The 461,373-nt window shown below is 41.6% G+C and carries 401 protein-coding genes, 17 tRNA genes, 3 rRNA genes, 14 pseudogenes and 4 riboswitches (2 of these 439 only partly in view); of the genes and pseudogenes, 257 read left to right on the forward strand and 178 right to left on the reverse strand.

The genetic code is table 11. The annotated features are described in order from the left end of the window. From nrfF to dnaE, 4 genes are all read left to right on the forward strand, one after another. Nucleotides 1–106, forward strand: partial view of a heme lyase NrfEFG subunit NrfF gene (gene nrfF / locus ELZ61_RS04260; RefSeq protein ID WP_126371697.1) — the end only. It extends 365 nt beyond the left edge of the window; the window shows 106 of its 471 coding nt (coding positions 366–471); its start codon lies off the left edge, out of view; its stop codon occupies nucleotides 104–106. Beyond that, the gene (locus ELZ61_RS04265) at nucleotides 103–975 is read left to right on the forward strand and encodes a tetratricopeptide repeat protein (protein WP_126371699.1); all 873 of its coding nucleotides are present in this window, start codon (nucleotides 103–105) and stop codon (nucleotides 973–975) included. Before nrfF ends, ELZ61_RS04265 begins: the two co-directional genes overlap by 4 nt. Then, entirely contained in the window at nucleotides 972–2,171 is a 1,200-nt protein-coding gene (locus ELZ61_RS04270) for a BaiN/RdsA family NAD(P)/FAD-dependent oxidoreductase (RefSeq protein WP_126371701.1), read from the forward strand. Before ELZ61_RS04265 ends, ELZ61_RS04270 begins: the two co-directional genes overlap by 4 nt. Before the next feature lie 119 nt (nucleotides 2,172–2,290). After that, on the forward strand, nucleotides 2,291–5,767 hold the full coding sequence (gene dnaE, locus ELZ61_RS04275) for a DNA polymerase III subunit alpha (RefSeq protein WP_126371703.1): 3,477 nt from the start codon (nucleotides 2,291–2,293) through the stop codon (nucleotides 5,765–5,767). Nucleotides 5,768–5,819: 52 nt separating this feature from the next. On the opposite strand, the gene ELZ61_RS04280 is transcribed toward dnaE, so the two are convergent. From ELZ61_RS04280 to ELZ61_RS04300, 5 genes are all read right to left on the reverse strand, one after another. Continuing rightward, a complete protein-coding gene (locus ELZ61_RS04280; RefSeq protein ID WP_103853985.1) occupies nucleotides 5,820–7,184 on the reverse strand; it encodes an L-serine ammonia-lyase in 1,365 nt (454 codons plus the stop codon). Nucleotides 7,185–7,248: 64 nt separating this feature from the next. After that, on the reverse strand, nucleotides 7,249–8,490 hold the full coding sequence (locus ELZ61_RS04285) for a serine/threonine transporter (protein WP_126371706.1): 1,242 nt from the start codon (nucleotides 8,488–8,490) through the stop codon (nucleotides 7,249–7,251). Nucleotides 8,491–8,873: 383 nt separating this feature from the next. Further along, on the reverse strand, nucleotides 8,874–9,701 hold the full coding sequence (locus tag ELZ61_RS04290; protein ID WP_126371708.1) for a class II glutamine amidotransferase: 828 nt from the start codon (nucleotides 9,699–9,701) through the stop codon (nucleotides 8,874–8,876). Between the two features lie 120 nt (nucleotides 9,702–9,821). Continuing rightward, the gene (locus ELZ61_RS04295; RefSeq protein ID WP_126373583.1) at nucleotides 9,822–11,231 is read right to left on the reverse strand and encodes a multicopper oxidase domain-containing protein; all 1,410 of its coding nucleotides are present in this window, start codon (nucleotides 11,229–11,231) and stop codon (nucleotides 9,822–9,824) included. Nucleotide 11,232: 1 nt separating this feature from the next. Further along, nucleotides 11,233–11,976: a 1-acylglycerol-3-phosphate O-acyltransferase gene (locus ELZ61_RS04300; protein ID WP_126371709.1), complete on the reverse strand. Its 744-nt coding sequence runs from the start codon at nucleotides 11,974–11,976 to the stop codon at nucleotides 11,233–11,235. A gap of 120 nt (nucleotides 11,977–12,096) precedes the next feature. Here ELZ61_RS04300 and lpxH point away from each other — a divergent pair, with 120 nt between their 5' ends. Then, on the forward strand, nucleotides 12,097–12,867 hold the full coding sequence (gene lpxH / locus ELZ61_RS04305) for a UDP-2,3-diacylglucosamine diphosphatase (protein ID WP_126371711.1): 771 nt from the start codon (nucleotides 12,097–12,099) through the stop codon (nucleotides 12,865–12,867). Here lpxH and ELZ61_RS04310 read toward each other — a convergent pair. Then, on the reverse strand, nucleotides 12,797–14,389 hold the full coding sequence (locus ELZ61_RS04310) for a phosphoethanolamine transferase (RefSeq protein WP_241969732.1): 1,593 nt from the start codon (nucleotides 14,387–14,389) through the stop codon (nucleotides 12,797–12,799). The two genes, lpxH and ELZ61_RS04310, sit on opposite strands and share 71 nt — an antisense overlap. Nucleotides 14,390–14,534: 145 nt before the next feature. On the opposite strand from ELZ61_RS04310, the gene pyrH reads away from it, so the two are divergent. The 29 genes and pseudogenes from pyrH (at nucleotide 14,535) to ELZ61_RS04455 (ending at nucleotide 43,701) form a co-directional block, all read left to right on the forward strand. Beyond that, nucleotides 14,535–15,251, forward strand: coding sequence for a UMP kinase (gene pyrH, locus ELZ61_RS04315; RefSeq protein ID WP_126371713.1), 717 nt, complete (start codon nucleotides 14,535–14,537; stop codon nucleotides 15,249–15,251). Nucleotides 15,252–15,281: 30 nt separating this feature from the next. Beyond that, nucleotides 15,282–15,839: a ribosome recycling factor gene (gene frr / locus ELZ61_RS04320; protein ID WP_126371715.1), complete on the forward strand. Its 558-nt coding sequence runs from the start codon at nucleotides 15,282–15,284 to the stop codon at nucleotides 15,837–15,839. A gap of 126 nt (nucleotides 15,840–15,965) precedes the next feature. After that, nucleotides 15,966–17,165, forward strand: coding sequence for a 1-deoxy-D-xylulose-5-phosphate reductoisomerase (gene ispC, locus ELZ61_RS04325; protein WP_126371717.1), 1,200 nt, complete (start codon nucleotides 15,966–15,968; stop codon nucleotides 17,163–17,165). 143 nt (nucleotides 17,166–17,308) lie between these two features. Further along, nucleotides 17,309–18,037, forward strand: coding sequence for a polyprenyl diphosphate synthase (uppS, locus tag ELZ61_RS04330; RefSeq protein ID WP_126371719.1), 729 nt, complete (start codon nucleotides 17,309–17,311; stop codon nucleotides 18,035–18,037). Between the two features lie 3 nt (nucleotides 18,038–18,040). After that, the gene (locus ELZ61_RS04335; protein WP_126371721.1) at nucleotides 18,041–18,904 is read left to right on the forward strand and encodes a phosphatidate cytidylyltransferase; all 864 of its coding nucleotides are present in this window, start codon (nucleotides 18,041–18,043) and stop codon (nucleotides 18,902–18,904) included. 12 nt (nucleotides 18,905–18,916) lie between these two features. Beyond that, the gene (gene rseP, locus ELZ61_RS04340; protein WP_126371723.1) at nucleotides 18,917–20,248 is read left to right on the forward strand and encodes a sigma E protease regulator RseP; all 1,332 of its coding nucleotides are present in this window, start codon (nucleotides 18,917–18,919) and stop codon (nucleotides 20,246–20,248) included. A gap of 29 nt (nucleotides 20,249–20,277) precedes the next feature. Further along, nucleotides 20,278–22,659 (forward strand): outer membrane protein assembly factor BamA, encoded by a 2,382-nt coding sequence (gene bamA / locus ELZ61_RS04345; protein ID WP_126371725.1) that lies wholly within the window; start codon nucleotides 20,278–20,280, stop codon nucleotides 22,657–22,659. 105 nt (nucleotides 22,660–22,764) lie between these two features. Then, the gene (locus ELZ61_RS04350) at nucleotides 22,765–23,358 is read left to right on the forward strand and encodes an OmpH/Skp family outer membrane protein (RefSeq protein WP_126371727.1); all 594 of its coding nucleotides are present in this window, start codon (nucleotides 22,765–22,767) and stop codon (nucleotides 23,356–23,358) included. Next, nucleotides 23,358–24,389 (forward strand): UDP-3-O-(3-hydroxymyristoyl)glucosamine N-acyltransferase, encoded by a 1,032-nt coding sequence (gene lpxD / locus ELZ61_RS04355; RefSeq protein ID WP_126371729.1) that lies wholly within the window; start codon nucleotides 23,358–23,360, stop codon nucleotides 24,387–24,389. Before ELZ61_RS04350 ends, lpxD begins: the two co-directional genes overlap by 1 nt. A 158-nt stretch (nucleotides 24,390–24,547) precedes the next feature. Further along, nucleotides 24,548–24,952, forward strand: coding sequence for a 3-hydroxyacyl-ACP dehydratase FabZ (gene fabZ / locus ELZ61_RS04360; RefSeq protein WP_069202131.1), 405 nt, complete (start codon nucleotides 24,548–24,550; stop codon nucleotides 24,950–24,952). Between the two features lie 28 nt (nucleotides 24,953–24,980). Further along, complete coding sequence (gene lpxA, locus ELZ61_RS04365) at nucleotides 24,981–25,769, forward strand: acyl-ACP--UDP-N-acetylglucosamine O-acyltransferase (protein WP_103853999.1); 789 nt, start codon at nucleotides 24,981–24,983, stop codon at nucleotides 25,767–25,769. 91 nt (nucleotides 25,770–25,860) lie between these two features. Continuing rightward, complete coding sequence (gene lpxB, locus ELZ61_RS04370; protein ID WP_241969734.1) at nucleotides 25,861–27,051, forward strand: lipid-A-disaccharide synthase; 1,191 nt, start codon at nucleotides 25,861–25,863, stop codon at nucleotides 27,049–27,051. Further along, nucleotides 27,048–27,638: a ribonuclease HII gene (rnhB, locus tag ELZ61_RS04375; protein ID WP_126371730.1), complete on the forward strand. Its 591-nt coding sequence runs from the start codon at nucleotides 27,048–27,050 to the stop codon at nucleotides 27,636–27,638. The genes lpxB and rnhB overlap by 4 nt, the downstream gene beginning before the upstream one ends. Nucleotides 27,639–27,939: 301 nt before the next feature. Next, nucleotides 27,940–28,176 carry a hypothetical protein gene (locus tag ELZ61_RS04380; RefSeq protein WP_126371732.1) on the forward strand — a complete coding sequence of 79 codons (237 nt, stop codon included), beginning with the start codon at nucleotides 27,940–27,942 and terminating at the stop codon, nucleotides 28,174–28,176. A 1,148-nt stretch (nucleotides 28,177–29,324) separates the two neighbouring features. Further along, nucleotides 29,325–31,172 (forward strand): SLC13 family permease, encoded by a 1,848-nt coding sequence (locus tag ELZ61_RS04385; protein WP_126371734.1) that lies wholly within the window; start codon nucleotides 29,325–29,327, stop codon nucleotides 31,170–31,172. A 9-nt stretch (nucleotides 31,173–31,181) separates the two neighbouring features. Next, nucleotides 31,182–31,787 (forward strand): annotated as a pseudogene (locus ELZ61_RS04390) (CDP-alcohol phosphatidyltransferase family protein); the annotation flags it as partial. A 178-nt stretch (nucleotides 31,788–31,965) separates the two neighbouring features. Further along, entirely contained in the window at nucleotides 31,966–32,595 is a 630-nt protein-coding gene (locus tag ELZ61_RS04395; protein ID WP_126371736.1) for a lysophospholipid acyltransferase family protein, read from the forward strand. Nucleotide 32,596: 1 nt separating this feature from the next. Then, nucleotides 32,597–33,526: a phosphatidate cytidylyltransferase gene (locus tag ELZ61_RS04400; RefSeq protein WP_126371738.1), complete on the forward strand. Its 930-nt coding sequence runs from the start codon at nucleotides 32,597–32,599 to the stop codon at nucleotides 33,524–33,526. Between the two features lie 18 nt (nucleotides 33,527–33,544). Further along, entirely contained in the window at nucleotides 33,545–34,129 is a 585-nt protein-coding gene (gene mog, locus ELZ61_RS04405; RefSeq protein WP_126371740.1) for a molybdopterin adenylyltransferase, read from the forward strand. Between the two features lie 19 nt (nucleotides 34,130–34,148). Beyond that, nucleotides 34,149–34,487: a nitrogen regulatory protein P-II gene (glnB, locus tag ELZ61_RS04410; RefSeq protein WP_126371742.1), complete on the forward strand. Its 339-nt coding sequence runs from the start codon at nucleotides 34,149–34,151 to the stop codon at nucleotides 34,485–34,487. Continuing rightward, nucleotides 34,487–35,521, forward strand: a complete 1,035-nt coding sequence (locus tag ELZ61_RS04415) for an AI-2E family transporter (protein WP_126371743.1) — start codon at nucleotides 34,487–34,489, stop codon at nucleotides 35,519–35,521. The genes glnB and ELZ61_RS04415 overlap by 1 nt, the downstream gene beginning before the upstream one ends. Nucleotides 35,522–35,550: 29 nt before the next feature. Next, nucleotides 35,551–36,516, forward strand: a complete 966-nt coding sequence (locus tag ELZ61_RS04420; RefSeq protein WP_126371745.1) for a tetratricopeptide repeat protein — start codon at nucleotides 35,551–35,553, stop codon at nucleotides 36,514–36,516. A 57-nt stretch (nucleotides 36,517–36,573) separates the two neighbouring features. Beyond that, entirely contained in the window at nucleotides 36,574–37,347 is a 774-nt protein-coding gene (locus ELZ61_RS04425; RefSeq protein ID WP_126371747.1) for a DUF2971 domain-containing protein, read from the forward strand. Between the two features lie 292 nt (nucleotides 37,348–37,639). Beyond that, the gene (rlmN, locus tag ELZ61_RS04430; RefSeq protein WP_126371749.1) at nucleotides 37,640–38,809 is read left to right on the forward strand and encodes a dual-specificity RNA methyltransferase RlmN; all 1,170 of its coding nucleotides are present in this window, start codon (nucleotides 37,640–37,642) and stop codon (nucleotides 38,807–38,809) included. Between the two features lie 30 nt (nucleotides 38,810–38,839). After that, nucleotides 38,840–39,391, forward strand: coding sequence for a type IV pilus biogenesis/stability protein PilW (gene pilW / locus ELZ61_RS04435; RefSeq protein WP_126371751.1), 552 nt, complete (start codon nucleotides 38,840–38,842; stop codon nucleotides 39,389–39,391). Nucleotides 39,392–39,619: 228 nt separating this feature from the next. Further along, nucleotides 39,620–40,672, forward strand: a complete 1,053-nt coding sequence (locus ELZ61_RS04440) for a RodZ domain-containing protein (RefSeq protein WP_126371753.1) — start codon at nucleotides 39,620–39,622, stop codon at nucleotides 40,670–40,672. Between the two features lie 14 nt (nucleotides 40,673–40,686). Continuing rightward, a complete protein-coding gene (gene ispG / locus ELZ61_RS04445) occupies nucleotides 40,687–41,793 on the forward strand; it encodes a flavodoxin-dependent (E)-4-hydroxy-3-methylbut-2-enyl-diphosphate synthase (RefSeq protein ID WP_126371755.1) in 1,107 nt (368 codons plus the stop codon). A gap of 10 nt (nucleotides 41,794–41,803) precedes the next feature. Beyond that, complete coding sequence (gene hisS / locus ELZ61_RS04450; RefSeq protein WP_126371757.1) at nucleotides 41,804–43,072, forward strand: histidine--tRNA ligase; 1,269 nt, start codon at nucleotides 41,804–41,806, stop codon at nucleotides 43,070–43,072. A gap of 17 nt (nucleotides 43,073–43,089) precedes the next feature. Then, on the forward strand, nucleotides 43,090–43,701 hold the full coding sequence (locus tag ELZ61_RS04455; RefSeq protein ID WP_126371759.1) for a YfgM family protein: 612 nt from the start codon (nucleotides 43,090–43,092) through the stop codon (nucleotides 43,699–43,701). Nucleotides 43,702–43,993: 292 nt separating this feature from the next. Here ELZ61_RS04455 and era read toward each other — a convergent pair whose 3' ends face one another. From era to lepA, 4 genes are read right to left on the reverse strand one after another with little or no spacing between them, the layout of a single operon-like run. Then, nucleotides 43,994–44,917, reverse strand: a complete 924-nt coding sequence (gene era / locus ELZ61_RS04460; protein ID WP_103854019.1) for a GTPase Era — start codon at nucleotides 44,915–44,917, stop codon at nucleotides 43,994–43,996. Next, nucleotides 44,914–45,600 carry a ribonuclease III gene (rnc, locus tag ELZ61_RS04465; RefSeq protein ID WP_103854020.1) on the reverse strand — a complete coding sequence of 229 codons (687 nt, stop codon included), beginning with the start codon at nucleotides 45,598–45,600 and terminating at the stop codon, nucleotides 44,914–44,916. Before rnc ends, era begins: the two co-directional genes overlap by 4 nt. 18 nt (nucleotides 45,601–45,618) lie before the next feature. Next, a complete protein-coding gene (gene lepB, locus ELZ61_RS04470; protein ID WP_126371761.1) occupies nucleotides 45,619–46,650 on the reverse strand; it encodes a signal peptidase I in 1,032 nt (343 codons plus the stop codon). A 12-nt stretch (nucleotides 46,651–46,662) separates the two neighbouring features. Continuing rightward, nucleotides 46,663–48,456: a translation elongation factor 4 gene (lepA, locus tag ELZ61_RS04475; protein WP_115249174.1), complete on the reverse strand. Its 1,794-nt coding sequence runs from the start codon at nucleotides 48,454–48,456 to the stop codon at nucleotides 46,663–46,665. A gap of 248 nt (nucleotides 48,457–48,704) precedes the next feature. Between lepA and ELZ61_RS04480 the strand changes: the two genes are divergently transcribed. The 4 genes from ELZ61_RS04480 (at nucleotide 48,705) to metK (ending at nucleotide 54,520) form a co-directional block, all read left to right on the forward strand. Continuing rightward, the gene (locus ELZ61_RS04480; RefSeq protein WP_126371763.1) at nucleotides 48,705–50,657 is read left to right on the forward strand and encodes an LTA synthase family protein; all 1,953 of its coding nucleotides are present in this window, start codon (nucleotides 48,705–48,707) and stop codon (nucleotides 50,655–50,657) included. A gap of 135 nt (nucleotides 50,658–50,792) precedes the next feature. Beyond that, nucleotides 50,793–51,695, forward strand: a complete 903-nt coding sequence (gene corC, locus ELZ61_RS04485; protein WP_126371765.1) for a CNNM family magnesium/cobalt transport protein CorC — start codon at nucleotides 50,793–50,795, stop codon at nucleotides 51,693–51,695. Continuing rightward, entirely contained in the window at nucleotides 51,692–53,230 is a 1,539-nt protein-coding gene (gene lnt, locus ELZ61_RS04490) for an apolipoprotein N-acyltransferase (RefSeq protein ID WP_126371768.1), read from the forward strand. The genes corC and lnt overlap by 4 nt, the downstream gene beginning before the upstream one ends. Nucleotides 53,231–53,365: 135 nt before the next feature. Next, nucleotides 53,366–54,520, forward strand: coding sequence for a methionine adenosyltransferase (gene metK, locus ELZ61_RS04495; protein ID WP_115248588.1), 1,155 nt, complete (start codon nucleotides 53,366–53,368; stop codon nucleotides 54,518–54,520). 30 nt (nucleotides 54,521–54,550) lie between these two features. Here metK and ELZ61_RS04500 read toward each other — a convergent pair whose 3' ends face one another. Beyond that, a complete protein-coding gene (locus tag ELZ61_RS04500; protein WP_021724593.1) occupies nucleotides 54,551–55,204 on the reverse strand; it encodes an IS1595 family transposase in 654 nt (217 codons plus the stop codon). A gap of 131 nt (nucleotides 55,205–55,335) precedes the next feature. Here ELZ61_RS04500 and ELZ61_RS04505 point away from each other — a divergent pair, with 131 nt between their 5' ends. From ELZ61_RS04505 to ELZ61_RS04520, 4 genes are read left to right on the forward strand one after another with little or no spacing between them, the layout of a single operon-like run. Then, the gene (locus ELZ61_RS04505; protein WP_126371770.1) at nucleotides 55,336–55,845 is read left to right on the forward strand and encodes a SprT family zinc-dependent metalloprotease; all 510 of its coding nucleotides are present in this window, start codon (nucleotides 55,336–55,338) and stop codon (nucleotides 55,843–55,845) included. Nucleotides 55,846–55,890: 45 nt separating this feature from the next. Next, the gene (locus ELZ61_RS04510) at nucleotides 55,891–56,418 is read left to right on the forward strand and encodes a DNA polymerase III subunit psi (protein ID WP_241969736.1); all 528 of its coding nucleotides are present in this window, start codon (nucleotides 55,891–55,893) and stop codon (nucleotides 56,416–56,418) included. Then, a complete protein-coding gene (rimI, locus tag ELZ61_RS04515; protein WP_126371772.1) occupies nucleotides 56,418–56,861 on the forward strand; it encodes a ribosomal protein S18-alanine N-acetyltransferase in 444 nt (147 codons plus the stop codon). Before ELZ61_RS04510 ends, rimI begins: the two co-directional genes overlap by 1 nt. Nucleotides 56,862–56,870: 9 nt before the next feature. Continuing rightward, nucleotides 56,871–57,761 carry a DMT family transporter gene (locus ELZ61_RS04520; RefSeq protein ID WP_126371774.1) on the forward strand — a complete coding sequence of 297 codons (891 nt, stop codon included), beginning with the start codon at nucleotides 56,871–56,873 and terminating at the stop codon, nucleotides 57,759–57,761. Nucleotides 57,762–57,789: 28 nt separating this feature from the next. On the opposite strand, the gene ELZ61_RS04525 is transcribed toward ELZ61_RS04520, so the two are convergent. From ELZ61_RS04525 to focA, 5 genes are all read right to left on the reverse strand, one after another. Beyond that, the gene (locus ELZ61_RS04525; RefSeq protein ID WP_126371776.1) at nucleotides 57,790–58,230 is read right to left on the reverse strand and encodes a methyltransferase family protein; all 441 of its coding nucleotides are present in this window, start codon (nucleotides 58,228–58,230) and stop codon (nucleotides 57,790–57,792) included. Then, nucleotides 58,230–58,970 (reverse strand): pyruvate formate lyase 1-activating protein, encoded by a 741-nt coding sequence (pflA, locus tag ELZ61_RS04530; protein WP_126371777.1) that lies wholly within the window; start codon nucleotides 58,968–58,970, stop codon nucleotides 58,230–58,232. The genes ELZ61_RS04525 and pflA overlap by 1 nt, the downstream gene beginning before the upstream one ends. Before the next feature lie 132 nt (nucleotides 58,971–59,102). Further along, the gene (locus ELZ61_RS04535) at nucleotides 59,103–59,918 is read right to left on the reverse strand and encodes a 5'-nucleotidase, lipoprotein e(P4) family (protein WP_126371779.1); all 816 of its coding nucleotides are present in this window, start codon (nucleotides 59,916–59,918) and stop codon (nucleotides 59,103–59,105) included. A 149-nt stretch (nucleotides 59,919–60,067) separates the two neighbouring features. After that, a complete protein-coding gene (gene pflB / locus ELZ61_RS04540; RefSeq protein WP_126371781.1) occupies nucleotides 60,068–62,380 on the reverse strand; it encodes a formate C-acetyltransferase in 2,313 nt (770 codons plus the stop codon). A 74-nt stretch (nucleotides 62,381–62,454) separates the two neighbouring features. Next, nucleotides 62,455–63,309, reverse strand: coding sequence for a formate transporter FocA (gene focA / locus ELZ61_RS04545; RefSeq protein ID WP_126371783.1), 855 nt, complete (start codon nucleotides 63,307–63,309; stop codon nucleotides 62,455–62,457). 314 nt (nucleotides 63,310–63,623) lie between these two features. On the opposite strand from focA, the gene hinT reads away from it, so the two are divergent. The 4 genes from hinT to rlmC are packed head-to-tail and all read left to right on the forward strand — an operon-like array spanning nucleotide 63,624 to nucleotide 66,573. After that, nucleotides 63,624–63,974 (forward strand): purine nucleoside phosphoramidase, encoded by a 351-nt coding sequence (hinT, locus tag ELZ61_RS04550; protein ID WP_103854702.1) that lies wholly within the window; start codon nucleotides 63,624–63,626, stop codon nucleotides 63,972–63,974. Further along, on the forward strand, nucleotides 63,974–64,342 hold the full coding sequence (locus ELZ61_RS04555; RefSeq protein WP_126371785.1) for a YcfL family putative periplasmic lipoprotein: 369 nt from the start codon (nucleotides 63,974–63,976) through the stop codon (nucleotides 64,340–64,342). The genes hinT and ELZ61_RS04555 overlap by 1 nt, the downstream gene beginning before the upstream one ends. Nucleotides 64,343–64,350: 8 nt before the next feature. Further along, nucleotides 64,351–65,394 (forward strand): beta-N-acetylhexosaminidase, encoded by a 1,044-nt coding sequence (gene nagZ, locus ELZ61_RS04560; protein ID WP_126371787.1) that lies wholly within the window; start codon nucleotides 64,351–64,353, stop codon nucleotides 65,392–65,394. A gap of 9 nt (nucleotides 65,395–65,403) precedes the next feature. Then, a complete protein-coding gene (gene rlmC / locus ELZ61_RS04565; RefSeq protein WP_126373590.1) occupies nucleotides 65,404–66,573 on the forward strand; it encodes a 23S rRNA (uracil(747)-C(5))-methyltransferase RlmC in 1,170 nt (389 codons plus the stop codon). 21 nt (nucleotides 66,574–66,594) lie between these two features. Here rlmC and ELZ61_RS04570 read toward each other — a convergent pair whose 3' ends face one another. Beyond that, nucleotides 66,595–66,834 carry a CBU_0592 family membrane protein gene (locus ELZ61_RS04570; RefSeq protein ID WP_103854699.1) on the reverse strand — a complete coding sequence of 80 codons (240 nt, stop codon included), beginning with the start codon at nucleotides 66,832–66,834 and terminating at the stop codon, nucleotides 66,595–66,597. 109 nt (nucleotides 66,835–66,943) lie between these two features. Further along, the gene (gene argE, locus ELZ61_RS04575) at nucleotides 66,944–68,086 is read right to left on the reverse strand and encodes an acetylornithine deacetylase (RefSeq protein ID WP_126371789.1); all 1,143 of its coding nucleotides are present in this window, start codon (nucleotides 68,084–68,086) and stop codon (nucleotides 66,944–66,946) included. 100 nt (nucleotides 68,087–68,186) lie between these two features. On the opposite strand from argE, the gene argC reads away from it, so the two are divergent. The 3 genes from argC (at nucleotide 68,187) to argH (ending at nucleotide 71,438) form a co-directional block, all read left to right on the forward strand. Beyond that, the gene (gene argC / locus ELZ61_RS04580; protein WP_126371791.1) at nucleotides 68,187–69,194 is read left to right on the forward strand and encodes an N-acetyl-gamma-glutamyl-phosphate reductase; all 1,008 of its coding nucleotides are present in this window, start codon (nucleotides 68,187–68,189) and stop codon (nucleotides 69,192–69,194) included. A 12-nt stretch (nucleotides 69,195–69,206) separates the two neighbouring features. Next, entirely contained in the window at nucleotides 69,207–69,980 is a 774-nt protein-coding gene (argB, locus tag ELZ61_RS04585) for an acetylglutamate kinase (protein WP_126371794.1), read from the forward strand. 84 nt (nucleotides 69,981–70,064) lie between these two features. Next, nucleotides 70,065–71,438 (forward strand): argininosuccinate lyase, encoded by a 1,374-nt coding sequence (gene argH / locus ELZ61_RS04590; RefSeq protein WP_103853358.1) that lies wholly within the window; start codon nucleotides 70,065–70,067, stop codon nucleotides 71,436–71,438. A gap of 50 nt (nucleotides 71,439–71,488) precedes the next feature. Here the strand turns inward: argH and ispD are convergent, their stop codons facing one another. The 5 genes from ispD to ELZ61_RS04615 all read right to left on the reverse strand — a co-directional run bounded on the left by ispD (nucleotide 71,489) and on the right by ELZ61_RS04615 (nucleotide 77,156). Beyond that, a complete protein-coding gene (gene ispD, locus ELZ61_RS04595; protein ID WP_126371795.1) occupies nucleotides 71,489–72,196 on the reverse strand; it encodes a 2-C-methyl-D-erythritol 4-phosphate cytidylyltransferase in 708 nt (235 codons plus the stop codon). Nucleotides 72,197–72,208: 12 nt separating this feature from the next. Continuing rightward, nucleotides 72,209–72,487 (reverse strand): cell division protein FtsB, encoded by a 279-nt coding sequence (gene ftsB / locus ELZ61_RS04600; protein ID WP_103853356.1) that lies wholly within the window; start codon nucleotides 72,485–72,487, stop codon nucleotides 72,209–72,211. Between the two features lie 255 nt (nucleotides 72,488–72,742). Next, entirely contained in the window at nucleotides 72,743–73,888 is a 1,146-nt protein-coding gene (locus tag ELZ61_RS04605) for an N-acetylneuraminate epimerase (RefSeq protein WP_126371797.1), read from the reverse strand. Nucleotides 73,889–73,940: 52 nt separating this feature from the next. Beyond that, nucleotides 73,941–74,924, reverse strand: a complete 984-nt coding sequence (locus ELZ61_RS04610; RefSeq protein ID WP_126371799.1) for a sialic acid TRAP transporter substrate-binding protein SiaP — start codon at nucleotides 74,922–74,924, stop codon at nucleotides 73,941–73,943. Between the two features lie 384 nt (nucleotides 74,925–75,308). After that, nucleotides 75,309–77,156, reverse strand: coding sequence for a TRAP transporter large permease subunit (locus ELZ61_RS04615; RefSeq protein ID WP_126371801.1), 1,848 nt, complete (start codon nucleotides 77,154–77,156; stop codon nucleotides 75,309–75,311). A gap of 346 nt (nucleotides 77,157–77,502) precedes the next feature. On the opposite strand from ELZ61_RS04615, the gene ELZ61_RS04620 reads away from it, so the two are divergent. Genes ELZ61_RS04620 through nanA form a run of 5 tightly spaced genes read left to right on the forward strand, consistent with a single transcriptional unit; the run spans nucleotide 77,503 to nucleotide 81,379 of the window. Further along, nucleotides 77,503–78,192, forward strand: a complete 690-nt coding sequence (locus ELZ61_RS04620; RefSeq protein WP_126371803.1) for an N-acetylmannosamine-6-phosphate 2-epimerase — start codon at nucleotides 77,503–77,505, stop codon at nucleotides 78,190–78,192. A gap of 18 nt (nucleotides 78,193–78,210) precedes the next feature. Beyond that, the gene (locus tag ELZ61_RS04625; RefSeq protein ID WP_126371804.1) at nucleotides 78,211–79,098 is read left to right on the forward strand and encodes an N-acetylmannosamine kinase; all 888 of its coding nucleotides are present in this window, start codon (nucleotides 78,211–78,213) and stop codon (nucleotides 79,096–79,098) included. Between the two features lie 18 nt (nucleotides 79,099–79,116). Beyond that, on the forward strand, nucleotides 79,117–79,587 hold the full coding sequence (gene nanQ, locus ELZ61_RS04630) for an N-acetylneuraminate anomerase (RefSeq protein ID WP_126371806.1): 471 nt from the start codon (nucleotides 79,117–79,119) through the stop codon (nucleotides 79,585–79,587). Between the two features lie 21 nt (nucleotides 79,588–79,608). Beyond that, nucleotides 79,609–80,478 carry a MurR/RpiR family transcriptional regulator gene (locus tag ELZ61_RS04635; protein ID WP_126371808.1) on the forward strand — a complete coding sequence of 290 codons (870 nt, stop codon included), beginning with the start codon at nucleotides 79,609–79,611 and terminating at the stop codon, nucleotides 80,476–80,478. 19 nt (nucleotides 80,479–80,497) lie between these two features. Further along, the gene (nanA, locus tag ELZ61_RS04640; RefSeq protein WP_103853348.1) at nucleotides 80,498–81,379 is read left to right on the forward strand and encodes an N-acetylneuraminate lyase; all 882 of its coding nucleotides are present in this window, start codon (nucleotides 80,498–80,500) and stop codon (nucleotides 81,377–81,379) included. Nucleotides 81,380–81,510: 131 nt separating this feature from the next. On the opposite strand, the gene ELZ61_RS04645 is transcribed toward nanA, so the two are convergent. The 8 genes from ELZ61_RS04645 to lexA all read right to left on the reverse strand — a co-directional run bounded on the left by ELZ61_RS04645 (nucleotide 81,511) and on the right by lexA (nucleotide 87,979). After that, complete coding sequence (locus ELZ61_RS04645) at nucleotides 81,511–82,065, reverse strand: DUF5358 domain-containing protein (protein WP_422386265.1); 555 nt, start codon at nucleotides 82,063–82,065, stop codon at nucleotides 81,511–81,513. Continuing rightward, the gene (rlmB, locus tag ELZ61_RS04650) at nucleotides 82,065–82,805 is read right to left on the reverse strand and encodes a 23S rRNA (guanosine(2251)-2'-O)-methyltransferase RlmB (protein ID WP_126371812.1); all 741 of its coding nucleotides are present in this window, start codon (nucleotides 82,803–82,805) and stop codon (nucleotides 82,065–82,067) included. Before rlmB ends, ELZ61_RS04645 begins: the two co-directional genes overlap by 1 nt. Before the next feature lie 133 nt (nucleotides 82,806–82,938). Beyond that, complete coding sequence (gene rnr, locus ELZ61_RS04655) at nucleotides 82,939–85,341, reverse strand: ribonuclease R (protein WP_126371814.1); 2,403 nt, start codon at nucleotides 85,339–85,341, stop codon at nucleotides 82,939–82,941. 191 nt (nucleotides 85,342–85,532) lie between these two features. Continuing rightward, entirely contained in the window at nucleotides 85,533–85,982 is a 450-nt protein-coding gene (rplI, locus tag ELZ61_RS04660; protein WP_126371816.1) for a 50S ribosomal protein L9, read from the reverse strand. Between the two features lie 17 nt (nucleotides 85,983–85,999). Then, nucleotides 86,000–86,224: a 30S ribosomal protein S18 gene (gene rpsR, locus ELZ61_RS04665; RefSeq protein WP_035687245.1), complete on the reverse strand. Its 225-nt coding sequence runs from the start codon at nucleotides 86,222–86,224 to the stop codon at nucleotides 86,000–86,002. Nucleotides 86,225–86,236: 12 nt separating this feature from the next. Beyond that, complete coding sequence (gene priB / locus ELZ61_RS04670) at nucleotides 86,237–86,563, reverse strand: primosomal replication protein N (RefSeq protein ID WP_126371818.1); 327 nt, start codon at nucleotides 86,561–86,563, stop codon at nucleotides 86,237–86,239. After that, on the reverse strand, nucleotides 86,550–86,927 hold the full coding sequence (gene rpsF, locus ELZ61_RS04675) for a 30S ribosomal protein S6 (protein ID WP_103854031.1): 378 nt from the start codon (nucleotides 86,925–86,927) through the stop codon (nucleotides 86,550–86,552). The genes priB and rpsF overlap by 14 nt, the downstream gene beginning before the upstream one ends. A 416-nt stretch (nucleotides 86,928–87,343) precedes the next feature. Next, nucleotides 87,344–87,979 (reverse strand): transcriptional repressor LexA, encoded by a 636-nt coding sequence (gene lexA, locus ELZ61_RS04680; protein ID WP_126371820.1) that lies wholly within the window; start codon nucleotides 87,977–87,979, stop codon nucleotides 87,344–87,346. Nucleotides 87,980–88,204: 225 nt separating this feature from the next. Between lexA and plsB the strand changes: the two genes are divergently transcribed. Further along, nucleotides 88,205–90,637, forward strand: coding sequence for a glycerol-3-phosphate 1-O-acyltransferase PlsB (gene plsB / locus ELZ61_RS04685; RefSeq protein WP_126371822.1), 2,433 nt, complete (start codon nucleotides 88,205–88,207; stop codon nucleotides 90,635–90,637). Nucleotides 90,638–90,943: 306 nt separating this feature from the next. On the opposite strand, the gene recN is transcribed toward plsB, so the two are convergent. Both recN and ELZ61_RS04695 read right to left on the reverse strand, forming a co-directional pair. Continuing rightward, complete coding sequence (recN, locus tag ELZ61_RS04690) at nucleotides 90,944–92,620, reverse strand: DNA repair protein RecN (RefSeq protein WP_126371824.1); 1,677 nt, start codon at nucleotides 92,618–92,620, stop codon at nucleotides 90,944–90,946. A gap of 77 nt (nucleotides 92,621–92,697) precedes the next feature. Further along, nucleotides 92,698–93,615 (reverse strand): NAD(+) kinase, encoded by a 918-nt coding sequence (locus ELZ61_RS04695; RefSeq protein ID WP_126371826.1) that lies wholly within the window; start codon nucleotides 93,613–93,615, stop codon nucleotides 92,698–92,700. Between the two features lie 202 nt (nucleotides 93,616–93,817). Between ELZ61_RS04695 and grpE the strand changes: the two genes are divergently transcribed. After that, nucleotides 93,818–94,429 carry a nucleotide exchange factor GrpE gene (grpE, locus tag ELZ61_RS04700; RefSeq protein ID WP_126371828.1) on the forward strand — a complete coding sequence of 204 codons (612 nt, stop codon included), beginning with the start codon at nucleotides 93,818–93,820 and terminating at the stop codon, nucleotides 94,427–94,429. Between the two features lie 42 nt (nucleotides 94,430–94,471). On the opposite strand, the gene tadA is transcribed toward grpE, so the two are convergent. The 5 genes and pseudogenes from tadA to rppH all read right to left on the reverse strand — a co-directional run. After that, the gene (tadA, locus tag ELZ61_RS04705) at nucleotides 94,472–95,008 is read right to left on the reverse strand and encodes a tRNA adenosine(34) deaminase TadA (protein WP_126371830.1); all 537 of its coding nucleotides are present in this window, start codon (nucleotides 95,006–95,008) and stop codon (nucleotides 94,472–94,474) included. 99 nt (nucleotides 95,009–95,107) lie between these two features. Then, nucleotides 95,108–95,959 carry a thymidylate synthase gene (locus tag ELZ61_RS04710; RefSeq protein WP_126371832.1) on the reverse strand — a complete coding sequence of 284 codons (852 nt, stop codon included), beginning with the start codon at nucleotides 95,957–95,959 and terminating at the stop codon, nucleotides 95,108–95,110. A gap of 12 nt (nucleotides 95,960–95,971) precedes the next feature. Next, the gene (gene lgt / locus ELZ61_RS04715; RefSeq protein ID WP_126371834.1) at nucleotides 95,972–96,772 is read right to left on the reverse strand and encodes a prolipoprotein diacylglyceryl transferase; all 801 of its coding nucleotides are present in this window, start codon (nucleotides 96,770–96,772) and stop codon (nucleotides 95,972–95,974) included. A 9-nt stretch (nucleotides 96,773–96,781) separates the two neighbouring features. Next, the gene (locus tag ELZ61_RS04720; protein WP_126371836.1) at nucleotides 96,782–97,573 is read right to left on the reverse strand and encodes a sulfite exporter TauE/SafE family protein; all 792 of its coding nucleotides are present in this window, start codon (nucleotides 97,571–97,573) and stop codon (nucleotides 96,782–96,784) included. Nucleotides 97,574–97,721: 148 nt separating this feature from the next. Beyond that, a pseudogene (rppH, locus tag ELZ61_RS04725) lies at nucleotides 97,722–98,190 on the reverse strand (RNA pyrophosphohydrolase); the annotation flags it as partial. 661 nt (nucleotides 98,191–98,851) lie between these two features. On the opposite strand from rppH, the gene ELZ61_RS04730 reads away from it, so the two are divergent. Next, nucleotides 98,852–99,481: a cation diffusion facilitator family transporter gene (locus ELZ61_RS04730; protein WP_126371840.1), complete on the forward strand. Its 630-nt coding sequence runs from the start codon at nucleotides 98,852–98,854 to the stop codon at nucleotides 99,479–99,481. A 79-nt stretch (nucleotides 99,482–99,560) separates the two neighbouring features. Here the strand turns inward: ELZ61_RS04730 and ampD are convergent, their stop codons facing one another. Continuing rightward, nucleotides 99,561–100,115 carry a 1,6-anhydro-N-acetylmuramyl-L-alanine amidase AmpD gene (gene ampD, locus ELZ61_RS04735; RefSeq protein WP_126371842.1) on the reverse strand — a complete coding sequence of 185 codons (555 nt, stop codon included), beginning with the start codon at nucleotides 100,113–100,115 and terminating at the stop codon, nucleotides 99,561–99,563. Between the two features lie 142 nt (nucleotides 100,116–100,257). Between ampD and ppdD the strand changes: the two are divergent. Further along, nucleotides 100,258–100,691: pseudogene (gene ppdD / locus ELZ61_RS10825) on the forward strand (prepilin peptidase-dependent pilin). A gap of 12 nt (nucleotides 100,692–100,703) precedes the next feature. Then, entirely contained in the window at nucleotides 100,704–102,119 is a 1,416-nt protein-coding gene (locus tag ELZ61_RS04745; RefSeq protein WP_126371844.1) for a GspE/PulE family protein, read from the forward strand. Nucleotides 102,120–102,165: 46 nt separating this feature from the next. On the opposite strand, the gene ELZ61_RS04750 is transcribed toward ELZ61_RS04745, so the two are convergent. Next, nucleotides 102,166–107,097, reverse strand: coding sequence for an exo-alpha-sialidase (locus tag ELZ61_RS04750; RefSeq protein WP_126371846.1), 4,932 nt, complete (start codon nucleotides 107,095–107,097; stop codon nucleotides 102,166–102,168). 284 nt (nucleotides 107,098–107,381) lie between these two features. On the opposite strand from ELZ61_RS04750, the gene ELZ61_RS04755 reads away from it, so the two are divergent. The 21 genes from ELZ61_RS04755 to lpxC all read left to right on the forward strand — a co-directional run bounded on the left by ELZ61_RS04755 (nucleotide 107,382) and on the right by lpxC (nucleotide 130,184). Beyond that, a complete protein-coding gene (locus tag ELZ61_RS04755) occupies nucleotides 107,382–108,485 on the forward strand; it encodes a PhoH family protein (protein ID WP_126373592.1) in 1,104 nt (367 codons plus the stop codon). After that, nucleotides 108,482–108,949, forward strand: a complete 468-nt coding sequence (gene ybeY / locus ELZ61_RS04760; RefSeq protein ID WP_126371848.1) for an rRNA maturation RNase YbeY — start codon at nucleotides 108,482–108,484, stop codon at nucleotides 108,947–108,949. Before ELZ61_RS04755 ends, ybeY begins: the two co-directional genes overlap by 4 nt. Nucleotides 108,950–108,951: 2 nt before the next feature. Further along, complete coding sequence (locus tag ELZ61_RS04765; protein WP_126371850.1) at nucleotides 108,952–110,952, forward strand: tRNA(Met) cytidine acetyltransferase TmcA; 2,001 nt, start codon at nucleotides 108,952–108,954, stop codon at nucleotides 110,950–110,952. Between the two features lie 47 nt (nucleotides 110,953–110,999). After that, complete coding sequence (locus ELZ61_RS10680) at nucleotides 111,000–111,161, forward strand: DUF5363 domain-containing protein (RefSeq protein ID WP_164550720.1); 162 nt, start codon at nucleotides 111,000–111,002, stop codon at nucleotides 111,159–111,161. 259 nt (nucleotides 111,162–111,420) lie between these two features. Further along, complete coding sequence (gene mraZ / locus ELZ61_RS04770) at nucleotides 111,421–111,879, forward strand: division/cell wall cluster transcriptional repressor MraZ (protein WP_115250036.1); 459 nt, start codon at nucleotides 111,421–111,423, stop codon at nucleotides 111,877–111,879. A 111-nt stretch (nucleotides 111,880–111,990) separates the two neighbouring features. Further along, the gene (rsmH, locus tag ELZ61_RS04775; protein WP_126371852.1) at nucleotides 111,991–112,956 is read left to right on the forward strand and encodes a 16S rRNA (cytosine(1402)-N(4))-methyltransferase RsmH; all 966 of its coding nucleotides are present in this window, start codon (nucleotides 111,991–111,993) and stop codon (nucleotides 112,954–112,956) included. Between the two features lie 2 nt (nucleotides 112,957–112,958). Next, entirely contained in the window at nucleotides 112,959–113,279 is a 321-nt protein-coding gene (gene ftsL / locus ELZ61_RS04780; RefSeq protein ID WP_103854594.1) for a cell division protein FtsL, read from the forward strand. A 22-nt stretch (nucleotides 113,280–113,301) separates the two neighbouring features. Continuing rightward, on the forward strand, nucleotides 113,302–115,104 hold the full coding sequence (ftsI, locus tag ELZ61_RS04785; RefSeq protein WP_103854593.1) for a peptidoglycan glycosyltransferase FtsI: 1,803 nt from the start codon (nucleotides 113,302–113,304) through the stop codon (nucleotides 115,102–115,104). A 20-nt stretch (nucleotides 115,105–115,124) separates the two neighbouring features. Continuing rightward, nucleotides 115,125–116,600, forward strand: coding sequence for a UDP-N-acetylmuramoyl-L-alanyl-D-glutamate--2,6-diaminopimelate ligase (gene murE / locus ELZ61_RS04790; protein ID WP_126371855.1), 1,476 nt, complete (start codon nucleotides 115,125–115,127; stop codon nucleotides 116,598–116,600). After that, nucleotides 116,597–117,979: a UDP-N-acetylmuramoyl-tripeptide--D-alanyl-D-alanine ligase gene (murF, locus tag ELZ61_RS04795; RefSeq protein WP_126371857.1), complete on the forward strand. Its 1,383-nt coding sequence runs from the start codon at nucleotides 116,597–116,599 to the stop codon at nucleotides 117,977–117,979. The genes murE and murF overlap by 4 nt, the downstream gene beginning before the upstream one ends. Continuing rightward, on the forward strand, nucleotides 117,973–119,055 hold the full coding sequence (gene mraY, locus ELZ61_RS04800) for a phospho-N-acetylmuramoyl-pentapeptide-transferase (RefSeq protein WP_126371859.1): 1,083 nt from the start codon (nucleotides 117,973–117,975) through the stop codon (nucleotides 119,053–119,055). Before murF ends, mraY begins: the two co-directional genes overlap by 7 nt. A gap of 18 nt (nucleotides 119,056–119,073) precedes the next feature. Further along, complete coding sequence (murD, locus tag ELZ61_RS04805) at nucleotides 119,074–120,384, forward strand: UDP-N-acetylmuramoyl-L-alanine--D-glutamate ligase (RefSeq protein WP_126371861.1); 1,311 nt, start codon at nucleotides 119,074–119,076, stop codon at nucleotides 120,382–120,384. Nucleotides 120,385–120,394: 10 nt separating this feature from the next. Continuing rightward, entirely contained in the window at nucleotides 120,395–121,573 is a 1,179-nt protein-coding gene (gene ftsW, locus ELZ61_RS04810) for a putative lipid II flippase FtsW (RefSeq protein WP_103854588.1), read from the forward strand. Between the two features lie 15 nt (nucleotides 121,574–121,588). Next, nucleotides 121,589–122,647 carry an undecaprenyldiphospho-muramoylpentapeptide beta-N-acetylglucosaminyltransferase gene (murG, locus tag ELZ61_RS04815; protein ID WP_126371863.1) on the forward strand — a complete coding sequence of 353 codons (1,059 nt, stop codon included), beginning with the start codon at nucleotides 121,589–121,591 and terminating at the stop codon, nucleotides 122,645–122,647. Between the two features lie 23 nt (nucleotides 122,648–122,670). Then, nucleotides 122,671–124,101 carry a UDP-N-acetylmuramate--L-alanine ligase gene (murC, locus tag ELZ61_RS04820; RefSeq protein WP_126371864.1) on the forward strand — a complete coding sequence of 477 codons (1,431 nt, stop codon included), beginning with the start codon at nucleotides 122,671–122,673 and terminating at the stop codon, nucleotides 124,099–124,101. 11 nt (nucleotides 124,102–124,112) lie between these two features. Further along, nucleotides 124,113–125,039, forward strand: coding sequence for a D-alanine--D-alanine ligase (locus tag ELZ61_RS04825; protein ID WP_126371866.1), 927 nt, complete (start codon nucleotides 124,113–124,115; stop codon nucleotides 125,037–125,039). After that, the gene (locus ELZ61_RS04830) at nucleotides 125,039–125,809 is read left to right on the forward strand and encodes a cell division protein FtsQ/DivIB (RefSeq protein ID WP_126371868.1); all 771 of its coding nucleotides are present in this window, start codon (nucleotides 125,039–125,041) and stop codon (nucleotides 125,807–125,809) included. The genes ELZ61_RS04825 and ELZ61_RS04830 overlap by 1 nt, the downstream gene beginning before the upstream one ends. A 24-nt stretch (nucleotides 125,810–125,833) precedes the next feature. Further along, on the forward strand, nucleotides 125,834–127,111 hold the full coding sequence (ftsA, locus tag ELZ61_RS04835) for a cell division protein FtsA (protein WP_126371870.1): 1,278 nt from the start codon (nucleotides 125,834–125,836) through the stop codon (nucleotides 127,109–127,111). Nucleotides 127,112–127,139: 28 nt separating this feature from the next. Beyond that, nucleotides 127,140–127,742, forward strand: coding sequence for an FtsZ/tubulin family protein (locus ELZ61_RS04840; RefSeq protein WP_126371872.1), 603 nt, complete (start codon nucleotides 127,140–127,142; stop codon nucleotides 127,740–127,742). A gap of 174 nt (nucleotides 127,743–127,916) precedes the next feature. Then, nucleotides 127,917–129,224, forward strand: a complete 1,308-nt coding sequence (ftsZ, locus tag ELZ61_RS04845) for a cell division protein FtsZ (RefSeq protein ID WP_126371874.1) — start codon at nucleotides 127,917–127,919, stop codon at nucleotides 129,222–129,224. 42 nt (nucleotides 129,225–129,266) lie between these two features. Next, the gene (gene lpxC, locus ELZ61_RS04850) at nucleotides 129,267–130,184 is read left to right on the forward strand and encodes a UDP-3-O-acyl-N-acetylglucosamine deacetylase (protein WP_103854069.1); all 918 of its coding nucleotides are present in this window, start codon (nucleotides 129,267–129,269) and stop codon (nucleotides 130,182–130,184) included. A 60-nt stretch (nucleotides 130,185–130,244) separates the two neighbouring features. Here lpxC and ELZ61_RS04855 read toward each other — a convergent pair whose 3' ends face one another. Beyond that, the gene (locus ELZ61_RS04855) at nucleotides 130,245–131,165 is read right to left on the reverse strand and encodes a LysR family transcriptional regulator (protein ID WP_126371876.1); all 921 of its coding nucleotides are present in this window, start codon (nucleotides 131,163–131,165) and stop codon (nucleotides 130,245–130,247) included. A gap of 140 nt (nucleotides 131,166–131,305) precedes the next feature. Here ELZ61_RS04855 and hchA point away from each other — a divergent pair, with 140 nt between their 5' ends. The 5 genes from hchA to pheA all read left to right on the forward strand — a co-directional run bounded on the left by hchA (nucleotide 131,306) and on the right by pheA (nucleotide 136,364). Continuing rightward, a complete protein-coding gene (gene hchA, locus ELZ61_RS04860; protein ID WP_126371878.1) occupies nucleotides 131,306–132,172 on the forward strand; it encodes a glyoxalase III HchA in 867 nt (288 codons plus the stop codon). A gap of 348 nt (nucleotides 132,173–132,520) precedes the next feature. Beyond that, the gene (locus tag ELZ61_RS04865; protein WP_126371880.1) at nucleotides 132,521–133,270 is read left to right on the forward strand and encodes an SDR family oxidoreductase; all 750 of its coding nucleotides are present in this window, start codon (nucleotides 132,521–132,523) and stop codon (nucleotides 133,268–133,270) included. A 60-nt stretch (nucleotides 133,271–133,330) separates the two neighbouring features. Then, nucleotides 133,331–133,960: an NAD(P)H-binding protein gene (locus ELZ61_RS04870; RefSeq protein ID WP_126371882.1), complete on the forward strand. Its 630-nt coding sequence runs from the start codon at nucleotides 133,331–133,333 to the stop codon at nucleotides 133,958–133,960. Between the two features lie 10 nt (nucleotides 133,961–133,970). Further along, nucleotides 133,971–134,978, forward strand: coding sequence for an NAD(P)H-quinone oxidoreductase (locus ELZ61_RS04875; protein ID WP_126371884.1), 1,008 nt, complete (start codon nucleotides 133,971–133,973; stop codon nucleotides 134,976–134,978). A 222-nt stretch (nucleotides 134,979–135,200) separates the two neighbouring features. Then, nucleotides 135,201–136,364 carry a prephenate dehydratase gene (gene pheA / locus ELZ61_RS04880; protein WP_126371886.1) on the forward strand — a complete coding sequence of 388 codons (1,164 nt, stop codon included), beginning with the start codon at nucleotides 135,201–135,203 and terminating at the stop codon, nucleotides 136,362–136,364. A gap of 91 nt (nucleotides 136,365–136,455) precedes the next feature. On the opposite strand, the gene ELZ61_RS04885 is transcribed toward pheA, so the two are convergent. After that, entirely contained in the window at nucleotides 136,456–137,769 is a 1,314-nt protein-coding gene (locus ELZ61_RS04885; protein WP_103854073.1) for an NCS2 family permease, read from the reverse strand. A gap of 202 nt (nucleotides 137,770–137,971) precedes the next feature. Here ELZ61_RS04885 and galE point away from each other — a divergent pair, with 202 nt between their 5' ends. The 4 genes from galE to adk all read left to right on the forward strand — a co-directional run bounded on the left by galE (nucleotide 137,972) and on the right by adk (nucleotide 142,125). After that, nucleotides 137,972–138,988 carry a UDP-glucose 4-epimerase GalE gene (galE, locus tag ELZ61_RS04890; RefSeq protein ID WP_126371888.1) on the forward strand — a complete coding sequence of 339 codons (1,017 nt, stop codon included), beginning with the start codon at nucleotides 137,972–137,974 and terminating at the stop codon, nucleotides 138,986–138,988. Nucleotides 138,989–139,060: 72 nt separating this feature from the next. Continuing rightward, complete coding sequence (locus ELZ61_RS04895) at nucleotides 139,061–140,329, forward strand: AmpG family muropeptide MFS transporter (protein ID WP_126373593.1); 1,269 nt, start codon at nucleotides 139,061–139,063, stop codon at nucleotides 140,327–140,329. Nucleotides 140,330–140,362: 33 nt separating this feature from the next. Beyond that, nucleotides 140,363–141,349: a bile acid:sodium symporter family protein gene (locus ELZ61_RS04900; RefSeq protein ID WP_126371890.1), complete on the forward strand. Its 987-nt coding sequence runs from the start codon at nucleotides 140,363–140,365 to the stop codon at nucleotides 141,347–141,349. A gap of 131 nt (nucleotides 141,350–141,480) precedes the next feature. Further along, nucleotides 141,481–142,125: an adenylate kinase gene (gene adk / locus ELZ61_RS04905; RefSeq protein WP_126371892.1), complete on the forward strand. Its 645-nt coding sequence runs from the start codon at nucleotides 141,481–141,483 to the stop codon at nucleotides 142,123–142,125. 55 nt (nucleotides 142,126–142,180) lie between these two features. Here adk and ELZ61_RS04910 read toward each other — a convergent pair whose 3' ends face one another. Next, nucleotides 142,181–142,999: a DNA ligase gene (locus tag ELZ61_RS04910; RefSeq protein WP_126371894.1), complete on the reverse strand. Its 819-nt coding sequence runs from the start codon at nucleotides 142,997–142,999 to the stop codon at nucleotides 142,181–142,183. 219 nt (nucleotides 143,000–143,218) lie between these two features. Here ELZ61_RS04910 and ELZ61_RS04915 point away from each other — a divergent pair, with 219 nt between their 5' ends. The 9 genes from ELZ61_RS04915 to ELZ61_RS04955 all read left to right on the forward strand — a co-directional run bounded on the left by ELZ61_RS04915 (nucleotide 143,219) and on the right by ELZ61_RS04955 (nucleotide 149,863). Then, nucleotides 143,219–144,367: a 5-methyltetrahydropteroyltriglutamate--homocysteine S-methyltransferase gene (locus tag ELZ61_RS04915; RefSeq protein ID WP_126371896.1), complete on the forward strand. Its 1,149-nt coding sequence runs from the start codon at nucleotides 143,219–143,221 to the stop codon at nucleotides 144,365–144,367. Between the two features lie 209 nt (nucleotides 144,368–144,576). Continuing rightward, complete coding sequence (nagB, locus tag ELZ61_RS04920; RefSeq protein ID WP_103854081.1) at nucleotides 144,577–145,380, forward strand: glucosamine-6-phosphate deaminase; 804 nt, start codon at nucleotides 144,577–144,579, stop codon at nucleotides 145,378–145,380. A gap of 23 nt (nucleotides 145,381–145,403) precedes the next feature. Further along, the gene (nagA, locus tag ELZ61_RS04925; protein ID WP_126371898.1) at nucleotides 145,404–146,549 is read left to right on the forward strand and encodes an N-acetylglucosamine-6-phosphate deacetylase; all 1,146 of its coding nucleotides are present in this window, start codon (nucleotides 145,404–145,406) and stop codon (nucleotides 146,547–146,549) included. Nucleotides 146,550–146,706: 157 nt separating this feature from the next. Beyond that, the gene (locus ELZ61_RS04930; protein WP_126371900.1) at nucleotides 146,707–147,930 is read left to right on the forward strand and encodes an ROK family transcriptional regulator; all 1,224 of its coding nucleotides are present in this window, start codon (nucleotides 146,707–146,709) and stop codon (nucleotides 147,928–147,930) included. A 145-nt stretch (nucleotides 147,931–148,075) separates the two neighbouring features. Then, nucleotides 148,076–148,152, forward strand: a tRNA-Met gene (locus tag ELZ61_RS04935). Nucleotides 148,153–148,156: 4 nt separating this feature from the next. Continuing rightward, a tRNA-Leu gene (locus ELZ61_RS04940) sits at nucleotides 148,157–148,241 on the forward strand. 27 nt (nucleotides 148,242–148,268) lie between these two features. After that, nucleotides 148,269–148,343 (forward strand) — tRNA-Gln (locus ELZ61_RS04945). Nucleotides 148,344–148,387: 44 nt separating this feature from the next. After that, nucleotides 148,388–148,462: transfer RNA gene (locus tag ELZ61_RS04950), tRNA-Gln, on the forward strand. Nucleotides 148,463–148,603: 141 nt separating this feature from the next. Then, a complete protein-coding gene (locus tag ELZ61_RS04955) occupies nucleotides 148,604–149,863 on the forward strand; it encodes an NRAMP family divalent metal transporter (RefSeq protein WP_126371902.1) in 1,260 nt (419 codons plus the stop codon). Nucleotides 149,864–149,919: 56 nt separating this feature from the next. On the opposite strand, the pseudogene ELZ61_RS04960 reads toward ELZ61_RS04955, so the two are convergent. Continuing rightward, nucleotides 149,920–150,954 (reverse strand): annotated as a pseudogene (locus tag ELZ61_RS04960) (M3 family metallopeptidase); the annotation flags it as partial. An 8-nt stretch (nucleotides 150,955–150,962) separates the two neighbouring features. Continuing rightward, the gene (locus tag ELZ61_RS04965) at nucleotides 150,963–151,616 is read right to left on the reverse strand and encodes an IS1595 family transposase (RefSeq protein WP_126371148.1); all 654 of its coding nucleotides are present in this window, start codon (nucleotides 151,614–151,616) and stop codon (nucleotides 150,963–150,965) included. A 200-nt stretch (nucleotides 151,617–151,816) separates the two neighbouring features. On the opposite strand from ELZ61_RS04965, the gene ELZ61_RS04970 reads away from it, so the two are divergent. Then, nucleotides 151,817–152,425: an IS1595 family transposase gene (locus ELZ61_RS04970; protein ID WP_241969751.1), complete on the forward strand. Its 609-nt coding sequence runs from the start codon at nucleotides 151,817–151,819 to the stop codon at nucleotides 152,423–152,425. Between the two features lie 327 nt (nucleotides 152,426–152,752). Here the strand turns inward: ELZ61_RS04970 and ELZ61_RS04975 are convergent, their stop codons facing one another. From ELZ61_RS04975 to prlC, 4 genes are all read right to left on the reverse strand, one after another. Continuing rightward, nucleotides 152,753–154,171 (reverse strand): surface lipoprotein assembly modifier, encoded by a 1,419-nt coding sequence (locus tag ELZ61_RS04975; protein WP_126371904.1) that lies wholly within the window; start codon nucleotides 154,169–154,171, stop codon nucleotides 152,753–152,755. A 56-nt stretch (nucleotides 154,172–154,227) separates the two neighbouring features. Continuing rightward, nucleotides 154,228–156,780, reverse strand: coding sequence for a TonB-dependent hemoglobin/transferrin/lactoferrin family receptor (locus ELZ61_RS04980; RefSeq protein ID WP_164550721.1), 2,553 nt, complete (start codon nucleotides 156,778–156,780; stop codon nucleotides 154,228–154,230). A gap of 12 nt (nucleotides 156,781–156,792) precedes the next feature. Then, nucleotides 156,793–158,589 (reverse strand): transferrin-binding protein-like solute binding protein, encoded by a 1,797-nt coding sequence (locus tag ELZ61_RS04985; RefSeq protein ID WP_126371908.1) that lies wholly within the window; start codon nucleotides 158,587–158,589, stop codon nucleotides 156,793–156,795. Between the two features lie 187 nt (nucleotides 158,590–158,776). Continuing rightward, nucleotides 158,777–160,819 carry an oligopeptidase A gene (gene prlC, locus ELZ61_RS04990; protein ID WP_126371910.1) on the reverse strand — a complete coding sequence of 681 codons (2,043 nt, stop codon included), beginning with the start codon at nucleotides 160,817–160,819 and terminating at the stop codon, nucleotides 158,777–158,779. Nucleotides 160,820–160,942: 123 nt separating this feature from the next. Between prlC and ELZ61_RS04995 the strand changes: the two genes are divergently transcribed. Next, nucleotides 160,943–161,305: a YbaN family protein gene (locus tag ELZ61_RS04995; protein ID WP_103855603.1), complete on the forward strand. Its 363-nt coding sequence runs from the start codon at nucleotides 160,943–160,945 to the stop codon at nucleotides 161,303–161,305. 81 nt (nucleotides 161,306–161,386) lie between these two features. After that, nucleotides 161,387–162,922 carry a peptide ABC transporter substrate-binding protein gene (locus tag ELZ61_RS05000; RefSeq protein ID WP_126373595.1) on the forward strand — a complete coding sequence of 512 codons (1,536 nt, stop codon included), beginning with the start codon at nucleotides 161,387–161,389 and terminating at the stop codon, nucleotides 162,920–162,922. A 32-nt stretch (nucleotides 162,923–162,954) separates the two neighbouring features. On the opposite strand, the gene ELZ61_RS05005 is transcribed toward ELZ61_RS05000, so the two are convergent. The 4 genes from ELZ61_RS05005 to erpA are packed head-to-tail and all read right to left on the reverse strand — an operon-like array spanning nucleotide 162,955 to nucleotide 166,873. Further along, entirely contained in the window at nucleotides 162,955–163,716 is a 762-nt protein-coding gene (locus ELZ61_RS05005; RefSeq protein ID WP_126371912.1) for a PIN domain-containing protein, read from the reverse strand. Nucleotides 163,717–163,746: 30 nt separating this feature from the next. Further along, nucleotides 163,747–166,125, reverse strand: coding sequence for a penicillin-binding protein 1B (mrcB, locus tag ELZ61_RS05010; RefSeq protein WP_126371914.1), 2,379 nt, complete (start codon nucleotides 166,123–166,125; stop codon nucleotides 163,747–163,749). Nucleotides 166,126–166,158: 33 nt separating this feature from the next. Then, entirely contained in the window at nucleotides 166,159–166,518 is a 360-nt protein-coding gene (locus tag ELZ61_RS05015; protein WP_103855600.1) for a YacL family protein, read from the reverse strand. 13 nt (nucleotides 166,519–166,531) lie between these two features. Then, nucleotides 166,532–166,873, reverse strand: a complete 342-nt coding sequence (erpA, locus tag ELZ61_RS05020) for an iron-sulfur cluster insertion protein ErpA (protein ID WP_103855605.1) — start codon at nucleotides 166,871–166,873, stop codon at nucleotides 166,532–166,534. 138 nt (nucleotides 166,874–167,011) lie between these two features. Between erpA and map the strand changes: the two genes are divergently transcribed. Next, nucleotides 167,012–167,815: a type I methionyl aminopeptidase gene (gene map, locus ELZ61_RS05025; RefSeq protein WP_103855599.1), complete on the forward strand. Its 804-nt coding sequence runs from the start codon at nucleotides 167,012–167,014 to the stop codon at nucleotides 167,813–167,815. Nucleotides 167,816–167,960: 145 nt separating this feature from the next. Next, the gene (glnD, locus tag ELZ61_RS05030; RefSeq protein ID WP_126371915.1) at nucleotides 167,961–170,558 is read left to right on the forward strand and encodes a bifunctional uridylyltransferase/uridylyl-removing protein GlnD; all 2,598 of its coding nucleotides are present in this window, start codon (nucleotides 167,961–167,963) and stop codon (nucleotides 170,556–170,558) included. A 53-nt stretch (nucleotides 170,559–170,611) separates the two neighbouring features. On the opposite strand, the gene ELZ61_RS05035 is transcribed toward glnD, so the two are convergent. Both ELZ61_RS05035 and hemL read right to left on the reverse strand, forming a co-directional pair. Further along, nucleotides 170,612–171,472: a DMT family transporter gene (locus ELZ61_RS05035; RefSeq protein ID WP_126371917.1), complete on the reverse strand. Its 861-nt coding sequence runs from the start codon at nucleotides 171,470–171,472 to the stop codon at nucleotides 170,612–170,614. Nucleotides 171,473–171,502: 30 nt separating this feature from the next. Further along, on the reverse strand, nucleotides 171,503–172,792 hold the full coding sequence (gene hemL, locus ELZ61_RS05040) for a glutamate-1-semialdehyde 2,1-aminomutase (protein ID WP_126371919.1): 1,290 nt from the start codon (nucleotides 172,790–172,792) through the stop codon (nucleotides 171,503–171,505). 307 nt (nucleotides 172,793–173,099) lie between these two features. Between hemL and wecA the strand changes: the two genes are divergently transcribed. The 11 genes from wecA to rrf all read left to right on the forward strand — a co-directional run bounded on the left by wecA (nucleotide 173,100) and on the right by rrf (nucleotide 181,397). Beyond that, nucleotides 173,100–174,170: a UDP-N-acetylglucosamine--undecaprenyl-phosphate N-acetylglucosaminephosphotransferase gene (gene wecA, locus ELZ61_RS05045; protein WP_164550722.1), complete on the forward strand. Its 1,071-nt coding sequence runs from the start codon at nucleotides 173,100–173,102 to the stop codon at nucleotides 174,168–174,170. A 9-nt stretch (nucleotides 174,171–174,179) separates the two neighbouring features. After that, complete coding sequence (locus tag ELZ61_RS05050; RefSeq protein ID WP_126371921.1) at nucleotides 174,180–174,992, forward strand: Wzz/FepE/Etk N-terminal domain-containing protein; 813 nt, start codon at nucleotides 174,180–174,182, stop codon at nucleotides 174,990–174,992. 126 nt (nucleotides 174,993–175,118) lie between these two features. Next, a complete protein-coding gene (locus ELZ61_RS05055; RefSeq protein WP_126371923.1) occupies nucleotides 175,119–175,313 on the forward strand; it encodes a hypothetical protein in 195 nt (64 codons plus the stop codon). Nucleotides 175,314–175,483: 170 nt separating this feature from the next. Beyond that, nucleotides 175,484–175,560, forward strand: a tRNA-Arg gene (locus tag ELZ61_RS05060). A gap of 22 nt (nucleotides 175,561–175,582) precedes the next feature. After that, nucleotides 175,583–175,658, forward strand: a tRNA-His gene (locus ELZ61_RS05065). 8 nt (nucleotides 175,659–175,666) lie between these two features. Further along, nucleotides 175,667–175,743: transfer RNA gene (locus tag ELZ61_RS05070), tRNA-Pro, on the forward strand. A 155-nt stretch (nucleotides 175,744–175,898) separates the two neighbouring features. Then, nucleotides 175,899–177,439, forward strand: a 16S ribosomal RNA gene (locus ELZ61_RS05075). Between the two features lie 88 nt (nucleotides 177,440–177,527). Beyond that, nucleotides 177,528–177,604, forward strand: a tRNA-Ile gene (locus tag ELZ61_RS05080). Between the two features lie 23 nt (nucleotides 177,605–177,627). Then, a tRNA-Ala gene (locus ELZ61_RS05085) sits at nucleotides 177,628–177,703 on the forward strand. A 324-nt stretch (nucleotides 177,704–178,027) separates the two neighbouring features. After that, nucleotides 178,028–181,147 (forward strand): 23S ribosomal RNA (locus ELZ61_RS05090). Between the two features lie 134 nt (nucleotides 181,148–181,281). Then, a 5S ribosomal RNA gene (gene rrf / locus ELZ61_RS05095) occupies nucleotides 181,282–181,397 on the forward strand. The 16S, 23S and 5S rRNA genes sit together here with 5 tRNA genes alongside, the layout of an rRNA operon. A 291-nt stretch (nucleotides 181,398–181,688) precedes the next feature. Here rrf and ELZ61_RS05100 read toward each other — a convergent pair. Next, entirely contained in the window at nucleotides 181,689–182,348 is a 660-nt protein-coding gene (locus tag ELZ61_RS05100) for an IS1595 family transposase (RefSeq protein ID WP_126371925.1), read from the reverse strand. A gap of 475 nt (nucleotides 182,349–182,823) precedes the next feature. Between ELZ61_RS05100 and ELZ61_RS05105 the strand changes: the two genes are divergently transcribed. Then, nucleotides 182,824–183,903 carry a porin gene (locus ELZ61_RS05105; protein WP_126371927.1) on the forward strand — a complete coding sequence of 360 codons (1,080 nt, stop codon included), beginning with the start codon at nucleotides 182,824–182,826 and terminating at the stop codon, nucleotides 183,901–183,903. A 53-nt stretch (nucleotides 183,904–183,956) separates the two neighbouring features. Here the strand turns inward: ELZ61_RS05105 and cmoA are convergent, their stop codons facing one another. Then, nucleotides 183,957–184,697, reverse strand: a complete 741-nt coding sequence (gene cmoA, locus ELZ61_RS05110) for a carboxy-S-adenosyl-L-methionine synthase CmoA (protein ID WP_126371929.1) — start codon at nucleotides 184,695–184,697, stop codon at nucleotides 183,957–183,959. 240 nt (nucleotides 184,698–184,937) lie between these two features. On the opposite strand from cmoA, the gene aspS reads away from it, so the two are divergent. From aspS to ruvB, 10 genes and pseudogenes are all read left to right on the forward strand, one after another. Beyond that, on the forward strand, nucleotides 184,938–186,704 hold the full coding sequence (gene aspS / locus ELZ61_RS05115) for an aspartate--tRNA ligase (protein WP_126371930.1): 1,767 nt from the start codon (nucleotides 184,938–184,940) through the stop codon (nucleotides 186,702–186,704). An 86-nt stretch (nucleotides 186,705–186,790) separates the two neighbouring features. Beyond that, nucleotides 186,791–186,967 (forward strand): annotated as a pseudogene (locus ELZ61_RS05120) (helix-turn-helix domain-containing protein); the annotation flags it as partial. Between the two features lie 41 nt (nucleotides 186,968–187,008). Next, nucleotides 187,009–187,661, forward strand: a pseudogene (locus tag ELZ61_RS05125) (IS1595 family transposase). A 20-nt stretch (nucleotides 187,662–187,681) separates the two neighbouring features. Next, a pseudogene (locus ELZ61_RS05130) lies at nucleotides 187,682–188,838 on the forward strand (IS3 family transposase); the annotation flags it as partial. 91 nt (nucleotides 188,839–188,929) lie between these two features. After that, nucleotides 188,930–189,100 (forward strand): hypothetical protein, encoded by a 171-nt coding sequence (locus ELZ61_RS10685; RefSeq protein ID WP_164550723.1) that lies wholly within the window; start codon nucleotides 188,930–188,932, stop codon nucleotides 189,098–189,100. A gap of 3 nt (nucleotides 189,101–189,103) precedes the next feature. After that, nucleotides 189,104–189,547, forward strand: a complete 444-nt coding sequence (nudB, locus tag ELZ61_RS05135; protein ID WP_126371934.1) for a dihydroneopterin triphosphate diphosphatase — start codon at nucleotides 189,104–189,106, stop codon at nucleotides 189,545–189,547. Between the two features lie 383 nt (nucleotides 189,548–189,930). Beyond that, complete coding sequence (locus ELZ61_RS05140) at nucleotides 189,931–190,671, forward strand: YebC/PmpR family DNA-binding transcriptional regulator (RefSeq protein WP_103852766.1); 741 nt, start codon at nucleotides 189,931–189,933, stop codon at nucleotides 190,669–190,671. Nucleotides 190,672–190,746: 75 nt separating this feature from the next. Further along, nucleotides 190,747–191,307: a crossover junction endodeoxyribonuclease RuvC gene (ruvC, locus tag ELZ61_RS05145; RefSeq protein ID WP_035685784.1), complete on the forward strand. Its 561-nt coding sequence runs from the start codon at nucleotides 190,747–190,749 to the stop codon at nucleotides 191,305–191,307. Nucleotides 191,308–191,393: 86 nt separating this feature from the next. Then, nucleotides 191,394–192,008, forward strand: a complete 615-nt coding sequence (ruvA, locus tag ELZ61_RS05150; protein WP_126371936.1) for a Holliday junction branch migration protein RuvA — start codon at nucleotides 191,394–191,396, stop codon at nucleotides 192,006–192,008. A 14-nt stretch (nucleotides 192,009–192,022) separates the two neighbouring features. Further along, on the forward strand, nucleotides 192,023–193,030 hold the full coding sequence (gene ruvB / locus ELZ61_RS05155) for a Holliday junction branch migration DNA helicase RuvB (RefSeq protein WP_035685781.1): 1,008 nt from the start codon (nucleotides 192,023–192,025) through the stop codon (nucleotides 193,028–193,030). A 185-nt stretch (nucleotides 193,031–193,215) separates the two neighbouring features. Here ruvB and ELZ61_RS05160 read toward each other — a convergent pair whose 3' ends face one another. From ELZ61_RS05160 to ELZ61_RS05170, 3 genes are all read right to left on the reverse strand, one after another. Continuing rightward, complete coding sequence (locus ELZ61_RS05160; protein ID WP_126371938.1) at nucleotides 193,216–194,352, reverse strand: glycerate kinase; 1,137 nt, start codon at nucleotides 194,350–194,352, stop codon at nucleotides 193,216–193,218. A 12-nt stretch (nucleotides 194,353–194,364) separates the two neighbouring features. Further along, nucleotides 194,365–195,741, reverse strand: a complete 1,377-nt coding sequence (locus ELZ61_RS05165; protein ID WP_126371940.1) for a GntP family permease — start codon at nucleotides 195,739–195,741, stop codon at nucleotides 194,365–194,367. 123 nt (nucleotides 195,742–195,864) lie between these two features. Continuing rightward, on the reverse strand, nucleotides 195,865–196,959 hold the full coding sequence (locus ELZ61_RS05170; RefSeq protein WP_126371942.1) for a sugar diacid recognition domain-containing protein: 1,095 nt from the start codon (nucleotides 196,957–196,959) through the stop codon (nucleotides 195,865–195,867). Between the two features lie 173 nt (nucleotides 196,960–197,132). On the opposite strand from ELZ61_RS05170, the gene rpsO reads away from it, so the two are divergent. Continuing rightward, nucleotides 197,133–197,402: a 30S ribosomal protein S15 gene (gene rpsO / locus ELZ61_RS05175; RefSeq protein WP_017805737.1), complete on the forward strand. Its 270-nt coding sequence runs from the start codon at nucleotides 197,133–197,135 to the stop codon at nucleotides 197,400–197,402. A gap of 551 nt (nucleotides 197,403–197,953) precedes the next feature. On the opposite strand, the gene apbC is transcribed toward rpsO, so the two are convergent. Beyond that, complete coding sequence (gene apbC / locus ELZ61_RS05180) at nucleotides 197,954–199,078, reverse strand: iron-sulfur cluster carrier protein ApbC (protein ID WP_126373600.1); 1,125 nt, start codon at nucleotides 199,076–199,078, stop codon at nucleotides 197,954–197,956. A 191-nt stretch (nucleotides 199,079–199,269) separates the two neighbouring features. On the opposite strand from apbC, the gene metG reads away from it, so the two are divergent. Further along, the gene (gene metG, locus ELZ61_RS05185; RefSeq protein WP_126371944.1) at nucleotides 199,270–201,321 is read left to right on the forward strand and encodes a methionine--tRNA ligase; all 2,052 of its coding nucleotides are present in this window, start codon (nucleotides 199,270–199,272) and stop codon (nucleotides 201,319–201,321) included. Nucleotides 201,322–201,379: 58 nt separating this feature from the next. Here the strand turns inward: metG and mnmC are convergent, their stop codons facing one another. Then, nucleotides 201,380–203,410 carry a bifunctional tRNA (5-methylaminomethyl-2-thiouridine)(34)-methyltransferase MnmC2/FAD-dependent 5-carboxymethylaminomethyl-2-thiouridine(34) oxidoreductase MnmC1 gene (gene mnmC, locus ELZ61_RS05190; protein WP_126371946.1) on the reverse strand — a complete coding sequence of 677 codons (2,031 nt, stop codon included), beginning with the start codon at nucleotides 203,408–203,410 and terminating at the stop codon, nucleotides 201,380–201,382. Nucleotides 203,411–203,567: 157 nt separating this feature from the next. Here mnmC and fabB point away from each other — a divergent pair, with 157 nt between their 5' ends. Then, nucleotides 203,568–204,788 (forward strand): beta-ketoacyl-ACP synthase I, encoded by a 1,221-nt coding sequence (gene fabB, locus ELZ61_RS05195; RefSeq protein ID WP_103852754.1) that lies wholly within the window; start codon nucleotides 203,568–203,570, stop codon nucleotides 204,786–204,788. Between the two features lie 91 nt (nucleotides 204,789–204,879). Continuing rightward, nucleotides 204,880–206,206 (forward strand): annotated as a pseudogene (locus ELZ61_RS05200) (IS3 family transposase). A gap of 84 nt (nucleotides 206,207–206,290) precedes the next feature. Here the strand turns inward: ELZ61_RS05200 and priC are convergent. The 6 genes and pseudogenes from priC to ELZ61_RS05230 form a co-directional block, all read right to left on the reverse strand. Further along, on the reverse strand, nucleotides 206,291–206,872 hold the full coding sequence (priC, locus tag ELZ61_RS05205; protein ID WP_126371948.1) for a primosomal replication protein PriC: 582 nt from the start codon (nucleotides 206,870–206,872) through the stop codon (nucleotides 206,291–206,293). Between the two features lie 110 nt (nucleotides 206,873–206,982). Further along, a pseudogene (locus ELZ61_RS05210) lies at nucleotides 206,983–208,309 on the reverse strand (IS3 family transposase). A gap of 99 nt (nucleotides 208,310–208,408) precedes the next feature. Next, nucleotides 208,409–209,767 carry a Na+/H+ antiporter family protein gene (locus tag ELZ61_RS05215; protein WP_126371951.1) on the reverse strand — a complete coding sequence of 453 codons (1,359 nt, stop codon included), beginning with the start codon at nucleotides 209,765–209,767 and terminating at the stop codon, nucleotides 208,409–208,411. A gap of 52 nt (nucleotides 209,768–209,819) precedes the next feature. Further along, entirely contained in the window at nucleotides 209,820–210,467 is a 648-nt protein-coding gene (gene rnt, locus ELZ61_RS05220; RefSeq protein ID WP_103855821.1) for a ribonuclease T, read from the reverse strand. Nucleotides 210,468–210,560: 93 nt separating this feature from the next. After that, nucleotides 210,561–210,968 carry a lactoylglutathione lyase gene (gene gloA, locus ELZ61_RS05225; RefSeq protein WP_103852751.1) on the reverse strand — a complete coding sequence of 136 codons (408 nt, stop codon included), beginning with the start codon at nucleotides 210,966–210,968 and terminating at the stop codon, nucleotides 210,561–210,563. An 85-nt stretch (nucleotides 210,969–211,053) separates the two neighbouring features. Further along, entirely contained in the window at nucleotides 211,054–211,755 is a 702-nt protein-coding gene (locus ELZ61_RS05230) for a YggS family pyridoxal phosphate-dependent enzyme (protein WP_126371953.1), read from the reverse strand. Nucleotides 211,756–212,052: 297 nt separating this feature from the next. Between ELZ61_RS05230 and thrA the strand changes: the two genes are divergently transcribed. The 9 genes from thrA to cpdA all read left to right on the forward strand — a co-directional run bounded on the left by thrA (nucleotide 212,053) and on the right by cpdA (nucleotide 221,574). Continuing rightward, nucleotides 212,053–214,500, forward strand: coding sequence for a bifunctional aspartate kinase/homoserine dehydrogenase I (thrA, locus tag ELZ61_RS05235; protein ID WP_126371955.1), 2,448 nt, complete (start codon nucleotides 212,053–212,055; stop codon nucleotides 214,498–214,500). Between the two features lie 9 nt (nucleotides 214,501–214,509). Further along, nucleotides 214,510–215,454: a homoserine kinase gene (thrB, locus tag ELZ61_RS05240; RefSeq protein ID WP_126371957.1), complete on the forward strand. Its 945-nt coding sequence runs from the start codon at nucleotides 214,510–214,512 to the stop codon at nucleotides 215,452–215,454. A gap of 357 nt (nucleotides 215,455–215,811) precedes the next feature. Further along, nucleotides 215,812–217,086 (forward strand): threonine synthase, encoded by a 1,275-nt coding sequence (gene thrC / locus ELZ61_RS05250; protein WP_126371961.1) that lies wholly within the window; start codon nucleotides 215,812–215,814, stop codon nucleotides 217,084–217,086. A 161-nt stretch (nucleotides 217,087–217,247) separates the two neighbouring features. After that, nucleotides 217,248–217,595, forward strand: coding sequence for an ArsC family reductase (locus tag ELZ61_RS05255; RefSeq protein ID WP_115249864.1), 348 nt, complete (start codon nucleotides 217,248–217,250; stop codon nucleotides 217,593–217,595). Between the two features lie 13 nt (nucleotides 217,596–217,608). Continuing rightward, the gene (gene dapE / locus ELZ61_RS05260; protein WP_126371963.1) at nucleotides 217,609–218,751 is read left to right on the forward strand and encodes a succinyl-diaminopimelate desuccinylase; all 1,143 of its coding nucleotides are present in this window, start codon (nucleotides 217,609–217,611) and stop codon (nucleotides 218,749–218,751) included. Next, a complete protein-coding gene (locus tag ELZ61_RS05265; protein ID WP_126371965.1) occupies nucleotides 218,748–219,434 on the forward strand; it encodes a M15 family metallopeptidase in 687 nt (228 codons plus the stop codon). The genes dapE and ELZ61_RS05265 overlap by 4 nt, the downstream gene beginning before the upstream one ends. Nucleotides 219,435–219,446: 12 nt before the next feature. Next, the gene (gene psiE, locus ELZ61_RS05270) at nucleotides 219,447–219,854 is read left to right on the forward strand and encodes a phosphate-starvation-inducible protein PsiE (RefSeq protein ID WP_126371967.1); all 408 of its coding nucleotides are present in this window, start codon (nucleotides 219,447–219,449) and stop codon (nucleotides 219,852–219,854) included. Between the two features lie 118 nt (nucleotides 219,855–219,972). Continuing rightward, on the forward strand, nucleotides 219,973–220,602 hold the full coding sequence (gene nudF, locus ELZ61_RS05275) for an ADP-ribose diphosphatase (protein ID WP_126373602.1): 630 nt from the start codon (nucleotides 219,973–219,975) through the stop codon (nucleotides 220,600–220,602). 141 nt (nucleotides 220,603–220,743) lie between these two features. Next, the gene (cpdA, locus tag ELZ61_RS05280) at nucleotides 220,744–221,574 is read left to right on the forward strand and encodes a 3',5'-cyclic-AMP phosphodiesterase (RefSeq protein WP_126371969.1); all 831 of its coding nucleotides are present in this window, start codon (nucleotides 220,744–220,746) and stop codon (nucleotides 221,572–221,574) included. A 70-nt stretch (nucleotides 221,575–221,644) separates the two neighbouring features. Here the strand turns inward: cpdA and ELZ61_RS05285 are convergent, their stop codons facing one another. Then, entirely contained in the window at nucleotides 221,645–222,817 is a 1,173-nt protein-coding gene (locus ELZ61_RS05285) for an FAD-dependent monooxygenase (protein WP_126371971.1), read from the reverse strand. 195 nt (nucleotides 222,818–223,012) lie between these two features. Between ELZ61_RS05285 and miaB the strand changes: the two genes are divergently transcribed. Beyond that, nucleotides 223,013–224,437 (forward strand): tRNA (N6-isopentenyl adenosine(37)-C2)-methylthiotransferase MiaB, encoded by a 1,425-nt coding sequence (gene miaB, locus ELZ61_RS05290; protein ID WP_126371973.1) that lies wholly within the window; start codon nucleotides 223,013–223,015, stop codon nucleotides 224,435–224,437. 106 nt (nucleotides 224,438–224,543) lie between these two features. Here miaB and ELZ61_RS05295 read toward each other — a convergent pair whose 3' ends face one another. From ELZ61_RS05295 to ELZ61_RS05320, 6 genes are all read right to left on the reverse strand, one after another. After that, nucleotides 224,544–225,491, reverse strand: a complete 948-nt coding sequence (locus ELZ61_RS05295) for a ribose-phosphate pyrophosphokinase (RefSeq protein WP_126371975.1) — start codon at nucleotides 225,489–225,491, stop codon at nucleotides 224,544–224,546. Between the two features lie 51 nt (nucleotides 225,492–225,542). Beyond that, nucleotides 225,543–226,436, reverse strand: coding sequence for a 4-(cytidine 5'-diphospho)-2-C-methyl-D-erythritol kinase (gene ispE, locus ELZ61_RS05300; RefSeq protein ID WP_126371977.1), 894 nt, complete (start codon nucleotides 226,434–226,436; stop codon nucleotides 225,543–225,545). Further along, complete coding sequence (gene lolB / locus ELZ61_RS05305; RefSeq protein ID WP_126371979.1) at nucleotides 226,436–227,065, reverse strand: lipoprotein insertase outer membrane protein LolB; 630 nt, start codon at nucleotides 227,063–227,065, stop codon at nucleotides 226,436–226,438. The genes ispE and lolB overlap by 1 nt, the downstream gene beginning before the upstream one ends. A gap of 150 nt (nucleotides 227,066–227,215) precedes the next feature. Further along, the gene (gene arcA / locus ELZ61_RS05310; RefSeq protein WP_126371981.1) at nucleotides 227,216–227,929 is read right to left on the reverse strand and encodes a two-component system response regulator ArcA; all 714 of its coding nucleotides are present in this window, start codon (nucleotides 227,927–227,929) and stop codon (nucleotides 227,216–227,218) included. A 225-nt stretch (nucleotides 227,930–228,154) separates the two neighbouring features. Continuing rightward, nucleotides 228,155–228,298, reverse strand: coding sequence for a type B 50S ribosomal protein L36 (gene ykgO / locus ELZ61_RS05315; protein WP_103852716.1), 144 nt, complete (start codon nucleotides 228,296–228,298; stop codon nucleotides 228,155–228,157). A gap of 9 nt (nucleotides 228,299–228,307) precedes the next feature. Continuing rightward, nucleotides 228,308–228,574, reverse strand: coding sequence for a type B 50S ribosomal protein L31 (locus tag ELZ61_RS05320; RefSeq protein ID WP_103852717.1), 267 nt, complete (start codon nucleotides 228,572–228,574; stop codon nucleotides 228,308–228,310). Nucleotides 228,575–228,823: 249 nt separating this feature from the next. On the opposite strand from ELZ61_RS05320, the gene ELZ61_RS05325 reads away from it, so the two are divergent. Continuing rightward, a complete protein-coding gene (locus tag ELZ61_RS05325; protein WP_126371983.1) occupies nucleotides 228,824–230,539 on the forward strand; it encodes a protein-disulfide reductase DsbD in 1,716 nt (571 codons plus the stop codon). 108 nt (nucleotides 230,540–230,647) lie between these two features. Here the strand turns inward: ELZ61_RS05325 and trxA are convergent, their stop codons facing one another. From trxA to ELZ61_RS05340, 3 genes are all read right to left on the reverse strand, one after another. Next, nucleotides 230,648–230,971, reverse strand: coding sequence for a thioredoxin (gene trxA / locus ELZ61_RS05330; protein WP_115249234.1), 324 nt, complete (start codon nucleotides 230,969–230,971; stop codon nucleotides 230,648–230,650). A 123-nt stretch (nucleotides 230,972–231,094) separates the two neighbouring features. Then, the gene (locus ELZ61_RS05335) at nucleotides 231,095–232,090 is read right to left on the reverse strand and encodes a 2-hydroxyacid dehydrogenase (protein WP_103852720.1); all 996 of its coding nucleotides are present in this window, start codon (nucleotides 232,088–232,090) and stop codon (nucleotides 231,095–231,097) included. A gap of 18 nt (nucleotides 232,091–232,108) precedes the next feature. Next, on the reverse strand, nucleotides 232,109–233,218 hold the full coding sequence (locus ELZ61_RS05340; RefSeq protein WP_126371985.1) for a methionine biosynthesis PLP-dependent protein: 1,110 nt from the start codon (nucleotides 233,216–233,218) through the stop codon (nucleotides 232,109–232,111). Between the two features lie 326 nt (nucleotides 233,219–233,544). Between ELZ61_RS05340 and ELZ61_RS05345 the strand changes: the two genes are divergently transcribed. The 4 genes from ELZ61_RS05345 (at nucleotide 233,545) to ELZ61_RS05360 (ending at nucleotide 234,858) form a co-directional block, all read left to right on the forward strand. Next, nucleotides 233,545–233,620 (forward strand) — tRNA-Gly (locus tag ELZ61_RS05345). An 11-nt stretch (nucleotides 233,621–233,631) separates the two neighbouring features. Beyond that, nucleotides 233,632–233,705, forward strand: a tRNA-Cys gene (locus ELZ61_RS05350). Between the two features lie 30 nt (nucleotides 233,706–233,735). After that, nucleotides 233,736–233,822 (forward strand) — tRNA-Leu (locus ELZ61_RS05355). 382 nt (nucleotides 233,823–234,204) lie between these two features. Then, complete coding sequence (locus tag ELZ61_RS05360) at nucleotides 234,205–234,858, forward strand: IS1595 family transposase (RefSeq protein WP_126371987.1); 654 nt, start codon at nucleotides 234,205–234,207, stop codon at nucleotides 234,856–234,858. Between the two features lie 142 nt (nucleotides 234,859–235,000). Here the strand turns inward: ELZ61_RS05360 and prfC are convergent, their stop codons facing one another. After that, nucleotides 235,001–236,590 carry a peptide chain release factor 3 gene (prfC, locus tag ELZ61_RS05365; RefSeq protein WP_126371989.1) on the reverse strand — a complete coding sequence of 530 codons (1,590 nt, stop codon included), beginning with the start codon at nucleotides 236,588–236,590 and terminating at the stop codon, nucleotides 235,001–235,003. A gap of 182 nt (nucleotides 236,591–236,772) precedes the next feature. Between prfC and ELZ61_RS05370 the strand changes: the two genes are divergently transcribed. The 4 genes from ELZ61_RS05370 to ELZ61_RS05385 all read left to right on the forward strand — a co-directional run bounded on the left by ELZ61_RS05370 (nucleotide 236,773) and on the right by ELZ61_RS05385 (nucleotide 240,962). Further along, entirely contained in the window at nucleotides 236,773–237,633 is an 861-nt protein-coding gene (locus ELZ61_RS05370; RefSeq protein WP_126371992.1) for a phosphoribosylaminoimidazolesuccinocarboxamide synthase, read from the forward strand. A gap of 83 nt (nucleotides 237,634–237,716) precedes the next feature. Beyond that, nucleotides 237,717–238,556 carry an SDR family oxidoreductase gene (locus tag ELZ61_RS05375; RefSeq protein WP_126371995.1) on the forward strand — a complete coding sequence of 280 codons (840 nt, stop codon included), beginning with the start codon at nucleotides 237,717–237,719 and terminating at the stop codon, nucleotides 238,554–238,556. A gap of 91 nt (nucleotides 238,557–238,647) precedes the next feature. After that, nucleotides 238,648–239,988, forward strand: coding sequence for an argininosuccinate synthase (argG, locus tag ELZ61_RS05380; protein ID WP_115249357.1), 1,341 nt, complete (start codon nucleotides 238,648–238,650; stop codon nucleotides 239,986–239,988). Nucleotides 239,989–240,089: 101 nt separating this feature from the next. Next, entirely contained in the window at nucleotides 240,090–240,962 is an 873-nt protein-coding gene (locus ELZ61_RS05385) for a VirK/YbjX family protein (RefSeq protein WP_126371997.1), read from the forward strand. Nucleotides 240,963–241,011: 49 nt separating this feature from the next. Here ELZ61_RS05385 and ELZ61_RS05390 read toward each other — a convergent pair whose 3' ends face one another. The 4 genes from ELZ61_RS05390 to ELZ61_RS05405 form a co-directional block, all read right to left on the reverse strand. After that, the gene (locus ELZ61_RS05390; protein ID WP_103853147.1) at nucleotides 241,012–241,479 is read right to left on the reverse strand and encodes an Lrp/AsnC family transcriptional regulator; all 468 of its coding nucleotides are present in this window, start codon (nucleotides 241,477–241,479) and stop codon (nucleotides 241,012–241,014) included. Nucleotides 241,480–241,619: 140 nt separating this feature from the next. Continuing rightward, the gene (locus ELZ61_RS05395; RefSeq protein WP_126371999.1) at nucleotides 241,620–243,143 is read right to left on the reverse strand and encodes a YfcC family protein; all 1,524 of its coding nucleotides are present in this window, start codon (nucleotides 243,141–243,143) and stop codon (nucleotides 241,620–241,622) included. A 75-nt stretch (nucleotides 243,144–243,218) separates the two neighbouring features. Beyond that, complete coding sequence (gene arcC / locus ELZ61_RS05400; RefSeq protein ID WP_126372002.1) at nucleotides 243,219–244,148, reverse strand: carbamate kinase; 930 nt, start codon at nucleotides 244,146–244,148, stop codon at nucleotides 243,219–243,221. Nucleotides 244,149–244,167: 19 nt separating this feature from the next. Next, nucleotides 244,168–245,172, reverse strand: coding sequence for an ornithine carbamoyltransferase (locus tag ELZ61_RS05405; RefSeq protein ID WP_103855764.1), 1,005 nt, complete (start codon nucleotides 245,170–245,172; stop codon nucleotides 244,168–244,170). Between the two features lie 327 nt (nucleotides 245,173–245,499). On the opposite strand from ELZ61_RS05405, the gene cmk reads away from it, so the two are divergent. The 7 genes from cmk (at nucleotide 245,500) to yciH (ending at nucleotide 250,873) form a co-directional block, all read left to right on the forward strand. After that, complete coding sequence (cmk, locus tag ELZ61_RS05410; RefSeq protein ID WP_126372004.1) at nucleotides 245,500–246,177, forward strand: (d)CMP kinase; 678 nt, start codon at nucleotides 245,500–245,502, stop codon at nucleotides 246,175–246,177. Nucleotides 246,178–246,287: 110 nt separating this feature from the next. After that, the gene (gene rpsA, locus ELZ61_RS05415) at nucleotides 246,288–247,931 is read left to right on the forward strand and encodes a 30S ribosomal protein S1 (RefSeq protein WP_103853142.1); all 1,644 of its coding nucleotides are present in this window, start codon (nucleotides 246,288–246,290) and stop codon (nucleotides 247,929–247,931) included. A 66-nt stretch (nucleotides 247,932–247,997) separates the two neighbouring features. After that, nucleotides 247,998–248,282 carry an integration host factor subunit beta gene (locus ELZ61_RS05420; RefSeq protein ID WP_126372006.1) on the forward strand — a complete coding sequence of 95 codons (285 nt, stop codon included), beginning with the start codon at nucleotides 247,998–248,000 and terminating at the stop codon, nucleotides 248,280–248,282. Between the two features lie 68 nt (nucleotides 248,283–248,350). Beyond that, nucleotides 248,351–248,647, forward strand: coding sequence for a LapA family protein (locus ELZ61_RS05425; protein ID WP_126372008.1), 297 nt, complete (start codon nucleotides 248,351–248,353; stop codon nucleotides 248,645–248,647). Beyond that, nucleotides 248,647–249,837: a lipopolysaccharide assembly protein LapB gene (gene lapB / locus ELZ61_RS05430; protein ID WP_126372010.1), complete on the forward strand. Its 1,191-nt coding sequence runs from the start codon at nucleotides 248,647–248,649 to the stop codon at nucleotides 249,835–249,837. Before ELZ61_RS05425 ends, lapB begins: the two co-directional genes overlap by 1 nt. Nucleotides 249,838–249,855: 18 nt before the next feature. After that, on the forward strand, nucleotides 249,856–250,551 hold the full coding sequence (gene pyrF / locus ELZ61_RS05435; protein ID WP_126372012.1) for an orotidine-5'-phosphate decarboxylase: 696 nt from the start codon (nucleotides 249,856–249,858) through the stop codon (nucleotides 250,549–250,551). A 1-nt stretch (nucleotide 250,552) separates the two neighbouring features. Then, complete coding sequence (gene yciH / locus ELZ61_RS05440) at nucleotides 250,553–250,873, forward strand: stress response translation initiation inhibitor YciH (protein WP_126372013.1); 321 nt, start codon at nucleotides 250,553–250,555, stop codon at nucleotides 250,871–250,873. 47 nt (nucleotides 250,874–250,920) lie between these two features. On the opposite strand, the pseudogene ELZ61_RS05445 reads toward yciH, so the two are convergent. Together ELZ61_RS05445 and ELZ61_RS05450 are read right to left on the reverse strand one after the other, a co-directional pair. After that, nucleotides 250,921–252,209: pseudogene (locus ELZ61_RS05445) on the reverse strand (L-cysteine desulfidase family protein). A 28-nt stretch (nucleotides 252,210–252,237) separates the two neighbouring features. Next, nucleotides 252,238–253,356 (reverse strand): pyridoxal phosphate-dependent aminotransferase, encoded by a 1,119-nt coding sequence (locus ELZ61_RS05450; protein WP_126372015.1) that lies wholly within the window; start codon nucleotides 253,354–253,356, stop codon nucleotides 252,238–252,240. Nucleotides 253,357–253,455: 99 nt separating this feature from the next. Between ELZ61_RS05450 and ELZ61_RS05455 the strand changes: the two genes are divergently transcribed. The 4 genes from ELZ61_RS05455 (at nucleotide 253,456) to qseC (ending at nucleotide 256,835) form a co-directional block, all read left to right on the forward strand. Then, on the forward strand, nucleotides 253,456–253,986 hold the full coding sequence (locus ELZ61_RS05455; protein WP_126372017.1) for a YgiW/YdeI family stress tolerance OB fold protein: 531 nt from the start codon (nucleotides 253,456–253,458) through the stop codon (nucleotides 253,984–253,986). A gap of 126 nt (nucleotides 253,987–254,112) precedes the next feature. Next, nucleotides 254,113–254,763 (forward strand): thiaminase II, encoded by a 651-nt coding sequence (gene tenA, locus ELZ61_RS05460; protein WP_126372019.1) that lies wholly within the window; start codon nucleotides 254,113–254,115, stop codon nucleotides 254,761–254,763. Between the two features lie 19 nt (nucleotides 254,764–254,782). Next, the gene (locus ELZ61_RS05465; RefSeq protein ID WP_126372021.1) at nucleotides 254,783–255,448 is read left to right on the forward strand and encodes a response regulator; all 666 of its coding nucleotides are present in this window, start codon (nucleotides 254,783–254,785) and stop codon (nucleotides 255,446–255,448) included. Nucleotide 255,449: 1 nt separating this feature from the next. After that, on the forward strand, nucleotides 255,450–256,835 hold the full coding sequence (gene qseC, locus ELZ61_RS05470) for a quorum sensing histidine kinase QseC (protein ID WP_126372023.1): 1,386 nt from the start codon (nucleotides 255,450–255,452) through the stop codon (nucleotides 256,833–256,835). A 35-nt stretch (nucleotides 256,836–256,870) separates the two neighbouring features. Here the strand turns inward: qseC and ELZ61_RS05475 are convergent, their stop codons facing one another. From ELZ61_RS05475 to gyrA, 3 genes are all read right to left on the reverse strand, one after another. Continuing rightward, nucleotides 256,871–257,374, reverse strand: coding sequence for a hemerythrin domain-containing protein (locus ELZ61_RS05475; RefSeq protein ID WP_197717450.1), 504 nt, complete (start codon nucleotides 257,372–257,374; stop codon nucleotides 256,871–256,873). A 238-nt stretch (nucleotides 257,375–257,612) separates the two neighbouring features. Continuing rightward, nucleotides 257,613–257,960, reverse strand: a complete 348-nt coding sequence (locus tag ELZ61_RS05480; RefSeq protein WP_126372025.1) for a SirB2 family protein — start codon at nucleotides 257,958–257,960, stop codon at nucleotides 257,613–257,615. A gap of 102 nt (nucleotides 257,961–258,062) precedes the next feature. Further along, complete coding sequence (gene gyrA / locus ELZ61_RS05485; RefSeq protein WP_126372028.1) at nucleotides 258,063–260,714, reverse strand: DNA topoisomerase (ATP-hydrolyzing) subunit A; 2,652 nt, start codon at nucleotides 260,712–260,714, stop codon at nucleotides 258,063–258,065. Between the two features lie 1,804 nt (nucleotides 260,715–262,518). Here gyrA and ubiG point away from each other — a divergent pair. Next, nucleotides 262,519–263,229, forward strand: a complete 711-nt coding sequence (gene ubiG, locus ELZ61_RS05505) for a bifunctional 2-polyprenyl-6-hydroxyphenol methylase/3-demethylubiquinol 3-O-methyltransferase UbiG (protein ID WP_126372035.1) — start codon at nucleotides 262,519–262,521, stop codon at nucleotides 263,227–263,229. 58 nt (nucleotides 263,230–263,287) lie between these two features. On the opposite strand, the gene fur is transcribed toward ubiG, so the two are convergent. The 4 genes from fur to ELZ61_RS05525 all read right to left on the reverse strand — a co-directional run bounded on the left by fur (nucleotide 263,288) and on the right by ELZ61_RS05525 (nucleotide 265,487). After that, the gene (fur, locus tag ELZ61_RS05510) at nucleotides 263,288–263,728 is read right to left on the reverse strand and encodes a ferric iron uptake transcriptional regulator (RefSeq protein WP_103852677.1); all 441 of its coding nucleotides are present in this window, start codon (nucleotides 263,726–263,728) and stop codon (nucleotides 263,288–263,290) included. Nucleotides 263,729–263,757: 29 nt separating this feature from the next. Further along, nucleotides 263,758–264,285 carry a flavodoxin FldA gene (gene fldA / locus ELZ61_RS05515; RefSeq protein WP_115249319.1) on the reverse strand — a complete coding sequence of 176 codons (528 nt, stop codon included), beginning with the start codon at nucleotides 264,283–264,285 and terminating at the stop codon, nucleotides 263,758–263,760. Between the two features lie 2 nt (nucleotides 264,286–264,287). Continuing rightward, the gene (ybfE, locus tag ELZ61_RS05520) at nucleotides 264,288–264,575 is read right to left on the reverse strand and encodes a LexA regulated protein (RefSeq protein ID WP_126372036.1); all 288 of its coding nucleotides are present in this window, start codon (nucleotides 264,573–264,575) and stop codon (nucleotides 264,288–264,290) included. 126 nt (nucleotides 264,576–264,701) lie between these two features. After that, entirely contained in the window at nucleotides 264,702–265,487 is a 786-nt protein-coding gene (locus ELZ61_RS05525) for an alpha/beta fold hydrolase (protein ID WP_126372039.1), read from the reverse strand. A gap of 79 nt (nucleotides 265,488–265,566) precedes the next feature. Between ELZ61_RS05525 and seqA the strand changes: the two genes are divergently transcribed. The 11 genes and pseudogenes from seqA to ELZ61_RS05580 form a co-directional block, all read left to right on the forward strand. After that, complete coding sequence (gene seqA / locus ELZ61_RS05530) at nucleotides 265,567–266,199, forward strand: replication initiation negative regulator SeqA (RefSeq protein ID WP_126372041.1); 633 nt, start codon at nucleotides 265,567–265,569, stop codon at nucleotides 266,197–266,199. An 11-nt stretch (nucleotides 266,200–266,210) separates the two neighbouring features. After that, entirely contained in the window at nucleotides 266,211–267,626 is a 1,416-nt protein-coding gene (gene menE / locus ELZ61_RS05535) for an o-succinylbenzoate--CoA ligase (protein WP_126372043.1), read from the forward strand. A 1-nt stretch (nucleotide 267,627) separates the two neighbouring features. Beyond that, nucleotides 267,628–270,939, forward strand: coding sequence for a mechanosensitive channel MscK (mscK, locus tag ELZ61_RS05540; RefSeq protein ID WP_126372045.1), 3,312 nt, complete (start codon nucleotides 267,628–267,630; stop codon nucleotides 270,937–270,939). A gap of 20 nt (nucleotides 270,940–270,959) precedes the next feature. After that, nucleotides 270,960–272,042, forward strand: coding sequence for a chorismate synthase (gene aroC / locus ELZ61_RS05545; protein ID WP_126372047.1), 1,083 nt, complete (start codon nucleotides 270,960–270,962; stop codon nucleotides 272,040–272,042). A gap of 8 nt (nucleotides 272,043–272,050) precedes the next feature. Next, on the forward strand, nucleotides 272,051–272,896 hold the full coding sequence (gene mepA / locus ELZ61_RS05550; protein ID WP_126373606.1) for a penicillin-insensitive murein endopeptidase: 846 nt from the start codon (nucleotides 272,051–272,053) through the stop codon (nucleotides 272,894–272,896). Between the two features lie 53 nt (nucleotides 272,897–272,949). Next, on the forward strand, nucleotides 272,950–273,714 hold the full coding sequence (locus ELZ61_RS05555; protein WP_126372049.1) for a TSUP family transporter: 765 nt from the start codon (nucleotides 272,950–272,952) through the stop codon (nucleotides 273,712–273,714). 10 nt (nucleotides 273,715–273,724) lie between these two features. Then, entirely contained in the window at nucleotides 273,725–274,681 is a 957-nt protein-coding gene (gene lpxM / locus ELZ61_RS05560; protein WP_126372051.1) for a lauroyl-Kdo(2)-lipid IV(A) myristoyltransferase, read from the forward strand. An 81-nt stretch (nucleotides 274,682–274,762) separates the two neighbouring features. Continuing rightward, nucleotides 274,763–275,305 carry an adenine phosphoribosyltransferase gene (apt, locus tag ELZ61_RS05565; RefSeq protein ID WP_126372053.1) on the forward strand — a complete coding sequence of 181 codons (543 nt, stop codon included), beginning with the start codon at nucleotides 274,763–274,765 and terminating at the stop codon, nucleotides 275,303–275,305. Nucleotides 275,306–275,326: 21 nt separating this feature from the next. Further along, nucleotides 275,327–277,510: a DNA polymerase III subunit gamma/tau gene (dnaX, locus tag ELZ61_RS05570; protein WP_126372055.1), complete on the forward strand. Its 2,184-nt coding sequence runs from the start codon at nucleotides 275,327–275,329 to the stop codon at nucleotides 277,508–277,510. A 271-nt stretch (nucleotides 277,511–277,781) separates the two neighbouring features. Next, nucleotides 277,782–279,269, forward strand: coding sequence for a carbon starvation CstA family protein (locus tag ELZ61_RS05575; protein WP_126372057.1), 1,488 nt, complete (start codon nucleotides 277,782–277,784; stop codon nucleotides 279,267–279,269). 91 nt (nucleotides 279,270–279,360) lie between these two features. Further along, nucleotides 279,361–279,525, forward strand: a pseudogene (locus ELZ61_RS05580) (gfo/Idh/MocA family oxidoreductase); the annotation flags it as partial. A 67-nt stretch (nucleotides 279,526–279,592) separates the two neighbouring features. Here the strand turns inward: ELZ61_RS05580 and ELZ61_RS05585 are convergent. From ELZ61_RS05585 to ELZ61_RS05600, 4 genes are read right to left on the reverse strand one after another with little or no spacing between them, the layout of a single operon-like run. Next, nucleotides 279,593–280,507: a siderophore ABC transporter substrate-binding protein gene (locus tag ELZ61_RS05585; protein WP_126372065.1), complete on the reverse strand. Its 915-nt coding sequence runs from the start codon at nucleotides 280,505–280,507 to the stop codon at nucleotides 279,593–279,595. 14 nt (nucleotides 280,508–280,521) lie between these two features. Continuing rightward, entirely contained in the window at nucleotides 280,522–281,295 is a 774-nt protein-coding gene (locus ELZ61_RS05590) for an iron ABC transporter ATP-binding protein (protein ID WP_126372066.1), read from the reverse strand. Further along, the gene (locus tag ELZ61_RS05595) at nucleotides 281,286–282,254 is read right to left on the reverse strand and encodes an iron chelate uptake ABC transporter family permease subunit (protein WP_126372068.1); all 969 of its coding nucleotides are present in this window, start codon (nucleotides 282,252–282,254) and stop codon (nucleotides 281,286–281,288) included. The genes ELZ61_RS05590 and ELZ61_RS05595 overlap by 10 nt, the downstream gene beginning before the upstream one ends. Further along, the gene (locus ELZ61_RS05600) at nucleotides 282,247–283,203 is read right to left on the reverse strand and encodes an ABC transporter permease (protein WP_126372070.1); all 957 of its coding nucleotides are present in this window, start codon (nucleotides 283,201–283,203) and stop codon (nucleotides 282,247–282,249) included. Before ELZ61_RS05600 ends, ELZ61_RS05595 begins: the two co-directional genes overlap by 8 nt. Nucleotides 283,204–283,399: 196 nt before the next feature. On the opposite strand from ELZ61_RS05600, the gene ELZ61_RS05605 reads away from it, so the two are divergent. Then, nucleotides 283,400–284,539, forward strand: a complete 1,140-nt coding sequence (locus ELZ61_RS05605) for an NADH-dependent flavin oxidoreductase (protein ID WP_126372072.1) — start codon at nucleotides 283,400–283,402, stop codon at nucleotides 284,537–284,539. A gap of 201 nt (nucleotides 284,540–284,740) precedes the next feature. On the opposite strand, the gene ELZ61_RS05610 is transcribed toward ELZ61_RS05605, so the two are convergent. The 3 genes from ELZ61_RS05610 to ELZ61_RS05620 form a co-directional block, all read right to left on the reverse strand. Further along, nucleotides 284,741–284,826 (reverse strand) — tRNA-Leu (locus ELZ61_RS05610). Nucleotides 284,827–284,841: 15 nt separating this feature from the next. Further along, complete coding sequence (secG, locus tag ELZ61_RS05615; protein WP_126372074.1) at nucleotides 284,842–285,180, reverse strand: preprotein translocase subunit SecG; 339 nt, start codon at nucleotides 285,178–285,180, stop codon at nucleotides 284,842–284,844. Between the two features lie 133 nt (nucleotides 285,181–285,313). Further along, complete coding sequence (locus ELZ61_RS05620) at nucleotides 285,314–287,242, reverse strand: DNA topoisomerase III (protein ID WP_126372076.1); 1,929 nt, start codon at nucleotides 287,240–287,242, stop codon at nucleotides 285,314–285,316. A 118-nt stretch (nucleotides 287,243–287,360) separates the two neighbouring features. Between ELZ61_RS05620 and ELZ61_RS05625 the strand changes: the two genes are divergently transcribed. Further along, on the forward strand, nucleotides 287,361–287,690 hold the full coding sequence (locus ELZ61_RS05625) for a YbaB/EbfC family nucleoid-associated protein (protein ID WP_103853095.1): 330 nt from the start codon (nucleotides 287,361–287,363) through the stop codon (nucleotides 287,688–287,690). Between the two features lie 83 nt (nucleotides 287,691–287,773). Beyond that, nucleotides 287,774–288,379: a recombination mediator RecR gene (gene recR / locus ELZ61_RS05630; RefSeq protein ID WP_103854961.1), complete on the forward strand. Its 606-nt coding sequence runs from the start codon at nucleotides 287,774–287,776 to the stop codon at nucleotides 288,377–288,379. Nucleotides 288,380–288,418: 39 nt separating this feature from the next. Here recR and ELZ61_RS05635 read toward each other — a convergent pair. Continuing rightward, nucleotides 288,419–288,495: transfer RNA gene (locus ELZ61_RS05635), tRNA-Val, on the reverse strand. A gap of 206 nt (nucleotides 288,496–288,701) precedes the next feature. Here ELZ61_RS05635 and pyk point away from each other — a divergent pair. The 3 genes from pyk to ELZ61_RS05650 all read left to right on the forward strand — a co-directional run bounded on the left by pyk (nucleotide 288,702) and on the right by ELZ61_RS05650 (nucleotide 291,829). Further along, a complete protein-coding gene (gene pyk, locus ELZ61_RS05640) occupies nucleotides 288,702–290,141 on the forward strand; it encodes a pyruvate kinase (RefSeq protein WP_103853093.1) in 1,440 nt (479 codons plus the stop codon). A 160-nt stretch (nucleotides 290,142–290,301) separates the two neighbouring features. Continuing rightward, nucleotides 290,302–290,964, forward strand: coding sequence for an NAD(P)H-dependent oxidoreductase (locus ELZ61_RS05645; RefSeq protein ID WP_126372078.1), 663 nt, complete (start codon nucleotides 290,302–290,304; stop codon nucleotides 290,962–290,964). A 214-nt stretch (nucleotides 290,965–291,178) separates the two neighbouring features. Next, the gene (locus tag ELZ61_RS05650; RefSeq protein ID WP_126372080.1) at nucleotides 291,179–291,829 is read left to right on the forward strand and encodes an IS1595-like element ISHpa1 family transposase; all 651 of its coding nucleotides are present in this window, start codon (nucleotides 291,179–291,181) and stop codon (nucleotides 291,827–291,829) included. A 22-nt stretch (nucleotides 291,830–291,851) separates the two neighbouring features. Here ELZ61_RS05650 and ELZ61_RS05655 read toward each other — a convergent pair whose 3' ends face one another. Together ELZ61_RS05655 and ELZ61_RS05660 are read right to left on the reverse strand one after the other, a co-directional pair. Next, a complete protein-coding gene (locus ELZ61_RS05655) occupies nucleotides 291,852–292,109 on the reverse strand; it encodes a DinI-like family protein (protein ID WP_126372081.1) in 258 nt (85 codons plus the stop codon). 81 nt (nucleotides 292,110–292,190) lie between these two features. Further along, complete coding sequence (locus ELZ61_RS05660; RefSeq protein WP_422386266.1) at nucleotides 292,191–292,625, reverse strand: LexA family protein; 435 nt, start codon at nucleotides 292,623–292,625, stop codon at nucleotides 292,191–292,193. Between the two features lie 345 nt (nucleotides 292,626–292,970). On the opposite strand from ELZ61_RS05660, the gene sstT reads away from it, so the two are divergent. The 6 genes from sstT to ELZ61_RS05690 all read left to right on the forward strand — a co-directional run bounded on the left by sstT (nucleotide 292,971) and on the right by ELZ61_RS05690 (nucleotide 298,406). Beyond that, nucleotides 292,971–294,215: a serine/threonine transporter SstT gene (gene sstT, locus ELZ61_RS05665; RefSeq protein ID WP_126372085.1), complete on the forward strand. Its 1,245-nt coding sequence runs from the start codon at nucleotides 292,971–292,973 to the stop codon at nucleotides 294,213–294,215. 67 nt (nucleotides 294,216–294,282) lie between these two features. Continuing rightward, the gene (modF, locus tag ELZ61_RS05670) at nucleotides 294,283–295,728 is read left to right on the forward strand and encodes a molybdate ABC transporter ATP-binding protein ModF (protein ID WP_126372086.1); all 1,446 of its coding nucleotides are present in this window, start codon (nucleotides 294,283–294,285) and stop codon (nucleotides 295,726–295,728) included. 45 nt (nucleotides 295,729–295,773) lie between these two features. Then, complete coding sequence (locus tag ELZ61_RS05675; RefSeq protein WP_103852710.1) at nucleotides 295,774–296,694, forward strand: SPFH domain-containing protein; 921 nt, start codon at nucleotides 295,774–295,776, stop codon at nucleotides 296,692–296,694. Nucleotides 296,695–296,750: 56 nt separating this feature from the next. Then, entirely contained in the window at nucleotides 296,751–297,200 is a 450-nt protein-coding gene (locus tag ELZ61_RS05680) for an NfeD family protein (protein WP_126372088.1), read from the forward strand. A 4-nt stretch (nucleotides 297,201–297,204) separates the two neighbouring features. After that, a complete protein-coding gene (locus ELZ61_RS05685) occupies nucleotides 297,205–297,837 on the forward strand; it encodes an NAD(P)H-dependent oxidoreductase (RefSeq protein ID WP_126372090.1) in 633 nt (210 codons plus the stop codon). Then, complete coding sequence (locus tag ELZ61_RS05690) at nucleotides 297,837–298,406, forward strand: TorD/DmsD family molecular chaperone (protein WP_126372092.1); 570 nt, start codon at nucleotides 297,837–297,839, stop codon at nucleotides 298,404–298,406. The genes ELZ61_RS05685 and ELZ61_RS05690 overlap by 1 nt, the downstream gene beginning before the upstream one ends. Before the next feature lie 85 nt (nucleotides 298,407–298,491). Here the strand turns inward: ELZ61_RS05690 and ELZ61_RS05695 are convergent, their stop codons facing one another. Then, complete coding sequence (locus ELZ61_RS05695) at nucleotides 298,492–299,427, reverse strand: Kdo(2)-lipid IV(A) acyltransferase (protein WP_126372094.1); 936 nt, start codon at nucleotides 299,425–299,427, stop codon at nucleotides 298,492–298,494. Nucleotides 299,428–299,559: 132 nt separating this feature from the next. On the opposite strand from ELZ61_RS05695, the gene hldE reads away from it, so the two are divergent. The 3 genes from hldE to ELZ61_RS05710 all read left to right on the forward strand — a co-directional run bounded on the left by hldE (nucleotide 299,560) and on the right by ELZ61_RS05710 (nucleotide 302,530). Then, nucleotides 299,560–300,987 (forward strand): bifunctional D-glycero-beta-D-manno-heptose-7-phosphate kinase/D-glycero-beta-D-manno-heptose 1-phosphate adenylyltransferase HldE, encoded by a 1,428-nt coding sequence (hldE, locus tag ELZ61_RS05700; protein WP_126372096.1) that lies wholly within the window; start codon nucleotides 299,560–299,562, stop codon nucleotides 300,985–300,987. A gap of 235 nt (nucleotides 300,988–301,222) precedes the next feature. Then, the gene (locus tag ELZ61_RS05705; protein WP_103852704.1) at nucleotides 301,223–301,561 is read left to right on the forward strand and encodes a YegP family protein; all 339 of its coding nucleotides are present in this window, start codon (nucleotides 301,223–301,225) and stop codon (nucleotides 301,559–301,561) included. A gap of 138 nt (nucleotides 301,562–301,699) precedes the next feature. Then, entirely contained in the window at nucleotides 301,700–302,530 is an 831-nt protein-coding gene (locus ELZ61_RS05710; protein ID WP_126372098.1) for a DUF5718 family protein, read from the forward strand. Nucleotides 302,531–302,583: 53 nt separating this feature from the next. On the opposite strand, the gene birA is transcribed toward ELZ61_RS05710, so the two are convergent. After that, nucleotides 302,584–303,513 carry a bifunctional biotin--[acetyl-CoA-carboxylase] ligase/biotin operon repressor BirA gene (birA, locus tag ELZ61_RS05715; RefSeq protein ID WP_126372100.1) on the reverse strand — a complete coding sequence of 310 codons (930 nt, stop codon included), beginning with the start codon at nucleotides 303,511–303,513 and terminating at the stop codon, nucleotides 302,584–302,586. Between the two features lie 182 nt (nucleotides 303,514–303,695). Here birA and guaB point away from each other — a divergent pair, with 182 nt between their 5' ends. The 3 genes from guaB to guaA all read left to right on the forward strand — a co-directional run bounded on the left by guaB (nucleotide 303,696) and on the right by guaA (nucleotide 307,126). Further along, nucleotides 303,696–305,159, forward strand: coding sequence for an IMP dehydrogenase (gene guaB, locus ELZ61_RS05720; RefSeq protein WP_126372102.1), 1,464 nt, complete (start codon nucleotides 303,696–303,698; stop codon nucleotides 305,157–305,159). An 89-nt stretch (nucleotides 305,160–305,248) separates the two neighbouring features. Further along, the gene (locus ELZ61_RS05725) at nucleotides 305,249–305,536 is read left to right on the forward strand and encodes a hypothetical protein (RefSeq protein ID WP_126372104.1); all 288 of its coding nucleotides are present in this window, start codon (nucleotides 305,249–305,251) and stop codon (nucleotides 305,534–305,536) included. 30 nt (nucleotides 305,537–305,566) lie between these two features. Further along, a complete protein-coding gene (guaA, locus tag ELZ61_RS05730; RefSeq protein WP_126372106.1) occupies nucleotides 305,567–307,126 on the forward strand; it encodes a glutamine-hydrolyzing GMP synthase in 1,560 nt (519 codons plus the stop codon). Between the two features lie 178 nt (nucleotides 307,127–307,304). Here the strand turns inward: guaA and ettA are convergent, their stop codons facing one another. After that, on the reverse strand, nucleotides 307,305–308,975 hold the full coding sequence (gene ettA / locus ELZ61_RS05735; protein ID WP_126372108.1) for an energy-dependent translational throttle protein EttA: 1,671 nt from the start codon (nucleotides 308,973–308,975) through the stop codon (nucleotides 307,305–307,307). Nucleotides 308,976–309,324: 349 nt separating this feature from the next. Between ettA and ELZ61_RS05740 the strand changes: the two genes are divergently transcribed. Next, nucleotides 309,325–309,999, forward strand: coding sequence for a DUF1007 family protein (locus ELZ61_RS05740; RefSeq protein WP_126372110.1), 675 nt, complete (start codon nucleotides 309,325–309,327; stop codon nucleotides 309,997–309,999). Next, nucleotides 309,990–311,027, forward strand: a complete 1,038-nt coding sequence (zevB, locus tag ELZ61_RS05745) for a zinc transporter permease subunit ZevB (RefSeq protein WP_126372112.1) — start codon at nucleotides 309,990–309,992, stop codon at nucleotides 311,025–311,027. The genes ELZ61_RS05740 and zevB overlap by 10 nt, the downstream gene beginning before the upstream one ends. A gap of 65 nt (nucleotides 311,028–311,092) precedes the next feature. Here the strand turns inward: zevB and ELZ61_RS05750 are convergent, their stop codons facing one another. Together ELZ61_RS05750 and ELZ61_RS05755 are read right to left on the reverse strand one after the other, a co-directional pair. Continuing rightward, nucleotides 311,093–312,064 (reverse strand): calcium/sodium antiporter, encoded by a 972-nt coding sequence (locus ELZ61_RS05750; protein WP_126372114.1) that lies wholly within the window; start codon nucleotides 312,062–312,064, stop codon nucleotides 311,093–311,095. A gap of 163 nt (nucleotides 312,065–312,227) precedes the next feature. Then, a tRNA-Asn gene (locus ELZ61_RS05755) sits at nucleotides 312,228–312,303 on the reverse strand. Between the two features lie 391 nt (nucleotides 312,304–312,694). Between ELZ61_RS05755 and uvrB the strand changes: the two genes are divergently transcribed. Next, the gene (gene uvrB, locus ELZ61_RS05760) at nucleotides 312,695–314,728 is read left to right on the forward strand and encodes an excinuclease ABC subunit UvrB (protein WP_126372116.1); all 2,034 of its coding nucleotides are present in this window, start codon (nucleotides 312,695–312,697) and stop codon (nucleotides 314,726–314,728) included. A gap of 126 nt (nucleotides 314,729–314,854) precedes the next feature. Here the strand turns inward: uvrB and ELZ61_RS05765 are convergent, their stop codons facing one another. The 7 genes from ELZ61_RS05765 to potA all read right to left on the reverse strand — a co-directional run bounded on the left by ELZ61_RS05765 (nucleotide 314,855) and on the right by potA (nucleotide 322,459). Then, on the reverse strand, nucleotides 314,855–315,262 hold the full coding sequence (locus ELZ61_RS05765) for an OsmC family protein (RefSeq protein WP_126372118.1): 408 nt from the start codon (nucleotides 315,260–315,262) through the stop codon (nucleotides 314,855–314,857). A 161-nt stretch (nucleotides 315,263–315,423) separates the two neighbouring features. Continuing rightward, nucleotides 315,424–316,383 carry an AEC family transporter gene (locus ELZ61_RS05770; protein ID WP_126372120.1) on the reverse strand — a complete coding sequence of 320 codons (960 nt, stop codon included), beginning with the start codon at nucleotides 316,381–316,383 and terminating at the stop codon, nucleotides 315,424–315,426. Nucleotides 316,384–316,509: 126 nt separating this feature from the next. Continuing rightward, nucleotides 316,510–318,147: an NAD-dependent malic enzyme gene (locus tag ELZ61_RS05775; protein ID WP_126372122.1), complete on the reverse strand. Its 1,638-nt coding sequence runs from the start codon at nucleotides 318,145–318,147 to the stop codon at nucleotides 316,510–316,512. A gap of 368 nt (nucleotides 318,148–318,515) precedes the next feature. Next, the gene (locus tag ELZ61_RS05780; protein WP_126372124.1) at nucleotides 318,516–319,592 is read right to left on the reverse strand and encodes an extracellular solute-binding protein; all 1,077 of its coding nucleotides are present in this window, start codon (nucleotides 319,590–319,592) and stop codon (nucleotides 318,516–318,518) included. A gap of 137 nt (nucleotides 319,593–319,729) precedes the next feature. Further along, nucleotides 319,730–320,497, reverse strand: coding sequence for a spermidine/putrescine ABC transporter permease PotC (potC, locus tag ELZ61_RS05785; protein ID WP_103852687.1), 768 nt, complete (start codon nucleotides 320,495–320,497; stop codon nucleotides 319,730–319,732). Then, nucleotides 320,497–321,357: a spermidine/putrescine ABC transporter permease PotB gene (potB, locus tag ELZ61_RS05790; RefSeq protein ID WP_103855555.1), complete on the reverse strand. Its 861-nt coding sequence runs from the start codon at nucleotides 321,355–321,357 to the stop codon at nucleotides 320,497–320,499. The genes potC and potB overlap by 1 nt, the downstream gene beginning before the upstream one ends. After that, nucleotides 321,344–322,459 carry a spermidine/putrescine ABC transporter ATP-binding protein PotA gene (gene potA / locus ELZ61_RS05795; RefSeq protein WP_103852693.1) on the reverse strand — a complete coding sequence of 372 codons (1,116 nt, stop codon included), beginning with the start codon at nucleotides 322,457–322,459 and terminating at the stop codon, nucleotides 321,344–321,346. Before potA ends, potB begins: the two co-directional genes overlap by 14 nt. A 208-nt stretch (nucleotides 322,460–322,667) precedes the next feature. On the opposite strand from potA, the gene pepT reads away from it, so the two are divergent. Continuing rightward, nucleotides 322,668–323,918: a peptidase T gene (pepT, locus tag ELZ61_RS05800; protein WP_126372126.1), complete on the forward strand. Its 1,251-nt coding sequence runs from the start codon at nucleotides 322,668–322,670 to the stop codon at nucleotides 323,916–323,918. Here the strand turns inward: pepT and glnE are convergent. Further along, entirely contained in the window at nucleotides 323,915–326,920 is a 3,006-nt protein-coding gene (gene glnE / locus ELZ61_RS05805; protein ID WP_126372128.1) for a bifunctional [glutamate--ammonia ligase]-adenylyl-L-tyrosine phosphorylase/[glutamate--ammonia-ligase] adenylyltransferase, read from the reverse strand. The two genes, pepT and glnE, sit on opposite strands and share 4 nt — an antisense overlap. Before the next feature lie 117 nt (nucleotides 326,921–327,037). Further along, nucleotides 327,038–327,126: riboswitch (TPP riboswitch) on the forward strand. A 42-nt stretch (nucleotides 327,127–327,168) separates the two neighbouring features. Here glnE and thiB point away from each other — a divergent pair. From thiB to bioB, 4 genes are all read left to right on the forward strand, one after another. Beyond that, complete coding sequence (gene thiB / locus ELZ61_RS05810) at nucleotides 327,169–328,173, forward strand: thiamine ABC transporter substrate binding subunit (RefSeq protein ID WP_126372130.1); 1,005 nt, start codon at nucleotides 327,169–327,171, stop codon at nucleotides 328,171–328,173. Nucleotides 328,174–328,208: 35 nt separating this feature from the next. Beyond that, nucleotides 328,209–329,780, forward strand: coding sequence for a thiamine/thiamine pyrophosphate ABC transporter permease ThiP (thiP, locus tag ELZ61_RS05815; RefSeq protein ID WP_241969758.1), 1,572 nt, complete (start codon nucleotides 328,209–328,211; stop codon nucleotides 329,778–329,780). Nucleotides 329,781–329,856: 76 nt separating this feature from the next. Continuing rightward, entirely contained in the window at nucleotides 329,857–330,510 is a 654-nt protein-coding gene (thiQ, locus tag ELZ61_RS05820) for a thiamine ABC transporter ATP-binding protein (protein WP_126372134.1), read from the forward strand. 39 nt (nucleotides 330,511–330,549) lie between these two features. Beyond that, nucleotides 330,550–331,584 (forward strand): biotin synthase BioB, encoded by a 1,035-nt coding sequence (gene bioB, locus ELZ61_RS05825; protein WP_126372135.1) that lies wholly within the window; start codon nucleotides 330,550–330,552, stop codon nucleotides 331,582–331,584. A 54-nt stretch (nucleotides 331,585–331,638) separates the two neighbouring features. On the opposite strand, the gene ELZ61_RS05830 is transcribed toward bioB, so the two are convergent. Next, nucleotides 331,639–332,187 (reverse strand): Crp/Fnr family transcriptional regulator, encoded by a 549-nt coding sequence (locus ELZ61_RS05830; protein ID WP_241969659.1) that lies wholly within the window; start codon nucleotides 332,185–332,187, stop codon nucleotides 331,639–331,641. Nucleotides 332,188–332,205: 18 nt separating this feature from the next. Next, nucleotides 332,206–333,009 carry a sulfite exporter TauE/SafE family protein gene (locus tag ELZ61_RS05835; protein ID WP_126372139.1) on the reverse strand — a complete coding sequence of 268 codons (804 nt, stop codon included), beginning with the start codon at nucleotides 333,007–333,009 and terminating at the stop codon, nucleotides 332,206–332,208. A gap of 199 nt (nucleotides 333,010–333,208) precedes the next feature. On the opposite strand from ELZ61_RS05835, the gene ELZ61_RS05840 reads away from it, so the two are divergent. Then, the gene (locus ELZ61_RS05840; protein ID WP_126372141.1) at nucleotides 333,209–336,226 is read left to right on the forward strand and encodes a chondroitinase family polysaccharide lyase; all 3,018 of its coding nucleotides are present in this window, start codon (nucleotides 333,209–333,211) and stop codon (nucleotides 336,224–336,226) included. A gap of 67 nt (nucleotides 336,227–336,293) precedes the next feature. On the opposite strand, the gene ELZ61_RS05845 is transcribed toward ELZ61_RS05840, so the two are convergent. The 3 genes from ELZ61_RS05845 to can form a co-directional block, all read right to left on the reverse strand. After that, a complete protein-coding gene (locus ELZ61_RS05845; protein WP_115249833.1) occupies nucleotides 336,294–337,484 on the reverse strand; it encodes an amino acid aminotransferase in 1,191 nt (396 codons plus the stop codon). Between the two features lie 171 nt (nucleotides 337,485–337,655). Continuing rightward, nucleotides 337,656–338,753 (reverse strand): 5-(carboxyamino)imidazole ribonucleotide synthase, encoded by a 1,098-nt coding sequence (gene purK, locus ELZ61_RS05850; protein ID WP_126372143.1) that lies wholly within the window; start codon nucleotides 338,751–338,753, stop codon nucleotides 337,656–337,658. A gap of 66 nt (nucleotides 338,754–338,819) precedes the next feature. Further along, complete coding sequence (gene can, locus ELZ61_RS05855; RefSeq protein WP_126372145.1) at nucleotides 338,820–339,518, reverse strand: carbonate dehydratase; 699 nt, start codon at nucleotides 339,516–339,518, stop codon at nucleotides 338,820–338,822. A 257-nt stretch (nucleotides 339,519–339,775) separates the two neighbouring features. Here can and ELZ61_RS05860 point away from each other — a divergent pair, with 257 nt between their 5' ends. Beyond that, a complete protein-coding gene (locus ELZ61_RS05860) occupies nucleotides 339,776–340,027 on the forward strand; it encodes a type II toxin-antitoxin system RelE family toxin (RefSeq protein ID WP_126372147.1) in 252 nt (83 codons plus the stop codon). Further along, nucleotides 340,011–340,358 carry a helix-turn-helix domain-containing protein gene (locus tag ELZ61_RS05865; RefSeq protein WP_126372148.1) on the forward strand — a complete coding sequence of 116 codons (348 nt, stop codon included), beginning with the start codon at nucleotides 340,011–340,013 and terminating at the stop codon, nucleotides 340,356–340,358. Before ELZ61_RS05860 ends, ELZ61_RS05865 begins: the two co-directional genes overlap by 17 nt. Before the next feature lie 84 nt (nucleotides 340,359–340,442). Here ELZ61_RS05865 and trpA read toward each other — a convergent pair whose 3' ends face one another. The 8 genes from trpA to fumC form a co-directional block, all read right to left on the reverse strand. Then, nucleotides 340,443–341,249 (reverse strand): tryptophan synthase subunit alpha, encoded by an 807-nt coding sequence (gene trpA, locus ELZ61_RS05870; RefSeq protein WP_126372149.1) that lies wholly within the window; start codon nucleotides 341,247–341,249, stop codon nucleotides 340,443–340,445. After that, nucleotides 341,249–342,445, reverse strand: coding sequence for a tryptophan synthase subunit beta (gene trpB / locus ELZ61_RS05875; RefSeq protein ID WP_126372150.1), 1,197 nt, complete (start codon nucleotides 342,443–342,445; stop codon nucleotides 341,249–341,251). Before trpB ends, trpA begins: the two co-directional genes overlap by 1 nt. A 21-nt stretch (nucleotides 342,446–342,466) precedes the next feature. Continuing rightward, entirely contained in the window at nucleotides 342,467–343,876 is a 1,410-nt protein-coding gene (gene trpCF, locus ELZ61_RS05880; protein ID WP_126372151.1) for a bifunctional indole-3-glycerol-phosphate synthase TrpC/phosphoribosylanthranilate isomerase TrpF, read from the reverse strand. 15 nt (nucleotides 343,877–343,891) lie between these two features. After that, on the reverse strand, nucleotides 343,892–344,896 hold the full coding sequence (gene trpD, locus ELZ61_RS05885) for an anthranilate phosphoribosyltransferase (protein ID WP_126372152.1): 1,005 nt from the start codon (nucleotides 344,894–344,896) through the stop codon (nucleotides 343,892–343,894). Between the two features lie 54 nt (nucleotides 344,897–344,950). Continuing rightward, a complete protein-coding gene (locus tag ELZ61_RS05890) occupies nucleotides 344,951–345,337 on the reverse strand; it encodes a tautomerase family protein (protein WP_126372153.1) in 387 nt (128 codons plus the stop codon). Nucleotides 345,338–345,347: 10 nt separating this feature from the next. After that, nucleotides 345,348–345,929 carry an aminodeoxychorismate/anthranilate synthase component II gene (locus ELZ61_RS05895; protein WP_126372154.1) on the reverse strand — a complete coding sequence of 194 codons (582 nt, stop codon included), beginning with the start codon at nucleotides 345,927–345,929 and terminating at the stop codon, nucleotides 345,348–345,350. A gap of 9 nt (nucleotides 345,930–345,938) precedes the next feature. Next, nucleotides 345,939–347,483 (reverse strand): anthranilate synthase component I, encoded by a 1,545-nt coding sequence (trpE, locus tag ELZ61_RS05900; protein WP_126372155.1) that lies wholly within the window; start codon nucleotides 347,481–347,483, stop codon nucleotides 345,939–345,941. A 199-nt stretch (nucleotides 347,484–347,682) separates the two neighbouring features. Then, nucleotides 347,683–349,077, reverse strand: coding sequence for a class II fumarate hydratase (gene fumC / locus ELZ61_RS05905; RefSeq protein WP_103853165.1), 1,395 nt, complete (start codon nucleotides 349,075–349,077; stop codon nucleotides 347,683–347,685). Nucleotides 349,078–349,319: 242 nt separating this feature from the next. Here fumC and ELZ61_RS05910 point away from each other — a divergent pair, with 242 nt between their 5' ends. The 9 genes from ELZ61_RS05910 to ELZ61_RS05945 all read left to right on the forward strand — a co-directional run bounded on the left by ELZ61_RS05910 (nucleotide 349,320) and on the right by ELZ61_RS05945 (nucleotide 356,201). Next, nucleotides 349,320–349,763, forward strand: coding sequence for a DNA polymerase III subunit chi (locus ELZ61_RS05910; RefSeq protein WP_035685967.1), 444 nt, complete (start codon nucleotides 349,320–349,322; stop codon nucleotides 349,761–349,763). Further along, the gene (locus ELZ61_RS05915) at nucleotides 349,763–350,197 is read left to right on the forward strand and encodes a GNAT family N-acetyltransferase (RefSeq protein WP_126372156.1); all 435 of its coding nucleotides are present in this window, start codon (nucleotides 349,763–349,765) and stop codon (nucleotides 350,195–350,197) included. Before ELZ61_RS05910 ends, ELZ61_RS05915 begins: the two co-directional genes overlap by 1 nt. A gap of 14 nt (nucleotides 350,198–350,211) precedes the next feature. Beyond that, nucleotides 350,212–350,388, forward strand: coding sequence for a hypothetical protein (locus ELZ61_RS10690; protein WP_164550707.1), 177 nt, complete (start codon nucleotides 350,212–350,214; stop codon nucleotides 350,386–350,388). Beyond that, nucleotides 350,378–350,974, forward strand: a complete 597-nt coding sequence (locus ELZ61_RS05920) for an ATPase (protein ID WP_126372157.1) — start codon at nucleotides 350,378–350,380, stop codon at nucleotides 350,972–350,974. Before ELZ61_RS10690 ends, ELZ61_RS05920 begins: the two co-directional genes overlap by 11 nt. 20 nt (nucleotides 350,975–350,994) lie before the next feature. Then, nucleotides 350,995–353,859 (forward strand): valine--tRNA ligase, encoded by a 2,865-nt coding sequence (locus tag ELZ61_RS05925; protein WP_126372158.1) that lies wholly within the window; start codon nucleotides 350,995–350,997, stop codon nucleotides 353,857–353,859. Between the two features lie 118 nt (nucleotides 353,860–353,977). Next, nucleotides 353,978–354,526 (forward strand): CDP-diacylglycerol--glycerol-3-phosphate 3-phosphatidyltransferase, encoded by a 549-nt coding sequence (gene pgsA / locus ELZ61_RS05930; protein WP_103853160.1) that lies wholly within the window; start codon nucleotides 353,978–353,980, stop codon nucleotides 354,524–354,526. Between the two features lie 263 nt (nucleotides 354,527–354,789). Further along, a tRNA-Gly gene (locus ELZ61_RS05935) sits at nucleotides 354,790–354,865 on the forward strand. Between the two features lie 2 nt (nucleotides 354,866–354,867). Continuing rightward, a tRNA-Leu gene (locus ELZ61_RS05940) sits at nucleotides 354,868–354,954 on the forward strand. An 83-nt stretch (nucleotides 354,955–355,037) separates the two neighbouring features. Beyond that, nucleotides 355,038–356,201 carry a 3-phenylpropionate MFS transporter gene (locus tag ELZ61_RS05945; protein WP_126372159.1) on the forward strand — a complete coding sequence of 388 codons (1,164 nt, stop codon included), beginning with the start codon at nucleotides 355,038–355,040 and terminating at the stop codon, nucleotides 356,199–356,201. A gap of 54 nt (nucleotides 356,202–356,255) precedes the next feature. Here the strand turns inward: ELZ61_RS05945 and ELZ61_RS05950 are convergent, their stop codons facing one another. The 14 genes from ELZ61_RS05950 to ELZ61_RS06015 form a co-directional block, all read right to left on the reverse strand. Continuing rightward, the gene (locus ELZ61_RS05950; protein ID WP_126372160.1) at nucleotides 356,256–357,008 is read right to left on the reverse strand and encodes an SDR family oxidoreductase; all 753 of its coding nucleotides are present in this window, start codon (nucleotides 357,006–357,008) and stop codon (nucleotides 356,256–356,258) included. Between the two features lie 12 nt (nucleotides 357,009–357,020). After that, a complete protein-coding gene (gene mtgA / locus ELZ61_RS05955; protein ID WP_126372161.1) occupies nucleotides 357,021–357,740 on the reverse strand; it encodes a monofunctional biosynthetic peptidoglycan transglycosylase in 720 nt (239 codons plus the stop codon). Then, complete coding sequence (trpR, locus tag ELZ61_RS05960; protein WP_103852641.1) at nucleotides 357,724–358,026, reverse strand: trp operon repressor; 303 nt, start codon at nucleotides 358,024–358,026, stop codon at nucleotides 357,724–357,726. The genes mtgA and trpR overlap by 17 nt, the downstream gene beginning before the upstream one ends. 49 nt (nucleotides 358,027–358,075) lie before the next feature. Further along, a complete protein-coding gene (locus ELZ61_RS05965) occupies nucleotides 358,076–360,277 on the reverse strand; it encodes a transglycosylase SLT domain-containing protein (protein ID WP_126372162.1) in 2,202 nt (733 codons plus the stop codon). 189 nt (nucleotides 360,278–360,466) lie between these two features. Beyond that, nucleotides 360,467–361,435: a protein translocase subunit SecF gene (gene secF / locus ELZ61_RS05970; protein WP_126372163.1), complete on the reverse strand. Its 969-nt coding sequence runs from the start codon at nucleotides 361,433–361,435 to the stop codon at nucleotides 360,467–360,469. A 10-nt stretch (nucleotides 361,436–361,445) separates the two neighbouring features. Then, on the reverse strand, nucleotides 361,446–363,296 hold the full coding sequence (gene secD, locus ELZ61_RS05975; RefSeq protein WP_126372164.1) for a protein translocase subunit SecD: 1,851 nt from the start codon (nucleotides 363,294–363,296) through the stop codon (nucleotides 361,446–361,448). 34 nt (nucleotides 363,297–363,330) lie between these two features. Beyond that, a complete protein-coding gene (gene yajC, locus ELZ61_RS05980) occupies nucleotides 363,331–363,630 on the reverse strand; it encodes a preprotein translocase subunit YajC (RefSeq protein WP_103852637.1) in 300 nt (99 codons plus the stop codon). A gap of 200 nt (nucleotides 363,631–363,830) precedes the next feature. Further along, nucleotides 363,831–364,343, reverse strand: coding sequence for a hemerythrin domain-containing protein (locus ELZ61_RS05985; protein ID WP_126372165.1), 513 nt, complete (start codon nucleotides 364,341–364,343; stop codon nucleotides 363,831–363,833). Further along, the gene (gene tgt, locus ELZ61_RS05990) at nucleotides 364,336–365,523 is read right to left on the reverse strand and encodes a tRNA guanosine(34) transglycosylase Tgt (protein WP_126373609.1); all 1,188 of its coding nucleotides are present in this window, start codon (nucleotides 365,521–365,523) and stop codon (nucleotides 364,336–364,338) included. The genes ELZ61_RS05985 and tgt overlap by 8 nt, the downstream gene beginning before the upstream one ends. Before the next feature lie 59 nt (nucleotides 365,524–365,582). After that, nucleotides 365,583–366,674 (reverse strand): tRNA preQ1(34) S-adenosylmethionine ribosyltransferase-isomerase QueA, encoded by a 1,092-nt coding sequence (gene queA, locus ELZ61_RS05995; RefSeq protein WP_126372166.1) that lies wholly within the window; start codon nucleotides 366,672–366,674, stop codon nucleotides 365,583–365,585. A 143-nt stretch (nucleotides 366,675–366,817) separates the two neighbouring features. Beyond that, nucleotides 366,818–368,317 carry a sodium/proline symporter PutP gene (putP, locus tag ELZ61_RS06000; RefSeq protein WP_126372167.1) on the reverse strand — a complete coding sequence of 500 codons (1,500 nt, stop codon included), beginning with the start codon at nucleotides 368,315–368,317 and terminating at the stop codon, nucleotides 366,818–366,820. Between the two features lie 17 nt (nucleotides 368,318–368,334). Beyond that, nucleotides 368,335–371,775, reverse strand: a complete 3,441-nt coding sequence (putA, locus tag ELZ61_RS06005) for a bifunctional proline dehydrogenase/L-glutamate gamma-semialdehyde dehydrogenase PutA (RefSeq protein ID WP_126372168.1) — start codon at nucleotides 371,773–371,775, stop codon at nucleotides 368,335–368,337. Nucleotides 371,776–372,157: 382 nt separating this feature from the next. Continuing rightward, nucleotides 372,158–373,528, reverse strand: coding sequence for a prephenate-dependent tRNA uridine(34) hydroxylase TrhP (trhP, locus tag ELZ61_RS06010; RefSeq protein ID WP_126372169.1), 1,371 nt, complete (start codon nucleotides 373,526–373,528; stop codon nucleotides 372,158–372,160). A 155-nt stretch (nucleotides 373,529–373,683) separates the two neighbouring features. After that, nucleotides 373,684–375,714 (reverse strand): hypothetical protein, encoded by a 2,031-nt coding sequence (locus tag ELZ61_RS06015; RefSeq protein WP_126372170.1) that lies wholly within the window; start codon nucleotides 375,712–375,714, stop codon nucleotides 373,684–373,686. Nucleotides 375,715–375,902: 188 nt separating this feature from the next. On the opposite strand from ELZ61_RS06015, the gene metF reads away from it, so the two are divergent. The 7 genes and pseudogenes from metF to ELZ61_RS06050 all read left to right on the forward strand — a co-directional run bounded on the left by metF (nucleotide 375,903) and on the right by ELZ61_RS06050 (nucleotide 383,442). After that, the gene (gene metF / locus ELZ61_RS06020; RefSeq protein WP_115249409.1) at nucleotides 375,903–376,784 is read left to right on the forward strand and encodes a methylenetetrahydrofolate reductase; all 882 of its coding nucleotides are present in this window, start codon (nucleotides 375,903–375,905) and stop codon (nucleotides 376,782–376,784) included. Nucleotides 376,785–376,934: 150 nt separating this feature from the next. Further along, the gene (locus ELZ61_RS06025; RefSeq protein ID WP_164550724.1) at nucleotides 376,935–378,311 is read left to right on the forward strand and encodes a YdgA family protein; all 1,377 of its coding nucleotides are present in this window, start codon (nucleotides 376,935–376,937) and stop codon (nucleotides 378,309–378,311) included. Nucleotides 378,312–378,490: 179 nt separating this feature from the next. Further along, entirely contained in the window at nucleotides 378,491–379,141 is a 651-nt protein-coding gene (gene pxpB / locus ELZ61_RS06030) for a 5-oxoprolinase subunit PxpB (protein WP_126372172.1), read from the forward strand. Next, entirely contained in the window at nucleotides 379,138–380,070 is a 933-nt protein-coding gene (locus tag ELZ61_RS06035; RefSeq protein WP_126372173.1) for a 5-oxoprolinase subunit C family protein, read from the forward strand. Before pxpB ends, ELZ61_RS06035 begins: the two co-directional genes overlap by 4 nt. Further along, on the forward strand, nucleotides 380,057–380,797 hold the full coding sequence (gene pxpA / locus ELZ61_RS06040; RefSeq protein ID WP_126372174.1) for a 5-oxoprolinase subunit PxpA: 741 nt from the start codon (nucleotides 380,057–380,059) through the stop codon (nucleotides 380,795–380,797). Before ELZ61_RS06035 ends, pxpA begins: the two co-directional genes overlap by 14 nt. Nucleotides 380,798–380,839: 42 nt before the next feature. Beyond that, nucleotides 380,840–382,025, forward strand: a pseudogene (locus ELZ61_RS06045) (NRAMP family divalent metal transporter). Between the two features lie 89 nt (nucleotides 382,026–382,114). Continuing rightward, nucleotides 382,115–383,442, forward strand: a protein-coding gene (locus ELZ61_RS06050; protein ID WP_126372175.1) for an IS3 family transposase whose coding sequence is annotated in 2 segments (ribosomal slippage) — nucleotides 382,115–382,565 and nucleotides 382,565–383,442 — 1,329 coding nt in all. Because the reading frame shifts where the segments join, the coding sequence is not laid out codon by codon here. A gap of 108 nt (nucleotides 383,443–383,550) precedes the next feature. Here ELZ61_RS06050 and ELZ61_RS06055 read toward each other — a convergent pair. Beyond that, on the reverse strand, nucleotides 383,551–384,297 hold the full coding sequence (locus ELZ61_RS06055; protein ID WP_126373610.1) for a YdcF family protein: 747 nt from the start codon (nucleotides 384,295–384,297) through the stop codon (nucleotides 383,551–383,553). A 150-nt stretch (nucleotides 384,298–384,447) separates the two neighbouring features. On the opposite strand from ELZ61_RS06055, the gene ELZ61_RS06060 reads away from it, so the two are divergent. The 9 genes from ELZ61_RS06060 (at nucleotide 384,448) to ELZ61_RS06100 (ending at nucleotide 392,047) form a co-directional block, all read left to right on the forward strand. Then, nucleotides 384,448–385,440, forward strand: coding sequence for a polysaccharide pyruvyl transferase family protein (locus ELZ61_RS06060; RefSeq protein ID WP_126372176.1), 993 nt, complete (start codon nucleotides 384,448–384,450; stop codon nucleotides 385,438–385,440). Continuing rightward, the gene (locus tag ELZ61_RS06065) at nucleotides 385,430–386,611 is read left to right on the forward strand and encodes a lipopolysaccharide biosynthesis protein (RefSeq protein ID WP_126372177.1); all 1,182 of its coding nucleotides are present in this window, start codon (nucleotides 385,430–385,432) and stop codon (nucleotides 386,609–386,611) included. The genes ELZ61_RS06060 and ELZ61_RS06065 overlap by 11 nt, the downstream gene beginning before the upstream one ends. Before the next feature lie 15 nt (nucleotides 386,612–386,626). Next, nucleotides 386,627–387,400, forward strand: a complete 774-nt coding sequence (locus ELZ61_RS06070; RefSeq protein WP_126372178.1) for a glycosyltransferase family 25 protein — start codon at nucleotides 386,627–386,629, stop codon at nucleotides 387,398–387,400. Then, on the forward strand, nucleotides 387,400–388,587 hold the full coding sequence (locus ELZ61_RS06075) for a hypothetical protein (protein WP_126372179.1): 1,188 nt from the start codon (nucleotides 387,400–387,402) through the stop codon (nucleotides 388,585–388,587). Before ELZ61_RS06070 ends, ELZ61_RS06075 begins: the two co-directional genes overlap by 1 nt. Further along, nucleotides 388,580–389,464, forward strand: coding sequence for a glycosyltransferase family 2 protein (locus ELZ61_RS06080; RefSeq protein ID WP_126372180.1), 885 nt, complete (start codon nucleotides 388,580–388,582; stop codon nucleotides 389,462–389,464). The genes ELZ61_RS06075 and ELZ61_RS06080 overlap by 8 nt, the downstream gene beginning before the upstream one ends. Further along, nucleotides 389,464–390,267 carry a glycosyltransferase family 2 protein gene (locus ELZ61_RS06085; protein WP_126372181.1) on the forward strand — a complete coding sequence of 268 codons (804 nt, stop codon included), beginning with the start codon at nucleotides 389,464–389,466 and terminating at the stop codon, nucleotides 390,265–390,267. The genes ELZ61_RS06080 and ELZ61_RS06085 overlap by 1 nt, the downstream gene beginning before the upstream one ends. Before the next feature lie 26 nt (nucleotides 390,268–390,293). Then, complete coding sequence (locus ELZ61_RS06090) at nucleotides 390,294–391,385, forward strand: lytic murein transglycosylase (protein ID WP_126372182.1); 1,092 nt, start codon at nucleotides 390,294–390,296, stop codon at nucleotides 391,383–391,385. Nucleotides 391,386–391,459: 74 nt separating this feature from the next. After that, nucleotides 391,460–391,738, forward strand: coding sequence for a type II toxin-antitoxin system RelE/ParE family toxin (locus tag ELZ61_RS06095; RefSeq protein WP_103852606.1), 279 nt, complete (start codon nucleotides 391,460–391,462; stop codon nucleotides 391,736–391,738). Between the two features lie 9 nt (nucleotides 391,739–391,747). Beyond that, entirely contained in the window at nucleotides 391,748–392,047 is a 300-nt protein-coding gene (locus ELZ61_RS06100) for a HigA family addiction module antitoxin (RefSeq protein ID WP_103852605.1), read from the forward strand. Between the two features lie 35 nt (nucleotides 392,048–392,082). On the opposite strand, the gene ELZ61_RS06105 is transcribed toward ELZ61_RS06100, so the two are convergent. The 3 genes from ELZ61_RS06105 to xthA form a co-directional block, all read right to left on the reverse strand. Beyond that, a complete protein-coding gene (locus ELZ61_RS06105) occupies nucleotides 392,083–392,961 on the reverse strand; it encodes a ferritin-like domain-containing protein (protein WP_126372183.1) in 879 nt (292 codons plus the stop codon). Nucleotides 392,962–392,969: 8 nt separating this feature from the next. Next, on the reverse strand, nucleotides 392,970–393,833 hold the full coding sequence (tesB, locus tag ELZ61_RS06110; protein WP_126372184.1) for an acyl-CoA thioesterase II: 864 nt from the start codon (nucleotides 393,831–393,833) through the stop codon (nucleotides 392,970–392,972). A gap of 173 nt (nucleotides 393,834–394,006) precedes the next feature. Beyond that, entirely contained in the window at nucleotides 394,007–394,810 is an 804-nt protein-coding gene (xthA, locus tag ELZ61_RS06115) for an exodeoxyribonuclease III (protein WP_126372185.1), read from the reverse strand. Between the two features lie 188 nt (nucleotides 394,811–394,998). On the opposite strand from xthA, the gene ELZ61_RS06120 reads away from it, so the two are divergent. The 3 genes from ELZ61_RS06120 to torA all read left to right on the forward strand — a co-directional run bounded on the left by ELZ61_RS06120 (nucleotide 394,999) and on the right by torA (nucleotide 400,691). Beyond that, nucleotides 394,999–396,702: a LuxR C-terminal-related transcriptional regulator gene (locus ELZ61_RS06120; RefSeq protein ID WP_126372186.1), complete on the forward strand. Its 1,704-nt coding sequence runs from the start codon at nucleotides 394,999–395,001 to the stop codon at nucleotides 396,700–396,702. 144 nt (nucleotides 396,703–396,846) lie between these two features. After that, a complete protein-coding gene (locus tag ELZ61_RS06125) occupies nucleotides 396,847–397,971 on the forward strand; it encodes a NapC/NirT family cytochrome c (protein ID WP_126372187.1) in 1,125 nt (374 codons plus the stop codon). 34 nt (nucleotides 397,972–398,005) lie between these two features. After that, nucleotides 398,006–398,138, forward strand: a riboswitch (molybdenum cofactor riboswitch). 81 nt (nucleotides 398,139–398,219) lie between these two features. After that, on the forward strand, nucleotides 398,220–400,691 hold the full coding sequence (gene torA, locus ELZ61_RS06130) for a trimethylamine-N-oxide reductase TorA (protein ID WP_126372188.1): 2,472 nt from the start codon (nucleotides 398,220–398,222) through the stop codon (nucleotides 400,689–400,691). 162 nt (nucleotides 400,692–400,853) lie between these two features. On the opposite strand, the gene ELZ61_RS06135 is transcribed toward torA, so the two are convergent. Next, a complete protein-coding gene (locus ELZ61_RS06135) occupies nucleotides 400,854–401,129 on the reverse strand; it encodes a YcgL domain-containing protein (protein ID WP_126372189.1) in 276 nt (91 codons plus the stop codon). Nucleotides 401,130–401,140: 11 nt separating this feature from the next. After that, nucleotides 401,141–401,746, reverse strand: coding sequence for a DedA family protein (locus ELZ61_RS06140; RefSeq protein ID WP_126372190.1), 606 nt, complete (start codon nucleotides 401,744–401,746; stop codon nucleotides 401,141–401,143). A 232-nt stretch (nucleotides 401,747–401,978) separates the two neighbouring features. On the opposite strand from ELZ61_RS06140, the gene rplY reads away from it, so the two are divergent. Next, nucleotides 401,979–402,266: a 50S ribosomal protein L25 gene (gene rplY, locus ELZ61_RS06145; RefSeq protein WP_103852596.1), complete on the forward strand. Its 288-nt coding sequence runs from the start codon at nucleotides 401,979–401,981 to the stop codon at nucleotides 402,264–402,266. 69 nt (nucleotides 402,267–402,335) lie between these two features. Here rplY and ELZ61_RS06150 read toward each other — a convergent pair. From ELZ61_RS06150 to ELZ61_RS06165, 4 genes and pseudogenes are all read right to left on the reverse strand, one after another. Continuing rightward, nucleotides 402,336–403,664, reverse strand: a pseudogene (locus tag ELZ61_RS06150) (IS3 family transposase). Nucleotides 403,665–403,750: 86 nt separating this feature from the next. Then, nucleotides 403,751–405,928: a TonB-dependent receptor gene (locus tag ELZ61_RS06155; RefSeq protein ID WP_126372191.1), complete on the reverse strand. Its 2,178-nt coding sequence runs from the start codon at nucleotides 405,926–405,928 to the stop codon at nucleotides 403,751–403,753. A 127-nt stretch (nucleotides 405,929–406,055) separates the two neighbouring features. Then, nucleotides 406,056–407,102 (reverse strand): Gfo/Idh/MocA family oxidoreductase, encoded by a 1,047-nt coding sequence (locus ELZ61_RS06160; protein WP_126372193.1) that lies wholly within the window; start codon nucleotides 407,100–407,102, stop codon nucleotides 406,056–406,058. A gap of 9 nt (nucleotides 407,103–407,111) precedes the next feature. Beyond that, nucleotides 407,112–408,506 (reverse strand): MATE family efflux transporter, encoded by a 1,395-nt coding sequence (locus tag ELZ61_RS06165; RefSeq protein WP_126372195.1) that lies wholly within the window; start codon nucleotides 408,504–408,506, stop codon nucleotides 407,112–407,114. An 80-nt stretch (nucleotides 408,507–408,586) separates the two neighbouring features. On the opposite strand from ELZ61_RS06165, the gene ELZ61_RS06170 reads away from it, so the two are divergent. Together ELZ61_RS06170 and ELZ61_RS06175 are read left to right on the forward strand one after the other, a co-directional pair. After that, nucleotides 408,587–409,201, forward strand: coding sequence for a riboflavin synthase subunit alpha (locus tag ELZ61_RS06170; protein ID WP_126372197.1), 615 nt, complete (start codon nucleotides 408,587–408,589; stop codon nucleotides 409,199–409,201). Nucleotides 409,202–409,329: 128 nt separating this feature from the next. After that, on the forward strand, nucleotides 409,330–410,289 hold the full coding sequence (locus ELZ61_RS06175) for an AEC family transporter (protein ID WP_103855650.1): 960 nt from the start codon (nucleotides 409,330–409,332) through the stop codon (nucleotides 410,287–410,289). A gap of 70 nt (nucleotides 410,290–410,359) precedes the next feature. Here ELZ61_RS06175 and ELZ61_RS06180 read toward each other — a convergent pair whose 3' ends face one another. The 7 genes from ELZ61_RS06180 to ELZ61_RS06210 all read right to left on the reverse strand — a co-directional run bounded on the left by ELZ61_RS06180 (nucleotide 410,360) and on the right by ELZ61_RS06210 (nucleotide 418,338). Next, complete coding sequence (locus tag ELZ61_RS06180) at nucleotides 410,360–411,172, reverse strand: D-hexose-6-phosphate mutarotase (protein WP_126372199.1); 813 nt, start codon at nucleotides 411,170–411,172, stop codon at nucleotides 410,360–410,362. 14 nt (nucleotides 411,173–411,186) lie between these two features. After that, entirely contained in the window at nucleotides 411,187–411,864 is a 678-nt protein-coding gene (locus ELZ61_RS06185; RefSeq protein WP_103852591.1) for an ABC transporter ATP-binding protein, read from the reverse strand. 1 nt (nucleotide 411,865) lies between these two features. Next, nucleotides 411,866–412,978, reverse strand: a complete 1,113-nt coding sequence (locus tag ELZ61_RS06190) for an ABC transporter permease (RefSeq protein WP_126373612.1) — start codon at nucleotides 412,976–412,978, stop codon at nucleotides 411,866–411,868. A gap of 25 nt (nucleotides 412,979–413,003) precedes the next feature. After that, entirely contained in the window at nucleotides 413,004–414,326 is a 1,323-nt protein-coding gene (locus ELZ61_RS06195; RefSeq protein WP_126372201.1) for an ABC transporter permease, read from the reverse strand. Continuing rightward, on the reverse strand, nucleotides 414,326–415,723 hold the full coding sequence (locus ELZ61_RS06200; protein ID WP_126372203.1) for a Fe-S-containing protein: 1,398 nt from the start codon (nucleotides 415,721–415,723) through the stop codon (nucleotides 414,326–414,328). Before ELZ61_RS06200 ends, ELZ61_RS06195 begins: the two co-directional genes overlap by 1 nt. Before the next feature lie 147 nt (nucleotides 415,724–415,870). Then, nucleotides 415,871–416,392, reverse strand: coding sequence for an iron transporter (locus tag ELZ61_RS06205; RefSeq protein WP_017805905.1), 522 nt, complete (start codon nucleotides 416,390–416,392; stop codon nucleotides 415,871–415,873). 35 nt (nucleotides 416,393–416,427) lie between these two features. Continuing rightward, the gene (locus ELZ61_RS06210; protein WP_126372205.1) at nucleotides 416,428–418,338 is read right to left on the reverse strand and encodes an FTR1 family iron permease; all 1,911 of its coding nucleotides are present in this window, start codon (nucleotides 418,336–418,338) and stop codon (nucleotides 416,428–416,430) included. A gap of 167 nt (nucleotides 418,339–418,505) precedes the next feature. Then, nucleotides 418,506–418,596, forward strand: a riboswitch (TPP riboswitch). A 79-nt stretch (nucleotides 418,597–418,675) separates the two neighbouring features. Between ELZ61_RS06210 and ELZ61_RS06215 the strand changes: the two genes are divergently transcribed. Genes ELZ61_RS06215 through ELZ61_RS06225 form a run of 3 tightly spaced genes read left to right on the forward strand, consistent with a single transcriptional unit; the run spans nucleotide 418,676 to nucleotide 421,097 of the window. Then, the gene (locus ELZ61_RS06215; protein ID WP_126372207.1) at nucleotides 418,676–419,389 is read left to right on the forward strand and encodes an ABC transporter ATP-binding protein; all 714 of its coding nucleotides are present in this window, start codon (nucleotides 418,676–418,678) and stop codon (nucleotides 419,387–419,389) included. After that, nucleotides 419,389–420,144, forward strand: a complete 756-nt coding sequence (locus tag ELZ61_RS06220; RefSeq protein ID WP_126372209.1) for an ABC transporter permease — start codon at nucleotides 419,389–419,391, stop codon at nucleotides 420,142–420,144. Before ELZ61_RS06215 ends, ELZ61_RS06220 begins: the two co-directional genes overlap by 1 nt. Before the next feature lie 8 nt (nucleotides 420,145–420,152). Then, nucleotides 420,153–421,097 (forward strand): ABC transporter substrate-binding protein, encoded by a 945-nt coding sequence (locus tag ELZ61_RS06225; protein ID WP_126372211.1) that lies wholly within the window; start codon nucleotides 420,153–420,155, stop codon nucleotides 421,095–421,097. A 44-nt stretch (nucleotides 421,098–421,141) separates the two neighbouring features. On the opposite strand, the gene hxpB is transcribed toward ELZ61_RS06225, so the two are convergent. Together hxpB and ELZ61_RS06235 are read right to left on the reverse strand one after the other, a co-directional pair. Then, entirely contained in the window at nucleotides 421,142–421,789 is a 648-nt protein-coding gene (gene hxpB / locus ELZ61_RS06230; RefSeq protein ID WP_126372213.1) for a hexitol phosphatase HxpB, read from the reverse strand. Further along, the gene (locus ELZ61_RS06235; protein ID WP_126372215.1) at nucleotides 421,786–422,655 is read right to left on the reverse strand and encodes a fructosamine kinase family protein; all 870 of its coding nucleotides are present in this window, start codon (nucleotides 422,653–422,655) and stop codon (nucleotides 421,786–421,788) included. The genes hxpB and ELZ61_RS06235 overlap by 4 nt, the downstream gene beginning before the upstream one ends. A 152-nt stretch (nucleotides 422,656–422,807) precedes the next feature. Between ELZ61_RS06235 and grxB the strand changes: the two genes are divergently transcribed. After that, nucleotides 422,808–423,458, forward strand: a complete 651-nt coding sequence (gene grxB, locus ELZ61_RS06240) for a glutaredoxin 2 (protein WP_126372217.1) — start codon at nucleotides 422,808–422,810, stop codon at nucleotides 423,456–423,458. A gap of 227 nt (nucleotides 423,459–423,685) precedes the next feature. Continuing rightward, entirely contained in the window at nucleotides 423,686–425,626 is a 1,941-nt protein-coding gene (gene thrS / locus ELZ61_RS06245; RefSeq protein ID WP_126372219.1) for a threonine--tRNA ligase, read from the forward strand. A 126-nt stretch (nucleotides 425,627–425,752) separates the two neighbouring features. On the opposite strand, the gene ELZ61_RS06250 is transcribed toward thrS, so the two are convergent. Beyond that, complete coding sequence (locus tag ELZ61_RS06250; RefSeq protein WP_126372221.1) at nucleotides 425,753–426,088, reverse strand: winged helix-turn-helix transcriptional regulator; 336 nt, start codon at nucleotides 426,086–426,088, stop codon at nucleotides 425,753–425,755. A 146-nt stretch (nucleotides 426,089–426,234) separates the two neighbouring features. Here ELZ61_RS06250 and ELZ61_RS06255 point away from each other — a divergent pair, with 146 nt between their 5' ends. After that, the gene (locus tag ELZ61_RS06255) at nucleotides 426,235–426,606 is read left to right on the forward strand and encodes an NAD(P)H-binding protein (RefSeq protein ID WP_126372223.1); all 372 of its coding nucleotides are present in this window, start codon (nucleotides 426,235–426,237) and stop codon (nucleotides 426,604–426,606) included. Here the strand turns inward: ELZ61_RS06255 and ELZ61_RS06260 are convergent. Further along, a protein-coding gene (locus ELZ61_RS06260) for an IS3 family transposase (RefSeq protein WP_126372225.1) occupies nucleotides 426,568–427,895 on the reverse strand; the annotation gives its coding sequence in 2 pieces (ribosomal slippage) (nucleotides 426,568–427,445 and nucleotides 427,445–427,895; 1,329 coding nt in all). The genes ELZ61_RS06255 and ELZ61_RS06260 overlap by 39 nt on opposite strands. 26 nt (nucleotides 427,896–427,921) lie before the next feature. On the opposite strand from ELZ61_RS06260, the gene ELZ61_RS06265 reads away from it, so the two are divergent. Further along, complete coding sequence (locus ELZ61_RS06265) at nucleotides 427,922–428,284, forward strand: NAD(P)-dependent oxidoreductase (protein WP_197717452.1); 363 nt, start codon at nucleotides 427,922–427,924, stop codon at nucleotides 428,282–428,284. A 146-nt stretch (nucleotides 428,285–428,430) separates the two neighbouring features. Here ELZ61_RS06265 and ELZ61_RS06270 read toward each other — a convergent pair whose 3' ends face one another. Then, complete coding sequence (locus ELZ61_RS06270; RefSeq protein ID WP_126372227.1) at nucleotides 428,431–430,665, reverse strand: nitric-oxide reductase large subunit; 2,235 nt, start codon at nucleotides 430,663–430,665, stop codon at nucleotides 428,431–428,433. A 335-nt stretch (nucleotides 430,666–431,000) separates the two neighbouring features. On the opposite strand from ELZ61_RS06270, the gene ELZ61_RS06275 reads away from it, so the two are divergent. Further along, nucleotides 431,001–431,222: a hypothetical protein gene (locus tag ELZ61_RS06275; RefSeq protein ID WP_103855080.1), complete on the forward strand. Its 222-nt coding sequence runs from the start codon at nucleotides 431,001–431,003 to the stop codon at nucleotides 431,220–431,222. A gap of 72 nt (nucleotides 431,223–431,294) precedes the next feature. Here ELZ61_RS06275 and ELZ61_RS06280 read toward each other — a convergent pair. The 3 genes and pseudogenes from ELZ61_RS06280 to ELZ61_RS06290 all read right to left on the reverse strand — a co-directional run. After that, nucleotides 431,295–431,672: pseudogene (locus ELZ61_RS06280) on the reverse strand (IS1595 family transposase); the annotation flags it as partial. Nucleotides 431,673–432,094: 422 nt separating this feature from the next. Beyond that, complete coding sequence (locus tag ELZ61_RS06285) at nucleotides 432,095–433,306, reverse strand: aromatic amino acid transport family protein (RefSeq protein WP_126372229.1); 1,212 nt, start codon at nucleotides 433,304–433,306, stop codon at nucleotides 432,095–432,097. A gap of 561 nt (nucleotides 433,307–433,867) precedes the next feature. Next, nucleotides 433,868–434,152, reverse strand: coding sequence for a hypothetical protein (locus ELZ61_RS06290; RefSeq protein WP_126372231.1), 285 nt, complete (start codon nucleotides 434,150–434,152; stop codon nucleotides 433,868–433,870). 99 nt (nucleotides 434,153–434,251) lie between these two features. Here ELZ61_RS06290 and ribH point away from each other — a divergent pair, with 99 nt between their 5' ends. From ribH to yfaE, 7 genes are all read left to right on the forward strand, one after another. Further along, a complete protein-coding gene (gene ribH / locus ELZ61_RS06295; RefSeq protein ID WP_103852964.1) occupies nucleotides 434,252–434,725 on the forward strand; it encodes a 6,7-dimethyl-8-ribityllumazine synthase in 474 nt (157 codons plus the stop codon). Between the two features lie 14 nt (nucleotides 434,726–434,739). Beyond that, nucleotides 434,740–435,168, forward strand: coding sequence for a transcription antitermination factor NusB (gene nusB, locus ELZ61_RS06300; RefSeq protein ID WP_126373614.1), 429 nt, complete (start codon nucleotides 434,740–434,742; stop codon nucleotides 435,166–435,168). Between the two features lie 21 nt (nucleotides 435,169–435,189). Next, nucleotides 435,190–436,221 carry a thiamine-phosphate kinase gene (gene thiL, locus ELZ61_RS06305; protein ID WP_126372233.1) on the forward strand — a complete coding sequence of 344 codons (1,032 nt, stop codon included), beginning with the start codon at nucleotides 435,190–435,192 and terminating at the stop codon, nucleotides 436,219–436,221. Between the two features lie 7 nt (nucleotides 436,222–436,228). Continuing rightward, on the forward strand, nucleotides 436,229–436,741 hold the full coding sequence (locus ELZ61_RS06310; protein ID WP_126372235.1) for a phosphatidylglycerophosphatase A family protein: 513 nt from the start codon (nucleotides 436,229–436,231) through the stop codon (nucleotides 436,739–436,741). After that, a complete protein-coding gene (locus ELZ61_RS06315) occupies nucleotides 436,741–437,376 on the forward strand; it encodes a LysE family transporter (RefSeq protein ID WP_126372237.1) in 636 nt (211 codons plus the stop codon). Before ELZ61_RS06310 ends, ELZ61_RS06315 begins: the two co-directional genes overlap by 1 nt. 12 nt (nucleotides 437,377–437,388) lie before the next feature. Further along, complete coding sequence (gene dapB, locus ELZ61_RS06320; RefSeq protein ID WP_126372239.1) at nucleotides 437,389–438,201, forward strand: 4-hydroxy-tetrahydrodipicolinate reductase; 813 nt, start codon at nucleotides 437,389–437,391, stop codon at nucleotides 438,199–438,201. 742 nt (nucleotides 438,202–438,943) lie between these two features. Further along, nucleotides 438,944–439,192, forward strand: a complete 249-nt coding sequence (gene yfaE, locus ELZ61_RS06330; RefSeq protein ID WP_126372243.1) for a class I ribonucleotide reductase maintenance protein YfaE — start codon at nucleotides 438,944–438,946, stop codon at nucleotides 439,190–439,192. Between the two features lie 104 nt (nucleotides 439,193–439,296). On the opposite strand, the gene nrdB is transcribed toward yfaE, so the two are convergent. The 4 genes from nrdB to ELZ61_RS06350 form a co-directional block, all read right to left on the reverse strand. Then, complete coding sequence (gene nrdB / locus ELZ61_RS06335; RefSeq protein WP_103852957.1) at nucleotides 439,297–440,427, reverse strand: class Ia ribonucleoside-diphosphate reductase subunit beta; 1,131 nt, start codon at nucleotides 440,425–440,427, stop codon at nucleotides 439,297–439,299. Between the two features lie 162 nt (nucleotides 440,428–440,589). Continuing rightward, entirely contained in the window at nucleotides 440,590–441,012 is a 423-nt protein-coding gene (locus ELZ61_RS06340) for a Z-ring associated ZapG family protein (RefSeq protein ID WP_126372245.1), read from the reverse strand. Nucleotides 441,013–441,146: 134 nt separating this feature from the next. Then, complete coding sequence (gene ycaO, locus ELZ61_RS06345) at nucleotides 441,147–442,916, reverse strand: 30S ribosomal protein S12 methylthiotransferase accessory factor YcaO (RefSeq protein WP_126372247.1); 1,770 nt, start codon at nucleotides 442,914–442,916, stop codon at nucleotides 441,147–441,149. 124 nt (nucleotides 442,917–443,040) lie between these two features. Beyond that, nucleotides 443,041–443,772, reverse strand: a complete 732-nt coding sequence (locus ELZ61_RS06350; protein ID WP_126372249.1) for a class I SAM-dependent methyltransferase — start codon at nucleotides 443,770–443,772, stop codon at nucleotides 443,041–443,043. Nucleotides 443,773–443,789: 17 nt separating this feature from the next. On the opposite strand from ELZ61_RS06350, the gene gloB reads away from it, so the two are divergent. Both gloB and hemA read left to right on the forward strand, forming a co-directional pair. After that, on the forward strand, nucleotides 443,790–444,491 hold the full coding sequence (gene gloB / locus ELZ61_RS06355) for a hydroxyacylglutathione hydrolase (RefSeq protein ID WP_126372251.1): 702 nt from the start codon (nucleotides 443,790–443,792) through the stop codon (nucleotides 444,489–444,491). Between the two features lie 147 nt (nucleotides 444,492–444,638). Next, on the forward strand, nucleotides 444,639–445,943 hold the full coding sequence (gene hemA / locus ELZ61_RS06360; protein WP_126372253.1) for a glutamyl-tRNA reductase: 1,305 nt from the start codon (nucleotides 444,639–444,641) through the stop codon (nucleotides 445,941–445,943). Between the two features lie 48 nt (nucleotides 445,944–445,991). On the opposite strand, the gene ELZ61_RS06365 is transcribed toward hemA, so the two are convergent. Next, nucleotides 445,992–446,504 (reverse strand): PepSY-associated TM helix domain-containing protein, encoded by a 513-nt coding sequence (locus tag ELZ61_RS06365; protein ID WP_126372255.1) that lies wholly within the window; start codon nucleotides 446,502–446,504, stop codon nucleotides 445,992–445,994. A 221-nt stretch (nucleotides 446,505–446,725) separates the two neighbouring features. On the opposite strand from ELZ61_RS06365, the gene ELZ61_RS06370 reads away from it, so the two are divergent. Next, nucleotides 446,726–448,765 (forward strand): TonB-dependent receptor, encoded by a 2,040-nt coding sequence (locus ELZ61_RS06370; RefSeq protein WP_126372257.1) that lies wholly within the window; start codon nucleotides 446,726–446,728, stop codon nucleotides 448,763–448,765. A 40-nt stretch (nucleotides 448,766–448,805) separates the two neighbouring features. Here the strand turns inward: ELZ61_RS06370 and purU are convergent, their stop codons facing one another. Next, nucleotides 448,806–449,642, reverse strand: coding sequence for a formyltetrahydrofolate deformylase (gene purU / locus ELZ61_RS06375; RefSeq protein WP_126372259.1), 837 nt, complete (start codon nucleotides 449,640–449,642; stop codon nucleotides 448,806–448,808). An 83-nt stretch (nucleotides 449,643–449,725) separates the two neighbouring features. Further along, nucleotides 449,726–450,130: an H-NS family histone-like protein gene (locus ELZ61_RS06380; RefSeq protein WP_126372261.1), complete on the reverse strand. Its 405-nt coding sequence runs from the start codon at nucleotides 450,128–450,130 to the stop codon at nucleotides 449,726–449,728. A 276-nt stretch (nucleotides 450,131–450,406) separates the two neighbouring features. Continuing rightward, a riboswitch (Lysine riboswitch) is annotated at nucleotides 450,407–450,582 on the forward strand. Nucleotides 450,583–450,678: 96 nt separating this feature from the next. On the opposite strand from ELZ61_RS06380, the gene ELZ61_RS06385 reads away from it, so the two are divergent. The 3 genes from ELZ61_RS06385 (at nucleotide 450,679) to ilvN (ending at nucleotide 454,680) form a co-directional block, all read left to right on the forward strand. After that, nucleotides 450,679–452,202, forward strand: a complete 1,524-nt coding sequence (locus tag ELZ61_RS06385; protein ID WP_126372263.1) for a Na+/H+ antiporter NhaC family protein — start codon at nucleotides 450,679–450,681, stop codon at nucleotides 452,200–452,202. Between the two features lie 268 nt (nucleotides 452,203–452,470). Next, nucleotides 452,471–454,189 (forward strand): acetolactate synthase 3 large subunit, encoded by a 1,719-nt coding sequence (locus ELZ61_RS06390; RefSeq protein ID WP_126372265.1) that lies wholly within the window; start codon nucleotides 452,471–452,473, stop codon nucleotides 454,187–454,189. Next, on the forward strand, nucleotides 454,189–454,680 hold the full coding sequence (gene ilvN, locus ELZ61_RS06395; protein ID WP_126372267.1) for an acetolactate synthase small subunit: 492 nt from the start codon (nucleotides 454,189–454,191) through the stop codon (nucleotides 454,678–454,680). Before ELZ61_RS06390 ends, ilvN begins: the two co-directional genes overlap by 1 nt. A gap of 79 nt (nucleotides 454,681–454,759) precedes the next feature. Here the strand turns inward: ilvN and ELZ61_RS06400 are convergent, their stop codons facing one another. Then, the gene (locus ELZ61_RS06400; RefSeq protein ID WP_126372269.1) at nucleotides 454,760–455,710 is read right to left on the reverse strand and encodes a lactate/malate family dehydrogenase; all 951 of its coding nucleotides are present in this window, start codon (nucleotides 455,708–455,710) and stop codon (nucleotides 454,760–454,762) included. Between the two features lie 101 nt (nucleotides 455,711–455,811). Further along, complete coding sequence (locus ELZ61_RS06405) at nucleotides 455,812–456,693, reverse strand: LysR family transcriptional regulator (protein WP_126372271.1); 882 nt, start codon at nucleotides 456,691–456,693, stop codon at nucleotides 455,812–455,814. Between the two features lie 106 nt (nucleotides 456,694–456,799). On the opposite strand from ELZ61_RS06405, the gene ELZ61_RS06410 reads away from it, so the two are divergent. The 4 genes from ELZ61_RS06410 to ELZ61_RS06425 all read left to right on the forward strand — a co-directional run bounded on the left by ELZ61_RS06410 (nucleotide 456,800) and on the right by ELZ61_RS06425 (nucleotide 458,777). Next, nucleotides 456,800–457,039, forward strand: coding sequence for a DUF896 domain-containing protein (locus ELZ61_RS06410; RefSeq protein ID WP_103855086.1), 240 nt, complete (start codon nucleotides 456,800–456,802; stop codon nucleotides 457,037–457,039). 68 nt (nucleotides 457,040–457,107) lie between these two features. Further along, a complete protein-coding gene (locus ELZ61_RS06415; RefSeq protein WP_126372273.1) occupies nucleotides 457,108–457,977 on the forward strand; it encodes a pirin family protein in 870 nt (289 codons plus the stop codon). Between the two features lie 171 nt (nucleotides 457,978–458,148). Beyond that, on the forward strand, nucleotides 458,149–458,421 hold the full coding sequence (locus ELZ61_RS06420; protein ID WP_241969663.1) for an AbrB/MazE/SpoVT family DNA-binding domain-containing protein: 273 nt from the start codon (nucleotides 458,149–458,151) through the stop codon (nucleotides 458,419–458,421). Further along, a complete protein-coding gene (locus ELZ61_RS06425; protein WP_126372275.1) occupies nucleotides 458,415–458,777 on the forward strand; it encodes a type II toxin-antitoxin system PemK/MazF family toxin in 363 nt (120 codons plus the stop codon). Before ELZ61_RS06420 ends, ELZ61_RS06425 begins: the two co-directional genes overlap by 7 nt. Nucleotides 458,778–458,840: 63 nt before the next feature. On the opposite strand, the gene ELZ61_RS06430 is transcribed toward ELZ61_RS06425, so the two are convergent. Next, a complete protein-coding gene (locus tag ELZ61_RS06430) occupies nucleotides 458,841–459,635 on the reverse strand; it encodes an MOSC domain-containing protein (protein ID WP_126372277.1) in 795 nt (264 codons plus the stop codon). A 3-nt stretch (nucleotides 459,636–459,638) separates the two neighbouring features. Beyond that, nucleotides 459,639–461,081, reverse strand: coding sequence for a serine-type D-Ala-D-Ala carboxypeptidase (dacB, locus tag ELZ61_RS06435; protein ID WP_126372279.1), 1,443 nt, complete (start codon nucleotides 461,079–461,081; stop codon nucleotides 459,639–459,641). Between the two features lie 205 nt (nucleotides 461,082–461,286). Here dacB and greA point away from each other — a divergent pair, with 205 nt between their 5' ends. After that, on the forward strand, nucleotides 461,287–461,373 hold the beginning of the coding sequence (gene greA, locus ELZ61_RS06440) for a transcription elongation factor GreA (RefSeq protein ID WP_103852936.1). Its footprint extends 390 nt past the window's final position; only the first 87 of its 477 coding nucleotides appear in the window; it begins with the start codon at nucleotides 461,287–461,289; the stop codon falls past the right edge of the window.

Genomic DNA, 461,373 nt, shown 5'->3' on the forward strand with positions numbered 1-461,373 from the left:
GTGGCGAATGTTGCGCGTGAAGCCAAAGCCGCAAAATTCAGCGCTCAGCGCAGAGCAACAACAAGCATTAAACAGTTTATTAGCCAAAACGGATAAATCAGAATGACTTTTTTCATCGGCGTAATCCTTTTACTCTTGATTAGCCTTGGGCTTTGGTTGCCTTTAGGACGTGGAATAAATTGGCAGAAAAATTATCGCCAACAGCAAAATATCGCCCTTTATCAGCAACAAACGAAAGGTCAGCTTGATCCAGAATTAGCGCAGGAATTTGCCCAACGTTTACTTGATGATGAAAAACAGCTTGAAAAACAACCGCACTTTGCGATGGTGTCAACATTGAAAAGCCGCCCTTATTTTATGGCATTGAGCCTATTATTGATTGCGTTGCCTATGGGATATTATTTTTCCCTTGATCGCTTTTCTGCTGAACAGCAACATCAGCAGCAACTTCAAGCAAAACAAACGATTACAACGCAATCTACCGATCCCTTTGCGGAATCATTTGATGGGCAAAGTGCGGGGCAAAAAAATGAAACTTATGCGGAAAAAATTGAGCAACGTTTGCGCCAAAATCCCAACAATAGTGAGGCTTGGATCGAGTTAGGGCAGGCTTATATGCAAAATAATGAGTTTGATAATGCCTTGGTCGCCTATTCTTATGCCGATCGCTTAACAGGCGGAAAACCTGCAATTTTAGGCTTGGCGGCAAATGCGTTGTATCAAAAAGCAGGGCAAAAAATCACTCCACAGGTGCAAGCAATGCTTGATCAAGCGCTCTCGCAAGATCCGAAAGAAGCATCGAGTTTATCGCTGTTAGCTGGAGAAGCCTTTGTACAAACGGATTATCCCAAAGCCATTGCCCTTTGGCAAAAGGTGCTAGATTCTGAGAAATCAGGGATCGATCGGCGTACCATTATTCAAAGTATGCAAATGGCAGAAATGCTACAAAACGCCAAAAAAGGAGCCGCGCAATGACACCTTATTTTTCTGATACGCTGATTATTGGTGCAGGAGCAGCAGGGCTGTTTTGTGCAGGTCAGCTTGGCAAGCAAGGCAAACAGGTAACGGTTTTAGATAGCGGTAAAAAAGCGGGACGGAAGATTTTGATGGCGGGCGGTGGCTTTTGTAATTTCACTAATTTAGAGATTACGCCACAGCATTATCTTTCGCACAATCCTCATTTTGTGAAATCTGCTTTAGCACGTTTTACCCAATGGGATTTTATCGCATTAGTGGCGGAATATGGCATTGCTTATCACGAAAAAGAACTTGGACAACTATTTTGTGATGAAAGCGCGCAACAGATTGTGGATTTATTGCTTGCGGAATGTGCGAAATATCAGGTTAATATTCAGTTACGCCAGCACATAGAGCAAGTTTCCGCCTTGGAAAATGGTGGTTTTGCCGTGCAAGCGAATGGACAAACTTGGCATTGTCATCAGCTTGTGGTGGCAACGGGTGGGCTTTCAATGCCCGCTTTAGGTGCTTCTTCTTTGGGCTATCAAATTGCGGAACAGTTTGGCTTGGGCATGATCCCACCGCGTGCGTCCCTTGTGCCATTCCGTTGGCGAGAAACAGAGCAATTTTACACCGCACTTGCTGGCGTTTCTTTGCCTGTGCGTGTGAGCGCTGAAAATGGGCAGTCTTTCTTCAATCAATTATTGTTTACCCACCGCGGTATTTCTGGGCCAGCGATCTTACAAATTTCTAATTATTGGCAACCTAATGAGTGGGTGGAAGTGGATTTATTACCAAATCAATCCATTGGCGATTATTTGCAAGAACTACGCCAAACTTCGCCGAAATTGCAGCTAAAAACCGCATTATCACGCATTCTGCCAACGAAATTAGTGGAGCTTTGGCAAGAGCGTGAAATGATTCCAGCGGAAACCTTGGCGAATTTAAGTAAAGTGCGGTTGGAAAATTTAGAAAATTTCATTCATCATTGGCAAATTTTCCCTAATGGCACGGAGGGGTATCGTACCGCAGAAGTAACAATGGGCGGTGTGGATACGCACGAAATTTCGTCAAAAACAATGGAAAGTAGCAAAGTCAAAGGGCTGTATTTTATTGGTGAAGTGCTAGATGTAACCGGCTGGCTCGGTGGTTATAACTTCCAATGGGCGTGGAGTTCCGCTTATGCCTGCGCAAATCATATTGCCAGTTTATAGGCTAATTTCGCACTTTTATTGCCTGCAAAAAGAAATTTGATCCGCGCTAAAATCTCGTTAAAATGGCAGGCTAATTTCCCTTTTTCATCTCATCAATAGCAAAATAACAAGGATTTTTTATGTCAGAACCGCGTTTCGTGCATTTGCGTGTGCATAGCGATTTTTCAATGATTAATGGTATTGCGAAAGTAAAACCGTTGGTCAAAGCCTGCGTGGAAAACGAAATGGTGGCAATGGCATTGACGGATTTCACCAACTTCTGCGGTTTAGTGCGGTTTTATGGGGAAGCTCTTGGCTCAGGGGTGAAGCCCATTGTTGGGGCTGACGTGCTAGTGAAAAGCGATTTGCTCGGTGATGAACATTTTGAACTCACCTTGCTTGCGAAAAATAACACAGGCTATCACAACATCACCTTATTATTATCCAAAGCGTATGAACGGGGTTACACGGATTTACCTTATATTGATCAGCAATGGTTGGTGGAACACCGCGAAGGCTTGATTATTCTTTCTGGCGGATGCAATGGCGATGTGGGGAAAAAATTACTGAAAAATAATCCTGCGGATGTAGAAAGTGCGGTGCGTTTTTATCAAGAATTTTTCCCTGATCATTTTTATTTAAGCCTTTGTCGCACAGGCCGACCCGAAGAAGAGCGTTATATTCAAGCTGCCTTAAAATTGGCAGAAAAACATCATATTCCTCTTGTGGCCACCAATGATGTGTGCTTTTTGTCTTCCGAAGATTTTGAGGCGCACGAGATCCGCGTTGCGATTCACGACAGCTACACGTTAGATGATCCAAAACGTCCAAAATTATACAGCGATCAGCAATATTTCCGCACTGAACAGGAAATGTGCGAATTATTTGCTGATATTCCCACCGCACTGGCGAATACCGTACAAATCGCCAAACGTTGTAATGTAACGATTCGTTTGGGCGAGTATTTCTTACCAAAATTTCCCACAGGGGATCTCAGCACGGAAGATTATTTGGTACAAAAATCCCGCGAGGGCTTGGAAGAACGCTTGGCGTTTTTGTTCCCCGATGAAAAAGAGCGGTCAGAAAAACGCAAGGAATATGATGAACGCTTGCAAGTTGAGCTAGACGTAATTAACCAAATGGGTTTCCCTGGTTACTTCTTAATCGTAATGGAGTTTATCCAGTGGTCGAAAGATAATGATATTCCTGTTGGGCCGGGGCGTGGTTCTGGGGCGGGATCGCTGGTAGCTTATGCGTTGAAAATTACCGATCTTGATCCCCTTGAGTTTGATTTACTTTTCGAGCGTTTCTTAAATCCAGAACGGGTATCAATGCCCGATTTTGACGTGGATTTCTGTATGGACGGGCGAGATCGCGTGATTGAACACGTTGCGGAAACCTACGGACGTGGCGCGGTGTCGCAGATTATCACCTTTGGTACGATGGCGGCTAAGGCGGTAATCCGAGATGTGGGGCGTGTGCTTGGACACCCTTATAGCTTTGTGGATCGCATTTCCAAATTGGTGCCGCCCGATCCGGGAATGACCTTAGCCAAAGCCTTTGACGCAGAACCTCGCTTGCCTGAAATTTATGAAAGCGATGAAGAAGTCAAAGCCTTAATTGATATGGCGCGCAAGCTTGAAGGGGTAACCCGTAACGCAGGGAAACACGCTGGGGGCGTGGTGATTTCCCCAGGGCTGATTACCGATTTTTCACCGCTCTATTGTGATAGTGAGGGCAAACACCCTGTTACCCATTTTGATAAAAATGATGTGGAATATGCAGGGCTAGTGAAGTTTGACTTCTTGGGACTGCGCACCCTAACCATCATCAAATGGGCATTAGATATGATTAACACGCGTCTTGCCAAAGAGGGTAAGCCGTTAGTGGACATTAATCGCATACCCCTTGATGATCCGCAATCTTTCCAAGTGTTACTCAATGCAGAAACAACCGCGGTGTTCCAGCTAGAGTCGCGCGGAATGAAAGATTTGATCAAACGCCTAAAACCGGACTGTTTTGAAGATATTATCGCGTTGGTGGCGTTATTCCGCCCAGGGCCATTGCAATCGGGAATGGTGGATAACTTTATTCGCCGTAAACACGGTGAAGAAGAAATTTCCTACCCTGATGCGGAATATCAGCACATTTTGCTTAAACCAATTTTAGAGCCAACTTATGGCATTATTTTGTATCAAGAGCAGGTAATGCAAATTGCTCAGGTGCTAGCTGGTTATACGCTCGGCGGTGCGGATTTATTACGCCGTGCAATGGGGAAAAAGAAACCAGAAGAAATGGCGAAACAGCGCTCGGTGTTTGAAGAAGGGGCGATTAAAAACGGAATTGACGGCACCCTTGCAATGAAAATTTTCGATTTGGTGGAAAAATTTGCAGGTTATGGCTTTAATAAATCTCACTCCGCCGCTTATGCCTTGGTTTCTTACCAAACGCTCTGGCTCAAAGCCCATTATCCTGCGGAATTTATGGCAGCGGTAATGACTTCTGAAATGGATAACACAGAAAAAATCGTTGGGCTATACGATGAATGTTTGCGTATGGGCTTAACGGTTACGCCGCCAGATATTAATACCGGAAAACACCATTTCAGCGTGAATGATAATGGCGAGATTGTGTATGGCATTGGCGCAATTAAAGGGGTGGGTGAAGGCCCGATTGAAGCCTTGATTTCTGCGCGTGAGCAAGGAGGCATTTTTAAAGATTTATTCGATCTTTGCGCCAGAGTAGATTTAAAGAAAATTAACCGCCGCACTTTTGAAAGCCTGATAATGTCAGGTGCATTCGATAAATTAGGCCCACACCGTGCTGCGCTGGCAAAAAATTTAGAAGATGCGCTCAAAGCCTCCGATCAATATGCTAAAAATGAAGCTATCGGGCAGGCAGATATGTTTGGCGTGCTAACTGAAACGCCAGAAGAAGTAGAGCAGGCTTATGCGAAAACCCCACGTTGGAACGAAAAACAAATTTTAGACGGCGAACGGGAAACTCTCGGACTTTATTTAAGCAGCCACCCGATTAGCCCTTATTTAAAAGAGATCGCCCATTACAGCTCAACAAGATTAAAAGATCTTGTGCCAAATTATCGTGGACAAATTAGCACAACTTGCGGTTTAGTGGTGAGTTCGCGTGTGGCGATCACGAAAAAAGGCAACCGCTTAGGCATTGCCACCTTAGATGACCGCTCGGGGCGTTTAGATCTCACGTTATTCGGTGAGAGCCTCGATCGTTTTGGTGAAAAATTGCAGAAAGACACCATTGTAATTGCTTCAGGGCAGGTGAGTTTTGACGATTTTACTCAGGGGTTAAAAATGTCAGTGCGTGAATTAATGACCCTTGATGAAGCGCGCAGTCGTTATGCCAAAAGTCTGGCAATTTGCTTAACGCAAGAACAGCTTTCACCACATTTTATTAAGCAATTTAAAGATACTCTTAGCCCATATAGTGGCGGTGCGTTACCCATTAATATTTATTACCAAAGTCCACAAGGACGCGCGTTAGTGAAACTTGGCGTGCAGTGGTCAGTGAATCCAAGTGATGAATTGATTAATACGCTAGTGGAAATGCTAGGCGAAAGTGCGGTGGAAATTGAGTTTAAATAATTGAAATATAAAATAAGGCGGAACAAACCGCCTTATTTTTTCGCTGCAAATTTTAGGTACAAACCACTTTGATTGCCAAACCGCCTTGCGAGGTTTCGCGGTATTTGGCGTTCATATCTTTACCGGTTTCGTACATTGTTTCGATCACTTTATCTAAGCTCACGCGTGGGTTAGAGGTGCGTTGCAATGCCATTCGGCTAGCGTTGATGGCTTTAACAGAAGCAATGGCGTTGCGCTCAATGCAAGGCACTTGTACTTGACCGCCCACAGGATCGCAAGTCAGCCCCAGATTATGTTCCATCGCAATTTCAGCGGCCATACAAACTTGCTCGGGGCTACCGCCCAAAATTTCTGTTAAGCCAGCCGCTGCCATTGAGCAAGCAACCCCCACTTCGCCTTGACAGCCTACTTCTGCCCCTGAAATGGACGCATTCATTTTGTAAAGTGATCCGATCATTCCGCAAGCAAGTAAATAGCGTTCTACAATTTCATCGGTAATTGGCGAAATGAATTTTTCATAATAAGACAGCACCGCAGGCACAATACCGCAAGCACCATTGGTTGGCGCAGTAACTACACGCCCACCTGCTGCATTTTCTTCATTGACCGCAAGCGCATACATATTGACCCAATCGATCACTTTCATCGGATCGTTGGAAAGCCCATTATTAGCTTGCAATAAACGATGTAAAGTCGCCGCACGGCGAACTACTTTAAGCGGGCCGGGTAATAACCCTTCCGTAGCCAAGCCGTGTTCGATACATTCTTTCATCGTTTGCCAAATGCGTTTTAGGTGCGTTTGCGTGGCTTCTTTTCCGTGCAAGGCAATTTCATTTTGTAACATCACGCTCGATAAGGCTAAGCCATTTTCTTTGCAATGATGCAAAATATCTGCCGCACTTTGATAAGGGAAAGGCACATTGATGTCGGATTCTTCCTGCTGATTAAAATGGGCTTCATCAACAATAAATCCGCCGCCAATAGAATAATAGGTTTGCTGATAAAGCAAGTTGTCATTTTCATAGGCGGACAGCGTCATTCCGTTTTCGTGTAAAGGCAGAAAGGTTTGATGAAAGACCATATCGCTTTCATAATCAAATTTCGCCACTTGCTGCCCTTGCGCTAATGGCAAAAGTGCGGTGCTTTTTACATCAGAAATAAATTTAGGAATTAAATCAATATCCACATCGTGCGGTAAATAGCCCGCTAAGCCCATAATAATGGCAATATCTGTGTTATGCCCACGCCCTGTCATTGAAAGTGAGCCATAAACATCGACCTTAACTTGGGTTACTTTGGCGAGTAAATTTTTCGCCACCAAATCATCGACAAATTGCTTACCCGCTTTCATTGGCCCAACGGTATGAGAGCTAGAAGGCCCAATGCCGATTTTAAACATATCAAAAACACTAATCATATAATTTCTTTACCTTGCGTTGCCTAATGTTTCATTTCACAAAAAGGGGGCTATTCTAGCGGAATTAATAAAATAATCCATAGATTACCGCAGAGATGGCAATTAAGCCCATTATGGTAACGAAAACATTGCTAGCATAGCCTTGATAACGCGCCATCGCAGGCACTTTACGAATGGCATACATTGGCATTAAAAACAGAATTGCGGCGATAATTGGCCCGCCAATGGATTCAATTAAACCAAGAATGCTTGGATTGATAATTGCCACCGCCCATAAGGTCAATAAAAAGAAAAGTGCGGTGAAAAAATTCAATTTTTTTCGATTCGTAATGTCTTGTTTGCCCGAAAATTTCAAATATAGCCCCTGAATGCCTTCTCGCGCGCCTAAATAATGGCCAAAGAAAGAGCTGGTAATAGCAAGAAACGCCACTAAAGGCCCAAAGTAGGAAATATAAGGGTTATCAAATTTATTGGCTAAAAAAGAAAGGATACTGATATTTTGCGCTTTGGCTTGCACTAAATCTTCTGGGGTGAGAGTTAGCACGCAGCTAAACACGAAAAACATCACGAAAAATAGCAGTAAGGTTGAGGTGTTTTTCAACGCTTGGTTTGCGTGGCATTCGGTCAGCTCTGGCAATTTGTATTCCCGTTGTTGTGATTGCGAAAAGCAAGAAATCGCAGGGGAATGATTAAAAGAAAACACTAACACCGGAATGGTGATCCACAGCGTACTAATAAAACTGGTGGCATCAGGCATTTGGTGAAGCATTGCGGTGTTCCATTGCGGAATTAAATAAATGGAAAGAGAAAATAAAATGAAAACAAGGGGATAGACCAAAAACTCAGTCATTTTGAGCATTATTTTTTCGCTCATCAGCATCACCGAAATCAGGCTTGCAATCAAAATGAAAGAAAGCAAAATGCGGTTTGGGGCGCTTAGTCCTAACTGGTTGATAATAAAGGATTCCACCGTATTGGTGATGCCATTACCATAAATTAACAAAATAGGAAAAATCGCAAAAAAGTAGAGCAGCGTGATAATTTTCCCTGCGCCTTGCCCAAAATGTTCTTCCACTACTTCTGTAATATCGCTGCCGGGTTTGGAAGATGACAGCACAAAGCGAGATAACGCACGGTGTGAGAAATAAGTCATCGGCCCAACCAACAGCATAATGGCGATTAACGGCCAAAATCCGCCCATTCCAGCATTTATCGGCAAAAACAGTACGCCAGCTCCCACCGCCGTGCCGAATAAATTTAACGTCCAAAGTAAATCGAATTTGTTTGTTATTGTTGTTTTAAACATTGTTTAACTCCGTAATATAAACTTGGATTAGTGTATGTGAATACCCTAATCTCACCGCCGCAGATGATATAGCGGCTGCGAATACGAAACAGGACAAAATATGGAATTTGTGAGAATGATCGACTTTTGCTGGAGTAATTGACTAGAAAATAGCGAAGTGTTTACTTATTTTTAACATTTTGTCTTTTTAGACTTTCGATTTCGCGATATTTTGCTTCGACAAGCAACAAAGTTGAGTATTTTTTATTTATTAAGAATGGGTTATCAAAAATTGTAAATATTTCGTTTTATTGAATGATTAGAGCGAAGGCAGCGCAAGATTGTTAATAATTGGATAAAAAGCACTTTTAATGGCAATAAAAGAGCTTACAACGAGAGAATAATTAAGCGGCTTTCGCATTACCTAATGTGCCATCATCAATAGCTTCTTTCGGCGTGCCAAGTACTTCGTAAACTTTATCGCCATCTTTGAAAAACACAAAACCGCCGTGTTCCATTTTTGTCCAGATTTCATCTTTAGTGAGTGGAAAGGTGGTAATAATGGTTACTTTATCTTTTTCTGTGGTATGTTGGCGGAAGTCGATCACGCCGTCATCATCAATGCGTTGCGCTGTACCAAAAGGGGCTTTGCGCGTGATGTAATGCAAATTGGTGGAGCAGTGGGCGATCATCCATTCCCCGTTCGAGAGAATAAAATTAAACGTGCCGCCTTGTGCTAATTCTTTAGTAATTTCTTGAATGACTTGGAAAATTTGTTTTTCTGTGGGCTTTTTACGAAAGCGATTTTTTAACTGTTCAGCCATATAGCAAAAAGCGGCTTCTGAGTCGGTTGAACCAATGGGCTGGCAGAAACTTTCCGACATATCAGGGAAACTCGTCAGATTGCCGTTGTGCGCAAATACCCAGTTTTCGCCCCAAATTTCACGAATAAATGGGTGCGTGTTTTCAATGGTTACCTCGCCTTGTGTGGCTTTACGAATGTGGGCAATCACGTTGAAAGATTTAATATGATATTGTTTTACGCAATCTGCAATAGGGGAACTATGCCCGGCTTGGTTATCGCGAAAAATACGCACGCCTTTGCCTTCAAAAAAGGCAATGCCGAAGCCGTCAGAATGGCTATCGGTGAGCCCCGCGCGGCGGCGAAATCCTTCAAAAGAGAACACAATATCGGTGGGAGTGTTGCAATTCATTCCTAATAGCTGACACATAACGAAACCTTAACTGATTTTAACTTCCTAAATCTTGTTTGATTTAACAAAAAAATTCACAAAAATTCAACCGCACTTTTAGATTAAAGGTGCATATCACATAACTTGGCGTTATTTCCTTTATTGCACCACCATTAAGCCTAAGCAACCTTTGTCTGCTGCCATCAGATCTGCCGCGCCAAAGGTGAAAGGGTGGCCGTTAGAAGACGGCTGTTGAAAGCGAACTAAAATCTGCACTTTGCCCTCAATCCAGAGGCTGTCTTTCCACGCCAGATCGCTTTCTGCCACAGGCTTATCATTAATGCTTTCAATGATAAATTTTGCTCCCTGAATTTTAAATCCTGCTGGCTCGTTGCTGGTGATTGTCCAGCGTTCCGTGCTGTTTAATTCGGCATTTACATCAATGCGTCTAGGGTCGAAACGTTGTTGATTGAGCATTCCATTATTCGCATCAAGTTGAAACTGGCGTTCACGGCGAACTTCCGCCTTTAATGCTTGCGGTGCATCGGTGTTAAACTGCATTGTGTTGTTTTGTGCAAAGGCACTGCTTAAGCCTTGTGGGCGTAGCTCAAGTACCGTGTTGTCGAGCAATTCTTCATCGCTGGCGAAAAAGCCCGTGAGTTTACTGAAGAAATTTCGTTTTTTCCCCACAATTAAGGTGGCGTTTTCCCCCTTATTGAGATTAACAAGAATTTCAGCGCGTTCGCTCGGTGCAAGAAAAAGCACCTTTGTGGTTTTTGCTTGCGGTAAAAAGCCCTGATCAAGTGCGATGATTTGGAAATCGCGCTCGTCATCAAAACGTAATTCATAACGGCGTGAAAGGGAAGCATTCAGCAAACGTAAACGCACAACTCCGCGCGGAACTTCTAAATAAGGCGCTTCTTGCCCATTGACAAATAAACGATTGCCGAAAAAGTGCGGTCGATTTTGTTGGAATAATTGCACCCCTTCGTCATTTAATTGCATATCTTGCAAAATCAAAGGAATATCGTTTACGCCATATTTTTGTGGCAGGCTCGATTTACGGCTTTCGTTATCTTCAATAATGCACAGTCCGAGCAAGCCGCGGTAGGTTTGATAAGCGGAATGCCCTAAGGTGCAAGCGGAATACCAGCAAGTGCAAGCAGGCTGAGTGATCGGCAGAATAGGCGACCAGCCTTGCCTTTGTTTGAAAGGGTGGGAAACGCCACCCAGTGATTCAGCACTCACTTGCAGTCCTTGAATGGCCAGCGCCACCATTTGCGACAAGCTATTGCGATAGTTCAGCTTGGCAAAATCCCCTTGGCGCATTTTTAATGTTGGGCCTAAATAATTACCATTAAATCCCCACACTTCGCTGGCTTTTCCCCGCTCTAATTGGGTTTGCGCGCTGTTCATTTCTAAAAAAACAGGCTTACCACGGCGAGTTTCCATTAATGGTGGAACGCGCAAAGGCAGGCGATCGGCCGCCCATAATGGCGCAGGAATGGCTGAAAAAGCCCCCGCAGTGAGGGCAGTTTTAAAAAATTGACGGCGAGAAAAATGATTCATTTTATTTTGTGGCATCTTGTTGAGCTTGGCTAGCGGCAATTTCCGCATCAAGTTCGTTGATTCGTTGTTGCATTAAAGAATGGCAATAGCTCGCCAATTCACGCACATTGTCTTTGGTGTAAGCCGAAGTATCCACAGGTGGCAACATTTCACAGATCACTTTGCCATTATCCCAACGGTTAAGATCGATTTTATTTTGCGTGGTGGAACAAACCACAGGCACAATCGGCACACCAGCGGCAATGGCAGCGTGAAATGCGCCAGTTTTAAATGGCAGCAAACCACGCCCACGGCTACGCGTGCCTTCAGGGAACATCCAAATAGAAAGCTTATCACGGTTAATACGTTCAGCCAGTTGAGTCATTGTGCTATGTGCTTTGGAACGGTTATCACGATCTAAAAAAATGTTACCCGATGCCCAATATAAAATGCCGAAGAACGGGATCCAAATCAGGCTTTTTTTCCCGACACTCACCGTACGCGGCATCACCATATAAGAAATGGTAACCATATCGTAGTTATTTTGGTGATTGCCAATGTAAATGCACGGCCCGATATTTTCCGCATTGGCAGGGAAACGATGTTCCACTTGCAAACCGAAAAGGGGATACAAACGCCCGAACCAACGCGCCACATCGCCCACGTTACTTGGATTTCTGAAACGAATGAGAGAATAAATCGTGCCGAGCAAACAAATTAAAATACAGCACAACACAACCACAATAATGCGAAGAAGTTTTAGCATAAACACATACCCTGAAAAAAATTTGCTCAAGTATAGCGAAAATCCGCAAATATTTGTATCAATCCGCTAAAAAAATGCTAGGCTATCAAGCAATTTCATTCTTCCCAAAGATATTCAACAATGGCAAAGACCTATTTTATTGCAGATTTACATTTAAGCGAAAATCGCCCAGATTTAACCGCACTTTTTGTGGATTTTATGCAAAATCAAGCCAAAGAGGCGGAAAGTTTGTATATTTTAGGCGATCTTTTTGATTTCTGGATTGGTGATGATGAGCATTCCCCTTTGATTGATTTGGTGAAACAGCAAATTCGCCACTTAACGGAAAAAGGCGTGAAATGCTATTTTATGCACGGCAATCGTGATTTTCTTATCGGCAAAAAATTTGCCCAATCTTGCGGTTTAACGCTGTTGCCAACTTATCAAGTGATTGATTTATATGGCACGCCTACCTTGCTTTGCCACGGCGACACCCTTTGCATTGATGATGTGGCTTATCAACGCTATCGTAAAAAAGTGCATCAAAAATGGCGTCAATGGCTTTTTTTACATTTGCCTTTAAAAGTGCGGTTAAAAATTGCCGAAAAAATTCGTGCTAAAAGCAAACAGGACAAGCAATATAAATCCAATCAAATTATGGACGTGAATGCGGATTTCGTGCTGCAAACAATGCAACAATTTAACGTGCCACAGCTGATCCACGGACATACGCATCGGCAAAATTTGCATAAAACCCCACCGCACTTTGAACGAATTGTATTGGGCGATTGGGGCGAAACTTCTTCTGTACTAGAAGTCTCGCCGCAGGGAATGAGATTTATTAATCACTCGTTACAGAAATCAGTGAGTGATGATTTGGAATCACCACCGCTGGATCATCAGGTGCGGTGATTTTTTCAATTTTTTCTTTCAAACCGTAATCTGGCTGTGGCGTATCATCGAAAAGATCCGCATTGGGGTCAATGTTAGCGTTACGAATGCCAATCCAATTCGCCAAGCCTTCCGCAAAATTCAAGCCTGATTTTGATACTTTTTTCTCTTGGCGTTGTTGATCATCACTGGAAATTTTAAACAACGGAATATCGTAATGACGTTTACTTTTTCCATTGCTATTGTGAATGGCAATGTAATCATCGCCCATTTGATGGGCTAAACCGTGATCAGAAAAATAAACCATCGAAAAAGTGCGGTGGTTTTTTTGCTGATTTTTGACCAGATCCTGATAAATTTTATTCAACACTTCATCGGTTTTTTTGATCGAACTGATGTAGCAATTCACGTCCTGATATTTTTTAGCAATTTGATTTTCATCGAAAATTTTCTTGTAATCGGTAACGCGTTCGCAAACCAACGGGTGTGAGCCATATAAATGCACCACAATAAAACGCTTGCCTGTGGTTGGCGCTTGAATGAGTTGATCAAATCGGCTTAATAAGTTGAAATCGCTCACATCATTACTAATGGAATCGCCCGCGCGTAAAAAGATTTTTTCATCGCTTTTATTGGCAATGGCAGAAATTGGTGTGTCGTATTGCCCTAAATAACCTTGGTTGGAAAGCCAATAGGTTTTGATTCCTGCGGATTTAATTAAGTCAATGAAATTTAAGCGATAATTCCCTTCCCAAGTTTGCTTGTTAGGCTTGGTGAACATTAATTTAAGCGAGGCGATGGTGTTTGTGCCACCTGCGGTTAGACCATCAATTAACGTGCCTTTGGCTGTAGAAAGAAAAGGCGTGTTGGCAACAGGGTAGCCGTAAGCGTGGTGATAATCTTTTCTTGCACTTTCACCGATAACTAAAATGTAATCATCATAATGGGAACGGCTATCCAGTTGGCTTTCGCCCCATTCGCTTGGCACATCAAAGCGGTTGAGTAAGCGTAATTCTTCGACCACTTTTTCCCCTGCTAAATAGCTTTCTTGCAGCGGTTGAAAGGGAATATTTCCCCAAAGTGCATTAACAAAAATGAGCGCCAATAACCCCTTATTTTTATAAAAAGCCAAGTGAAATTTTTGGCTTAACCAGCGATAAAGCAATAATCCCCCGATTATGGCAATCGGATAGGTATAGGCAATGAAAGGAATTTGTGCGAAAAACTCTTTGCCTTCTTGTAAATCGGTGGCGAAAACTGAGGCAATATATTGATAAGAGGGCGCGCCAAAATGTAGCCCAATGGGCGCATAGCAGGCATAGATAAATAAAATAGGTAATGCAATGAAATAAAAGAGTTTTTTCGAGCTAGAAAAAATAATAATGAAAGACATAAAAAGGCTGATCTGTTGCCAATTTGGTTGCGGAAAATAACCTGAACCCTGTAGTGCCAACAGGCTGACAATATAAAGTAGCGCAAAACACACCGCACTTACTAGCAATGATGAAAGATGAAATGTTCCTTTTTTGTTCTTTTCTGCCACAACATTGTTCCTTATTTTTTATTTCGCTTCATTTTACTGAATTTTTTTCATTGGTTCTATGCGATTTTTGCCTTGAGCTATTTTCACTGCAAAGATGTTGCTCTATAATATGCAGAATTTTGTATCCAACTTTTGTGAGGAAAAAATGAGCAAACCCGTATATAAAAGAATCCTGCTCAAATTGAGTGGTGAAGCTTTACAAGGTGATGAAGGTTTTGGAATTGATCCTTCAATTTTAGACAGAATGGCGCTCGAAATTAAAGAATTACTAGAAATGGGCGTAGAAGTCGGGGTTGTGTTAGGTGGCGGAAATTTATTCCGTGGCGCAAAACTGGCTAAAGCGGGAATGAACCGCGTGGTGGGCGATCATATGGGTATGCTTGCCACCGTAATGAACGGCTTAGCAATGCGTGATGCCTTACACCGCGCAGAGGTGAATGCAAAATTAATGTCCGCCTTCCAGCTAAACGGCATTTGCGATACCTATAACTGGTCTGAAGCGATCAAAATGTTGCGTGAAGGGCGCGTGGTGATTTTCTCTGCGGGAACAGGTAGCCCATTCTTTACCACCGATTCAGCGGCTTGCTTGCGTGGGATTGAAATTGAAGCCGATGTTGTGCTTAAAGCCACGAAAGTGGACGGCGTGTATGATTGCGATCCTGCTAAAAATCCAGATGCAGTATTGTATGAAAAACTCACTTATGCCGATGTGATAGACAAAGAATTGCAAGTAATGGACTTGGCCGCCTTTACCCTTGCACGGGATCACGGAATGCCAATTCGTGTGTTCAATATGAGCAAACCAGGCGCATTACGCAAAGTCGTTTTAGGTGAGCGTGAAGGCACGCTAATTTGTAACTAATTGATTAAACTTAAATAAAAAGGAATATTTGTGATTAACGAAATTAAACAAGATGCGCAGTTGCGTATGGAAAAAAGCCTTGAAACATTCAAGCATCATATTGCCAAAGTAAGAACAGGGCGTGCGCAGCCAAGCTTACTGGACGGTATTCAAGTGGAATACTATGGCGCATTAACCCCATTGTGTCAATTAGCCAACGTAGTGGCGGAAGATGCGCGTACCTTAGCAGTAAGCGTGTTTGATCGTAGTTTGATTGGAGCAGTAGAAAAAGCGATTTTAACCTCTGATTTAGGCTTAAACCCATCATCAGCTGGCACAACCATTCGTGTACCACTTCCACCATTAACAGAAGAGCGTCGTCGTGATCTTATCAAGATCGTGAAAGGCGAAGCGGAGCAAGGCAAAGTGGCAGTGCGTAATGTACGCCGTGATGCCAATGATCAAATCAAAGCGTTGTTGAAAGAAAAAGAAATCAGCGAAGATGAAGAACGCAAAGCACAAGACGAAATCCAAAAAATCACTGATCTTTATGTGAAAAAAGTGGACGAAGTGTTAGCGGACAAAGAGAAAGAATTATTAGATTTCTAATCCTCTTAAGGAAATAAAGGGCGAGCCAAGGGTTCGCCCTATTTTTTCTTGCTGAATTACAGGCTTTTGAGTATATTCACGACAATTTTAGCAACCTTAACCCTTTTAAAGTGCGGTCAAAAATTTATGCAAAAACAACAAAAACTCGTCATTCTTGGTTCGACAGGCTCCATCGGCACTAGCACCCTTTCTGTGATAGAACACAACCCTGAGAAATATCAAGCGTTTGCCTTAGTGGGCGGACGTAACGTGCAATTAATGGTGGAGCAATGCGTTAAATTTCAGCCGACTTTTGCTGCCTTAGATGACGAAAGTGCAGCAAAAAATTTAACAGAAAAATTGACCGCACTTGGTCTAAGAACCCAAGTGCTAAGCGGACAAAAAGCCATTTGCCAGTTGGCGGCTCACCCTGAAGCGGATCAAGTGATGGCTGCCATTGTTGGCGCAGCAGGTTTGTTACCCACCCTTTCAGCGGTGCAAGCAGGCAAGCGAGTGTTGTTGGCTAATAAAGAAAGTTTGGTTACCTGCGGGCAGCTTTTTATTGATGAAGTGAAGAAAAATCACGCTCAGTTACTGCCTGTGGACAGTGAACATAATGCGATTTTCCAATCTTTGCCACCGCAAGCGCAAGAAAAAATCGGTTTTTGTCCGTTGCAAGAATTAGGCATCAGCAAAATTGTACTCACGGGATCGGGCGGGCCTTTCCGTTATACGGATCTTTCAGAATTTGATCAGATCACGCCAGAACAGGCGGTAGCTCACCCCAATTGGTCAATGGGCAAAAAAATCTCAGTGGATTCCGCCACAATGATGAATAAAGGCTTGGAATATATTGAAGCCCGTTGGTTATTCAATGCCAGTGCAGATGAAATGGAAGTGATCATTCATCCGCAGTCTATCATTCATTCTATGGTGCGTTATATTGATGGCTCAGTGATTGCGCAAATGGGCAATCCAGATATGCGTACGCCAATTGCGGAAACAATGGCTTATCCACAGCGTACCTTTGCAGGTGTTGCGCCACTGGATTTTTATCAACTCAATGGGCTGACTTTTTTAGCGCCAGATTATCAGCGTTACCCTTGTTTAAAATTGGCCATTGATGCCTTTGCCGCAGGGCAATATGCCACAACCGCAATGAATGCGGCGAATGAAATTTCCGTTGAAGCCTTTTTAAATCGTCAAATTAAATTTACCGATATTGCTAAAGTGAATACGCAAGTGGTAGAAAAAATTAGCCCGCAACAGATTCAATCTATTGATGATGTGTTAGACGTGGATAAAAACGCACGCGCTTTAGCGTGGCAAATTATTCAAGCAAAATAACATTTTGTTTTCGTTACAAATAAATCAGGGCTAGCGAAAGTTCGCCTTGATTTTTATACATAATTCTGTGCGTTTTCATAGTAAGTAATAGCATATTATGATATATTCAGCCATTAATTTTGTAACTAGAAAATCCTTGATGAATGACTGAGATTGACTTAAACAATATTCCCCAACACGTTGCCATTATTATGGATGGCAATGGGCGCTGGGCAAAACAGCAAGGAAAAATGCGTATATTCGGGCATAAAAATGGTGTGGCGGCAGTGCGTCAAGCGGTTTCCTATGCACGAAAAATTGGTGTTAAGGTGCTGACGCTTTATGCCTTCAGCAGTGAAAATTGGACGCGTCCTGAAACAGAAGTCAGTGCATTAATGACACTTTTTATGCAAGCACTGGATTTAGAAGTGAAAAAATTGCATAAAAATAATATCCGTCTAAACATTATTGGGGATACATCCCGTTTTAGCGAAAAATTACAACAAAAAATCGAAAAAGCAGAAAAATTAACCGAAAATAACACCGCACTTACTTTAAACATTGCAGCTAATTATGGTGGAGACTGGGATATTGTGCAGGCAGCAAAACAGCTTGCAAGCCTTGTTAAAGCGGAAAAGTTAGCACTTGATGAGATCACAACAGAACGTTTTCAACAACATTTGGTTACTCAAGATCAGCCAATGGTGGATTTATTAATTCGCACCAGTGGTGAACAGCGAGTCAGTAATTTTTTACTCTGGCAAATAGCCTATGCAGAATTTTATTTTTCTGATGTGCTATGGCCAGATTTTAACGAACAAGAATTTAATCAAGCTATTTTGGCTTATCAACAACGAAATCGCCGTTTTGGTGGAGCAGAACAAGAGGACTAAACTGTGCTTAAACAACGTGTTATTTCCGCAATTATTTTAATTGCCATTGTTTGTGCAGCGCTATTTTTATTTTCGCCTTTTTATTTTGCCTTAGCCTTAGGCGCAGTGGCGAGCTTAGGGATTTGGGAGTGGACACAATTTGCGCAAGTTAAAAATAAATTTTGGCGCATTGTGGTGGCAGGTTTAGCGGGTGCGGTGCTTTTTTTATGGATTTTAAGCGAAGCCAATTATCTCAATGCAGGCCGTGTGTTTGAACATTATGCGGAGCCAATTTTATTAAGCGCAGTGATTTGGTGGATTGTGGCACTTGGCTTTGTGGTGAGTTATCCAAATTCTGCCAAGTTATGGGCAAAATCGGTGATTTTGCAAGGCGTTTTCGCCATTGTAACCCTTGTGCCTTTTATTGTAGCCGTGTTGCGCTTGCGTTTAGATGGTTACGTTGCCAACCCTTATCACGGCTTAATGTTGCTCTTTTATGTGTTTATTTTGGTATGGGCAGCGGATTCTGGCGCTTATTTTGCTGGTCGCAAATTCGGAAAACATAAACTTGCGCCAAAAGTTTCCCCAGGGAAAACGTGGCAAGGTGTGTTCGGTGGGCTGATTACCGCTGGCGTGCTAGCAGGGATTTTTATGCAAGTCGCCCCACAAGATTTATTCAATGTACCAACTGCGCCTTTTATCACTTTATCTGTTGCTACAGTGGCAATTTCTGTACTGGGCGATTTAACGGAAAGTATGTTTAAGCGCGAAAGTGGGATTAAAGACAGCAGTAATTTGATCCCTGGACACGGTGGGATTTTAGATCGAATCGATAGTCTTACCGCCGCCGTGCCATTCTTTGCGTATTTCTATTTTTATGTGTTGTAGGAAAAAACAGATATGTCCTTTTTGTGGTCGCTAGGTTCATTTTTGATTGCCATTTGTGTACTGGTTTTTGTACACGAGTACGGACATTTTTGGGCTGCCAGAAAGTGCGGTGTAAAAGTTGAACGTTTTTCTATCGGTTTCGGCAAAGTGCTGTGGTCGTTCTTTGATAAAAAAGGCACCGAGTTTTCTATCTCACTGATTCCCTTAGGCGGCTATGTGAAAATGCTTGATGAGCGTAACGAAGCCGTACCAGAAGGGTTGAAATCTCAAGCCTTTAATAATAAATCTGTGGCACAACGTGCTTTTGTGATTGCAGCAGGCCCGATGGCGAATTTTATTTTTGCTATATTGGCTTATTGGCTGGTGTATTCCATTGGGATTCCTAGCGTAAAACCTGTGATCGCAGAGGTTCGACCAGCGTCCATTGCGGCACAAGCGCAAATTCAACCTGATTCACAAATTATCGCCATTGATGGCACAGCAACACCAGATTGGGAAACCATCAATATGGTGCTTGCCACCAAAATGGGCAATCCAAATGTAGAAATTACCCTGTCGCCTTTTGGTTCAGATGTAAAACAGCAACGAACTTTAGATTTAGCCAATTGGCGATTCGACCCTGAAAAAGAAAGTGCTTTTGGCGCGTTGGGTATGATTCCAGTGCGAACTAAAGTTGAAATGACCTTGTCTAAAGTGGCGGAAAATTCCCCTGCACAAAAAGCAGGTTTGCAGGTGGGGGATAAATTTTATACCAATACTGGCGAGCCAATGAATTGGCAAGATTTTATTCAAGATGTGCAAAAAGGGCAGCCTTTTACATTGAGAATTGAACGAGCAGGGGAAACCTTATATAAAACCTTAACGCCAGTGTTAAATGAAAAAGGTAAATGGTTTGTTGGCGTATCGCCAACGGTTCAGCCCCTTGATGAAAAATATCGCACGGAATTAAAATATGGTGTTTTTGAGGCTTTACAGAAAGGCGTAGAAAAAACCAAGGATTTAATGCTACTGACGGTAAAAGTAATTGGTAAATTATTTACCGGTGATCTTTCTTTAAATAATCTAAGTGGACCGATTTCTATTGCCAAGGGCGCAGGGATTTCCTCGGGAATTGGTTTTGTTTATTATTTAAGTTTTATGGCATTAATTAGTGTAAATTTAGGCATTATGAATTTGTTCCCGTTACCTGTGTTAGACGGCGGACATTTAATTTTTCTTGCCGCTGAGGCGATAAAGGGCAAACCGCTTTCGCAAAAGGTGCAAGATACCGCTTATAAAATTGGTGCAATATGCTTATTAGCTTTAACAGCATTTGCTTTGTTTAACGATTTCTTACGTTTATAACTCTTTCTTTTACAAGGATAAAAGTAACAATGAAAAAACTTTTAATCGCAAGTTTATTATTGGGTTCAACCACGGTGATGGCTGCCCCTTTTGTTGTGCAAGATATTCGTGTCGATGGCGTTCAGGCTGGCACGGAAGGCAAAATTCTTGCGAATTTACCCGTTCGAGTTGGGCAACGAGCAACAGATAAAGATATTGCCAATGTTGTAAGAACCTTGTTCTTACAAGGTTATGAAGGGGTTAAAGCCGCACGAGAAGGAAATACGCTAGTTATTTCTGTGCAACAACGCCCAATTATTGCCGATGTGATTCTTGACGGTAATAGTTCAATTCCAAATGAAGCCTTGAAAGATAATTTAGATTCTAATGGCTTTGCCGTTGGTGATGTATTGAATTTTGATAAATTAGAGGCTTTCCGTCAAAGTTTACTTGATCATTATCACAGTGTAGGTCGCTATAACGCAAAAGTGGAAACGATTGTTACGCCATTGCCAAATAATCGTGCGGAAGTAAAAATCCAAATTAAAGAAAATGATGTGGCACTGTTAAAAGGGATCACCTTTGAAGGAAACAATGCCTTTAGCTCAAGTAAATTACAAGAGCAAATGGAATTACAACCTGATGCTTGGTGGAAACTTTTTGGTAATAAATTTGATTCCGTACAATTTGGTAAAGATCTTGAATTGTTAAGAGATTTTTATTTAGAACGAGGATATGCTAAGTTCCAAATTACGGGTACGGATGTCAAGTTGAATAATGAAAAAACAGAAGCAAATATTTCAATTTCTCTTAATGAAGGTGCTGAATATATTGTTAAGAGTGTACGTATAGTAGGTAATGTAGCAGGAATGGAGAAAGAATTGTCACCTTTACTGCGGTTGATTCGTATTAATTCATCTTTCCGTCGTAGCGATATAAATGCTGTAGAAAATGCTATTAAGGCGACATTAGGTGAGCAAGGATATGCTAATCCACAAGTTAATGTGTCCCCTGTATTTGATGACGAGGGCCGTGCAATTGAATTAACTTTTGTTGTTGATGTAGGGCATCGTTATTATGTTCGTCAGATCCGTTTTGAAGGTAACACGGTAAGTGCTGATAGTACGCTACGTCAAGAAATGCGTCAGCAAGAAGGTGCATGGCTTTCTTCTCAATTAATTGAATTGGGCAAAGTGCGATTGGAAAGAACGGGATTTTTTGAAACTGTAGAATCTCGTACAGAGGTAGTCCCAAATATTAATGACCAGATTGATGTAATCTATAAGGTAAAAGAACGCAATACTGGTAGCATTAACTTTGGTGTTGGTTATGGCACCGAAAGTGGATTTAGCTATCAAGCTAGTGTGAAACAAGATAACTTCTTAGGAATGGGGTCTTCTATCAGTTTAGGTGGCTCACGTAATGATTATGGTACCAGTGTTAATTTAGGTTATACGGAACCTTATTTTACTAAAGATGGCGTAAGTTTGGGGGGGAATGCATTTTTTGAAAAATATGATAACTCAAAAAATAATACTTCTGCTTCTTATAGTCGTACGACTTACGGCGTAAATGGAACGCTTGGGTTTCCAGTAAACGAAAACAATTCATATTATATCGGGTTAGGTTATGTTTATAATAAATTAAAAGATGTGCGACCTGAATATAATCGAGATCTTTACCGTGAGTCAATGAATATTGAGGATTGGACATTTAAGTCTCAAGATTTCGATCTTTCTTTTGGCTGGAATTATAATAGCTTAAATCGTGGGTATTTCCCTACATCTGGTGCAAGAGCTTCTATTGGTGGAAAAATTACTATCCCTGGGTCGGATAATAAATATTATAAAGTATCTGCAGATGTACAAGGATTTTATCCACTAGATCGAGATCATCAATGGGTTATTTCTGCTAAAGCTTCTGCAGCTTATGCGAATGGTTTTGGTGGAAAGCGTTTACCGTTCTACCAAAATTATAGTGCAGGGGGCATGGGGAGCTTGCGTGGCTTTGCTAATGGAGCTATTGGTGCAAAAGCTATTTATTGGGCAGATGTTTGCAATAACGGTAACGGTGGTTATTGTCAAGCAGGAGTAAGTAATGATATCATTGGTGGCAATGCTATGGCCACTGCAAGTGTAGAAATTATTGTTCCTACACCATTTGTAGCAGATAAAAATCAACGTAGTGTCAGAACCTCACTTTTTGTTGACGCTGCAAGTGTGTGGAACACTAAATGGAAAAAAGAAGGTAAATCTGACTTCCCTTATTTACCTGATTTCAGTGATCCAAGTCGAATTCGTTCGTCTGCAGGCGTTGCGTTTCAGTGGCAATCACCGATTGGTCCTTTAGTATTCTCTTATGCAAAACCAATTAAAAAATATGAAGGTGATGAAATTGAACAGTTCCAATTTAGTATTGGTGGTTCATTTTAATTGGAACTCATTTGATTTTTTATAGTCTAAGTGGAAGTTCAAAGCTGATAGTGTTTTATCTATCATAATACGATTAATAATTAACTTTTTAAAGGAAATTAAAAAATGAAAAAAGCAGTGAAATTAACCGCACTTTCTTTGGCATTAGCATTCAGTTCTGTAGCGATGGCTGATGATAATACCGCTTTTGTTAATGTAGATTACTTATTTGCAAATCATCCTGCGCGTCAGATTGAAATTAAAAAATTAGATGATGAATTTAAAGCACCATCTGAAAAATTACAGGCTGCGGAAAAAGCTTTGCAAGATAAGAAAACAGGATTTGAAAAAGAAGTTGATGGGAAAGTGAAAGCTTTGGAAAAAGAGGCATCTAAATTGCGTCAAGCTGATATCAAAAAACGCCAAGATGAGATCTCACAATTATTACAAAAACGTGATGAAGAGTATAAAAAATTGGCGCAAGAATATCAGAAAGATTTAGCTAAATTCCGTCAAGATGTACAAAAACGTCAAATTGAAGTTGAGCGTAAATTATTAACAGAAATTCAACAAGCTACAACAAAAGTGGCTAAAGATAAGAAATTTACGGCTGTACTTGATGAAAAAGCGGCTATTTATGCAGTAGAAGGCAAAAATATTACTGAAGATGTGCTTAAAGCAATTCCTGTACCTGCGGCGGCTCCAGCACAGGCTAAATAATGCAAAAGTCTTATTCTCTTGAAGAATTAGCACAACAAATTGGCGCTACCATTCGTGGTAACGCCAATGTGCTTATTGATAGTATCGCCCCGCTCGACAAAGCACAATCAAACCAGCTCACCTTTATTTCAAACATTAAATTCCGTGATTTACTTGCACAATCCCAAGCAGGGATTTTAGTGGTAAGCGAAAATGATGTGGAATTTTGTTCGCCTGAAAGCAACTTGCTTATTGTCAAAGATCCTTATGTGGCTTACGCCGTGCTAGCTCAATATATGGATTCTACGCCAAAAGCGGCTGCTGGCATTGCCCCAAGTGCGGTGATTTCTGCCACTGCAAAATTAGGCGAAAATGTGTCTATCGGCGCAAATGCAGTGATTGAAGATGATGTGGAACTTGGTGATAACGTGATTATTGGCGCAGGTTGTTTCATCGGTAAAGGCGCAAAAATTGGCGCCAATACTCAGCTTTGGGCAAATGTAAACATTTATCACCAAGTGCAAATTGGCGAACATTGCTTAATTCAATCTGGCGCTGTCATCGGCAGTGATGGCTTTGGCTATGCGAATGATAAAGGGCGTTGGATCAAGATCCCACAAACAGGCACAGTGATTATCGGCAATCACGTTGAAATTGGGGCTTGCACCTGTATTGACCGCGGTGCGTTAGACGCAACGGTGATTGAAGATAACGTCATCATCGACAACCTTTGCCAAATTGCCCATAACGTGCATATCGGTACAGGTACAGCGGTCGCTGGCGGTGTGATTATGGCAGGTAGCCTAAAAGTGGGGCGCTATTGCTTAATCGGTGGCGCAAGCGTGATCAATGGCCATATGGAAATCGCCGACAAAGTTACGGTTACGGGAATGGGAATGGTAATGCGACCAATCACTGAACCGGGCGTGTATTCTTCCGGTATTCCATTACAGCCAAATAAAGAATGGCGCAAAACCGCCGCCCTGACTTTAGATATTGACAAAATGAACAAGCGTCTAAAAGCGGTAGAAAAAAAGCTCAATAATGCTTAATTCCTTTCTCAAACGCGCCACTTTATGTGGTGCGTTTTGTATTAAACGATGAAATATCGTATAATTTGCAGCAATTTTATTTTCTATTATTTTTAAATTAAAAAGGTACTATTGTGACAACAGAACAAACCGCAAAAGTCATTGAAGCAAAAGAAATTATGACCTTACTTCCGCACCGCTATCCCTTTTTATTAGTGGATCGTGTAACTGATTTTGAAGAAGGGAAATGGTTAAAAGCAATCAAAAACATCAGCGTTAATGAGCCTTGTTTCACTGGGCATTTCCCCGGTGAACCTATTTTACCGGGTGTGTTAATTTTAGAAGCGCTAGCACAATCAATGGGGATTTTGGCGTTTAAAACTCACGAATTACAGGGCGGAGAATTGTTCTATTTCGCAGGGATTGATGATGCGCGTTTTAAACGTCCCGTATTACCAGGGGATCAAATGGAACTTTATGTCGAAGTGATCAAAGAGCGCCGTGGTATTACCGCATTCACAGGCATTGCTACCGTGAATGGTGAAGTGGCTTGTGAAGCAAAGTTAATGTGCGCGCGCAGATAAACATTCATTACAAAAACAAGAGGTCAATATGATCCATTCAAGTGCAAAAATTCACCCTACAGCCATTGTAGAAGAAGGGGCAAAAATTGGCGAAAACGTGGTGATTGGCCCGTTTTGTATTATTGGTGCTGATGTAGAAATTGGCAAAGGCACCGTGTTGCACTCGCATATCGTGGTTAATGGTGTGACCAAAATTGGCGAAGACAATGAAATTTTCCAATTCGCTAGTATTGGTGAGAAAAACCAAGATCTGAAATACCAAAATGAGCCAACGAAAACCATTATCGGCAACCGTAACCGTATTCGTGAAAGTGTAACGATTCACCGAGGCACGGTGCAAGGTGGTGGCGTAACGCGCGTGGGTGATGATAATTTATTTATGATCAATGCCCATATTGCGCACGATTGTAAAATCAAGAATCGCTGTATTCTTGCCAATAACGCTACTCTGGCAGGACACGTTGAGCTAGATGATTTCGTGATTGTGGGCGGAATGTCGGCCATTCACCAATTTGTTATTGTGGGCGCACACGTTATGCTTGGCGGTGGTTCAATGGTCAGCCAAGATGTTCCGCCTTATGTAATGGCGCAAGGCAACCACGCACAACCATTCGGTGTAAACATTGAAGGCTTAAAACGTCGCGGTTTTGATAAGCCAACATTGCACGCCATTCGTAATGTGTACAAATTGATTTATCGCAGCGGAAAAACCTTAGAAGAAGTGATGCCAGAAATTGAGCATTATGCGAAAACGGAAAGTGCGATTAGCTTTTTCCTTGATTTCTTCAAGCGTTCAAAACGTGGCATTATTCGCTAATTTAACGAACAACCGCGTATAAAAAGTTAAAAATTTTCACCGCACTTTGCTTATTGCTTAACGCTCGCAATATAAAGTGCGGTTGTTTTTTATGAGAAATTTATTCATGGAACAAGCAAAAGTATTTCCAACCATCGGTATTGTCGCAGGTGAAGTTTCTGGCGATATTCTAGGAGGAGGGCTAATGCGTAGCCTGAAAATCCGTTATCCTAACGCACGTTTTATCGGCATTGCTGGTAAACAAATGTTGGCAGAAGGTTGCGAAACCTTGGTGGATATGGAAGAAATTGCCGTAATGGGCTTAGCAGAAGTGGTGAAACATTTGCCACGCTTGCTGAAAATTCGCCGCCAAGTGATCGACAAAATGTTGCAAGAAAAGCCCGATGTATTTATCGGCATCGATGCGCCCGATTTCAATCTTGACATTGAACTTAAACTTAAAGAACAAGGCATCAAAACCATTCATTACGTCAGCCCATCAGTGTGGGCGTGGCGACAAAATCGCATTCACAAAATTGCACGCGCCACCAACCTTGTTCTCGCATTTTTACCCTTTGAAAAAGTCTTTTACGATCGTTTCAACGTACCTTGTCGTTTTATTGGACACACAATGGCAGACGCCATTCCGTTAAAACCTGATCGCCTTGCCGCTTGCCAAATGCTTAATATTGATCCACAACAACGCTATTTAGCGATGCTGGTTGGCAGCCGTGGCTCAGAAGTGGAATTCCTTGCTGAACCTTTCTTGCAAACCGCCTTATTGCTGAAAGAACAATATCCAGACGTGCAATTCCTCGTTCCCTTAGTGAATGAAAAACGTCGCCAACAATTTGAACGCATTAAAGCAAAAGTTGCCCCTGATTTACCAATGATCTTGCTTGATGGGCAGGCTCGCCAAGCGATGATCGCCGCCCAAGCCACCTTGCTTGCTTCAGGCACGGCAGCATTAGAATGTATGCTATGTAAATCGCCAACGGTCGTGGGCTACAAAATGAAGCCGTTCACTTATTTCCTAGCCAAACGCTTGGTGAAAACCCCTTATATTTCATTACCGAATTTACTGGCGAATGAAATGCTTGTGCCAGAAATGATCCAGCAAGATTGCACCGCAGAAAAATTGGTAGAAAAGCTCGCCCCTTATTTTTCCACAGAAGAAAGTGCGGTGCAAAATCGCCACAATTTGGAGCAACACTTTATTGATCTGCATAAAATGATCCAATGCGATGCGGATAAACAAGCCGCCGAAGCAGTGATTGAATTATTGCAAGAGGAAAAACAATGAGCGAATTTGTCTATCCTGATTATGAACTGATCGCAGGCGTTGATGAAGTGGGACGTGGGCCTTTAGTGGGCGCAGTGCTCACCGCCGCGGTGATTTTAGATCCTAATAATCCCATTGAAGGCTTAACGGACAGTAAAAAACTCTCGCACAAAAAACGCCTAGCCTTAGCCGAAGAAATTAAACAAAAAGCCAAAGCTTGGGCTCTAGGGCGCGCTGAACCTGAAGAAATTGACGAACTCAATATTTTGCACGCCACAATGTTAGCGATGCAACGTGCAGTCAATCAGCTTAAAATCACCCCTCACTTTGTGCTAGTGGACGGCAACCGAATTCCCCCATTGCCAATGCCCGCCCAAGCGGTGGTGAAAGGGGACAGCCTTGTGGCAGAAATCAGCGCCGCCTCCATTCTTGCCAAAGTCGCCCGCGATTTAGAAATGGAAGAGTTGGATAAACGCTATCCCCAATACGCCTTCGCCCAACACAAAGGCTACCCAACAAAATTACATTTAGAAAAACTGGCAGAACACGGCCCCTTACCCCAACACCGCCGAAGTTTTGCCCCAGTAAGAAAATTGATTACAGAATAAAGTGAGGTCGTTTTTCCCAAAAAATTCCACCGCACTTTAAATACAATTTAACGCAAAATAGAATGTGAACTATCGGACAATCAATCCCCTTGTAAATTGCCCGAATGGAAATAAAATTTTTAGAAAAGTAACGCCTGAACGCAGCGAAGCGAGTATGGGCTTACTTTTCGTCAAAAAAATTTTATTGGAACGAGGAAAAGCAATTTAGTAGGGGTTCCCTTTTCTTTGCTTCCTTTCTTTTGGGAACGCAAAAGAAAGGAAGTCGCTCAACGAGCGAAACCCGTTATATCAACAAAGAAAAATGCAATCAGCCAAAAGTAAAAATAAGCAACGACAAAGTGCGGTACTTTTTCAAAAAGTTTTTAAAATCCCACCGCACTTTAAATTTAAAATTAATGTGAAATATCGGGACAATCCCCTTGTAAATTGCCCGAATGGAAATAAAATTTTTAGAAAAGTAACGCCTGAACGCAGCGAAGCGAGTATGGGCTTACTTTTCGTCAAAAAAATTTTATTGGAACGAGGAAAAGCAATTTAGTAGGGGTTCCCTTTTCTTTGCTTCCTTTCTTTTGGGAACGCAAAAGAAAGGAAGTCGCCAACGGCGAAACGCGTTATAGCAACAAAGAAAATCACAATCAGCCAAAAGTAAAAATAAGCAACGACAAAGTGCGGTACTTTTTCAAAAAGTTTTTAAAATCCCACCGCACTTTAAATTAAAAATTAAGCGTGAAATATCGGGACAATCCCCTTGTAAATTTCCCGAATGGAAATAAAATTTTTAAAAAAATCACGCCGAGCGAGTGCGAAGCGAACATCAGGCTGATTTTTCGTAAAGAAAATTTTATTGGAATGAGGAAAAGCAATTTAGTAGGGGTTCTCTTTTCTTTGCTTCCTTTCTTTTGGGAACGCAAAAGAAAGGAAGTCGGCAACGGCGAAACCCGTTATAACTACAAAGAAAAACGCAATCAGCCAAAAGTAAAAATAAGTAATAACAAAGTGCGGTACTTTTTCAAAAAGTTTTTAAAATTCCACCGCACTTTAAATACAATTTAATGCAAAATAGATTGTGAACCATCGGATAATCAATCCCCTTGTAAATTGCCCGAATGGAAATAAAATTTTTAGAAAAGTAACGCCTGAACGCAGCGCAGCGAGTATGGGCTTACTTTTCGTTAAGAAAATTCTGTCGAAATGAGGAAGAGCAATTTGATCGGGGACGCTTTTCTTTGCTTACGTTCCTTTTGGGAACGCAAAAGAAAGGGAGTCGCCAACGGCGAAACCCGTTATAACAACAAAAAAACCACAATTAGCCAAAAGTAAAAATAAGTAATAATAAAGTACGATCATATTTTCAAAATCTTTTAAAAAATCGCACCGCACTTTAAATTTAAAATTAATGTGAAATATCGGGGCAATCCCCTTGTAAATTGCCCGAATGGAAATAAAATTTTTAGAAAAGTAACGCCTGAACGCAGCGAAGCGAGTATGGGCTTACTTTTCGTCAAAAAAATTTTATTGTAATGAGGAAAAGCAATTTAGTAGGGGTTCCCTTTTCTTTGCTTCCTTTCTTTTGGGAACGCAAAAGAAAGGAAGTCGCCAACGGCGAAACCCGTTATAATTACAAAGAAAACCGTAATTAACCAAATAATAAACAAAACGACCAAAACCCTAACCACGGAGACCCAAATGCCCTCAATCACCAATATCCCCCTTGCTAGCGTTGTGATTTTTCTTGCCATCGCTGTACTCTTGTTTATCCACAACAAAATCCGAATGGACGTCATCGCCCTGTTGGTCATGCTTGCTTTTTGTGTGAGTGGGATCTTGAGCGTACAGGAAGTCTTTGCAGGCTTCAGCGATCCGAATATTATTTTGATCGCCTTGCTGTTTATTGTGGGGGAAGCCTTGGTGCGCACTGGCGTAGCCTATCAAGTGAGTGAATGGCTGATGAAAGCGGCGAAAAATAGCGAAACCCGTGTGCTGATTTTAGTGATGTTAGCGGTAGCAGGGTTGGGATCTTTTATGAGTTCCGTGGGGATTGTGGCAATTTTTATCCCTGTGGTATTGGTGATTTGCCGCCAAATGCACATTTCGCCAAGACGCCTGATGATGCCGTTGAGTATGGCTGGGCTAATCAGCGGTATGATGACCTTAATCGCCACTGCACCAAATTTGGTGATTAACGCAGAATTAATCCATCTCACCAAACAGCGTTTTGATTTCTTTTCCTTCACGCCGATTGGTATTGTGATTTTGTTGCTGGGCATTGTGTATATGCTGGTGGCTCGCCGTTGGTTAGGGCAAGCGGAAAATGAACAAAGCGAAGGCGTGAATCGTCATTCCATTCAAGATCTGATTGAAGATTATCAATTGCAAGCACGCACCAAACGTTTTGTAGTGCGAACAGGATCGGATTTTATCGGGCAGCCCTTAGAAGCCTTGCATCTGCGCTCTAATTATGCCTTGAACGTGCTGGCGATTGAGCGTTGGAAGCGTTTTCGTCCAAGATTTCTAGCTGATTCCTTAGGGAAAATCGAAATTCGTGAAAAGGATATTTTGCTGATTGATTGCGCTGATCCTGAGCTAGATATTAATGAATTTTGCCAACAACATCAGCTTGAGCCAACGGAATTGCGTCCTTACCACTTTGAACAACAAGCTAAGTTTATGGGAATGGTGGAAATCACGCCAATTCCTGAAGGGGATTATCTCGGCAAAACAGTGGCAGAAATTGGCTTTCGTTCACGTTTTGGTTTAAATGTGGTGGGCATTAAGCGTAATAATGAGATTTTGACGGGGAGTTTGATTGAACAGCCATTAAAGATTGGTGATTTACTGTTGGTGGTCGGATCGTGGAAATTGATCCAAGCAATGCGTAATAAAACAAAAGCCTTTTTCGTACTCGATTATCCTGCGGAAATTGAACGCGCCGCGCCCGCGCAAAGCCAAGCGCCTTATGCCATTTTATCCATTGTCACGATGGTGGCATTAATGGTAACAGGCGTTGTGCCGAATGTGGTTGCTGCCCTGATCGCCTGTTTAATGTTAGCGAAATTCCGCTGCGTTGATGCGAAAAGCGCTTATGCGTCCATTCATTGGTCGAGCTTAATTTTAATTGTGGGAATGATGCCATTTTCCACCGCACTACAAAAAACAGGCGGGATTAATTTAATCGTAGAATTTATGATTAACACCGTAGGGGGAATGGGTAAACATTGGATTTTAATCAGCTTGTTTACACTGACTGCGGTGATTGGTCTGTTTATTTCTAACACCGCCACTGCGATTTTAATGGCGCCGATAGCTATCACAATGGCGCAGCATTTGCAGCTTTCCCCATTGCCTTTTGCAATGACGGTAGCGATTGCTTCGTCCGCCGCCTTTATGACGCCGATTTCTTCGCCAGTAAACACAATGGTGCTGGGCGCAGGGAATTATAAATTTGGCGATTTCGTCAAAATTGGCGTGCCTTTTACTTTGCTGGTTATGTTGGCAACGGTGTTTCTTGTTCCAGTATTCTTTCCGTTTAAATAAGGAGAAATAATGAGCATTTACGATTTAAAACCGAAGTTTCAAAATTTACTTCGTCCCACGGTGGTGAAGTTAGAACGCAAAGGTGTTACGGCAAACCAAGTTACCCTTGCAGCCTGTGGAATTTCAGTGATTTTAGGCTTATTTTTGACCGCACTTTCTGCGGTGCATTGGCTGTTTATTTTAATCCCTATTTGGCTTTTTGTGCGAATGGCGCTTAATGCCATTGACGGAATGTTAGCGCGAGAATTTCAGCAAAAATCGCGTTTGGGTGGTTATCTTAATGAAATTACCGATGTGGTTTCTGATGCGGCGTTGTATCTGCCTTTTGCTTTTATCGCCCCTTTTGATCCCCTTGTTATCGGGCTGATTATTTGGCTCGCCGCCTTAACGGAGTTTTGTGGCGTGTTAGGGCAAGTGCAAGGGCAAACACGCCGTTATGACGGGCCTTTTGGTAAAAGTGATCGTGCCCTTTTGTTTGGATTCTTTGGGCTACTTTATACCTTTATGCCGATTTTGCCGAGTTGGTTTTATGGACTGGCTTGGTCTGTGGTGTTGATGCTAATTTTGACTTGCGTGAAACGCGTGAAGTCAGGGCTGGCGGAAGGTAAGGCTTTAGATCAGAATGTTGAAAATCAGGCTGATCAAAACCAAGCACAAAATTTAGAAACGCACTCAGAAGCTATAATAATAGAGGAACAAGCAGAAAATTGCACAAAAAACCAAGCAGAAAACCAAAGTGCGGTGGAATTTTCCGCAGAAAATTCCACGCAACAAAAGCCACAGGAGAATGAAAATGCTCGCTAAACTGGTTGATTTTCTTTTATGCCGTTTTACCTCTTTTATTAGCGGTGTTCGTCCTGCGAAAAATATCGCTCTGCTTTCCGCAGATAAGCCAAGACTTTATTACGCTAATCACAACAGCCACGGAGATTTTATTTTATTCTGGGTGTCTTTGCCTTATGAAGTGCGTAAGAAAACCCGTCCTGTGGCAGGTGCGGATTATTGGACGAAAGGCAAAATTCGCCGTTTTCTTGCGGAAAAAGTGTTTAATATGCTGCTGATCGAGCGCGGCGGCAATGATCCTAAAGTCGTAACAGAACAAATTAGCCAAGCGCTACAAGAAAATTCGTTGATTATTTTCCCCGAAGGCACAAGAAAAACCAATGATGATCTTGCCCTCCAGCCCTTTAAAAGTGGTTTATATTATTTAGCCAAAGCCAATCCTAATGTGGATCTCGTGCCAGTTTGGATCAGCAATACCCATAATTTATTGCCGAAAGGTTTTATTCTGCCAATTCCCTTGCTGTGTGATCTATATTTGGGCGAGCCGATTCATTGGCAGCCACAAGAAGATAAAACGCAATTTCTAGCGCGAGCAGAGCAGGCCTTGCTTAATCTTAACCCGAAACATCAAGGAGCATAAAATGGAAATGTGGAATTTATTTTGGGGATTAATTTGCACCTTGTTATTGGCATCAGGCATTGGTTATGCACTGAAATGGAAAGTGGGTTTTTCCACGCCCCATTCGATGATTGATAACCTAAACGCACGCATTAATGCGTGGTGGGTGATGATTTTAATTATCTTCGCCGCCGCGTATCTCGGCTTCTATGGCGTATTAGGTTTATTTTTTATCGTTTCTTTTATGGCGTTACGGGAATTTTTATCGCTGATTGAAATTCGCCGTGGCGATCATCTCGCTTTAGTGGCCTGCTTTTATTTCATTTTGCCTTTGCAATATTATTTTGTCGCGGTGGATTGGTTTAGTATGTTCAGCATTTTTATTCCTGTTTATGCGTTCTTATTTTTACCGATTTTATCCGCATTGCTAGGCGACACGGCACATTTTTTAGATCGTTCAAGCAAAGTGCAATGGGCGGTGATGATTTCCGTGTTCTGTATTTCGCATATTCCTGCTATTCTCACCCTAAATATTGCAGGATTTGAAGGTAAAAGCTTATTATTAATGATCTTTTTGATCCTGATTGTGCAGGCAAGTGATGTGTTGCAATATGTATGGGGAAAATTATTCGGTAAACATAAAATTGCGCCAACCTTATCTCCGTCCAAAACCGTAGAGGGTTTTGTCGGTGGCGTACTAAGCGCTTCAGCATTGGGCGGATTGCTTTCTTGGCTAACGCCATTTAGCGCCGTGCAAGCTACCTTAATTAGCTTGGTTATTTGTTTAATGGGCTTTTTAGGTGGGCTGGTGATGTCAGCAATGAAACGCAGTATGGGCGTGAAAGATTGGGGCAATATGATAAGTGGACACGGTGGAATGTTAGATCGTATGGATAGCCTATGCTTTGCCGCACCGATTTTCTTCCATATTGTGAGATATTATTGGATTTAATAAAAAACAGAGGAAAAAATGACCGCACTTTTAAAAATTGGTTTAGTTTCAGTGTCTGATCGCGCATCGCAAGGCGTGTATCAAGATCAAGGTATCCCTGAATTACAAAAATGGCTCGAGCAAGCCTTAATTGATTCTTTTGAAGTGGAAACCCGCTTAATTCCTGATGAACAGCCGATTATTGAGCAGACCCTATGCGAGCTGGTGGACGTGCATCATTGCCACTTGGTGCTAACCACAGGCGGAACAGGGCCAGCCAAGCGTGATGTTACACCAGATGCCACCCTTGCTGTGGCAGATCGCGAAATGCCGGGCTTCGGCGAGCAAATGCGTCAAGTGAGTTTGCATTTTGTGCCAACGGCGATTTTATCGCGTCAAGTGGGCGTGATTCGTAAAAATAGCTTAATTTTAAATTTACCGGGCCAGCCGAAAGCCATTAAAGAGACCTTAGAGGGCGTGAAAGATGAGCAAGGCAATGTGCTCGTTAAGGGAATTTTTTCTGCCGTGCCTTATTGTTTACAGCTGATCGACGGCATTTATATTGATACCAAACCTGAAGTTATCGCTAGCTTTAGACCAAAATCTGCCAGACGTGAAAGTTAATTCCAGTGAGAAAATCAAAATGAAAAAAATTGAAGCAATTATTAAACCGTTTAAACTTGATGATGTGCGTGAAACCTTGTCTGATATTGGGATCACAGGAATGACCGTAACTGAAGTGCGCGGTTTTGGACGCCAAAAAGGGCATACAGAGCTTTATCGTGGCGCGGAATATATGGTGGATTTTCTGCCAAAAGTCAAAATGGAAATTGTGATCCCTGATGAGCTGGTGGAGCAATGCATTCAAGCCATTATGGAAACCGCACAAACCGGTAAAATTGGCGATGGCAAAATTTTTGTCTATGATGTCGAACGTGTGATCCGTATCCGCACAGGCGAAGAAAACGAGGAAGCGGTGTAATGGATAAGCGTTTGCCGATCAGCCAGTTATTAATGGCGTTGTCTGCCTTAGTGGTAATTCTGGCTGGTGTGAAATTGGCAGGGGAAATTGTCGTGCCATTTTTACTTTCCCTGTTTATCGCCATTATTTGCTCTCCTGTGGTGAAGTTTATGACACAGCGTAAAGTTCCCCATTGGCTCGCACTTACCTTGCTATTTTTGATGATCTTGACGGTGTTTTTCTTTCTCGCCAGCCTTATTAATAGCACAGCACGGGAATTTACCCAGTCGATCCCGCAATATCGCCTATTGCTTTCGCAACGCTTAAACGAGCTTGCCACGATTACGCAGAGCTTGCATTTACCGCTGGATAATCTGCGCCAGCAAATTATGCAACACTTTGATCCCGCAATGATAATGAATGTTGCCAGCGGTTTTTTACTTAGTTTCTCTGGCGTGGTAACCAACGTTTTCGTACTGTTTCTCGTGGTGCTGTTTATGCTGCTAGAAGCCCCAACGGCAAAGCATAAATTTGCTGTGGCATTCAGCAAACCGAATCAAGTGGCACAGTACGAGGGCTACATTGACCGTATTCTAAAAGGTGTAATGGATTATCTCGGCGTGAAAACTCTCACCAGCCTTTTAACTGGCTTAGGCGTGTTTATTCTGCTGAAAATTTTTGATGTGCAATACGCCATTTTATGGGCAACGCTCAGTTTTCTGCTCAATTATGTCCCGAATATCGGCTCAATTATCGCCGCCATTCCTATTATCGTCCAAGCCTTATTGCTTAATGGCTTTTTCACCGGCATAGGCGTAACCATTGGGGTTATCAGCCTAAATATGATTATCGGCAACGTGCTTGAACCGCGAATGATGGGCAAAACCCTCGGGCTTTCCACCCTCGTGGTGTTCCTCTCTCTCTTATTTTGGGGCTGGTTGCTCGGCTCGGTGGGAATGTTCCTCTCCGTTCCTCTTACAATGGTACTCAAAATCGCCCTTGAAGCCAGCCCGGATACGGTGAAGTATGCCGCATTGCTTGGTGAAACGAAGTAATTTGATTAAATATTTTATAGGTGATCAATATGAATAATGCTAAGAAAGTTTTTAATGAAGGCTGGAAATTTTATAAAAAGGGTAATTTAGATGCTGCGATAGAGGCTTGGTCAAGTATAACTCGTGAGGATGATAGGGAATATTATGCAAAGAGTCGTTTGGGCTTAGGTCTTTTATATAAAAAAGCGGATGAGCAAGAAAAAGCCATAGAAGCTTGGTTAAGTATAACTCGTGAAGATAATAGGGAAATTTATGCAGGTAGTCGTTTAAATTTAGGTCTTTTATATAAAGAAATTAATAATCAAGAGAAAGCGATAGAAACTTGGTCAAATATAAGTTGTGAAGATAGTAAGGAGGCTTATGCGAAGAGTCGTTTTAATTTAGGTAATTTGTATAAAAATAATGGTGAAAGAGAAAAAGCAATAGAGGCTTGGTCAAGTATAACTCGTGAAGATGATAGAGAAATTTATGCAGATAGTCGTTTAAATTTAGGTCTTTTATATAAAGAAATTAATAATCAAGAGAAAGCGATAGAAACTTGGTCAAGCATAAGTTGTGAAGATAGTAAGGAGGTTTATGCGAAGAGCCGTTTTAATTTAGGTCTTTTATATAAAGAAATTAATAATCAAGAGAAAGCGATAGAAACTTGGTCAAACATAAGTTGTGAAGATAGTAAGGAGGTTTATGCGAAGAGCCATTTTAATTTAGGTGATTTATATAAAAATAATAATGAGGATAAAAAAGCAAAACAATGTTATAAAAATGTAATTAAAGTTGGGGATAGAGCTTTTGTTTATCAAGCTAATATCTTTTTAAGAATTTTAGAAATAAGTTCTGGTAATAATAAAGAGGAACTGGGAGAGTTATTTAAAAAAATAGATTTGATACTTGGAAATTTGTTTGTATATCCAAATAGGGGTTTAGTGGATTGTTCAGAAGTCGCTCACTATACTCGAGCTTCGACAGCACTTCTTTTATTGGAAAAAGATAAGTAAAAGGTTAGTAAGTTTCGATTAAGTTCAATCAGAGGCGTAAATGATCCAAAAGAAGGAATGATACTAAATGAATATTTAAACTTAGATAATTTCATTGAGCAAAGAGAGTTTATTTCTTTTATTAGTTGTTTTACTTTTAACCATGATAGCCTTAATCAGTTTAGACTTTATGGTAAAGAAAATAATAGAGAAGCCTCTGGCGTTAGTTTGGTTTTTAATGTAGATAATTTTTTTAGTTCTGAATATATAGATAGATTTTTACCTTTTTCAAATTTAGATAAGGATTCGGCTATTCTCGATGATAGTCCTGAAGAAAATAAGTTTCCTCTTTATCGTTGTATTTATATTGATCCTAAAAGTGATTATCTATCTATTGCTAAAAGAAGTAAGATTACTTTCTTTAGGCAGTATGAAGGTGGGAGAGAGAAATGGGAAGAATATCAAGATAAGTTAGAAAATATAGAGGATACTGTAAGGGTAAGTTTTAAATTAATTAAGGATATTATAGGTGAAATTAATACGAGTGATGATGTAGTCAAAGAATTATTACATGATATATTAATGCCTCTACAATATTTAGTTAAGCATTATGCTTTTGAGGAAGAACAAGAATGTAGAATGGTAAGCATACGTTCTTTAACAAAAGATTCGAACATAAAGGTTGATGAACAATTAAACTCTATGTATATAGAATATCCTGCTAGCGTTAGCGATGCTGTGAAAAAAGTTTATCTTTCTATTGGTGCTAGGGAGAAAGAGCATTTTTTCATTAGAAAATTGGGTGATCATAGAAAAGTTGTCCTTTCAGAAAACCCTTTCAGGCAAAAGTAAAAAATTTTCAAAAATCCCACCGCACTTTGTTTTTGAGATTTTATTGTTTTCTCTAAAATTTTTGCGATCGCTATCGCAAAGAAAGTGCGGTGGTTTTTCTTTTATTTTTCTTTTGGCTAAAATAGCGTTCAGGTTAGGCTGAAATTGCTAGATTAATCAAATAGAACTCTGTACAATCGCAACTCATTTTTTAAGCGGTAGAAACTTTCTTAATTTATAGCGGGTAAACTTAGCCTGAAAAAGCGAAAAAGTTTAGCTATATCAATGCCGTAATGTGTAATAACGAGGCTTTATGTTAGAACAGAATACAACTCAACAAGAAGGCTGCCAGCCTTCAGCAGAACCTAAGAAAAAAATCAATTTAATGAATTTAACACGCCAGCAAATGCGTGAATTTTTTCAAGAGTTAGGGGAAAAACCGTTTCGCGCGGATCAATTAGTCAAATGGATTTACCATTTTGGTGAAGACAATTTTGACAATATGACGAATATTAACAAGAAGTTACGCGAAAAATTAAAAGCCGTAGCGGAAATTAAAGCGCCAGAAGTGGCGGTGGAGCAGCGTTCTGCGGACGGCACAATTAAATGGGCAATGCAAGTGGGTGATCAGCAGGTGGAAACTGTGTATATTCCTGAAGCCGATCGTGCAACTCTTTGTGTGTCTTCCCAAGTGGGCTGTGCGTTGGCTTGTACTTTTTGTTCCACCGCGCAACAAGGGTTTAACCGCAATTTAACCGTATCAGAAATTATCGGACAAGTGTGGCGTGCATCAAAAATCATTGGTAATTTTGGTGTAACAGGTGTGCGTCCTATCACGAATGTTGTGATGATGGGAATGGGTGAGCCTTTGCTTAACGTGGCAAATGTAGTGCCAGCTATGGAAATTATGCTTGATGATTTTGCTTATGGTTTATCAAAACGCCGTGTTACCCTTTCCACTTCAGGGGTTGTGCCTGCGTTGGATAAATTGAGCGAAATGATTGATGTGGCATTGGCTATTTCTTTGCACGCACCGAATGATGAATTGCGTGATGAAATTGTGCCGCTCAATAAAAAATATAACATCAAAACCTTGATTGATTCCGTTAATCGTTATTTATCGGTGTCTAACGCCAATCACGGCAAAGTAACCATTGAATATGTGATGTTGGATCACGTTAATGACAGCATAGAACACGCGCATCAGTTAGCGGAAGTATTGAAAAATACACCTTGCAAGATCAATTTGATCCCTTGGAATCCGTTCCCTGAAGCGCCTTATGCGAAAAGTTCTAATACGCGTATTGATCGCTTCCAGAAAACGTTGATGGAATATGGCTTTACGGTGATTGTGCGTAAAACGCGTGGTGATGATATTGATGCCGCCTGCGGACAGTTAGCCGGTGATGTGATTGACCGCACGAAACGCACCGCACAGAAAAAGCGTTTTGGCAGCCCAATTAATGCAGTGCAAGTGCAATAAGTAGAAATTATCGACAAAGGAGAGAGAAAAATGAAAATGCGTCAATGTTATCTGGTTATGCTTTTTTCTCTCTTGCTTTGTGCTTGCGTTTCCCCACAAACAAGCAAAGAGGATTTTGACAAGCAACAAGCCGCGAAAGCCAGAGTGGAGCTGGGTATTGGTTATTTAGAACAGCGAGAGCTGAGTTTAGCCAAACAAAATTTGGATAAAGCCTTGGCTTATGCGCCTAATTATTATTTAGTGCATTCGGCGTTGGCTTATTTTTATCAACTACAAGGCGATAATGAGCGTGCAGAAAATGCTTATTTAACCGCGTTAAAATTAGATGATAGACAAGGCAACGTATTCAACAATTACGCCGTGTTTTTATGCAAACAAGGCCGTTTTACACAAGCCTATCAGCAATTTCAACAAGCCTTAAATTCACCCAATTATTATCAGCAAACGGATACCTACGAAAATCTCGCCCTTTGCGCTTTAGCAGAAAAAAATACCGCACTTTATCAGCAGTATCGGGAATTGCTAGAAAAAGCAGCACCAACCCGCGCCAAATTGCTGCCTTCAAGTGTGGTGCAACGATAAATTTCTCTTAGGTTTTTGGGAAAATTAAAGCCGTTTTTCATTGCTGATTTGAATCACCCAACTTTCTTTCTTAATTCGTAAGAAATTCATTGATTAATGGTTGCAAAACAGGAATGACAACTTTAAACTTTACCTTTTGAATTTTAACGCTGAGTGCCTTGATTTTCGCATTTTGTTAATGTGTCGCGCTGAGTGAAATCCTACAATTAAATTTTAAGAGAATTCCTTATGGCAACCTCAAATGAGAACCAAGAAACCATTCAACAAAGTTTAGGCGAACATTTTCGCCAAGCGCGAGAAGCATTAAATTTATCGTTAGAGGATGTTTCTAAACAACTCAATTTACGTCCTTCAATTTTAGAACGTTTGGAAAATAATGAGTTTACTCATAGTTCTATTTCAGCAACTTACATTAAAGGTTATATCCGCAATTACGCAAAATATTTGCGTTTACCTGAAAGCCTTTGGTCGTCCGTGGTAAATTCCCTTGAGGAAACAACAAAAAATGATTTAACTCGTGGTGTGCGAGCGACTCAAGCCGTGAATGAATATTCTTCACATAACCGTTGGATTGGTTGGGTATCAGCGATGGTGGTTATCGCTTTATTAGCTGTAACGGCACTTTGGTGGTGGGAAAACTATCAAAAATCCAATGCAGAACGTGATGATTTAGTGCAAAACTATGTGGAAACACAGCACACGCAAAATAATTCAACTTCACAAGAAAACCTGATTGTGCCTACACCTAAGCCGATCGAAGTAGAAAAAACAGCGCAAAATTCTACCGCACTTTCCCAATCTGTTGCGGTAGAACAAATTACGCCAGTGGAAGAAAATAACACAAGTGCGAAAGCGAGCGTAGAAAATGCGTCGCCACAGGTGGCAGCAGTTCAATCTGTGAGTGCAGAAAATACGGATCGCCAAGCGGCGCAATCTGAAACTTCAGCGCAGCTATTACAATCAGAGATGAATAAAATTAATACGGGTGAAAATCTCAGTACAATGGAAAGTGCGGTGGAAAATTCTGAAATTTCTACGCCAGCAATGAATAGTGTACTGCGTATTGAAATTACTGGTGCGAGCTGCTGGGTTCGTGTACGCGATGTCAATCGCAAAGTGTTAGCGGAAAAACTTTATAAACAAGGTGAAGTGCTGAATTTCAATCAAGACACTGCTTATGATTTAACCATTGGCGCACCAAGCAACGTAAAAATTACTTATAAAGGCGAGGCTTATCCACTTAAAGTTGATGGCCGTGTCGCTAAATTCAAATTGCAATAAGCAAAGAGATTACAATGTCGTCATTTAAACCGAATATTAAACGTCGTGAATCGACCAAAATTTATGTAGGCAAGGTGCCAGTGGGTGGTGATGCGCCGATTGCAGTGCAATCTATGACTAACACGCGTACCACAGACGTAGAAGCCACAGTCGCACAAATTAAAGCGCTTGAGCGTGTTGGGGCGGATATTGTGCGGGTTTCTGTACCCACAATGGACGCCGCAGAAGCCTTCAAATTAATCAAGCAACAAGTGAATGTGCCATTGGTGGCAGATATTCATTTTGATTATCGTATTGCTTTGAAAGTGGCGGAATACGGCGTGGATTGTTTGCGTATTAATCCCGGTAATATTGGGCGTGAAGATCGCATTCGTGCCGTGGTGGATTGTGCCAAAGATAAGAATATTCCTATCCGTATTGGTGTCAATGCGGGATCGTTGGAGCGTGATATTCAAGAGAAATTTGGTGAACCTACGCCTGAAGCCTTGCTAGAAAGCGCCTTACGTCACGTTGAGATCCTTGATCGTCTTAACTTCGATCAATTTAAAGTGAGCGTGAAGGCATCTGATGTTTTCCTTGCGGTAGAAAGTTATCGTTTATTGGCAAAAGCGATCAAACAGCCGCTGCATTTAGGGATCACTGAAGCTGGAGGCGCAAGAGCGGGGGCTGTCAAATCCGCTGTTGGCTTAGGAATGTTATTGGCGGAAGGTATCGGTGATACCTTACGTGTTTCGTTAGCGGCTGATCCTGTTGAAGAAATTAAAGTGGGGTTTGATATTTTGAAATCCTTGCGCATTCGTTCACGCGGGATTAATTTTATTGCTTGCCCAACTTGTTCTCGTCAAGAATTTGACGTGATCGGCACGGTGAATGCCCTTGAACAACGCCTTGAGGACATCATCACGCCAATGGACGTATCGATCATTGGCTGCGTGGTAAATGGACCAGGCGAGGCACTGGTATCTGACCTTGGCGTTACTGGTGGCAACAAGAAAAGCGGTTATTATGTTGATGGTGAACGCCAAAAAGAACGTTTTGATAATGAAGATTTAATCAATCAATTAGAAGCAAAGATTCGTGCTAAAGTGGCACAACAAGATCCAAAAAATCGAATTATTTAAGGAAAATATTGTGGCGAAAACAATTCAAGCAATTCGTGGAATGAATGATTGTTCCCCAACGGAAAGCCCGTTGTGGCAATGGGTGGAAAGCAAGGTTCGTAATGTTTTACAAAGTTATGGTTATTCTGAAGTACGTATGCCGATTGTGGAAAGCACCCCGCTTTTTGCGCGTGCTATCGGTGAAGTTACCGATGTGGTTTCAAAAGAAATGTACACCTTTTGGGATAATGATGAACAGCTTACCCTTCGCCCTGAAGGCACAGCAGGTTGCGTACGCGCTGCCATTGAACACGGTTGGATTTATAATAACGAACAGCGTTTGTGGTATATGGGGCCAATGTTCCGCCACGAACGCCCACAAAAAGGGCGCTATCGTCAGTTCCATCAAGCTGGGGTAGAAGTGTTTGGTATTGCGAATCCTGAAATTGACGCGGAATTAATCTTGCTTACCGCGCGTTTATGGAAAGAATTAGGCATTGATCAGCACGTCAGCTTACAGCTTAATTCTATTGGTTCATTAGAAGCGCGTAAAAATTATCGTTCTGCGTTGGTTGAATTTTTACAGCAACATATTGATTTATTAAGCGATGAAGAAAAAGAGCGGTTAGAAAAAAATCCGTTGCGTATTTTGGATAGCAAAAATCAAGCGTTGCAAGAAGTGCTTAACGGCGCGCCTAAATTGCTAGATTATTTAGATGAAGAAAGTCGCACGCATTTTGCCCAGCTTTGTACCTTGCTTGATGAAATGGGCATTGTTTATGAAGTGAATCCAAAATTAGTGCGCGGTTTGGATTATTACAACAAAACTGTGTTTGAGTGGGTAACCAGCGCCCTCGGCGCACAAGGCACAGTGTGCGGTGGTGGCCGTTATGATGGCTTGGTTGAACAGCTTGGTGGACACGCCACCACAGGCGTTGGCTTTGCAATGGGCTTAGAGCGTTTAGTCTTATTGGTGCAAGAAGTAAATCAGAATATTGACCTGCCAAGAGCGGTGGATATTTATGTGGTTCATACAGGAGAAGGCACAACCTTGCCGGCTTTCCAATTGGCCGAAAAACTTCGCACAGATTTACCGCACTTACGCACAATGACACATTGTAGCGGCGGAAATTTCAAGAAACAGTTTAAGCGCGCAGATAAAGTGGGCGCAAAATTTGCCCTTGTTATTGGCGAAAGTGAAGCACAAAATCAGCAAGTGGTGGTCAAAGATTTGCTTGGTGGCGAACAGCAAGTTTTAGCGCAAGCTGATGTGGTAGATTTTTTAAAGACAGCACCTTAATAAGGTAAGGAAACATTATGGCTTATAGCATTGAAGAAGAACAAGAACTGAATGAACTGAAAACGTGGTGGAAAGAAAATGGCAAATTGATTGTCGCGATTTTCGTGCTAACCCTTGCGGGCGTTTTTGGTTGGCGTTATTGGCAATCTCATCAAATTGCACAAAATCAACAACGTTCAGTGCAGTATGAGCAACTTGTTAGCCAATTTCAGGCGGATAAAGCGAACGTGGGGAGTGTAGAACAATTCGCACAAAGCAATGACAAAACTGCTTATGCCGTGTTTGCCTTATTAGATGCCGCCAGTATTTCTGTGCAAAAACAAGATTTCGCGCAAGCAGAAAATTTATTAAAGCAAGCGTTAGCCAATGCAGATGATGACATTTTACGCTCGGTCAGTGCATTACGCTTGGCGGCCGTGCAGTTCCAGAAGCAGCAATTTGATAATGCCTTAGCTTCGCTTGATCAAGTTAAAGGGGACGCGTGGAATAGCGCAGCATTCTTATTAAAAGGCGATATTCAACTCGCCAAAGGCGATAAAGAAAGTGCCAAAGCCAGTTTTGAACAAGGTCTAAAAAATGCCAGCCCAGTGGAAACAGATTTAATCCAAGTGCGGTTGAATAATTTATAATTTTCTAAGGCTTGCAAGTGCAAGCCTTTTTTATAACTAAATTTGGTTGGCTATGAATAGTGTATGTGGTCAAAGCAGCGGAATAGCGAAAATATTCTCTATATCTCTCGTGATATAACAGATAAGTCCGTTATTGTTAGGCTGTTAGTATTTAAGCTATTCTTTAGCTGTATGTAATGCTCTATAGAATTATATGGAGATTGAAAATCCACATGTGTTACATGTGGATTGTTGGCTTTATACCATAGACAAAAGGAAAGAAAGCAGCAATACAAGTTTAATCGCTTTGCGTCTATTCTTCCATATACCCCAGACTGCGCAAGGCGCGTTCGTCATCAGCCCAGCCTGATTTCACTTTCACCCAGAGTTCTAAATGGACTTTGTTGTCAAATAAGCGTTCCATATCGGCGCGTGCTTCTGTACCGATCACTTTGATTTTTTGCCCTTTGTTACCGATAACCATTTTTTTCTGACCATCACGTTCAACCAAAATCAGCGCGTTGATTTCATAAGTGCCGCGTTCGTTCGTTTTGAACTGTTCGATTTCAACAGTTACGGAATAAGGCAGCTCTTCGCCCATAAAACGCATTAATTTTTCCCGAATGATTTCAGATGCCATAAAGCGTTGTGAACGGTCGGTAACGTAATCTTCAGGGAAATGATGTACGCCCTCGCGCAAGGATTCACGCACAATTTTTTCCAGTTCTTGCACATTGTTACCACGTTGTGCAGAAATAGGAATAATGGCTTTAAAATCAAATTTTTGGCTGATTTCGGTGATAAATGGCAGTAAATCCTCTTTATCTTTGATATTGTCGATTTTATTTATCGCCAACACCACAGGTGCTTTAGCACGGCGCAGTTTATTTAGCACCATTTCATCATCGGCATTCCAATGCGTGCCGTCCACCACGAAAATAATTAAATCCACATCGCCAATGGCACTACTTGCTGCGCGGTTCATTAAGCGGTTAATGGCGCGTTTTTCTTCAATATGCAGCCCTGGGGTGTCCACATAAATGGCTTGATAAGGGCCGTCTGTTTGAATGCCTAAAATGCGGTGGCGAGTCGTTTGTGCTTTTCTTGATGTAATGGAAATTTTTTGCCCTAAGATTTTGTTTAATAAGGTAGATTTCCCCACATTTGGACGCCCTACGATAGCAATAAATCCGCAGTAGGTTGGCTGTTCTTGGTGATGTTCTGTTGTTTGTGTCATTTTATATCCAATATTTTTAAGATTTGTTCTGCGGCGGCTTGTTCCGCTTTACGGCGGCTTGAACCTACGCCAATAAAAGTGCGGTCAATTTTTTTGATTTTTTCCACACGACATTCTACGGTAAAGGTTTGGTTATGCGCTTCCCCTTTAATATCAATTACTTTGTAGCTCGGCAAAGGGAAATGGGACGCTTGCAAATATTCCTGTAAGCGAGTTTTGGGGTCTTTTTGGTTTTCCCCTGGTTTGATATTTTTTAGCAGATCTTGATACCATTTTCGCGTAACTTGCGTACTCGTTGGCAGATCTTGATCAAGCGAAATTGCCCCAATAATGGCTTCCACGCAATCAGCTAAAATAGATTCACGGCGAAAACCACCGCTCTTTAATTCGCCCGGCCCAAGCAGCATATATTCGCCTAGCTCAAATTCTCGCGCCAGTTGGGCAAGGGTGGGTTCGCGCACAAGGGTGGCTCGCATACGGCTGAGCTCCCCCTCGTTGCATTTTGGAAATTGCTGATACAAAGCATCTGCAATGGTGTAGTTTAAAATCGCATCGCCTAAAAATTCCAAGCGTTCATTGTGATTTTTCGCCGCACTTCGGTGTGTCAGTGCTTGCTTAAGCCAATTAATATCTTGGAATTGATAGCCAATTTTACGCTGTAAGCGTTCTAAGTTTTTTGTCATTATTCTGATTATTCGATTTTATTCAATTTTGCTAAACATTCTTTCAAAGCGCAGACCGGTTGGCCATTCGCCTTGTTTTTTATCAAGGCTTAACCAAATATATTTCGCTTTGCCGACAATATTTTTCTCTGGCACAAAGCCCCAAAAACGGCTGTCTGCACTGTGATTGCGGTTATCCCCCATCACAAAATATTCCCCTTCTGGCACAACCCATTCGGTGATGTAATTTTGCTGGTTGCGATAACCTTGATACAAGTAAGTGGCATTCGGCGGTTGTGGATCCCAATGAATTTGGTGGGTTACATCGCCTGTTTCGGTTACTTTTAACGGGTGAACATTGCTATATACCGGCTTACCTTGGCGATCTTGCCCGATGATAATATTAAAATCCGCATCAGGCTGCGGTTCGCTATAAGTAAACGCTTTAGTTACGCAATTTTCCGTACATTCTTTGCCGTCTTTACCATAAGTAATCGTAATATGGCGATCCGCTTCGTTATATTCAATGCGATCCCCTGGAACGCCGATAATGCGTTTAATGTAATCCACATTTGGCTCTGGTGGCGCTTTAAATACGATAATATCGCCACGCTGTGGCTTGCCTGTTTCGATCAAGGTATTTTGAAAAACGGGATCTTTAATGCCGTAAGCATATTTTTCCACCAGTAAGAAATCGCCTACACGCAAAGTGGGTTCCATTGAGCCAGATGGAATCTGGAATGGCTCAAATAAGAAAGAACGCAAAATCAAAACAAAGGCAAGCACAGGAAAAAGTGAAGCTAAAAACTCACCGCTCTCTGAAATGGGTTCGATTTTCGCTTTTTCCTCTTCGCTTAACGATTTTCCGCTACGCTGTTCAACGCGCTGAATTTGGCGTTCACGCTTAGGTTGCACCGCAAAACGATAATAAGCCCAAAGTGCGCCACAAAGTGCGGTTAATAAAATCAATAAAATGGTGAAAGTATTTGGCAAGCCTAAATGCTCCAACCATTTCCATATTCCATAGCCTGCGGCAATTAATAGAATAAAAAATATGTTTGATTTTGACATTCTCTTTCCTTGTTAATCTTTGCCAACGTGTAAAATGGCTAAAAACGCTTCTTGTGGCACTTCAACGTTACCCAAAGACTTCATTCGTTTTTTACCTTCTTTTTGTTTTTGTAACAGTTTTTTCTTACGGCTTACGTCCCCGCCATAACATTTGGCGAGTACGTTTTTACGCAACTGTTTCACTGTTGAACGTGCGATAATGTGGTTACCAATGGCTGCTTGGATCGCAATATCAAATTGCTGACGCGGAATCAGCTCACGCATTTTTTCCACCAATTCACGTCCACGATAAGGGGCGTTATCTTTGTGGACAATCAACGCCAGCGCATCAACACGTTCACCGTTGATCATAATATCCACACGCACCATATCGGAGGCTTGGAAACGTTTGAAACCATAATCCAATGAAGCATAACCGCGCGAAGTGGATTTTAAGCGATCGAAGAAATCCAGCACCACTTCACCCATTGGAATTTCATAAGTCAGCGCGACTTGGTTGCCGTGATATACCATATTGGTCTGCACGCCACGTTTTTCAACGCACAGAGTGATCACGTTACCCAAATAAGTTTGCGGCAACAGCATATTACATTCCGCAATCGGCTCACGAATTTCGCTAATATTATTCAATGGTGGCAATTTTGATGGGCTATCCACATAGATCACTTCACCGTTAGTTTGCAACACTTCATAAACTACGGTTGGCGCGGTGGTGATTAAATCAAGATTATATTCACGTTCTAAACGCTCTTGAATAATCTCCATATGCAATAAGCCTAAGAAACCGCAACGGAAACCAAAACCAAGTGCGGTGGAATTTTCTGGCTCATAGAATAAAGAGGCATCGTTTAGGCTTAATTTACCTAGCGCATCGCGGAAGGCTTCATAATCGTCCGAACTAATTGGGAATAAACCCGCATAAACCTGTGGTTTTACTTTCTTAAAGCCCGGTAACGCGGTGCTTGCAGGATTATTGTGTAGGGTTAAGGTATCCCCTACTGGCGCGCCTAAAATATCTTTAATGGCACACACGACCCAGCCCACTTCACCGCAGTTTAACACTTGGGTATCCACTTGTTTCGGGGTGAAAATCCCTAAGCGATCCACGTTGTAAGATTGTCCAGTGGACATCACTTTGATTTTATCGCCTTTGCGTAACGTACCGTTTTTAATACGCACGAGAGAAACCACGCCAAGATAGTTATCGAACCAAGAGTCAATAATCAAGGCTTGCAATGGGGCATCAGGATCGCCCTCAGGTGCGGGAATTTTTTTCACAATGTCTTCTAGCACATCTTCAATGCCCTGCCCTGTTTTGGCAGAACAACGCACGGCGTCCATCGCATCAATGCCAACAATGTCTTCAATTTCTTCCGCCACACGTTCTGGCTCAGCGGCAGGCAAGTCGATTTTGTTTAACACAGGCACCACTTCCAAATCCATTTCAATGGCGGTATAGCAGTTTGCCAAGGTTTGTGCTTCAACACCTTGCCCAGCATCCACCACAAGCAATGCCCCCTCACAAGCAGCAAGGGAACGTGAAACTTCATAAGAAAAATCCACGTGTCCGGGGGTGTCGATAAAATTCAGCTGATAGGTTTCGCCGTCTTTCGCTTTATAATTGAGCGTTACGCTTTGCGCTTTAATGGTGATCCCACGCTCACGCTCTAAATCCATTGAATCTAATACTTGTTCCGCCATTTCACGGTCGGACAGCCCACCACAGGTTTGAATTAAACGATCGGAAAGGGTTGATTTCCCGTGGTCAATATGCGCAATGATTGAAAAGTTACGAATGTTCTTCATATTTTATAAATAAACTAAACTCTAAAATTTGACAAAATTTAACTGGGCGATTGTACCTGAATATGCGTTGCTATGCTATATGAAAGGGAAAGTATTTCTGTGTTTGGAAGATTTCGTGAAGAAAACATTAATGCTTTTGAGCGTTTGAATTTATTTTTTTGTTTTAAATAAAAAAAGCAAGCAATTACAAGAACTTTTATCATTCTTACCGCTCTAACAAGCACAAACTTTTTCTTTTTAGGAATATTATGAATCGCCTTAAAAAACGACTTGGTGCGTTTTTCCCTATTTTTATTTTTGTCTGCATTAATCTCGTTATTTTATCTATTAGCCGATTATTATTTAGCATTTGGCAAGCCGATCGCATTTCAGCCATTAATGGCTGGCTTCCACTATTCTTACAAGGCATCAGGATTGATGTAGCAAGCCTATGCTGGTTATTTGCCTTGCCTATTTTGCTTACCTGCTTTTTTGCTGGCAATGGTTCAATGGGACGGCTGGTAAATGGCTTTGTGCGCATATGGCTCGTGTTAAGTAGTGTGTTTATTATTTTTATGGAAATTGCCACACCTGCTTTTATCGAAACCTATGATTTCCGCCCAAACCGTTTGTTTGTAGAATATTTGGTCAATCCAAAAGAAGTGTTTACTATGCTCGCAAATGGCCATATTCTGGCGTTAATTTTGACTCCAATTTTGACCGCACTTTTTGCTTATGGCTTCTGGCGATTGTCCGCTAATTTATGGAAAAATGTGCCTTATCCAAAATGGTATTGGCGGCCTGTGGTGTTCTTGCTTGTCGGCGCACTGACCTTTATTGGCGCGAGATCAAGTTTTCAGCATCGCGGTATTAACCCAGCAATGGTGGCATTTTCTTCTGATCCCTTAGTGAATTCTTTGGTATTAAATTCCAGCTATTCCGTAATGTTTGCCATTCAGCAAATGAAAGACGAAGATCGCTCTTCTGAAATTTACGGCAAAATGCCATTAGACGAAGTAGTCGCTACGCTGAAACAAGTGAGAAACCGCCCTGAAAGCGACTATATTTCTGACAGCTTGCCAACAATGACGAAAAACGTGGCGAGCTATCAAGGCAAGCCAAAAAATTTAGTGATTATTTTGGAAGAAAGCCTTGGCGCGCAATTCGTCCAAACCCTAGGCGGCAAGCCCCTTTCTCCGTATTTTGATGAATTGGCAAAAGAAGGCTGGCTGTTTGAGAATCTTTATGCCACAGGCACGCGCTCTGTACGCGGTATTGAAGCTATAACGGCAGGTTTTCCTCCAACTCCAGCCCGTTCGGTAGTGAAATTATCGGGTTCGCAAAATAATTTCTTCACTATTGCTGATTTCTTAAAGCAACAAGGATATCAAACTTCCTTCATCTATGGCGGAGAAAAGCACTTCGACAATATGGCGAGTTTTTTCTATGGCAATGGTTTTGAAACCATTATTGATGAAAAAGATTATAAAAATCCACGCTTTACCGCAACTTGGGGGGTAAGTGATGAAGATCTTTTTGCCAAAGCCAATGAGCAATTTAGCCAATGGCAAACAAGTGGCAAACCATTTTTTAGTCTGGTGTTTACGTCTAGCAATCACGATCCTTTCGAGTTTCCTGATGGCAAAATTGAACTTTATGAACAGCCTAAGCAAACTCGTAACAATGCTGCGAAATACGCCGATTATGCCTTGGGGTATTTTTTCCAATTAGCGAAAAAATCCAATTATTGGCAAGATACCGTGTTTTTAGTGATTGCCGATCACGATTCGCGCGTGAATGGCAGCACCTTAGTGCCAATCAAGCATTTCCATATTCCAGCTCTGATTTTAGGGGAAGGCATTGCACCACGCCGTGATAACCGTTTAGTGAGTCAAATTGATATGCCGACCACCTTGCTTTCGTTGATCGGAGCGAGTGGCAATTATCCAATGATCGGCTATGATTTAACCCAGCCGCAAGATCCAAACCGTGCACTAATGCAATTTGACCGCACAATGGCTTATCGCAAAGGGGACGATGTGGCAATTTTACAGCAAAATCAACCTGTACAAGGCTTCCGTTATGATGAGCAAGCAGGAAAGCTCATTCCAGCTGAAATTCCCGAAGCAATGAAAAAAGAAGCCTTAGCTTACGCCTTGTGGGGTAGCTATGCTTATAAGCAAAAGCTGTATCGCACGATGCCAGCTACAAAATCGAAATAAAACAAAGTGCGGTGCTTTTTGACGGAATTTTTCTTTCAATATAAGAAAATCTTCCCTGCCCCTTGCTCAGTGGTTAAGTTTTGATATGATAGCCCGACTATTTTTTCATAAACCAAGAAGATAAGAGATAACAAAATGGCCGATGATAGCCAAAATACTGGCTTAGAAACAGCAAACAAAAAGAGCTTTTTACATTCTCTTTTTGGGCGATTTTTCCAAGGTGAGCTGAAAAATCGTGAGGAATTGGTGGAGGTGATCCGTGATTCCGAACAAAATGAATTAATCGATCAAGATACCCGTGAGATGATCGAAGGGGTAATGGAAATCGCTGAATTGCGCGTGCGTGATATTATGATCCCGCGCTCGCAAATTGTGTTTATTGAAACAGATCAGGATCTGGATTCTTGCTTGGAAACCATTATTGAAAGCGCTCACTCACGTTTTCCTGTGATCACGGACGAAAAAGACAACATCGCCGGGATTTTACACGCCAAAGAATTGCTCAAATTTTTGCGTTCTAATGCCGAAGAATTTGATTTACTTTCTCTGCTTCGCCCTGTGGTGATCGTGCCAGAAAGTAAGCGGGTGGACAGAATGTTAAAAGATTTCCGTTCCGAACGTTTTCATATGGCCATTGTGGTAGACGAATTTGGTGCGGTGTCAGGCTTGGTAACCATTGAAGATATTTTGGAGCAAATCGTTGGCGACATTGAAGATGAATTTGATGAAGAAGACGTGGCGGATATTCGTCAGCTTTCTCGTCATACTTATGCCGTGCGTGCATTAACGGATATTGAAGACTTCAACCAGCAATTCCACACCCATTTTGCCGATGAAGAAGTGGATACCGTGGGCGGCGTGGTAATGCAAGCCTTTGGTCATTTGCCGAAGCGGGGCGAAGAAATCACCCTTGAAAACCTGCACTTCAAAGTTACTTCAGCAGACAGTCGCCGCATTATTCAGTTGCGAGTTACCGTGCCTGATGAATGTTTGGAAGAAATGGAAACTCACGAAGAAAATAACGATAACACTCAATGAAATCAGCATTAATTTATCTCATTGCTTTATTGTCAGGGGGATTAGGCGTTTTTGCCTTTTCTCCTTTTGATTTTTGGGGTGCGGCCTATGTTTCCCTATTGGGATTATTATGGGTGGTAAAAACAACGAAAAAAAGCACCGCACTTTGTGGCGCATTTTTATGGGGCTTGAGCTTTTTTACTTTTGGGGTGAATTGGCTACACGTTAGTATTCACCAATTTGGCGGTTCACCTTTGTGGCTCAGCTATATTTTGGTGGTGCTGCTGGCGGCTTATCTTGCCCTGTTTCCAACGTTATTTGCTTATTTAATTCAACGCTTTAAGGTGAATAATCTGGCACTTTATCCCGTGCTTTGGACATTCACCGAATTTTTACGCGGTTGGTTATTTACTGGCTTTCCGTGGTTGCAATTTGGCTACACACAAATCGACAGTCCATTTTCGGGGCTTGCGCCCATCTTTGGTGTACAAGGGCTAACTTTCTTTGTAATGTGGGTAAGTGCGGTGCTTTTTTCGCTGATTTCTCACTTATTACAAAAAGATAAAAAATGGTTGGTGATCACTTCACAATCGGCGTTGTGTTTAATCGTAAGCGGTTTAGCGATCTGGTCATCGTCCGCCAATTATACGCAAGAAAAGCCAGAAAAAGCCTTAACCATCACCCTTGTGCAAGGAAATATTGAACAAAATTTGAAGTGGGATCCTGAATACCTCAACGCCACGCTAGAGATTTATAGCCGTCTTATCGCACAACATTTAGGTAAAAGCGATCTGATCATTCTGCCTGAAGCCGCACTGCCAACGCTCGAAAATCGTATTCAGCCGTTTTTAGCTTCCTTGCAACAAGTGGCACAAAACACCGGCACGCAAGTGATGATAGGCACCATTTACCAAGACTGGCAAAAAGGGAAATTATTCAATTCCATCATAAACTTAGGCGATCCTGATTTACCTTATAGCGAGCAAACCAGCAACCGCTATAACAAACATCATCTTGTGCCATTTGGTGAATATGTACCGTTGGAAAGTTTGCTGCGTCCTCTAGGCTCAGTGTTTAATTTGCCGATGTCAGCGTTCCAATCAGGGGAAGAAATTCAGCAACCATTTTTAGCCAAACAGCGTAAATTCACCCCTGCCATTTGTTATGAAATTATTTTTGGTGCGCAAGTGCAGAAAAATCTGCACGCAGAAACGGATTTCTTACTGACCATTTCCAATGATGCGTGGTTCGGTAACAGCATTGGCCCTTGGCAACATTTGCAAATGGCCAGAGTGCGTGCGTTAGAATTAGGCAAGCCTGAAATTCGTGCCACCAACACAGGGATTACGGTATTTATTAATGCTCAAGGTAAAGTGATTGCCCAAGCGCCACAGTTCGTGGAAACCACGCTAACCCAGCGTATTGCACCAACCGTAGGTAAAACCCCTTATGCACAATTAGGTGATATGCCATTGTATTTATTGTGCTTTTTGCTAGTAATATTGCGTGGTGTGAATCTCTTGTTGTGGCGAATGATGCGTAAAAGAGCGGTGTAAATTTTGCTCATTTTTTCTTTTGTAGAAGCAAGTGTGCAAATGAATTAATGCTTGCTTTCTAAACGAAAAAGCGTATTATAGCCGTCTAGACGCAAAAACATCTAAACAAATTTAATTGAAAATTTAAGGAAAGCTATGTCATCGTATTTATTTACTTCTGAATCTGTGTCAGAAGGGCACCCAGATAAAATTGCCGATCAGATTTCTGACGCGGTGTTAGACGAAATTTTAAAACAAGATCCGAAAGCCCGTGTGGCCTGTGAAACCTATGTAAAAACAGGTATGGCGCTTGTGGGCGGCGAAATCACCACTTCAGCTTGGGTGGATATTGAAAATCTTACCCGCCAAGTAATTTGTGATATTGGTTACAAGCACTCTGATATGGGCTTTGATGGCCATTCTTGTGCGGTGTTAAACGCCATTGGCAAACAATCTTCCGATATTAATCAAGGCGTGGATCGTGAAAGTCCGTTAGATCAAGGGGCGGGCGACCAAGGCATTATGTTTGGTTATGCCACCAATGAAACCGAAGTGTTAATGCCTGCGGCGATTACCTATGCACACCGCTTAATGGAACGCCAAGCGCAAGTGCGTAAAGACGGCACTTTGCCTTGGTTACGTCCAGATGCGAAAAGCCAAGTTACACTAAAATATGAAAACGACAAAATTGTTGGCATTGATGCGGTGGTGCTTTCCACTCAACACGCTGAGGAAATCAGCCAAAATGCCTTGCACGAAGCGGTAATGGAAGAAATCATCAAGCCGGTGTTGCCAAGTGAATGGCTCGGCAAAGACACCAAATATTTTATCAATCCAACAGGACGTTTTGTGATTGGTGGCCCAATGGGGGATTGCGGTTTAACAGGGCGTAAAATTATCGTGGATACTTACGGCGGTGCAGCGCGCCACGGTGGTGGTGCATTCTCAGGTAAAGATCCATCAAAAGTGGATCGCTCAGCTGCCTATGCTGCACGCTATGTAGCGAAAAACATTGTTGCCGCTGGCTTAGCGGATCGTTGTGAAATTCAGCTTTCTTATGCCATCGGCGTGGCAGAGCCAACGTCTATTATGGTGGAAACCTTTGGTACGGGCAAAGTGAGCAATGAATTGTTGGTAAATTTAGTGCGTGAATTTTTTGATTTACGTCCTTACGGCTTAATCAAAATGCTTGATCTGATCCAACCAATCTACCGCCAAACAGCTGCTTACGGTCACTTCGGACGTGAACAATTCCCTTGGGAAAAAACAGACCGCGCCGCAGAATTAAGAGCGGCAGCTGGGTTGAAATAAATTAAAAAATGGGGCTGTAGTAGATTAGCCCTAAATTTCACACCATTTTCGCAATATTTTTAACTGCTCTTTTGGTGTCCCAAAGTTAAACCGAAATTCACATTCCTTCAAGAATAAAGGAAAGTTTTTTCGGTTAATTCCATTATATTTTCGCAGTATCCGCTTCGCCTGATTCCAAAAATTTTCAATGCCATTAATATGATTTTGTTTCACCGCAAATAGCTCGGAATGATTGATTCGTTCGTGGTGAAATTCACTCACATCAAGCGCATCATAACTGCGATAAGTGTCCGTATAAACCCAGCTATCAGGCTTGATTTTTCTTTTAATAACAGGGAGTAATGTTTCACTCTTGGTGTTTTCAACCACAACAGTAAATACCTTTCCTTGTCGTTTTAGTAACCCAAAAACAGCAACTTTTCCAGCCGCTCCTCGTCCTCGTTTTCCCTTTCGATGACCACCAAAATAGCTTTCGTCTAGTTCAATTTCCCCCTCAAAAATCTCGTTAACTTCAAGGGATAAATGATAGCCAATCACAAGCCTGATTTTATGGTAGAACAAAGCGGCTGTATTCGGTTGAATATCTAGCAAATTTGCTGCTGTTCTTGCAGTAACTTCTGCAACAAAAAACTCAAGCAGTTTTTTCTGTATAGATTTCTTTAATTTACAATATGTTATCTTCATTTTTGTAGTATAGTATTGTTGCTAATCTACTACAGCCCCTTAAAAATTATTACACTTTAAATATAGCTGAATTGATTTTATCCTTTTTGTTCTTATATTGGATAAAAGAAATTTAGCTATATTTTTTATTTATGCCAGACACTCATTCTTCATTACGTTTACTTAATATACAAATTCTTCGCCAGTTACGCCATTATTTGCAACTGGCGGAGCAACATTTTCAACGCACTTTTCCAATGCCAATAGTGAGTTACCAATTGCGTGGGGTGAAAGCGGGTGTGGCATATTTACAGAAAAATGAAATCCGTTTTAACCGCACTTTATTATTGGAAAATTCTGACTATTTTTTGCAACAAATTGTTCCGCACGAATTAGCCCATTTAATTGTTTATCAAGTGTTTGGGCGAGTAGCGCCGCACGGCAAAGAATGGAAAGCGGTGATGGAAAACATTTTCCAGCAACCTGCGGAAATTTACCACAATTTAGATGTTAAAAGTGTGCAGGGGAAAACCTTTACTTACCGCTGTGGTTGCCGCACTCACGATCTTAGCGTACGCCGTCACAACAAAGTGCAAAAGCAAAGTGCGGTGTATTTTTGTCGAGAATGTAAACAAGCATTAACCTATTTAAAAATAGCTTAAGGGCTTGTTTGAACTGATTATATAAATTCTTGTTATGAAGTATTAATGTTAAGTGCGGTGGGGGTTTCCACCGCATTTTTTATGCTGAAATATTTTGCTTTATTTGATGAACCTTTGCTAAATGTTTACAATACAGCAATTTTCTTAATCAACGGTAACATAATGAAACGGCATCAACTTCTGTTACAAGAAATGGGGCTTTCCCAATGGCAACTGGTACGCCCTGAAAGTTTGCAAGGCGTGGTAAATATTCCTATTGATGAGCAGGTGCGGTTGGTGATCATTAGTGAAACCGAAAATCCCCCTACGCGGTTATTAGAAGATATTTTGCGCGGCTTAGATCTAAAGCAAAATGAATATTTAGCGATCCATTTTGATTTTATCCCTCATCTTCACGTTAGCCACGAAGTGCATTATTGGCTATTAAGTGAAAATTCTGAAAAAATCCACCGCACTTTACCTTATTGTCAAAAAGCGTTGAGCCAATGGCGCTCGCCAGACTGGCAAACCTTTATGGAAAGCCCACAAGAAAAACGTAAATTATGGCAACAAATTCAAGGAATTAACCCATAATGGTAAAAATTTCCCCGATTCTATCTCAGGATTTTGATCGATTATTTGAAATCGAACAGCAAGCGCATCTTGTACCTTGGTCATTAGGTACATTAAAAAATAATCAAGGCGAGCGTTATTTCAATTTAAAATTAGAGAAAGATCAACGTATTATCGGCTTTGCTATTTGCCAAAAAGTGCTTGATGAAGCCACTCTATTCAACCTTGCCATTGACCCAACTTATCAAGGGCAAGGCTTAGGAAAGCAATTATTGCATTCGTTAATTGATGAATTGCGTGAGCAGGGCATTTTGACGTTATGGTTAGAAGTGCGTCAATCCAATGAAATTGCGCAAAAACTTTATCTGCAATGCGGCTTTAACGAAGTAGATATTCGCAAAAATTATTATCCAACGTTAGACGGTGGGCGAGAAAACGCCGTGGTTATGGCGTGCTATTTATAAGGAACAACAATGTTAGAACGTTATCGTGGGGAAATTATCCTTTTATTTGTGACCATTTCGGCCGCTATTGGCTGGTTTTTTTCAAAATATGCCATTGATGCTTTGCCCTCGGTAGGATTTATCGGTTTGCGGTTTTTTCTTGCCGCACTGGTTTTTCTGCCCTTTGCTTACGTTCACTTACGCCGTTTAAGCCGCCAACAAGTGATAAGTGCGGTACTAATTGGTGGTGTTTTTGCAGTTTTTCTTGGCGTTTGGATTCTAGCCATCACCAATAATACCAATTTCGGTGAAGGTGCGTTTCTTACTAGTTTATCAATGTTGATCGCACCTTTGCTCGCTTGGATCGTGTTTAAACAAAAGCCACAATCGAGTTTTTGGCTCTGTTTACCCATTGCGGTTTTAGGCTTGTACTTTCTTGCCTTAGGCAACAATGGCTTTGATCTTTCTTCCGATAACAGCCTATATTTGCTCACTTCATTATTGGCGGCTAGCTATTTTGTGCTTAATCATCATTATGCACGGCACATTCCTGTGTTGCCACTCACCACCATTCAGCTTGCTATGGTTGGGATTTTATGTGGTTTGTATTCAATGTTTATGGAAACTTGGCCTGCGAATATTCCTAATGAAACTTGGGGGTGGTTGGCTGTTAGTGTGTTGATCGCCACTAATTTCCGTTTTTTACTGCAAACGCTCGGGCAGAAATATTCCAGTGTCGGTAATGCTGCATTAATTATGCTGCTTGAGCCGGTATGGACGCTGTTTTTGAGTATGCTAATTTTCCACGAACCACTCACAGCCCATAAGGCACTAGGCTGCGGCTTAATTTTTATGGCCTTAATTTTCTACCGCTTGCCGAAAGAAAAAGTGAAACAGTTTTTGCGTAGAAAAAAATACTAAAAAATGACCGCACTTTCTGTGCAGTGAGTTATATCCAGCGTCTAACTTGCTGGCAATATTGTTGATAGGCTTTGCCGAAAAGCCGTGATAGCACTTGTTCTTCTTGCTTAATTTGAAACTGGTTCATAATGAGAACAAAGAAAATCAGCCCCGAAATTGCCAGCCCATTGCCTAGCCATAAAAACCAGCTGAGTAAAATCAACCATAAACTAAGATACATCGGATTGCGGCTAAACGCATAAATGCCTGTTGTGATAAGCTGCGAAGTTTTTTCTACCGACAGCGGACTGATCGTGGTTTTAGCTTGATGAAATTGCCAAAGGCTACAAATGGTGATAAGGCTTGCGAGTAACACTATAGGCAAAATAAGAAGTGTAGAAAGGTGAAATAATCCAAAGGGCGGAAGCAAATACATTCCGCCCGCACAAGCAAGGAAAACGAGGGGAGGGGGAAGGATAATCTTCCCCATTAATAACTCACCTTATGCCCATAGCTTTCAAGGATTTGCTTGATATGCTCAAGGGATTCTTTTGTTGGTGGTTTAACATCTTCCAGTTCGTATTTTTCCCCTATCGCTTCCCATTTATGTGCGCCAAGGCGGTGGTAGGGGAGTAGCTCAACTTTTTCAATATTGTGCATATCTTGAATGAACTGCCCAAGCAAATGCACGTCTTCATCGCTGTCTGTCCAGCCCGGCACAACCACATAGCGAATCCATACAGGCTGGTTGCGTTTTTGTAAATATCGAGCAAATTCTAAGGTGCGTTTATTAGGCACACCAATCAAATTTTGGTGTACGCGATCATTGAGTTCTTTCAGATCGAGTAGCACTAAATCGGTAACATCAAGCAGTTCATCAATAATATGATCATAATGACGAACAAATCCGTTGGTGTCTAAGCAAGTATGAATACCTTCCTTTTTACAAGCACGAAACCAATCGCGCACAAACTCTGCTTGTAACACGGCTTCACCGCCAGAGGCAGTAACGCCACCGCCAGAAGCATTCATAAAATGGCGATAAGTAACCACTTCTTTCATTAGATCTTCTACGGAAATTTCTTTTCCGCCGTGTAGATCCCAAGTATCGCGGTTATGGCAGTATTTGCAACGCATTAAGCAGCCTTGCAAAAACAGGATAAAACGGATTCCCGGGCCATCAACCGTGCCGCAAGATTCATAAGAATGGTAGCGAGCTAAAACAGACATAATGTTCCTTTGTTAGAGAGAATGTAAAATCGTTAATTTCTATTTAAGGCTTTCAAAAAAGCATTAAATGGAAATCAATCTGCCTAACAGCAAGGCAGATTGTGTATTATAGCGTAATCTTAGCGAAAAAACTTATTTTCCACTCCACGCTTTGATAGCATCGTGGCGAATTTTGACACGGCTTTGATCATCACCTTTGTAATAATCTTTAGCTAAACCACCTTCCCAATCGCCATAGTTTGGATTTGGTAACATAATGAATTTTTTACCAAATTGCTTACTATTTTGTTGAACGAAAGCGCGGCGTTCTGCGTTAGATTTTTTATAGGTGGCATCGCCAAAATCGTTAAGGTTATCGCCAACATAAAGGACGATGTCGTAGCCCAATTTTTCAATTTCAGCAAAGCGAGGGGATTTATTTGATTTGTCTTTTTTCAAATAAAGCACGTCTTCACTTGCCCCGATAAAGCCAAGGGTTTTTAGATCATCAAGGGTTGCGGCTTTTTCTGTAGCATCTTTACGGTTAGAAACGTAGAACACTTTACCGTTGTGGGTATTAACATAATTATTAAATTCTACCGCCCCCGGCACTGCAGCAGTTTCACGCGCATTGACCCAGCGAGTCCAATCTTCGCCATTAAACCCTGTGCCTGTTTGCACTTGCCAGCCTGCATAAGCGCTGTTATCCATCATTGTTTCATCAAGATCAACCACAACCGCTTTCTTTTTACCTTTAGCCGCTTTCGCTTGATCGAATGCCACTTTTGCCAGATTAAAGGCTTGGTAAGTTAAGGCCTGGTATTCCCCTGATTGTTGTACCCAGTTTAAGCCTAATACCGCTTGCTCTTGTAATTGTTGTTCCGCATTTTGCTGGCTTGAAGTGCAAGCAGTGAGTGCAAAAAGGGAAGAAAGGGTGAGTACAGCTAGTTTGAATTTTGTGTTTTTCATCGCTTCTCCTGTAGAAAAGTAAGTTGTAGGAAAGTCATTAAAAAATTCGGTAAAAAACTACCGCACTTATTATAGCAGATAAAGTAAAGGGAACAATAGATTTCTCTATGTTCCCTTTTTTATTTTCTAAAAATTTACTACATTTTTAGTTACATTGTTTGCGTGAAAGTACGGGTAATTACGTCTTGTTGTTGCTCTTTAGTTAAAGAGTTAAAACGCACGGCGTAACCAGAAACACGAATGGTTAATTGTGGATATTTTTCTGGGTTTTCCATTGCATCTAACAACATTTCACGGTTCATTACGTTCACGTTTAAGTGTTGTCCGCCTTCAACAGTCGCTTCGTGGTGGAAGTAACCGTCCATTAAGCCTGCAAGGTTACGTTTTTGCGCTTCGTAATCTTTACCTAATGCGTTTGGTACGATTGAGAAGGTGTAAGAAATACCGTCTTTCGCGTAAGCAAATGGTAATTTCGCCACAGAAGTTAATGAAGCTACCGCACCTTTTTGATCGCGTCCGTGCATTGGGTTTGCACCCGGCCCGAATGGCGCACCAGCACGGCGACCATCTGGGGTGTTACCTGTTTTCTTACCATAAACCACGTTAGATGTAATAGTAAGAACAGATTGTGTTGGGGTTGCGTTGCGGTAAGTTTTATGCGTTTGAATTTTCTTCATAAAGCGTTCAACTAAATCTACCGCTAAATCATCAACACGGCTGTCGTTGTTACCGAATTGTGGATATTCCCCTTCGATTTCAAAGTCGATAGCAACATTAGATGCCACTACGTTGCCATCTTTATCTTTGATGTCGCCACGAATTGGTTTCACTTTAGAGTATTTGATCGCAGCTAATGAGTCTGCTGCCACAGAAAGCCCTGCGATACCGCAAGCCATTGTGCGGAATACATCACGATCGTGGAATGCCATTAATGCCGCTTCATAGGCATATTTATCGTGCATAAAGTGAATGATGTTCAATGCAGTAACGTATTGGGTAGCAAGCCAATCCATAAAGCTGTCCATACGTTCCATTACTGTATCGAAGTCTAACACTTCATCCGTAATTGGGGCAGTTTTAGGGCCTACTTGCATACCTGATTTTTCATCAATACCACCATTGATTGCGTATAACAAGGTTTTTGCAAGGTTCGCACGCGCACCGAAGAATTGCATTTGTTTACCCACAACCATCGGGCTTACACAACAAGCGATCGCATAGTCATCACTGTTGAAGTCTGGACGCATTAAGTCATCATTTTCGTATTGTACAGATGACGTATCAATAGATACTTTCGCACAATAACGTTTGAACGCTTCTGGTAACTGTTCAGACCAAAGAATGGTTAAGTTTGGCTCTGGTGAAGGCCCCATTGTGTAAAGGGTGTGTAAGATACGGAAGCTGTTTTTGGTTACTAATGTACGACCGTCTAAGCCCATACCTGCCAATGTTTCTGTTGCCCACATTGGGTCGCCAGAGAATAATTGATCGTATTCTGGAGTACGCAAGAAACGCACCATACGCAATTTCATTACAAGGTGGTCGATTAATTCTTGTGCTTCTTGTTCAGTGATTTTGCCCGCTTTAAGATCGCGTTCAATATAAATATCTAAGAAAGTAGAAACACGACCAAAAGACATCGCCGCACCATTTTGTGATTTCACTGCTGCAAGATAAGCGAAATAAGTCCATTGCACCGCTTCTTGTGCGTTAGTTGCTGGGTTAGAAACATCAAAGCCGTAAGAGGCTGCCATTTCTTTAATTTTACCCAATGCACGGTGTTGTTCAGCAATTTCTTCGCGTAATTGAATTGTCGCTTGAATATCTTCACCACGCTCTAATTTTTCTTGTAATGAATTAAATTGGTTGAATTTATCTTTCATTAAGAAATCAGCACCGTAAAGGGCTAAACGGCGATAATCCCCAATGATACGGCCACGGCCATAAGCATCTGGTAAACCAGTAATTACGCCAGATTTACGGCAACGTAAAATATCTGGGGTGTAAACATCAAATACCCCTTGGTTATGGGTTTTACGATATTCTGTAAAGATATGTTCAATTTCAGGTTTTAATTCGCGGCGATAAACTTGGCACGAACCTTTTACCATTTTGATCCCACCGTAAGGCATAATGGCACGTTTTAATGGTGCATCAGTTTGTAAGCCCACGATTTTTTCCAAGTCTTTTTCAATGTAACCTGGTTTGTGAGAAGTAATGGTTGATGGCATATCTGTATCAATGTCATAAGGTTCGTGAGTTTTGTTCTCAACCTTAATTTTTTCCATTACATCATTCCATAATTTCGTAGTCGCTTCTGTTGCACCTGCAAGGAATGATTCATCACCTTCATAAGGGGTGTAGTTTTTTTGAATAAAATCGCGTACGTTTACTTCGGTTTGCCAGTCACCTGGAGTAAAACCTTCCCACGCTTTTTTTTGCGCTTCTGTTAGTTGAGTCATTACTATTTTCCTTTAACGTAAATAAAATTTTAACTATGTAAAAACGGCGAAAAAACAACCGCTCTTACGCCAAACTAATGTGAATGTGGTTTGTTAGTAAACCACTGCATTAATGCAATACATACCCCGCCACCAACGATATTACCAAGCGTAACAGGAATAAGATTTTTTACGACAAAATGATAAACATCTAAATCAGCAAATTGTGTAGCATTTAGCCCAAGGGATTGCCAAAACTCGGCTGAACTACAATGGGCTGTGATGATCCCAAGGGGAATCATAAACATATTCGCCACACTATGCTCGAAGCCTGAAGAAACAAACAAGCCGATCGGTAAAATCATAATAAAGGCTTTGTCTGTTAAGGTTTTTCCCGCATAGCTCATCCACACCGCAATGCACACCATAATATTACATAAAATTCCTAAGCTAAAAGCTTCAAACCAGCTATGATGAATCTTATGTTGGGCTGTTTTCAAAATCGTCAAGCCCCATTGTCCATTGGCCGCCATTGTTTGCCCAGCAAACCAAATTAAGCCTGCAATGATGATTGCCCCCACAAAATTACCTGCATAAACGGCAACCCAGTTGCGTAACATTTGAATGGTATTAATTCGTTGTCCTGCACGCGCTACCAATGTCATTGTTGATGAAGTGAATAATTCAGATCCACAGACAACCACCATAATCACGCCCACAGAGAACACTAAACCGCCAACCAGTTTAGCCAATCCCCAAGACACATTCGCTAACCCTGTTTGCGTGGTGGTATAAAAGACGAAAGCAAGCGCAATAAACGCTCCTGCTGAAATTGCGGAAAGAAAAGAATAGAATTGATTTTTCGTTGCTTTATATGTACCGACATCTTCGGCAAATTGAGCCATTTCTGTTGGCGTTGCCATAAAGCTGACAGAGTTTTCTTTTTTCATCACACACCCTACAAAAATTAACTGTGCCTATTCTAAGGTATAAACCTACAACTTAAAACTAAAAAAAATTTTATTTTTTATAAAATTTGTTCAAAATCAAATTTGTTTACATTTGTGTAACATATTGAAATAAAAAATAAGTTTTGCATTAACATAAATTTAACAAATAGATTGCAAATTGCTATTTGGGGACTTTTCTGATAAAAATAACCGCACTTAATTTATCGCAAAATAGCAATTAATGAGCGAATAAAAAGTGAGCGATAAATATTGTGTTTACCTCTAAATATCCCTTTAAAATATAAGGACTTCCTATGGCAGAAGAAACCATTTTCAGCAAAATTATTCGTAAAGAAATCCCCGCGAATATCGTCTATCAAGATGAATTAGTCACCGCATTTCGTGATATTTCACCGCAAGCGGCAACCCATATTTTGATTATTCCGAATAAACTGATTCCAACCGTGAATGAGGTTACCGAACAAGATGAAGTGGCATTAGGGCGTTTATTTACTGTGGCGGCTAAGTTAGCTGAGCAAGAGGGCATTGCGCAAGATGGCTATCGCCTTATCGTTAATTGCAACAAACACGGTGGACAAGAAGTGTATCATTTACATATGCACTTACTTGGTGGTGAACCTTTAGGAAAAATGTTGGCAAAATAATGAAAAAACTGTTTTTTCTGTGCGGATTAAGCCTATTGCTTGCGGCTTGTAGCTCCACGCTTTCGCAAAATATTGTGAGCGAAAATGAGCCTATTTTAAATGTAGAAGCCAATCTCGCGCCATTGATTGAAACAAAATTACGCCACAACAATGTTTGGCTGAAAAACAAAAGTCAGCAGCAGCTTGATGTGGCTTATTATTTCTTTTGGTATGACAAAAATGGCGTAACCCAAGGGGAAGAGCCGAATTTAAACGCGCCCTCTAGTTTGCTGCTGCAACCAAGCCAACAAACCAACTTAACGCCTGTTCCGCCAACGGAACAAAGCGCCAATTACCGTTTATATCTTCGTTTGAATAAATTGCAATAAGGATTTCAATGTCAGCGTTACTTATCGATCTTACTGGACAAGAAGTTAGCCAAGAAGAATTAGAATTGCTTGCGCACCCCTTAGTTGCTGGCGTAATTTTATTTACCCGTAACTTTTATGATCGTGAGCAAATTCAACATCTTGTCGCCACCTTACGGCAGAAAGTAAAGAAACCCTTATTGATTACCGTTGATCAAGAAGGCGGGCGTGTACAACGTTTTCGTGCAGGCTTTACTCAACTGCCCGCAATGCAAAGTTTCGCTAGCCTAATCGCTGATCCGCAACAGCAACAAGCAATGGCATTGCAAGCTGGCTGGCAAATGGCTGCAGAAATGATCGCACTGGATATTGACTTAAGTTTTGCACCCGTGCTGGATTTAGGCCATCAATGCCGTGCTATTGGTGATCGCAGTTTTCACGATGAAGCCGCACAAACCCTTGATCTTGCACGTCAATTTATTATTGGAATGAAGCAAGCAGGAATGGCCAGCACAGGCAAGCATTTCCCTGGACACGGACAGGTTCTGGCAGATTCTCACCTTGAAACGCCTTATGATGAACGCCCAAAAGCAGAGATTTTTAATCAAGATATTGTGCCATTTCAACAGCTCATCGCGGAAAATTATCTTGATGCCGTGATGCCTGCGCACGTCATTTATACGCAATGCGATCCGCAACCTGCTAGCGGCTCTGCTTACTGGTTACAACAAGTACTCCGCCAACAGCTTGGCTTTAAAGGGGCGATTTTCTCTGATGATTTGGGAATGAAAGGTGCGGGTTTTATGGGCGATTTTGTGGCGCGTTGTCAGCAATCCCTTAATGCGGGCTGTGATTTACTATTGCTTTGCAATGAGCGTGAGGGCGTGATCCAAGTGCTAGATCATTTCCAACCGCAAGAATCCCCTGAGCAATATGCCCTTCGCCAACAACGTTTGCAACGCCTGTTTAAGCGTAGAAAGTCTGATTGGCAACGCCTTGAACGCTCAAGCCGTTGGCAAGAAAATCAGCAAAAATTGACCGCACTTCAACAAACTTGGTTAGCGAGCGTCTAAATGTCAGCAATGCCAGTTTGTCCGCACTTTATGGCAGGACAATGCCGTTCTTGCCAATGGCTTGAAATGCCTTATACCAAACAGCTTGATAAGAAAAAAGCCCATTTAGTTCAACAACTTAATGGGCTTGATCAATCACAGCTTAAATGGTTGCCAGCTTATACTTCTGCGCAACAAGGTTTTCGTAATAAAGCGAAAATGGTGGTGAGCGGTTCGGTGGAACGCCCGATTTTAGGCATTTTGACCGATCCCAATGATCCACAAAGTGCGGTGGATTTATCCGATTGTTTGCTCTACCCTGCACATTTCGCTGAGATTTTTGCCCAATTAAAAACCTTTATCGGGCGCGCGGGCTTAGTGCCTTATCATATCGCAAAACGCAAAGGTGAACTGAAATATATTTTGCTTACCGAAAGCCAAAGTAACGGCACATTAATGTTGCGTTTTGTGTTGCGATCTACCGCCAAACTGGCTCTTATTCAGCGAGAATTACCACAATTATTGGCAAACTTGCCACAAATAAAGGTGGTGAGCCTGAATATTCAGCCTAAACACGCGGCAATTTTAGAAGGTGAAGAAGAAATTTTTCTCACGGAACAAAAGCAGCTCGCTGAAAGTTTTAACAAAATTCCGTTATTTATTCGCCCACAAAGCTTTTTCCAAACCAATCCAAAGGTGGCAGAAGGCTTATACGGCACGGCACAGCAATGGATTAAAGATCTTCCGATTAGCAAAATCTGGGATCTGTTTTGCGGCGTAGGTGGCTTTGGTTTACATTGTGCGGCGATCTTGCAACAAAAAGGCGTAAACGTGCAATTAACTGGCATTGAAATTTCCCCATCAGCGATTGCTAGTGCTAGCTTGTCAGCAGAAAAATTGGGGTTAGCGCAGGTGAAGTTTCAGTCCTTAGATGCAGCAAATTTCGCTTTAGCACAAAATGAAAAACCAGATTTGCTGATCGTCAATCCGCCACGCCGTGGCATCGGCAAAGAGTTGGCTCAATTTCTCAATAAATTACAACCGCACTTTATTTTATATTCCAGCTGCAATGCGGTTTCAATGGGCAAAGATTTGCAAGAATTAGCCAACTACCAAGCACAAAAAATCCAACTTTTTGATATGTTCCCTAATACGGCGCATTATGAAGTGTTGGTGTTGTTAGAACGCTCAGGGGGATGATGGGCGTTCTTTCTCAAGTCCTTAGTGAGATTGAAGGCTTGTCGTGTTTTTACGATGTCTAATCAGCTGAATAACATTGATGATAACGATAAAACCGTCTAACAGCACTACCGGTAAGGCATTTGTGTAGATCGCATAAATGGTAACGAAAAAAGCACCTGTGGCATTTAACAAACGTAATTTTAATAGTGAGTTGGTCATAAATGAAAGCACCACTAATGCAGTGCCAAAATAGCCGAGAATATTCATTAATAAATCCATAAAATTTCCTTAAAAAGAATGGGAAAGAAAAAGGGGCGTATCTTAGCACAATGACGCAAAAAATACGGTGAAAAATCACCGCACTTTTTATTTTTAGCAAATCTCTGCGTTAGCAAAAATGCCCAATCAACTTACTCAACAGTTCGTGAGTAGGTTTGATAAATTCGGCGGAGAGATATTCATCGGGTTGGTGGGCTTGTTCGATTGAACCGGGGCCTAGCACTAATGTTGGGCAAAGTTGTTGAATGAAAGGGGCTTCGGTGCAATAATTCACCGCTTCGCATTTTTCGCCAAGTAATTTTTCCACCACTTGGACAACTTGAGCGGAATGTTCGCATTCATAACCTGGGGTGGGTTCGTGTAAGGCTTTGAGTGAAATAAGATCACCCCATCTTTCAAACATTGGACGGAGCTTTTCTTGTAGCATTTCATTCAGATCTTCTAGACGCATTTGTGGCAACGGGCGAATATCAAAATGCAGTTCGCAGCACGCACAAATACGATTTACCGCATCGCCGCCGTGGATTGCGCCAAAATTCATTGTCGGATAAGGAATAGCAAAGGCGGAATGATGATATTTTTCCTTTAACTCATTACGCATTTCCATTAAATAACCTGTGGCTTCGTGCATTAATTCAATGGCATTGATGCCTTTGTCAGGATCACTGGAATGCCCTGTTTTCCCTATAATTCGCACCGCTTGCCCGATATGTCCTTTATGCGCGCGCACGGGTTTTAAGGAAGTTGGCTCGCCGATAATGGCACAATCTGGGCGAATATGGCTGTGCTGGCTGAAGGTGCGTGCACCCAAAAGTGTGGTTTCTTCATCAGCGGTAGCAAGAATCCGCAACGGTTTGCTTAGTTTACTGAGATCAATATGACGTAAGGTTTCTAGCACAAACGCAAAGAACCCTTTCATATCTGCTGTGCCTAAGCCGTAAAATTTGCCGTCTTTTTCGCTGAGTTTAAAAGGCTCAAAATGCCAGCGCCCTTCATCGAAAGGCACGGTGTCCGTATGCCCTGCGAGCAATAATCCTCCTTCCCCTTCGCCATAGGTGGCTAATAAATTGAATTTATTTCGGCTGCCTTCCACGGGAATAATGTTGGTTTTAAAGCCTAGATCACCAAGCCAAGTGGCAAGCAATTCAATTAAGGCTTTATTCGATTGATCAAATTCTGCTTCTACGCTACTAATAGTGGGCAATGCGATAAGCTGAGAGTACATTTCAAGGAAAGGCGGCAATTTTTTCATTAAGTTTATCCTGTATTAAATTAAAGGTTGATTTATGATTAATTATGCACAATAATAGCATAATTAATCAAGTGTTATATTTTTATCTACAAGGTGTTCTATGCAAAAAGCCATTATTATTGGGGCAAGTGGTTATACAGGGGCTGAATTGGCTCGTATTCTAACCCTGCACCCTGCATTTCAGCTCAATGGATTATATGTTTCAGCGCAAAGCCAAGATGCGCATAAAGCCATTTCTGATATTTATCCACAACTGAAGCAGATTGTTGATTTACCGTTGCAACCTTTGGACGAAAATTTAACCGCACTTGCACAACAAAATGATCTGGTCTTTTTAGCCACCGCACACGAAGTTAGCCACGATCTTGCGCCAATTTTCTTGCAAAATCAATGTAAAGTATTTGATTTATCTGGCGCATTTCGGGTGAATAATGCGGAATTTTATCCACAATATTATGGTTTTGAACATCGCTATCCTGAATTATTAGAAAAAGCGGTTTATGGTTTAGCTGAATGGAATGACAGTGCCATTGCGCAAACGGATTTAGTGGCAGTAGCTGGTTGCTATCCAACGGTGTCGCAACTGAGTTTAAAACCATTAATTGAAAATAATTTATTAGATCTCAATCAGTTACCTATTATTAATGCAGTCAGTGGGGTAAGCGGCGCAGGACGCAAAGCATCGCTCACGAATAGTTTTTGCGAGGTCAGCCTGAATGCTTATGGCGTATTTAACCACCGTCATCAGCCTGAAATTGCCACCCATTTAGGCACAGAAGTGATTTTTACCCCGCACTTAGGTAATTTTAAACGGGGCATTTTAGCCACCATTACAGCTAAATTGAAAGATGGTGTAGGTGAACAGCAAATCCGTGAAGCCTATCAGCAATATTATGCGCATCGTCCTCTTGTTCGTATTTATGAACAAGGCTTGCCAAGCATTAAAGCGGTGGAATTTACGCCTTATTGCGACATCGGTTTTGCAGTGAAAAATGGCTACATTATCATTGTTGGCGCAGAAGATAATCTGCTTAAAGGCGCGGCAGCACAAGCGGTGCAATGTGCCAATATTCGTTATGGTTTTGCGGAAACCTTGGGATTAATTTAGTGGAAGAAAAGAATGAAACCTTTAGTAATTAAATTAGGCGGTGTGCTATTAGATACCCCGCAAGCAATGGAAAATCTGTTTACCGCACTGGCAAATTATCAGCAAAATTTCGACCGCCCTTTGCTTATCGTACACGGCGGTGGTTGCGTGGTGGACGAATTAATGCAGCGCCTTGCATTGCCTGTACAAAAGAAAAATGGCTTAAGAGTAACGCCAGCAGATCAAATTGATATTATCGTCGGTGCGCTGGCAGGCATTGCCAATAAAACCTTGGTGGCACAAGCGGCGAAATTTAATCTCAACCCCGTGGGGCTTTGTTTGGCAGATGGCAAACTCACCAGTGCCCAAGCTTTTGATGAAGAACTTGGCCACGTTGCCAATGTGAAGCCAAATAATCCTACGCTTTTGAATACCTTGCTAAGCGAAGCTTTTCTACCCATTATTAGCTCCATTGCGGTAGACGATCAAGGGCGTTTAATGAACGTCAATGCAGATCAAGCGGCAACGGCAATTGCCGCATTAATTGGCGGCGATCTGGTGATGCTTTCTGATGTTGATGGCGTTTTAGATGCCAATAAACAACGCTTGCCACAGCTTAATAGCGAACAAATTCAACAACTTATTCAACAAGATGTGATTACAGACGGAATGATCGTGAAGGTTAATGCTGCCTTAGATGCAGCAAAAATGCTTAACACAGGCGTGGATATTGCTAACTGGAAATATCCAGAAAAATTGACCGCACTTTTTGCAGGTGAGATAATCGGCACCAGAATTTTACCTTAAACGTAAAGCAATTTGGTATGGGCGAACATTTGGGTTCGCCTCTACATTTTTTAATCATAAAAATCAAAAAGATAAGGATAAACTATGGCACTTTGGGGTGGACGTTTCACACAAGCAGCAGATAAACGTTTTAAAGATTTCAACGATTCACTACGCTTTGACTATCGCCTTGCAGAACAGGATATTGAAGGCTCAATCGGCTGGTCAAAAGCCTTGGTTAGCGTTGGCGTGTTAAGCGCGCAAGAACAGCAACAATTAGAGCAAGCCTTAAACGAACTGCTGATTGAAGTGCGGTCGAATTTGCAAGGTATTTTGCAAGATGACGCTGAAGACATTCACAGCTGGGTAGAAAGTAAACTCATCAACAAAGTGGGAAATCTGGGTAAAAAATTGCACACAGGACGTAGCCGTAACGACCAAGTGGCGTTAGACATCAAAATGTGGTGCAAACAGCGTGTAACCGAGTTGCAATATTCCATTCGTGCCTTGCAGACCAAATTGGTGGAAACCGCAGAAAACAATCAACACGCCGTAATGCCGGGTTATACCCACTTGCAACGTGCGCAGCCCATCACTTTCGCCCATTGGTGTATGGCTTATGTGGAAATGCTTGAGCGTGATTATTCTCGCCTCACGGACGCTTATCACCGAATGAATACTTGTCCTTTGGGAAGCGGTGCGTTAGCTGGCACGGCGTATGCAATTGATCGTGAGCAATTAGCACAGGATCTCGGCTTTGCAATGGCAACCCGTAACAGCTTAGATAGCGTTTCCGACCGCGATCACATTATCGAATTGCTTTCCACCGCTTCGTTAAGTATGGCTCATCTTTCACGTTTTGCGGAAGATATGATTATCTTCAACAGCGGTGAAGCAGATTTCGTGGAGCTTTCTGACCGCGTTACTTCGGGTTCTTCCTTAATGCCACAGAAGAAAAATCCTGATGCTTGCGAACTCATTCGTGGTAAAGCTGGCCGTGTAATGGGCGCGCTAACTGGAATGTTAATGACAGTAAAAGGCTTGCCACTGGCTTATAACAAAGATATGCAAGAAGACAAAGAAGGTATTTTTGATGCTTTGGATACTTGGCAAGACTGCTTAGATATGGCGACTTTCGTGTTAGATGATATTAAAGTGAACGTTGAGCGCACCCGTGAAGCGGCACTAAAAGGCTACTCAAATGCGACCGAGCTAGCCGATTATTTAGTGGCGAAAGGCGTACCATTCCGCGATTCTCACCACATTGTGGGCGAAACCGTGGTTTACGCCATCAGCGTACACAAAGGCTTAGAAGATCTGAGTTTAGAAGAATTCCGCCAATTTAGCGATGTGATCAGCGATGATGTATATGAGATCCTATCGCTACAATCCTGCTTAGATAAACGCTGCGCCAAAGGTGGGGTGTCTCCACTGCGTGTGGCAGAAGCCATTGCTGAAGCAAAAGAGCGGTTGAAATAATTTGAGTTTTTGAAATGAAGGGCAAAGGAAACGTTGCCCTTTCTTTTTGCTTATGATGAAGTAAGTGCTGTTCTGCGACTTAAATAAAACTCCGCCAACGCTAAATCTTCAGGGCGGGTGATTTTGAGATTATCACTTCTGCCTGCCACGAGATGAGGGTGAAAGCCCATTAACTCCATTGCAGAGGCTTCATCTGTGATGGTGAAATCGTTGTCTAAGGCTTGCTGTAAGGCGTGTTTTAGTGTTTGAGCGGGGAAAAATTGGGGCGTTTGAGCAAGCCAAAGTTGTGAGCGATCTTCTGTTTGTTGAATTTGTAAGCTTGAATTTGTGCGTTTTATGGTGTCCACGGCTGGAATGGCTAAAATTGCCCCATTGATGTCGTTGATTTGTAATAATTTATCGAGATCTTGATGAGTCAGACAAGGACGTGCGGCATCGTGTACCATAACCCAAGTGTTCGCGTTGTTTTTAATTTGTTGTAAGCCGTTTAGCACAGATTCCGCCCGTGTTTTTCCCCCTTCAACAAGCTGAATTTTTGAATGATTGAGTAAGTCGATTTCCGCTAAATAAGGATCGCTGGAGGTTACCGCCACAATGATTTGGCTAATGGCAGGGTAGTGAATTAGCACTTCAAGGGTATGCTCAAGAATGGTTTTTCCCTGAATTTTTAAATATTGTTTCGGTTTATCCGCTTGCATACGGCTGCCAATACCCGCTGCTGGGACAACGGCAATAATTTCACGGGGCGAATGTTTCATTATTGATGTCCTTTACTTATGCTCTTTCACAATGCGATAAAAAGTTTCGTTATTTTTTACCATTTCGTGCTGTAATCTGGCGCGCTCTTCAATGGCGTCCACCCCTTCTTTGAGATCTTTAATTTCTGCCGCAATCACTTGATTACGCTGGGAAAGTTTTTCATTTTCTTGTTGGCGAAGGGTGATTTCTTTTTCGGTGTTTTTGTAATCTAAATAACCGTTTTTGCCGAACCAAAAATTGTATTGAAAAAGTAAGGCAAAACCCGCCAAAATAAAAATTAATAAACGCATAAATTTTCTCGTCAATTGAACGTAGCGATAGTTTACCTTGAAATGAGTAACATTTGTAGTATAGTCGTTTGATTTCAAAATAATACTGTGTTACTTCGCCTTGCCGTACTAGTTGTACTGTCTGCGGCTTGTTGCCTTGTCTTATTTTGAACTTAAACGACTATAAATGGATATTTTTAAGTGCGGTGTAATTTTGGCAATTTTATGAAAAAAGCCTCGTTAGACGAGGCTTTAGATTATGTTTATCGGTATGTTTTATTCAACAACCAGTTTTTTTCCGTCATAACTCATTGTTTGAACTGCGGTGAGCGCTTTTCCTCCTTGACCTTCACCACCGATTAATAGCACTTTGTTATCATAGCTGACACTTACCCCATAACCAATCGGCTCTGGTAAGTTACCAATGATTTTCCAAGTGCCTTTTTTGGCATTGAGTGCATAAACATCACTATGCCAAGTTTTTTTCAACCCACCAGTGCGATGTGCATCGGTGATACCATTTTGATAATTTGCTCGCGCGCCCGGGAAGTTTGCCCCACCGGTTACGATATAGTTACCGTAGGTGTAGCCCCCCATTGCACCTGCAATACCTTCTTGTTGTTTTTGCCCTTTCGGTGTTGGTAAATCACCTAATTTTTTCCAAGTAACTCCATTTTTACCGATTGTACCAAGTTCCGTGGTCTGGGTTCGCAATCCTGCTTTTACTTCTCCGTTTACAACAAGAAGTTTGTTATCCTTAATTGCTACAGCTGCCCCTGCTCGTCCTGAGTATGGGAAAATGCCTTCGTTACGCCAAGTATTGGTGGCTGGCTCATAGCTGACAATTTCTGGTGAGAAGAAGAAATCCTGTACGCGTAAATTGAAATAAGGATCAAAAATGGCTTTTTCTTTGTCTTTATCGCCACCTGCGGCTGCGATGTCTTGGAAAAGTCCGTTCCAAATTTCTTGGTTAATTCCGCCTACAAAATAAATTTTACCGTTCGTTTCTGCCACACTTGCGCCCACAGCTGAACGTGGTGAGCGAGTTTGCAATTTTGTCCAAGAGTTTGTTTCTGGATCATAGCGATAAGCATCATTAATCACTTGATTTTTCGCCACATCAGTATCTTGGAAACCGCCAAACACATAGAGCTTACCATCTACGCCAGCAGAAACAGGCTGATTACGTTTTCCACCTGGGAAAGCTGGCAGTTCTTGCCATTTAGCGTCTTTCTCTTTTAAATTAAGAGAATAGAATTTATCTCCACCCGTTCCTAAACCTACATAAACGGTATCGCCAATTAATGCCCCTGTTCCGCTTTTAATCCCTACAGGCAAATCAGGGTATTGGCTTGCTTGTGCAGCAAAGGCTGTCATTGCAATGGCAGCAAATAATGCACTGTGTAATGCTGTTTTTTTCATATTGACCTCTTGTCGTTAAGGTTATTGCTTAATAAATTGAGTAAGCAAACCGCTATTTAGCTAACTCAGAGATTTCTGCTACAGCTTGTTTTCCAACTTCACCATTCTTTTTCAAGTATTCATCGTAGTATGGTTGTAACGCCGCTTTGAACGGTGCAAGATCTGGTTTTGTTACGGTTACGCCTTTTTCTTGGAAGAAAGCGATTAACTCATTTTCACCGTCCACAAATAATTTGGTGTGATAATCTGCAGCTTTAAGTGCAGCTTCTTTCACCACAGCTTTCAAATCATCAGGTAACTCATCAAGGGTTTCATTACTGATAACGTAAAGTTGGTCATTTAAAATGTGGTTGGTTAACGCTAAGTATTTTTGCACTTCATAGAATTTTTGCGCTTGAATGGTTGGTAATGGGTTTTCTTGGCCATCTACCGCATTGGTTTGTAACGCAAGATACACTTCAGAGAACGCCATTGGTGTTGGGGTTGCACCGACATATTTCGCGAAAGCAAGGTTAGTCGCCGCATTTGGCACACGAAGTTTCAAGCCTTTCATATCCGCAATGCTGTTAATTGGGCGGTTTGAGGTGGTTTGGCGAGTACCGTTATAACCTATAGAAAGCACGCTCACGCCTAATTCTTTATTGATTTTAGCGAATAAGTTTTTACCAAAGTTGGTTTCTAACACCGCTTTTTTCGCCACATCAAAATTTTTCAACATATAAGGCAGTGCAAACACCTCCGCTTCAGGATAGAAAATTTGGAAACGGGCAGATTCTGCAAGGGTGAAGTCTAATGCGCCGTCTTTAAGTTGTTTTAACATTACGCGGTCATCACCAAGTTGAGCGCTTGGGAAAATTGCAACTTCAATTTTACCTTGAGATTTGTCTTTCACTTCTTTTGCGAAGAACTCAACGGCTTTGTATTCATTGGAGCTTGTACCAGCAACCATACCAAATTTTAAGTTATAGTCTGCGGCAAACACCGAGCTAGATAGACCTAAACATAATGTAGCAAGAGCAAGTTTGTTTAATTTCATTGCAATTCTCCTTTCATTGATTTGCAGAGTGAACAGAACATTTCAATCTAAATAGTTAGGGCATATTTCTCTTTGGGGATACGACAACGCCAAACAACGGAGGAAATGTCCTAATGGCTATATAATAAATGAAGTAATATTTCATTACTGAGAGCTGTATCACAAAATTGAAAAAAGGTTGAAAAAACTTTTAAACGTATTTTTTCTTGAAATGACTTGGTTTTAAACGCATTAAGCATTTTTTTATATGAAATGATACTCCATTTTTTGCAAAAAGGATTTTTCTAAAAATCAAAGTGCGGTGCTTTTTTTCGGAATTTTTAGTGATAAATTGGCGATAAAAAAGCGGGTGAATTTCACCCGCACTTTGTTTTTGCTTTTCTCTTATGGCATTAAGAGATTTGGTATAAAGGTAATAATTTGTGGGAAGATAGTGATAAGCACCAAGGTAGTAAACACAGGGATTAAGAATGGTAGAACCCCTTTGGTTACCGTACTCACTGGCATATTCCCCACACGGGCTACCACGAACAATGCCATTCCCATTGGCGGTGTTAAAATGCCCACCATCATATTTAATGTGGTCATCACGCCAAAGAAGACCAGATCAATGCCGAAATGCACCGCGATTGGAATGAGCATTGGTAGCACTAAGAATTGTAGCGCAAGGGCATCAATAAACATTCCTAAGAATAAGAGTAGCAAGTTGATCATAATAAGCACCATTGTTGGTGTATCAGCTACTGCCATAAAGAGATCGGCAATGCGCATAGCCACTTGCTCACGAGCGATCATATCGCCGAAGAAGGTTACCGTCATCACCATTAGGGCGGTTACCCCAGTGATTGCCATTGCTTCCACACAGCTTTTGAATACCATTTTGAGCGTGAGTTCGCGGTACACAAACATTCCAATAATAATGGAGTAGGCAGCGGCGATCACGGCGGCTTCAGTTGGGGTGAACAAGCCAGAGAAAATGCCGCCAATAATTAAAATTGGGGTGAGGATTGCCCAAATGGCTTTTTTAAATGCTTCACAACGTTGTTGTAGTGAGGCTTTTGGCGTTCTTGGATAATGACGTTTTTTCGCAATGGCATAGTTCATCGCCATTAATGCAATCGTGAGTAAAACCCCAGGTACAAAGCCTGCGACAAAGAGTTTGGCGATAGATTCATTGGCGATCACACCATAAATAATCATCGCAATACTTGGTGGTACAAGGGGGCCAATAATACAAGATGCCGCCGTGATCCCTCCACAAATATCATCATCATAACCGGCATCACGCATTGCTTTAATTTCAAGCTGACCTAAGCCACCAGCGTCTGCTAGTGCTGAACCTGACATTCCAGAGAAAATCAAACTTGCGCCGATATTAACGTGTCCCATACCGCCAGAATAATGGCCTAACAAGGCTTTGGCGAAGTTGAAAATCCGTTCGGTTATGCCGCCTGTGTTCATCAAAATCCCCGTTAGGATAAAGAACGGCACGGAAAGCAGTGGGAAGCTGTTTAGGCTATCAACTAATTTTGATGAGGCAGAATTGACCACATTCCAGCGGGTCATTGCGAAATATAAAATAGTAACAATAAATAGCGACCAGCCCACAGGTGTGCCAAGGAACATAATCACAAGCCACACAATTAAGCAGACATACACCGCATTGCTGCCAAGTTTGATGTAGTTGCTAATGCGCAAGGCTTTGAACCATTCTGGGTGAGTCATCAAAATTGCAAACAGAAGCAAAGCGAAAATAATGTAGAAAGTGGCAGGCAAATAGCTCAGTTGATTTTTGTAATTTTCACTTTGCGCTTGCAGAAAGCGAACAAACACTAAAATTGAAATGAATGGCAGAGGCGCATAAAGCCATTTTTCCGAAATCTGCAAGGATACAATTTCAAAGCTAGCATCTAAAAAGACTTTGAAACCTAAATAGATAAACAAGAAAATACAAGCAAAGATAATCAGTTGAACAAAAGAGTTGATGGCTTTTCGCACCTTCTCAGGCATTAAATTGGTGAGAAAGTCGATGTAAACGTGTTGTTGCGAACGCGTTGCCATACTAATGCCAAACATAGCGACATAAACAAAGAGTAAGCGAGCCAGCTCTTCACTCCAGATAAACGGAGAATCAAAAACTTGGCGAGCGATGATTTGGGCAAGAAGAATGATAAAAATGACGAGGAATAAAACGCCACCCACCCATTCTTCTAATTTATTGAAATATTTCATAGGAACTCCAAAGATGTTCAACTAAATAGTGCGATATTTATCCATAATGAAATGCGAAACAGATTTGCCTTGTAATGCTTTCATTCTCAAATTTTAATGAAGTAATATTTCAAGAAAATCCTAATTTTGGTTTGAGAGGAGAGAAACAGCATTTTCAGCAAAAAACGTATTTCCCTTTTAAAATACAAGGCGAGTGGAGTTTTTTCAAATTGTTTTATGAAATTTTACTCCAATTTATGATCTAGATCTCACTTTTAAACTATTTTTCTTGTATTTTATTTTCAGAGGTCTATCCTAGCACCCAGCGAAAATTAACTTCCTTTCTTAAAAATATCTTGGAGTTTATATGTCAAAATTGTCACATCAAGATGTGCTAAACCAGATTCGTTACGGGCTTATTGCCTCTTGCCAACCTGTTGATGACGGTCCGATGGATAAGCCTGAAATCGTGGCGGCAATGGCACAAGCCTCAGTGCAAGGAGGCGCGGCTGGATTGCGAATTGAAGGAGTCGAAAACTTAAAAGCCACTCGCCCTGTGGTGGATAAGCCCATTATTGGGATTGTAAAACGTGATTTGCCAGATAGCCCTGTGCGCATTACGCCGTTTTTGCAGGATATTGAAGATTTAGCAGCGGCAGGGGCAGACATTATTGCCGTGGACGGCACGCTGCGCACGCGTCCTGTATCCCTTGAAAGTGCGGTGAAAAAAATCAAAGAATTAGGCTGTTTGGCGATGGCCGATTGCTCGAACTTAGAAGAAGGGCTGTATTGCCAAAAACTCGGCTTTGATATTGTGGGCAGCACAATGTCGGGCTACACAGGCGGTGAAGTGCCTGATGAGCCTGATTATCAGCTAGTGAAAGATCTCAAAGCCGCAGGCTGTTATGTGATGGCGGAGGGGCGTTACAACACCCCAGAACTGGCGAAAAAAGCCCTTGAAATTGGCGCAGATGTGGTTACCGTGGGATCGGCGCTCACTCGCTTAGAACATATTGTGAGCTGGTTTGCCAGTGCGGTGAAATCAGCAAAATCATAACTAACACAAGGACGGCGTATGCGTTGTTTAGCATTAGATATTGGTGGCACAAAAATTGCCGCCGCATTGGTGGAAAATGGCGTGATTTCACAACGCCAGCAAATTAGCACCCCTCAAGATCAGTCTGCACAAGGAATGGAGCAGGCGTTAAAAACCTTAGTTACAGGCTATGCAGGGCAGTTTGATGCGGTGGCCGTGGCGTCCACAGGGATTATTAATCGTGGCGTGCTAACCGCATTAAATCCGAAAAATTTGGGTGGCCTTGCTAATTTTCCACTGAAAGCGTGCATTGCGCGTTACACCGATAAGCCCATTGGCTTACTCAATGACGTGCAAGCTGCGGTCTGTGCGGAATATCAATTACAAGAACAAAATCAAAGTGCGGTGAAAAATTTCTTATTTATTACCGTATCTACTGGCGTGGGCGGTGGAATTATTTTAAATGGCGAATTAACCACAGGCGAGAACGGCATTGCTGGGCATATTGGCCATACCCTCGCTGATCCCAACGGGCCAATGTGTGGTTGTGGGCGTAAAGGTTGTGTGGAAGCCATTGCATCAGGACGTGCCATTGAGGCGGTGTCTTCACAATGGGCAGAACCTTGTTCACCAAAAGAAGTGTTTGAACGCTTTAGAAAAAATGACGAAAAAGCCACCGCACTTGTGCAACGTTCCGCACAAGCCATTGCCAATTTAATTGCCGATATGGTGATTAGCCTAGATATTCAAAAAGTGGTGCTAGGCGGTAGTGTGGGTTTGGCGCAAGGTTATTTGCCTTTAGTACAACAATATTTACAGACAATGCCCAAGTTTTATCAATGCCCTGTTGAAGCCGCTCAATCTGGCGCTGATGCAGGTTTATTAGGTGCGGCTTATTGGCTAGAACAACAAGTAGTAAAACAATAAAAATCAAAGGAGTACAAAATGATTTTAGGCGATTTAACCCGTGATGATTTTGCCAGAGGTTTACCAATGGTGCTGGCAGAAATTTGTCATCAATTAAGAAGAATGGATCTCTCCAAATTAACCGTTGGCCGCCACGATCTCACCGATCAAATTTATATGAATGTGATGGAGTTTGATACCGCACCAAGTGATAGCAAACAAGCTGAGCTTCACCATAAATACATTGATATTCAACTGCTTATTAGCGGTAATGAAGTGATTGAATATGGCGTAAATGAGCCTGATCTCAGCACTTATAATGAATACAACGAAGCAGATGATTATCAGCTCACGCCAGATATTCCAAACAAAAGTGCAGTGCGTTTAACGCCGAAAATGTTTGCCGTGTTTTTCCCTTATGAGCCTCATAAACCAGGTTGTGTGGCTGGGGAAAATCCTGAATTTATCAAGAAATTAGTGGTAAAAGTGCCAGTGGAGTTAGTGAGTTAAACAAACACAGGGGGAAGTTTTATGGTTGCAACAAGCGGGAATATTCTGGATACCATCGGGGCGTTGTATAACAGCCTGACAAAAACGGAGAAGAAAATTGCGACTACGATCTTATCTTCTCCACATTTGTTAAGCCAATTTTCATTGGCGGAAATTTCACAGCAGTTTGATGTGGGGGAGGCGACTTTTATTCGCTTTTGCCGAACTCTCGGGTTTAAAGGGTTTACCGATTTCAAATTGCAGCTTTCCATTGAATTGGCAACTAAAGAAAAACAGCCAAATTCTTTGTTAGAAAGCGACATTACCAAAAATGATGATACGCAAAACATCGCAGAAAAACTGCATAATTCCATTAATAATGTGATTAAAGAAACCATTAATTTGCTTGATGTAAAACAGCTTGAACAAGTGGTGCTGGCAATGCGTCAGGCAAAACGCGTGTTTCTTTTTGGCGTGGGCTCATCAGGCATTACCGCAGAAGATACAAAACACAAATTAATGCGTATTGGGTTACAGGTGGACGCTATTAGCAACAACCATTTTATGTATATGCAAGCCGCACTGATGAATAAAGATGACGTGGTGATTGGCATTAGCCACTCAGGTTATTCTAAAGAAACCACGCAATCTTTAAATATCGCCAAGAAAAATGGGGCAACAACGGTGGCATTAACCCACAATTTACGCTCGCCCATTACACAGGTTGCCGATTATGTTCTCATCAACGGACATAGACAGGGGCAACTACAAGGAGATTCTATCGGAACAAAAATTGCACAGCTCTTTGTGTTAGATTTAATTTATGCCTTGATCGTGCAAGCCGAAGAAGAAAATGCAACAGAAATGAAGCAAAAAACCGTGAATGTGATTTTAGAACAGCGGATCAAATAAATTAGTTTAGGAGAAACCAATGAAAAACTTAAAAGGCATTTTTAGCGCCTTGCTTGTATCTTACAACGAAGACGGCTCAATCAATGAAAAAGGCTTGCGTGAAATTATTCGCTACAACATTGATAAAATGAAAGTGGACGGTTTGTATGTGGGCGGCAGCACAGGGGAAAACTTTATGATTTCCACTGCGGAGAAAAAAGAAATTTTCCGTATCGCCAAAGACGAAGCAAAAGACCAAGTAGCATTGATTGCACAAGTAGGGAGCGTCAATTTACACGAGGCTGTGGAATTAGGGAAATATGCCACGGAACTTGGTTACGACAGCCTTTCAGCGGTAACCCCGTTCTACTACAAATTTAGCTTTGCAGAAATCAAACATTATTACGACACCATCATTGCCGAAACAGGCAATAATATGATCGTCTATTCCATTCCATTCTTAACTGGTGTAAATATTGGCGTGGAGCAATTCGGCGAGCTTTACAAAAACCCGAAAGTGTTAGGCGTAAAATTCACCGCAGGCGATTTCTATTTGCTAGAACGCTTGAAAAAAGCTTACCCTGATCATCTTGTGTGGGCAGGCTTTGATGAAATGATGCTACCAGCCGCGGCTCTTGGCGTGGACGGCGCGATCGGCAGTACGTTCAACGTTAATGGTATCCGTGCAAGACAAATTTTTGAACTTACCCAAGCAGGCAAACTTGCTGAAGCCCGCGAAATTCAACACGTTACTAATGATCTGATTGAAGGCATTTTAGCAAACGGCTTGTATCTCACCATTAAAGAATTGCTTAAACTTGAAGGCGTGGACGCAGGCTACTGCCGCGAACCAATGACCGCCAAAGCTACCGCACAACAAATTGCTGTGGCAAAAGAGCTCAAAGCGAAGTTTTTATCATAACAAGAAAAAAGAGCGGAAAATCTCCGCTCTTTCTTAGTCATCAATAATTTTTGGCTAGAGTTTCTAGCCTTTTTTCTTATGTGTTTACCGCATTCGTGCAAAACAAAGTGCGGTGCAAATTTTTGTGATTTTTATAGCAGTAGGGTAGCGCCCCATTTAATAATATCAAAGAAAAACTTATTATCATTAGTGGCAACGCCGTTGCTTGCTTTGCCGTCTTCTTCTTTGCTAACCTCTGCCATACCACTTTTATATTGCCCTTTTACCACGGCTAAATCATCGCGAGCTTTAAGGCGTAGCACATTACATTCAGCCTGAGTTAAAGGTTCAAATTCGGTTTGTTTGAATTTTTTGAATTGGTATTGTGCATAACCCATAGATTTTTCATCATCTTGAATGATTTTGAGGTACTCTTCACCGATAATGTTTTCTAATGGATAGAAGAACACATATTGCGCGTGGATATAAGCGTCTTCTTTACTAAAATGTGCTTGCTGAATGCGAGTTAAATTAGGGTAAATACATTGTTCCGCTTGGCGACTTGCTGAAACCCAACGCTGTGCATCTTTATCGGATAACACATAATCTGCCCCAGCAAATTGGGCTGGAATAGGTGTTGTAGCACTATGCCAGCTGCAAGCCGCAACTAAACTCATAAAAAAAGTGAGAACGAATTTTTTCATTATTAGCCTGCCAAGCGCTGTCTTGCAATTTCAAATAAACACACACCCGTCGCAACCGATACATTCAGGGAAGAAACTGAACCCGCCATTGGAATACTCACCAACTGATCGCAAGTTTCGCGGGTTAAGCGGCGCATTCCGTCCCCCTCTGCGCCCATTACTAACGCGAGCGATCCCGTTAATTTGCTTTGGTATAAGGTTTCTGTAGCCTCCCCTGCGGTGCCAACCACCCACATATTATAATGCTGTTGCAACTCTCTTAAGGTGCGCGCTAAATTGGTTACACGAATCAATGGCACCACTTCTGCCGCACCACAAGCCACTTTGCGTGCGGTGGCATTGAGCTGTGCCGATTTATCTTTTGGCACGATCACCGCACACACGCCTGCCGCATCAGCGGTACGCAAGCACGCCCCCAGATTATGCGGATCAGTTACGCCATCTAGCACCAATACAAGGGGATTTTGCTGATCGCGTAAAATACGATCCAGATCATTTTCATTTAATTCTTTGGCAGGTTGCACGCGCGCAATAATTCCTTGATGTACTTCACCGTTGGCTTTTTTATCCAACGTTTCGCGATTAAGGAATTGCACGGAAATGCCAAGCTGATAAAGCGTATTGAGAACAGGCTGTAAGCGTTTATCTTCACGCCCTTTTAGCACATAAACTTCAATCAGCCGTTCAGGTGCATTTGCCAAAAACGCATTAACCGCGTGGATTCCATAAATATTTTCAGACATTGTTATCCTTTACATTGATACATAAAATTAGGCGGAATTATACGCTTGTTTGCCGTCCTTCCGCCAGTTTTTCGCAAAGCGATCTTCTTGCGCTATTTTTTTCGCAAGTGCGTTTTGACTAAATGTGTTTTAACTAAGAGCGGTGCGATTTACGCTTATTTTTCTTAGCAGAAATTTCTGATTTTTTCACCGCACTTTTGTTTTTCGCTTTTTTCGTTGATTTAGCGTTGGATTTCCCTTTTTGTTTTTTCGCACTTTCAGCATAGCGGAAGCTTTTTTTCGCTTTATCTTTGGCGGTTTTGCCTTCGCGGCGTGGCTTGCGTTCTGTGCTGATGAGTGTGAAATCCACTTGGCGCTGTTCAAGGCTAACGGCTTCTACATGCACTTCCACTTTATCGCCTAAACGATAAATCCGTCCGCTGTTTTCACCAATTAACTGCTGGCGGTTTACATCAAATTGGTAATAATCGTTATCCAAAGTTGAAATATGCACAAGCCCGTCAATGAACAAATCATCTAAACGCACAAATAAGCCAAAGCCCGTTACGGCAGAAATTACGCCAGTAAATTCTTCGCCAACGTGATCTTGCATATATTCACATTTGAGCCAATCTGCCACTTCTCGCGTTGCATCGTCGGCACGGCGTTCGGTCATTGAGCAATGTTCGCCTAGGTTATCCATTTCATCAAAAGAATAATGATAGCCACCTGAATCTGTGGTTTTGCGTTTTGAACCTTGCAATTTAGCCAGTAAGTATTTGATTCCACGATGTAAGGTTAAATCGGGATAGCGGCGAATTGGCGAGGTGAAATGGGCATATTGCGTAAGGGCTAAGCCAAAATGTCCGATGTTGTCGGCGGAATAAATAGCTTGACTGAGCGAACGCAGAAGCATTGTTTGAATCAGCTCGTGATCGGGGCGTTCTTTCACTTGTGCCAGTAACTTGGCATAATCTTCTGTGCTTGGTTTCGCACCACCGCCTAAACTTAACCCTTGCTCTGCGAGGTAAGCACGGAAAGCACTGAGTTTTTCTTCACTTGGCGTGGCGTGAACACGGTATAGCGCAGGTTCATTGTGGGTTTCCATAAAATTCGCTGCGGCAATGTTGGCTAAAATCATACATTCTTCAATGATCTTATGAGCATCATTGCGCCTCACTGGCTCAATGCGTTCAATGCGTCCCATTTCATTAAATACAAATTTGCTTTCGATGGTTTCAAAATCAATCGCGCCACGTTGTTGGCGTGCTTTTACCAAGGCTTGATAAAGATGATGTAATTCTTGCAAATGGGGAACAAGGGGTTCATAGCGTTGTTGCAGTTCTTCATCACCTTCCAAAATGCGTGCCACTTTGGTGTAGGTTAAACGCGCGTGAGAATTCATCACGGCTTCGTAAAAGCGGTAATCGGTCATTTTGCCTTTTGGCGAAATGCTGAGTTCACACACCATACATAAACGATCAACCTGTGGATTGAGCGAACACAAGCCATTAGAGAGTACTTCTGGCAACATTGGCACAACACGATTTGGGAAATACACCGAGTTTCCGCGATTATAGGCTTCGTTATCCAGTGCCGTGCGCAGACGAACATAGTAGCTCACATCGGCAATGGCAACCCAAAGTTTCCAGACGCCTTTTTCAGTACGCTGGCAATACACCGCATCATCAAAATCTCGCGCATCTTCACCATCAATGGTGACTAAAGGAAGTTGGCGTAAATCCACCCGCCCTTTTTTTGCCGCTTCAGGCACTTCTTCGGTGAATTTTTTGACTTGCTTTTGCACCGCACTTGGGAAAACGTGCGGAATATCGTGATTGCGAATGGCAATTTCGGTTTCCATTCCTTTTGCCATATTTTCGCCCAACACTTCAATAATCATTCCCACAGGGCGAGTAAACATTGCGGTGCGAGGTTTGAGTTCCACCACCACAACTTGCCCCATTCGTGCGCCGTGGCGATATTCATTTGGGAGCAAAATATCACGATTGATTCGGCTGTCATCAGGCACAACATAGCCAATCCCTTCTTCTAAAAAAAAACGACCCACAATATGCTTTTTGCGTCCTTCAAGTAAACGCACAATGCGCACTTCTTGACGCCCTTTGCGATCAAAGTCGCTTGGCTGTGCAAGGACATAATCACCGTGCATTACTTGCTTCATTTGTCCATTGGGAATGAATAAATCTTGCTTTGCACCGTCCACTTGTAAAAAACCGTAGCCTTCTTTATGCCCAATCACCATTCCTTTGATTAAGTCTAATTTTTCTGGCAAGGCATAGCGCTTACGTTTGGTGAAAACAAGTTGCCCTTCATTTTCCATTGCGCGTAAACGGCGGCGCATTGCTTCTTGGCGCTCTTCATCGTGAATCGCCAAAACAGCATATAATTCTTCTTTTGACATTGGCGCATTATGATCACGAATAATATTGAGAATAAACTCACGACTTGGCACAGGGTTGCTATATTTTTTTAATTCCTGCTGATAATTTGGATCGGAAAGTGCGGTGGTTTTTTTTGTTATTTTTTTAGCCATAATGATTTCCTTATAAGGCATAGATTGCTGTAAGTTTGACATTGCAGGAAGGGGAAAGCAAGGAAAGAATTGGGGATATTTTAGGCAAAGTGCTTTTTATCGTTATCATTTGTAAAACAGCAAGGGGAAAATACGCTTACAAACAAAAACCCAGCGCGTGCTGGGTTTTTTTATCTTATAAAAAGCTGTGATTATTCAGCAACTACGATAAGACGTAAGTTTGCGAATACTTCACCGTGAAGTTGGAAACGAACTTCGTGTTCACCAGTAGTACGGATTAAACCATTTGGTAAACGCACTTCGCTTTTCGCTACTTCAACACCACGAGCTGTGATAGCATCAGCAATATCACGAGTACCGATAGAACCGAATAGACGGCCTTCATCACCCGCTTTACTTGCGATGGTTACAGACTCAAGGGCTTCAAGACGCTCTGCGCGATCCATTGCTGCCACAAGTGCTTTCGCTGCTTTTTCTTCTAATTCTGCACGACGTGCTTCAAAATATTCAACGTTAGCTTTGGTTGCCATAACCGCTTTCCCTTGTGGGATTAAGAAGTTACGTGCATAACCAGATTTAACGTTTACTTGATCACCAACGTTACCGAGGTGAACAACTTTATCTAAAAGAATTACTTGCATTACCGTATTCTCCTTAATTACTGATTATCAGTGTATGGAAGTAACGCTAAGAAACGCGCGCGTTTGATTGCACGAGCTAATTGACGTTGATACTTCGCACGAGTACCGGTAATACGGCTTGGAACAATTTTGCCGCTCTCTGAAATATAGTTCTTTAACGTTGCAATATCTTTGTAATCGATTTCTTGAACGTTTTCCGCAGTAAAGCGGCAGAACTTACGACGACGGAAATAACGTGCCATTTGGCTAGTCTCCTAATCTATAAATTCGATTTGCTCGGCGTGTAATACTAATTGACTTAAACCATTTGCAGATTTGTGTGCAGTGATAAACCCCGCTATCAATAAATTACTGCCGACCGTAATGCTTTGAGTTTTTGCAATTAACTGATTGCCACTAACTTGAACTGCGATTTTACACCACGCTTGACGGGGTAATCCTGCCTCTTGTTGTTCAGAACGATGTTCTAAATAAAAACGGCAATGTTCAATTCCGTTAGGGCTTTTGCTTCGTTTGGGAAAGTCGCTGACTTGCCCTATTAATGAGAAGCGATTATCAATTTTTGAATTACTCTTCAGCATCCTCAAAATCGTTGTTTTCAACTTCAGCTAAAGGTTTACGCTCTTCGCGTGCTTTAACCATTGGGGACGCTTCTGTTACGGCGTGCTTAGTACGAATAATTGCGTTACGAAGAACTGCATCATTGTAACGGAATGTTGTTTCTAGCTCGTCGATGACTTCTTGAGGCGCTTCTACATTCATTAGCACATAATGTGCTTTGTGTAATTTGTTAATTGGGTAAGCTAATTGACGGCGACCCCAATCTTCTAAACGATGGATTTGACCGCCCGCTTCTTTAATAGAATTGGTATAGCGCTCAATCATCGCTGGTACTTGTTCGCTTTGGTCCGGATGAACCATAAACACGATTTCGTAGTGACGCATTACTGCTCCTTACGGGTTAATCAGCCTCCGACTGTAAGACCAGCTACCAATCTTGCGGAAGCAAGGAACGAAAATGATGATGTAGCTGTAAGGCGTGCGATTATACAGGATTAACGAAAAAGCACAAGGGAAAATTATGTTATTTCATAAGGAAATTTTGAGTTTCAAATTGCACACTTTTAATATATATAAAAAGCATCAATTTACTCAAAATTACTCAAAAAATTTCGCAAAAAAACACCCGCACTTTAATGGAACTCATTCAGTAAAACCGATGAGCATTACAATTCAAAGATAGCTTGTAAAACTCAGGCTCTCGTCACCTCATTGCTAGCTTTGTAACCACTTGTATTTATAAACAAAAGTGCGGTGCAATTTTTTGAATTTTTTAATAGCGAATAAAGCAAATAAATAGGTTACATCCACGCATTATTACGAATGATCCCTACCGCAATCCCTTCAATTTCAAATTGTTCTGTTTCAGCAAGATCAACCACAATTGGCTCAAATTCTTCATTTTCTGCGTGAAGATAAACAATGGAACCTTTGCGCTCAAAGCGTTTTACGGTAACTTCGTCTTCAATGCGAGCCACGATCACTTGGCCATTGCGTACGTCTTTGGTGCTATGCACGGCTAATAAATCGCCGTCTAAAATGCCAATGTCTTTCATTGATTGACCATAGACTTTTAGCAAGAAATCCGCTTGCGGTTTGAACATATTAGCATCTACTTTATAAGTGCCTTCAATATGCTGTTCTGCTAAAATCGGCTCACCTGCGGCGACACGTCCGATAAGCGGTAAGCCATCTAGTTCTTCTTCCTCATTTTCTTCTGCAAGTAAACGAATACCGCGCGATGCGCCTGGGATAATTTCAATTACGCCTTTTCGTGCAAGGGCTTTAAGATGTTCTTCTGCCGCATTTGGTGAGCGAAATCCCAATTCACGCGAAATTTCCGCGCGAGTAGGCGGCATTCCTGTGGTTTCTAAATGGCGTTTTAGTAGATCATAAACTTCTTGCTGACGGGCTGTGAGGGCTTTCATCATTGTCATTTTATTCCCCTGTTTTTATATACATATTCACTGGTATTATATACAGAAACAGATTTGTTGCAATCTTCTTTTGTTCTATTAATGGGATTTGTTTGATTTTTGTTAGATTTATGCGAAATTTTAGCGCTAAATCAATTTATATCAGCGTAAATTGAAAAAAAATGCCAAAATTTTGTGGTAAAATGGCGTAACTTTTTATCTAGATAAATAAATTACGGAATTTATATGGCAAGTATGCTTAATTTATATAGAAAATTATTAGAATTACCGCTTTCTGTATTAGTTAAAAATAATCCAATTCCTCACAATCCTATTGAAGAATTATCTTTAAATGTGCAGCAGCCTATCGTTTATGTGCTGCCTTATACATCGCAAACAGATTTAGTGATTTTTCGCAAAAATTGTTTAAATGTTGGCTTGCCTGATCCTTTTGAGAAAAATGAAATTGGTGGCATTTCGTTGCCACGTTTTGTGTTTTTAGATGAAGGGCGCCGCATTTTTAAATCTAAAGGGGCAAAAAAGGAAACCATCGCCATTTTTAATAAATACCTAGAATTACATCGCACTTTAGCTGATCTTGATGTGCAGCTTATTCCTGTTTCGGTATTATGGGGACGTTCGCCCGGCCACGAAAATAAAACAGGCTTGCCAAATTTACGTTTATTAAATGGTATTCAAAAATTTGCCGCTGCGATTTGGTTTGGGCGTGATACCTTTGTGCGCTTTTCGCAAGCTGTTTCATTGCGTTATATGGTGAATGAACACGGCTCAGATGAAAAAATTGCAGCGAAGTTAGCGCGAGTTGCGAAAATTCACTTTTCTAAACAACGCATTTCAGCTACAGGGCCACGCTTGCCAAATCGCCAAGCGATGTTTAATAAATTGCTGCAATCCCCTGCGATTCTAAAAGCCATTGAAGATGAAGCAAAAAGCAAGAAAATTCCAATGGAAAAAGCGCAAAAAGAGGCGTATAAAATCTTAGATGAGATCGCCGCCAATGTGAGCTATGAAGGCTTGCGTGTAGCGGATCGTTTCTTACGTTGGCTATGGAATAAACTTTATCAAGGTATTGATGTGCAACACGCTGATCGTGTGCGCAAATTGGCACTTGAAGGCCACGAAATCGTTTATGTGCCTTGCCATCGCAGCCATATTGACTATTTATTGCTTTCTTATGTGTTATATCATCAAGGTTTGGTAACACCGCATATCGCTGCTGGAATAAACTTAAATTTCTGGCCTGTGGGCGCAATGTTCCGCCGTGGTGGCGCATTTTTTATTCGCCGTACATTTAAAGGTAATCGACTGTATTCAACTATTTTCCGTGAATATTTAGGTGAATTATTCCATCGTGGTTACTCAGTTGAATATTTCATTGAAGGCGGACGTTCCCGCACTGGGCGTTTACTTGCGCCAAAAACAGGAATGATGTCAATGACCTTGCAAGCCTTGCAGCAACGCCAAACGCGTCCGATTTCTGTCGTGCCTGTTTATGTGGGTTATGAGCACGTTTTAGAAGTGGACACTTACGCCAAAGAATTGCGTGGTGCGGCAAAAGAGAAAGAAAATGCGGGGCTGGTGTTACGCGTAATCAAAAAATTGCGTAATTTAGGCAAAGGCTATGTGAATTTTGGCGAGCCGATTGTATTAAGCAGTTATTTGAACCAACATTTCCCAGAATGGAAAGAACCACATTCAGAAGATGAGCGTTCACAATGGTTTAATAAAGCGGTTGATTCTGTTTCAAACCAAGTTATGGTGAATATTAATAATGCCGCAGCGGTTAATGCGATGAATTTAACAGGGACGGCATTGTTGTCATCTCGTCAGCGTGCCTTGACGCGTAAACAGTTATTAGAGCAGTTAGCAAGTTATCAGCAATTTTTGCAGAATGTGCCTTATTCTGATGATGTGATTGTGCCAAGCGAAACGCCAGAAGAAATGCTCGATCACGTTTTAAACCTTGACCGCGTAGGCGTTCTGGTTGAAAAAGATAATTTTGGCGAAATTATTCGCTTAGAGCGTAATTCTGCTGTGTTGATGACTTATTACCGCAACAATATTCAGCACTTATTCGCTTTGCCTTCTTTGGTGGCCAGCATTGTGTTGCATTATGGTGCAATCCAAAAAGATCTTGTGTTGGAGGCAGTTGGAAAAATTTATCCGTTCTTGCGCGGTGAATTATTTTTACATTTTAGCGATGATGAATTAAAAGAGCGTGTAGAAAATATTATTCAAGAATTGCAACGACAAAATATTATTCAGTGCAATGAGAATTTGCTCGCAATTCATAAACCGCAAGTCAGAATGTTGCAACTTTGGTCATCGGGCGTGAGAGAGATTTTGCAGCGTTATTACATCACAGTGAGCATTCTACAAAATGATCCAACCATTTCTCGTGCGACATTGGAAAAAGAAAGTCAATCGGTAGCGCAACGTTTATCTGTGTTGCACGGTATTAATGCGCCAGAGTTTTTTGATAAAGCGGTGTTTTCTGCGTTTGTGGGTAACCTAAAACAATATGGTTATTTTGATGAGAATAACCAAGTGAACGAGGCGTTACTTGACGAACTCAGCGAAATTCTTGCGCAAATGATTTCTACTGAAGTTCGACTCACAATTAAAAGTGCGGTGGAAAAAACAGAAGAAATTGATTAATGTTGTGATTTAATATGTTCAAATAAGTAAAAAACCTTAGCAAATAGCTAAGGTTTTTTGTATTTTGAAACGTGGTATCTATTTTAGGTGGCAATCCGATTGCTAGGTGATCAAGAAACGCATAGAAAAGTTTTCACCGAGATAATTAATGCTGAAATCAGGTTCACTATAAAAAATCACTGGAACAAAGAGTGGTGGAAAAAAGTGCGGTGAAAAAACGGAAGAAATTGAGCAATTTGTATCTCAATCATCTTAACAACACACAATAAGAAACCCTAGCAGGTCGCTAGGGTTCTTTCCATAAAACTATGCAATTAAACTGAGCATTTCTTCCGCATTGGCTAAGGCGCTTTCGGTAACCTTGGTTGAGCCAAGCAATCTGGCTAAGGCTTTCACACGCTGTTGCTGAGAAAGTGCGGTCATTTTTGTTTCTGTTTTTCCGTCAATGGTTTGTTTTTCTACGCAAAAATGTTGATGTCCACAGCACGCCACTTGCGGCAAGTGGGTAACACAAATCACTTGGCATTTTTGCCCTAACTTGCGTAATAATTTTCCTACCACGCTTGCGGTTGCGCCGCTGATTCCTACATCAATTTCATCAAAAATAAGCGTTGGAATGGCGGATTTATCAGAGGTCAGCACCTGTAACACTAAAGCGATACGAGAAAGCTCCCCACCCGATGCCACTTTTGCCAAAGGCTGAGCAGATTGTCCAAGGTTCGCTTGCAGAATAAATTGCACCTGATCCATTCCGTGAGTGGTCAGTTTATTTTCCGCTTGTTCCACGCGAATAGAAAATTCAGCATTTTCCATTGCCAGTTGTTTAATCCCTTTGGTAACTTGCGTTGAGAGCTTTTCTGCCCCTTTTTGGCGGCTTGCACTCAAAGATCGAGCATTTTCTAACAACTGTGCATAAGCCTGTTTTTCCTGTTCAATGAGTGCATCTTCACTATCCGCAAAATCTACCAGCTGATCGAGTTCTTGTCTTAAGGAGCGATGTAACGCAACCAATTCCTCGGCTTTTACATTGTGTTTACGCGCAAGTTGAAGCGCTTGGCTCATTCTGCTTTCTACTTCTTGTAAACGATAAGGATCAGGTTCAATGTTGCTAGATAGATGTTGGATCTCAGAGCTGGCTTCTTGCACTTGAATCAGCGCTTCTTGCAACATTGTGAGTGCATCATTGTAGTGCGGATCAAGTGCGTGTAATTCCTCTAAATTTTGCACCGCACGATAGAGCAGGCTATCCACGTTCAGCTCATCATTTTCACTCAATAAATTCAACACGGATTGAGAAAGGGCGGTAAGCTCTTCACTGTTGGCAAGGCGGTTGTATTCTTCTTCTAATTCAGCAAATTCATTTTCTTGCAAATTAAACTCATCAAGTTCTTCCACCTGATATTGCAAAAGTTGTTTTTTCGCTTCATTTTCTGCGCATTTTTGTTGGAAGTTTGCCACTTGTTGTTGCAAATCTTTCCATTGGCGATAGTGTTTTTGCACTTTGGCAAGTAAATCATTATGAGCGCAATAGTGATCCAATAAAGTGAGTTGATAGTCATTTTTTAGTAAACGCTGTGAGGAATGTTGTCCGTTCACTTGAATTAAAAACTGGCCCAGCTCTTTAAGCTGGCTGGCAGAAACGGGAATGCTATTAATAAAGCCTTTGGAGCGCCCATCTGCGCTTATCACACGGCGTAAAATACAGTTTTCTGGATTATCTTCATCTTGCAATTCTTGGGCTTTGAGCCATTTATCCGCAGGGCTGTTTGGCGCAATGTGGAATGTGGCACAAATATCCGCACGGTTTTGCCCCTCACGCAGCATCGCACTTTCGGTACGTTGCCCTAAACACACGCCAAGGGCATCAATGGCAATGGATTTTCCCGCCCCAGTTTCACCCGTAATGACGGACATTCCTTGTGCTAATTCAATATCAAGATGATGAACAATGGCAAAATTATTGATCGTAAGTTGAGTAAGCATAATACACTCCCATTTAACTGTATGTATATCAGTTTATAACTGTTTTTATATACAGTAAAGGGTTTTGTGCAAATTTTTTATGCAGAATTTCTCAACCAGCCTAATTTTGTACTTAACACATTGTAATAATTGTAATTTTTTAAGTGCAATAAACGCAGTTTATGTTTGCTTTTATAAATATGCACCACATCATCAGGGGGGAATGGCAGGGCAACTTGGCTGTCACAACCCACTTCTAATTGCGGCGTGTTGTAATCGGCAAAGCGAATGGAAATCTTACTTTCGCCGTCAATAACCAAGGGGCGAGAAGAAAGCGTGTGCGGAAACATTGGCACAAGGGCAATGGCGTTCAGTTGTGGAGTAAGAATAGGGCCGCCAGCAGAAAGAGAATAAGCCGTTGAGCCGGTTGGAGTTGAAATAATCAAGCCGTCAGAACGTTGTGAAAATGCCAGTTTATCATCAATATAAACGTGGAAATCGATCATATGCGCAATTTTGGCAGGGTGAATCACCGCTTCATTTACCGCATTGCTGGTGGCAATAATTTGCCCTTCGCGTTCAATTGCGGTTTCCAAAAGAAAGCGTTCTTCCACGAAAAACTCACCACGATCTAAACAGGCCTCCAGCTGCGCATAAGCATTTTTCGGATCAATATCCGTGAGAAAACCTAAATTGCCACGGTTAATGCCAATTAAGGCAATATCATATTTTGCCAAGATTCTGGCACGCCCAAGCATATTGCCATCACCACCAATCACGATAGCTAATTGCGCGCGTGTACCAATTTCATCTAACCCTGCAAGATGTTGCGCTGGCAAGTCTAAGCGCTCACCAACACTTTTTTCCACTAGCACTTGATAGCCTTTTTCGGACAGCCACTGAAATAAATTTTTGTGCATTTGCAAATTTACATCATTGCGCGGACACCCAACCAATCCAATAGTATGGAAAGAATTATGCAAGGTTTTATTGTCGATTAAATGAGTTGTGGACATAATATTTATTTTTATGCGAAAAACAGACCGCACTTGAATTCAAGAAATTAGGGGCTATATTACACATAAACTGTGTCAGTGGCTAGTCTTAGGGTCTGTTGATAACTCAAATACAAAATGAATTATCAACAGACCCTAGCAACTGTCAATTTTTATGTTTTTTGTTACAATAACGCAAACTTTTGAACAGATGGAGAAAACAATGTCAGAACAAGAACAACAAGTGGAAAAAAACGAATTAGATCAAGAACAAACGGAACAAGTGGAACAAGCAGAAAACGCACAAGAAACTGCTGAGCAGCAGGAAAGTGCTGAAAATCTTGAAGGCGATGCTTTAGAAGAAGCCATTGCTCGCGTGCAAGAGCTTGAAGAACAGCTCGCTGAAACAGCAAAAAAAGAGCAAGACATTTTGTTACGCAGTCGTGCGGAAATGGATAATATCCGCCGCCGTGCTGAGCAAGATGTGGAAAAAGCGCATAAATTTGCTTTAGAAAAATTTGCTAAAGATCTGCTTGAAACCATTGATAACCTAGAGCGTGCGCTAGCAACCCCAGTTAGCACGGAAGATGAGAGCTTAAAAGGCGTGCTAGACGGTGTAGAATTAACCTTAAAAGGTTTATTGGCAACGGTTGCACGCTTTGGCGTGGAAGCCGTGGGTGAAGTGGGCGAAACTTTCAACCCAGATTTACACCAAGCCATTTCAATGCAGCCGACAGAAGGCTTCGCAAGCAACCAAATCACAGCCGTATTACAAAAAGGCTATTTGCTAAACGGCAGGGTGATTCGCCCTGCAATGGTGATGGTGGCGGCGTAATAAAAGGTCATCATAATAAATAAAAATAGGCGAGTGTATCGCCTATTTTTTTGGGTCTAAAGTTTCGTTGATATTTTTCTGAGCTAGCTTTTCTTGCTTTTTCTGTTCACGTCGTTTTTGAAAGAAAGCACTGAGTTTTTGGCTACATTCTTCTTGCAGCACGCCACCTGTAATTTCAAGGCTGTGGTTCATTTTATAATCATCAAAAAAATGAAAGCGTGAACCCACAGCCCCAGTTTTGAGATCATAAGCCCCGAACACTAACCGTTTGATTCGGCTATGTAAAATCGCCCCTGCGCACATTGTGCAAGGTTCAAGGGTAACGTACAGCGTAGTGTTGAGCAGGCGGTAGTTTTGTTGCGCTTGCCCCGCTTGGCGCAGTGCCACAATTTCGGCGTGGGCAGTAGGATCGTGCTGAATAATGGATAAATTCCAGCCCTCTGCCACAATCTTTCCTGCATCATCAACTAACACTGCGCCCACAGGAATTTCCCCTAAGGCTTCGGCTTTATCGGCAAGGCTTAGGGCGTAGCGCATCATTTTTTCATCAAAATCCGACCGCACTTTTGTTTTCCTTATGAGCTGAAAGAATGTGAAAAATCAGCCATATATTGGCTGATTGGGAAAATAAAGTGCGGTGCTTTTTGGCACAATTTTTTCATTTTGCTATTTTAATCTTTACACCGAGAAAGGATATTTAATCGCAGGGTGAGATTCATAGCCAATGACCTTGAAATCATCCATTGTTACCCAAGTTTCTAGATCCTCAAGGGTTTTGATGTCAGGATTAATTTCTAATTTCGGCAGTGGCAATGGCTCACGCTTGAGTTGAACATTTTGCATTAGCTCAAGCTGATCTTCATAAATATGCGCATTGACGATTTTATGATACGCCATTCCTGCTTTTTTCCCTGTAATCTGCGCCATTAATGCTAAGAAAGTAAACACTTGAATTTGATTGAAATTCAGCCCGAGTGGTACATCGCAAGAACGCTGATAGCTGGTTAAATAGAGCATATCACCAAGCAAAGAAAAGGTGTGCGTGTGCATACAAGGACGCAAACAGCCGAGTTCAATTTCACCTGGATTATAAAACGTGATAATTTCGCCACGATCGTCTAGCCCTTTGGTTAAATCATTCACTACCTTACGCAACTGGTCGAGAGTTTCGCCGTTAGGTTTACGCCAAGCGCGCCCTTGCACGCCGTAAACACGTCCCATATCGTCCGTGCCTTTGCGGTGTGGATTATTCAACCAAGCCTGATTTTCATTGGCGTTGGCGTCCCACGTTTTTGTGCCAAGCTGGCGGAAATCTGCGGCGTTGTCATAGCCACGAATATAGCCTAAGAATTCCGCAATGGCCGCTTTCCAATAGCTTTTTCGCGTAGTGATTAGTGGAAATTCATTGTCCGCCACATTGTAGGTAAGATCAGCGTTAATTAGGGTTAAACAACGTTTTCCAGTACGTTCATTTTCCACCCAAGTGCCGTTATCAATGATGTTTTTGCATAAATCTAAATATTGACGCATTGTAAATTTCCCCTATTTTTTCACCGCACTTTTGTAAGCCATAAGCATAATCAGCGCACCGAGTAAAATCATTGGCAATGACAGAATTTGCCCCATTGAAATATGCTGTTGGAAGAATAAGCCGAGTTGCGCATCAGGCTCACGAAAATATTCAATAATAAAGCGGAATGTGCCGTAGCCGACTAAAAATAATCCTGCCACAGAGCCTGCTGGACGTGGCTTTTTGATAAACAGATTAAGGATAATAAATAGCACCAAGCCCTCTAACACTGCTTCGTAAAGTTGCGAAGGGTGGCGCGGTAAATAACCGCCAGAAGGGAACAATACCGCCCAAGGTACGTCCGTTACACGCCCCCAAAGCTCATCATTAATAAAGTTACCAATACGCCCCATTCCTAAGCCAAAAGGAATAAGTGGCGCAACAAAATCTGCTGTCGCCCAAAAGCCGCGGTGTTGTAATTTTGCGGTAATAAACATTGCCAAAATCACCCCAATTAAGCCGCCGTGGAAAGACATTCCCCCTTCCCACACGCGGAATAAATACATCGGATCTTGCAAGAAATAATCGAACTGGTAGAACATCACATAACCGATACGTCCACCAAGAAATACACCAAGAAAACCGTTAAATAATAGGCTATCCACTTGTTCTGTTGTCCAGCCGCTATTTGGGCGGTTAGCACGGCGAACCGCAAGCCAGCGCGCGAACACAAAGCCGATTAAATACATTAATCCATACCAACGCAAGGCAACAGGGCCAAGCTGGAAAATGACAGGATCAAATTGGGGAAAGGTTAAAAATTGTGAAGTCATACAGTTCCTTTATTTTATTAACATATTGATCGCAATGCAGATCAATAGCACGGCAAAATAACGTTTTAAAGTTTTCACCGGCAATTTATCTGTGGTGCTAGCCCCAAGTTTTGAAGTAAAAAATGAGGTTGCCGTAATTCCCACCACAGCAGGTAAATACACATAACCTAATGAATAACTTGGCATATTTGCTTGTCCCCAGCCGCCCACAATAAAGCTTAGCATTCCTGAAAGTCCAAGCAACATTCCACAGAATGCTGATGAGCCGATGGCTTTTTTCATTTCAATACCACGCCCATTCAAAAATGGCACAATAAAACCACCGCCGCCAATGCCTGCAATGCTGGAAGCAATTCCAATCAAGATTCCACCAATCACAGAAGAAGTGGTAGTGAGCGCTTTTTTCACTTCTTTCGGTTTAATCGAAAGCAACATTTTCACCGCGAGATACACTACCAAGCAGGCAAATAATTTGCTTGATACGCTTTTATCTAAATTGCCGACAAAAAGTCCTGAAATAAAGGTCGTTACCATAATCACAGGGGCAAGCACTTTCACCGCAGGCCAAACAATATTGCCTAATTTATGATGACGTTGCGCCGAAGAAAATCCTGTTACCACAATGGTGGCGAAAGAGGTTCCCAATGCCGTGGACATCAAAAGTTCGCTAGGCACATCAACCATTGGCAATAAATAAACCAACACGGGAACAATAATCAGCCCGCCGCCAATGCCAAATAAGCCCGCTAAAAAGCCGACCAGACAGCCGACAATTAAACAAATAAGAAAAAAGCTCAGCATTATGCCCCCCTTGTTCGATGAAATGAACGTTTATGGAATTTGCCTGATGAATATTTTTTACCAGAATACTTGTTCGCCGTATTTGGTGCAGAATGGTTTGGCGAAGATTTCTGTTCTTGAGAATAGGAATTTGGCTGATTTTTCCCATTAAATAATACCGCCGCAAATTCCTTCATTGCCTTGCGGTACACTTCTTTTTTGAAAGGCACAACCTGACGCACAGGATACCAAAAACTCACCCAACGCCAGCCATCAAATTCTGGCGATTTGGTGGTTTGCATATTAATGTCTTTTTCGTCCGAAACTAATTGCAATAAGAACCAACGCTGTTTTTGTCCGATACACATTGGTTTGCTGTCGTAGCGTAATAAGCGTTTAGGAAGTTTATAGCGCAACCATTGTTTTGAAACATAAAGCAATTTAACATCTTTACGGGTTAAACCCACTTCTTCAAAAAGCTCACGATACATCGCCTGCTCAGCCGTTTCATTATCGTTTATGCCGCCTTGCGGAAACTGCCACGAGTTTTGCCCATAGCGTTTCGCCCACAAAACCTGACCTTTACGGTTACAAATGACAATTCCCACATTCGGACGGTAGCCATCGAAATCGATCACTATCGTTCACCTTAGTTTTAAAAATTTTAAATTCTGAATTGGTGAATTGTTTCACAAACTCAAGGTTTTAACAACCCGCAAACACGCTTTTAAGGCGGTTTTCTATCAGAATTTGACTAGATAAAATCTTCCTACCTGTTAATAAATTGAATTAAAATTACAACGCTGTGCATAACATTGTGAAAAGTGCGGGAATAAAATTAAATTATTTGTGCATAAGGATAAAAAATCCTTTATTTTAAAATAAGTTAAAATAGATCCTTGTTAACCATTAAGATCTAAAATCAAGATCCAAGATCGCATTTTTTTACTCCAATTACCGCTTAGAAAAAAATCATACTGTATTTTTATCAGGATTTTCACCGCACTTTTATTGTCAAACTGTGAGTTATTCAGCATTTCTGTGGATAAAATTGTGGTTTTATACAGAATAGGTGGGAATTAAATGTTAAGTTTGCCATAAGCATAATAAGCCAAAAGAATAAAACCATTAAAAATCAAAAAGATAGAGTAATAAAAACGCGTTTTCGCATTGTGAATTAAAAGCTAAAAAAGGACTGATTATTAATTAATCGAAGATCAAAGTGCGGTGGTTTTCTCTCACATTTTTTACAAAATCTGCCCTAAAACTTGACCTTTACCACCTGTTAAACTTTATACTATGGCAAATTTTTATTTAGGATCATTTATGCACCATCACCACCACGATCACGGCTCACAAAATCAACGTATTTTAGCTTTCAGTTTTGCCATTATCATCGCTTATATGGTGATCGAATTTCTCGGCGGTTATTATTTCAACAGCCTAACTCTAATGGCGGACGCAGGTCATATGGCAAATGATAGCCTTTCTTTATTACTTGCCTTTGTCGCCCTGTTTTTCAGCCATAAAACACAAAAATATTTTGCTCTACTCAATGCGGTTTCTTTAATTATTGTGGCGATTTGGATTTTATGGGAAGCCATTGAACGCTGGCAAAATCCTTTACCCATTAATGCCTTACCAATGCTAGGCGTGGCAATAGTGGGGCTGTTGGTCAATATGATTGTGGCGTGGTTAATGCTAAAAAGTGATCACGAAAATCTAAATATTCGTGCCGCCTATTTACACGTTCTGGCTGATTTATTTGGCTCTGTTATCGCGATCATTGCGGGGCTAAGCGCCTGGCTGTGGCAAATTCAGTGGATAGATATTGTCGCCAGCGCTATTTTAAGTATGTTTATTTTGCGCAGTGGGCTGAGCATAATGAAAGCCACAATAGCGGGGCAGCATTTAGGGCATTCTCATTAAGCGAAATGTCAGCAGAATAGAAATTTGATGAAAACAAAGTGCGGTGGAAAAATTCAAAAAATTTCCACCGCACTTGTGTTTATAGGCTGTTTAAATATTTTTCCCAATCAAAATATTGCCCGGGGTCGATTTTTCTGCCGGGGGAAATGTCGCTATGCCCCACAATGCGATCTTTACGAATTTTGGGATAACGTTGCATTATGCTTTGCGTGAGCGTTGTTAGTGTTGCATATTGCTGCTCTGTGAAGGGCTGATTGTTGCTGCCTTCTAATTCAATGCCAATCGCGAAGTCATTACATTTTTCACGTCCTTGAAAGCAGGATACGCCCGCGTGCCAAGCACGATCATTGAAGCTGACATATTGCGTAATTTTTCCCTCACGATTAATCAGGCAATGCGCTGACACGCGGAGATCTTTGATTTCTTCAAAATAAGGGTGCTGGCTTGGATCTAAGCGCCCTTGGAAAAAGGCATCAATAAAATTTCCGCCAAATTGTTCGGGGGGAAGACTGATGTAATGAATGACGAGCAACGAAATATCTTGCGGATCGGGACGTAAATCATAGTGGGGCGAGGGGCAATGTTTTTGTTTTGCCAACCAGCCTGATTGATCAATGGAAAATATCGATTTCATAGTTTTTTTGCGATCGTGATCGAGAAAAAGTGCGGTGCTTTTTGGCTTTATTTTTAATTTGCGCCACACTTATTCGCGCGGGTTATTCATTGCTCGTATTCTATCGAAAATTAATGTTAAGAGAAATCAACAAGGACAGCTTATGAACAGATTTTCTACTCGTTTGAAGAATCAAGAGGGGTTTACGTTAATTGAATTAATGATTGTAATCGCCATTGTGGCTATTTTGGCAACAATCGCCGTGCCAGCTTATCAAAACTATACGAAAAAAGCGGCAATTTCAGAGCTTATTCAAGCTGCAAGCCCTTATCGCTCTGAAGTGGAACTTTGTGTGTATAACACAAATTCAACCAACAAATGTAATGCGGGAACAAATGGCATTCAGAAAAATTAACCAATAAGGGCAAAGTGGGCTCGATTGATGTGCAAAAAGGGAAAATTACCGTTACAGGCAGAGAGAACTTGGCGGGGATAAGTTATTCTTTAAGCGCAAGTGGTGATGCTGCCAAAGGGGTTACTTGGACGGTGAAATGCGATAAATCTGCTGAATTATTCCCGGCGGGATTTTGTGGCTGATGGGGATAAATAATGGCGGAATATGCGTTACAGCCGCAAATGACGGTTTGTGCGGTAGATGGAAAATTTTTTGAAATTCCACCGCACTTATGGCAGCAAAACCAACAGCAAAAAGCCCTGCTAATTCGCTATTTTGCTGTGCCATTGCAAGAAAATGCCCAAACGCTTTGGTTAGGCATTGATGATTTGAATAACCTTTCTGCTTGCGAAACCTTTTCTTTTTTAACAGGAAAAGTGGTTGAACCTGTGTTGTTGCAAGGGCAAGATTTGAAATTGCTCTTGCAAAGTCTTGCGCCAAATGTGGCGGAAGAACCTGCTGTACCCGATTTTTATCGCCCCACTGAGCAGATTAAAACGGAAAATGTGCAAGAAAAAGCCGATGAGCCAGTTATTCAACTCTTAGATCGGCTTTTTGAAAAGGCGTTACAACTGAATGCTTCAGATATTCATTTAGAGCCACAGCGCGAGCAGTTGCAAATCCGCTTTCGTATTGATGGCGTATTGCAGTGCCAGACGCCATTATCCACGCAAATTAGTCAGCGCTTAATTTCTCGCTTAAAATTGCTCGCTCGCCTTGATATAAGCGAAACACGTTTGCCACAAGATGGACGTTTTCATTTTAAAACCACCTTTTCTGATGTGTTAGATTTTCGCCTTTCCACCTTGCCCACCCAGTATGGCGAAAAAGCGGTGTTACGTTTGCAGAAAAACAAGCCTGTCAGCTTAGCGTTTTCACAGTTGGGAATGAACGCAGCGCAGCAAAAGGCTTTGCAGCAAGCCCTTTCACAGCCTCAAGGCTTGATTTTAGTTACAGGCCCAACAGGAAGCGGAAAAAGTATTACCCTTTACACCGCACTTGAATGGTTGAATCAGTCGGAAAAGCATATTCTCACCGCCGAAGATCCCATTGAAATAGAACTGCCGGGCATTATCCAAACGCAAATTAATCCACAAATTGGGCTAGATTTTAACCGATTGTTACGCACATTTTTACGCCAAGATCCTGACATCATTATGCTTGGCGAAATTCGAGATGCAGAAAGTGCAGCGATTGCTTTGCGTGCTGCACAAACAGGGCATCTAGTGCTTTCTACGCTGCATACCAATAATGCTCATTCAGCAATTTCTCGCTTATTGCAGCTCGGTATTCAGCAGCACGAAATTGAAAGCAGTTTGCTGCTCGTTATCGCCCAGCGTTTAGTGCGCAAAATTTGTACGCATCACACCGAAAATTGCGATTGCTATCAAGGCTATAAAGGGCGTTGCGGAATTTATCAATTTTTACAACCGCACTTTAATAATGGGGAAATTTCCTATCAAACGGATTATGCTTCCTTACGAGAAAGCGGATTGGAAAAGGTAAAGCAAGGAATAACCGATCCCGCTGAAGTAGAAAGAGTGCTAGGGAAATTGATGGAGAGCGAATAAAAAGTGGGAGAAAAATAAATTATCTCCCACTTCAAAGGTGAGTTGATTAGAAACGATATTCTAATTTACCCGCAAAGTAAGTTTGTTTTAGTCCATAGTCAGAAAGGGATTTTCTATGGCTAATTTGGGCACTGATGTTTAGGTTTGGTGTAATATCATAACCTGCGCTGGCAGAGAATAATAAGGCATTTCCTAATTTACCCGTTTTGTATTGCTGAGTTGTTCCATCATTGAGAGTTAAGACAGGGGTATTTCCTGTATTGTGTTCATACATTGTACGGAATTTCAATGATTTCCACGTAATTTCACCCCCAATTTGTTGAGTGAAAATATATTGTCGATCATTATTGATATTCCAACTGAAGGTATGATCCTCAATATTGGCTTTGCTATTTTGATATTGCAACGCAATAATTGGCGTTAAACGGACTTCATTTAGTAAGAAATGATAGCCTGTTTCTGCACCAATTCCCCAAGAATGGCCTCTCACTTTGGCTAAATCTTGATGTTGTGAAGTGGAAATTTTACCTCGCACATATTGATAGTTTCCACTGAGATTAACATAGCTTTGTTCGGTTAGTTGATTTTCTAATGTGAACAATACCCCCACAGATTTATATTTTACCGAGCTACTGCCTTCAATTTCTGTGGTTTTTGGTTCAACCGAGAATTTGCTGAGAGCGAGCCCTAAGTGAAGATGCTGTTTATCGTTGAGATCAAGGCGACCACCAAATAAGGTGCTATTCGTGGTGGATTTGTAGCCATAGCCATAATCACTAAAGCCAAGGTTGTTATCATAAGTGGCTTTACGATGTTGTTGTAAAACATAGAAATTTTTCGTTCCTTGCGTAATGTTTTGGGCAAAGGTTTGAGCCTGCATATAACTATGTTCTAACAAGGCTAAATTCGTCACCAAATAGGCTGGAACTTGGCTATTTAATGCTGGGCGATAGGTTGAGGCACTTGCGGTTGCACTGGCGGTTGCTACATTGCCTGCTAATGGCGTAACTGTTGCATTACCTGTATTTGGATTGGTAGGTGCTGCTACCACCACAGCATTATCTACTGGGGAAGTGGTTTCTGTGCTGTTATCCACATTCCCTGTATTTGGATTAGTAGGTGGTGTTACCGCAGCATTATCCACTGGAGACGTGGTTTCTGTGCTGTTATCCGTATTTTCTGCATTTGGATTGGTAGGTGGTGTTACCACAGCATTATCTACTGGGGAAGTGGTTTCACTGCTGTTATCCGTATTTTCTGTATTTGGATTGGTAGGTGGTGTTACCACAGCATTATCCATAGGAGCGGTAGTTTCACCGCTATTGTCAGTATTCCCTTCATCTTGGTTTGCTGGAGGGGTTACTGTCGTGTCCGCGGTTGGTGGAATCGGTGCAGCTGTGTCATCAGGTTTAGGGCTTTCCTCTTTTGGTGGTGTTGTTGGAGCTTTAATAATTGGTGATAACGGTTCGCCATTTTCATTAATTAGCAAGGTTTGCAAGCGGTAATCGTTGAAATTGCTGTTGTTCTCACCAAAACTATTTTCACTTGCCGTAGTTGCCCCTTTTTCAACGCTAACTAAGGTGTAGCGATTAATATGGCTTTCATCATTATGAACAGCTTTCGCCAAATTGAACGCATCTATGCGGCTGGTTTCGCCTTTTACTTGAATGAGTGAAATACCCTCATCAGCATCGTAGCGTTCGTTTTTATTAGTATCGGAATTACCGATCTGGCTATTGAGTAAGTTTATATTTACCGGAATAGGTTGGGTGGTGGTTAAATCTCCATTAATCAGCACGCGATCCGCACGCCATTCTGTCATATTTTCGGAAACGTTATCCACATTTAATGTAATATCCGCCCCCTCATTGGTTACATTCCCAAAGGATAGGGTTTTAGGTTGGAAATTGGCATTTCTGGATTTGCTGCCGTTTGCCGTATGATTTAAGTGCGGGGCATTATTCGGTGCAATATGGGCATTGGCTTGCCAATAAGTATGTGAATGAACGATCCCATTTCCCGTTAAACTCGCATTTTCTTTGATATATAATGGCGAATGATTTAATTCCCCTTCTAAAATGGTTACCCCTTGATTTAACAAGGTTTTTCCTTTGTGATTGAATTGTCCGATTAAATATAATGTACCCTCTCCATTTTTGCTTAAACTACCTTGCCCTTGCGTATCAGCAAATAAACGGCTTGTTTGGTTGGCACTAATATCCGTATTAATTTGGCTTGTGTTATCAAGTGCAATGGTATCAAAGCGAGCAATCACGTTATCTTTTATGCTTAATGTGGCATTATTCGCTAAATTTGCATTTTGCGTTAAATGGGAAGTATCTGGTGCATAAATTATTTCACCTTGGTTGATGGTAAGCTCGTTTAAGGTTGAATTTGTTTCCAAGGTTAAGTGGTTATTATTAAGTGCGGTTGGTTTATAGGCAAAATTTAATTTACCTTGATCATCACCAAGCATTTCACCCTTAATTTTTCTTACCCCAGATTGAAAATAGTTAAGCGTGCTAGCTTTGGTGGCATTGCTATTAATAATATTGCCGTTAATTGTTTCAGCTTGCAGCCCTTTATCCTGGCCATTTTCAATGGTGAAATTATTGCCATTTAAGTCAAACGTCCCTTCATTCAAGCTGAGATTTTCGGCTTTAATTTGGTTTTCACCATATAATTTTACTGTGCCTTCAGGGTTTACGATAATATCGGAATAGGCTTGAACTTGACCATCTTTTTCCTGCTGTTTTAAGCCTAATGTGCCTTCATTAACCACCATTTTGGCAGGGTTTACCCCTTCACCGATTTTAATAATTTCCCCATCACCAATTTTATAGAATGTTTCAGCAACGGTGCTATTACGCTCATATTCAAATGGCGTGTTCCGTTTATCACGATGCAAGATATTGTCTTGCCATACAAGCTCTTGAATATTTAAGCGAACAAAATCAATTTTTCCTTCCGCACCTTCATAAAGCAAGCCAATATCGCCATTTGGCAATTCAGTTAAGCTGCTATAGGCGTAATTATTTGGTGTAATTGTGGTGGTATATTTCCATTCAATAGAACCATCTTCTTGCACTTCACCAAGCCAGACTTTACCATTGCTGCGTCTGTTAGAATGTGGATTAGCAAAAAGGATATGTTCTTTGCCATTAATACGTTTGGAATATTTAATTACTGAAAGTTGGCAATAAGGTTCTAGTAACACGTCATCTAAAATAACGTCTTTTTCCCAAGTGTAACCACCGTCATAACTGGTGGAAATATGCACGCGATTATGTGGTGTTACACGAGAAAAGAGTTTTAATTGTCCGTTGTCTAATTCAATCACTTGGGATTCGGTAATTTCATAGCCATAAGTGCCGTTAAGCAGACGTGATCCGCCTTGTGCCGCAAATCTGCTATCAATTGGTGATTCACCACGTTCCCAAGTTTTGCCACCGTCTTTACTAATGATAACCGCTGCTGCTTGTTTATTATTGTTATTGGTGTAGTAAACCGGCATCACTAAAGAGCCGTCTTTAAGCTGAATCCCTGTTCCGGGGCCTGTTCCCATAAAACGCATCCAATCGGCTTTCACTTGAGAGTTAATATTGACCGGGTTAGACCAAGTTTCACCGTCATTATCACTATAAGTGAGCCATAAATTGCTGGTGATGGTTGATTTAAGTGGGGCACTATCATTATTTGGATTTTTCGTTTGTAAATAAATATTTCCTAAACGTGTATCGCCTTGATATAAATCACCGAGATCTTTAAATGCCAATTCAGGATTACCATTAATAACAACCCGATAATCTGTTGGTTTATTTTTATCATTATAAACAATGCCGTTTTCACGAATGGTGTAGCGATTATTATATTCGTCAGTTAATAATTGATAATATTTCCCACCGATATTTTTATAACCCGATCCCTCTGCGTTTGGATTTTGGATACCAAAGAAACCTTTTGTTTCAGGGAACATATCCACAATCATAAAGACACGCCCATTGCGCTTGTCTTGCACCATAAGGGGATCGATTAAGAACGCAGAATTTTGACCGCCATAAGATTGGCTAGCAAGATCAATCACTGTTTGGCTTTTTTGCCAGGTTAAGCCTCCATCAAAACTGCGGCGGATTGCAGTGTCAATATTTCCCCAGTCAGCAGAATGTTGCCAACGCTTGTCGATAGCGGCAATAACAACGCCGTTTTGCGTGGTGAGTAAGGAAGGAATACGGTAATTTTTTGCGCCATCTTGATTTGGTTGAAAGAGCGATTCTTTTTCCGTTAGCATTGCTCCTGAAGCTCGATGCTTATCCGCATTCTCGCTTTCGTTTCGGCGATAGGTTTCCGCTAATTCTTGGTGTAGCGCTTTGATTTTTTCTTCTGACAATACTTGTTCGGTAACCCCCGCAGAATAAATATTTCCACTAAAACGCATTTCATTGCCAGAGCTTCTTGGCGTTTTTCCTAAATAAGCAATATTTAAGTTCTCAATATCTTTGAAGAATTTAGAATTATTATGTGTTTGTTTTAATTCGCCATTCACATAAATTTTAATTTGGTTATTTGTTTTATCAAACGTATAGGTAATGGTTTGATAATCTTTATTTTGATTATTGACATTCGCCGTAAGTGCGGAATTATTAATTAAATAGTTGTTATTATTTCTTAATTCTAAGCCAAAGGTATCCGTGCCTTGTTTCCTTAACATATAGAAATTAATATAGTGGTTGGTGTGTCCACCTTGGGTTGAAGCACCTAAAAGAGAATAAACATTATCACCACCATTGGTTTTAAAACCAAAAGTTAAAGAACCATTCTCTAAATTAAAAACATCATTTTTAGTGAAGGTTTCAGTGATATTAAGTGGCTTGAAAAATTCGGTATTTGATTTGAAATCTAAGATTCCTTCGCTACTCGCCATGGCATATTGGCTGATAAGACACGAGGAGATTAAAGCTGCCAATGTTGTTTTTTTCATAGGGCATCCTTTGTTTGATGTGAAATTAGGAGTATCTCAGCGCTGATGATATTTTTGCTCCATAATGGAGTAAATAATGATAATTTCACTTCGTGATGTTCTTCACAGAATCATTCTTATTTTCTATCAAAAATGAGAGATTTCTCGCATTTCTACAAAAAGAGAATTTCTCAAAGAGCATTAGAGCCTGTATTTAAAACGTGGTAATATGCCCATCAACAATCAAATGATTCTGACAGTAGCAGGAAAAAACAAAATAAAAGGAACACAATTTGTCCAACCCAATGAGCGAACTAAGCGAAACCTTTACTCTTGAACCGCAAGATAATGCCCGTTTGCAGGCATTGTGCGGAGCATTTGATGAAAATATCCAGTTGATTGAAAAAGAATTTTTCTTGGATATTGCACGGCGTAATTTTACCTTTACGCTGAAATCGAAAGATCCCAATTCGAAATCTCATCACGCAAAATTATTAAATAAAGTGGCGGCGTTGATCCAAACATTGTATTTGGAAACCGCACCGGTGCGTGGCGTGGTGAAAGAAATTGATTTGTCTGATGTGCATTTAGCCATTCAGGAAAATCGAATGTTATTACAACAAGATAGCGAACAAGCAGAACAAAATGCGGTGCCAAAAGTGTATCAAACCACAATCAAAACCAAGCGTGGCTTGATTAAACCGCGTGGGGCAAATCAGATTCAATATTTGCACAATATTTTGCGTTATGACATCAGTTTTGGTATTGGGCCAGCAGGCACGGGGAAAACCTTTCTTGCCGTGGCTGCTGCGGTGGAAGCCTTAGAACGACAAGAAGTACGCCGTATTTTGCTCACCCGTCCTGCGGTGGAAGCAGGGGAAAAATTGGGCTTTTTGCCGGGGGATTTAGGGCAAAAGATTGAGCCTTATTTACGACCGCTCTATGATGCCTTATTTGAAATGCTGGGCTTTGAAAAAGTGCAGAAATTAATGGAACGCAATGTGATTGAAATCGCCCCGCTGGCTTATATGCGTGGGCGTACGCTGAACGATAGTTTTATTATTTTAGATGAGAGCCAAAACACCACCACCGAACAAATGAAAATGTTTTTAACCCGTATTGGGTTTAATTCTAAAGCGGTGATAACGGGCGACATCACGCAAATTGACTTGCCACGCAGCCAAAAATCAGGTTTACGCCACGCCATTGAAGTGCTAGAAAATGTGCCAGAATTGAGCTTCAATTATTTTGACAGTAAAGACATTGTTCGCCACCCAGTGGTTGCCAAAGTGGTGCAAGCCTATGATAAATGGGACGAACAGGAAGAAATTCGCCGTAAAGAACGCGCCTTACAGCGTCAGCAAGAACAGGCGAAACAACAAGCCTTAGAACGAGAAGAAACAGAATGAAAGATGTCATCGTTGATTTACAAATCGCAGTAGAAAATAGCGAAAACTTGCCGACAGAACAACAATTTCAACAATGGGCAACCGCCGCAGTGCAAGCAGAGAACCGGCAACCTGAGATCACCATTCGCGTGGTGGACGAAGCGGAAAGCCAAAGCTTAAATGCCACTTATCGTGGTAAGGATTACCCAACCAACGTGCTTTCCTTTCCTTTTGAATGCCCTGAAGAAGTGGAATTGCCGCTACTCGGCGATTTAGTTATTTGCCGCCAAGTGGTGGAACGAGAAGCGCAAGAACAAGGCAAACCCTTGATGGCACATTGGGCGCATATGGTAGTACACGGCTGTTTGCATTTGCTGGGCTACGACCACATTGAAGATGATGAAGCAGAAGAAATGGAAAGCCTTGAAACGGAAATAATGCAAGATCTTGGCTTTGCCGATCCTTATTTAGCGGAAAAAGCCTAGCCTTGCAGCCACGTCAGCTTTGTATCTTAGTTGGGGAAAATGCGTGGTTACAAACTCAACTTTCCCCTTTATTTTCTTACTTAGCTCACTTTGAAAAACAAAGTGCGGTGCTTTTTTTTGATGAAAATTGCACCGCACTTTTTCCCGATCAAAACATCACGTCAATTCCCTTTAGCAAAGCGAAAAATCAGCTTGGGCGCGAACATTCTCTGATTATTTACGATGCCAGACAAAGCCTAAATCTTGATGCCCTTGCCATTGCCGCAGGTACATTACAAGCGGGTGGGCAGCTTTATTTATTGTTCAACCATTGGCAACATTTAGCCACGCAAATTGATTTGGATAGCCAGCGTTGGAGCGGTGTTCCGCAAGGCATTTGCACTCCGAATTTTGTCCAATTTATGCAGCAAAAAGTGCGTGAATACGGCTTTCCTATTTATCAGCAACAAAATGGCGATAGCTTTTTGCCAGCACCGCATAACTCAGCCATTGATCCGATAAAGCCCTTTCATTCTGCCACGCAGGATCAACAACGTATTTTGCAACAGCTATTAAATGCTCCGAAAGAAATTAATGTGATCACCGCCAAGCGTGGACGGGGAAAATCCGCCTTGGCAGGATTATTTGCCGCCCATTTAGATAAGGTGATTCTCACCGCGCCAAACAAAAGTGCGGTGCAAATTTTGCAAGATTTTGCTGAGAAAGATCTGCTTTTTATAGCCCCCGATGATCTCGTTCAACAAGTGCAACAAGATCCCGATAAGTTTAACGATCATTGGCTGATTATTGATGAAGCGGCGATGATCCCACTCCCCTTATTAATGCAGCTCACAGAGCATTTTCGGGCGATTTTATGCACCACTACGATACAAAGCTATGAAGGAACAGGGCGCGGTTTCTTGCTTAAATTTATGCAAAAAAATCACCGCACTTTGCAACATTTTGAACTCAGCACCCCGTTGCGTTGGCGAGCAGATGATCTGATCGAACCTTTTATTTCTGAGTTGCTTTTATTAGAAGCGGAAAGCCAGTTGGCTCAGCCTGAGTTTCAGCCTAATTTTGTTCCTAATGCGGATTTGCATTTTCATTGGCATCATAGCCACAGCCTTTTTCAGCAAGGGGAATATGAAGATTTTTACGGATTGCTAACTCTCGCTCATTATAAAACGTCCCCCGTGGATTTACGTCGTTTGCTCGATGGCAAGCATCAGCAATTTTTACTGGCAAAATTCAATCAGCATTTATTGGGTGCGCTTTGGCTACTGAATGAAGGGGGAATGAAGGACAGCACGTTGATTGAAGGCATAATGCAAGGTATCCGCCGTCCGAAAGGCAATTTAGTGGCGCAAATATTGTGCCAAGTAAGCCTAAATGAAACGGCGTGCAAGCTGAGTTCAGCACGCATTTCTCGCATTGCCGTGCAACCTAAATGGCGACATCAAGGGATAGGGCAAGCACTAATGGCTGAAGTGAATGAGCCAAGTCTGCATAACCAAGATCGCGCGCAAGATTTTTTATCGGTAAGTTTTGGCTACACGCCTGAGCTTGCTCAATTCTGGCAAAAGTGCGGGTTTAATTTGGTTTATTTAGGTAGCCATAAAGAAGCCAGCAGCGGTTGTTATAGCGCGATTAGCGTAAAAGGCGTAAGCCGCGCAGGGCAAGAGTTTTGTACAAAATTACTGGCACAATTTGAGCGGGATATGCCTCTATCCTTCCACCCTTTAGCCACGCAGCTATGCCCACAAGGGCTGCAAACAAGAGATTTTTCCCTGAATGAACAAGACATCAAAGCGTTACATTATTTTGCTCATTATCAACGAAATTTAGCCAGCACGATCCCAGCTATTCGCCGTTTATTATGGGGCAATCAAGGGGAAACATTGCCTTTGTTGTCGGCATATTGTGAACAAAAAATCTTACCAAGCACGGGCAAAAAGCAATGGGGGCAAGCTTGTCGCGAAGAAGTAAAACGATGGTTGCAAAAGCCAAAAATTCTTTTATGATAAGGAATGCATAAGGCAAAGAATAAATCGCAAAATAGGGGGAAATAATGGCAAATCAACAAAAAGGTGTGCTGCGCAGATTATGGGATAAATACAGCGAATTTTGCAAAGAATTGGGGATCGATCAAGGCGCTTGCCGCAGCTGTGTGCCAGTGGTGAAATTTGATGAAGATCCACCGAAAAAAAGCAGAGCAAGAGAAAGTAGCTAAATCTTAGGATCAGATCGCGATCTTTACATTTCTCATTTTTCAATCATTCCTTACAAAGCCATTTGGCGCATTGCTCAAATGGCTTTCTTTTTGGCCGAAATATACAAATCTTTACATAAGATCCGGATCAAACTGCTTGCAACTTAGTCAAACTAATACTAAACTTACGAATAAGTGGTAAAAAGTGGTGTTTTGTGGTAAAAATTGCAAAATTCTGTAAAAAATAACCGCACTTATTTTTAACAAGAGATCTCAAACAATGTTTCGTGGCGCATCATCGGTAAATCTGGATTCAAAGGGACGGCTTGCCATTCCCACCCGTTACCGTGCCGAGATCCTAGAAAAAAATAATGGGCAGATGGTTTGCACGGTGGATATTCGCCAACCTTGCTTGTTACTTTATCCTTTAGATGAATGGGAAATCGTTGAGCAAAAATTATTAAGTTTGTCGAATTTTGATCCTGTGCAACGCAGTTTACAGCGTGTGATGCTCGGTTATGCCACGGAATGTGAGCTGGATAGCGTAGGGCGAATTTTAATCAGTGCGCCATTACGCCAGCACGCAAAACTAGAAAAAAGCACAATGTTAGTGGGCCAGTTAAATAAATTTGAAATTTGGAGCGATGTGGAGTGGCAGGCTCAAATTCAACAAGATATGGCTCTCGGTGCAAGTGGTCAGCTTGCCCAATCTCCTGAATTAATCACGTTGTCTTTATAAGAGAAGATTAACTTCCACCAAGACAGCGGCACTAGCAGAGATAAGCGGTGTACTTAGGTACACCGCATTATCTCATTTTAACATTTAATTTTTATTATTTAATAACGACTTATGAACGCGCAGAACCTTTTTTCTTCACCTGAACATTTCACCGTTTTATTAAATGAAGCGGTGGACGGTTTGGCGTTGAAAGAAAAAGGCATCTATATTGATGGCACTTTTGGGCGCGGCGGTCATTCTCGTCTGATTTTATCTCGCTTATCCCAAGATGGCAGATTAATCGCCATTGATCGTGATCCGCGTGCGATTGCGGCGGCAGCGCAAATTCAAGATCCGCGTTTTCAGATCGAACACAATAGCTTTTCCGCGATCCCTGAGATCTGCGAAAAATTAGGTTTAGTCGGTAAAATTGACGGTATTTTGCTCGATCTTGGCGTATCTTCCCCTCAATTAGATGAAGCCGAGCGTGGTTTTAGTTTTATGAAAGACGGCCCGCTTGATATGCGAATGGATACCACCCAAGGTTTATCGGTGGCCGAATGGTTGCAACAGGTTTCTGAGCAAGATTTAGCTTGGGTGCTGAAAACCTTTGGCGAAGAACGTTTTGCTAAGCGCATTGCGCAAGCCATTGTTAATTATAATAAAAATGCACGTCAAAATGGCACAGAACCACTTAATCGCACCTTGCAATTAGCTGAGCTGATTGCGCAATCGGTTCCTTTTAAAGATAAACATAAGCACCCAGCTACGCGTAGTTTTCAGGCAATTCGTATTTTCATTAATGCTGAATTGGAAGAGCTAGAACGTGTCTTGCAAGGGGCTTTACAAGTATTAGCGCCACAAGGACGTTTGTCGATCATCAGCTTCCATTCCCTTGAAGATCGTATGGTGAAACATTTTATGCGCAAGCAAAGCAAGGGCGAAAGTTTGCCGAAAGGCTTGCCGTTGCGTGAAGATCAAATTCAGCGTAGCCAAACCTTAAAAACCATTGGCAAGGCGATTATGCCAAGTGAACAAGAGATTGCCCAAAATGCCCGCTCAAGAAGTGCGGTGTTGCGTATTGCGGAGAGAGTATAAAAATGGTTGAAAATTCAGAACGTTATCCATTGCGTAGCATTATTGCTGAAGATCTCTTTGCCTCAAATAAATTAGTGATGGCGTTAATGGTATTGGTGATTGTGAGTGCATTAAGCACCATTTGGATTACTCACAAAACGCGTGGCTTGATCGCAGAAAAAGGCGAATTAGTGTTACAACACCAAGCCTTGGAAAATGAATTTTTAAATCTCAAGTTAGAAGAAGCAACCCAAAGCGATAATACCCGTGTTGAGGCGATTGCTACGGGAAAATTACAGATGAAACGTGTTGTGCCAGAACAAGAAGTTTTATTATTGGAATAATTAATAGGCCCTAAGGTGCAAAATGATCAAGAAGAAAAATCACAGAACAAAGCGTAGCACCAGCACAGGCAGTGCAATTAAACGCAACAAACCTAAAATTTCCTACCATAATAGTTTTTTGAAAGGTCGTTTTTATTGGTCGATAGCTGCTGTTGTACTTGGATTAAGTGCCTTGATTGCACGCGCGGCTTATATACAAGTGGTAAATGCCGATCCACTGGCTGATGAGGCGGATAAACGCTCAGTGCGTACTCAGCAAGTGCTTTCTGTGCGTGGTTCAATTTTAGATCGTAATGGACAACTTCTTTCTGTCAGCGTACCGATGTATTCTGTGGTGGCTGATGCCAAATTCGTGTTTGAAGAAAATTCTTTGCAAGATAAAGAACGTTGGCAAGCACTTGCCAAAGCCCTTGGCGTTTCTTATAGCAATTTAATTAAGCGCGTGGAAAAAGATCCTTCTTCTCGCTTTGTATATTTATCTCGTCAGGTTTCCCCAACCGTTGCTGATTATGTTAAGCAGCTGAAAATCAAAGGTGTAGTGTTAAAAACAGAAGCACGCCGTTTTTATCCAAGAGTGGAAGAAACCGCCCATTTGATCGGCTACACCAATATTGATGGTGAAGGCATTGAAGGCATTGAGAAAAGTTTTAACTCATTATTAGTGGGTAAATCAGGCTCTCGCACCTATCGCAAGGATAAATTTGGACACGTTGTGGAAGACATTGCCGATGTTAAAAAATATGACGCACACGATGTTACCTTGAGTATTGATGAAAAATTGCAATCAATGGTTTACCGCGAAATCAAAAAAGCGGTGGCAGAAAATAAGGCAGAATCAGGAACCGCGGTGTTAGTGGATATTCGCACAGGCGAAGTGCTAGCAATGGTTAATGCCCCTTCCTACAATCCAAATAACCGCGCTGGTGTAAAAGCTGATTTAATGCGAAACCGTGCTATTACCGATACCTTTGAGCCGGGTTCAACAGTAAAACCTTTCGTGGTTTTGACCGCACTTCAAAATGGTGTAGTAAAACGCAACGAAGTGATTAACACAGGGCCACTAGTGCTAAATGGACACGAAGTCAAAGACGTTGCACCAAGAGATCGCCAAACCCTTGATGAAATTTTGGAAAACTCCAGTAACCGCGGGGTGAGCCGCTTGGCCTTGCGTATGCCACCAAGTGCGTTAATGGAAACCTACCAAAACGCAGGTTTAGGCAAACCAACAGATTTAGGCTTGATTGGTGAACAATCAGGGATCTTAAATGCAAATCGTAAACGTTGGGCGGAGATTGAACGTGCCAACGTTGCCTATGGTTATGGTTTGAATGCAACGCCGTTACAAATTGCACGCGCTTATGTTACCTTAGGCAGTTTCGGGATTTATCGCCCACTTTCTATTACCAAGGTTGATCCACCTGTGATCGGGCAGCGCGTTTTCCCTGAAAAAATCACCCGTGAAGTGGTGAATATGATGGAAAAAGTGGCAATCAAAAATAAACGCGCAATGGTGGAAGGCTATCGCGTTGGGATCAAAACAGGGACAGCGAAAAAGCTAGAAAAAGGTCGCTATGTGGATAAATATATTGCTTATACCGCAGGCATTGCGCCAGTCAGTAACCCACGTTATGCCCTGATTGTTTTAATTAATGATCCGAAAGCAGGGCAATATTATGGTGGGGCGGTTTCTGCACCATTGTTCTCAAATATTATGGGCTATGCGTTACGAATGAATAACGTTCCGCCTGATGCGGTGGAGCAACAAAAAGTCGCTAAACGCACCGTTCGTTTAAATACTCAGAAAAAAGATGAAACAACGAACTAATTTTTGATCAAGGAAAAATAATGAAAAAACTCACCGCACTTTTGGGGATCGATCATTTGCCCCAAGAAGTTGAGCTGACCGAAATGACGTTAGACAGCCGCTCTGCAAAGACTGGCTGTCTTTTCGTTGCTATAAAAGGGCATCAAACGGACGGCAGAAACTACATTCCGCAAGCTATTGCTAATGGCGCAAGTGCGGTGCTTTTTGAAGCAGATTTTGCGCAGCAACACTTAACCGTCAAAATGGAACAAGGCATTCCGCTTATTGCCTATTATGAATTACCGCAACATTTATCGCGTCTTGCAGGGCAATTTTATAATGATCCTTCAGCCCATTTAACCCTCGTTGGCGTAACAGGAACAAATGGCAAAACCACGGTGGCTCAGCTTGTGGCGCAATGGGCGAACTTGCTTGGACATAAAAGTGCGGTAATGGGAACCATTGGTAATGGCTTGCTTGGGCAAATTAAGGAAGCAGCAAATACCACCGGTTCAGCCATTGAAATTCAATCCACCCTTGCGGAATTTGTACAAGCTGGCGCAGATTTTGCCGCCATTGAAGTGTCATCGCACGGCTTAGTGCAACATCGTGTTGAAGCACTGCAATTTGCCGTTGCTATTTTTACTAACCTGAGCCGTGATCATCTTGATTATCACCACACAATGGAAAATTATGCTGCTGCGAAATACCGTTTATTCAGCGAGTTAAATAGCCAGCATCAGGTGATTAACGCTGATGATCCTGTGGGCGCACAATGGTTACAGCAATTACCCAATGCCATTGCGGTGAGCTGTAAAGCGGATTATCAACCAAGCCATAAACAATGGCTCAAAGCAGAGCAAGTGCAATTCCATAACCAAGGTGCGATTATTCATTTCACGTCTAGTTGGGGTGAGGGTGAATTGCATAGCCCATTGATTGGCGCATTTAATGTCAGCAATTTATTATTTGCTTTCGCCAGTCTGCTTGCCTTAGGTTATTCTTTAGACGAACTTTGTCAAAGTGCGGGGCAATTACAAGGTGTTTGTGGGCGAATGGAACGTTTGAATGAGTTAAATCAAGCCACTGCAATTGTGGATTATGCCCACACGCCAGATGCCTTAGAAAAAGCCTTGCAAGCTGCCCGTTTACATTGTGAAGGCGCGCTTTATTGCGTGTTTGGTTGCGGTGGTGATCGGGATACAGGGAAGCGTCCGCAAATGGCACGCATTTCAGAGCAATTTGCCGATTTCGTGATTGTTACGGACGACAACCCACGCACGGAAGATGCAGAAACTATTATGCAAGACATTCGAGCTGGATTTAGTGATTTAACAAAGGTAGAAATTATTCATCAACGAGATCTTGCCATTCGCCGCGCATTGAGCATTGCACAACCGCAAGATGTGGTGCTGATTGCCGGCAAAGGCCACGAAGATTATCAAATTATTGGCACAACGAAATTGCCGTTTTCCGATCAAGCGACAGTAAAACAATATTTTAGTGAAACAAAATGATTAAACTAACCACCCAACAATTGGCTGATATTCTCAATGGTACGCTTTATGGCGATGGGCGTATCGCGATTGAAAATATCAGCACGGATACCCGCCAAGCCAATCCGCAAGGGCTATTTTTTGCCTTAAAAGGTGAGCGTTTTGATGGTCATCAATATTTAGCCAATGCCGTGGAACAAGGCGCATTGGCTGTGATCGTAGATCATCAATGTGAAATAGATGTGCCACAAATTGTCGTGGCGGACACTCGCCTTGCTTTAGGGCAGCTAGGTAAATGGCTAAAAGCACAAATTAACCCTTTAACAGTGGCGATCACGGGATCATCAGGCAAAACCACGGCGAAAGAAATGACTGCCGCCATTTTGCAACAAAGTGCGGGGGATTTTTCCCAAGTTTTATTTACCAACGGTAATTTCAATAATGATATTGGCGTGCCATTAACCTTATTGCGTCTTACGCCGCAGCATAAATTTGCGGTGATTGAATTGGGTGCCAATCACCTAGGTGAAATTGCGTACACCACGGAATTAGTGCGTCCTAACGTGGCGATGGTGAATAATGTGGCTGCAGCGCATTTGGAAGGTTTTGGTAGCCTTGCAGGCGTGGCACAAGCCAAAGGTGAGATTTATCAAGGTCTTGCAGATCAAGGCATTGCGCTCATCAATTTAGATTGTAATTATCTGGCGGATTGGCAAAAGAATATTGGTGATCACCAAGTGCGGTCGTTTTCTTTAACAAATTCACAAGCGGATTTTTATGCCACGGATATTCAGCTCAACGGACAAGGATCGCAATTTACCTTACACAGCCCACAAGGCGAGATTGCTATTCAGTTGCCTTATTTAGGCGAGCATAATATCAGCAATGCGTTGGCAGCAGCAGCGTTAGCGATGAATGTGGGCGCAAGCCTTTCTGATGTGCAACAAGGCTTGGCAAAAGGCGCGAAAGTGAAAGGGCGTTTATTCCCGATTCAGCCTTGCGAAAATTTATTGTTACTCGATGACACTTATAACGCCAATGTGGATTCCTTGCAGTCGGCGATTCAAGTGTTACAAAAATATCCCGCTTTTCGCATTTTAATAGTTGGCGATATGGCAGAATTAGGCGAAAATAGTCAGCTTTGCCATCAGCAAGTGGCGGACGCGGCGAAAGCGGCACAATTAGATTTTGTGGCAAGTTTTGGTCAGGAAAGCGCGGTGATTTCAGCCCAAAATGGCGGAACGCATTTTACTGAACAAGCCGCCTTGGCGGATTTTATTACTCGCTTAATTAAAGAAAAATTAGCGCAAAATCAATCCGTTGTGGTGTTAGCCAAAGGCTCTCGCCGAATGCAATTAGAAAATGTAATTGAATTATTAAAGGATAATTTCCAATGTTAGTTTGGCTCGCGGAATATCTCCAGCAATATCAAAGTGGCTTTAATGTCATCTCTTATATTACCGTACGTGCGATCTTGGCATTATTGACCGCACTGTTAATCTCATTATGGATCGGCCCTAAGGTGATCCGCCGTTTACAAATTCTTAAATTTGGCCAAGAAGTGCGTAATGACGGGCCAGAAAGCCATTTAAGCAAAAAAGGTACGCCAACTATGGGCGGAATTATGATTTTATTCGCCATTACCGTTAGCACCTTGCTTTGGGCGAATTTAGCCAATCCCTATGTTTGGTTTAGCTTATTTGTGTTGCTCGGTTATGGCGCAGTAGGCTTTGTGGACGATTACCGCAAAATTACTCGTAAAAACACGGACGGCTTAATTGCACGCTGGAAATATTTTTGGCTATCGGCCATTGCGCTCGTTGCGGTATTTGGTATGTATGCCGTGGGGAAAGACACCGATGCCACGCGCCTTGTCGTACCATTCTTTAAAGAAGTGATGCCGCAGCTTGGCTTGTTCTATATCGTGTTGGCCTATTTTGTGATTGTGGGGACAAGTAACGCGGTGAATTTAACAGACGGCTTAGACGGCCTTGCCATTATGCCAACTGTCTTTGTGGCAGGGGCATTTGCTTTGATTGCTTGGGCAACAGGTAACATAGAATGGTCAAATTATTTGTATATTCCGCATATTAAATACACTTCTGAACTGGTGGTGTTCTGTACCGCCATTGTCGGTGCGGGATTAGGCTTCCTTTGGTTTAATACTTATCCTGCGCAAGTGTTTATGGGCGATGTGGGATCGCTCGCACTGGGCGGTGCATTAGGTGTGGTGGCCGTGCTAGTTCGCCAAGAATTTTTATTAGTGATTATGGGCGGTGTGTTTGTAATGGAAACTCTGTCTGTAATTTTGCAAGTGGGTTCTTACAAACTGCGTAAACAGCGTATTTTCCGTATGGCGCCCATTCACCACCATTTTGAATTAAAAGGCTGGCCTGAACCGCGCGTGATTATTCGCTTTTGGATTATTTCCTTAATGCTTGTATTACTTGGCTTGGTTACTTTGAAGTTACGTTAAAAAGGTTAAGAGCAAACAATGAATCAATATCAAGATAAAAATATCTGTGTGGTGGGCTTGGGCAAAACAGGGTTGTCTTGCGTGGACTATTTGCTTGCACAACAAGCTAAGGTTCGCGTGATGGATACCCGCCAATCGCCAGCGGGTGTGGAACAATTACCTTCAAATGTGCCAGTGCATACGGGCGGTTTAAACCCACAATGGTTGCTGGAAAGCGATATGATTGTGATCAGCCCAGGGCTTGCAGTAAAAACACTAGAAATTTACACCGCACTTCAAGCAGGCGTTGAAGTGGTGGGCGATATTGAATTGTTCTGCCGTGCCGCTGATAAACCGATTATTGCCATTACAGGCTCAAACGGCAAAAGCACGGTAACCACCTTAGTAGCAGAAATGGCGAAAGCCGCAGGCTTAAAGGTGGGAATGGGCGGCAATATTGGCATTCCAGCCCTTTCTTTGCTTGAACAAAACCACGATATTTATGTGCTAGAACTGTCGAGCTTTCAACTGGAAACCACTTACAGCTTAAAAGCCATTGCCGCTACCGTATTAAATGTGAGCGAAGATCATATGAATCGCTATGTGGATTTGGAAGATTATCGCCAAGCCAAATTAAAAATTTATCATCATTGCCAAACCGCGGTGATTAATGCAGAAGATCCTTTAACCCAACAAGACGGCACGGTACGAGCGAAGCATCAAGTGAGCTTTGGCGAAACGAATGCGGATTATTGGCTAAAAAGCGAAAACGGTAAGCAATATTTAATGGCTTATGAAGAAATGATTTTACCTTGCGATGAAATAAAATTGACGGGTCGTCATAATTATATGAATGCTTTGGCGGCCATTGCCCTAGCACAAAGTGCGGGGATAAATTTGCAAGGAATTTGCACCGCACTTCGTGAATTTACAGGGCTAGATCACCGTTTTCAATTAGCCCATTTTGCCCAAGGCGTGCGTTGGATTAACGATTCCAAAGCCACTAATGTGGGTAGCACCGTGGCTGCGCTCACCGGCTTACAAGTGTCTGGTAAACTTTATTTGTTACTTGGCGGTGATGGCAAAGGCGCTGATTTTTCTGAACTCGCTGCGTTGATTAATCAACCGCATATTGAATGTTATTGTTTTGGACAAGATGGCGAAAAATTGGCGCAACTTTCAGATCAAAGTCATTTGTTTGACACAATGGAACAAGCGATTGAAGCCTTTCGTCCGCAACTCAAAGCTGGTGATATGGTCTTGCTTTCCCCAGCTTGTGCGAGCCTTGATCAATTCGCCTCATTTGAAAAGCGTGGCGAAGAATTTACCCGCTTAGCCAAATTAAGTTAGAGAATCATCAATGCAGTTTATTGAAAATTTAAAAGCCCATTCAAGAATTACGCCAAATAATTTGCTCTACGACAGAGCATTATTATGGCTCTTTGTGAGTTTGCTCGTGATTGGCTTGATCGCAGTATCCTCTGCGTCAATTCCTGTGGGAGCGAGATTATTCAATGACTCTTTCTATTTTGCAAAACGTGATGCCATCTATGTTGTGCTGTCAATTTTTGCTTGCTATACCGTATTAAATATTCCAACGACTTTCTGGGAAAAGTATTATGGCTATATTTTTTGGATTGCAATGATTTTGCTCGTTATGGTGCTTATTCCTGGAATTGGCTCAAGAATTAATGGGGCTAGACGTTGGATTCCAATGATCTTCTTTAATTTCCAGCCGGCTGAATTTGCTAAGTTGGCACTCACTTGTTTCCTTGCTAGCTATTTTACCCGCCGTTATGACGAAGTGCGTAGTCGCAAACTCAGTGCATTCAAGCCCTTAGTCGTAATGGGATTATTGGGCGGTTTATTATTATTGCAACCCGATCTAGGAAGTACCGTTGTTTTATTTGTGATTACCTTTGGTTTACTTTGGATTGTGGGGGCGAATTTCTGGCAGTTCTTTGCCTTGGCTTGTTCTGGCGTCTTGCTTGTATTATGGTTAGCGATTTCATCGGCTTACCGACTGAAACGTTTAACGGGATTTATGGACCCGTTTAAAGACCCTTATGGCACAGGTTTTCAGCTTTCAAACTCATTAATGGCGTTTGGACGAGGGGAGATTACAGGCGAAGGACTGGGAAATTCCATTCAAAAATTAGAATATTTACCAGAAGCGCATACTGACTTTGTGATGGCTGTGATTGGTGAAGAATTTGGCTTAATCGGCATTCTCTTTGTGATCACATTGTTAGCGCTATTAGTGTTTAGAGCAATGAAAATAGGGCGAGAATCATTGCAACTAGAACAGCGTTTCAAAGGATTTTTAGCTTTCGGCATTAGTTTTTGGATTTTCTTCCAAGGCTTCGTAAATTTAGGAATGGCGTTAGGTTTATTGCCAACCAAAGGGCTGACTTTCCCATTGGTGAGCTATGGCGGATCAAGTTTGATTATTATGTCTGTCAGTATCGGGATTTTATTACGCATTGATCACGAAAATCGACTAATGCGAAGTGGACACGCACGCTTGCGTGATGATTAAGAAAAAGGACACATTGTGGCACAACAAAAAAAACGTTTATTGGTGATGGCAGGTGGAACAGGCGGACACGTTTTCCCTGCCATTGCCGTCGCACAATATTTACAGCAGCAAGGTTGGGAAATTTGCTGGCTTGGCACGCAGGATCGTATGGAAGCACAATTAGTGCCGAAACACGGTATCCCGATTAAATTTATCCAAATTTCGGGCTTGCGCGGCAAAGGCATAAAAGCGTTGTTTGCTGCACCATTTAAAATTGTACGTGCGATTTTCCAAGCGAAAAAAATTATTCAAGAATATCAGCCTAATGCCGTGCTTGGTATGGGCGGTTATGTTTCAGGGCCAGGGGGCGTGGCGGCAAAATTATGCGGTGTACCCATTGTGTTGCACGAACAAAATGCCGTGGCAGGGCTAACAAATTCTTGGTTGGCCAAAATTGCAACCCGAGTGTTGCAAGCGTTTCCTAACACCTTTCCAAATACGGAAGTGGTGGGCAACCCAGTGCGTCAATCCTTGTTTAAAATGCCAAGCCCTGCACTGCGTTTCGCTGAGCGTTCAGGCAAATTAAGAGTGCTTGTGGTGGGTGGCAGCCAAGGGGCGCACGTGTTAAATCTCACTTTGCCGAAAGTGGTGGAAGCCTTAGGGGATAAATTGATCGTTCGCCATCAAGTGGGGGCAAATATGTCGGAAAAAATCACCGCACTTTATCCGCAAGGGGCTGATGTACAAGTAACGGATTTTATTGATGATATGGCAGAAGCCTATGGCTGGGCGGATATTGTGATTTGTCGTTCAGGTGCATTAACGGTGTGTGAACTTGCCGCCGTAGGAACGCCCGCAATTTTCGTGCCATTCCAACATAAAGACAGACAACAATATTTGAATGCGAAATATTTAGCGGACGTGGGCGCAGCCAAAATTATCGAACAAAAAGATCTCACGCCAGAAGCACTGATCGAGATGTTGAACCAATTTGATCGTAGCCAATTATTAACAATGGCGGAAAAAGCCAAGGCAATGGCAACGCCACAATCGGCTCAGCAAGTGGCTGAGGTGATTATGGCAGTAGCAAAATAAGAAGAAAGGCAAGAGGCAGAGTAATGAAAGAATTTCAAAAACGAGTAAGACAAACCGTACCAGAAATGCGTCGTGTGAAACAAATTCATTTTGTCGGCATTGGTGGTGCGGGAATGGGCGGTATCGCGGAAGTTTTGTTGAATGAAGGTTACCAAGTAACGGGATCGGATATTGCGGAAAATGCAGTAACGCAACGCTTAAGTGCGTTAGGCGCAAAAATTTATTTTTCTCATCAAGCAGCCAATGTTGATGGCGCGAGTGTGGTGGTGGTATCCAGCGCCATTAAAGATGATAACGTAGAAGTGGTGGAAGCGCACAATAACCGTATTCCTGTGATTCAACGCGCGCAAATGTTAGCGGAAATTATGCGTTTCCGTCACGGCATTGCCATTGCGGGGACACACGGTAAAACCACCACAACCGCAATGATCTCAATGATTTATGCGCAAGCAGGGCTTGATCCAACGTTCGTAAATGGCGGATTGGTGAAATCAGCTGGCACAAATGCCCATTTAGGCGCAAGCCGTTATTTAATCGCTGAAGCGGACGAAAGCGATGCGTCTTTTTTACACTTACAGCCAATGGTTTCGGTGGTAACCAATATTGAGCCTGATCATATGGAAACCTATCACGGTGATTTTGAAGAAATGAAACAAACCTATGTGAATTTCTTACATAATTTACCGTTTTATGGCTTAGCGGTAATGTGTGCAGATGATCCTGTGCTACTTGAGTTGATTCCAAAAGTTGGACGTCAAGTAATCACTTATGGCTTTAGCGAAAATGCCGATTATCGCATTGAAGATTATCAGCAAACGGGCTTTCAAGGGCATTACACCGTGGTTACCCCACAAGGTGAACGCGTCAATGTATTGCTTAACGTACCGGGTAAACATAATGCGCTAAATGCAACCGCAGCTTTCGCCGTGGCAAAAGAAGAAGGCATTGGCAATGAAGCTATTTTAGCCGCCTTAGCAGATTTCCAAGGGGCAGGACGCCGTTTTGATCAGCTTGGTCAGTTTATTCGTCCAAACGGAAAAGTGATGTTAGTGGACGATTATGGGCATCACCCAACAGAAGTGGGGGTAACCATTGAAGCAGCGAAAAAAGGCTGGGAAAACAAACGAATTGTGATGATTTTCCAACCGCACCGTTATTCGCGTACCCGTGATTTGTTTGATGATTTCGTGCAAGTGCTATCCCAAGTTGATGTGCTATTAATGCTTGATGTGTATGCAGCAGGCGAAGCACCAATCGCAGGGGCGGATAGCCGTTCGTTATGCCGTTCTATTCGTAATTTAGGCAAAGTTGATCCGATTTTTGTAGCTGAGCAAGAAACGCTTGCGGAAATTTTGGATCAGGTTATTCAAGACGGTGATTTAATTTTGGCGCAAGGCGCTGGCAATGTGAGTAAACTATCCCGTCAATTAGCCGATAAGTGGACAGAAAATTAATTGGAAGTAGTATGAAAAAAACATTAAAACAAGAAAAAATTGCCGTGTTACTTGGTGGAACTTCTGCCGAGCGTGAGGTTTCGCTTAATTCAGGCGAAGCCGTGCTTAATGCGTTAAAAAGCCTTGGCTATGACGCGCACCCGATTGATCCGAAAACCTTTCCTGTGGCGGAATTAAAACAACAGGGCTTTGATCGTGTATTCAATATTTTGCACGGACGTGGTGGGGAAGACGGCACAATGCAAGGCTTGCTTGAGCAAATTGGTATTCCTTACACAGGCTGTGGGGTAATGGCATCTGCCTTAACAATGGATAAAATGCGGACTAAAATGTTGTGGAAAGCCTTTGGCTTACCAGTGGCGAATATGGAAATCGTAACAAAATCAACAGTATCCGAACTAAACCCTGCCGCAGTTGTCGAAAAATTAGGTCTGCCGTTGATGGTAAAACCTTCGTTGGAGGGGTCAAGTGTGGGGCTAAGAAAAGTCAATCAACTTGATGAATTACAAAGTGCGGTGGAATTTGCCTTAGGTTTTGACGATACCATTTTGATTGAAGAATGGCTTGCCGGTGATGAATTTACCCTGCCAGTTTTAGACAATGAAGTGTTGCCAGCGATCAAAATCGTGCCTGAAGGTGAGTTTTATGATTATGAAGCGAAATATGTTTCCGATAATACGCAATATTTTTGTCCAGCAGGTTTAACTGAGGAACGTGAGCAAGAATTGCGTCAATTAGTGAAGCGCGCTTATGATGCGGTAGGTTGTCGTGGTTGGAGTCGTATTGATGTGATGATGGACGCTGAAGGGCAATTCCGCTTAGTGGAAGTGAACACTAACCCAGGAATGACCAGCCATAGTTTATTCCCGAAATCAGCGGCAACCGTGGGCTATTCTTTCGAACAGCTTGTAGAGAAAATTTTGGAGCTTAGTGTTTAATGAAGTTATGGCGACATAAAGCGACACAAAGCATACGCACTGGAGAGCCAAGATCTCGCTTTTTTATGCAGGTCAAGCCATTAATTGTGCTATTATGTCTAGGGTTAATGTTTTATGTTTACTCAAATTGGCAAAATTGGCTCGAAAAACTAGATGATCGCCCTATTAGTGCCTTTAATCTCGTAGGAACACCGGCATTCACCACTGATGAAGATGTGCGTGATATGCTGATAAAAATGGGCGATCTTAAAGGTTTCTTTGGGCAAGATGTGAGTTTAGTGCGTGAGCAAATCCAAAAAATGCCTTGGGTTAAACAAGCCGTAGTGAGAAAAATCTGGCCTGACCGACTAAACATTTTGGTCAGTGAATATACGCCTGTCGCCGTTTGGAACGATAATGAATTTTTATCTAGCGATGGCGTGGTATTCAAATTGCCAGTGGATAAATTACAGGATAAAAATTTACCGCACTTAGCAGGGCCGGATTATCAGAGTTTAGTGGTGCTAGATGCGTGGAAAAAGATTTATCAAGATCTAAAAACAAAAGGACTAACATTAAAATCCGTTGCCATTGATGATCGAGAGGCTTGGCAATTAGAACTTGATAATGGCGTATTATTAAAATTGGGACGGGGAGAATGGAAAAGCAAACTCGATCGTTTTGCCACCATTTATCCGCAAATTGAAGTTCCAGAAAATAAAAAGTTATCCTATGTCGATCTCCGCTATAAAGTAGGGGCTGCCGTAGGAATGGTTGATATAAACGAATAATTTTACCTGATAAGAAGTTAGAAAATGGCAAAGATTGTGGAATCAAAAACGATTGTTGGATTGGAAGTCGGTACTTCTAAAGTCGTCGCTGTTGTGGGTGAAGTGTTGCCAGACGGCGTAGTGAATATCTTAGGCGTGGGAAGCTGCCCTTCCAAGGGCATTGATAAAGGTAGCATTACTGACCTAAACGCAGTGGTTACCTCAATTCAACGAGCAATCGAGGCGGCGGAATCTGTGGCAGATTGCCAAATTATAAGCGTTACCTTAGCGATTACGGGCGATCACATTCAAAGCTTAAATGAAAGCGGTTTTGTGCCGATTGCTGAAGGCGAAGTTACGCAAGAGGAAATTGATTCCGCAATGCACACAGCCAGCTCCGTGAGAATGGGCGAAGGGCTTTCTTTATTGCATATTATTCCGCAAGAATATGCCGTAGATAAACAGGTAAATATTAAAGATCCTCTAGGCTTACAGGGCGTTCGTTTAAAAGCGCAAGCGCATTTGATCGCCTGCCATCAGGATTGGCAAAACAACCTTAAAAAAGCGGTAGAACGCTGTAAATTAAAAGTAGATAAAATCGTTTATTCGGGCGTGGCATCAGGTTGCTCCGTGCTAACGGAAGATGAAAAAGATCTTGGCGTGTGCTTAATTGATTTCGGCGCTGGCACAATGGACATTGTGGTTTACACCAACGGCGCATTGCGTTTTAGTAAAGTAATTCCTTATGCAGGAAATCGTGTTACCGATGACATCGCCTATGCCTGTGAAACCTCAAGAACAGAAGCTGAACGCATTAAAGTTAATTACAGCAGTGCGTGGAATCCGCCATCTTCACACCCAGAAAAACGAATTGAAGTGGCAGGCATCGGAGGACGTGCGCCGCGTGTGCTAACAAAAGAACAATTATCAGTTGCGACTTCTGCGCGTTATGAAGAATTATTAGGCTTAGTTCGCCAAGAATTAAACCAATTACAGTATGAGCTTGAAAGCAAACAAATGAAGTTTGAATTAATCGCAGGTATTGTAATTACCGGTGGTGGCGCACAGATTGAAGACCTAAAACAATGTGCAACGAAAGTGTTTGGAATGCAAGTGCGTATCGGTAGCCCATTAAATATTACCGGCTTAACCGATTATGTTAATAAACCGCAATATTCTACCGTTGTGGGGTTATTACAGTATAACCATAATGATGAAGATGAAAGCCCAATTAACGAACAATATGGCTCAGGAGAGAGTTTCTTAGGGGCATTCTGGTCAGGATTGAAAAAAGTTGTAAATAAAGTGCGGTCAGAATTTTAACCACTTTTATTTAAAATGGGAGAAAAAAATGAATGATACATTATTGATCAGCGTGCTTGGTATCGGAACTTATGGTACAAAAGCACTCCATATGATTATGGATAAAATGCAGAAAAATGATCAAGACGATATGTTCATTACCGCACCAAATAGCAATGAATTTGCGTTTTATGCCATAGATAACGATAAAGACGTGCTTAATTCAAGTAATGCGCAAGATAGCTTGTTGCTCAGTGATGAATTAAATCAAGAATCTTTGGCGGATCAACAAGTAGAAGAAAAATTATGCCAAATGGTGGGCGATAGCGATTTTGTTATTTTGGTTTCAGCCGTTGGTGGTAATACATCGTCAATGGTGATTGCAGCGGTTGCAGAGAGACTTAACGCAATGAAAATCCCAATGGCGGCGGTAGTCGTGAAACCGTTTGATTTTGAAGGGCAAAAACGCATCAATAATGCAGAGATTGCGATCAGCAAATTGGAAAAATTGGTTACAACCCTTAAAGTGTTAAATAATAACGAAGTGATCGCAAAAACTGATAATCAACCTTCAAAACAACTGTTTGCCCAAGCAGATAGTGAATTGGTTGAGTTTGTATTAAGTTTTAGTGAAAAACATTTTATTGCTTAAAAATAAAAGTGCGGTGGAAAATTTACGATTTTTTCGACTTCTTTTATTATTTTTGGGAATTTTTAGCAATAAAGTGCGGTCAGAATTTTGAGAATTTTTATTTTTCATCTACAATAAGAGCAATTTAAGTTTTAATTTTGTGCCAGCAAATCTTGGCATTAACGGAGAATAACTATGTTTGAACCAGTGGATTATGATCTTGGTGATATGAACGGCGCACTGATTAAAGTCGTTGGTGTTGGCGGTGGTGGCGGTAACGCCGTAAACCATATGGTTGCTAATATGATTAAAAATGATATTGGCGGCACATTAGTGGGGACTGATGAATTAGCCTTCCCAACAACAAATGACGAACACGATAGAATTATTTTCTATGCCGTAAACACAGATGCGCAAGCATTGCGTAAAAGCAATGTGCAACAAACTGTTCAAATCGGTGGTTCAACAACCAAAGGACTTGGTGCGGGCGCGAACCCAAATGTGGGGCGTAAAGCCGCAGAAGATGATCAAGATGCTATTCGTGCAATGCTTGAAGGGGCTGATATGGTGTTTATCGCCGCAGGTATGGGCGGTGGTACAGGAACTGGTGCAGCACCAATCGTTGCACAAATTGCAAAAGAATTAGGTATTTTGACTGTTGCCGTAGTAACCAAGCCTTTCTCATTTGAAGGTAGAAAGCGTATGCAATTCGCTGAAATGGGAATTAAAGAGCTTTCTAAACATGTTGATTCTTTGATCATCATTCCAAATGAGAAGTTATTAAAAGTATTAGGTAAAAACATCAGCTTAGTGAATGCTTTTGCTGCTGCAAATGATATTCTCCGTAATGCAGTAACAGGTATTTCCGATATGATTACTTCTCCGGGTCTAATCAACGTGGACTTTGCAGACGTTCGTACCGTAATGTCTGAAATGGGGCGTGCAATGATGGGATCGGGCGTTGTTCAAGGTGAAGCTGGTGATGGACGAGCAGAGAAAGCGGCACAAGAAGCGGTTGCTAGCCCATTATTGGAAGATGTGGATTTAGCTGGCGCAAGAGGGGTGCTTGTTAATGTTACCGCAGGTTTTGATCTAACTTTAGACGAATTTACCGTGGTGGGCGATACAATCAAAGCCTTTGCTTCAGAAGAAGCTACTGTTGTAGTGGGAACAACCTTAGTGCCAGATATGACAGACGAATTGCGCGTAACGATTGTTGCAACGGGTATTGGTGATATTGATGAGCCAGATATTCAAATTGCACCGCGTACCGCACCATTAGGTCAGCCGATGCAAAAAGCAAATCCAGAACCATTTGGGCAACAGCAGGCAACAGGTTATCAGCCACATAATCCACAACAAGGACAAATGCCAAATCGCCCTGCGGATTTAACGAATAGAAATATTTTAGATACGCCAATTACTGATCGCTTAAATTCTCTTAAAAGAGAAGACGGTTTAGTTAACGCGAACAGTTTTATGCGTAAACCAGAAGATAAATAAAGGAATAAATCTTATTGTTATACAATGGATTTAGAAAACATTATGATTAAACAAAGAACCTTAAAACAGAGTATTAAAGTAACAGGTGTAGGGCTACATAGTGGCAACAAAGTAACCCTAACCTTACGCCCAGCAATGGCAAATACTGGAGTGATTTACTGCCGTACGGATTTAAACCCACCGGTAACGTTCCCTGCCAACGCAAATGCCGTGCGTGATACAATGCTTTGTACTTGTTTGATAAATGAAGAAGGCATTCGTATTTCGACTGTAGAGCATTTGAATGCTGCGCTTGCAGGCTTAGGCATTGATAATGTGATTATTGAAGTGGACGCGCCAGAAATTCCAATTATGGACGGCAGTGCAAGCCCATTCATTTATCTTTTATTAGATGCAGGCATTGAAGAACAAAATGCAGCGAAAAAATTTATTCGCGTGAAAAAGCCAATTCGTGTGGAAGACGGTGATAAATGGGCAGAATTTAAACCTTACAATGGTTTCCGTTTAGATTTCACCATTGATTTCAATCACCCTGCCATTGGTAAAGATGTGCGTAATTATGTAATGGATTTCTCCGCGCAAGCGTTCGTGCAACAAATTAGCCGTGCAAGAACCTTTGGCTTTATGAAAGATATTGAATATTTACAATCACAAGGTTTAGCGTTAGGTGGTAGCCTAGATAACGCTATTGTGCTTGATGATTATCGCATCTTAAATGAAGATGGTCTTCGTTTTAAAGATGAGCTAGTACGCCACAAAATGCTTGATGCTATTGGTGATTTATATATGTGTGGTTATAACATCATCGGTGATTTCAAAGCCTATAAATCAGGGCACGGCTTAAATAACAAATTATTAAGAGCCTTGCTTGAAGATCAAGAGGCGTGGGAGTTTGTTACCTTTGAAGATAAACAGCAAGTGCCACAAGGTTATCTCGCGCCAAATCAAGTATTTATCTAAATCGTAAAATGAATAAAGCCATATTAAAAAATATGGCTTTATTTTTCACCGCACTTTATTTTATTCACTTTTTTCCATTTCTATCCGTTTCACAATATTTTGCAAAATCGTTTTTAATTTTTCAAAAACAAATAATACTCGCTCACTCACCACGCTTTGATAAGGACGATATAAATAAAGCTGCCATTTTTGTTTTTCCACCTCTGGAAACAGTTCTACCAATTTGCCTTGATCAATATAAGGCTGGCATAAAATATCAACCAGCTGCGAGCAAGTTCGCCCCACCAAAGCGGATTGCAATTCGCTATACATATCAGAAGCCAAAAATTTCGGGTGAGTTGGAATAAAATGCTGTTGAGTATTAATTTGCCAGTGCCAAATGCGTTTTAGTTTCGGGTTAATCAAGCCACTGAGTGGGTAGTTTAACGCCAGATCTTGCAGGCTTTCAGGCGTGCCTAAGCGTTGCAATAATTTCGGTGCGGCAACAATTTTTTCTTGCAAGGTGAAGATGTGGTGTGCAATCCAATCTTGCTCAGGCTCAAGACAGACACGCAGCCCAATATCAATTTGATCATCAATGGTTTTCAGCTTATCTAGAGAAACACGCCAATCAATGACCAAATTAGGATAGGGTTCAAGTGCGGTCAATAATTCATACAAAACCTGATCATTATAGGGCATTGGCGGCAGGGTAATTCGCACAATGCCTTGCATTGCTTTATCATTAATTTTTTGCGAAGAAAACAACCGCTCGCTATCGGCCAATAGCTGTTGTGCTTGGGGCAGAAATTGCTCGCCAAATTCCGTGAGTTTAATGCTACGCGTATTGCGTTGAAATAAGCGTTCGCCCAGCAGATTTTCTAGCTCGGCAATCATTCGGGTGACCACCTGCGGCGACACCGCAAGGCGTTGTGCAGTTTCGCGAAAGTTTAAAGTTTCACTTGCCACACTAAAATAACGCAAGGCATCAAGTTTATTCATATTATTCCTTTTTTGCGAATAGTCTATTCCGATTTTATCCCTTTTCAACTTAATTATCTAGGGCTAGAATGCACGCCAGAAAAAACGCTAAAACGGTTTTTCATAGTGAACTTTATAAGATAAAAACTTTGGAGAGTAAAATGACAGATTTAAGTAAAAACCCAGTGGCGGATCGCGCTGAACACAATGCGTTCTTCCCATCAGAATATTCTTTAACACAATATACCAGCAAAAAAACAGACTTTGACGGTTTCAAATTCGATAAACCTTATACTGGCGGTAAACACAAAGTATTAATGATCGGTACAGATGAGCGTTATATCGAAATGCAAAACGGTAAATTATTCTCAACAGGTAACCACCCCGTTGAAATGTTATTACCTATGTTGCATATGCACCACGCTGGTTTTGAAATTGATGTGGCAACCTTATCAGGTAACCCAGTTAAATTAGAAATTTGGGCAATGCCAGAAGAAGATAAAGCGGTAATGGATTTATATAACCAATACTTGCCAAAATTAGTGAATCCGAAAAAATTAGAAGATATTTTACCTGAAGTGTTAGCGGAAGATTCACCTTATATCGCCGTATTTATCCCAGGTGGTCACGGCGTATTAGCTGGCGTGCCACACAGCAAAGATGTGAAAAAAGTGTTAGATTGGGCATTAAATAAAGATAAACACGTGATCACTTTATGCCACGGCCCAGCGTCTTTATTAGCGGCTGGCGTAGGTGAAAAAGCGGAAGATTTCCCATTCAAAGGCTATGAGCTTTGCGTATTCCCAGATTCATTAGATGAAGGCGCAAACCAAGCAATCGGCTATATGCCAGGTAAATTACAATGGTTAGTGGGTGGAAATCTTGCTAAATTAGGCGTGAAAATTATGAACGAAGGCATCACAGGTCAAGTTCACAAAGATCGCAAATTGCTTACTGGCGACAGCCCATTAGCATCAAATAATTTAGGGATTTTAGCTGCTGATGAATTATTGAAAGCAGTGAAATAATTTTGGGGTCTGTTGATCATTCATTGTATATTTGAGCTGGTAGCTATTTTTTGTGAGAACAAGGCGAACGCGGTGAAGTTTAGTTATTCTAAACGAACCGCGTTCAACGCAGTAATCGCGAAAAATAGCCCCAGCCCTACGGGTTAAGTTTAAAATTAGCGCACTCTTTGTTGCCGTTCTCACCAAGAGAACCACTCTTGGTTTCGAACAGCGCCGCGATTGCACTAATTTTAAACGATAACTCAAATGTACAATGAATGGTCAACAGACCCCCAAGAGCGGTGTAAAATTGAGAAAATTTTCACCGCTCTTTTTTATCTAATAAAATCAATGAAATAAGGAACAATAATGAGCAATAATATTCAAGGCAAAGTGGTGTTAATCACGGGGGCGTCAAGTGGATTAGGTGAAGAAACCGCGCGCCATTTAGCATCATTAGGAGCTAAAGTGGTACTAGGTGCAAGACGTTTAGAACGTTTGCAAGCCCTTGCTGAGCAAATTCAGCAACAAGGTGGCGAAGCCGTTGTGGTGCAAATGGACGTGTCAAAACGTGAAGACGTAGAAAAACTGGCACAAGCTGCGTTACAACAATTTGGTCGCATTGATGTGTTAATCAACAACGCAGGCATTATGCCGGGTGCAGTGATGAGTGCGTTAAAAGTAGATGAATGGGATCGAATGATTGATGTGAATATCAAAGGCGTGCTATACGGCATTGCGGCAGTGTTGCCAATAATGCTTGCACAAAATTCAGGGCATATCATCAACCTTTCTTCTGTGGCTGGTTTGAAAGTGTCATCAGGCGGCGGCACGGTATATAGCGCTACAAAATTTGCCGTGAAAGCCATTAGCGAAGGGTTGCGTGCTGAAATGGCAGGACATAATATCCGCGTAACCACCCTGTACCCAGGGGGGATTGAAAGCGAATTAAAATTCAGCAGCAGCGATCCAGAATCTCGCGAACGCGTGCAAAAATTCTATGCTGCCCACGAAATTCCAGCCAGCTCTATTGCCCGTGCTATTGCTTATGCGGTGGAACAGCCAGACAATGTTGCCGTGAACGAAATCACCGTTCGTCCAACGGTGCAAGAGTTTTAATTTACCCCCATTTTTATCGCAGAATGCCGTTTTTTAACGGCATTTTCATTGGAGAAAATAATGAAAACAGCATTAATTGTGGGCGCAACAGGCGTGGTGGGTAAGGCCTTAGTGGAATTATTATGCGAAGATCCGCGCTATCAACAGATTATTCTTTGGGTTCGCCGAGCGGTAACCTTTTCTCACCCCAAAATTCTTGTTCAACAAATTGATTTTGATCAGCTTGAAAATATAACAATGCCTACTGTGGACGAAGTCTTTTGCGCCCTTGGCACTACCTTGAAAAAAGCGGGTAGCAAAGCACAGTTTCTGAAAGTGGACGTGCAATATCCCATCGCCTTGGCAACCTTAGCCAAACAAGCGAATGTACCTTGCTTTGTTTTTGTATCAGCGATTGGCGCCAATGTTCAGTCAAACTTGTTTTATTACCAAGCCAAAGGAAAAGCAGAACAGGCACTCACAGCATTACAACTAAATTGCTTGCAAATTGCACGGCCTTCATTAATTCTAGGCGAACGTGCTGATTTTCGCTTAGGAGAAAAGATCGCCGCGTGGCTGTTTAAGTTTTTACCAGACAGTGTGTTTGCGGATTATCGCCCAATGACAGGGCAGCAAATTGCAGAAAAATTAATTGAACAAGCGCAAGATCATCAGGAAAAAGTAAAAATCTATTATCCAAGTAAAATGTAAGGAAAATAAAATGCCACAAACAACACCACATACAATGGAACAAATTAATATGCGAGAAGCGGGCGCGCCCGATGTGTTATTTATAGAACAAGCCACCGTTCCCACACCGCAAGCAGGTGAACTGCTGGTTAAAGTGGCTTATGCAGGGGGAAATCGCCCTGATATTATGCAACGCCAAGGGGTGTATCCAATGCCCAAAGGTGTTACGCCCATTATGGGCTTGGAGCTTTCAGGCACAGTAGTTGCGGTGGGTGAAGGTGTGAGTGAATTTCAGCTAGGCGATAAAGTTTGCGCCTTAACAGACGGTGGTGCTTATGCCGAATATTGTCTTGTGCCAGCCAGCCAAGCATTACCAATTCCTAAAAATTATTCGTTGCTAGAAGCCGCCGCGCTGCCCGAAACCCTTTTCACTGTGTGGGTAAATTTGTTTATGCAACAACAGGTTAAAGCAGGGGAAAGTCTATTAGTTCACGGCGGAACAAGTGGCATTGGGCTAACTGCGCTTGCCATCGCACAAAGCCTAGGCATTAAAACCTACGCCACCGTAGGCAATGCAGAAAAATGTGCCGTTGTTGAACAATATGGTGCGGTTGCGATTAATTATAAAACGCAAGATTTCGCCGAAGTTATTCAAAGTGCGGGCGGAATTGACGCGATTTTAGATGTGGTCGGCGCGAGTTATTTCCAACGAAATTTAGCTTGCTTAAAGCAAAATGGCAGATTGTTTTTAATCGGCTTTATGGGCGGTGCAGTGGCACAAGATGTGGATTTATTGCAAATCGCCTTAAAACTCCTCCATATCACCGGCTCAACAATGCGTAGTCGCACTAAAGCTGAAAAAGCGGAAATTGCCCAATCGCTAAAACAAAATGTGTGGGGCAAATTAGAAAGTGAGCAAATCGCGAAGACCATTATTCATCAAGTCTTTGATTTTAAAAATGTGCAACAAGCACACCAAGAAATGGATAAAGGCACGCACATTGGCAAGGTGATGTTGGCGTTTGGTAAGGGGGAATAGGAGGATGGATTTTTAGACCATTGAGATTTCTTTGTAATTAGCCAAACAATAAAGTGCGGTGATTTTTCAATGAATTTTAAAAATTCAAAAAATTCTCACAGCACTTTAAAATTCACCTTAACTACATTCTCAATTCAAATCACTGAAAGAAATACACATTCATTTGATCTCAAATAAAATCTTGTTTATCCTACCTCAATCCCCTATAACTGAGATAACAAAATGGCACTGGATTTAGCAGAAATTAGACAACAAATCACCCAAATTGACCGCAGTTTATTAAAACTGCTTTCGGAGCGTCATCGTTTGGCTTATGACGTGGTGCGTAGCAAGGAAATCACGCAGAAAGCCTTGCGTGATGTGGAGCGTGAGCAACAATTATTACAAGAATTGATTCAATTTTCTGAAAATGAAAATTATCAGCTTGATCCACAATATATCACGCAAATTTTCCAGAAAATTATTGAAGATTCTGTGCTGACTCAGCAAGCCTATTTGCAAAAGAAACTCAATGAACAGCGTGAGCAAAATAGCCATATTGCTTTCTTAGGTAAACGCGGATCTTATTCTCATCTTGCGGCACGCAGTTATGCAACCCGTTATCAAAAACCGTTTATTGAACTAAGTTGCAGCTCTTTCGAGCAAGTATTTGAAAAAGTGCAAAATGGCGAGGCGGATTACGGCATTTTGCCGCTGGAAAACACGACTTCAGGTTCAATAAATGAAGTCTATGATTTGTTACAGCATACGGATTTATCGCTTATTGGTGAATTGGCATACCCGATCAAACATTGCGTACTCGCAACGGAACACGGCGAGTTAAGCCAAATTGACACCCTATACAGCCATCCGCAAGTGATCCAGCAATGCAGCCAGTTTATTCGCAGTCTTGATCGTGTACATATTGAATATTGCGAAAGCAGCTCGCACGCAATGCAGTTAGTGGCAAGTCTGAACAAGCCAAATATTGCGGCATTGGGGAATGAAGATGGCGGTCATCTTTATGGTTTACGCGTGCTGAAAAGCAATATTGCCAATCAAGAGAATAACATCACACGTTTTATTGTGATTGCCAAAGAGCCAGTGGTAGTATCACCGCAAATTCACACTAAAACCCTGTTATTGATGACGACAAATAAACGCCAAGCCGGCTCACTGGTGGACGCGTTATTGGTGTTCAAAAAGCATAATATTAATATGACGAAACTAGAATCCCGCCCGATTTATGGTCAGCCGTGGGACGAAATGTTTTACCTTGAAATTGATGCCAATATCAATAACCCAGAAGTGCAACAAGCGTTAGAAGAATTGCAAGAACACAGCAACTACCTAAAAATTCTCGGCTGCTATCCGAGTGAGATTGTAAAGCCTGTGGAAGTAAATTAAGCAGGTAAAATCTAAAAATACAAGGCATAATAGACAAAAGTGCGGTGAAAAATTCACAAAATTTCCACCGCACTTATTTTTTGATAAGAAATTAAATGTTCCAGCCACCTAAGTAGAATGCTAATAATGCGACTGCGATTAACACTGTGCCGATATTGAGTTTTTTCACTTCACCGCTGATGATTCGCCCAATCACAAGAGTAGCAAAACCAAGCATAATACCAGTTACGATATTTGCAGTAAGAACGATGAATACCGCACAAACTAAGCCACTCATTGCACCGATGAAATCAGAAAAATCTAATTTGTTTACGTTGCTAAGCATTAATAAACCCACATACATTAACGCAGGTGCGGTGGCATAGCTAGGCACAAGGCTCGCAAGTGGTTGGAAAAAGAGCATTAATAGGAATAGCACCCCCACGACAATGGCTGTAATCCCTGTTTTTCCGCCAGCGGCTGTACCTGCGGCAGATTCAATATATACCGCAGCTGGTGCTGTACCAAATAAGCCGGAGAATAAGCTACTTACTGAGTCAGAAGTTAAGGCTTTGCCGCCATTGATAATTTGGCCGTCTTTATCCAATAAATTGGCTTGCCCTGCTACAGCACGGATTGTCCCTGTGGCATCAAATACCGCTGTCATTACTAAGGCGAACACCACGGGCAGGATTGCTGGTTGTAATGCACCCATTAAATCCAGTTCAAGGAACAATGATTGTTCACCAAAAGTTGGCATTTTGAATAATTCACCGCTGAATTTCACATTAGGATCAACCGCCAAACCAATAAGAGTAATTGCGATGATCACCCACAAAATACCACCTTTGATTTGCAATCTTTCTAAGCCGATGATTGCCGCTAAGCCAGCAAGAGAAATCAATACAGGGAATGTGGTGAAATCACCAAGTTTCACAGGTAAACCTGCTTGGTTTCCTACCACAATGCCCACGCCATTGGCTGCGATTAATAATAAAAATAAACCAATCCCAATGCCTGCACCCTGTGCAATGCTGGCTGGCAAGTTGCGTAAAATCCACGCACGAATGCCTGTTGCGGAAATTAAGGTGAACACGATCCCCATAAAGAATACCGCGCCTAGTGCGACAGGAACGCTCACCCCTTGCCCTAATACAAGGCTAAATGCGGTAAACGCGGTTAATGAAATAGCGCAACCAATGGCCATTGGCGCATTTGCCCATAAGCCGATAAGAATAGAACCTAAGCCTGATACCAAACAGGTGGCGATAAACACGCTTTCAGGGGGAAAGCCTGCGGCACTCAGCATATTTGGCACTACAATCACGGAGTACACCATTGCCAAGAAGGTGGTTAAACCTGCGATAATTTCTTGGCGTACCGTTGAGCCACGCTTAGTGATCTCAAAAAGTTTTTCTGCGAACATAAATTTCCTTTCGTTAATAAAGTTAAAATAAAATCTTGTTGAAAAAATGGCGCTATTTTACAGAAAAGAAAAGAATAGTAAACGTTTGCTTAATAGAAAGTGCGGTGATTTTTGCGGAAATTTTTGGGCTTGTTTTATAAATCGTTTATAATAGTGCGCAATAATCGTAATAATTAAGGCAAATAATCTAAGCGAGGAAAAAATGGCTATCTTAGTAACTGGCGGCGCAGGCTACATTGGCTCTCATACCGTTGTGGAATTATTAAATACTGGCAAAGACGTGGTGGTGCTGGACAATTTATCCAACTCTTCCGCCAAATCATTACAACGTGTAGAAGAAATCACGGGCAAAGCGGTGAAATTCTACCAAGGCGATGTGTTAGATCGTGCAATGTTGCAGAAAATCTTTGTAGAAAACCAAATTGATTCTGTAATTCATTTTGCCGGTTTGAAAGCCGTGGGCGAAAGCGTGCGTAAACCAATCGAATATTATATGAACAATGTAACGGGTTCATTAGTGTTAGTTGATGAAATGCGCAAGGCTGGCGTGTGGAATTTAGTGTTTAGCTCATCGGCAACAGTCTATGGCGATCCTGAAATTGTGCCAATCACCGAACAATGCAAAGTGGGTGGCACAACCAATCCTTACGGCACATCGAAATTAATGGTGGAACAGATTTTAACGGATGTTGCCAAAGCAGAAGATAAATTTAGCTTTACGATTTTACGCTATTTCAACCCAGTGGGCGCGCACCACAGCGGCTTGATCGGCGAAGATCCTGCTGGCATTCCAAATAATCTATTGCCTTATATTAGCCAAGTGGCTATCGGCAAATTACCGCAACTTTCTGTCTTTGGAAGTGATTATGACACCCACGATGGCACGGGCGTGCGTGATTATATCCACGTTGTAGATTTGGCGATTGGGCATTTAAAAGCCTTAGATCGTCATCAAAACGATGCAGGATTGCACATTTATAACCTTGGCACTGGCACAGGTTATTCCGTGTTGGATATGGTGAAAGCCTTTGAGCAAGCCAACGATATTCAAATTCCGTATCAATTAGTGGCGCGCCGTCCGGGGGATATTGCAACGTGCTATTCCGATCCTTCTCTTGCCGCCAAAGAATTAGGCTGGAAAGCGGAACGTGGCTTAACGGAAATGATGCAAGACACTTGGAATTGGCAGAAAAAGAACCCACAAGGGTATCGTGATTAATCGTTCATCTCATTGTGCTGTAAGGAAACTTGCAGCACAATTTGTTTGAAAAACACACCGCACTTTATGGCTATGACCACACAATCGAATTTATTTTCACAAATTTTCAGCCGTAATATGCTGATCTGCGTATTCACGGGATTTAGCTCGGGCTTACCCCTTTATGTTTTGGTTTCTTTGTTACCTATTTGGTTACGCGCAGAAAACGTTGATCTCAAAACCTTGGGCTATTTCACCCTAATAATGCTCCCTTTTTCGTGGAAGTTTGTCTGGGCGCCCTTGCTTGATCGCTTTGTGCCGCCTTTTTTAGGTCGCCGCCGTGGCTGGATGCTCATTTCACAGATTTTACTATTAATCAGTTTAGCATTATTTGGCTTTTTAGATCCAAGCAAACAATTTGGACTCAGTTTGATTGCAGCTTTAGGTGTGCTTTGCGCCTTCTTCTCTGCCACACAAGATATTGTGCTAGATGCCTATCGGCGAGAAATTTTAACCGACAATGAATTAGGTTTAGGCAACTCCATTCACGTTAATGCTTACCGCATTGCTGGCCTTGTTCCCGGTTCGCTTTCGTTGATTTTGGCAGATCATTTCCCTTGGCAAACGGTGTTTATCATTACCGCAATGTTTATGTTGCCGGGGATTTTAATGTGTCTATTTTTAAGCACCGAACCTAATATTGCGCTAAAAAAACACCGCACTTTAGAAGAAAGTGTCATTGAACCTTTCCGCGAATTTTTTCAACGCAAAGGCGTTTGGTCAGCCTTAGGTATCCTAGCGTTTATTTTTCTATATAAATTAGGCGATAGTATGGCAACGGCGCTGATTTCCCCTTTCTATTTAGATATGGGATTTAGCAAAACCCAGATCGGTTTGGTGGTGAAAAATGCCTCTTTATGGCCAATGGTGGTCGCCAGTATTCTAGGTGGAATTTTAATGCTGAAAGTGGGCATTAACCGCGCCTTATGGTTATTTGGATTTGTGCAAATTATCACCATTCTTGGCTTTGCTTGGCTCGCCCAACAAGGGCCTTTTGAAACCGTAGATAGCCGCGCCTTATGGTCGCTTAGTCTTGTGGTGGCCGCGGAATATATCGGTATCGGTTTAGGCACAGCCGCCTTTGTTGCTTTTATGGCACGGGAAACCAATCCCCTTTACACTGCCACACAGCTTGCCTTATTTACCAGCCTTGCCGCATTACCAAGAGCTACGCTCAACACCCAAGCTGGCACGTTGATCGATTGGCTGGGCTACTATGATTATTTCTGGCTTTGCTTCTGGCTGGCTATTCCCGGAATGTTGTGCTTGGTTAAAGTTGCACCATGGAATAAGGTGGAATAGGTGTTTATTGATGGAGAAATTTAGGAGAAAGCAATGCAATTTTTGAAAAAGCTTAGTTTTTTATTAGCCAAATTCACCGCACTTTTTATCATTGTGCTGGCGCTAATCACCTTTTATAAACCTGAATTATTCACTTGGGTAAAAGGCGATACGCAAGTGTTCATCATCAGCATTATTATGCTTTCAATGGGAATGACCTTGGGTAAAAAAGATTACCAAGTGTTAGCGCAACGCCCACTGGATATTCTTATTGGTACGATTGTGCAATATACCGTAATGCCTTTTGTGGCGATTGCTATTGCAAAAAGTTTTGATCTTTCCCCAGCGCTCACCCTTGGTTTAGTTTTAGTTGGCTCTTGCCCTGGTGGTGTGGCGTCTAACATTATGACGTTCCTATGCAAAGGCGATGTGGCATTTTCAGTGGGAATGACCACCGTATCAACCTTGCTCGCGCCAGTAATGACACCATTATTGTTAAACTATTTGGTTGGTCAAAGCGTGGAAATGAACGGCTGGGCAATGTTTAAATTTATGCTTTTAGTGACCGTGTTGCCTGTGGCAGTGGGATCAATTTTAAACATCAGCTTACACCGCAAACAATGGTTCCAAGACATCAAAGCGTTAATGCCGGGCGTGGCAGTGATTAACTTCGCCTTTATTGTGGGCGGTGTGGTCGCCATTTATGGGGATTACTTCTTACAATCAGGCTTAATGATTTTACTTTGTATCGTGGTACATAACCTTATCGGCTACGCTCTTGGCTATTCTTCAGGCAAATTGTTTGGAATGAGCTTAGCGAAAAAGAAAACCATTTCTTTGGAAGTGGGCGTGCAAAACGCAGGTTTAGCCACTGGATTAAGTATGAAGTTCTTCCCAACTATTCCTGAATCAGCGGTAGTTTGTGCGGTGGCGTGCGTGTGGCATTCTGTAGCTGGGACGGTTTATGCCAATTTCTTATTATGGGTGGATAAATACCGCAAATCTCCTTCGCAAAAGGAACTTGCGGAAGAGATTTCGTGAGAGCAAGGAAAATAAAGTGCGGTACTTTTTTATGAATTTTTGCAAATTAGTTAATTTTGATTTTCATCGCCCTTGAGTTTTCGACTTATTAAAGGTATGTTATCGCAGATTTTTTTATAAACGAGGTTGATATGAAGATTATTCTTTTAGGTGCGCCGGGCGCAGGCAAAGGCACACAAGCACAATTTATTATGAACAAATTCGGCATTCCGCAAATTTCTACGGGCGATATGTTGCGCGCGGCAATTAAAGCGGGAACAGAATTAGGCAAACAAGCGAAAACCTTAATGGACGCAGGGCAGCTTGTGCCAGATGATTTAATTATTTCGCTTGTGAAAGAGCGTGTTGCACAAGAAGATTGTGTGAAAGGCTTTTTATTAGACGGTTTCCCACGCACCATTCCGCAAGCGGACGCCTTAAAAAGTGCGGGCATCAGCATTGATTATGTGTTGGAATTTGATGTGCCAGATGAAGTGATTGTTGAGCGTATGAGTGGTCGCCGTGTTCACCAAGCTTCTGGACGTACTTACCACGTTGTGTATAACCCGCCAAAAGTGGAAGGTAAAGATGATGTAACCGGTGAAGATTTAATTATCCGTGCTGATGACAAGCCTGAAACCGTATTAGATCGCTTGAAAGTGTATCACAACACCACCAAACCGTTGGTTGATTATTACCAAGCTGAAGCCGAAGCGGGCAATACAAAATATTTCCGTTTAGACGGTACGCAAAAAGTGGAAGAAGTGAGTGCAGAATTAGATAAAATTCTCGCTTAATTTCCACCGCACTTTATCAATCCCCTTGATTTCAAGGGGATTTTTTATGCGCTATTTATTCCTTCTTCCGCCAATAAGTGGCAAATCTTGGCAGCCCTTTTTGTGTCAAACCACGGTATTTGTAGGTAATGATTGAACCGATTGGTGGTGGATTTTCTCTATCCGTTAATTTAAACCCTGAACCGATACGAAATTCGCCACGCTGATTTTTACAAGTAATCGCGCCGAGTTTATCGGCAAATAGCCCCTTGCCTTTATGGTGTGCAATCACTTCACATTCTTCATCAAGTGCGGTCTTTAATTTCAAAATTTGCTGACTGCGTTTGTTTTCATAAGGCACGTTAGGGTTACGCAGCACCAAACCCTCCCCTTGTTTTTGTTCTACTTCACGCAAGAAATCTTGCACTTGGGCATAATGTTCAATTGGAATTTGCTTAATAATTTCAATATGTTGGCTTGGGTGCTGGGCTAAATAATTTTCCAACACCGCTAAACGTTCAAATAAATTGCCTTTGGCATTAGGCACATCAAACACATAGAGCTTTAATTTTTCCCAGCCTTTATCTTTTTGTGAACGCACAATAGAAGAAATTTGCTCAAACGCATTGCGTTGGCTAAACAGTTCACCATCAATGGCAAAAGGCGGAAAATCTTTAATGAAATAAGAGGGCGGCGTGAGAATTTTATTCTGTCTTGTAAACAGCTGTTTGCCGTCCCAATATCCCCTGATGCCGTCTAACTTTTCGCTCATCACCCAACCTTGCACATTTTGATTGTGGTAAGTGCCAAGTAACATTAAATCTGGCGGATTGGCCTTAGCCAATATTGAATATAGTGAGAATAAAATGAGCAGGATAGGCTGAATATAAGGCATAATTTTCTCCCCGATTTTTCTGCGCGATAAAAATTTGATTGGGATATTAAGCGACTTTTTGACGCTTGTGGAAAATGCAATTTGGTTTTGCGATCTCGATCGTAAAAATTATTATGGTTTTAAAAGTGCGGTGGTTTTTTGGGGATTTTTTTAGAATATGTGTGAATTTTTTGTTAAAATCACGGCTTTCTATCTAAATATAACTAAAAGAGAGTGATTATGAGCAAACTATTTCCTAATGCACAACTTCGTGATAAAGCGCCCTATCGTTTTGATATTGTAGGCAGTTTTTTACGCCCTGAAAGTTTAAAACAGGCACGCCAACAATGTAGCTGTGGGGATATTTCTTGTGCGGATCTCACCCAAGTGGAAGACAAAGAAATTGCCAATTTAGTGGCGCACCAAAAAGCAGTGGGCTTGCCTGCGGTAACCGATGGTGAGTTTCGCCGTACCTTTTGGCATTTAGATTTCTTAAGTGCGTTAGATGGCGTGAAAGAAGTAGAAGCAGAAAAATTTTCTGTTCAATTTAAGCATCATAATGTTCGTCCTAAAACCTTGAAAATCGTTGATAAAATCGGTTTCTCGGATACTCACCCATTCCTTGAACATTACCGTTCTTTACAGCAAATTGCTGGCGATTATCCTATTAAATTCACCATTCCGTCACCTTCAATGTTACATTTAATTTGTACGGTGCGTGAAACGGATTATCAGCCAATTGAGCGTTATAAAAACAACAATCAGCAATTACTAGATGATATTGCGGACGCTTATATTAGTGCGATGCAAAAATTCTATGCCCTAGGTTGTCGTAACCTGCAATTAGATGACACAAGCTGGGGCGAATTATGCTCAGAGGAAAAACGTCAGGCTTATCAAGAACGTGGCTTCGATTTAGAGCAACTCGCGAAAGATTATGTGTATATGGTGAACCGTATTATTGCCGCGAAACCTGCGGATATGACCATTACAATGCACATTTGCCGTGGTAACTTCCGCTCAACTTGGTTCTCATCGGGCGGCTATGAACCTGTGGCAGAAACCCTATTTGGGCACTGTAATGTTGATGGCTTCTTCCTTGAGTACGATAGCGATCGTTCGGGCGATTTCAAACCATTGCGCTTTATTAAAGATCAGCAAGTGGTGCTAGGTTTGGTTACTTCAAAAGACGGCAATCTTGAAGATAAAAACGAAATCATCAAACGTATTCAAGAGGCCGCACAATATGTGGACATCAACCAGCTTTGTTTAAGCCCGCAATGTGGCTTTGCTTCAACGGAAGAAGGCAATATCCTGACAGAAGAGCAACAATGGAACAAACTGAATTTTATTCGTGAAATTGTTGAGGAAGTTTGGGGTAAGGCGTAATTTTTAACCTTTCATTCCTGATGATAGAAGAATACCGCTTTTTTATAGAGCGGTATTATTTTTGCAAATTTTTCTCTTTGTGATTTAGATCACGATTTTCTCTTTTCGTTAAAATTCTATTTCTCTTTGAAGTTAATCTTATTTTATAATGAAAATTATGAAATGATACTTCAAAATAATGAAATTGAGATAGCAAACAGGAGAGAGCTATGCGTTTAATTCCTTTAAAAACCGCCGAGCAAGTCAGCAAATGGGCTGCACGTCATATTGTTGATCGTATTAATGAATTTAAACCAACGGAAGAACGCCCTTTTGTGCTGGGATTGCCCACAGGCGGCACGCCGTTACAAACCTATAAAGAATTGATCAAACTTTATCAAGCAGGGGAAGTGAGCTTTAAAAACGTGGTGACCTTTAATATGGACGAATATGTTGGGCTGCCAAAAGATCACCCAGAAAGTTACCGCTCTTTTATGTATAAGAATTTTTTCGATCACGTTGATATTCAAGAAAAAAATATTAACTTATTAGACGGCAATGCGCCTGATCTTGATGCTGAATGTCGCCGTTATGAAGAAAAAATGCAATCTTACGGCAAGGTCAATTTATTTATGGGCGGCGTTGGCGTGGACGGCCATATCGCCTTTAACGAACCAGCGTCATCGCTGGCTTCTCGCACCAGAATTAAAACTCTGACGGAAGATACTCTTATCGCTAACTCACGTTTCTTTGATAATGACGTGAATAAAGTGCCAAAATATGCCTTAACCATTGGGGTCGCCACGTTGCTTGATGCTGCAGAAGTGATGCTTTTAGTCACGGGGCATAATAAAGCCCTTGCTTTGCAAGCAGGAGTGGAGGGCAGTGTGAACCATTTTTGGACGATCAGTGCGTTACAGCTACACCGCCACGCAATCTTTGTTTGTGATGAACCTGCAACGCAGGAATTAAAAGTGAAAACCGTGAAATATTTCACTGAGTTAGAAGCCAAAGCCATTCATAGTGTGTTATAGCGAATAAAAAAGAAGGTGAAAAAATGCGTTATGCGTTAGTTAATGGCGTGATTTATACCGCCCAAGCCGTGCTTTATGGACACGCGGTGATTGTGGAAGACGAGAAAATCCTTTCTATCGTGCCACAAGAAAATCTGCCTGAAGGAATGCAACAAATTGATTTAAAAGGGAATAATCTTACAGCGGGATTTATTGATCTGCAATTAAACGGCTGTGGTGGCGTGATGTTTAACGGCGATACGTCCGTGAAAACCCTTGAAATTATGCAGCAAACCAATTTGCGTTCTGGCACAACAAGTTATCTGCCAACCTTTATCACGGCAGATGATGAGGGCATTAAGCAAGCCGTTTCGGTAATGGGGGAATATCTTAAAAAGCATAAAAATCAAGCCCTTGGTTTGCATTTGGAAGGCCCTTATTTAAGTGTCGAAAAGAAAGGCGTGCATCAGGCAGAATATATTCGTGCCATAAGCCCTGAAATGAAAGATTTTCTATGCCAAAATGCAGCGGTGATCACCAAAATCACCCTTGCCCCTGAAAATCCAACGGCAAAATATATTGGTGATTTTGTACAAAGCGGCATTGTGGTTTCTATCGGGCATTCCAACACCACTTATGATGTAGCTAAACAAGCTATTGCCAAGGGAGCAACGTTCGCCACCCACTTGCACAACGCGATGTCGCCAATTAGCTCAGGACGTGAAATGGGTGTTGTCGGCGCGGTGTTAGACAGCGATATTTACACAGGCATTATCGTTGATGGCTTGCACGTTGAATTTGGTAATATCAAAATTGATAAAAAAGTGAAAGGCGATAAATTGTGCATTGTTACAGATGCCACAGCCGCCGCAGGGGCGGATATTGAATCTTTCGACTTTGTCGGCAAAACTGTGTATGTGCGTGATGGTAAATGCTATGACGCCAACGGCACGCTCGGCGGTTCTGCAATCACAATGATTGAATCGGTAGAAAATGCGGTGAAACAAGTGGGTATTCCACTTGATGAAACCCTAAGAATGTGCAACTACTACCCAGCCAAAGCCATTGGTGTAGATGATCATTTAGGTGATATTGCAGAAGGAAAAATCGCCAATTTGACTGTGTTTAACAATGATTTTGATGTGCTAGGCAGCGCAGTCAATGGGCAGTGGACGTGGTATAAAAACTAGCCCAAAAATCACCGCACTTTGAGTGCTATTTAAATACGAAATAAAGGCAGCTTCGGCTGCCTTTTTGTTTAGACATTTTCTAGTCTAGGCATTTTGCCCAATTCATTTTAAAATACAGCATTATTCGTTTTATGTTTTTTTATGTGTGGGAAAAAGAATGCGGGATAACCATCAAATCGCGAATGTTGATTTTGTTAAGCAGATGAATAGTGCAGTGGTTTATAAATTAATTGACCATCAAGGGCCGATTTCTCGTATTCAAATTTCTGAACTAAGCCAGCTCGCACCGGCGAGTGTGACCAAAATCACGCGTAACTTGTTAGGGCGTGGTCTGATTAAAGAAGTGGAGCAGCAACAATCCACCGGCGGGCGGCGCGCCACGTCTATTATTGCAGAGCATAAAGCCTTTCGCACCATTCTCATTCATTTAGGGCGTAAGCAGGTAACCTTTGCCATTATGGATCTTTCTGCGAAACTCTTGAAAAGAGAAATTGTGGATTTGCCAGAGCATCAAAGTGCGGTGCAAATTGAGCAATTTTTAATAACCCACTTTGCGCAGTTTATCGAACAACATCAGCGTAAAAGTGCGGAATTTATTGCCATTGGTATTACTGTGCCGGGCTTTGTGGATGTGAAAACCAATCGCATTCAATATTTACCGCATTTATCCCTTGATGAACCTTGGGCGCTGGCAAATCACCTTGCAGAACACTTCCAATTAATGACCTTTATTGGCCACGATGTGCGAAGTTTAGCCTTAGCGGAGCATTATTTTGGTGTTACCAAAGATTGCTATGATTCCTTATTATTGCGTATTCATCGTGGCGTTGGCGCAGGCATTGTGATTAATCACGAAGTCTTTCTCGGCTACAAAAATAATGTGGGGGAAATTGGGCATATTCAGGTGGATCCTTTGGGTAAACGTTGCTTATGCGGAAATGTAGGGTGTTTGGAAACCGTGGTGAGCAATGCCGCAATTGAAGAAAAAATGCAACGTTTGCTGGAAGATGGTTATCAAAGCAAGTGGATTTCTTTGGAAAGCCACGATATTGAAGCAATTTGCAAAGCGGTAAATAAGCAAGATGCGGTAGCGGTGGATTTGATCGAACACGTTGGCGTGCAGATTGGACGCGTATTGGCGATGAGTGTCAATATGTTTAATCCTGAAAAAATTGTTATTTCAGGGGAGATTACGCAAGCGCAAAGCGTGCTGTTTGCTGCTATTCGCCGAACCTTAGACAACTTGGCTTTACCCGCGTTTGTGAAAAGCACGCCACTGGTGGCATCTGAATTAAAAAATGAAGATGTGATTGGCGCATTTGCATTGATTAAACAAGCCTTATTAGATGGCAGATTGCTACAACATTTATTAGCCGAGTAAAGTGCGGTTGCTTTTACGCCGATTTGTATAATCTCTATGCGAATGAGAAAGAATTTAGAAAAAAGCATAAAAAAAGAGTTGACGAAGGGGAGTCAGATCAGCATAATTAGCCCCGCAAAGCCGATGAGGTGAATGCAAAATGTTTGGCTATGTAGCTCAGTTGGTTAGAGCACAACACTCATAATGTTGGGGTCACAGGTTCGAATCCCGTCATAGCCACCATATTGCGGGACTGGCGAAATTGGTAGACGCACCAGATTTAGGTTCTGGCGCCGCGAGGTGTGTGGGTTCAAGTCCCTCGTCCCGCACCATTCATTAGCTTGCAGTTCTTTAGTAGGTGGGGTATCGCCAAGCGGTAAGGCACCGGGTTTTGATCTCGGCATCCCTAGGTTCGAATCCTAGTACCCCAGCCATACTATCTAACATTTCAATCTTCTTTTCTTAAAGAATTTCCTATTGGGGTATCGCCAAGCGGTAAGGCACCGGGTTTTGATCTCGGCATTCCTAGGTTCGAATCCTAGTACCCCAGCCATTCACTTATCATCTATTTTTACATTGCCCGAATCTGTTATTTTTTTAGCAAAGAGCATTATAAATATAATAAAAAACTAATGCACTTATGTTTTTTCTTGTTATATCTATTATAATCTTTCCTTTTTTACAAGGAATTATTATGCAATCAGATAAATCAAACAATGGTTGGAAATCAAGGTTTCAGGCTTTAGGCCCAGGTATTTTAATGGCATCAGCAGCTGTTGGCGGCTCTCATATTATTGCTTCAACGCAAGCAGGAGCGATTTATGGCTGGCAACTTGCAATTATTATTATTTTAGCAAATCTTTTTAAATATCCATTTTTTCGTTTTGGCGTGCAATATACATTGGATTCAGGCAATACCTTGCTTGAGGGCTATCGCCAAAAAGGGAAAATTTACCTTTGGATTTTCTTCCTATTAAATATTTTTTCTACCGTGATCAATGTTGCCGCGATCTCATTATTATGTGCGGTGATATTAACTTTTGTTCTGCCATTCCCTATACCGGTTTCAACATTGAGTTTTATCGTTATTGTGGTAACAACGGGTATCTTATTATTAGGTAAATATCGTTTTTTAGATAGTTTAGCTAAGTTGATAATGATTTCACTTACTGTGACTACGTTAGCTGCTGTGCTCTCTGCATTAATGAAAAATGGTGTGCAGGGCGTAGCAGCAGAACATTATATTTCACCTTCTCCTTGGAATTTAAGTGCGTTAGCATTTATTGTTGCCTTAATGGGATGGATGCCTGCACCAATTGAGATTTCTGCAATCAATTCAATGTGGGTTGTGGCAAAACGTCGTATTTCTAAAGTTTCCTATGAAGATGGTATTTTTGATTTCAATATCGGCTACATTGGCACGGCTATTCTGGCTTTAATTTTTTTAGCGTTAGGTGCTTTAGTACAATTTGGATCGGGTGAAGCGGTTCAAATGGTAGGGGGAAAATATATTGCTCAGTTGATTAATATGTATGCCTCAACTATTGGAGAATGGGCAAGAGAGCTCATCGCTTTCATTGCATTTATGTGCATTTTTGGTACGACGATTTCTGTAGTTGATGGCTATTCGCGTACCAATGTAGAAACGCTACGTTTATTAATGGGGAAAAAACAGAGTAGCCCGAGAACGTTAAATACAGCAATTATCCTTGCGGCACTGTCAGGCCTGACAATTATTTTTTACTTTAATAACGCTGTTGGACCAATGCTTAAATTTGCAATGATAGGTTCTTTTGTTTCAACCCCTGTATTTGCGTGGTTGAACCTATCGTTGGTGATGAAAGGTGAACATCGTGTAAGAGGTTTCCTATTATGGTTATCTTTAGTCGGATTGGTTTACCTTGCTGGTTTCACATTGTTGTTTATTGCTTCACATTTTGGTTGGATAAACTAAAAATTTTGATAAAAAAAGCCGCACTTTAAAAGTGCGGTCTTTTTTTTCGCAGAATTTTATGCAATGCCTTTGTGTCTTAACAAAGCATCTAATTGCGGTTCTCTGCCGCGGAAGCGTTTGAACAACGTCATTGGCTCTTCTGAACCGCCACGGGTAAGGATTTCGTCTAAGAACGATTGCCCTGTTACGGGATTGAAAATGCCTTCCTCTTCAAAACGTGAGAATGCATCTGCCGATAGCACTTCTGCCCATAAATAGCTGTAATAGCCTGCCGCGTAGCCACCCGCGAAGATGTGGCTGAAGCTGTGCGGATTTCTTGCCCAATCCACACCTTTGATGACGGCAACGTCATCTTTTACCTGTTTTAAGGTGTCTAAAATTTGATTTGGTTGGCTCGCATCAAAATAATGGTGCAAACGGAAATCAAATAGCCCAAATTCAAGCTGACGTAACACGAACATTGCCGCTTGGAAGTTTTTCGCTTTGAGCAACTGTTGCAATTTTTCTTTTGGTAGCGGTTCGCCCGTTTCATAATGCCCTGAAATAAAGGCAAGTGCGTCTTCTTCCCAACACCAATTTTCGAGGAACTGGCTTGGCAGCTCCACCGCGTCCCAAGGCACGCCATTAATGCCAGCCACATCTGCGACATCAATTTGCGTGAGCATATGATGAATGCCGTGTCCAAATTCGTGGAATAAGGTGGTGACTTCATCGTGAGTGAAGAGCGCAGGTTTATCACCCACTGGCGCGTTAAAGTTACAAGTGAGATAAGCCACTGGCTGTTGAATTGTGCCATCTGCTTTACGGCGGCGACCAACACAATCGTCCATCCACGCACCGCCACGTTTGTTTTCACTGGCGTATAAGTCTAAATAAAAACTACCGCGCACTTGATCTTGGCTATCAATCAAATCAAAGAAACGCACATCTTTATGCCAAGTATCCACATCAAAACGCTCCACGGCACGAATATTAAATAGACGCTTAATTAACTCAAATAAGCCTGAAAGTACCCGATCTTCTGGGAAATAAGGGCGAAGTTCTTCATCATTAATGGCGTATAAATGTTGTTTTTGTTTGGGGCTGTAGTAGATTAGCCCTAAATTTCACACCATTTTCGCAATATTTTTAACTGCTCTTTTGGTGTCCCAAAGTTAAACCGAAATTCACATTCCTTCAAGAATAAAGGAAAGTTTTTTCGGCTAATTCCATTATATTTTCGCAGTATCCGCTTCGCCTGATTCCAAAAATTTTCAATGCCATTAATATGATTTTGTTTCACCGCAAATAGCTCGGAATGATTGATTCGTTCGTGGTGAAATTCACTCACATCAAGAGCATCATAACTGCGATAAGTGTCCGTATAAACCCAGCTATCAGGCTTTATTTTTCTTTTAATAACAGGGAGTAATGTTTCACTCTTGGTGTTTTCAACCACAACAGTAAATACCTTTCCTTGTCGTTTTAGTAACCCAAAAACAGCAACTTTTCCAGCCGCTCCTCGTCCTCGTTTTCCCTTTCGATGACCACCAAAATAGCTTTCGTCTAGTTCAATTTCCCCCTCAAAAATCTCGTTAACTTCAAGGGATAAATGATAGCCAATCACAAGCCTGATTTTATGGTAGAACAAAGCGGCTGTATTCGGTTGAATATCTAGCAAATTTGCTGCCGTTCTTGCAGTAACTTCTGCGACAAAAAACTCAAGCAGTTTTTTCTGTATAGATTTCTTTAATTTACAATATGTTATCTTCATTTTTGTAGTATAGCATTGTTGCTAATCTACTACAGCCCCTAAAAGAAAGTATTAAGCTAACAAATAAGGGAAGATTTTATAATATCAAGGTTGAGAAATCTAAAAAAAGGGCTGTCCTAGATAACAACTAAAAAATCTATTTAGGTTAGAATGAACCAATGAGAAAAAGTCGTCTAAGTCAGCACAAATAAAATAAACTCATTGAGCTATTTGTTGCAGGTGTTACTGCAAGGACAGCAGCAGAGTTAGTCAATGTAAACAAAACGACTGCCGCATATTACTTTCATCGTTTACGCCAACTCATCTATCAAAACAGCCTTCACTTAGAGATGTTTGAAGGTGAAATTGAAGCCGATGAAAGTTATTTTGGCGGTGCTCGCAAAGGCAAACGTGGTCGTGGTGCGGCAGGGAAAATTGCGGTATTCGGGCTTCTCAAGCGCAATGGCAAGGTTTATACCGTTGCGGTTCCAAATACGCAATCTGCCACCTTGTTACCCATTATTCGGGAGCAGGTAAAGCCTGATAGTATTGTGTACACCGATAATTATCGTAGTTATGACGTGCTTGATGTGAGTGAATTTAGTCATTTTCGTATCAATCACAGCACACATTTTGGTGAAAATCATAACCACATTAACGGAATTGAGAATTTTTGGAGCCAAGCAAAACGCCATTTACGCAAATTTAATGGTATCCCAAAAGCGCATTTTGAGCTTTATTTAAAGGAATGTGAATGGCGTTTTAATTACAGCAACATAAAAAGTCAAATTTCTATTTTAAAACAATTGGTTAAAGGGAGTTTAGTCTAGTTATCTAGGACAGCCCCTTTTTTATTATACCTTTTCTAGGTAAATCTCTCGTTTCCTTTTTTTAGCTAAAGTTTCAGTTTTTACTTCTATTCGGATTTTTATATTTAATTTATCCCATTATTGTCATAACGTGATAAATATCAGGTAATTCCTTGTTAGCCTAAAATGTAGGAAAAAACAACCGAACTTTTATACTTTTACATTGAATATAAATTTTACTTATTTAGGAGAGCATAGGCCTAAATTTCTAGCTCAAATGCTCTCCTTTGGGATTTTTAGTATCTTAGTTAACGCTAAGACTCATAGAAACTATGAGGAGAATTCACATTAAAATATTTTTTGTATTTCAAATGTGATGCTATGTTTGTGATAAGGAATATTTAAGCTGTTACTGTTTACACGTTGATAGTTATAACCTAATGTTGGCATTATCCCCATAAATTGAATATGGGGGGACCAGATTGATGCTGAAAATTGTGTTTCGCGATCCTGCCGTTTGGCGTTACCACTTAATCCCCAGTAGAATGGCGCTTGGTGGTTTTTCTGTTCGCGAGCAAGGCGTAAACGAGCGCCAATATTTTGGTTTTGATAGCCTATATTGATATTGGCCCGATATTTTATATATCGATCTTGTGGATAATCGGTGGCATATTTTTTACCTATCTCAGCAGAGATGCCAGCATACCATTTTGAGTTAATTGTCCAAGTGCCACTCAACGATAGATTTTGTGTGTAGTTTGTGAGATGTTTATATTGTTTCTGCCGATACCGTTCAGTTGCATAATTAAATGCAATTTTACTGCGAAAATTGTTCGTCCATTGATATTGCCAGCTGGTTGTTATACCAAAATGATTAGTGTAAGGCTTTTCGGCAAAAATGCGTAGTCCTGTATAAGGCTCTAGTGTAAATTGATGATGATAATTGGCATAGCCGAAAGGCATCGTTATTCGCCCATAAAAATCATTGTATTGGTGATAAGTGCGGTATATTTTGCCGATAAAATCAGTTTGCCATTGAGTATAAAAACCATTTGGCATAAAAAAAGTTTTTTGATTGCCAAATTGATAGCTTAACCCTTTATCTGCAAGGGGCTTTTCGAATGAAAATGAGCCAACTTTTGCTTTATCTGGTGCATTATTAATATTCTTATCATTGAGAAATTCGATTCTAAGATAGTATTTCCATTCTTTACGAGATTGGAGATATTGATCTATTTTCTCTAGTTGAAGACGGAATGGTAGAGAGGGTGTTGATAGATGCTGCTGAACAAGTTTTGAGGCCAGCCAGATTTGTTGATCTAGCAGTAGGCTGTCAATATGATGAAAAATGGCTTTTTCTGAATTAGGCTGGAGTTTTTCTACTTTTGTAAATTGGTTTATGGCTAAGGGATATTGCTGTGTTGATTTTGCTATTAACCCTTTTGCATAAGCGATGATAATTGGGCTTGGGTTAGCACTTGTTTCATAGATAGGAAGAATTTTTGTCAGTAGTGGAATATGTTCTTGCTGAACTGCAATGTTTATTACTCTTTGTAGTAATTCAGGCGCATAACGCAATTGCTCTGCCTTAATTTTACGGGGTTCTGAAGAGGATTTTGGGGTATCTTGCCAATAAGAGGAAGAATGATGAATATTGATAGCCTCGTAATTTAATTCAGGGGCTTCTTTTATAGTTATATCTTGTGGTAAAGCCCATACTTGACTCGATAGAGTAAGGGGAATAATTAGGAATATTATTTTTTTCATTGCTCATTACTCAATAAAATGCAGTATGCCTATGACATACTGCATTTAATCATTTATTAGAATTTAATTTCTAGTCCTGCAAAAAAGTTACGTCCAGGGGCGGCTACGACAGAGTAGTTTGGGGTATCTAAATTAGTTTCTAAACTGCCATTCCATACTGTTTGTCGAGCAGACTCCCAAGTCACATAGCGATAATTAAATAAATTGTAGATACCAGCTCGGAATGTCATATATTTATTAAATTGATAATGTCCTGTGAGATCCGCAATAATCCAAGATTTTGTTTTAATATGAGAACGGCTTTCTTCTATCACGCCTAACGGTGAGCTATCTTGAGCCACAAGCTCCCCACTATCTTTTCCTTTCGAATAGGTTGTAACGAAGCTGAGTCCCCATTTTTCTTCTGGTGAGAGGTAGGATAGTCCATATACCAATCGTAGCGGTTGAAGAGAATCAAGGGAGTATGCTCTTCCTTCATATTTTTCAGGCATTTTAGCTGGCCCGCCAATTTGCTGTGTTTTACTGATTTTAGCAAATAGATTAAGCCCTTCAGGGAAACGCGCCCATAAACTATAGAGATCTAAATTCGCACTAATATCATAGCCACGCACTTTGATATCTTGCGTATTGTAATAGAATAAATCGCCTCTCCCTTGTCCCTTAGGTTGTTTTAAAGAAGCGAGTGCAATCATATTTTTATAAGTTGCCCAGAAATAGCTACTTTTTAGACGTAATGCTTTGTATTCAAATTCAGCGCCTATTTCTTGGTTGCGAGAGTACTCTTTATCTAATTTTCCTTGGACTGAATGACCGTTAGCATTAAGCGTTGGCCCTAATTGTTCGTAAACAGAAGGCACTCTAAATCCACTACTATTGCGATAAGTGAAGGCTAATGGTTCGATAATTTGGTATTTGACACCAAAATCCCAAGAGAGGTTTTGATATTTACTTTGCTTGAATTGAATAGAACGTTGTTGCTCCTCAAGGGTTGGGTTACCTTTAAATTGATAGTGATCATAACGTAATGCACTAGAGATAAACCATTTTTCCCCTAGTGTGATGGAATCGCTGATACCAATAAAATAATGGCGACTTTTTATTGGGGTAATTGGGTGAAAATCACTATGCTGATTACTATCAAGTTCAATAGGCCCTGAGGCGACACGCTTATAAATGATATCGCTAAAGCGATCATAATCATAAAAATGATGTTTACTAAATATAGATCCGAGAACAACGCGGGTATCATGTCCTGCTTCTCCCCATTCCCAGAGCTTATTTAAATTGAGATCTAAACGATAGTCTGTTTGTTTGCTATTAACGATATGATGCCAAGATTTTTGCCCATCTTCAGTTGCCCAGCAATTCGCATCGACTGAAGGCCACTTAGCACAATTTAGACGTTTCACTTCTGATTGCATAATCAGATCACGCTTATCAAAACGAACCACCGCAGAGTTCAGCCAAGAGGCTTCATCTTTTGCATCAAAGTGGTACTCTAATCCAATTCTATTATTTTGATGTGTATCAAAATAAAATTGTGAAGGGGTATATTGAATCCGTTTTGTTGATATTTCATCATAGAAAGGGGATTCAGAGTAGAGTACGCCATTAATCAGATGCTTCTCTCGACCATTATAATAGTTTGGGCGCTGCATTTCGCGCATTTTATATTGTTGTTTAGTCCGATTTATTACGATACCTAAGTAATGTTGTGGGGTAAAATGCCAGCCAAATTTACTGAGTAATGAATCACTTTCATAATCGAGTGGATTCGGGATACGGCGACGTACTCCACTAACTTCTTCCATACTCACCCAACGTCCTTTTTTATTCATAATAGGATCGACAGGATCGGCGTAATTAGCAATGAAAAGGCTTCCTTTATAAAGATCTTTATGAGCTTGAACTTCATGACCATTACGATGAGAATATTGCACAAATCCATCGAATTTCCCAGCTCGGAAAGCGAGTCCACCACTGTATAATTTACGCTTATCTTTAGAGGTATAGTCGGCTTTAAAACGGCCACCTATGGATTGATCGGGCTGTAAAAAATCATCAACATTTTTTGTTTCCATTGATACCGCACCGCCTAATGCGCCACTACCCGATTCTGCAGATGATGCCCCTTTTCGCAGATCAAGAAGTCGAAGATCTTCATATTCAACATCATTTTTTGAAGAGGCTGATAACATTGAAAATGTACCGCTCGCATCATGTCTTTTTAAGGTTGATGAAGCACCTAATCCATCTAGATCAATGGCTACGCGATCTTGGTCAACACCGCGTATAGAGAATCCCCGCGTTGTTCCTCGTCCTCCTGCTTCGGTAATGGAGATGCCGGGATCGTAGCGGGTGATATCGCGAATGTTTTCTATTTGCTCATTTTGTATTTGAGCCTGATTCTTGCGTACCTCTCCTAAGCCTGAAACGTTTTGTTTCTGTTTTTCAAATTTTTCTTTAACATAAATTGTCTCTAGTGTTGTGGAATCAGGCTCTTCTAAAACATTTTGTTGATTATTAGCTTGAGCATAAAGTGCGGTACAAAAAAGACAAAAAACGAGATTTATTCTGTTTATTAGAAAAATAGTGTTATTTGCTGACATTGTCATTTCCTTTTATTGTTGAATTTGTTTCCCACCAAAAACGGCACCGAAAGTTTTGTCTTCTTTGATTACAGTTCCCCCAATTTCATTGGCGTTTGTACCGTAAAAATGACCAACGACATTTGCTTCACCAGTAATAACAGAACCAGATCCCGTAGTATTACCATCGTGTACGGCGAGATTTGCTTTTCCAGTAAAGCCATTGTCTGTTATAGCGAGGTTTTCAAATTTTACGGCTGGCATTTCGCCATTATTTTTCAATTCGCCCGATACTTGGTGAGTAGCAAAATTTGCTGTAAATTCAGCATCTTGATAACGTCTTGATACATTAGCAGCTTGACCTTTACCAAATCCATACCAATGCCCGAGGTATTTTACTTCACCAGTTGAAGGAATTTCAGAAATAGGCGTAACATAGCCTTGTACAAATAGATTACCTCTCTTATCAGTTTGATTATCTACTTGTTTTATTTCGTGGTTTTCAACGCCAAAACGTAAAAAGCTAAAATTTCCGCAGCATATATTGTCTGTTTTAGTGGTATCTAAATTAACCAAAATGCCATCAATTTGAAGCGTATTAATATCGCCAGAAAAATTTTGTGATTGTGGTTTATTTTCAGCAAAGGTGCTTCTATCTCCTTCATTGGTGAAAGGCAAGGTTTGAGCATTTAGACGCTTACCGTCAGTTTCAACCCCCTCTTCTGAATTTTGCTTGGCCGCAAAAACGCCAGCGAAATGATTGTCTTCCGACCATACTCGTCCAGCTAATTGTTTTGCCTTTTTACCTGCAAAGGAGCCTAATACTTTTGCGTTTTCTGGTAATGGGGGATTGCTATTTCCTTCATTCGCAAAGAGGGTGGTCTGACTATTTTTTGTAGCATTACCACGGAAACCATTTTCTGTAATTGTTGCATTAATATCATAAACAATTCGTTTATTATTTTCATCAATGGCATCAAGTTGTCCGCTTACTGTTTTACTTGAAAAGTCAACAGTAAAAACAGCTTTGTTTTGTTTTGATGTTCCTCCAGCTTGCCGGCCAGGTTCGTGGTATGAACCACTACCACTACTTTTTTCTGGGGTATAGGTTGCATATTCCCAAACACCGTTATAAGTTACTTTTCCTTTCACCGGCATATCCATTGTTTTTTCGCGAATGGCATAAAAAATATTGTTATAGCTTTGCCCTTTAGGAAGAACGGTTTTGGGATCTTGTTCAATTAATTCAATAAAACCGACTTTTGCATCACCATACTCTGTAATTTTGAGATAAATGTAATTAACACGATCTTCTGTAGAATAAAAAACCAAGGTTGTGCCTTTCTCTTTGTCCTCTATAGGAAAGACTTGTGAAATATCTTTCACCGCTCTTTTCCATACTTTTTTGCCATTTTCATCAATAACTTGAATAGACTCTGAATGGGCTTGATGATCTTGAGTGAGAGGATAATCCCCTTTAAATAATAGAACATCATAATCTGCTGGATTAAGGTTAGTGCGTGTATCGCTAATGATGCGTTTTTGGGTTTTTACATATTCATAATCACTATTCATTACAAAAACATCTCCGCCTCCGCCAGCTCCCCAAGGGGTTGTGGCTACCCAAGCCATTTCACTTAGATCCTCTGGTGCAGGAGATTCTAGTTTTTTGCCGTTATTTTCATTGACATAACTAGGTTTAGCAGGCTGATTATCAGTAATAACATTAGGTGGGTTAGCATTCTCCACTTCAAATCCACCGCCGCCAGAAGCACAGCTTATGCAGAATAATGAACTGAGCGTGCATAGAATAGTTTTCTTCATTTCCATAAAACATCTCCTTATTAGTAATAATTCTCATTAATATTATTATAAATAAGAATTATTATCAAAAAATATTTTAAGAATGAGGAAGATTCTATGAAATGCTATTTCAATAATGCTTAGTGGTGATATTTATAGATATGATGAATGAGGTGCATAGATCTTAGCTATGCACCCTGAGGAGAAGTGAATGCTATTGAGTTGAAATTCCCTTATGTTTTAACAAGGCATCTAATTGCGGTTCTCTGCCGCGGAAGCGTTTGAACAACGTCATTGGCTCTTCTGAACCGCCACGGGTAAGGATTTCGTCTAAGAACGATTGCCCTGTTACGGGATTGAAAATGCCTTCCTCTTCAAAACGTGAGAATGCATCTGCCGATAGCACTTCCGCCCATAAATAGCTGTAATAGCCTGCCGCGTAGCCACCCGCGAAGATGTGGCTGAAGCTGTGCGGATTTCTGGCCCAATCCACACCTTTAATCACTGCCACATCTTCTTTCACTTGTTTTAAGGTGTCCAAAATTTGATTTGGCTGGTTCCCATCAAAATAATGGTGCAAACGGAAATCAAATAGCCCAAATTCAAGCTGACGTAACACGAACATTGCTGCTTGGAAGTTTTTCGCTTTAAGCAACTGTTGCAATTTTTCTTTTGGTAGCGGTTCGCCAGTTTCATAATGCCCTGAAATAAAGGCAAGTGCGTCTTCTTCCCAACACCAGTTTTCTAAGAATTGGCTTGGTAATTCTACCGCGTCCCAAGGCACGCCATTAATGCCAGCCACATCTGCGACATCAATTTGCGTGAGCATATGGTGAATGCCGTGTCCAAATTCGTGGAATAAGGTGGTGACTTCATCGTGCGTAAAGAGTGCCGGTTTATCGCCCACTGGTGCGTTAAAGTTACAAGTGAGATAAGCCACTGGCTGTTGAATTGTGCCATCGGCTTTACGACGGCGACCAACACAGTCGTCCATCCACGCACCGCCACGTTTATTTTCACGGGCGTATAAGTCTAAATAAAAACTACCGCGCACTTGATCTTGGCTATCAATCAAATCAAAGAAACGCACATCTTTATGCCAAGTATCCACATCAAAACGTTCTACGGCGCGCATATTAAATAGGCGCTTGATTAGCTCAAATAAGCCTGAAAGTACGCGATCTTCTGGGAAATAAGGGCGAAGTTCTTCATCATTAATGGCGTATAAATGTTGTTTTTGTTTTTCGCTATAAAATGCAATATCCCAAGGCTCAAGTGCGGTAATATTAAAGTGCGTTTTACAAAACGCTTCTAATTCCGCTAATTCTTGTTGTCCTTGTGCTTTGGAACGGCTTGCCAAATTATCGAGGAAATCCAACACTTGTTGCGGATTTTCAGCCATTTTAGTGGCAAGGGAAAGCTCGGTGTAATGCTCAAAATCAAGCAATTTTGCCAATTCAACGCGCAAGGTTAAGATCTCTTGCATTATGGCGGAATTATCCCATTTCCCAGCATTCGGGCCTTGTTCTGAAGCACGAGTCACAAAAGCGCGGTACATTTCTTCACGCAATTGGCGATTTTCACAATAGGTCATCACTGGCAAATAGCTTGGAAACTCAAGAGTGAAGCGATAACCTTCTAGCCCTTTGCTTTCTGCGGATTGTTTTGCCGCTTGCAAAGCACTTTCTGGCAAGCCTGCTAATTCATTTTTATCCGTGATCACCTTATCCCAGCCCATTGTGGCATCTAGCACATTATTGCTAAATTGTGAGCTTAATTCGGATAAACGAGCAACAATTTCGCCATAGCGTTTTTGTTTTTCTGGTGGAAGCGAAATGCCAGACAATTTGAAATCGCGCAACGCATTATCAATGGCCTTTTTCTGCGCCACGCTGTAGGTTTCATATTCTGGGCTATTTTTCAGCTGTAAATAGGCTTGGTATAAGCCTTCGTGCTGCCCTAACCAAGTGCTATATTCAGAAAGCAATGGCAAGCAAACTTGATAGGCTTCACGCAATTCAGGGCTATTTTTCACCGCATTTAAGTGGCTCACAGGCGACCACGCTTTGCTTAAGCGATCGCCACTTTCGGTAAGTGGTTCAATAAAATTCTGCCAAGTTAAGTGCGGTTGTTTTAAAACCTGTTCTACAGTATCTCGATTTTCTTGAATTAATTGACTAATTGCAGGTTGAATATGTTCTGGTTTAATTTGCGAAAACTGCGGTAAGAGAGTTTCGCTTAACAATGGATTTGACATAAAAGCTCCTTGCTTTTAAAAGAAAGTATTAAGCTAACAAATAAGGGAAGATTTTATAATATCAAGGTTGAGAAATCTAAAAAAATATGGATAATTGAGAATAATTTTTATTTGGAAAGAAAAATGAAAGCAATTTACATCATTTTAGGATTTATTTCACTGGCACTTGGCATTATTGGCGCATTTTTGCCCCTGCTGCCGACCACGCCTTTTTTGTTGCTCACCGTGTTTTGCTTTGCGCAAGGTTCTGAACGTTTGCATAACTGGATCATTCAAACGGAGCTGTACAAAAAACATCTGCAATCTTTTAGCGAACAACGGGCTTTAACCTTAAAAACCAAAATCCGTATTCTTATTTTATCCACCACAATGCTGGCCATCGGCTTTTATTTCACGCCGACAATGTTTGGCAAAGCGGCGATTTTGCTTGGCTTGCTGATTCATTATTGGGTGTTCTTCTTTTGGATTAAAACCCTGAAAGAATAATGCGCGCGAACGGAAAGAATAATTGGTAATCAAGGGGCGTTTTTGTATAATGCCCCTATTTTTACATCAGCCTTTAAGCCAATGTCATCATTTAAACTTCTTCCTATTTTGCCAAGTGCGGTGCTTTTTTGCGCAGTTTTTTTCTTAACCAGTTGCGATCAGCCAAAACAGGTTGCGATCCCTAATTCCGCACCAACACAAACGCCCACCACTGAGCCTGAAGTGCGTATTCCCCACTTAGTACGTGGCGTTTATGGGGATTTAGTGATTTCTCCAGAAAAACTGCAAAACGATGAACAAGCGAATTTTTTGCGTGATACTTTAGAAGGCTTGGTAATTTACGATCCGCACGGTAACGTGATCCCAGCCGTCGCGCAGAGCTGGCAAACGAAAGATAACAAAGTTTGGACATTCACTTTGCGCGAATCGGCAAAATGGTCTAACGGCTTGCCGGTTACCGCAGAGGATTTTGTGCAAAGCTGGCAAAAACTGATTGCATCACAAAGCCAATTAAAACGTTATTTGGTCTATATGGGGCTACGTAATGCTGAGGCAATTCTCCAAGGTGAAAGCCCCCCTTCTCAATTAGGTGTAACGGCACTTTCAGCACATCAGTTAGAGATCCAACTTGAAAAGCCGACCCCTTATTTGCCTGTGATGCTTGCTCACCCCGCACTGTTACCTCAATACCTTGCTCCTCATCAAGGCTTTGTTAGCAACGGCGCTTATTATGTGAAAGATCAGCAAGGTGATGAAATTCATCTAGCGCAAAATCCTTACTATTGGCAAGCTGAGAAAGTCGCCTTTTCCTTGGTTGATTATAAAAAACTCACACCAAACCAAGACTTAACGGGCATTGATATTGTTGCCAATCCCAAACAAAGCAATGTGCAACTCACCTATTCGCCAAAACTTTGTACTTATTACTACGAATTTAATTTTAACGATCCAAGGCTAGCCAAAAGTGCGGTGCGAAAATCTCTAGTTTTTCTCGCTTCTGCACGAAATTTAGTGCGTGGCGAACAGCAGGCACGTCTTGCTAGCAATCATTTTCTGCCCCAATCAATGCAAGGCGAACCTGAAAATGCGTGGTCGCCAGTGTTAGTGGAACAGCTTTTACAGCAAAATGGTATCACTGAAAAATCCCCACTGGTGCTGCGTTTAACCTTTGATCAAGAAGGCTTTAATCACACCATTGGACAACGTTTAGTGCAAATGTGGTCACAATCAGATCTCATTCATATTCAGGCTGATCCCGTGCCTTGGCAAACCTTGTTGGAAAAACGCGCCAAAGGGGATTTCCAAATTATTCGCTCTGGCTGGTGCGCCGATTATAACGATCCCTCTGCATTTTTGATGAATTTTTATTCCAAAAGCCCAGACAATAAATCCGCTTATCACAATGAAAAAGTAGATGCGCTGCTAGAGCAAAGTTTGCAACCAATTTCTACACAAAAACGCACCGCACTTTATCAACAAGTTAGCCAATTATTGCAGCAAGATAATGTGGTTTTGCCGGTTTTTCAGTACACAACCCCAATTTATCTTAGCCCCAACTTACAAGGCATTGATAAACAAAATCCGACTAATGTGATTTATAGTAAGGATTTGAGATAAATAGCCCCAATAATTTTTATGGGATTTTAAAATTATTTTGAAAAAATAATTTGTCTAATTTCACTAATTTGTGATGTATTTAAACCATCATCCCTAAAAAAGCTCTTGAGCCAATTTGTTTGTGTTTCTAACTTATTAGGGTGATGCCTTTTTTCGAAGCTATTTAATTTTGCTTTGGCACGATCAACATAGCTTTTTAATTTTGTTGATTGAGCAGGAGAGAAATCCACCATTTTTATTAGGGCTTTAACATCTTTTTCTGCCAGATTTTCTGCTTTTAATAAAGAATTTACCCAATTAAATTGACTTTGAGGTTTGCTTGGTAAATTTCTCGGAGAGATTTTGTTTATTTTATCAATTTGCTCCTGTATTTTTGAGGCAAATACAGTCATATTTTTAGTTTGTCTATTATCTATTGAATGCTGATTGGCTTGGGGAATATGATCTATGCTATCTAATCGCTCAGCTTGTTTGATCCGCTCTTTTGTAAGATAGTAATGAATAATAGAATCAAAGCCCTTATCTTTGGAAATAATATAAAGAGAATCAAATTGAAATTCTGTGGTAATACGCGCCATTTCATCAACAATAATAAAATCTAACGCATTTTTTCCAGCTTTTGGGCATTCAATAATACGGCAATTTTGTCCGAACATCATCAAAGATTTAATCAGCATAACAGGCAATAATTTTTGGTTTTCACCAATACAAAGCACAATAAAATGATCATTCGGTGATAAATAGTCTAATGTTTTAGGTTGGACATTTTCATAGTCAATAAAGATTAGTTTCATTGTATTACCTGATAAAACCTAAGAATATTTTTAATTTGCAGGCATAGCTTCTTCCACTGGAGCGGGCTGAGCGCCTAAAGTTGAGGGTTTTAACACGTCCCATAGGCTTTGTCGTTTCGGCTCTGGGGCGGTTTCTCTTGGTGCGGAACAGAAAGGTTGGTTACGCTCTGCCCACACTGGGATTTGCCTTGCGCTGCTGCAATCCCAACCGCCATAGCTATTAATGCCGACCCATTTAATGCCTGCTGGGGTTGATGGGCGTAAGGTTTTCGCTTGCGTGCGTTGCAGATAGTTTTTATACACCTGCAATGCGCCTGTTGCGCCTGTTAAACGGGTTTCGCCATTGTCATCACGGCCAAGCCAAACGGTGGCCACATTTTCGCCGTCAATCCCCACAAACCAAGTATCGCGCGCAGAGTTTGTCGTCCCAGTTTTACCCGCTAGACGTAAATGGGCAAATTGATTTTGCAAACTGCGCGCCGTACCGCGTTCTACCGTTTGTTGCATTGCAAAAAGGATTTCATAAGCGGCTTGCGCTGGCACAACTTGTTCTGGTTGCATTGTGCGCTGATAAATAAGTTCCCCTTGCTGATTAGTAATGCTATCAATGGTAGCAAGAGGAATATTTGCCCCTTGGTTTGCAATGGTTTGGAACAATTTCGTTACTTCATAAGGAGAGATCGAATAAGATCCTAGCAACATCGCTGGCACTTTTGGAATTTTCACTTTATCCCAGCCCATCGCTTTTTGGGTTTCAATCACTTTGCTTAAGCCCACTTTCATTCCGATATTCACCGTTGGAATGTTTAATGAGCGAGCGAGCGCGTCCATTAACATCACCGAGCCACTATAACGGCGATCATAGTTGCGCGGCTGCCAAGGTGGACTGCCTTTGGTGCGAATAGTAATCGGCTGATTTTGAATTGGCGTATTTAAACGAAATTCGCTCGGTTCAGTAAGTGCGGTCAAATAAATTGAAGGTTTTACTAATGAGCCAATTTGTCGTCTGGCATTTAACGCACGGTTAAAGCCAGCATAGTTGGTTTGCAGACCGCCCACAATGGCTTTGATTTCACCATTGCAATAATCCGCCACGATCATTGCTGATTCTAAATAAGGATTTTTATATTTTAACTGCAATTCAGAAACCGCATTAATCACCGCTTGTTCTGCATAGTGCTGCTGCTTAATATCCAAAGTAGAAAAAATGCGTGTGCCAGATAAACTGCTCGCCCGATTTTCGCCTAATTGCTGACGAAGTTCTGCCTGTAAGGTTTGAATAAAGGCAGGATATTTACGGTTAATTTGCCCACGTTTTTGCACGCCAAGAGGGCGTTTGCTCAACATATCATAAAGTTCTTGCCCAATCACTTTGTGTTCAAGCAATAAACGTAATACCACATTACGGCGTTCAAGGGCGTTTTCAGGGTTACGCCAAGGATTATACAGCGAAGGGCCTTTTACCATTCCCACCAATAAGGCGATTTGATCCAAATTGATCTCACGAATTGAGCGACCAAAATAAAAATGGCTCGCTAATTCAAAACCGTGAATTTGCGTGTTGCCGTTTTGCCCGAGATAAATTTCGTTGAGATAGGTTTCTAAAATGCGGTTTTTGTCATAACGCCAATCTAAAATCAACGCCATCAAGGCTTCGTTGATTTTTCTTGTAAAGGTGCGCTCGTTAGAAAGGAAAAGATTTTTAACCAACTGCTGAGTTAAAGTACTTCCGCCCTGCACACGATGGCCAGCTTGAAAGTTTGCCACCATTGCCCTTGCAATGCCTAAAGGGCTTATACCTTCGTGTTCGTAAAAACGGCGATCTTCGGTTAAAAGTAAGGTATCAATCAATAATCTTGGGTAATTTTGCAAAGAAAGGGTTAAGCGCTCTTCTTTTTCTGATTGCAACATTGCGATTAATTTCGGCGCGAGCGGAAACGCATCAATGGCTTTCACATTCACCAAATCTTCGATCACCGCTAATTTATTGTCTTTAAAACGTAAGCGAAAAACACGCTGAGCTTCAGGTTGAACAGGAAATGGAAAAGCGCCACGCAACAAAACAATGGTGTTGTCTTCAATTTTGAAATCCCCAGGTGCAGCTACCATTGTGGTTTGGCGATAATCATTTTCGAGCAGACGTTGCTTCACTTGTTCAAGGCTAAGATCATCACTTAAACGAATGGATTCAATACGGCTATACACTTCCGCTGGCAGCTGCCAGATTTGGCCGTCCATTTTGGAGCGAATTTGCCCGTCTAAATAAATGCCGTAAAAAATGATGTAACACACCACGACAAACGCAACTTTTAGCAAAAAATTACGCAAACGCTTTTTGCGTGAGAGCTTGCCCGTTTTATTTGTTTCAGCCGTTGGTTGTGTTTCTGGCGTTGAGTTACTTTCTGACATTGCTCTGTTATACCTAGTTATCTGGCCCGAACCTTAGCGGTTAAAGGATAAATAAGATTGTAAAAACTGCTCAAAATCTTCCAAACCACAAAAAGCTAAACTTTCTTCATCATAATAATGGAAATCTTGCTCAAGTTCTTGCTGTTCATCGATAGAAAGATTATTCGCGCGCACCATCACTTCATCTGCGCTGATAAATACACTGTATTCTGCACCGAGCAATTTAAAATCCTGCATTGGTGCTTGGCGTGCTTGATTGATAAGAGAAAGTGCGGTAGAAATTAACTGAAAATTTGACCGCACTTCTGTATTAAGCCAATTTGCCACGGCTTCGTGTCCCATTGAACATTTGGCTGAAATTTGTCCGCCCTGGGCAAAAAATTGATAATCCATTTTGCGAATTGGGTTAGATACTGAAAGATGAACCGCAACCACAAGTGGTTGTGGCGTTAGGGTTATTTACCACAAAACGCGAGCCTTCCAGCCCTTCGGTGTAATCCACCGTACCGCCAATTAAATATTGCAAACTCATTGGATCAATCACTAACTGCACGCCAGAATTCTCAATGGTGAGATCGCCGTCGTTTACTTTTTCATCAAAGGTAAAGCCATATTGGAAACCGCTACAACCACCACCTGTGATATAAACGCGTAATTTAAGCTCGCTATTTTCTTCTTCACTGATCAAGGCTTTTACTTTATTAGCCGCCGCATCGGTAAAGGTTAAAGGGATTGCCATATCTGTCATCATTTATCTCGCTTCTATCCTTGTAAATTGTAAGTTGGCTATTATCTAATAACCAAGTAAACCATTCAAGAATTTATCAAGGATTTTTCCACGTAAAGGTGGTAAAATAGCGCACAAAATTTTTGTCAAGGAGAAGTTATGGCAATTCCAATTAGAACAGAACAAGAAATCGAAAAACTGCGCGAAGCCTGCAAATTGGCTTCAGACGTGTTAGTAATGATTGAACCCTATGTGAAAGCAGGCGTTACCACAGGGGAATTAGATCGCATTTGTCACGAGTATATGGTGGAACAACAAAAAGTGATCCCTGCTTGTTTAGGCTATCACGGCTTCCCGAAAGCCACTTGTATTTCCATTAACGAAGTGGTGTGCCACGGCATTCCAAGTGAAGGAAAACAGCTAAAAAACGGTGATATTGTGAACATTGATGTAACCGTGATCAAAGATGGCTACTACGGCGATAATTCCAAAATGTTTATCGTTGGCGAACCAAGTATTCGTAGCAAAAAATTAGTGGATGCCACCCAAGAAGCCCTATATATCGGTTTACGCACGGTCAAACCGGGTATTCGCTTAAGAGAAATCGGCAAAGCAATCCAAAAATATGCGGAATCGCAAGGCTTTAGCGTGGTGCGTGAATATTGCGGACACGGTATCGGCACGGAATTTCACAACGATCCACAAGTGCTACATTATGACGGTGATGACGGCGGTGTGATCCTGAAAGAAGGAATGGTGTTCACCATTGAGCCGATGATCAATGCAGGCAAGCGTGAAGTGCGTTTAATGGGCGATGGTTGGACAGTAAAAACCAAAGATCGCAGCCATTCCGCACAATTCGAGCATCAAATTGTTGTTACCGCCGATGGCTGTGAAGTAATGACTATCCGCGAGGAAGAAGAAAAAGCAGGACGCATTCAGCGTTTTATGGTGAATGTGTAATCTCCCCTAACCCCTCTTTTTCAAAGAGGGGAATTTCCTAGTGGAGATAAAGTGGAGATAACTTAAAGTGCGGTAAAAAATTATCAAATTTTCCACCGCACTTTATCTATAACAAACCTGAATACCCCCAAAGGAACAAGCCCAAATGTTTACCTACTCGTCCACAACGCCACTCAGCATTCAATCCGTCAAACAGCAAAAAGAGCAACTAAAAAACTTTGAGTTGGCTCAGTTCCAGCAATCTTCCGTCTATAAATTACTGGAAAATCGTACAAAATTTTATGACGATTTATTGCGACATCTTTGGGCGCATTTTCAACTGGATCAACAGCGAGATCTTAGCCTGATTGCGGTGGGCGGTTATGGGCGTGGGGAAATGTTTCCCTTGTCTGACTTGGATTTCTTGATTTTAGCGCAATCACAACCTCACGAAGACATTCAACAACAAATCCGTGAGTTTGTGCAATTTTTATGGGATTGCGGTTTTGAAGTGGGACATTCTGTTCGCACCTTGGCAGAATGCGAACAAGCTGGGCGAGAAGATATTTCTATCGCCACCAATTTACTTGAAAGCCGTTATTTATGCGGTAATGAAAAATTATTTGAAAAACTCACCGCACTTTTAATCCAACCTGATTTTTGGCGTATGGCGGATTTTTATCAAGCCAAAATCGCCGAAAAAAATGCGCGCTATCAACGCTACCACAATACCAGTTATAACCTTGAACCTGACATAAAATACAGTCCCGGCGGTTTGCGCGATCTGCATTTGTTGTATTGGCTTGCCTTGCGCCACACGGGGGCAAAAAATTTGCAAGATATTTTGCAAACTGGCTTTATTTACCCTGAAGAATACGATTTATTACAAGAAAAACAACAGTTTCTGTTTAAAGTGCGGTTCGCTTTACATTTAATTTTAAAGCGTTACGACAACCGATTGTTGTTTGATCGCCAAGTGAAAGTGAGCGAATTGCTCGGCTATCAAGGGGAGGGCAACCAAGCAGTGGAAAAAATGATGAAAGCTTTTTTCCAAGCCTTGCAAACCATTGCCACGCTCACCCACATTTTAACCAAGCATTATCGGGAACATTTTATCGATAAGCCAAGCCAGCAAACTTGTTTTCCGTTGGATCGCCATTTTCACCTTGCCAATAACGCCATTTGCTTAACGCAAAAAGACTGTTTTCATCAGCAGCCTGACAGTATGCTCGATTTGTTTTTCTATCTTACGCAATATCCAACGGCAGAAATTCATTCCAGCACGTTACGCCAATTAATCCGCACGATCGAAACATTTCAGGGATATTTAAGCGAAAATGCGCAAGGTAGAGCAAAATTTTTACGCTTATTTGAACAGCCTCATTGCGTGCAACGGGCTTTTTTGCCAATGCACCAATACGGCGTGTTACGCATCTATTTACCGCAATGGCAGCACATTGAGGGGCTGATGCAATTTGATTTATTTCATAGCTATACGGTTGATGAACATAGCTTGCGCGTAATGCAAAAATTAGAAAGTTTTACCCAGCCAGAAAGCCAAACGGCGCACCCGATTTGTTATGCCATTTTTGCCCGATTACCACAGCGCACTTTGCTTTATCTCGCTGGATTATTCCACGATATTGCCAAAGGGCGTGGCGGTGATCACGCTGAACTTGGTGCGCAAGATATGGCGTATTTTGCTCGGCTACACGGCTTTTCGAGCCAAGAGAGTGAATTAATGCAATGGCTTGTGGCGCAGCATTTATTGATGTCCGTTACGGCACAACGGCGCGATATTGACGATCCCAATATCGTCCTTGCCTTTGCCGAAGAAGTGAAAACTCAGCAACGCCTTGATTTGCTCACTTGTTTAACCGTGGCAGATATTTGTGCCACCAACGAAACCCTTTGGAATAGCTGGAAACGTTCTTTATTAACAAGGCTTTATCAATCCACCACGGCACAATTTAATTTAGGAATGGCCAGCTTGTTGGATAATCAAGATAAAATTGCTCAGCATAAAAATCAGGCTTTGGCTTTATTACAAAAAGCCCAGCCCGAGCTTGCGCAAGACGCCATTGAACAATTATGGCAAACTTTCCCGCAAGATTATTTTTTGCGCAACAATCCACAGCAAATTTGCTGGCATACTGGGCTAATCGCCGAAAGCCGCAAGCAAAGTGCGGGGCAAAATGTAGTAAAAATTAGCAACCGTTTTTCCTCAGGTGGCACGGAAGTGTTTATTCATTGTGAAGATCAAGCCAACTTGTTCCATAAAGTGGTGAGTACCATTGGCGCAAAATGTTTCAGCATTCACGATGCGCAAATTCTCACGGCGGAAGACGGCAAAGTGTTCGATAGTTTTATTGTAACTGAATTAGATGGCTCGCTTGCCAAATTTGATCGCCGCCGTGAGCTAGAACACGCTTTGCAAAAAGCCTTGAGCACAAACAAAATCGCCAAAGTCAGCACGATGAAAAATCATCAGCTTAAGCCATTTCGAGTAAAAACCGAAGTGCGATTCTTGCATTTAGCCAAAACCACGCACACAGAAATGGAGCTATTCGCCTTGGATAAAGCGGGGCTTTTGGCAGAAATCAGCCAAATTTTCACCGCACTTCAGCTTAATATTCAAAATGCCAAAATCACCACCATTGGCGAAAAAGCAGAAGATTTCTTTATTTTAACTAATCGCGATGGCAAGGTGCTGTCGGAGCAAGAAAGGGAAGCGTTAGAACAGCAGATTTTAGCATCTATATAATAAAACACCGCTTTTTGAAAGAGCGGTGCTTTTTTCTGATTTTTTTTCGCTTATTATTTACGCAAATTTTCTAAAGCTACGGCGGTGATGATGATTGCGCCGCCGAGTAGCATTGTGAGTGTTGGGACTTCATTGAGCCACAGCCACGCGATTAAAATGGCGTAAACGGGTTCAAGGGAAATGATCATTGCGGCGGTTCTGGCGCTGAGTACGTCAAGGCTGGAAACAAACAGGGTGTACGCAAGGCTGGTGCAGAGCAAGCCAATGCAGGCGATCCAAAACCAATCTTGCAATGATACGTTCGGTAATTCGTTAGCATAGAACGGTAAAAGCACGATAACGCCCACTAAATATTGCCACCAGCTGGCTTGGCTGCCTGAAAGTATGCCGCGATTTTTGCGGTTTAGCACCGCAAGCAAGCCGTAAATTGCGCCTGAAAAAATGCCCCATAACAGACCTTGTGTGGATTGGTTGCCAAATTCAAAAGCAGGCGTAACAAGGATTAAACCAAGCGTAATGGCGAGTAATAAGAAAAACTCGCGCAATTTCAACCGCACTTTGAAAATCAACATTTCAAATAAGCACACAAAGGCGGGAAAACTGGCAAAGCCCAGCGTTCCCACTGCCACACCGCCTACTTTAACCGCAATATAAAAGGTAACCCAATGGGCGGTAAGCAAACTCCCCAACACAAATTGTAACAAAATGCCTTGTGTGGAAAGTTTGGTTAAGGGCATTTTCTTATACAGGAAGAAGAGGGAAAGCGCTGCCAGTGCGATAAAAACACGCCCTAGCACCAACACGCCTGCGCTGCTTTCAATAAGCACGCCTAGCACGCCAGTTAAACCAAATAACACCGCAGTGCTATGCACTTTGAGCAAAGCAAGCTGATATTGTTTGTTCGCGTTTTCCATTTGTTCTCCTATATTTATTGCCGTTTTTCGTTACGCCGTTTTCATTTCAGCGAAAGCCTTATCGGCGGCTTGCAAGGTGCGCTCAATATCTTCATCGCTATGCGCTAAAGACATAAATCCCGCCTCATAAGCAGATGGCGCAAGATACACACCTTGTTCAAGCATTTTATGGAAAAACTGTTTGAATTTTTCCGCATCGCATTTCATCACTTGCTGATAACTGCTGACTTCAGGCTGATCGGTGAAGAAAATACCAAACATTCCGCCCACATAATTCACCACAAATGGAATGCCGTGTTTATCGGCAAGTGCTTTTAAGCCAAGGGCTAATTTTTCCGTTTGCTCAGCCAGACGCTGTTCATTGCCGGCTTTTTTCAGCTCGGTTAAACAAGCCAGCCCAGCCGCCATTGCGATTGGGTTGCCTGAAAGCGTTCCTGCCTGATAAACAGGGCCAGTTGGTGCGATATATTGCATAATTTCTTTTTTACCGCCAAATGCGCCCACGGGCATTCCGCCACCGATCACTTTACCAAGGGTGGTTAAATCAGGGGTTACGCCATAATATTGCTGTGCACCGCCTAATGCCACGCGAAAGCCTGTCATCACTTCGTCAATAATTAACAATGCGCCATATTGATCACAAAGTTCACGCAGTTGTTGTAAAAAGCCTGCTTTTGGTGGAATACAATTCATATTGCCTGCCACTGGCTCAATAATCACACAGGCGATGTCATCAGGATATTGCTCAAAGGTTTGTTTTACAGACTCAATATTGTTGTATTCGCAAGTTAAGGTATGTTTAGCAAAATCAGCAGGCACACCGGGGGAACTTGGCTGACCAAGGGTTAGCGCGCCTGAGCCTGCTTTCACTAGCAAACTATCAGAATGGCCGTGGTAGCAACCTTCAAACTTGATGATTTTATCTCGTTTGGTATAACCGCGCGTCAAACGAATGGCCGACATTGTAGCTTCCGTTCCTGAACTCACCATTCGCACCATTTCGATAGAAGGTACAAGCTGACAAACTAACTCTGCCAAGTCAATTTCTAACGGTGTAGGCGCACCAAAGCTTAAGCCTTTTTCTGCGGTTTTTAACACCGCACTTAAAATGGCTGGGTGGTTGTGGCCTAAAATCATCGGGCCCCAAGATCCCACATAATCAATGTACTGCTTGCCGTCCGCATCAAAAATATAAGCGCCCTCAGCGCGATCAATAAACACTGGCGTGCCGCCAACGCCATTGAATGCACGAACAGGGGAATTCACCCCACCAGGGATCACTTTCTGCGCTTGGGAAAAGAAATTTTCTGAATGGTTCATTGTTGTATCCTTAATTTATTTACATAAAAATCGTTAAAATTGTGGGCTATTGTACTGTAAAACTGGGGGCTGCTGATAATTTATTTTACATTTGAGTTATTATTTAAAATTTGCGCACTCTTTGTTGCAGTTCTCATAAAGAGAGCCACTCTTGATTTCAAACTGCGCCGCGATTGCGCAAATTTTAAATAATAACTCAAATGTAAAATAAATTATCAGCAGCCCCAAAAATTTATAAAAATATTTATGCGCACTTTTGCCTTTATGGTATGCTTTCGCCACTTATTTTTTACTGAAATTATTCATTATGTTGTTGAGTTTTCTGCTCACATTTCTCGGCGCACTGCTCTCTTTATTTGTAATGCGTCCGATTGCGCAAAAAATCGGTTTAGTGGATAAACCAAATTACCGCAAACGCCACAAAGGGGCAATCCCCCTGATTGGGGGCATTTCGCTATTTATCGGTAACTGCGTGTTCTATTTTTTAGAATGGGATCAAATGCGGCTGCCTGCGCTCTATCTTTTCAGCATTTTTGTGCTGTTAGCCATTGGTATTTTAGACGATCGCTTTGACATCAGCCCGTTTATTCGAGCAGGAATCCAAGCCTTTCTCGCAATTTTAATGATCGATATGGGCAATATTTATCTCGATCATCTTGGACAAATTTTAGGCCCATTCCAATTAACGCTCGGTTCAATCGGCTTGATGATCACGGTGTTCGCCACCATCGCGGTGATCAACGCGTTCAATATGATAGACGGCATAGACGGCTTGCTCGGTGGCTTATCCAGCGTGGCGTTTGGCGCCATTGGCATCTTGCTGGTAATGGATAACCAAATGGATCTCGCCTATTGGAGTTTTGCCTTAATCATCGCTATTTTGCCTTATTTAATGCTCAATCTTGGCATTCCTTTTGGCACAAGATTTAAAGTGTTTATGGGTGATGCAGGCAGTACGCTGATCGGCTTTACCATTATTTGGATCTTGCTACTTAGCACGCAAGGCAAAGGCCACCCAATGAACCCAATCACTGCACTATGGATTATCGCCATTCCTGTGATTGATATGATCGCCATTATTTACCGGCGCTTACGCAAAGGCAAAAGCCCATTCCGCCCAGACAGATTGCATATTCATCACTTAATGGTGCGCGCAGGGCTAAGCTCACGCCAAGCCTTTTTATTAATCACCTTTATCGCCGCGCTATGCGCAGGTTTTGGCATTTTAGGCGAAGTTTATTACATCAATGAATGGATAATGTTTGTCGGCTTTATTCTGTTATTTTTCATCTATGTCTTTTCTATTGCCAGAGCGTGGCGCATCACCCGCTGGGTAAGAAGAATGAAGCGCCGTCATCGCCGTTTAGCACAACAATAGGAGAAAGGAATGCAATCACAAAATGCAGCAAAGAAATCTTTTATCATTATTTTAGTGACGATTATTTTTGCTTTAGCTGGGTATGGCGCAAGTTTTTTGCAAAAGCCGCAATGGAAAGCAGAAGCAAAGATCTATCAACCAACCACAAATCAATTAGGCAACTATTATGCCTTAGCTTCAATGTATCAATTTATCCAAGGTAAAAACGAGCCTGAAACATTGTTAGTGAATAAAGTGTATGATGAATTTAAACGTCAGCTTTCTGCTTACGATAATATTCGTCAATTTTGGCTAGAAAGCTCTTACTATAAACAAAGAGAAACAGGGAATGCACAAAATGATGAGGCATTGCTCGAGCAGTTAGTGAAAACAGTAAAATTTTCCACCGCACTTAAAGGACAGGCTGAAACGCTTTCTATACAGTTAGACAATCCTAAGCAAGCCTTGGAAATGCTCAATGCATTTATAGCACAAAGTAATCTTGCTGCAAGAGAGGTCATTTATAATGAATTGATAGGGCAGTGGAAAAATTTATTTAATCAGGTAAATAATGCTGCCCAATTAAAGTTAGGGGCAACCTTGCAGGGTAATGCACTTGGTACACAAGATTGGCAAGGAAAATTAAATATGATGAAATCAGTTAATCCCCTTGATAATAATCTGAGTGCTTACCGTTACCTTAAATCCCCAACCCAGCCACTCAACCCTGAACGTTCGGTGCTATATTGGGTGTTGTGTGCGGTAGGATTGGGGTTAGTTGTTGGAATGTTTCTAGCAAATACATTCACAAGAAAGACTAAAAAAGAAAGCGTGGAAGAATAGAAGAGCGGTTGGATTTTTAAGAGTTTTATAAAAGATAGACAAGTATTTAATGCTGCCCAATTAAAGTTAGGGGCAACCTTGCAGGGTAACGCACTTGGTACACAAGATTGGCAAGGAAAATTGAATATGATGAAATCAGTTAATCCCCTTGATAATAATCTGAGTGCTTACCGTTACCTTAAATCCCCAACCCAGCCACTCAACCCTGAACGTTCGGTGCTATATTGGGTGTTGTGTGCGGTAGGATTGGGGTTAGTTGTTGGAATGTTTCTAGCAAATACATTCACAAGAAAGACTAAAAAAGAAAGCGTGGAAGAATAGAAGAGCGGTTGGATTTTTAAGAGTTTTATAAAAGATAGACAAGTATTTTATGTTTTATAAACAAATTGAACAAAAAACTGTCTTGCGATAAAAAAAATAAAAAAAATACTAGACAAGCTATTTGGAAACTCTTAATATACGCCCCGCAACGACGCAGTGAGATATAAAACGCGTTCGTAGCTCAGTTGGATAGAGCGTTGGCCTCCGGAGCCAAAGGTCGCAAGTTCGAATCTTGTCGAGCGCGCCAGAGTCAATGCAATACAACAATGGTGGCTATAGCTCAGTTGGTAGAGCCCCGGATTGTGATTCCGGTTGTCGTGGGTTCAAGTCCCATTAGCCACCCCAATTTCTGTCGGCGAGTAGCGCAGCTTGGTAGCGCAACTGGTTTGGGACCAGTGGGTCGTAGGTTCAAATCCTATCTCGCCGACCACTTTTGCTCTTTAACAATCAATCAGGCAATCTGTGTGGGTACTTGTTGATTCTGGAAAAATTTAAAAGATTTAGAACAATTAGTGCTTAACTGAAATTCATAGTGATTTTAAATGAAATCACAGAGCTTTGTTAGTGTACGAATTGAGAAAGATTAAACTGAAGAGTTTGATCATGGCTCAGATTGAACGCTGGCGGCAGGCTTAACACATGCAAGTCGAACGGTAACGGGTTGAAAGCTTGCTTTCGATGCTGACGAGTGGCGGACGGGTGAGTAATGCTTGGGAATCTGGCTTATGGAGGGGGATAACCATTGGAAACGATGGCTAATACCGCATAGAATCGAAAGATTAAAGGGTGGGACGTTTAGCCACCTGCCATAAGATGAGCCCAAGTGGGATTAGGTAGTTGGTGGGGTAAAGGCCTACCAAGCCTGCGATCTCTAGCTGGTCTGAGAGGATGGCCAGCCACACTGGGACTGAGACACGGCCCAGACTCCTACGGGAGGCAGCAGTGGGGAATATTGCGCAATGGGGGGAACCCTGACGCAGCCATGCCGCGTGAATGAAGAAGGCCTTCGGGTTGTAAAGTTCTTTCGGTGGTGAGGAAGGCGGTAGTGTTAATAGTACTACCGTTTGACGTTAGCCACAGAAGAAGCACCGGCTAACTCCGTGCCAGCAGCCGCGGTAATACGGAGGGTGCGAGCGTTAATCGGAATAACTGGGCGTAAAGGGCACGCAGGCGGTAAATTAAGTGAGATGTGAAATCCCCGAGCTTAACTTGGGAATTGCATTTCAGACTGGTTTACTAGAGTACTCTAGGGAGGGGTAGAATTCCACGTGTAGCGGTGAAATGCGTAGAGATGTGGAGGAATACCGAAGGCGAAGGCAGCCCCTTGGGGAGATACTGACGCTCATGTGCGAAAGCGTGGGGAGCAAACAGGATTAGATACCCTGGTAGTCCACGCTGTAAACGCTGTCGATTTGGGGATTGGGCTTTGAGCTTGGTGCCCGTAGCTAACGTGATAAATCGACCGCCTGGGGAGTACGGCCGCAAGGTTAAAACTCAAATGAATTGACGGGGGCCCGCACAAGCGGTGGAGCATGTGGTTTAATTCGATGCAACGCGAAGAACCTTACCTACTCTTGACATCCTAAGAATCCTGTAGAGATACGGGAGTGCCTTCGGGAGCTTAGAGACAGGTGCTGCATGGCTGTCGTCAGCTCGTGTTGTGAAATGTTGGGTTAAGTCCCGCAACGAGCGCAACCCTTATCCTTTGTTGCCAGCACTTCGGGTGGGAACTCAAAGGAGACTGCCAGTGATAAACTGGAGGAAGGTGGGGATGACGTCAAGTCATCATGGCCCTTACGAGTAGGGCTACACACGTGCTACAATGGTGCATACAGAGGGATGCGAGCCTGCGAGGGTAAGCGAATCTCAGAAAGTGCATCTAAGTCCGGATTGGAGTCTGCAACTCGACTCCATGAAGTCGGAATCGCTAGTAATCGCGAATCAGAATGTCGCGGTGAATACGTTCCCGGGCCTTGTACACACCGCCCGTCACACCATGGGAGTGGGTTGTACCAGAAGTAGATAGCTTAACCGTAAGGGGGGCGTTTACCACGGTATGATTCATGACTGGGGTGAAGTCGTAACAAGGTAACCGTAGGGGAACCTGCGGTTGGATCACCTCCTTACAAAGACAGGAAAGACGAGTGCTCACACAGATTGTGATGATTGATGTTAGACAATGAGTAGCAAATGAAGAATAACCCGAATCCTTGAGGGTCTGTAGCTCAGGTGGTTAGAGCGCACCCCTGATAAGGGTGAGGTCGGTGGTTCAAGTCCACTCAGACCCACCACTCAAGTGATGCGGAGAATGATTGGGGATATAGCTCAGCTGGGAGAGCGCCTGCCTTGCACGCAGGAGGTCAGCGGTTCGATCCCGCTTATCTCCACCAAATCATTAGTAAGTTCTTTTAAATTAATTACCTTAATTCACTTAAATATCTAAAGCTAGTTTAGGGAATAGAGTGAAAGGAAAGTAGAAAGAATTTAGTAATGATAAGACGTAAGCGTCATATCTAATTTGCTCTTTAACAATGTAAAAACAAGCTGAAAACTGAAGAGACTTTCAAGCTAATGAGGAAGTGGTGACAGTGATAGAACCATTTTCTTATTAAATTGAAGAAGTCTGAGTAAAAAAGACTTACTTGAACAAAAGCAAGTAAGCGTTCTCAACGAGAATGAAGAGACTTCAGGGAGAAAAATCCTTGAGGTTGTATAGTTAAGTGAGAAAGCGTACAGGGCGGATGCCTTGGCAATCAGAGGCGATGAAGGACGTGCTAATCTGCGAAAAGCGTGGGTGAGTTGATAAGAAGCGTTTAACCCACGATGTCCGAATGGGGAAACCCGATAGGTGAAGAACCTATCATTGTTTACTGAATAAAATAGGTAAACAAGGCGAACCGGGAGAACTGAAACATCTAAGTACCCCGAGGAAAAGAAATCAACCGAGATTCTGTGAGTAGCGGCGAGCGAAAGCGGAGAAGCCAGTAAGTGATAGCAGCAGAGATAGAAGAATTGTCTGGGAAGGCAAGCGACACAGGGTGATAGCCCCGTATTTAAAATCCAGGCTGTGGTACTAAGCTTACGAGAAGTAGGGCGGGACACGAGGAATCCTGTTTGAAGATGGGGGGACCATCCTCCAAGGCTAAATACTCCTGATTGACCGATAGTGAACCAGTACTGTGAAGGAAAGGCGAAAAGAACCCCGGTGAGGGGAGTGAAATAGAACCTGAAACCCTGTACGTACAAGCAGTGGGAGCCCCATCACTCAAACACATTGAGTGGTGGAAGAGGCAAAAAGCACCAAAAATAACACCGCACTTTAAAGTGTAGGGTACGACGAGCGAAGCGAGTCAAACCCAAAAATAGCAGTGTGATTGAGTGATGGGGTGACTGCGTACCTTTTGTATAATGGGTCAGCGACTTATATTTTGTAGCGAGGTTAACTGAATAAGGGAGCCGAAGGGAAACCGAGTCTTAACTGGGCGTTGAGTTGCAAGGTATAGACCCGAAACCCGGTGATCTAGCCATGGGCAGGTTGAAGGTTGGGTAACACTAACTGGAGGACCGAACCGACTAATGTTGAAAAATTAGCGGATGACCTGTGGCTGGGGGTGAAAGGCCAATCAAACCGGGAGATAGCTGGTTCTCCCCGAAATCTATTTAGGTAGAGCCTTGAGCGGACACCTTTGGGGGTAGAGCACTGTTTCGGCTAGGGGCCCATCCCGGGTTACCAAACCGATGCAAACTCCGAATACCGAAGAGTGATACTCAGGAGACACACGGCGGGTGCTAACGTCCGTCGTGGAGAGGGAAACAACCCAGACCGCCAGCTAAGGTCCCAAAATCTATATTAAGTGGGAAACGAAGTGGGAAGGCTTAGACAGCTAGGATGTTGGCTTAGAAGCAGCCACCATTTAAAGAAAGCGTAATAGCTCACTAGTCGAGTCGGCCTGCGCGGAAGATGTAACGGGGCTAAAATATAGTACCGAAGCTGCGGCATCAGGCGTATCACTAATACGCCTTAACGATTACCCACTTGCGAAGCAAGTGGGTAAAGCGAAAAACACGTTGAGTGTAGAGAGAAAATCGAAGAGGGATATTAGTGATACGTCTGTTGGGTAGGGGAGCGTTGTGTAAGCGGAAGAAGGTGATTTGAGAGGATTGCTGGACGTATCACAAGTGCGAATGCTGACATAAGTAACGATAAAACGGGTGAAAAACCCGTTCGCCGGAAGACCAAGGGTTCCTGTCCAACGTTAATCGGGGCAGGGTGAGTCGGCCCCTAAGGCGAGGCTGAAAAGCGTAGTCGATGGGAAACGGGTTAATATTCCCGTACTTGGTAAAGCTGCGATGTGGGGACGGAGAAGGTTAGGTTATCACACTGTTGGATATGTGTGTTTAAGTTGGTAGGTGGGTGAGTTAGGCAAATCCGGCTCACCGTTAACACTGAGAGATGATGACGAGGCACTAAGGTGCTGAAGTAACTGATACCACACTTCCAGGAAAAGCCACTAAGCTTCAGGCTTTACTAAACCGTACTGAAAACCGACACAGGTGGTCAGGTAGAGAATACTCAGGCGCTTGAGAGAACTCGGGTGAAGGAACTAGGCAAAATAGCACCGTAACTTCGGGAGAAGGTGCGCCGGCGTAGATTGTAGTGACTTGCTCACGAAGGTTGAACCGGTCGAAGATACCAGCTGGCTGCAACTGTTTATTAAAAACACAGCACTCTGCAAACACGAAAGTGGACGTATAGGGTGTGATGCCTGCCCGGTGCTGGAAGGTTAATTGATGGTGTAATCGAAAGAGAAGCTCCTGATCGAAGCCCCAGTAAACGGCGGCCGTAACTATAACGGTCCTAAGGTAGCGAAATTCCTTGTCGGGTAAGTTCCGACCTGCACGAATGGCATAATGATGGCCAGGCTGTCTCCACCCGAGACTCAGTGAAATTGAAATCGCCGTGAAGATGCGGTGTACCCGCGGCTAGACGGAAAGACCCCGTGAACCTTTACTATAGCTTGACACTGAACCTTGAATTTTGATGTGTAGGATAGGTGGGAGACTATGAAGCGGTAACGCCAGTTATCGTGGAGTCGATGTTGAAATACCACCCTTTAACGTTTGATGTTCTAACGAAGCGCCTGAAACGGGTGTTCGGACAGTGTCTGGTGGGTAGTTTGACTGGGGCGGTCTCCTCCCAAAGCGTAACGGAGGAGCACGAAGGTTTGCTAATGACGGTCGGACATCGTCAGGTTAGTGCAATGGTATAAGCAAGCTTAACTGCGAGACAGACAAGTCGAGCAGGTGCGAAAGCAGGTCATAGTGATCCGGTGGTTCTGAATGGAAGGGCCATCGCTCAACGGATAAAAGGTACTCCGGGGATAACAGGCTGATACCGCCCAAGAGTTCATATCGACGGCGGTGTTTGGCACCTCGATGTCGGCTCATCACATCCTGGGGCTGAAGTAGGTCCCAAGGGTATGGCTGTTCGCCATTTAAAGTGGTACGCGAGCTGGGTTTAGAACGTCGTGAGACAGTTCGGTCCCTATCTGCCGTGGGCGTTGGAGAATTGAGAGGGGCTGCTCCTAGTACGAGAGGACCGGAGTGGACGCATCACTGGTGTACCAGTTGTCTCGCCAGAGGCACAGCTGGGTAGCTAAATGCGGAAGAGATAAGTGCTGAAAGCATCTAAGCACGAAACTTGCCTTAAGATGAGTTCTCCCAGTCTATAAGACTGTAAGGGTTGTTGGAGACTACGACGTAGATAGGCTGGGTGTGTAAGCGGTGTGAGCTGTTGAGCTAACCAGTACTAATTGCCCGAGAGGCTTAACTATACAACGCTCAAGGGTTTTGGCTTGTTTTTGATTGGAAAGAAAGAGTAAGAATAAAGACACTTAGTCGGATAATGGCATAGAAATAAGAGAAGTTATCGACTAAGAGAAATAAAGTAAAGAATCTAAAGAATTATCTTGGCGGCGCTAGTGCAGTGGACCCACCTAATTCCATGCCGAACTTAGAAGTGAAACGCTGTAACGCCGATGGTAGTGTGGGAAATTCCCATGTGAGAGTAGGACACCGCCAGGTTTTGAATGAAAGAAGAACGCCATTGAGGAAACTCGGTGGCGTTTTTTATTGGTTTTATTTTATATCTCCTATTTGGGATTTTATTTTGGGGCGTTTTTTTCGCTTAATTTAATCTTGGTTATCTTAATTTATCTTCTCGTTTACTTTCAGTTATCTTGGTTCTAGATGTTATTAGTTAGGGAAAAGCTGGGAAAAGAACCTAATTAGACTTTTTGTACTTTATATATCCCATTTTACTTTTCTGAATATACCTATTTTTATCATTTATTTAGGGGCTGTAGTAGATTAGCCCTAAATTTCACACCATTTTCGCAATATTTTTAACTGCTCTTTTGGTGTCCCAAAGTTAAACCGAAATTCACATTCCTTCAAGAATAAAGGAAAGTTTTTTCGGTTAATTCCATTATATTTTCGCAGTATCCGCTTCGCCTGATTCCAAAAATTTTCAATGCGATTAATATGATTTTGTTTCACCGCAAATAGCTCGGAATGATTGATTCGTTCGTGGTGAAATTCACTCACATCAAGAGCATCATAACTGCGATAAGTGTCCGTATAAACCCAGCTATCAGGCTTGATTTTTCTTTTAATAACAGGGAGTAATGTTTCACTCTTGGTGTTTTCAACCACAACAGTAAATACCTTTCCTTGTCGTTTTAGTAACCCAAAAACAGCAACTTTTCCAGCCGCTCCTCGTCCTCGTCCTCGTTTTCCCTTTCGATGACCACCAAAATAGCTTTCGTCTAGTTCAATTTCCCCCTCAAAAATCTCGTTAACTTCAAGGGATAAATGATAGCCAATCACAAGCCTGATTTTATGGTAGAACAAAGCGGCTGTATTCGGTTGAATATCTAGCAAATTTGCTGCCGTTCTTGCAGTAACTTCTGCGATAAAAAACTCCAGCAGTTTTTTCTGTATAGATTTCTTTAATTTACAATATGTTATCTTCATTTTTGTAGTATAGCATTGTTGCTAATCTACTACAGCCCCATAATTTAAGTGTTTGTAGCTAGTATAAGAGCTGATTTTTGCATATATCATTCAATTTAGACCATAGTATATGATTTAGTCTATTTACAGATACAAAGATTAAAGAAGTCATTTGTTAAACATTTTGTGAAACCTATCCGTGCTTCCCCATATACTTTCATAAGCTTAATAAGCCGTTATTATCTATATTTTATGTATTAGATGTAGCTTTATACAGATTTTGTATAAGCTAAGTATGAAGAGCAACTTTTCTTAAAATATGTGATCTTGATCACTAAATATGGTGAACTTTTTCAGATTTTGCATTGACACTTGAATGTTTCTTTGCTAATATAGCCCTGCTTCAAGTGAAGTCAGCTTTGACATTTTCTTTTAAGAAAAGTTCTAGCTTAACTTTAAATTGTAATAACAACTTAATTCTGAAAGGAATTTGATTATGAAAAAGACATTATTAGCATTAGCAGTAGCCGCTGTAGCAACTTCAGCAAGTGCAGCGACAGTTTATAAGAATGATACTAGCAAAGTGGATGTATCTGGGTCTGTTCGTGTGGCACTGGGTAAATTTGGTGATGAACAGCGAGGAGATTTACGAAATGATGGTTCTCGTTTATGGGTTAAAGCAGAACACGACTTACAAAATGGTTTAAAAGCACTTGGCGGTTTAGAATTACGTTTTGATAATATTGATAACTATGACAGTATGACCTCGGCGCAACAAGCTCAAGCTAAAGCTAAGAATACTTTTGCCAACCCTCGTGTTCGTCAATTATTCGCGGGTTTAGCTTTATCCGATGTTGGTCAAGTTACTTTTGGTAAGCAAGAAACTACACTAGATAGTGTACAATTATCCGATTTCACTTATATCTGGGGTGGTAACAATAATTTAAATGACTTTGCAGACAAATCAATTAAGTTTAAGTCAGCAGAATGGTCTGGTTTTAGTTTTGGTTTAGATTATGCGTTTGGTCGTTCAAACAAAGATAGATCTGCTTCAGGTAGTCCAGATGCTAAGCTTAAATATGGTTATGGTGCTTCATTATTCTATTCCAATAACTTTACCGATGATTTAGCATTAAACCTAGCTGCAGGTTATGGTGTTGATCGTAAAGATGATGATAGAACTACTAATACTGTAGCTAAAGATACAAGCTGGAGAACTTCTGCACAAATCGTTTATGGACCAGCTTCGTTTGGTGTTGAATATGGTCAAACTGTTTCTAAGGAAAATGGTGTTAAAACAGAAACTAATAAGAGCCTTTTGGTTGGTGCCAAATATCAAGTCATGGAGCCAACAGATGTTTATGTACAATGGCAACGTAACCAAGAGAAAGATGAGTTGATTTCTACTGGTAACAAAGAGACTGAAAACGTTTATATTGTAGGTGCTGACTATAAATTCAGCAACAATGTTGTTACTTTTGTTGAATATGCTCATTTAAAAACAAAGGATAACGCGAATCCTGTAAATAAATCTAAAGAGAGTAAGTATGCGGTTGGTCTCCGCGTTTACTTCTAAGAGCTAAATTAGCCTCTTTTATTTTAAAGCCACTCTTTTGAGTGGCTTTCTTATTAGCGAGGAATAACTGATTTAATGGCAATCATCGATCCAAAATTAAAGCACTGAAACCATAATTCAATGTGAGAAAATCCCACCGATTTCAACCGCGCTTTGTGGGTCTCAATATCATCAGTACGCATTACATTTTCAAGTGCGGTGCGTTTTTGGCTCACTTCTAGCTCGCTGTAACCATTGGCGCGCTTAAATTCGTGGTGCAAATCAATCAATAGTTCATCAATTGTTTCATCATTAAAACGGAATTTTTCCGATAGCACCAGCACGCCATTGGGATTTAGCCCTTGGTAAATTTTTTCTAACAGCGCCCTACGATCTTGCGGTGGCAAAAATTGCAAGGTGAAATTCAAAATCACCATTGAGGCATTGTTGATTTCAATGTTGCGAATATCATCGCACAAAATCTCTACAGGAATCTCGCTGTGATATGCCTGAACGTGCTGGCGACAGCGTTCCACCATTGGCAATGAATTATCCACGCCAATAATCTTCACATTCGGCTGATGAATGTTGCGTCTGGCCGCAAGGGTTGCCGCCCCACGAGAGCAGCCTAAATCATACACATTAGAATTTGGCGTCACAAAACGGCTCGCCAACATTCCAATTGCAGTGATGATATTAGAATAGCCCGGCACAGAACGCTGGATCATATCAGGGAACACTTCCGCCACATTTTCATCAAAAGTAAAATCGCCCAAATTCTTAATCGGGGCGGAAAAAATGGTATCTTTACTCATTATTTATCCTAAATGGGTTAGCAAAGTGAGGTGAAAATTTACAAAATTTCCCCCGCACTTTATTTTGCCTGCATTTTAGAGCAAGACTGCGGTTCTCACAAATGGAAAATTTTACAATATACACAGCAAGTCCTTGCACCGAATTTAATAAATTCACTGAATAAACAATTCTATCCCCCCAAGATTTCCGCTATAATCTTGCGGTTATCACTTTTTTAAGATTTCAATAAGGAAAATATTATGATGCGAACTCATTATTGCGGGGCGTTAAACCGCAGCAACATTGGACAAGAAGTTACTCTGAGCGGTTGGGTGAATAAGCGCCGTGATTTAGGGGGCTTGATTTTTATCGATCTGCGTGATCGTGAAGGCATTGTACAAGTCTGCTTTGACCCGAAATATCAAGAAGCACTCACTGCTGCGGCTGGCTTGCGTAATGAGTTTTGCGTACAAATTAAAGGGGAAGTGATGGCGCGCCCTGAAAATCAAATCAATAAAAATATGGCAACAGGTGAAGTGGAAGTGTTGGCGAAATCCCTTTTTGTTTACAATGCCGCTGATGTGTTGCCGTTAGATTTCAATCAAAATAACACGGAAGAGCAACGCTTAAAATACCGTTATTTAGATTTACGCCGCCCTGAAATGGCACAACGTTTAAAAACTCGTGCGAAAATCACCAGTTTTGTTCGCCGTTTTATGGACGATCACGGTTTCCTTGATATTGAAACCCCAATGCTCACCAAAGCCACGCCAGAAGGTGCGCGTGATTATTTAGTGCCAAGCCGTGTGCATAAAGGTAAATTTTATGCTTTACCGCAATCACCACAATTATTCAAGCAGTTGCTGATGATGTCCGGCTTTGATCGTTATTATCAAATTGTAAAATGTTTCCGTGATGAAGATTTGCGTGCGGATCGCCAGCCTGAGTTTACCCAAATCGATGTGGAAACCTCATTCTTAACCGCCCCTGAAGTGCGTGCAATTATGGAACAAATGATCCACGGATTATGGTTAGACATTTTAGGCGTAGATCTCGGTAAATTCCCAATGATGACTTGGGCGGAGGCAATGCAACGTTTCGGTTCAGATAAGCCTGATTTGCGTAACCCATTAGAAATGGTGGACGTGGCTGATTTAGTGAAAGAGGTGGATTTCAAAGTGTTCAGCGGCCCTGCTAATGATCCAAATGGGCGCGTAACCGTGATCCGCGTACCAAATGGTGCAAACATTACCCGTAAACAAATTGACGAATACACCCAATTTGTTGGCATTTATGGTGCAAAAGGCTTAGCGTGGTTGAAAGTTAATGAGCTTGAAAAAGGCTTAGAAGGCGTGCAAAGCCCAATCGCAAAATTCCTCTCTGAAGACGTGTTAAATGCGTTATTAACCCGTGTGCAAGCACAAAACGGCGACATTCTTTTCTTCGGGGCGGATAAATGGAACATTGCCACTGATGCAATGGGAGCGTTACGCTTAAAATTAGGGCGTGATTTAGGTTTAACCCGCTTGGACGAATGGAAACCGCTTTGGGTGGTAGATTTCCCTATGTTTGAACGTGATGAAGAGGGCAACCTTGCCGCAATGCACCACCCGTTCACCTCACCAAAAGATTTCAGCCTGAGCCAATTAGAGCAAGATCCAACGGCAGCCGTGGCGAATGCTTACGATATGGTGATTAACGGCTACGAAGTGGGCGGCGGATCGGTGCGTATTTTCGATCCTGTAATGCAGCAAACCGTTTTCCGTATTCTTGGCATTAACGAAGCGGAACAACAAGAAAAATTCGGTTTCTTACTGGACGCATTAAAATTCGGCACACCACCACATGCAGGTTTAGCCTTTGGTTTAGACCGCTTAGTGATGCTTTTAACTGGCACAGACAACATTCGTGATGTTATCGCCTTCCCGAAAACCACCGCCGCCGCGTGCTTAATGACCGAAGCCCCAAGCTATGCCAACCCGCAGGCATTGGCGGAGTTAGCTATTTCTGTGGTGAAAGCAAACTAAATTGGCAATTAAAAAAGTGCGGTCAGATTTTGATCTGCACCCCAAAAGTTGGACTAAACAACCAACTGATTAAGGTGCAGATTTTTATGACTAAATATACTCAACGTTTCAAACAACAAGTGCTCGACTTTTATCATCAAAATGGAAAAAAACCTTCGCTTACTCGCCAGTATTTTCAGCTTCCCCAAAGAACGTTAGCACGTTGGATTGCGAAATTTAATCATAATGGAATCAATGGATTAGCTGTGTTAGGTAAAAAACGATAGGGGCTGTAGTAGATTAGCAACAATGCTATACTACAAAAATGAAGATAACATATTGTAAATTAAAGAAATCTATACAGAAAAAACTGCTTGAGTTTTTTGTCGCAGAAGTTACTGCAAGAACGGCAGCAAATTTGCTAGATATTCAACCGAATACAGCCGCTTTGTTCTACCATAAAATCAGGCTTGTGATTGGCTATCATTTATCCCTTGAAGTTAACGAGATTTTTGAGGGGGAAATTGAACTAGACGAAAGCTATTTTGGTGGTCATAGAAAGGGAAAACGAGGACGAGAGCGGCTGGAAAAGTTGCTGTTTTTGGGTTACTAAAACGACAAGGAAAGGTATTTACTGTTGTGGTTGAAAACACCAATAGTGAAACATTACTCCCTGTTATTAAAAGAAAAATCAAGCCTGATAGCTGGGTTTATACGGACACTTATCGCAGTTATGATGCGCTTGATGTGAGTGAATTTCACCACGAACGAATCAATCATTCCGAGCTATTTGCGGTGAAACAAAATCATATTAATGGCATTGAAAATTTTTGGAATCAGGCGAAGCGGATACTGCGAAAATATAATGGAATTAACCGAAAAAACTTTCCTTTATTCTTGAAGGAATGTGAATTTCGGTTTAACTTTGGGACACCAAAAGAGCAGTTAAAAATATTGCGAAAATGGTGTGAAATTTAGGGCTAATCTACTACAGCCCCAAACGATATTATTCTGTTGAGTTTAAATTAAAGGTTATTCAAGCTATCAAAAAAGGCCAGTGCTCCGCTGAAGCCGCCTGCTTTCGCTTTGATATCCCCAGTTCAGGGATAATTAGTCAATGGTTGCAACGCTTTGAAAAACAAGGTATAGATGGGTTATTACTCAAACCTAAAGGTCGTCCAAGTATGAAACTCAACTCACCTAAAATGCCACCAACGCCCAAAACAGAAGAAGAACGCTTGCGTTACCGAATTTTGGAATTAGAAGCGGAGAATGCAATGCTAAAAAAGTTGCAGGAACTCAACCAACAAAAAATGCAGAAAAAGCCGTCATCGTAAATGCCTTACGCTCGCATTTCCCGTTGGAATTGTTACTCAGGCTAATCGGATTGGCACGCAGTTCGTTCTTTTATCATCTCAAGCCAAAGTCGGATAAAAATGTAGCGATTTCACAGAAAATAGAGGAAATTTATCGCAAAAATGACGAAAATTATGGTTATCGTCGAATTACCTTGGAATTAAGGAAATACTTGATTATCAACCACAAAAGGGTGCAAGCGATAATGCAACGTTTGGGGTTAAAAGGAAAAAGTAAGCAGAAAAAATATCGTTCTTACCAAGGCAAAGTGGGGCAAATTGCCGATAATCTGTTGCAACGGGATTTTACGGCAACGATGCCGAATGAGAAGTGGGTAACGGATATCACCGAGTTCAAATGTGCGGAAGGCAAAGTGTATTTATCGCCGATTAAAGACTTGTTTAATAACGAAATTATTGCTTATAATGTGGCGAGAAGTCCGAATTTTGAGCAGATAACCAGAATGTTGACCCAAGCGGTGAACCGATTAGCGGGGGAAAAACCGATACTGCATTCCGACCAAGGATGGCAGTATCAAATGATGAGTTATCGGGAGATATTGAAAAAACACGGTATTACGCAAAGTATGTCGAGAAAAGGCAATTGTCTTGATAATGGTGCGATGGAAAGCTTTTTCGGGCGATTGAAGACGGAATGTTACTTTGGCAAGCGGTTTGAAACCTTTGAACAGCTTGAAAAAGTGATTCACGAGTACATTCATTACTACAACAATGAGCGTATTCAAGTGAAGCTCAAAGGACTAAGCCCTGTGGAATACAGAACTCAGTCCTTGAATTAAATTAGAATATAGTCTAACTTTTTGGGGGCAGATCATTCTTACCAAAAGACAATATCCTTGGTTAAAACCGTATGATCACAATCAGCTTAGAATGACAAGAGCAATGCGCAGTTTAAAGCTATGCAATCAGCCTGAATTAGCGAAGGCTTTACAGCAAGCCTTATTAGAAATTTCTGCCAAATACGGTAATATATCGCCAAAAAGTCTTGAATATTGGCATAATGCGCTAGCTGTTGAACCTTTACCTACTGATATTTTGTAGTATATGCAATACAAAAATCCCCAAAGCGTTCTCGTTATTATCTACGCCAAAAACACAAATCGTGTGTTGATGCTACAACGCAAAGACGATCCTGATTTTTGGCAGTCGGTAACAGGTTCAATGGAAAATGGCGAAACCGCAAGAGAAACGGCAATCCGCGAGCTTTGGGAAGAAATGCGGTTAAAAATTTCACCAAATTCAACCGCACTTTTTGATTGCAACGAAAGCGTAGAATTTGAAATTTTTCCCCATTTCCGCTATAAATACGCACCGAATATCACCCACGCGCGCGAACATTGGTTTTTATGCGCCGTGGAACAGGAATTTGAACCGCAACTCAGCGAGCATTTGGCCTTTAAATGGGTTTCCCCACCACAGGCCGTGCAAATGACAAAATCGCCAAATAACGCCGCAGCGATTGAGAAATATTTGGTAAATAAGGGCTGATTGATTATTTGGCTGGAATAAATTCTGCCAAATCTCCCCTAACCCCTCTTTGCTAAAGAGGGGAACAGTGCGGTGAAAAAAATAAGAGTATTTTTGACCGCACTTCAAAATTAGAATAAATATAATCACTGTTGATAGCTGGTTATTTGTTAAATAAGGGCTGATTGATTATTTGGCTGGAATGACTTCTGCCAAATCTCCCCTAGCCCCTCTTTAGAAAAGATGGGTAGGGGGAGATTTGATAGTAGCAATAACTACACACTAAATGATATGACGCCTATTGTGGTGAACATAAGTCGCCATCGGCGAAACCCGATTTATAAAAATAAACAAATTTAATTAAACTCAAGATCAAAAAGATCACAAAAACAGAAGGAAACAAAATGGCAGGACATAGTAAGTGGGCGAATATTAAACACCGTAAAGCCGCCCAAGATGCCCAACGTGGAAAAATCTTTACTAAATTAATCCGTGAATTGGTTACCGCAGCCAAACTTGGTGGCGGTGATGTGAGTGCTAACCCGCGTTTGCGTGCGGCGGTGGATAAAGCCCTTTCTAACAATATGACGCGCGATACCATCAACCGTGCAATTGATCGTGGTGTGGGCGGTGGCGATGACACCAATATGGAAACTAAAGTTTATGAGGGATATGGTCCAGGTGGTACAGCGGTAATGGTGGAATGTTTAAGTGATAACGCAAATCGCACCATTTCACAGGTTCGTCCAAGCTTCACTAAATGCGGCGGAAACTTAGGTACAGAAGGTTCTGTAGGCTATTTGTTTAGTAAAAAAGGCTTGATTTTAATAGCGGAAGCCGATGAAGATGCGCTTACAGAAGCAGCAATTGAAGCAGGCGCAGATGATATTCAACCACAAGAAGATGGCAGTTTTGAAATCTACACTGCGTGGGAAGATTTAAGTGCAGTGCGTGAAGCCATTGAAGCAGCAGGCTTCAAAATTCAAGAAGCCGAAGTAACAATGATTCCATCAACTACGGTAAATCTTGATGCGGAAACTGCACCAAAATTATTACGCTTAATTGATATGCTAGAAGATTGTGATGATGTGCAAAACGTGTATCACAATGGCGAAATCAGTGATGAAGTGGCAGCATTGCTTTAATTTCTCACATTGATTTGATCGGCGATAAGTTAAAAGGTGCGTGATCTTCAGCACCTTTTTCATTTAGGAAAAAAGATGGCAATTATTTTAGGTATCGACCCTGGCTCTCGTTTAACCGGCTATGGGGTGATTCGCCAAATGGGGCTTAAATTGGAATATTTAGGCAGCGGGGTGATCCGCACTCAGGCAGAAGATATGCCAACCCGTTTAAAGCGTATTTATGCGGGTGTGAGCGAAATTATCACTCAATTTCAGCCCACAATGTTTGCCATTGAAGAAGTATTTTTGGCCAAAAATGCCAATTCTGCCTTAAAACTTGGGCAAGCCCGTGGCGTGGCGATTGTTGCTGCTGTGAACCACGATTTACCGGTGTTTGAATATGCCGCACGCTTAGTCAAGCAAACGGTGGTTGGCACAGGGGCGGCCGATAAAACCCAAGTGCAAGAAATGGTAACGCGCATTCTTAATCTTTCCGCGAAACCGCAAGCCGATGCTGCCGATGCCTTAGCGATTGCGATTACACACGCTCACTCTTTCGCCCATTTATCGCAAATTAATCAGAATATGCAAAAAACAGCGGGAAAAAACACCGCACTTTTGCGTCCGAGATATAGCCGTGGGCGTTTCCGTTTATGATGGTTACGCTTGAAAATTTATCGTTTAAAACTGGATATTTATCCAGTTTTATTTTATCCTATGGCAAATCGTTTTAAGGGGAAATTATGATAGGCCGTTTAACAGGATTATTAGTCGAAAAGCAACCACCAGAAATTTTGCTTGATGTGCAAGGCGTGGGCTATGAGCTTTTATTGCCAATGACCAGCTTTTATAACTTGCCAGAAAGTGGGCAACAAACTACCCTTTTCACCCATTTGGTCGTGCGGGAAGATGCGCATTTGTTGTTCGGATTCTCCCATAAACAAGACCGCACTTTATTCCGTGAGCTAATCAAAACCAACGGTGTAGGCCCGAAACTGGCACTCGCCATTTTATCTGCGATGTCGGTCAATGAATTTGCTTATGCCATAGAACGTGAAGAATTGTCTAAATTGGTCAAAATCCCCGGCGTGGGCAAAAAAACAGCAGAACGCTTACTGGTTGAATTAAAAGGGAAATTTAAAGATTTACAACAAGGCGATTTCTTTATTGAAAGCACGCATTTGCCTGCGGCAGAAAAATTACCAAATAAAGAAAATGTTCAGATTGATGATGCAGTCGCGGCATTAATTGCGTTAGGTTACAAAGCAAGTGAAGCGGAAAAAATGGTGAAGAAAGTTGCCAATCCTGCACTTAACAGCGAACAATTAATCCGCGAAGCCCTGAAAGCGGCGTTATAAATTAAGGCAGAATAATGATTGAAGTAGATAGAATTGTCAGCGCAACGGAAAAATTCGATGAAGAAGTCATTGATCGTGCCATTCGCCCTAAATTACTCACCGATTATGTGGGGCAACCGCAGGTCTGTGAGCAAATGGAGATTTTTATCCAAGCCGCCAAGCTGCGCCAAGATGCACTCGATCACCTATTGATTTTCGGCCCACCGGGATTAGGGAAAACCACCCTTGCCAATATTGTGGCGAATGAAATGGGAGTAAATATCCGCACCACTTCTGGGCCAGTGCTTGAAAAAGCAGGCGATTTAGCGGCAATGCTAACCAATCTTGAACCGCACGATGTGCTATTTATTGATGAAATTCACCGACTTTCCCCAGCTATTGAAGAAGTACTGTATCCCGCAATGGAAGATTATCAGCTTGATATTATGATTGGTGAAGGCCCAGCGGCGCGCTCAATTAAACTGGATTTGCCCCCTTTTACTTTAATTGGCGCGACCACCAAAGCAGGCTCACTCACTTCCCCTTTGCGTGATCGCTTTGGCATTGTGCAGCGCTTAGAATTTTATTCTGTGGAAGATCTCACGTCTATTGTGGCACGCAGTGCGCAATGTTTAAATTTAGCCATTGAACAAGATGCGGCGCAAGAAATTGCCTGCCGTTCCCGTGGTACACCGCGTATTGCCAACCGTTTATTGCGCCGTGTGCGAGATTATGCCGATGTTAAAAATGCAGGGCAAATTTCTGCACAAATTGCAAAATCCGCCCTTTCAATGTTAGATGTTGATCCCGCAGGTTTCGACTTTATGGATCGCAAATTATTAAGCGCCATTATTGAACGTTTTGACGGTGGCCCTGTGGGCTTAGACAACCTTGCCGCTGCCATTGGTGAAGAACGTGAAACCATTGAAGATGTGCTTGAGCCTTATTTAATCCAACAAGGCTTTTTACAACGCACCCCAAGAGGACGTATCGCCACATTGCGAACCTATCGTCATTTGGGAATTGATAAGCTGACTGACTAGGAAAGAAAAAGACGATGGAGTAGGGAAGTGCTCCGTTTTTTCGCAAGCTTTATCGAGATAATAAAGTAGTAAGCTACAGGACGTTAATGTAGAAAAGTTGGTAGAAAAACGTGTCTTATGCCTAAAAATAAAGTGCGGTGAAAAATCTGAAAATTTTCCACCGTACTTGTCTTTTCTCTATTCTGTTACTTCATTGCTAACTGATAAAATCTGGCGATATTTTGCGCCGTTGAAATCAGATTCTCTTTTCCCGAACGCAAGGTGTTTTCCAGACTATTGAGCTGACGAATGATCGGAAAGACCGCATCAATGCCCTGCTCATACACCACTTCATAATCTTCCCGCAGGCAGCCTACGATAGCAATCACAGGTTTATCAAATTGCTTAGCAGTTTTGGCGACACCAATGGGCGTTTTTCCGTAAGCGCTCTGCCCGTCCATTCGCCCTTCGCCAGTAATCACCAAATCGGCATCTTGCACTTGGGCGCTAAAATTTAAGGTTTCTAACACAATATTTACGCCTTTTTTCAACCGCACTTTAGGCAGCAGCAATAATCCACCGCCCATTCCGCCAGCTGCTCCTGCACCTGATTGATTGGCGATATTAATACCAAGCTGTTGCTGTACTTTCTCGGCGAAATGAGCAAGCGCTGCATCAAGTTGTTGCACCATTTGAGCAGTAGCACCTTTTTGCGGCCCGAATACGGCAGATGCGCCAGTTTCACCACATAATGGATTATTCACATCACAAGCCACCTCGATTTGTACTTGCGCTAAACGTGAATCAAGCTGGCTCAAATCAATATGAGCTGTGTGAATTAGCTGTTCACCGCCATAGCCCAAAGATTGATTTTCAGCATTGAGAAAGCACGCGCCCAAGGCTTGCAACATTCCCACGCCAGCGTCATTGGTTGCACTTCCACCAATGCCGAGAATAATTTTTTTCACCCCATAATTTAAGGCGTTCAAAATCAATTCTCCCGTGCCAAAACTGGTGGTTTTCAATGGATTACGCGCCTCCATTGGCACAAGATGTAACCCTGAAGCCGCTGCCATTTCAATAAATGCGGTTTCACCATCACCAGAAAGCCCCCAAAAGGCATCAATCTTATTACCCAAAGGGGCGGTAACCGTGCATTGGATCAGCTTGCCTTGCGTCGCGTCCACCAAAGATTGTACCGTACCTTCTCCACCGTCAGCCATTGGAATTTTGCAATATTGCGCGTGCGGAAAAATCTTGCGAAACCCAATTTCAATCGCTTCTGCCACTTCAAACGCGGTCAAACTTTCTTTGAATGAATCTGGTGCGATGAGTATTTTCATTGTTAATTCCTGTTAAAGTAAAACTAAGGAAAGGACATAAACAGTGCTAATCCCCACAATTCCCATAATAAAAGTGAGTGTGGTTTGTGTGCGATAGCCTTGTTGTGGTGTCATTTTACTAAAGTTTGTTACCACCCAGTAGTAACTGTCATTAGCGTGAGAAACACACATTGCCCCTGCCGCAATCGCCATTACGGTCAGCGCGGCAGCAATTTCACTGGTTAATCCTAATGCACTCATTAGAGAATCATCAACATTAAACATTCCCATAATTGCCGCAGTGGTGATCATTGCTACGGTAGAGCTGCCTTGTGCGGTTTTCAAAATTGCTGAAATAATAAATGGAAAGAAAATACCCGCACTACTAATAATATGCGCATTTTCTTTAATATATTCTACGAATCCCGCTTCAACAATCACTTTGCCTAATACGCCACCAGCTGCTGTAATAAACAGAATTGGGCCAACGAGTTTTAGGGTGTCGTTGGTTAAGGTTTCAAACTCACTGATTTTGCCACATTGAAAAATAAGAATGATGGCAAAGATTAATCCAATTCCTAAGGCAATAATCGGATTGCCTAAGAATAAAATGAAATTGGCAATATCCCCTGTTGCGCCTGAAATTTTAGTGATTGAACCTAGTGCCATTAAAATGATAGGTACAAAAATCGGCGCAAGGCTTAAAAATCCATTAGGTAAAGTGCCATATTTTTTCAATAAGTCTTCATAACCTTGAGCAATCAGTTCATCATTAGCATCATCTTGCAAAATAACTCGCTTGCCAATAAATTTGGCAAAAAGATAACTTGCGATCAAAACAGGAATGGATACTGCAATCCCCATAAGAATGACCAATAATAAATTATGCTCTAAACCTAATCCACCTGCCACGGCAATTGGCCCCGGTGTTGGTGGAATAAAAACGTGTGCGGCGTAAAGCCCTGCACTCAGTGCAACCGCAGTACCAACGGGATTTGCGGCAATTTTTTTCTGAATCGCTTCACGAATTGGATTTAACACAACAAAACCGCTATCACAGAACACTGGAATACCAACAACCCAGCCCATAATAAGCATAGCTAACTCTGGTCGTTTTTGCCCAACCAGTTTAACAACCATATCAGCTAATTTTAAGGCTGCACCTGTTTTTTCTAGCACCATACCGATAATCGCACCGAAAATAATCACAATACCGATGCTCTTAAATGTGCCACTAAAACCAGCTCCAACCATTACTGGAATTTTAGTGAGAGGAATGCCCGCAATAAGCGCTAACGCAAGGGAAATGCTCATTAATGCGAGGAAAGGGTGAACTTTTAATTTCGCTATCATAAAAATCATAATAAGGATAGCAAGGATAAAGCTAATAATGAGTGCGATGCCCGTCATATCATTTCTCCTTTTATATGATTAATCATCGATCACATTATTGTTTTTTCTCTGCGAAAATACTTTATCCTAAAATACAAAAATTAGGGTGAAAACCCATAATAATTTATAGAAAAATACAAATTACTTTTTAAACAATATGCTTAAATAAAACACAAATAGATCATCTATCTTATTGAAAGACAAAGAGGTTATTTGCTCAATTTTGTTAAGCCGATAACGCAGTGTATTAATATGAATGAATAAATTTTGTGCGGTGAGAGTGAGATCACAATTTGATAAAAAATATTGTTGCAGCGTTTTGCGTAATTGTTGATTGGTATCTTGCGCATAAAGTTTATTAATAGGTTTTAACAATTCTTTTGCTTGCCAAGAATCTGTTAAACCATCTAATAAAACAGGCAGCTGGTATTGTTCAAAAAAATAAATCGATTTTTTCGGGAAAAATTTTAATCCATAACTTAGCGTACTTAATGCTGTTTTATAGGAAAGCGCCAACCTTTCATTTCCACCTAAAAAACCACCCACCACAATCTTATATTGATGAGGGCTCCAATGGGGTGGCACAAAGGTTTTCAACAACATTTTATTTTGACGTTCATTCGCGGGTAATAATATCAATATGGAATCCAAAGAATGAATGGCAAAAAGCACATTTTGCTGTTGCAAGTAGCTGACTAATTCTTGTAATTGAGTTTGATTGGAATGGCACAAATTGATCAGCGTTGCCACATAATCAAGGGATAAATCAATGCCAAAGAAATTTGCCTGTTGAGCAAGCTGGGGATATTTCTGCGAATGATTGACTAACTGTAAAATAAATTCCTCTTTATAACGATGCAACCAACGTTCTTGCTCAATTAAAATGTGCTGTTCAACAATTAATTCCGCCGTCATTTTTACTAATTCAGCATAAGGACGTACTTCCTCTGGCTTGCCTGATACCCCCACAACGCCAAAAATATTACCGAGATAATTAATCGGAATATTGATACCGGGCTTGGCTTCTTGATTCCATTTTTGCGAAAGAAACTCATCAACTTCCACAACCCGATTTTCTCGAATTGCAATCACCGCTCCCGTATGCTTTTGCTTTAAACGGGAAGTATCGCCAGAAGCAATAATCACCCCGTTTTTATCCATTACATTGACGCTGTTTGGAATAATATGCATTGCCCGTTGCACAATTTTCTGTGCAACTTGCTGATCAAGTTCCATAATCCACCTGAAAATGAAATCAAACTTGGTTAAATCATATAATTAAAATGCTTATTTGCCCAAGATATTTATTGCATTTTTTCTCTTAATCGCTACAATTGTTGCTCCTTGTCGGCGCTGAATTAGAGATCGGCGTTTGATGTATGACTAACCCTACTATTGAGGATTTTAATATGTCTCTAAGCACAGAAAAAAAAGCAGCTATCGTTGCTGAATTTGGTCGTGATGCAAAAGATACTGGTTCATCAGAAGTTCAAATTGCATTATTAACTGCACAAATCAACCACTTACAAGCACACTTTGCAGTGCATAAAAAAGACCATCACGGTCGCCGTGGTTTATTACGTATGGTTTCTCGTCGTCGTAAATTATTAGATTACTTAAAACGTACTGATTTAGCTAAATACAGCGAAACTATCGCTCGTTTAGGTTTACGTCGCTAATTTCCAAATTAGAACAAGAAAGCGCTCAAGCAATTGAGCGTTTTTTATTTTGTCAATATCAGAGATAGCCCTACTTCCGCCCGAAAAATCCCCCCAAAAAAACACCGCACTTTAAAATTCAGCCCCCCATTCCCCCGTCCAAACCGCCCGAATAAAAATAAAATTTTTAGAAAAGTAACGCCTGAACACAGCATCGCGAGTATGGTGTTACTTTTCGTCAAGAAAGTTTTATTGGAATGAGGAAAAGTGGGTTCGTTAAATTTCTCACTTACAGACAAGGCATTTTGTCGAAGACAGTACGCCAGTACTGCAAGACAAAATAACGCAGTCTGTGAGTAAGCGAAATTTGACGATGATCGGGGGGCTTTTCTTTGCCTACTCTCTTTTGGGTAAGCAAAAGAAAGGAAGTCGCTCAACGAGCGAAACCCGTTATTCATTAAAGCATTTAACCAACAATAAAGAACCAAATAATAAAGAGCGGTACTTTTCCACAAATTTTTAACCACTTAAAACTCTGTGAAAAACCACCGCTCTTTTCGTTTATGTTATTTTTATTCCACCGCTTTAAATAAAATCTCGCTTGGGATAATTTCGCCTTGCCAATAAAGTTCGCTGGCAACTTTTTCGGCGAGTTGTAGGAAAGATTGAGCAATTTCGCTGTCTGGTGCGGAAACCACTGTTGGCTTGCCGTTATCCATATCTTCACGCAAGCGGATATGTAATGGCTGTTGCGCAAGCACTTTTACTTGATATTTTTCCGCCATTTTTTCTGCACCGCCTGTACCAAAAATAGGTTCGTGATGGCCGCAGTTGCTACAAATATGCACAGACATATTTTCCACAATGCCAAGCACTGGGACAGAAACGCGCTGGAACATTGAAATGCCTTTAATCGCGTCAATTAAGGCAATATCTTGCGGTGTGGTAACCACAATCGCGCCAGTTACAGGGATTTGTTGTGAGAGCGTAAGCTGAATATCGCCTGTGCCGGGTGGCATATCAATTACTAAATAATCTAGCTCCACGCCGTCTTTCGCCCATAAGGTTTCTTGTAAAAGCTGGCTTAGCGCACTACTTGCCATTGGGCCACGCCAGATGGTGGCGTTGTCAGGTTCCATTAAATAGCCAATAGAGTTGGTGCGTAATCCATACACTTCGATGGGGTTAATATGTTTGTTGTCTGGCGAAGTTGGACGCTGATCTGCCACGCCAAGCATATGGGGAACAGACGGGCCATAAATATCCGCATCGAGCAAGCCAACTTTTGCGCCTTGTGCTTGTAAGGCTAAGGCTAAATTAACGGAAACGGTGGATTTTCCCACGCCGCCTTTGCCTGAACTGACTGCAATAATATTTTTGATGCCTTTTACCGCTGGGTGATTATTGGCGCGTTTTAAGGTGGCGATTTGGTAGTTCAGCACCCATTTTACTTCTGTGGATTGAGTGATTTTTTCTAGTGCATTGGTTAGCGCTGCTTTTAATTGTTCAAAACCACTGTTCCACGCAAAAGGCATTGTGATTTCAATGCGTAAAACGCCTGCACCTAGCTCTACTTTTTTGATCGCATTGAGAGTGATTAAATCACGTTGTAAGCTAGGGTGTTGAAATTGTTGGAATAATTGTTGAATTTCGGCTTGTTGAGCCTCGCTTAAATTCGCTGAAAAATGAATGCTCATCATTATTTCCTATTGTTAAGTCGCTGTTAAGTAAATGGTTAGAGAATAGTTGAGTAAATTTGTGGGTATATTTAAACACGGCAAGGCGGTGCTGTTAAGTATAAATTGAGATAAACCGCCTTGAACTGGAAAAAATACCGCCAATAAGGTAAAATTCGGCACAATTTTTCTGATGATAAAGGTAACAGATAATGTCAAATTCACCTCGTAAAATTTTAGTCACTTGCGCATTGCCTTATGCAAACGGCCCGATCCATTTAGGACATATGCTTGAACATATCCAAGCCGATATTTGGGTGCGCTTCCAACGTATGCGTGGCAACGAAATTTATTTTGTTTGTGCTGATGATGCGCACGGCACGCCAATTATGCTTAAAGCCGATCAAATGGGCATTACCCCTGAGCAGTTAATCGCCGATGTGCAACAAAAACACGTTGAAGATTTCAAAGGCTTTAACATTAGTTTTGATAATTATTATTCAACCCATAGCGAAGAAAATCGTGAGCTGGCAGAAAGCATTTACAATAAATTAAAAGAAAATGGTTTTATCAAAAGCCGTACTATTTCGCAATTATTCGATCCTGAAAAGCAAATGTTCTTGCCTGATCGCTTCGTTAAAGGCACTTGTCCAAAATGTAAATCCCCTGATCAATATGGCGATAACTGTGAAGTTTGTTCTGCCACTTACAGCCCAACAGAACTAATCGATCCGCGTTCTACGGTATCGGGGGCAACGCCTGTGTTGAAAGAAAGTGAGCATTTTTTCTTTGACTTACCAAGTTTTGAAGCAATGTTGAAAGCGTGGATTCGCTCTGGTTCATTGCAACAAGAAGTGGCGAATAAAATGCAAGAATGGTTTGAAGCGGGGCTGCAACAATGGGATATTTCTCGTGATGCGCCTTACTTCGGCTTTAAAATCCCGGGTACAGAAAATAAATATTTCTATGTTTGGCTTGATGCGCCGATTGGTTATATGGCGTCTTTCAAAAACCTGTGCAACCGCAAAGGCGATATTGATTTTGATAGTTTCTGGAATAAAGATAGCCAAGCTGAGCTTTATCATTTTATTGGTAAAGATATTATGTACTTCCACTCATTATTCTGGCCAGCGATGTTAGACGGAGCGGAATTGCGTAAGCCTGATAATATTTTCGTACACGGTTATGTAACGGTAAATGGCGAGAAAATGTCGAAATCTCGCGGTACATTTATCCAAGCGGCAACCTATTTAAAACACCTTGATCCCGAATATTTACGTTACTACTATGCGGCAAAATTAGGCAACCGCATTGACGATTTAGATCTCAATTTGGAAGATTTCGTACAGCGCGTAAATACCGATGTAGTAAACAAATTAGTCAATCTTGCTTCACGCAATGCAGGCTTTATCCAAAAACGTTTTGCTGGGGAATTAGCGGCCAGCTTGCAAGATCCTGTTTTATTTGCAGAATTTACTTCACAAGCGGATCACATTGCAGCTTATTACGAAAACCGTGAATTCGGCAAAGCCATTCGTGAAATTATGGCATTAACGGATAAAGCCAATAAATATATTGATGAAAAAGCCCCTTGGGTCATTGCCAAAGAAGAAGGCCGCGAGCAAGAATTACAACAAGTTTGCTCAATGGGTATTGAGTTATTCCGTGTGTTAATGGGCTACTTAAAACCTGTATTACCAAAATTAGCCGAACGTGCTGAAGCCTTCTTACAGACTGAAATTACTTGGGATAATCTTGCAACACCGTTGCTTGCTCACAAAATTGCGCCGTTTAAAGCCTTGTTCTCTCGTTTAGATATGAAACAAATTGAGCAAATGATTGACGCATCAAAAGCGGAAAATGCCCAACTTAATCCGCAAAGTAGCACAGAAAAAAGTGCGGTGCAAAATGCAGCAGATTTTGAGCCTTTTGAAGAAACCATCACCATTGATGATTTCGCTAAATTAGACTTGCGTGTTGCCAAAGTGCTGAAGTGCGAAGCTGTGCCTGAAAGCAATAAATTATTGAAATTTATCCTAGATTTAGGCGTGGAACAGCGTCAAGTATTCTCGGGCATTAAAGCAGCCTACAACAAACCAGAAGATCTGGAAGGGCGAATGGTGATTATGGTAGCCAATCTTGCACCGCGCAAAATGAAATTTGGTATGTCTGAAGGAATGATCCTTTCCGCAGGCACAGGCGGTGCAGATTTATTCTTGCTTGATGTAGATTCTGGCGCGAAAGCCGGTGCGCGCGTGAAATAATAAATCGCAAATTACGATAGAAAATAGAAAAAGGCGAACTTAATGTTCGCCTTTTTGTTTATGCTATCGGCGTGCCTTTCAGCAATTTTCTTATCCAGCTGCGATTTGGGCTGAGCTGATGCAAAATATCTTCACTTAACGGCAAAGGTTCGCCATAAATTAATGAAGCCAGCACTTCGCCAAGCAAAGGCGCAGACGTTAATCCCCTTGAGCCTAACGCGCCGATTAAATAAAGATTGTGATGAATCGCCGCAGGCGGAATAGGCTGTTTGCGGCGGCGTAGATTAAAGAGATTTTTATAGTCTTCTACTTGCTGTGCGAAATTTGGCACGTTGCCCACCATAGGAATGCGATCGCGCACGGAGCAACGTACACCGACACGCGCCAAGTTGCCCGAGGTATCAATCTCATTCACCCATTCTACACCCGAAAGATTTTGCTGAATTTTGTGCTGATTTTCTTGCTGTTCTTGTTGGCTAAATTGACGATCTTGATTATCACGAACGTGGCTTGCTCCAATGCAATGGCTAGTTTGGGTTTGATCCGCTGGGGTGAGATAACCGTCATAGCAGAGCACCGCCTTAAGGTGTTTTAGCTGTGCGGTGGTGGGAATTTGGCTCACTTGCCCACGCACGGGGTAAACAGGCAGTTGTGCGGTTTGGCTAAAGTCTTTGAGCTTATGCCCGTTAGCAATAATGGCAATGTGATGAAAAAAAGTTTCACCCTGTGAATTAGTCAGCCTCCAGCCTTCGCCTTGTTGAGAAAGTGCGGTGATTTTTTGCGAAGTTTTTATCGTTACGCCACGCTTTTGCAAATAGTCAAATAAATTTTGTACGAATTGACGAGGTGCAAGCCAAGCGCCTTGCGGAATAAATGCCCCATCGCAAGGCAGTGGCAAACCGACTTTCTCGCTCAATTCCGCTTGAGAAAGGCGTTGAAATAAGGCCTCGGGTAGATCTAAGTGAGAAATTTTGTCTAATTTCACCGCACTTTTATGATCATAAGCGCAGAGCGCTACGCCGCAAAAATCTCGTTCAAATTCAATACCTTGCTCAATCACCCAATGCAGTTGCTGTTGCCCGTATAAAAACGCGTGAATATAAAAACGAATGTTACGCTCGTCATCATCGCTCAGCTGTGGATAAAATGCCCCTTGCTTGTTGCCTGATGCGTTGAGTGCGGTTTGCTCATCTTCACAATAAAGCGTGATATTCGCGCCACGTTGCAATAAAGAAAGTGCGGTAAAGGCAGACGCTATGCCGCCACCGATAATGGCGATGTCTTGTGCTTCATTTATTTGAGCAGATTGAGGCAAATACCAAGGGGTGAACATTGCGAAAGTGCGGTGATTTTTTGTGGAGTTTTCGAGTTTTACACCCGCTAAACATTCACGCTTTTTGCCGTAGCCTTTGCGTTTATGTACGCTAAATCCTGCATTTTCTAGCCCTTTTCGCACCGCACTTGCGGCGGTGAAAGTGGCAAATGTGCCGTTAGGTTTGCAATAATCAAACATTGCGTTGTAAAGCTGCTCGTTCCACATTTGCGGATTTTTGCTCGGCGAAAAGCCATCTAAAAACCACGCATCAATACGATTTTGCATATAATCACCCAGTTGTGGCAGGCTTTCAGCAATCTCACCAAACCAAATATCCAACGTGGTTTCGGCAAAATGAAAACGCTGGCAACCTGTGATCATCGGCTGCCAATGGCGACAAAGTTGCGTGCTTAAATCGGCAAATTCAGGATAAGGCTGATGAGTTTGGGCTAGTTGTGTTGGATTGAGCGGATATTTTTCAAAAGAAATAAAAAACAAACGTTTCAGCGGGCTATGCGGATTGGCTTGGCGAAACTGACGAAAAAGTTGGGTAACAGCAAAAAAATTCAGCCCTGTGCCAAAGCCAGTTTCGGCAATCACAAAATGCCCTTGGTTAAACTGATGCCAACGTTCCCACAGCGCATTTCCCTGCTGAAACACATAACGACTTTCCGCCAAACCGTCTTGGTTGGAAAAATAGACATCATCAAATTGGTGGGAAACGGGCGTGTTTTCTTGATTAAAATAGATCTCTGCGTGATTAAGTTTAAACATCTTTGCTGGCATCTTTGTTGTGCTATTCGAGTTTGCTATAATAGCGAAATTTTCGGGATTGGTCGAACCTTCAAAGAAATGCTTGCAATATTTTCATTTCGTAGTAAGTTAGCGACCGACTGTATTTTTTACTCTTTCAACTCAAAAGGAATAATCTATGAGAAGAGCGGTGATTACTGGTTTCGGTGTCATTTCCAGTATTGGTAACAATAAAGAAGAAGTATTAGCTTCATTAAAAGCGGGTAAATCAGGCATTGAATTAGTGCCAGAATTTGTGGAAATGGGTATGCGTAGCCATATCGCAGGTACGCTCAAAATTACACCTTCAGAATTGATTGATCGTAAAGTTTATCGCTTTATGGGCGATGCGGCGGCTTATGCTTATCTTTCAATGAAAGAAGCCATTGAAGACGCAGGCTTAACAGAAGAACAAGTGTCTAACGATCGCACCGGTTTGGTGATTGGTGCTGGTACAGGTTCTGCACACAATCAGCTTATCGCTTGTGATGCTGTGCGTGGCCCGCGTGGCGTGAAAGCCGTTGGCCCTTATGCGGTAACCAAAACGATGGCATCAAGTGTATCAGCTTGTTTAGCTACCCCTTACAAAATCCGTGGCGTGAATTATAGTATCAGCTCCGCTTGTGCCACTTCTGCACATTGTATCGGCCACGCTTTAGAATTAATTCAATTGGGCAAACAAGACATTGTTTTTGCCGGCGGTGCAGAAGAATTATCGTGGGAATGTGCCACCGAATTTGACGCAATGGGCGCGGTTTCCACCAAATATAACGACACCCCAGAAAAAGCTTCGCGCGCTTATGACGCAAACCGTGATGGTTTCGTAATTGCAGGCGGCGGTGCTGTGGTTGTGGTTGAAGAATTAGAACACGCCCTTGCGCGTGGTGCAAAAATCTATGCGGAAATCGTAGGCTATGGCGCTACTTCCGATGGTTATGATATGGTTGCACCGAGCGGTGAAGGTGCAGAACGTTGTATGAAACAAGCAATGGCAACAGTAGATACCCCTATCGATTACATCAACGTACACGGCACTTCAACGCCAGTGGGTGATGTGAAAGAATTAGGTGCGATCAAAAATGTTTTCGGTGATCAAAAACCAGCCATTTCATCAACTAAATCAATGACAGGCCATTCACTAGGTGCGGCTGGCGCACACGAAGCCATTTACACCTTACTAATGTTAGACAACGATTTCATCGCCCCAAGCATTAACATCGAAACCCTCGATCCACAAGCGGAAGGAATGAACATCGTAACAGAAACCAAAGAAAATGCGGGCTTAAATACCGTAATGTCAAACAGCTTTGGCTTCGGCGGCACAAACGCAACATTGGTGTTTAGACGTTATACAAAATAAACCAAGCCAAAATAATAAAAAACGCTTTCAGTGATGATCTGCACCCCAAAAGTTGGACTAAACAACCAACTGATTAAGGTGCAGATTTTTTATGACTAAATATACTCAACGTTTCAAACAACAAGTGCTCGACTTTTATCATCAAAATGGAAAAAACCGTTCGCTTACTCGCCAGTATTTTCAGCTTCCCCAAAGAACGTTAGCACGTTGGATTGCGAAATTTAATCATAATGGAATCAATGGATTAGCAGTGTTAGGTAAAAAACGATATTATTCTGTTGAGTTTAAATTAAAGGTTATTCAAGCTATCAAAAAAGGCCAGTGCTCCGCTGAAGCCGCCTGCTTTCGCTTTGATATCCCCAGTTCAGGGATAATTAGTCAATGGTTGCAACGCTTTGAAAAACAAGGTATAGATGGGTTATTACTCAAACCTAAAGGTCGTCCAAGTATGAAACTCAACTCACCTAAAATGCCACCAACGCCCAAAACAGAAGAAGAACGCTTGCGTTACCGAATTTTGGAATTAGAAGCGGAGAATGCAATGCTAAAAAAGTTGCAGGAACTCAACCAACAAAAAATGCAGAAAAAGCCGTCATCGTAAATGCCTTACGCTCGCATTTCCCGTTGGAATTGTTACTCAGGCTAATCGGATTGGCACGCAGTTCGTTCTTTTATCATCTCAAGCCAAAGTCGGATAAAAATGTAGCGATTTCACAGAAAATAGAGGAAATTTATCGCAAAAATGACGAAAATTATGGTTATCGTCGAATTACCTTGGAATTAAGGAAATACTTGATTATCAACCACAAAAGGGTGCAAGCGATAATGCAACGTTTGGGGTTAAAAGGAAAAAGTAAGCAGAGAAAATATCGTTCTTACCAAGGCAAAGTGGGACAAATTGCCGATAATCTGTTGCAACGGGATTTTACGGCAACGATGCCGAATGAGAAGTGGGTAACGGATATCACCGAGTTCAAATGTGCGGAAGGCAAAGTGTATTTATCACCGATTAAAGACTTGTTTAATAACGAAATTATTGCTTATGATGTGGCGAGAAGTCCGAATTTTGAGCAGATAACCAGAATGTTGACCCAGGCGGTGAACCGATTAGCGGGGGAAAACCGATACTGCATTCCGACCAAGGATGGCAGTATCAAATGATGGGTTATCGGGAGATATTGAAAAAACACGGTATGACGCAAAGTATGTCGAGAAAAGGTAATTGCCTTGATAATGGTGCGATGGAAAGCTTTTTCGGGCGATTGAAGACGGAATGTTACTTTGGCAAGCGGTTTGAAACCTTTGAACAGCTTGAAAAAGTGATTCACGAGTACATTCATTACTACAACAATGAGCGTATTCAAGTGAAGCTCAAAGGACTAAGCCCTGTGGAATACAGAACTCAGTCCTTGAATTAAAATTAAATTAGAATATAGTCTAACTTTTTGGGGGCAGATCATGAGAAAGCGTTTTTTTATATTCAATCATTGTTAGCATTTGAGCTATTTGTCATTCTTTTGCGACTGTTCTAAAGCTAAATATCCTTCCAATAATTCAATGGCTTCCAAACAGCGTGCGCGGCGTTGTTGGGTGTGTGCGATGAGCTGTTGTAGCCGTTGTTTTTCCAATTCTTCTTGGGCTTGAAAATACTGATCTTGTTGTTGCTCAATTTTTGCATTTAAGGCTTGTAGGGCTTCGTAATATTTCTCTAAGCGCTCCCTTGGCGGCAGGCGATGAATGGCGTGTTGCTGCTTATCCTTTGCGGTGAGTGGCACTTTTTGGGGATTATGCTGCGTTGTTTTTCTTGATTTCTGTTGTTTTATCGCATCTAGCAGGGCTTGCAATTGGGCAAGCAGTTTTTCGCTATAAAATTGACATTGAGCCTGTTCGTTTTCTTGCAAACGTGCTATTTGAGCAAGGGTGCTGTCTAATTCGGTGCGATAAAATTTGAATAGCTGGAAATCTTCACTAAATAAAGTGCGGTCAAATTTTGCATAAATTTTTTCTGTATCAGACATTGGATATTGCTGATAACATTGCGAAATTTTTTGGCGTAACGCTTGAATGAGTTGAGTTTTGTTCATTTTTCCGTTCAATATTGATTGAGTGAGATTGGGTAGCGCGGAAATTATCGCATAAAAAAGGACATCTTGTGATCTGCCCCCAAAAAGTTAGACTATATTCTAATTTAATTTTAATTCAAGGACTGAGTTCTGTATTCCACAGGGCTTAGTCCTTTGAGCTTCACTTGAATACGCTCATTGTTGTAGTAATGAATGTACTCGTGAATCACTTTTTCAAGCTGTTCAAAGGTTTCAAACCGCTTGCCAAAGTAACATTCCGTCTTCAATCGCCCGAAAAAGCTTTCCATCGCACCATTATCAAGGCAATTACCTTTTCTCGACATACTTTGCGTCATACCGTGTTTTTTCAATATCTCCCGATAACCCATCATTTGATACTGCCATCCTTGGTCGGAATGCAGTATCGGTTTTCCCCCGCTAATCGGTTCACCGCCTGGGTCAACATTCTGGTTATCTGCTCAAAATTCGGACTTCTCGCCACATCATAAGCAATAATTTCGTTATTAAACAAGTCTTTAATCGGTGATAAATACACTTTGCCTTCCGCACATTTGAACTCGGTGATATCCGTTACCCACTTCTCATTCGGCATCGTTGCCGTAAAATCCCGTTGCAACAGATTATCGGCAATTTGTCCCACTTTGCCTTGGTAAGAACGATATTTTCTCTGCTTACTTTTTCCTTTTAACCCCAAACGTTGCATTATCGCTTGCACCCTTTTGTGGTTGATAATCAAGTATTTCCTTAATTCCAAGGTAATTCGACGATAACCATAATTTTCGTCATTTTTGCGATAAATTTCCTCTATTTTCTGTGAAATCGCTACATTTTTATCCGACTTTGGCTTGAGATGATAAAAGAACGAACTGCGTGCCAATCCGATTAGCCTGAGTAACAATTCCAACGGGAAATGCGAGCGTAAGGCATTTACGATGACGGCTTTTTCTGCATTTTTTGTTGGTTGAGTTCCTGCAACTTTTTTAGCATTGCATTCTCCGCTTCTAATTCCAAAATTCGGTAACGCAAGCGTTCTTCTTCTGTTTTGGGCGTTGGTGGCATTTTAGGTGAGTTGAGTTTCATACTTGGACGACCTTTAGGTTTGAGTAATAACCCATCTATACCTTGTTTTTCAAAGCGTTGCAACCATTGACTAATTATCCCTGAACTGGGGATATCAAAGCGAAAGCAGGCGGCTTCAGCGGAGCACTGGCCTTTTTTGATAGCTTGAATAACCTTTAATTTAAACTCAACAGAATAATATCGTTTTTTACCTAACACTGCTAATCCATTGATTCCATTATGATTAAATTTCGCAATCCAACGTGCTAACGTTCTTTGGGGAAGCTGAAAATACTGGCGAGTAAGCGAACGGTTTTTTCCATTTTGATGATAAAAGTCGAGCACTTGTTGTTTGAAACGTTGAGTATATTTAGTCATAAAAAATCTGCACCTTAATCAGTTGGTTGTTTAGTCCAACTTTTGGGGTGCAGATCACTTGTGATGCCCTTTTTCTGTCTATCTTCTATCTAACATTGCTTATAAATACATTGCAGCCAACCAGCCGAAAATAATTAATGGAATGTTGTAGTGAATAAAGGTGGGTACGACAGAATCCCAAATGTGATCGTGTTTGCCGTCCATATTCAAGCCTGATGTTGGGCCGAGCGTGGAGTCGGAAGCAGGGGAGCCTGCATCACCGAGTGCGGCGGCCACGCCTACGATAGAAACCGTGGCTAATGGGCTAAATCCAAGGGTTAAACATAGTGGCACATAAATTGAGGTGATGATTGGTACCGTAGAGAAAGACGAACCGATCCCCATTGTGATAAACAAGCCCACAATTAACATTAATAATGCGGCCAAGCCTTTGTTGTCAGCGCCTAAGCCTTGGCTGAATGTGTCCACTAATTGGGTAACGCCGCCCGTGGCATTGATTACCGCAGCGAAGCCTGAAGCGGCGATCATTACAAAGCCGATCATCGCCATTAAGCGTAAGCCTTGTTGGAAAATGTCGTTACTTTCTTTCAATTTGAAAATGCCACAGACTGCGAAAATGATTAAGCCCGCTAAGCCGCCGATAATGGTGGAATCAGTGAAAAGTTGTAAACCGAAAGTAACCACAATCGCAACAATGCTAGCGATAACGTGGAACGGTTTGATGTTCGCAATATGCTGTTCAATTTCTTGCGTGCTAAGGTTGTTGTCTGAAACCGCATATTTTCTTGGTTTGCGATAGGTGATGAACACGGCAGTGAGTAAGCCTAAAATCATTCCAATCACAGGCAAGGCCATCGCGAGCGATACTTCGCCTACGCTGGTGTGTAAACCCAGTGGTTCGCCCACTTGGTTGATGTTTTTCACTAAAATGCTTTCGATAAAGATTTTCCCAAAGCCAACAGGCAAGAGCATATAGGTGGCAGTTAAACCAAAGGTTAGCACACAAGCCACCGCACGGCGGTCAATTTTCAATTTATTGAAAATGGCGAGCAGTGGTGGGATCACAATAGGAATAAAGGCGATATGCACAGGCAATAAGTTTTGTGATGAAATGGAGAAAATCACCAACACCGCCAAGATGAAATATTTAAACGTTGCCATTGAAAGACCGTTTGGCGAATGGCCGAGTTTTTGGATCACTTTGAAAGCAAGCAAATCGGTAATGCCTGATTTAGAAATCGCCACAGCAAATGCACCTAAAATCGCGTAGTTCATCGCCACTTCAGCGCCGCCGCCTAAGCCACCCGTAAAGGTTTGAATGGTTTCGCTCATTGTTAAATTGCTGCATAAGCCTGCGGTTAGCGCGGAAATGATCAAAGCAATCACCACGTTAATGCGCAATAAACTTAACGCAAGCAATACAATGATAGAAATCACAACAGGATTGGAAAGTAACATTGCATTGTCCTTATTTAAGAGAAAAAGAAAATTTATAAAAAAATTACCGCACTTATTCTGTTATTTGATGGGGAAAACCACCTAATTGTTTGAGATGATTTACCATATAACAGAATAATTCTGCGGTGCGTTCTGTATCATATAAAGCGGAATGCGCTTGTTTATGATCAAAAGGAATGTTCGCCGCTTGGCAGGCTTTCACCAGTACCGTTTGACCGAACATAAATCCGCTTAATGTGGCGGTGTCAAACATTCCAAAAGGGTGGAATGGATTGCGTTTGGCTTGCACGCGCTCAGCCGCCGCCATTAAGAAACTTTGGTCGAAAGTGGCATTATGCGCCACGATAATGGAACGTTGGCATTCCGCTTGTTTTTGCGCCTGACGCACCATTTTGAATAATTCGCTAATGGCGATATTTTCTGAAATCGCACCGCGCAAGGGGTTATCAATATCAATGCCGTTAAATTTGAGAGAATCAGGATTGATATTCGCCCCTTCAAAAGGTTGAATATGAAAATGGCACTTTTGATCGGGCAATAAGAACCCATTTTCGTCCATTTTTACCGTAATAGCAGCGATTTCGAGTAACGCATCAGTTTTTGCGTTAAAGCCTGCGGTTTCTACATCAATAATCACGGGCAAGTAGCCACGAAAGCGGTTTTTCAGCAAATTATAATTAATTGGTTCGCTTGTTGTCATAACATTATGGACTATCAGATCAAAGGTGAGATAAAAAGTGCGGTGTAAAATTTGCGAAAATTTCCACCGCACTTTTTAACCGTTTATTTTAACTTAGTTGCCTAATCCGGCTTGTGCATTTTTGTTTTCGATAAATTCGATTTTGTAGCCATCAGGATCTTCCACAAAGGCAATGACTGTTTTGCCGCCTTTTACTGGGCCCGGTTCGCGGGTAACTTTTCCACCCGCTTGGCGAACCGCTTCACAAGTGGCATAAATATCATCCACCCCAATAGCGATATGCCCGTAAGCATTGCCTAGATCGTATTCGTGTACGCCCCAGTTGTAGGTTAGTTCAAGCACCGAAGCTTTGTCTTCATCATCATAACCTAAAAAAGCAAGGGTATATTTATATTCTGGATTTTCGCTGGTACGCAATAAACGCATTCCTAACACATCTTGATAAAATTTAATCGAGCGATCTAAATCGCCCACGCGTAACATTGTATGTAAAATTCGCATAATCATCTCCAATCAGCAAAAAATTGTAGGCATTATGCCATAATTAGGGGGAAAAAGCATTACAGAGTTTTGTCGTAAATTTCACTTATTTGCTATAGTCCCTTGCGCCGAAAATCGCCGTGCCAATGCGAACCATTGTTGAACCACATTCAATGGCGGCAGTTAAATCGTTCGACATTCCCATTGAAAGGGTGTCAATTTGGCATTCAGGTAGCGCGCGTTGAAGCTGCTCGAAAAGCTGCTGCATTTGCATAAAGGCTTGTTTTTGCTGATGAATATCATCTGTTGGCGCGGGAATTGCCATTAACCCACGCAAACATAAGTGCGGTAGATTTTTGATGTGTTTTGCCAAATCCAGCATTTCCGCAGGTTGAATACCTGATTTACTGCTTTCATCGCTAATATTAATTTGAATCAGCACATTCAACGGTTTTTTGTAATGGGGACGCTGATCATTAAGACGATCGGCAATCTTGGCACGATCGAGGGTTTGCATCCAATCAAAATGCTCCGCCACTAAACGGCTTTTGTTCGACTGCAGCGGCCCGATAAAATGCCATTCCAAATCTACGTTTTGCCCTTCAAAATGCTGAATTTTCTCCACGCCTTCTTGCACATAGTTTTCGCCAAATTGCCGTTGCCCTGCTTGGTAGGCGTGCAAAATAGCCTCAACGGACTTGGTTTTGCTCACCGCCAGCAGGCTAACCTCTGAAATAGTGCGATTGGCCTGTTGGCAGGCTTGTTGAATTTGTTGCTGAACCTGTTGCAGATTTTGTTGAATATCCATTGAATGATGACCTATTTTTATTAATTTGGAAAAAATACAGAAATTTATTCTATATTATTCATTTTCTGTTTGACAAGCCGTTAAAATTTCGGTATTTCTAACAGCACTCATTTTTGTAAGGAAATTGAAGCACAATGCAACGCACAATCGCAATGATTACCACCACCATTATTACCATTACGATGAATGGGGCGGGTTAGTGCGTTAAAAACAGGATCACAGAAAACCCGCATTATAAAGTGCGGGTTTTTTTATAAGGATTTTTTATATTCACAACATTATATTTAGGAGATTTCTATGCGTGTTTTAAAATTTGGTGGCACTTCGCTGGCAAATCCAGAACGTTTTTCACAAGCGGCACGGCTGATCGAAAAAGCCCATTTAGAAGAGCAAGCAGCGGGTGTGTTATCTGCCCCCGCTAAGATCACCAATTATCTTGTCGCCCTTTCTGAAAAAGCAAGCCAAAACCTACCAACTGATACCGATTTTAATCAAGCACTTGAAATTTTCTATACCATTATTAATGGCTTATATGCAGAAAATGAAAATTTTGATCTCGCAGGAACAAAAGCCCTGATTGACGCAGAATTTGCCCAAATTGCAGAATTATTAGCAGAAATTCGTGCTAAAGGCGTGTTAGATGACGCGGTGAAAGCGACCATTGATTGTCGCGGGGAAAAATTGTCTATCGCAATGATGAAAGCCTGGTTTGAAGCCCGTGGCTACCAAGTTACCCTGATTAATCCTGTGGAAAAATTATTGGCTCAGGGTGGGTATTTAGAATCTTCGGTGGATATTGAAGAATCCACCAAACGCATTGATGCAGCAAGCATTCCGCCGAAAAATGTAGTGTTAATGGCAGGCTTTACTGCGGGCAATGAGAAAGGGGAACTTGTTTTACTCGGGCGTAATGGTTCAGATTATTCCGCCGCGTGCCTTGCTGCCTGTTTAAATGCCTCCGTGTGTGAAATTTGGACCGATGTGGACGGTGTGTTCACCTGTGACCCACGCCTTGTGCCTGATGCACGCTTATTGCCAAGCCTGTCTTATCGTGAAGCGATGGAGCTGTCTTATTTCGGGGCGAAAGTGATTCACCCTCGCACCATTGGACCATTGGTGCAAGCGAATATTCCTTGTTTAATTAAAAATACGGGCAATCCTGAGGCGAAAGGTACGATTATTGATAGCCATTCCCAATCAGAACAGCTCCAAGTAAAAGGCATTACCAATTTAGATAATTTGGCGATGTTTAACGTTTCGGGGCCGGGAATGCAAGGTATGGTGGGAATGGCGGCGCGTGTGTTTTCAACAATGTCGAAAGCGGGCGTTTCCGTGATTTTGATTACCCAATCCTCTTCAGAATATAGCATTAGCTTCTGTGTGCCTGTGAAAGCGGCAGAAGTGGCAAAAAATGCATTAGAAGCTGAATTTGCTCAGGAGTTGAAAAATCAAGATTTAGAAGCTATTGAAGTTATCAAAGATCTTTCTATTATTTCTGTAGTGGGTGAGGGAATGCGTCAAGCGAAAGGGATTGCCGCCCATTTCTTCTCCGCATTAGCACAGGCGAATATCAGCATTGTGGCGATTGCACAAGGTTCTTCCGAACGTTCTATTTCTGCTGTAGTGCCACAAAATAAAGCCATTGAAGCGGTGAAAGCAACGCACCAAGCCCTTTTTAATAACAAAAAAGTGGTGGATATTTTTCTCGTTGGAGTCGGTGGTGTTGGTGGTGAGTTGATCGAGCAAGTGAAAAATCAGCGGGATTACCTCGCAAAGAAGGACATTGAAATTCGAGTTTGTGCGATAGCAAATTCGAATAAAATGCTGTTAGATGAGAACGGGTTAAATCTCGATCACTGGCAGGAGGATTTAGAAAACGCCACTCAACCATCGGATTTTGATGTGCTACTTTCTTTCATTAAATTGCACCACGTTGTTAATCCTGTGTTTGTGGATTGCACCTCGGCGGAAAGTGTTGCAGGCTTGTATGCCCGTGCGTTAAGTGAGGGCTTCCACGTGGTTACGCCAAATAAAAAAGCCAACACGCGTGAACTCGCTTACTATAATTTATTGCGTGAAAATGCCCGTCAAAGCCAACACAAATTCTTATATGAAACCAATGTGGGGGCGGGATTGCCAGTAATTGAGAACTTGCAAAATTTGCTTGCCGCAGGGGACGAGTTAATCCGCTTCAGCGGGATCTTATCAGGCTCACTTTCCTTTATTTTTGGCAAATTGGAAGAAGGTTTATCGCTTTCAGAAGTTACCACGCTGGCACGGGAAAAAGGCTTTACTGAACCTGATCCTCGTGATGATCTGTCTGGGCAAGATGTGGCACGCAAGTTGTTAATTTTAGCCCGTGAGGTGGGATTACAACTCGAATTAAGTGATGTGGAAGTGGAGGGCGTGCTGCCAAAAGGTTTCGCAGAGGGCAAATCAGTCAGCGAGTTTATGGCGATGTTGCCACAGCTTGATGCAGAATTTAAAGCTCGCGTGGAAAAAGCGAAAGCAGAGGGCAAAGTACTGCGTTATGTTGGACAAATTGAAAACGGCAAATGCAAAGTGTCGATTGTAGAAGTCGGGCAAGATAATCCACTGTATAAAGTGAAAAACGGTGAAAATGCCTTAGCATTCTACACTCGCTACTATCAGCCAATTCCATTATTATTGCGTGGTTATGGAGCAGGAAATGCGGTAACTGCGGCAGGGATCTTCGCCGATATTTTAAGAACATTACATAATTAAGGAGCATTTATGTTACGAATTTACGCCCCTGCATCTAGTGCGAATATCAGCGTGGGCTTTGATACATTGGGGGCGGCGGTGTCCCCAATTGATGGCTCATTATTGGGCGATGTGGTGCAAGTGGAGGCAATCAGCCAAGGCTTTGAGCTAGAAAGTGCGGGTTATTTTGTGCGTAAATTACCCAAAGAACCACAAAAAAATATCGTCTATCAAGCCTACGTTCTGTTCAGTGAACGGTTAAAATTGCGTGGCGTTAAGGTGAAGCCTCTCCGCCTCACGCTCGAAAAAAATATGCCGATTGGCTCAGGGCTTGGCTCAAGTGCTTGCTCTATTGTGGCAGCATTAGTTGCATTAAACAAATTCCACGATGAACCGTTTTCCAAAATGGAATTATTAGAAATGATGGGCGAATTGGAGGGGCGGATTTCTGGTTCAATCCATTATGACAACGTCGCCCCTTGTTATTTAGGTGGCGTGCAATTAATGGTACAATCGCTCGGCAATATTTGTCAGCAGTTGCCATTTTTTGATAACTGGTATTGGGTGTTGGCATACCCAGGTATTGAGGTTTCTACCTCAGAAGCACGAGCGATTTTGCCGAAGAGCTACACGCGTCAAGATGTAATTACACACGGCCGTCATTTAGGTAGTTTTGTTCACGCGTGCCACACGCAACAAGAAGCTTTGGCCGCCTATATGATGAAAGACGTGATTGCAGAACCTTATCGTGAAGCATTATTGCCAAACTTCGCTGAAGTTAAACAAGCAGTACGCGATCTTGGCGCACTGGCTTCTGGCATTTCAGGCTCAGGCCCAACAATGTTCGCCATCGCACCAGATTTAAACACCTCCAGCAAAGTGGCCACTTATTTGGAAAATCATTATCTACAAAACAACGAAGGCTTCGTCCACGTTTGTAAAGTAGATAACCAAGGCGCAAGAGAATTGGGCTAAAAATTGCCCAAATGGAAGTAAAACTATAAAAGCAATATTATCTGCAAAACAAGGTAACTTTTACCGCTTTTGTAAAGCAGATAATAAAGTGAAAGGGAGTAAAAATCCCCGTCCAAACCGCCCGAATGGAGATAAAATTTTTAGAAAAGTAACGCCGAGCGAGAGCGAAGCGAACATCAGGCTTACTTTTTGTTAAGAAAATTTTATTGGAATGAGGAAAAAGCGGGTTGATCGGGTGCTTTTTTCTTTGCCTACTTTCTTTTGAGCAAGCAAAAGAAAGTAGGTCGCTCAACGAGCGAAACTCGTTATACATCTTAAAAATGAAAGAATTTTAACCAAAAATAGAATGGAACAGCTATGAATTTATACAACATCAAACACCCCGAAGAACAAGTCAATTTCGCCCAAGCAGTACGCCAAGGGTTAGGCAAAGATCAAGGGCTATTTTTCCCTGAAATTATCCCGCACTTAGACAACATTGATGCCTTGCTTGAGCTACCTTTGGTTGAGCGTAGCGAGAAAATCCTAGGGGCATTAATTGGTGATGAAATTCCAGCGGATAAACTGGCTCAACTGGTGAAAAATGCCTTTACCTTCCCTGCACCAGTAGAAAAAGTGGCAGATCATATTTACGCCTTAGAATTATTCCACGGCCCAACTCTTGCCTTTAAAGATTTTGGTGGACGCTTTATGGCACAAGCACTTGCTGCCGTTCGTGGCGATGGCAAAATCACCATTTTAACGGCAACATCAGGGGATACTGGTGCAGCAGTGGCGCACGCATTCTATGGCTTAGAAAATATTGATGTGGTGATTTTATATCCAAAAGGCAAAATCAGCCCATTACAAGAAAAATTATTCTGTACCCTAGGTGGGAATATCCGTACTGTTGCCATTAACGGCGATTTTGATGATTGCCAAGCCTTGGTTAAACAGGCGTTTGATGATGCGGAACTTCGCCAAGCGATTGGCTTAAATTCAGCTAACTCTATTAATATCAGCCGTTTATTAGCACAGGTTTGTTATTATTTTGAAGCGGTAGCACAACTGCCAAAAGCTGAGCGTGAAAACATTGTTGTTTCTGTACCAAGCGGTAACTTTGGTAATCTCACCGCAGGGTTAATTGCCAAAACAATGGGCTTGCCGATTAAACGTTTTATCGCCGCAACCAATGCGAACGATACCGTGCCACGTTATTTAAGCACAGGCGAATGGGCGCCAAATGACACCGTTGCGACTTTATCAAATGCAATGGACGTAAGCCGCCCGAACAACTGGCCACGCGTGGAAGAATTATTTAAACGCAACGGCTGGGCATTATCAGAACTACATTCTGCAGCAATGAATGATGAACAGACAGAACAAACATTGCGTGCAATGAATGAACAGGGCTATTTATGCGAACCGCACGGCGCCATTGCTTACGGCGTATTAAAAGCAGATTTGCAACCTGGGGAAACAGGTTTATTCCTTTGCACCGCACACCCTGCAAAATTCAAAGAAAGCGTAGAACGCATTTTATCCACTGAATTACCATTGCCAGAGGCTTTGGATAAGCACAACAAATTGCCATTGCTTTCCGATGAAATGGATAATGATTTTGCAACGTTAAAAGCGTATTTGTTGAAGTAAGCGGATATGAAGTAGGGTGGGCTTAAGCCCACCAAAGGGCAAAATCTCATAAAACGGTGGGCTGAAGCCCACCCTACGGAGCGTTTATATCAGTATAATGAATATATAGGGGCGGGCCGGTGTGTCCGCCCGTTGGCTAATTAAAGAACATAGGACAAAAAATGATTACAGTTTATGGCATTAAAAATTGCGATACGGTGAAAAAAGCGTTGAAATGGTTGGCGGATAATGGCATTGAACATCGTTTGCACGATTATCGTGTAGATGGCTTGGATAAGGCTTGGTTGGAAAAAGCAGAAAACCAATTTGGGTGGGAAAATTTAGTCAATAAACGCAGTACGACTTGGCGTAATTTAACTGATGAAGTGAAAAAAAATCTGTCAAAAAGCACCGCACTTGAGGTGTTATTTGAGCAGCCAACGTTGATTAAACGCCCGATTATTTTACAAGATAACATTGCGCTAATCGGCTTTGATGCCACGGCATACGATCAAGCTTTTGGTAAGTAAAAAAGGTTAAGCAATGAAAGAAACAATCGTTACCTTAGCGAAACAGCTGATTCAACGTCCTTCGATTAGCCCTGATGATCAAGGTTGTCAAAAACTGATTGCTGATCGTTTAGAAAAACTCGGGTTTCAAATTGAGTGGTTGCCTTTTAATGATACGTTAAATTTATGGGCGAAACACGGATCAACAGGCCCCGTGGTGGCTTTTGCTGGGCATACCGATGTCGTGCCAGTGGGCGATGAGAGCCAATGGCAATATCCGCCATTTTCAGCCCAAATTGTCGATGATATGTTGTATGGACGTGGTGCGGCGGATATGAAAGGCTCGTTGGCAGCAATGGTTGTGGCGGCAGAAAATTATGTGAAAGCCAACCCAAATCATGCAGGGACGATTGCATTGTTGATTACTTCCGATGAAGAAGCTGCGGCAAAAGATGGCACAGTGCGGGTGGTGGAAACCTTAATGGCTCGCGGTGAAGCCATTGATTATTGCCTTGTGGGCGAGCCTTCGAGTGCGAATATCTTGGGCGATGTGGTGAAAAATGGCCGTCGTGGTTCCATTACAGGCAATCTGTATATTGAAGGCGTGCAAGGACACGTTGCCTATCCCCATTTGGCGGATAATCCCATGCATAAATCCGTTGATTTTCTAAAAGAATTAACCACTTACCAATGGGATCAGGGCAATGAATTTTTTCCACCGACCAGTTTGCAGATTGCTAATATTCAAGCAGGTACAGGCAGTAATAATGTAATTCCAGGGGAGCTTTATGTGCAGTTTAATTTGCGTTATTGCACCGAAGTAACAGACGAGCTAATCAAGCAAACCGTAGAACAAATGCTGAAAAAACATCAGCTTGATTATCGCATTGAATGGAATTTATCGGGCAAGCCATTTTTAACAAAACCGGGTAAACTGGTGAATGCTGTGGTGGATAGTTTAGAAAAAATTGCCAAAATTACCCCCGCACTTGAAACGGGCGGTGGTACGTCAGACGGACGCTTTATTGCCTTAATGGGGGCAGAAGTGGTGGAACTTGGGCCGTTAAATGCCACAATTCATAAAGTCAATGAATGCGTAAGTTGCCAAGATCTTGCTACGCTAGGTGAAGTGTATCAGCAAATGCTCGTGAATTTATTGGATAAGGATAGCGAATGAAAAGCCCATTTAACGCAGCGACACTCACGGGAAAATCCCGTGAGCATTTAGTGGCGTTGCCTTGCCCTTTTTCTCATCAGCATTTTCTTGAAGCCAATGCGTTAAAAGCGTTTCAAGGCTTGCAGCAAAGTGCGGTGAAAAATGGCTTTAATTTACAGCCTGCGAGTAGCTTTCGTGATTTCCAACGTCAGCAAATGATCTGGAATGATAAATTTGCTGGCAAGCGTAAAGTGCATAATGATGAAGGGCAAGCGCTTGATTTATCCTGTTGTTCTGATTGGGAAAAATGCCAAGCGATTTTACGCTGGTCAGCCTTACCGGGGGGCAGCCGTCATCATTGGGGAACGGAAGTGGATATTTTTGATCCTGATTTATTGCCCGCAGATCAAAAATTACAACTTGAGCCTTGGGAATATACACAAGGCGGTTATTTTGCTGAACTCAGCGTGTGGCTGCAAGAAAATGTGGCGAAATTTGATTTTGCCTTTCCTTTTTCACAAATGCCAGCGAGAGTAGAAATTGGTTATGAGCCTTGGCATATCAGCTATTTACCAATGGCAGAGCAGGCGCGCGTGCATTTCGACCCTGAGATTTTAGTGCAATCTTGGCAAGACCAAGAAGTGGCAGGCAAGGTAACATTAATCAAGCAGTTAGCTGAAATTTTCGAGCGATTTTTTATTTAGAAGGAAAATAAAATGAGTGAAAAACGTTTTTTTCCACAGGGGATTTCGTCCTTTTTGCAGTGGATTTTGAATGTTTCCTTGCTCATTCTCGCCTTAATTTTGGTGGTCTTTCTGGCGAAAGAAACCTATGCTTTAGCCCTTGTGTTATTTGAGCAATCAAAAGAAGCTTCTTATTTGTTGGTGGAAAAAATTGTGGTGTATTTCCTTTATTTTGAGTTTTTAGCTTTGATTGTGAAATACTTCAAAACCGATTATCACTTTCCACTGCGTTATTTTTTATATATCGGGATCACCGCAATGGTGCGCTTAATCATTGTGGATCATTCTAGCCCAGTAAATACTTTGCTCTTTTCTGGCTCGATTTTGCTAATGGTAATCGCGTTATTCTTGGTTAGCTCCGATCGCCTGAAGAAAAGTTAGCCGATTTTTCACAGGTTTTGTGAACAAGGTCAAATTTTTCAACAAAGATCAGAAAAATTACATTTTTTTTTGCAAAAAACTGGCGTATTCTTAGCAAAATTTTATACGAGGAAAAATGATGTCCGACTTACAGCAATTTACCCAACAGGATATTGAAATTATCAAGGAAGAACCGCTTTATAACGGTTTTTTTAATTTAAAGAAAGTCTATTTTAAACATAAGCTGTTTGCTGGCGGTGAAAGCGGTGTAGTAACCCGTGAATTGCTGGTGAAAGGCGCAGCTTCTGTGGTGGTGGCTTATGATCCTGATGCAGATAGCGTGGTAATGGTGGAGCAGGTGCGCATCGGTGCTTATAACCCACAGCTTAGCCAATCCCCGTGGTTGTTAGAATTGATCGCCGGTATGGTGGAAGAAGGCGAGCAACCCGATGAAGTGGCGCTGCGTGAAAGCCAAGAAGAGGCAGGCGTACAAGTAGAACATCTGCGTGAAGTGATGAGCTTTTGGGATAGCCCTGGTGGCATTGTGGAACGCATTCATTTATTTGTCGGCAAAGTAGATAGCCAAAAAGCGCAGGGTATTCACGGCTTGGCCGATGAAAATGAAGATATTCGCGTTCACGTTATCCCGCGTCAAACTGCTTACGAATGGGTTTGCAATGGCAAGATTGATAATGGCTTAGCGGTAACAGGTTTGCTGTGGCTACAATTAAATTACCTTTCTTTACAAAAAGAATGGTCAAAAATGTGAACTGGATCGAATTTTTAATAGAAAATTTGGCGTAAACTTTGATCCCGCTAGCATTTTTTAGATTTACCTAATGCAATTTTTTTTCAAATTCGTAACGTATAACAAAAATTAATAATAAATATAACAGGAGGAGAGCGTACTTTGGTCGATACTTATACATATCCAACGGACAATGACGTTGTACGTTTGGTGCAGATTACAGATCCTCATTTGTTTAAGGACGAAAACGGTGAATTGCTTGGCATCAACACCCAAGCCAGCTTCAACCAAGTTTTAAGTGAAATTAAGCAAAGTGATTTTGATTATGAGTTGGTTCTTGCCACAGGGGACTTGGTGCAAGACAGTAGCAGTGAAGGGTATTTACGTTTTTGCGAAACAGTGCAGTGCTTAGAGAAAATGGTGTTTTGGATCCCCGGAAATCACGATTTTCAACCTAAGATGTTTGATATTCTTAATCATAATAACGGCAACATTAATCCGCTTAAACATCTTTTAATTGGTGAACACTGGCAGATTTTAATGCTTGATAGCCAAGTTTTTGGCGTACCTCACGGACAGCTCGGACAATATCAGATTGATTGGCTGTTATCTAAACTGAAAGATTATCCAGAGCGCTATTCTTTGGTGGTGTTGCATCACCATATCTTATCTACGAACTCTGCTTGGCTAGATCAGCATAATTTACGCAATGCGTTAGATTTAGCCTATGCCTTATCACCATTTAACAATGTGAAAGGCATTTTATATGGACATATCCACCAAGCTGTGGATAGCGAATGGAAGGGCTATAAAGTGATGGCAACGCCGTCCACCTGCATTCAATTTAAACCTGATAGCAACAGCTTCGCTTTGGACACATTACAACCTGGTTGGCGTGAAATTGAGCTTTACAATGATGGACGCATTGAAACCCGAGTGAAACGTATCCAACAAGCTACATTCCTACCGAATATGCTCGGGGAGGGCTATTAGTTGAGGAAGAGCAAATAACTAAGTGCGGTGATTTTTCACCGCATTTTTATAGTTATTTACTCCTGACTTACTATAACCCCAACGCATACTTCAATGCCTGTTTTTTCAATGGTGTGGCTTTGGACGCTAAGAAAAGGGCGGCGTTGCGGGCGATTTTGACGGGCAACAATTCTGTTTTAAAGCCTTTGTAGAATAAATCCATCGCTGATTGCATTAGTAAATTGTCTTTTTGGCGCAAGGCTTGGTATTTTTTTAGTACCTCATCAGAAGCAAAATTTTGCTGATTTTGTACCGCACTTTCCATCACTTGTAACAGCGCTTTCACATCTTTAAAGCCTAAATTTACCCCTTGCCCAGCCAATGGATTAATCGTGTGAGCGGCATCGCCCACTAGCACAATGCCTTGATGATAATATTGCTGAGCGTGGCGGCGGGTGAGGGCAAAACTGCCTGCTTTTTGCACCTTAACTTGACCTAATCTTGCAGGGAAAGATTGCTCAATAGTGTGGGCTAATTTTTCTTTGGATAATTGTTTCAGTTGAGTGATTTTTTCTGGGCGGTCATACCACACAAGGCAAGCCTGTTGCCCTTCAAGGGGTAAAAAAGCTCTTGGGCCAGAAGGGAAAAATTGCTGCCAAGTGATGTCTTGTTGTGGTAATTCGGTGTCCACCAAAATTAATAAACAATCTTGGCGATATTGCCAGCCCGTTACGCCAATGCCGGCTATTTGGCGCAGTTGCGAATTTGCACCGTCTGCGGCAATCACTAAGGGGGCGGAATATTGTTCACCATTGGTTAAAAAAATCTGCCAATTTTCACCGCACTTTTCAGCCCGTTCCACTTTCGCCTGCAAGTTACTTTGCACGTTTTCAAGCTTGGAAAAGGCTTGCCATAAGCCAAGTTGGATCACGTTGTTTTCCACCATATAACCGAGTTCGGAATGATCTAATTCTTCGCAATGAAAGTAAGTAGAAAAGCCGTCAATTTCCCAGGTTTCTAAGGCGCGATAGGGGCAAATGCGCATTTTTTCGATATATTGCCAACTTTGTAATTGTTGCAGTAATTGGACAGAAGCAAGGCTAATGGCGGAAATGCGTAAATCATAAGGGGAGTTGTTATGAAAAGTGGGTAATGGCGCACCTTCAATCACTTGCACGTTTAGCCCTAATTGCCCTAAGCCTACGGCACAAGCCGCACCAACCATTCCGCCGCCAACAATAATTACATCGCGTTGCGTATTCATTTTTGCCTCTTTTTTATCCGAAAAGTGCGGTAATTTTTTGTCAAATTTTGCCCCGCACTTGCATTTTTCACTGTCTGTTAGTTTACCTTTTATGAGTAAAATTCAAAAGAAAAGATTATTTTAACTAGCCACCACCAGCACAAGTCGGTAAAATAGCCAGTCGATTTTTACAGGTTAAACGATTTAAAGCAAATTATGACGCAAAAATTACATATTAAAACGTGGGGCTGCCAGATGAATGAGTATGACAGCTCAAAAATGGCAGATTTATTAAACAGCACGCACGGCTTGGAATTAACGGATATTCCAGAAGAAGCGGACGTGTTGTTGTTGAACACTTGCTCTATTCGTGAAAAAGCGCAGGAAAAAGTGTTCCATCAATTAGGGCGTTGGAAAGAATTAAAGAAAACCAACCCTGGTTTAGTGATCGGCGTGGGCGGTTGTGTGGCATCACAAGAGGGCGAGCATATTCGTAGCCGCGCGCCTTATGTGGATATTGTCTTTGGCCCGCAAACCTTGCACCGCTTGCCTGAAATGATCAACCAGATCCGTGGCGGTAAAAGCTCCGTGGTGGACGTCAGTTTCCCTGAAATTGAGAAATTTGACCGCTTGCCAGAACCGCGCGCTGAAGGCCCAACGGCGTTCGTATCAATTATGGAAGGCTGTAATAAATATTGTACTTTCTGCGTGGTGCCTTACACCCGTGGTGAAGAAGTAAGCCGTCCCCTTGATGATGTGCTATTTGAAATCGCACAGCTGGCAGAACAAGGCGTGCGTGAAGTGAATTTATTAGGGCAAAACGTGAATGCTTATCGCGGCCCAACCCACGATGGCGGTATTTGTTCTTTCGCTGAATTATTGCGTTTAGTGGCAGCGATTGATGGTATCGACCGTGTGCGTTTCACCACCAGCCACCCAATTGAATTTACTGATGACATTATTGATGTGTATGCGGACACGCCTGAATTAGTGAGTTTCTTACACTTGCCAGTGCAAAGTGGTTCTGATCGTATTTTGAATTTAATGAAGCGTGGGCATACGGCGTTGGAATATAAATCCATTATTCGCAAATTACGCAAAGTGCGCCCTGATATTCAAATCAGCTCTGATTTTATCGTTGGTTTCCCTGGGGAAACGGAGCAAGATTTTGAAGATACGATGAACTTGATCGCACAAGTGAATTTCGATATGAGTTTTAGCTTTATCTATTCTGCTCGTCCGGGAACGCCTGCGGCGGATATTCCTGATGATGTAAGCGAAGATGAGAAAAAACAGCGTTTATATGTGCTACAACAACGCATTAACAACCAAGCTGCACAATTTAGCCGCGCAATGCTTGGCACAGAACAGCGCGTGTTAGTGGAAGGGCCATCGAAGAAAGATTTAATGGAACTCACCGGCCGCACGGAAACCAACCGTATCGTAAACTTTGTGGGAACGCCAGATATGATCGGCAAATTTGTCGATATTAAAATCACCGATGTGTTCACCAATTCACTGCGCGGTGATGTGGTGCGTACCGAAGATCAAATGGGTTTACGTGTAGTGCAATCACCACAAGCGGTGATTAACCGTACACGCAAAGAAGATGAACTCGGCGTGGGGTATTATCAAGGCTAGCTCAACCAAACAGTGATCATAATGTCAATTTTTGAGTGTTGAGATACTTATTGAAAAAAAGCTGATTACAATGTAATCAGCTTTTTGTTTTATCATTCTATAGCAATTAACTAAACATTGCAGAGATTGATTCTTCGTTACTGATACGACGAATCGCTTCGGCAAGCATACTTGAAAGTGTAAGCACACGCACTTTACCCAAGGCTTTGATTTCTGGGCTAAGTGGAATAGTGTCGGTTACCACGATTTCATCAAGGGCATCGCTGGCAAGATTTTTTGCCGCTGAACCTGAGAATACTGCGTGAGTTGCATAAGCAAAAACGCGTCTTGCGCCACGCTCTTTCAACGCTTCTGCCGCTTTGCATAATGTTCCACCCGTGTCGATCATATCATCAACGAGAATACAATCACGTCCAGCTACATCACCAATAATATGCATAACCTGTGCGACATTGGCTTTTGGACGGCGTTTATCAATGATTGCCATATCAGTATCGTTGAGTAATTTTGCCACTGCACGAGCGCGAACCACACCACCAATATCAGGTGAAACCACGATTGGATTTTCAAGATCGGTTTTCTTTAAAATATCGTGAATTAATACTGGCGAACCAAATACGTTATCCACAGGAACACCAAAGAAACCTTGAATTTGCTCAGCGTGAAGATCACAGGTTAAAACACGATCTACCCCTACGCTCGATAAGAAATCCGCCACCACTTTTGCGGTGATAGGTACACGTGCAGAGCGCACACGGCGATCTTGGCGAGCATAGCCGAAATAAGGGATTACCGCAGTGATACGGCCTGCTGATGCACGGCGTAAAGCATCAACCATCACAAGTAATGCCATTAGGTTGTCATTTGTTGGTGCGCAGGTTGATTGGATAATGAAAACATCGCTACCACGCACGTTTTCATTGATCTGCACTTGAATTTCGCCATCGCTAAAGCGTCCCACGGTGGCATCACCGAGTGAAAGGTATAAGCGTTCAGAAATTCGTTTTGCTAGTTCTGGCGTTGCATTACCAGCGAAAAGTTTTATGTCAGGCATTGTAAAATTAACCTCAGAATTTTAGATGGAAGAATGTGTAAAATATTGATCTCATTGGAATAAATGCTCCATCATTTGGTGTAATGGCGAAACATTTAGCCCTTTTGCAACAAAACCAAAACAGTCTTTTGGCTTATTTAGAAATACCGCTTGAGCAGATTGAGCATCGTCAAATTCTGCGAAAACACAAGCCCCTGTTCCCGTTAATCTTGCGGGTGCATATTGTAACAACCAGCCCAGCAGTTCTTCAACCTCTGGATAATGATCTCGCACAATTTTTTCGCAATCGTTTGTATAATTTTCAGCTAAAAGTTGTGAAAGTGGTTTTTTCGGGGTATTGCGTGGCAAATTGGGATCTTGAAAAATGATGCCTGTGGAAATAGAAACTTCAGGTTTTAGCACTACATACCATTTTTCAGCAGGATTACAATAGTGAATTTTTTCCCCCACGCCTTCTGCAAACGCCGCTTTGCCGTGGACAAAAATAGGCACGTCAGCGCCCAGCTGTAATCCTAACTGAGCTAATTTTTCAAGGGAACATTGTGTTTTCCACAAAGCATTAAGGGCAACAAGTGTGGTAGCCGCATTTGATGAGCCACCACCAACGCCTCCGCCCATAGGCAAGATTTTATCTAAATGGATATTCGCCCCAAGCTGGCAGCCCGTGTGCTGTTGGAGTAAACGCGCTGCGCGATAAATTAGGTTATCTTCTTGTTTTAAATGGGGAATTTGTGGGGAAAGCATAATTTGTGAATCGTCCCGCACGTCAATTTCCAGCCAATCGCCAAAATCTAAAAATTGGAACAAGGTTTGCAATTCGTGATAACCATTTTCCAAGCGCCCATTAATATAAAGAAACAGATTTAATTTTGCTGGGCTAGGAAAACGGTAGCGTCCATTTTTCGCTGGAACGGAAAGTGCGGTGGAAAAATGATAATTTTTCATTAGTATTTCCAATGATTAACGCGAATTTTCAGGGTTTGTGCGTCATTTTTTAGCAAAATATCCCGTGGTAGTGCAGGCGAGCGGTCTTGATGATAATTCAAATAATCCACCGTCCATTGCTCACCATTGACGGCATAAGTAAAGTTGGCGAGCAAATGGTTCTCACCCACATTGTAATCCTGTTGATTATTTGGTTCACCTTTCAACCAAGTGGCCAGCTGGGTGAGCGGAATATCCATTCCGATAATTTCGCGTAATAATGCTTGGGCATCTTTAGCCGAGCGTTGGCGTCCTTTTTCATCTGAAATGGTTAAACCTTGCGCGTGCATTTTAAAGGTGAGTTTGGAACTGCTTAAGGCTGAAGAAAGCACCAGTGTATAGGATTTCGGGTTTTGATATTGCCAATCAAAGGCGGTGGAAAAACGCTGTTTGGCGCTGATATAGCCAATTTGTCCTTCCGCTTGATAAGCACTAATTTGTTGAATTTGTTGCAAATGTTTCTGCCAAGTGCGGTCGTTTTTTTCAATATATTGCACATTGGTTGGGCGGTTATCATCAATATCAAGGGCGCAGCCTGCTAATAACAAGCTGATAAATAAAGGAATAAAAAGGGTTTTTAAGAATTTCATTGCGTTATACCGAGAAAATTTTGAGATATTGTAAGGGGTTAGGGGGGATTAGTAAAGGAAAGCCGTTTAAGGATAAAGCATAAAATAAGTGCGGTGGAAAAATTTTTATTTTTTGCACCGCACTTAAGTAATTTAAGAAATTAAGGGACTCTACCCCTCAATCTCCCCACAAAACCGATACCCTTCACCGTGGATAGTTGAGATAAGTTCTGGGGTGTCGGGGTGATCTTCAAAATGTTTACGAATGCGACGAATAGTAACGTCCACCGTTCTATCTTGTGGCTTTAGTTCTCGCCCTGTCATTTTTTTCAATAATTCTTCGCGAGATTGGATTTTTCCGGGGTTTTCGCAGAATTGTAACATTGCACGAAATTCGCTACGTGGGAGTTTGTATTCTTCGCCTTCTGGATTAATTAAGGTGCGGCTGTTGAGATCTAACGTCCAGCCGTTGAAACGATATTGTTCCACTGGTTGCGAGCTTTGCTTGGTGTTTTCAGTCATCGTACGTTGTAATAAATTTCTCGCGCGAATAGTTAATTCTCTCGGATTAAAAGGCTTGGTGATGTAATCATCAGCACCGATTTCTAAACCTAAAATTTTATCTACTTCATTATCACGCCCAGTTAAGAACATTAACGCCGTGTTGGTGGTTTCGCGCAATTCTCGTGCGAGCATTAGCCCATTTTTACCAGGTAAATTAATGTCCATAATGACAAGATTAATGTCTTGGCTGGAGAGAATTTTGTGCATTTGTACGCCATCATTGGCTTCAAATACGTCATATCCTTCTGCTTCAAAAATGCTTTTTAGCGTGTTTCTTGTAATGGTTTCATCTTCAACGATTAAAATTTTTGCGGTAACCATATTCGCATCTCTTCCTTTCCAATATTGATTGGCGAGTTAAAACTAACAATTCTAGGGTATTCTAAGTTTGCCATTGTATAATTGCAACATTATTGTAACAAGTAGGATAAATGAATTCTGCGTGCTTTTATGATCTAAATCATAGGTTTTATTGCTTTATTTTATAAAAAAGAAACGCTCTCTGAAAAATTCAGAGAGCGATATGGAAATATATCTTATAACATCTTAGCGTTTTTTCTTTTTGCCCCCTTGACGCGCTTTAAAGCGTGGATTTTCTTTACAAATAACATACACCACTCCTTGGCGGCGCACCACTTTGCATTTTGGGTGGCGCGTTTTGGCGGTTTTTAATGAAGAAAGTACTTGCATTATTTGTCCTTATTTTGATTTGAGTGAGCCGAATTTACTGTATCTATTTAGGAAGCTACTTGCTCTGCCCTCGTTATTAATTTGTCTGGTTTTTCCTGTATAAAATGGGTGCGATGCAGATGAAGTATCACACATAAAGACAGGATACTCTTTGCCATCTTCCCACTTCATTGTTTGAGTGGTTCTGGCGCAAGAACGAATTAAAAAGCCTTGTTTGGCATTGCTGTCGTAAAAAAGTACAGTGCGGTAATTTTCTGGGTGAATCCCTTTTTTCATTTGATAACTCCTTATTTTTCACTGCGAAATAACTAGGCTGGGCATACTATATCAAATAGGAACGATTATCAACTCTTATTTTTCTTTGAGAAATAAGTGTGGCTGTTAAGAATCTTAAGACAACGAAGAAAATAAGATAAAGTGAAAGAACTCAAGACTTTTTATACATCTCGTGCGTTGATACTGTGCTAGAATGAAGCCACATAGATTAGCTTTAGGTTTTAACATTCAATAGGTTAGCAAGCGAGAATGAAAAAGATTTTTACCTTTTTGCTTTGTTTTTGCACCGCACTTGTGGTGCAGGCAGGGCTTTTTGATAGCAAACCGCAATTTTTGAAGGCTGATGATGCTTTTCAATTTTCTGCTCAATCTCAGGCGGAAAACTTACAATTAGCGTGGCAAATTGCGCCAGATTATTATCTCTACAAAAAAGAAATCTTGCTTGAACAAGGGGAACAAAAGGTCGCAAATCTGCCTTTTCCGTCAGCAGAAAAATATCAAGATGAATTTTTTGGTGAAACGGAAATTTACCGTGATCATCTCACTTTAAATGTGCCGATTTCATCAACAACGCCACAAACCTTTTCTGTTACCTACCAAGGTTGCACGAAAGGCTTTTGCTATCCGCCTGAAACCAAAACCGTGCAATGGCAGCCTTTCGCAACCCATTCCTCAGAAAAAACGGCACAAAAAAACACCGCACTTTTACCTACGTTAAATGAACAACAATCCTTGGCACAACGCCTGTTTGAAAGCAAATATGCGGTATTTGGCTTTTTCTTATTAGGCTTAGGCTTGGCGTTCACCCCTTGTGTATTGCCAATGTTGCCGCTGCTTTCGGCCGTGGTGATTGGCAGCGGGCAACGCCCAAGCACGGCGCGCGCGTTGGGATTAAGCCTTGCTTATGTGCAAGGAATGGCGCTCACTTATACTTTACTCGGGCTAGCCGTGGCCGCCATCGGATTGCCTTTCCAAATTGCGTTGCAAAGCCCTTATGTACTCATCGGTTTATCGGTGATTTTCGTTCTGCTCGCCTTATCAATGTTCGGTATGTTCACCTTACAACTGCCATCATCATTACAAACCAAGCTCACCTTGTTAAGCCAAAAACAAAAGAGCGGTGCATTTGGCGGCGTTTTTGTGATGGGAATGATCGCAGGCCTTGTGGCATCACCTTGCACTTCCGCACCGCTATCGGGCGCATTGCTTTATGTGGCGCAAAGCGGTGATCTATTTACTGGCGCAATTACCCTTTATTTACTTGCGTTGGGAATGGGCGTGCCACTGATTTTAGCCACGGTTTTCGGCAACCGAATTTTGCCAAAATCAGGCGAATGGTTAGAAAAAGTGAAAGTGATTTTCGGCTTTGTAATGCTTGCCTTGCCGGTTTTCCTGCTTTCTCGTATTTTGCCTGAAATCTGGGAAAATCGTTTATGGGCGTTGCTTGGCGTGTCTTTCTGCTTATGGGCGGGCTTGCAAATCAAAGGGCAGGGCATTGGCTGGGCGTTGCGTATTGGATTTTTTATCTTAGCGATGATCTTGGTGAAACCACTGCAAACTTGGTTCTGGAATGAACCTGATTTAGCGCAATCAACACGCACGCATCAAACCGCGTTCCAAAAAGTAAACAGTTATGACGAGCTACAAAAAATCTTGCAAAAAAATGACCGCACTTTTGCAATGCTTGATCTTTATGCCGATTGGTGCGTGGCTTGTAAAGAGTTTGAAAAATATACTTTTTCCGCTCCTAACGTTCAGCAGGCCTTTGACGATATTTTATTGTTACAAGTAGATATGACAAAAAATAGCCCAGAAAACAAAGTGTTAATGGAAAAACTGAATGTACTAGGCCTACCCACCATCATCTTTTTTGATAAACAAGGCAACGAAATTGAACCCGCCCGCATTACGGGATTTATGAATGCTGATGAATTTTTGGAGTGGTTGGAAGTGCGTTTGGATTAGACAACCCACAGGTGTAGCATTTGTAGAATGCCAGGTTAAGCGAGGTATAGTACAAGATTTACATAATTAAAACAAACCCCATCATCTGATGGGGTTATTCTTGGTGGATTAACTATTTTGTGCAATAAACGCCGCTAATTGATTTTTAGGCAATGCGCCTACTTGCGAAGCAACGGCTTTTCCTTCTTTAAACATTAATAAAGTTGGAATGCTGCGAACGCCAAATTGGGCTGGTGTTGCTTGGTTTTCGTCAATATTGATTTTCACAATTTTCACTTTATCGCCTAATTCTGCTGCTAATTCATCAAGAATTGGGCCAACCATACGGCAAGGACCACACCAAGGTGCCCAGAAATCTAATAATACAGGCACATCTGATCTTAAAACATCAGCTTCGAAAGTGGCATCAGTTGTATGTAATACTTCACTCATTTTATTTTCCTTATTTGTCTTGTCTATTGTCTAATTTGCCATAGGTTATGGCGTTTTCCTGAATATGAGGCGATGATAGCACAAATTCAAGCTATCATCACTAATCAATGTAATTGTTAAAAATTAAGATGGTAGCACTAAATTCGGGCAAGGTTTGCCTGTTTTTAGGCTGTAAATATTTTCTAGCGTTACGTTAGAAATACTGGTCAGCGCTTCTTCCGTTAAGAATGCCTGATGCCCTGTGAGCAACACATTATGACACGAAGATAAACGGCGGAAGACATCGTCTTGAATCACTTCGTTGGATTTATCTTCAAAGAACAGATCGCGTTCATTTTCATAGACGTCCATTCCTAATGCGCCAATTTTGCGTTGTTTTAAGGCATCAATCGCTGCTTGTGTATCGATCAACGTGCCGCGGCTGGTGTTAATAATCATCACACCATCACGCATTTTGGCAAAAGCATCGCGATTGAGTAGATGATAGTTTTCTGGCGTAGCAGGGCAGTGCAGAGTGATAATTTGCGATCTGGCATATAATTCATCAAGCGAAACATATTCTGCACCCAATTCTTCCGCAACAGGATTTTTAAACGGATCGTAAGCTAAAATGTGCATACCAAACCCTTTTAAAATACGCATTACGGCAATGCCAATTTTCCCTGTACCAATCACTCCAACTGTGCGCCCGTGCATATTGAAGCCGGCCAATCCTTCAAGGGAAAAATTCGCTTCACGTGTACGTTGATAAGCGCGGTGAATACGGCGATTTAGGGTCAGCATTAAACCTACGGTATGCTCAGCCACCGCTTCTGGCGAATAAGCTGGTACACGAACCACTTGAATGCCTAATTCTTGTGCGGCCTTGAGATCCACATTATTAAAACCAGCGCAGCGCAAGGCTACCATTTTTACTCCAAGTGCGGCCAATTTTTCCAAGACTTTTCGGCTGCCATCGTCATTCACAAAAATGCACACCACATCGCAATGTTCTGCCATTTTGGCGGTAGATTCCGTGAGCATAAAATCAAAGAATTCCAGCTCAAATCCATACTTCACATTGACTAATTCTAAATATTTGCGATCGTAGCTTTTGGTGCTATAAACAGCGACTCTCATTCTATTCTCCCTGTTTTGTTATTTTAATTGGGCGAAGGCTTGTAACAGATCCGCTTTGAGATCTTCCACATCTTCCAAGCCCACCGAGAAACGTAGCAGACAGTTGCACACGCCACGGGCAATACGTTCCGCCTCGGGAATATCCATATGGGTTTGAGTTGCTGGATAAGTGATGAAACTTTCTGTGCCACCTAAACTTTCCGCAAAAGTAATCAATTTAATGGCTTTTAAGAATGGATTAACCCAAGCCTCATCTTGCAAACGGAAAGAGAGCATTCCCCCTTTATTTGGATAAAGCACATCTTTCACTTGTGGCTGCTCAGCAAGGAATTTCGCGAGTTCTTGCGCATTTTTTTGATGACGTTCCATACGCAACGCCAAGGTTTTCATTCCACGAATGGTCAAAAAGCTATCAAATGGCGAAAGCACTGCGCCCGCACCATTTTGAATATAAAATAGACGATCACAAAGCTCTTGTCCATTGGCTACCACCAAGCCCACTAAGGCATCATTATGCCCTGCGATATATTTTGTTCCGCTGTGGATCACAATATCCGCGCCACATTCCAAAGGACGGAATAGCACCGGCGTTAAGAATGTATTATCTACGATAAGTAATAAATTGTGCTTTTTCGCCAATTTTGCAATGGCTGGCACATCACATTCTTCCATTAATGGATTTGACGGCGTTTCCACAAAAATCGCTTTGGTATTTGGTGTAATCGCCTGCTCAATGGCGTCAAGAGAGGCCGTATTCACATAAACTGGCTTCACTCCGTGAGTATTTTTATAGGCAAAATCTAATAAACGATAAGTGCCGCCATACACATCGCTAGACACAATCCATTCATCGGGCGCGGCGAATAATTGCATAATTAACTGAATTGCCGCCATACCAGAAGCGCAAGCAAAACCACGTTCGCCGCCTTCTAATTTAGCAATGGTTTCTTCTAAAACAGTGCGCGTAGGGTTTTTCGTACGGGTGTAATCGTATCCCGTGCTTTCTCCAATGCCGTGATGACCATAGGCGGTAGAAAGGAAAATAGGCGTGGAAACTGCCCCTGTTCTTTCATCTGTGCGATTGCCTGCTTGCGCGAGTAGTGTTTCGATTTTGTATTGCTGTGTCATATTATTCCTCGTAAAAATTGCAAAAATTTCACCGCACTTTTATTCAGCAAGAGAGAGAATGATGCCGTGCAGTATGGATAAATAGCATTGCCACATTTTGGCACAAAGGATCGCCTGTTTAAAGTAGATTTTAAATTTAGTTTTGCGATGAGATAAAAAGATTAAAAACGATCTAAAATTATCCATAAATCGCTTTGTTTTAAAGCATATTTACGCATCTTGCATTTTTTTTCATCAATCAATAATATTTTTTCATATTTTTAATTGACAGCGTTCAAGAAGTCAGTAAAATGCACGCCACTGACAGCGAATGTGTTGCAGCGAAAGCGGGAATAGCTCAGTTGGTAGAGCACGACCTTGCCAAGGTCGGGGTCGCGAGTTCGAGCCTCGTTTCCCGCTCCAATTTACGCTACGGCGTGTTAGCAAAGCGGTTATGCACTGGATTGCAAATCCATGTAGCTCGGTTCGACTCCGGGACACGCCTCCATAATGCAACCGCAGTCAGCAATATCACTCAGCCCGAGTGGTGAAATCGGTAGACACAAGGGATTTAAAATCCCTCGACTTTCGAGTCGTGGCGGTTCAAGTCCGCCCTCGGGCACCATTTGAAAACACAAATAAATCAATAAGATAGTCGCCAAGAGTAGCTTTTTTATATCTCATTTTTACCGCACTTTTTCTTTTGGTGCCCATTTGGTGACTATTTTTAGCCTATCTTAAAAATTCTGATAAGCCATTTTCTCTTAATTTGGTGACCAATGGTCACTAAATTTCAGATGTGTGAGCGGTTAGATGTAAATCATTTTATGCGAATTCCCCACGTAAAATAGAAATTCTTTTTATATTTCAATATGATAGGTTTTCGTTTTGATAAAACCAGATCTTTTTTAACTGAAAATCACTGAAATTAACTGTAAATTTTTCAGTTAAGATCACATTTACTTTTTGGGGCTGTAGTAGATTAGCAACAATGCTATACTACAAAAATGAAGATAACATATTGTAAATTAAAGAAATCTATACAGAAAAAACTGCTTGAGTTTTTTGTCGCAGAAGTTACTGCAAGAACAGCAGCAAATTTGCTAGATATTCAACCGAATACAGCCGCTTTGTTCTACCATAAAATCAGGCTTGTGATTGGCTATCATTTATCCCTTGAAGTTAACGAGATTTTTGAGGGGGAAATTGAACTAGACGAAAGCTATTTTGGTGGTCATCGAAAGGGAAAACGAGGACGAGGAGCGGCTGGAAAAGTTGCTGTTTCTGGGTTACTAAAACGACAAGGAAAGGTATTTACTGTTGTGGTTGAAAACACCAAGAGTGAAACATTACTCCCTGTTATTAAAAGAAAAATCAAGCCTGATAGCTGGGTTTATACGGATACTTATCGCAGTTATGATGCGCTTGATGTGAGTGAATTTCACCACGAACGAATCAATCATTCCGAGCTATTTGCGGTGAAACAAAATCATATTAATGGCATTGAAAATTTTTGGAATCAGGCGAAGCGGATACTGCGAAAATATAATGGAATTAACCGAAAAAACTTTCCTTTATTCTTGAAGGAATGTGAATTTCGGTTTAACTTTGGGACACCAAAAGAGCAGTTAAAAATATTGCGAAAATGGTGTGAAATTTAGGTCTAATCTACTACAGCCCCTACTTTTTTCTAAGATCCCTTTTCCGTCCTAGCTTTAGATAATTTTTTTCTATGAAATTTAATCGTAAAATGATTATGTTAGATGATAAAAATGGGCATTGCACCCATTTTGATTTCTTACATTAATGCTCTCTTGTTTTAAAGAACGCGACATCAGGATAACGCTCTTGGGCAAGATTGAGATTGACCATTGTTGGCGCAATATAAGTGAGATTATCCCCCCCATCTAGCGCAAGATTTTGTTCATTTTTGCGTTTAAATTCTTCAAATTTCTTCGCATCATCATATTCCACCCAACGTGCCGTGGCAACATTTACAGTTTCGTAAATGGCTTCCACGTTATATTCTGATTTTAAGCGTGCAACCACCACATCAAATTGTAGCACCCCAACCGCACCAACAATTAAATCATTATTGGTTAATGGGCGGAAAACTTGCACCGCACCTTCTTCGGAAAGTTGCACCAAACCTTTGAGTAATTGCTTTTGTTTGAGCGGATCTTTAAGACGAATGCGGCGGAATAATTCTGGCGCAAAGTTTGGAATGCCAGTGAATTTTAATTCTTCGCCTTGGGTAAAGGTATCGCCAATTTGGATTGTTCCGTGGTTATGCAAGCCGATAATATCACCGGCATAGGCTTCATCTGCGTGGGTGCGATCGCCAGCCATAAAGGTGAGTGCATCAGAAATCACCACATCTTTGCCGATACGAACGTGGCGCAGTTTCATTCCTTTTTCATATTTACCTGAAACAATACGCATAAATGCAACACGGTCGCGGTGCTTAGGATCCATATTGGCTTGGATTTTAAATACAAATCCGGTCAATTTTTCTTCGCTACTTTCTACAATGCGTGTATCCGCTTGGCGAGCTTGCGGCGCGGGAGCCCACTGGGTTAAGCCATCAAGAAAATGATCAACACCAAAGTTACCCAATGCCGTTCCAAAGAACACAGGGGTTAGTTCGCCACTTAAAAAGAGTGGGAGATCGAATTCGTTAGACGCACCTTTCACCAGCTCTAATTCATCGCGTAATTGTTGCGCTAAATCTGAACCTACGGCTTCATCTAACTCAGGATTATCAAGGCCTTTCACCACGCGCACTTCCTGAATGGTATGCCCTTGTCCTGTTTGGTAAAGATAGGTTTCGTCTTTGTATAAATGATACACACCTTTGAAAAGCTTTCCGCAACCAATTGGCCAAGTGATAGGCGCACAATGGATATTTAATACGCTTTCCACTTCGTCCAATAATTCCATTGGATCACGAATATCACGGTCTAACTTATTCATAAAGGTGAGAATTGGCGTGTCGCGCAGACGGGTAACTTCCATCAATTTAATGGTTCGTTCCTCAACCCCTTTTGCGCTGTCAATGACCATTAAGCAGCTATCTACCGCGGTCAAAGTGCGGTAAGTATCTTCCGAGAAATCTTCGTGTCCGGGGGTATCAAGCAAATTCACCAAGCATTCGTTATAAGGAAATTGCATTACGGAGGTGGTGATGGAAATTCCCCGTTGTTTTTCCATTTCCATCCAGTCGGATTTCGCGTGCTGGGCTGAGCCTTTTCCTTTTACTGAGCCTGCTTTTTGAATGGCATTTCCGTAAAGCAACACTTTTTCCGTAATGGTGGTTTTACCCGCATCGGGGTGGGAAATAATCGCGAAAGTTCGGCGTTTATTAACTTGTTGTGGATAATCGTTTACAGACATTGTTCTCTCATCATTCTTTTTATGGCGAAAAATAGAGGCTATTTTCCCTGATATTGCCTTTATTCTCAATCTTTTATTTCTTTTTTGCGAAAATAAAAAAATTAAGCAATCGTTTGCTTCAAAAGGGGAAAAAGTGCGGTACAATATGCAACAGTTTTTTCACGAATTAAAAAGAGGCCAAAATGAGCGAGCTAAGTTTAAAAAAAATCTATTCGGGCAAAGTGCGCGATCTCTATGAAATTGACGATAAACGAATGCTGATGGTTGCCACCGATCGTTTATCTGCGTTTGATGTGATTTTAGATGATCCTATTCCGCGCAAAGGCGAAATTCTTACCCAGATTTCCAATTTTTGGTTTAACAAATTAGCCTCAATTATGCCGAATCATTTCACTGGCGACACGGTGTATGATGTGTTACCGAAAGCGGAAGCGGATTTAGTCAAAGATCGCGCGGTTGTTTGTAAACGCTTAACGCCGATTAAAATTGAATCTATCGTGCGTGGCTATCTTACAGGAAGCGGCCTAAAAGACTACTTACAAACAGGCACAATTTGTGGCTTGGAATTACCAAAAGGCTTGCAAGAAGCGAGCAAATTACCTGAACCCATTTTTACTCCGTCAAGCAAAGAAGAAGTGGGCAATCACGACATCAATATCAGTTATGCAGAATGTGAACGATTGATTGGTGCAGAACTGGCAGCCCAAGTGAAAGAAAAAGCGCTCGCCCTTTACAAAGCTGCGGCAGAATATGCCCTGACTAAAGGCATTATTATTTGTGATACCAAATTTGAATTTGGCTTGGACGAAAATGGCACACTCACCCTAATGGACGAAGTGCTTACGCCAGATTCAAGCCGTTTTTGGTCGGTGGATACTTACCAAGAGGGTATCAATCCGCCTTCTTTTGATAAACAATTTATCCGCGATTGGCTGGAAAACAGTGGCTGGAATAAAGAACCCCCAGCGCCAAAAGTTCCCGCAGATGTCATTCAAAAAACTGTGGATAAATACCAAGAAGCGTTGGATTTATTGACGAAATAATTAATCTGCAAGCAAATTATTTTTAAGTGCGGTGCTTTTTCGGCTAGAATTGGGTCGCACGATAATTTGATAATTGAGGTAATATGCGATCTGTTGCAATCGTTGGATTAGGTTGGTTGGGGTTGCCCCTTGCGCGCCATTTAAAACATTTAGGCTGGACGGTGAAAGGTACGAAACGCACGCACGATGAAGTGGAGCAAATGCGTTTAATGCGATTTGAAACCTATCATTTGTTGCTTGAGCCTGAAATTAACGCTGATCCTGATGATTTATCGGCGCTGTTGGCGGTGGACAGCCTTGTCATTAACATTCCGCCAAGTCAATATTTCTTCAATGTGCAGGATTATATGCAGGGCATTAAAAATCTGGTGAATGAAGCGTTAAATCACGGCGTTCAGCATTTTATTTTTATTAGCTCTAGCTCTGTTTTTCCGATGCAAAATGGACATTTTGATGAAACGCAGATCCCGCAGCCAGACAGTGAAATTGGGCAGGGCTTGCTGGAAATTGAACAATGGTTGGCGGCATTACCGAATGTGGATTGCGATATTATCCGCTTTGCTGGACTGGTTGGAGCAGATCGTCACCCTGTCTATTCATTGGCAAATAAACAAGCAGTGCAGCAGGGCAACACGCCAGTGAATTTGGTGCATATTGATGATTGCGCGCGCGCCATTCAGCTTTTGCTTGAAACGCCAAGCGGACAGCGGTTGTATCATCTTTCTGCGCCCCATCACCCGCCCAAAGCACAATATTATGGGCAAATGGCGGAAAAACTGGGGTTAATTGCACCGCACTTTGTATGTTCTTCTGATGATCCTAAGCGGATTATTGAAGGTAATAAAATTTGCCAAGAGCTGGATTTTGTTTATCAATATCCCGATCCAGATTTGATGATCCCAACGCAAGAAAAATCTCTTTAATATCGCATAGACTTTAAAGGCAATTTCATTGATAATAAGCCGATTTAAAATCACGCAAACGATAACTTAAATAAAACCATAAGGTATTACTATGTCAAACACGATTTTACAAAGCCTTCCAGTAGGGCAAAAAGTTGGAATTGCCTTTTCAGGCGGATTAGATACCAGTGCAGCATTGCTTTGGATGCGTCAAAATGGCGCAATTCCTTATGCATATACAGCAAATTTAGGCCAGCCTGATGAAGAAGACTACAACGCGATTCCACGCAAAGCGATGGAATACGGTGCGGAAAACGCACGTTTAATCGACTGCCGCAGCCAGCTTGCGCACGAGGGGATTGCTGCAATCCAATGTGGTGCGTTCCATATTTCTACTGGTGGCGCAACCTACTTCAACACCACGCCATTAGGTCGCGCGGTAACTGGCACAATGCTGGTTTCTGCAATGAAAGAAGATGATGTAAATATCTGGGGCGATGGTAGTACCTTTAAAGGCAACGATATTGAACGTTTTTATCGTTATGGCTTATTAACCAATCCAAATTTAAAAATTTACAAACCTTGGTTAGATAACCGTTTTATTGAAGAGCTTGGTGGCCGCCACGAAATGTCTGAATTCTTAATCGCGAATGGTTTTGAATACAAGATGTCGGTGGAAAAAGCCTATTCAACAGATTCCAATATGCTTGGCGCAACGCACGAAGCGAAAGATTTAGAATTATTAAGCCGTGGCATTCGCATTGTAAACCCAATTATGGGCGTGCCATTCTGGCGTGAAGATGTAGAAATCAAACCTGAAGAAGTAACCGTACGCTTTGAAGAGGGCGTGCCAGTGGCGTTAAATGGCAAATCATTTAGCGATTTAGTGGAACTCTTCCTTGAAGCCAACCGCATTGGTGGTCGCCACGGCTTGGGAATGTCGGATCAAATCGAAAACCGCATTATCGAAGCGAAATCTCGTGGAATTTATGAAGCGCCAGGAATGGCATTATTACACATTGCTTACGAGCGTTTACTGAGCGCAATCCACAACGAAGACACCATTGAACAATACCGTATTAACGGCTTACGTTTAGGACGCTTATTGTATCAAGGCCGTTGGTTTGATCCGCAAGCGTTAATGTTGCGTGAAACCGCGCAACGCTGGGTTGCCCGTGCGATCACAGGGGAAGTTACCCTTGAGTTACGCCGTGGTAACGATTATTCCATCTTAAACACCTCATCTGCGAACAGCACTTATCACCCAGAGCGTTTGAGTATGGAAAAAATTGAAAATGCGCCATTCGATCCATTAGATCGTATCGGTCAATTAACAATGCGTAACTTAGACATTGTGGATACTCGCGATAAATTAGGGATTTACACCCAAACTGGGTTACTCAGCATTTCAAAAGAATCTTTCTTACCGCAATTAAGCCATAAGAAAGATTAATTAAAACCTTGTGAAAATTTGACCGCACTTTTATTACATTGAAAGTGCGGTCATTTTTTATTAAAATTTCTGCCTTATTTTGGCTTTTTATCGGTGTTTTTATGTCTAGCTTGTTTTCTTTTCCTGATTTTAAAACCTTGCAACCTTATGATAAGCGATTCCTAAAAAGATTACGTTCTCGTATTCGTTACTATTTCTATCGCTTGCAATGTTATAAAGAATGTAATCAGTTTGTTCATTTTCTTAATCAGAACCCTCAGTGGCTACCTATTTTTGAAAAAGTACCTTATCGCTGCAATGCTGTTTTAAGAAAGTATTGCGATACCCGTTTTAGCAAGAAAGCTCGTATTCAAGCAATCTTAAATAACTTTGAATTATCAGAAAAATTTTTGGGAACATCCATTGTTGATAAGTTGGCAAAACAAAATCACATTTTATTATCTGAGTTACCTGATGGTTTGAAGCTTTATCTGAACATTAATGCCATAGATCCTTTTGAAGGTTTTTTATCCATTAATATTAAGAATCAGGACAATGAAAGTGTGTATGATTCATCTTTCACTTTTTTATCTCCAAATCAATTATTAATCGCTTCAATTCAAGGGCCTAATGAGGAGAATTCTCAACAATTGGTTAAATCAGCAACCAAATCATTACATGGGATTCGTCCGATGTTTATGATTGTTAATGTATTTAAATTATTAAGTCAGCTCTGGGATTGTGAATTAATTGCTATAGCTCATAAGAACCAATCTAAATACCGCTGGAATGATTTTAATCGACTTTTATTCAACTATGACGAATTTTGGCAAGAAAACAATGGAAAGCTGAATACACAAGGTTATTGGGCGTTACAGTTAGAGATTGAGCGTAAGCCTTTGGAAGAAATCCAAAGTAAAAAACGTTCTATGTACCGTAAACGCTATGAAATGTTGGATAAACTGGAAACCGATTTAAGCGCAGTATTTAACTAAAAATAAGCCCAAAAGTTACCGCACTTTTGGGTTTTGTTTTTTACGGAAATTAAAGTGGAAGTTCGGTGGTGTTTTTGACGGTTTTTAGGGCGATTTCAGATTTGATATTTTTAATGCCAATTTCTTTGGTGAGATAACGCATTTTGATGGAGTGAAATTCTTCAAGGTCGGAAACAAATAATTTTAGAATAAAATCATAATCTCCCGCCATTAGATGACATTCTGCAATTTGGGGTAGGGATTTCATTTCGAACATAAAGCGTTCGCGGACTTTGAGATCTTCTTCAAAAAATGAACCTAGCACATAAATCACCAGATTGCAGTTAAGTTTTTGCGGATTAAGCAAAGCGACATAATTATCAATCACGCCACTTTGCTCTAATATATTAACTCGGCGTAAACAAGCGGAATTAGATAATCCCACTTCTTTGGCTAGCTCGTTATTTTGCAAGCGTCCATTGCGTTGTAATGCTCTTAAAATGCGAGTATCGATATTATCAAACACTTTCTTAGCCATACGTTATCCTTGTGTAGCTTTGTGCGAAATCGATTATAACAAGATAATCTGGGTAAAACTGTGATCTAGGTTATTGTTTGGCAGATTCTTTGCAAAAAAAGCACTTGCGTACAATTTGCTTGTACGCAAGTGTATAGATGCTAGGTGTAAAGTGAAACTTGCACAACGAGTAAGATTGAACCTATTACTAGCAAGCATCCAATCATTGGCATCACAAAACGCACCCATTTGTTAAATGGAATGTTGAGCATTTGCAGAGTAACTAGAACAAGTCCTGTTGGGGCAAGGAATAACATTGCGTATTGCCCCCAGTTGTAGGCAGATACAATGATGTGTCTTGGAATGCCCACGGTGTCTGCAAGTGGTGCCATAATTGGCATTGCAAGCACCGCCAAACCAGATGAAGACGGCACAATCAAGCCAAGGAAGATGAAAATCACAAGTTGCGCCAAAATAAACACACTACCCGGTACACCAGAAACCAGTTCTGATGCGTAGGCAAGAATGGTGTCAGAAATCATTCCTTCATCAAGTACAAGGTTTACCCCACGCGCTAAACCGATGATAAGAGAAACCCCTACGAGCTCAGATGCCCCTTCAGTAAAGGCATTGACGATTTCTTTTTCTTTCAGTTTAGAGATAAACATAATGATAATTGTGATGGTAAGGAAAGAAGCCGCCATTTGTGGGAACCACCAGCCTCCGAACATCACTCCCCAAACCATAATTGGAAACGCGATGCAGAACAGCATTAAAATGATTTTTCTGCGCGTGGTGAATTCAATGATCTGGGTTGTATCAATGTTTTTCATATATTTTTGGACAAATTCTTCGCGATCTTCATAGGTATAAGATGCAGTTGGATCGGCTTTTACTTTTTTGCAGTACCAGTAAAGATAAGCGATAACACAAATTGAGCCGAGAATTAATCCTGCAAATCGCCAAGTAATCCCTTCTGTAAATGGAATACCTGCCGCATTGGAAGCGATCACCACAGAGAATGGATTAATGGTGGAAAATGCCGTCCCCATTGATGCGGCAAGGAAAATTGCCCCTACGCAAACTATTGCATCATAACCCAAAGCAAGAAATACGGGAACGAGAATAGGATAGAAAGCAACTGCTTCTTCTTCAATACCGCAAGTTGTACCGCCAATAACCATTAGCACAGATACGCAGAAAACAATTAAAAATTCATTGCCTTTGGTGCGATTGGCCAGTGCGGTTAGCCCCGCGTTAAAAGAGCCTGTGCGGTTAATCACCCCGATCATTCCCCCTAATACGAAGATAAAGACCATAATATCTGCGGCATCAATCGTACCTTGCACCATACTGATAGCAATATCTTGCAGGGTTTTAGGATTTTGTTGAACACGTTGATAAGTTCCCGGAATGGCAATCGGTTTTTTGATTGTGCCTTCGGTGAAGTTTGATAATTCAATTTTAATATTTAAATTATCAAGGGATTCTTTGGTGGCTGGTAAAACGGTATCTTCTTGCTGATAAGTTTTTACCACAAAGACATTATTTGCCGAATTATAAGTGAGCTTGGAATAAGAACCGGCTGGAATAATCCAAGTGAGTGCTACAGCAATAATTAAAATGACAAATAAAATTGAAAATGCTGACGGAAAGTTAAAGGTCTTTTTATGTGTGTTTTCCATAATATACTCCTTTATATACAGCAAGTTATGGTAAGAATACGCTTTATACTGAGATAAAGCGTATTCATTGCTCACCTAATAATAGGTGATGTCTTTGGCTTTTGTTGTAATACGCGTACCCGCTTTACCTTTCACAATGTCCACAATATCAGAAAGTGAGCCTATCACGGCATCTTTACCCGTATGTTTAACAAAATTCACCGCAGCTTGCACTTTTGGCCCCATTGAGCCAGAAGGGAATGGAATTTCTTCGATCATATCTGGTGGCGCAGTGGCAATAGCTTGCTGATTTTCTTTGCCCCAATTTAGATATACCGCAGAAACATCGGTGGCAATGATAAAGAGATCCGCATCTAAATTCTCGGCTAATAAAGCCGAACAGAGATCTTTATCGATTACGGCTTCAACCCCACAAAGATTATGTTGCTCATCATAGTAGGTTGGAATACCTCCGCCGCCTGCACAGATAACAATACTGCCTTTTTCAAGCAACCATTGAACAGGACGAATTTCAAAAATCCGTTTTGGTAATGGACTTGGTACAACGCGGCGATATTTATCGCCATCTTGGGCAATTGACCACCCTTTTTCTTTGGCTAATTTATCCGCTTCTTCTTTGGTATAAACTGGCCCAATCGGTTTTGTTGGATTTTGGAACGCAGGATCATTTTTATCCACTTCAACCTGAGAAAGTAAGGTAGCAAACGGCACTTCAAATGGCACAAGATTACCTAATTCCTGTTGAATCATATAACCGATCATTCCTACTGATTCTGCACCCAGTACATCAAGTGGATAAGTTGGCACATCTTTATAAGCTGCGCCTTGTAAGGCTAATAAACCGACTTGTGGGCCATTACCGTGGGCAATGACCAATTCATTATTAGGCCAAATCTTGGCAATTTGTTCGCACGCAATTCTCACATTTTGCCGTTGATTTTCAGCGGTTAATGGTTCACCGCGGCGGAGTAGGGCATTGCCCCCTAATGCAATGACTATTCGCATAATATGCTCCTTTTATTCGCTAGGTCAAACTCGCATAAAGCACCGCTTTAATGGTGTGCATACGGTTTTCAGCTTGTTCAAAAGCAATATTCATTGGCGATTCAAACACATCTTCTGTGACTTCAATACCATTTGCTAATTCAGGATAGGTTTCGGCAATTTGACGTCCTACTTTGGTTTCACTGTTATGGAAAGCAGGTAAGCAGTGCATAAATTTCACTCTTGGATTGCCAGTGCGTTTCATTAATTCTGGGGTAACTTGGTAAGGTAAAAGCAATTTAATGCGTTCGCCCCAGCTTTCTAATGGCTCACCCATAGAAACCCATACATCAGTATGCACAAAATCCACATCTTTCACTGCAAGATCAATATCTTCCGTTACGGTAATGCGCGCGCCACTTTCTTGGGCAAATTTTTCGCACATCGCCACTAATTCAGGTTCTGGTAAAAGTGATTTAGGGCTACAAATACGCACGTCCATACCTAATTTTGCGCCGATTAATAATAAAGAATTACCGACATTGTTGCGTCCATCACCAATATAAACATATTTAATTTGAGTGAGTGGTTTATCGCAATTCTCGATCATAGTGAGAACATCGGCGAGCATTTGGGTTGGGTGAAATTCATCGGTTAAACCATTAAACACTGGCACGCCAGCATATTCTGCCAGTTCTTCAACCACAGTTTGTTTGAAACCACGATACTCAATGGCGTCATACATTCGCCCGAGTACACGCGCGGTGTCTTTCATACTTTCTTTATGGCCAATTTGTGAAGATGTTGGATCAATGTAAGTAACATTTGCACCTTGGTCATAAGCGGCCACTTCAAATGCACAGCGAGTGCGTGTTGAGGTTTTCTCAAAAATTAAGGCAATATTTTTACCTTTTAATTTTTGTTGTTCTGTTCCAGCATATTTTGCTCGTTTCAAATCACGAGAAAGATCAAGCAAATAATTAATTTCACGTTCAGAGTGATTAACTAGACTAAGTAAATGTCTATTTTTAAGATTAAACGCCATAATATTTCTCCTTATATGATTGAGAGGAAAGAACTGCATAAAATTATGCAGTGGATACAACACCTTAAGTTGGTATGAATTATAAAAAGAGTGATTTCGAATAGGGTGTGTAATTTACTATTTGAATGTAAATTTTTCGTACAAAATTCTAAAAAATAAGCAAAATTTATTATTTATTTTCAACAAAAAGCCAAAGGTTTATATTGTATGGAAATAAAGCAAAAATTCCATAAAAAAGCACCGCACTTTATAAATCACAATGCGAAATGTACGCAGCTGTGCTATCATTAGCGCACTTATAAAAACACAATAAGAGAACGAATAACTATGCAGAAAAATCTCGTGATCACCGTTGATGGGCCGAGTGGCGCAGGCAAGGGGACGCTGTGTTATGCCTTAGCGAAAAAGCTAGGTTTTGCCTTGTTAGACAGTGGGGCGATTTATCGTGTTACCGCGTTGGCGGCGTTAAAAAAGCAAGTGCCGTTGGATGATGAAGCGGCGTTGGCAAATTTAGCTCGTCATTTAGATGTCGAATTTTTGCCTGAAGATAATGAAGTTAAAATTATTTTAGAAGGGGAAGATGTGAGCCGTCAGATTCGCACGCAAGAAGTGGCAGAGGCAGCGTCTAAAGTAGCGGTATTCCCACAAGTTCGTGCTGCATTATTGCAATTACAGCAAAGTTTTGCCAACGAAAAAGGGCTTATTGCTGATGGGCGTGATATGGGAACCGTGGTTTTCCCCGATGCGCAGGTGAAGTTATTTTTAGATGCTAGCGCAGAAGAAAGAGCGAAAAGACGCTATAAACAGTTGCAAACTAAGGGAATTAGTGGTAACTTTGCACAGATTTTAGCCGAGATAGAAGAGCGTGATTTTCGCGATAGAAATCGCCCAATCGCCCCTTTAAAACCTGCTGAGGACGCGTTGTTGTTAGACAGCACGGAATTAAGTATTGAGGAAGTGATTGCTCAAGCCCTTGATTATATCCGCCAAAAGGTTGATTTTTAAGGCTTAAATTATTTTCGTCAGTTTATTCAAGGAAGGATAAACATTTATTATCAGCCCCACTTTTTATGGATATAAAGTGGACGTTATTAACTAAATTTAGAAGATTAATTATGTCAGAATCTTTTGCTCAACTCTTTGAAGAATCATTAAAAGACCTTGAAACTCGTTTAGGTTCAATCGTTAACGGTACTGTTGTTGCTATTGAAAAAGGCTTCGTATATGTAGATGCAGGTTTAAAATCTGAAGCGCGTATCCCAGCTGAAGAATTCCAAAATGCACAAGGTGAATTAGACGTTAAAGTTGGCGACGTGGTAAACGTTGCGTTAGACGCTGTTGAAGATGGTTTCGGTGAAACTAAATTATCTCGTGAAAAAGCAGTGCGTCACGAATCTTGGATCGAATTAGAGAAAGCTTACGAAGATCAAGCAACTGTTATCGGTTTAATCAACGGTAAAGTGAAAGGTGGTTTCACAGTTGAGTTAAACGGTGTTCGTGCATTCTTACCTGGTTCATTAGTAGATACTCGCCCTGTACGCGATGCAGATCACTTATTAGGTAAAGAATTAGAATTCAAAGTAATCAAATTAGATCAAAAACGTAACAACGTTGTTGTTTCTCGTCGTGCTGTAATTGAATCAGAAAACAGCCAAGATCGTGAAGAGATCTTAGCAAGCCTTGCAGAAGGCGCAGAAGTTAAAGGTACAGTTAAAAACTTAACTGACTACGGTGCGTTCGTTGATTTAGGTGGCGTTGATGGTTTATTACATATCACAGATATGGCTTGGAAACGTGTTAAACACCCAAGCGAAATCGTGAATGTAGGTGATGAAATCACAGTTAAAGTATTAAAATTTGATAAAGATCGCACTCGTGTTTCTTTAGGCTTAAAACAATTAGGTCAAGATCCTTGGGTTGCTATCGCAGAAAATCACCCAGTTGGCAGCAAATTAACTGGTAAAGTAACTAACTTAACAGATTACGGTTGTTTCGTTGAAATTTTAGAAGGCGTTGAAGGTTTAGTTCACGTTTCTGAAATGGATTGGACAAACAAAAACATTCACCCATCTAAAGTTGTTAGCTTAGGTGATACTGTTGAAGTAATGGTATTAGAAATCGATGAAGATCGTCGTCGTATTTCTTTAGGTTTAAAACAATGCAAACCTAACCCATGGTTACAATTTGCTGAAACGCACAACAAAGGCGATAAAGTTACTGGTAAAATCAAATCAATCACTGATTTCGGTATCTTCATCGGTCTTGAAGGTGGCATCGATGGCTTAGTTCACTTATCTGACATTTCTTGGAATGTACCAGGTGAAGAAGCAGTTCGTAACTACAAAAAAGGTGACGAAGTTTCTGCCGTAGTTCTACAAGTGGATTCAGCAAAAGAGCGTATCTCTTTAGGTATCAAACAACTTGAAGATGATCCATTCAATAACTTCATCGCAGCAAACAAAAAAGGCGCTATCGTAAGCGCTAAAGTTGTTGAAGCAGATGCAAAAGGCGCTAAAGTTGAATTAGACGGCGGTGTTGAAGGTTATATCCGTGCAGCTGACTTAACAAGCGAAGTTGCAGCAGGTGATGTTGTTGAAGCGAAATACACTGGTGTAGATCGTAAAGCGCGTTTAGTTCACTTATCAGTGAAAGCGAAAGATCAAGCTGAAGAAGCGGCTGCAGTTGCAAGCGTGAATAAAGAAGAAGTTGTTATTCCAAACGCAATGGCTGAAGCATTCAAAGCAGCTAAAGGTGAATAATTTTAGTTCCCTTTAAAGTTGGCGTGGGGAAACTCACGCTAACTTCTTGATAGTTAGGAGAATATTATGACTAAATCAGAACTCATTGAAACATTAGTTCAACAACATCCTTCTATTTCAGTTAAAGATGTAGAAAATGCAGTAAAAGAAATTTTAGAGCAAATTGCACAAACCTTGGAAAATGGAGAGCGTGTTGAAGTTCGTGGTTTTGGCAGTTTTTCACTACATTTCCGTCAGCCTCGTGTAGGACGTAATCCTAAAACGGGTGCAAAAGTTGAATTAGACGCAAAATCTGTACCGCACTTTAAAGCTGGTAAAGATCTTAGAATGCGTGTAGATGCTCAAACATAATAGTCAGCTAACTAAACGGCACCTTTTGTGTCGTTTTTTGTATTTATTTACATATTTTGGAGTGCGTAATGATTAAATATATTTTTGGCTTTATTATTTTACTTGCCGTTGTACTTGTTGCCATCACTATAGGGGCGAATAATGATCAAGTCATTACCTTTAATTATATTGTTGCTCAAAGCGAATTACAGCTTTCTAGTTTAGTTGCGATTTTATTTGGTTTTGGCTTGCTGTTAGGTTGGTTTATTACAGGTTTTTTCTATCTCAAATTAAAACTAAAAAATATGGGATTAGCACGCAAGGTAAAACGCCTTTCTGCACAAGTTACTGAATTAACATCAAGCCGAGATAAGGCTCCACAATAATGCTTGAACTGCTTTTTCTACTGCTTCCTATTGCCGCAGCGTATGGGTGGTATATGGGGCATCGTAGTGCGAAAAAGGATCAGGAAGAAATCACCAACAAATTATCCCGTGATTATGTAACGGGGGTGAATTTACTTCTTTCTAATCAGCAAGAAAAAGCAGTTGATTTGTTCTTGGATATTCTACAAAAACAAGAACAAGAGAATGAAATTGAACAAAGTTCACAATTTGAAGCCGAACTCACCTTAGGAAATTTATTCCGTTCCCGTGGCGAAGTGGATCGTGCATTACGAATTCACCAAGCTTTAGAACGTAGTCCTAATTATAGTTTTGAACAAAAACTGCTTGCCAAACAACAGCTTGCGCGCGATTTTATGACCGTTGGCTTTTTCGATCGTGCCGAAGCATTGTATATCCTTTTGGTTGATGAGCCAGATTTTGCGGAAAACGCATTACAGCAACTGGCAGTCATTTATCAAAAAATGAAAGAATGGAAAAAAGCCATTAATGTGGCGGAAAAACTCGCCAAAATTTCACCGCACTTTGATCCTATCCCCTTGGCACATTATTATTGTGAATATGCCCAAAGCCTTGATGCTGAGCAAAAAAAAATGGCTACGGCACTTTTACAGCGCGCTTTAACCGTTTATCCAAACTGTATCCGAGCGTCATTATTACTCGCACAAAATGAAATGTTGCAGTTGGATTATCAAAGTGCGGTAAAAAATTTAGAAAATATTTTGCAGCAAAACCCCGCTTACATTGGTGAAGCGCTGTCGGCTTTAAAATATTGCTATGAAGAATTACATCAGCAAGATAATTTTGAGCTTTTTCTCATTAAAGCGAGCCAAGTGTGCAAAAGCAGTGCCGTTGATCTTGCTTTAGCTGATTTTATTGCAGAAAAAGATGGCCTTGTAGCAGCGCAAGCAAAACTTTATCAACAGCTCACTCAAAATCCCACAACAATCGTTTTTCATCGCTTTATTCAATATCAAATTGAAAGTGCCGAAGCAGGACGCGGTAAAGAAAGCCTCGAGTTACTCTCAAAAATGGTGGGAGAGCGGATTAAACAAGGTTTTGATTATCGCTGTACGAATTGTGGTTATCAAACAAATAAATTGATTTGGTGTTGTCCTTCTTGCCGTCAATGGGAAAGCATCAAACCAACGCCAGATATTGAATATAACTAAACTAACGAGGACGTGAAAATGAGCAGTAAAGTGATTGTTGCCCTAGATTATGAAAAAGAAGCGCAAGCGCTTGCCCTTGTCGATCAACTTGATCCAAGCCAATGTCGCTTAAAGGTGGGAAAAGAAATGTTTACCACCCTAGGCACAAATTTTATTAAACAGCTACACAGCCGTAATTTTGACGTTTTTCTTGATCTCAAATTCCATGATATTCCTAATACGGTCGCAAGAGCGGTGCGTTCTGCAGCAGATTTAGGTGTTTGGATGGTGGATTTGCACGCCAGTGGTGGTTTACGAATGATGGAAGAAGCCAAAAATATTCTTGAGCCTTATGGCAAAGGTGCACCGATTTTAATTGGCGTTACCGTGCTAACCAGTATGGAAGATCTTGATTTATTACAGATTGGCATTAATGCCTCACCAATGGAACAAGTAATCCGTCTTGCGCATTTAACCCAACGGGCAGGGCTTGATGGCGTAGTTTGCTCACCACAAGAAGTAGAAATTTTACGCGCACATTGTGGCAAAGATTTCAAACTGATCACCCCAGGTATTCGCCCGATTGGCTCTGACTTTGGTGATCAACGCCGTGTAATGACGCCAGCAGCGGCAATTCAAGCGGGTTCTGATTATTTGGTTATCGGTCGCCCAATTACGCAAGCTGAAAATCCAGCAGAAGTGCTACGTGCGATTAATGCGTCTATTGTGGGGTAATATGTCAGAAAGTACCTTAGTTTATTCCACTGAAACAGGCCGAATCAAAGCAGAAAAATCACAGCCTGAACGCGCTAAAGGCGATGGCATCGTTCGTATTGAGCGCCAAGTGAGCGGAAGAAAGGGCAGTGGTGTTAGTGTAATCAAAGGCTTAGATTTGCCCGATGATGAATTGAAAAAATTAGCTGCAGAACTGAAAAAACGCTGCGGCTGTGGTGGCTCGGTGAAAAATGGCTTGATTGAAATTCAAGGTGAAAAACGAGAGTTACTCAAACAATTATTAGAGCAAAGAGGCTTTAAGGTTAAGTTAGTAGGGGGATGATGATTCCCCCTTTATATTCTATTGAATAAGATAATTTTGACTATTTGCTATATTTTATCCTTTTGTTTACTCACCATAATCTCAATAACTTGGCGATCGGTGTATTGCATACTGCGTGAAGCAATGTTGCAAAGGTTATTAATTGAACGATCGATACAATGTTCTACAATGCCCTCGTTGCCAGTAACTTGCATATTATCCAATGCCATTAGTACCGCTTTATAGCTTGAGGTTACACTGGTGGATACTTTCATTGCACAGCTATTTGCTGCGCCATCGCAAATAATGCCGCTAATATCGCCAATCATACTGCTGATTGCCATACTTACAGTTTCAAATTTGCCTGTAAGCAACCAAGCAATGCCCGCACAACTACCCATTGCTGCGGTGGTCGCTGCACATAATGCGGAAAGTTTTGGCAGTTTGCTGTGGATATAAATCGCCATTAAGTGCGAAAGAAATAACGCACGGGTGAGCTGTTCATCAGTGGCGTTAATATGTTTTGCGACTACCACAACAGGCATTGTTGCTGCAATCCCCTGATTACCAGAGCCAGAATTACTCATTGCAGGCAGATTTGCGCCCCCCATTCGCGCATCAGAGGCTGCTGTGGTTTCGATAATAATGCGGTTCATCAAATCATCACCGAGCAAGCCTGTGGCAATTTGCGCCCAATATGCAAGCCATAATCTTGCCGTAACCCCTCTTGTGAAAGGGCTGAATTTAGCCTTTCAGCTTCATCAATAAATTTGATCTTGGCCAGATCCACTTGGGTGGAAAAATCAAAAATTGCTTTTGCTGAAAGTGCGGTAAAAATTTCGTACAAATTTTCACTTTCTACCGCGCAAGGTTTGGTGAAAATCACCTGATCATTTTTGGCAATATAAATCACATTGGTATGATGTGCTGCAATGCGCACGCATACTTTGTCCTGCTGATGAAAAAGCGTAGCTTCAGAATACAAAATATGCTCCGTTTCAAAAATTGAAACGGAAACTCTATCTTCCTTGATCATTTGTTTCGCTTGTTCGGTTTGTTCTGGCGTGATGTTTTTTAACACTTCCAATCCAGCATTCGGATCACCACCAATCGCCCCGATGGCGGCAGCCATTGTCAGCCCTAAAGTACCTGTCCCTGGTACAGTTACGCCCATTCCATTTTTCATTAAATTCGGCGAAACTTTTGCTTCAATACGTTCGGGCATTGCGTTTAAATATTGCCGTGCGGTTGCCGCTGCTAAAGCAAGGGAAATGGGTTCGGTGCAGCCTAAGGCTGGCACAACTTCTTGTTTTACAATATCCAATAGGGCTTGTTCGGTATCTGCTTGAAAATTCATAATGTTCCTTTATTTTGCTGTGCGGTAATTATTTCTGTTCAGCGAGCCATTTTTTCATTCGCTCTACGCCTTCGCGTAAATGGGCACTCTCTCTGGTGTAGGCAAAGCGGAGATAGTGCTTGGTGCCATTTTCCCCAAAATCGATCCCTGGGGTAGCGGCCACTTGAATTTCAGCCAGCATTTTTTTCGCAAATTCATAGCTATCTTGCGTGTAATCAGACACATCAGCCCAAAGATAAAATGCCCCTTGTGGTTTAAATTCGATCTTGAATAAGGCTTTTAATTCGTTATACAGAAAATCTCGCCGTTCTTGAAAAATGCCTTTAATTTCATCAAGATAATCATAATCAAAGGCAGCTAGCGCACCATATTGACTCAATGTAGGCGCGGAAATAAAAATGTTTTGCGCCACAATTTCCGCTTCTCTTGCCTTTTCTTCTGGCACGATAATCCAGCCTAAACGCATTCCTGGCATACAAAAATACTTAGAAAATCCGTTAATCACATAAGCATTCGGATTAAATTGCAAGGCAGTCGCGGCTTGCTCATCATAAACCAAGCCGTGATAAAGCTCATCGGAAATAAAGGCAATTTGATTAGCAATGCAATATTCATTCAGTGCTTGCAGACGTTCTGGCGTATAAATATTGCCCGTTGGATTGGCGGGTGAAGAAATTTGCAAAGCTTTAATTTGGCGATTTTCAAGCTGTTGTGGTGCAAGCTGATAACAATCTTGCTTATCAACAGGGATAAATTCAGGCTGAATATCCATCATATAAGCGAAATTTTTATAGCACGGATACGCAGGATCTGTCAGCCCCAGTTTATCCCCTTGGTTAAGGGTTAAGGCATAGGCGACAAGAAATGCGCCACTTGTACCGGGGGTAAGAATAATGCGATGCGGCGCAACCTCCACTTGATAAGTGCGGTGGTAAAATTCACGAATTTTTTCACGCAATGCGGGCAAGCCAAGGCTTTCCGTATAACTAAATTGGTCGTCTTCAATGGCTTGTTGCAAGGCTTGTTTGACTTTCGGTGATGGCGGTAAATCAGGTTGGCCAATTTCAAAATGAATGGCATTAGGGTATTTCGCCGCTTCACGCACAATATCCATCACAATAAATGCCGACATATTTTCACAACGCATTATTTTTTCCTTTTTGCCTGTCTTAAGGTTCTCTTAATATTTCTTTGCTTTAATGCTCCTAACAAGACAGCCGTCTTGTCATTTGAAAGGAGTTTAACAATGAAAAAACTTAGTTTAGCAACAATTTTACTATTATCAACTGCTAGCCTTGTGGTTAGCGCAGAGAATTTACCCGCAGCCAATCAACAAGCTGCCGCAGTGGAACAAAAAGCGCAAATCGTACCAGATACGGAAAAAGCAGAAAAAGCGCATAAAAAGCATCATCATAAACATAAAAAAGAGCACAAAAAACGCGGTGGATTTGTTGATCCGACTAATCCACAACCGCAAACCAAGGATAAAAAATCCTTTGCGAATAATTTACCTGTAAGTCAAATTAGCGAGCAAGCTGCTTGGAAAGATGATCAACGCATTGTTTTACAAGGAAATATTGTTAAACAATTAAGCAAAGATGATTTCTTATTCCGCGATAAGAGCGGTGAAATTGAAGTGGAAATTGAGCCGCACGCGTGGCGTGGCAAAACGATCACGCCAAATGATGAAGTGAAAATTCTTGCGGAAGTGGAGAAATCCGACAAAAAATTAGAATTGGAAGTTCAACGTGTTGCAAAAGTGGCAAAAAGTAATTAATCGCGAAAAGATTCCATTCGCAAATTTATCTTTTTAGGCTAAACTCAATGGGCATTTTGCTCATTGGGTTTATGTGGTAAATGGGACAAGATGGCATTATTTACTTCAACATAAAAGGAAAATCAAATGTTTACCGTAGAAAACCTGATCGCCCAAAGCCAGCCTTATTGGGATAATTATATCCAACATTCCTTTGTGCAGCAGCTCGCCACAGGTCGCCTGCCACGCCAATGCTTTCAACATTATTTACAGCAAGATTATCTCTATCTTTTTCAGTACAGCCGTGCATTATCGCTAGGTATTTTCAAAGCGGATAATTTTGCTGAAATTCACACCGCTCACCAAGCCAATGAGGTGTTGCTGAAAGAAATTCAGCTACATATCGCATTTTGTCAAGAATGGGGTATTTCTGAGCAAGATCTGCAAAAAGTGCCTGAATCCACCGCTTGTGTGGCCTACACGCGTTATGTGCTGGATTGTGGCATCAAAGGTGGGCTTGCGGAACTTTATACAGCCCTTGCGCCTTGTATGTTGGGCTATGCGGCAATCGGCAAAATGCTCGGCAGCCAAACGCCAACGCCGAATAATCCTTATCAGAAATGGATCGATACTTACGCCGCACCAGATTTTCAACAAGCTGCGGCGGAGTTTAGTGCAATGCTCAACGGATTATTTGAAAATGTTTCAGCAAAACAACAGCAACAATTACAACATATTTTCACCACGGCGACACGAATGGAAATTGACTTTTGGCAAATGGGGCTAGATTTAAGCTAACTAAAGTGCGGTTAAAATTATGCGAATTTTATTAATTGAAGACGATCCGTTGATCGGTGATGGGCTTAACATTGGGCTCGGCAAATCAGGTTTCAGTGTCGATTGGTTTCAAGACGGTGAAAGCGGTATGCAAGCCTTGGCTTCCGCCCCTTATGATGCCGTGGTGCTCGATCTCACCTTGCCGAAAAAAGACGGCTTGCAGGTGTTGCAACAATGGCGTAAAGCCAATCAAGATGTGCCTGTACTTATTTTAACCGCACGAGATAGCTTAGAACAACGCATTGAAGGTTTGCAACTCGGGGCGGACGATTATCTCGGCAAGCCCTTTGCTCTCGGTGAAGTGGTCGCTCGCTTACAAGCGCTCATTCGCCGCCGTTATGGGCAAACACAATCGCTTCTCACCCACGGTGCGGTGAGCCTTGATCTGGGGCAGCACAAAGCCTTTTTGCGTAATCAAGAAGTTTCCCTCACAGGGACGGAATACAAGTTACTTGAGCTATTTATGCATCATAAAGAGCGGGTACTTTCTCGCGGATTTATTGAAGAAAAGCTCTATACTTGGAATGATGAAGTGAGTAGCAATGCGTTGGAAGTGCATATTTACAATTTACGTCAAAAACTCGGCAAACCGTTTATTCGCACGATACACGGCGTAGGCTATGCCCTTGGTACAATCGAGGAATAAAATGAAACCGCGTAGCTTACGTCTTCGTCTAATTCTCATTCTTTCCCTGTTAGCCAGCGCTATTTGGCTGGCATCTACTGCGATTGCGTGGTCGGCAGCGCGTAGCCAAGTAAACGAAGTTTTTGATACACAACAGATTTTATTCGCCAAACGGCTAGCCACTTCGCATTTAAAAAGTATTTTAATTGAGCGCTACCGCCCCGAAGGAAAAAATTATCGCCAAAAACCACCGCACTTTCGCAAAAGAAAAAATTACGATGATGATGCCCTTGCCTTTGCAATTTTTAATCACGATGGTGAAATGCTGCTAAGTGATAGTGAAAACGGCAACAATTTCATTTATGAACCGAAAAGGGGCTTTAATAACACCACCTTGCAAGGTGATGACGATGAATGGCGAATTTTTTGGCTGCCCGCGGCGGAAGGCAGATTAATGATCGCCGTGGGACAAGAGCTGGAATATCGCCAAGAATTAGTCGAAAAAATGGTGCTAGGTCAAATGTGGATTTGGTTTGCTAGCCTGCCTGTGTTGCTTGCCGTGATCATTTGGGCCATTAGCCGTGAACTGTCCATATTGCGCAATGTGAGCGAACAGGTGAGCCAGCGTAGCCCTGATGATGAACAACCGCTCGACACGCAGCAAGTGCCAAAAGAAATCTTGCCACTAGTGCAAAATTTGAATCAATTTTTTACCCGCACGGCAACCAGCCTACTCAGAGAGCGGCGTTTTACATCTGATGCAGCGCACGAATTGCGCAGCCCGCTCACCGCGTTGCGTATTCAAACTGAACTTGCACAAATGGCAGGCGATGATGAAATAATGCGTAATCAAGCATTGCAAAACCTTACGCTAGGCATCGATCGTGCAAGCCAATTGGTGGAACAGCTGCTTACACTCTCTCGCTTAGACAATCTCAATGAATTAGCCCATCTTAACACCATTGAATGGGATAAATTAATCACCGAGCTTGTGGCGGAGCGTTATTTAAAAGCCGAAAAAGCAGGGATCACATTCATTTTTGAACCGCTAAGCAAACCCAATACGCAGCAAGGCGAACCATTATTGCTTTCTTTAATGTTACGTAATCTGATCGACAACGCCATTGCCTATTGTCCTAAAGGCAGCGAAATTCGCCTTATTTTACAACAAGATAAACTCATCATCGCCGACAACGGTGGTGGCGTTCCTGATGACGCCCTGGATAAACTCGGCCAACGCTTCTACCGCCCAGCAGGCCAAAATGAAAAAGGCAGCGGCTTGGGATTATCTATCGTACAACGCATCGCCCAATTACATCACTACCAAGTGCGGTATAAAAATGCCGAGAATTCGCGTGGGGAGAAAGGGTTTTGGGTGGAGATTTTATTAGACAAAAAAGCACCTTAAACGTCCTTAAGGTGCTAACATTATTATTGTTGCGACTATTGTTCGCTTAATACACGTGGGAATAAGATATTATTTTCCGTGTGAATATGTTCTTGCAGATCATCACAAAACTCTTGAATACCTTGGTAGAGATTGCGCCAAGAAGTGCAAGCATCGGCAGGTGGCGTCATATTGTGAGTAAGAGTGCGTAACATTTCAATCGTTGCACCGTGTTCATCGTGTTCAAATTCCATTACCTGAATGGGCATTCGTGCCATCATATAATTACCTGCTTGGATCATTGGGAACAAGATTTGTTCTTCTTTCATCATATGGCTAGACAAATCCGCATAGGCATTTTTTAGCGCGTCAGCTAAACCTTTTGAACAATCAGGGTGATCAGCGTGGCGTTCTTCTACCTTTTCTGCCAGGGGAATTAGCTCTTGTAATTGTTCACGATGACGTTGATGAAAGCGCGACAGGATATGCGAGATGGTGTCTTGATAACTGGCACTTTGCCATTGTTGATCGGCTTGTTTCATTCTATTTTCTAATGACATAATTTGACCTTAATATTGGATTGTTAAACCTGACCAAAATACTAAGGTATTTGGTTGGTAATCCCAACTTCTTTTTAAGAAAAGGTGGTCGGCTTATGATCTAAATCAGATTTTATAACTCAAAATAGGTGGAAAAATTTTACAAAATTCCACCGCACTTTAAATTATAGAGAATGAAAGGCTGGGTGAAGTGAAAAGCGGTTTAAGCTAAACCAAACCGCTTGAGAGTTTAGTGAGATTAATGGTTGTAGCCGAGTATCATTGCGCCAACAAATGAAATTAATGCAAGCAGAAATGCCGCTGGGTTATTGGCTGTGCCTCGTTTGAAAAACTTAGCGGCAAAAATGATGTAGCTAATTAATAAGGCAAATTTGGCGATAATCCACCAAGGAAAGCCTATTCCTAGGGAGAATAATAAGATTGCACCGCTTACGATCAGTAGCGTATCGGATAAGTGCGGTAGGATTTTGAGTAATTTTATGGCGCGCCAATCTTTTCCTGCAAATTGCATTAAGGCACGAATAATAAATAGCCCTAAGCTAATAAAAGCACAAAAAAAGTGGGTGTAAATAGCATAAAAAATCATTGTCTAAATTCCTATAGAATGGTTTGGGATTTTAAAAGTCCAGTGTGAAAAAAGGTTTCAGCTTTGGGAAAAGAGAAAGTGGGCGAGTTGCCCACTTTGTTTTTATTCTTCCACATTGTCTGTTTCAATGTCCGATTCTTCATCGTCCACATCACAAACACGCTCAAGGCTCACTACTTGCTCGTCTTCGGCGGTGCGAATTAGGCGAACCCCTTGGGTGTTTCGTCCAACAATGCTCACTTCGCTAACGCGGGTTCTGACTAAGGTTCCTGCATCGGTAATCAGCATAATTTGGTCGTTTTCTTCCACTTGGGTCGCGGCAACCACTTTACCGTTACGCTCGCTCACCTTGATAGAAATCACCCCTTTGGTGTTACGCGATTTGGTTGGATACTCCGCTAAATCGGTACGTTTACCATAACCGTTTTGCGTTGCGGTAAGGATTGCGCCGTTATCTTTCGGGATCACCAGCGACACCACTTTGTCGATATTCAGATCAAGGGTTTCTTCGCTGTTATCGTCAGAAATTTCTTCAATTTCCACCGCACTTTCATCTTCCGCAAGATCATTAGTTAGGGCTAATTTAATGCCGCGCACCCCTGTTGCGGTACGTCCCATTGGGCGTACAGCGCTTTCTGCAAAACGTACTACGCGTCCTTGTGATGAAAACAGCATAATCTCGTTTGAACCGTCTGTAATATCCACGCCGATAAGTTCATCTTCATCACGCAAGTTAAGGGCAATAATCCCGTTTGAACGTGGGCGGCTGAATTCGGTTAAAGCGATTTTTTTCACCATACCGCCCGCGGTTGCCATCACCACAAATTTATTTTCTTCATAAGCGGAAATTGGCAAGATAGCGGTGATACGCTCGTTTTCGTCTAATGGCAGAATATTCACGATTGGACGACCACGCGCGCCACGGCTGGCTTGCGGTAATTGATACACTTTGAGCCAGTATAAACGTCCACGGCTAGAGAAACATAAAATCGTATCGTGGGTGTTGGCAACCAGTAATTTTTCGATGAAATCTTCTTCTTTCATCTTGGTTGCAGATTTACCTTTACCGCCACGGCGTTGTGCTTCGTAATCAGTAAGTGGTTGATATTTCACATAACCTTCGTGAGAAAGGGTTACCACAACATCTTCTTGTGCGATTAAATCTTCTAAATTAATATCGCCTGATGCCATTGTGATTTCAGTGCGGCGTTCATCGTTAAATTCCGCTTTAACGCGTTCTAACTCTTCACACACCACTTCTCTTAACCGTTCAGTGCTATTTAAAATGCGTAATAATTCGCCAATTTCGACCAAGATTTGTTGATATTCGGTAACGATTTTTTCGTGTTCTAAGCCTGTTAGGCGTTGTAAACGTAAATCTAAAATGGCGCGAGCTTGTTCTTCAGAAAGGTAATATAACCCATCACGCACACCAAATTCTGGCGCAAGATCTTCAGGGCGAGAAGCATTCATTCCTGCCGCTTCTAACATTCCACTCACGTTGCCTAAATCCCAACCGCGTGCAAGCAAGGCTTCACGGGCTTCATCACCGGTTTTTGACGCACGAATTAATTCAATAACCGGATCGATATTGGCTAAGGCAATGGCTAAACCTTCTAAAATATGCGCACGCTCACGGGCTTTACGCAGTTCAAACACTGTACGGCGCGTCACCACTTCACGGCGGTGCTTCACAAAGGCTTCAATAATTTGTTTTAAATTGAATAATTTCGGCTGACCATGATCCAACGCCACCATATTGATACCAAAGGTCACTTGCATTTGGGTGAGTGCATAAAGGTTGTTTAGCACCACTTCGCCCACAGCATCGCGTTTCACTTCAATTTCAATACGGAAACCTTCTTTATTGGATACATCAAGTACGTTGCTGATGCCTTCGATTTTTTTATCACGCACCAACTCAGCGATTTTTTCTACCAATTTCGCTTTGTTTACTTGATAAGGAATTTCCGTCACGATAATGGTTTCACGGCCTTTTTCGCTAGTTTCAATTTCGGCTTTGGCACGCACATAAACCTTTCCACGCCCTGTTTTATAGGCATCTTCAATGCCTTTGCGACCATTAATTAACGCCGCCGTTGGGAAATCTGGGCCAGGAATAAATTGCATTAATTCATCAATGGTGATGTCTTCGTTGTCTAAATAAGCCAAACAACCGTCTAGCACTTCACCTAAATTATGTGGGGGAATATTGGTTGCCATACCCACCGCAATTCCCGATGAACCATTGACTAACAAGGCTGGAATTTTGGTTGGTAACACATCAGGGATCATTTCTTTGCCATCATAGTTTGGCGAGAAATCCACGGTTTCTTTGTCTAAATCCGTTAATAATTCCTGCGTGATCTTTTGCATACGCACTTCGGTATAACGCATTGCCGCTGGAGCATCGCCATCTACTGAACCGAAGTTACCTTGACCGTCCACCAACATATAACGCAATGAAAACGGCTGCGCCATACGCACAATGGTGTCATAAACCGCGCTATCACCGTGCGGGTGATATTTACCGATCACATCACCCACCACACGGGCAGATTTTACATAGGCTTTATTATAGGTAATGCCACTTTGATCCATTGAATATAAAACACGGCGGTGTACCGGCTTTAACCCATCACGCACATCAGGCAACGCACGCCCAACAATCACGGACATTGCGTAGTCAAGATAGGAAGATTTCAGCTCTTCCTCAATACTCACAGGGGTAACGTTTGAAACCAAATTCGTCATTGAAATATTCCCTAATTAGATAAAAAATTAGGCGAGATTGTAGCATAATTTCAATGATATCTCTAATTTAATAAAGATTGTTATGGTGTAAATTTGGTTTTTTCTTTGGGATAAATAACGGGTTTCGCTCGTTGAGCGGCTTACTTTCTTTTGTTTGCTCAAAAGAAAGTAGGCAAAGAAAAAAGCACCCCGATCAAACCGAGTTTCCTCATTCCAATAAAATTTTCTTAACGAAAAATCAGCCTGATATTCGCTACGCTCTCGCTCGGCGTGATTTTTCTAAAAATTTTATCTCCATTCGGGCGGTTTGGACGGGGAAATTCGGTTAGAGTGAATTTTAAAGTGCGGTGGGAATTTTGGGATTTTTAGAAAGTGCAAAGAAAATTCCCTTATCTTACCCACAGTGTGGCTGTGCTATCTAACCACCTAGGGGTCGTAGGTCGTGAAGATTTTTAGCATTGTAGGGTGGGCTTCAGCCCACCTAAAACAAAGCATAGGCAACTCACTGAGTGAAAACGGTAAAATGGTGGGCTGAAGCCCACCCTACGAGATATGAAAGCGTGTCATAATCTCCCCGTGTAAATTGCCTTCATTTTTAACAAATTTTTAGAAAAGTAACGCCTGAACGCAGCGTAGCGAGTATGGGCTTACTTTTCGTTAAGAAAATTTGTTAAAAATGAAGATCAGCAATTTAGTCGGGTGCTTTTTTCTTTGCCTACTTTCTTTTGAGCAAGCAAAAGAAAGTAGGTCGCTCAACGAGCGAAACTTGTTATTTATCCCAAAGAAAAAGCTATTTAACGGCGAAACTCGTTAATAATCTCAAAGAAAAAAGCAACTAATAAAGTGCGGTCATTTTCCACAGAATTTCAAAAATTATAGAATTCCCACCGCACTTTAAAATTCACCCTAACCGAATTTCCCCGTCCAAACCGCCCGAATGGAGATAAAATTTTTAGAAAAATCACGCCGAGCGAGAGCGTAGCGAACATCAGGCTGATTTTTCGTTAAGAAAATTTTATTGGAATGAGGGAAAGCGGTTTGATCGGGGTTCCCTTTTCTTTGCTTCCTTTCTTTTGGGAACGCAAAAGAAAGGAAGTCGCCAACGGCGAAACCCGTTAATAATCTCAAAGAAAAAAGCAACTAATAAAGTGCGGTCATTTTCCACAGAATTTCAAAAATTATAGAATTCCCACCGCACTTTAAAATTCACCCTAACCGAATTTCCCCGTCCAAACCGCCCGAATGGAGATAAAATTTTTAGAAAAATCACGCCGAGCGAGAGCGTAGCGAACATCAGGCTGATTTTTCGTTAAGAAAATTTTATTGGAATGAGGGAAAGCGGTTTGATCGGGGTTCCCTTTTCTTTGCTTCCTTTCTTTTGGGTAAGCAAAAGAAAGGAGATCGCCAACGGCTAAACCAGTTATCAACCCCAAAGAAAAAAGAAATTTAACGTAGAAAAATATTTTCTTTAACTACAAAAATAGCTATTCGAACCATAAAGTGCGGTCATTTTCCACAAAATTTTAAAAACTTAAAAATTTCCATCGCACTTGTAATATAATCCCTGTCCAAACCGCCGTCATTCCAATAAAATTTTTAGAAAAGTAACGCCTGAACGCAGCGCAGCGAGTATGGGCTTACTTTTCGTGAAGAAAATTTTATTGGAATGAGGAAAAAGCGGTTTGATCGGGGTTCCCTTTTCTTTGCTTCCTTTCTTTTGGGTAAGCAAAAGAAAGGAAGTCGCTCAACGAGCGAAACCCGTATCAGCCTAAAGAAAAACGAAATTTAAAAGACGAGAAAAATAATGCAAAACATCGACCAACAAGAACTCGAAAAATTTGAAAAAATGGCCAAAACTTGGTGGGATCCTGAAGGGGATTTTAAGCCGATTCACCGCTTAAATCCAGTGCGTTTAGCGTATATTTGCCAACAAGCAGAGGGTTTGTTTGGCAAAAATGTGCTTGATGTGGGCTGCGGTGGCGGTATTTTAGCGGAAGCAATGGCAAAACAAGGGGCGAAAGTAACAGGCATTGATATGACCACCGCGCCCCTTGAAGTAGCGAAATTACATGCACAAGAAAGTGGTTTAAACATTGATTATCAACAAACCACGGTAGAAAATTTTCTGCAAAAACACACCGCACTTGGTGGGGAAAAATTTGACGTGATCACCTGTATGGAAATGCTGGAACACGTTCCCGATCCCAGTTCGATCATCAATGCCTGCAAAGCCTTGTTAAAACCAGATGGCGTGCTATTTTTCTCCACCATTAATCGTACCCTGAAAGCTTGGGCTTTAGTGATCATCGGTGCGGAATATGTATTAAAAATGCTACCAAAAGGCACGCACGATTACGAAAAATTTATCAAGCCTGCTGAACTTTTGGCGTGGACGGACGAAGCAAAGTTAGAATGTGTGAATATGGTGGGTTATCACTATAATCCACTAACAGGAACATTTAAATTAAATCAGGACGTGAGCGCCAATTATATGGCAACCTTTAATATGAGATAAAAAAATCACCGCTTTTAAAGAGCGGTGATTTTTTTGTAAATTTTTGGAGAAAACGAGATTATTTTTTCTCTTTTTCATCACAGTTGTCAATATCACTACATTTTCCGTAAAGATATAAACTGTGGGTTTTTAATTTAATGCCGTGTTGTTCGCTGATTTGTTTTTGTCGTTGTTCAATGATTTCATCATTAAATTCAAACACTTTGCCACAATCCACGCAAATAATGTGATCGTGATGCTCACTCGGTGCAAGTTCAAAAACGGATTTATTTCCTTCAAAATTATGGCGAATCAGGATATTTGCTTCGTCAAATTGATTAAGCACACGGTAAACGGTGGCTAAGCCAATATCTTCACCACGTTCAAGCAATAGTTTATAAACATCTTCTGCAGAAAAATGCGACATACTATGTTCTTGCATTAACGCTAAAATCGTTAAGCGTGGTTCGGTGATTTTTAACCCCGCTTTTTTAAGAAGTTTGATATTTTCTTCAGACATAATGTTTCCTTTCTTTTGCTCTTGGTGGGTTATTCAACTAACTCAGCTAAACACATTTCATCAAAAACTTGTTTTGTCCATTTCTCAACACGTTCTGCGGTGAGTTCTGGCTGACGATCTTCATCAATACATAAACCAACGAACGTGTTTTCATCAACCAATGCCTGGGAAACTTCAAAGGTGTAACCTTCTGTTGGCCAATGACCTACGATAATCGCGCCTTTCGGTTCGATAATATCGCGCACCGTTCCCATTGCATCGCAGAAATATTCAGCATAATCTTCTTGGTCACCACAACCAAAAATGGCTACTAATTTATCGGTGAAGTCAATTTCTTCTAAGGTTGGGAAAAAGTCGTCCCAGTCGCACTGCGCTTCGCCATAGTACCAAGTTGGGATACCAATCATTAAAAAGTCATAGGCTTCAATATCTTCTTTTGTGCTTTTGGCGATATCACGAATATCCACCACTTCTGAGCCTAATTGTTTTTGAATCATTCGTGCAATGTTTTCAGTATTGCCCGTATCACTACCATAAAATAAACCAACGATAGCCATTTTTATTTCCTATGTTCTTGAAATTTAAAATATTCTTGTAAGATCGTTACGATTAACTCTGAACGACTAACACGCTGTACAGACGCTAAATCTTCTAATTTTTGAACAATATCCGTATGCAATTTTAGCTCAACACGTTTTAGCCCGCAGGATTTATCCCGTCTAAGCTGATTGCGTTTGTTGATACGGAGTTGTTGTTCTCGGGTCAGCGGATTTGTTTTTGGGCGTCCCACTTTGGGTGTGTTAGCAAACAGATCTAAGGTTATGCAATCTGCATCTTGTTTTGCCATTTTTCAAATCACTGAACTGGTTAAAATGTAGCTAATTGAGAATGATAAGCTACAACTACTAATGACCGCGAACTATATCACAATTCATAGTTGATTAAAACCCTCAACCTTTGATTGGTGAGATTGTTATTGGCTATCTAAAAAACGCTGAATAATGCGAATAATTGCTTCGGGTTTTTCCGCGTGTACCCAATGTCCGCTGCCGTTAATGGTAAAGGAGGTGGCTTGCGGAAATTGCGCTAAAATCTGCTCGCTATATTCTGGCTGAATATAATCCGACTGCCCACCTTTAATAAATAGGGTAGGATTGGGGTAAAAACAAGTTTGCCAATCCATAATATTGGCATAATTTTGTTGAAGTGCGGTCAAATTAAAGCGAAATTTTTCCGCCGATTGACCGTCAAAGGATTTCAGCATAAATTGTTGAATACTTTCTTGTGGAATATGTTGGCTTAAAATCGGTTTAGCCTGTTGGCGAGTTTCAGGCTGCGCGGCTTTCACGGCAAATAATCCAGCAAAAATGCTATCGTGTCCGTGTTCGCCATATTTCACGGGCGCAATATCAATCACGATCAATTTTTCCACTAAATCAGGGCGAAGTGCGGCGGCTTTCATTGCGGTTTTTCCGCCCATTGAATGGCCGATTAAGATCACTTTTTTTAGCTCTAAATGTTCAATGGTTGCCAATAGATCTTCCGCCATTAATTCATAATCCATTGCTTCAGAATGAAAACTCTGTCCGTGATTGCGTAAATCTACACGTAAAATAGGGTAATGTTCCGAAAAAGCACGTGCGATCACCCCTAAATTATTCATATCGCCAAATAAGCCGTGAATAAACACCAAGGTAGGGTTGCTAGTCGGTTGTTTTAATTGATGAAATTGAAAATTGAGTAATTGCGTTTGCGACATAATTTTTGCGTGAGTATTTGAAAATAAATCGCTATAATGTTGTAAAAGCGTAAAGAGATCAAGCAACTGGAGAGAAAAAATGAAAATTATTGAAGTAGATGAAGAACTTTATCAATACATAGCCAGCCAAACCCGATCTATCGGTGAGAGTGCTTCTGATATTTTACGCCGTTTACTCAATTTTCCTGCGGTGCGCGCGGATAACAATGTGGCGATTGCGCCGAACATTGCTGCTGATAATCAAAGTGCGGTGGAAATTTCCAATGAATTTGCACAGCCGAATGAAAAAGTGGAAGAAAAGCCAGCGGCAAAAGAAAAAGTATCCACGAAAAAACAATCTGATGAAGCGATCCAAAAAGTGGTTGGCAAAGTGCGTGAATTGATCCAGTCGGCAGATTTCCAACAGGAAAGCAAAGCCGTAGTGCGTTTTTTAGCGATTTTACGCGTGCTTTATCGCACCAATCCAGAAAGTTTTGCGCAGGCGACAGAATCTTTGCAAGGCCGCACGCGCGTTTACTTTGCACGCGATGAAGGCACCTTATTAATGGCGGGTAATCACACCAAGCCAAAACAAATTCCTGATACGCCATATTGGGTGATCACCAATACGAACAGCGGACGTAAGATGTTAATGCTGGAAGGGGCGATGCAATCAATGCACTTGCCAGAAGAATTAATTGATGAAGTGCGGTCGTTTTTCACTGCAAATTAATTGGCATTACAATGACATATCTTTGGCAACATTATGCCGCTCAGCCTGATTATCAACACAAAGTAGCCTTGCGTAATGAGCAAGGCGAACTTTTTTCTTGGCAACAACTTAGCGAAAAAATTAATGCCGTGGCTTATGCGTTTTCTCTGCAAGGAGTAAAGGCTGGCAATGGCATTGCGTTGTGCGGAAAAAATAATTTCGCCTTATTGCTTGCCTATTTAGCAGGCATTCAGCTTGGCGCAAGAGTGTTAGGGATGAATCCTGCCTTTCCAGAAGAAAAGATCACGCAATTATGTGAAAACGCAGCTGTGCCGTTTTATTACGATTCTAAGGGCGAAAAAACGTTGCAAAATTGCACCGCACTTTTGATTTCATCGGATTTGCCACATTCTTCCGCATTAAAAGAACAGGCAATGGCGGATTACGATCCCAACCGCCTAGCTACAATGACGCTCACATCAGGTTCAACGGGCAACCCCAAAGCGGTGGTGCATACTGTACAAGGGCATTTGGATAATGCGCAAGGTGTGTGCGAGTTAATGGCGTTTGGGGCTGAAAATGCGTGGTTGCTTTCTTTGCCCTTATATCACGTTTCAGGCCAAGGCATTGTGTGGCGCTGGCTGTACTCAGGAGCAAGGCTGCATTTACCAAATGAAGACTTTTATACGGAAGCGGCTAGCGTTTCTCATCTTTCCCTTGTGCCAACCCAATTGCAACGGTTTATCGCTTATTTACAACAACGCCCTGAACAAACTATTCAAACGAAACATATTTTATTGGGCGGTAGTCATATTCCCCTTGCCTTAACACAACAGGCCGCGCAATATCATTTGACTTGTTATTCAGGCTATGGAATGACGGAAATGGCGTCCACGGTTTGCGCGAAAAAAAGCGATCAATATAATGGCGTGGGCTTGCCACTTAAAGGACGAGATCTTGAACTGATTAATGGTGAAATTTGTTTGCGTGGCGCAGGCTTGGGGCTAGGCTATTGGCAACAGGGCGAAATATTACCCTTAGTGCAACAAGACGGCTGGCTTCATACCAAAGATCTGGGTGAATGGCAAAATGGCGAGTTACGCGTTTTAGGGCGTTTAGACAATATGTTTATTTCAGGCGGTGAGAACATTCAGCCTGAAGAGATTGAACGGATAATCTTGCATTATCCTGAAATAAAACAAGTAGTTATCCTGCCAGTGGAGGACAGCGAATTTGGTCATCGTCCCGTAGCAATGGTTGAGTTTACCAATGGATTTAGTCAAAGTGCGGTGGAAAATTTACGCATTTGGCTTGCCACAAGATTAGAAAAATTTAAGCAACCCCTACACTATTTTCCGCTAGATGTGGCACAATGCCAGCAGCAGGGAACAATTAAAATTTCACGCAATGCGTTAAAAATGGCGTTAAAAGAATTACTAGGAAAATAAAATGAAACTGATTGAGCGTATTTTTACGATCTTTTTTCTGTCCTTGATTTGGGCTTCTGCAAGTTGGGCGGCGTTACCAAAAGAAGCGGATATTCAAACACAGCTTGCTGCAGCGAAAGAGGCAGATCAAAGTGATGTGAATAATAAAATCTTGGTACAAAACCTAGAAGAAACGCTTACTTTGCTTGGAAATATTGAAAAGCAAAAAGCCGATAACGCTTCATTAAGTAAGTCGGTAGATAACGCCCCGAAACAGGTTGCAGATTTACAAGTTGCGGTGGATAAATTAAAAAATACCGCTCCTGTTACGTTACAAGATTTCGAGAAATTATCACTTACCGATTTACAAACGCAATCTATTGCCACGCAACAAAATTTGCAACAAATCCAGACGGATTTGCTAGCAATTAATGCGCAGTTAGTTAGCCAAAGAGCAGCTCCAGAGCGTGCGCAGTCTGCCTTGAGTACAAATTTAATCCGTTCGCAAGAAATTGATAAATTGCTATTTGGCATTACAGCGGCAGATTCGGTTGAAAAAACGAAATTGGAAACCGAACTGGTCTTGATCGGTTTACAAAACACCTATAACCAAATGTTGTTGCAGGGCAACAATGATCTTACCTCACTTTATACAATCCAATTAGAGCAAAAAAATTTAATGCAACAACAGTTGCAAACTAAGCTTTCTATGTTGCAAGAGGTGATTAATGAAAAGAATTTGCAAGAAACTCGCCAACAAGCGGAGCAGTTAAAGCAATCGCAAACGAATGTACAAGATAGCAATCCCATTATTGTTGAACAGCAAAACCAAAATGTGCGAATTAGCCAAGATTTGGTGAAACAAACTGCTCAGCTAAATGCGCTATCACAAGATAGTTTGCGAATAAAGAGCGTGCTGGATAATTTGCAACAAACAGAACGGAACATTAATGAACAAATTAGTGCGTTGCAAGGCACATTGGTGCTTTCGCGCATTATTAATAAGCAAAAACAACTGTTGCCACAGGATCAAATGATCCGCGGTTTGCCAAAACAAATCACCGATTTACGTGTGCAGATTTTTGATTTAACAGAGTTGCGGGATAATTTATACGATACCCAAAGCTATATTGCCAATTTAGAAAAAAGCACGAATACCCATTTAACTGACGCTGAAAAAAGCCAGCTTACGACAATTTTGCAAGAGCGGCGTAAATTATTATCAGATTCTATTACGAATTTGAATAATCAGCTAAATTTAGCCATTAATATTGAATTAAATCAGCAACAGGTTACCGCAATTAGTGATGCCTTGCAGGGTAAATTACAACAGCAAAGTTTCTGGGTGAGAAGTAATCCGCCGTTGGATATGGATTGGTTTACCAATTTCTTGCCAAAAGTGAAATATCAGTTGCAAGATATTAAGCGTTTAATCAATTTTTCTAACTGGAAAGACAACTTGCTGCCAACCGCAGTGTTAGTCATTTTGTTAATGATTTTCACCGCACTTATTCAATGGCGAAAAGAGAAAATCACTCAACGTTTGGCTTATATCAATAGTAAGATCAACACCTTAAAAGGTGAGCGACAACGTTATACACCAGAAGCGATTTTTTGGACGCTAATTTTATGCTTGCGTTCTACCTTCATTTTCTTGTCAGTCTTAATTTTGATTGCTTCGATCTGTTTTGAGAACCCAGAACCATTTTGGGGGTGGTCTTTCAGAATGGCGGGGTATTGGCTATTTTTTGCTTTTATCTTGGCAATGTTACGCCCAAATGGATTAGCCTATCGCCACTTTAATATGCCGCAATCTAATGTGCAGCTGTTTTATTCTGTTTCTAAACGTTCCGTTTGGATTTATGCGTTATGGTTGAATGCTTCTATTTTTACGAATTTAGATGCAGGAATTACCAATGATGTTATTGGTGAAGTGCTAACCATCTCAATTTTAGTGATTTCTCTTTTCATCGTAGGGCCACGTTTACGCTATGCGGTAAGCATTTATCAGAAAACCCAAGAACAAGCGGGAGAGCGGAGCTATTTATTCAAGTTTTCACGCATTGTATTAGTGATCGCACCGATCGCATTAATCGTGTTGATCGTAATGGGTTACTATTACACCGCACTGAATTTGATGGAACATTTAATGTCTTCTTATTTTGTGTTAGTGATCTGGATGATTGCACGCGATGTGGTGTATCGTGGCTTTACCGTATCGGCAAGACGCCTTGCTTATCGCCGTTTACAAGAAAAAATTCAGGCGCAACAAGCACAAAAAGAAGAAAATAATAATGATCTTAATTCAGATTATTCCCGCGAAGAAAGCTTAGCCATTTCGCAAGTGAAAAGCCAAGTTAAAAGCGTGGTGGATCTCTTATTATGGCTGGCATTATTTGGCTTATTTTATTGGGTGTGGTCTGATCTCATCACCGTTGCCTATTATTTAGAAGGGGTAACCTTGTGGCAACAACAGGTGGTAACAGAAACTGGCACGGTGAGCGAATCCATCACCTTGCTAAATTTATTATTTGCTTTGATTATTATCATCGGCACTTATGCGTTAGTGAAAAATATTGGCGGCTTGCTTGAAGTTTTAGTGTTTTCGCGAATGAGTTTTTCTCAAGGCACGCCTTATACGATCACCACCTTGCTGACCTATTTTATTATTGCTATCGGCGGTGGCGCGGCGTTTTCCGTGTTAGGAATGTCGTGGTCAAAATTGCAATGGTTATTTGCCGCACTTTCGGTAGGTTTAGGTTTCGGTTTACAAGAAATCTTCGCCAACTTTATTTCGGGTATTATCATCTTATTTGAACGTCCTGTGCGGATTGGCGATGTGGTTACTATTGGGGAATATTCAGGCACGGTATCGAAAATCCGTATTCGTTCTACCACCCTGATCGATTTTGATAAAAAAGAAGTGATCGTGCCAAATAAAGCTTTCGTAACAGAACGCTTGATCAACTGGGCATTGACTGATTCAATGACGCGCGTGGTGTTAAGCGTAGGTGTGGCTTATGGCTCAGATTTAGAATTAGTAAAACGTTTATTATTGCAAGCCGCTGATGAATGTGAATATGTTTTGAAAGATCCAGAGCCTGTGGCATACTTCTTGACCTTTGGAGCAAGTACCTTGGATCACGAACTGCGTGTTTATGTGGGTAACCTAAATGAACGCACCCGAACCATCGATTATGTTAATCGCCGTATTGATGAGCTATTTGCCGCGCATAATGTGGAAATTGCCTTCAATCAGCTTGATGTGTTCATTAAAAATCCAACCACATCGCAAGAAATAAAAATCGTGTCAGAAAATTTAGCGAAATCATAAGGAATAAATAAGGAAAAATAATGGCAGGAAACAGTATTGGACAACTTTTTCGCGTAACCACCTTTGGTGAATCCCACGGCGTTGCCTTGGGTTGTATTGTGGACGGCGTACCACCGGGGCTTGAGCTATCCGAACAAGATATTCAGCCAGATTTGGATCGCCGTAAACCTGGTACATCACGTTATACCACGCCAAGACGTGAAGATGACGAAGTGCAAATTCTCTCAGGGGTATTTGAAGGGAAAACCACAGGCACGAGCATTGGAATGATCATCAAAAATGCCGATCAACGCTCGCAAGATTATGGTGAAATCAAAGATCGTTTCCGCCCCGGTCACGCCGATTATACTTACCAACAAAAATACGGCTTGCGTGATTATCGTGGTGGTGGACGTTCTTCCGCTCGCGAAACAGCAATGCGCGTGGCCGCTGGAGCAATCGCGAAAAAATATCTGCGTGAACATTTTGGCATCGAAGTGCGCGGTTATCTTTCACAAATTGGCTCCGTGAAAATTGATCCAAAAACGGTGGAAGACATTGCCCAAATTGACTGGCAGCAAGTAAATAGCAACCCATTTTTCTGCCCCGATCCAAGTGCGGTGGAAAAATTTGATGAATTAATCCGCGAGTTAAAAAAAGAAGGCAATTCCATCGGCGCTAAATTAACCGTAGTGGCAGAAAATGTGCCAGTAGGCTTAGGTGAACCCGTTTTCGATCGCCTTGATGCGGATCTCGCTCACGCCTTAATGGGGATCAATGCGGTGAAAGCGGTGGAAATTGGTGATGGCTTCGCGGTAGTGGAGCAAAAAGGCACACAGCATCGTGATGAAATGACCCCTGAAGGTTTTTGTTCTAACCACGCAGGCGGGATTTTGGGCGGGATTAGCTCAGGGCAACCGATTATCGCCATCATTGCATTAAAGCCCACCTCAAGCATTACCATTGCAGGGCGTTCGGTCAATCTTAACAATGAACCCGTGGAAGTGATCACCAAAGGTCGCCACGATCCTTGTGTTGGCATTCGCGCCGTGCCAATCGCGGAAGCAATGACGGCGATTGTGCTGTTAGATCATTTATTACGTTTTAAGGCTCAATGTAAATGAAACACGCAATGAAATTATTAAGTGCGGTGCTTTTTTGTGGCATTTTTTCTGCAACTACCGCATTGGCTAGCCCTGAATATTGGCAAAAAGTGAAACGCCCTATTACGGGCGAGCCAACACCTGTTGGATCATACAGCAATGGCTGTATTATCGGCGCGCAACCTTTGCCTTTTAATGGCGAAGGTTACCAAGTGATCCGCACTAGCAAAAATCGCTATTACGGACACCCAGATATGATTGCCTATTTGCAACGCTTAGGCAAAAAAGCCAAATCCGCTGGCATTCCAACAATGCTTATCGGCGATATTGCAATGCCGGGGGGCGGGCGCTTTTTAACGGGACACGCCAGCCACCAAATGGGCTTGGACGCAGATATTTGGCTACGTTTAGGGCGTTTATCCGATAAAGATGCACAAAATCCAGCGGGAATGGGCTTGTTAGTGGTGGATCGCAAAGCGCAACGTGTTGATGATTCCGTATGGAATGAAAATCACGCCAATTTAATTCGTTTAGCGGCGCAAGATAAGCAAGTGGCGCGTATTTTCGTTAATCCAGCGATTAAATTGAAATTATGCCAAACGGTGCGTGGTGATCGCAGTTGGTTGCAGAAAATTCGTCCGTGGTTTGGACACGATTCCCATTTTCACGTTCGCTTAACTTGCCCGAAAGGCGCGACTTACTGCGAAAATCAAGCGCCCGTCCCTGCAGGCGAAGGCTGTGGCGAGGAGCTATATTCTTGGTTTAAACCAGCGAAACCTTCAACAGGAACAAGCAAACCCAAAGCGCGTCCACCTGAGCCATTTTTATGCCAGCAAGTAAGCCACGCGCCAAATCAAAGCGAATGGTTGGAATAAGCCTTAGAATAACAATTAGGGTAGCAGCATAAGAGCGAAAATAGGAGTGAAAAATGGAAATCAGCCTAAATCTTATTGCGTTATTATTTTTAGTGGCATTTATTGCTGGATTTATTGACGCAATTGCCGGCGGCGGCGGTTTAATCACTATTCCTGCCTTATTGATGACAGGCGTTCCCCCTGCAATGGCATTAGGCACGAACAAACTGCAGGCCTGTGGCGGCTCATTTTCCGCGAGCTTTTATTTTTTACGCAAAAGAGCGGTGGATTTAAAAGAAATTTGGCTGCTTGTGCTAATGACCTTTATCGGCGCAGTGCTTGGCACGATCCTTATTCAGTTAGTGGATAGTGCGTTGATTAAAAAAGTCATTCCATTTTTAGTGCTAGCCATTGGTTTGTATTTTTTATTCACCCCAAATTTAGGCGATGAAGATCGGCACAAACGCATTTCTTACGCCACTTTTGCCTTTAGCGCAGGATTTGGCATTGGCTTTTATGATGGTTTCTTCGGGCCGGGAACAGGCTCATTACTAAGTTTAGCTTTTGTTACGTTGCTTGGTTTTAATCTTGCGAAAGCCACAGCTCACGCCAAAGTGTTAAATTTCACGTCAAATATTGCCGCACTTTTACTCTTTCTTATTGGCGGACAAATTTGGTGGGAAGCAGGGCTGGTAATGATGTTAGGACAAATTGTCGGCGCAAATTTAGGCGCGAAAATGGTGCTAAGCAAAGGCAAGCAGTTAATTCGCCCGATGGTGGTGATAATGTCTTTTATTATGACTGCCAAAATGGCTTATGATCAAGGCTGGTTCGGTTAGTTGAGGTTTTATGACACAACAAAATGATGATGTACGCTTAACCGCTCGCGTGGGCTATGAACCCAAATGGCAATGGGCGTTTTTATTGCCAAAATATTGGGGCGTTTGGCTTGGTATTTTTGCCTTGGTACTATTCGCCTTTGTGCCTTTTCGCTTAAGGGATAAGATCGCTGCGAAAATTGGCTTGCTTGTTGGACAAAAAGCAAAAAAACAACGTCATCGCGCAAGGGTAAATTTGCAATATTGTTTCCCTGATTGGACAGAGCAGCAGCGTGAAAAAGTAATCGATGAAATGTTTATCACCGTCAGCCAAGTGATGCTGGGCATTGGTGAAATTGCGTTACGTTCAAAAAAACATCTACAACAACGCAGCGAATTTATCGGTCTGGAATATATTCAGCAAGCCAAAGCGGCAGGGCATAACATTATTTTAATGGTGCCGCACGGCTGGGCAATTGATGCCTCGGGGATCATTTTGCATACTTACGGAATGCCAATGACATCAATGTATAATCCCCACCGTAACCCATTGGTCGATTGGCTGTGGACGATGACACGCCAGCGTTTTGGCGGCAAAATGCACGCTCGACAAAATGGCATAAAACCTTTTCTTAATGCAGTAAAAAAAGGCGAAATGGGGTATTATTTGCCTGATGAAGATTATGGCGAAGAATTAAGTGAATATGCGGATTTTTTTGCCACTTATAAAGCCACCTTGCCGGGCTTGAATAAAATGGCAAAATTGGCAAAAGCCGTGGTGATCCCCATGTTTCCGCGCTATAACGCAGAGCGTGGTAAATATGAAATGGAAATTCACCCACCAATGCCAATTAGCGAAGAGCCTGCACAAATGGCACGGGAAATGAACAAAGAAATTGAGCAATTTGTTACCCCAACGCCAGAGCAGTATGTGTGGATTTTGCGTTTATTAAAAACCCGAAAAGATGGTGCGGATATTTATCGTTAAATTTAATAATCTGTGGTAATATGCGTGCCGCTCTTTTTTATGCAAAACGGTCGAAAATTTGACCGCACTTTAGGTAATAAAATGAACAAACAATTAGAACTGATTAAATCATCGATCAAATCCATTCCAAACTACCCGAAAGAAGGCATTATCTTTCGTGATATTACAAGCCTTGTGGAAACCCCAGCGGCGTTCAAGGCGACCATTGATTTAATCGTGGCACAATACAAAGACAAAGGCATCACCAAAGTTATCGGCACAGAAAGCCGTGGCTTTATTTTTGGTGCGCCAGTGGCATTAGCCTTAGATATTCCTTTTGTATTAGTGCGTAAACCGGGGAAATTGCCGCGTGAAACCATTGCGCAATCCTATCAGTTAGAATATGGGCAAGACACCTTAGAAATTCACACAGATTCTATTCAATCAGGCGATAACGTATTGATTATTGACGATTTATTGGCTACAGGTGGCACAGTTGAAGCCACTGTGAAGTTGGTTGAACGTCTTGGTGGTGAAGTGAAAAATGCCGCGTTCGTGATTAATTTGCCAGAACTTGGCGGCAAACAACGCTTACGCAATTTAGGGGTAACCCCGTTCTCATTAGTGAATTTTGAAGGCCACTAATTTATCCTAAGCGAGCAAGGAATGAGTTATCAAGTTTTAGCAAGAAAATGGCGACCGCAAAAGTTCTCCGATGTGGTAGGGCAGAAACCTGTTCTTACCGCGCTTGCTAACGGATTAAATGAAAATCGACTGCACCACGCCTATCTTTTTTCCGGTACGCGTGGCGTGGGGAAAACTTCTATTGCTCGTTTATTTGCGAAAGGGCTAAACTGTGTTGAAGGCGTAACGGCCAATCCTTGTGGCGTTTGCGAACATTGTAAAGCCATTGAAGAAGGGCGCTTTATCGATCTCATTGAAATTGACGCTGCTTCACGCACCAAGGTGGAGGATACCCGTGAATTACTCGACAATGTGCAATACAAACCCGTGCAAGGGCGTTACAAAGTCTATTTGATTGACGAAGTGCATATGCTCTCTCGCCATTCTTTCAATGCCTTGCTGAAAACCCTTGAAGAACCGCCTGAATATGTAAAATTCCTGCTGGCAACCACTGATCCACAGAAATTGCCGATTACCATTTTATCTCGCTGTATTCAATTTCATCTGAAAGCACTCGATCAGCAACAAATCGCCGATCATTTGTCCTTTATTCTGCAGCAAGAAAAGATCCCCTTTGAACCCCTTGCCATTGAAAAATTAGCTAAAGCCGCACAAGGCAGTATCCGTGATAGCTTAAGTTTAACCGATCAAGCCATTGCAATGAGCAACGGCAATATTACCCTTGATGCGGTAAATACAATGCTCGGCTTGCTTGATGACAGCCAGCCTATTGATATTTTGTACGCGTTACAGCAGGGCAATGGTGAAGCCTTAATGAAAGCCATTCAAGCGGTGGCGGAAAAAGGCAGCGATTGGAATGAACTGCTAAAAGCGGTGGCCGAAAATCTGCATAAAATTGCAATGTGTCAATTATTACCACAAGCGCAAATTAGTGATGAAAGCCATATCGGCTTTTTGGCGAAACATCTTCCACCAGAAGATGTGCAATTTTTCTATCAGATTATTTTAAACGGACAAAAAGAGCTTGCCTTCGCACCAAATCAGCGAATGGGTGTGGAAATGATTTTATTGCGTGCTTTAGCTTTCCACCCTAAATTAATCCAAGCAGCTCCTGCTATGCAGCCAGTGGAACAAGTGAATGAGCGCAATCATACTGCGCAAAGTGCGGTGCAGAATTCGGCAAAATTAGTGGAGATGCCTGTTGTATCACAACAGATCAAAGCAAATTCACCTTCGCAGCCCCAAACAACGCCCTCTGCTAGACAGCCAGTTCGTTCCACACAAAGCCATTCATCTTCGCCAGTAAGCGATTCTACTTTTGACGTGCTTGATGCGCTAGATCAGCTTTCTAAGCCTACAGCGAGCGAAAAAAAAAACACTAACGCCAATAACGCAAAGTTAGTTTCAGAGTCAGCGGTTTCCCATTCGCAAGAGATCAGCTTGCCTGTGGTAGAGCGCAAATTTACTCAGCAAAAGAATACGGCACGAGCTACTCATCAGGTTTCTCAGCCGTCTGTTTCTCAATCCTCTATTTCTCAGCCGTCTGTTTCTCAATCACCTATTTCTCAGCCGCCATCTCAATCAGCGGCAACGATTCCGCCAATGAGTGAGCCTGTGGGTGAAAGTGCGGTGCAAAATTCGTCAGATTTTTCTGCTGATCTTGATCAGGAAGAAGATCTCAATTTGCCCGAAAACTACCGCTGGAATTGGAGTAATCCAGCAATGGCACAAGAGCAGGATACCGCCAGCCCGTCAGAAATCCGCAAAGCCATTTTGGAAAACACCACACCAGAATTAAAAGAAAAAGTGCTCACAATGGCAAAAGAACAGGACAAATGGACGGAAATTATTGAGCAACTAGATATTTCGGGCTTGGCAAAGCAAATGGCAATGAATTGCGTGATTTTAAGCCAAGATGAAAAGCAAATTCGTTTAGGCTTGCGTCAAGATAAATTGCATCTCAACAATGAAAAACTGCGTATTCAATTACAAAATGCCCTCAGCCAATTTTATCAGCAAGATATGGCTGTTTCTGTGGATGTGAATACCGATTTTCAGCAACTCATACCAATGGATTATCGCAAACAAATCTACCAAGAGCTAAGCGATCAAGCACGAGAAAATTTACAAGCAGATGAACGTTTGCAACGCTTTTGTGAAGAATTTGGTGGTGTATTAGAGCTTGATAGTGTTCGACCAGTTTAAGCATTTGAAACGCATTTTATGCCTAAAAATAAAGTGCGGTATAAAATTCTGATATTTTTTATCGTTTAATAAATCATCACCTTATTTTTTATATTTACTCTCCTAAATACTCATAAATAAGTATAAAGATCCAATTCGATGATCTTTTTTCTCAATCCCTGCATAAAAACTGTGCGGAAGATCACATAAACTGCAACAATATATTTACACCAGATTTACTCTTGTTAAACTTGCGCACGAAATTTTATGTTTAATTTTTATGAGGTTCTTTATGTTATGGTTTCTCTCCTGCGTAGCCTTACTTTTGTTGGGCTACTTTTTGTATGGTTCTGTGGTTGAACGTGTTTTTAAGATTAATCCAAACCGTGCAACACCTGCTCACACAATGGCAGACGGCGTGGATTATGTGCCGATGTCTAAAAAGAAAATCTGGCTTATTCAGTTATTAAATATTGCAGGAACAGGCCCGATTTTTGGTCCAATCCTTGGGGCGTTGTACGGACCTGTTGCAATGTTATGGATTGTGTTTGGTTGCATTTTTGCTGGAGCGGTACACGATTATTTCTGCGGAATGTTGAGTGTTCGCAATGGCGGTCAATCTGTGCCTAACCTCGCAGGGAAATATTTAGGCGCACCTGTTAAGCATTTTATGAATGCGCTCGCCCTCGTATTATTAATTCTTGTTGGGGTCGTATTCGTTATTTCACCAGCTAGCTTATTAACCAACCTAACGGTGGATAATGTGGGTGAAATGTTTAACTTAGAGATGAAAAGCACCTTATTAGTTTGGACGGCAATCATCTTTGGTTATTACATCATTGCAACCTTAGTACCTGTGGATAAAATTATTGGTCGTATTTACCCACTGTTCGGGGCGCTATTGCTATTTATGTCTTTCGGAATGTTATTTGCCTTATTGTTTGAAGATAAAGCCTTATTCCACACAGTTGGTGAGATGAGCTTTTCGAAATTCTTTGAAAATATGCATCCAAAAGATTTACCAATTTGGCCGTTAATTTTCGTGACTATTGCCTGTGGTGCGGTTTCTGGTTTCCACGCAACACAATCTCCATTAATGGCGCGTTGCATGGAAAACGAAACAGAAGGTCGTTTTGTTTTCTATGGTGCGATGATTGGTGAAGGCGTGATTGCTTTAATTTGGTGTATGGTAGGCTTAACTTTCTACGATAGCCCAGCATTAATGAATGATGCGATCACAGCTGGTACGCCTTCAAAAGTGGTGTATGATTCAGCAACCCATATGCTTGGCTATTTTGGTGGTATCTTAGCGGTTCTTGGTGTGGTGATCTTACCAATCACCTCTGAGGATACGTCATTCCGTGCTGCACGTTTGATTATTGCTGAATTCTTCAAAATCGATCAACGTAGCTTAGTAAAACGTTTAATGATCGCAATTCCATTATTCGTGTTAGGTTTCATTATTTCTAAACTTGATTTCCAAGTGATCTGGCGTTATTTCGGCTGGGCAAACCAAACTACCGCAATGGTAATGTTATGGACAGCCGCCGCTTATTTATACCGTTATCATAAATTCCACTGGATTTGTACTATTCCAGCAATCTTTATGACAATGGTATCAGCCACTTTCCTTGCTTACGCGAAAATCGGTTTAGGCTTAAGCTACGATGTATCTGTTTGGGTTGGCACGGGTTTAACAGTATTAGCAGTGATTTGTTTCTTTACCTTGCTAAAACCAATTTCCAACGGTGATCCTGATTCTGAAACCGTGAAAAGCTAAAAAATTCACAAAATCCACCCGCACTTGGGAAACCAGTGCGGGTTTTTTATTGCTAATTTTATATAAGTTATATTAATTTCCCTATGGTCTGAAAAGAATGTCATTTTTAAATGACATTATGCACGGTATGAAATCAAGCCCAGAATTTGAGAAATTACTCACAGGAGAAGCAGCGAGAGCGGTGATTGCCACAGCGGATGCTTGTACAAAATCTCGTTATGAAAATCGTAAGGTGGAAGTGCGAGAAGTTATGTAGAGAGATAAATATTTCCCCCTTTTAAGGGGGAAATTTATATAGTGCTGTTTGTTATAAGAAAAATCCCTTATTTTTCCACCGCACTTTTTACTTCATCAATCATAATTCCTATACTTTCCAGCCCGCCGAAAGTTAAGTACCAATTTGCGGCGTTTAAGTAAACAATGTAGTTATTTTTATAGGCTTGGGTTTGCTGGATAATGGCGTTGTCTAACACAGTTTTTGCGTTGTTGGCTTTATCGGTAATGGCTGCGGTGCGATCGACAACCAACAAATAATCTGGATTTTTCTCTAGCACATATTCAAAACCAATGCTCATTCCGTGCGTGGAAGATTTGATGTTTTTATCAATTGGAGTGAAGCCAAATCCACTGTACACAATGCCGTAGCGTGAGTTTTCGCCAAAGGCACTCATACGGCTTTCATTGACTAAAGCGAGTAGGGCGGTTTTGCCTTTGGTTTTCTCGGCAAGAGCTTTCATTTGCTTGTCTAGCTGTGCCAGTTTTTCATCGGCCAATTGTTGTTTATCAAAAATTTGTCCAAAGGCGTGGATATTTTGTTGGAAACTTGGATAGAAATTGGCGTAATCCACTTTCACGAAAAACACGGGGGCAATTTCTTTTAAACGATCCAACACTTTTTCTTGGCGGCCTGTGGCGATGATCAGATCTGGGTGAAGATCATTGATTTTTTCAAAGGCAGGTTCTGGTGGCACGCCAACGCTTGGATAATTTTCTTTGCTAAACTCGCTCAAATAGTCAGGCACTTTTCCTGCGTTGCTAATGCCGACAATGCTGTTTTTCGCCCCTAACGCACGAATGGTATCCACCGCAGAAAAATCAAGCACCACCACACGCTTAGGGTTTTGTGGCACAACTTGTTTGCCCGCGGCGTTTTCTACTGTGATGTCCGCTGCATTGGCGCTGGCAACACCGAGTAAAGCACAAAGGCTAAGGGCAAGGGTTGATAAGGTTTTTTTCATAGCATACTCCTGTATTAAGCTGATTGATGTCGAAAATACACAGCAATTTTATGCTGATTAATTTGTTGAATTGGGATTGGCATATCATAAATGCTGGCTAAAATCGGCTCTTGCATCATTGTGGCAACGTCCCCTTGATGCATCAATTTGCCGTCTTTCATTGCGATAATGTAATCGGAATAGCAAGACGCAAAATTAATATCGTGGATCACAATCACCACGGTTTTATTTAATTCTTTGGTGAGCTTGTGTAGTACCTGCATAATTTGCACGGAATGTTTCATATCCAAATTATTCAGCGGTTCATCAAGCAAAATATAATCCGTATCTTGCGCCAAGGTCATTGCAATATAAGCACGCTGACGCTGCCCACCGCTGAGCTGATTGATATATTGATGACGAAACTCGCCTAAATCCATATATTCAATGGCATTATCAATAAAAGTGCGGTCGTTTTTGGTTAAATTTCCTTGGCTATAAGGAAAACGTCCAAAAGCAACCAATTCTTCCACCGTTAAACGCAAATTAATGTGATTAGATTGTTTTAAAATAGAAAGCTGCTTGGCAATGTCGCTGCTTTTTTGTTGATCTAACGGCACGCCATTTAGGCTCACGGTACCGCTATCGGCGCGCAGTAAACGGCTGATAATGGCAAGCACTGTGCTTTTTCCTGCACCATTTGGGCCAATAAAAGAGGTGATTTTGCCGTGCGGAATGGTTACCGAAAGGTTATCCACTACTTTTTTCGTGCCATAGGTTTTATTAATATTTTTAATTTCTATTGCCATTTTTTATTTGCTCTTAATAACAGATAAAAGAAATACACCCCACCGACAAAATTCACAATGATGCTTAGGGTTGTATTAAAGGTGAAAACTTGGGAAACCAATAATTGCCCGAAAACAAGGGTGATCACCGCAATCAACATTGCCGCGGGGATTAACACCGCGTGGCGATAAGTGCGAATAAATTCAAAGGTCACGTTCATTACCAATAAGCCTAAGAAGGTTAAAGGCCCCACAAGTGCGGTGGAAATTGAAGTCAAAATTGCCACGACAATGAGTAATCGTTTAGTGATCGCCAGATAATCTACGCCTAAATTAATTGCCTGTTCACACCCAAGGGCAAGCACATCAAAATAACGCACATAACGCAGGGTATAAAGAATGGTGGCGAGCAAGCCAGCCAGTGCGATCCATAAAATATCAATATTGATGCGGTTAAAACTGGCAAAGCCAATATCTTGCGCGATCTGAAATTCATTCGGATCGATCAGCACTTCCATAAATGAGGTTAAACTTTGGAAAAATGTACCAAAAATGATCCCCACTAAAAGCAGGAAAAATAGGCTTTGTTGCTCTGTTTTAAACAGAAAATGATATAGCCCCATTGCGAATAAAATCATCAAACTGGTGCAAGCAAAAAATAACACAATGGGGTTCATTGAGGTTAAGGTGTTAGAACCAAAGAGAAAAATAATCAGGGTTTGAATGAGCAAATAAAGGCTATCCAAGCCCAAAATACTTGGCGTTAAAATGCGATTATTCACAATGGTTTGAAAGATCATTGTCGCCAGTGCAATGGCCACGCCTGTCATTACAATGGCAAGCACGGCAAGGGCGCGGTTGTATAAGGCATATTCCCAACGGCTAGGCAAATGATAAAACACATACAGCACCACACTCAGCAAGGCAAAAATACTGAGTAAAATCAATGATTTTTTAGGATTATAGAAACGCTTAGCCATTTTGAATCCTTTGTTTTAACAGCATATAAAGAAAAATGGCACTGCTGAACACACCCACAATGGCGTTAATGGAAATTTCGTAAGGATAAATCAGCGAACGCCCTAAAATATCACAAAAAAGCACAAAAACAGCACCCAGTAGCGCGGTGTGAGAAAGCACTTTTTTCAAATTATCGCCTAAATAAAGGGCAACAATATTAGGGATAATCAGCCCGAGAAAGGGAATCACCCCCACTGAAACAATGATGATCGATGACACTGTTGCCACAATAGCCAAGCCTAAATACAGCACTTGCTGATAGTTCAAACCGAGATTAACGGCAAAATCTTGCCCCATTCCCACAATGGAAAAGCGATTGGCAAACACATAGGCAAGAACAAGCGCTGGCACGCTAAAATATAACATTTCATAACGCCCAGCCATCACTAAAGAAAAATCCCCTTGCAACCAACCAGAGAGATTTTGCAACAGATCTTGTTGGTAGGCGATAAAAGCAGTGATCGAGCTAATAATATTGCCAAACATAATGCCCACCAACGGCACGAAAATGGTATCTTTAAATTTGAGACGAGAGAGTAGCGTCATAAACAACAACGTACCGAGAAAAGAAACCAGAATCGCCACGCTGGTTTTGAGCAACATTGACGCAGAAGGAAACAGCAACATTGCAATCAAAATGCCAAGCCTTGCGCTATCCATCGTGCCTGCGGTTGTCGGCGAAACAAAGCGATTGCGGCTCAACTGCTGCATCACCAAGCCACAAATACTCAAAGATGCCCCCGCAATTAAAATACTCACCAAACGCGGCACACGGCTGATTAAAAAGATCTGCCATTGGGCGGAGTCAAAGGCCAGCAAACCTTGCAAATTAACCGTACTCACACCCAAAAACAGCGAAATACCCGAAAGCAACAATAATAAGATAAACAAATAACGGCGTTTAACCATATTAATAGAATTTACAAATGAGAATAATTAGCATAATTATGCCGAATATTATCACGTCAGGGCTATGCTGAAAAGGAAAATCAAAGTGCGGTGTAAAAATTCTGTATATTTAAAATCTTTCATAGAAAGCACTATTTTTCTTATCATTTGGAGCGTATGATAGGCAAAATTTTATTGATAACTAATGAGGAATAGAATGGAACAGCAATTTTCTTCTTTATTTCAACCCTATCTTTTGAATAATAATGTTGAAATCAAAAATCGTTTAGTGGTAGCCCCTTTAACGCATTTTGCTTCAAATCCCGATGGAACATTAGGAAGCCAAGAAGCTCAATTTTTGCAAGGACGAGCAGAAAATATGGGAATGTTCATTACTGCGGCGACGTTGGTTTCCGAAAATGGTAAAGCTTTCCACGGACAGCCAGAAGCCTTAAATGAATGTCATTTGGAAAGTTTATGTAAAACGGCTGATATTATTAAACAACAGGGAGCAAAAGCCATTTTACAAATTCACCACGGAGGAAATTTAGCGTTATCTGAATTGTTGAATGGAAAAGATAAAGTTGCCCCTTCGGCAGATCCTGAAACTGGAGCAAGAGCTTTAAATGAAGAAGAAATTTTGCAAATCATTCAAGATTTTGCTCGTGCCACAGATCTTGCCATTCGAGCTGGATTTGATGGAGTAGAAATTCACGGAGCAAATGGTTATTTAATTCAGCAATTTTTCTCTGCGCAAAGTAATCAACGTACAGATGAATGGGGCGGCAATTTAGCAAACCGCCTGCGTTTTCCTCTTGCGGTGATTGATGCCGTAAATGCTGTGCGTGAAAAACATCAACGCCCAGAGTTTATTATTGGTTATCGCTTATCACCAGAAGAACCCGGAGAGAATGGTTTAACAATGGCAGATACACTTGAACTTGTTTCTGCTTTAGCTGAGCAGCCGTTGCAATATTTACACCTTTCGTTATGGGATTTTTACAAAAAAGCTCGCCGTGGTGTTGATACTAATGCAGCTCGCCTTGAGCTTATTCATCAGCGTTTAAATGGTCGTTTGCCATTAATCGGGGTAGGGAATTTATTTACCGCTGAACAGATCGTAGCAGCCTTGAATACCGGTTGGGTGGAATTTGTTGGTGTAGGAAAATCCATAATGATTAATCCAAATTTGGCGACTTTAATTGCCCAAGGAAAAACGCAAGAAATTATTACCGCACTTGATCCTGAACAGCCTGATCATTATCGCATACCAGATCATTTATGGTCGTTATGTGTGAAAGGAGGTCCTTGGTTACCACCAGTGAAAGGACAAGATTGGCAGCCTGTCGATATTTAAAGGATAAATTATTTAAAATGCAAATAGCACTCAATAAGTGCTATTTTTATATTTATCAAGTTCGGTGTGATTTTTATTAAAATGTTTGTTTTATCTCAATTAGCTACGATTAGTTGCGATAGGTAAAGCAAGCTAAACCCTTGAAATTACAGGTATTAAAAAAGCCTTTCGAGTGGTTACGAAAGGCTTAGTTAAGTGTTTTGGTGCTCTGAGCGAGACTTGAACTCGCACGTCCTATGGACACTACCCCCTCAAGATAGCGTGTCTACCAATTCCACCATCAGAGCAAAATTCGGTTTAAATTATTGTGGGATATCTGAGTTTTGTTTTTCTTCCGCTTTTGGTTGCTGTTCTTGAATTTTTTCTGCAACTTGTGAAAGATTATCAAATTTGCCTTGTTTAACTTCACCGTGGTGAGAGTTAATATTCGCGATAGCAAGGCTAGTAATAAAGAAGATAATTGCTAAGATTGCCGTTGTACGAGATAAAAAGTTACCCGCACCACTTGAACCAAATACTGTACCTGATGCACCGCCACCAAATGAAGCACCTGCATTCGCCCCTTTACCTTGTTGGATTAAAATAAAACCAATAAGGGCAACAGATACAACTAAGTAGATAATTAACAGTGCTTGATACATTATTTCTTCTCTTGTTATTAGATACCAAAAATTAACGGGCGAATATTAGCGAATATTAAAACGCTGCGCAAGGAATTTTCTAAAAAAAATCATTGATTGTTTTAATTATAAGCAATTTAGCGTTCAACAAAATTTACGATTTTCTCACCGCACTTTTCTTTCTCAGTGCTTTTGCTTTTTGAGTTGTTGCCTGCTGCCGTGATAATGCACTAAGCTGTCGTAACGCATCAAAATTGGTATAACTGAGCATTTCAGGCAGGGATTGCACCAATTCGTGCATAAATTGATGATAACTCAGCGCTTTTTGGCTAATACTGTTGAGCTGTGCTTCCCAGTGGGCGGTCATATCTGGTAGCGTGGCGATGTCAGGCAAGGCTTGAATTAAAATTCGTCCTGTTTCGGTGCTATGAATATGACGCCCTTTTTTATAAACAAAACCACGCTTAAATAGCAGTTCAATAATGCTGGCGCGCGTGGCTTCTGTACCTAAACCATCGGTTTCGCGTAGGATTTTTTTCAACGCTTTATCTTGTACGAAACGCGCGATCCCAGTCATTGCGGAAAGCAGCGTTGCATCTGAAAACGGTTTTGGCGGTTGCGTTTTTTTACTCATAATTTCGCCTTTTTCACAGAATAATTCTTGTCCTTTTTTTACTTCAGGCAGCAAGGGTTCAGCGTTATTTTGTTCATCATTTTCTTTGCCCCAAAGTTCTTTCCAGCCAGCCACTTGTAAATTGCTCGCTGCTGCGGCAAATTTTCCCCCTGAAATATTTAAGGTTATTTTACAGCGGCGGTATTCCGCATCTGCGCAGAATTGGGCGAGATATTGGCGCGCGATAAGCTGATAAATATTGCGTTCCATTTGCGTCAGATTGACAGGCCGATTTTTTGCCGTTGGAATAATTGCGTGGTGTGCTTCCACCTTTTTATCATTCCAGCAACGGTTTCGCTGTTCAGGATTGAGTATAGTCGGTAACGGCTGATAATCAGGCGCGTGAATGGAAATAGCATTCATCACCTTATGGCGTTCAGCGAAATGTTCTTCAGGCAAATAACGGCAATCGGAACGCGGATAAGTAATCAAGCGGTGCGTTTCATATAAGCGCTGGCAAGTATCCAGCACTTCTTGCGCTGAAAGCCCATAGCGTTTTGCCGCATCAATTTGCAAGGCGGAAAGGGAATAAGGCAAGGGCGCGGTTTCTTTTTCACGTTTGTCTTGATAATCTGTTACCGTTGCAGGCTGGCCAGTAATACGCTTCACCACATTTTCCGCTAAGGCGCGGGAAAGCACACGGCCGTCTTCATCTTGATAATCCTCGCACGCTTTACTTGGCTGCCAAAGTGCGGTGAATTTTTGCGGAATTTCTTCCTTAGTTTGTACAAAAGCCTGCACTTCAAAATAATCTTTCGGTTGGAAGTTTTCAATTTCTAAATCACGGCGAACGATTAAGCCCAGCACAGGCGTTTGCACTCTTCCTACCGAAAGCACGCCACGATAGCCCACATTCTGTCCACGCTTGGTATAAGAACGCGTCATATTGATGCCATACAGCCAATCCGCTCTGGCACGCGCCAGCGCAGAGGTGGCAAGGGGGATAAAGTTTTGATTCGATTGTAATTTTTTTACCGCTTTTTGCACCGCACTTGGGTTTAAATCGCTAATTAAGCAGCGTTGAATTTGTGCTTTTTTCTCAGCAGAAAGATTGGCGTAGCTAAACACTTCGTCCACCAATAATTGCCCTTCACGATCTGGGTCGCCGGCATTGATAAGTTGATCGGCTTGATGAATCAGCTTTATTACCGTATCTAGCTGTTTTTTCACTGATTTTTTGGGGATAAGCAGCCATTTTTGCGGCACGATAGGTAAATCTTCCACACGCCAAGTTTTGAATTTGGGATCGTAAGCGTCAGGTTCGGCTTGTTCTAACAGATGACCAACGCACCAAGTAACACAATCATTTTCACCACAGCGAATAAAACCATCGCCGCGCTGATGAGGTTTGGGCAACACATCAGCAATGGCGCGGGCAAGACTAGGTTTCTCGGCTATAAATAATCGCATAGGGGACAACATCAATCATCTAAAACAAAGTTCGGCATTCTAACACAGATTTGATTATTCCCAATTTATTAATTTTTCGTTAGAATGTCGCCACTTATTAACATTGAGGATAAAAATTATGTTTGGAAAAGGTGGCTTAGGCAACTTAATGAAACAAGCCCAGCAAATGCAAGATCGTATGCAAAAAATGCAAGAAGAAATTGCACAGTTGGAAGTAACAGGCGAATCAGGCGCAGGCTTGGTAAAAATTACCGTGAATGGTGCGCATAATTGTCGCCGCATTGAAATCGATCCTTCGCTAATGGAAGACGATAAAGAAATGCTCGAAGATCTTATCGCGGCGGCATTCAATGATGCGGTTCGCCGTGCAGAAGAATTGCAAAAAGAAAAAATGGCATCTGTTACCGCAGGAATGTCATTACCGCCTGGCTTTAAAATGCCATTCTAAATTTTCCCTAATTTTGCACCGCACTTTGTTTCTTATTAAAAATCAAAGTGCGGTGCGTTTTTTGTTTATTTTTAGGCAAAACAATGCAAACAAGCCCATTATTAGAAAATCTTATTGACGCATTACGCTGTTTACCCGGTGTTGGCCCGAAATCTGCACAACGAATGGCCTATCATTTATTGCAACGAGATCGCAGCGGTGGAATGGATCTGGCGCGCGCATTAACTGCCGCAATGTCACAAATTGGTCATTGCGAACAGTGCCGAACCTTTACTGAAGAAGAAGTTTGCACCATTTGCAATAATCCACGCCGTCAAAACACCGGCTTGCTTTGTGTGGTAGAGCAGCCTTCCGACATTCAAGCCATTGAACAAACAGGGCAATTTTCAGGACGTTATTTTGTCTTAATGGGGCATCTTTCCCCGTTAGATGGTATTGGGCCAAAAGAAATTGGGTTAGATTTACTCAATCGGCGCTTGCAAAATGAATCGTTCAGTGAAGTTATCCTAGCAACCAATCCAACCATAGAAGGCGAGGCCACGGCAAACTATATTGCAGAGCTTTGTATGCAACACAATATCAGAGTAACTCGCATTGCACACGGCATTCCTGTAGGCGGTGAGCTTGAAACAGTGGATAGCAACACCCTCGGCCATTCTTTCTCAGGGCGGAGAGAGATTCAGTATTAAATATTGGAAAATTTAGCGTTGGGATAAGAGAGAAAAGAATGGTGCGACTAGCTGGACTCGAACCAGTGACCCCCACCATGTCAAGGTGGTGCTCTAACCAACTGAGCTATAGTCGCACTGAAATTTGCGAGCTATCTTAGCGAGTTTTATTGCGTAAGACAAGCGTGTTTTGCATATCAAATAATTAATTGACATAAATTTAATCAATGGCTTAGCGTTTTTTGCTGTTTTTTTCGTGTGGGCGATCTCGATCTCGTCCTGTTTTAGGCGTATAATAGCCCGCAATTTTTAGTTTGTATTTTGAAGAACAATGGAGTAAGTAATGTCTAGAAGACTAAGAAGAACCAAAATTGTATGTACTATGGGACCTTCTACAGACCGTGGTAATAATTTAGAAAAAATTATTGCGGCGGGCGCAAATGTAGTGAGAATGAACTTCTCTCACGGTACGCCTGAGGATCACATTGGGCGTGCGCAACGTGTGCGTGAAATTGCACAAAAATTAGGTAAAACCGTGGCAATTTTAGGGGATCTACAAGGGCCTAAAATCCGTGTTTCAACCTTTAAAGATGGCAAAATTTTCTTAAATGTTGGTGATAAATTTGTTTTAGACGCAGAATTACCAAAAGGTGAAGGTGATCAAGAGTCTGTAGGTTTAGATTATAAAACCTTACCGCAAGACGTTGTTCCAGGTGATATTTTATTATTAGATGATGGTCGTGTTCAGTTAAAAGTATTATCTACTGAAGGCGCGAAAGTATTCACTGAGGTGACAGTTGGCGGCCCTCTTTCAAATAACAAAGGGATTAACAAATTAGGTGGTGGTTTATCTGCAGATGCCTTAACTGAAAAAGATAAAGCTGACATTATCACCGCAGCGCGTATTGGTGTGGATTACTTAGCGGTGTCTTTCCCACGTTCAAGCGCAGATTTGAATTACGCTCGTCAATTAGCGGAAGAAGCAGGTCTTAAAGCGAAAATTGTCGCAAAAGTAGAACGTGCTGAAACCGTAATGAGTGATGAAGCAATGGACGATATTATTCTTGCTTCTGATGTGATTATGGTAGCGCGTGGCGATTTAGGGGTTGAAATTGGCGATCCTGAATTAGTGGGCGTGCAGAAAAAATTAATCCGCCGTTCACGTCAATTAAATCGTGTGGTGATCACCGCAACGCAAATGATGGAATCAATGATCAGCAACCCAATGCCAACGCGTGCGGAAGTAATGGACGTAGCAAATGCGGTATTGGACGGTACAGATGCAGTAATGCTTTCAGCGGAAACTGCTGCGGGTCAATACCCAGCTGAAACAGTGGCTGCAATGGCGAAAGTATGTTTAGGCGCAGAAAAAATGCCTAGCGTAAATGTTTCACGCCACCGTGTTGATCGCACTTTTGAAACGATTGAAGAAGCAGTTGCGATGTCAGCGATGTTCGCAGCAAACCATATGAAAGGGGTTGCGGCAATTATTGCAATGACAAACAGCGGTCATACAGCGAAATTAATGTCGCGTATTAGCTCTGGCTTACCAATTTTCGCATTATCACGTCATCAAGAAACCTTGAATCTTTGTGCGTTATATCGTGGTGTTGTGCCAGTTCATTTCGATCAAGAAAGCCGTACAATCGAAGGCTTAAAAGCTGCGATTCAATTGTTGAAAGATAAAGGGTATTTAGTAACAGGTGATCTTGTATTATTAACTCAAGGTGATCTTTTAACTTCTGGCGGAACAAACACTTGCCGCACATTAGTGGTTGAATAATCTGATTTTTAACCAAAACTAGGTTTGAAAAAGAAAAGTTACCCACAAAATGGGTAACTTTTTTATTTGACGCCTATCAACTTTAGTCGGAATAACATTTCCTTATTTTTCCTACTGATTGTTATAATGACGAAGTTTAATTTGATCGGGAGAAAGCATAATGAGCGTATTTAGCAAAGACCAAGTATTAGACAGATTTCGTTTTCGTGCCGCAACGCGTTATTACGATCCAAACAAAAAAGTGAGCCGTGAAGATTTTGATTATATTTTAGAGCTTGCACGTTTATCGCCAAGTTCTGTAGGCTCAGAGCCTTGGCACTTTGTGGTAATTCAAAACCCCGAATTGCGTGAAAAATTGAAACCAGTGGGCTGGGGAATGGCAACGCAACTTGATGACGCGAGTTATGTAGTAGCGCTTTTAGCCAAGAAAAATGCCCGTTATGATTCAGACTATTTTCATAACGCTTTGGTTAAGCGTGGATTAACCGCAGAACAAATGGAAAAAGCAAAAGAAAAATACCGCACTTTTCAGCAAAATGATATGAAAGTGCTAGAAAGTGAGCGTGCATTATTTGATTGGACAAGCAAGCAAACCTACATTGCCCTAGCAAATATGATGACTGGCGCGGCATTTATTGGCGTGGATAGCTGTCCAATTGAGGGCTTTAACTATGAAGCAGTAAATCAAATTTTAGCAGAAGCATGTGCGTTTGACCCAGCGGAGTGGGGCGTTTCTGTGATGGTAACCTTTGGTTATCGCGCAAAAGAGATTAAAGCCAAATCAAGAAAACCGATGGAAGAATTGGTCACTTGGATTGAATAAATTTTAAAAAAAACCACCGCACTTTATTTTCTCAACCTTGCTAGCTAGATAAATGCTAGGTGTTAATGAAATAGAAAAACTGAAGTGCGGTTGTTTTTTCGTGAATTTTCGCATTATGAATCCAAATGAAGATTAGCTTCTATCTTGTTTTATCAATTTATTAGGGGCTGTCCTAGATAACAACTAAAAAATCTATTTAGGTTAGAATGAACCAATGAGAAAAAGTCGTCTAAGTCAGCACAAACAAAATAAACTCATTGAGCTATTTGTTGCAGGTGTTACTGCAAGGACAGCAGCAGAGGTAGTCAATGTAAACAAAACGACTGCCGCAGATTACTTTCATCGTTTACGCCAACTCATCTATCAAAACAGCCTTCACTTAGAGATGTTTGAAGGTGAAATTGAAGCCGATGAAAGTTATTTTGGCGGTGCTCGCAAAGGCAAACGTGGTCGTGGTGCGGCAGGGAAAATTGCGGTATTCGGGCTTCTCAAGCGCAATGGCAAGGTTTATACCGTTGCGGTTCCAAATACGCAATCTGCCACCTTGTTACCCATTATTCGGGAGCAGGTAAAGCCTGATAGTATTGTTTACACCGATAATTATCGTAGTTATGACGTGCTTGATGTGAGTGAATTTAGTCATTTTCGTATCAATCACAGCACACATTTTGCTGAAAATCATAACCACATTAACGGAATTGAGAATTTTTGGAGCCAAGCAAAACGCCATTTACGCAAATTTAATGGTATCCCAAAAGCGCATTTTGAGCTTTATTTAAAGGAATGTGAATGGCGTTTTAATTACAGCAACATAAAAAGTCAAATTTCTATTTTAAAACAATTGGTTAAAGGGAGTTTAGTCTAGTTATCTAGGACAGCCCCATTTATTAATCCACCTCAACTAACGAGCTGTCGTTCCACAGTTCTTCTAAATATTCCATCAGGCGTTCTTTCTCGTCTTTGTTTTTAATCCCTGTTACATCTACGCCAGCTGCACTGGAAAAACGGATACGAATATGAATATCATCAAATTTTTCTGCGATCTTTCTAGGTAAAACCTCTTGTAGTTTGGCGATAATTTTTAATTGATATTCTTGGCGTTTTTTGTCGCTTTCTTTCATAAAACGGATGTCTAACTGTTTCATTATGTTCTCCTTGTTTTCTTGATTATTTATTCTGTTCAGCAAAAATGAGAAAATTTGCACCGCACTTTTATTTTTAGGGGGTTAAGCGGCAAATCGCATTTGCTTTTTAGGCTTCATTTGATGAATGGTATTGGTGATGACTCCAATAATTGGTAACGCAGACCACTTTTCACATTTGATGCTTTGCATTTTTGCGTCTAGCGGTAGAAAGATAAATTCTTTACCGTCATAGGCAGCAAACTCATATACGCAGAATTGGTGATTTTGTTCCATTACAACTAAATCACCAATACTAAGATGATCGCTTTGTTCCACCACAAGCATATCGCCCATTTCAATTCCCCACGCCAACATATTTGGATTGGTTACCTGAACAAAACAGGTTTTTTGTGGGCGTTTAATACAATATAGGTTTAAATCAAGTTTTCGATTAAAGGTTGAGTTGAAAGACTCACTATCCGTTAAAAATGGCATTGGCTGATAGGAAAATGGGGTTTGTTCGTTGAGGTAATTCATCATAATGCTCCGCTAATCATCAATTCACTGGTTGTTTATACAGTGAAGATAATACTGGTGTTTTATACAGTTCGTCAATACTGTATAAAAACTTTTTTTCACTTTTTTGTATGGCTAAGGCAAATCAAGGGAAGAAAGAAGAAAATAATGTGTTTTATCTAATTTAGAGGGAAATATTTCTATATTTATGCAAATAATATGCGTTAATTTACGATTTTATATTTTCTTTAGCACAAAATTAGGCTATCTTTACACTCGCTATGGGGGATCTAATTTTAGATCTGAATATCAACAATCTTCTGAAGTCATTGATCTTCAGTTTTAAACACAACATTGTAAATAATTATGAACACATCTCGTTTATATTCTCTGTTTTTTCACGGAAGTTTAGTGAAAAGAATTTCTATTGGTTTAGTGCTAGGTTTGCTACTTGCGATTATTGCGCCAAGCTTGCAATCTGTACTCGGTTTCAACCTTGCTGAAAAAGCGGGTTTTTTAGGTAAAGTGTTTGTGCGCTCATTGCGTGCCGTTGCGCCAATTCTTGTATTCTTATTGGTAATTTCAGCCATTGCGAATAAAAAAATTGGTACGCAAAGTAATATGAAAGCGGTGGTGGTTTTATATTTGTTAGGCACGTTCCTTGCAGCATTAACTGCGGTGTTATTTAGCTTTGCTTTTCCAACCGAAATCGCACTACAAACACAAGAAAATTCTTTATCGCCACCAAGCGAAGTTTCTCAAGTATTAGGCACATTAGTGTTAAATGTGGTGGACAACCCAATCAACGCGTTATTTAATGCCAACTTTATCGGTATCCTTTCTTGGGCAATCGGTTTAGGTGTTGTATTGCGCCACGCTTCAGATACCACTAAAAATGTGATGAATGATCTTTCTGAAGGGGTTTCAAAAATCGTTCACTTCATCATTAGCTTTGCGCCAATCGGGGTGTTTGGTTTAGTGGCAGAAACCCTTGCGGATAAAGGCTTGGGCGCATTACTTGATTATGTGCGTTTATTATGCGTATTAATCGGTGCGATGCTATTTACTGCGTTCGTAGTAAACCCAATTTTAGTGTACTGGAAAACACGCCGTAACCCATATCCATTAATTTGGACTTGTGTACGCGAAAGTGGTTTAACGGCTTTCTTCACGCGTAGCTCGGCGGCAAATATTCCTGTAAATATGGAATTAGCAAAACGCTTAAACTTAAATGAAGATACCTATTCTGTATCTATTCCGTTAGGTGCAAGTATTAATATGGCGGGTGCAGCAATTACCATCACTGTATTAACCTTAGCGGCAGTGCATACGTTAGGCGTGGAAGTTTCATTCCCAACAGCATTATTATTAAGTGTGGTAGCGAGCGTATGTGCTTGTGGTGCTTCTGGTGTGGCTGGTGGTTCATTATTATTAATTCCATTAGCTTGTAGCTTATTCGGTATTTCAAATGACATTGCTGCGCAAGTAATGGGTGTGGGCTTTATCATTGGGGTATTACAAGATTCTGCAGAAACCGCGTTAAACTCATCAACTGACGTGGTGTTTACCGCAGCGGTGTGTATTTCTGAAGAAGAAGCGCAAAAAAGCTAATCTTTACTCAAGATAAAAAAGAAAAAAGAGCGGATGAAAATTTCCGCTTTTTTTATAGGTAGCTAATATGATTAAGATCGAAAATGCAACATTCCAACTTGCTCATTATCAACGCTTAAAAATTGATGAATTATCCATTCAACCCAATGATTATTGGGGTGTGGTGGGTAGCAATGGCAGTGGCAAAACCGCACTCGCCTTGGCACTGGAAGGCAAATTGCCTTTATTGGAAGGCACAATGGAAAATCATTTCCAAACTATTTGTTCCCTTTCTTTTGAAAAACAACAGAAAATTGTTAGTGAAACCTTTAAAGATCGCAATAATGATGGCGTCAGCCCTGATGATTTCGGCAAAACGTCCAAGCAGACTATTTTGGCTGAACAGGGCAATCTAGCGTTATTTGAAGAATATATTTCTCTGTTAAAAATCACCGCACTTTTAGATCGTCCTTTTATCCAGCTATCCACAGGGGAAAGCCGTAAAGTATTGTTGTGCCAAGCCTTAGTGCAACAGCCTGATTTGCTAATTTTAGATGAGCCTTTTGAAGGGCTGGATCAGCAATCTGTCAAAGAATGGAAAGCATTGCTCGCTCAGTTACAACAAAAAATGGCGATTTTGCTGATCTTAAATCGTTTTGAAGATATTCCTGATGAAGCCAATCATCTCGCTCTGCTGGAACATCAAGAGGTTATTTTGCAAGGAGAACGCCAAACTATTGAGCAACAAAGTCTTTATCAACAACTTTGCTATGCAGAATCCGCCCAGCATATCCCCTTGCCTGAACGTGCTGTCCCTGAGATAAAACTCGATGAAAATCAACCGCTCTTTGAATTAGAACAGGTTACCATTCAATATGGCGAGAAAAAAATTCTTGATAAACTTGATTGGCGAGTTAAGCGTGGCGAAAACTGGTGGATCAAAGGCCCAAATGGTGCAGGAAAATCCACCTTGCTTTCGGTGATTAGTGGTGATCACCCGCAATCTTACGCCAATAAAGTGCGTTTATTTGGCAATCAACGCGGTTCGGGCGAAACGATTTGGCAAATCAAACAAAAAATCGGTTATGTCAGCAGCCAACTACATATGGATTATCGCGTGAATTGCTCCGCGCGAGATATGATCCTATCGGGCTTTTTTGACAGCATTGGCGTTTATCAAAAAGTGCCAGATGCCTTGCATATTAAAACGATGGAATGGCTTGCCCGCCTGAATTTAACCGCGCAAGCTAATCAGCCGTTTAAATCCTTGTCTTGGGGACAACAGCGTTTATTGCTGATCACTCGTGCAATGGTAAAACATCCGCCTGTATTGATCTTAGATGAACCCTTGCAAGGGCTAGACGGCGTGAATCGTAAACTGGTTAAAGGCTTTATTGATCAACTGGTGATGAACAGCGAAACGCAATTACTTTTTGTTTCCCACCAAGATCAAGACGCGCCAAGTTGTATCACCCATTTATTTGAATTTGTCAATGAAAATGGGCATTATCGCTATGTACAAAAGGCTATTTAATTTGTTAGACTTCAATCAGTTATCCCCCATTTTAAGGAGAGAAAAATGGAATTGTTAGACGGTTTTCCTGTTGCTGTGGTCGTCTTTGTTATCTTTGTGATTGTTGTGCTGTTTTCCACTTTGAAAACCGTACCGCAAGGCTATCATTGGACGATTGAACGCTTTGGACGCTACACCCGCACCCTCACCCCTGGACTAAATTTTGTTGTACCCTTTGTGGATCGTGTAGGGCGCAAAATTAATATGATGGAACAGGTGTTAGATATTCCTTCACAAGAAGTGATCTCAAAAGATAATGCCAATGTATCCATTGATGCCGTATGTTTCGTGCAAGTGATCGATGCGCGCCGTGCCGCTTATGAAGTAAACCATTTAGAGCAAGCGATCATCAATTTAACGATGACCAATATTCGTACTGTGCTAGGCTCAATGGAATTGGACGAAATGCTTTCACAGCGTGATAATATCAACGGACGTTTGTTATCCATTGTGGACGAAGCCACCAACCCTTGGGGCATTAAGGTAACGCGTATTGAGATCCGCGATGTGCGTCCACCACACGAATTAATCGCCGCAATGAATGCACAAATGAAAGCAGAACGTAATAAACGTGCTGAAATTTTAGAAGCAGAAGGGATTCGCCAAGCGGAAATCTTGCGCGCAGAAGGGGAAAAACAATCCCGTATTCTCAAAGCGGAAGGGGAACGTGCGGAAGCCTTTTTACAAGCGGAAGCCCGTGAGCGTGCCGCCGAAGCAGAAGCCAAAGCCACCCAAATGGTGTCGGAAGCTATTGCAGGCGGAAACACCAAAGCCATCAATTACTTTATCGCACAAAAATATACCGAAGCGTTAAAAGAAATTGGTGGTGCGAATAATAGTAAAGTGGTGTTAATGCCACTTGAAGCAGGCAATTTAATTGGTTCAGTAGCAGGCATTGCCGAGCTATTAAAAGGTGAAAAGCAATAATTTACCTATCAATATCAGGGGCATTGCCCCTTTAAATATAAACTAAGGGGATAAGTATGGAATGGCTCGCAACTTGGTCAGTGTGGCACTGGCTTATTTTAGGCTTTGGCTTATTAATTGCCGAAATTCTCATTCCGGGGGTATTTTTGCTCTGGTGGGGCTTGGCAGCCATTATTATCGCAGGCCTAATGGCATTATTTGTCACCTTATCCTTAACCTTTTTAGTGATTGGCTATGCCATTTTAGCCATTATTTTAAGTTTTTCTTGGTGGAAATACCAACACGGCAAAGATCTCCAAGATCAATCGCACACTTCATTAAACCAACGAGATCACGCAATGCTCGGCACAAAAGGCATTGTGCAAGAAATCAATGAAAACGGCATTGGGCGTGGTCATTTTGGCGACACCACTTGGCGGATCCAAGGCAAGCATTTGCAGGTTGGCGATGCCATTGAAGTGTATAACGTGGAAGGAATCACCTTGTTTGTTAAGAAAGTAGAATAGTACAATGAAACATTTAATTATTTTTGCTCACCCAAATGGGCAGGGCAGTTTTAATCACAGCGTATTAGAAGCGGTTGTTCGCAGTAGCCAAGAGCTTAATGTGGAAACTCAAGTGCGGGATTTATATCAGCTCGATTTTGACCCTGTGATTTCTTGGGCGGAATTGCAAGGGGCAAATCAAGGCATTACTCCTGCAGAAATTCGCGAAGAACATCGGCTCATTCGTGAGGCGGATTTGATCACTCTCGTTTATCCCCTATGGTGGATGGGTTTTCCTGCAATTTTGAAAGGCTATTTAGATCGCGTACTGAGCCACGGCTTTGCGTATAAAACAGAAGACGGACAATCTGTCGGCTTATTACAAGGCAAAAAAATGCAACAATTTATCACCCTCGGCAGCAATGTCGAAAAATATCAACAGCTCGGCATTGATAAATCCTTGCGTGATTGCTTGGTGGACGGCTTATTTAATTTTTGTGGCATTACTGATATTCAGCATAGATTTTTTGGCGATATTCATATTATTGATGATAAGGCACGCCAACAAATGCTTGAAGACGTAGCGCAAATTACTTCGCAAAATTTGACCGCACTTTTATCCGCAAAAGAAATCTCAAACAGCAAGGAAAATCCATAATGAGCAACGAAAACAGCCTGAACCATTTTTCTCTCATTAGCCGCTTATTCGGCAATCTGTTTTACCGCTCACCGCAAGATGCCACCTTGCAAAATGTCTTTGCTTGGTTGCAACAAAAGCCACTCAATGGACTATGGCCTTTGGAAACGGATAAACAAAGCGAACAAGCCCTTGAAGCTTTACAAATGAAGATTGATTTAGCCTTATTAGATCAAGAATATCAGCGTTTATTTGCTGGCAAAAAAGCACTCGTGCCAATGAATATTGAAGCCTATGATCTTAAATCCGAAGATTTCATCGCTTTCCGTCAAGAGCGTGGAATGCCCGAATTAGAACAAAGTGCGGTGGATTTTCCGCTTGTTTTTCTCACCGCGTCTTGGATTGAAGATAACCTTGATTCCGTTGAAGCGCAACAAACCTTATTTGCGGAATTTCTACTGCCTTGCGCCACAAAATTCTTAAACGCCGTGGAAACGCAAGCCAATCTCCCTTTCTACCGCTCACTCGCCATTCTCTCACGAGAAATCCTTTCCTCAATGGCTGATGAGTTGGAAGAAACCGTTCTTTAGGGATAAAAATTTCTGAAAAACCACCGCACTTTGATGAGCAATGCCTATGAAAAAGGGTGAAAACATTATTTCACCCTTTTATTTTCTAATCATACAAACTTGGATCACTTTCATTTGGACGGGTTTTGAAACGCCGATGCAGCCACATATATTGTTCCACGCCTTGCAAGATTTCTTGTTCAACCACTTGATTCATTCGAGTGGCAATGTCAATTTCGGTATTGAGATCAGAAAAATCTACGGGCGCAGACACTTTTACGGTGTAGCCTGAGCCGTCCGCGTTGCGTAATGGCGCAAAAGGAATCACTTTGCTATTTGGGGAAGATTTCAATAAATAATAACTGCCCGTTGTGGTGGAAGCATCTTTCACCGCGAAGAAAGGCACAAAAACAGCATTTTTCCGCCCGTAATCGTGATCGGGCGCATACCAAATAATTTCACCATGGCGTAAAGCTTTGATCATATTGCGCAAATCTTTGCGATCAAGCATATCTTTGTTAGAGCGTAGCCTTCCCCAAGTTTGCAGCCAATCCATTAGTGGATTATCGTTTGGGCGATAAACCCCAATGCCGGGGGTGTAAAGCCCTAAAATTCTTCCCCCTAGCTCAAGGGTAAGAAAATGCACGCCCGTTAGAATCACGCCGTCTTTTTGGTAGGTTTTTAGGTATTCAATGCCTTCCACCTTCGACCATTTTTTAATCCGTTTATCCGACCAAAACCACGCCATTCCCGTTTCAATAATCGCCATTCCGGTGGCTTTCACATTCTCTTGCGCAATTTTATCAATTTGCTGTTCGCTATAATCAGGGAAACAAAGAGTAAGATTTCGCTTAGCGATTTTCATTCGCCGCTTGCCAACGCTTAACTTAGAAAATAGCCAGCCTAATCCATTCCCTATCTTTAACAAAAGGGGATACGGTAAGAAAAGAATGAGCCGCCAAATGGCTAAACCAATCCAAAATCCCCAATATTTTGGGGCGAGAAATGCACGTTGAAATCTTGGAAGTGATGAATTTGCCATAACTAAAAGAGAGCTGTTCGTTAAAATTGGTTTAATCAAAGCGGTAGTTTAGCGGAAATTTTAGTAAATAGCATTTATCCTATGGTAAAATCTGCAAAAATTTGTCATTTAATAGAAAAGAATGAGGTCAAAATGGCGCAATATTCTACTCAATTTCAGCAAGCCAAAGTGCTTGTTCTTGGCGATGTGATGTTAGATCGCTACTGGTTTGGTGCGACAAATCGCATCTCCCCTGAAGCACCAGTGCCAGTGGTACGCGTGCAAGAAAATGAAGAACGTGCCGGCGGGGCGGCAAATGTAGCGATGAATATTGCCTCGCTTAATGTGCCTGTTCAGTTACTTGGCTTAACAGGGCAAGACGAAGCGGGCACAGCGCTTTCAACAATGTTGGAAAAGCAAAACATTGATTGCAATTTTGTGCAATTAGCCAGCCACCCAACCATCACCAAATTACGCATACTTTCTCGCCATCAGCAATTATTACGCCTTGATTTTGAAGAAGATTTTCATAATGTAGAAAGCGATTTATTATTAGAGAAATTACAAAGTGCGGTGCAAAATTTCGGCGCTTTGATCCTTTCTGATTATGGCAAAGGCACACTTAATCAAGTGCAAGCAATGATCCAAATTGCCCGTCAAGCCAACGTGCCAGTGCTAATTGATCCAAAAGGCACGGATTTTGAACGCTACCGCGGCGCAACCTTATTAACCCCAAATATGTCAGAATTTGAAGCAGTGGTGGGCAAATGCCATAGCGAAGATGACATTGTGGAAAAAGGCTTAAAATTAATCCGTGATATTGAATTAAGTGCTTTATTGGTTACCCGTTCTGAAAAAGGAATGACTCTACTCCGCCCAGATCAACCGCCGTTCCACTTGCCAACAGAAGCGAAAGAAGTCTTCGATGTAACCGGTGCTGGCGATACCGTTATCAGTGTCTTGGCAACGGCATTGGCAGATGGCCGCAGCTTTGAAGAATCCTGCTATTTAGCCAATGTTGCTGCAGGCATTGTGGTGGGAAAATTAGGGACTTCTACGGTGTCGAACGTAGAATTAGAAAACGCCATTCACGGACGTACAACCACTGGCTTTGGCGTGATGAACGAACAACAACTTAAAGAAGCGGTGGTGCAAGCCAAGCAGCGCGGTGAAAAAATCGTAATGACCAACGGCGTGTTTGACATTATTCACCCCGGCCACGTTTCTTATTTAGATAATGCACGCAAACTTGGCGATCGATTGATTGTGGCAGTAAACAGCGATGCCTCAGTGAAACGCTTAAAAGGCGAAAGCCGCCCAATCAACCCACTAGAAGCCAGAATGGCTGTACTCGCCGGGCTTGCCGCAGTGGATTGGGTAGTGGAATTTAGCGAGGACACCCCACAACGTTTAATCAGCGAAGTGCTGCCTGATCTGTTAGTCAAAGGCGGTGATTACAAACCAGAAGAAATCGCAGGCGGAAAAGAGGTTATCGCCAACGGTGGCGAAGTCAAAGTACTAAATTTCGAAAACGGCTTTTCAAGCAGTAATGTGATTAATAAAATTCGTAGTTTGAAGTAATACAGCTAAATAGGATGAGATATAGGATAAAAGTTCTGCTTTTTAATTTTATATTCCTAGCGCTTTATAGGATATAAACTTGAATTTGTTTCTCTTTCTCTTAGTTTTAGTAATATGGTCTAGTTAGTTGAATTAAGGTCATTAAAGCACTCTAATAAAATCCATTGAAAAAACAGAAAAAAAGCTTATGATGAACTAGTGGAATATCCCACGATTCATTAAGAAGGAAAATAGTATGGCTTTAGGCTGGTATGAATTGAAAAAAGCAAGTGATGGTCAATTTATGTTTAACCTTTATGCGGCGAACTCGCAAATTATCTTGACCAGTGAATTGTATAAAACCAAAGCATCTGCGCTAAATGGCATTGAATCTGTGCAAAAAAATGGTAGCGATGAGGCGAATTTTGAGTTCCGCGTGGCGAAAAATGAGAAACCTTATTTCGTATTGAAAGCAAAAAATCATCAAGAAATCGGACGCAGCCAATATTATGCTTCTCAAGAAGGGGCAAAAAATGGGGTGAAATCAGTAATGAACAACGCGCCAACAACGCAAATCAAAGATTTAACTGCCTAATTTAAAAGATAAAAGCGAGAGTTTCTCGCTTTTCTTTTATCAACATTATAGATTATTTAATCCCCGAAATTTCCCCTTGAAAATTCCTTATAACCTTGTAGGATTTGGATATGTCATCAAGATAAAAGGAGCAAGAAAATGACAAAAAACCTTATCGGCCTAGGCGTGGCAGGCAATTTTGCAGGGCATTTGGAACAAGCGGGTGAGGCGAAAGATTTTGCCCAAGTGAAAACGACAGAAACCCATCAACCCAAAGCAATTTTTCCTTTTTATGTGCCTGCAGAAAACTTAGGCGAGTATGACTTTTTGGCGGTCAATCCGTTAAGTGCCGAATATATTCGTTTTCCGCAAGCGGGAGCAGATAATTTGCAGATTGAGCCTGAAATTGCCCTGTTGTGTGAAGTGCAATATTCTGGCGAAAAAGTTACCGCACTTTTGCCTTACGCCTTTGCGGCTTATAACGATTGTTCAATCCGCCGCCCTAATGCCAATAAAATTTGTGAAAAGAAAAACTGGGGTTCGGAAACTAAGGGCTTGGCGGCGACAACCATTCCGCTCACGTCCTTTGATTTAGGCAGTGAAATTGATGATTATCGCATTGCTTGCTTTCATAAACGTGATGGCAAGATGAATGCTTATGGCGTGGATAGCCCAGCTTTAGGATATAGCTATTTCCATCAAAAATTGCTTGATTGGATTGTGGGACAAATGAATAATCAGCCTGATTTCGGCCCGATGAATCATATCGCTGATTTGTTGAAAAAAGCCCATTATCCAACCCAAGCGATCATTAGCATTGGTGCAACACGCTATACAGAATTTGGTACGAGCCATTTTCTGCAACCTGACGATGTGAGCATTGTGGTGGTGTATAACGGCAAGAAATATTCAGCTCAACAAATTGAGCAAATGGCAGCACAAGAACGTTTTGCAGAAGATATTTCAGCCCTTGTACAAAAGGTGATTTAGCTATATTTGAAGAATAAGGGGAAATATTCCCCTTTTCTTTAGCGTTTCGCTGTTTAGGCTCGCCGTAGCGACACTTCGCCGCCATTAAATCGCACAAGGCCTTGTTCCGTTTCTAATAACAGGTAGCCTTCGCTGTCTATGCCACGTTCAATGCCGTGTTGACTTGAATTTTCGCTGATCAAGCTCACGGGCTGATTAAGAAAAGCGTCCCATTCCGTCCAGCGTGAATGAAAAAATGCCATTCCTTTTTGTTCAAAGAGATCGAGATAATGATAAAGCCGCTGCACTAGCGCGATGATGATTTCATCGCGATCAAAGTGCGGTAGAATTTCTCGTAATTCTGCCCAAGGTTGATTAATATTGGCTTGTTTCGGCAAGGCAAGGTTAATGCCAATGCCAATAATCAAATTCAGCAAGCCATTCTTACGATTAGCAATTTCCACCAGCACGCCCGCCAGCTTTCGCCCTTGCAATAACACATCATTCGGCCATTTTAACCCGATTCTTTGCGCGCCAAAGGCTTGCAAGGTTTCTGCAATGGCAATGCCGATAACTAAACTCAGCCCATTCAGCGAAATATGCGGTGGAAATGTCCAGTAGGCGCTGAGAATAATCTGCCCTGTAAAAGGCGAAAGCCAATCACGTCCACGTCGCCCACGCCCTGCGTATTGATATTCCGCCAAGCACAGCTGCCCTTTTTCTAGCTGCGCAATCTGTTCCAATAAAAATTGATTTGTGGAATGAATCACAGGTTTGACCAGCACGGGATAAGGCGCAAGGCGTTGCTTTATTTTCTCCGCCGAAAGCAAGGGCAATTCTGGCTTAAGCCAGATTTCATCACTGTTCCGTTCAAACTTAATGCCCTGTTCGCTTAGCGCCTGAATATGAGCATTGATTTGCGTTTCATCACAATGTAAAAGTGCGGTCAAATTTTGGCGAGAATTTTTCTTGCCGTCTGCCAACAAGGTTAAAAGCTCAAACATTTCTTTTCCTTTTATGATTTTCCCTTTTTATAAATAGTCGCGAATTTTTTAAATACAAAAAATATTTGCGGTTTGCCATTCCCAAATCAGCATAAACTCTGTATAATCCCGCCGCAATATTTTTTACCCTTTTTTCATATTAACCTTAGGGATTTTCCCTTCTACAGAGAGAGAATATTGCTATGCTACGCGTATTAAAAGAAGCCCTCACGTTTGATGATGTCCTTCTCGTTCCAGCACATTCCACCGTGCTGCCAAACACTGCCGATTTATCCACGCAATTAACTAAAACCATTCGTTTAAATATCCCAATGCTTTCTGCCGCAATGGATACCGTTACCGAAGCGAAACTTGCCATTTCCCTTGCGCAAGAAGGCGGTATTGGGTTCATTCATAAAAATATGAGCATTGAACGCCAAGCGGATCGCGTGCGTAAAGTGAAAAAATTTGAAAGCGGCATTGTTTCCGATCCTATCACAGTTACCCCTGATTTAACTATTGGCGAGTTAGCGGAAATCGTGAAGAAAAATGGTTTTGCAAGCTTCCCTGTGGTGAGCAGCCAAGGCGCGTTAGAAGGCATTATCACAGGGCGCGATACGCGTTTTGTGAAAGATATGAATAAAACTGTTGCGGATCTGATGACGCCAAAAGATCGCTTAGTTACCGTAAAAGAAGGCGCATCTAGCCAAGAAATTTTCAGCTTAATGCACGCACACCGTGTAGAGAAAGTGCTCGTGGTGAATGATGATTTCAAATTAAAAGGAATGATCACCTTAAAAGACTTCCAAAAAACCGAACAAAAACCTAACGCGTGTAAAGATGAATTCGGTCGTTTACGCGTGGGTGCAGCAGTAGGCGCTGGCGCAGGTAATGAAGAGCGTATCGAAGCCCTTGTGCAAGCCGGCGTGGACGTGTTGTTAATTGACTCTTCCCACGGACATTCTGAAGGTGTGTTGCAGCGTGTGCGTGAAACCCGTGCGAAATATCCTGATTTGCCAATTATTGCAGGTAATGTGGCAACAGCAGAAGGCGCCATTGCCCTTGCTGATGCTGGGGCAAGTGCGGTGAAAATTGGTATCGGCCCTGGTTCAATTTGTACCACGCGAATTGTTACTGGCGTGGGTGTACCACAAATCACCGCCATTGCCGATGCGGCTGAAGCCTTAAAAGATCGCGGTATTCCTGTTATTGCTGACGGCGGTATCCGTTATTCCGGCGATATTGCCAAAGCGATTGCCGCTGGCGCAAGTTGCGTAATGGTAGGTTCAATGTTCGCAGGGACAGAAGAAGCACCGGGGGAAATCGAATTATTCCAAGGACGTGCCTTTAAATCTTACCGTGGAATGGGATCCTTAGGTGCAATGAGCAAAGGTTCGTCCGACCGCTATTTCCAAAGCGATAACGCCGCCGATAAACTGGTGCCAGAAGGCATTGAGGGACGCATTCCATATAAAGGCTATTTAAAAGAAATTATCCACCAACAAATGGGCGGCTTACGTTCTTGTATGGGCTTAACCGGCTGCGCCACCATTGAAGATCTGCGCACCAAAGCGCAATTCGTACGCATCAGTGGTGCCGGCATCAAAGAAAGCCACGTCCACGATGTTACCATTACGAAAGAAGCGCCGAATTATAGAATGGGCTAAATAAAAGTGCGGTCAATTTTTTGGAGGTTTTATAGATGAAATTTATTAGGATGTTAAGTTTAAGCACTCTACTATTAACAGGATGTGCAATGTTTTATCCTCAATACAGTGGAGAAAGTACAGCTGATTCTCAATTAAAATCTGATACTGAGCGAGCTTTAATTTTCCCATTTGTGCATTACTATAGTTGTTCTATAGGAAAGATAAAAATTCATACACAAATATTAAATGTTGAACAAGAGCCTAATAGTAATACATTAAAATTGGCTCAAGAATTATGGAAAGTAAATGCTTGCGGAAATCTTAAAGATATTTATATAGATTTCATCCCTGATGGACATGGTGGCACTTTTATAAAAAGTAGATTTACACCTTAAAAATATTATTAATTCTGAGAAAAATAAAAAATGAACAACATCCACAATCACAAAATTTTAATCTTAGACTTTGGTTCGCAATATACCCAACTTATCGCTCGCCGTGTGCGGGAAATTGGGGTGTATTGTGAGCTATGGGCTTGGGACGTAACGGAAGAACAAATCCGCGAATTTAATCCAACAGGGATTATTCTTTCTGGTGGGCCGGAAAGCACCACGGAAGAAAACAGCCCACGCGCGCCTGAATATGTGTTTAACGCGGGCGTGCCTGTGTTGGGCATTTGTTACGGAATGCAAACAATGGCAATGCAGCTTGGCGGTTTAACCGAAACTTCCGATCACCGCGAATTTGGCTATGCCTCTGTTTTGCTTGAAAATACCACCGCACTTTTCGCGGGCTTAGATGATGGTGATCACAAGTTAGATGTTTGGATGAGCCACGGCGATAAAGTTACCCAATTACCACCGCACTTTCAAATCACGGGAACAACGCCAACTTGCCCGATTGCAACGATGTCCGATGAAAACCGCCACTTCTATGGCGTACAATTTCACCCTGAAGTGACTCACACCAAAAGCGGCTTAGCCCTTTTAACCAATTTTGTGGTAAACATTTGTGGCTGTGAACGCAACTGGACACCAGAAAATATCATCGAAGATGCCGTGGCTCGCATTAAAGCGCAAGTGGGCGATGACGAAGTGATTTTAGGTTTGTCAGGCGGCGTGGACTCTTCCGTTACCGCTTTATTATTACACCGAGCTATCGGCAAAAATCTACACTGTGTTTTCGTGGACAACGGCTTATTACGCTTAAACGAAGCCGATCAAGTGATGGAAATGTTCGGCGATAAATTCGGCTTAAACATTATTCGAGTGGACGCCGAAGATCGTTTCTTAAACGCATTAAAAGGCATTTCAGATCCAGAAGCGAAACGCAAAATGATCGGTAAAGTGTTCGTTGATGTGTTTGATGACGAATCAAAAAAACTCAGCAGCGTCAAATGGTTAGCGCAAGGCACGATTTATCCTGATGTGATCGAGTCTGCCGCAAGCAAAACGGGCAAAGCACATGTGATCAAATCTCACCACAACGTGGGCGGATTGCCAGATTATATGAAACTGGGCTTGGTAGAGCCATTACGCGAATTGTTTAAAGATGAAGTGCGTAAAATCGGCTTAGCCCTCGGGCTTCCAGCAGAAATGCTCAATCGCCACCCATTCCCCGGCCCAGGCTTAGGCGTACGCGTGCTAGGCGAAGTGAAAAAAGAATACTGCGATTTACTCCGCCGTGCCGATGCTATCTTTATTGAAGAGCTTTACAATTCAGGCTGGTACTACAAAGTCAGTCAAGCCTTCACCGTATTCCTACCAGTAAAATCCGTAGGCGTAATGGGCGATGGACGTAAATACGACTGGGTTGTTTCCCTCCGTGCAGTAGAAACCATTGATTTTATGACCGCACATTGGGCGCACCTGCCTTATGACCTACTCGGCAAAATCTCCAACCGGATCATCAACGAAGTGGACGGCATCTCCCGCGTGGTTTATGACGTCAGCGGAAAACCACCTGCGACGATTGAGTGGGAGTAGGAGACACTGCTCAAAAGTATGCAAGGAAGATGTATATATGAGGTGGCTTGCTATATGTTTAAATTTGCAATTGGCAGCTACCTACAATTTTATATTGTATATAACAAAGTTTTTTATTAATGAAGAATTTTGATTTCAAAGAAAAAGGCGAAATCTCCATTTCGCCTTTTTAATACAATTATTTCGCAATCCGTTTGTATTTAATACGATGAGGTTGCACAGCATCAGCGCCGAAGGTTTTCTTTTTCCATTCTTCATAGTCTGAGAAGTTGCCTTCATAGAAGGTAACTTTGCCTTCATCGCCGTAATCCAAAATATGGGTCGCGATACGGTCTAAGAACCAGCGGTCGTGGGAAATCACCATCGCACAACCCGGGAATTCTAAGATCGCATTTTCTAAGGCGCGCAAGGTTTCTACGTCAAGATCGTTGGTTGGTTCGTCTAATAACAGCACGTTACCGCCTGCTTGCAATAGCTTAGCTAAATGTAAGCGTCCACGTTCCCCACCTGAAAGCTCACCAACGCGTTTTTGTTGATCGACACCTTTGAAGTTGAAGCGTCCCACATAAGCACGGCTTGGGATTTCAAAGTTGCCAATACGCAAAATATCTTGCCCATGTGAAACTTCTTCCCATACGGTTTTGCTGTCGTCCATTTCATCACGGAACTGATCCACAGAAGAAAGCACCACAGTATCACCAAGGGTGATGCTACCGTTATCTGGCTGCTCTTGCCCTGAAAGCATACGGAAAAGGGTGGATTTCCCTGCGCCGTTCGCCCCGATAATACCCACAATCGCACCTTTTGGAATGCTGAAAGATAAGTCATCAATCAAAGTGCGATCGCCATAGGATTTACTCAAATTGCTCACTTCGATTACTTTATCCCCTAAGCGTGGGCCAGGTGGAATAAATAACTCATTGGTTTCATTACGTTTTTGGTATTCACCGCTGTTTAACTCTTCAAAGCGAGCCATACGCGCCTTGCTTTTTGCTTGACGGCCTTTTGGATTCTGGCGAACCCATTCTAATTCTTTTTCAATGGATTTTTGGCGAGCAGATTCAGCCGCGGCTTCTTGGGCTAAGCGTTTTTCTTTTTGTTCTAGCCAAGAAGAATAGTTGCCCTCCCAAGGAATGCCTTCACCACGGTCAAGCTCTAAGATCCAGCCAGCTACATTATCTAGGAAGTAACGGTCGTGAGTGATGGCAACTACTGTGCCTTCATAATCGTGTAAGAAACGCTCTAACCAAGCCACGGATTCAGCATCTAAGTGGTTGGTTGGCTCATCTAATAAGAGCATATCTGGTTTTTCGAGCAATAAACGGCAAAGCGCCACACGGCGGCGTTCGCCCCCTGAAAGATGCTCGATTTTTGCGTCCCAATCTGGTAAACGCAAGGCATCAGCGGCACGCTCCAGTTGGTTATCCAAATTATGCCCGTCGTGTGCTTGAATAATGGCTTCTAGTTTTGCTTGTTCTGCGGCAAGTTTATCAAAATCCGCATCAGGATCGGCATAAAGCCCATAGACTTCATCTAAACGATTTAACGCGGTTTTCACTTCCGCCACGGCTTCTTCTACCGCTTCACGCACGGTTTGTTGTGGATCAAGTTTGGGTTCTTGTGGAAGATAACCGATTTTGATCCCTGGCTGTGGACGCGCTTCGCCTTCAAATTCTTTATCCACGCCTGCCATAATGCGCAACAGGGTAGATTTCCCCGCACCATTTAACCCCAGCACACCAATTTTTGCGCCTGGGAAAAAGCTCAAGGAAATATCTTTTAAAATATGACGTTTCGGCGGCACAACCTTACCGACACGGTGCATAGTATAAACAAATTGTGATGACATAAATTGTTCTCTTAGCTGTAAAAAGTGCGGGTTATTTTACTTGAGATTTTACCTTTTGGCGAATTGAAAGCGAAAAAAAACCTCCCAAAAGGGAGGTAGGAAAGTAGTTTAGCTATTTATTTTGATTATTTTATTTAGGAACTTTATGAATATCAAGCAATCACTTGACAGGGCATATACTACCGATAAGCTGTTGATAAATAAATGATGAATTTACATTTTTTTGATATAAATCACAGAAATAGAGTTTTTTTGTTAGATTTTGTTGTTTAAATCAGCAAATGGCATTTTGTCTGCCTTTGGATTTAGTGGTAGGATTTTGCTTTCTTTTGTTTTAGTAAGGAAGATTATGTTCAAAAAATGCTTGAGGCTATTGGCTTTAGTTCCGTTGCTCAGTGTTGCCCACCCGCACGCCTTTATTGATATGCAAAGTAAGGTGTTGGTGGAAAAAGGGGAGTTAGTTGGGTTTTCGATGCAGTGGGTGCTTGATGAGCCAAGTTCTGCCAGTATTATTTATGATTTAGCCCAGTCCACGCAGCCGAGCGATAAGCAAAGGTTGATTGATGAAGCAATGAAAAATATTGTCAATGAGCATTATTTTAGCTATCTCTTTGATAAAGATAAGAAAAAGATTAAGTACAAAGCGCAGCCGCAAAATTATGGAATGAAATCAAATGGCACACAAGTGATGTATTATTTTGATTTTTTGTTGTCTAAGCCCCAAGTGCTGAAGGAAAACCAGTTTGAATTAGCGACATACGATCCCACTTATTTTGTGGCAATGACTTATCCAACGCAGAAGAAACCTACAGAAAATAAACCCATAGAAAATAAACCCATAGAAATTAAGCAAAGTGCGGTGGATTTTTCACAACTTCCAGCCCAATGTACGGGCAAAGTGATTGAACCGAATGTTGATGAAAAGATGCGCGAATATGCCGCATCTTTAGATCGTAGTCAGCGTGATGAGGACCCTTCCCTTGGCAAGGTTTTTAGCCAAAAAGTGGAGATCATATGCAATTAACTAACAACATAAAAAAAGCGATTAAGTATTTGCTAATATTGCTATTACTAGTGGGAATTGGCTTTTATGCTTTGCCTTATTTATTTGGGCAAACGATCATTTGGCAGAAAATCTTTAATCAACATATTTCGGGGTATTTGCATCAAGTTAAACAATATCCCGTACAAGCGGGATTAGGTTTAATCTTGATCAGTTTTCTCTACGGCGTGTTGCACGCACTTGGCCCAGGCCACGGTAAATTTGTCATTGCCAGTTATCTATCCACCCACCAAGCGAAATTAAAAACCAGCGTTCAGCTCACCTTGTTGTCTTCTTTAATGCAAGGCGTGGTGGCGGTGGTGGCGACCTCCATTATTGTGGTGGGATTGCGTTTGTCTTCCCATTATTTCAAATTGAGCCAATTGTGGCTTGAACGATCTGCTTTTATTTTAATGTTCTTGCTAGGCGCATATTGGATTTATCAAAGTGCGGTGAAATTTTTGCGAGAATTTCGCCACAAGAAACGCAGCATTTCAGTGGGAAAAATTCACGCCATCAAACCGATTTCGGCAAAAGCAATTTCAGAAAAATCGGTTCAGCTTGTGCAATCTCATTGTGATCATAGCGAGCACGCAGAGGGTTGCAGTTGTGGACATCAACACTTGCCGAGTTCGCAGCAATTAGACAAGGCGACCAATTTTAAATCTCGTTTGCTTGTGATTTTAACCATTGGAATGCGGCCTTGCTCAGGGGCGATTTTTATTCTTTTTCTTTCCTATATGCTGGATCTTTATCAATGGGGAATGGCAGCGGCAATGGCGATGGCAGTGGGAACAGGGATTACGCTATCTTTATTTGCCTTGATTGTGCAATATGCAAGGCAGACTGCGGTGAAATTAGGGCGTTGGTATGTGAGCGCAGAACATTCTCCTTATGCCGAAATTGTGGTGAAATTGATCGCAGGATTTGTGGTGATCTTCTTTGCGACAGCATTATTTTATGGCACAACCTTGCCTGTGCGTGGTGGGGCGGTGCTATTTGGCGGATAATCTTCAGATGAAAAATAGGGGTGAAATTTCACCCCTTTTTCTTTTCATCGTATCACGCGTTCAGCTTAAAGTGCGGTGTAAATTAACAAAGAATTATAAGCTACATAGCACAGAAATAGCACCAATCCTTCAACTCGGTTAATTCGCCCATTTTTTCCTTTGAAACCGTAACCAAATAAAAACAGTAAGCCTGTTAATGCAATCATAACGAGCATATCTCGGCTAAACACTTCGGGCGTGGCTTGAATAGGGCTGATTGCGCCAGCAATGCCGACCACTGCAAGGGTGTTAAACAGGTTCGAGCCAATAATATTGCCTACCGCGAGATCTAATTCATTTTTTCTCGCTGCCATAATGGAAGCCGCCAATTCAGGCAATGATGTGCCAATGGCGACAATGGTTAAACCGATAATCAAATCACTTACGCCTAAATAGGTGGCAATATTCACCGCGCCCCACACTAATAATTGCGAGCTAGCCATTAATAATGCCAAGCCAATCACTAACCACAACACCGCAGTTTTCAACGGCATTTGTGATTTTTCTTTGAGTTCATCGCTAATGTCTTGTTCAAGGCTATCGCCTGAATGTCTTGTACCTTGCCAAATTGTCCAGCCCATATAGAAGGTGAATACCGCCAGTAAAATCAGCGCGTCAAGGCGAGAAATGGTGGCGTCATAAATTAAAAAGGCAGAAAGGAGGGTAACTAGCATTAACACGGGCAATTCTTTTTTTAGCACCTGCGAATTGACCATAATCGGCTTAATCATTGCGGTTACCCCTAAAATCAAGGCAATATTGGTGATGTTTGAGCCATAAGCATTTCCGAGCGCAATTCCCGGGCTGTGATTTAATGCAGAAAGCGCTGAAACAATAATTTCAGGCGCAGAAGTACCAAAACCAATAATTACAATGCCGATCAACAAGGGCGACATACCTAAATAACTGGCGAGAGAAGCCGCACCGTCAATAAAACGATCTGCACTCCAGACTAAAATCGCCAATCCGACCAGTATAGCGAGAAAAGATAAAAACATTTGCGTGTCCTATAAATGATGAAAAGTAACGAATATTATCATTATTATGAAAGGCTGATGAGAAAAAAATAAAAGCCCATAAGGAGGATATGGGCTTTAAGCTCTTTTGGAACGAAATAGCTTTTATAAAAGGAGACAAATAAAAACTGCCAAAAGAGAAAATTGGCTCCTCCTGCTGGACTTGAACCAGCGACATACGGATTAACAGTCCGCCGTTCTACCGACTGAACTAAGGAGGAATAATTCTGTATCATTAGGAATTGGTCGCAGATGATAATGATCTGTCTTTCCTTTGTCAACAGTGAAATTAAAAAAATTTTGAAAAATTATGTTCTTTTTTTATATCCACAGCGCCTGTGGATAAGTCTGTGAGTTTTAATTTGAAAAAATCGCCGAGCCCTTGAAAAAACTAGGGTTTTGCGAATTGGCAATAAAATTGATTGTAAAATAGCATTTCTTTATTTATCAATAAGTTAATAAAAATCTAGAAATTTTTTTAAAATTTTTTTTGATTTTGTGAGATTTCAATCTTGACAAATATAAGTCTGTGTAAAACTTAAAATTTTGCTCAAGCCGAATGTAAAAAATTATGTTAAAATTGACCGCACTTTTCGGATAGGCAGTTTTTTTATGAGTAACAAAATTCACAGCAAACCTTTTATTCTTCATTCTGATTTTTCGCCTTCTGGCGACCAACCTCAGGCGATAGAAAAGCTGAGTGAAAATCTCAATGATGGTTTAGCGCACCAAACCCTGCTTGGGGTAACGGGATCGGGCAAAACCTTTACCATTGCCAATGTGATTGCCAAGCTCAATCGCCCTGCAATGTTGCTTGCGCCAAATAAAACCCTTGCCGCGCAGCTTTATGCGGAAATGAAAGCCTTTTTCCCTGAAAATGCGGTGGAATATTTTGTTTCTTATTATGATTATTATCAGCCAGAAGCCTATGTGCCGAGCAGCGACACCTTTATTGAAAAAGATGCATCCATTAACGATCAAATCGAGCAAATGCGGCTGTCTGCCACTAAATCTTTTTTAGAGCGCCGCGATACCATCGTTGTGGCGTCCGTTTCTGCCATTTATGGTTTGGGCGATCCCGATAGCTATCTCAAAATGATGTTGCACTTGCAAACAGGAGCGATCATCAACCAGCGAGAAATTTTGACAAAATTGGCAGAGCTACAATACACACGCAACGATCAAGCATTTCAGCGCGGCACATTCAGAGTGCGGGGCGAAATTATTGATATTTTTCCTGCGGAATCTGATGATCAAGCCATTCGCATTGAATTATTTGATGACGAAATTGAACGCCTGAGCCTTTTTGATCCGCTGACTGGCACGAATTTTGGCGCGGTGCCGCGTTATACCATTTATCCGAAAACCCACTATGTTACGCCACGTGAACGGATTTTAGAAGCCATCGATCAAATCAAAACAGAATTGGCACAACGGCGAGAATACTTCATCAAAGAAAATAAATTGCTGGAAGAACAACGTATTACCCAACGCACACAGTTTGACATTGAAATGATGAATGAATTGGGCTATTGCTCGGGTATTGAAAATTATTCACGCTATTTATCGGGGCGTAAAGAAGGCGAGTCGCCACCGACATTGTTTGATTATATTCCTGCAGACGGTTTGCTGATTATTGATGAATCTCACGTTACTGTGCCACAAATTGGTGGAATGTATCGCGGCGACCGCTCACGCAAAGAAACCTTGGTGGAATATGGCTTCCGCTTGCCTTCTGCACTGGATAACCGCCCATTAAAATTTGAAGAATTTGAACGCCTCGCACCGCAAACCATTTATGTTTCCGCCACGCCCGGCCCTTACGAATTAGAAAAATCGGGCAGTGAAATTATCGATCAAGTGGTGCGCCCAACAGGCTTGCTCGATCCTGAAATTGAAATCCGTCCTGTGGCAATTCAGGTGGACGATTTGCTTTCCGAAGCACGCCAAAGAGCGGATAAAAATGAGCGCGTTTTGGTAACCACATTAACCAAACGAATGGCGGAAGATCTGACCGATTATTTAGAAGAACACGGCGTGCGCGTGCGTTATCTACACTCCGACATTGACACCGTAGAACGGGTGGAAATTATCCGCGATCTCCGCTTAGGGGAATTCGACGTGCTAGTGGGAATTAACTTATTGCGGGAAGGGCTGGATATTCCCGAAGTGTCTTTGGTGGCGATTTTAGATGCAGATAAAGAAGGCTTTTTGCGTTCCGAACGCTCATTGATCCAAACCATTGGGCGTGCGGCGAGAAACTTAAATGGTAAAGCCATTTTATACGCGGACAGCATCACCAAATCAATGGAAAAAGCCATCAACGAAACCAACCGCCGCCGTGAAAAACAAATGAAATACAACGAAGAACACGGCATTGTACCGCAAGCGTTGAACAAAAAAGTGGGCGAATTGCTTGATATTGGCCAAGGCGCAACCAACAACAAAGCAAAAAGCAAACAAAAACAAAAATCCGTGGCAGAACCCACCGCACTTTATCAACCAACTAGCAGCAAAGAACTTCAGCAACAAATCAAAAAACTGGAACAGCAAATGTACAAACACGCCCAAGACTTGGAATTTGAAAAAGCCGCCGCCGTGCGTGATCAGTTGCATCAGTTACGGGAAAGGTTTTTGGAGAATTAAATCTTATTTTTACAGAAATTATTAATGAAATTTTTCCAGAATAGTTTGTTGGAAGAATTGTTAACAATAAATATATAAAATTCTGCTAAGGCCTTATTTCCATTAGGAAATAAGGCTTTTTGTGGATTATTCGTAATGAAAATGAAATTCTTGCACTAAATCTGCACTGAGGCTTTTGGCGACAGGGCAGGTGTGAGCGGCGGCTTCTAAGGTGGCTCGTGTGCGTTCATCGAGATCTTTGCTAAGATAAAAATCTAGTACAACGCGAGCCACTCGGCGTGGGTTAAGTGCCATTTCTTTTTGAACTTCAATGCGTGCTCCTTGTAAATCTACGCCAAGATCTCTTGCTCGAATTCCCATAATCGTCATTGCACAAGCTGCGAGTGAGGCGGCAAGTAAATCTGTTGGTGAGAATGCTTCCCCTTTGCCGTTATTATCCACTGGGGCATCGGTGGAAATTTTGTCGCCACTTTGTAAGTGAATTAAATCGTTGTGTAGATCTCCAGTGTAATGAATGGTTGAAATATGTGCCATAGGAACTCCTTGTTGAGATGATTTATAGTCTAGTTAGAGTAAAAGGAAAGTAGATTGAGAGCAAGATAAAATTATTTTTTTTATTTAGAAAAATAATTATGGAAAATGCTGTTTGAATAAGTTAAACAGCATTTTTGTAAGTGCGGTGCTTTTTTTTAAATTTAGTTTAAAAGCCCAAGTAAAGCATCAATAAGTGGCACAATAGGAATAAATAATAGGGTGCTTGTGGTTACGATATTGGTGGCAAAGGATACATCGCCTTTGGCTTCATTTGCGAGAATAGGCAATATGGCGAGAGCAGAAACAGAGGATTGCAGAATAAGCGTCTGTGTTTCAATAGTTGGCAGTGGTAGCCAAGCTTTGCCCAGGAAAATAAGCAGTGCCATAATTGCAGGGGCGATAGCAAATTTACCGATGAGTGCGGTAATGGTATCTTTATCAAATCTGATGCTTTTTAGCCCTGCATCATAAAGGGTGATGCCAATATAAATAAGTGAGAGAGGTGTAACCATTGCACCAATGTAGCTTAACGCACTATGAATAAAATTTGGCACTGGAATATTGATAAGTAAAAATATTAGCGCGACTAGAAAACCTAGTAGTGGTGGCGGTAAAAGTTTTTTCCAGCTGAATGTGTTATGTGTTGATGGCTGCGGTTGGCTACTATCTTGCGCAATCAGCCAAGCACCAAATGTCCAAGTAGAAATTGTATTTAACACATAATAAACTAAAAAATAAGGCATACTATTTTCACCAAATAATGCGATATTTAATGGTAAGCCGATAAATATGGTATTAGCGTTTACAATCGTATTAATAAAGACACCTTTCCGCCCAGCGCGAATATTAAAGAATTTTGTCATTAACCACGCAATAATATAGCCTAATAATATTGCGATACTGCCATAAATTAATCCGTCTGATAGAGAAAATAATTTTCCACGAGTAAGGTGGCTTAATACGGAAACAAAAATGGATGCTGGTAACGCAATATTCATAATTAGTTTAGAAATATTACCAGTAAAGCTATCTGCAAAATAGCCTTTGTGTCGTAAACAGAAGCCTAATGCAATAATAAGCACGATAGATAAGATATTTTCAAGTGCGGTGAGAAAAAGCATATTATTTTCCTCTGTTTGAATTATTTATTTTTTAAGAGTTTAGCAAGATGTTTTTTATATTAATTAATAAGATGTGGTAATTTTTTATAAAAATGCCGTCCAAATATTAGACGGCATAGATGATATTTAACGATAAACAGCCTGCCACATTGCGTCTTGTACGCTTTGTACCCAGTTATCACTCTGTTTAGTTGCCACACCATCTTTTACCGCTTGTTTAGCAACGGCAACCGCAACAGTGGCGGAAGAAGCGCGTAAGTTATCCACTGGTGGAAGAAGTGATGCACCTAAATCTTGTGGGTTTACTTGGCTTGCTACGGCTTCCGCTGCTGCAAGTAGCATTCCATCTGTAACCTGTTTTGCTCCAGATACAATCACCCCTAGACCTAATCCAGGGTAGAGCAGTGCATTATTGCCTTGTCCAATATGGAAGTCAGTACCATTATATTGCACAGGATCAACAGGGATTCCCGTTGCAATTAAGGCTTTACCTTGTGACCAAGGTACGGCATCTTGTGGCATCACTTCGATACGTTCTGTTGGGTTAGAAAGCGGTAATAAAATTGGGCGTTCTACACCTGCGCAAAGGGCTTTAACAACTTCTTCGCTGAATGCGCCGTGATCTGTTGATGTACCAATTAAAATGGTTGGCTTCGCTTGTTTTACCACTTCTAACAATCCAATTTTGCCATTTTCACGCGCCCAATCAGCCACTTCCGCAGCAGGACGAGCATATTCCTGTTGGTAATTAGGCAGATTTGGCATATCGTCAGTGACTAAGCCATTAATATCAATCAGCCATACGCGTTTTTTCGCTTCTTCGCGTGAAAGTCCGTTACGTTCCATTGCGGCGCTGATTTGATCTGCCATTCCTGTACCAGCCGTACCTGCACCATAAACCACAAGGCGCTGTTCTGCAAAATTCTGTTTTGTTACTTTTAAGCCAGAAATTACCGCAGCCATCACAATCGCCCCTGTTCCTTGCATATCATCATTGAAAATACGATATTTTTCACGATTCTCAACTAAGATACGACGCGCGTTGGACGGGCCAAAGTCTTCAAAGTGCAACAGGGCATTCGGGAACATTTCAGAAGCGACTTTGAGATATTCATTAATTAAGTGATCATAGCGCTCACCACGAACACGAGCGTGGCGGTTGCCAAGATAAGTTGGATCGTTTAGCAATGCTTCATTATCTGTTCCCACGTCTAAATTCACTGCAATGACACGGCTTGGATCAATGCCTGCAGCTGCTGTATACACCGCTAGTTTTCCGACAGAAATATCTGTTCCGTTCACGCCCCAATCGCCAATACCAAGAATTTCTTCTGCATCAGAACACACGATGAGATCCACATCATCTGCACCAAGCCCTAATGTTTCAAAAGAAGCACGAATATCTTCTGGGCGGTTCACATTCAGATAAACTGCACGAGAACGGCGATAATCACGGCTCCATTGCTTGATTGCATCACCTACAGTAGGGTCATAGACAATCGGTAGCATTTCGGCAATATGCTCGGTAAGCAGGCGGTAGTAAAGCACTTCATTACGATTATGTAATTGATCAAGGAAAATATATTTTTCCATTGGTTTTTCATAGCAAGAAAGCTGTTCGTAAGCACGTTTGGCTTGTTCATCAAGGGTTTCCACCGCAGCAGGTAAACGCCCTGTTAAGCCGAGTTTAGCGCGTTCTTCAAAGGTAAATGCTGTGCCTTTATTAGTCAGAGGGTTAGTGAGAATATCAGGGGTATGACTCATTTTTAAACTCCTTATTTGTGAAATAGATTATTTTTTGATAGTTAAAATAGCTATTTATTATTGAGTATATGCCCATAAATAATAATTTCAAGTGGAGTGCCGGTTATTTTTTTGCAAGATGTTGATTTTTAAAGGTTTATTTCGATTTTTTCTGTAGTGTTATTTTTGCTGTATTCAATTGTAGTTATGTAATTATTATCATATGAAGAATTGGAGATGATTATAAGAAATTATTTTTTATTAGCGTTATTTTAACTTAGTTAGACTATTCCGTAATAAAAAAGAGTAAGTGCGGTGGGATTTTAGTAAGTTTTTTGAATATAGGAAAAAATAAACCTCGCATTTGCGAGGTTTATTTATGCGAGAAATTATTTCGCTGCTTTTAATTTTTGGTAATACTCTTCATAGTACTGAACAGCATCACCAACGTCATCTTGCCAGTAGCTGCTCTGTAACACTTCTTGTGTTGGGTAGATAGCAGGATCTTTAGTAATTTCATCTGGAAGTAATTTTAACGCTTCAACATTTGATGTTGGGTAGCCAATTTCTTCTGTTAATTTCGCTGCTGTTTTCGCACCTAACATATAGTTAATAAGTTTGTGCGCGCCATCTGGATTTTTCGCTGTTGCAGGAATTGCAAGGGTATCAACCCAAAGCACAGGGCCTTCTTTCGGGAATACCATATCTAAAGGTGCATTTTCTTTTTTCGCAATACGCACAGAACCATTCCATAATTGACCCACGTTCACTTCACCTGAGATGAATGAGTTAGCGGGGTTGTCAGAGTTGAAAGAAAGTACGTTTGGACGTAATTTTAATAACTCTTCGTAAGCTTGTTTAATTACTTCAGGATCTTGTGTATTTGGATCTTGACCTAGTTTTAACAATGCGATATTGAAAACTTCGCGCGCGTCATCAAGAAGTTGTACTTTACCCACAAATTCTGGTTTCCATAAATCGCCCCAAGTGGTGAAGTCAGAACCTTTGTAATCATTGGTGTTATAGGCAATACCCGGTGCACCTAATAATTGTGGTAAAGAATATTTGTTGCCTTTATCGTAAGGTTTGTCTAACCAATCTGGGTTTAATTCTTTGATAACAGGTAATTTGCTGTGATCTAATGGCATTAACATACCTTCACGCGCCATTTTTGACACAAAGTAGTTTGAAGGTGCGATAACATCGTAACCGCCAGCTTCACCTTGTGTTTTTAATTTAGCGTACATTGTTTCGTTAGATTCAAGGCTTGAAACAATGACTTTGATGCCAGTTTCTTTGGTAAATTCGTCTAATAAACCATCTGGAACATATTCTGTCCAAGTGTAAAGATATACGGTATCGTTAGCTGGTGCTTTGGTGTCCGCATTCTTTGTTTCTTTATCATTACAAGCTGTTAAAGTAACTGCGATCATTCCGGCTGTGAAAAGACCTGCAAATTTTTTCATTTCTATCATTCTCCTGTTAAGAGGGTTAGGGGCATATTTTGTTTTTACAAAATATGAATAAAAAAACGCCTTGACAGCGTCAAGGCGTATTCTATTTTGTCTATGCTTATTTGTGAAGTATTATTTTCCCATTTGGGCTATTTATCTTTTTTCGCCACAACTTGGCTTAATACCACTAAAGCAAGGGAGAAAATAATCATAATGGTGGCAAGGGCGTTCACTTCTGGCGTTACCCCTGTTTTCACCAATGAGAAAATTTTCAGTGGTAAGATTTCATAGCTTACACCGCTCACAAAAGAAGATACCACCACATCATCAAGGGAAATGGTAAAGCTCAATAACCAGCCCGAAACAATGGCAGGAAGTGCCAGTGGCAAAATAATTTTACGCAAAATGGTTACTTCACTTGCACCTAAATCTTTCGCCGCTTCAAGCATTTTGGCGTCAAATCCTTTCAAGCGAGAGAACACGCTTACTACAACATAAGGCAGACAGAAAGTGATATGTGCTAAAAGCAATGACCAAAATCCGAGCGAGATACCAACGATCATAAATAACGCAAGCAAAGACACCGCCATTACAATATCAGGCGACATCATTACGATAAACAACATTCCGCTCACCGCCTGTTTACCGCGGAAACGATAGCGATATAAAGCAATCGCCGTTAATCCACCCAAAATTGTAGAAAAAGTGGCCGCAAAAAAGGCGATAGTTACAGAGTGGAACGCAGCTTGGATTAAGGTATCGTTGTTAAATAAACGCTCATACCAATTCCAGCTAAAGCCTTTCCAGCTTAATCCGTAGCGATCAGCATTAAACGAATTGGTCACCAAAATGATAATTGGGATATACAAATAAGCGTACACCACCAACATAAAAACATTACGCAGTAAACGACTCATTATTCCAACTCCATTTTCTTATTCATTAATTTGCTTGCTTTGTAATAAACAAAGATGAGTAATGCCATTAAAATGGTCAAGCCGATACTAATTGCAGAACCAAATGGCCAGTTACGCGAAATTAAGAATTCACTCTTGATCACGTTACCCACAAGCAAGACTTTCGCACCACCGAGTAAGTCCGCCACATAGAACATTCCCATTGCTGGTAATAACACTAATAAACAGCCTGCAATAATGCCCGGCATTGTGAGTGGAATAATCACTTTAACAAAGCGTTGGAAACTGTTTGCGCCCAAATCTTTAGCTGCTTCTAATAAACGGTAATCCAATTTTTCAATGGCTGCATACAATGGCAAAATCATAAATGGCAATAACAGATAGACTAAACCAATAATCACCGCCGCTTCCGTATTAAGAATACGAATTGGCTCATTGATAATGCCAAGGGTCAGCAAGGTGCTGTTTAAAATCCCTTTTACACCAAGGAAAATTTTCATTCCGTAAATACGAATTAATGAGTTCGTCCAGAATGGCAATACTACTAAAAAGAGCAAAATAGGGCGATATTTTTCCTTAATTTTGCTAATCATAAAGGCAAAAGGGTAGCCAATGATTAAACAAATAATGGTCGCAATGCCCGACATATAAAGAGAATTCCACACCACTTGCGCATAAAGCGGTTCAAATAAACGCGTGTAGTTCTCAATAGTAAATGGTAAGGCATAAAAATCACTGCTATCACGGGTTAAAAAACTCACCGCAAGCACCAATAAGTTTGGCGCAAGCACAAAGAAAATTAACCACGCAAAAATGGTGGTAATGGTGATTTTTTGAAATCCAGAATTAGCTGTCTTCATCGTCTAACACAACCTCCCAGCCTTCGTGCCAAGTTAGGGCAACTTTTTGTCCTACGGAGTGATCAATGTGCGGATCATCTTCATTGAAGAATTCGCTAACTAACACTTTCATATTGTTATGATCAAGAATAATGCTAGATTCCAAGGTCATACCTTTATAGTTACGATCAGAAACGTGTCCGATAATCGCTTTGGATTGTTCGTTTTCGTCTAATTCTTCAATCACAATATCTTCAGGGCGTAAAAGCACTTTCAAATGCTGATCAGGTTGAACCGGTAAATCAGTATAGATCTCACAAATACGACCTTCCACGTTGGCTTTTACGGTTTTTTCGCTCACGCGCTCAATCACTTTGGCGTTGAAAACATTAATTTCGCCAATGAAACGTGCCACGAATAAATTCTTCGGCTCTTCGTAAATTTCGCGTGGTGTGCCATCTTGCTCAATGTTACCTTTGTTCATCACGATAATACGATCAGACATTGTTAAGGCTTCTTCTTGATCGTGGGTAACGAAAATAAAGGTAATGCCTAATTGACGTTGCAAGGCTTTCAGTTCATTTTGCATTTCTTTACGCAATTTATAATCCAATGCGGAAAGCGATTCGTCTAGTAACAACACTTTTGGCTTATTTACCACCGCTCTTGCAATGGCAATACGTTGTTGCTGACCGCCAGAAAGCTGATTAGGCTTGCGATCCGCCATTTCTTCCAAACGAACCATACGCAAGGCTTCCATTACGCGCGGTTTAATTTCCGCATTTGGCACTTTCTGCATACGCAAACCGAAAGCCACGTTTTCAAAAATCGTCATATGCGGGAACAGGGCATAACTTTGGAATACCGTATTCACAAAACGGCGTTCTGCTGGCACATCAGTAATATCCTGACCGTCCAAAATAATCTTACCGCCGTTAGGATCTTCTAATCCTGCAATCAAGCGTAACACTGTGGTTTTACCACAGCCTGATGGCCCTAAAATTGTCAAAAATTCGCCATTGTTAATGGTAAGATTTAAACCATTAATAATCGTTTTGTCGCCATAAGATTTGGTTAAAGAACGAAGCTCAATAATCGGCTTGGTTTGAACTGAATTTTCCACTAGCTTTGGTTTTCTCCCTAAGAAAATTGGTTGAACAATCAGTGTATAGAAATAAGTGCTAATGATATAGCGAACGCCCCATAATGAAAAGCAATTAATCATATTTTGACTAAAAAAATTGCGTTGAATTTTGTTATATATCAATACCTCAAGTTAAGCGCCTAGTTAGAATAAAACGCAACGATTTTTTGCAAACGAAAAGATGATTATGGAAAACAGCACACAATATCAAGAAGGATTATTAGAACGTTTTTTGAACTATGTGAGTTTTGACACGCAAGGGAAATTTAATGCCAAGCCTATTCCTAGTTCCACTGGGCAGGCAAAGCTGGCTAAATTTCTGCAACAAGAGCTTTCTGCACTGGGTTTGCAACAAATTGAATTAACGAAACAAGGTATTCTCACCGCATTTTTGCCTTCCAATGTTAGCCCTAAAATGCCGACCATTGGCTTTATTAGCCAGCTTGATACTTCACCACAATGTAGCAGCAAACACGCCTTGCCTGAAGTGATTGAAAATTATCGTGGCGGTGATATTTCTCTTGGCATAGGGGAAGAATTTATCAGCCCGGTATATCACCCATTTTTACAAAAATTGATTGGAAAAACCTTAGTGGTTGGTGATGGGAAAACCTTGCTAGGAGCAGATAACAAAGCAGGAATAGCAGAAATTCTGACCGCACTTCATATTTTGCAGCAAAATCATCTTTCCCATTGCAACATTCGCCTTGCCTTTGTGCCAGACAAAGAAACTGGGCAGGGAATGAAACATTTTCCTTTTGAGAAATTTACTTGTGATTGGGCATATTGCCTTGCCGGGGAGGGCGTGGGTAGTTTGGGGTATGAAAATGTCAATGTCGCCACCGCCACCGTAACCCTTTATGGACGCAATATTCAAGCCGGAGTAGGCAAAGACAAAATGCGTAATGCACTCACTTTAGCTTGTGAATTTCAAAAGGGGCTACCAGCGCAAGAAGTGCCAGAAAAAACAGAGCGTAAGCAGGGTTTTTTCCATTTAGAAAGCCTAACGGGCGACATTGAGAAAGTGGAAATGCGCTATTTAATTTGTGATTTTGATGCGGTGAGTTTTGAACAGCGTAAAGCATTTTTGGCAATGATGATTGTGGATTTTAATCGCAAAAAACGCTTAAGAAAAAAAGCACAGTTAAGCATTGAAGATCAATATGGCAATATGGGCGAAGTTATTAAACAGCAGCCAAAATCTATTCAACTTGCCGATTTGGCAATGAAACAATGTGATATTGAGCCAATTCTCACGCCAATCCGCTCAGGTTATCTCGGTGCGAAATTAGCAGAAAAACAGATTCCTTGCCCAATGCTATTTACTGGCGGCTACAATTTCCATAGCAAGCAAGAATTGACCACCCTTGAAGGAATGTGGGACGCCACAAGGGTGATCGTGAAAATTGTTGAGTTAGCCAATAAAATGCGTAACTAATCAAATAACGTCCGCCAAATTTCTTCAATAAATTGGCGTTCAGATTGAAATTCTACTTGGCTAACCACCACCGGCAAGCCAAGTAAATTTAATTGATGAATACGGTTGCGCAGGCTGGTGTAGGCATTTTTTAATTGCTCAGAAATTTCAAAATTTAGCACCGCACTTTTATTTTTCACGCTTTTATTTTCTTCAGTTTGCTTTTCCGTACTTTCATTTTCTGTATTAGGAATTTCCGCCATTGATTCAAAAATCCGCACGTTATCCGACCAAGTGGTTAAGCTCGGGTATTGCGGCGCGTAAGCCAGCACCAAATATTGCGCGATAAATTCAATATCTGTAATGCCGCCTTTATCGGTTTTAATGTTAAATTCATCAGGATTGCTATTGGCAAGATGTTGATACATTTTCTCGCGCATTGCTTTCACATCTTCTTTGAGTTGCACAAGATCCCGTGGGGCAGCCAGCACCTTGTGGCGAATCAGCTCAAAGCGTTGGCGCAAGGCAGGCTCGCCATAAACCGCGCGACTGCGCACCAAGGCCTGTTTTTCCCACGTCCAAGCTTCATTCAGCTGATAATTTTCAAAAGCACTCAATGAACAGCCAAGCAAGCCCGCATCGCCAGAAGGGCGTAGGCGAATGTCCACCTCATAAAGCACGCCAGCGCTGGTATTCATACTAAAAATGCTGATGATTTTTTGAGCAAGCTTGAGATAAAACTGATTGCTATCAATCACTTTTTTCCCGCCGACCGTTTGCCCCGTTTTAGTGCCGTCAAATAAGAACACCAAATCCAAATCAGATTTATACCCCAGCTCAATGCCGCCCAATTTGCCATAACCAATCACCAAAAAGCCTTTTTCATCAGGGGCAAGAAACTCTGGCACGCCAAAGCGCGCGCTGACTTGCTGCCAAGCGAGATTGACCACCGCATCAATAATGGCTTCCGCTAAGTAGGTGAGATGATCGCTGACTTTCATTACAGGTAACGCACCCAGAATATCCGCTGCTGCCACGCGCAACAAGGTGCTTTGCTTAAATTGGCGTAGGGCATCAATGAATTGTTCTTCATCATCTTGCGGTAAACGGAGCAGATATTGCTTTAATTCGCTGCGATATTCGCTAAAATGGGTAGGATTAAGCAACGCCTTGCGATCTAACAATTCATCAAGCAAAATCGGGTGGCGCGCCACTTGTTGCGCAATCAGTTGCGATTGCGAACACAGCTCAATAAGCTGATTTAGCACCTGTGGATTCTCCACTAATAATTCTAAATAGGTAGTGCGCGTGAGAATTTTGTCCACAATATCCAACATTCGTGGTAGCAAGGTTTCATAGGCCTGATGCTGGAAAATCTGCGCCAACAACATTGGCATTAATTGCACCAATACGCCACGCCCCCTTGTACCAATAGGACGGCGCGCTAGCTCGGTGCGGAACTGAGCAAGGCGTTGTAAGAGCGGTGCATTTTCTTCCAGTTTTATGCCATTTTGTTGCAACATCAGCTGAATGTCTTCATCATTGAGATCCGTTTCTAAAAAATCGTCCCATTGGCTATTTTCTGGCGTGGGCTTATCATTTTCTTCGCCAATTAATTGAGAAAAAACCGACCGCACTTTGTGTTGGTGAGATTGCAATAACGCATAAAAATCTGCCCAGCTGGTGAGGTGGTTTTCCACAATGATTGGTTGTTTTTCATCATTCCATTGAAGGTAATGTTGTGCCGCAAAAATCAGGCGTTGGCGATCCAGTTCTTTTTCTGGTAAAAGTTGCGTTTGCTTATCATCAATGGCTTGCAACAGGTTTTCTACACGGCGTAAAAACACATAGGCTTGTTGCAAATCTTGTTTTTCATTTGGGCTAAGCAGGCCTAATTTTTCTAATTCTGGCAAGAGATTAAGCAGAGAATGCTGCTGCAATTTGATTTCGCGACCACCACGAATTAGCTGGAAAACTTGCACGATAAATTCAATTTCACGAATTCCCCCTGCACCAAGTTTAATGTTATCCACTAAACCGCGGCGGCGCACTTCTCGCTCAATTTTACCTTTCATTTCGCGTAGTGCTTGAATCACACTGAAGTCAATATAACGGCGATAAACAAAAGGGCGGAGCAAATTTTGCAAGTTTTTCACATTCGGATCTTGCGGATCCGCCCCTAAAATTCTCCCTTTGATCATCGCATAGCGTTCCCAATCGCGCCCTTGTTCTTGGTAATATTGTTCCATCGCAGTAAAGCTCAGTGCTAATGCACCCGCTTCACCAAAAGGACGCAGACGCATATCCGTGCGATACACAAAACCATCTGGCGTATATTGATCAAGGGCGTTGATCAGGCGTTGCCCAAGGCGAGTGAAAAACACGCTATTTTCAATGGAACGCCTTGCCCCTTGGGTTTCTCCATTGGCAGGGTAGGTGAAAATGAGATCAATATCAGAAGAAAAATTGAGTTCAAATCCGCCTAATTTTCCCATTCCTAAAATATAAAGTTGTTGTGGGTTACCGTGCGCGTCCATTGGCGTTCCCATTTCCGCACAAGCGCGCTGATAAAGCCAATCGCGAGTAGCGATAATAATGCCTTCTGCCAGTTGAGAAAGGTGCACAAAAACCGCTTCTACGGTGGCGAGATTTAGGCTTTGGCACAGGCTCAGTTTTGCCATTTCACGGTGGCGAAACAGACGCAGTTGGCGATACAGTTGGGCATCATCATTAACGCTTTCAAGTAAATCCTGCAAGGCTTGGCGATAATAGTCTGTATTTTCTAAAGTGGGGATCTGCTGCCAACATTGGTGCAAAAAGTGCGGTTGTTTTTTTAAGGTTTCTGCCACAAAATCAGACATTGCAATGCCTTGCGCCAGCTTGCCAATCGGGCTTGTGGGATCATTTTGCTGCGCAGTAAGTTGTGTGTAAATTTCTTCATTGTAGCGTTCGGGGAAGTGTTCAATTAAACTCGCTGCCAGTGCTTGCAAGGTATCCTCAAGGTGGGGAACAGAAAATGCCATAGCCTATCCTTATGAATGATTAACTTGTTGCTAACTATAAAGAAATTTTGAGAATTTTTAAACACATAGATTGCATTAGCAACGGAAAATTACTACACTGAAAGCCGAGTTAAAAGCTCAGATTAGTCGGGGTGCTTGATAGCTGAGATCATACCCGTGAACCTGATACAGTTAATACTGACGTAGGAAACTAATTTCTTTGCTGTTTGCGTCAATATTGCTGGTCGTTTTTTATGGAAGGAAACACTATGCAATTCAAAAAATCTTTTTCTCTTACTTTTCTTACCGCACTTTTTAGCACCCACCTTATGGCGGCACAAAGCCCTGAAAATGTGCAAGTTTACACTTATGATAGTTTTAGTGCCGATTGGGGCGCAGGTCCGAAAGTGAAAGCTTTGTTTGAACAAGCTCATCCGCAATGTCAGGTAAATTATGTGCCTTTTGATAGCACAGGCGTGATGTTTAATCGCATTCGTCTTGAAGGAAAAAAGAGCAAAGCGGATATTGTTTTAGGCTTAGATCAAACGATGCTTGATGAAGCGAGAAAAACACAATTATTTGCCGAAAATAACGTGCCAACGGAACAACTTTCCTTGCCCGTGAAGTGGCAAGACAAGGTGTTCTTACCTTATGATTTTGGTGCTTATGCCTTTGTTTATCATAAAGAAAAATTACCAAATCCACCAAAAAGCCTAAAAGAGTTAGTGTATAACCAACAACTTCGCGTCATTTACCAAGATCCGCGCACCAGTGGTGTGGGGCGTGGTTTAGTGATCTTAATGAATGAAGTTTATGGTGATGATGTGGGCGCTGCGTGGAAAAAACTTGCTAGCCATACCGTTACTGTGGGCAAAGGCTGGTCGGAAACTTATGGCGCCTTTTTAAAAGGCGAAGCGGATTTAGTATTTAGCTATAACACATCACCGCTTTATCACTTATTAAATGATAAAGATGCCAATTACGCCGCCACGGATTTTGCTGAAGGGCAAGTGTTACAAATTGAAACCGCGGCACGAATGGCAAATCACCCAAATGCTTGTGCAGATGCCTTTATGCAATTTTTGATCTCACCACAGGCGCAAAGCCAAATTTCACAAAAAAATGTGATGTTTGCCGTAATTGATGAAAAAATTGAGCCTCACTTTGATGCCTTAAAACAAGCGCAGCAAAGCAAAACTACCTTGGGTAGTGGTGTCAATGCAGAACAATTAAAACAATGGACGAACACTTGGCAAGCCAGCTTAACACAATAGTTCGCCGTAACTTGCAAAAATTCCCCCTGTCTTCAATGGCGGGGGGAATTGGTGTGATTTTGTTGTTAGGCGCATTTTATCTGTTTGCCTTAAGTGCGGTGTTAAATCTTGGCAATGATCATCAATGGACGACACTTTGGCAAGATAGCTATGTGCGCCACGTTATCGCCTTTAGTTTTGGGCAAGCTTTTTTATCGGCGTTTTTATCTGTACTGGTTGGTCTGTTTTTTGCTCGCGCGTTTTTTTACCAAGATTTCGGTGGCAAAACGCTGATTTTAAAATTATTTTCTCTCACTTTCGTGTTGCCTGCCTTGGTGGCGGTGCTAGGTTTGCTCGGGATTTACGGACATTCAGGCTGGCTGGCAAGCTTATTTTTCGCTCTTGAGATTGATTGGAAACCCAATATTTACGGCTTGAGTGGTATTTTGATCGCCCATTTATTTTTTAATATTCCTTTGGCAAGTCGCTTATTTTTGCAGGCGCTTTCAAGCATTCCCAATCAGCAACGGCAGCTCAGTTCACAACTGAATATCCGCGGTTGGCAGTTTATCCGTTTGATCGAATTACCTTATTTACGCCAACAGTTTTTGCCGGCGTTTACTTTAATTTTTATGCTGTGCTTCACCAGTTTTGCCATTGTGCTAACCCTTGGCGGCGGGCCGGCTTACACCACCTTAGAAGTGGCAATTTATCAAGCCATTTTATTTGAATTTGATTTACCGAAAGCCGCAATGCTCGCGTTATTACAATGTGGGTTTTGCGTGCTGTTGCTTGCACTCAGCAGTTTGTTTAATAGCAAAGATCCGAGCCAGCTTAATTTGCGTCATTTTTGGCGAGAAAAACAAACAAGTGCGGTGCAAATTTGGCAAATTTTTTGTGTCAGCAGTGTGCTGATTTTTCTCTTTTCCCCACTGCTTTATATGGTGGTGTCAGGCTTAGATTGGCAGGCGTGGCAAAAAGTGGCAGCCAATCCCCAGTTATGGCGTGCCTTGGGGTACTCTTTAAGTATCGCCCTATGTTCTGCGTTATTTGCGATTTTATTTTCAATGGCATTGCTTTTTTTGGCTCGCCGTTTAGCTTGGCAACATCACCGCTATTGCGCCAATTTAATTAGCAATATGGGAATGATCGTACTTGCGATCCCAACCTTGGTGGTGGCGTTGGGGTTGTTTATTCGCTTGCAAGCAATGGATTTTCAGCCGTGGCATTTATTGCTAATTGTGGCATTTTGTAATGGCATTTTGGCGATGCCTTTTGTGATCCGTACGCTTTCTGTGCCAATGTATCAAAATATGCAATATGAGCGCCTTTGCCAATCTCTCGGCGTGCAAGGCTGGCAACGCTGGAAATGGGTGGAATGGCAAGCGCTCAACGCCCCAATGCGATATGCTTTCGCCTTGGCTTGTGCGTTATCTTTGGGGGATTTCACCGCCATTGCCTTATTCGGCAATCAAGATTTTATCTCTCTGCCGTATTTGCTCTATCAGCAATTAGGCTCATATCGTATGCAAGAAGCGAGCGTTACCGCCTTGATTTTATTATTGTTATGTGGCGCGTTATTCGTGCTGATTGAGCGTTCGCAAAGGCAGGGCAAAGATAAAATCTGAAAAAATTGCACCGCACTTTATCTTTGCATTTTGGTATGTTTACCACATTCTTTGGTTTTATGATTTAGGCAACACGATGATTAAACTGGATACTTATTTTCATTACCCCAATCAACCAATGCACTTTAAGTTGCATATCCCCGCAGGGCAACGGGCGGCCATTGTGGGGGCGAGTGGGGCAGGCAAAAGCACCTTGCTCAACCTAATTGCAGGATTTGAATTGGCAGACAAAGGGGAAATTTGGCTTAATGGGCAAAATCACACCTTTAGCGCACCCCATCAACGCCCTGTTTCAATGTTGTTCCAAGAGAATAATTTGTTCACCCATTTGACGGTGGCGCAGAACATTGCTTTAGGGCTAAAGCCAAGCCTAAATCTTAGTAAGTTAGAAAAAGCTAAAGTGGCGGAAGTGGCAAGTGCGGTGGGATTAGGGGATTTTTTAGAACGCTTGCCCAACGCCCTTTCAGGCGGACAAAAACAACGTGTCGCCTTGGCGCGTTGCCTGTTGCGTGATAAACCCATTTTATTGCTTGATGAACCCTTTTCCGCCCTTGATCCCCATTTACGCCAAGAAATGCTGCATTTATTAGATAAGTTATGCCAGCAGAAAAACTTAACCTTGCTTATTGTGACGCATCAACCTGATGAATTGACAGGAAAAATTGATCGCCTTTTGATGGTTGAAAATGGTAGGATTAGTGATAAACCATTACCGGAATTAAAAATTTAAGTCTAAAATAGACCGCACTTTTAAAAACAAGGATAATTTATGACAACCACAAACATTCAAATTCCCTCTTTAACACCGCACCCAACCTTAGAATACTGGTCTGTGTGTAAAGTGGAAGCTTTATTTGAAACGCCTTTTTTAGATCTTGTATACCGTGCCGCACAGGTTCATCGTGAGAATTTCAATCCACGCGCGATCCAGCTTTCCACCTTAATGTCAATTAAAACCGGTGGCTGCCCGGAAGATTGCGGTTATTGTCCGCAGTCTGCACGTTATCACACGGGCGTACAAAATCAGCAATTGCTTGATATTGAAGAAATTGTGGAAAAAGCCAAAGTGGCGAAATCTCGTGGTGCGAGCCGTTTTTGTATGGGGGCGGCGTGGCGTGGGCCAAAGCCAAAAGACATTGAAAAAATCACTACCATTATCAAAGCGGTGAAAGCGCTTGGCTTAGAAACCTGTGGCACATTTGGCTTATTGCAAGACGGAATGGCAGAAGATCTGAAAGAAGCAGGGCTAGATTATTACAATCATAATATCGACACAGCGCCAGAACATTACGAAAAAATCATCGGCACACGCCAATTTGATGATCGGATTAACACCCTTGGCAAAGTGCGTAAAGCCGGCTTAAAAGTCTGCTGTGGTGGGATTGTTGGAATGGACGAAACCCGCAAAGAACGCGCTGCCTTTATTGCTAGCCTTGCCAACCTTGATCCACAACCAGAATCTGTGCCAATCAACCAATTAGTGAAAGTGGAAGGCACGCCATTGGCAGAAGCGGCAGAATTAGATTGGACAGAATTTGTTCGCACCATCGCTGTTGCGCGTATCGTAATGCCAAAAAGCTATGTGCGTTTATCTGCAGGCCGTCAAGGAATGTCGGAAGAAATGCAAGCAATGTGCTTTATGGCGGGCGCAAACTCCATTTTCTACGGCGATAAATTACTGGTTACCGAAAACCCAGAAGAAGACGGCGATCAACTACTTATGGCAAAACTCGATCTTGAGCCAGAAACGGAAGAAAATCGCGGGTTAAAAGAAGAACCCTCCTTGTTTAAAGAAGTGATGTAATAATAAACTAAAATAGAAAAATCAATGGCAGCGAAAGCTGCCGTTTTTTATGTCTTATAACAACTCCTTCTTACGCAAATCCCGACTAATACGAATAGCGGTTTCTGTTTCGCAGCCAGCGTATTCACCAATTTCACGGTGTGTCCAGCGGTATTCAGGGAAGTTCTCTTTTAAGAAATAAATGCTATCAATCACACGATCAAGGCTTTTTAAATAAGCACTTTTGGCAAGGCGATCTTCCGCATCTCGTAATTCATTGGATAAAATTTGGAATAATAAACGAATGGTTTCAGGATTATCTAAAAAGAATAAATCAACATCTTGCGGCGTGATTTTGATTATTTCAGCTTCCATTAGCACTTTCGCAGTGCAGTGATATTTTTTATCGCCAAAAAGCGTGCGAAAACCAAAATAATCCTCCGCTTTATAAATTCTGACCAAGCTTTCTTTACCATTTTCAAGGGTATGATACAACCCGATTAGCCCATTTTTGACAAAATAAAAAGACTGTGCGGTATCCCCTTGGCGATAGATTTGTGTGCCTTTCTCAAGGGCAACTAAATGATTATATTGACAATTTTTTAAATTCATCTGTTCAAGCATTTTCATATCCTATGAGATTTATCCTTGTATTACGCGCAATATTAGCATATAGCAGGCAATAAAAAGTAAGATCATACCGAGCAATTTGCGCGCCGTGTCTTCTTTGATAATGCCACGAATTTTCATACTGGCAAAACTCATAAAAAAAGAACTTAGCACTACAATCAACACAATAGAGAAGCTCACATAGCCAACTTGCAAGGAATGGGGAATCACCACTTCGGGCGTTTTGGCTAAATAGCCATACAGATTGCCAATGCCCCCAATCACCATCATATAGTTGGTGTAAACCGCTACACTTTTAATATTTACACTCGGCAACTGGCTAATTAATGGCGACATAATCGAACCGCCGCCGATCCCAGTAATTCCAGCGATTCCTCCACCAAAAAAGCAGAAAAGACTACCACGCAGACTATCATTTTTCTGTGTTTGTTGCTTTTTCTCATTGCGCTGATGTAAAAACGTCTTCAATGCCAGCACCGTTAGCGTAATCACAAACACCCCAATAATCACGTTGTCGGAAACTTCAAAACTGAGATGAAAGCCAAGCTGCACGCCAACGATCATACTTAACGACCAAAGCAGCAATTTGGTCTTATCAATCTTAATGCTAAGTCTATGAAAGTAAAATAAATTGATTAACGCTGATCCCATCACGATAGTCAGTGATGTGGCGGAAATCATTTGGATTGGCATATGGGGAAAAAGCGTGTGCAAAATCGGCACCATCAACACCCCACCACCAATACCAAAAATGGCTGACATCAGGTTAGTCAATATACCGCATAAAATAAGAATAATGATCAAAGAAAATGTCATAGGCGATCCTTATGATTTTTTCTTTATTATGAATAATCAAACCAAGAATCCTTATGATCGATATCATAAAAATAAATATCAAAATATTGTTTCATTATTTTTGTGATCTTGATCTTGTTTTTCTCTGTTAGCGCTTTTAAGTATCAGCACATTTTTCTATTATATTAAGAATAAAAGAAATAATGATAAGGGAGAACCTATGAAAGCGAGCTTATTTCCAAAGCTGAGCCTATTAACTGCCTGCGTTATTGCAGGCAGTGTTAATGCGGCGAATTATGCGTGGGATTTTTTTGAAAATGCACAGCCACCAGCTTATTTAACGGTAACCAATGGACAGGTTGCGCCGAGTACGTTGCATTACAAGGACGGTAAGCAGGCGTTGCATTGGCAATTCGAGCCGAAAGGGCGGTTGGTTTTTGCGCAAAATTTAGATTTTTCACAAAATGACGATATTTTACCGCAAACCTTTATGCTATGGCTTTATAACGATAAAGCCTTAAAGCAGCCTTTGCAATTTGCCTTTGAACAAAATGGCCAGGTGAAAAAATCTTTCAAAATTAATTTAGATTTTGTCGGCTGGCGTGGTATTGCCGTGCCATTTCGTGATATGCAAGGCGAAAAGGTAACAAACCTAGATAAATTGGTGATCCAAGCGCCTGATGAAGCGGGATCGCTTTATTTAGATCAGCTTTTATTCAACGTACCAGTGGATAATCGTTACCCAATTCCAGATTACCAAGCGGATTTTGTGAACCCTGCGGCAAGCACGGCGGTGAATAAAAACTGGAATGGCTTGCTGATGTATGATCAAATATTAAGCAAAAATTACCCACATTTTGATTTTAATACGAGTTTTCATTCTGATCCGCAAAGCGAAAGCATTTATCAACGCTTTGAACAAGTGCTAAATGTGTTTGCAAATAAAATAAGTGCGGTGGATTTTTCACAAATTTTGCAGAAATATCAGGCGTTTAATATTAGTGAAAAAGATGGGGTAATTCAAGGGGCAATCTTAGATTTTCCTGCTCGTCAAAAATTTATGAAAAATGATCAGGTATTTAGTAAACAAGAGCAAGCTTTTTTACTGAATTCCATTTCAATGAGAGAGCTAGGAAAAGTGATGCTGGAAAGTGCAAAAGCGTTACGAATGGGCGAGCTTACACCAGAACAACGTCAGCAATTAGAAAATCAATTCTTACTTGCGACTCGTTATCTATTTGACCAAGGTTTTGTGCGAGGGAGCAGCATTCAAATTGTGAGCCATATGGGGTATCAGAATCGAGAAATTTTTGATGCTTGGTTCTTAATGAGGGATTTATTATCTCAGCAAGGACTGCTTGAGCAAGCACAGGGTGCAATGGCGTGGTTTAGTGGGGCTGGACGTATTTTTGAACCAGATAGCAGTATTGTAGAAGCGAATGTAGATATTCTTAATACGCAACTGCAATGGATGTTGAAGAGTATTTTATTATTACCTAATGAAAATCAACGTGCTGGGCTGTTAAAACAGTTTTCACATTGGTTGAGTACGACTGTTTTACAATCTCAAGGGGTTGCCGGTGGGTTTAAGCCTGATGGTTCAATGTTCCACCATTCACAGCATTATACAGCCTATGGAAAAGATGCGTTTACAGGGCTTTCTCCTGTTGTTTATGCAATTAGTGGGACACCTTATGCACTTACTCAAGAGGCGAAAAAACGTCTTAATGATGTGTTGTATAAAATGTGGGTTTATACCAAAGAAGGGCATATCCCTATTGTAATTAGTGGCCGCCATCCAACAGGGAAATTCTCCATTGCCTCTGCGCCTTATAAATGGTTTGCTTTAGCGGGCGATGAAAAAAATTCGGCAAAAATCAACCGCACTTTTGCCGCCATTTATGCCGCGCTTGAACATAAGGCAGAGTTTGAAGGTGTGCCAGCCGCAGCAGAGCCTACTGGAGCCTGGGCAATGAATTACGCTTCGATGCTGGTTCAGCGTCGTCATCAAGCCGATCCAAAACTTTCTTGGCTTGCCATTGCGCGCGGCTTTAGCCGTTATTTAGTCGGTAATGAATCCTACGAAAAAAACAATCTGTACGGACGTTATATGTCCTACGGTGCGTTAGAAATCATTCCTGAGCATTTCAATGATCGTGGCTATCGCTATGACGGTTGGGATTGGAATCGTTTCCCAGGTACCACAACCATTCATCTGCCATACCCTGAGTTAAGAGCAAAATTATCACAGCTCCCAGCCGCAGGATTGGAAGAAATGTTGCTTTCCACCGAAACCTACGCAGGTGGAACGGATCTGCATAATAACAGTATGTATGCAATGAAATTGCGCGGCCATAGCAAATATCAGCAAGAATCCTTGTTCGCGAAAAAATCCTACTTCCTTTTCGATAATCAAATTATCGCCTTAGGATCGGATATTCGTAATGATGACAAACAGCACGCAACGGAAACCACCTTGTTCCAGCATAATGTCGCGGATCTTAAGCCAATGTTTATCAATGGAAAACCATTGGCAACCTTAGGGACAGTGGAAGAATTATCCAGCCCTGCTACCTTGGCAGATCCTGCGGGCAACCGTTATTATGTGAGCGCAGGGCAAAAATTGACGGTGCGCTATCAAGAACAAGAATCGGTGGACGATCGCAACGATAAGCCAACCCAAGGCAAATTCGCGAGTGCAGTGTTAGATCACGGCAAAGCACCAGAAAATGGGCAATATGAATATGCCGTACTCATTGCTCCAAACGCTGATGAAGGAGAGGATTATCAAAAATTATCCCACAGCAGCAAATTGCACGCAGTGCGTGATAAGCGTAGTGGTCAAGAAGGCTATGCCTATTTTGAAGCGGAGCAAAAAGATGTGGGCGGCATATTGCTTGGGGCAAGCCAACCGCTAATGGCAATGGCTCAACAAGGCAACGAAGCAGGCAAGGATTATCTTGATCTGTCTATCGTGAACCCTGATTTTGCTTTCTATCAAGGCACGGAAGAAGATCAAGTGAAAGACGGCAAACAAGTGGAAGTGAGCATTTATTCCCGCAATTGGCGTAAAACCCCTTCCCAGCCACAGCATTCCAGCGTAACAGCAAAAGGTAAATGGCAACTCGCCCAAGCCAGCCAATGCACCAAAGCCGAAGTGAAAGGGGAAAACACCTTAATTTCCACCCAAACCACAGACGCAACCCCTTGTAAAGTGAGATTGATTGCGGTGAAATAACAGCTAAAAATCCACGAAAAAAATACCGCACTTTATTAAGTGCGGTATTATTTTTTCAAATTTTTACTTAAAGCACTTTTACAATGCTTTCGCAGAGATAACGAATGTTATCTTCGGTGATGCCGGCAACGTTGATGCGGCCTGAGCGAACGGCGTAAATGGCGAATTCTTCTTTTAAGCGATCCACTTGTTCTGGGGTTAAGCCGCTGAAAGAGAACATACCATTTTGTTGTTCGATAAAGCTGAAGTCTTGCTGTGCGCCGTATTCTCTCAATAATTCCACGAATTTATGACGCATTTCTTTGATTCGGTTGCGCATTTCGGCAAGCTCGCCAGTCCATTCTTCTCTTAATGCAGGATCAGCCAACACGATGGCTACGGTGGAAGCGCCGTGAGAAGCTGGGTTAGAGTAGAGTGTGCGAATGATTGATTTCACTTGGGTTAGTGCAGTAGCGGCGATTTCTGCGGTTTCCGCCACTAAAGTGAATGCGCCGACACGTTCGTTATATAAACCGAAGTTTTTAGAATAAGAACTTGCGATCAGTAACTCTTTGTGATTTGCCGCAAAGGTACGTAAACCAAAGGCATCTTCTTCTAAGCCGTTAGCCAGTCCTTGATAAGCGAAGTCGAATAGCGGTAACCAACCATTTTTAGCAGACATTTCTGCCAGTTGTTGCCATTGTTCAGGGGTTGGGTCGATCCCTGTTGGGTTGTGGCAGCAGCCGTGTAATAACACCACATCGCCTTCGCCTGCGTTGCTTAAATCGGCAATCAGGTTATCCCAGTCTAAGGCTTTGCGTTCTGCATCATAATAGCGATATTCACGAATGGTGATCCCTACCGCATTAAAAATCGCATTGTGGTTTGGCCAAGTTGGTGTGCTGATCCACACGTTTTGCGCTTTAGTTTGGCGTTTGATAAATTCTGCGGCAATGCGTAATGCACCTGTGCCGCCAAGGCTTTGCACAGTTTTTGCACGCCCTTGTTTCACAATGTCAGAATGTTCACCGAACAACACGCCTTGCGTACGCGCATTGAAATCGGCAACGCCGTCAATAGAAAGATAATTTTTGGTGGTTTCTACATCAAACAAACGTTGTTCGGCGGCTTTCACCGCTTTCATAATTGGTGTGTTGCCTTTGGCATCTTTATATACACCAATCCCTAAGTTGATTTTGTTAGCACGATCATCTGCTTTGAACGCTTCACCTAAACCTAAAATTGGATCCGCAGGGGCAGCATTAATATGTTCAAACATAGTCATTATCCTTCTAATGTTGTGTTTTGTTGTTAATAATGCGATTTCCTTTTTGTGAAGAAAATCCTGTGCCAAGTTATACTTGAGAATTAACCCTTTTCGCAAGTATTTATTGATACTAAATAGGCTTTCTTCTTAAGAAAGCCAATATTTATTCAAAAATTACAATAATTATTTAGATAATTTCAATTTTTCTTTTGCCCAAGTTAAACCTGATTGATAATCTTGTGGCAGTTGTTGCGCAAATTTATCTAATAAACACCCTAATTCTTGGCGATCTGGGTGAGCTAGATTAATATGCCCCACCTTGCGTCCTTCACGCACTTCTTTGCCATACCAATGCAGCTGGCTAAATGGCATATTGAGCCATTGGGGATTATGTGCCGTGCCAATTAAATTAATCATCACCGCAGGCATTGTGCTGATTAATTCTGGCGTTGGTAAATTCAGTAAGGCACGCAAATGCAATTCAAATTGGCTAATGGAACAGCCCAGTTGCGTCCAATGTCCGCTATTGTGAACTCGTGGCGCAAGCTCGTTAATCAATAACTTATCGCCCACCACAAAACATTCCATTGCCATCACGCCGATATAATCCAACTTGTGCATTATTTTAGCTAACATTGCTTCCGCTTGCTGTTGTAGTACGGCCTGTTGTGGCAGTGAGGTATCCGCGACGCTATAACGTAAAATGCCGTTTTGCTGTAAATTGTGTGTAACAGGATAAAAACGGGTTGAGCCGTCTTTAAATCTTGCCCCCACGAGGGAGATTTCACCGTCAAAAGGAATAAATTTTTCCGCGATCACTTGTCCAAATAATTCATCGCCAATCAGATCTTGATTTTCTTGCGTGATGATCCACTGGCCACGCCCGTCATAGCCGCCAGTACGGCGTTTCACCACCACTTTCTCGCCAATTTGTTGCCAAATATCTTGCCATTGAGAAGCAGAATGAATGAGTGTCCAAGGAGAAGTGGGAAGATTGAGTTCATCAAGGAGAGATTTTTGCGAAAGGCGATCGGCAAGCAAGCCAAAAACGGAACGATTAATAAACTGCGAATGATTGGCTAATTTTTCCGTCAGTGGAGTGCTTTCCCAACGCTCAATTTCTGCGGTAATCAGGCAGTTCTCTTGCAGCTCAAACACAGGGGCATTGAAAGGCAATGGCTCAACCTGAATATCTAAAGGCGCGCCAGCGTAACGTAGCATTCGCCCAAGCTGTCCATTACCTAAGACATAAATGACGGGATATAAAGCACTTTTTTGCATTATAAAATCCTTGATGATGTTGGTTAAAAGAATAATCTTGCACGCAAAGTGCGGTGTATTTTTTGCTTATTTTTCTGTATTTTCAGCGTTGCTTTCCGCTTCTTCTCGTTCATCTTCATTTTGTTTTAACAGACGAGAAATCGCACTTAAATAAGAAATTTCCAAGGTTTCACGGCTCGTTGCCATCACCCCTTGATCAATCAAATAGCCGTCATTCACATCATAAACCCAGCCGTGTAAGGAAAGTTTCTTCCCCCTTTTCCACGCAGATTGCACAATAGAAGAACGCCCAAGGTTATAAACTTGCTCTGCCACATTCAGCTTGGTCAGCATATCAGCCCGTTTTTCTGGCGGAAGTTTACCCAATAAATGGCTATGTTTAAACCAAATATCACGAATATGTAGCAACCAATTATTAATCAAGCCTAAATCCTGTTCCGACATCGCCGCCTTTATCCCACCGCAGTTGGTATGCCCGCAAATAATAATATGCTCAATATCCAACACGTCCACCGCATATTGCACCACAGAAAGACAATTCAGATCCGTATGAATCACCTGATTTGCCACATTACGATGCACAAACAGCTCACCGGGGCCAAGGTTAGTCAGCTTTTCCGCTGGCACACGGCTATCAGAACAACCAATCCACAAATAACTCGGCGTTTGATGATCCGCAAGCTCGCGAAAATAATCTGAATTTTCCTCTTTCATTCGCGTTGCCCAGCTATAATTATTGGCGAAAAGTTGCTCGATTTTTTTCATTGAAATACTCCAAAATTAATGAAAGCACAGTATAACCAATAATAGGGAAGTGGTAAATTAATCTATGCGGGATAAACAACAGGTATGAGTTGATGAGAAAAGAGCGGTGAAAAATCTTGAAATTTTCCACCGCTCTTTTGGGGGGTGGGGGGCTGCCTAAATAAAAGTTGCCTTTGTGGTAGATAGTTATTACCCTCCTCTTGATTTCTTATAAAATAACTTATAAGATAAGCCTAAATCACTAATATTGTGCCAAAATGAAAACTTTAATTATCCAGCCTAAGGCCTTAAAACAACTGCGTCGCATTCCCGAGCGTTCTGTTATTATTGATAAATGTGAAGAATTAAAGCAATTCCCTTTGTGCGCTAATGTGAAATCCTTAGTTAATCATAAATATCCTTATCGCTTCCCTGTGGGGCGTTATCGGGTATTTTTCCAGTTGATTGGCGACGCATTAAGCGTGGTCTCCATTGAAGAGGTGAAAAAACGAAATGAACGCACTTACTAATATCCAATATATTAACGATGAGCAAGGCAACCCTGCTTTTGCTGTTGTGCCGCTTGCAACCTTAGAATGGTTAAAAAGTAAAGCAGGCTTGAAAAATCCCCTTGATACTGGTGTTCCTTATGAGGTTGCAGCGCTTGCACTTAAACAGGATATTTCTGCTGTGCGGGCGTGGCGAGAATATTTGAATCTTACGCAAGCAGAGGTCGCAGCTCGCCTTGGGGTATCGCAATCCGCGTATTGCCAGTATGAAAATGCCACTCGCCTGCGCAAAACCACTAAGCAGAAAATTGCTGATGCGTTAAATATTTATCTTGAGCAATTGGATTTTTAATTCTCTTGGGAAAATTAAATGCAAAAGAGCGGTGAAAAATAGTAAAATTTTCCACCGCTCTTTTATTTTAGCATTGACGCAGCTTTACAACGTTGCGCCTTTCATTGCTTTCACGAACTGAGCCAGTTCGCTTAAGCATTTTGCGTGGTTGCCTAAATTGCGTTCGATGATTTTAACCGTGGCAGAGCCAGAAATCGCGCCGGCTGCGCCAAGTTGTAAGGCTTCTTTCACCTGTTGGGGTTGGGCGATGCCGAAACCTTGCAGGATTGGTGGCGCTTGGTGGGCTTTAAGTTGCTCTACTAGCGTATCTAAATTCGCTGCCTGGCTTTGGTTTTCGGCACTGGTTACCCCTGCGCGGGAAACTAAATAGGTGTAGCCTTCGCTGTGTTGTGCCACGCCTTTGATTGTGGCTTCGTCTGCATTGGGTGGGCAGATAAACACAGGTTGCACGCCGTGTTTTTTCGCCGCTTGAATATAAGGTTCAGCCGCAAGCAAAGGAATATCTGCCACAAGCACAGCATCTACGCCCACTTCGGCACAGCGTTGATAGAAATGATCTAGCCCCTGCGCATAAATTAAATTGGCGCATAATAATAAACTGATTGGAATTTCAGGATATTTCGACCGCACTTTTGCCAGCAATTCAAAACTTTCCGCCGTGCTGCAACCTGCTTGCAAAGCGCGGTTGTTGGCTGCTTGGATCACAGGCCCGTCTAATAAGGGATCAGAAAAAGGAAAGCCGAGTTCTAACGCATCTGCACCGTTATCCACAAGGGTACAAATAATCTCGAAAGAACGGTTTAAATCAGGATCGCATAGGGTAACGAACGGCACAAATGCACCTTCGTTTTTGGCATTCAGTTGGGTGAATAAGGTTTCAAAACGGCTCATTAGATTTTCCCCTTTTCAGTCAAGATTTTGTCCACGGTGAAAATATCTTTATCGCCACGGCCGGATAAATTCACGACGATTAATTGCTCTTTGTCTGGATTTTGTTGGATTAATTTTAACGCATAAGCCAAGGCGTGTGAGCTTTCTAGCGCAGGGATAATGCCCTCGTGTTTGGCCAGTGCTTGGAAAGCGTCAAGGACTTCATCGTCTGTAATGCTTTCGTATTCAGCACGTCCAATGGCGTGTAAATGGGCGTGTTGTGGCCCAACAGAAGGGAAGTCTAATCCCGCAGAAATGCTGTAAGATTCTTCGATTTGCCCATCTTCTGTCTGCATAATTGGCGATTTCATTCCGAAATAAATCCCTACTTTGCCGTGGCGCAGTGGCGCGCCGTGTTGCCCCGTGGCAATGCCTTTGCCCGCAGGCTCAATGCCGATTAAGCGTACTTGGGGTTCGTCAATAAAATCGGCAAACATTCCAATGGCGTTAGAGCCACCGCCCACGGCCGCGATAATCACATCAGGCAAACGTCCTTCTTTTTCTAAAATTTGGCGTTTGGTTTCTTCCCCGATCATTTTTTGGAATTCTCGCACAATGGTAGGGAAAGGGTGAGGGCCTGCCGCTGTGCCGAGTAAATAATGCGTGGTGTCGTAATTGGCTGACCAATCCCGCATTGCTTCGCAACAAGCATCTTTGAGCGAGCAAGAGCCTTTTTCCACTGGGATAACTTCTGCCCCCATTAAACGCATACGGAAGACATTCGGCGATTGGCGTTCCACATCTTTCGCCCCCATATAAATCCGACAAGGCATATCCAACATTGCACAGGCAAGGGCTGTGGCAACACCGTGCTGACCAGCCCCTGTTTCAGCAATAATGCGTGTTTTACCCATTCGTTTAGCGAGTAAAATTTGCCCTAATACTTGATTTGTTTTGTGTGCACCACCGTGTAATAAATCTTCCCGTTTTAGGTAAAGTTTGGTTTTTGTGCCTTTGGTAAGATTACGGCACAGCGTCAATGCCGTAGGGCGACCTGCGTAGTTTTTCAGTAAATCTTGAAATTCTGCTTGAAATTCGGGATCGGCTTGTGATTCCACAAAGGCTTGTTCCAGATGTTTTAGCACTGGGACTAAAATTTCTGGCACATACATTCCGCCAAATTCGCCGAAATAAGGATTAAGTTGCGTTTCTGACATAATCGTTATCGTTCCTTTTACTTAATAATCTAAAATTTGTTTAAATAATTGCGCTAATTTAGTGGCATCTTTCACGCCTGCGCTGCTTTCTGCCCCTGAATTAATATCCAACCCTAAGCAATGTTGCGATAGGGCAAGGGCTAAATTTTGCTGATTAATGCCGCCAGCGAGCATTGCGTTATCTTTGATTTCAGCAGGAATGAGCGACCAATCAAAGGCTTGCCCCGTGCCGCCTTGCTGGTGAGCGAGCTGGCTGTCTAACACATAGCGATCAACCTGAGAAATTGGCTCAATTTGCACCGCACTTTGTTTTTCTAATGGCACAGAAACAGCTTGCCAAATTTGGCATTGGGCAGGTAGCTGTGAGCGAAGTTGCGCGATAAATTCCGCATTTTCACTACCGTGTAACTGCACCGCAAAGAGATTTAACTGCGAGGCAATTTTTACAATAAAATCAATCTCTTGATTTTGAAATACGCCGACAAAACGCAACGGTGCTTGCATCACAAGTTCTTGCGCTTGGCGTAGCGAAAGTTTACGTTTTGAGCTTTCCGCAAAAATCAACCCACCATATAACGCGCCTTGGTTGTACACCGCCTGCACATCTTGCGGACGAGTTAAACCGCACACTTTATTTTCACCAAGAATCACCGCTCTTACCGCGTTATTCAAATCATCGCTGCCCATCAGGCTGCTGCCGATTAAAAAGCCGTTTACATAAGGTTTTAATTGCTGAACTTGTTGATGAGAATAAATGCCCGATTCACTAATCACAATGCGATCGGCAGGAATTTGACTCGCAAGCGGTGGCGTGCGGCCGAGATCCACAGAAAGATCGTGTAAATCACGGTTATTGATGCCAATCACTTTCGCCCCCAAAGCAATGGCACGTTCTAATTCTTGCTGATTGGAGGTTTCTGTGAGCACGCCCATTCCTAATTCGTGGGCTAAATCTGCCAGTTGCATATAGGTGTCATCGTCCAACACGGAAAGCATTAGCAAAATGGCGTCCGCTTGGTGATAACGCGCCAGATACACCTGATAAGGGCTTATCATAAAGTCCTTGCACAGCACAGGCTGGCTGACTTGATTACGCACTTGCGCAATGTAGGCAAAATCCCCTTGGAAATATTTTTCGTCCGTCAGCACGGAAATGGCTGCTGCATAATGTTTATACACTTGGGCGATTTCATCAAGGTTAAAATCCGCACGAATCAAACCTTTAGAGGGCGAGGCTTTTTTACATTCCAAAATATAAGCGGGGCGTTGGTGTGTGCCTTGTGCCAATGCCTGATAAAAAGAGCGGTCGGATTTTTCAAGGTTTTTTTCAAAATCCTGCAACGGAAAGGCTTGGGATTTCTCTGCCACCCATTGCATTTTATCTTGCACGATTTTCTGTAAAATCGTTGGAGTTTGGTTGTTGATATTCATTGTTTTTTCTCTTTTTTATTCTACCGCACGCAATGCGGCTAAGGTTTTAAAGGCTTTACCCGTGGCAAGCACATCAAGCACTTTTTCGGCGTTGTGTTTGAGATCTTCATAGCCGAATAATTTCATTAATAGTGCGGTGTTCATTGCTACGGCTTGGGCGTGTTCTGCCTTGCCTTTACCTTGTAAAAGTGCGGTCAAAATTTTTGCATTTTCTTCAGGTTCACCGCCACGCAGACTTTCTAAGGGTTGTGGCTCAAAGCCGAAATCATAAGGGCTTAGGCTGTAACGTTCAATTTTACCATCACGAATTTCCGCCACCTCTGTTTTACCGTGAATGGCCACTTCATCTAAGCCAGCACCGTGTACCACAATGCTGTGTTTATGCCCTAAACGCAGGGCGGTTTCTGCATAAGGAGCAATGAGATCGGGGGAATACACGCCTAATAATTGATGTTTCGGGCGAGCTGGGTTACACAATGGCCCTAAAATATTGAAAATAGTTCGAGTTTTCAAGGCTTGACGCACTGGCACGGCGTGCTTAAAGCCAGGGTGATATTGCTGCGCGAATAAAAAGCAAATGCCAATTTCATCAAGGGCTTGGCGTGCTTGTTCGGCACTAATATTGATATTTACCCCTAAGGCACTTAACACATCGCTTGCGCCTGTTTTGCTCGATACGCTACGGTTGCCGTGTTTCGCTACTTTTAAGCCACAAGCAGCGCCAACAATGGCGGAAGCGGTGGAAATATTAATGGTGTTTGCGCCATCGCCGCCCGTGCCAACAATATCCGCAAAGACATAATCAGGCGTTGGGAAGCTATTGGCATTGGCGAGTACCGCATTAACCGCACCGCTAATTTCTTCCGCTGTTTCACCACGCAATTTTAATGCGATTAAGGCAGCGGCAAGTTGTTCATTGCTCAATTCCCCTTGCAACACCGCATTGAACAGGGTTTCCGCTTGGGCTTGAGTTAAAGGTTGTTTCTCAAAAAGTTGGTTAAGAAGTTGTTCTGTTTGCATAGGGTATTCCTTTTCTTTTTATTAAAGCATAAGTGCGGTGCTTTTTTCTTAAATTTAACGATAAATACTGTAGCTGAGATCTTTGGCTTCATCGCCTGTCATTCCGCGAAATCCCCAGCAGTGGGCAGGTTGCTCTTTGAGGGTGATTTCCACGTCAATCGGGGCGAGATTGAGTTTATTTTCAAGTTCGCAAAATAGCATTTTTATTAAACGTTTTTTGGTAAATTCTGTGCGCCCTTGCATTAAATTAATTTCAATGGCGGTGAAATCTTGGCTGCGGCCACTTGGGAGATACAAATCGTCCGCATCTGCGCCTTGGAAATAAATAAAATGTTTGCCTGCAGGAATGTCCATTTCTAAGTTCAAGCAATGATAAATAATTTCCGCAAGCTGGGCTTTGCGTGAATTAAGACGTTCTTTTAATCCATAAACAATAATCATCGGTTTATCCTTAATCGCGATTGAGCAACCAGTTTACTGAATTTTCTAACAATTTTCCCCCTTGCACAGTGAGAATGCTTTCTGGGTGGAATTGAAAACCGCAAATCGGCAGCGTTTTGTGGCGAATTGCCATAATAATGCCGTTATATTCCGCGTTTACGATAAATTCATCGGGCAAATTTTCGCCCATTAAGGAATGATAACGAGCCACAGGCATTGGGTTGTTTAAGCCTGCGAACATTGCTTGTTCATCGTGTTGAATATTAGATACCTTGCCGTGCAGCACTTCGCCAGAATGCACCACATCACCGCCAAAGGCTTCGATCAGGGCTTGATGCCCTAAACAGATGCCGATCATCGGCACTTTTCCTTTTAGGCGTTGAATAAGGGGGAGCAAAATGCCCGCTTCTTGCGGATTGCCCGGCCCCGGTGAAAGCGCCAGAATGCTGTTCGGCTGCAATGCCATTTTTTCCACGTGTGCAATATCGCAATCGTTACGGTAAATCTGTACTTGATGTCCCAGTGTGCGGAATTGATCCACCAAGTTATAGGTGAAAGAGTCAAAATTATCTAAAAAAACAATGTTAGCCATAATCTGTCCTTATTGAGCAAGCTGGTTGGTTTGCATAATCGCATTAATCACAGCACGGGCTTTGTGACGCGTTTCATCTGCTTCCATTTGCGGATCGGAATCCAGCACTTCACCGCAGCCAGCTTGGATATAAGCAATGTCGTTTTGCACAAAGGCAGAGCGGATCACAATACAGGTATCAAAATTGCCGTCAGATGAAAGGTAGCCCACGGCACCGCCGTAGCTATGGCGTTTTTGTTGCTCCACTTGGTAGATTAATTGCATCGCTTTGATTTTTGGCGCACCCGTGAGTGTGCCCATATTCATACAGGCTTGATAGGCGTGTAGCGCATCAAGTTCAGGGCGAAGTTTGCCCACCACGCGCGATACCAAGTGCATAATGTGGGAATAGCGATCCACTTGCATTAGATCTTTCACTTGACGCGTGCCACTTTGGCAAACGCGAGCCACATCATTACGGGCTAAATCCACCAGCATTAAATGTTCCGCCAACTCTTTTTTATCTAAGCGTAATTCCAGTTCTAGGCGCGCATCTAATTCAGGATCGATATTGCCTTCGGCATCAAAACCGCGTGGACGTGATCCTGCAATCGGATAGATTTCTAATTGACGTGAATCTTGGCTATATTTCAACGCACTTTCAGGGGAAGCGCCAAATAAGGTGAAATCTTCGTCCTGCATATAAAACATATAAGGGCTTGGGTTGTTCACTTTTAATTGGCGATAAGTGGCAAGGCTGTTCGGACAAGCCAAAGAAAAACGGCGCGATGGCACGATTTGGAACACATCGCCAATATTGATATGATGTTTTAAGCGGCGAATAATGTCTTTAAATGGTTCATCTTCAATGTTTACGCTCACTTCCGTGGAAGCCGATTGAATCGTTAAGTGCGGTTCAATTTTTTGTAATTTTTGCGTAATTTGCACCGCACTTTGTTCCGTGGCGGAAAGCGTATTTTGATTAAAACAGAAAGTTTGTAGCTGAGCCTGCTGGCGCTGGTGATCAAGAATCAATAAATTTTCTGCTAAATAGAAAACGTAATCAGGACAGCTTAAGCCATCATTGTGCAGCACAATATTTTCCATTGGGATAAAATTCGCCACTAAATCATAGGCAAATAATCCACCAAGAAAAATTGGCGTTTCACTTGTTTTGTAAAGATCCGCTAAACAACGCAAACCGTCAAAAATTGTCGGCGCTTGTAATTTGCTGTCTTCATCTAAATTCGGGTTAAGCGGCGCAAATTCTGCGATCATTTGCTTATCTTGGCGGGAAAGGCGCAGAGCAATCGGCTGCAATTTTTCTTGCACCAAAGGCAACAATGCCGCACCGTTTTCATTTAATGCAGTAAAGGTAACGCATTGCCCTAAGCAGCTGATTTTTAATGCGGCGTTAATTAATAGCAGGCTTTTTAAGCTATTTTTACTGCTGATTTCTGCTGATTCAAGTAATAGCGTATTTTTTTGATCTTGGCACAGGGTAGCAAATACCGCAGTGGGATCGCTGTGATAAGCCACTTCTTGTGAAAAAACGTGGAGAAAAGGCGTTGTCATTGGAATTCCTTTTTTGCATAAAATAATTATGCACTATTAAACTAGTACAAAAGGGGTTTGTCAAGGATTGTTTTTTCTCAAAAAGGAAATTTTAGCCAGAATGGCTTGTTTCATTGATTTTGCCAATAAAAATAAAAAAATGTTGGTAAAGAATATTCCCCACCAACATTTTACATTTAGATGAATGCTAAAATTAGCTTTATTTCAAACTGCCCACCATATCTTCAGGACGAACCCATTCGTCAAATTGCTCTGGGGTAACCAAACCAAGATTAATGGCTTCTTCTCTTAATGTTGTACCATTTTTATGCGCAGTTTTTGCGATTTTCGCTGCATTTTCATAACCGATATGGGTATTTAACGCCGTTACCAGCATTAAGGAATTTTCAAGTTGTTGCTTAATGCGTGGGTGATTTGGTTCAATACCACTTGCGCAATGCTCATCGAACGATACACAAGCATCTGCCAATAATTGGGCAGATTGTAAGAAGTTGTACGCCATTACAGGTTTGAATACATTAAGTTGGAAATGCCCTTGCGAGCCAGCAAAGGAAATGGTTGTGTCGTTACCTAACACTTGTGCGCAAACCATTGTGAGCGCTTCGCACTGCGTTGGGTTCACTTTGCCCGGCATAATGGAAGATCCTGGTTCATTTTCAGGAATTAAGATTTCACCAATGCCTGAGCGCGGGCCAGATGCCAATAAGCGAATATCGTTGGCAATTTTAAATAAGGATACCGCAAGCTGTTTTAATGCACCGTGGGTTTCCACAATGGCATCGTGGGTGGCGAGCGCTTCAAATTTGTTTTCTGCAGTGATAAATGGCAAGCCAGTGAATTTTGCAATGTATTCAGCCACTTTCACATCATAGCCTTTTGGCGTATTTAACCCAGTTCCTACTGCAGTTCCACCTAAAGCCAGTTGCGCAAGGTGTGGCAGGGTGTTTTTCAATGCACGCAAGCCGAAATCTAACTGTGCGGCATAAGCAGAAAATTCTTGCCCAAGAGTGAGTGGCGTGGCGTCCATTAAGTGAGTACGCCCGATTTTCACCACATCTTTAAAGGCTTCTGCTTTTGCTGCGAAGGTTTTTTGTAAGCGTTCAATGCAAGGAATGGTTACTTCCACCACTTTTTTATAGGCGGCAATGTGCATTGCAGTTGGATAAGTATCATTAGAAGATTGTGATTTATTCACATCATCATTTGGGTGAATAATGGATTTTTCCCCTAATTTTCCACCATTGATAACGTGCGCACGGTTAGCAATCACTTCATTTAGGTTCATATTGGATTGCGTGCCTGAACCCGTTTGCCAAATCACCAAAGGGAATTGATCGTCAAGTTTATGGGCTAAAATTTCATCGCAGGCTTGCGCGATTAAATCGCGTTTTTCCACTGGCAACACGCCTAGCTCATTGTTTGCGTACGCAGCGGCTTTTTTCAAATAACCAAACGCCTCGATAATTTCGTGGGGCATTGAAGCCGCAGGGCCAATTTTGAAATTATTGCGCGAACGTTCTGTTTGTGCTGCCCAGTATTTATCGGCTGGTACTTTCACTTCGCCCATAGTGTCTTTTTCAATACGAAATTCCATTCTAGTTACCTCAAATGATTGAATTAATAATAAGAAAACGCCTTGAGTTTAACACTTTGGGAGTAGGAATGGAACGTAAAGGGCAGGGCGAATTTTTTGTTTTGTGATATAGATCATAAAGAGCGGTAAGATTTTTTTGAATTTTTTGATAGCGCAAAAATTAATGTTTTCTATTTCGCGGATTTTTCGTTAAAATTATACGTTTAAAAATTTGATTTCATACAGGCAAAAGACGCAGTTTTATGGCAAAGCAAGCACAGTTTTACATTTTACAAAAAACACAACCCAAAGTGCCATTGTCCGCAATGGAAACCTTGGCTTGTGATTTGGCTGCGCAAGCTTGGCGATTAGGCAAAAAAGTGCTAATTAGCTGCGAAAGTGAAGAACAAGCTTTTCGCCTTGACGAAGCCCTATGGGCAAGAGAGCCAGAAGAATTTGTGCCGCATAATTTATCGGGCGAAATCACCCAATATGCCACGCCCATTGAAATTAGCTGGGCGGGAAAGCGTAACGCACAACGCCGTGATTTGTTAATTAATTTACAAGCTCAAGTGCCTGATTTCGTGGCAAGTTTTACCCAAGTGATCGATTTTGTTCCGAGCGATGAAGCACAAAAAGCCATTGCCCGTGAACGCTATAAACAATACCGCCAATTAGGCTGGCAACTTAGCACGGAACAAGCCTGATGACGTGGAATGTGAAAACCTTTGCTGAACTCAGCACGGCAGAATTATTCGCCATTTACCAAGTTCGTACCGCTGTGTTTGTGGTGGAGCAACAATGTGCTTATCAAGAAGTGGATCATTGGGATCAAAGTGCGGTGCATTTTTGGCAAGAATTTGACGGTAAAATCAGTGCTTATTGTCGAATAATTCCACAGGCTGACGGCATTCACATTGGCAGAGTGCTAATAGCAGAACAGGCCCGAGGCAAAGGCTTAGCCAAAGAATTAGTGCAACAAGCGTTGGCTTATTGCCAACAACATTGGGCGGCTGAACCTGTGCTAATCCAAGCACAAACTTATTTGCAAAATTTCTACCGTACTTTTGGTTTCCAGCCCACTTCGGCAGAATATTTAGAAGACGGCATACCGCATTTGGATATGGAATTGGTGCGTTGAGTTGGGGAGATAAGATGAAACCGATGACCAAAGAAGAAATTATCGAACAACAACGGCAATTAGCCATTCGCTTTAAGCCCTGGATGGAAGATAAGAAAAAACGTGAAATTCTCACTTTCCAGCGTCCTAATGGAAATATTGTTCAACATTATCCAGATGGACATGAAGAAGTGATTAAGTATGCAAAATAGTTTAGCCATTTTCTATTGTGGGACAAATGGTGCTGGAAAAAGTACCTTACGTTCTTTTAATCAGGATTCTGTTCAAGTAGTGATTGATTCTGATCATATTGCGATGGAACTTAATCCACAAAATCCTCGACGCGCAGATATAGAGGCGGGGAGAAAAGCGGTTGAATTATTTAAGTATGCACTTAAAAATCAGGTTTCGTTTTCAATGGAATCGACTCTTGCAGGAAAGTCTATTTTGCATCGTATGCAGCAAGCTAAATCAAAAGGGTTTTGCGTAAGATTAAATTATATCGGGGTCAATGATCCTGACATTAATGTGAAAAGGGTGCAGGCGAGAGTGGCTAATGGTGGACATTTTATTGATGAAGCTACCATTCGTAAACGTTATGAAATAAGTCGGCAAAATTTAATTTTAGCATTACCTTTTTGCGATGAAGCATTTATTTATGATAATTCAGCGGAAATGCCGATACTTATTTTTCATCTTTCTAAATCGAAAATGATTACGCAATTTGAACAAGTATTACCTAGTTGGTGTGAAAATTTATTAGCAGAATTATTACAATCAAATTTTAATTTAGTTTAGTTAGAAACAGAGAAAAACCAATGACACAAAAATTTGAAATGGCAGATCGTTTTGATCCTTCTGCCGTAGAACAAGCACTTTATAAACACTGGGAAGAAGCGGGCTATTTTAAGCCGAATGAAAACCCAAATGCCCCAAGCTATTCTATTGCGATTCCACCGCCGAATGTAACGGGATCTTTGCATATGGGACACGCTTTCCAGCAAACCTTAATGGATACCCTGATCCGTTTCCACCGTATGGAGGGGGATAACACCCTCTGGCAGGCGGGGACTGACCACGCTGGGATCGCCACGCAAATGGTGGTGGAGCGTAAAATCGCAGCGGAAGAGGGCAAAACTCGCCACGATTACGGACGCGAAGCTTTTATCGAAAAAATTTGGGATTGGAAAGCCTATTCAGGTGGCACAATCAGCCAGCAAATGCGCCGTTTGGGTAACTCGATTGACTGGGATCGTGAGCGTTTCACTATGGACGATGGGCTTTCTGATGCGGTGAAAGAAGTGTTTGTGCGTCTGCACGAACAGGGCTTGATTTATCGTGGTAAGCGTCTGGTAAACTGGGATCCAAAATTGCACACGGCAATTTCCGATCTTGAAGTAGAAAATAAAGAAAGCAAGGGTTCGCTCTGGCATTTCCGCTATCCGTTAGCCAATGGCGAAAAAACGGCAGACGGCAAAGATTATTTAGTGGTTGCCACTACTCGTCCTGAAACAATGTTGGGTGATACCGCGGTGGCAGTTCACCCAGAAGATGAGCGTTACCAATCTCTTATCGGAAAAACCGTGATTTTACCGTTAGCAAACCGTGAAATTCCGATTATCGCTGATGATTATGTGGATCGTGAGTTCGGTACTGGTGTGGTCAAAATCACCCCAGCACACGATTTTAACGACTACGAAGTGGGCAGACGTCATCAATTACCAATGGTAAATGTAATGACGTTAAATGCGGATATTCGTGATGAGCCAGAAATCATCGGTGTGGACAATAAACCGTTAGCGGATTATGTGGCTGAAATTCCAGAAAAATATCGTGGAATGGAGCGTTTTGCAGCGCGTAAGCAAATCGTGGCGGATTTTGATGCCTTAGGCTTATTGGAAGAAATTAAACCGCACGATTTGAAAGTGCCTTATGGCGATCGCGGTGGCGTGCCGATTGAGCCAATGCTTACGGATCAATGGTATGTGAGCGTAAAACCATTGGCAGAAGTGGCGACCAAAGCGGTGGAAGATGGCGAAATCCAATTCGTACCAAAACAATATGAAAACCTCTATTTCTCTTGGATGCGTGATATTCAAGACTGGTGTATTTCTCGCCAACTTTGGTGGGGACATCGCATTCCTGCGTGGTATGACGCAGAGGGCAACATTTATGTGGCACGCAGTGAAGCTGAAGTGCGGTCAAAATATCACTTAAATTCTGACGTGAAACTGAAACAAGATGAAGACGTGCTAGACACTTGGTTCTCATCGGCGTTATGGACATTCTCTACCCTTGGCTGGCCACAGCAAACAAAAGAGTTGAAAATGTTCCACCCAACAGATGTGTTAATCACAGGATTTGACATCATTTTCTTCTGGGTGGCACGAATGATTATGTTCACAATGCACTTCATCAAAGATGAAAATGGCAAACCGCAAGTGCCGTTCAAAACCGTGTATGTAACGGGCTTGATCCGTGATGAAAACGGACAAAAAATGTCGAAATCAAAAGGCAACGTGCTTGATCCGATTGATATGATTGACGGCATCAGCCTTGATGATTTATTGGAAAAACGCACCGGCAATATGATGCAGCCGCAATTAGCGGAAAAGATTGCAAAAGCTACACGCAAAGAGTTTGCTAATGGCATTGCGGCTCACGGTACTGATGCCTTACGTTTCACCCTTGCAGCATTAGCCAGTAATGGGCGTGATATTAACTGGGATATGAAACGCTTAGAAGGCTATCGCAATTTCTGTAATAAGTTATGGAATGCAAGCCGTTTTGTTCTCACCAATGACAAATTGGATCTTTCAGAGGGTGAAGTGGAGTATAGCCTAGCGGATCGTTGGATCAATTCTGAGTTTAATCGTGCTGTGGAAGCGGTGCGTGCTGCATTCGCACAATATCGTTTTGATTTGGCGGCGAATGCTATTTACGAGTTCACTTGGGATCAGTTCTGTGACTGGTATTTGGAGCTCACTAAATCAGTATTTGCGCAAGGCAGTGCCGCACAAAAACGTGGCGCAAGCCGTACCTTAGTGCGTGTATTGGAAAAATTATTGCGTTTAGCACACCCAATTATTCCATTTATTACCGAAGAAATTTGGCAAAAAGTGAAAGGTTTTGCGGGTGTGAGTGGCGATACCATTATGCTACAACCTTATCCGCAGTATGAGCCGAGCCAAATTGATGAGCAAGCTGAACAGCAAATTGATTGGTTGAAAGAAATCATTATCGCCGTGCGTAATATCCGTGCGGAATGTAACATCGCACCGAGCAAAGGCTTAGACGCATTATTACGCCATTTAACGCCAGAACAGCAACAAATTCTTGCCGATAACTGCACATTATTAGCAAGTATGGCGAAATTAGACAGCGTTGAAGTGTTAAATGATGGGGTAGAAGCGCCATTCTCAGTAACCAAATTGGTTGGCAACGCGGAACTTCTTATTCCAATGGCAGGCTTTATTGATAAAGCCACCGAGCTAGCACGCTTAACTAAAGAGCTAGAAAAACTCAACGGTGAAATTGCGCGTATTGAAAACAAATTGAGCAATGAAGCCTTTGTAGCGAAAGCCCCTGAGCAAGTGATTGCGAAAGAACGTCAAAAAATGCAAGGCTATCAAGAAGCGATTGCAAAAGTTCAAGCGCAATATCAGGCGATCGAAGCCCTTTAATTTCGAGCAAAAATATCCCTCTTTTCAGAGGGATATTTTTTTAAATAGTGTTTTCTAATTAGAAAAATATGCTTTAAAATAATCAATGATTATCTATTTTCTGTGATTGTTACGCTCTATGAAATTAAACTTCCCAACAATTCTGACCTTATTCCGTGTGGTGCTTATCCCATTTTTTGTCTTGGCGTTTTATCTCCCTTTTGCTTGGGCGCCATTTTTAACCACCGCGATCTTTTTTGTCGCTGCCGTTACAGACTGGTTTGATGGCTATTTGGCACGAAAATGGAATCAAAGCACGCCCTTTGGTGCATTTCTCGATCCCGTTGCAGACAAAGTGATGGTGGTTGCTGCACTGGTGTTAGTGGTGGAATATCAGCACAGTTTCTGGGTAACCTTGCCTGCGATAGTAATGATCTCAAGGGAAATCATCGTTTCCGCCTTGCGTGAATGGATGGCGGAAATCGGCAGCCGTAGCAAAGTAGCCGTGTCTTGGCTGGGCAAAGTGAAAACTGCTTCACAAATGCTGGCATTAGGCGGATTGCTATGGCGTTATAATGTTTTAATGGAAATTGCAGGCATCGTATTCTTATATATCGCTGCGATTTTAACCGTGTGGTCAATGCTACAATATCTCAAAGCCGCAAAAGATAATTTATTAGAAGAATAAAATTCTCAAAAATTACACCGCACTTGGGTTGAATAGATAACTAAGTGCGGTGTTTTTTTATGAATTTTTTTGTGGAAGAGCCAAGCTAAAAATAATATCGAAGTGGAAATCATCAAGCTCTGCTTTCAAAATAAACGAATTTATAGAAAGTGAATTTTTTTTAGTCAATCAAACACAAAGTAAGAAATTTCTATTTGACTAATCGGCGTAAATCCGTAAAATGCACCTCGTTGTTTAGCAAGACCGAATGGTTAGCTAGGTATGCGGGAATAGCTCAGTTGGTAGAGCACGACCTTGCCAAGGTCGGGGTCGCGAGTTCGAGCCTCGTTTCCCGCTCCAACGCCCGAGTGGTGAAATCGGTAGACACAAGGGATTTAAAATCCCTCGACTTTCGAGTCGTGGCGGTTCAAGTCCGCCCTCGGGCACCATTTTAAAGCATAAGTAAATCAATAAGATAGTCGCCAAGAGCGGCTTTTTTTATATCTGAAAATCAAAGTTGGGACTTTCCCCTATGTTGAAACTCACCCCTTTTCAATGGTCATCATTTAACTTTTTCGGTTTTTACTGTGCTTATGGCGTCATTGTGCCGTTTTTACCGATTTGGTTAGCACAGTATGGCTATGATGTGGAATTAATAGGCACATTGATTTCCCTTGGTTATCTGTGTCGTTTTGCCGGTGCTATTTTTTTTACTAAAAATGTTAGGCATCTTAATCAGTTGATTCCATTAAGTCGCCTTCTAACTTGGTTAAGTGTATTGGTGCTAATAGCGGTGAGTTGGGCGGTGCAATCATTGTGGTGGCTTATTCCTATTTTAGCGCTGTTTCATATGTTGAATGGCGGAATTATGCCTGTTTGCGATACCATTGCCACGAGTTGGCATCAGCAGTTAGGAATGGATTATGGCAAAAGCCGTTTATTTGGTTCGTTAGCTTTTATTGTTGGCTCTATTACAGCGGGCTATTTGCTTGGTTGGCTAGGAAAAAGTGCAATTATCGGCATTATTATTGGTTATTTAGTTTTTTGGGGGCTGGGGATTAGTTTAAATCCTACACAAAGATTTAATCAGCAGGAAAAACAAGAGGCTGCGGTAACAGCGAGTTATCGTGAATTATTGCGGAATCCAACGACAATCAGAATGATTATTGCCACCGCCCTTATTCAGGGTTCACACGCAGCTTGTTATGCGTATGGCACGATTTATTGGTCTGCAAATGGTCTTAGCACTTCACAAATTAGTTGGCTGTGGAGTTTGGGGGTGGTAGCTGAAGTGGTATTTTTCTTCTTTTCTAAACGTTTCTTTAGAACTTGGCAAATACATTATTTGACCTTGTTTTCGGCATTAGCCGCAATCATTCGCTGGACAACCATTGCTTACACAACAGATTTTACGCTGCTGATCTTCGCCCAAATGCTACACGCATTCACTTATGCAATGGGGCATTTTGCGATGATTCGTTATATCACTTCTCAGCCAAGTGAAACGATTCCAAAATTACAAGGGCTATATTTTGCAAGCTCTAGTTGTATTATGATGGCGCTTTTCACCTTTATTTCGGGATTGGTTTACCCAACTTCCGCACAAATGAGTTTTGTGCTGATGGCGATTTTTGTTCTACCTGCAATCTTCCTTGTACCGAAGAAATTTTCAAACCACCTAGAGGTGATTGAATAAAAAATAAGGCGATTTTTCATCGCCTTTAAAAATTCCCAAAGTTTTCACCGCACTTTAGTTTTTATCTCTCACCACATTCAACGCCGAGAAACTTTGTGCTACGGGCATTATTTCAATGCGGTTGATATTAACGTGGGCCGGTTGTTGGTAGATCCATAGCACGGTGTTGGCGATGTCTATTGGCTCAATGGGTTGTACGTTGGCATAGACGCTGGCGGCTTTGCTGTCGTCGCCTTTGAAACGTACATTAGAAAACTCAGTGCCACCGTATAACCCCGGTTCTACATTGGTTACACGCACCTTCGTGCCAGCTAAATCAGCGCGTAAATTCAAGCTAAATTGTTCCACAAACGCCTTGGTTGCGCCGTAAACGTTGCCACCGGGGTAAGGATATGTGCCTGCGATTGAGCCTAAATTGATGATATGCCCTTGTTGGCGTTCCACCATTTGCGGTAGCACTTTGCGGGTGAGATAGGTTAAGCCCACAATATTGGTATTGATCATTGTTAGCCAATCGTCAAAATTGGCTTGATGTGCAGGCTCTAAACCTAGCGCTAAACCTGCGTTATTCACGAGCAAATCAATTTGTTGGAATGCTTCAGGAAGTTTGGAAAGTGCGCGATCAATTTCGCTTAAATTATTCATATCCATTTGTAATGGAAAGAAATTTTCGCCTAACTCTGCTTGCAACTTTTCCAGTTTTTCTAAACGGCGAGCCGCGCCAATCACTTTGTATCCTGCTTTAATAAACACTTCGCACATTGCTTTACCAAAGCCTGCCGATGCGCCTGTAATTAAAATCGCCATAATTCCCCCTATCTAGTTTAGTTGAGTTAAATATCCCTTACCTAAGGCATTCATTTGTCGCATAATCCAACGTTGTTTTTTCTGCACAAACGCGCTGGGTTTATTTGCTTTAAATATGATTGGATTAGGCAGCACCGCAGCTAATAACGCCGCTTCTTGCTGATTCAGTTGTTTCGCCGATTTTTTAAAATAGGCTTGGCTAGCGGCTTCAACGCCAAAAATGCCATTACCAAATTCAGCAATGTTTAAATAGACTTCTAAAATCCGTTTTTTTGACCAAAGCAGTTCTACCATTAAGGTGGTCGGTAATTCAATGCCCTTGCGTAGCCAGCTTTGTCCGTGCCATAGGTATAAATTTTTTATGGTTTGCTGTGAGATAGTCGAGCCGCCCCGCACTTTTGTTGATTTTTTATTGTATTTCAATGCCTTATCGATAGCGTCCCAATCAATCCCGTGATGCTGAGCAAATTTTTGATCTTCGGCGGCGATAACGGCTAATTGCATTTGCCACGAAATTTTATCCAAGCTCACCCATTGATATTTAATGGGGTAACTTTCACCGTTTAAAAGATGACTCACTTTCTGCTGTGCCATATAGGAAGAAAATGGCACAGGCACAACACGAAATAGCAAAGTTATGCCTAAAAAAGCAGCAAACGCATAGAAAGAATAACGCAAGATTCTTTGTTTAATGCGCGGCAACCATTTTGGCTTTTTATTCTTTCTGCCCATCAAGCTGTTCTTTTACCCATTGCATAAACTCAGGTGGCATTGTTTTGATCATATTTGATCCCCTTGTAATGGTTGCCGCGCTGGTGTTCAGATTTTGTTGAATTTCGCGTTGTGAGCAACGCTTATCTAATAACTGCGCTACAATTTGTAAACGCAAGCCCACCGCATCTCGTTCATCTGCGGTGAGTAGCAGCGTGAGTAATTCTTGTTCTTTATTTTGTGCAAACGCAGTGCGTAAAATCTCGATAAATGCCTGCCATTGATCCATATTTTTGCTCACATACATAGCTTTCTCCTAGGATTAAAACGTTTCACTGTGCTATTAAACTACTTCACTAGTATAATCTATTCTGTTCGGCTTGGGTAAATTTTTCTGCCTTTTCTCCTTGCAACAGCTGGTAATAATAATCGTAAGCTAGCACATTTTGCACATATCCACGGGTTTCATAAAACGGAATGGTGGCGATAAATTCTGCCATTGTGAGCTTGCCATTGGATTTTGCCAGCCAGCTATCAACACGCCGTGCGCCTGCATTGTAAGCCGCAGCAATTAAAATGCGATTATTGCCATATTTTTCCGCAAGCTGATTAAGATGAGTTGTACCAAGCATAATATTATCAATAGGATCAAACAGTTGGCTCTCTTTTTTATAAGGGAGTTGATCTTGCTCTGCGGTGAGCTTCGCCGTGCTTGGCAACAGTTGCATCAATCCACGTGCATTAGCAGAAGAAGTTACATTTGCGCGCCACGCACTTTCTTGTCGAGCGATTGCCATAGCAAAAGTGCGGTGAATTTTTGCGTTATTTTTATTATTAATGAACAAATCAAACCACATTTGGTAAGCGTTAGGTAAACGTAAGGCAATATAATCCCACGCTTTCGCTTGAATCGTGGCTTCCACTTGTAAATCAGCCCACTGATTTTGCTCGGCATATTGGGCTAAGGCAAGTTTGCTTGTAAAATCCGAGCTATCTAACAATGCCCGCCATTCACGCTGAATATTGGCACGATCATTGAGTGCCTGTAACTCATTAATGCGCGCAAATTGCTTAGCATAACGCTGTAAAGGTTTTTCATTGGACGAGAAAGTTTTCATCGTAGGTTGATAATCCACGCCCAAACGCTGTGCTGCAAGCATTGGGTAAAATCCCCGTGCGTTTTGCTGCATTTGCTGCCAAATCTGTGTAGCTTGCGCGGTTTTGCCTTGCTGAAATAACACTTCACCTTGCCAATATCGCCATTCATCTTTCTGTTTACCTTGTTCTGAAAGCAAATTTAACCAAGGTTGAATCTCCGCTTTTTCACGCAATGCCACACGAATACGGCGTTCAGTTTGTTTATCTTCTTTTAAGGTTTGCAGGGTTGCATCGCGCCATTGCTGAATGGGCGGATTTTCGCTATCAAAAAGCTGGCTAAGCAAGGCAGATTGCCAGCCTTGAGTTTGCGCGGGCGATAAATTAAAGCGAGCCGCCCATTGTTGTAATTGGGTAAAAGGGGCGCTGACATTGAGCTGATTTTCCGTAATGGTTTTAATAAAACGAGGCATTACGGCAAGCAAAATCTGTTTATTTTCATCATTGGCAGGCAAATTTTCTATATAAAAAGCGTTGCTTGGAGAAAGCAATAAACGCGGTGATTTCAATAAATTAGCCAGATTGGTCAGCCAAGTTTTTAATTCGGCATCTCGCGTAAGCGCTGCCAATTCGCTAATTAAGGCACGATTATTTTTTTCTACGGCAAGCAGGGCGCGCTGTTTGATTAACTCTTCCGTAATCACGCTGTGATCGTAAGCTTGCTGGAAAATAGCTTGGCATTGCGTAGGTGAGCTATTTCCTGTGAGCCATAAGTCTTTGATTTTTATCGCAAGTGCGGTGTTTTTTTCTATAATTTTGTTTGCAGTCGCTTCAGGTTCTGTTTGTGATGAAGGTTGTTTTCCTTGCTGTTGTGCTGTCATCACAATGCAAGAGACGGTGCTATCTTTGGGCAAATCGTTCACATTGGCTAAAATCCCCTGCCAATTTTGGGTATCGTATTGTTGTTGCAGCCAATAATTAGACAAATTCTTGAGCGTAAAATCAGGATATTTCTTCGCAAAATCAATAACTTCATCAAAAGACAAGGCGGCTTTTTTCGCGGTTAGAAATTGATGTTCCGCATAAGGTAAGAGCGGATAATCTTGCAGCTGAGCCAATAATCCTTTGGCTATATCTAGTGTGGTTTCACTTTGGGAAAGGGGTAAATATTGTTGCAGTTTGCGATAAATTTCTCGTTCGCGCGCCAGTTTTTGTTGGCTTACTAACAATGCTTTGGCAGCATCATTATTTTCAGGGCTAACATTGTCTTTATTTCCATTTTGCCCTTCCGCGATATTTTGCTTTTCCGTTACATTTTGCGCTTGCTTTACATTTTCTGCCGCTTTTATTTCTGTATTTTGTGCGGTTGAATTCACTGCACGAGCTGGCTGCGCTGAATTTCCCCACACGAAAAGGGAAAGCGAAGATAAACTTAAGGCAAGCAAGGTTTGGGTAAATTTCATAACATTCCTTTTTATGGCACTTTTTAGATAGGATAAAAATTAGGTAAAAACCACCGCACTTTTGTGCTGTTGTAATGGTTATTTTATAACTACACTTATAAACAAAAGCCCGAATAAATCGGGCTTAAAATCTAACTGATTATTAGACCGCACTTCGCTAAAAAAGTGCGGTGAAATTCTTCAACCTTTTTACGGCAATTCGTCAATATCGTCTTTATTCACTTTTTGAATCACCATATGTTCACGTCTTAAGCCGAGATCATAGGCGATACTAATAGCAATATAAATGGTGGAATAAGTACCAAAGCCGATACCGATTAAAAGCGCCAATGAGAAACTATGGATCGTAGGCCCACCAAACACAAATAGCGCGATCACCACGAAAAGCGTTGTGATCGATGTCATCAAGGTTCTTGATAGGGTTTGGGTGAGTGAAATATCAATAATATCCACGGTGTCAATACGGCGAATTTTACGGAAGTTTTCACGCACACGGTCAAATACCACGATACTATCGTTCAGTGAGTATCCCACCACCGATAAAATGGCTGCCACAAAGGTGAGATCCATTTCGATTTGGAAATAAGAAAAGATCCCAAGAGTTACAATCACATCGTGCGCAAGGGCAATGATCCCCCCTGCTGCTAAACGCCATTCAAAGCGGAATGCAATGTAGGCAAGCAACATTAATAAGGTGATTAATGTCGCATAGATCGCGCCTTGGGTAAGTTCTTCACCCACATTTGGGCCAACAAATTCCACGCTGCGAATTTGGATATCATTATCCAATTTGCTGAGCATTCCTTTGATTTGCGTGCCAATATCCGCGCCGCCAGCCGAAGCTGAAAGACGGATCATTACATCACGCACGCCACCTGTGGTTTGCACTAATGGGCTTTCGATACCATTTTCTTTTAAGGTGGCACGGATTTTTTCTAAATCAGCGGGTTGGGAAAAATGCGTATCCACCACCGTACCGCCAGTGAAATCCAAGCCCCAGTTAAAGCCTTTGGTTACAATGCTTGTAATACAAAGTGCGGTAACAATTAATGAGAAAATATAACCCACAAGGCGGTAGCGCATAAATGGGATAAGCTTGAATGGCAAGATTACCCCTTTATATTCATTCACTTTTTTATCTTTTGTAAATAAGCTCATCGTAACCACCTTAAATAGATAATTTCTCAACGCGTTTGCCGCCGTAAAGTAAATTTACCAGCATTCGAGTTCCTGTAATCGCAGTAAACATTGAGATCGCAACCCCTAATGAAAGGGTGATCGCAAAGCCTTTAATTGGCCCTGTTCCCACCGCATAAAGCACGATAGAAGTTAAAATTGTGGTTAAGTTAGCATCAAAAATACTGCTAAATGCCCCGCTATAGCCTTCATTAATGGCTTGTTGAATGGTGCGTCCGTTACGAATTTCTTCTTTAATCCGCTCAAAAATCAACACGTTCGCGTCCACAGACATTCCCACCGAAAGAATAATCCCCGCAATCCCCGGCATTGTGAGCGTTGCTCCCGGAATTAACGACATCAAACCAACAAGTAAAACCATATTGGCAAGCAGTGCCATACTTGCAAATAAGCCGAATACTTTATAGTAAATCAGCATAAACACCACAGTAATGGCTAAGCCCCAAAGCCCTGCTTGCAAGCCTTGTTCCACATTTTGCGCACCGAGTGATGGCCCAACGGTACGTTCTTCCACAATTTGGATTGGTGCTGTTAATGCGCCAGAACGTAATAACACAGAAAGATTAAGCGCTTCATTTGGGCTATCAATCCCAGTGATTTGGAATTGGCTACCAAAACGGCCTTGAATGGTTGCAATATTGATCACTTCTTCGTGTTTAGCGAGAACGGTTTTGCCATTTTCATCTTTTTTGCCGCTGTCTTTATATTCAACATATAAAGTTGCCATTGGCTTTTTCAGATTCATTTTGGTGGTTTGCGACATCATATCGCCGCCTTCGCTATCCAAGGTTACACTTACTTGTGGCGTACCTGAATTTTGATCAACCCCTGATGACGCATTGACAATATGTTCCCCCCCTAATACCGCACGTTTGTACAGCACCACAGGGCGACCATTACGATCAAATTTCACTTCAGAATCTGAAGGCACCATTCCACGCATTGCCGCATCAACATTGGCGTTTTGATTCACTAAACGAAACTCAAGGGTGGCTGTTGCGCCTAAAATTTCTTTTGCGCGTGAAGTATCTTGAACGCCCGGTAATTCCACCACAATACGCTCTGCGCCTTGGCGTTGAATCACGGGTTCAGAAACGCCTAATTCTTCCACACGGCGGCGTAAAATACTCAAGTTTTGCTCAATGGCGTGATCGCGCGCTTCATTTAACGCTGCATCAGATAAGGTTAAAGAAAGCGTGTTATTAGAAATTTCACGAATATCTAAATTGGGGTGCGCTTGACGCAATAAGCGCTGAACAGCTGAAAGCTGATCTGGATTTTTTAGGGTAACCACAGTGCTATGATTTTCCCCTGCGCGAATATTGGTATATTGATATTTCGCTTTACGCAATTCGCCCAATAAACCGTCTTGCAACTGCTCTTGACGTTTAGCCAGCGCAGTATTCATATCCACTTCCATTAAAAAGCGTACACCACCACGCAAGTCCAAGCCCCATTTCATTGGTGAACCACCAATATCAGAAAGCCATTTTGGCGTAGCAGGCGCAAGGTTAAGCGCCACTGAATAGCCATTGCCTAATTTTTCGCTGATTTTATCTTTGGCAAGCAGCTGATCATCTGTGTTATTAAAACGAGCAAGAATTGAACCGTTTTCTAATTTAATGGATTTTGTAGTGAGATGATTTTCGTTAAGAAGCGTTTGCACATTGCTAAGGGTTGTTGTGTTGGCTTCTTGTCCACGAGTTCCTGAAATTTGAACGGCAGGATCTTCACCGTAAAGATTTGGGAGAGAATATAAAACACCAATGGCGACCACAAGGGTCACCATTATATTCTTCCATAAAGGGTAACGATTTAACATAACTTTCCAGTTCCCTTGCGGAAATAGTTAATAATTAAAGGCTTTTTAATGAACCTTTTGGTAACACAGAAACAATGAAATCACGTTTAATGGTAATTTCTGTGCTGTCATTTAAGGCAAGAACAACGTAATCGCTTTCTGCCCCAATTTTGGTGATTTTACCAATAATACCACCTGAAGTAAGAACTTCCGTGCCTTTCGCTAACTCAGCCATTAATTGCTTATGTGCTTTATTGCGTTTTGCTTGTGGACGATAAATCATAAAATAGAAAATCAATCCGAACAGAACGAAAATAAATAACATTGACATTGGGCTACCTTGTTGAGCTTCCATCTTTAATCCTTTTTGTTAGTTAATGAAAATGTAGGACGTTAAAATAGCACAAAAACCCTTTATTGACAAAGCGCTTTTGTGAAAGTGCGGGGAGTTATGCAGGCGTTTTTGCCAAAAAACGGGCTGAAAAAGCACCGCACTTTCTCTTTCTTAGAAAAGATAAAACCTGCCAAAATGCAGGTTTTACTTTATGCGTTAATTTAGTTTTTTCGGCGCGCTGCCATCACTTTTCCCATCGCACTTAATTCTTCTTGTGGGATATGGGTTTTGCCAAGTTCAAATAAAGGTTCTTCAATGGCAATATGGCTGTCATAACCAGCAATAAATTGTGCAATAAGCGGTGCGGGAATTTGTGTAATTTCGCCTTTTAGCAAGGCTTCCAACTGCACAGACAAAGCTGCCCAATTTTGATGCAAAGTTTCGTGTTGGCTTTCTAAGCGTTCGACATCAGCTTTGGCTTGTGGGCAGTATTTTAGCAATGCAGGGAAAAAATCCTTTTCTTCATCATCGTGGTGCAATGGCGCGGCAATATTAAAATAATTCAAAATTTGCTGCACATCTTTTTGCACCGCTTGAATGTTGCCATTTTTCTCCAAATAACTAGGCAAAATATTCAGCTGACGGCAGAACATTTTCACTTTGCCGTGGCAGGCGTAAAGCATTTCAATCGGCTCATTCCAGCTGGCAAATTGTTGCGGTTGAAGATTAAACATTTTGTTCACCTTGTGGATTAGAGGCTTGTGCGTTTTGTTGCACTTCACTTTGCAATGGCGGAACAGGCTTGCCAATGCGCGCATAGAAATCTTGCACAAATTGTTCAAAGGTATCGTTCTCAATGGCTTCACGAATTTGAGCCATTAAGCGTTGATAATAACGTAAATTGTGAATGGTGTTTAATCTTGCGCCTAAAATTTCACCGCACTTATCTAAATGGTAAAGATAGGCTTTGGTGTAATTTTTACAGGTGTAACAATCACATTCTGGATCAAGCGGGCTGGTGTCATCACGGTATTTCGCATTACGAATTTTCACAATGCCGTCTGTAACGAATAAATGTCCGTTGCGCGCGTTACGCGTTGGCATTACGCAATCGAACATATCAATCCCACGGCGCACACCTTCCACCAAATCTTCTGGCTTGCCTACGCCCATTAAATAACGTGGTTTATCCGCTGGCAGTTGTGGGCAAACATATTCTAAAATGCGGTGCATATCTTCTTTTGGCTCACCCACGGCTAGCCCGCCTACGGCATAACCGTCAAAGCCGATATTCACCAAGCCCTCAAGGGAAACTTTACGCAATTCTTCATAAACGCCCCCTTGCACAATGCCAAACAAGGCATTTTTATTGCCCAGTTCATCAAAGCGATCACGGCTGCGTTTTGCCCAACGGAGCGACATTTCCATTGATTTTTTCGCATAATCAAAGGTGGCGGGATAAGGCGTGCATTCATCAAAAATCATCACAATATCAGAGCCTAAATCATATTGGATTTCCATTGATTTTTCAGGGGAAAGGAAAATACGTTCGCCATTAATTGGATTTTGGAATTTCACCCCTTCTTCGGTAATTTTGCGTAATTTACCTAGGCTGAACACTTGGAAACCGCCACTATCCGTTAAAATTGGACGATGCCAGTTCATAAAGTCGTGCAAATCGCCGTGTTTACGCATAATTTCTTGCCCTGGGCGTAACCAAAGGTGAAAGGTGTTGCCAAGCAAAATTTCTGCCCCAGTGGCACGCACTTCTTCTGGTGTCATTCCTTTTACCGTACCGTAAGTGCCGACAGGCATAAAGGCTGGGGTTTGCACTTCAAATTCCCCTTGTGGGCGTTGGAAAGTCATTGTGCCACGGCGTGCCGTGCCATCGGTTTTATGAAGTTTAAATTTCATTGTCATTATGTTTCCTTTTCGAATAAACAGTTCGAGGGTTAATTAATAGGCATTAGCGATTAATCTAAGCCCGTTACATTAGGATTTTTCGTAATAAACATTGCATCGCCATAACTGAAAAAACGGTAGCCATTTTGTACCGCACTTTCATAGGCTTGCATCGTGTGCTTGTATCCTGCAAAGGCAGAAACCAGCATAATCAGCGTGCTTTCTGGCAAATGGAAATTGGTGATTAAGGCGTCTACCACAAGGAATTTTTTGCCTGGGTAAAGGAAGATGGACGTATCAGAAAAATACGGCGCAAGTAGTTGCCCACTCTGATTTTCTTGGCTAAATAACGCCGCACTTTCAATGGAACGCACAGAAGTTGTTCCCACAGCAATCACACGCTTGCCGTTGGCTTTGGTGCGCAAAATGGCGTCCACCGTTTCCTGCGGTACTTCCACATATTCCGCGTGCATTTTGTGATCTTCAATATTTTCTACCCGCACAGGCTGGAATGTACCCGCGCCAACGTGCAAAGTAACAAAGGCAAAATTCACGCCTTTTGCTTTCAGCTTTTCTAACAATTCATTATCAAAATGCAAGCCCGCAGTGGGTGCAGCCACTGCGCCCGGCACTTTGTTATAGACCGTTTGATAGCGCTCTTTATCGGCATCTTCATCGGGGCGATCAATATAAGGTGGCAGTGGCATATGGCCGATTTGTTGCAGCACATCTAAAAGTGCGGTGCTTTTTTCTGCCATTTCTAGCTCAAATAAAGTATCGTGGCGGGCTTTCATAATCATTTTAATGCCCTTGCCTTCGCCTAATTTATCTTCGCCGAGAAACAACTCTGCTCCTTCTTTCGGGGCTTTGGAAGAACGAATATGCGCGAGAAAACGATCTTCCGACAAAATTCGTTCCACCAACACTTCAATCTTACCGCCGCTAGCTTTGCGACCGTACATTCTCGCGGGGATCACGCGGGTATTATTAAAAATTAACAAATCCCCCTCGTTGATGAGATCCACCACATCGGCAAAAGTGCGGTGAAAAAGTTCACCATTTTCACCATTAAGCTGCAATAAACGGCTGGCAGTGCGATCTGCTTTGGGATAACGGGCAATTAATTCATCGGGTAAATCAAAATAAAAATCTGAAACACGCATAATTCTTTTTATTAAAATAAGGGTAAACAGGGATTAGTTGGGGTAGTCTATTGAGATTTTGTGGATTGTACAAGGAAAATGTGAGAGTAGGGCATTTTTAGAAAACCAAAGGGCTGATTATTCAGCCCTTGGATTTAAATTTATTATCGTTGTTGATTGTAGCTTTTTTCTGCCTCATCAAATTTTTCAGCTACGTCTTTAGCAACCGGTGAGAAAATTGATGAGGTTAGGGTAACGAAAGAACAAGCTAGGAAGCCTGGGATAATTTCGTATAAGTTGGCGATGTCTTTCCAGTTTAGTGTGGTCATTAGCGGTTTCCACGCCACAACTGTTACTGCACCAGCTAACATTCCCCATAACGCGGCGTTGGAGGTGATGTTGCGGTTAAATAGGGAAAGGATCACCAATGGCCCAAATGATGCGCCAAAGCCAGCCCAGGCGTAGGATACTAAGCCCATTACTTTAGAATTCGGATCTTGTGCGATGGCGATGGCTACAGTGGCGATGAGCAATACCATCACGCGGCCAACCCAAACTAATTCCGTACTTGAGGCATTTTTGCGTAAGAAACCGTGGTAGAAATCTTCGGTGATGGCGGCAGAACACATTAAGAATTGTGCCGATAAGGTACTCATAATCGCCGCTAAAATGGCGGATAGCACAATACCCACGATCCAAGGATTAAAAATGGCTTTGGAGATTTCAATAAACACCGATTCGGCGGAATCCAAAGCAATGCCTTTTACTTCAAAATAAGCCAAGCCGAAATACCCCACGGCACAAGCACCACCTAAGCAGAGGATCATCCAAGTGATCCCAATTGTGCGGGCTTTATCGAGAGCTTGTACTGAACTGGCTGCCATAAAACGGGCTAGGATATGCGGCTGTCCGAAGTACCCTAATCCCCAAGAAAGAGCCGAAATCACGCCAATACCTGATACGTTGTAAAGCCAGTTGGAATAAGGGATTCCCGTTTGTTGTGATTTAGCTTCTAGGGCAAGGGTGATTTCTTCCCAGCTAATGTTGAGCAGTACGATGACAGGGGCGAGCAATAAAGCGAAAATCATCAATGAGGCTTGAATAGTATCGCTCCAAGAAATCGCTAAATAGCCACCAATAAAGGTGTAAGCTATGGTTGCCACCGCACCAAAAATCAAGGCGGTAGTGTAATCAATGCCTAATAAGCTTTGGAATAATTTTGCCCCAGCTACCACACCAGATGCACAGTAAATGGTGAAGAAAAACAAGATCACTGAAGAAGAAAGAATTTTCAGCGATTTTGCTCGTTTCGGAAATCGCATTGCAAAATATTCAGGCAAGGTGAGCGCATTGCCATAGTGTTCCGTGAAAACCCGTAAACGCCCTGCCACAATGCGGTAATTTAGATATGCCCCAACCGTTAGCCCCACGGCAATCCAGGCTTCTGACAAGCCAGTAAGGAAAATCGCACCGGGCAAGCCAAGTAGCAACCAACCAGACATATCTGATGCGCCCGTCGACATTGCGGTAACAAAGCTCCCCATTTTGCGGCCGCCTAAAATGTAATCGTTAAAATTTTTGGTGGAAATATAGGCGTAAATCCCAATCCCTAAAATGATAACAAGATACAGTCCAAAAGCTGTGTAGATTTGATAATTCTGCATACTTTCTCCCTATAAAATTATTGTTCTTCAATGGCCATTAGGGTGGCGTTGCCCCCCGCGGCAGAAATATTCTCACTGCGTGAAAATTCGTTATATAGCAAGGTCAAATCCTGATTGACTGTCCAATCGTATAAACAGAAAATCGCAGGATTATTCTGCGCAAAACGCTGGCGTGTTTGGGTATCGATCGGCGATACAAACACCGCTTTTTGCAAATGCTGTCCTTCTTTTAGGATTTGTAGATGTGGTAATTGATAGCTCAACAGCGGATTATCTTTTTCTACAACAACATTAAATCCTGCTTGTTGTAACCGCTGATAAGCCGCAGTTAAACGAGCGTGGTCTTGACCGAGTAATAAAACAGAAGTGGTTTTATAATCAATGCTATTTAATTCCCCTGTAATACTAGGCAATACGTTGTTTTTTGCAAGTATAGATAAATAATATTGTGATGTTTTGGTTAAACGTTGAACATAAAGCTCGCCGCCTGCTTTCGGCCCTGTGCCTGATAAGCCGTGTCCGCCGAAAGGTTGCACGCCAACCACGGCTCCCACAATATTACGGTTAATGTAGAAATTGCCACATTCTAAATGCTGCTCTACAAAGGCAATATTTTTGTTGATACGGCTATGGCAGCCCCCTGTTAAAGCGTAGCCTTTAGTATTAATTTTTTGCAGATAATCGCCCAATTCCGCTTTTTTATAGCGAACAAAGTGCAGAATTGGCCCGAACATTTCGCGATTAATTTGATCCAAAGAATCCACTTCATAAATGGCTGGTGCGACAAAATGCCCTGAAGTCGGGGAATCCAATTCAAAATATCGGCGAGAAAACGACCGCACTTGTGTTTGGTAATTGATTAAGTTGGCTTTTGCTTCTTCATCGATCACGGGCCCAATATCCGTATTGAGTAGCTCTGGATTGCCAATCACTAATTCTTTCATTGCTTCGGTGATCATTTGGTATAAACGATCCGCAATGTCTTCTTGCACTAATAAAATACGCAAGGCAGAACAGCGTTGGCCTGCGGAATCAAAAGCGGAACTGAGTACATCGGTAATCACTTGTTCTAATAAAGCGGAAGAATCTACCACCATTGTGTTTAAACCGCCGGTTTCAGCAATGAGCACGGGTTGATCTTCTCGTTGCACAAGCTGTTTATTGATTAAATGGGCTACTTCCGTTGAGCCAGTAAACATTACTGCATTAAAGGGTTGAGCCACTAACGCTGCACCTAAATCCCCAGCCCCTAAGGTGAGTTGCAAGGCTTCTTGTGGCACGCCTGCTTGATGTAATAATTTTACGGCATAATAAGCAATGAGCGAAGTTTGCTCGGCAGGTTTTGCAATCACATTATTGCCCGCTGCCAAGGCTGCAGCGATTTGCCCAGTGAAAATTGCCAGAGGGAAATTCCAAGGAGAAATACACAGCACGTTGCCTAGTGGTGGTGCGAGGGCTTTTTTGCTGTCTAATAAGCGGATTTGTTCCGCGTAATAACGCAAGAAATCCACCGCTTCACGCAGTTCCCCAATGGCATTGGGTAAGGTTTTTCCTGCTTCTTCAATGGCAAGACGTAGCAACAAGCCAGTATTTTCTTGATAAAAATCCGCCGCTCTTTCTAAAATTGTCGCACGTTCTTCCACGGTTTTTTCTTGCCAAACACGAGATTGCAGCACATCAAACACCGCAGGCACATCATCTGGCGACATAAACGTGGAAGTTGGCAAAGATTGTGCCGTATCTGCTGGTTTGCGACCTTGATAACGTTGTGCTGCTTGCACAGGTACCGCACAAAGGGATTGCACGTCCGCATATTCTGCTTGATTTAATTGCTGTTGCAATTCCGCCAGTTGGATTTCATCACTTAAATTAAAGCCTTGGGAATTACGGCGATGTGGGAAAAGATCCGCCGGTAATTTAATGGCTTTATTTGGTGCACCGTTAAAACGAGCAAATTTTTTCCACGGCGCTTCAATCAGTTCATTAACAGAAATATTGTTATCCACTAATTGATGCACGAAAGAGGAATTTGCGCCGTTTTCTAGCAATCTGCGTACAAGGTAGGCGAGTAGGGTTTCATAGGTTCCCACCGGCGCATACACCCGCACACGGCGATTAAATTGATGTTCACCAACCACATTATCGTAAAGGGTTTCGCCCATTCCGTGCAGACATTGAAATTCAAATTCTTTGCCTTTACCCAGTTCCGCAATGGTGGCTAGGGTTTGCACATTATGGGTTGCAAATTGTGGATAAATGGCATCTTGTGCGTCTAATAATTTTTTCGCACAGCTAATATAAGAAATATCCGTATGCACTTTGCGTGTATAAACGGGGAAGCCTTGCACGCCTTCGGTTTGCGCCCATTTAATTTCGCTATCCCAATACGCGCCTTTCACCAAACGTACCATCATTTTGCGCTGATAACGGCGATTTAACGCAATAATATAATCCAATACATAAGGACAGCGTTTTGAATAGGCCTGCACCACAAAGCCGATACCATTAAAGCCAGCAAGATCAGGATCTTGTAATAATTTTTCGAGCAGATCTAAAGAAATTTCAAGGCGTGCCATTTCTTCTGCATCAATGTTCAAACTAATGTTATATTGTTTTGCCAAAACAAAAAGCTGTTTTAAACGCGGATAGATTTCGCTCATTAAACGATCTTGTTGTGAACGAGAATAACGCGGGTGGATAGCCGATAATTTCACTGATACGCCATTTGCATCATATAAGGCTCGCCCTGCGGATTGTTTACCCACGGCGTGAATGGCGTCCACATAATCTTGCAAATATCTATCCGCATCTTCCATTGTCATTGCAGCTTCGCCGAGCATATCAAAGGAAAAACAATAGCCCATTTTTTCTCTTGTCGTAATATTTTTTAGGGCTTTTTCCATTGTTTCACCAGTAACAAATTGCTCGCCTAAAATCCCCATTGCTTTTTCAATAGCTTTTTTCATCACTGGTGCGGAAAGGCGAGAGAAACTTTTCATCAATGCAGAAGAAAGAGCTTCTTCATCTAAACTAGCGCTGATCTTATTGCCAAGCATTAAACCTAGGCTTGCGGCGTTGGTAAATAGCGAGCCTGATTTTTTCAAATGGGATTGCCAGTTACCCTGTTGAAGCTTATCGTTGATTAAATCATAACGGGTTTGCGCATCGGGAATACGCAACAAGGCTTCCGCCAAGCACATCAAGGCAATGCCTTCATCACAGCCTAAAGAAAACTCGTGCATCAAGGCATCAACGCCATAATGTTTCTGTTTTTTACTACGAATTTTGCCGATTAATTCTCGGGCGACTTGTTCAATGGAAGATTCTTGCTGTGGTGTGAAATCTAAGGTTTGGACTAATTGACTTACTGCGGCTTGTTCAGGGCAATCATAATGCGCGCTGATAATTTTACGAAGTTCGGGTTCTACACTGGGGAGAGGAGAGTATTGGTAGTTCATAAGATGCTCCATATAAAATTTTGCTTTATTTGTTAATGGAATGTTAAGGATTGTAATGAAATTTTGAAAAGAGAAAATATGAAATGTTGAGAAATGTGATGGAGTTCAAAAAATAGCCTTTAACATTGCAATATTATTTGCCCAGAAACACCATAAAACAAAAGTGCGGTGCTTTTTTGGGGAGTTTTTATGGAAATTAGGTGAAAAAAAAGCCCTTCAAAGAAGGGCTGAAAATATTTGGAGTCATACTTTTTAGGGTATGGCGGCATTATACAAGGAAAAATGTAATTTGCAACATTTTATTAACAAATCTGTAATAATTCATTAAAGTTTAAATCAAGCCAAGAAAAAGGCGAGCTAACTCGCTCGCCAAGTGATGTGATTATTTGCTTTCTGCGTGCGGATTGCGCGTATTGGCGTTCACCAAGTTTCGCATTAGCAAGGCATAGTCTAAATCCAAATCTTCTGGTACATCTAAGAAAACAAAATGTCCGTCCCCTAGCGCTGCTTCTACTTCTTCCCCTTTGCGATTTAGCATACGTTCAATTTTGAACACGATATTGCCTTTTGGTGTCATTAATTCCACTTCGTCACCAAGTAAGAATTTATTTTTTACCGCCACTTCGGCCAAGCCCTCTTTACGCACACCGGTAAATTCGCCGACAAATTGCTGACGCTCAGAAATGCTATAACCATAGTCGTAGTTTTGGTATTCATCGTGCGTATGGCGGCGTAAAAAGCCCTCGGTATAGCCACGGTGCGCAAGGCTTTCAAGGGTATCCATTAAGCTTTCATCAAATGGTTTGCCTGCGGCGGCATCATCAATAGCTTTGCGGTAAACTTGTGCGGTTCTTGCGCAATAATAGAAAGATTTGGTGCGCCCTTCAATTTTTAGTGAATGAACCCCAATTTGTGTAAGTTTTTCAACGTGTTGCACGGCGCGTAGATCTTTTGAGTTCATAATATAAGTGCCGTGTTCGTCTTCAAAGGCAGACATTTTTTCTTCTGGACGCTGGCTTTCTGCAAGTAAGAAGACTTTGTCCGTGGTTTGTCCTTCGCCCAAGGTTGGCGCAACATTTTTCACTGGGATTTCATTGCCAACAATGTTGCCCACTTCGTCTTCCTTGCCTTCTTCCACCGAATATTCCCAACGGCACGCATTGGTGCAAGTGCCTTGGTTTGGATCGCGTTTGTTTATGTAACCTGAAAGCAAGCAACGCCCTGAATAAGCCATACATAACGCACCGTGGACGAAAATTTCAATTTCCATATCTGGCACTTGTTGGCGAATTTCAGCAATTTCATCAATCGAAAGTTCGCGGGATAAAATCACGCGGGTTAACCCCATTTGTTTCCAGAACTTCACCGTTGCCCAGTTCACTGCATTGGCTTGCACCGAAAGGTGAATGTCAATGTCGGGGAAATGTTCACGCACAAGCATAATCAATCCTGGGTCAGACATAATTAAGGCATCGGGCTTCATTTCCACCACAGGCTGAAGATCTTTAATAAAGGTTTTTAATTTGGAGTTGTGCGGTGCAATATTCACCACCACATAGAATTTTTTGCCTAGCGCGTGCGCTTCGTCAATCCCAATTTTCAAATTGGCGTGGTTAAATTCATTGTTTCGCACACGCAAGCTATAACGTGGTTGCCCCGCGTACACCGCATCAGCCCCATAAGCAAAGGCATAACGCATATTTTTTAATGAGCCTGCTGGGGAAAGCAGTTCTGGTTTGAATGTGGTTGTCATAAATTTCTCTTTGTGTCTGATTACAAGTCAGGCATTCACTCAAGGTAAATGCGTAAAGGCGGTTATTGTAGGGGGATTTTGCGATTTGTAAAGTAAAGAGAGAAAAAGTGCGGTGGAAATTTTGTTAATTTTTTCACCGCACTTAATAAAGGCAATTATTGTTGTTCTGGGGCTAAATTTTCCCCATTGGTTGGAGGGAATATTTCGCCATTAATCCAAGTTTGCTCCCCTTCTTTTTTTATTTCAATAGTGTAATTATCAGCATTTTCTTTTAAATAAGGATTAAGTTGCCCTTCAGGATTGACCCAATCATTAATTAATGACCACGAAGTTGAGTTTTTACCTTTCAATAAATTTTCTTTAAATAATTTATTAGCAAAGGCGAAAGAAAGATCAATGTTTGTATTTTTCCATTTTTCTAATAATAAAGCGAAAGATCTTTTATCTTTTTGATCTTCTAATATCCCTGATTTTAAGCTGAGTTTTCCTTCAAATGGGGTCAGCGATGTAGAAGGGTAGGTATCTATTTCACCATTTATTTTTGCCTGTTCAATATTAATAGCAATATTTTTAATCGGCTGATAAATGATTAAGTCAGTATAATCATTGACACTAAGATATTTAGTGCAAGCTGCTTGATAGATAAGGTTATTACAAATATTTAAAGGAATAATTGAACCTACATTTGTTGCTGTAAATGGAAGGCTGATTTTCCCATTTTTTAATTGGAACTGATCTTTTTTATTCACATAGCTTGCTAGGGCAAGCTCAATGTTCTCATTATCTTGCTTATCTTCAGAAACAACGCCACTTGCTCCGATTTCTATCCCTTTAAGTTCAATATTATCACCTAAAGCTAATTCATCTATTTTAAATAGCATCTCTTGGGATTGATTATAATCCTGTGAAAGCGTTTTTACGTGGGTAATAAAGGTATTTTTCTCTTTTTCTAATGAGGTATTTTCTTGTTCTTTTTCTGATGGTTTGATTTTTGAAAAAATCTGAATATTTGATTTTAACAATTCAAGTTGCGTGGCAAGATTAACATTTTTATTATTGCCTTTAAATTGTATGTCTTTGATTTTAAAAGGTTTGTTTTCTCCTTTGCTTTGGCTAGATTTTAATGCGAAAGCATAGCTGCTTTGTACTTGTGATAAGTCAGAAAAATTTCCTTTGAAGGAAGAAGAGAAGTTATCAAAAGAAACCTCTTTATCTTTTTCTTCATGTGCTAAGGTTAAATTTTCAAAATTAAAGCTGACTTCACTTTCTTTATTTTTAAATAGTAAGTCCAAAGACTGATTGATAATTTCCGCCGTGTTTAGCTCATTTTTATTGTTGAGCAGGTGAAATAATTTTGCATAGCTAAGTTGATTTGGAATGTCTTTTTGAGCAAGTTGGAATGCTATATTTTTAAACTGAATTGTAGCGTGTTTAGGATTCTTATCTGTAATAGTTATCCCATCAGTGTTTATTTTAGTGCTTAAGTTGTAATTGCTGCCAGATAAAGATTTATCTAAATTATAATCTAATTTTTGTAGTTTGATATTTGTATTATCCCCATTTAAGAAATAAATATCACCGTCTTTAAGTTGAACGGATACATTTTCAATATCATATTGATTATCATCAATAGGGATAAGCGTAGCACTCGCAGTTAAATCGTTAATTTTTGAGTTTGCATCATAATTAAAGCCAGATAAATGGCTTTGAATTTCCATTAGATGACTTTTAGGTTCAAAATTTAGCTCTATTACTAAAGATTGTGATTTGTTAGCGAGATCGCGAAATTGGGTATCAATATTTGATTGGAAATAATCCCCAATAACAGAAAATTTACTGGTAATATTATTTTTATCAATAGTAACTTTAAAATTTTTATTTAATTCTTTTACAAAGCTTGGGATAAGGGCAGAATCTGCAAGCACCGCAAAAGGAAGTGCGGTGAGTTTTGTTTGAATAATTTCGCTAGACGTGTTGGATTCATCATTAGAGAGTTTGAGAACAAGTTCACGACTGAAGAAATTTTTCTTTTGCTCAACCACGTCCAACTGAAATTTATCTTGCAGTGAATAAGGGAATTTTTGCAGAATTTGATCAATTTTATGATTGGTGTAAATTTGCGCGCCTAAAGCTAATGTGGCAGCAATCAAGGATAGTGAACCAACAATTTTTACTTTTTTATTCATAGACTTTCCTAACTTTAGGGATTGATTTTTCAGAAGTATAGCGGATTTATAAGCGAGCGATAAGAGCTTTGCTATGAATTTGTTTCATAAAATAATGAAATTTTTTGAAATTGACACAGCTCCCTTTTATCTTTAATGTTATAGCCGTACAGCAGTCTAAACGGATAAAAATACAGAGGAAGAAGCCTATGAGCTATGCAAAAGAAATTGATACATTAAACAACCACTTATCAGGCATTAACGGCGACATCAACGTGTCTTTTGAGTTTTTTCCACCAAAAAATGAAAATATGGAAAAAATTCTGTGGGATTCCATTCATCGTTTAAAAGTGCTAAAACCGAAATTCGTTTCTGTAACCTATGGGGCAAATTCAGGGGAGCGTGATCGCACTCACAGCGTGGTGAAACATATTAAGCAAGAAACAGGTCTTGAAGCAGCTCCACACTTAACAGGAATTGACGCCACGCCAGAAGAGCTGAAAAAAATTGCCCAAGATTATTGGGATAGCGGTATTCGCCGCATTGTGGCATTGCGCGGTGATGAGCCTGCGGGATATGACAAAAAGCCTTTTTATGCGTCAGATTTGGTGGAATTATTGCGTTCCGTGGCTGATTTTGATATTTCCGTTGCGGCATACCCTGAAGTACACCCGGAAGCAAAATCTGCTCAAGCGGATTTAATCAATTTAAAACGTAAAATTGATGCAGGTGCAAATCACGTTATTACTCAATTTTTCTTTGATATTGACAGCTATTTACGTTTCCGCGATCGTTGTGCTTCTATCGGTATCGATGCCGAAATTGTGCCGGGGATCTTGCCTGTTACCAATTTCAAACAGCTACAAAAAATGGCAGCGATCACCAATGTGAAAATTCCAGCTTGGATGGCAAAAATGTATGAAGGATTGGAGAACGACCAAACCACCAGAAACCTTGTTGCGGCGAGCATCGCAATGGATATGGTGCGCGTGCTTTCTCGTGAAGGCGTGAAGGATTTCCATTTCTACACCCTCAACCGCAGTGAACTCACTTATGCTATTTGCCACACGCTTGGCGTGCGTCCAGAATAATCTCTCAAATTCAAATGGGGAGCAATCCCCATTTTTTGTTTTCAAATAAAAATTTTTTAAAAAAGCACCGCACTTTATTTTCCTACTATTTTTTGCGATTTATGGCTAATTATGCTATTTTTCTGCAAATTTTATTTAAAAGGAAACGTAATGAAAAAATCAGCTTTATCAATCGGATTAATCGCCATTCTGGGCGCTGCTTGGTGCGGCGGTGCGTGGTACACAGGAAAAATCGCCGAACAAAAATATATCGACTACATTCAATTAAGCAATCAGCATTTACAGCAATCTTTCGCTGATACTGGCTATTCCGTACAAATTAAAGATGCCGTTTTAGATCGTGGTTTTTTTAGCTCTGATGTACGTTATCAACTTGAAATAAAAAGCGAGGACTTAAACGGAACGATTCCTTTTGTGGGAAAAATTCACCACGGCCCTATCACTTTAAATGACTTTTCTTTTGCGCTATTTTCTGCGGATACAGAAGTAGAAAAAACGCAAGATACACAAGCCTATTTCACTGATAATGGCAAAAATCCATTAAGAACTGTAACAACAATGAGCTATGGTCAAGAGATTAAAGGAAAAGTTTATTCCGATGTGGCTCATAAGACTGCTGATCAAGTCGAAATGGCTTGGAATTTAGACGGAAAATTTGACGTTGATCAGCAGGGCTATGGAAAATCTGAAATTGATGTAAGTAAGTTTTCTTTAATTATTGATGATAAGGATCGTTTACTTATAGAAAACTTAAAAGGTAAAGGACACATTTTACCAACGCAATGGAAAAATATTTATCAAGGTGATACAGATGTTTCAATTGAAAAAATATCCTTGCACAAAGCTGAAAATAACCTCAATCTTGTGTTAGATAACATTGATATTGAAAATAAAATCAATGAAAAAAATGGCTTTATTGATACGAACTTTGATTATACTGTTAAAAATATCTTAGTTGATAATAAAGTGCTTACGGGATTAAAATTCAAAGGTGCAGTAAATCATATTTTAGGCGATGCGGTAAACCGCTTAAATGAACTTGATGAAAGTGATTTCAATAATGATAAGGTTCTTAGCCAAATACAAAAAGAAATTTTATCCAACCAACCTGTGCTAGATATTGATAAACTTGAGCTTTTCAATGATAAAGGCAAAGCCTTTGACGCTGAAGTAAAAATTGCTTTAAGCCAAGCGTTTCAGAGTGCATTAGAAAATGAAAAAGTTTTCGATGCTTTTGATAGCTTTAAAATCAGTGCGGAATCAGAGAAAAAAGCGTTAGTTCAATTTGTTAAAAATATCTTTGCAATAAACCCAAGAACACAACAGGTATCAGAGCAAGAAGTTGAAAATATAGTTGAGCAATATCTTACAGAAATGGGAAGCAATAATTTTCTTATGTTAAAAGATGATAAAGCTAACTTTAAAATCTTGTTGGATAAAGATAAGCAAAAATTAATTTTTAACAATCAAGAAATGTCAGAAAATGATATGAAAATGGCAATTATGCTATTGATGATGGCTTACTAATATCATTTTAATTAACTTTCAAGCCACTTAACGAATAATTAAGTGGCTTTATTTTCGGCAAAAATAACTTATCAAATTTGAATAAATTCTATTTTAAGAAAAATTCTTAATTTTTCCCTTGACAGTATGTTGAAATAACGTTAGAAAAATAACATCTCATTAACAAACGAGGGTTATGTATGCTAACTTTTTCCTTAACCAGTGAACGCTCTCTTCTTTGTTCTTTACCACCGCCTGCAGAGCTACCAAAGCAACAACGTATTTGGCTTGTGGCGGAGCAAATGCGTCAGCAGCCCAATGTGCAAGAAGTGGTGGTAGGAATGAACAATTTCACCCTGTTTTATCATTTTGACACAAATCCCACCGCACTTGAGCAACAAGTCTTACATTATTGGCAGCAAAGCGAACAGCAAACAGAAACACGGCAAAGCCGATTAATCGAAATCCCTGTGCATTATGGTGGTGAATTTGGCGAAGATTTATTTGACGTAGCGAAATTTCATCACACCACGCCCGAAGAAATTATCCGCCGCCACACCGCGCCCACTTACACCGTTTTTATGATGGGCTTTCAACCGGGCTTTCCTTATTTAGGCGGTTTACCTGAGAATTTACATACGCCAAGACGAAAACAGCCAAGAACCAAAGTTCCCGCAGGTTCAGTGGGCATTGGTGGTAGCCAAACTGGCGTTTATCCATTCACTTCACCAGGTGGCTGGCAATTACTTGGCAGAACGGAAATGCCATTATTTGATATTCGCCAAGAACCGCCGGTGTTGTTAATGGCTGGTGATAACGTAAAATTTGTGGCGGAGAGTATAACCCTATGATTTATATTGAAAATATGTATGGCTTCGCCCATATCCAAGATTTAGGACGTTTTGGTTTTCGCAATTTTGGCATTGGACACGCAGGGGCAATGGACGCTTTAGCATTACAAGCAGGTAACCTTTTACTGGAAAATGAGCCTGATACCCCTGCTATTGAAGCGACACTAGGCGGTTTTAGCCTAACTTTCGATTGTGATACTCCTTTTTGCTTCACCGGTGCATTATGTGAAGCCTACCTTGATGACCAGCCGATTTACGCTTATTGGCGATACACGGCAAAAGCACGCCAACGTTTAACGGTTAAACGGATCACAATGAGGAATTACCTTTATCTTTGTGTAGCAGGCGGTTTCAGTGTGCCGAAAGTGCTAGGTTCTTGCAGCACCGATCTCAAAGCTGGATTTGGTGGTTATCAAGGGCGATTATTGCGTGCTGGAGATAACATAGCCACAGGCAAACGCGACACATTCCTTTCTACGATCAGCATTGAACCTATTGATTTTACCAATAAAATTCATCTCGTGCCGTCCTCCGAATTTGACCATTTCACCGCACAAAGTCAGCAAGTTTTCCAAAACCAGCCTTGGCGATTAGAAAAAAATAGCAGTCGAATGGGCTATCGTTTTAGCGGAGAACAAAAACTTAATCTCACTCAACCATTGGAAATGCTTTCTTACGCCGCACCAATGGGAACGGTGCAAGTGCCACCAGACGGAATGCCGATTATTTTAATGGCGGACACGCAAACTACGGGCGGTTATCCAAAAATAGCTTGTGTGATCGAAGCAGATCTCGGGCGTTTAGCACAAAATGCGTTAGAAAGTGCGGTGCATTTTTCTGTGATTTCTCATCAGGAAGCACGCGAACGTTATCAACAAAACCAAGATTATTTAGCTCGCATAAGGAGAAAAGTAAATGAAACACGTTGATTTAAATGTGGATTTAGCAGAGGGTTGCGGTAATGATCAACGCTTATTGCAGCTTGTTACTTCAGCCAATGTCGCTTGCGGTTTACACGCAGGGGATTTTAACGAAATGCGGAAAGCCATTCGTTGGGCAAAAGAGAACCAAGTACAAGTGGGTGCACACCCAAGTTTTCCTGATCGCGAAAATTTCGGTCGAACCAATATGCAACTGCCTGATGAAGAATTGAAAGCCTGCTTGCTCTATCAACTCGGTGCAATCAAAGCCCTTTGTGAAGCGGAAGCTGTGCCACTGGCTTATGTAAAACCGCACGGTGCGTTATATAACCAAGCAGCAAAAGACGAGGCACTTGCCACCCTGATCGCACAAACCCTAAAAGCCTTTGATCCTAAACTGAAATTAATGGGCTTATCGGGCAGTTTAATGTTGCAAGTGGCGGAACAACAAGGCTTAGGGGTGATTTCAGAAGTCTTTGCTGATCGTCATTATCTTGCAGACGGCTCATTAGTGCCGCGAACCCGCCCTGATGCAATGGTAGAAAATGATGACGAAGCCATCAGCCAAGTTCTGCAAATGGTGCTACAAGGCACTGTGCCAAGCGTTGATGGCGTAGAAGTGCCAATCAAAGCCGATAGCATTTGCTTACACGGCGATGGTGAACACGCCATTTCTTTTGCTGAAAAAATTCGTCAGGCTTTGACGGAACATAATATTCAACTGAAATCACATTAAACATAACATCAATTAATAACAAAAAATATACAGGAGTATTTTATGATTAAAAACCGCAGTGCATTACTGGGGGCAGCGTTCTTAATGGCAACGTCAGCCATTGGCCCAGGCTTTTTAACGCAAACTGCCACGTTCACCCAAACCTTATTCGCCAGCTTTGGCTTTGTGATTTTACTTTCCATTTTGTTGGATATTGGGGCTCAGCTAAATATTTGGCGAATTGTCGCCGTATCGGAAAAAAAGGCACAAGACATTGCAAATGCGGTTTTACCCGGAGCGGGCTATTTTCTTGCCGTATTGATTGTTATGGGCGGGCTTGCTTTTAATATCGGTAATGTTGGCGGTGCGGGGTTAGGGCTAAATATCCTAACCGGCTTGCCAGCAGAAACGGGGGGCGATTATCAGTGGTGCGATTGCTGTTGGTATTTTCTTGTTTAAAGAAGCAGGAAAAATAATGGATCGCTTTGCACAAGTGATGGGCTTTGTGATGATCGCACTGACCATTTATGTGGCATTGAATGCGAATCCGCCCGTTGCTGATGCAGTGGTACATACTTTTGTGCCAGAAAAATTAGATGTGATTGCGATTGTTACCCTTGTTGGTGGAACCGTTGGGGGGTACATCACCTTTGCAGGGGCGCATCGTCTATTAGATGCCGGAATTACGGGCAAAGATTCGTTGAAAGAGGTGAGTAAAAGCTCTATTTCAGCCATTCTTATCGCCTCAATTATGCGTGTCGTGCTGTTCCTTGCGGTGCTTGGCGTGGTTTCTCAAGGGGTAAAACTTGATCCAGCTAACCCAGCAGCAACGCCATTTTCTCACGTTGCAGGAAATATCGGGTTGATTATTTTTGGAATTGTGATTTGGGCAGCATCAATTACTTCTGTGATCGGCGCGGCTTACACCTCTGTGTCTTTCTTAACCACCTTCTCACCATTTATTGCTAAGCATAGAAATTGCTGGATTATTGTCTTTATTGTGATTTCTACCGCCGTACTTGCAACCATTGGAAAACCAGCACAAGTGCTTGTTTTTGTTGGAACATTAAATGGATTAATTCTTCCAATTTCACTCGGATTAATTTTACTTGCGGCACATCGTAGCAAAATTGTTGGGGACTACAAACACCCTGTTTGGATGACGGCAGCAGGGGCATTGGTGGTCATTTTAATGGCGGTGTTAAGCATTATGACTTTATCAAAATATATTGGTAATTTAATGGCTTAATTATTTTTCTCCATAGAAAAAGTGCGGTGATTTGATCTGCACCCCAAAAGTTGGACTAAACAACCAACTGATTAAGGTGCAGATTTTTTATGACTAAATATACTCAACGTTTCAAACAACAAGTGCTCGACTTTTATCATCAAAATGGAAAAAACCGTTCGCTTACTCGCCAGTATTTTCAGCTTCCCCAAAGCACGTTAGCACGTTGGATTGCGAAATTTAATCATAATGGAATCAATGGATTAGCTGTGTTAGGTAAAAAACGATATTATTCTGTTGAGTTTAAATTAAAGGTTATTCAAGCTATCAAAAAAGGCCAGTGCTCCGCTGAAGCCGCCTGCTTTCGCTTTGATATCCCCAGTTCAGGGATAATTAGTCAATGGTTGCAACGCTTTGAAAAACAAGGTATAGATGGGTTATTACTCAAACCTAAAGGTCGTCCAAGTATGAAACTCAACTCACCTAAAATGCCACCAACGCCCAAAACAGAAGAAGAACGCTTGCGTTACCGAATTTTGGAATTAGAAGCGGAGAATGCAATGCTAAAAAAGTTGCAGGAACTCAACCAACAAAAAATGCAGAAAAAGCCGTCATCGTAAATGCCTTACGCTCGCGTTTCCCGTTGGAATTGTTACTCAGGCTAATCGGATTGGCACGCAGTTCGTTCTTTTATCATCTCAAGCCAAAGTCGGATAAAAATGTAGCGATTTCACAGAAAATAGAGGAAATTTATCGCAAAAATGACGAAAATTATGGTTATCGTCGAATTACCTTGGAATTAAGGAAATACTTGATTATCAACCACAAAAGGGTGCAAGCGATAATGCAACGTTTGGGGTTAAAAGGAAAAAGTAAGCAGAAAAAATATCGTTCTTACCAAGGCAAAGTGGGACAAATTGCCGATAATCTGTTGCAACGGGATTTTACGGCAACGATGCCGAATGAGAAGTGGGTAACGGATATCACCGAGTTCAAATGTGCGGAAGGCAAAGTGTATTTATCACCGATTAAAGACTTGTTTAATAACGAAATTATTGCTTATGATGTGGCGAGAAGTCCGAATTTTGAGCAGATAACCAGAATGTTGACCCAGGCGGTGAACCGATTAGCGGGGGAAAAACCGATACTGCATTCCGACCAAGGATGGCAGTATCAAATGATGGGTTATCAGGAGATATTGAAAAAACACGGTATTAAGCAAAGTATGTCGAGAAAAGGTAATTGCCTTGATAATGGTGCGATGGAAAGCTTTTTCGGGCGATTGAAGACGGAATGTTACTTTGGCAAGCGGTTTGAAACCTTTGAACAGCTTGAAAAAGTGATTCACGAGTACATTCATTACTACAACAATGAGCGTATTCAAGTGAAGCTCAAAGGACTAAGCCCTGTGGAATACAGAACTCAGTCCTTGAATTAAATTAGAATATAGTCTAACTTTTTGGGGGCAGATCATTTTTTCACCGCACTTTTGTTTTTGTTGTATTTTTGTTTTTCTCTGCTTTTCATTTTTCACTGTTTTTCGTTTTTAGAATTTCTCTTTCCAATAACCAATCCATTCCTTCAACGCTTGCATATTAGCTGGCATTGCACTTGCTTGTGGGATAAAGTGCATTGGCGTTAAGCCATAACTTTCAGGCGTAACACCATTGCCTACACTTGCAGGAAGAACGCTAAACCCTTGTTTTTCAAATAGGAATTTAGCACGTTGCATATGCCATTGGTTGGTGACCAAAATAATACGCTGAATATGCCCTTTTTCTAATAACGCCTTAGTAAATTGGGCATTTTCAATGGTGGTTTTCGCTTTTTCCTCTAACCATCGAGTTGGTGTATGGAAAAATTCTTGTAGCTCTTTTGCCATTATTTTGGCTTCAGAATTGCCATTAGGCGTCCCACCTGTAATCAAAATCGGCAGCTGAGTTTGTTGATGTAAATAAGCCGCATAACGTAATCGTTCAAGGGGGATTGCTGGCACTGCAAGGCTGCCAAATAATTCGTTACTATCACGCAAACCGCCACCTAGCACCACAATTGCCTGCGCGGTTTTATAATCGGCAAGGCTGAGCGGTGTTTGTTTTGCTAGGCTATCTTGCAATTTTTGTGCAGTGTAAGGAATGCTGAACACATACAAAATGACAATGCCTAAAAGACCGCAAGCAAAGCTCAGTTTTTTATATTGTTTCTTCGCAAAAAATAAAGAAAAAATCCATAAAATCAATACATTAAATGGTGGAAGAATGATGGCTGTAATAAGTTTGGTGAGTAAATACATAAATAATTTTGAGCTAGACAACTTGCCGCTTAGCATAAAGGGCTTGTAATCTTTTGTAAAGATACTCAATCCTTTTGGAACTATGGGGCATTCTGTTTTAAAATAGCTCTTTTACGCTGATAAGCAGCTTTATAGGAAAGATGATTAACAATGAACGAAATTTTAGTTTCCCTTAAACAAGATTTAAAGCAAATCCTTGATGTAATCGTGGATAAAAATGATGTGCTGTATTTTGATTATCCGCTCCATTTAAACGTGGGGGATTTACTCATTTATGCGGGAACAGAAGCGTTTTTTCAGGATTATCAAATTAATATTCGGTTAAGACGTTGCTTACAAAGTTTCGATCTTGATGAAGTAAAAAAATATGTTAAACCCAACACCACCTTAGTATGCCACGGAGGCGGCAATTTTGGTGATCTCTACCCTGCCATTCAAGGAATGCGCGAAGCCTTGGTGCAAGCCTTTCCGAATAATCGCATCATTGTAATGCCACAAACTGCTTATTTTTCTAATCTCGAAGCGAAAGAAAAATCGGCAGCCATTTTTTCCGCCCATAAAGACTGCTATTTATTTGCGCGCGATCAGGCAACTTATCAATTAATGAAAGATCAGTTTTCTGATAAGGTTTTTCTATCGCCTGATATGGCCCACCAACTTTATGGTTCAGCATTATTAAAAAACCAAAGATCCAAAAAACAAAGTGCGGTGCAAAAATCGGCAGAAAAAAACTTATATTTTTTACGCAAGGACATTGAAGCAAGCCATTTGGAAAAAAATATCCAAGCCACATTACCAGAGAATGCCGAAATAAAAGATTGGGAAGATATTCTCACCACACAAGATAAATATTATGAACGTATTTGTAGTGGATTAGCGAAAGTCGCGAATAAATTTCATCAGCCTTGGTTAAAAAATGTGGTCAATCATTTATGGTATCGCCACAGTTTGGCGGTGATTGAACGCTGTAAAGGCATTTTCCAACACTATGATTTAGTGATAACAAGCCGATTGCACGGACATATTTTTTCTTGTCTGTTAGAAATCCCAAATGAAGTTTGTGATAATTCCTATGGTAAAAACTTAGGCTATTATCGCCAATGGACGCAAGGCCTTGATTTTGTGAAAGTTTATGAAGAATAAATCCTTTGCAAAACTGTTGATTACCACTTTCTTAACCACGGGACTCACAATGGTGAGTTCCTTTTTGCTTGCTCGTTTGCTTGCAGTTGAAGAACGTGGTGCATTACAACTTTTCATCACGTCCGTAACCTATGTGGTAACCATTGCCACTGGCGGCGTTGGGTTTTCTCTCGCTCTTTGTATGCGAAATAACCAATATCATTATTGGCGTTACTATTTTTCTGCTTTTTTATTATTTTCGGTATTGGTATCCAGCCTTTCACTTTTATTATTTAATATTACGTCATTTCATTATTTATTTATTTTAAATGTTATTTTAACGGCTATTTTTACGATTACTTTAGAAAAAAGTAAAATTGATGCCAATTTATCTATTTATCGCCTACTTTCTTTGCAGCAACCCATTTTAGCCGTGGGCTTATATGGCGGCTATTATTTTCTTTTTGGTGAACAACATTTAGAAAAAGTAGTTCAGCTCTTAACCATTTTAACTTGCATACAAGCTTTATTTGCGCTTTATGCCCTTAGCAAAATAGAAAAACAGTTTAAGCAGAAAGCGGAAATAAAGAACATTGTACCGAATTATTTCTTCAAAAATTGGTTAAAACAAAACTTGCTACAAACCTTTGGCGCAACAACGGTAAATTTAGATCGTTTTTTAATAGTCGCGTTAATGGGTAACTATACTTTAGGCTTATATACGGTTTGTATTGCCTTTGATGCCTTACTTACTCGTATAATAAATATGCTGGTAGATTATTATTATTCAGGTTTACTCAATAATCTAAATCGTATCCGTGCAGTGCTAGGGCTTATTCTTTTAATGGGAATAAGTGCGGTGGTAATTGTGCCATTTTTAGCTGAACCTGTTATTCATTTATTTTTTGGTAATGCTTATATAGAAGTTGCTCCGGTATTATTGTGGTTTATTATTAATTCATTATTAGCAGGGCTTTCTTGGTTATTATCACAAAATATGCTGATTTTAGGTAAGCAAGTATTATTATTTACACGCCAGATTATTTCTATTCTTGTTTTAGTGGGATTGTTTTTTGCCTTCAAAAATCAAGGGTTATATGGGGTAGCTTATGCGTTAATAGGGGCAAGTTTAGTGAGATTAATGATTTCACTCATTTACTATTATAAATTCCCGATAAAGACGAATAACTAATTTAAGTTGGATAAAATGAAAAAATTTCTTATTTCTTTAGATAAAGATCATCAACGCCGAGAACTCTTTTTTGCTCAGCCAAACACACAAGATTTCACGCTATTTAGTGCAATTAATACGATGCAAGAAACTCCAGAAAATCTTACCGCACTTTATGATCAAGAAAAGTTTTCTGAGCGCTATGGACGAAAGGTTACCAAAGGGGAAATTGGCTGCACATTAAGCCATTTGGCAGTATATCGTTTAATTGCCAATGATAAAAATATTCAAGACGATGAATATTGTTTAATTTGTGAAGATGATGCGTTGTTTAATCAAGATTTTCAACATCATTTAGATTGTTTACTCAAAGAAAATATTCAGGCAGATATTATTCTTATTGGCCAATCTAAAATTGATGATTTTAATCATTCTGAATTAGAAATTAACTATCCAACAACCTTTTCATTTTTACGCAATAAGATTGCGGGATCTCCATTTTGCTACGCCTATCCTTATCGTAACTATTTTGCCGGCACGGTAGCCTATTTAATTAAAAAATCTGCGGTAAAAGCCTTTTTAGCTGAAGAAAAACCTTATTGGCTGGCAGATGATTATATTTTATTTGAAAATAAATTTGCTTTAGATACGCAAGTGGTTCGCCCTTTATTGGCGATTGAAAATCCAAAATTAATGAGCAATTTAGAAAATGTGCGCGGCAGCATAACACATCATTTTTGGCAAAAGTTAATTAAATATCCATTAAAAAAATTACTTGCCATAACGCGTAACCTAAAAGGTGGAAAATAATGTCTGCATTGGTCAATTTATTTTATCTTTATGATCCTTGGTTGTTCCATTTTTTCCGAATGGCATTTTTTGTGGGGGGTATTTCACTCATTTACTTGGCTTATCAAGTAATAAAAAAACAACGCCCACAAGGTATTTTTATCCCGTTAGATAGCCTAATCGTAATTATCGCCTTGATTGCTTTAAGTGCAATTCCAATGTTGGCACACCACACGCAAGATTATTCTGTATTATTGCAATATAGCAAAACCTTAATTTTATTTATTTTTGCTATTGGAATTTATAATATTTTTTATTTTAATAACAATGGAAAAGCACTGCTTATTCGAGATTTAAAAATTGGTATTATGGTTCAATGGATTGTCGGTGTAACGGCATTAATGGGCATTGGTTTTATGGCAGACCTTGCCCTTTCAACCAATATTGTATTGCCACGTTTTTATGGTTCAGAGCAAGAATATCGTTTATATAATATTACGTCATCAGCATTCTTCCAATTAAGCGCTTTTTACATTCTTTTATTACACTTTTTATTAGCTTACAACAAAGCACATAATCAATTAAGTGCGGTGTATTTATTCTTAATTTTATGTATTGGATTAATTTCAGGCAGAACATTTTTACTACTTTCCATTGTTAGTATCGCCATTTATTTTAAATGGAAATACTTACCTGCTTTAGGCTTATTTGGATTACTCTGTTTAGGTTTAGCCATTTATTATCCCAAAAATCCTTATGTCGCCCACGCATTAGAACCATTGATTAATTTGATTAATCACCAAGGATTAAGTAGTTCATCAACAGACACATTAATGAAGCGTCATTTATTTATCCCAGAATTAAAACAAATATTATGGGGTGATGGGCGATATATTATGCCAAATGGAAAATATTATGGCTTAACAGACAGCGGTTTTTTACGCCAATTACTTTATGGTGGCATTGGTTATTTATCAGTTTGTTTTTTATTTACTGCTTATTTTGTACGTAAAGTAGCATTAAATTGGTTTAATGGAAGTTGGTTATTTACCTTATCCGCATTATTTATACTTTCTGTATTAAATGTTAAAGCAGATACTTATGCGTTTCCTGGAATAATGCTAGTGTTGCTAATGTTATTATCCTTATTTGGCCAACAAGGGAAAAATCTCTTCTTATTTAGAAAAGAAGGAAAACAAAATGTTTAGTATTATTGTGCCATCTTATAATAGGCAAGCAGAAATCCCTGCGTTATTAGCGAGTTTAACGCAACAAAGTGAGCATAATTTTGAAGTCATTATTGTTGATGATTGCTCGAAAGAAAAAGTGGTGGTAGAAAAAGATTATCCTTTTCGTGTAACCGTTATTCGTAATGAGCAAAATCAAGGTGCGGCGGAAAGCCGTAATATTGGAGCAAGAAATGCAACGCAAGATTGGTTGTTATTTTTAGATGATGATGATCGTTTTGAAAAGTCGAAATGTGAAATTTTAGCGCAGCAAATTACGCAAAATCCTGAAGTGAATTTTATTTATCACCCCGCAAAATGTGTAATGGTAAATGAAAATTTTAGCTATTTTACTCACCCTTTTGCACAACAAAAAGATCTCACATTGGATAGTATTTTATTAGCCAATAAAATTGGTGGAATGCCGATGATTGGGATTAAGAAATCTTTCTTTTTAGCTTTAGGTGGGCTTTCAACGCAATTAAAATCTTTAGAAGATTATGAATTTGTATTAAAAGTAATTTCATCACCTGAATTAAAGCCACTCTATGTTGATCAGGCTTTAACTGAATGTACTTTTCACACTCAACGTTCCAGTGTTTCAACCAATTTAACCAATACAGAACAAGCAATCGATTTTATTGAGAAGAATTATGTTAAAACACCAATACAGCAAAAAAACTTTGCCCTAAATTCATTTTATATGCTCGCCTATCCATATATTATGAATTTATCGCGCAAAGCAGGAATTTATTATTGGAAAATGTTTAAATTAAGCAAAAATATTAAACCGCTGATTATTGCGATCATCATTTTTATTTCACCGAAATTAGCTATTCATTTGAAAAGGTTCATTTAATGAAGTTCTCAGTTTTAATGTCCTTATATATTAAGGAAAATCCACAATTCTTGCGTGAATGTTTAGAAAGTTTGCGCTCGCAAACCTTGCTCGCAGATGAAATTGTCTTAGTGTTTGACGGTGCCGTTACGTCCGAATTAGAAAGTGCGGTGCAAAATTTTGTAGAATTTTTACCGCTAAAATTAGTGAAGTTGCCAGTAAATCAAGGATTGGGCAAGGCGTTAAATGAGGGATTGTTGCATTGTGCCAACGAATGGGTTTTCCGTATGGATACCGATGATATTTGCGATCCGCAACGTTTTGAAAAACAAGTAAATTTCATCAAGCAAAATCCTGAAACCATCATCTTTGGCGGACAAATTGCTGAATTTGGTGAGAATATGCAAGACATTGTGAGTTATCGCAATGTACCTACTCAACCTAAAGAAATTGTCGAGTTCACAAAAACGCGCAGCCCTTTCAATCATATGACCGTGGCTTATCAAAAATCTGCCGTACTCGCTGCTGGGGGTTATCAAGACATTCAGGAAGATTATTATTTATGGATTAACTTGGTGGCGAAATATCCGCAAAATGTAGCGAATTTGCCTGATATTTTAGTGTATGCTCGCGTAGGCAATGGAATGGTTTCTCGCCGCCGTGGCTTAGCGCAAGCAAAATGTGAGTGGAATTTATTTAAACTCAAACGCAACGTTAAATTACAATCCTCGATTTCAGGATTTATTGTATTTTTATTGCGTGTTTTACCACGTTTATTACCTGTTTCATTATTAAAAATCATTTATAAGTTTTTACGAAAATAATATTTTATTTTTTTTTAAGGAAAGTTATGTTTAACAAAAAATTAATTTTTACTTCATTATTTTCTGCGGTTTTATTATCTGCTTGCTCAAGTAGTCATTCTATTAAAGCAATAAGTGAAAATGCTCGATATAATAAACCTCGTACATTAAATAATTTTGATGATTATGTACAATTTTTAAAAGCCAAAGCCGCTGGACAAGGGGTTTCAAGTGCGGTGCTAAATGCACAACAAAATATTCAATATATTCCTAAAGCAGTGGCATTGGATAAACAACAAGCGGGGAAAATAAAAAAACGTAACCCGAATGAACCAAGAGTATTCAATCCTAATGGGGTAACGAATTATCTTAATCGCGTACTGACCACAAATAAGGTAAATGTTGCTGAACAACGCTATTGGGAACAATTACCGCAATTAGAAAAGGCGAGCAAAAAATTTGGCGTACAAAAAGAATATTTAATGGCGCTATGGGGAATGGAAAGTAGCTTTGGTTATTATCAAGGTTATTATGATGTGCTTTCTGTATTAGCCACCCTTGCCTTTGATGGCCGCCGTGAGCCGTTATTTAGTAAAGAATTTATTGCCGCAATGAAAATGTTAGAACGCGATCATATCCAGCGCCATAAAATGAAAGGCTCGTGGGCTGGCGCAATGGGGCAAACGCAATTTATGCCAAGTTCTTACCTGAGCTATGCGGCAGACGGTAATGGTGATGGTGAGAAAGATATTTGGAAAAATCACTATGATGTTTTTGCGTCTATCGCTCGTTATTTGCATACTGTCGGTTGGGACGATAAATTGCCGTGGGGCGTGGAAGTGCGTTTAAATCAATATATTAGCCCAAGTTTAGCGGGCATTGAAAAGCACAAAGCGCGTTCACTGCAAGATTGGCAAGCTCAAGGCGTTGAACTTAAATCGTTCAACTCAGAAAGTACACAAAATCTCACCGCACTTTCCCACGCCAAATTATGGCTTGTGCAACCAGACGGTGAAAATGGTCGCGCTTTCTTAGTTTCAAACAACTTCCGCACCTTGCTTGATTGGAATCGTTCTAATTATTTTGCGGTCAGTATTGGAATGTTTACAGATCGGATTAGGGCGAGAGTGGGGGAGTAAGCTGCTTAAAATAGGTTGTAGCATTATGTGTTACAGAATATAATTTACTGCGAATTTGAGGCAGAGGATAATAAGTGATAATTTCATTTAATCATAAAGGGTTGGAAAAGTTCTATCGAACAGGTAATACATCTGGAATTATTGTAAATCATGCGAAAAAATTAGCAAGGATACTAGATCAGCTAGACAGTGCTAAATTTCCTCAAGATATGAATATCCCCGGTTGGAATTTACATCCTCTCTCAGGTAATTTAGCTAATCATTGGAGCGTAAAAGTAAATGGGAATTGGCGAGTTACTTTTAGGTTGGAAAATGGTCATGCTGAAATTGTTGATTATCAAGATTATCACTAGGAGATTATGATGAATATGTACTATCGCCCACATCCAGCAGAGGTCATTAAAGAGGATATTTTACCTGCACTAGGTTTAACTGTAACTGAGGCGGCGAAACAACTTGGGGTAAATAGAGTAACCCTTTCTCGCTTGCTTAATGGAAAATCTTCTATTACGGCTGAAATGGCGCTTAGACTTCATATCTGGCTAGGAGAAAATAGCCCTACGCCAGAGAGTTGGCTACATAAGCAAGCAAATTATGATTTATGGGTCGCTGAGAGGAAAGGAACGAAATTCAATATTATTCCAGCCTATCAAACTATCTAAAATCTCTCCTGAAGTGTGGTGCTTCAGGAGAATTTTTATCCCTTCATCGCCTTAATATGAGATTTTAACGTCTGTTCAATTTCATAAATCCAATCCAATTCAAATTGAGTGAAACCGGCTTGGATACGGGCATCGGTGTTGATTGCTCCTTTGAAAATAACAATGCGGTATTTACGCAATAAATCGCTGAAACATTGCATTGCGTCCAGCCCTCGTTTGGCAGAAAGGGCGTGATACCAATGATTGCCAATGGAAACGTGGCCGATTTCATCACGCAAAATAATATCGAGAATTTTCACCGCATCAAAATCTTTGCGCTGTGCGATTTTTTCTTGCATTACCGGTGTGGCGTCCAAGCCCCTTGCTTCTAAAACGCGTGGCACTAACGCCATTCGTTCCCAAATATCGTGTGCGGTGGCTTGTGCCATTTCCCATAATCCAGCGTGCGCTTCAAAATCGCCATATTCATAGCCTAAGGTTTTTAAGTGATTGTTTACTAAAGTAAAATGTGTGCTTTCTTCATACGCAACACGCAACCAATCACGGGCAAAGGCTAACCCTTCGCCTAATTCTTTTTCTGCTTCACGAGCAAATCGCCAAGCTGCATCTAAGCCTAAATTGATCGCATTAAATTCAATATGCGCAATGGCGTGCAAAGTAGCAGCATAGCCTTCTTGTGTGGCAAAAGAACGTTTTGGCACGGCGTGCGGTGCAACCAATCTTGGTTTATCAGGAAAGGCGGCGATTTCTTGATCTTTGCTTACTGTTGGGAAGTCCGCCAATTCAGCTTGCTCAATGCGAGGCAAAAGCTCGGTATATAGGGCATTTACTTGCTCACATTTTTTCGCAGGCTCTTTTTCTTGTAAGGCGTGCGTAACTTGATCCCAAAGTTGTGTCATTAAAAGTGCGGTCATTTTTTTCCTTATTTTTCGCTAAATCGAATTAAACCTTCTTGCTGTGTGGTGGCAATTAAACGCCCTTGACGATCAAAAATTTGTCCCCGTGATAATCCCCTTGCACCAAAGGCGTTAGGGCTTTCAATGGCGTAGAGTAGCCAATCGTTAAGATCCCCAGCACGATGAAACCAAATAGAATGGTCGATAGTGGCTAATTTCATTCCTGTTTCTAAGAAGCCTTTTTGATGTGGGTGAAGGGCAGTGAGTAGCGGATGAAAATCAGAAAAATACGCCAACAAACATTGCTGAATGACACGATCTTGCGGCACTTCACCATTGGCTTTCACCCAAACATATTGCTCAGGCGGTAAGAGCGTGCCTTGAAAAGGATTATTTATATGTTGAGTACGAATATCAAAAGGGCGTTCGGCAGTAAATTTATCGCGAATTGGCTCTGGGATATATTGTGCCAATTTTTGCAATGCCACACTTTCAGCCATAAAGCTGTCTGGTTCGCCCACATTTGGCATTGAAGATTGGTGATCAAAGCCTGCTTCTTCCATTTGAAATGACGCGGTAATGTGGCAAATGGCTTGATTATGCTGAATGGCTTTCACTCGCATTGCAGTGAAATGATGTCCTTCACGCAACACTTCCACATCATAAATAATCGGGTGCTGACTATCACCAGGGGCAAGAAAATAGGCGTGGCAAGAATGCAACACGCGATCTTGCGGCGCAACTTGAATCGCCGCAGAAAGCGCTTGCGCCACCACTTGCCCACCAAACACTTGGCGCAAACCTAAATCTTGGCTTTGCCCACGAAAGAGAAAATCATCAAGCTGTTCTAGCTTAAGTAAATCAATAAGCTGGTTGAGTACCACAGACATTTTATCTACCTTTTAATAAAAATAAGTGCGGTGTATTTTACGGGAATTTTCAATGGTAAGCTAATTTGAACAGGAGGTTTGGTAAGGTATTTGAGATAATCTATGAATTAACAAAGAGTGATAAATCAAGTGTGGTGTAAAATTTTCCAAAAATTCACACCGCACTTGTCATTTTATTCAAACACCGCCCAAATTGGCGCGTGATCGGAAGGTTTTTCCATCGCGCGAATATCCAACGCAATGCCTGTATCTGTGCAGCGTTCGATTAAATTATTGCTTGCCAAAATATGATCAATGCGTAAGCCGCGGTTATCATCAAAGCCTTTTGAGCGATAATCAAACCACGAGAATTTATCATTAACTGTCGGGTTTAAGTGGCGGAAAGTATCTGTTAAACCGTAGGCATATAAGCGGTTATACCATTCTCTTTCTTCAGGTAAGAACGAGCATTTTCCGGTACGCAACCAGCGTTTACGGCTTTCCTCACCAATGCCAATATCCAAATCACTCGGGCTGATATTCATATCACCCATAATAATAATCGGATTGTCTTTATTGTGATCTTGCTCTAAATAGCGTTGCAAATCCGCATAGAATTTTTCTTTAGCAGGGAATTTTGTTTCGTGCTTGCGGCTTTCCCCTTGTGGAAAATAGCCGTTTATCACCGTGAGCAAACCAAATTCTGTTTCCATTTCCGCCATAATAATGCGTTTTTGTGCGTCCGCTTCATCTGTTGGGAAGCCTTTGTGAATAGCCTTTGGCGCTTGTTTCAATAAAAATGCCACGCCATAATGCCCTTTTTGCCCGTGGTGATAAACGTGATAACCCAAGTGTTCCACCAACGCATAAGGGAAATCTTCATCTGCCACCTTTATTTCCTGCAATCCCAAAATATCGGGCTGATACTGTTCAATAATGGCTTCAAGCTGATGAGGTCTTGCTCGTAATCCATTGATATTAAAAGACATTACTTTCATTCAATACGTTCCTAATTGTTCATTTATAAAAATCAGACGGGCATTATACTAAGGTTTGCAAGATTTCAAAAATGATAAAAAATTTCACCGTACTTTGTTTTGTCATTTATCTATTGATTTATATCAGTAAATTGGCACACAAACTTCTTTATGATAATTCCATTTGCAAATAACAGATTAGGATAAAAATGGAATTGACGCGGGCGTGCTTGGTTGATGAGCAAAAACAATTAATAGAGTGGGATAGTTGTGTAGGGAAAGCGTATTTTGAAATGCTGCCCCAGCTTATTGATTATGCTCAGGCTTTACTTTCTTCCAAGCGAGATAGCCTGTGTTTTTATTATCAAACAGAAAATAATCAATGGCTTAATGTACGTTTACAACGTTATAAGCAGAGTTTTACCTTACTGACAGCCCAGCAAACTCAGTTGCCTTTTGAGCTGAGTAAGCGAGAAATTGAAATTCTCACCTTGCTCAGTAGTGGACTAAGCAATGTAGAAATTTCTCAACAGCTTTTTATTAGTGAACGTACTGTTGCCAAACACGTTGAGCATCTTTTTCAAAAAACAAAAATTGAAAATCGGACTAGCTTGGCGGTGTTTGCGGTAACTGAAAATCTGTGCTGTTTGCCAACGCCGGGTGATTTATCGCAATCTATTTTAGCAACGTATGAAATTGAAAGCCTTGCGAAAGGGGTAAAACTGCCGCAAAAAGCACCGCACTTTATTCATTCAACAATGACTTATCCAATTACTATTGGCGTGCCTTATGTGGAACAAGGAATTGGTAAGCTAGATACGCAAGAATTATGCAACGGCTCACGATTAGCAGTGGAAATGATCAACCAACAAGGTGGGATTAATGGGCGACAAGTGCGGTTAGAAACGGTAGGATTTTGCGTTGATGATCCGCAAAGTATCCATCAAGCATACCAACAATTATTAGATAAAGAAGTTGATGCGATTTCTGCGAGCTATGCCTGCTATTCTCCTGATTTACACGACTGGATTGCCAGTAAAGGGATTCCCTATATTCATCTTGCCACACATAGTGATTTGGGCAAATCTCATCACAATCAGATAAAAAATATTTTTCAGGCGTGTGCCAGCGATATTAACTATGGGGCAGGGGTTGCACGTTTTATTCGAGCTTATCAATTCCATTATCCGCAAGTGATGAAAAATAAAAGGATTTTAGTGATTACAGTTAAATGGCAAAAAATCAATATAGGTATTGAAAATCTTATCTCTCAATTACGTCAGGAACATTGGCAGGTCGATGTTTTGACATTAGAAAAATCTCCACAAGTTTTTGATTATGCGATGAAACAAGTGTGCTATTTTGATCCCACTTTAATCGTGTTTGCTTCTTATTTTGCGGAAGATATTTTGCAATTTTATCAATCTTTTATCCAAAATCCGATTAACGCGATTATTTATAGTATTTACGCACCTTCGGTATTTTTACCGCAAGAACAACAGTGTGAGGGCGTATTGTGGGCAAGTACCACAGGGCTGAGTATGACTTATGCAGGACGCAAATTTTGCCAAGATTATCAACGATTTTTTGATCATCAACCCAGTTATTCACAAGCGAGTGTCGCTTATGATCAAATTCAAATTCTTGCCAATGTTTGGCGACATAGCACTTCCCCAAGGGCGTTTAAAGAAGTCATTAATGGCATTCGTTCCTTAGCTTATACAGGGGTAAATGGCACTTACTATTTTGGTGGAGAAGTGCAAGCAGGGCTGACTTATCCTGATAACACCCAAGATCTTTCTATTAGCCAACCTCATTTACTTTTTCAGATTCAACAAGGAAAAAGCACGGTGATAGCACCTGACGTTTTTGCTGAATCTGTCTTTAAGTTGCCTCATTGGTTTCGGATTTAGTTCCTTTCTTTTGCGATAAATCAAACTTTCTAATACTTATTAGGTAAATACGTAACTTTACGTATTGAGATCCCCTATTCTAAATTTATAATCCCAACCATTATTTCTACCTATTTTGATGTATCTGTTTGATGTGGGGGAGCTATGGCGAAATTGAATAAGAAATTTGTATTAGGTGGTTTGTTTGGCATGTTGCTTGGTGTGGGCGTGTTTGCGGGAACGCAATATGCAATGAAAGCCACCAGCAGCACTGAATTTTGTGTGAGCTGCCATTCTATGGAAATTCCAAAGGAAGAATGGGAAGGAAGCGTACATTTTTCTAATCGCAAAGGTATTCGTGCGGAATGTGCAGATTGTCATATTCCGCAAGATTCCGCATTTCATTATGTGAAAACCAAGGTGATGGCGTTAAAAGATGTGTGGAATACTGTTGTGGTCGATAAATTGCCAGATCAAGAAGCCTATGAAACTCATCGTTTAGCAATGGCGAAACAGGTTTGGGCGGAGATGAAAGAAAACGATTCGGCTACTTGTAAAAGTTGTCATAGTGCTGAAGCAATGGTGCTTTCAGAGCAATCAGAAGCCGCGCAGAAAATGCATAAAATAGCACAGGAAACCAATCAAACGTGCATTGATTGCCATAAAGGCATTGTACATTTTATGCCTGAAATGGACGTTGATAACCAAGAAGCCAGTGGTGAGTTAAGTAAACACGGTGGGGAGTTTAGCCCACAGGATAAAACCTTATATAGCCTCGCGATGAGTAATGTCAATATTGCTGATGGAGGCAGTATTCGCCTAATGCCTTATGCGGAATTAACCGATTGGAAAGCTTCGGGTGATCAAGTTTCAGCGACGATCACAGGCTGGCAGCAAGCCGGGGCGGAAAGCATTCTTTATATGGATTTAGGTAAACGCATTATGGTGGCGTTATTGGAAGATGTGCCGCAAGATAAAATGCAGGTGCTACGTTCTGTTTATGATGAAGTTACCGCTTCCGATTGGAAGGAAGTCCGTTTGCAAATTAATGCACCGAAATCTATTTTAACGGCAAATTTGACCGCACTTAATCAATTTGGTCACAATTTGAATGAAACCTATTGTAGCGGTTGCCACGCCGCAATTGGGGCAGATCATTACACCGCGAATCAATGGATTGGTGTGGTGAACTCAATGAAAAATCGTACATCAATGTCAGCAGATGATGTCCGCACACTCACCATTTATTTACAACGTAATAGTAAGGATAAAGTGGGCGCATCACATTAATAGTTTCCATTTGGAATATCGCTAAAATTATTTAGCACTGGTTTGACACCGAGCTTGTGATCCTAAGTCGAAAGATATGGAAGCAATGCCTGCAACTTGATTGCACAATGGTATGGTTAGAAATGATTATGCCACTCGTTTTAGAAAGGTGTCGTAAGTTAAACTCATAGCATTTTATAAGTGCGGTGCAAATTTTCAGAATTTTCCCCAGATATAAAATGCCGTGGAAAGTCATACTGAGGTGAACAATGAAAAAACAAGACAACATTAATGCAAGTCGCCGTGATTTCATTAAACATTCTTCATTAGGTCTTGCAGGAACATCTTTATCAGGTGGGGTAGTAGGATCGTTGGTATCTTCTAAAGCAGTGGCGGCAGAACAAAGTACGGTGGTTACTGCGGCACACTGGGGGCCTTTAGGCGTAGTTGTGGAAGACGGTAAAGTGGTGAAGTCAGGCCCTGCGATTCCCGCACCTTTAACCAATGAATTGCAATCTGTGGTTGCCGATCAGCTTTATAGCGAAACCCGTGTTAAATATCCAATGGTGCGTAAAGGCTATTTAGAAGGTAATAAAGATACCAGCTTGCGTGGACGTGATGAATGGGTGCGCGTATCTTGGGAGCAGGCGTTTGATCTTGTGGCAAAAGAGATAAAACGGGTGAGAGATAGCTATGGTGCAACAGGGATCTATGCTGGCTCTTATGGCTGGTACAGCTCAGGCTCACTACACGCAGCACGTACCTTGCTACATCGTTACCTTAACGTAACGGGTGGTTTTGTTGGCTCAAAAGGGGATTATTCTACCGGGGCTGCACAAGTGATTATGCCGCACGTTTTAGGCACAATTGAAGTTTATGAGCAACAAACCAGCTGGGAAACCATTTTAGAAAGTTCAGAGATTGTTGTGTTATGGTCGGCAAATCCACTCACAACCTTACGCATTGCGTGGACATCTACGGATCAAGAGGGCTTAGCCTATTTCAAAAAATTAAAAGAGAGCGGCAAACGCATTATCTGTATTGATCCTGTGCGTAGCGAAAGTTGCGAATTTTTAGGTGCTGAGTGGATCCCGATTAATACAGCAACTGACGTGCCACTAATGCTAGGGATTGCACATACCTTAGTGAGCGAAGACAAGCACGACAAAGCCTTCTTGAAAAAATACACCTCAGGCTACGATAAATTTGAAGAATATTTATTAGGCAAAACAGATGGGCAGCCAAAAGATGCCACTTGGGCAAGCAAATTAACTGGCGTACCAGTAGAGGTGATTAAGCAACTTGCCAATGATTTTGTGACTAAACGCACAATGTTAATGGGCGGTTGGGGAATGCAACGCCAACGCCACGGTGAGCAAAGCCACTGGATGATGGTCACGCTAGCTTCTATGCTTGGACAAATTGGTTTACCGGGCGGCGGCTTCGGCTTTAGTTATCACTATGCCAATGGTGGTGTGCCAACTGCAACAGGCGGAATTTTAGGTTCGATCACCGCAAATCCAGCCGTACAAGCAGGGGAAAAAACGTGGCTTGATGAAACATCTAAAATGGCATTTCCTGTGGCACGGGTGGCAGATGCTTTACTTAACCCCGGCAAAACGATTCAATATAATGGCACGGAAATTACCTATCCCGATATTAAATTAGTTTATTGGGCAGGTGGTAATCCATTTGTACATCATCAAGATACCAATACCTTAGTGAAAGCCTTCCATAAGCCAGATACCTTTATTGTGAATGAAGTAAACTGGACTCCAACGGCACGAATGGCTGATATTGTATTGCCTGTAACCACAAGTTATGAGCGTAACGACTTAACAATGTCAGGCGATTATTCAATGATGAATATCTACCCAATGAAACAAGTTGTGCCACCGCAATTTGAAGCGAAAAGTGATTATGACATCTTCACCGAATTAGCCAAGCGTGCTGGTGTGGAAGAACAATTCACCGAAAATAAATCGGAAATGGATTGGTTAAAAGGTTTCTACCAAACGGCATTTGATGCGGCACGTAAAAACCGTGTATTAATGCCTAAATTCGAGAAATTCTGGGAAGAAAATAAACCGATTACTTTCAAAGCCAATGAAAAAGCGAAAAAATGGGTGCGTTATGAAGAGTTCCGCAATGATCCGTTGTTGAATCCATTGGGTACACCATCAGGTAAAATTGAAATTTATTCTGATGTGGTAGCCAAAATGAATTATGACGATTGCAAAGGCTATCCAAGCTGGATGGAACCGGCAGAATTTGCTGGCAACACCACAGCAGAAGCACCTTTAGCTTTAGTTACGCCACACCCATATTATCGTTTGCACAGCCAGCTTGCACATACTTCATTACGTCAAAAATATGCCGTGAATGATCGCGAGCCAGTGTTGATTCATAAAGATGATGCGGCAACGCGTGGTATTGTTGATGGTGATATTGTGCGAATTTTCAATTCTCGCGGACAAGTGCTTGCCGGGGCTGTGGTTACTGATGGCATTATCAAAGGCACGGTCGCCTTGCACGAAGGGGCTTGGTATGATCCTGCGAATCTTGGACAATCGGATAAACCATTGTGTAAAAATGGCTGCCCGAATGTGCTTACTCGCGATGAAGGCACGTCAAAACTTGCACAGGGTAACTCGCCAAATACTTGTATCGTACAAGTAGAAAAATTCACTGGCGAAGCACCAGCCGTAACGGTGTTTAAACAACCGAAACAATCGGCGTAATTCCCCGGTAAACATAAAAAATCATTGAAAAGTGCGGTGGTTTTTGGTGAATTTTTTTAGATTAGCCACAATGTTCTAGTCGTTATAACCTAAACTGGATCGTATCGTTTTGCTAATCTTCCAGAAAAATAAAACTCAGTGATGAGCTGAGTTTTATGCCGACTAATGAAGAGCGGTACTTTTTTTATGAATTTCCAACAAATTTTCTTCTTTTTTTGGCATTTGTAGATAAAAGCCTTGTTGTTGGATTTTTTCTAGCACTTCTTGGTTATCTGCGTTGACGAGCGATTTTTCACCTTTAAGATTAAATAGCATCACAAAAATAGGCGTGCCGAAACTGTCGCGCAGGGTTTCGGGAATTGGGGAAAAATCATCGCGTTTGGCAATGTATAAATACATTCCTTCTTTTTTCTTACTTTTATAAATAGCGCAGAGCATAAGGCTTCCTATTATCCAGCTTGTTTATTTTTGCGTGATTTTTTCCATTTCCACAATACAATCAGGGCCACTACGCCGATAATGGCGTAAATAACGAATTGCCCCTTGTGGATTTGCTCATTCAACCAATCTAAATTACTTGCGCCAAAATGCCCTAAATAAACCCAAATTGGCACAGAAATTATGGCAGCCAAAAAATCAATCAGCACAAAACGGACAAAACTTACACGGCGGGTAATCCCTGAAACCATATAAATTGGCGCTCTTAAGCCGGGGAGAAAACGGGCGGTGAAAAGGACGCGATTACCATATTTATCAAATTGCGAACGCACCATTTGTAAGCGTTTTAAGGTAAGCATTTTGCGAATTGGGCGGAAACGCAAGATTTTTACCCCATAAGCGCGGCCTAACCAATACATCGTGCTGTCGCCGATTAACACCCCCAACATACTCACCACTAACATAATATGCGGATTGGTATAGCCTAAGCCAGAAATGACGCCGCCTGACACAAGGGTAATATCTTCAGGAATTGGCACGCCGAAACCACAGATGATCAAAACAAACAAAACAGCAAAGTAGCCGTAGTCAGTAAAAAAGTTGATTAAAAATTCCATATCAAATCCGCATTTAATTTGCCAGAATGGTTAAGTTCAAAATGCTGATTATTGTAACTTTTTTTGCGAAAATAGCCATTAAAAATATGGCAATAAGCAGATTTCTATTTGCCTTAAGGTCGGGCATTGATTATAATCTGCGGTCTCAAAGATTTCTTTGAGCTTGATTTTGTGAAATCGCTGGGTCGCCTGCGATTTTTTCGATTAACTTTTTATTAAAGAGAATACAATTATGTCATTCAAATTTAACGCTGAAGTGCGTACAGCGCAAGGTAAGGGTGCGAGCCGCCGCCTGCGTCATAATGGTCAAATTCCTGCAATCGTTTATGGTGGGAATGCAGAACCTGTTTCAATCATCTTAAACCACGATGAATTAAACAACGCTCAAGTACACGATTCTTTCTATTCAGACGTGATCACTTTAGTGATTGATGGTAAAGAAGTGGCTGTGAAAGTACAAGCAATGCAACGCCACCCATTCAAACCAAAATTAGTTCACATCGACTTCAAACGCGTTTAATTTTGCGTTGAATAAAAAAGCACCTTTTTGATCTGCCCCCAAAAAGTTAGACTATATTCTAATTTAATTTTAATTCAAGGACTGAGTTCTGTATTCCACAGGGCTTAGTCCTTTGAGCTTCACTTGAATACGCTCATTGTTGTAGTAATGAATGTACTCGTGAATCACTTTTTCAAGCTGTTCAAAGGTTTTAAACCGCTTGCCAAAGTAACATTCCGTCTTCAATCGCCCGAAAAAGCTTTCCATCGCACCATTATCAAGGCAATTGCCTTTTCTCGACATACTTTGCGTAATACCGTGTTTTTTCAATATCTCCTGATAACCCATCATTTGATACTGCCACCCTTGGTCGGAATGCAGTATCGGTTTTTCCCCCCGCTAATCGGTTCACCGCTTGGGTCAACATTCTGGTTATCTGCTCAAAATTCGGACTTCTCGCCACATCATAAGCAATAATTTCGTTATTAAACAAGTCTTTAATCGGCGATAAATACACTTTGCCTTCCGCACATTTGAACTCGGTGATATCCGTTACCCACTTCTCATTCGGCATCGTTGCCGTAAAATCCCGTTGCAACAGATTATCGGCAGTGTGTCCCACTTTGCCTTGGTAAGAACAATATTTTTTCTGCTTACTTTTTCCTTTTAACCCCAAACGTTGCATTATCGCTTGCACCCTTTTGTGGTTGATAATCAAGTATTTCCTTAATTCCAAGGTAATTCGACGATAACCATAATTTTCGTCATTTTTGCGATAAATTTCCTCTATTTTCTGTGAAATCGCTACATTTTTATCCGACTTTGGCTTGAGATGATAAAAGAACGAACTGCGTGCCAATCCGATTAGCCTGAGTAACAATTCCAACGGGAAATGCGAGCGTAAGGCATTTACGATGACGGCTTTTTCTGCATTTTTTGTTGGTTGAGTTCCTGCAACTTTTTTAGCATTGCATTCTCCGCTTCTAATTCCAAAATTCGGTAACGCAAGCGTTCTTCTTCTGTTTTGGGCGTTGGTGGCATTTTAGGTGAGTTGAGTTTCATACTTGGACGACCTTTAGGTTTGAGTAATAACCCATCTATACCTTGTTTTTCAAAGCGTTGCAACCATTGACTAATTATCCCTGAACTGGGGATATCAAAGCGAAAGCAGGCGGCTTCAGCGGAGCACTGGCCTTTTTTGATAGCTTGAATAACCTTTAATTTAAACTCAACAGAATAATATCGTTTTTTACCTAACACAGCTAATCCATTGATTCCATTATGATTAAATTTCGCAATCCAACGTGCTAACGTTCTTTGGGGAAGCTGAAAATACTGGCGAGTAAGCGAACGGTTTTTTCCATTTTGATGATAAAAGTCGAGCACTTGTTGTTTGAAACGTTGAGTATATTTAGTCATAAAAAATCTGCACCTTAATCAGTTGGTTGTTTAGTCCAACTTTTGGGGTGCAGATCATTTTAAGGTGCTTTTTTGTTATCTCTATTTTAGAACGCATATTCAATTTTCGCCCAATAAGTGCGAGGCATTCCCATCAAAGCAAAACTGCGATCATATTTTCCGCGTTGTACTTGCCAATAATGTTTATTGAATAGATTTTCTATCCCAACACGCAGAATAAGATCTTGGTTTTGGCGAATTTGGAAACGATATTTCGCGCCAAGATCCACTGTGGTATAAGATGGGAACTCATAGGTTTTTGCGTAATTTTGGTAGGATTTTCCATAATATTGCACCGCACTACTTAATAACAGATTTGGTGCGAAACTTGGCTCCCATTCTACGGCTGCTTTGGCAATAATGCGTGGGCTTGCCACTTGAGCGCCATTGATGATTTCTCCTGCATAGCTTGAGAAATCAATGAGATCGCCTTTGTTATAAGTGATGCCAAAACTTGGACGTAAACGGCCTTCAAGTAAGTTTGCATAAAGGTTAAATTCAATCCCACGATTGCGTTCTTTACCTTGTTCTTCCCCTGAAGTGCGGTGATATTTTGTGGCAAATTTTGCACTGATGATGCCGGGACGTGTGATTTGGTAAAGGCTAAGTGTGGTGGTGAAGGTTTCACTCCAGTTTTTTCTTGCGCCTAGCTCAATTTGACGGCTTACACGCGGATCAGCCATTGTGCCATCTTCATCGACATAACCCGGTTCAAGATCTTCCAAATAATTTCCATAAAGGACAAAATTGGAATTTGGCACCCAAGCAAGGGTAAGCATTGGACTAAAGCGGTGCGCTTTGCCGTCCGTTTTAACAGATTTTTCTCCCGTTGTGGCGTTGGTTTGATAATTGGTTTGTTTGATCCATTGTAAGCGACCGCCTAAGGTTAAACGGATTTGATCGTCAAATAGCCCGAGCGTATCGGCTAAGGCAAGACTGTAAGATTTTAATTTTTGATCCGTATTGCCTTGGGCTAAAGGTTTGAAGTTATCCACTTGAGCAAAGTGAGGGGCGTAGAGATTACCCCCAGAAAATGGTTTAAGCACAGGGCTTTGATCGAAATCTCGTTCGCGTAGTACCGCATCAAAAGCCACATTCCAATTATGGCTTAATGTGCCAGTAAAATGATGGCCTTGTAATTTTAGATTTCCGCTTGTGGTACGAGTGATAAAGTCCATCGCACGCATTTGGCTAATTTTATAATCACCGTTAGGTTGAATATTAGTAGCAAGAATTTGCCCGAAATTGCCGTAATAATTTGACGTCATATGCCCAATGCCGCCAGATAAAGTCATCTCATAAGGTAAGTCATAAGAAGCGGTGAGCATAATGGTTTGATCGCGCGTGGTTTGCCATGACCAAGCGGGGATTAAATTGATCTCGCCATTTGGGGCTGCAGGTAAGGCATAAGTGAGATTTTGAATATCCTGTACCCTTGCACGTCCGCCGTGTGTGGCACGTTTGGCATAGAGATAATCCAAGGCAACACGCAATTTTTCACCACGATAATCGGCGGAAATGGCAAATTCTTTATTGCGTTCATCATAATGATCGCGTGCTGTATCACCATCACGGTAAAGTCCATTGATGCGAATGCCCCATTCTTTATTTGTCCCAAAGCGGCGACCAAAATCAAAAGATTCTTGTAAACGGGAATCACTAAACCAAGCAAAACCAAGGCGATTAATGTCTTTATCGGTGGCGCGTTTGGTTTCAATATTGATTGAAGCACCTGATGACCCTTCGGGATCCATTCCTACCGTGGCAGTGGATGCGCCTTTAATCAGTTGGGCTGAGCTGACAGCAGCGGTCGGGGAATTGTAAGTGGAATATAATCCCGCTAAGCCGTTCAAACTAAATTGACGGGCATCTAATTGTAAACTACGCACATAAACGCCTTGCAAGGTGTTAGTTTCACCACCAAAATTCATTACAGAAGCATCGGTTTTTGCGATTGCATCAACAATATTGCGTGGTTGGTTATCTGCCAGTGCTTGTTCATCATAATTCACTACGGTGATCGGCGAAGTAAAGGCTAGTTGTTCGCCTAAAAGGCTTAAATTGACTTCTGATTTGAGCTTATTGGTGGCTTTGAATTTTTCTAATTCAGTAACCACATTGATTTCATCTAACGATTGATTCGTTTCAGCTAAAGCGGAAAAAGAAACCCCAAAGAAAAGTGCGGTGTAAATTGCGCTCAATTTTACAGGAATGGAATATTGCATAAATTTCTCATTGATAATTTGTTGAACTTATAAATAAAAGAAAAGCTCCTTTCCTTTCATTTGCCTATAAAAACAAGGGCGATTATAGAGTAATTACATCGCTCCAATCAATGAGAATTATTCTTATTTACAAACTGATAGCCATTCGCATTCCTTTCTCCGCACTTTCATAGATCAACGCAATCAATTTCAGCACGTCAGTGGCTTGTTGGGCGGTAACTTGCAATGGGGCTTGTTCGCGGAGAGCGGCGTAGATGTTGTCGTAATAGGCTTGGTAGTTGCCGCGTTCGGTTTCAATGGGGCTGCGGATAACAATGCCGTTGATTTCGGTGTGCAGTAGTCCCCAGTCTTTTTCAGGCTCAGCGTTCCAATCGCCTTGTGGTTTTGTGCCTTTAAGCAATAAGGCTTCTTGGTTATCCATTGTGGCTTTGATGTAGCTACCTTTCGTGCCTTGCAACATAATATAAGGGGCAGGTTCGCGGGCGCATTTGGTGGAAGATAGCACCACTTTTTTGTCCGCATAATAGAAAATAATTTCAAAGTTATCTTCCGATTTTGCGCCTGCACGTTGTGCTTTCATATCCGCATAAAGTGCGGTGGGAATACCGAATAAATCTACGCAATGATCGATCAAATGCACGCCTAAATCATAAACTAGCCCAGAGCCAAATTCGCCCGTTTCTTTCCACGCTTTGCTATTCGGTTTTTGGCTGAACCGTTCGTAACGCATTTCATAATGCACAATTTCGCCCAACATTTGATGTTCAAGCAGTTTTTTCACCGTTAAAGCACCGTTATCCCAACGGCGATTTTGGTAAACGGAAAGCATTACATTATGCTGTTTGGCGAGTTTATCTAGCTCTTCTGCTTGCGCAGGGTAAACTGCAAGGGGCTTTTCTACGATGACATTTTTGTCTGCCAAAATAGCTTGTTTTGCCATTTCGTAATGGGTGAGATTAGGTGTGGTGATAATCACCAAGTCAATTTCTGGGCTGAGCAGTTGTTCAAACTGATGTACCACTTCAATATAAGGATAGGCCTGTTTCGCTTTTTCACTGTTGCGTTCAAACACTTTACGCACTTGAAAACGCGGATCGAGATCTAAAAAAGGCATATGAAAGGTTTTGGCGGACATTCCAAAGCCTGCAATGGCGACATTAATGATTTTTTCCATTTGATTTTCCTATTGAATTGCTTTTAACTTTTGTAAAATTTCTTGGTCAGGTAGAGCCTGAATTTTGCGAATACGTTGGATAAGCAGCACGGCGGCAACCGTTAAACTCACCACAAATCCCACCCAAAAACCTGCCGCACCAATGCTTGGCATTAACCAATCGGTACGCGATAAAATATAGCCCAATGGCATTCCAATGCCCCAATAACAGAACATAGTGATGTATAAAATGGATTTAGTGTCTTTATAGCCACGCAATGCCCCTGCGGTGATCACCTGAATGGTGTCAGAAAATTGGTATAAGGCAGAAATTAACAGCAAATGGCTGGCGATTAAAATCACGTCTTGATCTGAAACGTAAATTTTAGGAATTTGTTGATTAAATAAAACCACAATGAGTGCGGTAAAACAGGCTAGGCTTAGCCCTACAGCAAGCGCTGAATAGAATACTGCTTTTGCTTGTTGTAATGAGCTTTCGCCCAAACGTTGCCCTACTAAAATGGTAGTTGCCATTCCTAAAGACATTGGCAACATAAAAATAAAGGAGCTGGTCGTTAGTGCAATTTGGTGGCTAGCGACTACTTCTGTACCAAGAGGTGAAAGTAAAAGGGAAGAAAGGGCGAATAATGCCACTTCGCAAAATAGTGCAATACCAATAGGGAAGCCCAAGCCTAGCACTTTTTTTAAGGTGGAAAAGTCAGGTTTTTCAATGATTTTATCAAAAAGATGAATATCACGCTGACTGCGAGCTTGACGTGAATAGCTAATCATCATTAAGCACATTGCCCAGTTTACAATTGCTGTTGCAATGCCACAGCCCACCGCACCAAAGGCTGGCACGCCAAGTTTACCGTAAATAAAAATATAATTAAGCGGAATATTAAGAAATAATCCCGCAAAGGTGATCAGCATTGTTGGCGCCGTTTTGGCGATGCCGTCATTTAAACAGCGAAAATTGATCATCAGCAAATAACCGGGTAAGCCCCACAGCATTGCGTGCAGATAATCAATGGTTATTTGTGCCAATCTTGGCTCCATTTTCATATGGCTGATGACATAATCACTGTAATAAATAAACAAGCCAAGGGGAATACAGCTTAACACCACCACCCACATACCTTGTCGCACATAGTGAGCGATCCGCTGGCGTTGGCCTGAACCATTGAGATAAGAAATAATCGGCGGCAAGGCAAGCAGTAAACCGTGTCCTAATAAAATCAGCGGTAACCAAATGGACGCGCCCACCGAAATCGCCGCCATATCCGCAGCGCTGACGCGACCAGCCATAATGGTGTCCACAAAACCCATTGAATTTTGTGCCATTTGCGCCAGTAAAATGGGGAAGGCGATCGCCACCAATTTGCCCATTTCTTGGCGATGATGTTGAATGAAACTAAATAACATAAAAATATCCGAATTTGTTATATACTATTGCAAGTTTTACCGAATTTACGGTGATGATTTTTAAGATAAGAGAGCTAATTATGTTTACAGGAATCGTGCAGGGCGTAGCCCAAATTCATTCTATTGATGAAAAAACGCATTTTAGAACACAGGTAGTTAAAATGCCACAGGAATTAACCGAAAATCTGGAAATTGGTGCGTCTGTGGCAAATAACGGGGTCTGCTTAACCGTAACCAAAATTGAAGGGGATCTCGTCAGCTTTGATTTAATGACGGAAACCCTACGCATCACCAATTTAGGCGAATTGTGCCAAGGGGATTGGGTGAACATTGAGCGAGCGATGAAAATGGGTGATGAAATCGGCGGACATATTTTGTCTGGCCACGTTTACACCACCGCCAAGGTTTCGCAACGCATTGTGTCAGAAAATAACTTGCAAATTTGGTTCGAGTTGCCTGATCCTGCCTTGATGAAATATATTCTCACTAAGGGATTTATCGCCATTGATGGCATCAGCCTGACTATTGGCGAAGTGAAAGGCAACGAGTTTTGCGTGAACCTTATTCCAGAAACCATTCATCGCACCTTGATCGGCAAGCGTGAAGTGGGGGATTTCGTGAATATTGAAATCGATCCACAAACACAAGCTATTGTGGATACGGTAGAACGCTATTTAGCCAGCCGTGGTGAATAATGGCATAAAATGAAAAACTAAAGTGCGGTCGAAAATTACGAAATTTTTCACCGCACTTTTTTAATCGCATTCTGTGTTACGATGTGCAATATTCAGTAAACGGCACGCAACAGCGATATGGGGGCAATATGCAAAATGATTTTTGGAGTTCCGCGCTTTTTTCCATAAGCGTAACTTTACCGACCTTATTGTTGTTAATACTCGGCATCGGGCTGCGAAAACGCAAAATCATTGACGATAAATTCAGCCAGCAAGCCACTAGCGTGGTGTTCAAAATCACCTTGCCCGCCTTACTCTTTCTTAACGTATTTAAAAACCCTATTGCTGAGCTGAATGAACAGTTGGTGATGATTTGGGCGTGCGTGCTGGGAACCTTGTTACTGTTCCTTTGTGCGGAAATTTTTGCCGCAAAATTTGTGCAAGAAAAGCGAGAACGTGGCACTTTCGTGCAAGGTGTTTATCGCGGAAATTGTAGTATTTTAGGGCTAGCATTCTGCCTTAATGCCTATGGTGATGCCGCATTAGTGCCAGCCACCATTTATGCGGCCACTACGGCGATTATTTACAATGTGTTAGGCGTGATCACCTTAAGCCGCTCCCTTTCTGACGGCAAAGTGAATATTCCACGAATGATCTTAAATGTGGCAAAAAATCCCTTAATTATCAGCATAGTATTAGGCTTTTTAGCCAGTTATTTAAAATTGGCTATTCCTAAATTTATGCTTACCACAATCCAATATCTCGCCACAATGACCTTACCGCTTGCGTTGATCTGTGCTGGTGTCAGCATTGAATTAAAAGCCTTGTATAAAATTTCAGGCATTTCTTTATGGGCAAGCATAGGGCGAGTGATTGTTGCACCGATTTTTATGGTGTTACTGGGCAAATTATTTGGCTTTAGCGGCGTGAATTTAGGTGTGATTTTCTTAATGAATGCCACCCCAATGGCGGCCGCGGCTTATGCAATGGTGCGTGGAATGGGGGGCAACGCCAACACCGCAGCGAACATTATTGGCATTACCACTTTCGCATCAATGTTTATCTCTGCCTTAGGCTTAACCATTTTGCACCAAATGGGTTGGGTGTAAGCATAACGCTTAATAAAAAACAAAAGGGCGAAAATCTTCGCCCTAAAATTTGTTAAAAAAGCACCGCACTTTATGGGTTAAGCGAGATCTTCACCGCACAGCGTTCGCCTTGTTGGAGCGGTTGTGCAATTCTTGCAGTTTCCAAACAAACCATTGTTTTATAACCTGTTTCGCTAATTCCGCCAGTGGCTTTATGCCAAGGATTCCACAGCACCACATTGCTTGCATTATGATGTGCCACATTAATTGTACGCCCGTCCCCTTTATCGACAATGTGATGCGAAACAGGGGATTGCACCGTATAAATGCAATCAATATGCTGATCAATTAAACGTGGGGAAGGCACATTTTCTTGCTGCTGCGTTAATGCGTTGAAACATTCCGTTGGCAAGTTTTGCACTTCCACATTGGCCACATCGCTTAAATTAAAATAGCTATGCAAAGCAAGTTGGGCAGGCTCTTGTCCGTAATGCTGAAAAATAATTTCGCAATCTTTGCTAAAGATCATTGTGGTTTTGGCTTCAATCAAATGATCTGAAGAAAATAAACAAAATTCCAACCGCACTTTGTTTTCTTCAATTTCATAATCACTGAGCTGCCATAAACTGATGCGCGCATAACCGTGCGCAGGGGATTTTGCACCACCAAACCAAGGATAGCAAATTGGCACACCACCACGAATGGCATTGCCTAAGGTAAAAGGTTCAATTTCACTCAGCCAAAGCACGTCTTTCTGCGCGCCTTTCGGCTGCCAGCTAAATAAATGCGCACCTTGAAGCGAGATCAAGGCTTTACCCACTGGGTGATCTAACGCGATCACAGGGATTTCATTATATTGCTGCAAACTTAATGCTGGGGTGAGTTGTTTGATTATTGTTGTCATTAAATTATTCTCCTTTAACAATGTGAATTATTCACTTCTTCGCGTAAAAATTTTCCGTGTTGTAGGAAAATGGTGCGGTTGGTGAGCTTACCCAGTTCGGGATTATGCGTTACCATTACGATCGTTCGCCCTTGCTGATTGAGTTCGGTGAGCAAATCTAGCACCAGTTTTTCATTTTTTTCATCAAGGTTGCCAGTGGGTTCATCAGCGAAAATCACTGGAGGTTGATTAACCAGGGCGCGGGCGATACAAACCCGTTGCTGTTCACCACCCGAAAGCTGGCTTGGGCGGTGATCAAAACGGTGTGCTAACCCCACTTGCGCTAATACTGCTTTGGCAGCTTCTTCATCAACAACGCTGTGATAATGCTGCGCCAGCATTACATTTTCCAGCGCAGTCAAGTAAGGGATTAAATGGAATTGTTGGAATACCAAGCCGATTTTTTCTGCACGAAAGCGTTGGCGGCCAATTTCATCGAGTTGTGCAGCGTCTACGCCATCTAAAATCACTTTGCCCTCGCTTGCCGTATCAAGCCCCGTGAGAATGTTCATCAGTGTAGTTTTGCCAGAGCCTGATGCCCCCATTATGGCAACAAATTCCCCCTCAGCGATTTGGATATTAATGTCTTCAAGGGCGGTAACTTGCCCAAAGCGTTTATATAAATGTTGGGTTTCAATAACGTATTTTTCCATTTTATTCGCCTTTTAAAACGTTGGCAGTTTGAATTTCTAAAGCGCGGCGCGTTGGCACAATCACGGCAACAAAAGCCACGGTGAGCGAGAGCAGAATTGTGATTGGAATCACAGGTAAGCGCAAATCAATATAGGCTTTAAACACGGTGATACCGAGAATTTGTGCTAGTAAATACCCTAAGATTAGCCCCACGACAATAGCACAAAATGCGATAAGTAAAATTTCTGTGCCAATTTGCTTAATAATATCTTGCTGTTTTGCACCTAAGGCTTTTTGCAGCGCAAATTCTTTCGCTCGTTCGCCTACAATGGCAATTAAGGTGGTGTTCACGCAAAGGGTGGCGAGAATTAAAATCACCACTGAAATCAAGCCCATTAAGCCTTTGATTTTATCCAAAATTTGCCCTTCTGAGGCAGACACTTTTAGAATCGGGCGAATGGCAAGATCAGGATAGCGCTGTTGTAATTGTTGGGCGAATTGACTGACTTGTCCTTGATCGTTTTTCACATTGAGAAGCGCATTGGTGATTAAGCCCGTTTTATCTAGCCATTGTTGGGCAAATTCAAGATTGACAATCAGCATATTGTCCGTGGCATCACCACTTTCTACAATAGCTTTAATGGTAAAGTGGTGCTTTTCTGTTCCTTTGTTCAAGGTGATTTTATCGCCAAGGTTCAGGTTTAACCGTTGGGCAAGGGATTTGCCGATCATCGCATTGCGATCATCAAAATTCACCCCAATGGGTGATCCTGTGATTTGCCAATAAGGGGAAAGGGTTCGCATTGCATCAAACCACACGCCCATTATCACCACTTTTTCTAAATCTGCCCGTGCCACGCCATAAAGGTAAGGACTAGCGGCCGTAATTAAGCCTTGCGGTGCTTGGCTGAGAATTTGGTTGAAATCTTTTTCGTTCATCAAGCCACTGCTGTTTGAACCGATGTAAAAATTGGCCCCAAAGGTGCGCAGTTCTTGGCTCATTTTGGTGTTGATGTCGAAATACACCGCAGCCATTGCAGTAACGATACTTGCGCCGACAGTGAGTGCTGCGAAAATAATCATCACCCGTTGCAAGCGCAAGCGTAACGCATTGATAATTAAACGCCAAAACATTGTGCGCGCGTTGATTGAATGGGCATTATTGGCGGCCATACAACACCTCCACAGGATAAAGCTGAGCAATGCGATGAGCAGGGAACCAAGTGCCGATTAAGGCAATGATCATTGACAGTACCAACACGCAAGGCACTACGATCCAAGCGAAATCTAAAGGCGAGCCGAATAGGGTAATGCCGATAAATTTGGCCAACCCCCAACCTGCTACGCAACCAAGCGCACCACCGAGTAGGGCGCTGATAATGGCTTCGCAATAAAATAGTAAGACAATTTGCCATTGGTAAGCCCCAAGGGCTTTCATCAAGCCGATTTCTTTACTGCGTTCAATAATGGTGGTGGTCATCAACGAAGCAATCCCCATCGCCGCAGCGACTAATGCCGCAACGGTTACCACCGCGAGCAAGAGCTGGATTTTTTCAATTACCACTCCTTCAGAAGCCGCAACTTGCCAAATTGGGCGAACGACTGCGCCTGAAATGGCTTCTTCTAACTGATGAGAAATTGAAGACACATAAGCGGTGCAATACCAGCGATCGTATTCTTCGGCGGCTAAGGCATCGGGGTTATCTCGGGCTTTGCGCGAAAGTTTATTTTCTGGCACGGTAAGCGCGGAAACCTTGATCGCTTGCACTTTGCCAGATAAATTTAACAAATTTTGCACCGCACTTAAGGGCAGCACGAGCTGTTGTTCTTCCGCGCCACCGGTACTTAAAATCCCGACAATATGAAGATCAAGCTGGCGTTGCGTTTCGCCCTCGTGATAATTCAGTTGAATTTGATCACCGATTTTCCACCGCGTGCGATTGGCTAATTGATTGCCTAAAAGTGCGGGGATATTTTCGCCAATATTTTTCTGGCTATCGTCCACCCATTGCCCTTGCACTTTCCAATAAGGGCTAATAATGCGTTGCCCAGTGTGGTAGTCATCTTCATCAGGAATGGCAATGGGACGATCGAAAAATGTGCCTAAAATGCTGATGTTATGGGTATTGTTCTGCGTCAGATTTTTGCCTTCCACTTCTGCACTGAGCAGTGGCGCAAAGCCCACAATGTTATTACGCCAGAAAATATCTTTCACATTGGGCAATTCTTTTTCATCTAAAAAATCCTGCGTGGAAAGGCTGTTTCCTCCGTTTATTTCTGCGGAAAGCACCGCACTGCTGGCAGGTTCGATCAAAATATTAGCGCCATAGGATTTCAGCTCACGCGCCATTTTATCGCCAATATCAATGGACACCGCAAGCAGGGCAGAAACCAGCCCCGCGGCGAGAAAAATAGTCATAATGGCGAGCAATTTGCGCTTTAAACCGTGCCGCCAAGATTGCAATAACATTCGACTGAGCATTAGGGATTTTCCTCTTTCGCCACATAATTTTCAGGGTGATCGCGGAAAGCATTGAGATTTTGTTCGTTGGCAAAGAAATAGGTTTTGCCCGCATAATTATATTTATGCTCCGCTGTGGTATTTTTCAATGTTGTGCCGTCCACAGGATCTTTCACCGTTAATTCCACAATGGTGGAAAAATAGTTTAAGCCGTCTTCAAGGCTTTTTTTGCTGATGATCACTTCGCTGTCCGTTTGCTGCCAATCTTCAATCGGAACAGGGTTACAGCCGCCCGGTTTGCCGATGGACGGAATAAACATTCGCACGCCACAGCCCACGCAAACTACTTGATCCCCTTCCATGACATAGCCTTGATCGCCGCATAAAATGCAAGCGTCAAATACCGCGGCTAGGCTGAGATTTTTGCTTGAGCGGTTGATCAGGAAAAAACGCACCGCTTTGCCGTCACTGGCGATCCATACAAAGCGGTGTAGCTTGCCGTCTTTCACTTCTTCAATCGGAATATGAATGCGGTTTTGTTTATCGAGCGTAACAGGTTTTGCTTCAGAAAGTTGCGGTGGGCGAGAAGCGATTTGATCCCAATAAAGTTGCGCAGAAACAATGGTCAATAAGGCGATGCTTCCCCAGAAAAGCGTGCGTTGGCTGGTTTGTAATAGGGCTAATTTTTTCCGTTTTTCAATGGGGTGAAGCGTATTGTTTACCACAGTTTTGTTGGCAGAATGGATTTTAAGCGCAAATAAAATCAGGCTTAATGCGGTAAGTGCGGCGATAAAATAATTGCTATAACTGATTAAATTGCTGGATTTTGCCACGAAACTTAACCGCGCTTTGGTGAGATCAATCACTTGTAATTTTATCAAGCCAAGTAATACTTCACCGATTAAAGGCAAGAGTAAAAATAGGGTAGTGAGCGAAATCAGCAAAAAGGGAAGAGCGGTGCATTTTTTCGCTGTTTTTGTTTGTTTTAATAAAAGATAAAGCCAAGATGCAAATAAAAAGCAAAATATTAGGGCAAAAATCACCGCACTTAGGTGCAGGATAAAATCCGTGTTAATCACGTCCGTGTTGGTAATGGCGGAAATATTCGGATCGCGCGCCCATAGCACACCTGCGGCAAAACAAAGCACAAATTGGCAAAAATATGCGAGCTTGTTTGAACGGATAAAATGGGCAAGATAAAACAGCGCAAAAATCGCCATTAAGAAAATACTTAGCCCCAGTTTCATCGATTGAGAAGCAGGCAACTGCAAATAACCCACCGCCCCACAACTAAGCCCCAGCAGAGAAAACCAAAGGATTCGTTTTAAATTAAGGTTGTCATATTTCAGCCAATTCACGCCTAATAACAAAGCAATCGGCAAAACAGATTGAAGGAAAAAAACGAAGTAGTAGTTCATAATAATCTCAATCAAAAATCTAAATTTTTCTAATTATTCTGCTAACAAAACAATGAGAAAAATCGTATTTGAGTAACTTTAGTAACAATGAAACCTAGCACAGACGTGCTAGGTTAATTTTTATTTATTTTGCTGATTGAAAATGGATTATTTCAACCCAGTAAATTTAAACTCATAGCTTACATCAAAAGGTTTCCACCAGCGGCCTACACCTGTTTCACTGTCGGTGTGGCGGTGCATACCGGCTTTTGATGGTGGGTCGATGTGGTAGGTGACTTTGTAGTTACCCACGCCCATCATTTTTACGTTTGCACCATAATGTGGGCCATCGCCTGCGACCATTGGCATAAACGTGCCTTCTTGTTTTTCACCAGTGTCGGTGTTTACCAAGGTGTAAGCGATGGTTAAATATGGCATCCATTCGCCTTCGCCAAAACCGTTGTCGTTGCCTTTGGTAGCGTGAATATCTGCTTCAAGGTGAATGTCTGAGTCCTTAGCAGATAAGCCCATTCCACGCGGTTCCATATCAATAGGCTGTAAATAAACGGCAGCAATTTCCATACCATTCATTGTTACCGCTTCACCAATTGGGTATTCTTTGAAGGCAAGGGCTGAAGGGGCAGTTAAAATTCCTGCTAATAAAGTCGCTGCAACGAATGTTTTTTTCATAGGAACTCCTATTTATTAAAGGTTAAAAATCAATATTAAGCCTGTTTTTTGCTTTGGTGTTTCATATAGAACAAAGCAAAAACGGCTGCGATAAGTAAAATAGCCTGAGGCGTTAGGGTTTCAATGTAAGGATAAATGCCGAGCCACGAAATTTCTGGCACATTGGCAACCAGTGTTGGCTCAAACAGTTTTCCTTCAATCAGTTCTAGCACCGATTTTCCTGCGAAAATAAATGCCATTAAATACATAAAAGAACCAGTAAACATAAAGAACGGTTTTAGTGGCAACTTCACCACCGAATAACGCATAATCACATAGCAAATAGCAAGTACCACAACGCCCGCCACAATGCCAGCGAATAAATACACATAACTCATCGCGTTAGTGGCATCGCCAACCAGTGCATAATAGAACAACACGGTTTCTGCGCCCTCGCGATATACGGCAAGGAAACTGGTGATCCATAAACCAATGAGCGATCCGGTACTGAGCGCGGCGGACAGTTTTCCTTCTAAATAGCGTTTCCAATTTTGTGCTTCCACTTTGGAAAGTAGCCAATAGCTCATCATAAAGAGCATTACCACGGCAATCATCATCGTGAAACCTTCGAGTAATTCACGGCTTGCCCCCGAATTAGAGAACACCAGTTGGAAAATAGCCGCGGTGATAACACTGGCAATCAACGCCACATAGACCGATTGTTTAATTACTGGCAATTTATCTTGATGATTGTTTTTCACTAAATAAGCTACAATCGCTGCCACAATCAGCAAGGCTTCTAAGCCCTCACGCAGCATAATTAAGAAGCTATAAAGGAACATTGCCCAATCGCTTTGTTGATTGCCTTGCAACATTTCCACCGCTTTATTTAGGTTTTGTGCTAAACCTTGTGCTTGTTGATGCAGTTGTTCAGCGGGCTGATTAGCTTTCATCAGGCTCACTAAGCGAGTGAAGTAGCCCTCAATTTCTGTTTTAAAATTGCTATCGCGCGAACCAATTTTGTTTTCCATTCCGCTATTTTCAAAAATATCGAAATAAGTATCTTGCACCGCAAGCATCGCTTTTTTGTTTTCGCCTTTTTCAAACAGGGCAATGGCATTTTTGATCCCCGCATTAACCTGAGTTGCCACCTCGCTCCAGTTTTGCTTATCAGAAAAATCTTGCGAATTTTGCACCGCACTTTGCGTTGTTGCCTGTGCCGCTTTGGTGGTTGGCAGTTGCGGGAGCTGTTCTTCAATATCTTGTAACAGAGTGGTGATTTGATAGCCTAACGCATTAATTTGCTCGGGTTGCTCGCTGAGTTTAATCAAATCGTAAAACTGTTGATTAATGCTCGCCGAAGCCGCGGCGGAACGATTTTTACGAATGGACATTTCCATTTCGCTATTTTTATAGCCATCATATTGAGCTTGCTGAATGCGTTTCTTTGCCTGAGCAAATTCCCCTTTTTGATAGTCGCCAATTGCTTGGGCGAGTAAATCATCAATGATTTTAAAACTTTCTTGCCAATAAGGAGCGATTTCTTCGTGTTGATACACATCGTGTTGCGTGGACGCGTTGAGCTGATGCCCTTGCTCTAAAACGGGTAAAACCGCTTGAAGGTCTTGTTTGAGTTGATTGATTTTTGCCTGCACCTCATTCAGCGGTTTCCCCTCACCAATCATTTTACGAATTTCCCCAAACATCGCTTCCATTTGGTAGCTTTTTTGTGCGGAAAAGTTAATGCGAATCGGACCCTCTAAATTCTCAAATACTTCAAAATAAGCCATTTGCACTTCGGTGCGTGCATCATCAATTTGCTTTTCTTGGTAAAGCTGAGCGGTTTTATCAAGACGGTTTTCAATGTCTTGTACCCATTGTTGATAGTTTTCAGAAGCGAAGGAGAAAGAAGTAAAAAAGAGTAAAGTTAAGCACAGCAGATAACGACAATAACGCAAAAACACCATTTTTATTCTCTAATCTAAATAAAAGTTATTCTTATTTCCGCACTATTATCCGCCTATTAAAATATTTATCAAGTAGAAAAAACAGGCATTTTGCCTTTCTTGATGAAGATCAAGTTCTTGCTGACGATTAACCTTTTGATTTTTATTTGAACTTCCGTTACACTGTTTTGCATTAGTCGGGGTGCTTATTTAAGCTGAGATGATACCCGTGAACCTGATACAGCTAATACTGACGTAGGAAACTAATTATGCAAACGCTTCTTTTCTTATTAAATTCTCACCGCACTTCTTTTATTTTTAACGGCTTTTTTCCATCACGTTGATTGGTGAATGAACGATGAAAGCCATCGAAATTTCCGATCTTAAACTCAGTTTTGCTGAGCAACCTTTGTTTGAGCATTTTCATTTTAGCGTATTACAAGGGGAGTGGGTGGCGTTGCTTGGCGCATCAGGCGTGGGGAAATCAACCTTATTGCGTGCTATTGCTGGGTTAGAAAATCAAGCGATTGTGCAAGGGCGTATTCAATGTTCTGGCAATATCGCTTGGCTTGCGCAGCAGGATAGTTTGTATCCTTGGCTGTCTATTTTAGATAATGTTCAGCTTTATCAGCATCTTACTCATAGCAAAACGAAAAAAACGGAAGAAAAAGCCCGCACTTTATTAAGGGCGGTGAAAATGGAGCAACATTTGCATAAGCCTTGCTATCAGCTTTCTGGTGGACAGCGGCAGCGCGTGGCGTTGGCCCGAACGCTAATGCAAGATGCAGAGATTATTTTAATGGACGAACCCTTTTCCGCGTTAGATGCCGTAACTCGCTTGCAATTACAGCAGCTTTCACATCAGTTATTGGCAGATAAAACCGTGTTGCTTATCACCCACGATCCGCAAGAAGCCTTATTGCTAGCCGATAAAATCTATATTTTGCACCAACAACCCGTTCAGCTTTCACCGCACATTTGCCCGCAAGGCAAAGCACCGAGAGATTTTTCGCAAGAGAAATTATGGCAATTACAGCAATATTTATTTAAGCAGTTAATGGGGGAACATTAATGTTTGCGTGGCAAAGCCTATTTCGAGCATTGATAATGACCTTATTTTTCGCCTTGTGCTGGCAAGGGGCGATTTCAATTTTTGCGATCCCACATTATTTATTGCCTGAACCTGTTGCCGTGCTAAATGAAGTATCTTCACAATGGGCTTTATTATTTATGCACGCCAAAATTACTTTATGGGAAATTTTATTAGGGCTGGTGTTGGGGTTTTTATTTGGTTTGCTTTCTGCTTTATTGTTGGCTTCTTCACAAACACTTTCAGCCTTTTTATTGCCCATTTTAATTGCTTCGCAGGCGATTCCCGTTTTTGCCATTGCACCATTATTGGTGCTTTGGTTTGGTTATGGCATTGCATCAAAAATTGCGATGACCATTTTGATTATTTATTTCCCTGTTACCGCCGCCTGTTATGACGGCTTGCGTAACACCCCAAAGCAATGGTTAGAGCTGGCGCAAACAATGGGAATTTCATCAAGGCAATTATTATTTAAGGTTCGCTTACCTGCCGCTTTGCCTGCGTTAGCCTCGGGCTTGCGCATTGCGGTTTCTGTTGCCCCCATTGGGGCGATTGTGGGGGAATGGGTAGGATCATCACAAGGGCTTGGTTATTTAATGTTGCAAGCCAATGCACGAATTCAAATTAGTTTAATGTTCGCGGCGTTGTTTATTTTGGTGGTTATCGCACTCTTGCTGTATTTCGTGATAGATAAATTGCTTCACCGCATTATTCCTTGGGTCTGTCATTTACGTTAGGAGAAAAAATGAAAAAACAATGGTATTTATGCAGTTTAATTTTCGCTTTAGGTATGAGCATTAGCGCGCAAGCTAAAGAAAAATTAACCTTATTGCTGGATTGGTTTGTCAACCCAGATCACGCTGCCATTATTGTGGCGCAGCAAAAAGGCTTTTTTGCGGAAAATGGGTTGCAGGTTGAGATTATCGAGCCTGCTGATCCTTCAATGCCGCCTAAATTAGTGGCAGCAGGGCAGGCAGATTTAGCGGTGGATTATCAGCCACAGCTGCAAATGCAAGTGGCAGAGGGTTTGCCGCTGGTGCGTGTTGGCACCTTAATTTCAACGCCGTTAAATAGCCTTGTGGTGCTAAAAGATAGCGGTATTGAACAAATTGCCGATTTAAAAGGGAAAAAGATCGGCTATTCCGTGAGCGGTTTTGAAGATGCGTTACTTGGCGCAATGCTGAAATCTGCCCACCTTTCTTTAAATGATGTGGAATTAGTGAACGTCAATTGGTCGCTTTCTCCCGCATTATTTAGCGGACAAGTCGATGCGGTAATCGGCGCATTTCGTAATTTTGAGCTAAATCAGATGGCGATAGAAAAGAAACCGGGCAAGGCGTTTTATCCAGAAGAACAGGGCGTGCCAATGTATGATGAATTGATTGTCGTGGCCAATAAAAATCAGCTTCCTGCGAAAAAAATTCGTGCATTTTTGACCGCACTTGAACAAGCCAGCGTTTATATCTTAAACCACCCACAACAAAGTTGGCAGGCGTTTGTGAGCTATAAACCGCAAGATTTAGACAACGAACTCAATCGCTTGGCTTGGCGTGATACCTTGCCACGTTTAAGTTTACGCCCAAGCGCTTTAGATAACGCTCGTTATGAGAAAATGGCACAATTTATGCAACAACAAGGCCTGATTAAGCAGATTCCTAAATTGTCTGATTATGCCATTCAAGTGGAATAAGAAATAGGGTTGGTAAAAAGTGCGGTGAAAAATACCGCACTTTTTTATGCACAAATCTCAGGAATTTGAGCTAGCTGTTCTAGTTGATAATCCGCTAATGCCCAACGTGGATCCTTGCGTTCAACGGGAGCTGGGATAACAGCGCAGCGCATTGAAGCGGCTTTTACCGCAGTCATTCCTAACACGGAATCTTCAACGCCTAAACAGGCTTGGGATTCAACACCTAATTGTTGTGCCGCGTGTAAATAAACCTGCGGGTGCGGTTTGTTGTAATCTAATTCTGTGGCTGATGAGAGATACTGGAAATAAGACGCAATGCCGCAGCGTTCGGTGATTTGTTCCAATAAATAACGTGGCGAAGCGGAAGCAACCGCCAGCTTACAACCAAGTGCGGTGAGTTTTTCAAGGGTTTCTGGCACATTTGGCATTAACGGCTTATTTTCTAAAATCATTGAAATGGCGCAGTCATTCATTCGTTTGACCATTTCTTCAACAGGAACAGGCATTTGTTGATAGCGTTGATAAACGGTTTTGACAATGCCAAGAGCTGGCATTCCCGTGAGTTCTTGCATTTCTTGCAAGCTAACAGGAATACCAATTTGCCCAAATACTTCCACGCCCGCTTGTTTCCAAAAAGGTTCGGAATCAATCAGAACACCGTCCATATCGAAGATTACTGCTTGAAATTTCATAGATTCCCCTTGAGTATTTTTTCAATGATCGCGTTGGTGAGCGCCACATAATGAGCAGAAAAGCGATGACTAAAATTTAACAAATAATAAAGCTGATAAAGCGGTTTGCGTTGCGCATAGCCTTCGTCAATCGGCAAAGTGCGGTGATAATTTTGATAGAATGTTTCAGGAAACGGTTGGAATAATTCACTAAATGCCAGATCACACTCGTGATCACCCCAGTAACAGGCAGGATCGTAAGTAAAAGGTTGACCATTTGCCACAGCACAGTTTTCAATCCAAAGATTGCCGTGCAACAAGGCCGGTTTTGGCTGATGTTTAGCTAGCCCTTTGGCGACAACGGCGACTAATTTATCAATATCAGTAAACGCTAAACCTTTCTCTTTACAGATCTGTAATTGCCAGCCAATACGTTGTTCGCTGAAAAATTTCGCCCAATTATCCGACCAACCATTTGGCTGATAAACCGGCCCAAGCCAAGTGTCAAAATCGAGCCCATAATGCTCGGCATTGCCCCATTGGTGCAAGTTGGCTAATTGCGTGCCAAATTGTGCCATTGATTGCGCGTTAGGTTCGCTGAAAGGAAGAGCTTCGAGCAGTAAAAAACTGTGGTTTTGTGAACAGCCTACGCCGTAAACTTGCGGTACTTGAATCGTCCCTGTTTTGGCTAGTAATTCCAGCTGATCGGCTTCGGCACGAAACATAGAGCGGTAGGATTTTTCATTAATTTTCACAAAAACGGGCTGGATTCCATCATCAATAATCCAAGCTTCGTGCATTTCGCCAGTATGCACTTTGCGTTTTTGCTTGATAAAATAATATGCACCAAGATGTTCGGCTAAAACTTGAGAAATTGATTTCCACATAAGTCCCCCCATATTCAACTTGCGCCACGCCTTGATCATAAAGGAAATGGGCAAAATAATCTGTGATGAACTTCAAGTTTTTTATTTGCGGAGAGAAAAATTTGCGGTAAGGTAGCGTCTATTCGCTTAAATTGTTTAGTAGGAAGCAAAAAATGAAATTATACGTTTATGATCATTGTCCATTCTGCGTGCGTGCCAGAATGATTTTTGGCTTGAAAAATTTGCCAGTGGAAGAGCAAGTGTTATTGAGTGATGACGAAGCCACGCCAGTCGCACTCATCGGCAAAAAAATGGCACCAATTTTGATTAAAGAAGACGGCACGGCAATGCCAGAAAGTTTGGATATTGTCCATTATGTGGATCAAAATTATGGTGATCTGTTGTTGCCAGATGATGATGTGCGTAGCGATCTGCAAGCGTGGATGCAGGCAGTGAGCCGTTATTATAACCATCTTTTATTACCGCGTTTTGTGAAATTAGGCTTACCTGAATTTGCTACCCAAAGTGCGGTGGATTATTTCGTTAAAAAGAAAACGGAAAGTATTGGTGATTTCGCCGAAAATCTGGCAAATTCTGCCCAATATATCGAAAAATTACAGCAAGATTTCACCGCACTTGAGTATTTGATTTTGTCAGAAAATGGCGCAAATGATCAGCTTTCTATGGAAGATATTTTGCTTTTCCCAATGCTGCGTAATCTCACTTGTGTGAAAGGGCTGAATTTCCCGCCGAAAACACGGGCTTATGTGGAAACAATGGCGAAATTAGCTCAAGTGGAATTATATTTCGATAAAGCGGTTTAACCCACAAAAAGCCCGGTAAAATGGGGCAGAAAGTTGGTTTTCAGCGCAAAATAGCGTATGATCGCAAGCTTGCATCGAAAGTCATTGCAAAAGCAATTCGATAACCTATAAAGCACGGTGCGAAAAATACATTGTAGGTATAACAAAGTGCGGTGCTTTTTTACTTTATTTTTATTTTAATCAACAAGTTACCTCTCGTATGGGTAACCACTGTATAAGGATTTAATATGCCAATTATTACTTTACCCGATGGCTCACAGCGCCAATTTGATAAACCCGTTACTGTGCTTGAAGTGGCACAGGATATTGGTGCAGGTTTAGCCAAGGCGACCATCGCTGGGCGTGTGAACGGTGAACGCCGTGATGCGTGCGATCTGATTGATCAAGATGCCAATTTAGAAATCATCACCGCAAAAGATGAAGACGGATTAGAAATTATTCGCCACTCTTGCGCGCATTTATTAGGACACGCGATTAAACAGCTTTTCCCTGATGTGAAAATGGCGATCGGGCCAACCATTGAAAACGGTTTCTATTATGACGTGGATTTAGACCGCTCTTTAACGCAAGAAGATCTTGATGCCATTGAAAAAAGAATGCACGAGCTGGCAAAAACCAACTATGACGTGGTGAAAAAACGAGTAAGTTGGCAAGAAGCAAGAGATACGTTTGAACAGCGCGGTGAGCCGTATAAAATGGCAATTTTAGATGAAAACATCGAAAAAACCGCAACGCCAGCGCTTTATCATCACCAAGAATATATTGATATGTGTCGTGGGCCGCACGTGCCAAATATGCGTTTTTGTCATAACTTTAAATTACAAAAAGTGGCGGGTGCATACTGGCGTGGCGACAGCAAAAACAAGATGTTACAGCGTATTTACGGCACAGCGTGGGCGGATAAAAAACAATTGGCGGCCTATTTGCAACGTTTAGAAGAAGCGGCAAAACGCGATCACCGTAAAATTGGTAAAGCCCTTGATCTTTATCATATGCAAGAAGAAGCACCAGGGATGGTGTTCTGGCACAATGACGGTTGGACGATTTTCCGTGAGCTTGAAACCTTCGTGCGTACCAAATTAAAAGAGTACGATTATCAAGAAGTAAAAGGCCCATTTATGATGGATCGTGTGTTATGGGAAAAAACAGGCCACTGGCAAAACTACGGTGATTTAATGTTTACGACTTCATCAGAAAACCGTGAATATGCTATTAAGCCAATGAACTGCCCTGGACACGTGCAAATTTTTAACCAAGGCTTGAAATCTTATCGCGATCTGCCAATTCGTATGGCGGAATTTGGTTCGTGCCACCGTAATGAGCCATCAGGTTCATTGCACGGTTTAATGCGTGTACGCGGTTTTACTCAAGATGATGCGCATATTTTCTGTACCGAAGATCAAATTGAAAGCGAAGTAACTAGTTGTATCCGTATGGTTTACGATATTTACAGCACCTTTGGTTTCAACAATATTCAAGTAAAACTTTCTACTCGTCCAGAAAAACGCATCGGTTCTGATGAAATGTGGGACAGAGCAGAGCAAGGCTTAGCCAACGCCTTAAAACACAATGGCTTAGAATACGAAATTCAAGAGGGCGAAGGGGCATTCTATGGGCCGAAAATTGAATTTGCCTTGCGTGATAGCCTTGATCGTGAATGGCAATGTGGCACAATCCAGCTTGATTTCGCCTTACCGGGTCGTTTAAATGCCTCTTATGTGGCAGAAGACAATGATCGCAAAACGCCAGTGATGATCCACCGTGCGATTTTAGGTTCATTAGAGCGTTTTATCGGTATTATTACCGAAGATTACGCTGGCTTCTTCCCACCTTGGCTTGCACCAACCCAAGCGGTGGTGATGAACATTACCGACAGCCAAGCGGATTATGTGAAAGACGTGGTGAAAGCTCTTTCTGACGCAGGCTTGCGTGCCAAAGCGGATTTACGCAATGAAAAAATCGGCTTTAAAATCCGTGAACACACCTTAAAACGCGTACCTTATATGTTAGTTTGTGGCGATAAAGAAATTGCCGAGGGCAAAATCGCCGTGCGTACTCGTAAAGGCGCTGATTTAGGCACGTTCACCGTGGCAGAATTCACTGAAATTCTGAAAAACCAAGTGAAAAACCGCGAGTTAAAATTGCTAGGTGAGCTTGGACAAGATTAATTCACAAAAAAATAAGAAAGCGAGCTAAATGCTCGCTTTTATTTTGTAATAAGAAAACTACCGAAAAATCACCGCACTTTTAAGCGTTTTGGCGTTTTTAATCAGTGCGGTGATTTTTTCCCGATTTTATTTCTCTTGATATTTTTGACGATAATGCTCACCCCACACCGCCATTGCTGTCAGCACGCTTTTTAGGCTTTTGCCGTCTTCTGTCAGTGTATATTCCACTCTTGGTGGCACTTCTGCATAGACTTTCCGCGTTAATAATCCTTGCGTTTCCATTGCTCTTAAATTCGCTGTTAGCACTTTTTGCGAAATGCCATTTAAGGTTTTTTTCAATTCCCCAAAACGCTTTGTGCCAGATAATAGTTCACGAATAATTAACACACGCCAGCGTTCACTCATCATCATTAAGGTAATTTCTACTTCACAATCAGGTAATTTTTTCTCTTTTTCTTTCATAATTTTTCCTTATTTTTCAATATGAGTTTCTTTAAGGTAACTACCGCACTTTTTGGTGCTTACTTTCTTTTTGTTTGCTAGGGGGATATTATCACGCTCAACAAAAACGAGATACAACAATTTTTATCATTAAACAGGAGAAAAAAATGAAAGTCGCAGTAATTGGTGCAAATGGAAAAGCAGGGCGTTTGATCGTAGCTGAAGCAGTAGCGCGTGGTTTAGAGGTTACCGCAGTGGTACGCGGTGAAAATCACAGCACGGCACAACAAGTGCTTAAAAAAGATTTGTTTGATTTAACCAAAGCAGATCTTGCAGGCTTTAATGTGGTAATTGATGCTTTTGCTGCGTGGACGCCAGAAACTTTACCACAACATAGCACATCGCTTGCCCATTTATGTGATATTTTGGCGGGAACAAAGGTGCGTTTGCTTGTTGTAGGCGGAGTGATCTGCCCCCAAAAAGTTAGACTATATTCTAATTTAATTCAAGGACTGAGTTCTGTATTCCACAGGGCTTAGTCCTTTGAGCTTCACTTGAATACGCTCATTGTTGTAGTAATGAATGTACTCGTGAATCACTTTTTCAAGCTGTTCAAAGGTTTCAAACCGCTTGCCAAAGTAACATTCCGTCTTCAATCGCCCGAAAAAGCTTTCCATCGCACCATTATCAAGGCAATTGCCTTTTCTCGACATACTTTGCTTAATACCGTATTTTTTCAATATCTCCCGATAACTCATCATTTGATACTGCCATCCTTGGTCGGAATGCAGTATCGGTTTTTCCCCCGCTAATCGGTTCACCGCCTGGGTCAACATTCTGGTTATCTGCTCAAAATTCGGACTTCTCGCCACATTATAAGCAATAATTTCGTTATTAAACAAGTCTTTAATCGGCGATAAATACACTTTGCCTTCCGCACATTTGAACTCGGTGATATCCGTTACCCACTTCTCATTCGGCATCGTTGCCGTAAAATCCCGTTGCAACAGATTATCGGCAATTTGTCCCACTTTGCCTTGGTAAGAACGATATTTTTTCTGCTTACTTTTTCCTTTTAACCCCAAACGTTGCATTATCGCTTGCACCCTTTTGTGGTTGATAATCAAGTATTTCCTTAATTCCAAGGTAATTCGACGATAACCATAATTTTCGTCATTTTTGCGATAAATTTCCTCTATTTTCTGTGAAATCGCTACATTTTTATCCGACTTTGGCTTGAGATGATAAAAGAACGAACTGCGTGCCAATCCGATTAGCCTGAGTAACAATTCCAACGGGAAACGCGAGCGTAAGGCATTTACGATGACGGCTTTTTCTGCATTTTTTGTTGGTTGAGTTCCTGCAACTTTTTTAGCATTGTATTCTCCGCTTCTAATTCCAAAATTCGGTAACGCAAGCGTTCTTCTTCTGTTTTGGGCGTTGGTGGCATTTTAGGTGAGTTGAGTTTCATACTTGGACGACCTTTAGGTTTGAGTAATAACCCATCTATACCTTGTTTTTCAAAGCGTTGCAACCATTGACTAATTATCCCTGAACTGGGGATATCAAAGCGAAAGCAGGCGGCTTCAGCGGAGCACTGGCCTTTTTTGATAGCTTGAATAACCTTTAATTTAAACTCAACAGAATAATATCGTTTTTTACCTAACACAGCTAATCCATTGATTCCATTATGATTAAATTTCGCAATCCAACGTGCTAACGTGCTTTGGGGAAGCTGAAAATACTGGCGAGTAAGCGAACGGTTTTTTCCATTTTGATGATAAAAGTCGAGCACTTGTTGTTTGAAACGTTGAGTATATTTAGTCATAAAAAATCTGCACCTTAATCAATTGGTTGTTTAGTCCAACTTTTGGGGTGCAGATCAGAGCAGGTAGCCTTTATACTGATGCTAGCCTAGCCGTACAACTTGTTGATACGCCAGATTTCCCAGCAGAATATAAACCTTTAGCTCAAGCAATGGCACAGGCATTGGCAGAATTGCGTAAGCGTGATGATGTGCAATGGACTTATCTTAGCCCTGCAGCGGTGTTCGATCCTGAAGGGGCAAAAACAGGCGCATACCGATTGGCTGGAGAAGTGTTCAGTGTAAATGAAAAAGGCGAAAGCTATGTGAGCTATGCCGATTATGCCATTGCGATGATTGATGAAGCATTGAATGGCAAACACATTCGCGAACGCATTTCGGTGTTATCGTAAGTTTCTGAAAACGTAGAGCCCTTAAAAAAACAAAGTGCGGTAGAAAATTTTGGAATTTTTCACCGCACTTATTTTTTACAATTTTTGTATAAACTGAGCCTAAAAAATCCCCACATATCAGTGAGGATTTTTATTTGATATATGGATTATTTCTGTCTTGCAAAAACCATTTTCACCATTTGCCAGAAGAAAGCAAGGGCGCCTAAGCCGAAAATCACATCGCCTAGGATACGCACCCAGCGTAGGGTAACGAAAAGATCTTGCTGCATAAATTCTTCACCGCGTGCATACCATAAACCGTGTACCATATTGGCGTGGGCTTGGATTACGCCAATTGGTAAAAGGCTTGAAATAATCATCACGACTAAGCCGATATTTAAACTCCAGAAACCAAATTTCATCAGTTTGTCGTCAAATTGAATGCTTGGACGTAAGTAACGCACGATGAGAAACACAAAGCCAAGAGCAAGGAAGCCATAAACCCCAAATAACGCAGCGTGTGCGTGTACTGCCGTTGTGTTTAGCCCTTGGACATAGTAAAGCGAGATAGGTGGATTGATTAAGAAACCAAATACGCCAGCACCTAACATATTCCAAAACGCCACGGCGACAAAGCAGTAAATTGGCCATTTTAAGCGTTCCATCCAAGGTGCTTTTTGTTGCATTGACCAATGCTCCCAAGCTTCATACCCGAGTAACACGAGTGGTACAACTTCTAACGCAGAGAACGATGCACCAACAGCGATAATCGGCGTGGTTGCTCCTGCAAAATACAGATGGTGGAATGTGCCAGGAATACCGCCAATTAAGAAGATTGATGCTGACGCAATAGTGGAAACGGTTGCAGTACGGCGTGAAACCAAGCCTAAGCTCACAAAAATAAAGGAAAGTGCCGCCACGGAGAATACTTCAAAGAAACCTTCAACCCAAAGGTGTACCACCCACCAACGCCAATATTCCATCACAGATAAATGAGTGTGTTCGCCATAGAATAAGGCCGGGCCATAGAATAAACCAATGGCGATAACAGAAGCAAAGAACAAGGCAAGTAGGTTTTTATCACCAGGTTGTTTGAAGGCATTGATAGTGCCGCGTAGCATTAGGACTAGCCAGAATAAAATACCTGCATATTTTACTGCCTGCCAGAAGCGTCCGAGATCGATAAATTCATAGCCTTGATGACCGAACATAAAGCTCAGTTCTTTTGGAATTTGGTGCGCAATCGCCAAATAGCTACCAGTAAATGATCCCACAACTAAGACAACTAACGCCCAAAATAGAATATCGACACCGAGTTTTTGATATTTTGGATCTTTGCCACCATTGATAATCGGCGCAAGGAATAAGCCACCAGCTAAGAATGCCATTGCGATCCAGAATAATGCACTTTGAACGTGCCAAGTGCGAATTAAGGAATAAGGTAAATATTCAGAAAGTGGAATACCGTAGAAATCTTGTCCTTCTACCGTGTAATGGGCCACGATTGTACCAAAGGTAACTTGTGCAATGAATAATGCGACCACGGTGAATAGATATTTACCCAAGGCTTTTTGTGAAGGGGTAAGCTGAATTTTAGTGAGCGGATCAACCACATCTGGTGTTGGATCTTTTTCATCTTCTTTTTTCTTGAATGCCCACACCCAAACCATCATTCCAATCCCTAGGATCAAGAAAACGATACTGGCAATCGACCACATAATATTTTCTGCCGTTGGTACATTATTAATGAGTGGTTCGTGCGGCCAGTTATTGGTGTAAGTGGCATCTGTATTTGGACGATTAGCCGAAGCAGTCCAAGCTGTCCAGAAGAAAAACTTGGTTAAATCTTGACGATCCGATAATGCCGGCAGAGTGTTATCTTTCATCGCAAAATGATCGCGAGTGAGTTTAAATTGCGGATCATCACCGTATAAGGAAATATAATATTGTGCTGTTTTTTCAATAGCTTGTTGACGAGTATCAGATAATTGCACCGCACCATTTTCAACTTTGCTACCACGATATTCGCGGGTTAAGCGAGATTGTAACACAGCCTTTTGATCATCATCTAAAGCATCAAAATTTTTACCAAATTCTTTTTGTGCGGTAATGTCTAACCAATTGGTGAGTTCTCGGTGTAACCAGTCTGCCGTCCAATCGGGGGCTTGGTAAGCGCCGTGTCCCCAAATTGAACCAAGTTGCATTCCCCCCGTTGTTTGCCACGCCGTTTGGCCTTGCAAAATATCTTGTTTAGTTATCAAGGTTTCGCCATTGGCATTGACATATTTTTCTGGAATGGGTGGTGCTTCACGATAAATATCCACTCCAAAATAACCGAGAATAGAAAATGCACCGATAAGCACCACAATTAGGGTGTACCAGAGCTTTTTGTATTGCCCCATAATAGATCTCCATAGTTTAAGTAAATAGAGCATTTGCAGCTCAGAAAAAATGCTGTCGAATGATATCCATATGACAGTACGAATTAATACCTTACTAATTTTATCAAGTATTTTTTACTATGCAGAGTAAAATGGCATTTCTTTGTCTTAGATCAAATTTTGTCAGAAGTTTCTTCCTTTTTAAGAAGTAAGAATAACGGGAAATAAGGTGCGGTTAAAAATCCTAATAAATTTCAAAAATATTTATCGCTTGTTATAAGGAGATAATGCTAAAATCGCCAGCGTAGCAATAGCAAAGACTATTGTTTGATTTATTATTTACAAAGGAAATTTTTATGAGTAATTTAACTATTACCTTTACAACTACGCGTATTTTTGCTCACGATTTAGTGTCAGAGTTGCTAAATATCGGTGCGTTGTCTGCTGAAGAAACTAAGCAAAAAGGCGAAGATGTGGCAGAAGTAGTTGCCGTTTTCGGCGAAAACGTAGAAGCCCCTGATGTGATTGCGGCTTTAGCTGAATCAGGCATCACCAACATTCCTTATGTGGTGAGCTAAGAATAAAACCTGCTTGTGAGAATAAGCAGGTTTTTTATGCTCACTATAAATATTTGGGGCTGTCCTAGATAACTAGACTAAACTCCCTTTAACTAGTTGTTTTAAAATGGGAATTTGAGTTTTTATGTCACTGTAATTAAAACGCCATTCGCATTCCTTTAAATAAAGCTCAAAATGGGTTTTAGGAATGCCATTAAATTTGCGTAAATGGCGTTTTGCTTGGCTCCAAAAATTCTCAATTCCATTAATGTGGTTATGATTTTCAGCAAAATGTGTGCTGTGGTTGATATGGCTAAATTCACTCACATCAAGCAAATCATAACTACGATAAGTATCGGTATAAACAATACTATCAGGCTTTACTTGCTCGCGAATGATTGGCAACAATGTTGCAGATTGGGTATTTGGCACCGCGACGGTGTAAACCCTACCATTGCGTTTTAAAAGCCCATTCGAGATAAAGGCTTTAGGGTAAATTTCTTCTGATTTGAAAGAACGTAAATCCACCCCAGTATCAACGTGAATCGCTCTTGCAAGTTTAACAAAATCACTTGTTGCCGTGCGATAGGTGTCTTGCCAATTGACTTCTATTGGCGAGTTTTCGGCTAAATTTTTTAATTTTTCCACTGCACTTTGGCGATCAAGGGAAAAGAGCAAAGGGCTATGTAAGGCAAGGGCAACGGCCATTGCAATCGGTGTAAATCTGATATTCATAATAGGATAAAAAGGTGAGATAAATTTTGCTAATTCTATATTTTTGAAAAGCAGTTTTAATAAAAATAATAATGCTTTTTAGGTGTAATGCTTGTGATATGGATAAAAAAGCCGATCTGACGATCGGCTTAAGTGAAATTTTCTGTTAAATTAATCTATTAACCAATTACTTGTGGTAAATAACCTGCTTGGATTAAGAACGGTACATTCATAATTAATAAACCTAATAACAGCGCAAGAATTAAGCCTAAACCACCGCCCATTACGCGATATGGTAAATCTGGATAACGTTTTCTTGCGCGCCACGCCAAGCCCACAGGCAATACTAAGCCGTAGAAGGTGAACATTTGTCCTGCATAGCCAAGGGCGGCGATAAAGCCGTCTGGGTAGAATAGCGCAAATGCCAACGGTGGAATAAAGGTTAATAAACCTAGCTGAATACGGTGCGCTTTAATGTTTACACGTTTTAATAAATCGTCTAAGCAGTCAAACAGCGATAATGCCACACCAAGGAATGAGGTTACCAATGCGAGGGTCGAGAATGTTCTCACCGCACCACTGATTAATGAGCTACCTGTGGCTTGGAATGTCGCATTGATTAAGCCGTTCAAGGTTGGATCATTATTTACAATTCGCACGAATTCCGATTGCGGGAACACGCCGTGGGTTGCCATTTGCCATAAAATATAGGCCACTAATGGAATCGCCGTACCGCCGATAATAGCAATGCGTAAACGTTTAATATCGCCATCTAAGTATTTGTTAATACTAGGAATAATAACGTGGAAGCCAAATGACGTGAAGAACACAGGGCTTGCCGATACAATCAAGAAATCTTTCAATGGCATTGCAAGCAAGTTATCGCTTGTTACCAATGGCAACATCATTGCCAACACCAACACAAACGCCACCAGTTTAATCACGAATAATAAACGGGTGAGTGCGTCCACCGCACCAGTGCTGATGACGATAAATACGCCTAGCACTACAGTGAATAGCACGATAGAAATTGATGTGGCATTATCCCCTAAAAATGGCAATAATCCCGCTAATAACGAACCGCCACCTGTTACATAGGCGGAAAGAATGGCGTACATAAAAATCACTAGCGAAAGGGTCGCTAACACACGCCCTGTAATACCGAAGTATTGTTCAGCGAGTGTCGCAATTCCTGCGTCTTTGCGTTCTGCTTTTTGATACACTTCAACAAAGAGTAACGCACTGTAAGAAAGCAAAATCCACAGGATAAAGAGTAACGCAAGGGTATAGCCAAAGCCCATTTCTGCCGAAGTGAGCGGCATCGCCAACATCCCCGCCCCAATTGTCGTCCCCGCAACAAGCAAGGCACTTCCAAATGTCTTGTTTTTCATAATATTTTCCTAGTTAAACTAAAAGTGCGGTAGATTTTACCGCACTTTTTAGAAAATGTAATCATTTTTTTACAGGGTGTTTTTATTTCTTTACAAATTGGGATTGATGGTTGTTTTTTGCGTTAAATGACTTTTTTCTTTGGGATTGATAACGGATTTCGCTCGTTGAGCGACCTACTTTCTTTTGCTTGCTCAAAAGAAAGTAGGCAAAGAAAAAAGCCCCCGACTAAATTGCTTATCTTCATTTTTAGCAAATTTTCTTCACGAAAAGTAAGCCCATACTCGCTACGCTGCGTTCAGGCGTTACTTTTCTAAAAATTTGTTAAAAATGAAGGCAATTTACACGGGAGATGATAATACGCTTTCAATAGGTTGCACCTACCAATCCCCCTCTTTAGCAAAGAGGGGGTAGGGGAGATTTGTTCTGGAAGACATTTCACCACCTACGAGCCGTAGGTGGTTAGATAACACAGCCACACCGTGGCTGGGGCGAGAAAATTTTCTTTGTACTTTCTAACTTCTAATAAATTCAAAGAATTTCCACCGCACTTTAAATTTGCCCTAACTGAATTTCCCCGTCCAAACCGCCCGAATGGAGATAAAATTTTTAGAAAAATCACGCCGAGCGAGAGCGTAGCGAACATCAGGCTGATTTTTCGTTAAGAAAATTTTATTGGAATGAGGAAAAAGCGGTTTGATCGGGGTTCCCTTTTCTTTGCTTCCTTTTGGGAACGCAAAAGAAAGGAAGTCGCCAACGGCGAAACCCGTTATCAATCCCAAAGAAAAAAGCGATTTAGCACAAACAAGGCTTGCCACGCTTAACAAATGAACTTCATTCTTATCCACAAAGAAAATCTCTCCAACCCCAAGAATAAAATATCTCAACCTTAATTTTTTATGATAAAATCCGCCCCTATTTCCATAACATCAAACATAGGACAGATTATGAAAGTATTAGAAGGCGCGATTGCAGCACCAAATGCCAAAGTTGCGGTGGTGATTGCTCGTTTTAACAGCTTTATTAATGAAAGTTTATTAGAAGGTGCGTTAGATGCCTTAAAACGTGTTGGACAAGTAAAAGATGAAAACATCACCTTAGTGCGCGCACCGGGGGCTTATGAGTTGCCATTAGTGGCTCGCCGTTTAGCGGAGAGCAAAAAATATGATGCGATTGTGGCATTAGGCACGGTGATCCGCGGTGGTACAGCGCATTTTGAATATGTAGCAGGCGAAGCGAGCAGCGGTTTAGGCCAAGTGGCGATGCAAGCGGAAATTCCAGTAGCGTTTGGCGTGCTAACCACTGAAAATATTGAACAAGCCATTGAACGTGCAGGCACAAAAGCGGGCAATAAAGGCGCAGAAGCGGCATTAGTGGCTTTAGAAATGATCAACTTATTAGCACAAATTGATAACGCATAATGGCTGAATTTGCAATGAACGATAAAGTAAAGAAACCAAGCCAGCGCCGCCGTGCCAGAGAATGTGCGGTGCAAGCCCTTTATTCTTGGTATGTGTCGCAAAATCCTATTGAAGAAGTGGAATTAGCGTTTATTACCGAGCAGGATATGCAAGGCGTGGATATGCCTTATTTCCGCAAATTATTGCGTCAAACCGCAGAAAATATTGAAGCGGTTGAAGCGGCAATGACCCCTTATTTGGATCGTAGCCTTGAGGAATTAGATCCCATCGAGCGTGCGATTTTGCGTTTAGCAGTGTATGAACTGAAATTCGAGCTAGACGTGCCTTATAAAGTGGCAATCAATGAAGCCATTGAAGTGGCAAAAGTATTCGGGGCAGATGACAGCCACCGTTATGTGAATGGTGTATTGGATAAAGTTGCACCTGCATTATCGCGTAAATAATCATTTCAGGGAAGGAAGCCAATGAATGAAGGCGAATTTGATCTAATTAAACGATATTTTAATGCGTCTAAGCGCCCTTCCCGTAAAGATGTGATTGTTGCCATTGGTGATGATTGTGCGATTACCGAACATCGGCAAAATCAACGCATTGCCATTACAACGGACACTATGGTGGAAAATACCCATTTTCTGCCATCTATTTCTCCCGCCGATCTGGCTTATAAAGCCGCTGCGACCAATTTAAGCGATCTGGCTGCAATGGGCGCAGAACCTGCGTGGTTTTCCCTTGCGTTAACCTTACCCCATATTGATCACCAATGGCTGCAAGCGTTTAGCCAAAGTTTTTTTGACGTGTTGGATCACTATAATGTGGATCTGATTGGCGGCGATACGACCAAAGGCGCGTTGCACGTTATTAGCATCACTGCACAGGGCATTATCCCCAAAGGCAAAGCGTTATGTCGCCACAGTGCTAATGTGGGGGATTGGGTTTATGTGTCTGGCACCCTAGGCGATAGCGCAGGGGGCTTGGCTTTATTGCTGAATTCCGTAAAGGAAATACCTATGAAAGCGCAAAGTGCGGTGCAAAATGGGACAGATTTTGAGCGCGATTATTTAATTCAACGCCACCTTCGCCCGACACCCAGAGTGTTGCTTGGCTTGGAATTAGCAGTATCCGCCCTTGCTAGTTCTGCCATTGATATTTCAGACGGTTTGATTGCCGATCTGGGGCATATTTTAGAACGTAGCCAATGTAGTGCGGTGATAAATTTAGATAAATTGCCGTTGTCCAATGCCTTGATTAACACCTTCGGGCGCGCCCAAGCAGAGCAGTTTGCCTTAACTGGCGGTGAAGATTATGAGCTATGTTTTACCGTGCCAGATCGTCAGCGTGAAAAACTAGATCAGCATTTAAAACACATTGGTGTGAATTATACCTGTATCGGCCAGCTCCGCGCGTTACGCCCAAATGGCAAAAAACGCCTTGTTTTTCAACGTAATGGGCAAGAGGTGGACGTCGCGCATACCGGCGGTTTCGATCATTTTAAATAGAAAAATTATGCAAAATACAGTCCAACAAGATCCCCGTAACCGACTTTCTTTAACCAATCCCGTGCATTTACTGGCAGTTGGGTTTGGCTCAGGTTTGCTTCGCCCCGCCCCTGGCACTTGGGGAAGTTTAGCCGCCACGCTAATTGGCGCGGCGCTCTTGCAAATAATGCCATTAAAAATTTTCCTTTTTTTCACCGCACTTTGTTTTGTGGCTGGTTGCTTTATTTGCCAGAAAACCGCTGATGATATGGGAGTTCACGATCACGGTGCGATTGTGTGGGACGAATTTGTTGGTATTTTTATTGTGCTTGGTTTTTTACCTGAAGTTAATTGGCTGTTATGTATCACAGGTTTTGTTGTATTTCGCTTTTTTGACATCCTAAAACCTTACCCTATTCGCTATTTTGATCGTAAGTTGAAAAGTGGATTTGGGATTATGATTGATGATGTCCTTGCAGCAATTTATAGTATTATCACGATTTATCTATTGTTTTATATTTTATTAGAGATCTTTCTATAATGTTGACCGTATTATTAGTTAATCTTGCAGGTTTGCTCAGCCCCGGCCCTGATTTTTTTTATGTGAGTCGTAAGGCAGCGAGTGAAACCCATCGTAATGCTATTGCAGGGGCTTTAGGTATTGGACTTGGGATTTTATTTTGGTCTGCTGTGGTGATTTTTGGTTTAGCATTGATTAATCAAACAAATCACTTTACTCAATATCTCATTATGTGCTTAGGAGGAAGTTATTTGAGTTATTGTGGCATTAAAATGTTACAAGTAACCCAAAATGCACATTTAGCCGATGCCAATCGGCAAAAGCAAAAACAAACCGCCTTTTTTACTGAAGTAATGAAAGGATTATTCATTAATCTTAGTAATGCTAAAGTGATTGTCTTTTTTAGCAGTGTTGTATCAGGTTTTATGGCAAACATTTCTAATACAGCAGAAATGTGGTTGATTATTTTCCTATTAGGATTAGAAAGCTTTTTATATTTTGTACTGATTGCGTTTTTCTTTTCTCGTCAAATCGTGCGAGATTTTTACAATCGGTATAATCGTTATATTGACAATTTTGCCGGTTTAGTTTTCCTATTTTTCGGTGGCGAACTGATTTATTCAGGCTTAACCACCATTATTGAACTCACCTCGTAACAGGAGTAGAAAATGACATTAAAAATTGCCGTGGTAGGTGCAGGTGGCCGTATGGGACGCCAATTAATTCAAGCCGTACATAGCGCAGAAGGCGTGGAATTAGGCGCAGCTTTTGAACGCGAAGGCTCATCATTAGTAGGCGCAGATGCAGGTGAATTAGCAGGCGTTGGACAACTTGGCGTGAAAGTTTCTGATGATTTAAACGCAGAAAAAGATCATTTCGATTTAATCATTGATTTCACCCGCCCTGAAGGCACGCTATCTCATCTTGCATTTTGTGTTCAACACAACAAAAATATCGTTATCGGTACAACCGGTTTTGATGATGCAGGCAAAGCCGCAATCCATTCTGCCGCAGAAAAAATTGCCATTGTATTTGCTTCTAATTACAGTGTTGGCGTCAATTTAGTGTTTAAATTGCTCGAAAAAGTCGCCAAAGTAATGGGCGACTATTGCGATATTGAAATTATTGAGGCCCACCATCGCCATAAAGTCGATGCCCCTTCTGGCACAGCATTATCAATGGGCGAGCATATTGCTAAGGTGCTAGGACGTGATCTTAAAACCCACGGCGTGTTCTGCCGCGATGGCATCACAGGCGAACGCAAACGCGATGAAATCGGCTTCGCCACCATTCGCGCTAGCGATGTAGTGGGTGAGCATAGCGTATGGTTTGCCGATATTGGCGAACGTGTGGAAATCTCTCACAAAGCCTCAAGCCGAATGACCTTCGCCAACGGCGCCGTGCGTGCCGCCAAATGGCTCGAGGGCAAAGAAAAAGGCCTGTTTGATATGACAGATGTGTTGAGTTTGAATGAGCTTTAAGGTTTGTTGAATTAAAAGTGCGGTGGGAATTTTGGGATTTTTTAAAATTCCGTGGAAAATGACCGCACTTTGTTTTTTGCTTTTTTCTTTGGGATAAATAACGTGTTTCGCTCGTTGAGCGACCTACTTTCTTTTGCTTGCTCAAAAGAAAGTAGGCAAAGAAAAAAGCCCCTGACTAAATTGCTTATCTTCATTTTTAACAAATTTTCTTAACGAAAAGTAAGCCCATACTCGCTACGCTGCGTTCAGGCGTTACTTTTCTAAAAATTTGTTAAAAATGAAGGCAATTTACACGGGAGATTAATCCTTTCTCTCTTCTACATTTTGTTTGAAAATTAGAGCAAAGTAGGAGAAAAGATTTATTTTCCTATTTTGCAAAATAAAAAATGCGGTCATTTTTCATAAAATTTTAAAACTTCAAAAATTCCCACCGCACTTTAAAATTTGCCTTAACCGTATTCCCCGTCCAAACCGCCCGAGTGGAGATAAAATTTTTAGAAAAATCACGCCGAGCGAGAGCGAAGCGAACATCAGGCTGATTTTTCGTAAAGAAAATTTTATTGGAATGAGGAAAAAGCGGTTTGATCGGGGTTCCCTTTTCTTTGCTTCCTTTCTTTTGGGTAAGCAAAAGAAAGGAAGTCGCCAACGGCGAAACCCGTTATCAATCTCAAAGAAAAATAATTTAACGCAGAAAAAGAAAATTTCACTCAAATACGATTATTTCAATATCCCACTTTAAAAAATGAAAATCACCCTATTAAAACAAAACATCACCCTTGAACACCACAACGAAATGCCGTTACTTCAAAAATTAGAAATTAACGGCATTTATCCTGAATATCAGTGCCGTTCGGGTTATTGCGGTGCTTGTCGCACAAAAATAAAAAAGGGAAAAGTCCGCTATAATGAACCACCACTTGCTTTTGTAAATGAAAACGAAGTGCTACTTTGCTGCTGCCAAGTGGAAAGTGATTTGGAGTTGGAGTTATGAGGTAGATAGTTTTTACAAACTTAAAGCGCAATCTAAAAAACAAAGAAAAAAATAACCGCACTTTTAGTTATCTAAAAGTGCGGTCAAAATTCTCCTTAAATTTATTACAGATCAAAATCCCCAAAATCGCTGGTATCAACTTTTGAATCAATTTGACCTACAAGATAGGAACTCACTTCCACTTCTTGTGGGGCGACTTGTACATTGTCCGACACCAACCACGCGTTGATCCAAGGGATTGGGTTCGAACGCGCTTCAAATGGCAATGGTAAGCCGACTGCTTGCATACGGATATTGGTGATGTATTCCACATATTGCACTAAAATATCTTTATTTAGGCCGATCATTGAACCATCTTTAAATAAATAATCAGCCCATTCTTTCTCTTGTTCCGCGGCAGCTAGGAAAAGTTCATAGGCTTCTTGCTTACATTCTTCGGCAATTTCAGCCATTTCAGGATCATCTTGCCCTGCGGCCATAATGTTTAGAATGTGTTGAGTGCCAGTTAAATGTAAGGCTTCATCACGGGCGATAAATTTGATGATTTTCGCGTTACCTTCCATCAGTTTGCGTTCAGCAAAGGCGAAAGAGCAGGCGAAAGACACATAGAAACGAATGGCTTCTAAGGCGTTTACGCTCATTAAGCAGAGGTAAAGTTGTTTTTTCAGATTGCGCAGGGTGACGACACATTCTTTGCCGTCCACGGTGTAAGTGCCTTCACCATAAAGGCTGTAAAGCTGGCTGTCGCGGATTAAATCATCATAATAGGCGGAGATGTCTTTCGCACGTTTGATGATTTCTTCGTTAGTTACAATATCATCAAAAACGATGGACGGATCATTGACGATATTACGAATAATATGCGTATATGAACGGCTGTGAATGGTTTCAGAGAACGTCCAAGTTTCGATCCACGTTTCCAGTTCAGGAATAGAAACCAATGGCAATAGCGCCACATTTGGGCTACGACCTTGAATAGAATCAAGCAGAGTTTGATACTTTAAGTTACTGATAAAAATATGTTTTTCGTGTTCAGGCAGTGCTGCATAGTCAATGCGATCTTGCGACACGTCCACTTCTTCTGGACGCCAGAAGAAAGAAAGTTGTTTTTCAATCAGTTTTTCAAAGGTTTCGTATTTTTGTTGATCGTAACGTGCCACGTTGACATTTTGCCCGAAGAACATTGGCTCTTTGAGTTGATCGTTTTTGGTTTGTGAGAAAGTGGTGTATGCCATAGAAATATCCTTACATCTTTTTAATTGAGAATGGCTCGTATTTTACACTAAAAATCTGATTCGTTTAATGGGTTTTATATATTCTTGAAATTAGCGAACAATAAAAACGGCGAGTTGTTTTAAAACTCACCGCTTTTCAAAGGGTTAGGAAATCATTAAGGACTATTTTTCGGCTTTTAAGATACCTGAAGATCCTTCAGAATAATCTCTTGGGGCATTTTCTTCAGAGCTGTTTTCGGTTTCTGTGGTAGTTTCTTCTGGTTTTTTTTGTTCGAGTTGGTTTTCAAATAATGATTTATTTTCTAATTGAGGTAATAGCTGAACAGAAGAGGTCGCTAAATGTTGATACAGTTTTTGATAATCCTGCGCGAGGGTTTTCAATAAATCTGCACTTTCAGAAAAATGTTTTTCCAAATGTTGTTTTTGTTGATCCAATTCGGATTTTACTTTTTGTAATTCAGCTTCCGTTTTCACTTGTTTTTTCACTGAATCCTTAGTAAAGCGTAATAATAAATAAGCGAGGACAAAACCTACTACTAAACCAATTAGGGCAGGTTGCCACATTTCGGGTGTCCAATTTTGCATAAAAAACTCCTTATGGTAAGAAAAGAACCTTTTGTATCATAACCTTAATTTCAATTTATTTCTTTGGCACAGATCACAAAAAAATACATTGGATAAATAAGGCGGCGGTTGCACGCCTTATTTTCTATTTTATCTTAAACTGCACTTTGCCAATAGTCTGCTTTGGCTTTTTGCAATTTATGATAGGCGTTGAGTAATTTTTGATGCGCGTGGAATTGTTGTAAATGCTCATCATCAGCCAATAAATCATAGAACGGATTGCCGCCTTGAATAGCATTCCAAGCAAATTCCACCGCACTTTTGCCATACATTTTCTCAAATACCGCACGATATTGAGCAGGATCGCGGTTTTCATCTAGGAATAATTCTAGGCTATTGACTAAACAGCGGTAATAATTCGCACGTTCTGGCGTGAACACTGATTGATTCATATTCAGCGTCCAGTTAGCCCAATCTAAGGCATTTTCTAAATCTTGTGTGGCAAGATAGAGCATTGCTTTGAGTTCACCAATACGCAAGGTTGTCCAGCCTGATTTTGGCGGTGGCACGATGCCAATAAACTCACGCACGCGGGTAGCATCATCAATGCCTTGTTCATCAAGCTCATCAAGTAATTCTTGATAAGTGTCTTTATCGTGGTGGAAATGGGGCAGATCAAGCAAGATCTCGCGCCAATCCATTCCCATATTGTTATTGGCGTAGATTAAATCGTCCGCTGGGTAAATATCCGACATTCCCGGCACAATAATGCGGCAAGCGTAAACGCCGAGATGCTGATAATCCATAATATACACTTCCTGATTGAGCGCTTGGAAAATCGCCATCAGATTTTGATATTCTTGCTCTGTTGTGCCAGAAAAATCCCAGTCCACAAAAGGATAATCGCTCTCTTGTTTAAATAAATCCCAAGAAATTAAACCGCTTGAATCAATAAAATGTGTTTCCAAATTGGCGTGTTCCGCCACATCATCATTATTGAAAGAGGGCGGCGTGAACACATCAAGATCTTTCAAGCTGCGGCCTTGTAATAATTCAGTTACCGTGCGTTCCAATGCCACGCCAAAATTAGGGTGCGCGCCGAAAGAGGCAAAGCAAGTGCCATTTTGTGGATTGAGCAGCACCACACAGATTACAGGATATTTCCCCCCTAAGGACGCATCGTAAGCGAGAATTGGAAAGCCTTCTTGCTCAAGGGTTGCAATGGCTTCTTGCACCGCAGGGTAGCGCTGCATTACATCTTGCGGAATGAGCGGCAAGCTAATGGCCTCTGCAATGATTTTGTTTTTCACATAACGCTCAAATACTTCTGAAAGCCCTTGCACACGTGCTTCAAACAAGCTGTTGCCTGCGGACATTCCATTGGAAACATAAAGATTAGCGATAATACTTTGTGGAATATACACCGTTTGGTTATCGGATTGACGTACATAAGGCATTGCCACAATGCCACGTTCTGCATTGCCCGATTGGAGATCGATCAATAAATCTGGCGTCAATTCGCCGTTGGGATCATAATAAGCCAATAAATGCTCATCTAAAATGCCCTCAGGCAGTTCGGTTTCATCTTCAATTTCAAACCATTTTTCATTGGGATAATGCACAAAAGGCGCATTGGCGAGATCTTGCCCTAGGTAATAATCGGCAAAGAAATAGTTGGTGGAAAGACGTTCAAAATATTCCCCTAAGGCAGAAGCCAGCGCGGCTTTTTTGCTCGCCCCTTTACCGTTAGTGAAGCATTGCGGGCAATCTTTATCACGAATATGCACAGACCAAACATTCGGCACGGGATTGAGCCACGAGGCTTCTTCAATATCGAAACCAAGTGCGGTCAATTTTTGCTGAAATTTTGCAATGCTATCTTCAAGAGCGGCATCTTTGCCGGGAATAAAGGTTTGTTCGGTCATTTCGTGTTCTCCGTCATTTCGTATTATTCGTTATCTAAGAGGCGAATCATATTGAGCCGTGCATAATAGGCAAGTTTCGCCTATTCAGCAAGGGGAAATCCTGTTAAAAAGCAAAACTAGCTTGTTATTTCAATGAGTTGTTTTTGATGAGCCTTTCCGCTTTGGCAGCTTGGCGAAACGCATTGGCAGGGTTGAGAACAGGGGAAAAGGACGATGTTTGGGGATTTAAGGTCATTGGTAACGTGCGCTTTTGCGCCACAATGATCATCATTTCGCCAAAATAATGGAGTTTCCCTTGCAAGGATAAGCATTGCTGATCAAGTAGATCGAAATTGAGCAGGCTTAGCCAATCCACAATCCTAGTGGCAAAATAAGGGTAAAACGGCAATTTATTTGTGCCAAAAGGCAAATGTTGTTTAAGGGAAAACAGGCTGAGCGGATTAAATAAGGAAAGAAATAAGATCCCGTCTTGATTGAGCGTGCGCGTAGTTTCGCGTAACACTTGGTGCGGATCAGCGGTGAAATGCAAGCCGTGTGCGAGTAAGCAGGCGGAGAAACATTCATCAATAAAAGGCAGTGCCGTGGCTTGAGCTTTCACAATATCAATATGGGGGCATTGTGAAAGTGCGGTCAAATTTTGCGGAATTTTTTCGCTCACAATAATTTGTTGATCGCAAGGATAATATGCCACTTCACCACTTAACGCGCCCAATTTGAGGCAATAATCTCCCGAAATTTGTGCAAAGTGCTTTGTTAAATATTGCTGAATTAGGCTACAATAGCGCGCACCTTGTGGCACCTGTTGCCAGCTTAGCGGTGTTTCTATTTGCGCATTGTTTAGAATATTCCACTTCATTTTTAATAAGGATCAATATGTTAGTACCCATTCCTGCCCTTGATGATAACTATATTTGGCTGTATGCACGAGAAAATTTACCTGTAATTGTGATCGACATCGCAGAAAGCGCGCCTTTGCTTGCTTATTTACAGCAACATCAGCTTGAAGTGGAAGCGGTGCTACTTACCCATAAGCATCAAGATCACGTTGGCGGCTTGGCAGAATTTAAACGGCATTATCCTAATGTCCCTGTGTTTGGCCCACAAGAAACCGCAGACTTGGGCGCAACGCAAATCATTAATGAAGGGGAAATTCGCACCACGCATTATCAAATCCAAGTGCTGCCCTCGGGCGGACACACGGAAAATCACGTGAGTTTTGTGGTGGACGGCCATTTATTTTGTGGTGATACCTTATTTTCCGGCGGCTGTGGCCGCGTGTTTACGGGGGATTACGCACAAATGTTTGATTCGCTCCAGCGGCTCAAAGCCTTGCTTGATAGCACTATTGTTTGCCCTGCGCACGAATATACCTTAAGCAATTTACAGTTTGCCGAGAAAGTGTTGCCAAAATCGGTATTTTTGACAGATTATGTAGCGAAAATTGCTGATCTACGCCAACAGCACCAGCCAAGTTTACCTACCACCTTAGGGCTAGAAAAACGAATCAATCCGTTCTTACAAGCAGAAAATTTGGCGCAATTTACCCAATGGCGACAATTAAAAGATCAGCAGTAAATTGAACAAAAATTTTGCTTTTCGCTACGAAAGGGCAATCCTATTTGCTCAATGGCAAATAATTGCTTAGAATGAGCAAGTTTTTATTTTCTTTCTTTTTATTTTGTGGGGGCTTGACCGAAAGTGCGGTCAAATTTCAATTAATTTATGACAATTCTTGTTTTAGGCATTAACCATAAAACCGCTTCTGTGGCATTGCGTGAAAAAGTGGCGTTTTCTGATGAGAAACGTCAGCAGGCGTTGCAACAAATTGAGCAAGCTGCTTTGGCAGACAGCGCTGTGATTTTGTCCACCTGCAACCGCACGGAAGTGTATTTTCATAATAAAGCCATTTCCCCACAAGATGATGCCCAATGGCAACGCCAATGTATTGACTGGCTGAGCGAAATTCATCAGCTTGATAAAGAAGAACTCAACCATAGTCTTTATGTCAAACAAAACCAGTTTGCTACGCAACATTTAATGCGTGTCGCGTGCGGATTGGATTCCCTTGTATTGGGTGAGCCACAAATTTTAGGGCAAGTGAAACAAGCTTATCAGTTGAGTGAAGATTATTATCAGCAACATCAAGGTGCGATTTCTGGCCAGCTTTCTCGCTTATTCCAAAAAACCTTTTCCACGGCAAAGCGTGTGCGCACGGAAACCAGTATCGGTGAAAATGCCGTGTCGGTGGCCTATACCGCCTGCACGCTCGCGCGTCAAATTTTTGATAGTTTACGTCAGCTGAATATTTTACTTGTTGGCGCGGGCGAAACCATCGAATTGGTAGCGCGCCATTTATTACGCCACGGCGTGAAAAGTTTAACCATTGCCAACCGAACCCTTGCTCGCGCTGAACAGTTAGTGGAAAAGCTAGGATCGGCACAGAAAATTCGTGTGGTAGGGCTAGATGATCTTCAAGCAGGCTTAGATCAGGCCGATATTGTGATCAGCTCAACAGGCAGCCCAAACACGCTAATCAGCCAAGCAATGGTGCAGCACGCACAGAAAAAGCGTTGTTATAATCCAATGCTAATTGTTGATATTGCCGTGCCGCGTGATGTAGAAGAAAGCGCAGGCGAAGTGGAAAGCGTTTATCATTACACCGTTGATGATTTGCAGAATATCATTCAGCGCAATCTCACCCAGCGTGAACAGGCTTCTGCCGAGGCAGAACAGATTATTGATGAAGAAAACCAAGCCTTTTTTGAATGGCTCAAGGTGCATCAATTTTCTAATTTAATTCGCCGTTATCGTGAAGAAGCGGAGCAAACCCGCCAAGAAATGCTAGAAAAAGCCTTGAGTGCCTTACAGCAAGGTGAAAGTGCGGAGCAAATTTTGCAAGAATTAAGCTACAAACTAATGAACAAATTGATCCACACCCCAACCCAAGCAATGCAAGCCATGGTGAAATCCGGCAACGCACAAGGCTTGCAAGCCTTTTCGCAAGAAATTCAAACCAAACCAGAATAAGGCGAAAAATCGCCTTATTTTACACCGCACTTTATTTTTCCTCATCTCCTAATCCGTCAAAACCACAACCATAGCCATTACTGTACCGGTCAGGATAAACCATAGGCTACGTTTTAGCATTTTCTTTGAACCTGGGATAAGCCATAGGGAGCTTATGCAGAAAAAGAGCAGAGAAATGCCGAAAAGGGTAGTGAGCCAAGAATAGGGATATTGCGAATTGCCTAAGTGTAGGCGATTTAGTTCAGCGAGCCAGCTTGGGTATTCCATTGCGTGATATTTTACTTCCCCCGTTTTGCTGTGATATTCCCCTTGCTTAAAATAAAGCACGTCATCTTTTTTCTCGCTAATCAATAAATTTTTTATGCGTAATTTCTGCCCAAGCTGTTGTTCAGTGAGTTGGGGGGAAATGGTTTTTTCGATATAGACTGAACGTTTGAAAATATTGGTATCTCGATAAATCAACACGATGCCAGTCAGGGCATAAATCGACATAATGACTAATAATAAAAATCCGAAATAGCGGTGCAAAATCCGCATCCATTTTGCTGTTGTTTTGTTCATTTGTATGTTGGTTGGAGGTTAAAGATGCGGTGATTATATAGAAATTTTCTCTATTGTGTAAATGAAAATAATTATTATTTGTTAAATTAATAATTATTATCAATAGAATAGGGGCTGTTGTTCAATAGATAAGGAGTTCTAATTTTATGAAACTAGCTTGCCCTCTAAATTTTCCTTTAAAAACGACCGCACTTTTAGTTATAAGTGTTTGTTCTAGCAAGATGTTATATGCGGAGGAAATTTCTTCATCAACAGAGTATATGGCAGTGTTACCAACGATTGATATTGTTACCACACAGGAAACAGCCAACACAAAGGACTATGTGGGGTATGAAGAAGCGCAAGCAACACGTAATCTTCTGGCAATTAAAGAAATGCCACAAACCATTGATGTGATTAACATTCAGAAAAATAAGAATTATGGCACTAATGATTTGAGTTCCATTTTAGAGGGGAATGCCGGCATTGATGCCACTTATGATATGCGTGGTGAGAATATTTATTTACGTGGTTTTCAGGCGGATGCCAATGATATTTATCGTGATGGGATTCGTGAAAGTGGTCAAGTTCGTCGTAGCACGGCAAATATTGAACGTGTTGAGATTTTAAAAGGCCCATCGTCAATTTTATACGGACGCAGTAATGGCGGTGGCGTGATTAATATGGTCAGTAAATTTGCTAATTTTACAACCAGCAGAAATATTGGCGTAACCTATGGTTCTTGGAATAGCCGCAGTGTAAATTTAGATGTGAACCAAAAAATTAACGAAAATGTTGCCGTTCGTTTAACTAGTGAGCTTTCTGCGGCAGAGGCTTATCGCTATGGGGTTAGAAATAAAGGGAGAATGTTTTCGCCAAGCATTAGCCTACAAAGTGATGATGGGCGGCTACAATGGGTTGGGCAATATACCTACGATTATCAATGGCGTATTCCAGATCGCAATCCAGCTAAATCTGTTTATGATGAAATGGGAATAGGTTATCGCAATAGTTTTTTCCGTGATGGGGACTATGTCGATGATAAATTGCAAGTTTGGCGTTCGGATCTCAAATATTTTATTAATGATCAGTGGTTGGTAAATTGGCAGCTGGCTTATCGTCAAGCAGATCAGGATTTTGATCATTATTTTGCAGGAACTTATTCTGCAACGGATAAAACGTTAAAGCAAAGCTATGCGTGGCAAAAAACACGAAATAAAACGTTCACCAATAATATTACCTTTAATGGTGAATTTGACACAGCTAGTCTTAAACATAAAGTCACCATTGGGCTGGATTATAGTCAGGAAGAACGCCACCCTATTTTGGCTGTTTTGCGTAATCAAGAAATTGATCCTTTTCTCAACCGACATCAATGGCCAGCTCGTCAGCACCCAAATGCGACGGTAAATAATCGCCATAAAGCGTATAGTACAGGTATTTTTGTACAGGATTTAATTTCATTAACCGATAACGTAAAAGTGCTATTAGGCGGGCGTTACGATTTTTATCGTTTTAACTCCACAAATATTAAGCAAGAACGCCGTGATACAAAAGGGCATTCCTTCAGCCCAAATGTGGGCGTTGTGTGGGAAGTTACACCAGAACATACGCTTTACGCCTCCTTTAACCGTAGTTTCTCACCTTATGGAGGGCGTGGCTATTTAGGGATTAGCACCGATCAAAAAGACGTGTTTAATGCCTCACCCGAATATAATCAACAATATGAAGTGGGCATTAAGAGCGATTGGTTTGACAAAACCTTAAGTACCACCTTATCTGCTTATCAATTAGAACGCCGTAATATTCGTTATCGTCCTAATAAAGATATTCTTGATGTTTGGGCGGTGCGTGGAAAAGATCAATCCAAAGGTGTGGAATTAAGCCTATTAGGGCAGCTTGCACCGAAATGGTATATCCGTTCTTCAGTAGGCTGGATGGTCGCAAAAATTAAGGAAGATAAACAAAATCCGCAAAATAACAACCGCACTTTAAATAATACGGGGAATTTCACGAGTAACCTGTTTGTGCGTTATGTACCAACAGAAAAACTCTATTTAGAAACAGGAGTAACCCATTTAGGAAAACGTTATTATTTTAATGGTAATCAACAGACAATTCTTCCAAGTTTTACGCGTGTTGATGCAATGGTGGGGTATAATCTTAATCCTGTTAATATCACTTTTGCGGTATCAAATTTATTTAATAAAACTTATTGGCGTTCCGATTCAATGCCGGGTAATCCGCGTTCCTTTAATTTACGTTTAACTTATACCTTTTAATTAATCAAATAAATGCGGTGTTTCAAGCACCGCATTATTTTTAGAGAATAATTGTTTTGTTTTTATAAACAAAGATCCGATCTTGTAAAGCGAGATCTAAGGCTTTGGTGAGAACGGTTTTTTCCACATCACGCCCTGCGCGCATCATTGCATCAGCACTGTATGTGTGATCCACATTAATTACGTTTTGCATAATAATTGGGCCTTGATCTAATTCATTATTAATGAAATGCGCAGTTGCACCAATAATTTTTACCCCACGTTCATAAGCCTGATGATAAGGTCTTGCGCCAATAAACGCAGGCAAGAAAGAGTGGTGGATATTAATCACACGGTTTGGATAGCGCGCAACAAATTCAGGGTTTAACACACGCATATATTTCGCTAACACAATATAATCTGGCGCATATTGATCGATTTTTTCTGCTAATAATTTATCGTGTTCAACGCGGGTTAATCCTTCGTGGCTAATACAATGAAACGGAATGTCAAAACGTTCCACTAAATTTCTTAAGGTATCGTGATTACCAATGACGGCAGCAATTTCAACATCTAAGCCACCGTAGTAGTTTTTCATTAAAATATCACCCAAGCAATGGGCTTCTTTGGTGACTAAAATAACGATGCGTTTTTTCTTCACGCTAATTAATTGGTTATTGGTGCCAACTGGCAAGCTAAAATTGAGATCCGCAAGCAGGGTTTCATCATTAAAAATCCCTTCTAATTCGGTGCGCATAAAGAAATGTTTTGTTTCGAAATCAACAAATTCATTATTATGAATAATGTTAAGTTGGTGTTTATAACAAATGTTGGTAATTTTGGCGATTAGGCCTTTATCATCGGGACAATTTGTTAGTAAAATTTTCTTTTCTAGCATAATGTTGTGTAATAGTTATGATTTTATAAAAAAGAGAAATAAAAAAGTAAAGCACAGAATGCTTTACTTTTTATCGTAAGAAATTAAATTTCGAAATCAGATAATGATTTACCTGCATTTAATGCACGTTGAATTGGAAGTGGGGTTCTGCCTTGGCCTGTCCAGGTTTTTACGTTGCCATTGTCATCAGTGAATTGATATTTCGCTGGGCGAGCAGGGCGTTTTTGACGTGGTGCTTTTGGTGCTGCAGTTTGCTCTGAAATTAAATCTTCAGGTGTAATTCCTTTTTCTTTTAAGAAATTATGCACTTCAGCAAGGGATTTTAATCTTTCTGCTTCTTGTTGTGCAGCTTGTGCCACTTCTTCACGTTTTTCTTCAAGTACAGTTTTTACTTTTTCTAAGATTTCTTCTAAATGTTCTACATCTAGATTTTTTGCTACAGCGCGTAAACTACGAATATTTCTTAATGATCTTAATAAATCACTCATTTTAAATCTCCCAAAGTATGATATTAAATTAATAAGGTCGTGGCTATAATAACGAAAATATTATTCAAGGTAAATAGCAAATGTTATTTAATGTTTCATTCTTTTTATTTCCTTTATAAAAGTGCGGTATTATTTTGCTAAGTTTTTTACATAAATTTCATTTTCGTATAACGCAATCCTTTGCGTGCGGTGAGATGATGTTTAGATAAAAAGTTATCGCTTTTTTATGGATAATGCTTGCATTTTTCCTTGCTTATTGTAATCTTTGCGAGATCCTACTTATGTAGAGGAGCGACTATTATAAGTATTTTTTCTGAGTGGATAACGATGAGGAAAAAGGAAAGGAATCGTTGCCGAAATCAATTAAAAGTCGTTTTAATTGGTTGGGAGCGTTTTCGAAAGAAACGTTACTGTCATAGTCTTTTTAACAACTATGGAGCGCTACTGGTTAGGTTGGGTAATTGTGCCTGCCTTTTTATTTTAAATTTTCACCCTTCTTTAAAATAGTAAACTTCAGTGGTTCTCCCTTATTCTTAGGTAGAACAATAATGGAACTCTTAGATTATTCCACATCAATTTGGTCGGTTGTCCCGCCCCTGTTAGCCTTATTATTGGCGATTTTCACGCGTAAAGTGATTTTATCCTTAAGCATTGGTATTTTAATTGGCTCATTAATGTTGGCTGATTTCAGCATTGCCAACACGGCGATTTATTTAAAGAATACCGTGCAATCTTTAGTATATGGTGATGACGGTTGGAACTTTGATACCATCAACATCATTTTATTTTTATTATTATTGGGAATTTTGACCGCACTTTTAACTGTATCTGGCAGCAATCGTGCCTTTGCGGAATGGGCGCAAAAGCGTATTAAAAATCGCCGTGGCGCGAAATTAATGGCAGCTTCTTTGGTCTTTGTTACCTTTATTGACGATTATTTCCACAGTCTTGCGGTGGGTGCGATTGCCCGCCCTGTTACGGATAAATTCAACGTTTCTCGTGCAAAATTAGCCTATATTTTGGATTCCACTGCCGCGCCAATGTGTGTGATTATGCCTGTTTCAAGCTGGGGCGCGTACATTATCACCTTAATTTCAGGCTTGCTTGCTACTTACGCCATTACGGATTACACCCCAATTGGGGCATTTATGGCAATGAGTGCGATGAACTTCTACGCGATTTTCTCTATTTTAATGGTGTTCTTCGTGGCGTATTTCTCTTTTGACATTGGTTCAATGGCAAGACACGAAAAACTTGCTCTTGAAAGGGCAGAAGAAGATCAAGATGAGCAAAACGGCGTGAAAGGCCACGTTCGCAACTTGATTTTACCTATCGTTACCTTAATTGGCGCAACGGTATTTATGATGTTGCACACAGGTAATGAAGCCCTCGCTGCGGACGGCAAACCTTTCTCTGTATTAGGCGCATTTGAAAACACTACGGTAGGGATTTCTTTAGTGGTGGGTGGCTGTGCTTCAATCGTTGTGGCAACCCTTTGTATTTTAATTGATCGTCAAGTGAGTTTTGCAGAATACGCCAAATCTTGGATCGTTGGCGTGAAATCAATGCTTGGTGCGATTTTGATTTTATTCTTCGCTTGGACAATCAACAATGTTGTGGGCGATATGAAAACAGGGACTTATTTATCTAGCCTTGTTTCTGGTAATTTACCTGTGGCAGTGTTGCCTGCGTTATTGTTCGTATTAGGTGCAGTAATGGCGTTCTCAACAGGAACAAGCTGGGGAACATTCGGCATTATGTTGCCAATCGCTGCAGCCATTGCCGCCAATGCCGCACCAGAATTAATGTTGCCTTGTCTTTCAGCCGTAATGGCAGGGGCGGTATGTGGCGACCACTGTTCACCAGTTTCCGATACCACCATTTTGTCTTCCACTGGGGCGAAATGTAATCATATGGATCACGTTACCACCCAGTTACCTTATGCCTTAACCTTAGCCGCTGCAACCATTGTGGGCTATCTTGTGGTCGGTTACACCGCATCAGGCGTGTTTGGCTTTATTGCTACAGCAATCACCTTGATTGCACTCATTTTCTTATTTAAAAGACGATAAAATGTGATCTTGATCACAAAATTAGAAATAAAATTTTATTTCGTCTATTTTATAAAATGCGGCAGATTGTCGCATTTTTTTATTTTTAGCTGAATTTTATTTTATAAAATATCGAATTTACAGAGTTTTTAGAAATTTATTCTGAAAAATCACCGCTCTTTTCACTCAAATCTTGCTAGACAAGCCATTCTCAATCCGTTACAAATAATCATCGTTAATGAAAAAACAGAAGTGCGGTGCAAATTCCGCAAATTTTTGCGAGGTAACAATGAAAAAATTATCAGGTGCGGAAATGGTTGTGCAATCCTTGCGTGATCAGGGCGTAAAATTTGTATTTGGCTACCCCGGTGGCTCGGTGTTGGATATTTATGATGCTATCCACACATTAGGCGGCATTGAGCATATTTTGGTGCGCCACGAGCAAGCGGCAGTGCATATGGCTGACGGCTATGCACGTTCCACAGGGGAAGTGGGCTGTGTGTTAGTTACATCGGGCCCCGGGGCAACCAATGCCATTACAGGGATTGCTACTGCGTATATGGATTCTGTGCCTTTGGTGGTGATTTCTGGGCAAGTAATGTCTGGCTTGATCGGTAGTGATGCGTTCCAAGAATGCGATATGGTGGGGATCTCTCGCCCTGTGGTGAAACACAGCTTTTTGGTAAAACGGGCAGAAGATTTGCCTGAAGTGATCAAAAAGGCGTTTTATATTGCCTCCACAGGTCGCCCGGGGCCAGTGGTGATTGATTTGCCGAAAGATGTGCTAAACCCGGCTAATAAATATACTTATACCTATCCGCAAGAAATCAGCTTGCGTTCTTATAATCCGACAGTGCAAGGGCATAAAGGGCAGATCAAAAAAGCGTTGAAAGCCTTATTGGTGGCGAAAAAGCCCGTGCTTTTCATTGGTGGTGGGGCGATCACGGCAAATTGTAGTGAACAAATTCACCAATTTGCGAAACAATTAAATCTACCTGTTACCTCTTCCTTAATGGGGCTAGGTGCATTTCCAAGTACGGATAAACAGTTCTTAGGAATGCTAGGAATGCACGGCACATACGAAGCGAATAACGCAATGCACCACAGTGATTTGATCTTTGCTATTGGCGTGCGTTTTGATGATCGCACCACCAATAATTTGGCAAAATATTGCCCGAATGCCAAGGTAGTGCATATTGATATTGATCCAACGTCCATTTCTAAAAATGTGCCAGCGGCGATCCCGATTGTGGGCAGTGCAGAAAATGTGTTAAATGAAATGTTAGCTTTATTAGAAGAAGATAACTTAGCCAAATCTCAAGCAGATCTGAGTGATTGGTGGAAACAAATTGATGAATGGAAAGCGGTGAAATGCTTGGATTTTGATGGCAATAGTGGCGTGATTAAACCCCAGCAAGTGATCGAAACGGTTTACCGTTTAACCAAAGGTCAGGCTTATGTGGCATCTGATGTGGGACAGCATCAAATGTTTGCGGCGTTGCATTATCCTTTTGATCAGCCTCGCCATTGGATTAACTCAGGCGGGCTTGGCACAATGGGTTTTGGCTTGCCAGCAGCATTAGGCGTGAAACTGGCTCACCCAGAGGCAACGGTGGTGTGTGTAACAGGGGACGGCAGTATTCAAATGAATATTCAAGAACTTTCTACCGCACAACAATACGGCATTCCTGTAGTGATCATTAGCCTTAATAACCGTTTCTTAGGAATGGTGAAACAATGGCAGGATTTAATTTATTCAGGGCGTCATTCGCACTCGTATATGGATTCACTGCCTGATTTTGTGAAATTAGCCGAATCTTATGGACACGTTGGCATTCAAATTGATCACCCTGAAGAATTGGAAGAAAAGCTGGCACAGGCTTTTGCTATTAAAGATAAATTAGTGTTTGTTGATATTAAAGTGGATGAAACCGAACACGTTTATCCAATGCAAGTGCGTGGCGGTGCGATGAATGAAATGATTTTAACTAAACCGGAGAAAGCCTAATGCGTAGAATTTTATCAGTGTTATTAGAAAATGAATCGGGGGCGTTATCCCGCGTAGTGGGCTTATTCTCTCAACGTGCCTTTAATATTGAAAGCCTCACTGTTGCGCCCACCGATGATCCCACGCTTTCGCGTATGACTATCGAAGCTTACGGCGATGAGCAAGTGCTAGAGCAAATTGAAAAGCAACTACATAAGCTAGTGGACGTGTTTAAAGTAATAAGCCTAAGCGATTGTGAACACGTTGAACGTGAAGTGATGTTGGTGAAAGTGCGTGCACAAGGCAGCTCCCGTGATGAGTTAAAACTCTTGGCGGAAATCTTTCGCGGACAAATCGTGGACGTTACCACCAAATCCTACACCATTCAATTAGTGGGAACAAAAGACAAACTTGATGCTTTTGTAAAAGCATTAAAAGAAGAAAGTTCGCTGATTGAAATTGTCCGTTCAGGCTTGATCAGCCTTTCGCGTGGCGAGAAAAATTGTTTGTAGGAATAGAGTAGAAAAGCCGTAAAAAATAAAGTGCGGTGGTTTTTTCCGCACTTTTTTAATCAATATTATTTATCCATTATTAACAATTCAATCCCGTGCTTTCTGCCACTTGCTCAACCACTTGGCGCAGGGCTTTGGCACATTGGTGAAGTTGTTCTAGCTCATCGGCAGGCAGTTTGTATTTCAAAATACGTTCTACGCCTTTGCTACTGATGACCATTGGCACGTTCACCACCACATCGTTTAAGCCGTATTCGCCATTGAGCATTGTGCCAACGGGCAAGACCGAATATTCATTAATGCTAATGGCGCGAATAATGCGGAACACGCTCGCCGCAATGGCGTGATTGGTGTTGAGTTTTAAGCTGAACACTTCTAAACCAATGGCTTTGGTGGCTTTGAGTAGCTCTTGTGGATCGAGCATCGGCACATCATTTTGCTGGCAAAAATCATCGATTTTTTGCCCTGCGATATTGACGATACTCCAAGGAATAAAACTATTTGCGCCGTGTTCGCCCATCACATAACCAAACACGTTTTTCGGATCGATTTTTACTTTATCGGCAATAATTTTCATCATTCGCGCCGTATCCACCACACAACCTGCGCTAATCACACGGTGAGCGGGGAAGTTCGTATTGCGAATAATGAAGTGGGTGAGAATATCACAAGGATTGGTGACCACAATGATAATCGCATTGGGTGTATAACGTTCTAATTGACGGGCAATATCCACGGTGATTTTCGCATTGATATGACCGATTTCTAAGCGATCTTGCCCCACTTTAATTTGTGCGCCAGCGGTGATCACCACCACATCGCTATCACGAGTATCTTCATATTCACCGGAAATAACTTTGGTGTTTTTGGCGAAGGTTAATGCGCTAGTATGGCTGAAATCTAACTGTTCACCACGAGTGCGTTCTTTGTTGAGATCCACCAAGACCACTTCTTGGCATTCACCCATAGTCAGAAGATAATTACAAATGCCCACGCCCACAGCGCCAGCACCGATAATGGATACTTTCATTGTGTTTTCCTGTATTTGTTATAAGTTAAGTTGTTTTCAAAAGGGCGTTAATCTTACTTTATCTGTTTCCCTTGCTCAACGCCTGAATAGAAAGTGCGGTGTTATTTTGGCGAATTTTTTGCTATTTCGCTCAAAAAATTAACACATGTCCGCACCGTTGGCGCAAGCCCGCGATTTTTATAATAAATGGCATATAAAGGCACGCTTTCCACTTGCCAATCGGGTAATAATTTTTGCCAATGAGGTTGAATTAAGCCTGAAAGCTCAGGTAACAGGGCAATGCCATAGCTATCTTCAACAAGCTGCGCCAACACTGAAGCATCATTGGCTTGTAAGGCTTTTTTCCCTTGGATTAATTCCCGTTGATTGCCCTGCTTGAAAAGCCAATTTTTTCCATCACTTTTATGTAGCAAGCGGTGGTTTTTCAGTTCTTGTGGCGTGTATGGCGTGCCATTTGCCTTTAAATAATGAGGTGAAGCGTAAACCCCAGAATCAATATCTAATAAATGTTTGGCAACCACATCATCAAGATCAAGCTCACCAATGCGTAAGGCAATATCCACGCCTTCTTGCAATAAATTCGCGCGGCGGTTTTCCATTGTAATATTCAGCTCAACATCAGGGTGTTGCTGTAAATAGTGCGATAAATGTGGTGTGAGCCAATAACGCAAAATTTCACTGGAAACGGAAATACGCAGTAACCCACGGGGCGTGGCTAAACAATCTGCCACAGAATTCACCGCACTTTCTGCCGCTTCCACCGCAATTAAGGCGTGTTGATAAAAATGTTCACCCAGATCATTTAGCCGCACCCCATTGCGATTACGATCGAGCAGTTTGCTACCCAGCTGATTTTCTAATTTTGTCAAACGGCGGCTTAAGCGAGATTTCGGCACGTTCAGCTGTTCCGCCGCGTGGGTTAGGCTACCAGATTGGATCACGGTAACAAAAAAACGCATATCATTGAGATCGATTTGTTGCATAAATAGAACCTTTTGTTTCAAATTTGACTATTGTTCACTATATGGAACAAGTATAAACTACGCCACAAGAAATAAGCAAACAGATTAATAATGGAGGAGAAAGAAAATGCGTATTTTGGAATTAGATAGAATTAACGAATTAGCTCGCAAAGCAAAAGTTACCGCACTTTCTGAAGCTGAATTAAATGAGCGTAGCGCGTTACGTCAGCGTTATTTAGCGGCAATCCGTGGACAATTAACCAATATTTTATCTACCGTAAGTGTGGTTGATCCAGACGGCAATGATGTTACCCCAACGAAATTGCGTGAAGCACAACGCAGTGGAATGCAAGTTGCCACTTATTAATGAACTAACCGCCCTGAATATTCAGGGCATCACAAAAAACAGAATTGATCAAATTTAGGAGAAAAATTATGCGTACAGTAAATCGAGTATATCAAGCACCACAACAACATTGGGTGGGCGATGGCTTTTATGTATCACCTTTATTTTCACATAGCCAAAAAGATAAAGTAACTAGCCCATTTTTAATGCTAGATTACGCAATGCCAATGGAGTTTAAACCTCATAACGGCGCGCCAAGAGGCGTAGGCGCACATCCACACGCAGGATTTGAAACCGTCACAATCGCGTTACAAGGTGAAGTAGAACACCGTGATAGCGATGGTAACGGCGGCGTAATTGGCTCAGGCGATGTACAATGGATGACCGCAGGAAATGGGATCGTTCACCAAGAGTTCCATAGCGAAAACTTCAGCCGTACAGGCGGAATGTTTGAAATGCTACAACTTTGGGTAAACTTGCCAGCGAAAGACAAAAACGCCCCAGCGGGTTATCAAAGCATTAAAGCGGCAGATATTCCAACTTATCACTTTGCGGATAATGCAGGAACAGCACGCATTATTGCAGGTGAACTGGACGGCGTAAAAGGCCCAGCTCGTACCTTTACTGAGTTAAATATGTGGGAAATGGATATTAAAGCCAACCATAGCGTAACCATTAACGTGCCAGAAACCCACCATTTAATGTTGGTGGCATTACGCGGATCTGCCGTGATTAACGACAGCAACCGTGCGAACCCAACAGAATTGGTGATTTTCAACCACGAAAGCGGCGAAGTTAAAATCACCGCAGGTGATGAAAACGTGAAAATGGTGCTACTCAGCGGCGTGCCAATTGATGAGCCAATTGCAGCCTACGGCCCGTTCGTCATGAACACCCGCGAAGAATTAATCGAAAAATTCAACGCGTTTAACAAAGGTGAGTTTGGTGATATTCATTAATCATCAATAACTAACCAAATAACTAACCAAGTGCAGTGGTTTTTAGGAAAATTTTCTCTAAAACCACCGCACTTTTTTATTTTGATTAATAATGAATTTGATTGTGAAGTTAACAAAATTTCTTTATGATGTGTTACAAAGTAACACGAATAAAGGAAATAGAAAGGGAATATGATGCAAGGCAGATTAAGACAACAAGGTGGGGCGATTATTTTAACCGTGCCAAATTCTATTGCCCTTCAAATGGGTTGGCAAGCAGGTAATGTGTTGAATATTGAAACGAAAAATGAAACGGTCGTGCTAAGTTCGGCTAAGCGTCAGCCTAAGGGACGAAAAAATCTTGCTCAGCTATTAGAAGGCATTGATAGCCAAGAAATTGCAGCGTTAAACGCTGATGTTGCTGAAGTGATGGAAAGCCCTGCACAAGGTAAAGAAGTATGGTAATGCGCGTGCCAAAAAAAGGGGAGATTTGGTATGTAGATCCTGATCCAACATCAGAGCGAGAACTACGCAATCCCCATTATTTTATTGTGATTTCTGAACAGGTATTGAATCAGGCATTGGGCGTAGCAATTTGTTGTCCTATTTCCAGTGGTGGAAATGCGGCACGTTCGCAAAGTGTTACCGTTGCATTAGACGGGGCTAGCATAAAATCAGGAAAGGTAACTGGCGTTATTCTTTGTCATCAAATACGATCGCTTGATTTGAACGCTCGCAATGCAAAATTTGCTACTGTGGCAGAATCTTATTTGGTAGATGAAGTGGTGATGAAATTAGTGGATCTTATTGATCCACAGTAAAATGATTGATATAAAAAGTGCGGTGGTTTTTAGGAAAATTTTCTCTAAAACTACCGCACTTTTTTATTTTAACGTCAAAACTTTCACTTCATCATTTACGCGAATAATCCCCGTATTCAATGGAATTAAATTAATGCCGAAAAGTGGTGCGCCTTGTTCATTGCGGTTGAGTTTTTTCAGCGTGCGGAAAGGTTCCATTTTCGGATCGGTTTGGTTGGTGGTAGGGTTGCGAGTGGTGAGAACGCAGCGTTCGCAGGGTTTGCTGTGTAAGAATTTGACTTCACCAATTTGAATTTCAGCCCATTGCTGTTCTTCAAAGGGGGCGATGCCGTCAATAATTAGATTTGGGCGAAATTGCAGCGGTGAAATTGGGCTTGGGCAAGCTTGCTGTACTGCGTTAAAAGACGCTTCAGTGATGAGCAAAAGTGGGTAGCCATCGGCAAAAGAAAGCGGTTGGTCGGAGTAGCGTTTAATTTTGCGTTGCGTGTGTTCGCCTGTCCAGCGCAATTGCACGGCACGGCCTATTTTCTCGCTAAACCAGTGATTAATGTCTTGCGGTGCAAGCAATGAGTTAAATTCATTCCCCCACACTTCGCAGGCTTGGCTTTGCTGAAAATCCGTATATTGAACTTGAATGGCTGAACCGTCTTTATGTTGAATATATAAACCAAGCGGTGTTGGTAAGGCGTAAAAATGATACAGTTCCGCATCTTTGCGTGCGGTGATAAAGGTGCCGTCTAATTCTGTGAGCATAAACGTGCGATCAAAATTTAGCCCTTGCGGTTGAACCACGGCTTGCGCCACTTCATAGCTTTGCGTAGATTTGATTGGGTATAAGTAAATATGCTGTAATTTCATCGCTTAATCCTGATAAAGTTGGTTGTAAAGGGCATTTTCAAAACGCACTAAGGGCGCGCGTTTGGTTTTGTTTTCCAGATCGCCCGTGGAATAGCCGTTGATAAATTGTACGAAGGCAATAGGGTCGCCTTTCGCATTTTTCATAAAGCCCGCGAGGTTATAAACCCCTTTTAATGCGCCTGTTTTTGCAGAAATGTTTTGCGCTAAAGGGGGATTGGTCATCGAACCCCGTCCGCTTAATGTGCCATCTACCCCCGCAATAGGAAAGCTGTCTAATAAATGCAGTTGCGTTTCGTGATTGGCAATATATTCAAGGGCTTGCAACATTATATTGGCAGAAATTGAGTTGTGGCGTGAAAGCCCTGACCCATCGGCGATAACGCTATTATCGAATTTTATTCCTGCTTGAGATTGCAAAATTTGGCGCATTGCTTTTGCGGAAAGTTGAAAGGACGCAGGGCGCTTGTAATAGTGATAACCAATGGTGCGAAAGAGGGCATCGGCAATTTGGTTATCGGATTTTTTCATCATTTTTTTGATCAAATCTGGCAGCGGTTTAGACAAATGCTGTGCTAAAAACTGCCCTTTTTGTGCCGTGCGCGGCTGTTGGATTTTACCATTAAATGCAATGCCAAGGCGGTTTAATTGACGTTGAATAATGGCTGCAGCATAAGCATTGGGATCTTGCACAGCAAAACTGAGCGCAAAAGGTTTACTTTGACGAGCAAGACAGCCTTTAATTTGATAGCGATTGTTGTCGTGCAACACGGCATCAAGTTGGCAATAAGGCGCTTCTTCTTTGCTTGCCACACGCACTTGACCGAACACTTGCACAGGATATTGCGCTGGCACATTGAATTTCACCAATTCACCCGTAGGCAAATTGGCATCAAGATCCACATAAAAACAGTTGTGATTGATATTCACCGCCGCAGGGGGTGAATTAAAGCACATTGACAAATCATTCCAAATCCAACCTAAGCCACGGTCGTGTCCAGTAAATACGGAAGTATCTAAAATAAGATCACCTGTAATGCGCTGAATGCCTTGTTGTTTTAATTGGGCTAGTAGATGATACAGTTGATCACTGGTTAAATCTGGATCACCTGTGAAGACAATGACTAAGTTACCGCGTAACTCACCATTTTGAATATCACCTTGACGTAGCAGAGTTGTTTTAAAATAAAATTCATCGCCAAGGCTGAGTTTAGCGGCGAGTGCGGTAAATACTTTCTGCGTACTTGCAGGAAGCATAAAGGTTTGTGGATTAAGTGCGGTGAGAATTTCTTGCGTTTTTAAGTTTTTCGCCACAAAAGAAAGGCTCGTTCCCCCAGGAAGCTGCGTGCTAAGTTGTGCCACGTCCACTTCAGCAGCACTATATGGCGTGTGCAAAGCAAAGGCAATGCCTAATGCGAAAGGCAGTAATTTTGATGATAATTTGTACATAAATAATCGCTATGGTTGCTATTTTTTTTTAGAAACACAATAATAGTGCTGGATACTGCGAGAGTAAAATTATTTCTTGCATAAAATGGTGTAATAATGCGGTTTACATCAGAATGATTTTTTGAGCTACGACAAAGCTGAATAATGAAAACATATTGCTTTGTTGCGGTTTTATTTTTGACTAAAAAAGGAACAAGGATTAACAATGCAACAAATTCCAATGACGGTACGCGGTGCAGCGCAATTAAGAGAAGAGTTAGAGTTTTTAAAGAATGTTCGCCGTCCAGAAATT

It is taken from the genome of Avibacterium volantium (genome assembly GCF_900635775.1).
GTDB classification, from domain to species: Bacteria; Pseudomonadota; Gammaproteobacteria; order Enterobacterales; family Pasteurellaceae; genus Avibacterium; species Avibacterium volantium.

Bases quoted from the DNA above. Each gene is read 5' to 3' on its own strand.
- ELZ61_RS04265 (WP_126371699.1), top strand. From the start codon at position 103: ATGACTTTTTTCATCGGCGTAATCCTTTTACTCTTGATTAGCCTTGGG.
- ELZ61_RS04270 (WP_126371701.1), top strand. From the start codon at position 972: ATGACACCTTATTTTTCTGATACGCTGATTATTGGTGCAGGAGCAGCA.
- dnaE (WP_126371703.1), top strand. From the start codon at position 2,291: ATGTCAGAACCGCGTTTCGTGCATTTGCGTGTGCATAGCGATTTTTCA.
- ELZ61_RS04280 (WP_103853985.1), bottom strand. From the start codon at position 7,184: ATGATTAGTGTTTTTGATATGTTTAAAATCGGCATTGGGCCTTCTAGC.
- ELZ61_RS04285 (WP_126371706.1), bottom strand. From the start codon at position 8,490: ATGTTTAAAACAACAATAACAAACAAATTCGATTTACTTTGGACGTTA.
- ELZ61_RS04290 (WP_126371708.1), bottom strand. From the start codon at position 9,701: ATGTGTCAGCTATTAGGAATGAATTGCAACACTCCCACCGATATTGTG.
- ELZ61_RS04295 (WP_126373583.1), bottom strand. From the start codon at position 11,231: ATGAATCATTTTTCTCGCCGTCAATTTTTTAAAACTGCCCTCACTGCG.
- ELZ61_RS04300 (WP_126371709.1), bottom strand. From the start codon at position 11,976: ATGCTAAAACTTCTTCGCATTATTGTGGTTGTGTTGTGCTGTATTTTA.
- lpxH (WP_126371711.1), top strand. From the start codon at position 12,097: ATGGCAAAGACCTATTTTATTGCAGATTTACATTTAAGCGAAAATCGC.
- pyrH (WP_126371713.1), top strand. From the start codon at position 14,535: ATGAGCAAACCCGTATATAAAAGAATCCTGCTCAAATTGAGTGGTGAA.
- ispC (WP_126371717.1), top strand. From the start codon at position 15,966: ATGCAAAAACAACAAAAACTCGTCATTCTTGGTTCGACAGGCTCCATC.
- uppS (WP_126371719.1), top strand. From the start codon at position 17,309: ATGACTGAGATTGACTTAAACAATATTCCCCAACACGTTGCCATTATT.
- rseP (WP_126371723.1), top strand. From the start codon at position 18,917: ATGTCCTTTTTGTGGTCGCTAGGTTCATTTTTGATTGCCATTTGTGTA.
- bamA (WP_126371725.1), top strand. From the start codon at position 20,278: ATGAAAAAACTTTTAATCGCAAGTTTATTATTGGGTTCAACCACGGTG.
- ELZ61_RS04350 (WP_126371727.1), top strand. From the start codon at position 22,765: ATGAAAAAAGCAGTGAAATTAACCGCACTTTCTTTGGCATTAGCATTC.
- lpxD (WP_126371729.1), top strand. From the start codon at position 23,358: ATGCAAAAGTCTTATTCTCTTGAAGAATTAGCACAACAAATTGGCGCT.
- fabZ (WP_069202131.1), top strand. From the start codon at position 24,548: ATGACCTTACTTCCGCACCGCTATCCCTTTTTATTAGTGGATCGTGTA.
- lpxA (WP_103853999.1), top strand. From the start codon at position 24,981: ATGATCCATTCAAGTGCAAAAATTCACCCTACAGCCATTGTAGAAGAA.
- lpxB (WP_241969734.1), top strand. From the start codon at position 25,861: ATGAGAAATTTATTCATGGAACAAGCAAAAGTATTTCCAACCATCGGT.
- rnhB (WP_126371730.1), top strand. From the start codon at position 27,048: ATGAGCGAATTTGTCTATCCTGATTATGAACTGATCGCAGGCGTTGAT.
- ELZ61_RS04380 (WP_126371732.1), top strand. From the start codon at position 27,940: ATGCAATCAGCCAAAAGTAAAAATAAGCAACGACAAAGTGCGGTACTT.
- ELZ61_RS04385 (WP_126371734.1), top strand. From the start codon at position 29,325: ATGCCCTCAATCACCAATATCCCCCTTGCTAGCGTTGTGATTTTTCTT.
- ELZ61_RS04395 (WP_126371736.1), top strand. From the start codon at position 31,966: ATGCTCGCTAAACTGGTTGATTTTCTTTTATGCCGTTTTACCTCTTTT.
- ELZ61_RS04400 (WP_126371738.1), top strand. From the start codon at position 32,597: ATGGAAATGTGGAATTTATTTTGGGGATTAATTTGCACCTTGTTATTG.
- mog (WP_126371740.1), top strand. From the start codon at position 33,545: ATGACCGCACTTTTAAAAATTGGTTTAGTTTCAGTGTCTGATCGCGCA.
- glnB (WP_126371742.1), top strand. From the start codon at position 34,149: ATGAAAAAAATTGAAGCAATTATTAAACCGTTTAAACTTGATGATGTG.
- ELZ61_RS04415 (WP_126371743.1), top strand. From the start codon at position 34,487: ATGGATAAGCGTTTGCCGATCAGCCAGTTATTAATGGCGTTGTCTGCC.
- ELZ61_RS04420 (WP_126371745.1), top strand. From the start codon at position 35,551: ATGAATAATGCTAAGAAAGTTTTTAATGAAGGCTGGAAATTTTATAAA.
- ELZ61_RS04425 (WP_126371747.1), top strand. From the start codon at position 36,574: ATGATACTAAATGAATATTTAAACTTAGATAATTTCATTGAGCAAAGA.
- rlmN (WP_126371749.1), top strand. From the start codon at position 37,640: ATGTTAGAACAGAATACAACTCAACAAGAAGGCTGCCAGCCTTCAGCA.
- pilW (WP_126371751.1), top strand. From the start codon at position 38,840: ATGAAAATGCGTCAATGTTATCTGGTTATGCTTTTTTCTCTCTTGCTT.
- ELZ61_RS04440 (WP_126371753.1), top strand. From the start codon at position 39,620: ATGGCAACCTCAAATGAGAACCAAGAAACCATTCAACAAAGTTTAGGC.
- ispG (WP_126371755.1), top strand. From the start codon at position 40,687: ATGTCGTCATTTAAACCGAATATTAAACGTCGTGAATCGACCAAAATT.
- ELZ61_RS04455 (WP_126371759.1), top strand. From the start codon at position 43,090: ATGGCTTATAGCATTGAAGAAGAACAAGAACTGAATGAACTGAAAACG.
- era (WP_103854019.1), bottom strand. From the start codon at position 44,917: ATGACACAAACAACAGAACATCACCAAGAACAGCCAACCTACTGCGGA.
- rnc (WP_103854020.1), bottom strand. From the start codon at position 45,600: ATGACAAAAAACTTAGAACGCTTACAGCGTAAAATTGGCTATCAATTC.
- lepB (WP_126371761.1), bottom strand. From the start codon at position 46,650: ATGTCAAAATCAAACATATTTTTTATTCTATTAATTGCCGCAGGCTAT.
- lepA (WP_115249174.1), bottom strand. From the start codon at position 48,456: ATGAAGAACATTCGTAACTTTTCAATCATTGCGCATATTGACCACGGG.
- ELZ61_RS04480 (WP_126371763.1), top strand. From the start codon at position 48,705: ATGAATCGCCTTAAAAAACGACTTGGTGCGTTTTTCCCTATTTTTATT.
- corC (WP_126371765.1), top strand. From the start codon at position 50,793: ATGGCCGATGATAGCCAAAATACTGGCTTAGAAACAGCAAACAAAAAG.
- lnt (WP_126371768.1), top strand. From the start codon at position 51,692: ATGAAATCAGCATTAATTTATCTCATTGCTTTATTGTCAGGGGGATTA.
- metK (WP_115248588.1), top strand. From the start codon at position 53,366: ATGTCATCGTATTTATTTACTTCTGAATCTGTGTCAGAAGGGCACCCA.
- ELZ61_RS04500 (WP_021724593.1), bottom strand. From the start codon at position 55,204: ATGAAGATAACATATTGTAAATTAAAGAAATCTATACAGAAAAAACTG.
- ELZ61_RS04505 (WP_126371770.1), top strand. From the start codon at position 55,336: ATGCCAGACACTCATTCTTCATTACGTTTACTTAATATACAAATTCTT.
- ELZ61_RS04510 (WP_241969736.1), top strand. From the start codon at position 55,891: ATGTTAAGTGCGGTGGGGGTTTCCACCGCATTTTTTATGCTGAAATAT.
- rimI (WP_126371772.1), top strand. From the start codon at position 56,418: ATGGTAAAAATTTCCCCGATTCTATCTCAGGATTTTGATCGATTATTT.
- ELZ61_RS04520 (WP_126371774.1), top strand. From the start codon at position 56,871: ATGTTAGAACGTTATCGTGGGGAAATTATCCTTTTATTTGTGACCATT.
- ELZ61_RS04525 (WP_126371776.1), bottom strand. From the start codon at position 58,230: ATGGGGAAGATTATCCTTCCCCCTCCCCTCGTTTTCCTTGCTTGTGCG.
- pflA (WP_126371777.1), bottom strand. From the start codon at position 58,970: ATGTCTGTTTTAGCTCGCTACCATTCTTATGAATCTTGCGGCACGGTT.
- ELZ61_RS04535 (WP_126371779.1), bottom strand. From the start codon at position 59,918: ATGAAAAACACAAAATTCAAACTAGCTGTACTCACCCTTTCTTCCCTT.
- pflB (WP_126371781.1), bottom strand. From the start codon at position 62,380: ATGACTCAACTAACAGAAGCGCAAAAAAAAGCGTGGGAAGGTTTTACT.
- focA (WP_126371783.1), bottom strand. From the start codon at position 63,309: ATGAAAAAAGAAAACTCTGTCAGCTTTATGGCAACGCCAACAGAAATG.
- hinT (WP_103854702.1), top strand. From the start codon at position 63,624: ATGGCAGAAGAAACCATTTTCAGCAAAATTATTCGTAAAGAAATCCCC.
- ELZ61_RS04555 (WP_126371785.1), top strand. From the start codon at position 63,974: ATGAAAAAACTGTTTTTTCTGTGCGGATTAAGCCTATTGCTTGCGGCT.
- nagZ (WP_126371787.1), top strand. From the start codon at position 64,351: ATGTCAGCGTTACTTATCGATCTTACTGGACAAGAAGTTAGCCAAGAA.
- rlmC (WP_126373590.1), top strand. From the start codon at position 65,404: ATGCCAGTTTGTCCGCACTTTATGGCAGGACAATGCCGTTCTTGCCAA.
- ELZ61_RS04570 (WP_103854699.1), bottom strand. From the start codon at position 66,834: ATGGATTTATTAATGAATATTCTCGGCTATTTTGGCACTGCATTAGTG.
- argE (WP_126371789.1), bottom strand. From the start codon at position 68,086: ATGAAAAAATTGCCGCCTTTCCTTGAAATGTACTCTCAGCTTATCGCA.
- argC (WP_126371791.1), top strand. From the start codon at position 68,187: ATGCAAAAAGCCATTATTATTGGGGCAAGTGGTTATACAGGGGCTGAA.
- argB (WP_126371794.1), top strand. From the start codon at position 69,207: ATGAAACCTTTAGTAATTAAATTAGGCGGTGTGCTATTAGATACCCCG.
- argH (WP_103853358.1), top strand. From the start codon at position 70,065: ATGGCACTTTGGGGTGGACGTTTCACACAAGCAGCAGATAAACGTTTT.
- ispD (WP_126371795.1), bottom strand. From the start codon at position 72,196: ATGAAACATTCGCCCCGTGAAATTATTGCCGTTGTCCCAGCAGCGGGT.
- ftsB (WP_103853356.1), bottom strand. From the start codon at position 72,487: ATGCGTTTATTAATTTTTATTTTGGCGGGTTTTGCCTTACTTTTTCAA.
- ELZ61_RS04605 (WP_126371797.1), bottom strand. From the start codon at position 73,888: ATGAAAAAAACAGCATTACACAGTGCATTATTTGCTGCCATTGCAATG.
- ELZ61_RS04610 (WP_126371799.1), bottom strand. From the start codon at position 74,924: ATGAAATTAAACAAACTTGCTCTTGCTACATTATGTTTAGGTCTATCT.
- ELZ61_RS04615 (WP_126371801.1), bottom strand. From the start codon at position 77,156: ATGAAATATTTCAATAAATTAGAAGAATGGGTGGGTGGCGTTTTATTC.
- ELZ61_RS04620 (WP_126371803.1), top strand. From the start codon at position 77,503: ATGTCAAAATTGTCACATCAAGATGTGCTAAACCAGATTCGTTACGGG.
- ELZ61_RS04625 (WP_126371804.1), top strand. From the start codon at position 78,211: ATGCGTTGTTTAGCATTAGATATTGGTGGCACAAAAATTGCCGCCGCA.
- nanQ (WP_126371806.1), top strand. From the start codon at position 79,117: ATGATTTTAGGCGATTTAACCCGTGATGATTTTGCCAGAGGTTTACCA.
- ELZ61_RS04635 (WP_126371808.1), top strand. From the start codon at position 79,609: ATGGTTGCAACAAGCGGGAATATTCTGGATACCATCGGGGCGTTGTAT.
- nanA (WP_103853348.1), top strand. From the start codon at position 80,498: ATGAAAAACTTAAAAGGCATTTTTAGCGCCTTGCTTGTATCTTACAAC.
- rlmB (WP_126371812.1), bottom strand. From the start codon at position 82,805: ATGTCTGAAAATATTTATGGAATCCACGCGGTTAATGCGTTTTTGGCA.
- rnr (WP_126371814.1), bottom strand. From the start codon at position 85,341: ATGGCTAAAAAAATAACAAAAAAAACCACCGCACTTTCCGATCCAAAT.
- rplI (WP_126371816.1), bottom strand. From the start codon at position 85,982: ATGCAAGTAATTCTTTTAGATAAAGTTGTTCACCTCGGTAACGTTGGT.
- rpsR (WP_035687245.1), bottom strand. From the start codon at position 86,224: ATGGCACGTTATTTCCGTCGTCGTAAGTTCTGCCGCTTTACTGCGGAA.
- priB (WP_126371818.1), bottom strand. From the start codon at position 86,563: ATGCTGAAGAGTAATTCAAAAATTGATAATCGCTTCTCATTAATAGGG.
- rpsF (WP_103854031.1), bottom strand. From the start codon at position 86,927: ATGCGTCACTACGAAATCGTGTTTATGGTTCATCCGGACCAAAGCGAA.
- lexA (WP_126371820.1), bottom strand. From the start codon at position 87,979: ATGACAATGATGAAAGCCCTCACAGCCCGTCAGCAAGAAGTTTATGAT.
- plsB (WP_126371822.1), top strand. From the start codon at position 88,205: ATGGCAAGTATGCTTAATTTATATAGAAAATTATTAGAATTACCGCTT.
- recN (WP_126371824.1), bottom strand. From the start codon at position 92,620: ATGCTTACTCAACTTACGATCAATAATTTTGCCATTGTTCATCATCTT.
- ELZ61_RS04695 (WP_126371826.1), bottom strand. From the start codon at position 93,615: ATGTCCACAACTCATTTAATCGACAATAAAACCTTGCATAATTCTTTC.
- grpE (WP_126371828.1), top strand. From the start codon at position 93,818: ATGTCAGAACAAGAACAACAAGTGGAAAAAAACGAATTAGATCAAGAA.
- ELZ61_RS04710 (WP_126371832.1), bottom strand. From the start codon at position 95,959: ATGCGTCAATATTTAGATTTATGCAAAAACATCATTGATAACGGCACT.
- lgt (WP_126371834.1), bottom strand. From the start codon at position 96,772: ATGACTTCACAATTTTTAACCTTTCCCCAATTTGATCCTGTCATTTTC.
- ELZ61_RS04720 (WP_126371836.1), bottom strand. From the start codon at position 97,573: ATGCTGAGCTTTTTTCTTATTTGTTTAATTGTCGGCTGTCTGGTCGGC.
- ELZ61_RS04730 (WP_126371840.1), top strand. From the start codon at position 98,852: ATGGCAAATTTTTATTTAGGATCATTTATGCACCATCACCACCACGAT.
- ampD (WP_126371842.1), bottom strand. From the start codon at position 100,115: ATGAAATCGATATTTTCCATTGATCAATCAGGCTGGTTGGCAAAACAA.
- ELZ61_RS04745 (WP_126371844.1), top strand. From the start codon at position 100,704: ATGGCGGAATATGCGTTACAGCCGCAAATGACGGTTTGTGCGGTAGAT.
- ELZ61_RS04750 (WP_126371846.1), bottom strand. From the start codon at position 107,097: ATGAAAAAAACAACATTGGCAGCTTTAATCTCCTCGTGTCTTATCAGC.
- ELZ61_RS04755 (WP_126373592.1), top strand. From the start codon at position 107,382: ATGAGCGAACTAAGCGAAACCTTTACTCTTGAACCGCAAGATAATGCC.
- ybeY (WP_126371848.1), top strand. From the start codon at position 108,482: ATGAAAGATGTCATCGTTGATTTACAAATCGCAGTAGAAAATAGCGAA.
- ELZ61_RS10680 (WP_164550720.1), top strand. From the start codon at position 111,000: ATGGCAAATCAACAAAAAGGTGTGCTGCGCAGATTATGGGATAAATAC.
- mraZ (WP_115250036.1), top strand. From the start codon at position 111,421: ATGTTTCGTGGCGCATCATCGGTAAATCTGGATTCAAAGGGACGGCTT.
- rsmH (WP_126371852.1), top strand. From the start codon at position 111,991: ATGAACGCGCAGAACCTTTTTTCTTCACCTGAACATTTCACCGTTTTA.
- ftsL (WP_103854594.1), top strand. From the start codon at position 112,959: ATGGTTGAAAATTCAGAACGTTATCCATTGCGTAGCATTATTGCTGAA.
- ftsI (WP_103854593.1), top strand. From the start codon at position 113,302: ATGATCAAGAAGAAAAATCACAGAACAAAGCGTAGCACCAGCACAGGC.
- murE (WP_126371855.1), top strand. From the start codon at position 115,125: ATGAAAAAACTCACCGCACTTTTGGGGATCGATCATTTGCCCCAAGAA.
- murF (WP_126371857.1), top strand. From the start codon at position 116,597: ATGATTAAACTAACCACCCAACAATTGGCTGATATTCTCAATGGTACG.
- mraY (WP_126371859.1), top strand. From the start codon at position 117,973: ATGTTAGTTTGGCTCGCGGAATATCTCCAGCAATATCAAAGTGGCTTT.
- murD (WP_126371861.1), top strand. From the start codon at position 119,074: ATGAATCAATATCAAGATAAAAATATCTGTGTGGTGGGCTTGGGCAAA.
- ftsW (WP_103854588.1), top strand. From the start codon at position 120,395: ATGCAGTTTATTGAAAATTTAAAAGCCCATTCAAGAATTACGCCAAAT.
- murC (WP_126371864.1), top strand. From the start codon at position 122,671: ATGAAAGAATTTCAAAAACGAGTAAGACAAACCGTACCAGAAATGCGT.
- ELZ61_RS04825 (WP_126371866.1), top strand. From the start codon at position 124,113: ATGAAAAAAACATTAAAACAAGAAAAAATTGCCGTGTTACTTGGTGGA.
- ELZ61_RS04830 (WP_126371868.1), top strand. From the start codon at position 125,039: ATGAAGTTATGGCGACATAAAGCGACACAAAGCATACGCACTGGAGAG.
- ftsA (WP_126371870.1), top strand. From the start codon at position 125,834: ATGGCAAAGATTGTGGAATCAAAAACGATTGTTGGATTGGAAGTCGGT.
- ELZ61_RS04840 (WP_126371872.1), top strand. From the start codon at position 127,140: ATGAATGATACATTATTGATCAGCGTGCTTGGTATCGGAACTTATGGT.
- ftsZ (WP_126371874.1), top strand. From the start codon at position 127,917: ATGTTTGAACCAGTGGATTATGATCTTGGTGATATGAACGGCGCACTG.
- lpxC (WP_103854069.1), top strand. From the start codon at position 129,267: ATGATTAAACAAAGAACCTTAAAACAGAGTATTAAAGTAACAGGTGTA.
- ELZ61_RS04855 (WP_126371876.1), bottom strand. From the start codon at position 131,165: ATGAATAAACTTGATGCCTTGCGTTATTTTAGTGTGGCAAGTGAAACT.
- hchA (WP_126371878.1), top strand. From the start codon at position 131,306: ATGACAGATTTAAGTAAAAACCCAGTGGCGGATCGCGCTGAACACAAT.
- ELZ61_RS04865 (WP_126371880.1), top strand. From the start codon at position 132,521: ATGAGCAATAATATTCAAGGCAAAGTGGTGTTAATCACGGGGGCGTCA.
- ELZ61_RS04870 (WP_126371882.1), top strand. From the start codon at position 133,331: ATGAAAACAGCATTAATTGTGGGCGCAACAGGCGTGGTGGGTAAGGCC.
- ELZ61_RS04875 (WP_126371884.1), top strand. From the start codon at position 133,971: ATGCCACAAACAACACCACATACAATGGAACAAATTAATATGCGAGAA.
- pheA (WP_126371886.1), top strand. From the start codon at position 135,201: ATGGCACTGGATTTAGCAGAAATTAGACAACAAATCACCCAAATTGAC.
- ELZ61_RS04885 (WP_103854073.1), bottom strand. From the start codon at position 137,769: ATGTTCGCAGAAAAACTTTTTGAGATCACTAAGCGTGGCTCAACGGTA.
- galE (WP_126371888.1), top strand. From the start codon at position 137,972: ATGGCTATCTTAGTAACTGGCGGCGCAGGCTACATTGGCTCTCATACC.
- ELZ61_RS04895 (WP_126373593.1), top strand. From the start codon at position 139,061: ATGACCACACAATCGAATTTATTTTCACAAATTTTCAGCCGTAATATG.
- ELZ61_RS04900 (WP_126371890.1), top strand. From the start codon at position 140,363: ATGCAATTTTTGAAAAAGCTTAGTTTTTTATTAGCCAAATTCACCGCA.
- adk (WP_126371892.1), top strand. From the start codon at position 141,481: ATGAAGATTATTCTTTTAGGTGCGCCGGGCGCAGGCAAAGGCACACAA.
- ELZ61_RS04910 (WP_126371894.1), bottom strand. From the start codon at position 142,999: ATGCCTTATATTCAGCCTATCCTGCTCATTTTATTCTCACTATATTCA.
- ELZ61_RS04915 (WP_126371896.1), top strand. From the start codon at position 143,219: ATGAGCAAACTATTTCCTAATGCACAACTTCGTGATAAAGCGCCCTAT.
- nagB (WP_103854081.1), top strand. From the start codon at position 144,577: ATGCGTTTAATTCCTTTAAAAACCGCCGAGCAAGTCAGCAAATGGGCT.
- nagA (WP_126371898.1), top strand. From the start codon at position 145,404: ATGCGTTATGCGTTAGTTAATGGCGTGATTTATACCGCCCAAGCCGTG.
- ELZ61_RS04930 (WP_126371900.1), top strand. From the start codon at position 146,707: ATGCGGGATAACCATCAAATCGCGAATGTTGATTTTGTTAAGCAGATG.
- ELZ61_RS04955 (WP_126371902.1), top strand. From the start codon at position 148,604: ATGCAATCAGATAAATCAAACAATGGTTGGAAATCAAGGTTTCAGGCT.
- ELZ61_RS04965 (WP_126371148.1), bottom strand. From the start codon at position 151,616: ATGAAGATAACATATTGTAAATTAAAGAAATCTATACAGAAAAAACTG.
- ELZ61_RS04975 (WP_126371904.1), bottom strand. From the start codon at position 154,171: ATGAAAAAAATAATATTCCTAATTATTCCCCTTACTCTATCGAGTCAA.
- ELZ61_RS04980 (WP_164550721.1), bottom strand. From the start codon at position 156,780: ATGTCAGCAAATAACACTATTTTTCTAATAAACAGAATAAATCTCGTT.
- ELZ61_RS04985 (WP_126371908.1), bottom strand. From the start codon at position 158,589: ATGGAAATGAAGAAAACTATTCTATGCACGCTCAGTTCATTATTCTGC.
- prlC (WP_126371910.1), bottom strand. From the start codon at position 160,819: ATGTCAAATCCATTGTTAAGCGAAACTCTCTTACCGCAGTTTTCGCAA.
- ELZ61_RS04995 (WP_103855603.1), top strand. From the start codon at position 160,943: ATGAAAGCAATTTACATCATTTTAGGATTTATTTCACTGGCACTTGGC.
- ELZ61_RS05000 (WP_126373595.1), top strand. From the start codon at position 161,387: ATGTCATCATTTAAACTTCTTCCTATTTTGCCAAGTGCGGTGCTTTTT.
- ELZ61_RS05005 (WP_126371912.1), bottom strand. From the start codon at position 163,716: ATGAAACTAATCTTTATTGACTATGAAAATGTCCAACCTAAAACATTA.
- mrcB (WP_126371914.1), bottom strand. From the start codon at position 166,125: ATGTCAGAAAGTAACTCAACGCCAGAAACACAACCAACGGCTGAAACA.
- ELZ61_RS05015 (WP_103855600.1), bottom strand. From the start codon at position 166,518: ATGGATTATCAATTTTTTGCCCAGGGCGGACAAATTTCAGCCAAATGT.
- erpA (WP_103855605.1), bottom strand. From the start codon at position 166,873: ATGACAGATATGGCAATCCCTTTAACCTTTACCGATGCGGCGGCTAAT.
- map (WP_103855599.1), top strand. From the start codon at position 167,012: ATGGCAATTCCAATTAGAACAGAACAAGAAATCGAAAAACTGCGCGAA.
- glnD (WP_126371915.1), top strand. From the start codon at position 167,961: ATGTTTACCTACTCGTCCACAACGCCACTCAGCATTCAATCCGTCAAA.
- ELZ61_RS05035 (WP_126371917.1), bottom strand. From the start codon at position 171,472: ATGGAAAACGCGAACAAACAATATCAGCTTGCTTTGCTCAAAGTGCAT.
- hemL (WP_126371919.1), bottom strand. From the start codon at position 172,792: ATGAACCATTCAGAAAATTTCTTTTCCCAAGCGCAGAAAGTGATCCCT.
- wecA (WP_164550722.1), top strand. From the start codon at position 173,100: ATGTTGTTGAGTTTTCTGCTCACATTTCTCGGCGCACTGCTCTCTTTA.
- ELZ61_RS05050 (WP_126371921.1), top strand. From the start codon at position 174,180: ATGCAATCACAAAATGCAGCAAAGAAATCTTTTATCATTATTTTAGTG.
- ELZ61_RS05055 (WP_126371923.1), top strand. From the start codon at position 175,119: ATGATGAAATCAGTTAATCCCCTTGATAATAATCTGAGTGCTTACCGT.
- ELZ61_RS05100 (WP_126371925.1), bottom strand. From the start codon at position 182,348: ATGAAGATAACATATTGTAAATTAAAGAAATCTATACAGAAAAAACTG.
- ELZ61_RS05105 (WP_126371927.1), top strand. From the start codon at position 182,824: ATGAAAAAGACATTATTAGCATTAGCAGTAGCCGCTGTAGCAACTTCA.
- cmoA (WP_126371929.1), bottom strand. From the start codon at position 184,697: ATGAGTAAAGATACCATTTTTTCCGCCCCGATTAAGAATTTGGGCGAT.
- aspS (WP_126371930.1), top strand. From the start codon at position 184,938: ATGATGCGAACTCATTATTGCGGGGCGTTAAACCGCAGCAACATTGGA.
- ELZ61_RS10685 (WP_164550723.1), top strand. From the start codon at position 188,930: ATGACAAGAGCAATGCGCAGTTTAAAGCTATGCAATCAGCCTGAATTA.
- nudB (WP_126371934.1), top strand. From the start codon at position 189,104: ATGCAATACAAAAATCCCCAAAGCGTTCTCGTTATTATCTACGCCAAA.
- ELZ61_RS05140 (WP_103852766.1), top strand. From the start codon at position 189,931: ATGGCAGGACATAGTAAGTGGGCGAATATTAAACACCGTAAAGCCGCC.
- ruvC (WP_035685784.1), top strand. From the start codon at position 190,747: ATGGCAATTATTTTAGGTATCGACCCTGGCTCTCGTTTAACCGGCTAT.
- ruvA (WP_126371936.1), top strand. From the start codon at position 191,394: ATGATAGGCCGTTTAACAGGATTATTAGTCGAAAAGCAACCACCAGAA.
- ruvB (WP_035685781.1), top strand. From the start codon at position 192,023: ATGATTGAAGTAGATAGAATTGTCAGCGCAACGGAAAAATTCGATGAA.
- ELZ61_RS05160 (WP_126371938.1), bottom strand. From the start codon at position 194,352: ATGAAAATACTCATCGCACCAGATTCATTCAAAGAAAGTTTGACCGCG.
- ELZ61_RS05165 (WP_126371940.1), bottom strand. From the start codon at position 195,741: ATGACGGGCATCGCACTCATTATTAGCTTTATCCTTGCTATCCTTATT.
- ELZ61_RS05170 (WP_126371942.1), bottom strand. From the start codon at position 196,959: ATGGAACTTGATCAGCAAGTTGCACAGAAAATTGTGCAACGGGCAATG.
- rpsO (WP_017805737.1), top strand. From the start codon at position 197,133: ATGTCTCTAAGCACAGAAAAAAAAGCAGCTATCGTTGCTGAATTTGGT.
- apbC (WP_126373600.1), bottom strand. From the start codon at position 199,078: ATGAGCATTCATTTTTCAGCGAATTTAAGCGAGGCTCAACAAGCCGAA.
- metG (WP_126371944.1), top strand. From the start codon at position 199,270: ATGTCAAATTCACCTCGTAAAATTTTAGTCACTTGCGCATTGCCTTAT.
- mnmC (WP_126371946.1), bottom strand. From the start codon at position 203,410: ATGTTTAAACTTAATCACGCAGAGATCTATTTTAATCAAGAAAACACG.
- fabB (WP_103852754.1), top strand. From the start codon at position 203,568: ATGAGAAGAGCGGTGATTACTGGTTTCGGTGTCATTTCCAGTATTGGT.
- priC (WP_126371948.1), bottom strand. From the start codon at position 206,872: ATGAACAAAACTCAACTCATTCAAGCGTTACGCCAAAAAATTTCGCAA.
- ELZ61_RS05215 (WP_126371951.1), bottom strand. From the start codon at position 209,767: ATGTTACTTTCCAATCCTGTTGTGATTTCTATCATTGTATTGCTTGCG.
- rnt (WP_103855821.1), bottom strand. From the start codon at position 210,467: ATGACAACAAGCGAACCAATTAATTATAATTTGCTGAAAAACCGCTTT.
- gloA (WP_103852751.1), bottom strand. From the start codon at position 210,968: ATGCGAATTTTACATACAATGTTACGCGTGGGCGATTTAGATCGCTCG.
- ELZ61_RS05230 (WP_126371953.1), bottom strand. From the start codon at position 211,755: ATGGATATTCAACAAAATCTGCAACAGGTTCAGCAACAAATTCAACAA.
- thrA (WP_126371955.1), top strand. From the start codon at position 212,053: ATGCGTGTTTTAAAATTTGGTGGCACTTCGCTGGCAAATCCAGAACGT.
- thrB (WP_126371957.1), top strand. From the start codon at position 214,510: ATGTTACGAATTTACGCCCCTGCATCTAGTGCGAATATCAGCGTGGGC.
- thrC (WP_126371961.1), top strand. From the start codon at position 215,812: ATGAATTTATACAACATCAAACACCCCGAAGAACAAGTCAATTTCGCC.
- ELZ61_RS05255 (WP_115249864.1), top strand. From the start codon at position 217,248: ATGATTACAGTTTATGGCATTAAAAATTGCGATACGGTGAAAAAAGCG.
- dapE (WP_126371963.1), top strand. From the start codon at position 217,609: ATGAAAGAAACAATCGTTACCTTAGCGAAACAGCTGATTCAACGTCCT.
- ELZ61_RS05265 (WP_126371965.1), top strand. From the start codon at position 218,748: ATGAAAAGCCCATTTAACGCAGCGACACTCACGGGAAAATCCCGTGAG.
- psiE (WP_126371967.1), top strand. From the start codon at position 219,447: ATGAGTGAAAAACGTTTTTTTCCACAGGGGATTTCGTCCTTTTTGCAG.
- nudF (WP_126373602.1), top strand. From the start codon at position 219,973: ATGTCCGACTTACAGCAATTTACCCAACAGGATATTGAAATTATCAAG.
- ELZ61_RS05285 (WP_126371971.1), bottom strand. From the start codon at position 222,817: ATGAATACGCAACGCGATGTAATTATTGTTGGCGGCGGAATGGTTGGT.
- miaB (WP_126371973.1), top strand. From the start codon at position 223,013: ATGACGCAAAAATTACATATTAAAACGTGGGGCTGCCAGATGAATGAG.
- ELZ61_RS05295 (WP_126371975.1), bottom strand. From the start codon at position 225,491: ATGCCTGACATAAAACTTTTCGCTGGTAATGCAACGCCAGAACTAGCA.
- ispE (WP_126371977.1), bottom strand. From the start codon at position 226,436: ATGAAAAATTATCATTTTTCCACCGCACTTTCCGTTCCAGCGAAAAAT.
- lolB (WP_126371979.1), bottom strand. From the start codon at position 227,065: ATGAAATTCTTAAAAACCCTTTTTATTCCTTTATTTATCAGCTTGTTA.
- arcA (WP_126371981.1), bottom strand. From the start codon at position 227,929: ATGGTTACCGCAAAAATTTTAATCGTTGAAGATGAAACCATTACAAGA.
- ykgO (WP_103852716.1), bottom strand. From the start codon at position 228,298: ATGCAAGTACTTTCTTCATTAAAAACCGCCAAAACGCGCCACCCAAAA.
- ELZ61_RS05320 (WP_103852717.1), bottom strand. From the start codon at position 228,574: ATGAAAAAAGGGATTCACCCAGAAAATTACCGCACTGTACTTTTTTAC.
- ELZ61_RS05325 (WP_126371983.1), top strand. From the start codon at position 228,824: ATGAAAAAGATTTTTACCTTTTTGCTTTGTTTTTGCACCGCACTTGTG.
- trxA (WP_115249234.1), bottom strand. From the start codon at position 230,971: ATGAGTGAAGTATTACATACAACTGATGCCACTTTCGAAGCTGATGTT.
- ELZ61_RS05335 (WP_103852720.1), bottom strand. From the start codon at position 232,090: ATGAGAGTCGCTGTTTATAGCACCAAAAGCTACGATCGCAAATATTTA.
- ELZ61_RS05340 (WP_126371985.1), bottom strand. From the start codon at position 233,218: ATGACACAGCAATACAAAATCGAAACACTACTCGCGCAAGCAGGCAAT.
- ELZ61_RS05360 (WP_126371987.1), top strand. From the start codon at position 234,205: ATGAAGATAACATATTGTAAATTAAAGAAATCTATACAGAAAAAACTG.
- prfC (WP_126371989.1), bottom strand. From the start codon at position 236,590: ATGTCTGTAAACGATTATCCACAACAAGTTAATAAACGCCGAACTTTC.
- ELZ61_RS05370 (WP_126371992.1), top strand. From the start codon at position 236,773: ATGAGCGAGCTAAGTTTAAAAAAAATCTATTCGGGCAAAGTGCGCGAT.
- ELZ61_RS05375 (WP_126371995.1), top strand. From the start codon at position 237,717: ATGCGATCTGTTGCAATCGTTGGATTAGGTTGGTTGGGGTTGCCCCTT.
- argG (WP_115249357.1), top strand. From the start codon at position 238,648: ATGTCAAACACGATTTTACAAAGCCTTCCAGTAGGGCAAAAAGTTGGA.
- ELZ61_RS05385 (WP_126371997.1), top strand. From the start codon at position 240,090: ATGTCTAGCTTGTTTTCTTTTCCTGATTTTAAAACCTTGCAACCTTAT.
- ELZ61_RS05390 (WP_103853147.1), bottom strand. From the start codon at position 241,479: ATGGCTAAGAAAGTGTTTGATAATATCGATACTCGCATTTTAAGAGCA.
- ELZ61_RS05395 (WP_126371999.1), bottom strand. From the start codon at position 243,143: ATGGAAAACACACATAAAAAGACCTTTAACTTTCCGTCAGCATTTTCA.
- arcC (WP_126372002.1), bottom strand. From the start codon at position 244,148: ATGCGAATAGTCATTGCATTAGGGGGCAATGCCCTACTCCGCCGCGGT.
- ELZ61_RS05405 (WP_103855764.1), bottom strand. From the start codon at position 245,172: ATGGCGTTTAATCTTAAAAATAGACATTTACTTAGTCTAGTTAATCAC.
- cmk (WP_126372004.1), top strand. From the start codon at position 245,500: ATGCAGAAAAATCTCGTGATCACCGTTGATGGGCCGAGTGGCGCAGGC.
- rpsA (WP_103853142.1), top strand. From the start codon at position 246,288: ATGTCAGAATCTTTTGCTCAACTCTTTGAAGAATCATTAAAAGACCTT.
- ELZ61_RS05420 (WP_126372006.1), top strand. From the start codon at position 247,998: ATGACTAAATCAGAACTCATTGAAACATTAGTTCAACAACATCCTTCT.
- ELZ61_RS05425 (WP_126372008.1), top strand. From the start codon at position 248,351: ATGATTAAATATATTTTTGGCTTTATTATTTTACTTGCCGTTGTACTT.
- lapB (WP_126372010.1), top strand. From the start codon at position 248,647: ATGCTTGAACTGCTTTTTCTACTGCTTCCTATTGCCGCAGCGTATGGG.
- pyrF (WP_126372012.1), top strand. From the start codon at position 249,856: ATGAGCAGTAAAGTGATTGTTGCCCTAGATTATGAAAAAGAAGCGCAA.
- yciH (WP_126372013.1), top strand. From the start codon at position 250,553: ATGTCAGAAAGTACCTTAGTTTATTCCACTGAAACAGGCCGAATCAAA.
- ELZ61_RS05450 (WP_126372015.1), bottom strand. From the start codon at position 253,356: ATGCGTTGTGAAAATATGTCGGCATTTATTGTGATGGATATTGTGCGT.
- ELZ61_RS05455 (WP_126372017.1), top strand. From the start codon at position 253,456: ATGAAAAAACTTAGTTTAGCAACAATTTTACTATTATCAACTGCTAGC.
- tenA (WP_126372019.1), top strand. From the start codon at position 254,113: ATGTTTACCGTAGAAAACCTGATCGCCCAAAGCCAGCCTTATTGGGAT.
- ELZ61_RS05465 (WP_126372021.1), top strand. From the start codon at position 254,783: ATGCGAATTTTATTAATTGAAGACGATCCGTTGATCGGTGATGGGCTT.
- qseC (WP_126372023.1), top strand. From the start codon at position 255,450: ATGAAACCGCGTAGCTTACGTCTTCGTCTAATTCTCATTCTTTCCCTG.
- ELZ61_RS05475 (WP_197717450.1), bottom strand. From the start codon at position 257,374: ATGTCATTAGAAAATAGAATGAAACAAGCCGATCAACAATGGCAAAGT.
- ELZ61_RS05480 (WP_126372025.1), bottom strand. From the start codon at position 257,960: ATGATTTTTTATGCTATTTACACCCACTTTTTTTGTGCTTTTATTAGC.
- gyrA (WP_126372028.1), bottom strand. From the start codon at position 260,714: ATGACGAATTTGGTTTCAAACGTTACCCCTGTGAGTATTGAGGAAGAG.
- ubiG (WP_126372035.1), top strand. From the start codon at position 262,519: ATGCAAAACATCGACCAACAAGAACTCGAAAAATTTGAAAAAATGGCC.
- fur (WP_103852677.1), bottom strand. From the start codon at position 263,728: ATGTCTGAAGAAAATATCAAACTTCTTAAAAAAGCGGGGTTAAAAATC.
- fldA (WP_115249319.1), bottom strand. From the start codon at position 264,285: ATGGCTATCGTTGGTTTATTTTATGGTAGTGATACGGGCAATACTGAA.
- ybfE (WP_126372036.1), bottom strand. From the start codon at position 264,575: ATGGCAAAACAAGATGCAGATTGCATAACCTTAGATCTGTTTGCTAAC.
- ELZ61_RS05525 (WP_126372039.1), bottom strand. From the start codon at position 265,487: ATGTCGCAAACGCAATTACTCAATTTTCAATTTCATCAATTAAAACAA.
- seqA (WP_126372041.1), top strand. From the start codon at position 265,567: ATGAAAATTATTGAAGTAGATGAAGAACTTTATCAATACATAGCCAGC.
- menE (WP_126372043.1), top strand. From the start codon at position 266,211: ATGACATATCTTTGGCAACATTATGCCGCTCAGCCTGATTATCAACAC.
- mscK (WP_126372045.1), top strand. From the start codon at position 267,628: ATGAAACTGATTGAGCGTATTTTTACGATCTTTTTTCTGTCCTTGATT.
- aroC (WP_126372047.1), top strand. From the start codon at position 270,960: ATGGCAGGAAACAGTATTGGACAACTTTTTCGCGTAACCACCTTTGGT.
- mepA (WP_126373606.1), top strand. From the start codon at position 272,051: ATGAAATTATTAAGTGCGGTGCTTTTTTGTGGCATTTTTTCTGCAACT.
- ELZ61_RS05555 (WP_126372049.1), top strand. From the start codon at position 272,950: ATGGAAATCAGCCTAAATCTTATTGCGTTATTATTTTTAGTGGCATTT.
- lpxM (WP_126372051.1), top strand. From the start codon at position 273,725: ATGACACAACAAAATGATGATGTACGCTTAACCGCTCGCGTGGGCTAT.
- apt (WP_126372053.1), top strand. From the start codon at position 274,763: ATGAACAAACAATTAGAACTGATTAAATCATCGATCAAATCCATTCCA.
- dnaX (WP_126372055.1), top strand. From the start codon at position 275,327: ATGAGTTATCAAGTTTTAGCAAGAAAATGGCGACCGCAAAAGTTCTCC.
- ELZ61_RS05575 (WP_126372057.1), top strand. From the start codon at position 277,782: ATGTTATGGTTTCTCTCCTGCGTAGCCTTACTTTTGTTGGGCTACTTT.
- ELZ61_RS05585 (WP_126372065.1), bottom strand. From the start codon at position 280,507: ATGAAAAAAACCTTATCAACCCTTGCCCTTAGCCTTTGTGCTTTACTC.
- ELZ61_RS05590 (WP_126372066.1), bottom strand. From the start codon at position 281,295: ATGGCAATAGAAATTAAAAATATTAATAAAACCTATGGCACGAAAAAA.
- ELZ61_RS05595 (WP_126372068.1), bottom strand. From the start codon at position 282,254: ATGGCTAAGCGTTTCTATAATCCTAAAAAATCATTGATTTTACTCAGT.
- ELZ61_RS05600 (WP_126372070.1), bottom strand. From the start codon at position 283,203: ATGGTTAAACGCCGTTATTTGTTTATCTTATTATTGTTGCTTTCGGGT.
- ELZ61_RS05605 (WP_126372072.1), top strand. From the start codon at position 283,400: ATGGAACAGCAATTTTCTTCTTTATTTCAACCCTATCTTTTGAATAAT.
- secG (WP_126372074.1), bottom strand. From the start codon at position 285,180: ATGTATCAAGCACTGTTAATTATCTACTTAGTTGTATCTGTTGCCCTT.
- ELZ61_RS05620 (WP_126372076.1), bottom strand. From the start codon at position 287,242: ATGCGATTATTTATAGCCGAGAAACCTAGTCTTGCCCGCGCCATTGCT.
- ELZ61_RS05625 (WP_103853095.1), top strand. From the start codon at position 287,361: ATGTTTGGAAAAGGTGGCTTAGGCAACTTAATGAAACAAGCCCAGCAA.
- recR (WP_103854961.1), top strand. From the start codon at position 287,774: ATGCAAACAAGCCCATTATTAGAAAATCTTATTGACGCATTACGCTGT.
- pyk (WP_103853093.1), top strand. From the start codon at position 288,702: ATGTCTAGAAGACTAAGAAGAACCAAAATTGTATGTACTATGGGACCT.
- ELZ61_RS05645 (WP_126372078.1), top strand. From the start codon at position 290,302: ATGAGCGTATTTAGCAAAGACCAAGTATTAGACAGATTTCGTTTTCGT.
- ELZ61_RS05650 (WP_126372080.1), top strand. From the start codon at position 291,179: ATGAGAAAAAGTCGTCTAAGTCAGCACAAACAAAATAAACTCATTGAG.
- ELZ61_RS05655 (WP_126372081.1), bottom strand. From the start codon at position 292,109: ATGAAACAGTTAGACATCCGTTTTATGAAAGAAAGCGACAAAAAACGC.
- ELZ61_RS05660 (WP_422386266.1), bottom strand. From the start codon at position 292,625: ATGAATTACCTCAACGAACAAACCCCATTTTCCTATCAGCCAATGCCA.
- sstT (WP_126372085.1), top strand. From the start codon at position 292,971: ATGAACACATCTCGTTTATATTCTCTGTTTTTTCACGGAAGTTTAGTG.
- modF (WP_126372086.1), top strand. From the start codon at position 294,283: ATGATTAAGATCGAAAATGCAACATTCCAACTTGCTCATTATCAACGC.
- ELZ61_RS05675 (WP_103852710.1), top strand. From the start codon at position 295,774: ATGGAATTGTTAGACGGTTTTCCTGTTGCTGTGGTCGTCTTTGTTATC.
- ELZ61_RS05680 (WP_126372088.1), top strand. From the start codon at position 296,751: ATGGAATGGCTCGCAACTTGGTCAGTGTGGCACTGGCTTATTTTAGGC.
- ELZ61_RS05685 (WP_126372090.1), top strand. From the start codon at position 297,205: ATGAAACATTTAATTATTTTTGCTCACCCAAATGGGCAGGGCAGTTTT.
- ELZ61_RS05690 (WP_126372092.1), top strand. From the start codon at position 297,837: ATGAGCAACGAAAACAGCCTGAACCATTTTTCTCTCATTAGCCGCTTA.
- ELZ61_RS05695 (WP_126372094.1), bottom strand. From the start codon at position 299,427: ATGGCAAATTCATCACTTCCAAGATTTCAACGTGCATTTCTCGCCCCA.
- hldE (WP_126372096.1), top strand. From the start codon at position 299,560: ATGGCGCAATATTCTACTCAATTTCAGCAAGCCAAAGTGCTTGTTCTT.
- ELZ61_RS05705 (WP_103852704.1), top strand. From the start codon at position 301,223: ATGGCTTTAGGCTGGTATGAATTGAAAAAAGCAAGTGATGGTCAATTT.
- ELZ61_RS05710 (WP_126372098.1), top strand. From the start codon at position 301,700: ATGACAAAAAACCTTATCGGCCTAGGCGTGGCAGGCAATTTTGCAGGG.
- birA (WP_126372100.1), bottom strand. From the start codon at position 303,513: ATGTTTGAGCTTTTAACCTTGTTGGCAGACGGCAAGAAAAATTCTCGC.
- guaB (WP_126372102.1), top strand. From the start codon at position 303,696: ATGCTACGCGTATTAAAAGAAGCCCTCACGTTTGATGATGTCCTTCTC.
- ELZ61_RS05725 (WP_126372104.1), top strand. From the start codon at position 305,249: ATGTTTTATCCTCAATACAGTGGAGAAAGTACAGCTGATTCTCAATTA.
- guaA (WP_126372106.1), top strand. From the start codon at position 305,567: ATGAACAACATCCACAATCACAAAATTTTAATCTTAGACTTTGGTTCG.
- ettA (WP_126372108.1), bottom strand. From the start codon at position 308,975: ATGTCATCACAATTTGTTTATACTATGCACCGTGTCGGTAAGGTTGTG.
- ELZ61_RS05740 (WP_126372110.1), top strand. From the start codon at position 309,325: ATGTTCAAAAAATGCTTGAGGCTATTGGCTTTAGTTCCGTTGCTCAGT.
- zevB (WP_126372112.1), top strand. From the start codon at position 309,990: ATGCAATTAACTAACAACATAAAAAAAGCGATTAAGTATTTGCTAATA.
- ELZ61_RS05750 (WP_126372114.1), bottom strand. From the start codon at position 312,064: ATGTTTTTATCTTTTCTCGCTATACTGGTCGGATTGGCGATTTTAGTC.
- uvrB (WP_126372116.1), top strand. From the start codon at position 312,695: ATGAGTAACAAAATTCACAGCAAACCTTTTATTCTTCATTCTGATTTT.
- ELZ61_RS05765 (WP_126372118.1), bottom strand. From the start codon at position 315,262: ATGGCACATATTTCAACCATTCATTACACTGGAGATCTACACAACGAT.
- ELZ61_RS05770 (WP_126372120.1), bottom strand. From the start codon at position 316,383: ATGCTTTTTCTCACCGCACTTGAAAATATCTTATCTATCGTGCTTATT.
- ELZ61_RS05775 (WP_126372122.1), bottom strand. From the start codon at position 318,147: ATGAGTCATACCCCTGATATTCTCACTAACCCTCTGACTAATAAAGGC.
- ELZ61_RS05780 (WP_126372124.1), bottom strand. From the start codon at position 319,592: ATGAAAAAATTTGCAGGTCTTTTCACAGCCGGAATGATCGCAGTTACT.
- potC (WP_103852687.1), bottom strand. From the start codon at position 320,497: ATGAGTCGTTTACTGCGTAATGTTTTTATGTTGGTGGTGTACGCTTAT.
- potB (WP_103855555.1), bottom strand. From the start codon at position 321,357: ATGAAGACAGCTAATTCTGGATTTCAAAAAATCACCATTACCACCATT.
- pepT (WP_126372126.1), top strand. From the start codon at position 322,668: ATGGAAAACAGCACACAATATCAAGAAGGATTATTAGAACGTTTTTTG.
- glnE (WP_126372128.1), bottom strand. From the start codon at position 326,920: ATGGCATTTTCTGTTCCCCACCTTGAGGATACCTTGCAAGCACTGGCA.
- thiB (WP_126372130.1), top strand. From the start codon at position 327,169: ATGCAATTCAAAAAATCTTTTTCTCTTACTTTTCTTACCGCACTTTTT.
- thiP (WP_241969758.1), top strand. From the start codon at position 328,209: ATGGCGGGGGGAATTGGTGTGATTTTGTTGTTAGGCGCATTTTATCTG.
- thiQ (WP_126372134.1), top strand. From the start codon at position 329,857: ATGATTAAACTGGATACTTATTTTCATTACCCCAATCAACCAATGCAC.
- bioB (WP_126372135.1), top strand. From the start codon at position 330,550: ATGACAACCACAAACATTCAAATTCCCTCTTTAACACCGCACCCAACC.
- ELZ61_RS05830 (WP_241969659.1), bottom strand. From the start codon at position 332,187: ATGCTTGAACAGATGAATTTAAAAAATTGTCAATATAATCATTTAGTT.
- ELZ61_RS05835 (WP_126372139.1), bottom strand. From the start codon at position 333,009: ATGACATTTTCTTTGATCATTATTCTTATTTTATGCGGTATATTGACT.
- ELZ61_RS05840 (WP_126372141.1), top strand. From the start codon at position 333,209: ATGAAAGCGAGCTTATTTCCAAAGCTGAGCCTATTAACTGCCTGCGTT.
- ELZ61_RS05845 (WP_115249833.1), bottom strand. From the start codon at position 337,484: ATGTTTGAACATATTAATGCTGCCCCTGCGGATCCAATTTTAGGTTTA.
- purK (WP_126372143.1), bottom strand. From the start codon at position 338,753: ATGCAAAAAAGTGCTTTATATCCCGTCATTTATGTCTTAGGTAATGGA.
- can (WP_126372145.1), bottom strand. From the start codon at position 339,518: ATGAAAAAAATCGAGCAACTTTTCGCCAATAATTATAGCTGGGCAACG.
- ELZ61_RS05860 (WP_126372147.1), top strand. From the start codon at position 339,776: ATGAAAACTTTAATTATCCAGCCTAAGGCCTTAAAACAACTGCGTCGC.
- ELZ61_RS05865 (WP_126372148.1), top strand. From the start codon at position 340,011: ATGAACGCACTTACTAATATCCAATATATTAACGATGAGCAAGGCAAC.
- trpA (WP_126372149.1), bottom strand. From the start codon at position 341,249: ATGAGCCGTTTTGAAACCTTATTCACCCAACTGAATGCCAAAAACGAA.
- trpB (WP_126372150.1), bottom strand. From the start codon at position 342,445: ATGTCAGAAACGCAACTTAATCCTTATTTCGGCGAATTTGGCGGAATG.
- trpCF (WP_126372151.1), bottom strand. From the start codon at position 343,876: ATGAATATCAACAACCAAACTCCAACGATTTTACAGAAAATCGTGCAA.
- trpD (WP_126372152.1), bottom strand. From the start codon at position 344,896: ATGCAAACAGAACAACTTCTTAACCAACTTTTTGAGAAACAACCTTTA.
- ELZ61_RS05890 (WP_126372153.1), bottom strand. From the start codon at position 345,337: ATGATTATTGTTTATGGATTAAAAGAACGTCTTAATTCACGCAAAGCC.
- ELZ61_RS05895 (WP_126372154.1), bottom strand. From the start codon at position 345,929: ATGGCTAACATTGTTTTTTTAGATAATTTTGACTCTTTCACCTATAAC.
- trpE (WP_126372155.1), bottom strand. From the start codon at position 347,483: ATGACAACGCCTTTTCTCCACGTTTTTTCACAAGAAGTGGCTTATCAC.
- fumC (WP_103853165.1), bottom strand. From the start codon at position 349,077: ATGGAATTTCGTATTGAAAAAGACACTATGGGCGAAGTGAAAGTACCA.
- ELZ61_RS05910 (WP_035685967.1), top strand. From the start codon at position 349,320: ATGGCAAAGCAAGCACAGTTTTACATTTTACAAAAAACACAACCCAAA.
- ELZ61_RS05915 (WP_126372156.1), top strand. From the start codon at position 349,763: ATGACGTGGAATGTGAAAACCTTTGCTGAACTCAGCACGGCAGAATTA.
- ELZ61_RS10690 (WP_164550707.1), top strand. From the start codon at position 350,212: ATGAAACCGATGACCAAAGAAGAAATTATCGAACAACAACGGCAATTA.
- ELZ61_RS05920 (WP_126372157.1), top strand. From the start codon at position 350,378: ATGCAAAATAGTTTAGCCATTTTCTATTGTGGGACAAATGGTGCTGGA.
- ELZ61_RS05925 (WP_126372158.1), top strand. From the start codon at position 350,995: ATGACACAAAAATTTGAAATGGCAGATCGTTTTGATCCTTCTGCCGTA.
- pgsA (WP_103853160.1), top strand. From the start codon at position 353,978: ATGAAATTAAACTTCCCAACAATTCTGACCTTATTCCGTGTGGTGCTT.
- ELZ61_RS05945 (WP_126372159.1), top strand. From the start codon at position 355,038: ATGTTGAAACTCACCCCTTTTCAATGGTCATCATTTAACTTTTTCGGT.
- ELZ61_RS05950 (WP_126372160.1), bottom strand. From the start codon at position 357,008: ATGGCGATTTTAATTACAGGCGCATCGGCAGGCTTTGGTAAAGCAATG.
- mtgA (WP_126372161.1), bottom strand. From the start codon at position 357,740: ATGGGCAGAAAGAATAAAAAGCCAAAATGGTTGCCGCGCATTAAACAA.
- trpR (WP_103852641.1), bottom strand. From the start codon at position 358,026: ATGTATGTGAGCAAAAATATGGATCAATGGCAGGCATTTATCGAGATT.
- ELZ61_RS05965 (WP_126372162.1), bottom strand. From the start codon at position 360,277: ATGAAATTTACCCAAACCTTGCTTGCCTTAAGTTTATCTTCGCTTTCC.
- secF (WP_126372163.1), bottom strand. From the start codon at position 361,435: ATGAGCTTATTTACAAAAGATAAAAAAGTGAATGAATATAAAGGGGTA.
- secD (WP_126372164.1), bottom strand. From the start codon at position 363,296: ATGTTAAATCGTTACCCTTTATGGAAGAATATAATGGTGACCCTTGTG.
- yajC (WP_103852637.1), bottom strand. From the start codon at position 363,630: ATGGAAGCTCAACAAGGTAGCCCAATGTCAATGTTATTTATTTTCGTT.
- ELZ61_RS05985 (WP_126372165.1), bottom strand. From the start codon at position 364,343: ATGTTTAATCTTCAACCGCAACAATTTGCCAGCTGGAATGAGCCGATT.
- tgt (WP_126373609.1), bottom strand. From the start codon at position 365,523: ATGAAATTTAAACTTCATAAAACCGATGGCACGGCACGCCGTGGCACA.
- queA (WP_126372166.1), bottom strand. From the start codon at position 366,674: ATGCGTGTTTCAGATTTTTATTTTGATTTACCCGATGAATTAATTGCC.
- putP (WP_126372167.1), bottom strand. From the start codon at position 368,317: ATGCAGAATTATCAAATCTACACAGCTTTTGGACTGTATCTTGTTATC.
- putA (WP_126372168.1), bottom strand. From the start codon at position 371,775: ATGAACTACCAATACTCTCCTCTCCCCAGTGTAGAACCCGAACTTCGT.
- trhP (WP_126372169.1), bottom strand. From the start codon at position 373,528: ATGACAACCACATTCAAACCAGAACTGCTTTCCCCAGCAGGCTCATTA.
- ELZ61_RS06015 (WP_126372170.1), bottom strand. From the start codon at position 375,714: ATGAATAAAAAAGTAAAAATTGTTGGTTCACTATCCTTGATTGCTGCC.
- metF (WP_115249409.1), top strand. From the start codon at position 375,903: ATGAGCTATGCAAAAGAAATTGATACATTAAACAACCACTTATCAGGC.
- ELZ61_RS06025 (WP_164550724.1), top strand. From the start codon at position 376,935: ATGAAAAAATCAGCTTTATCAATCGGATTAATCGCCATTCTGGGCGCT.
- pxpB (WP_126372172.1), top strand. From the start codon at position 378,491: ATGCTAACTTTTTCCTTAACCAGTGAACGCTCTCTTCTTTGTTCTTTA.
- ELZ61_RS06035 (WP_126372173.1), top strand. From the start codon at position 379,138: ATGATTTATATTGAAAATATGTATGGCTTCGCCCATATCCAAGATTTA.
- pxpA (WP_126372174.1), top strand. From the start codon at position 380,057: ATGAAACACGTTGATTTAAATGTGGATTTAGCAGAGGGTTGCGGTAAT.
- ELZ61_RS06055 (WP_126373610.1), bottom strand. From the start codon at position 384,297: ATGTATTTACTCACCAAACTTATTACAGCCATCATTCTTCCACCATTT.
- ELZ61_RS06060 (WP_126372176.1), top strand. From the start codon at position 384,448: ATGAACGAAATTTTAGTTTCCCTTAAACAAGATTTAAAGCAAATCCTT.
- ELZ61_RS06065 (WP_126372177.1), top strand. From the start codon at position 385,430: ATGAAGAATAAATCCTTTGCAAAACTGTTGATTACCACTTTCTTAACC.
- ELZ61_RS06070 (WP_126372178.1), top strand. From the start codon at position 386,627: ATGAAAAAATTTCTTATTTCTTTAGATAAAGATCATCAACGCCGAGAA.
- ELZ61_RS06075 (WP_126372179.1), top strand. From the start codon at position 387,400: ATGTCTGCATTGGTCAATTTATTTTATCTTTATGATCCTTGGTTGTTC.
- ELZ61_RS06080 (WP_126372180.1), top strand. From the start codon at position 388,580: ATGTTTAGTATTATTGTGCCATCTTATAATAGGCAAGCAGAAATCCCT.
- ELZ61_RS06085 (WP_126372181.1), top strand. From the start codon at position 389,464: ATGAAGTTCTCAGTTTTAATGTCCTTATATATTAAGGAAAATCCACAA.
- ELZ61_RS06090 (WP_126372182.1), top strand. From the start codon at position 390,294: ATGTTTAACAAAAAATTAATTTTTACTTCATTATTTTCTGCGGTTTTA.
- ELZ61_RS06100 (WP_103852605.1), top strand. From the start codon at position 391,748: ATGAATATGTACTATCGCCCACATCCAGCAGAGGTCATTAAAGAGGAT.
- ELZ61_RS06105 (WP_126372183.1), bottom strand. From the start codon at position 392,961: ATGACCGCACTTTTAATGACACAACTTTGGGATCAAGTTACGCACGCC.
- tesB (WP_126372184.1), bottom strand. From the start codon at position 393,833: ATGTCTGTGGTACTCAACCAGCTTATTGATTTACTTAAGCTAGAACAG.
- xthA (WP_126372185.1), bottom strand. From the start codon at position 394,810: ATGAAAGTAATGTCTTTTAATATCAATGGATTACGAGCAAGACCTCAT.
- ELZ61_RS06120 (WP_126372186.1), top strand. From the start codon at position 394,999: ATGGAATTGACGCGGGCGTGCTTGGTTGATGAGCAAAAACAATTAATA.
- ELZ61_RS06125 (WP_126372187.1), top strand. From the start codon at position 396,847: ATGGCGAAATTGAATAAGAAATTTGTATTAGGTGGTTTGTTTGGCATG.
- torA (WP_126372188.1), top strand. From the start codon at position 398,220: ATGAAAAAACAAGACAACATTAATGCAAGTCGCCGTGATTTCATTAAA.
- ELZ61_RS06135 (WP_126372189.1), bottom strand. From the start codon at position 401,129: ATGCTCTGCGCTATTTATAAAAGTAAGAAAAAAGAAGGAATGTATTTA.
- ELZ61_RS06140 (WP_126372190.1), bottom strand. From the start codon at position 401,746: ATGGAATTTTTAATCAACTTTTTTACTGACTACGGCTACTTTGCTGTT.
- rplY (WP_103852596.1), top strand. From the start codon at position 401,979: ATGTCATTCAAATTTAACGCTGAAGTGCGTACAGCGCAAGGTAAGGGT.
- ELZ61_RS06155 (WP_126372191.1), bottom strand. From the start codon at position 405,928: ATGCAATATTCCATTCCTGTAAAATTGAGCGCAATTTACACCGCACTT.
- ELZ61_RS06160 (WP_126372193.1), bottom strand. From the start codon at position 407,102: ATGGAAAAAATCATTAATGTCGCCATTGCAGGCTTTGGAATGTCCGCC.
- ELZ61_RS06165 (WP_126372195.1), bottom strand. From the start codon at position 408,506: ATGTTATTTAGTTTCATTCAACATCATCGCCAAGAAATGGGCAAATTG.
- ELZ61_RS06170 (WP_126372197.1), top strand. From the start codon at position 408,587: ATGTTTACAGGAATCGTGCAGGGCGTAGCCCAAATTCATTCTATTGAT.
- ELZ61_RS06175 (WP_103855650.1), top strand. From the start codon at position 409,330: ATGCAAAATGATTTTTGGAGTTCCGCGCTTTTTTCCATAAGCGTAACT.
- ELZ61_RS06180 (WP_126372199.1), bottom strand. From the start codon at position 411,172: ATGACAACAATAATCAAACAACTCACCCCAGCATTAAGTTTGCAGCAA.
- ELZ61_RS06185 (WP_103852591.1), bottom strand. From the start codon at position 411,864: ATGGAAAAATACGTTATTGAAACCCAACATTTATATAAACGCTTTGGG.
- ELZ61_RS06190 (WP_126373612.1), bottom strand. From the start codon at position 412,978: ATGTTTTGGCGTTTAATTATCAATGCGTTACGCTTGCGCTTGCAACGG.
- ELZ61_RS06195 (WP_126372201.1), bottom strand. From the start codon at position 414,326: ATGCTCAGTCGAATGTTATTGCAATCTTGGCGGCACGGTTTAAAGCGC.
- ELZ61_RS06200 (WP_126372203.1), bottom strand. From the start codon at position 415,723: ATGAACTACTACTTCGTTTTTTTCCTTCAATCTGTTTTGCCGATTGCT.
- ELZ61_RS06205 (WP_017805905.1), bottom strand. From the start codon at position 416,392: ATGAAAAAAACATTCGTTGCAGCGACTTTATTAGCAGGAATTTTAACT.
- ELZ61_RS06210 (WP_126372205.1), bottom strand. From the start codon at position 418,338: ATGGTGTTTTTGCGTTATTGTCGTTATCTGCTGTGCTTAACTTTACTC.
- ELZ61_RS06215 (WP_126372207.1), top strand. From the start codon at position 418,676: ATGAAAGCCATCGAAATTTCCGATCTTAAACTCAGTTTTGCTGAGCAA.
- ELZ61_RS06220 (WP_126372209.1), top strand. From the start codon at position 419,389: ATGTTTGCGTGGCAAAGCCTATTTCGAGCATTGATAATGACCTTATTT.
- ELZ61_RS06225 (WP_126372211.1), top strand. From the start codon at position 420,153: ATGAAAAAACAATGGTATTTATGCAGTTTAATTTTCGCTTTAGGTATG.
- hxpB (WP_126372213.1), bottom strand. From the start codon at position 421,789: ATGAAATTTCAAGCAGTAATCTTCGATATGGACGGTGTTCTGATTGAT.
- ELZ61_RS06235 (WP_126372215.1), bottom strand. From the start codon at position 422,655: ATGTGGAAATCAATTTCTCAAGTTTTAGCCGAACATCTTGGTGCATAT.
- grxB (WP_126372217.1), top strand. From the start codon at position 422,808: ATGAAATTATACGTTTATGATCATTGTCCATTCTGCGTGCGTGCCAGA.
- thrS (WP_126372219.1), top strand. From the start codon at position 423,686: ATGCCAATTATTACTTTACCCGATGGCTCACAGCGCCAATTTGATAAA.
- ELZ61_RS06250 (WP_126372221.1), bottom strand. From the start codon at position 426,088: ATGAAAGAAAAAGAGAAAAAATTACCTGATTGTGAAGTAGAAATTACC.
- ELZ61_RS06255 (WP_126372223.1), top strand. From the start codon at position 426,235: ATGAAAGTCGCAGTAATTGGTGCAAATGGAAAAGCAGGGCGTTTGATC.
- ELZ61_RS06270 (WP_126372227.1), bottom strand. From the start codon at position 430,665: ATGGGGCAATACAAAAAGCTCTGGTACACCCTAATTGTGGTGCTTATC.
- ELZ61_RS06275 (WP_103855080.1), top strand. From the start codon at position 431,001: ATGAGTAATTTAACTATTACCTTTACAACTACGCGTATTTTTGCTCAC.
- ELZ61_RS06285 (WP_126372229.1), bottom strand. From the start codon at position 433,306: ATGAAAAACAAGACATTTGGAAGTGCCTTGCTTGTTGCGGGGACGACA.
- ribH (WP_103852964.1), top strand. From the start codon at position 434,252: ATGAAAGTATTAGAAGGCGCGATTGCAGCACCAAATGCCAAAGTTGCG.
- nusB (WP_126373614.1), top strand. From the start codon at position 434,740: ATGAACGATAAAGTAAAGAAACCAAGCCAGCGCCGCCGTGCCAGAGAA.
- thiL (WP_126372233.1), top strand. From the start codon at position 435,190: ATGAATGAAGGCGAATTTGATCTAATTAAACGATATTTTAATGCGTCT.
- ELZ61_RS06310 (WP_126372235.1), top strand. From the start codon at position 436,229: ATGCAAAATACAGTCCAACAAGATCCCCGTAACCGACTTTCTTTAACC.
- ELZ61_RS06315 (WP_126372237.1), top strand. From the start codon at position 436,741: ATGTTGACCGTATTATTAGTTAATCTTGCAGGTTTGCTCAGCCCCGGC.
- dapB (WP_126372239.1), top strand. From the start codon at position 437,389: ATGACATTAAAAATTGCCGTGGTAGGTGCAGGTGGCCGTATGGGACGC.
- yfaE (WP_126372243.1), top strand. From the start codon at position 438,944: ATGAAAATCACCCTATTAAAACAAAACATCACCCTTGAACACCACAAC.
- nrdB (WP_103852957.1), bottom strand. From the start codon at position 440,427: ATGGCATACACCACTTTCTCACAAACCAAAAACGATCAACTCAAAGAG.
- ELZ61_RS06340 (WP_126372245.1), bottom strand. From the start codon at position 441,012: ATGCAAAATTGGACACCCGAAATGTGGCAACCTGCCCTAATTGGTTTA.
- ycaO (WP_126372247.1), bottom strand. From the start codon at position 442,916: ATGACCGAACAAACCTTTATTCCCGGCAAAGATGCCGCTCTTGAAGAT.
- ELZ61_RS06350 (WP_126372249.1), bottom strand. From the start codon at position 443,772: ATGAAGTGGAATATTCTAAACAATGCGCAAATAGAAACACCGCTAAGC.
- gloB (WP_126372251.1), top strand. From the start codon at position 443,790: ATGTTAGTACCCATTCCTGCCCTTGATGATAACTATATTTGGCTGTAT.
- hemA (WP_126372253.1), top strand. From the start codon at position 444,639: ATGACAATTCTTGTTTTAGGCATTAACCATAAAACCGCTTCTGTGGCA.
- ELZ61_RS06365 (WP_126372255.1), bottom strand. From the start codon at position 446,504: ATGAACAAAACAACAGCAAAATGGATGCGGATTTTGCACCGCTATTTC.
- ELZ61_RS06370 (WP_126372257.1), top strand. From the start codon at position 446,726: ATGTTATATGCGGAGGAAATTTCTTCATCAACAGAGTATATGGCAGTG.
- purU (WP_126372259.1), bottom strand. From the start codon at position 449,642: ATGCTAGAAAAGAAAATTTTACTAACAAATTGTCCCGATGATAAAGGC.
- ELZ61_RS06380 (WP_126372261.1), bottom strand. From the start codon at position 450,130: ATGAGTGATTTATTAAGATCATTAAGAAATATTCGTAGTTTACGCGCT.
- ELZ61_RS06385 (WP_126372263.1), top strand. From the start codon at position 450,679: ATGGAACTCTTAGATTATTCCACATCAATTTGGTCGGTTGTCCCGCCC.
- ELZ61_RS06390 (WP_126372265.1), top strand. From the start codon at position 452,471: ATGAAAAAATTATCAGGTGCGGAAATGGTTGTGCAATCCTTGCGTGAT.
- ilvN (WP_126372267.1), top strand. From the start codon at position 454,189: ATGCGTAGAATTTTATCAGTGTTATTAGAAAATGAATCGGGGGCGTTA.
- ELZ61_RS06400 (WP_126372269.1), bottom strand. From the start codon at position 455,710: ATGAAAGTATCCATTATCGGTGCTGGCGCTGTGGGCGTGGGCATTTGT.
- ELZ61_RS06405 (WP_126372271.1), bottom strand. From the start codon at position 456,693: ATGCAACAAATCGATCTCAATGATATGCGTTTTTTTGTTACCGTGATC.
- ELZ61_RS06410 (WP_103855086.1), top strand. From the start codon at position 456,800: ATGCGTATTTTGGAATTAGATAGAATTAACGAATTAGCTCGCAAAGCA.
- ELZ61_RS06415 (WP_126372273.1), top strand. From the start codon at position 457,108: ATGCGTACAGTAAATCGAGTATATCAAGCACCACAACAACATTGGGTG.
- ELZ61_RS06420 (WP_241969663.1), top strand. From the start codon at position 458,149: ATGATGCAAGGCAGATTAAGACAACAAGGTGGGGCGATTATTTTAACC.
- ELZ61_RS06425 (WP_126372275.1), top strand. From the start codon at position 458,415: ATGGTAATGCGCGTGCCAAAAAAAGGGGAGATTTGGTATGTAGATCCT.
- ELZ61_RS06430 (WP_126372277.1), bottom strand. From the start codon at position 459,635: ATGAAATTACAGCATATTTACTTATACCCAATCAAATCTACGCAAAGC.
- dacB (WP_126372279.1), bottom strand. From the start codon at position 461,081: ATGTACAAATTATCATCAAAATTACTGCCTTTCGCATTAGGCATTGCC.